This window comes from Actinoallomurus bryophytorum (genome assembly GCF_006716425.1).
GTDB lineage: Bacteria > Actinomycetota > Actinomycetes > Streptosporangiales > Streptosporangiaceae > Actinoallomurus > Actinoallomurus bryophytorum.
Map to the genome: position 1 here is coordinate 568,077 of NZ_VFOZ01000002.1, position 459,814 is coordinate 1,027,890.

Here is a 459,814-nt window from a genome sequence, read left to right on the forward strand (position 1 = left end):
CTGCTGAGCACCGGCTCCGGCTCGGACTCGTGGACCGCCTTCAACAACGCCCTGCAGCGGATCATCGACGACAACTACGCCGCCCCGCACCCGGGCAGCGTCGTCAGCATCAGCCTCGGTGGCGCGGAGGGCTTCATGTCGCAGGCCACCATGCAGGCGGTGGACCAGAACCTGCGCATCCTGACCGAAGCAGAGCACATGACGGTGTTCGTGGCCACCGGTGACTGCGGCGCGTACGGCGACCGCATGTACGGGCCGCTGGACGTGTCCTTCCCCTCGACGTCCTCGTGGGCGGTCGCGGTCGGGGGTACGCGGATGCAGTTCGGCGCCCCCGGCACACGGGCGCAGGAGCAGGTCTGGTCGGACCGGTCGAACCTGTCCAAATGTCAGAACCAGTGGGGCAGCGGCGGCGGCGTCAGCAAGGTCTTCCCCAAGCCCGCGTTCCAGGCGGCGCCCGGCGTCGCCAACCAGTACTCCACCGGATACCGGCAGGTGCCCGACGTGTCCGCCGCCGCGATCGATCTGCCGGTGTTCTACAAGGGCCAGTGGCACGGCTTCGGCGGCACGAGCGCGGCGACCCCGATCTGGGCCGCCGGCATGGTGCTGATGAACCAGGGCATGCTGACCCGCAAACAGGCCTACTGGTACGCGCCGGACACCTTTTACCACGTCGTGGGCCAGGGAGGGACGAACACCCCGTACTACGACGTGGTCACCGGCAACAACCTCTACTACCCGGCGACCGCGGGGTATGACCTGTCGAGCGGGCTCGGCACCCCGAACGCGGCGAACCTGTTCAACATCCTGCTGAACTCCCCCGCGTAGCGCGCGGCAGGCTCTCGGTGCGCGGCCGCCGGACTCCAGGCGGCCCGCACCGATCCCTGCTCACAGGTCCGGGTCGGTGTCCTTGGCGTTGTCCATCGGGCGCAGCGGCTTGCGCAGCGGAACGATCATCATGCTGAAGTCCGCCGAGGCGATGAGGCGGTCCTCGGTGTCGGTCACCCGGCACTCGACCACGATCAGCTGGCGGCCCGCCTTCAGGATCTCGGCGCGTGCGTAGACGGCATCGCCGTGCGGCCGGCCGAGATAGCGCACATGCAGGTCGGCGGTGACCAGGCTCTGCCGGCCGGGTTCGAAGCCGCTCCCCCGCGCCGCGGCCGTTCCGGCCGCCACGTCGATGAGCGTGGCGATCGCGCCGCCGTGCAGGTTGCCGGTGCTGTTGAACGCCTCCGGGCGTACCGGCATGGACAGCACGGCGTGGCCTTCGCCGATCTCGACGATCTCCAGGCCGAGCAGCTCGTGGAGCGGCGTGGCACGGCGGAGCGCGGAGCGTACGAACTCCCGGTCGGACTCCGGCAGGTCGACGATCCGCACCGTGCCCGAGGGCATCTCCGGCGGCCGGGACACCCGGATCTCTGGCTGGTCGGCCACCGGCTGGTCCGCCACCGGTTGCTCGGCCACTGGTTGATCGGCCATCGGACTCCTTCTGCTTCGCGCCGGGCGTTTCCACGCCCACGACCTGCGTACCCAGCACGCCGGGCACGACCACAAGGATCTCAGCAACGGGCCGACGTGTCCCGTTACGCGCCCGGGCACGTCGGGTATCGACCGGCGCACCCACGGTGCGCGCGGGACGGCTGGGACCACTGGATCGCCGGTTCACCAGCCGATATGACGGCGTCGGCGTGTCACGCCACGCAATGTAATTAATTTGCAACCTGTAGTTCGGCGAAACAACCAAAATCCACCCGGATTTCATTGCAGAGTGCGTGAACCTGATGCGTTGAGACGACGTGATCAGGACGGGGATGAGACACACAGGCGAAGGGGATCCGCCATGAGGCATGCACGTGATGAGGTGACCGCGGCGATCGAGGCCGCGACCGGGGTTCTGGCGATCAGTGGCCGCTCGGAACCTCCCGAATACGAGAATCCGGACGTCAGCTGGGGGGAGCTGGCGAGTGAGGGCGTCTGGGCGCCGACGCGTGACGGGCAGCGCATCCACATCGGCGTCGCGGGGACGTCCGAGGACCGCGCGGCCACGATCGTCAGGCCGAGCCTGCGCGTCTTCGCGGGGCTCGAGACCGACACGGACGTGATGGGGCAGACGACGGCCGCGGGGGTCCGGTTCGTCACGGTGCTGAACGGCCCGGACGCCCCGGAGGAGTTCCGCTTCCCGGTACGGCTCGGCGACGGGCTGTCGCTGGACACGACGCCGTCCGGCGGGTACGACGTGGTGCACGAGCGGTACGGGGCCACGGTCGGCCGGTTCTACGCGCCCTGGGGCTGTGACTCGCTGTACCGCACGATCCCGGCGGAGTACCGCCTGGAGGGCACCACGATCGTCATGACCGTGCGCCACCGGGACGCCGACGCGCTCTACCCCGTGATCGCCGACCCTCATTACGTTCGCTGACCGCACGTACGGGGCCGGTAAGCATCACGGAAGGAATACGGTGATGTCAGAGGCAACGTCAGCGAAGTCGGCGACAGGTCGGCGTTGAACGGGAGTTCCAGTGCTTTTCAGTCATGACACGGAGCACGCGCTTGGGACCGTGGTCGATCTGGTCAACACGGGGCCGTCCGTGGCCGGGGAGGATCACCTCCCCGACCTGACGACACTCCAGGAGTTCGTCGACCATAACGAGGTGAGCGACGTCTGCGACCTGGACGCCACCGACCTGGAGGCGACGCTGCGCCTGCGCGACCGGTTCCACGAGCTGTTCCAGGCGCCGGAGGACACCGAGGGCACCGTACGCCGGGTCAACGCGATCGTCGGTGAGGCGCGTACGTCGCCGCACCTCACCGACCACGACGGCTACGACTGGCACGTGCACTTCTTCGCCCCCGGGTCGCGGCTGGCCGAGCACCTTGCCGCCGAGTGCGGCATCGCGCTCGCCTACGTCGTCGCCGCCGGCGAGCTCGACCGGCTGCGCGTCTGCGAGGCCCCGGACTGTTCCCGTGTCCTCGTCGACCTGTCACGCAACCGCTGCCGCCGTTACTGCGACAGCCGTACGTGCGGCAACCGCATGCACGTCGCCGCCTACCGGGCGCGGCAGCGCGAGTCCGCCGCGCGCTGACCCGCCAGGGAGTCGAGGGCCTGGCGCGCCGCGGCGACGTCGTGCACGCGAAAGACGCGCGCGCCCAGCCACGCGGACACGCCGAGCACGGCCATGGTCCCGACGCCGCGCTTCTCGACCGGCTCGCCGAGCGTCTCGCCGATGAAGTCCTTGTTGGAGACCGCGACGAGCACGGGCCAGCCGGTGGCGGACAGTTCGCCCAGCCGCCGCGTTATCTCCAGTGAGTGCCAGGTGTTCTTGCCGAAGTCGTGGGCCGGGTCGATGAGGATCGCGTCCCGGCGTACCCCTAGGGAGACGGCGCGCTCCGCCTCGGCGGTCACGTACCGGATCACGTCCGCGACGACGTCCTCGTAGCCGGCCCGGTGCGGGCGGGTGCGCGGGTCCAGGCCGCCCGCGTGGGCGCACACGAGCCCGATGCCGTGTGCCGCGGCGACCTCGGCCAGCCGGGGGTCGACACCGCCCCAGGTGTCGTTCAGCAGGTCCGCGCCGGCCTCCGCGACGGCCTCGCCCACCTCCGCGCGCCAGGTGTCGACACTGATCACGACCTCCGGGTGACGCTCGCGTACGGCCACCACGAGGTCGACGACACGCCGCAGCTCCTCACGGACGTCGACCTCGGCGCCGGGACCGGCCTTGACGCCGCCGATGTCGATGATGTCCGCGCCCTCCGTGACCGCCGTATCGACCGCGGTGAGCGCCGCGTCGAAGCCGTACGTCGCGCCGCGGTCGAAGAAGGAGTCAGGGGTGCGGTTGATGACCGCCATGACCGTGGGGCCCTCCAGCGACCGGCCGTGCAGCCGCAGGGGAGCGTCCGCTCCGGTCACCGGCGGGCTCCCCACGGGCGGCGGGTCGCCCGGCCCCGCCGTCGCGGGCGCCGCGAGACATAGACGAGACCCTCACGCACCACGACATCGTACGCGGGCACACCGTGGCTCGCGGGACCGCTGCGCACGCTCCCGCCGTCGAGCGCGAACCGCCCGCCGTGGAGCGGGCACTCCAGGCAGTCCTCGACGATCGTGCCCTTGCTGAGCAGGGCGCCCGCGTGCGAGCAGCGCAGGCCGAGGGCGTACAGCCGTCCACCGGCCCGGCAGAGCACGGCCGGGGGCTCCCGCAGCCGGCGGATCTCCCCGTCCGCGAGATCGCCGTCCGCGCAGACGCGGACCAGCCCCCCGTCGCCGCGACGCCGCCACCTGAAGATCCGCACGCCCAGCATGATGCGGTGATCTTCTCGCACTTCGGCGGCGCATTCCATAGCCGTCGCGCGCGGTGAGCGGCGGTCCGCGTACGCCCTGCCTCGAACCGGATTCGGTCTCAGCGCCTCCCGCTGTCGCTTCGGGCCCGGCGGGACGGCTAATCTCTGTGAGACGAAACGGGCATAGTCCCGTGAGCTTGGAGGTTCCGCTGACCACGCGAGCGCTCATCACCGGGATCACCGGGCAGGATGGCTCCTACCTCGCCGAGCATCTGCTCGAACGGGGGTACGAGGTCTGGGGTCTGGTCCGGGGCCAGTCCAACCCGCACGTCTCCAGGCTGCGCAAGCACATCGGTGACGTGCGGCTCGCCTACGGGGACCTGCTCGACCAGGGCAGCCTCATCTCCGCCGTGGAGAAGGTGCGGCCCGACGAGGTGTACAACCTCGGCGCCATCTCGTTCGTGCCGATGTCGTGGCAGCAGGCCGAGATCACCGCGGAGGTCACCGGCATGGGCGTGCTGCGCATGCTCGAGGCGATCCGGGTGGTCAGTGGCATCGGCGGATCACGCACTCCCGCCGGCGGCCAGATCCGCTTCTACCAGGCGTCCTCCTCGGAGATGTTCGGCCAGGTGCGCGAGACCCCGCAGAACGAGCGCACGCCCTTCCACCCGCGCAGCCCGTACGGCGTCGCTAAGACCTACGGGCACTTCATCACGCAGAACTACCGCGAGTCGTACGGCATGTTCGCGGTCAGCGGCATCCTGTTCAACCACGAGTCGCCGCGCCGCGGGTCGGAGTTCGTGACCAGGAAGATCACTCTCGGCGTGGCCCGGATCAAGCTCGGCATGACCGGGAAGCTGACGCTCGGGAACCTGGAGGCGCGGCGGGACTGGGGTTACGCGGGTGACTTCGTCGGGGCGATGCGGCTCATGCTCGCCGCCGAGACGCCCGAGGACTATGTGATCGGCACCGGACAGACCCAGTCCGTACGCGAGCTGGTCGAGCTCGCCTTCGCCACGGCCGGCCTCGACTGGCGTGACCACGTGGTCACCGACCCCGCGCTCACCCGGCCGGCAGAGGTCGACCTGCTGTGCGCCGACCCCAAGAAGGCCCGCGACCAACTGGGCTGGGAGCCGAAGGTCTCCTTCGAGGAACTCGTCACGATGATGGTCGATTCCGACCTGGCGCTGCTGTCGCGCTCGGACCGGCCCGAGGACGAACCACTGAGTTTCGACCACTGGTAAGCAGTGTCGGCCCGGCATGCGACCATGGCCGGGTGTCCTCCCAACACGGGTCCCCGGATCCCGCGGTGATCGTCCCGTCGAAACCTCTGCGGCTCTCGGAGGCGAGCGGTCGATGGGTGCTGGCCGCCACCGTGCTCGGCTCCAGCCTGGCGATGCTCGACGCCACGATCGTCAACGTCGCGCTGCCGCGCATCGGCCGCCAGTTCGACTCCTCGGTCGCGGGTCTGCAGTGGACGGTCAACGCCTACACCCTCACCCTCGCCGGCCTGATCCTGCTCGGCGGCTCGCTGGGCGACCGCTTCGGGCGCCGCAAGGTCTTCATGATCGGCGTCGTCTGGTTCGCCCTGGCCTCCGCGCTGTGCGGCCTGGCGCCCAGCATCGGCGTGCTCATCGGGGCGCGTGCGTTGCAGGGCATCGGCGGCGCTCTCCTGACACCGGGAGCCCTCGCCATCATCCAGGCGTCCTTCACGCCTGCGGACCGGCCGCGGGCGATCGGCGCCTGGTCCGGCCTCGGCGGCGTCGCCGGGGCGATCGGGCCCTTCCTCGGCGGCTGGCTCATCGCCGCGGCCGGCTGGCGCTGGGCCTTCCTGCTCAACCTCCCGGTCGCGGCCGTCGTGCTGCTCGTCGCGGCGCGGCATGTGCCAGAAAGCAAGGACGAGTCCGAACACCACGGCTTCGACGTGCTCGGCGCCGCACTCGCCGCCCTGACGCTCGCCGGGGTGACCTACGCGCTCACCGAGGCCCCCTCGAAGGGATCGATGACGGCCGTCGTGGTCGCGGCCGTGCTGGGAGTGGCGGCGGGCGTGGCGTTCGTCGTGGTCGAACGGCGGCGGTCCGGCGGGCGTGGCCCGAGCCCCATGCTGCCGCTCGGCATCTTCCGGTCACGCCAGTTCACCGCCGTCAACGTGGTGACCTTCATCGTGTACGGCGGCATGGGGGTGCAGTTCTTCCTCCTGGTCGTCGACCTGCAGGTCGTGGCCGGCTACTCCCCCGTGGTCGCGGGCACGGCCCTGCTGCCCGTGACGATCCTCATGCTGTTGCTGTCCTCCCGCATGGGCGCGCTGGCCCAGCGGATCGGCCCGCGCTACCCGATGACGGCCGGACTGATCCTCGCCGCCGCCGGCATGGCGCTGACGTACCGCATCGGCCCGAACGCCTCCTACGTCGCCGACGTGCTGCCCGCCGCCCTGGTGTTCGGCCTGGGCCTGTCGATGGTGGTCGCGCCGCTGACCGCCACGGTGCTGGCCACGGCCGACATGCAGCACGCGGGCGTGGCCAGCGGGGTCAACAACGCGGTCGCCCGCGCGGCCGGCCTGCTGGCCGTGGCGGGGGTCCCGCCCGCGGTCGGGCTCACCGGCACCGCGTACAACGACCCGGGCGTGTTCGACCACGGGTTCCACACGGCGATGACGATCGGGGCGCTGCTGCTGGTCGTGGGCGCGGCACTGAGCTTCTTCATCGTCCACGACGACGTGCTCAGCCCCGACCTCGCGACCGCGAGCCCCGAATGCGACTTCAACTGCCCGATCGGCGCACCGCCCCTCGAGCCCGGCACCACCCACCAGCCCGCCTGACGTCCGATCCGGTGCCCGAGACGCGGTTCATCCCTGCGACGACGGTCCGGCGGCCGGTGGCGCTGCGTGTCGGCCACGCTCCGGCGAGGAGCGCGGCGTACAGCGTGCCGGCCCGCAGCCGGACCCTTCCGTCAGAAATCAGCTCGGCGTCGCGCATGATCCCGTAGCCGTGCTGAGCCCGATCGGCCAGAGCCGTAAGGATCAGGAACGTCGGCTCCTGCATCTGCCTGCTCATGTCAGCTTTATCTACCGATCATCGGTACATGACAAGATCGACCCCGTTGACGTGCCCGTTCGCCCGATCATGGATTCCCGGCGATGATGGATCGCATGTCACTGACGACGGCGTTCACCGCCTCCCTGGGGCTCCGGCATCCGATCGCGCTCGCGCCGATGGGCGGCTCCGCCGGCGGCGCGTTGGCGGCCGCGGTATCCAACGGCGGCGGGCTGGGTCTGGTCGGGGGCGCCCGAGGTGACCGTGACTGGCTCGAACGAGAGCTCGCGCTGGTCAGCGGCCAGACGACAGACCCCTGGGGCATCGGCTTTTGGGCCTGGGCCGTCGACGCCGAGACCATCGCATGGGCGCTGGAGTACGAACCGGCCGCGCTGATGCTCTCCTTCGGCGACCCCGCCCCCTTCGCGCCACTCGTCCGCGACGCGGGCGTCAAGCTGATCGTGCAGGTCACCGACCTTGACGAGGCGAGGCGGGCGCTCGATGCCGGCGCCGACGTGATCGTCGCGCAGGGAGGCGAGGCCGGAGGGCACGGTGGGTCTCGCGCCACTCTGCCGTTCGTGCCCGCGGTGGTCGACCTGGTCTCGCCGACTCCCGTACTGGCCGCGGGCGGGATCGCCGACGGGCGCGGACTGGCCGCCGCTCTGGCCCTGGGAGGGGCCGGCGCGCTGCTGGGCACGCGCTTCCAGACGAGTCTGGAAGCGCTCGTTCCGCCGGAGGTCACCAAGGCGCTCCTCGACGGCCGAGGGGAGAACACCGAGCGCAGCCGCGTGCTGGACATCGCCCGGGGCGCACCGTGGCCCGAGCGCTACACGGCACGGACACTGCGCAATGAGTTCCTCGACCGGTGGAAGGACCGGGAAGGCGAACTCGCCCAGGACACGGCCGTCCAGCAGGCATACCGCGCCGCCGCGGCACGGGGTGACCTCGACGTCGTTCCGGTCTGGGCCGGCGAGGCTCTTGACCTCATCACCTCGGTCGGCTCGGCGGCCGAGATCGTCGCCGACCTGGCGGCCGAGGCCGAACGCGCCCTCGCCTCGGCGGGTAACGGCTGACCGAGGCCAGAGCGATCCCGGCGGGCCGCGAGCGATCGCGCCCGGGTCCTCCTTCTACGACGGGTCAGCTGCGGCTCTTGGCGAACGCCAGGAAGTCGCGTGCCACCGGAGGCAGCGGGCGGCGGACGTGGACTAAGCCGATCGTCGTCGTGATCGGCGGCATGAACGAGCGGACCGCCAGGCCGTCCACCGCCTCGACCTGGTTGCGGTACCAGAGCAGTGATCCGACGCCCGCGCGTACCCAGGCGAGCCAGGAGCCGCGTTCGTTGGACTCCACGGCGGGGACCGGGGTGACGCCGATGCGGGACAGCACCCCGTCGAGCTCGGTCCGGCGGGCGCTGCCACGGGCCGGCATCACCAGCCGCAGGCCCTCGAGCGCGGACAGCGGGACCGGCTCACGGAGGTTCAGGCCCGGCGGGGAGATCAGCACGATCTCCCGCTGCTCCAGCGGATGCGCGGCCAGGTCGCCCGGGACCGGCAGGTCGGTCAGGGCCAGGTCGGCGCGGCCGTCGCGTACGGCGGCGCCGACCGACTCGCGGCCGTCGCAGCGGACCACCCGGATCCGCGTCGCCGGCTGTTCGCGGGCGAACTCCGGCAGCAGGCGCGCGGTGAGCTCGGGTTCGAGTGTGGAGGTCGACGCGACCCGCAGCTCCCCCGGCCGGCCGCCGGCGGGCGCGGCCGAGAACGTCTCGATCGCGTCGACCGCCTGCAGGGCGTCGCGCGCGTACCGGACGATCTGCTCGCCGGAGTCGGTGAGCACGACCCCGCGGCCGGCGCGGGCGAACAGTTCGACGCCCAGCTCACGCTCGAGCTCCCTGATGGCACGCGACAACGCCGGCTGTGCGACGAACAGGGCCTGCGCCGCCGCGGTCATGGTGCCGTGGTCGGCGGTCGCCACGACGTAGCGCAGCTGCCGCAGATTCATGGCTCGACGGTAGGGCAATGCGCCGGGCCGAGTCCTGGACATAGCCGGAATCGGCTCGGACATTCGCCCACCGGGGACGATGCTCAGAGCCCCCCGGGTGGACGCGCGTGGCGAGCGGTGTCCAGGCCGCCGCCTGGACACCGCGCAGTATCGCCGTCCTGTCCGTTCGAACTCTGACGAGCCCGCGCGGGTAGGGCGCGCGCCCGTCCGTGCGGGCCCTCAGTCGAGGTCGGCCCCGTACGTCTGCTTCACCACGTCGAGGTGGTGCCACGACTCCCCGACCCAGACGCCCGGCACCGCGCGTACCGCCTCGAGGGTGCTCAGCAGCAGGTCACGGGACGTGGCGTCGATCCCGCAGACCAGGTCGTAACGGCCGAAGCCAGTGACCACGTAGTTGATTCCCGACAGCCGCGCGATGCGGCCGGCGGCGGTCTCCACGTCCGACGAGACACGGACCCCGACCCCGGCGAGCTCGCCGGAGCCGAGGGCACGTGAGTCGACGATGCCGCTCACGTGGATCACTCCGGTGCGCATGAGCCGTACGGCACGCGCGCGGGTCGCCGCCTGGGAGAGGCCGACGACCTCCGCCAGCCGGGTGTACGGCGTGCGGCCGTCGTGGGTGAGTTCGCGCAGCAGCCGCCAGTCGATCTCGTCCAGGGAGACGTCGGGGAGTTCGGTGACGACCGAGTGCGCGTCCTTGACCACGGAGATGACGCGAAAGACCTCCACGCCACGTACGCCGGGCAGTGACCGGACCCCGTCGACCTCCTGGGCGAGCTTCGCGTCGTCGCGGACGCGTACCTCCGCGACGACGGCGTGCGCTCCGGTGGCCAGGGCGGCGAACCAGGCCGCGGACTTTCTGGCGACGGCGTCGACCACGTGACGAGCGGGGCCGTCGACGTCGATGAAGAGATGACCGATGGCGCCGGTTCCGATCACGGACGCGTGCACGATGCCGACCACGCGCACGATCCCCGAATCCAGAAGATGCTGCACGCGTGTGCGCACGGCCGTGCGCGACAGGCCCACACGGTCGGCGAGCGCCTGGAAGGTCGCCCTCCCATCCCGCTGTAGCTCGCGTACGAGCACAGCGTCGACCGCATCCAGCACGGGGGTCCTCCTAGAGCCTGTATGTTCCTGCAACCGCTTGCATGATCATTTCATTACTGACGTCTTCGTCGCGAAAACGGAGCGTTGTTCGTGTTCGTCCGTGCGAGGACCACGGATCTGTCGGTGTGGCGCGGAGTCGGTGCCGAAAGCCGCGCGGTTCGTCTTCCGGCGGCATGGCAACGTCCGGGATCATGGTCCTAGAACTCGCGTCCCAATTCGGCGAGGATTTCGCGAGCCTCGTCTCGTGCGGTTATAGCTGCCTCTTCGTTCCCTTTCGTCGCATGTGTGTCGGCGAGACAGCGAAGCGTCTCGGCGACGTCCAGCGACTCCTGAAGGTCGCGGAAGATCCGCAGAGACTCCTCCAGTTGCCCGGCGGCCGCGTCGGCGTCGCCGTCGGCGAGGAGCATCTCCCCCGCGAGCCGCAGCACATGCCCCTCACACGTGCGCCAGCCGACGTCGCGAAAAGTCGTCATCACCAGATCGAGCAGTGGCCGCGCCTCGTCGTGGCGTTTCTGCCGGACCAGGCACTCCCCCATCCGCATCTGCACCACGGCCTCGCTCAGCCGGTCACCGATCGCCCGGAACGTCGGCAGCGCCTGTTCGAGCAGCCGCAGCGCCTCGGCGTAACGACCCAGCTCGAGCTCAACGGTCGCCAGCCGCCGTAGCGCGTGCGCCTCGCCCATGGCGTTGCCCGCGCTCTGGTAGAGCCGGAGCATCTCCTCGAACCGCGCCCGCGCCGGCTCCGCACGTCCCTGGTCCAGGTCGCACAGGCCGAGGCCCTCGACGGCGTACGCCTCGGCGCGCCGGTCGCCCAGCTCACCGAACAGCCGCAGCGCCTCCGCCCACAGCGGCCTGGACGCCTCGGGGTCGCCGTTGATGCGCACCGTGCCCGCGACCCCGCAGAGCGCGCCGGCCCGGCCGTACCCGTCGCCGATGCGTTCGCACAGGGCACCTGCACGCTCGAAGTGCCGCCGCGCCTCGCCGAACTCGCTCTGCACGTAGAGCATCGCGCCCAGGTTGATCTCCGATGCGGCCTCCCCGCGCAGGTCGCCGGACTCGCGCGCGGCCGAGAGCGCGTCGTCGCAGCAGCGGCGCCACTCGACCACGTCCCCGCAGAACTCGAAGAACGGCAGGCTCGCGCTGGCGAGCTCCCAGCACAGCCCGGGAAGGCCGGCCGAGCGCGCCTGTCCGACCATGGCCGTGATGGCCGAGCGCTCGCTCTCGAACCAGCCGAGGGGGTCGCCCAGCAGGGCGTCCGCGGCCTCCTCGTCAAGTGGCCGGCGGGGCGCGTCGCCGGACAGCGGCGCGTAGTAGCAGTTGGGGAGCCGGCGTTCGGCCTCGTCGGCCAGGGCGAGCCAGGCCGAGAGCGCCCGGCTCAGCGCCGCCCTGCGCGCCTCCGGCGGCTCCTCGGCCACCGCGCGCTCGCGCGCGTACACGCGCAGCAGGTCGTGGAAGCGATAGCGCGGCTGGTCGGTCGCGTCACGGCCGGCGACCTCGAGCAGCCGGGCGTCGACCAGCTCCTCGACCAGGTCCTCACCCTCCGGCATCGGCACGTCGACCAGTGCCGCGGCGGCCCACGCGGCGAAGTCGGTGACCTCGAGCAGCCCGAGCAGCCGGAACGCCCGCTGGGCGACGGCGGACAGGCCGCGATGGCCGAGCGCGAGGCTGCCGCGCACCTCCAGGTCGGCGTGGACCAGCTCGTCGAGGCGCCGGTGCTCGTCGGCGAGCCGCCGGGCGAGACGGTCGAGCGTCCAGTGCGGCCGCGCGGCGAGCCGCGCCGCCGCGATCCGCAGCGCCAGCGGCAGCCGGTCGCACAGAGCCGCGACGCGGTCGGCGGCCTCGGGCTCGGCGGTCACCCGCTCGGCCCCCGCGACCCGCGTCAGCAGCTCGGCCGCCTGCGCCGGCTCGAAGGCGTCCAGCTCGATGCGGGTGGCCCCGGCCAGTCCGGTGAGACGCCGCCGCGAGGTGACGATGACCGCGCACAGCGGGCTGCCGGGTAGTAGCGGCCGGACCTGACTCTCGTCCGCCGCGTTGTCCAGCACGATGAGGGCACGCCTCGCGTCGAGGCGGGTGCGGTAGAGGTCGGCGCGCTCGTCCGGGTCGGCGGGAATGGCCGCCCCGTCGACGCCGAGCCGGCGCAGCAGCCGTCCGAGCACGCCCGACGGGTCCGCCGGGGTCGCCTCGGTGCCCCGCAGGTCGACGTACAGACGCCCGTCGGGGAACTCCCGCCGCAGCCGGTGGGCCACGTGCACGGCGAGCGTGGTCTTGCCGACACCGCCACGTCCGCTGATGGCGATGATCGGCACCGCGCCGTACGGCTCGGGCCGCCAGGTCAGCGCGCCGGCGATCTCGGCGACCTGTTTGACGCGGCCGGTGAAGTCGGCGATGTCGGGCGGCAGCGGCGACCGCCCGGCCGCGGGCACCGGCTCGGCGGCCGGGCCCGGCGAGGTGTCGTCGGCGAGGATCGACTGCTGGATCCGGCGCAGGTCGGGGCCGGGTTCGAGGCCGAGCTCGCCGACCATCGTGTCGCGCGCGTCGTGATAGGCGTCGAGGGCCTCCGAACGCCGGCCCGCACGGTGCAGCGCGCGCATCAGCTGGCCGCGGAAGCGCTCGCGCAGCGGATGCGCCGCGACCAGGGAGACCACCTCGGGGATGAGGTCGCCGGCACGGCCGAGGGCGAGATCGGCGTCGATCCGCTCCTCGATGGCCGTCAGCCGCCGCTCCTCCAGGCGCGCCGCCTCCGCGGCGAGGCCGGGCAGGCCGCCGAGCGCCGGCCCGCGCCACAGGGCGAGAGCGGTCCGCAGCTCCTCCGAGGCGCCTGCGGGGTCGAGACGGCGCGCCACGGCGATCCGGCGTTCGAACTCCAGCAGGTCGACCTGGCCGGTCCGCAGCACGTAGCCGGGAGGGACGGTCACGATGACGTCGCGCACCGGCTCTCCGCCGGGGTCGGCGACCCGCCAGGCGCGGCGAAGCGCGGACACGCACGCCTGGATCTGCGCGGTCGCGGTCGTCGGCGCGCGATCACCCCACACCGCCTCGATCAGACGGTCGACGCTCCGCACACGTCCGGGGTCGAGTGAGAGTGCGGCGAGTACGGCACGGGCGCGCGGACCGAGGGGAACCGACGCTGCGCCGTCCCACAGCTCCACCGGACCCAAGAGCCTGACCTGCATGCCTGCCTCTCAGCGAGGGGTTCCGGCCTCGACGTACGGCGCCAGGGGAAGCGCCGTGAGAGAAGGCCGGCAAGATCCTTAGCTCAGCTCAGAACTTAAGTGTCGCATGAAGAAATCACTCATGGTCAACACTGAAGGTAGGAAAGGTTCCTATTCGCGGTTTCTCACCCCCGTTTCGGAGGTGACTCGAGTCGTCTCGTGACCGTTATGTCCCAGGGGGCGCCTCCGGTAGCCCCCGATGTGGGGGTTGCCCCCACATCGGGGGCCGGGGTCCGCCGGATGATCCCAGCGGCGTTGGCCGGACACGGACTCGACCGAGCGGCGGCCGGTGACACCGTTGTTGTGTGCCGCCGCCGGCGGCGGTCCGCCCAGGTGCCGCAGCCGCTCTCGTGTTCTCTCGATGGAGGGTGTCGCCGTCGAGTACAAGTTTTGTGCGCGTGACCTGGTCGTCCGTGGCCGGGTAAACGATCGCTAGGTCCACGTTCTGATGGTTCGCGGCACACTGTCCGGATGCGATGGCGACGTCTTGCCGCGGCGGTGCTCCTCCTGGTGGCCGGCGGCGCGCTCGGAGGCTCGGCCGGGCGCACTCACGCGGACATCCGCCCACCCGTACGGCCGCGGCGTCCGGCCCGTCCGGTACGTGCCGCGGCACCGCGCGTCACGCCCTCGCCCACACCGCCGCGCCCACACGGCATGGTCTTCCATGGGGCGCGCGGCTCCCGGATGGTGGCGCTCACCTTCGACGCCGACATGACACCCGGCATGTGGCGCTCGCTCGACGCGAAACGGGTCAGATCCTCCTACGACCACCGGATCATCAAGACGCTGGACGCCACGCACACCCCGGCGACCATCTTCGCGACCGGGATGTGGATCAAGCGCTATCCGGACGTGACGAGAACGCTGGCGGCCGACCCGCTGCTGGAGTTCGGCGACCATTCCTACCAGCACAGCGCGTTCTCCACGCCGTGCTACGGCCTGCCCGTACTGGCGCCGCGGAAGCGCACGGCGGACGTCCGGCACGCCGCGTCGATCCTCGACCGGTACGTGCCCGGCCACACCGCCTACTTCCGGTTCCCCGGCGGCTGCCACGACAAGGCCGCGGTACGCGCGGTCCTGGCGGCGGGGGTCACGCCGGTGCAGTGGGACGTGATCAGCGGCGACGCGTTCGGCCACGACCCGCACGCGATCACGCGCACCGTGCTGCGCGAGGCGAAAGGGGGCTCGATCGTGGTCATGCACCTGAACGGCCCGCCCAACGCCCCCGAGACGCACGCCGCCCTGCCGGGTGTCATCCGGGGCCTGCGCGCCAGGGGACTGCGGCTGGTGACGGTCTCGAAGCTCCTCGCCGATTCCTCTTGAACCGGGCACTCGCGGGTATCCATCAGAATGGAGGATGGCCCTTTCCGGGCTATTCGCCCAGATGACGGACGGTGTTGACGAACGTGCACCTGCTGAACGGTGATCAACCGGTTCACGACCTGACCTACAACGACGTCTTCATGGTGCCCCGGCGTTCGGACGTCGGTTCCCGCCTCGAGGTCGACCTGTCGACCTCCGACGGCAGCGGCACGACGATCCCCGTGGTGGTCGCCAACATGACCGCCGTGTCGGGCCGCCGGATGGCCGAGACCATCGCCCGCCGCGGGGGTCTCGCGGTCATTCCCCAGGACATCCCGGTCGACGTCGTCGCCGACGTCATCAGCTGGGTCAAGGCCCGTCACCTCATCGTCGACACGGCGATCAGGCTGAGCCCCGGCAGCACGGTCGGCGAGGCGCTCGGCCTGCTGTCCAAGCGCGCACACGGCGCGGTGATCGTCGTCGAGGAGGGCCGCCCCGTCGGCGTGGTCACCGAGGCCGACTGCCTGAGCGTCGACCGGTTCACCCAGCTCAGGGAGGTCATGGCGCGAGACCTGCTCACGCTCCCCGACACCGTCGACCCGCAGAAGGCCTTCGAGACCCTTCACGCCAGGGGCCACCGGCTCGCCCCCGTGGTCGACGTCGAGGGGCGCCTGACCGGCGTGCTGACCAGGACCGGAGCCCTGCGCGCCACGCTCTACGAGCCCGCCGTGGACGCCGGAGGGCGGCTGCGCGTGGCGGTCGCGATCGGCGTGAACGGCGACGTCGAGGAGAAGGCCGAGGCGCTGCTCGCGGCGGGCGCGGACGTCCTGGTCATCGACACCGCGCACGGGCACCAGGAGAAGATGATCGGCGCGTTGAAGCGCGTGCGGCGCCTGGACCCGCAGGTGCCGGTCGTGGCCGGCAACGTGGTGACCGCCGAGGGCGTGCGCGACCTGGTCGAGGCGGGTGCCGACGTCGTCAAGGTGGGCGTCGGGCCGGGGGCGATGTGCACGACCCGCATGATGACCGGCGTGGGCCGTCCCCAGTTCTCGGCCGTGCTCGAGTGCGCGGCCGAGGCGCGCCGCCTGGGCCGGCACGTCTGGGCCGACGGCGGGGTGCGGCATCCGCGCGACGTGGCGCTGGCCCTGGCCGCCGGCGCGGCCAACGTCATGATCGGCTCGTGGTTCGCCGGGACATACGAGTCCCCGGGCGACCTGCAGCGCGCCTCCGACGGCCGGCTCTACAAGGAGAGCTTCGGCATGGCCTCGGCGCGCGCCGTACGCCTGCGGACCGCCGACGACTCCCCGTTCGACCGCGCCCGTAAGGCGCTCTTCGAGGAGGGGATCTCGACCTCGCGGATGTACGTCGACCCGCAGTCCCCGGGCGTCGAGGATCTGCTGGACGGCATCATCGCGGGGCTGCGCAGCTCCTGCACGTACACCGGCGCGCGGACGCTGGAGGAGTTCCACGAACGTGCCCTGGTCGGGGTGCAGAGCTCCTCGGGCTACGCGGAGGGTGAGGCGCTGCACGTCAGCTGGTGATCGCCGGCGGGTCGCTCGCGTTCGAGCATGTCCGCGATGGGTGGATCATAGAAGGGACGTCGAGTCGAGGACGGTGACATGCCCCGCATCGAGGGGTTTGAGGCATATCGCATGGCGATGCCGCGTGGCCGCCGGCCAGAGAGCATCGTCGTCCGGGTCACCGGCGACGACGGCCTCTCGGGCTGGGGCGAGGTGGCGGGCTCCGATATGTGCTGGGCCGACATCGAGGATCGTGTCGGACCCGCCCTGCTCGGTCTCGAATGGGAGCTGCCCGAGGAGGTCGGCGGCGTGGGCGGCCTGGGGGGCAGCGCCGCGGCCTCCGCGACGGACATCGCCTGCTGGGATCTGTGGTGCCGCCGTCAGGGCAGCCCGCTCTCCCACTCGCTCGGCGGCACCCGTACCTCGATCATGGCGGGGGCCCGGCTGAGCGCCGAGCCGACCCTCGACGTGCTGCTGACCCGCGTCAACCGCCTCGTCGGCGGTGGCTACACACGCGTGACCCTCGCGGTGCACCCCGGCTGGGACGTCGAGCCGGTCCGCGCGGTGCGCCACGCCTTTCCCGCCATCGCCCTGCAGGCCGACGCGGGCGAGGCCTACACCGAGTCACCGGAGCACCTCAAGGCGCTGGAGGCCCTGGACGCGTACGGCCTGCTGGCGATCGAGCGCCCCTTTCCCGGCGGCGACCTGCCCGCGTACGCGCGCCTGCAACGGCAGATCGGCACGGCCGTGTGCCTGGACCCGGCCGACCTGGAGACCGTCGACACCGCCATCGCGATGAACGCCGGCCGGATGCTGGGCCTGCGCATCGCACGGCTCGGCGGCCTGACCGCCGCACGTGGCGCGCACGACCGTGCGCTCGCGGCCGGATGGGACACCTGGTGCGGGGGCGCGGACGGGTTCGGCATCGGCCAGGCCGCCGCGGTCGCGCTGGCCAGCCTGCCGGGCTGTGACCTGCCCAGTGACGTGACCGAGACGCCGACGGCCACCGCCGTCGTGACGCCACCGGTGGCCATCACCGGTGGCGTCGTCGCCGTGCCGCTCACCCAGCCGGGCCTGGGCCACGCGATCGACGAGACCCGGGTGGCGCGGCTCGCCCGGCAGTCCCTCCGCATCCCCGCCTGAGGTCAGACGCCCGGCAGCCTGCGCGGCGAGTCGCGCAGGTAGACCGCCCACGTCACGGCCGCGCAGAGCGTGTAGAACGCGATGAAGGCGGCATAGGCGCCGTCGCCCGACCCGTACGCGAGGAAGGACTGCCGGAAGGCCAGGTTGACCAGGACGCCACCGAGGGCGCCGATCGCGCCGGCGAGGCCGATCAGGGCCCCGGACAGCCTCCGGGCCTCCGCTTCCACCGGCGTCTTCGCGCGGAAGATCGCCGGGATCATCTTGTACGTCGAGCCGTTGCCGATCCCGCTGAGCACGAACAGCGCCACGAAGCCGGCGATGAACAGCGGCAGCGAGCCCCGTGCCGAGGCGAGCAGGACGACCGCGGCGCCGAGCGCCATCGCGACGAAGCCCGCGAACGTGATCCTGGCGCCGCCGAGCCGGTCGGCGGCCCAGCCGCCCACCGGGCGGACCAGCGAGCCCAGCAGCGGCCCGAGGAAGGTGAGGTAGGCGGCCTTCACCGGGGTGTCGAAGTCGGTGGCGAACTGCACCTGCAGCACCTGGCCGAAGGCGAAGCCGAAACCGATGAACGAGCCGAACGAGCCGACGTAGAGCAGCGAGACGATCCAGGTGTGCGCGTCCCCGGCCACGTCGCGCATGGCCCGCCGGTCGTTGCGGACGCCCGTGAGGTTGTCCATTCCGAACGCGGCGCCGAGGGCGGCCAGGACGATGAGCGGCACGTAGACGCCGGCCACCAGCCGCGGATGGCCGGCTCCCGCCAGGGCCAGGACGGCCAGGCCGACGAGCTGCACCGCGGCCACGCCCAGGTTCCCGCCGCCGGCGTTGACGCCCAGGGCCCAGCCCTTGAGGCGCTGCGGGAAGAAGGCGTTGATGTTCGCCATCGAGGAGGCGAAGTTGCCGCCGCCGACGCCCGCGACCGCGGAGATCGCCAGCAGGGTCCCGTAGGAGACGCCGGGTCTGATCAGGACGGCGGCGAGCAGGGCGGGGACGAGCAGCAGCGCCGCGCTGACCATGGTCCAGTTTCGGCCGCCGAACCTGGCGACCGCGAAGGTGTACGGCAGCCGCAGCACCGCTCCGAGGGCCGTCGGAACGGTGGTGAGCACGAACTTGCCGGCCGGGTCGACGTGGTACTCCGGCCCGAGGAAGAGCACGAGCACCGACCACAGGCTCCAGACCGAAAACCCGATGTGCTCGGAGAAGATGGAGAAGACGAGGTTGCGCCGTGCGATCCCGGCGCCGGTCCCGGCCCAGAACTCCGGGTCGTCGGGTCGCCAGTCGGCGATCCACCGGCCGTCCGTGCCGGTGGCCGGTGGGCGTTGCTCAACGGTGGTCATGGAGGGGGACGGTAGGAAGCTGCCGTTTCCCGGCCGTGTGCCGCGTGATTCGGCGGCGATACGTTCCGCGCACCCGGCGGAGACACGCGTTGTGAGCGCACCGCTGGGCCGCGCCTCCGGTGAGCCGCTTGTTGCCGCCGGGTAATACACGGGACTCAGCGGCGAAACGTCCCGGCCGCACGATCGGCGCATGCCGCCGACACCCACGCACTGCCCGTACTGCGCGCTGCAGTGTGGCATGTTCGTCGACGCCGAGGCGATGATCACGCCACGCGAGGACGTCCCGGCCAACGCCGGCGGGGCGCTGTGCCAGAAGGGCTGGACCGCCGGGGAGCTGCTGTCGGCCCCGGACCGGGTGACGGCACCGCTGATGCGGGCGCACCGCGACGCCCCGTTCGAACGGGTCTCGTGGGAGGCCGCGCTGGACCGGATCACCGCCGAGGTGGGACGGGTCCAGGACAGGCACGGCCGCGACGCCGTCGCGGTCTTCGGCGGGGGCGGGCTCACCAACGAGAAGGCCTACCAGCTCGGTAAGTTCGCGCGGGTCGCGCTGCGCACCGCCAACATCGACTACAACGGCCGGTTCTGCATGTCCTCCGCCGCGGCGGCGCAGAACCGTGCGTTCGGCCTGGACCGCGGCCTGCCGGTGCCGGTCACCGACGTTCCGGAGGCCGGCGCGATCCTCCTGGCCGGGGGCAACGTCGCCGAGACGATGCCGCCGTTCGTACGGCATCTGGCCGCCCAGCGGGAGCGGGGCGGGCGGCTCATCGTGGTGGACCCTCGGGAGACCCCTACGGCGCGGCTCGCCGACCTGCATCTGCAGCTCACGCCGGGCACCGACCTGGCGCTGGCGAACGGGCTGCTGCACCTGGCGATGACCGAGGGGCTGATCGACGAGGCGTACCTCGCCCGGCGCGTGTCGGGCCTCGAGGCGGTCCGTACGGTGGTCAACGCGTACTGGCCGGAGCGGGTCGAGCGGATCACCGGCGTGCCGGTGCCCCGGTTGCGCGAGGCCGTCCGGCTGCTCGGCACCGCCGCCCGCGCCCTCATCCTCACCGCGCGCGGCGCCGAACAGCACGCCACCGGCACCGACACGGTCACCGCGTTCGTCAACCTGGCCCTCGGGCTGGGACTGCCCGGCCGGCCCGGCTCCGGCTTCGGCTGCCTCACCGGCCAGGGAAACGGGCAGGGCGGCCGCGAGCACGGCCAGAAGGCCGACCAGCTGCCCGGATACCGCAGGATCGACGACCCGGCGGCGCGGCGGCACGTCGCCCGTGTGTGGGGCGTCCGCCCGGAGGACCTGCCCGGCCCGGGGCTGTCCGCGGCCGAGCTGCTCGGCGCACTGGGCACCGAGGACGGGCCGCGTGCCCTGCTGGTCTTCGGCTCCAACCCGGTGGTGTCCGCGCCGGACTCGGCGCGCGTCGAGAAGCGCCTGGACGCGCTGGAGTTCCTCGCGGTCGCCGACTTCGTGCCGTCGGAGACCGCGATGCGCGCCGACGTGGTGCTGCCGACCGCCCAGTGGGCCGAGGAGACCGGCACGGTCACGAACCTGGAGGGCCGGGTGCTGCTGCGCCGCGCGGCCCGTCCCAGGCCGGCCGGGGTCCGCGACGACCTGGAGATCATCGCCGCGCTGGCGGAGCGGCTGAAGGCCCCTGGCCGGTTCAGCACCGAGCCGTCGGAGGTGTTCGAGGAGCTGCGCGCGGCCAGCGCGGGCGGCATCGCCGACTACTCCGGCATCACCTACGAGCGAATCGTCGCCGAGACCGGGGTGTTCTGGCCCTGTCCGGGCGAGGGACACCCGGGTACGCCTCGCGTCTTCCTCGACAGATTCGCCACGCCCGACGGCCGCGCCCGTATGGTGCCGGTCGAACACCGGGGCCCGGTCGAGCGGCCCTGCGCGGACTATCCGCTGCACCTCACCACGGGACGCGTGCTCGCGCACTACCAGAGCGGGGCGCAGACCCGGCGCGTCCGCGCGCTGGTCGATGCCGTGCCGGAGGCCTTCGTCGAGCTCCATCCCGACCTGGCCGGGCGGCTCGGCGTCGACGACGGCGCGACCGTCCGGGTCACCAGCCGGCGGGGAAGCGCGGTCGCCAAGGTCCGGGTCTGCGCCACGATCCGGCGCGACACCGTCTTCATGCCCTTCCACTGGGCCGGCGCCGCACGCGCCAACCTGCTGACCAATCCCGCGCTCGATCCGATCTCACGGATGCCGGAGTTCAAGGTGTGCGCCGTACGCGTGGACGCCGTGGACCAGGACAGAGGAACGGGGAGCCGGGGATGAGAACGGTGATCGTGGGCAACGGCATGGCCGGCTCACGGCTGGTCGGTGAGCTGAGAAGCCGGGACCGGCGGATGCCGATCACCGTCTTCGGCGCGGAGAAGGCCAGGCCCTACAACCGCGTGATGCTCTCGAACGTCCTGGCCGGGGCGTCGGCGCCCGGCGACATCCACCTCACCGATCCCGGGTGGTACGCCGACAACGACGTCGACGCGCGGCTCGGCCTGCCGATCACCCGGATCGACCGGCGGGAGCGGACCGTCACGTCGGCCGACGGCGACGTCACGCCCTACGACGCGCTGGTGCTGGCCACCGGGAGCACGCCGGTCGTGCCCCCGCTGCCCGGACTGGACGCCGAGGGTGTCGTCGTGTTCCGCACCCTCGAGGACTGCCGGGCCATCGTCCGGCACGCCGAGAGCGCGCGGTCCGCGGTCGTCGTGGGCGGCGGGCTGCTCGGCCTGGAGGCCGCGCGCGGGCTGGCCGGGCGGGGCGTACCGGTGACCGTCGTCCACCGGGCCGGGCATCTGATGGACCGGCAATTGGACCCCGAGGCCGGCGGCGTCCTGCGCCGCACGCTCCACGACCTGGGCGTCCGCACTCTCCTGAACGCCCGCCTGAGCGCCGCGCGCGCCGAGGTCGGCCGCGTGAGCGGCGTGGAGCTCGACGACGGCACGGTCCTGGCGGCCGATCTGGTCGTGCTCGCCTGTGGTGTCAGGCCGGAGACCGGCCTGGCCACGGCCTCCGGCCTGACCGTGGACCGCGGTGTCCTGGTCGACGACCGGCTGCGGTCCGTCGACGACCCCGGCGTCCACGCGATCGGCGAGTGCGCCCAGCACCAGGGCACGGTGTACGGGCTGGTCGCGCCGGCGTGGGAGCAGGCACGGGTGGTCGCCGACGTCCTGACCGGCCGTACCGCGCGCTATCGGGGATCCCGGCTGGTCACGCGGCTCAAGGCGACCGGGATCGAGCTGGCCGCGATGGGCGAGACGGGCCTGGGCGACGACGAGGCCGAGGTCGTCCGCTTCACCGACCCCACGCGCGGCACGTACAAGAAGATCGTGATCAGGGACGGTCTGCTGGTCGGTGCGATCCTGCTCGGCGAGACCGGTACGGCCGGGCTGCTCACCCAGCTGTACGACCGTGCGGAGCCGCTGCCCGCCGACCGGCTGCACCTGCTGTTCGACGGCCTGGGCACGGGCACCCCGGTGGACACGCCGGTACGGATCCCGGACACGGCGACCGTCTGCCGGTGCAACAACGTCACCAAGGGACGTATCCGGGCGAGCTGGGAGGCCGGTGCGCGCGACGTGCCGGGCGTCGCGGCCGAGACCAGGGCCACCACCGGCTGCGGCGGCTGCCGGGACACCGTGGTGGGAATCCTGGAGTGGCTGGACCGCCAGGACCCGGGCCCTCACCACGAGCCGGGGGCGGAGGTGAGCCGGTTGTAGCACGGCGGCAACGGCGCGGACTCGGCGGTGAAACGCCTCCTCGCCAGGCTCGATGTCACGATCCCATGCCACGTCAAGGAGGGTCCAGCGAATGTCCGGCCATCTCGTCGTCACAGGACACGGCCCCGCGGCGCATCGCCTGGTCGAGGCGGTGCGCGCACGGGACACCGGCGGCCGCTGGCGGGTCACCGTCGTCGGAGAGGAACCCCGGCCCGCGTACGACCGGGTCGCGCTGACGTCCTACCTCACCGACGGCGCGGACCTCGCCTATCCCCCGCACGACGAGGCCGTGACGTTGCGGACCGGCGACCGGGTGACCGCGATCGACCGCGCGGCACGTACGGTCACGACCGAGGCGGGCACGGCCCTCCGCTACGACGCCCTGGTCCTGGCCACCGGATCGGTCCCCTTCGTGCCACCGGTCCGGGGTGCCGACACCGCGTTCGTCTACCGGACGATCGACGACCTCGACGCGGTACGCGCGCACGTGCCCCCCGGCGGCCGCTCCACGGGAGTGGTCGTGGGCGGTGGCCTCCTGGGTCTGGAGGCGGCGCGTGCCCTGCAGGGACTCGGCGTCGAGACGCACATCGTCGAGGTGGCTCCGTGGCTCATGTCCCGCCAGCTCGACGAGGGCGGCGGGGCGATGCTGCGCCGCCACATCGAGGCGCTCGGCCTGCACGTGCACACCGGCACGGTCCTGGAGGGCATCGAGCCGGGGGCGGTCCACCTCGCCGGCGGCGCCGTCCTGGCCGCCGGCGTGGTCGTGTTCTCGGCCGGTATCCGGCCGCGCGACGAGCTCGCCCGCGCCGCGGGGCTGACGGTCGGCGCGCGCGGGGGCATCGTCGTGGACTCCTCCTGCCGCACCGAGGACCCGGACATCTTCGCGATCGGTGAGTGCGCGCTGGTGGACGGGCAGGTCTACGGGCTGGTCGGCCCGTGCTTCACCATGGCCGAGGTGGTCGCGGACCGCCTGCTCGGCGGGGAGTCGGAGTTCAACGGCGCCGACCTGTCCACCCGGCTCAAGCTCATGGACGTCGACGTCGCGAGCTTCGGCGACCCGAACGCGGACGCGCTGAACGTGAGCTACACCGACCCGGTCGCCGGAACGTACAAGCGGCTCGTCGTCAGCGACGACGCGAAGACCCTCCTAGGCGGTGTCCTCGTCGGCGACGCCTCCGCGTACCCCACTCTGCGCGCCTCCGTCGGAACGGAACTGCCCGCACCGCCTGAACAGCTCCTGTTCGGCGGCACCGAGCCGGCCGGCGGCCCGCTGCCCGAGTCGACGATGGTCTGTAGCTGCAACAACGTCAGCGCCGGCGCCATCCGGTCCGCGATCGGCGACGGAGGCCTCACCGACGTGCCCGCCGTGAAGGCGTGCACCAGGGCGGGCACCGGCTGCGGAAGCTGCGTCCCGCTGGTGAAGAGGCTGCTCGACGAGGAGCTCACCGCCGCGGGGGTCGAGGTGAGCACGGCGCTGTGCGAGCACTTCGACCACGGCCGCGCCGAGCTGTTCGACATCGTCCGGGTGCGGGGCATCACGACGTTCAGCCGGCTGATCTCCGAGCACGGCAGGGGCCGCGGCTGCGACATCTGCCGGCCGGTCGTCGCGTCGATCCTGGCCAGCCTCGGCAACGGTCACATCCTCGACGGGGAGCAGGGCAGCCTCCAGGACACCAACGACCAGTTCCTCGCCAACCTGCAGAAGAACGGCACCTACTCCGTGGTGCCGCGCGTGCCCGGCGGCGAGATCTCCCCCGACAAGCTCATCGTCATCGGCGAGGTCGCACGCGACTTCGGCCTCTACACCAAGATCACTGGTGCGCAGCGGATCGACATGCTCGGGGCCCGCGTCGAGCAGCTGCCACGGATCTGGAAGCGGCTGAGCGACGCCGGGTTCGAGTCCGGGCACGCGTACGGCAAGGCACTGCGCACGGTGAAGTCGTGCGTCGGCTCCACCTGGTGCCGGTACGGGGTGCAGGACTCGGTCGGCATGGCGATCCGCCTCGAATTGCGCTACCGGGGCCTGCGCGCCCCCCACAAGATCAAGTCGGCGGTCTCCGGGTGTGCGCGCGAGTGCGCCGAGGCGCAGAGCAAGGACTTCGGCGTCATCGCGACCGAGAACGGCTGGAACCTCTACCTCGGCGGGAACGGCGGGATGCGGCCGCGGCACGCGGACCTGTTCGCCACCGACCTCGACGAGGACTCCCTGATCCGCAGCGTCGACCGGTTCCTGATGTTCTACATCCGCACCGCCGACCGGCTGCAGCGCACCGCGTCCTGGCTGGAGGGCCTCGACGGCGGGATCGAGTACCTGCGCGAGGTCATCGTGGCCGACCGGCTCGGCATCTGCGCCGAGCTGGACGCCGCCATGGCCCGGCACGTCGAGGACTACACCGACGAATGGCGCGCGACGCTGGAGGACCCGGACCGGCTCCGCCGCTTCGTCTCGTTCGTCAACGCCCCGGGGACGCCCGACCCCAGCATCGCCTTCGAGCCCGAGCGCGACCAGATCAAGCCCGTCCTACCGGAGGTAGTGATCATGCCGTGACACGTTGGCTCGTGGTGTGCGACTACGACGACCTGCCGCCCGAGCGCGGCACGTGCGCGCTCGTCGAAGGGGACCAGATCGCGCTGTTCCGTACGCACGACGGGCGGGTCCACGCACTCTCCAACCGTGACCCGTTCAGCGGCGCGTACGTCCTCGCACGTGGCATCGTCGGCTCCCGGCGGGGTCTGCCCACGGTGGCCTCTCCCATGTACAAACAGGTCTTCGACCTGACCACGGGCCACTGCCTGGACGACCCCGCGGTCCGCGTGCCGACGTTCGGTGTACGCCTCAGCGGCTCCCGTGTGGAGGTGGGCCGGCCGTGAGCGAAGAGCCGCTGGCCGGTTTCACCGTGGGCGTGACGGCGGCCCGCCGGCATGAGGAGCTCTCGGCGCTGCTCGAACGCCGGGGTGCGCGGGTGGTCTGCGCGCCCGCGATCCGGCTCGTGCCGCTCACCGACGACGCCGTGCTCCTCGCGGCCACCCGCGAGATGCTCGCCAGACCCGTCGACGCCGTCGTCGTCACCACCGCCATCGGCCTTCGCGCGTGGCTGGAGACCGCCGACGGCTGGGGGCTCCGCGACGACCTGATCAAGAGCCTCGGTGACGTGCGCGTCCTCACCCGCGGCCCGAAGGCGCGCGGGGCCGTACGCGCGGCCGGGCTGACCGAGGCGTGGTCGCCGGAGTCCGAGAGCTGCGAGGAGGTCCTGCGCCACCTCCTGGAGGAGGACCTCACCGGTCGCAGGATCGCCGTGCAGCTCTACGGTGAGCCTGCTCCGGAGCTGACCGATGGGCTCCGGCGTGCGGGGGCCGAGGTGCTGGAGATCCCGGTGTACCAGTGGGCGCGGACCGAGGACACCGAGCCGCTGCGGCGCCTCGTCGGGCAGGCCGTGGCCGGGACGCTGGACGCGATCACCTTCACCAGTGCGCCGGCCGTCGCGGCGACGCTGTCCACGGCCGCGGAGCACGACGCCGAGGAACCCCTGCTCGACGCTCTGCGCACCCGGGTGGTCGCCGCGTGCGTCGGGCCGGTGACCGCGGCCGGGCTGGAGCGCAGGGACGTGCCGACCGTACGCCCGGACCGGGCACGGATCGGCGCGCTCGTCCGCGCGCTCGCCGCCGACCTGCCCGCACGCCGGGCCGGCCGGATCGTCGTCCAGGGCCACACTCTGGAGATTCGCGGGCACGGCGTGATGCTCGACGGCCGGCTACGGCCGATCGCCCGCGCGCCCATGGCGATCCTGCGGGCACTGGCGGTCCGGCCCGGCCACGTCGTGTCCCGGACCGAACTCCGCGGTGCGCTGCCCGGCGGATCCCCTTCCGCCGGTCCGTTCACGGCGCGTCCGCAGCCCGACGAGCACGCCGTGGAGATGGCGGTGGCGCGGCTGCGGCGCGGCCTCGGCCACCAGTACCTCGTCGAGACGGTGGTCAAGCGCGGTTACCGGCTCGCCTGCGCCCTCCCGGCGGCGCGGTGACATCGCCGGCGGCCGGCCACCCTGTGCTCCCCGCCAGAGGCAAAGGCTTCGGTACGCGGGCCGCCTCACCCGGCCGGGCAGTGGATGATTCGAACATGCGCAACGAACCTCGTCCGGCCGCGGTGTGGATCGTGGCCGGCCCCCCGGGCGGCGGAAAGTCGACCGTGGCCGCGCTGCTCCTGGCCCGGCTGCGCCCGGTACCCGCACTGCTGGACAAGGACACCCTCTACGGCCCGTTCGTCTCCGCGACGCTGCGCGCGAGCGGACGTCCGGAGAGCGAACGTGAGGGGCCCTGGTACGACGAGAACGTCAAGCCGCACGAGTACGCGGGGATGACGGCGGCCGCACGCGAGATCCGGTCGTACGGGTGCCCGGTGCTCCTCAGCGCCCCGTTCACCCGGCAGATCCACGAACCCCGCCGGTGGCGTACCTGGGCCGAGGAGCTGGGCGGGGCACCGATCAACCTGGTCTGGGTACGCGCGGACCGCGAGACGCTGCGCGAGCGCCTCGAGAAGCGCGGCCTCGAACGCGACGCGCGCAAGCTCGAGCGCTTCGAGGAGTTCGCCGACGCCGTACGCGCCGGTGAGGCACCACCGGTCCCGCACATCGAGCTCGACAACCGCGTGACCGCCCGTCCGCTCGCCGACCAGCTCGACGAGGTCTTCTGACGCCGGCGTACGCCAGGGCGTGTCCGGCAGATGGCCCTAGCGGTGGAACAGCTCCCGCAGGTTGGCCACCAGCAGGAAGCCGGCCACCACGACCATCGGGACCAGCAGCACGTAGCGGCCGCCGTACACCACCGCGATACTCAGTCCCGCCACGACCGCCACCGCGCCGAGCAGCATGAGCAGGCCCGTCGCGAACGCCAGCAGCCGCCGGCGTGCCCACGCCTCCAGCAGGACGAACATGAAGACGATGCCGGCGAGCAGGATCGCGACCGGCTCGTGGGGCACGACGAAGACGCCGACGATCGCGAGGATGAACAGCGGTGTGCTCAGCGCCGCCCAGGCGTGCAGGAAGCGTGTCCGCGGGCCGCGCGTCGGCGTGTAGGGCAGATGGGGTTCGCGCAGATGCTCCTGCGGCTCCTCGGCGTCGGGCGGACGGGCGAGCGTCGCCTCGTGCGCGGCGCGTTCCTCGGCCAGGTCGGTACGCGTGCGGACCAGCACCGCCAGGGCGATCTCGGCCTTGGCCACCTCCGCGGACCGCCGTCTGGCCAGGCCGCGGGAGTTCTCGTGGTGACCGAGCGAGACGGCGGTCGCCCGGAGACGGCGGAGCTCCTCCCGGTCCCGCGCGACGGCGGTGTCGGCGTCCTCGATCTCCTTGTCCAGGATCGCGATCCTGGACCGCAGCTCCCGGCGGTCGTCCTCCGGGTCGGGCAGGATCTTCTGCAGCCCGGCCCAACCGAGCGGGTCGGCCCACAGCGTGCGGACGCGGCCGTCGCGCTCGTAGCGCGGACCCGCCGGGGCGCGCTCGCCGCCGACCCAGTCACGGGTGTCGCGGCCCCACAGCCCGTGAAAACCGCTCACCCAGGGCGTCTCGTCGGAGATCACGACCGGATGCCAGGCGCGCGTACGCGAGGGCCCGACCTCCTCGCCGTTGCCCATCGCGTAGTCGATGAAGGGGATGCCGACCCCGCCGTCCCGCCGGCCCCCTCGCAGCCACGGGAAGGCGAAGTCCTTCACCCGCCTCGTGCCGCGGAGCACGGGCCGCAGCCGCACCGGGTTGACGGTGACGAGGTACTGACCGGGCACGAAGGCACCGGAGTGCGAGCCCGCGCCGACGAAGACCACCGGGTGGTCGCCGACGATGCGCAGGTCGGGATCGTCCCAGCGGCGGCGCAGGTTGTCGCCGGCGCCGTCGTGCGCGGACACCGCGAGCCACGAGGGCCGCAGACCCTCGGCGGTCTCGGCGAGGTAGACGGTGACCGCCTCCCAGTCCGCCTCGTGGTCGTTGACGCCGCTGAAGGTCGTCCGCCAGTCGTTCATGGCGTACAGGAACCAGTACTGCAGGACGACGTAGCCGCCCTCGCGTACGACCCGGCCGTAGTAGACGCACCGGGACGGATCCATCTGGTGTTCGTACCGGTCGGCGGCGGCCGCCGCGACGCCGCCGGGGACCGAGCCGCGCAGGAACAGCGACGCGCGCAGGAGCACGTCGAAGACCCGGCCGAACAGCCCGACCGCCGCCAGCCGCCCCGACTTGGCGATGCGCGGCCGTGCGCGGGAACCGTTCGAGCGCCGGACCTCCTTGCGGCGGAGCGGTTCGCGCACCAGCAGCAGCGAGAGTCTCGACTCCGGATACCGCCCGGCCTCCGTGACCAGGCGCTCGGCGGTGAGCTCTCCGGCCGGGACGAGTTTCTCCTCCCCCCGCCAGAGGTCGCAGCAGCGCAGATAGCGCTCGACATCGACCGGGAAGAAGCGCTCGCCCTCGGTGTAGGCCAGGACGGGCTCGAACCTCTGCAGCAACTCCAGGTCCGGGTCGTGCGGAATCGTTTCGCCCGTTTCAGTCACCGAACCCCCTGTAACACCCATCTCGGCTTTTATACCGGATGGCCACAGTGGGTGAAGAGTCCGCCTTAGAGGTGCATGAACGGATTTTCATCGGGTACCCCGTAGGCGCCCCACCCGTCCAGGGAGTTGATCGCGATATGACCGCAACACTACGAGTCCCGCGCAGCCGCGGTGCCCTCAGTGGGCTGCTGCTCGTGCTGCTCGGCCTTTGGGGCGCACTCGTCCCCATTATCGGCCCTTATTTCCACTTCGGCTTCACTCCGGACAAGGCGTGGGACTTCACGTCCGGCCGGATGCTGCTGCAGATCGTTCCCGGTTGCGCCGTGTTCCTCGGCGGTCTGGTCGCGCTGGCCAGCGCCAACCGCGCCTTCGCGGCGTTCGGCGCCTGGCTCGCCGCGGTCGGAGGTGCCTGGTTCGCGGTCGGCGTACCGCTCAGTGCCCTCTGGGCCGACCAGGGTGACATGCGACTCGGCCAGGCCGTCGGCGGTACGACGCGTCAGGTGGTCGAGCAGATCACGCTGCTGTACGGCCTCGGTGTCGTCGCCGTCTTCCTCGCCGCCGTCGCGCTGGGCCGCCTCGCCGTCGTCGGGGTCAAGGACGCTCGCCTCGCCGAAGAGGCGTCGGCCGCACCCGTGGCCGGCGACGACTCCGAACTCGAGCCCTCCCCGGGGCCGCGCCCGCCGCTGATCCGGCGCCGGGGCGGAACCAAACGCGACAACGTCCCGCCGCCCCGTGGCCCCTGGCCCGAGGAGGTTCCGGCCACGCCGTCCGACTCGACGACGCCGCGTACGACGAACCCGTCCGACGTCAAGGTCGCCGGCACTCCGGGCGCCGAGGAGACCCACAGCACCGACCGCCCGGGGGCGAACGCCTGACCATTCGCTCCGAAGCCCGCTCCTTCACGGCCCCGTCCGCGCCCGCCGCGGCCGGGGCCGTGGAGTGCCCGCCGGGGCTCAGCCGCGCCGTACAGCTCGAGTACGGCGCACGGAGGCGACCATCCGGTCGCGCGGCTCGGTGAGCCCGAGCAGTAACAGTGGACGGCCTTGCGGACCAGACCCAGCGGATCGATCGTCCGGGTCACCGGGGTGCGGGTCTTCCAGCGCCGGTAGCGCGGGTGGCCAAAAGAAAATGCAAGGAGGTCCACTCCTCGCATTTTCAGGTTATAGCGCACCAGGGGGCTTGCCGCAAGACCCGGGTCGTGCCTCATGATTGCCGACCGAAAGGCCAGAACCTGCGGAAACGGGGAACGCGAAATGCGTGTGTTGTTGTCGACGTGGGGATCGCGCGGGGACGTCGAACCGCTGGCGGGACTCGCGGTGCGGTTGCGGGAACTCGGCGCGGACGCCCGGGTGTGCGCGCCGCCGGACGAGGAGTTCGCGGCGCTGCTGGCACGTGCCGGCGTGCCGCTGGTGCCGCTCGGCCCGACCGTGCGCTCGGTGGTCGCCGGCACGAGACCGCCCTCGGCGAAAGACGCGTTCCGGCTCGCTCCCGAGCTGGTCGCCGCGCGGTTCGAGACCCTCACCACGGCGGCCGAGGGATGTGACGTGCTGCTGGCGACCGGCCTGATGCCCGCGGGCGCACGGGACGTGGCCGAGAAACTGGGCATCCGCTACGTGTGCGCCTGCTTCCACACCGCCGGACTGCCGTCGCGGCACTTTCCACCGGGGGCGCGGCCGGGCAAACCGTCCCCGCGGGAGGAGACCGACAACCGGGTGCTGTGGCAGCAGGACGCCCAGCGCGTGAACGCACTGTACGGCGAGGCGCTCAACGGCCACCGGGCGGCGATCGGCCTGCCACCGGTGGACGACGTCCGTGACCACGTGCTCACCGGCCGGCCGTGGCTGGCGGCGGACCCGGCGCTGTGGCCGTCGAAGGGCAGGACGGACCTGGACGTCGTGCAGACCGGGGCGTGGATCCTGCCCGACGACCGCCCGCTCCCGCGAGAGCTGGAGGCGTTCCTGGACGCGGGCGAACCACCGGTGTACGTGGGCTTCGGCAGCATGGCCGCGCACGCCCCGAAGGACATCGCCCGGGTGGCCATCGAAGCGGGCCGCGCGCAGGGCCGCCGCGTGATCCTCGCCCGCGGCTGGGCGGACCTGGCCCCGGTCGACGACGCCGGCGACTGCTTCGTCGTCGGCGAGGTCAACCAGCAGGCGCTGTTCCCCCGGATGGCCGCCGTCGTCCACCACGGCGGCGCCGGCACCACGACGACGGCCGCCCGTGCCGGCGCGCCCCAGGTCGTGGTCCCCCAGATCGCGGACCAGCCGCGCTGGGCCGCCCGGGTGGCCGAGCTGGGCATCGGCACGGCACACGAAGGCCGGGCCCCGACCTTCGAGTCCCTGTCCGCCTCGCTCAGGACGGCCCTGACGCCCGGGACCCGCACACGAGCGAGGGCCGTGGCCGGCACGATCCGCACCGACGGGACGACCGTGGCCGCGAACCTGCTCCTCGACGCGGCCAGCCGGGAGAGGCCGCCCGTCTCCGCGTGAGCCACGCCGGGCCGGGACCTGCGGGCGTCCGGCTTCCCGTGAGTCGTCAGGCCGCTCCGTCATGGGCGTGTTCGGCGGCCTCGGCCGCGGAGCCGTGGTGGGCCGGTCCGTGGCCGGGGAGCAGGACGTCCGCGTCGAGCCGTCCGAGCGTGCCGAGTGCCTCGCGTGCCCTGTCCCGGTCGTGGTGGAAGAACCGCGGGAGCAGCTGCGGCCCCCGCGTACGGGAGGTGGGGTGGCCGGTGACGAGCGCGTCCCCGGTGATCAGGACGCCCGCCTCGGGCAGGTGGTAGCCACAGTGTCCGAGTGTGTGTCCCGGCGTGTGGACGGGGACCGGGCGGCCGGGCACGTCGAGCGCGTCCGGGAAGGCCTGCGGCCCTGTGACGCGCACGTCCTGCTTGCCTCCCGAGCGCAGGGCGCGCACCGCCCACGGCACCACGCCGGGCCGCCAGGCGTTGCCCAGGACCTGGCCGATGGAGACCTGGTGGAGGAACTCCCGTCGCGCGTGCGGCACCTCCTCCTCGTGCATCAGGACGGGCACGTCGTAGGTCGTGGCGAGATACTCGGCCGACCCGATGTGGTCCGAGTGGGCATGCGTGACAAGAATCGCCGTCAGGTCCTCGGGCCGCCGGCCGACGGCCCGCAACGAGTCCAGGACCCGTTCGCGGTCGGCCGGATAGCCGGTGTCCACGAGCGTGACGGCATCCCCCTCCGTGAGGATCACCCAGTTCGTATCGCTGCCGCGAACGAGGTGAACACCTTCGCGGATCTTCGTGACGTCGTCCATGAGTGGATTGTCGCGTATTTTCGCCAGCTCAGATGACGATCACCGTCTTGCCGCGCGCCCGGCCGGCGCGGCTGCGGGCCAGGGCGTCGGGGGCCTGGGAGAGTGTCACGGTGTCGCCGATGACCACTCGGACGTGCCCGGCGTCGATCTCGCGAGCGAGGCGTTCGAGGAGGCCGGCGCTTGCCGCGTTGCTGAAGTTGGCCGCGTCCACACCCGGCAGGCCCTCCTCCGGCACCGCGAAGACCGGGCTGAGGACGACACCACCCGGGCGGACCACCGGGAGCAGACCGCGCAGCCCCTCGGTGTCGCTGACCAGGTCGATGAGGGCGTCCACCTGCGGATCGACCTGCTCGGCGATCGGGCCGGCATGGTGGTCGACCACCTCCGTGGCGCCCAGGGCCCGCATCAGGTCGGCCTTCTCCTCGGACGCGGTGGCGATCACCGTGATGCCGCGGGCGGAGGCGAGCTGCGTGACGAAGGTGCCGACTCCCCCGGTGGCACCGACGACCAGCAGCCGGCCCGCGTCGCCGACCCGGTCGACGAGGTTGAGCGCGGTCATCCCCGCCGTCGGCACGGCGGCGGACTCGCTCAGCGCGACCGTACGCGGGGCCACCGCGATCGCGCCTTCGGACGCGACGGCGAGCTCGGCGTACGATCCGCGGCCGTCCTTGGCCCTGCTGAACTGGCCGAAGACGGGATCGCCGGGCTGGAAGCCGGTGACGTCGGCACCGACCCGCTCGACGGTGCCCGCCCCGTCCGTCCCGACGGTCAACGGGAACGCCGCGTCCTTGATGGCGCCGTCGATGACCTTCCAGTCGAACGGGTTGAGCCCGGCCGCCGTCATCCGGACCAGCACCTCACCACGGTCCGGCTCGGGCACCGGCCGTTCGGTCACCTCCGGTACCGCTCCGAAGCCAGCAATGGTGACAGCACGCATTTGTCCCCCCGAAACGTCAACGCGGACGGTCCATACCCTCAGCCGTCTAGGCTCATCCTCCGGGATTCGGCCATGATCCCACTTTCCGCGACGGCCGGTAGCCTGCCGAGCACGGCAGTGGCGGATTCTTGGTGCGGCCGAACGGTAGGGGCGACAGGTGACGGGGGAACGATGAAGAGTGTGCAGGCTGTCCGATCCTCCGTAGCGGTCGTCGGCGCCCTCGCCGCGATCGCCGCGTGCAGCGGCGCACCCAGCGGGGGCGGCCGGGCCGACCCGCCTCCCGCCCGTCCCGTTCCCTCACTGGCCCCGACCGACCCGCTGGCCACCTCCGCCCCGCCGGCGGGCGACAAGACCGCCGCGGCGATGCAGTCCTACCTGCGAGGACTGGCCGCGAAGAAGAAGTTCACCGGTTCGGCACTGGTGATCCGGCACGGGCAGGTGCTGGCACGGTTCGCCGCGGGCGAGGCCGACGAGGCCAAGCACATCCCGGTACGCCCGGACACGATCTTCCGTCTCGCGTCGGTCAGCAAGCAGTTCACCGCCATGCTCGTGCTCAAGCAGCGCGACCGGGGGCAGCTGCGCCTCGACGACAAGATCTGTCCCTACCTCGTGCCGAAGTACGTCAAGGCCTGCCCGAAGGCGTGGAAGTCAATTACGATCCGCCAGATCCTCTCCCACACCTCCGGTATCCCTGACATCTCTGAAATGCCTGACTTCTTCCCTAAGCTCTCGAAGCCGACGACGACTCAGGAGATCATTTCCCGGTTCTCGTCCAAGCCACTGGACTTCAAGCCGGGGACGAACTGGAAGTACAGCAACTCCGGCTACATCCTGGCCGGCGCGATCATCGAGAAGGTCACGAACAAGCCGTACGGCACGGTGCTGCACGATGACATCACCGGCCCGCTGGGCCTCACGCACACCGGCTACAGCAACGGCAGCCCGCCCGCCGGGTACGCCAAGGGCTACCTCAAGCTCGGCTCGCCCGCGGGTTCGATCAACGGTTCCCAGGCGAACGCCGCCGGCGGCGTGTACTCCAACGTCGACGACCTCGGGCGGTGGGACCGTTCGTTCGGCTCGAACAAGGTCGCGCCGGCGGCCACGGTCAAGGACGCGTTCGGCTCCCAGGCGCGTTGCCCGTCCGGCGGCTGTCTCGACTCGCCCTCCAGCGCCTACGGCTTCGGCTGGCTGGTCGACACGCTGCGAGGCCACCGGTACCGCTACCACCCGGGTCTGCTGCAGGGCTACCACGCGAGCAACGGCTACCTGCCCGACGACGACATCGCCGTCGTGGTGCTCAGCAACGTGCAGGACACCGATGTCAACGGCATCAACCGCCACCTCGCCACGCTGGCCCTGACCGGCGGCTGAGGCCTGGTCGAGGCCGGTGGCCCGATCGGTGGCGTACGCGTCCCGATCACGTCTGATGACCGGGTGGACACGTACCGTTGAATCGGGTGGGAGCGCGGACGGCACCGGTGCCCAGCGGAGGGTCCGGCCGCTCTCCGAGAGGGGGAACGACCATGTCTGCCACCGTCATCGCCGGTATCGAGGTCCCGGCCTCGTCCCTGATGCGCGACGTGACCGAGCTGGTGCAGAGCTCCGCCAGCCCGTTGATCTACCACCACTCCCGCCGGGTCTTCTTCTGGGGCTCGATGCGCGGGCGCAACCGCGGCATGGCCTACGATCCCGAGCTGCTGTACGCCGGGGCGCTCTTCCACGACCTGGGGCTGACCGACCGGTTCTCCGGCTCCGACCGGCGCTTCGAGATCGACAGCGCCGACGAGGCCCGCCGCTTCCTGCTCGACGGCGGCGTACCGCCGGAGCGTGCCCACCTGGTGTGGGAGGCGATCGCGCTGCACACCACGCCGGAGGTCCCCTGGCACATGGCTCCCGAGATCGCCCTGGTCACCGCCGGTGTCGAGCTGGACGTGCTCGGCCTCGGCTACGACGAGATCTCCGCCGAGGAACGGGCCGAGGTCACGGCGACGCACCCGCGTCCCGACTTCAAGCAGGAGATCCTGCGGGCCTTCACCGACGGGATGGCGGGCCGTCCCCACACGACGTTCGGCACGGTGAACGCCGACGTCCTCAGCCACTACCTGCCCGGGTTCGAGCGGGGCGACTTCGTCGAGACGATCCTGGCCTCGAAGTGGGCCGGGTGACCCTCCCCCTTGCCCGACCGGCACGCCTTGGCGCAGGCTGCGAGTATGGGGGATCGTAAGGACGCAGGTCAGCGGCCCCACACGGTGGTGATGGTGCTCCTGGACGAGGCCCAGACGCTCGATGTCATCGGCCCGCTGGACGTCTTCGCCGCGGCCAACGACAACGGCGCACGGTACCGCCTGTGCACGGCCTCACCGGGAGGGCGCGAGGTCCGCACCACGTCGGGAGTCCGCCTGGCCCCGGACCTGGCGCTGGAGAGCCTCTCCGGCCCGATCGACACGCTGCTCGTGCCCGGACGGACCGACTGGCGTGCCGCGCTCCGCGACACCCGTTTGCTGAACGGGATCGCGCAGCTGTCACAGACGCCCCGCCGCATCGCCTCCGTGTGCTCGGGCGCCTTCTACCTGGCCGCCATCGGGTTGCTCGACGGCCGCCGTGCCGCGACCCACTGGGCACTGGTGGACGATCTGGCCCGGGAGTTCCCCAAGGTCAAGGTGGACCGTGACGCGATCTTCGTACGGGACGGCAACGTCGCCACCTCGGCGGGTGTCACCGCGGGCATCGACCTCGCCCTGTCACTCGTGGAGGAGGACTTCGGACCGGCGGTGGCGCGCGCCACCGCGAAGTACCTGGTCGTCTTCATGGCACGCCCCGGCGGGCAGTCGCAGTTCAGCGTCCGGATGGACTCGCCCCCGCCGCGCAATCCCGTGGTGCGGACCATCCTGGACGCGGTGACCGCCGACCCGGGCGGCGACCACACGCGTGACACCCTGGCCGCACGTGCCGGCGTGAGCGTACGGCACCTGACCCGGCTGTTCCGCACCGAGCTCGGTACCACCGCCACCCGTTTCGTCGCACGGACCCGCGTGGAGGCGGCGACGGGACTCCTGGAGGCCGGCACCGACACCTTGGAGGTCGTCGCGCGGCGGTCGGGCTTCGGCTCGGAGGAGACGATGCGGCGCGCCTTCAAACGCGAGCTGGGCATCGCGCCGAGCGCGTACCGCGCCCGCTACCGCACGACGTACGTACGGGAGTGCCAGGCACGGCCCGACCATGAGGGTGCCCTTTGATCACTCGGCGGTGGCACTGACGGGTTCGGCGGACACGGGCTCGTGTACCGGAGCGCCGCCGCGGCGTAGCAGCAGGCAGAGGGCGGCACCGGCCAGCAGCACGGCCACGGATACGCCGAGCGTCGGGCGCAGGGCGGTCGCGAACCCGTGGGTGAAGACGTCCTCGATCAGGTTCCGGACCTGTGCGACCAGGGGCCCCGGCGTGTCACGTGGCACCTGCGCGATCGACTGGCCGGGGCCGATGCGCAGTCCGCCCGCGGCCGCGTGGGAGAAGGCGCCGGTGAACCCCGCGCGCGCCGTCGCCGGAAGGGCGGCGGAGTCGTGGACGGCACGGGCGTGCATGGCCGCGGTCAGGCGGCCGGCCATGACCGCGCCGGTGACCGCGCCGCCCAGAGTCGCTCCGAGCTGGCGGCCGGTGTTGAGGATCCCGGACGCCGCAGCGGCGTGGCCCGGCGGGGCGGCCCGCATCGCCTCCGTGGCCAGCGGGGCGAAGACGGCCCCCATTCCGAGGCCGCCGATTAGGAGCGGAACGGTGAAGGTGAGCGAGGTGGCGTCGGTGGAGTTCACCGCGGCGACTCCGGCGATGCCGACGGCATAGACGAACAGGCCGGTGAGCAGGACGAACTTGCCCCCGAAGCGGTCGGTCAGACGGCCGGCGAACGGCGCTACCCCCGACAGCGCGATCGTGAACGGGAGCGCGGTGAGCCCGGAGCGCACCGCCGTCATCCCGAGCGCCGACTGGAGGTTGATCGCATTGACCAGCATCATGCTGAGCAGGGCGAACTGCACCAGGACGTTGAGCACGACCATGATCGTGAAGGTCCGGTCGGCGAACAACCGCAGTGGCATCAGGGGCTCTGGGCGGTGCCGCTCCCAGACCACGAACGCGGCCAGGATCACCACGCCGGCCCCGATGATCTCGGGGATGGTGATGCCGTCGCGGATCTCCGCCCAGGAGTAGCGCTGGCCCTCGATCAGGCCGAAGACCACCGCGGAGAGGCCGAGCGAGGCGAGCAGCACGCCGACCAGGTCCAGCCGGTGGCGGCGCCCGGTCCGGATGTCCGGGACATGGATGAGGGCGAGCGCGATGCCGGCGGCCGCGATCGGCAGGTTGACGAAGAAGACCCAGCGCCAGTTCGCGTACGTCGTGAGGACCCCGCCGATCGTCGGGCCTGCCACCGCGGCCAGTCCCGCCATCGAGGAGAACACGCCGAAGGCGGCGCCCATCCGCTCCCGGGGGAAGACCGACTGAATGACGACCATGCCCTGAGGGGTGAGGGCCGCCGCACCGACCCCTTGCAGGACACGCGCGGCGATCAGCTGGCCGGGTGTCTGTGCCACCCCGCACAGCGCGGAGGCCACCGCGAACACCGCCAGCCCGCCGACGAACAGCCGCCGCGGCCCGAAGATGTCGCCCAGCCTGCTCGCCACGATCAACAGCGCGGTGAACACCAGCAGGTAGGAGTTGACCACCCAGACGGCCTGGTCGAGGGAGGCGTGCAGGTCCGTGATCAGGCTGGGGATCGCGACGTTCACGATCGTGGTGTCCAGCAGGATCGCGAACGTCCCCAGGCACAGGACGATCAGGGACAGCCAGGGGCGCGCCGTGCTTCGTTCGGTCATGTCTCCCACCGAGATCAGTTAGTCGCTTGAGGAGACTGAGCATGTCAGGGAGTGTAAGTCTTTACAAGAGACTTACTTTGATAGAGTCATCGCATGCGCTTCACGAGCCTGGCCGACATGCACTGCTCGATCGCCCGCACACTCGACGTGGTGGGCGAATGGTGGACGCTGCTGATCCTGCGGGACGCCTTCAAGGGCATCCGGCGGTTCGATGACTTCCAGAGCAGCCTCGGCCTGGCCCGCAGCGTGCTGACCGCCCGCCTGCGCCGCCTCACCGAGCACGGCGTCCTCGAACGCCGTGCGTACCAGGAACGCCCGGCGCGCTACGAGTACCACCTCACCGACAAGGGCCGCGCGCTGTTCCCGATCATCGTCGCGATGCTGAAGTGGGGCGACGACTGGGCCCCCGGCGAGTACGGCCCGCCGGTGATCCTGGTCCATGACACGTGCGGCGAGGCGATGCACCCGGTCCTCACCTGCCCGCACTGCCGGGGAGACGTCACGACCGCCAACACGCACGGCGAGGCCGGACCGGGCCGCCTGGCCCGCGAGAAGGCAACCACGGTACCCGCCGCCGACTGACGGCGGTCACCTCGATCGACGCCGTCGGCCGGCCGGGGGGCCGCCGGCTTTAGCGGCCGGCCGCGCGCAGGCCGTCGAAGACGACCGCCAGGGCGCGGGCGCGGACGTTCTGGTCGCCGCCGACGTGCTCGGCGGCCTGCGAGGCGCCGACCAGCAGGGTCATCACCTCCGGCAGGCCGACATCGCGGCGCACCGCGCCGGTCTCCTGTGCGCGGGTGAGCAGTGCGGCAAGGGCGCGCTTGAGGTCCTGACCGGTCTCGGCCGTGGCCTCGCGCACGTCCACGCCCGCCTCCATCAGCGCCGCGGAGAAGGCGTTCTTGTTGGCGGCGTGGCCGGCGACGCGGGAGAAGAAGGCGAAGAACGCCTCACCCGGCCAGGAGTTTCCCATGTCCGATCCGACCAGCCCGCGCGCGGTGTTCGAGCGTCTCAGCCGGGGCATCTCCGAGGGCCGCTGGCATGACCTCGCCGACCTCTACGCCGAGGACGCCGTGGTCGACCAGCCCTTCGTCTCGGCCGCCCCCGGCCACATCGAGGGCCGCGAGACCATCCGCGCCCACTTCGCCGGCGCGGCCGGGATGGGGCTGAGCCTCGTCGCGCACAACGTGGTGATCCACGAGACGGCGGACCCCGAAGTGGTCATCGCCGAGTTCGACTACGCCGTCACCGGCAGGGAGGGCACGGCCACGGCCGCCAACATCCAGGTCCTACGGATCCGCGAAGGCCTGATCAGGGCCACCCGCGACTACCACGACCACCTCGCCATCGCCCGCGCCACCGGCGGCGTGCCCGCTCTGGTCACGGCGCTCACCGAGGCGACCGCATGAGGAGTCCGCGTGAGGTGGTCGAGCGACTCGTCGAGGGCGTCTCGCACGTGCGGTGGGACGAGCTGCCCGGCCTGTACGCCGAGGACGCCGTGGTGATGCACCCTCTCGATCGCGCCGGACCCCTGACCGGGCGTGAGGCGCTACGGCGGCACTTCGCCGCCGCGGCCGGCAGGCTGCCGTCACTCGTCGCGGCCGAGGTCAGGACAGGGCCCGCCAGCGGCTGACCAGGTCCCGTTCGCCGTCGCCCGTGAGCTCCCCGTGCAGGCGTACGCGGGCCAGGCCGCCGTCGGGGTAGATGTCGACGCGGGCGTGGGTCGCGGCCCGCCCGGTCTCCTCGAGGCGGAAGCGGTGCGCGGTGTCGGGCCGCAGGCGCGTCCGCGGCAGGAGGTCGAACCACGCCGCCTCGTCCTCCAGCGGCGCCGTGCGCGCGTCGATGCCGCGGATCCGTGCCTCGCCCGGGGCGTTGAACACCAGGTTCGTCGTGTCCAGCTCCACGAGCCGCACGAGCCCGGGACCGGCGAGACGCAGCACGATCCAGTCGTTGCCCTCGTCCCGGCGGCGCGCGGTCTCCCAGCCCTCGGCCTGGTGCCGGGCGAGGCCCGGCATGATCGCGTTCGTGGGCGATGAGTAGAACATGTCGGAGCACGCGGTGACGGCGCCGCCGTTCGCCAGCGCGGCGAGGTCGATCGTCAGCCCGCTGAGCAGCCACGGATCCGGCACGACCTCGCCGTGCACACGCAGTCGTGCGACGCCGCCGTCGGGGAAGATGGCGAGCCGCACATGGGTGAAGCGCCGCTCGGCGGAGACCCCGAACTCATGCGCCGCGTCGCCGGTGAGCGGGCTTCGCGGCACGATCTCCGTCCATCCCGTCAGCTCCTCGGCGGACGGATGACCCTCGGCCGCGCACGCCTCCACCGTGGCGTACGGCGGGTAGTTGCCGGTGAACCAGGCGGTGTCGACGACCACACCGCGTATCACCCCTGGCAGGCCGAGGCGTACGACCGCCCAGTCATGGCCGGCCGAGCGGCGCCGGCGGGTCTCCCAGCCGTCGTACTCCTGGCCCTTGACGCCGAAGGTGTGCTCGCGGAAGCCGGGCGGTCCGGGAGTGAGGAGGTTCTCCTTCGCCGCGAACGACTCGTCGCTCGCGGCCATCACGGAGCCGCCGAGCGTGCGCAGGGCGAGGTCGGGCAGCGCGGTGAAGCTCACGGCTCCCTCCTCAGCAGGCGGCCGGGCCGGTCCGTCGCGCCGCGCAGCCAGACCGTCTCGACCACGCCGGTCAGCTCCCGCCCGGCGTACGGGGTGACGGGATGCCGCTGGCGCAGCATGCCCGGGTCGACGACGAAGCGACGGTCGGGGTCGAACGCGACGAGGTCGGCGTCGCGGCCGGCCGCGATGCGCCCCTTGGCGGCGAGCCCGACCAGCTCGGCGGGCCCGGCCGCCATCCAGCGGACCACGTCGGCCAGGCCGTACCCGCGCCGCCGCGCCGCGCTCCACACGACCGGCAGGCCGAGCTGCAACGAGGAGATCCCGCCCCAGGCCGAGTCGAACCCGCCCTCTTTCAGCTCCGGAACGCACGGCGAGTGGTCGGAGACGACGCAGCCGATCACTCCACGGGCCAGGCCACGCCACAACCCGTCCTGGTTGGCGGCCGCGCGGATCGGCGGGCAGCACTTGAACTCCGTGGCCCCGGCCGGCACCTCCTCGGCGCTCAGAGTCAGGTAGTGGGGGCAGGTCTCGGCGCTGATCCGGACGCCCTCGCTCCGCCATCGCCGCAGCATCCGCAGGGACCTGGCGTTGGACAGGTGCACGATGTGCACCCGGCAGCCGGTCTCCCGGCTGAGCCCGGCCACCCCCGCGATGGCCGCGCCCTCGGCCTCCGGCGGCCGGGAGGCGAGGAACTCGGCGTACCCGGGCCCGGCCGGCTCGGACAGGCACTCCGGGTCCTCGGCGTGAACGATCAGCAGGCCGCCGAACGCGGCGATCTCCCGCATCGCGGCCCGCATCCCGGCCTCGTCCAGCGCGGGGAACTCCTCCACCCCGGACGGTGAGACGAAGCACTTGACGCCGAACACGCCGGCCTCATGGAGGTCGCGCAGGTCGCCGGCGTTGCCGGGGATCGCGCCGCCCCAGAATCCGACGTCGACCGAGCACAGGCCCTCGGCGGCGGCGCGCTTGGTCTCCAGCGCGTCCACCGTGACCGTCGGCGGCAGCGAGTTCAGCGGCATGTCGACGATCGTGGTGACCCCACCGGCGAGCGCGGCGGCCGTGGCGGTGGCGAACCCCTCCCACTCGGTACGGCCCGGCTCGTTGACGTGCACGTGGCTGTCGACCAGGCCGGGCAGCAGCGCGACGTCACCCAGTTCGACGGCGTCGTCGGCGTCGAGCGCCGCGTCGTACGAGGCGACCGCGGCGATCCGGCCGTCGCGCACCGCCACGGCCGCGGGCCGCTCACCGTCCGGCAGGACGGTACGGCGCGAGCGGATGACCAGGTCGTAGGTCACCGGGCCGCCTCGGCATCGCGCGGGTCGTCCAGCCAGACCTCCCCGATCCGCTCGGCGAGGCGTTCGAGCAGCGGGCCCGCCTGCTCCATGCACCGGGCCGGGTCCGGCTCGATGTCGGTGAGCGCGTACGCGTCGCGGAAACCGGCTCCCCGCAGTTCGTCGGGTGACAGCGTGTTGCGCCCGGCGACGGCGAGCACCGGGACGCCGGCACGTGCGGCCGCCCGCGCCACGCCCGCGGGCGCCTTACCTCGCAGCGTCTGCCGGTCCAGCGCGCCCTCGCCGGTGATGACGAGCCGTGCCCCGTCCAGGTGTGCCTCGAAGCCCAGCAGGTCGAGCAGGTACGTGATGCCGGGCTCGACCGTCGCGGACAGGAACACCATCGCCCCGAACCCCGCACCACCCGCCGCTCCGGCGCCCTCCCGCTCGGCCGCGTCGATGCCCAGGTCACGGCGGACGACCGCGTCGAGCCGCGCGAGGCCCTCCTCCAGCACCCGCACGTCGTCCGGCCCGGCGCCCTTCTGCGGCCCGAAGACCTGGGCGGCGCCGTCCGGCCCGAGCAGCGGGCTGTCCACGTCGCTCGCGACGACGACCGTGACGCCGGCGAGGCGGTCCGCCAGGGCCCCGGCCTCGATCCGCGCCAGGCCGCGCAGTGCTCCGCCGCCCTGCGGCAGCTCCCGGCCGTCCGCGTCGAGCAGCCGGGCGCCGAGTGCGGCGGCCATGCCCGCGCCTCCGTCCGTACAGGCGCTGCCGCCCAGGCCGAGTACGATCCGCCGGGCGCCGCGGTCCACGGCGTGGCCGATGAGGTCGCCGGTGCCCCGGCTGGAGGCGGTGAGCGCTTCGAGCCGCCCGCCGGGCAGCACCCGCAGTCCCGACGCCTCGGCGAGCTCGACCACGGCGACCTCACCCCGCATCGCGTAGGAGGCGGTGACGGTCTCGCCCGTCGGGCCGCCGGCCTGGGCGCGTACCCGCTCGAAACCCGCGGCCACGGCGGAGTCCACGGTGCCGTCGCCGCCGTCGGCCACCGGCAGCTCCAGGAGCGGCACGTCCGGCCGCGCCCGCCGAAGGCCCGCGCCGATGTGCGCGGCCACCTCGGGCCCGCCGAGCGAGCCCTTGAACTTGTCCGGCGCGATCACCACGTGCCCGGCGTTCATGCCCGGCCGCCGACCAGCCGGCGGCGGGCCCGTTCGCCCGCTCGTGCGGGGTCGGCCGAGGTGGTGCGCAGCTCTCCGCGCTCGACCACCGTTCGGCCGCCGACCAGCAGGAGCTCGACCGGCGGAGCGGGGCCGAACACGAGCGCGCAGACCGGATCCTCCACGGCGGCGCGGTAGCCGTCGACCCGCCAGACCGCGACGTCGGCGAGCTTGCCGGGCTCCAGAGTGCCGATCTCGTCCTGGCGGCCGAGGCAGGTCGCGCCGCCGAGGGTGCCCAGCTCCAGTGCCTGCCGCGCGGTCAGCGCGCGAGGTCCGCGCACCGCACGCTGGAACAGCAGGGCCTGGCGCATCTCTCCGGCGAGGGAGGTCAGCTCGCTGGACGCGGCACCGTCGACGCCGAGGCCGACCGGCGCGCCCGCGGCGAGCAGGTCGCCCACCCGCGCGATGCCCGCGCCGAGCCGCCCGTTGGAGGTGGGGCAGTGGGCGACGCCGGTGCCGGTCGCGGCGAACCTCCGGATGTCGGCGTCGTGCAGGTGCACACCGTGCGCGAACCACACGTCCGGACCCAGCCAGCCGAGCTTGTCCATGTACTCGCCCGGCGTGCAGGCGAACTGCTCACGGCAGTGCTCCTCCTCGTCGAGGGTCTCGGCGAGATGCGTGTGCAGGCGTACGCCCTTGCGGCGGGCCAGGGCGGCCGAGTCGCTCATCAGTCCCTCGCTCACCGAGAAGGGCGAGCAGGGGGCGACGGCCACGCGCAGCATCGAGGAGAACGACGGGTCGTGGTAGGCATCGATGGCCGCCTCGGTGGCCGCGAGGATCTCGTCGCGGTCCTCGACGATCTCGTCGGGCGGCAGCCCGCCGTCGGAGCGGCCCCGGTCCATCGACCCCCGGCACGGGTGGAACCGCAGGTGCAGCTCGCGGGCGGCGGTCACCTCGGCGTCGAACAGGTCGCCGCGGCCCTTCGGGAACACGTAGTGGTGGTCGGTGCTGGTCGTACAGCCGCTGAGGGCGAGCCAGCCGAGCCCCGCGACGGCCGCGTCGTGGACCACCTCCGCGTCGATACCGGCCCAGGTGTCGTACAGGCCGGTCAGCCACTCGAACAGGGTGGCGTCCTGGTAGAGCCCCTGCGTCGCCCACTGGTAGAGGTGATGGTGCGTGTTGACCAGGCCGGGCGTCACGAGGCAGCCGCTCGCGTCGACGCGCCGGGCCGGACCGGGGTCGGGAGCCGGGCCGGGGCCGACGGCGGTGATCCGGTCGTCCTCGATGACAAGGTGGCCGTCCGGGATCTCCGGGCCGCGTACGGGTGCGATGTGGGCGTTCTCGATGACGATCCGCGTCATATCGCCGCCTTCCGCCGCGCCGCGAGGCGTACGGCGTCGAGGATCTTCTCATAGCCGGTGCACCGGCACAGGTTGCCGGCGAGGGCCTCGCGGATCTCCGCGTCGGACGGGTCCGGCCGGCGTTCGATCAGGTCGTGGGCCTGGACCAGCAGCCCCGGCGTGCAGAATCCGCACTGTACGGCGCCGGCCTCGACGAACGCCTCCTGGATGGGTGCCAGCCGGTCGCCCTCGGCCAGGCCCTCGACCGTACGGACCTGGCGGCCCTCGGCCTGGCCGGCCGCGACGAGGCACGCGCAGACCGGCGTGCCGTCGAGGTAGACCGTGCACGATCCGCATTCTCCCTGCTCACAGGCGTTCTTGGAGCCGGGCAGGCCCATACGCTCCCGCAGGACGTACAGCAGGCTCTCGCCCTCCCAGACGTCGTCCGCGGTCTCCGACGCGCCGTTGACGATGAAGCTCACCCGCATCAGGCGGCCCCCCTTCCCGATCGTCCGGTGCCGCCGAGATGGTCGCGCCACGCCCAGGTCAGGGTGCGGCGCGCCATCACCGACAGCGCATGCCGGCGGTAGCCGGCCGTGCCGCGTACGTCGTCGATGGGTGCGGCGGCCGCCGCGACGAGGGCGCCGAACTCCCGCGCCACGGCCTCGTCCAGCGGGGCGTCCCAGTCGAGCTCCCGGGCGAGGAACTCCTCGGCGGCGGTCGCGCGGAGCGGCGTGGGCGCGGCCGAGCCGATACCCGTGCCGACACGGCGTTCCTCCGGGTACAGCGCGATGGCGAAGGAGCAGACCGCGATGACCATCGCGTTCCGCGTGCCGATCTTGGAGAAGTACTGGGGTCCGGCCGCCGGCGCCATCCAGAAGGCGCGGATCAGCTCGTCCGGCTCCAGCGCGCTGCGCTTGACCCCCCGGTAGAAGTCGGTGGCCGCGATCATACGGATGCCGCGGCGGGACTCCACCTCGATGACGGCGTCCCCGGCGAGCAGCGGCGGATGGCTGTCACCGGCCGGCGAGGCGGCACCGAGGTTGCCGCCGACCGTGCCGCGGTTGCGGATCTGCGGCGAGCCGACGGTGCGCGCGGCCTGGGCGAGCCCGGGCAGCCGGTCGCCGAGGGCGTCGATGACCGTGGCGTACGGCACCCCCGCCCCGACCCGCAACCGGTCCCCCGCCGGGTCCCAGCCGGTCAGCTCGGTGACCCGGCCCAGGTCGAGGAGTACGGCCGGCCGGCGCATGTCGAAGTTGAGCTCCACCATGACGTCGGTGCCGCCCTGGATCGGCACGGCGCCGGGGTGCTCGGCCTTGGCGTCGAGCGCTTCTTCCCAGGTCGCGGGTTGCAGGAATTCCACATCAGCTCCAGGCCGGACCGGGATCGGGCGCGCCGTCGCGTACGACGGCGCCCTCGATCAGTCCGTACGGCCGGTCGGCCGCGTAGAAGATCTCATTGTCGTTCTCCAGCGCGAAGGGCTCAAGGTCGACGGTGAAGTGATGCTTGTTCGGCAGCACCAGGCGTACTTCGCAGACGCCCGGGAGCCCATCCAGCAGCCGGTCGCCCATCGCGTACAGCGTCTGCTGGAGCGACAGGCTGTAGGTCCCGGCGAACGCCGCCAGCAGGTGACCTCGGGCCTCCGGATAGGACCCTTCCCAGTCGGCGTCGGCGGAAGCATGGCGCCACTGGGCGGTCACCTCGGTGGCGAGGATCCGGTCGCGGGTCTCCGGGAGCGTCGTGTACTCGTCTTTGACATAACCCCAGAACTCCGAGTCCGCAGAGTTGAGGACGACGAGGTCCTTGAGGCCGGAGACGACGTGCGTGGCCGCGTCGTCATGGTGGACGACCGCGGTACGCGTCTCGCCGCCGCGGCGCGCGAACGAATGGCCCGTCGCGGTGATCCGGTCCCAGGCGTGCTCCTCGATCGACACCTTCGCGTGGTGGATCGCCGGCTGGGAGCCCACGAAGTGCCGGGCGAGCAGCAGCCCGAACGCCTCGGGCGACTCGATGCCGTACTTCCCGGCGAACGCGAAGATGGTGTTCTTCTGCGTGTCCGTCGTGAGCACGGCGGAGTTGTCACCGGTCAGGTGTACCGCCTCCATGTCGCCGGAGATCGCGACGCTGACGGTGAGGTCCCTGATGTGGTAAGTCCCCCCGTCTCTCGTCACCCGGACGACGTGGGTCTCCGCCTTGCCGTAGCGGTTGGGGCCGAGCCGGCTCCGTGACATGGTCAGCTCCCGCGGTAGGTGGAGTAGGCGTACGGGCTGAGCAGCAGCGGCACGTGGTAGTGCTCCCCGGGATCGGTGACGGTGAAGGCCACGGCCACCTCGGGGTAGAAGTCGGAGTAGCCCGCGGTGTCGAAGACCAGGCGATAGATCCCTTCTTCGGGTGGCGGCAGGTCGCGTACCCGTCCGTCGTCGTCGGTACGGCCCTCGGCGACGCGGCTCCAGCCGTCTCCGCCGCGCCGTTCCAGGCGTACGGGCACACCGCGCGCGGGCCGTCCACGCGCGGCGTCCAGCACATGGGTGGTAAGGCTCATGCCATCAGCTTCCTCAGCCTCAGCTCGGTGATCTCGGCGAGCTCGCGGTGGACGACCGTGCGTTCGGTCTCGGGGTCGTTGGTCAGGCGTTCGCGCAGGTCGGCGAGCATCTCGCCAGCGCCACGCCCGCTCGCGCAGATCAGGAACACATGGCCGAAGCGCGTCTCGTAGGCGGCGTTGCCCTCGGCGAAGGCCGCCCGGTCCGCGTCGCCGACGCCGGACTGCTCCCCGCGCGACCACGCGGACGCGCGATCGCCGCCCGGCGGCCGGTCACCGATGCGCGGATGGGCGTTCAGCGCCTCCTCGACGTCGGGCCACTCCAGCGCGCGCACCGCGGTCACGGCCGCGGCGAACAGGTCCTCGGCTGAGCCGTACGGACGGCCGGCCGCGACGTCCGCCGCCCAGCGCCGCGACGCGCAGCAGGTGAGCAGCTCCGCCTCGGCCTGCGCACGTGACAGCGCGTTGAACCGCACCGGCCCTCCTCGTCTGTGGTCCCGCCAGTACACACACCCTGGTGAGCTGGGGTCCAGCGGAGAAACTCCGAACCAGACCGCCTCTTAACGGCAACTTTTCCCGTGTCGGAGGGAACATGCCCGGTTCGGGGCCGCTCAGTTCGTCTGCTCGGTCGGCCGGATGAGCATCTCGTTGACCGCGACGTGCCGGGGCCGGGTGACGACGTAGCCGATCGCGTCCGCGATGTCCTCGGCCCGCATCCGCTCCACGCCGCTGAACCGCTTCTTGATGCCCTCCAGGACCTCGGGCCGGTTGTGCCCGGACAGCTCGGTGTCGGTCGCACCGGGCTCGACCAGGGACACGCGTACGTGCCGGCCGGTGACCTCCTGGCGCAGCCCCTCGCTGAACGCGCCGACACCGTGCTTGGTGGCGTTGTAGACCGCACTGCCCGAGCGCGCCACCCGGCCGGCCACCGAACTGATGTTGACCAGGTCCGCGACGTGCCGCGGGTCGTCGTCGGCCGCGCTCAGCAGGTGCGGCAGCGCCGCGTGCGCGCAGTAGAGCAGCCCGAGCACGTTCACCTCGACCATGCGCTGCCACTCCTCCACCGGCGCGCCGACGACCGGGCCGAGGAGCATCACTCCCGCATTGTTGATCAACGTGTCGAGCCGGCCGAGCTCGGTGACCGTACGCTCCACCACCTCACGCGCCTGCCGCTCCACGGTGACGTCGCCGGCCAGCACCAGGGCCGTCCCGCCATCGTCACGGATCTTTCCGGCGAGCTCCTCGAGCCGCTCGGCGCGCCGGGCGACGAGCGCGACCGCCGCACCCTGGTCGGCGAGCGCCACCGCGGTGGCCTCCCCGATACCGCTCGAAGCCCCGGTGACGAGCGCCACCGTCCCATCCAGCCGATCGGACATCGCCCCTCCTACGGATCTGTGAACGCAGCGTTTCACGCGGCGCCGTACCCGGCACCTCGGGCGGACGCCGGGGCGCGTGGCCGCTCCCGGCCGGATCGACTCGATGATCTTGCTGCGGGGAGGACGCGGCCCTATCGTGCGGCGAGATCTTCCGCGGCGTTCCGTTCGCCACGCGGCCCCTGCACCGTAAGGAGTCCCCGGATGCGCCTGCGCCGATTCGTCTCGCTGGCGGCGGGTGCCGTCATGGTCCTCTCGCTGGGAGCCGCCGTCCCGTCGGCCGCCGCGTCGGTGCCCGACGACCGGCCGCTGCCGCCGTACACGATCAGCAACCCGCCGCTTCCGCCGCTGACCTCGGGCGGCCGGGCGACGACCGTACGCCAGGGCGTGTACCACCACGCGGCGTACGACATCGAGATCCCGGCGCGCTGGAACGGCGAGCTCGTCATGTGGGCGCACGGCTACCGCGGCCAGGACACGGTGCTGACGGTCGACCCGCCGGACTTCGGCCTGCGGGAGAAGCTGATCGGCGAGGGCTACGCGTGGGCCGCCTCGTCGTACGCGGACAACGGGTACGACGTGCGCGCGGGCGTCGTCGGCACCCACGACCTGGCGGGCCTGTTCGCGCGGTTGCGGCAGCGGCCCCGGCGCACCTACATCGCGGGCGTGTCGATGGGCGGCCACGTCATCGGCCGGTCGCTGGAGCAGTACCCGTTCGCCTACTCCGGCGCGCTGCCGATGTGCGGGGTGCTCGGCGATGACCGGCTGTTCGACTTCTTCCTGGACTACAACGTGGTCGCCCAGGACCTGTCCGGTGTGCGCGCCTATCCCCCGCAGGCCGACTACCTGACGAACGCGGTGCCGCGCATCGAGAAGGCCCTGGGCCTGGACGGCCTGACGCCGGGCGGCCCGGACACCACCAACGCCCTGGGCAAGCAGCTGCGCGCCATCACCGTCGACCGCTCGGGCGGACCACGGCCGGGCGCGGAGGCGGCGTTTTCGGTCTGGAAGGACTTCCTGTTCACCCTGGGAGCGCCGCCGACCGGCACGACCCTGGCCGAGGACCCGGGACAACTGGCGACGAACGTGGGCACCGTCTACTCACCGAACGCGCCGGTCGACGTGAACCGCACGGTGCAGCGCGTCCCCGTCGCCGACCGGGCGGACCGCGAATCGGCGCGTCTCTCCCAGATCCCGCGCGTCTTCGGCCTGCCGACCGCCAAGACGCTGACCCTGCACGGGCTGGGCGACATGTTCGTCCCGTTCTCGATGGAGGAGACGTACGGGTCGGAGGTCGCACGGCACCACCTGTCCGGGCTCGTCGTGCAGCGGGCCATCCGCAGCGCCCAGCACTGCGAGTTCTCCCCTTCGGAGGCCGGGCGCGCATGGGACGACCTGGCCGGATGGGTGCACGGCGGGAAACGCCCGGCGGGCGACGCGGTCACGAACCCGCGGGCGGTCGCCAAGCCGGACTTCGGCTGCCGCTTCAGCGACCCGGCCGCCTACCCGACCGGCACCCGCGGCCTGTTCCCTCCCTGCCCGGCCGGCGCCGGCCGGCGTCAGAACTGAGACGGGCGGCCGGCGACCTGTTCGCAGGCGTGTAGGTAGTCCAGGACCAGCCGTCGGTGGTCGTCGCTGCGGCGTGCGACCGCCAGCCGGCTCGGGGACAGGCCGCGGACCGGGCGGGCGACCACGCCTTCGAGGCAGATCAGGGGCACGTTGCCCTCGGCCACGAGGCAGATGCCCCGGCCGTCGGCGAGGGCCTCGTACGTTTCGTCGGTGCCGGCGATCTCGGCGCCGATACGCGGCGGTGAGCCGCCACGCGCGTCGGTGGCGAGCCAGTGGTCGCGCAGCGGGCCGGCGCTCTCGGGCAGCGCGAGAAAGGGCTCGTCCAGCAGTTCGGCGAAGTCGACCGTCTCGCGGCCGGCCAGCGGATGGGTCTCGGCCATCGCGACGAGGCGGGGTTCCTCGGCGACCACGACCCACGTGAAGCGGCCGGGGCCGGGGACCGGCAGCCAGACGAAGGCCACGTCGGCCGTGCCGTCCGCGAGTCCGGCCGTCACGTCCTCCCAGCCGGCCTGGCGCAGGTTCACCGTCGCCTCGGGGTGCGCGGCGCTGAACCGGGACCTGATCGCGGGCAGCAGGCCGCCGCGCCCCGGACTCGTGCTCATCCCCACGACGAGGGTCGACCGCTGCTCGCTCCTGGCGCGCTCGACGGCCGCCCAGGCGGTGTCCCATTCGGCCAGCACGCGGCGGGCGTGCGGCAGCAGTGCCGCTCCCACGGGCGTCAGCCGCACACCCCGGCGGTCGCGCTCGAACAGCGGCGCGCCCAGCCGGCGTTCGAGCATCCTGACCTGCTTGCTCAGCGCGGGCTGTGAGACGAACAGCCGCTCGGCGGCGCGAGTGAAATGCAGCTCCTCGGCCACCGTCACGAAGTAGCGCAGATCCCGTACATGCACATCCATAACCATCGGTTATCACCTTAAGTCTTGGACGCGCCTCTCGAGGCCCGGCAGGGTCGTGACCACAGGGACACCGAGCGAACGGAGAGCACGATGAACAGAGTCTGGCTGGTCACCGGAGGGAACAGCGGTTTCGGCCGGGCCATCACCGAGGCGGCGGTCACCGCCGGCGACGTCGTCGTCGCGACCGCCCGCCGGACGACGACGCTGGACGACCTGGTGGCGGCCCATCCGGACCAGGTCGAGGCGGCATACCTCGACGTCACCGACACCGGCGGTGTCGAGGCGACGGTACGGGACGTCGTGCGGCGCCACGGCCGGATCGACGTACTGGTCAACAACGCCGGGCGCACCCATGTCGGCGCGGCCGAGGAGACCACCGACGAAGAACTTCGCTCGCTGTTCGACGTCCACGTGTTCGGTCCGGCGGCGCTGGTACGCGCGGTGCTGCCGTACATGCGCGAGCGCCGGTCCGGGGCGATCGTGCAGATGAGCAGCATGGGCGGGCAGCTGTCCTTCGCCGGGTTCTCCGCGTACAGCGCCACGAAGTTCGCGCTCGAGGGGATGTCCGAAGCGCTGGCGGACGAGGTGGGCCCGCTCGGGATCAAGGTGCTGATCGTGGAGCCGGGCGCCTTCCGCACCGCGCTGTTCGGCGACCCCGGCTCCAGCGAGCCGATCGCGGACTACGCGGCCACCGTCGGGCCGACACGGGAGATGGTCCGTACCGGCGACGGCACGCAGCCCGGCGACCCGGCCAGGGCCGCGGCCCTCATCCTCGCCGCGCTGGACGAGGAGAAGACTCCCCTGCGCCTGCCGCTCGGCGACGACGCCGTCGACGCCATCCTCGGCCACCTCGACGGCGTACGGGCGGACGTCACGACGTGGGAGAGCCGCGCGCGTGACACGCGGTTCGCGGACTGAGGGGGCTCACACCCGGTCGAACGGCTCGGGATAGGCGAACATGCCACGGACCCCGGGGTCGTACGCGGACAGCGCGCGTACCTGGAAGTGCGGCCGCCACTCCGGCACCGCCGGGACGATGCCGTACTCCTCGGCGAGCCGGAACCCGAACCGCTCGTAGTAGCGCGGGTCCCCGAGCAGCACGACCATCGGCTCGCCCAGCGCGTCCGCCGCGCCCAGCACCGTGTGCACGAGCGCGAGTCCCACGCCGCGCCGCTGGTGGCCGGGGTGCACGCTGAGCGGCCCGAGCGCGAGCACCGGCGCGGAGCCCACCCACCCGCGGCTGCACACGACATGGCCGACGACACCCGCGGCGTCCGCGACGAACGACAGGGCGGGCAGCCACGCGTCACCGGCGCGCAGCTCGGTGAGCAGGCGCGCCTCGGGCACCTCCCCACCGGACCGCGCGAACGCGGCGGCGGTCACGTCGTACACGGCCGCGACGTCCCCGGCCGTCTCACGCCTGATCAGCATGGCCCCACGCTGCCGAACCGGCGCCGCACGCGTCAACGCGTTATCTGGGATTCCAATATTTGAGACCAACTATCCCAATCTACGAGACGCAGGTAAGGTGATCACGAAAGGCAGGGTGATGATGATGCTCCGAGAATGGGACGCCGAGACGTACGACTCTCTCCCGTTGCCGCACCTCCGCTGGGGAGCGCGGACGCTCGAACGCTTCTCCTTCGCCGGCGACGAGACCGTGCTGGAGGCGGGCTGCGGCACCGGCCGCGACACCGAGGCGCTGCTCGGGGTGCTCCCCCGCGGCCGTGTCATCGCGGTCGACGGATCGGCCCGCATGCTGGAACGCCTGCGCACACGGCTCGCGGGCCGGCTCGACCGGGTGGAGGCGATCCAGGCCGACCTCACCGCGCCGCTGCCGCTCACCGAGAAGGCCGACGCGGCGTTCAGCGTGGCGACGTTCCACTGGATCCGCGACCACGACGCGCTGTTCGCGAACATCGCCGGCGCGCTACGGCCCGGAGCACGGTTCGCGGCCGACTGCGGAGGAAAGGGCAACGTGGCCGCCGTGCAGGCGGCGATCGACGACGTCCTCGGCGAACGGACCGACACCTGGAGTTTCGCCGGGGCCGAGGAGACCGGTGAGCGGCTCGAACGCGCCGGGTTCACCGACGTCGAGGTGGCCCTGGTGCCCGACCCCGCCCGGCTGGAGCCCGGTGCGCAGTTCCACAGCTTCCTGGCGACCGTGGTGCTCGGCGCCCATCTGGACCGGATGCCGCCCGCCGAGCACGAGGAGTTCGTGACGGCGGTGGCGGACCGGCTCTCCGAGCCGGTCGTGGACTACGTGCGGCTGGTCTTCTCGGCGCGGCGAGCCGGCTGACGGCCGCGCCGCTCACTGCGCCGGATCGGGCTCGATCAGCAGCCGCGCGTAGTTGGCCATCGAGCGCTGGTATCGCGGCAGGTGCCGCGCGAGCGCGCCGACGGCGAGCGAGACGGCCTCGCGCTCGCGTCCCACATCGGTCAGCGCCAGGGCGAGCGTGGCGCGTACGGCGTCGTCCAGGTGGTCCGACCCGGCGTCCAGCTCGGCGGTGAGCAGCGCGACGCTCTCCTCCGGCCGGCCGAGGTTACGCAGCGAGCTGGACATCTGGATCACCGCGCGGCGCCGGTTCTCGCCCGTCAGCCCGGCCTCCAGTGCCTCCCGGTACAGCGGCACCGCGCGATCCGAATGGCCGGTCGAGTCGAGCGAGCACGCGCGCTCGAAGGCCGCCCGTGCACTGCCCGGCGGCAGCTCGGCGGCGAGTCCGTCGATCAGCGCCAGGAACTCCGGCTCACTCCGCTCGTCGATCGACGCCCACGCGTCGGCCACCCGCCGTTCCCAGTCCGCATCGCTCATCGGCCCAGCCTCACACATGCCCCGGTCCGTCATGATCACCGGGTCAGTCCGAGAGCTGGGCCACCTGGCGCATCTTGTTGATCGTGTCGAGGGCCGCGACCTTGTAGGACTCGGCGAGCGTCGGATAGTTGAACACCGCGTCGACCAGGTAGTCGATCGTGCCGCCGCAGCCCATCACGGTCTGGCCGATGTGCACGAGCTCGGTCGCGCCGGTGCCGAAGACGTGCACCCCCAGCAGGCGGCGGTCCTCGGGTGAGACGAGCAGCTTCAGCATCCCGTACGAGTCGCCGATGATCTGGCCACGGGCGAGTTCGCGATAGCGGGAGATGCCGACCTCGAACGGGATGCGCTCGGCGGTCAGCTGGTCCTCCGTACGGCCGACGAAGCTGATCTCGGGGATCGTGTAGATGCCGATCGGCTGGAGTTCGTGCATCTCACGTGCCGGCTCGCCACACGCGTGGTGCCCGGCCAGCCGGCCCTGTTCCATCGAGGTCGCGGCCAGTGCGGGGAAGCCGATGACGTCGCCGACCGCGTAGATGTGGGGGACGGCGGTACGGAAGTACTCATCGACCTGGATGCGCCCGCGCGCGTCGGCGCTGAGGCCCGCCTGGGCCAGGTCGAGGGCCGTGGTGGCGCCCTGGCGGCCGGCCGAGTACATCACCGTGTCCGCCGGGATCTTCTTGCCGCTCTCCAGGATCGTCATGGCGCCGGACCTGGATCCGCCGAAGGACCTGCGCTCGACCGCGGCGACGGTCTCACCGAAGCGGAACGTCACCGCCAGGTCCCGCAGGTGGTACTTCAGCGCCTCGACGATCTCCAGGTCACAGAACTCCAGCATCCGCTCGCGGCGTTCGACCACCGTCACCTTGGTGCCGACCGCGGCGAACATCGAGGCGTACTCGATGCCGATGACCCCGGCCCCGACGACGACCATCGTCTGCGGCAGATGGTCGAGGCTGATGATGCCGTCCGAGTCGATGATGGTGGTCTCGTCGAACTCCACCGTGTCCGGTCGCGCCGGTGACGTGCCCGTGGCGATGATGATCTTGTCGGCGCTGAACTTGTTCTCGCGGCCCGTCAGCGGGTCGCTGACCTCGATGGTGTGCGGGTCGGTGAAGCGCCCGGTGCCATCGAGCACGGCCACGTGGTTGCGGGACAGCTGGCTGCGGATGACGTCGATCTCCCGGCCCACGACGTGCTGCGTGCGGGCCGCCAGGTCGGCGACGGTGATGTCCTCCTTGACGCGGTAGCTCTGGCCGTACAGCTCGCGCTGGTTCAGGCCGGTCAGGTAGAGCACCGCCTCGCGCAGCGTCTTGGACGGGATGGTGCCCGTGTTGATGCACACCCCGCCGATCATGTTCCGGCGCTCCACGATCGCGACGCGGCGGCCGAGCTTGGCCGCGGCGATCGCCGCTTTCTGTCCGCCTGGCCCGGAACCCAGGACAAGTACGTCGAAGTCGTGCACAGCCCCAGTCTGGCGGGCCCGGGCCGCGTGATCCAGAGCCCGGGGCCCCGGATCAGACGGGAATCGTGAGAAGAGTCGCGCCGCTCTGGTCCCGTACCTCGAAACGCCGCAGGTCCGAGCGCTGGAGGGACGTGCCGCCGTGCACCTGGAGATGGTCCGGCGCACCGGGCTCGCCGTACCCCGTAGGAGGAACGGCCCATTCGGTCATGACGTGCGCCGCGCCCGACTTGGAGATGGCGACCAGCCGGCAGGTCAGCGGGCCCTTGACGTGGGTGAGGTCCAGGGCGGTGTGCGTGCCCCAGCCCTTGTGCTCCATCGCGACGATCCCCGCGACGCCCGTCCTCGCGTCCGTGGCCCGGCGGGTCTCGCCCCAGGCCAGCAGGTCGGCCGGGACGTGCCCGTGGCCGGACCGCGACCCACGGTCCGCGACCGTGGCGCCGACGACGGCTCCCCCGGCGAGCAGCGCGATCCCGGCCGCGAGCCCGATGACGGCCGTGCCGCGGCGCTGGCGCCGCTTGGCGGTCCTGCGGCGGCGGAGCAGGTCGCCGACGTCGCCGGTACCCCGCGCGGGCGGCGGATCGTCCGCGCCGGGCTCGACCGGGTCCAGGGCGGTGAGCAGCTCGCGCATGCCCGAGAAGTCCGCCAGCTCCTCCATGCACCGGTCGCAGCCGGCGAGGTGGGCCTCGAAGGCCCGCTGGTCGTCGGCCTCGAGGAGCCCGAGCGCGTAGGCGCCGACGTCGGTGTGCTCGACCTCCCCGCCGATGTGCTCCGTCACGTCGTCACCCCCTTCTCCTCCAGTACGACGCGCAGGGCCCGGATGGCGTAGTAGACCCGTGACTTGACCGTGCCGACCGGGATGCCCAGGACCTCCGCCGCCTCGTTCACCGTGCGGTCGCGCAGGATCGTCTCGTTGAGGACCTCGCGGTGCGCCGGGGTCAGCGCCCTCAGCGCCTCGGTCACCACCACGGTGCGCAGGAGCTCGTCCATTCCGTCCGCACTCTGCAACGTCTCCAGCGCGCCTTCGCCGGCCTCGGGCGGCCGGGCGCCCTTGCGCCGCCGATCATCGATTACGATACGACGGGCGACCGTGGCGAGCCAGGGCAGGAGACTTTCGGCATCGGGATCCAGCTGGTCGATGCTGCGCCAGGCGCGGATCATCGTCTCCTGAACGACGTCCTCGGCCCACTGGCGGTCGCCTCCGGTCTGGCGCGCGACGAGGGACAGCAACGGCCGGTGGTATTCACGGTAGAGCTCGGCGATGGCCAGCTCGTCGTCGGTGTCCGTGACAGGACGCAGGCTCGTGACCAAGCCGCGCTTCTTCGTCTTGCCGCGGAATCCCGGAAATGCCATGGCGGGGGTTCTCCGGAAAGTGGGAAGGGAATCGCCCAACCTTAGAGCTGGCTGAGTGTCCGCGCCAAACGCCGGCAGCCGTCCCCAGGTCCCGCGCATCCGCGCCGTCACACGGGCCCGTGTACGTCCCCGTGCCTGGTGAGCGTCACCTGCGGGAACGCGCGGCGACCGCGGACGGTTCGGCGACGGCGGTGGTCCACGATCCGCGGGGCCGGGTTTTCGGTCTCTTCGATCTCCCGGCTCACAGGACCTTGCGCAGCCACTGCTCCACGCCGGCGATGTGCACGGTGGCCAGCGCACGGGCGATCTCGGCCTGCCGGCCGGCCAGCGCGTCGAGGATCGCGTGGTGCTCGTCCAGCGTGCGTTTCAGCGCGCCCTCCTGGGTGAGCCCGCGCCAGACCCGCGCCCGTATGGTCGGCCCGCAGAGGGTGTCGACCAGGGAGTACAGCACCGAGTTTCCGGCGGCCTCGGCGATGCGGCGGTGGAACTCCAGGTCGTTCTCGACCAGATCCTCCACGGACGACTCGTCGGTGACCTTGGCGAGGTGGTCGCGTAGCGCCTCCACGGTCTCGAGGCTGATCTGGTGCGCCGCGAGCGCCGTCGCGGCCGGCTCCAGGATCCGCCGTACCTCGAAGAACTCCAGCACCGTCGTGTCATGGTGCAGGTCGACGATGAAGCTCAGCCCGTCGAGCAGGGCCTTGGGCTCCAGGCTGGTGACGTAGGTGCCGTCCCCCTGGCGTACGTCGAGGATCCGGACCAGCGACAGCGCGCGTACGGCCTCGCGGAGGGAGTTGCGCGACAGGCCCAGCTGGGCCGCGAGGTCCGCCTCCTTCGGGAGGCGGTCGCCGGGGCGCAGCTCACCCGAAACGATCATCCCTTTGATCTTCTCGATCGCCTCGTCAGTGATCGGCATGCGCGCTCTCCCCTACCCGGCTCCTCAGGTGAACGCCCCAGGGCCTGTCTCGAAGTCCTCCGTCTGGAGCCGCCCCGTCTGGAGCCGCCCCGTCTGGAGCCGCCCCGTCTGGAGCCGCCCCGTCTGGAGCCGCCCCGTCTGGAGCCGCCCCGTCTGGAGCCGCCCCGTCTGGAGCCGCCCCGTCTGGAGCCGCCCCGTCTGGAGCCGCCCCGTCTGGAGCCGCCCCGTCTGGAGCCGCCCCGTCTGGAGCCGCCCCGTCTGGAGCCGCCCCGTCTGGAGCCGCCCCGTCTGGAGCCGCCCCGTCTGGAGCCGCCCCGTCTGGAGCCGCCCCGTCTGGAGCCGCCCCGTCTGGAGCCGCCCCGTCTGGAGCCGCCCCGTCTGGAGCCGCCCCGTCTGGAGCCGCCCCGTCTGGAGCCGCCCCGTCTGGAGCCGCCCCGTCTGGAGCCGCCCCGTCTGGAGCCCACCCGCCCGGGGGTGCCATCCCACTCTCATTGTCCAGCGAGAACAGCGGCGCGCGGAAGTAGAGCGGGGTTCTGTGGATAACGCCGCCCAAGCGCCGCCCAAGCGCCGCCCCAGGCGGCGCCATGTGGCAACAGCATGACTATGAGACGGACCCTGGACCGTTCCGCCTCGCCCAGGATCCCATGTGGCACGGCCCGGCCACGCCTTGACCACTCTTGACTCCGGCGTAAAGACGTGGTTCGGTTACCGCTGGTTAAGAAAGTTTCCTAACCGAAGACCCGCACTCGGACAGGCCGGACGAGAGCGCGTCGGGGGCCGCGCACGACCGGCGGAAGGGAACGCCCATGCCCGCACGTTCACGAACCCTGCTCGCCGTGGCGACGATGGCGCTGGCCGCCGCCCAGGTGGCGCTCGCCACGCCCAGTCAGGCCGCCTCGCCCGGCGTCGCCGTGGCACCGTACGAGTACCTCGGCTGGGGCAGCCCGCAATCGCCCACGTCGGTGATGTCGGCGACCGGCGTGAAGTGGCTGACACTGGCCTTCATGCTGTCGGACGGCGGCTGCAACCCCAAGTGGGACGGGAGCCGGGCGCTGACCGGCGGCTCCGACCAGTCGGCCATCAACGCGATCCGCTCCGCGGGCGGCGACGTCGTCGTCTCCTTCGGCGGCTGGAGCGGCAACAAGCTCGGCGAGCACTGCACGAGCGCGTCCGCCCTGGCCGGGGCCTACCAGAAGGTGATCGACGCCTACAAGCTCAAGGCGATCGACATCGACATCGAGGCCACCGAGATGTCCAATGCCACCGTCCGGCAGCGCGTCATCGACGCGCTGAAGACCGTCAAGTCCAACAACTCCGGGATCAAGACCTACATCACCATGGGCACGACGCCCAGCGGCCCCGACTCGGACGGCACCGACCTGATCAACAAGGGTGCCGCCGCCGGGCTCGCCAACGACGGCTGGGTGATCATGCCGTTCGACCTGGGCGGCCACAGCGGTTCGATGGGCAGCGTCAGCACGACCGCCGCGGACGGGCTGAAGAACGCGGTGAAGAACTCCTACCACTACACCGACTCGGTCGCCTACACCCACATCGGCATCTCGTCGATGAACGGCAAGACCGATGAGTCCGACGAGACCGTCACCACGGGCGACTTCAACACGATCCTGTCCTATGCCCAGTCGCACCACCTGGCCCGGCTCACCTTCTGGTCGGTCAACCGGGACCGCCAGTGCGCCTCGGGCGGCGCGAGCGACTCGTGCAGCGGAGTCTCCCAGTCGGCCTACGCGTACACGAAGATCTTCGCCCAGTACACCGGCTGACCGGCCCCGCACCCGCGCGATCCCTGAGGAGGATCATGTACACCGTCTCGAATCCGCCCGGGATCGTGCCGGGGCGGGGGGCCGCCGTATGAGGCGCCCCGTACGCGCCGCCGTCGCGCTGGTGCTGGCACTCGCCGGCCTGACGGCGGCCGGCCCGGTCCAGGCCGCGGACACCGGCTGCTCCGCCTGGATGGACACGCACCTGTCGCCCGACCGCCGCGCCGACCTGGTGATCGCCCAGATGACCCTGGACGACAAGGTCGGGATGATGCACGCCATCTCCGACAGCACCCACGACCGCGAGATTCCGCCGATCCCCCGCCTGTGCGTCCCGTCGCTGCTTCTCAACAACGGACCGGCCGGCGTGGGATCGAGCGGGCCGGTGCAGGCCCAGACGACGGCGATGCCCGCGCCCCTCGGGCTCGCCGCGACCTTCGACCCGTCGATGGCACGCGCGTACGGCGTCATCGAGGGACGCGAGACCCGCGACACCGGGCGCAACCTGATGGAGGGCCCGGACATCAACATCGCGCGTACGCCCCTGAACGGGCGGACGTTCGAGGCGTACGGCGAGGACCCCTACCTCGTCGGGCAGATCGCCGACGGCGACATCGCCGGCATCCAGTCCCAGGGCGTCATCGCGGACGCCAAGCACTACCTCGCCAACAACCAGGAGGTGAACCGCGACACCGTCGACGAGCACATCGACGAACGGACCCTGCACGAGATCTATATGCCGGCCTTCGAGCAGTCGGCCAAGCACGCCGGCTCGGTCATGTGCTCCAAGAACAAGGTCAACGGCGCGTACGCCTGCGAGCAGCAGGACCTGCTGCAGGGCGTGCTGAAGAACGACTGGGGCTACAAGGGCTTCGTCGTGTCGGACTTCAGCTCGTGCCACGACACCGCGCGGTGCGCCGTGGGCGGCCTCGACCTCGAGCTGCCGAACGGCGCGCACTACGGCGACCCGCTGAAGGCGCTGGTGCAGACCGGCCAGGTTCCGGCGGCCACCGTCGACGAGCACGTGCACCGGATCCTCACCACCATGTTCCGGTTCGGGCTGTTCGACCGCACGGAGACCACGACGCCGATCGACGCCGAGCGCGACGGCGCGGTCTCGCGTGCGGCCGCGGAGGCCGGCACGGTACTGCTGAAGAACTCCGGTGGCGTGCTGCCGCTCCGCAAGGACAAGAAGGTGGCGCTCATCGGGCCGGGCGCGGGCACCGCGGTCGCCACCGGCGGCGGCAGCTCCGGAGTCGCGCCGATCTACAAGGTCAGCCCGCTCGAGGCGTTCAAGAAGCGCGGCGTCAAGGTGGAGTACGCCGAGGGCATGCCTCCGGTGGATCTCGGCCCGCAGCCGGCACTGCCCTCCTACGCCGTGACCGCCGAGAGCGGCGCGCACGGCTGGACCGCCCGCTACTACGCCAACACCACCTGGTCGGGCGACCCGAAGCTCACCCGTGTCGACCCGTGGATCGACACCGACCCGACCGGCGGGATCCCGGCGCCGGGTCTGCCGCCCAACGGCTGGTCGGTCCGGTGGACCGGGACGTTCACCGCGCCGGTCGACGGGGACTACACCTTCAACCTGACCAACCACGCGCACGCGACGCTCTACCTGGACGACAAGAGCGTGCTCGACAACGGCGGCGGGTTCCCCGGTGTCACCAAGTCCGTCACGGTGCACCTGACCGCGGGACAGCCGCACCCGATCCGGGTCGACTGGGCCAAGCCGCTCAGCCAGGCCATGATCGAGCTGTCCTGGACTCCCCCGGCGAACACCCCGGACGTCCAGATCGACGAGGCCGTACGCGCGGCGAAGAAGGCCGACACCGCGGTGGTGTTCGTCGCGAACAAGGACACCGAGGCGATCGACCGTACGAGCCTCGCCCTGCCCGGCTACCAGGACAAGCTGGTGGAGGCCGTCGCGGCGGCCAACCCGCACACGGTCGTCGTGCTGAACACCGGTGGTCCGGTCGCGATGCCCTGGGCCGGCCAGGTCGCCGGCGTGGTGCAGGCCTGGTATCCCGGCGAGGAGGACGGCAACGCCGCGGCGGACGTGCTGCTCGGTGACACCGACCCGTCCGGCCGGCTGCCGATCACGTTCCCCAAGAGCCTCGCCGACACGCCCGCCAGCACGCCCGAGCAGTATCCGGGGGTGAACGGCGTGGCGACGTACTCCGAGGGTCTTCGCGTGGGCTACCGCCACTACGACGAGAAGAACATCGACCCGCTGTTCGCGTTCGGGCACGGCCTGTCCTACACCTCCTTCTCCTACCGGCACCTGTCCGTCCACGGCCACGGCGGCGACGTCACGGTCGGCGCGGACATCACCAACACCGGGCACCGGACCGGCACCGAGGTTCCGCAGCTCTACCTCGGGGCGCCGGGCGAACCGCCCGCCCAGCTGAAGGGGTTCACCAAGATCGAGCTGCGACCGGGCCGTACGAGACACGTGACGTTCCACCTGAACCCGCGGTCCTTCGCCTCCTGGGACACCACGTCGCACGCGTGGCAGGTGACCGGCGGCACGTACCGCGTCATGCTCGGCGCCGGCTCACGGGACATCCGGCTACGAAAGTCGATCGCCCTGCCGGCGATGAAGGGCTGACGTCGCGCCGCCTCACCCGCCGGGTGAGGTGACACCGCGGCCCGCCACGCGGCGGGCCGCGGCCGTCGTGGATGGCCGGGCATCACGAGTCGCGAGCGCCGTAGTCGTAGCCGGCGCCCTCGGCCGGATCGATGTCGCTCTGGTCGCGGCCGGCCAGGGTCCGGCCGCGCGAGCCGGGCGCGTCAGGGCTTCGGGACGCGGTAGCGCAGGTGGGTCACGGACCCCCCGGCGGGTTCGCCCTCCGGGATCAGCTCCGCCCGCTCCCCGTCGAACAGCGGCGTGCCCTCCCCCATCAGCACGGGGACGAGGTGGATGCGCACCTCGTCGAGCAGGCCCGCCCTGAGCAGCTGCCGGGCGACGTCCGCACCCAGCACCCAACATCCACTCGTGCAGTCATTCGCCGCCGTCCCCCATGGGCTCCTCCGCCCGTACGCTCGGTCCGGCCGTGAACCCGTCCAGGGACATCGACACGTCCAGCACCACCTTGCTCATCGCGAGGCTCCTTCGCTCCGGCGGCGCCGCCATCCGGCGCCGTCACAGGAAGGTCGGAGCCGCCCCGGCCGTCTCGACACCGACCACGGAAACCGCCGGGACCGGCGTTTTCCCGGCCCCCGGTATCGGCCGATCGCTTGTGATGCTCACCGGTTTTGGTGGAAACTGATCCACCAATAAGCGTGGAATCGGACCAATGCTCCGGACCGCCCTTTATGCAATGAAGTGCACGCGGGGATCGAGCACGAACGAGGGCCAGTTTGCTGGGGGACGCAGGAGTCGGCCGATCGATGAGCCGTGAAGAGATCGACCGCAGGCTCGAACGCCTCAAGGGCGAGCGCGAGCAGATCACCCGGGTGCTGCTGGAGCTCGAGGCGCATCAGGGTTACCAGCTGCTGAAAGGCGCCCGGCTGACCGGCGTGACCGAGCGCCGCTGGATCGACATCAATGGCCGGATGGCCACGCTGTGGAAGCTTTTCGACGCGCACGGAAAGGTGCTCGGCGAGGCCGAGGAGCTGCGCGCCCGCCACACGAAACCCGGCCAGGTCCAGCTCGCCGAGCTGACCCGGCTGCTCACCGGCACCTCCGTCGAGCTGGTGAGCGGGGAGATCCCGCTGGAGGAACGCACCCTGCTCGGCCCCACCGGCGAGTGGCTCACGCTCGAGGGCGTGGTGCAGCGGATGACCCCCCTGTACGAGGAGACCGCGGGCATGGTCGCCTCGGCCGACGAGATCTGGTCGGCGCTGCTCACCCGGCTGGGTGAGGTCGAGGAGACCGCACGGGCGGTCGAGGCGCTGCACGGATCCCTGGCCATCCGCGAACCGGACTTCGACCGGATCGCCGGGCTGCTCGCGGCCGTGGGCGAGACGGCGCGGTCCGACCCGCTGTCGCTCTCCTCCGGCGGCCGGGCCGACACGAGCCGGATCGACGAGATCGGCCGCGACCTCGCCGCCCTGCGCGGGCGGCTGGAGGACGCGGTACGGATCCGGGACGAGCACGACGAGCGTGCGCGCGCCATCGCGAACGCGATCGAGCTGGTCGAGACGGCCGAGCACGAGGCCGCGCAGGCGCGAGAGACGGTCCTGGCCAAGATCGCTTCCCCGGCGCTCCCGGACCTGCCGGCGGTCTCGGCGTCGCTGCGCGACCGGCTCGCGGCGCTGGAGGGGCTGCGCGGCGACGGCCGCTGGCTGGAGCTGGCGACACGCGCCGCCGAGCTCGAACGGACCGTCGCCACCGCGCTCGACCAGGCGCGTGAGACCACCGGGCTCGTCACCGGCCTGCTGGACCGGCGCGAGGAGCTGCGCGGGCGGCTCGACGCGTACAAGGCCAAGGCGGGCCGTCTCGGGCTCGCCGAGGACACCGCGCTGACCGAGCTCCACCAGCGGGCCCACGACCTGCTCTGGACGTCTCCGTGCGACCTGCGGGGAGCCACGGTGGCGCTGGCGGACTACCAGCGGGCGATCGCATCGCGCGCGGAGGGGACGAGCCGATGAGGTGCACCCAACCGGGATGCACGGGAACGGTGGAGGACGGGTACTGCGTCCAATGCGGTATGGCACCAGGTCCCGTGGCACCGAGCGCGTCGCCCGCGAGCTCCCCGGCGGGCCGGTGTACCCAGCCGGGATGCGACGGCGTGATCGAGGACGGCTACTGCTCCACCTGCGGCATGGCCCCGGCCGCGGCCCCCGCCCCTGCCCCCGCTGCGGCCCCCGCCGCCGCCGTCCCCGCGGGATCGCGGGCCGGCGACGGGGTGCGCTGCATGCAGCCGGGATGTGCCGGGACGATCAGCGATGGGTACTGCGACCAGTGCGGCATTCGCGCGCGGGGGCCGTCGTCGCCTCCGCTGGCGACCCTGCTGGACCTGGCCCCCGCCACGGGCGGTTCTCGTACCGGTGGCACGACGCCGTCCGGCCGTAGCGTCCGCACGGGTTCCACGCGGTCGCGGTCCTCCGGGCGCGGAATGCTCGGCATGGGCCTGGTCGAGGTGCCCCGCGTTCCCTACCGCGACCCGTCCACGGCCATCAAGCAGAACCCCGAGGTCGCCGAGAACAAGAGGTTCTGCAGCGGCTGCGGCGAACCGGTCGGACGCTCACGCGGCGACCGGCCGGGCCGTACGGAGGGGTTCTGCCCCAAGTGCGGAGCCGGGTACTCCTTCAGCCCCAAGCTCGGACCGGGCGACCTGGTCGGCGGCCAGTACGAGGTGCTGGGCTGCCTGGCGCACGGCGGTCTCGGGTGGATCTACCTGGCACACGACCGCAACGTCAACGACCGGTGGGTGGTGCTCAAGGGCCTGCTCGACACCGGTGACGCGGACGCGCTGGCGGCGGCCGCGGCCGAGCGCTCCTTCCTGGCCGAGGTCGAGCACCCCAACATCGTCAAGATCTACAACTTCGTCCAGCACGGCGGCTCCGGCTACATCGTGATGGAGTACGTCGGCGGCAAACCGCTCAAGGACGTGCTGCTCGAACGCCGCGAAGCAGGCGAGGAGTCGCTGCCGATCGGCCAGACCATCGCGTACGGGCTGGAGCTCCTGCGGGCACTCGGGTACCTGCACGGGGTAGGGCTGCTCTACTGCGACCTCAAGCCGGACAACGCCATCCAGTCCGACGAGCAGCTCAAGCTCATCGACCTGGGCGGGGTGCGCCGCGTCGACGACATGGACAGCGCGATCTACGGGACGGTCGGCTACCAGGCTCCGGAGATCGCCGAGCTCGGCCCCTCGGTCAGCTCGGACCTGTACACCGTGGGCCGTACGCTCGCGGTGCTCAGCTTCCCGTTCAAGGGGTACACGAGCACCTACGCCGACCGGCTGCCCGACCGCGCCGACGTTCCGCTGCTCCAGCGGTTCGAGTCCTATGACCGGCTGCTGCGCCGCGCCACCCACCTCGACCCGGGGGCGCGGTTCTCGGACGCGGCGGACATGGCCGACCAGCTCACCGGCGTGCTGCGGGAGGTGCTGTCGGCCCAGGACGGCCGGCAGCGTCCCGGGCCGTCCTCGCTGTTCGGCATGGAACTGCACGCCGTCGGCACCGAGATCGCCTCCGGCGCGGGCCCGGTGCTCGCCCCTCCCGGCCCGGCCGAGGTGGCCGCGGCGCTGCCCACGCCGCTGGTGGACGGCGCCGACCCCGCCGCCGGCTTCCTCGCGGGCCTCACGACGGCCGTGCCGGACCAGCTCGTCGCCGCGCTCACGGCCGCCCCCGACCCCTCGCCGGAGGTACGCCTGACGCTGGCGCGCGTCCGCATCGAGGTCGGCGAGGTCGGCGAGGCACTCCGGCTCCTCGACGAGCTGGCGGCCGAGCGTCCCGACGACTGGCGGGTCCCGTGGTACCGCGCGGTCGCGGTGCTGGCGTCCGGGAACGCCGGGCAGGCCGAACCGCTCTTCGACGCGATGTACTCCCTGCTGCCCGGCGAGGTGCCGCCCAAGCTGGCCCTGGCCTACTGCCGCGGTCACCGCGGCGACCGCGCGGGCGCCGCGGACCTGTACGAACGGGTCTGGCGGACCGACAACGGCTACATCAGCGCCGCGTTCGGACTCGCCCGCTCGCGGCTGGCCGCCGGCGACCGTGCCGGTGCCGTACAGGCGCTCGACTCGGTCCCGAGCATCTCCAGCCACCACCTCGCCGCGCAGATCGCGGCCGTGGCGACCGCGATACGCGGCCGCGGCCCGGCCGAGCTGACCGAGCCCGACCTGGTCGGCGCGGGTGGAAGGCTGTCGGCCCTCAGGCTCGACGGCGAGCGCCGCGGGCGCCTCGTGGCCGAGGTCCTGGAGACCGCCCTCGCCTGGGCGCGCATGTCCGGGATCCGGGAGCGGCGCGGGACGCTGTTCGACGCGCCGCTGACCGAACGCGCGCTGCGCGGGCGGCTGGAGGAGACGTACCGGGCGCTGGCCCGCCTCGCCGACACACCCGCCGAGCGCCACGACCTGGTGATGCGCGCCAACGCCGCGCGGCCGAGGACACTGATCTGATGGACGCGACCACTGAGGAGCGGGTCTGCCCCGCCTGCGACATGCCCGTCTACCCGGGCGAGGGCTTCTGCGAGGCGTGCGGCCATCGCCTCGACACCCCGGTACGCCGCTGCACGGGCTGCGGCGCGAACGCCATCGGGGAGGACGGCTACTGCGAGCAGTGCGGGCTGCGGCAACCTGACGGCACCGACCACATCGAGATCGAGCTCGACGGCGTGAGCGCCGGTGTCAGTGACAAGGGGCTGCGGCACAGCCGCAACGAGGACGCGATGGCGATGACCGTCACCGGTGACGGCGTCGCCGCGGTCGTGTGCGACGGAGTGTCGTCCTCGTCGCGGCCGGAGGACGCCTCCAGGATCGCCGCCGACACGGGGGCGGCCGCCCTCGCCGAGTCTCGCGCCGCGGGCGAGGACGCCGAAGACGCCACCCGCACCGCGATGCGCCGGGCCGCCGGCGCCGTGGCCGGGCTGGTGGGCGGCGGCGAGACGACCCAGCCGGCCGGCGAGCCGCCGTCCTGTACCTATGTCTCGGCGCTGACGCACGGCCGGTCGGTGACCGTCGGCTGGGTCGGCGACAGCCGCGCCTACTGGCTGACCGCGGACGGCGGCGGCTCCCGGCTGACCGACGACGACTCGTGGGCCGGTCAGATGGTCACCTCGGGCGCGATGACCGAGGACGAGGCCGAACACCACCCGAACGCGCACGTCATCACGGGCTGGCTCGGCGCGGACGCCCCCACCCTGGACCCGCACGTGAAGACGTTCACGCCGGACGGCGCGGGCGTGGTCCTCGTGTGCAGCGACGGGCTGTGGAACTACCTGCCCGAGGCCGCCGACCTGGCCGCGGCCGTGCCCACCGCCGCGTCGGAGCCGCTGGAGGCGGCCCGCTCGCTGACCGGCCTGGCCCTGGACGCCGGCGGGCGCGACAACATCACCGTCGTCGTCATCCCCTTCCCGCCGTCCCCCCACCCGATACAGGAGCAGGCCGAATGAGCGAGCGGAGCGGCAGCAGAGCGCCGCTGGTCACTCCTCCGACGAAGGAGGTCGCATGAGCGATCCGGATTTCACCCTCACCATCGACCAGAACAAGTACCTGCCCGAGGGCGGCCGGGAAGTCCACGCGATCGTGACGGTCGAGGCCAGCGGAGTGCCCGCCGCCGGTGCCGTGCGCACGACGTCCGCCGCCGAGGTCATCATCATCGACACCTCCGGGTCGATGGACTATCCCCGCACCAAGATGTCTGCGGCGATCAGGGCCGCGCAGACGGCGGTCGACGCGCTGCGCGACGGGGTGCACTTCGCGGTGGTGTCCGGATCGGCACGTGCGCGGATGGTGTACCCGCCGGCCGAGCAGCTCGTCGCCGCCGACGCGCGTACCCGGCACGAGGCCAAGGCGGCTCTCGATCGCGTACGCCCGGCCGGCGGCACCGCCATCGGCTCGTGGCTGAGCCTGGCCGACCGGCTCTTCGCTCCGTACCAGGGCGGCATCCGGCACGCGATCCTGCTCACGGACGGCAAGAACCAGCACGAGAGCCCCGAGCAGCTCGACGCCGTGCTCAAGGACTGCGCCGGGCACTTCGTGTGCGACTGCCGTGGCGTCGGCACCGACTGGGAGGTCGCCGAGCTGCGCAAGGTGGCCTCGACGATGCTGGGCGGTGTCGACATCGTGGCCAGCCCGGCCGACCTGGTCACCGACTTCCGTGCCATGACCGAGGCGGCCATGGGCAAGGCGGTCGCGGACGTGTCCCTGCGGGTGTGGACACCGCAGGCCGCACGCCTGCGCTTCGTCAAGCAGGTGACGCCGACGGTCGAGGACCTGTCCGGCAAGCGGGTGGAGGCCGGCCCGCGCGCCGGGGACTACCCGATCGGCGCCTGGGGCGCGGAGAGCCGTGACTACCACATCTCCGTCGAGGTGCCGCCGGGGATGATCGGCCAGGAGCTGCGGGCCGCCTGGGTCAAGCTGGTGCTGCCCGGCGCGAAGGGCGGCGCGGAGCAGGTGCTGGCCACCGGCAACGTCCTGGCCGAGTGGACCGACGACGAGGCCCAGTCGACCCGGATCAACCCCAAGGTGGCGCACTTCACCGGGCAGGCCGAGCTCGCCGACGCCATCCAGCAGGGGCTGCAGGCACGCAAGGACGGCGACCTCGACACCGCGACGGCCCGCCTCGGCCGCGCGGTCGCGCTGGCCCACGAGTCGGGCAACGAGGCCATCGCCGGGCTGCTGGACAAGGTCGTCGACGTCGAGGACCACGCGACCGGCACCGTACGGCTGAAGAAGGACGTCGACAAGGCGGACGAGATGTCGCTGGACACCCGTTCGAGCAAGACGGTGCGCACGCGCAAGGGTGGAGTCTGACCATGGCGACCTGTCCCGCCGGGCACACATCCGGCGCCGACGACTACTGCGACGTCTGCGGGGCCCGCATCACGGGCGCGCCGTCGGGTCCGGTGTCCGCGGGCGCGCCGTCCGGGAGTCCGGCTCCGGCCGCCGGCGGGGCCGGCGAGCCGTGCCCGGACTGCGCGGCGCCGCGTACGGGACGTTTCTGCGAGGGCTGCGGGTACGACTTCGCCGTCGGCGCGGGCCGGCCGTCCGCCACCGGGCCGATGCGGACCGCCGCGTCCGGCGGCTCGGTCCCCTCCACGCCCTCGGTACCCTCCACGCCCTCGGTCCCGCCCGCTCCGGCCGGCGCGGATCTCGACGAGGAGCCGGTGACCGGGCCGTTCCGCGGCACCCCCATTCCTCCGGCGGCCGTCTGGACGGCCGTCGTCGGCGCGGACCGCGACTACTACGAGGCCGTCCTGCGGCAGAGCGAGGAGAACGGCGCCTACCCGTTCCCGCCGTACTGCCCCGAACGCACGATCCCGCTGACCGGGCCGCAGGTCCGCATCGGGCGGCGCAGCGTCTCGCAGGGCACCGTGCCCGAGATCGACCTGAGCGAGCCGCCCGAGGACCCGGGCGCCTCGCACACCCACGCGGTGCTGCTCGCCCGGCCCGGCGGCACCTGGTCGCTGGTCGACCCCGGCTCCACCAACGGCACGACGGTGAACGGGGGCGAGGACCCGATCCAGGTCAACGTGGAGGTGCCGCTGCGAGACGGCGACCGCATCCACATCGGCGTCTGGACCACCATCACGCTGCGGAGAGGCTGACGCCCGGTGACTCTGACATCCGCCCCACCCTCACGGCCGCCGGACCGGCGCTCCGGCGTGGCACGGGTCGTACGGATCCGTACTCTGCCGGGACGGATCAGGGCGCTCGCCTTCCTGGCGGTCCTCGCCGTCGCCGCGGTGTTCGCGGTGTCCGGTCTGGCGGTCCAGGACGCGCGGGACGGCCTGCGGGTCATCGGCCACGACGCGGGCCCGCAGGTGGTCGCCACCGGCGACCTGTACTTCGCGCTCAGCGACATGGACGCCCAGCTCGCCGCCGTACTCCTGATGGGCAGGGAGAACCTCGGCAGCGGCCGCGCGCGTGCGCTCCAGGTGTACGACCAGCGCCGGTCCGAGGCGCACCGCGCCCTGCTGCAAGGCTCCAACCTGGCACGTAACGATCCGGCCGAGCAGCAGACCGCGCGCTCGATCCTCGACGCGCTGGGCCGCTACGAACAGCTCGCGGGCCAGGCACTCCAGCTCGACCAGCGGCAGAGCCACGCCGCCGGGCCGCCGAGCAAGGAGGTCGGCGACCTGTACACGCAGGCGACGAACCTGATGAAGCTCGACGTGCTGCCCAAGGCGTACAACCTCACGCTGGACAACGGGACGACGGTGCGCCGGACGTATGAGTCCAAGCACTCGGAGGTGCTGGCCGGGCGTGCCTGGGTGCTGCTGGCCGGGCTGGTGCTCCTCGTCGTCCTGGTGGGGCTGCAGATCTACCTGGCGGTGCACTTCCGCCGCCTGGTCAACCCGGTGCTCGCGCTGGCGACCGTCGCGTCGGTGATCCTCATCGCGGCGACGGTCGGACTGCTGACGAGCGAGGCGGGCCACCTGAGCAAGGCCAAGAACGACGGGTTCGACTCGGTCCTGTCGCTGTCGCGGGCCAGGGCGATCAGCAACAACGCCGACGCCGACGAGACCCGCTATCTGCTCGACCCGGCCCTCGCGGACACCTACGAGCAGGTCTATCTCGACAAGTCGCAAGAGATCCTCTACGTCCCGGCCGGCAACCTCACCGAGTACTACAAGCAGCTCGACCAGCGCGTGGCCGCGCGCTCGGGCTACATGGGCTTCCTCGGTATCGAGGCGCAGCACGTGACCCTGCCGGGGCAGAGCACGGCCGTCGACCGTACGCTCCGGGGCTACCAGGGCGTCCAGCACGACGACAGCCGCCTGCGGTCACTCGCGACGAGCGGCGGACGGCACGACGCGATCGTGCTTCGCATGGGCACGGCGTCGCAGGACTTCACCACCTACGACCAGGCGCTCGTGCAGCTCACGGCCATCCACCAGAAGGCGTTCCAGAGCGCCATCCGCGACGGTGACGACGGGCTGAGCGGCTGGAACATCGGCCTCCCCGCCGCCGCGGTCGTCATCGCCCTCCTCGTCCTGGCCGGCGTGCGGCCGCGGCTGTCCGAGTTCCGGTAAGGGAGCGAGTCATGCGAGTAGGTCGAACTCTCGGCGCCGCGCTTGTGCTGGCCGCGGCCCTGGCCGGGTGCGGTACGGGCGGCGGCGCGAAGTCGGTCGCGGGCAAGGACACGCTGGTGGTCGGCGTCTCGAAGGACCAGCCGGGGCTCGGGCAACGCCAGCCCGACGGCACCTTCAAGGGCTTCGACATCGACGTGGCCTCCTACATCGGCGCGCACATGGAGAAGACGCCCAAGAAGGTCGTCTTCAAGGTCGTGCAGTACTCCGAGCGCGAGAAGGCCGTGCAGACGGGCAAGGTGGACCTCGTCGTCTCGAGCTACTCGATCACGCCCGAGCGCAAGACCAAGATCGCGTTCGCCGGGCCGTACTACGTCGCCCACCAGGACACCCTGGTCCGCCGCAGCGACACCGCGATCCACAACGTCCGCGACCTGTCCGGCCGGCGTCTGTGCGCGGTCAACGGCTCGGTCTCCTGGCAGCGCGTCACCGTCGAACGTAACGTCCCGGCACACCTCGTGCAGGCCGCGACGTACGGCGACTGCCTGACCAAGCTCACCGACAACAGCCTCGACGCCATCTCCACCGACGACCTGATCCTGGCCGGGTTCGCGCTGGAGAACAACGCGGTGCGGTTCGTCAACGCCCCCATCTCCGACGAGAGGTACGGCGTGGGCATCCGCCAGGACGACGTGACCGGCTGTGAGGACATCAACAAGGCGATCACCGAGATGTACCTGGACGGGACCGCGGCGAAGCTGCTGACGAAGTGGTTCGGCAAGACCGACCTGAAGCTCACGACCACGGTCCCGCAGTTCGAGGGCTGCGGCTGACGCCGTTCCGCACGCCGGACGTTCGGTCGGCCGTTGTCGTCCGAAGTGTCCTGCCGCCACGTCCCCGCCGGCGTCACGGACGGGCCGGTGGTGCGCTCTCGATGCCCGATCGGGGGTGAAACCGCAGGTCGGGAGGCCGGGAATGAATTCCCGCCGACGTAGCGGTGAACAGACTCGCCAGGCAATCGGCCTCTTCCGGACTTTGGTAGCGTGCCGATCGTTGAAGAGTCAACTACCGTCGCTTCCGTCGTCTCCGCGGCGATCGGCGCGGTGAATCGGAACGGGGTCCCGATGAAAAAGCTGAGAACGTCCATGATCTTCGCCGTAGGGGGCATCGCCGTGGCCGCACCGGTCATCGCGGCGACCACGGCGCAGGCCAAGGCGTCGACCACGGTGTACGTGTCGGCCCACGCGGCCGGCCACGCGTCGGACCGCGGCTGCGGCACGGCCGCGTACCACTCCATCACCGCGGCCTCCGCCGCGGTGGCCGAGGGTGGCACCGTGATCGTGTGCGGCGGCACCTACAAGGAAGACGTCGCCGTGACGAAGGCGCTGACGATCCAGGGGAGATCGAACGCGACCATCGACGCCACCAAGCTGACCAACGGTTTCCTGGTCACCGCGTCACACGCGGCGATCAGCGGGTTCACGGTCAAGAACGCGGTCGGTGAGGGCATCCTCGTCAACAAGGCGAACTCCGTCACCGTCCAGAACAACGTGGTGAGCAACAACGACCTGGGCGGCCTGCCGGTGAACCCGGTGCCGAACACCTACGCGTCATGCGCCGCCCAGGGCGGCGTCCCGGGCGACTGCGGCGAGGGCATCCACCTGATGGGCAGCTCGCATTCCACCGTCCGTAACAACGTCAGCACCGCCAACAGCGGCGGCATCCTCGTCAGCGACGAGACCGCTCCGGCCGCGCACAACCGCATCTCGGGCAATGTCGTCGCCCGAAACACCTATGCCTGCGGCATCACCGTCGTCGCCCACAGCCCGCTCGGCGCCCCCGGGGGCAAGCCCGCTCCCGACGCCGCCGGCGTGTATGACAACGACGTCGTCGGCAACACCATCTCCGACAACGGCACGCAGGCCGAGGGCGCCGGCGTCGTCCTGGCGACGGGCCTGCCCGGCGGCGCGGTCTACGACAACACCGTCGAGGGCAACAGCATCAGCGGCAACGGCCTGTCCGGCGTGACGCTGCACAGCCACATCGCCGGCCAGTACCTGAACGGCAACGTGATCCGCGGCAACCGGATCGGCACCAACAACCTGCGCGGCGACAAGGACATCGCGGAGCCGTTCGACACGGAGACGACCGGCATCCTCGTCGGCACCGTCGACCCGCTGTCGATCACGATCTCCGGCAACGTCATCGGCAAGGACCACTACGGCGTCTGGACCACCGGCCCGGTTACCGCGAAGAACGTCCGCGACAACCACTTCACGGGCGTCACCGTCCCGGTCATCACGCACTGAGTACGCGAAAGAGGCTCCCCGGCGACGTCGCCGGGGAGCCTCTTTCGTCATGGGGCGCGAGGGCTACGGAGCGGCTTTGTAGTGCCAATTCTGGGCCCAGTCGTCGCTGGACCAGTTGTCCGAGACCATCGTGAAGCGCGGGTTGAGGAGGTTGCGCTTGTCATCGAGTGTCTGGGAGTCGCCGAAGCAGTCCGAGGCGAGAGTTTCAGCCTGCCCTTCCAGCTTAGCCATGGTCGCGGCCATTGCGGAGAATCGGGCGCTCATTTTCGCGTAGATGTAGCTGACATTGAAGGTGAACAGGACTAGCGCGGCGTAGGAGAATATCGGCCGGAAGGGCAAAGGAGCAAGGTTGATGAGGAGCAGCTGAAACGTCATCTCGATGAGCATGTGAAGCCAAAGCCCGTTGATCTTGTCCATTCCGGCGGCCATCTCGTCGCAGAGGTCGCCCATGGAGCCGGCCAACGATTTGAGTTCGTTCAGTGCCGGCAGGAACCTAACGTCCATGTGCGCGTTGAAACTGGCGGCGGCATCGCCGTCCCAGGTCCGGATCGGCACGATCCTTCCCAGCTTCTCGCACAGCGGTTGGAGATTGCTGTCCGCGATGGCACGCCAGGTGTCACGCGCGGCACGGAACGGGCCGGACTCACGGATGTTCGGCTCGATGAACAGCGCATCGATCACGAGAAACGCCGGCAGCAGCCCGGTGGGGCGCGCGGTGAGTTTTACCAACTCCCGAGTTCTCCACAGCCTGGCGGTCAGCGCGACAGCGATCACGTTTTCGGCCACCGGCATCACAACGACAGTGGCCAAATTTTCGGCCGTAGTCCTGGAGCCGTAGCCCGCCCCGTGGCGCAGGTTAGGCGGCGAGCCGGCCTGGATCGAGGAGTGATATTCCGCGTCGGCGTAATGACGGGCGACGGCATCGAGGTTTTTGGCCGTCGAGTCACTCGCGCCGCGCACCGCATCCGCGGCGTCTTCCGCGGTCGACGATGCTTTTTTGTACGCATGCGCGGCATCATGGCCCGCCTTCGGCCAGTTACCGTAGGCGATGTGGGTGCCGGCCACGAATCCCTTGACGCTGGCGAAGGTGTCGGTCATCTCGGCGAGATTCTGCGTCAGGGCCACGAGATCCCGGATCTGCACGTCAAGCGATGGCGCCATTTCAACACCCTTTCGTGATCACCGGTAGCCTATCCGGGACACCTCATCGCCAGGGAGCTTTCCCGGACCATCGCGGTTTTCTCTCTCATGGGTCCGGTCCCGTTCGCTTGGATGGACCTATGGCGATCACTACAACGTTCACGGTCGAGTCCTGGCTGGAGGCCCTGCCACGCGACCGGCTCCTGGCCCTCCTGCGCGAGCGGCTCGCCGAGGATGCGAGCCTGCGCCGCCGCCTGGAGGTACGCGCCGCGGCCGAGCGAGCGGCCGGTGACACCGACATCGCCGGGCTGAGGGCCCAGATCCTGAAACTCCTCGGCACCGCGCCCTTCGCCCGGTACGACTACGTCGAGTACGCGGACGTCCCCGGCTATGCCGCACAGGCGCGTGAAGCAGTGGACGCACTGCGGTCACTGGTCTCCGCCGGAAGGGCGCACGAGGCGGTGACGCTGACCCGGGAGGCGATCCACCGGCTCCACACGGTGTACGAGCAGATCGATGACTCCTCCGGCGCCGTCGGCGAGGTCGCGGCCGACCTCGAAGAGACGCACCAGGCCGCCTGCGTCGCGGCCGACACCGATCCGGTGCGGAACGCCGGGTGGCTGGCCGCGCACATGCTGGGCGACTGGTCACACGTGCCGGAGATCGAGCTCGGCGACTACTGGGACCTGCTGGGCGACACGGGGCGGGCCGCCTTCTCCGATCTGGTCGCCGAGAGGTCGCGGCGTCGCCCGTCCGACTGGAACGTGAAGCACGTCCGGCAGGAGCTCGCCAGGGTTCAGGGGGACGTGGACGTGCTGGTCGCCGTCCTCGCGTCCGACCTGGCTCCGTACGGCGGCACGCACCTGACCATCGCCGAGGAGCTGGACCGCGCGGGCCGGAGCGCCGAGGCCCTCGCGTGGGCCGAGCGCGGGCTGCGCGACACCGAACGGCCCCCGTTCGCCGACGACGGGCTGGCCTCCTACGTGGCGGGCCGGTACGAGCGGGACGGGCGGCTCGCCGACGCGGTCGCGGTCCGGCGGGACCGGTTCCATGCGTCGCCCTCCCTGGGCGGCTACCGGACCCTGCGCGACGCCGCGCGGACGGCCGGATGCTGGGACGCCGAACGCCTCGCCGCCCTGGACCTGCTCCGCGAGAGACCATCTGGCCGTACGCCGTTCGGCGAAGGGTCGCTGCTGGTCGACGCCCTGGTGGACGACGGAGACGTCGAGGCCGCGTGGCGGGCCGCGGAGGGACGGGCGAGCGATCGCCAGTGGCTGGCGCTGGCCGACCTGGTACGTGACGACCGCCCGGCCGACGCGCTGGAGGCGTACCGCCGGGCGGTCGAGCCGCTCACCCGGCTCACCGGAGACGGAAACTACCGGGAGATCGCCCGGCTGCTGCTCCTGGCCCGCGACTGTCACCGCCGGCTCGGCACCGAGCAGCAGTTCGAGGCCGACCTCGCCACCCTCCGTACGGACCAGCGACGTAAGCGGAAGCTGATGAAGACCCTGGATGAGAAGGGCCTGTGACCCTCCATCTCATGCGGGCCATTGCCGTGCCGAACGGTCGCACTTTATGATCACGCCGACCCGGTCATCTTCCGACAAACGTAGCAAGGCGTTGCCGCGCCCGCGGCGCGATCGAGCGTGATCATCTGACGTGGGGTAGGGGCTGAACCCCAGGAGGAGTCCGATGTACGCGGAGATCCACCAGCTCGTCGACTCGGTGGCGGCGAAGCTGTCGCGTCCGGCGATCGTCGAGGACCGGCGACAGCGGCTGGTGGCCTACAGCCGGCACAGTGAGCCGATCGACGCGGTGTGCCATGCCTCGATTCTGCAGCGCTGCGTGTCCGCCGAGGTGATGGCCTGGCTGGGGCGGTTCGAGCTGGCCAAGGCGCGAGGCCCGGTGCGTACTCCCCGGAATCTCGTCCTCGGCATGCTGCCTCGGGTCTGCGTACCGATCCGGCACCGTGACCTTCTGCTGGGGTACCTGTGGTTCATCGACGAGGAGGAGTCGATGAGCGAGGAGCAGCTCGCGCTGGCCGAGACCGCCGCCCAGGGCTTCGCGCTCGCGCTCTACCGCGAGGTGCTGGCCGGCGAGCTCGCGTCGAGCCGGGAGACGGAGGCGATCCGGAACCTGCTCCTCGCCGAGAGCGACGCCCAGGCTTACGCGGCGCGCACCCTCATCGACGGTGGTCACTTCGACCCGTCCCTGGGCGTCGTCGTGGTGGTCGCCCGGCCGGTGCTCGTGCACGACGTCATGCCGGATGACCAGATACGGCTCGCCGTCGAGCACGCGCTCGTCAACATCCGGCACGAGTTGCCGGCCAGGCATGCCCTCCATCTCGTCTCCTACAGCCACGGACTGCTGCTGTTCGGTACGGAGGGCGAGGCCGCAGAGCCGACCGTGGACCGCTGTGTCTCACAGCTCGACCATGCCCTGCAGAGCGCGCTGTCGGGACTCGAGCAGGCGTCGTCGTTCGTCATCGGGATCGGAGGACCACGGTCGTGTCTGGAGGAGGCGCACGGCTCCTATCTCGAGGCGAGTGAGGCCGCGCGCATCGCCGCCTTGATGCCCGACGTCAGCAGGATCGCCCGCTGGTCCCAGCTCGGCATCTACCGGGTACTCGCCCAGGTGTCCAGCCGCGACCTCGGCGAGCTGGTGATTCATCCCGGGCTCGAGCGGCTCCTCGCCGACCCGGAGGCGGGCCCGCTGCTCCAGACGCTGGAGGCCTACCTCGATCTCGCCGGCAACGCGCTCGCGACCTCCGAACGCCTCCAGCTGCACCGCACGTCGCTGTACTACCGGATCCAGCGCCTCGAGCAACTGGCGGGGACCGACCTCAAGGACGGGAACGAACGTCTCAGTCTCCACCTCGGGCTGAAACTCGCCCGGCTCACCGGCCGCTACCGGCCCGCCGGCTGAACGAGTCGCGGATCACGATCGCGGCGCACGCGAGCGCGACGAGCAGAGCGGCCGACGACAGTCCGATCGCCCAGTGCGCGGTGCGGGTGCCCGCCGGGTCTTCCGGGACCCGGGTCGGTTCGCTCGCGGCTTGCGCGGCGCCGGTCGCCGATGGCGGCAGGAGCCTGAGCACGGGAGCGGGTCGCTCCGGCTCGGGGGCGTTCGGCCGCGGCTCCTGGATCCAGCGCACCACCTCGCCGTCGTCGTAGTACTGCAGCGCCTTGAAGACCATGGAGTCCGCCTTCGGCAGGGGTCCCACGCTCACGGCGAACTCGTCGTACTCGTCCGGCCGGATGCCCGCCTTCTGGTCGTCCGCGGTCCAGATGATCTCGCTGACCGTCTCGGTGACCTTGGCGCCCTCCGCCTCCACCGGCCTGGCCGGCTTGGTCTTCCTGATCTCGTACGACCAGCCGGGATGCGGCTTCACACGGACGGAGGCCAGCGGCTGGTCCGCCGGCAGCAGCACGTCGACCTTGACGGTGTTCGCGTCGTCCCGCTCGCCGGGAACGCGGAAGACCAGTGCCGCGTACCCACCCTGCGTCGCCGCCTCGGCGGTGACCGTCACGTGCGCCGACGCCGCCGTCGCCCCGAGCCCGACGAAGAACACCGCCCCGGCCGCGACCACAACGCCTCGGATGGAACGCCGCCACATGTTCTCTCCCATTGGTCGCCGGACCCGCGAATCAGCCGAGCCGGTCAAGAGTGGTCTTGATGAGCTTGCTGAGCTTCTCGCTGGAGTCGGCCCGCTGCCCGGTCTTGTGGATCTGGGCGAGCTGCAGGTAGACGACGGCGTTCGCCCTGTGGGCGACGACGGTCGCGAGATCGTCGTACGTGCCGGTGCCCAGGTCCGGCGGTGAGGTGTGCGCCAGTTGCTGCGCGAAGCCCGTCCAGGCCCCCGATTTGAACGTCCGGCCGTTGACCTTGTAATCACCGACGATGATCGGTGGTCCGCCGAGGATGCTGAAGGAGTCGGGACACTTGGCCGCCTCGGCCATCACGGTCCTCATCCCCGCGTCGGCGAGTGCGTCGTTGGTGAAGACGACCGCGCCCTGGGTGACGACGGGAAGGGCGGACCGGTCCGGATTGGGCGGCCCGACGATGAAGCGGCCGGTCGAGTTGCCGCCCACCAGCTCGACGGCCGGCTGCACCTGCACCTTGGTGTCGTCGGCGCGCTGGACGTAGGAGCAGGTCGGCACGCTGTCCGGCGGGGTGTAGATCACGTGTGAGCCGTGCCCGGAGTCGTCGACCCGGATCGCACCCTTGCCGACGTCCTTGGTCGTGGCGAATCCGTACTGGACGGACTTCACGGTGTACGGCGGGTGCGCGAGGTCCTTGCCGGAACCGGAGCCACAGCCGGCCAGGACCACGGCCGCGCCGGCGGCTGCCATGAGTCCGGGACGCCGCTTCCTCCTGCCACGAAGACCCATCGTTGTCATCCTTTCAGCGCGCCGTGAAGGGGAAGTGCACCGGCACCTCGTCGAAGTCGGAGGTCCGGATGTCCAGCCACAGGACCCACCGGCCCGGGTAGGGAATGGACATCGCGCTCGCGACATAGTGGCCCGGCTCGGCCGCGGACACCTTGACCGGCAGGGCGCCGATGCTCGTGCCGGCCGATTGCAGCCGGCCGGAGACCTCGGGGACGTCGACCAGCGTCTTGTCCTTGGCCACCAGGTAGATGTCGGCGACGTTGGCGCCTTGCTTCGCCGGGGTCAGCTCCACTTCGACGCGACCGCCGTCCAGGCGGGTGCGCGTACCGGCCGTGGCCGGAAACGCGACCTTCGCCCGTACCGGCGGCGCGTAGGTGGTACGAGCGGGTGCCGTGTTGACCAGGACCGCGGTCAGGGAGAGGACGCCGGCTCCGAGGACGACCTCGGCGGCCACCGAGCGGCGCAGGGCCCTGGCGTCTCCCGGCTCCTTCGCGTGGTGCCGGACGAACCGCCGGCCTCGTGACGCGAGCGCCACGATGACGAGGACGACGCCGAACTTCACGAGGAGCAGCCGCCCGTACGCGGTCCCGGCCAGGGCGCCGAACGTTCCGACCTGCCGCCAGGCCAGGTAGAGGCCGGTCACCGCGATCATCGTGAAGCAGACCTGCGCGAGGCGGGAGAACCGGGTGAGAGCCGGGTCGAGGGGGCGCACGCGCTCGTCGCGGCGGGCGGCCGGGCCCACGACGCACGCCGTGAGCGGGACCAGGCCGCCGAACCACAGCGCTATGGACAGCAGGTGCACCCCGGTCGCGGGGACGGCCAGCCACGACTGCGCGCCGATGTGCGCGTGGTCCGTGAGCGGCCAGGTCGACACCAGCGCCGCACAGCACAACGCTCCGAGTACGACCACTGGCGTGTCCGCGCCGGCGTCCCCCCGTTTCCGCCGCCGCAGGACGGTCGCGAGGATGACGGCGAGCACGAGGGCGACCCCGAGGCGTACCAGCAGGGCCCGGCCGATCCGCGTGGCCAGGGTCAGGCGCAGGACGTCCGGGTCGAACGCCGTCGCCGGCCCCTCCCCCGTGGCGTACGGGCCCTGCGCGAGGAAGACCATGGCGGTCCCGAGGCCCAGCGCGGCGAACCCCGCCCAGACGATGAGCCGGCCACGCCGGTCCCGTGCCCCGGCGGGCCAGAGCATGACGAGGAAGACGGTGCCGCCGAGCGCGAGCGCCAGGCCCAGGAACGCGAGGCCCCGCCCGACGGCGTGCACCGTGGGCGTCAGCCGGCCGGGCCCCTCGTCGTGGACGGAGGTGAACGCGCTCGGCGCGCCGACGCTGAACCGGAACGCTCCGGAGATGACGTGTGAGTCCGCGGAGACGACGCGCCACGCGACCGTGTACGTGCCTTTGCCCAGGTCGGCAGGGAGCGACGCCGCGACGGTGTTCGCCTTGCCGTCCGCGTGGCCGGGGGCTCCGATCCCGACCTTGTCGCCGGCCGGGTCGAGCAGCTGGATCGACTGTGGGGTCAGCGTCACCGCTTCGTTGAAGCGAAGCCGTGCCTGCCGCGGGACGGCGGCGACGACCGTGTTGTCAACGGGCGAGGACTCGACGAGCACGGCGTGCGCGTAGGCGGGGCGGAGCGCCGCGCCGAAGGTCACCTCGACGACCAGACCGCTCACGACGAACGCCGCGACGAGCAGGACCCGGAGGGCCGCTCCGCGGTGGCCGCTGCGTCTCACCGGGCGACCCTACCGGTCGCTACGGGCATCAGGCCGTACCCGTCGACGCCGGACCGGACCGGCCCGCCGGCGCTGCGCGCCGGCGGGCCGTCTTTCATGATGTCACTTGTCGCAGGAGTTCCAGCAGATCTTCTTGTCGGGCCTGCCGGCCAGCTTGCCGTCGTAACGCAGGACGTCGACGCCACGGCTGTAGTCGGCGACGTAGACGTAGCCGTTGTGCCAGTAGGCGGCCGAGGCCGATCCGGCGGTCACACTCGCGTCCCCGGACGGGATACGGAAGTACCCCACCTGCTTCGGGTGCTTCGGGTCGGACACGTCGATGAAGCGCGTGCCCTGGGCGTACCACCCTTGCGCGACGATGTTGCCGTTCACCGTGAACCAGTGCGCGGAGCAACTGGCGGCCGTCGTGTCCGAGCCCTTCTGGCCCCAGGCCGTCCAGCTGCTGACCAGGTTGAGCCGGAACGGGTTCTCCGGAGTGGACCTCCAGCTCTCGCCGTCGTAGCTGCCCTTGGTCGAGGCGATCATGAGGTCACCGGCCTGGGAGCAGGTGCGGATGTCCTCCTCGGTGATGTAGAGCAGCTCGCCCTTGTCGTACTTACCCAGCTTCTGGGTGTTGTGGTACGCGTTGTGGTCGAAGTAGGACACCGGCTCCGGGTCCACGACCGTGCCACCGGCGTACGGCACGGGGTCGGTCGCGGTCGCGGTGCGCCTGACCTTCTTGACCGGGTCGTAGTGGCGGCCCCTGGTCCAGTAGCCGCGTACGCCGCCGGCGCCGGAGGTCCACGCGACGCCGTTCTTGTCAACGTCGACGCTGTGCACGTAGTCCGTCAGCTGGTCGAACCGGTTGAGGTCCAGGGCCGTCTGGTACGTGTGCGGGTGGTCGATGTCGCGCACGTCGGTGACCCAGACCGGCACGCCGTGCCAGCTGGGGTCGTTACCCGCGGTACCCGTGTTGTAGGGCCCCACCGACCACAGGTAGTCGCAGTCGTTGATGCAGGTGGCCGTGTGACCCGCCGGCACGGACTGGAAGGTGACGATCCGCGGCTTCCACGGGTTCTTCACGTCGATGATGTAGAAGCCCGACTGGCCGGTGGTGAGGGTGCCGCCGAAACCCCGCGGGTCGCGGGTCATGAAGATCAGTTTGCGCTTCGCGTCGACGGTGAGGTTCTCGCCCTCCCAGAACCGGTCCTGGGTGTCGCCGGGGCGGCGGAGTTCGGCGGCCGTGACCTTCCCGACCAGTGCCGGGTGCCGCCGGTCCTTGAGCGACCAGATCGCCAGGCCACCGGTGCCGTTGGCGAACATGAAGTCGCCGTAGTTCTTGTAGTCGATGAAGTTCAGCGCCGAGTAGCCGCTGACACCCTTGACGTTGTCGACGAAGGTGACGTCGCCCGCGACCGCGTTCGTGGGGTCGTTGTGGGTGTCGTCGAGGACAGGACCGGGAGTGCCGTGTCCCGCGTTCCCGAGGGGCAGGCCGGCGGGGGTTTCGGCGGACGCCGCCGTCATGCTCGGCAACTGCAGCGTCGCGGCCACCGCGATCGCGGCCAGACCGGCCACAAGCGATTTCATTCTCAATGCGTACTCCTGTGGGGGCTGTCTCGCCGGACTACTGGCGTCTTCCTTCCGTCGATAAGGCAGGCGGTAACTAAGTACCGCGGCCGCTGCGCATTCAGACAATAATGATCATTTTGGTCACTGTCATCGAACAACTGTCGAAGCCGCCGGGCCTGCGGCATGACAGACGTCGAAAGGCCGGGGCCGGCACGGTGAAGGGCCCTCGCGATGTCGGTGCCCCGCCAGGTATACGCTCCGGCAGATGCTGAACTCGGAGGCTTACTTCCCCGGCCGTGACGGCGTGCGCCTCGTCTACCGGGAGGTGGGTGAGGGTCGACCGCTGGTCCTCTTGCCCGGTTTCAGTGTGGAGACGACGTTGTGGCTGGCCAACGGCCTTGCCGACCGGATCGCGGCGCATGGCCACCGCGTGATCATGCCGGATTTTCGTGGCCTCGGCAGGAGCGCGAAGCCCCGTGACGCCGCCGCCTATCCCCCCGACGTACTGACCGACGACGGTTTCGCTCTCCTCGACCACCTGGGCCTGGACGACTACGACCTCGGGGGGTATTCGCTCGGCGGGCGAATCGTGGCGAGGATGCTCGTACGCGGCGCGACGCCGGGCCGCGCGGTGGTCGCGGGCCAGGGGCTGGCTCAGATGCTCGGCGCCGAGGGCGGGGCGGGCTCGTACATGCGGCGCATCGTGGCCGGCCTGGGCACGTTCGAGCCGGGCTCACCGGAGGAGCAGGCCGAGCAGTGGCTCCGGGCGAACGACGCGGAGCCGGCCGCGCTGCTCCACGTGCTGGACTCGATCGTCACCACACCGGTGGAGGCGCTCGGCCGGATCCAGGTACGGGCACTCGTGCTGATGGGCGCGGACGACGAGCGCGCCGCGTCGGTCGACGAGCTGGTCACGGCGCTGCCACTGGGTACCAAGGCCATGGTCCCCGGAGACCACAAGACGGCGGTCGCCACGCCGGAGTTCGTCGCCGCGATCGTGGACTTCCTCGCCGGCCGTTGACCGGGCCGCGGGTCCCCGCTGTACGGGGACCCGCGGTGAGGAGGATGAGGCGCCGTCTTCGTGGAACTGACGGTCCAGGCTTGCGGGTCAGCAGTCGGTGTCTTTGGGGTGCCGTGTGGAGGCATAGACGAGGTGCACGGTCCGGCGCGGCTGATTGACGAGGTAGCGCACCCGGCCACCGGCGGTCACCTCGTGCTCCCATTGCGGTGATCGTCAGCGGGGAGGGGGGCGGTCAGCTGGGCCGTCAGCTCGGGGTCGGCGAGAATACGCGCGGTGGCCCGCCACTCGGTGGTGACGCGGTGCAGGTTGGAGTGGACGTCCAGCTCGGTGGCGTCGCGGATGGCGTCCACTAGGTCGACCACGAACTCGCGCACCTCCGCGGTCGAAAGATGCCGGACCCAGGGGAACACCTGAGGAAGTGCGAGCAGGATGGCCCGGGCGCCCTCATCGCTACTGATCAGCGCGGTGAACAGACGGGTGGTGACATCGGCGGTCTCTTCACGCTGACGGTCGTGCCGCTCGGTCGTGAGGTAGAGGTCCTCACCGTCGCGCCGTGTGACATGGACACGTTGAGCGCGCTCGACGGTCTCGGCGACCCGCTTTGAGTTCTTCGACAGCTCGGAGAACGAAACGGTGTGGGTGGACATGACCACAATCTAGTTCGGAATACATTCCGAAGTCAAACGTGCCCGTCTTCTTCAGCCATGTGCACCACCGCGGACCGCGGGCTCCCCGGGTGGGGAAGCTCGCAGCCCGCAGGGAACGACGCGCGTGCGCGTCAGGGGAGGACCTGCACGGTGTCGCCGACGGGGCGTTCGCCGGTCGTGTCCGAGGGTTTGTTGACCAGGGCGCCGTTGACCGCCATCGCCGTCGAGCCTCCGCCGTCGAGGTTCAGTGCGTTCACCGCGCCGAGGCCGCGCATGAGCTCGGCGGCCTCCTGGAGCGTCGCGCCCTCGCTGATGCCCGGCTCGCGGCCGTCGATGGTGACGAGCAGGAGCCGCCCGCGGGAGTCCGTGCCCGCGAGGGTGCGGGGCTGGCGCTGTTCCGCCCAGGCGTAGCCGAAGGAGAGGTCCTTCGGATCGACGACGCCCTCCGTCGTGGCGTCGATGGACGGCCGCCCGTCGCGTACCAGGATCGGGCCGGCGCTGACGATGCCGGTCCTGCCGGTCAGCGGCACCGTCCTGCCGGAAGAGTCGCGGACCTGCTCGTCCACGGCCAGCCGCCGTCCTGCGACGGCGTGGGTCTTCAGCCACGTCGCGGCCGTACCGATGCCCTGGAGCACCTCGCCCCCGGCCGGGACCGTACCGCCGGTCTCCCCCGCGCCGACCACGCGGCCGCGGTGGTCGAGCACGGCCTGTGCGCCGGCCGCCGTGGGCAGGTTCGCGCCGAAGTCCGGGGTGAACAGCACGAGGTCATCGGCGCTGGTGCAGGTGAAGTCCTGACGCGGCAGTGTCGTCGGGGACACTCCCGGCCGGCCGCAGTCGCGGATCTTGCCCGGCACCCGGTTGATGCCGTTGACCGTGAAGGACGACCTGCCGTCGCGTACGGTCGCGCGGGAGACGAGGTTCGCGACCCGGCCGCGGTCGCCTCCGAGGATCAGGGCGGCCCGGGCGCCGGCGGACTGCGCGTCGAGCGTGCCGCGGTAGGCGGCGAGTCCCGACTGCGTGCCCTGGACGCCATCGGCGTCGGAGGTGATGAAGAAGCCTCCGTTGACCGCGAGGACGGAGCCGGCCGCGCGCGCCTGGGCCGAGGTCGTCGAACGCCCGGCGACCGCGCCGCCGTGGTCGGCGACGACGCTGCCACGGAACCGCACCGGGTCCACGATCCCGACGTGGACGTTCTCCCGGTCCGGCGCCTGGTCGACGTCGTATCCGGTCCACTCGACGGCCGGGTGCAGACCGGCGGCGGTGACCGCGGTCGCCTTTTGCTGCGCGTCGGCCTGGGCGGCGAAGCCTCCGACCCGTACGCGGTAGCCCTCGGTGCCGTGCGGGGTGTCGGAGAAGGCGGCGGGCCACGGCACCCGGTCAAGACGCGCGTCGATCCCCGCCGCCGCCAGCCGCGAGACGGTCGTCGTACCCCACTGCGCGTCCCCGAGCTCGGCCCAGGTGGCGGCGCCGGTCAGCCGGTTCACGGCGGGAGCCTGCACGGTCACGGTCCACACGGGCCGCGCCTGCGGTACGGAGATCGCTCCGGTGCGTACCTCCACGCCGGGAGCCGGTGACGTGGAGGTCCACGTCACCGTCGCCGATTTCCACGGCAACGGCGTGCCCGCCGTGGCCGGGCCGGCGACCGCCGTCGTGGACGCGGTGATCAGGGCGATTCCCGCGACGATCCATCTTCGACGCGCCATGGACGACCTCCATCGAGACGTGAACAAGCCTTCGCGACACAGTCGAGCGTTGCCACCCATCAAAGCCGAAGACGATCACACCACCAGCGGGTGAACTGCCGCTTAAAGGCTCAGCCTCCCGGCGTCGCCAGGTGGCGGGGATTGGCGACGAGCAGCTTGTCGGTCACGGCGTCGCGGACGGCGGCGGTGACGTCGTCGAAGCGGTCGTCCAGGCCGCCGTCGCGGATCGCCCGTGCGAGCTCCGCGTCGTCGCGGCACCCGAGCGATTCCAGGCGACGGCGATGTGCGGCCCCGTGCTCGTCCCGGAGCAGGAGCTCGCGCTGGGCGATGCCCAGCATCGAGGCGGCCACCAGGCCGTGGAAGCGCAGGCGTTCGTCCTCGCCGGTCGCCACCTCCTCCTTGAGGAACGCCCGCACCGCGTCCATCAGGCTCGACGCGTCCGGGCGGTCGTGTGGTCCGGCTGCTTGGACGGGCCTGTCCGGGAGCGGGTCCGCGGTCCGCGGCGCGGTCAGGCCGAGGATGAGCAGCAGGTCGTGCTCCTGCTCGCAGACCCTGCGTCCCAGTGCGGCGAGCTCGATCGACGAGTCGGCGCCGGAGAGGTATCGCTCGGCCTGGTACCGGCAGAGGATGGCCCAGCGCAGCGTGCCGTACACCTCCCACCAGTGCAGCGCCTCCGCGGACGGGGCGTCGCCGCCGGCCGCCGTGTAACCCTCGACGAGGTCGGCGCGGGTGCCGAAGCCGCCGACCGGGCCGGTCGCGCCGAACCTCCACGCCTTGACGCACAGCCAGCCGAGGTCCTCGATCGGGTCGCCCCGGTGGACCAGCTCCCAGTCCAGGACGCCGCGTACGCCGTCCGGGGCGATCATGAGGTTTCCGTTGCGGAAGTCGCCGTGCACGATCGCGTCGCCGCCGGCCGCGGGCCGGTCACGGGCGAGCCATCGCAACGCGATCTCGATGGCCGGGCGTGGCTCGCCGAAGTCCTCGTACATGGCGACCAGGTCCTCCAGCGGGTCGCCGGCGGGCAGGCCGGGGACCTCGTCGGGAGGGAGGGCGTGGATCCGGGCCAGGATCGCCCCGAGCGACCGGGCCAGACCGGGCCGTACGCCCGCGAAGCGCTCGTCGCGCAGGAGCCGGCGCGGGATCGTCTCGCCGGTGAGCCGCTCCATGATGAGGTACGGAGCGCCGATCGTGCCCGCGCCGTCACCGTGGTCGACGAGATGAGGCACCGGTACGCCGCCGCGCGCCGCGACCGTCAGCACCGCGGCCTCGCGCGCCATGTCCGTGTGCGCCGGCGCCACCGGAGGGTCGCGTCGCAGGATCAGCGGGCGCCCGTCCGCGTCAAAGGCCCAGGTCTCCCGGCTCGCTCCGCCCGAGAGCCGGTTGAGCCCGGTCACCTCCACGGGCTCGCCGTACACCTCCGTCAGCCGGGCGGTGAGGTGTCCGGTGAGCGCCGGGACGTCGTTCATGTCCGCTCCTCCAGGCCGAGCGCCCGGATGGCGAGCGCGTCCAGCGTGTCCAGGAAGCGCTCGGTGTCGTCTCCGTCGCCCTGGACCAGCCGGAGGTAGAGGGCGTGGTCGACCATCGCGGCCAGCGCATGGGCCGCCATCTCGGCGTCGAGCCCTGCGGCGACGAGCCCCTCGCCCTGCCAGCGGCGGATCGCGTGGGCCGACCGGCCGACCGACGTCGCACGGTGCCGGCGGCGCATCTCGCGGAACTCCTCGTTGAACGTCGCGACCTGCTCGATGATCGCCATCATCCGCGCGTTGCGCAGGTACGCCTCGTAGTAGGAGCGGTTGGCGCGGCGTACACGCTCCGCCGGGGAGGCACCCCTCAGCGGGAGCCGGCCGGGTTCGGTCATGTCCGTGAAGAGCCGGTCGGCGATCTCGCGGAACACGGCCTCCTTGGAGTCGAAGTAGGTGTAGAAGGTGCCGTACGCGACCTTCGCCCGCCGCGTGATGTGGCCGACCCTCGCGTCGAGGAAGCCCATCTCCTCGAAGATCTCCCGGGCGGCCTGGATCAGCCGCTCCCGCGTGCGCACGCCGCGCTCGGTGAGCGTGGCCTCTTCCGCCATCCGCCTTCTCCTCGCCCCAGGGTCTTGACGATGGAGCCTCCATGGCACATCGTGGCGATCATCCATATAAGTTGACGTGACTGTCAAGTCAACTCGTGCCGCAGAGGAGCGAATCGATGACCAGGTCGAACACTGAGTTCCAGCTCGGCGGGATCAACCATCTGGCGCTGGTCTGCGCGGACATGCAGCGCACCATCGACTTCTACTCCGGCGTGCTCGGCATGCCACTGATCAAGACGATCGACCTGCCGGCCGGCATGGGGCAGCACTTCTTCTTCGACTGCGGCGGCGGCGACTGCGTGGCGTTCTTCTGGTTCCCCGGCGCACCGGACGGCGTACCGGGCGTCTCCGCGCCCGCCGGCCGGCCCGAACAGGGCGACCTGGTGAGCGCCGTCGGCTCGATGAACCACGTCGCCTTCCACGTCCCGGAAGAACTCTTCGAGGAGTACCGCACGCGCCTGGCGGCCAAGGGCGTCACGGTGAGCCCCATCCTCAACCACGACGACAGCCCGTTCGGCGTCGCCCGCGAGATGTACGACGGCGTCTTCGTCCGCTCCTTCTACTTCCAGGACCCCGACGGCATCCTGCTGGAGTTCGCCTGCTGGACCCGCGGTTTCACCGACGCCGACGTCAGCCACACGCCGAAGACCGCGGCCGACCGGCACGCGACCGCACACGCCTGAGAGGACGTCCATTGCCCCGCCTGCGAGAGGTGCCGCGCGCCGAGGTCACCGACGAGCGCGTCCTGTTCTTCTACGACCGCCTGTTCGGGCCCGATCGGGATCCGGCCGTCGACCATGGCACCGCTACCGGCTCGCCTGGCGACTGGTGGACGGTCTTCGCCCAGTCCCCCACGGTGTTCCGGCACGCCGTACGCGGGTTCGCCCTGTACCGCGACGCCAAGGTCGACCCACTGCTGCGCGAACTCGGCCAGTGCCGCGCGGGCTGGGCGCGCGGCAGCCAGTTCGTCTTCTCCCAGCACTGCAAGCAGCTGCGGGCCATGGGCGTCCCGGAGGACAAGATCCAGGCCGTCGCGTACTGGCAGACCGCGGACTGTTTCTCTGCTTTGGAGCGTGCGGTTCTCGCGTACACCGACGGGATCGTGCTGGACGGCGGGCGCGTGCACGACGAGGTGTTCGCCGTGCTCCGGCGGCACCTCTCGGACGAGGAGATCCTGCTGCTGACCTACATCACGTGCCTGTACGAGATGCACGCGACGATGAGCAAGGTGCTGCGGCTGGAGTTCGACGACCGGGACGAGCCGGTCGTGGAGATCGCCGCGCCTTCGGGGTACGGAGGGCGTGACATCGCCTCTGACCTGGGGGGCGACCGATGACGTTTTCGGTACCTTCGCACGTACGGCCTGTGCGCGACGCCGTGCACGCGTTCATGACCTCGCGAGTCGAGCCGGCCGAGCCTCTGCTGGTCTCGGGCGATTCTCAGGCGCTCCGTGCTCTCCAGCAGGAGGCCAAGGACGCGGGCCTGTGGGCGCTGGGCCATCCCAAGGAGCTGGGCGGCGGCGGTATGCCGTTCCTGGACTACGTGTACGTGAACGAGGTGCAGGGCCGCAGTGAGTGGGGTCAGCTCGCCCTCGGCACATTCACCCTCCAGGACTCGCTCATGCTGAACGAGTACGCCGAGCCTGAGTGGCGGGAGCGTTACCTTGCGCCGATGGTCGCCGGTGAGATCTCGCCGAGCTTCGCGATGACCGAGCCTGAGGCGACCGGCTCCGACCCCACCGGGATCCGCACGACCGGCACCCTGGAGGGCGACGAGTGGGTGATCCGCGGCCACAAGTGGTTCACCACCGGGGCGGCGGCCGCCGCGTACACGACGGTGATGTGCCGTACGGAGCCCGAGGACACCCCGCCCCACCGCGCCTTCAGCATGATCATCGTGCCGACCTCCACGCCTGGGTACCGGATCGTGCGCGAGACGCCTGTCCTTGGTCTTAATGGCGGGCACTTTGAGGTGCTTTATGACGACGTACGGGTCCCCGCCGGGAACCTGCTGGGGCCGCGCGGGCAGGGGTTCCGCATCGCCCAGCAGCGTCTCGGCCCCGGCCGCATCTTCCACTGCATGCGCTGGCTCGGCCAGGCGCAGCGGGCCTTCGACCTGCTGTGCGGCCGGCTGAACTCGCGCTCGGCCTTCGGCGGGCCGCTCGCGGACAAGCAGCTGATGCAGCAGCACGTGTTCGACTCGTACGCCGAGATCCAGGCCGCGCGCCTGCTCACCCTGCAGGCCGCCGAGCAGATCGACGCCGGCGACGAGGCGCGTGTGGAGATCGGCGTCATCAAGGTGGTCGGCGCTCGGATGCTGCACAACGTCGTCGACCGTGCAATCCAGGCGTACGGCGCGGCGGGGCTGACGGACGACACTCCCCTGTCGCGGATGTACCGGCATGCGCGGGAGGCTCGTCTCTATGACGGGCCGGACGAGGTCCACATCCAGAGCACCTCGCGTCGCATTCTCCGTGAGTACCGGAACGGCGGGAACTGGGAGTTCGGCCTGCGATGAGCGATTCTGTTTCCGGGCCGCTGGCGGATCTGCGGGTGGTCGAGATGGGCCAGCTCATCGCCGGTCCGTTCTGCGGACAGCTTTTGGGCGACTTCGGTGCCGAGGTGATCAAGCTGGAGTCGCCGGGCGCCGGCGACCCGATGCGCCAGTGGGGCCGCGAAAAGCCCCACGGCCAGTCGTTGTGGTGGCCGGTCATCGCCCGCAACAAGAAGTCGGTCACGTGCGACCTGCGTACGCCCGAGGGTCAGGACCTGGCCAGGCGGCTCATCGACCAGGCCGACATCGTGGTCGAGAACTTCCGCCCCGGCACACTGGAACGCTGGGGCCTGGACTTCGAGCGGCTTCGTTCTTCGAATCCCGGCCTCGTGCTCGTACGGGTCACCGGCTTCGGCCAGACCGGCCCGTACGCCCCTCGCGCCGGTTACGGCTCGATCGGTGAGGCGATGGGCGGTGTCCGCCATGTCATCGGTGATCCCGGCAGCCCGCCGTCCCGTGCCGGGATCTCTTTGGGCGACTCTCTGGCCGCGGTGTTCGCCACCCTCGGCGCGCTCGCCGCCGTACACAATCGGCATTTGACCGGCCGGGGGCAGGTCGTCGACTCCGCCATCTACGAGGCCGTCCTGGCGATGATGGAATCGCTCCTGCCGGAGTGGGCCGTCGCCGGCTACCAGCGCGAACGCACCGGCCCCGTGCTGCCGAACGTCGCGCCGAGCAACGTCTACCCGACCAAGACCGGCGAGATGATCCTGGTCGCGGCCAACCAGGACACGGTCTTCGCCCGCCTGGCCGCCGTGATGGACCGGCCAGGGCTTGCCGGGGACCCTCGCTACGCCACCCACGCCGCCCGGGGCCACAACATGGACGAGCTGGACGAACTGATCGCTGGGTGGACGGCAGGCTTCGGCACCGGGGAGCTACTGGGCAAACTCCACGACGGCGGCGTCCCGGCGGACCGCATCTACACGGCCCGCGACATGTTCGAGGACCCCCACTTCGCCGCCCGCGAAGCGATCATTCGGTTGGCGCATCCCGACTTCGGCGAACTCCCGATGCACAACACATTCCCCCGCCTGAGCGAAACGCCCGGCTCCGTACGCCACCTCGGCCCCGAACTCGGCGAACACAACACCAACGTCTACGGCGGCCTGCTCGGCATCGCCGAGGCCGACCTCGCCGCCTTGTCCGAGCGCGGGATCGTCTAGCCCCGTCCCCGGGCCGTACGGGCAAAGTTCGCAGCGATATTGACAGCCATCGCCACGGCGCCGCCCTACCGGTTCGCAGGAGGCGGTTACTGGAAGGCGATGCAAGGGGACATGGCGGCTGGTTCGAGGTACGCGTGGACGGCCCCGAGCCGCGCGGGGGCCACGGCCGGCACCATAACTGCCTGTACTGCCTGCTGGATTACGACGCCAAAGAGGTCGACAAGCCAGTGCTGGTCATCGTGGCCGGGCTCGACAAGCCCTTTCGGACGAAGCCAAGCGCATCGGACTGTGCCCGAGTCGAGTCGGGTTAGGACTTGAATTGCCCGACGCCAACAACCGACGAACCGCCGCCGGCTCTGCGCCGATCGCTCTGGCCAGCTCTGCCTTCGACAGACCCTCCGCAAGCCAGGCATCGTCCAGCACATCCATGATCGTGTCCACGGTGGCGATGCGGACGGACTCGCGGACGTACTCCCGCAGGAAGTCTGGATCCTCCAGGTCGTCTGCAAGGTCCTTCCGGAACTGGCTTGCCATCACCGAGAACGCCAGGGCCGCCCCCAGCCTGGAGGGCAGAACGGTCGAGGCCATCGGCGGCGATGCCGAGTGGGTCGTGCTGAGCCGCTCCTTCCTGGCGTGGCTCAGGGAAAAGGTCTGTCCCGGTCAGGATGAGCTGATGTTGCGCCTCATACCGTGACGACCGGACTCGCCGTGGCCGTGCCGTGAAGGCCCGGCGGCTCGCTGGGATCGCCCTATCGAGCTCATCGGCCGGGCTCGCCGTCGCGCTCTTTCCGAGCACCGGCTTCAATGGCCGGGACATAGATGGGTTGGTCTGCGTCGATGGAGTCGATGCCACCCGGGTTACCGCTGAACAGCGCCTTGTTGCGTGGATCGTCGGCGATGTGGGTGTAGAGCCTCGGGTCGCCGTAGACCTTGCGAGCGATGTCCCACAACGAATCGTAGGCGCCATCGTGCCACCTAGTCGTGATGACCGGCTGCTCCGCTCGCACCGGGTCCCAGCCACCGACATATGCGCGCGGCGCGGGCGGTGCCGGCGGTGCGGGCGGTGCGACCGGCGTTACCGGTAGTGGAGGCGTCACTGGCGAATCGGACGGCGTCGTCGGCTGTCCGGCTGGATGGCCGGGTGGCAGGCCGCCCGGCGAACCTCCCGGTGGTCCGGGCAGCGACGTCGTCGCGGGCGGCGTGTAGTGCTGAGCCGGAGCCATATTGATGACGTGATTCGGCGGGAACGGGTAGAACACCCGGTAGCCAGTGGTGTGGCCGACGTCCAAGAAGGAAACCTTGGTATAGCCGTCGAAGTTTTTCACCGTTTGCACCATGGGACCGACCCCTGGCACGCCTTGCGCGGCATTGACGGATCTCGTCCAGGACGCGGGGGCCTGCGGCCTCACCCAGAGACCGGACTCCGTTCGCCGGTAACCGGATGCCGCCGGGTCGTTGACGACTTCAAGTTTTCGCGGGGTGTACACGGTCTTGTTCTGAGACGTGGTACGCCAACCCAATGAATCTGATGGAACCGTGGAGCCGTCTGGCGCTTTCGCCATGCGCGCCGGATCGGCGGCCCGCCATTGCCTGGGATCGACCTGGACCGGGACCAGATCCCCGGTCAGCGGATTGTGCCAGACTCCATACTTCTGCGGTTTGTCCATCGCTCGCGCCGCGACGACCTCGTCGGCCGGAAGGACCTTTCCGATGCCGCCCAGGTAAGGGCCGAGAGTCGCGAGGTCGACGCCGGTGGCTATAAGCGACTGACCCAATGATTTACCGTCCCACCAGTGATTGGTGTAGAACACCGGAGCCCCGATTGTGACCGGAATAACCACTCCGGAGTCCCAGGCCGTGCTGCGCCGCAGACCCAGGAAGCGTTTGGCCGGATCTTGGAGGCTCTTGGACCACTCGGCCTCGGCCGCCGGAACATTGAGGCCGGCCCCAATCATGGATATGGCCACGGCGTCAACGAGGTCGGCCGGGGAGTTTTTGAAAGGATTCACCCCTTCATGGTGGATCCAATTGTCGGAGACCTCCTTGGCCCCGGTGGTGCCCCACAGAACCCCGCCGACGGCCCAACTGGAGGTCCGCGCCTGGCTGACCCCCAGCCTCGCGATCGCCTTCCAGAAGGTAGGCTGACCCGCCACGTCCTTGACGACGAACGGTTTGAACATCGGCCGGGCGAGTCGCAACATCCGCATACAAAGATCGCAGAACCATTTCCAAGCCTGCACGATGCGGCTGCCCGCCTTAAGCACGACGCTGACCACCTCGGCCGCCTGCTGCCGAGCGAGTAGCCCTTCGAAGGCGTTGCACATCGCCAGCACAGAAAGGAGCGTGAGGTAGCCGATGAGGAATTGAATGAGATGCTTCAACGCGTCTCGAGTTTCTTTGGACTGCTTAACGGCCTGGTCCAGAAATCCGGCCACCGCCTCACATCGGTCGACCAGATATTGCTTGTACTCGTCAACGAGATTGTGCCGATTGAACCAGTCCTGAAAGGTACGTGCCGCAGGCCCGTCCCATACATCGTGCCGCACGAGTTTCGCGTATGCCGCGTCGATGGGTGTCCACAGCGTCTCCAGTTGATGCTGCAGACCGGCCGGCGGGTCATTGTTCTTCTTCACGAAGCCGGTAGCCACGCGCATCTGCGTCAGTTTCTCAATGTCCACGGCCGCACTCGTGTGGGCACGCCACAGCATCTCGATGGCGTCCCAGTTTTCGTAGATGAACAGGCCATAGGTGACACCCCCCAAGCCCACGCTACTCAGTTTGGGGGCGCCGATAACCCGAGGGATGCCCATCAGTTACTCCTCACCTGTGGCCACAGGACACAACCACGTCAATGGCCGTCGAGCAGAGTCAGCCAATCGGCATCCCGATATGTCGCGTGACTGGCCACGAAGGCTTCAGACGCGTAACTCAAGGTCTCGCGTAGAGTGGCCAGCGCATGCCGCATTGTGTTATGAAATTCCTCGTATTCCTTGTAAAGCTCGTCGGACGCGCCAGAGACCAGCCCGAAGCAGCCCGGGGTGTCGCTGGCGTCCGCACCCTCATAGGCCTTCTCGGCAGCCGTTACATCAGTCGCCGCGTCCGCGAAGAGCCTGCTGGCTTCGAGGAGCGCATCGCGCCTGACCAGGATAGATTCTGCATCCGAGCCCATCGTTGAAGTATATAACGCAACGATTGGAGGACTCCGCAACTTCTCACAATCATGAGGTTCTGCGACGCCCACTTGAATCCGTCGCCTCCGTGTCCGCCGACTTCGAGCAGGTCATCTCGGCGGAAGGCCTCGAGCGGCTGCTCCGGTCCCTCGTACGGCTACTGGACGAGACCCACCTCATCTCCCACGCAACGCCGAAGACCGGCTCGACGGGCCGGTCAACCACCCTCGCCGAGCGAGCCGGAACTCACCTACCGATGCGCGGCCCGAGCCGTACAAGCGAGGTGTACCGAAGTTCCCAAAGCTCGGACGTCCAGCGTCCGTAGAGATATTTCAGCAAGAGCAGCATTTACTTCGGCAAGGGCCAGTCCGGTCGAGCTCGCAGTGGCTTTTCATATCCGCGCGATGCCATAATGTCTCCCCGACGTCGACGAACGAGCGCTTCGAGAGCTGAAGTTCAACGAGGCGCTGCCCGATCGCCTTGCCGTGGCCACTCTCGCCGCCAGACTCGCCGACCTCCGCAGCGCCTCAACCGCACTATCAGAGCGGGTCAGATTCCTCGCCCATGAGTAGGGCGGTCCACCTTTTGGCTCGGCTGTATTGGTCACAGACCATAGCCAAATCGACAAAATCATGGGACACGGACTCCGTATCCGAAGAGGAGCGAAGCATCCCTGACCTGAACCGGCCGGGCTAGGAGGGCCTGCCATCGCGCTCGACTGCGGCCAGTGGTCCACCGGCACGTGTCTTAGCGAGCCGGGGGCGAGTAGGTCATTAGCTGTCCAGGTCTGTGTTCGGCGTAGGCGACGTTCTCGGCATCTCAGCTGTAGTCTGCTCACTCGTTTGGTAATGCGGCCCGACGGGCTTTCGCTGGTCTTTACTGATCGCGGACATGCCCCCACCCGCACGAGTTCTTCGTGCTGCCTGGGGGAAGTTCGTGACGGCGCTGCGCGTCTCCGCCGAGAATCTGGTCGGCTCACCGATGGAACGACAGCTCGCCGGCATCATTGCCGATCATCTTCGGATGACGACGGGGCGATCCACCTCCGAGTCCGAGAAGAAGTCCTGGCGGCGGAGTCTGCCGGTCCTGGCGCGCGATCTGGTCGAGGCGGGGCTCGGCAAGGTCGAGATGCTCATCGAATACCAGCTCCCTCTCACCAGCATGCGAGCGGATGTCGTGCTGGCCGGGGTTGACGCGCGTACCGGCGGTGATCGGTACGTGGTCGTGGAGCTCAAGCAGTGGAGCCAGGCCGAGCTTTACGAGGACGACGAGTACCTCGTGCTGGTCCCCGGCGTTTACCGTGCGCTCGGGCATCCGCTGCGGCAGGTCGAGAAGTACTGCGAGTACATCGCCGACTTCTCCAGTTCCTTGAGCGAGCATCCCGACGCCGTCCACGGTGTCGCGTACCTCCACAACGCGGAAGACTTCGACGTACGGGACCTCCTCGACCTGGCCACGACCGAACGCACGCGGCTCTTCACCAAGACCCGGCGAGGCGGCTTCCTCGAGTACCTGCGTGGACAGTTCGCCGCCGAGCCCGGCGTCGATGCCGGGGACCGGCTGCTCGACAGCACGCCGCGCCCGTCCAAGCAGTTGCTCAAGCACGCGGCTGCGGAGATCAAGGACCGGGAGCAGTTTACGCTGCTGGCGGAGCAGCAGGTGGCGTACGACCTCGTGCAGCACGCGGTGCGGAAGGCTCGCCAGTCGGACTCCAAAGAGGCGGTCATCGTCACCGGTGGTCCGGGCAGTGGGAAGAGCGTCATCGCGCTTTCCCTGCTGGGCGACCTGGCACGTCACGGGCACACCGTTCTGCACGCGACCGGCTCGCGGTCGTTCACCCAGACGATGCGCCGGCACGTGGGCAAGGGGTCGACCCGGGTCCAGAACATGTTCAAGTACTTCAACAGCTTCATGCAGGCGGAGAAGAACTCGTTCGAGGTACTGATCTGCGACGAGGCGCACCGAATCCGCGAGACGTCCGCGAACCGCTACACACGGGCTTCGCAGCGCACGGGGCGGCCACAGGTGGACGAGTTGCTCGCCGTCGCCCGCGTGCCGGTCTTCCTTCTGGACGAGCACCAGGTCGTGAAGCCCAATGAGATCGGGACGGTCGAGGCCATCAAATCTCAGGCCGCCAGGCTGGGCATCCGGGTCCATCACATCCCGCTGGACGGCCAGTTCCGCTGCGGCGGCAGTCGCAAGTACGAGGATTGGGTGCTCCGCCTTCTCGACATCGAGCCTGGAGGGCCGGAGGAGTGGAGCGGTGACGATCATTTCGAGGTACAGCTCGTCACGTCCCCGCGCGAAATGGAGGAAACGCTGCGGGGCAAGCTCAAGGACGGCTATTCGGCGCGCATTTCGGCCGGTTACTGCTGGCCGTGGAGTGACGCGCAGGACGGCCACCTCGTGGACGACGTCCGCATCGGTGACTGGGCGAAGCCGTGGAACGTCAAGGGCGAGCGGGCCGTCGGCGACGCGCCGCCCAGCGCCCTGTGGGCGACCTTCGACGGTGGCTTCGAGCAGGTCGGCTGCGTCTACACTGCCCAGGGCTTCGAGTACGACTGGTCAGGGGTGATCCTCGGCCCCGACATCGTGGCCCGCGACGGTCGGCTGATCACGGTGCGCGAGGCCAACAAGGACCCCGACTTCAAACGGCGTTCGGTGACCGACCTGCAGTACGCCCGCCACATTCGCAACATCTACAAAGTGCTGCTGACACGCGGGATGGTCGGGACCGTCATCTACGCGGTCGACCCGGAGACCCAGGACTTCATCGCCGGTCTGCTCAAGTCAGACGTGGATGCGGGACGTTCTCAATAGATCTTCACCCAGCTCTTCCGGCGGTGAGTTACGTGTCGACGGCACTGGAGTTTCTTGGAAAAGACTGGAAGCTTGGTACGCTGATCATGTGGAGGACGCACTCGATGCTCTAGAGCACCGCATCGCGCAGCTCCGCCAGGCGGTACGTGAGGCCGTGGCCCAGCGAGAAGCCGGGCGCGCCAAGGAGCTGCGGGCGGAGTTGCGCCGTGCGGAGCGTGCCTGGGACGCCCTGATCAGCCCGCCTGAAGTTGATGAGTCCGAGGACGACGCCGCACCCGACGCCACCGGCCGAGGCCGATCAGTCGCGACGTCGATGCTCCCCGTGCGCGAACAGGTCCACCAGGCGCTCACGCTGCTCGGCGTGCCGGCGGCGCCCAAACTGGTCGGCGCCGTACACGAGGCCTTCTTCACCGGCACACTGCCCACATCAAGGCTCACCAGCCTGCGGCGAGACGAGGAGCGGTCCTACCGGTCCGCTCCCGGCGCCAGGCCGTACTACCTCTGCCCGGCGCTGACCTACGACCATCTCGCGCCCGCCCGTGCGCTGCTGACCGTGAGCACGTGGCCGATGGAGGACCGGGTCGTCGGCCCGCTCAGCCCTCGCGTGCACTTCCTCTCCGCGGCGATCAGCATCGCCGGCGCCGTGACCACCCTGCCCGCCGTCGCCGAGACCGGCGAACACGGCGCGGCAGGGGCGGAGCGGCTGCTACAGCAGTTCGCCGTGAACATCCCGGGAGCGACCACCGCCGCCCCGAGCAAGGACATGCGAGGCGTCGATCCCCACCTCGTACGAGCCGCCGCGAAGGCCGAGCTGGACGTCCACTACGACGCCGATCGCGACACCCGGGTCGCCACGGCCCGGCGCGCTCGAAGACAGATGGACGACGCCGAGCAGCTGTTCGGAACGCGCCTGAAGACCATTCGCGGTGTTGCCCGCCAGGGCTGACCAAAGCCGCGACTTCCCCTCTCAAGGACCGACGTGACCCTAGACGACCGACTCGACACGCTGCGCGGCGACGCGAGGCCGCTCAACTACAGCGCGCGCGCAGTGGCCGCGCTGACCATCAACCCTGGATGCGGGCGCCGCTCCGTCATGGACGCCGCCGGCGTCGACAAGACGAAGATCGCCGCCCAGACGGGGTTCCCGGCCCCCTTCGGGATGTCGACGTTCGCGCTCGCCCGCGGTAACGCGTTCGAGGCTCAGGTCAAGGCGAACGGCTGTGCCGAGCTCCTGCGGCTGCTGCGGGACAAGCTCGCTCTGCCCATCCCCGAGGTCTCCTACATCCCGCTCGATACCGTCGGTGACCTGGTCGACCGCAACGTCCGCTACCTGCGTACCCGTAACGCGCTCCTCGAGGCCGCGCGGAGCAAGGACGACGAGCCGCGCACGCTGTTCGACCACCCGATGTTGCGGCTAAGGGTGGGCGGCCACGACGTCTTCCTGGAACCCGATGTGATCACTTTCCAGATCGGCGGCCAGTTCCACGTCATCGAGATCAAGTCGTTCGCTGTCATCGACGGTCAGGCCGACGGTGACCAGGTCGCCGCCGCCACCAAGCAGGCCACCGTCTACATCCTCGCCCTACGCGAGCTGCTGGCCGAGGCGGGTGTGCCCGCCGAGGCGGTGTCGCATGACGTCATCCTGGTGACGCCGGAGAACTTCTCCTTCCGTGCCACCGCCACGTTGATCGACGCGCGTCAGCAGATCGGCGTCCTGCGCCGCCAGCTGTCCCGGATGACCCGCATCGACACGCTGCTGGACGCGCTGCCGGACGGCGTCACCTTCGACCTCGCGCCGGACGAGCACGGCACCCCCACCCGCCCGAGCGACGAGCTCGCAAAAGCGCTCGGCAGCGTGGACGCCCGCTACCAGCCGAGCTGCCTGGCGAACTGCGAGCTCGCGGGCTTCTGCCGCGACGAGGCACGTACCGCCCAGTCCGTCGACGTGCTCGGGCCGACCGTACGCGACGACCTCGGGGGGCTGGACACGATCGGTACGGCGCTCGACCTGGCCCGCGGCACCCGCACTCCCTCGGCGGACCAGATGGAGGTCACCCGGGCGCTGCGGCACGCCGCCGGCCTCCGGGACGCGCTCCTGGGCGGCGCGGCATGACCCTGCTCACCACGCTGGCCCACCTGCACGCGGCGCAGACCGGGCATGCCGAGCAGCTCAGCACCGTACGGCACCGGCACCTCGTCGACCGGCCGCTGGTCATCGTGCCGTTGAACCTCGCCGGAGAGGCCGCCGCCCCGCTCGCCGCGATGGTCGGCACCGACCGGCGTGAGCCGACGCTGCTGACCGTGCCACAGCCGCGCAACCGCGACCTGCGCTTCGGCTTCTTCGCCGATCTGGCGCGGATCGTCATGGCGTACATCGACGCGTGCCAGGCGCGTACCGAGGTCCTGCCCGCGACCAGGAACCGCGAGGAGCAGGACATCTTCACCGATGCCCCGCAGACACTCGTGCCCAACCGGGTGGCCCTGTCCTATCTCGGACTCCTGGGCCGGTCGACCCGGTTCCGGCGTACCGACGGGCCCAACCCGGTCGACGCCTCGGTCCCGCTGCTCGGACAGTGGCTGACCTTCCTGACCGAACGCGCCGAGTACCCCGACTCGGCCATGCTTCTCCCCCTCACCGACCTGCTGGGGGCGCAGTGGGCCACCGGGCAGAGCGCTCTGGAGGACGCCAACCTCGCGGCGCTGCTCGGCTGGATCGATCCGCCCGCCGGGATGAGCGGACTGCGGGCGGCGAAGGTCGCCGAGGACCCGCTGCAATGTCCGCCCGCGGGGCCGGCCACCGATCCGGGGTTCGACGGAGCGATCCTCAACCCGGCCATCGAGAGGTACGAACTGGCCGTGGGCGGCGGCAAGCCGAGCGCCGTCGAACGAGCCGTCGCCGCGTTGTCGCGCGAACTGGAGACTCAGCTGAGGCCGACCTGGGACCTGATGTGGCGCGGTATCGGCCTGCTGCGTGCCATCCGCGAGGCGCCTAGCGCGGAGATCCGGTGGCGTGCCGACCGGCAGGTGTTCACCGCGTTCAGCGCCCATGTCGCCGAGGGTGGGCGCCCGCAGCCGAGCCGCGACCGTGCGATCACCGCGGCCGCCCGCCTGCACCGGCTGGAGCGAGCACAGGCCGCGTACGACGCACAGCGCGCGCTGGAGGACCCCTTCGTCATGGCCGAGCTCCGTACCGGCGGCGAGGCCTTCGGGGGTACGGTCGTGGACCGCGAACCGACGCGGACCGCGGCCAGCGACAAGGGCCGTCCCCTGCTGAGGCCCCGGTTCACCGTCCGTACGAACGACCCGATGCGCATCGAGCCGGGAAGTCCGGTCGTACGCCCGGAACGCCCGAAGGACAAGGTACGGATCTGCGGCGTCACCCAGGACGACGACGCCTGGCTGGTCGCCCTCGAGGTGACCAGCGGGATGGGGACGCCCGGCAAACCCCGGACCGAGGCCGTGCCCTTGTGCGGGGACGAGGTCGTCTACACCCACGACCCCGGCTGGTCGAGCCCGCGTGAGTTCCCACCGGTCGAGGAGACGCCGTGGACGCACGGCGGGCCGCCGGCCGACGAGTCCCGCGACGACGTCGAGGAGTGAATGGTGAGCATCCAGTACGTCGCCGATCCGGTGGCCGCGGCCGAGGACACCGTCCGTACGATCCTCGCCGACATGGCTGACATGGCGGCAAGCGGCCGGCGCGGCCTCGTCGTCGACTCTCCGCCGGGCGCGGGAAAGACCACGCTCGTGGTGAGGGCCGCGATCACGCTGGTCGAAGGCGGCGAACGCTGCATGATCGTGGCGCAGACCAACAACCAGATCGACGACCTCGTCCTGCGGCTCGCCGCCGAGCATCCGACGCTGCGCATCGGCCGCCTGTCGGCCACCGAGTACACCGCACCGGAACGCCTGCTGGCCCTGCCCAACATCACGATCGGGAGGCGGGCCGACGACCTGGGGCACGCCGACGTCGTACTGGCCACCGCGGCCAAGTGGGCCACCGTCAAGGAGCACCGCTGGGCCTGGGCGATCGTGGACGAGGCGTACCAGATGCGCTCGGACATGCTGCTGCTCATCGCCGGGCGCTTCGACCGCGCCCTGTTCGTCGGTGATCCCGGGCAACTGGACCCGTTCTCCATCGTCGACACCTCGCGCTGGATCGGCCTGCCGTACGACCCGATGCAGAGCGCGGTGGCGGTCGTGCTCACCCAGAACCCCGAGCTCGCCCCGCCACATCGCCTCCCGGTCTCCTGGCGGCTTTCCTCCTCGGCTGCGCCGATCGTCTCCGCCGCGTTCTATCCCTTCGCCGGCTTCAGCGCGGCCACCACGGACGGCACGCGCCGTCTGGAGTTCACCGCGGCCGGGTTCGGAAGCGCGGTCGACGAGACCCTTACCATGGCCGCCCGTACGGGCTGGGCCCTGCATGAGTTGCCCGCGCGCCATACCCTGCGCACCGACGCGGAGGCCGCCGACGCCGCGGCGCAGATCGCCGCGCGCCTCCTCGCCCTGGGAGCGGTCGGCGTCTGTGAACGTCACCCCGGAGGCCGAGACATCGGACCCGAGCGCATCGCGATCGGCGTCGCCCATCGCGACCAGGCCGACCAGATCCGCCGCGCGCTCGCGCGCGTCGGTGCGGCGCAGATCACCGTGGACACCGCCAACCGGCTACAGGGCCGGGAGTTCGAGGTGACCATCATGGTCCATCCTCTTTCGGGACGCCGCGACGCCACGGCGTTCCACCTCGAAGCCGGCCGCCTGTGCGTGCTCGCCTCTCGCCACCGGCAGGCCTGCATCGTGGTCGCCCGCGCCGGCATCGCCGACCTCCTCGACGCCCATCCCTCGACGGAGCCCGTCCATCTGAACGTGCCGGCAAAGTTCCCCGACGGGTGGGAGGCCAACCAGGCGATGCTGGCCCACCTCGCCGATCACCGCGTACGGGCTCTTTGACCCGCGAAATCCGTCCCATGGCCGTGTCCCGGCGCAGTCGAACTGGTGGAAAGAAACTGATCTTCCGCCTGGTGAGCCCGTCTAAGTGATCTTGGCCGTATGTACGCCGGCCTCGTTCGCTAGGCTCCCGGCATGCGGATCCTCGAAGGTGCGGGGGCGTGGACGCCGCTCGCCGGGGCGGCCAACGACTGGGCGGAGCAGCTGCGGACGCCGGACCTGTCGGTGGGAACGTACTGCATCCCGGCCGGCGGGCTCGACGATCAGAGCCCTCACACCGAGGACGAGATCTACGTGGTCACCACGGGACGGGGCAGGATCGTCACGCCGGACGGTACGGCCGACGTAGGCCCGGGTTCGGTGATCTTTGTGCCGGCGGGTGAGGAGCACCGGTTCGAGGTGACCGAGGACCTGGCGCTACTGGTGGTGTTCGGACCTGCGTACGGCTCTCGCGCGCAGGGCTAGTGAACGGTGCTGCAAGCATCGGCTCCAAATCACCGGACGTGCCACGTCAGGGACAGATCCTCCTCTGGAGATGGGTATCGGTAGCCGAACCCGCCGCCATCTCCTCGATCGACACGCAACCACGAGCACTCCGGGGTCGTCATTGCTCCGAGCGAACCACCGGGCGGGCGTCCACGCCGAGCCGGCTGGAGAACGCTGGAAAGGACTGGACTCGGTACGCGGTCAGGACCAGGGCGACGTCCCTGACCTGCGTTCGCGGTCAGGGAGAGACCGCGTCCAGCAGCTCACCGGCCGCTCGCGCCCAGGGGCGCGCCGCGGCCATCACAAGGCGCGCGCTCTCGGCGGTGGCGAACGCCGCCGCGCGGTCCCGCATGACACTGGAGATGAGATTGCCCCAGCGGCGAGCGTTCTCGCCGTCGTCCCGGGTCACGGGTACGACCATACGGGCGGCGATCTCGCGGGGCAGCTCGTCGTCCAGCAGCTTGCCGAGCCCGCTCCGGTCGCTGACGAGCACCGGGGTGCCCGCGACGATCGCCTCCAGGCCGACGAGGCCGAAGCCTTCGGCCCGCGAGGGCATGAGCACCAGGCTCGAACGGGCCAGGTCGTCCGTGATGCGGTCGAACTCGGAGGAGTAGGGGTAGATCGTCACGTTGACCGGCGTGTTGCCGAGCCAGCCGAGAAGGGACTCCCGGAGCGGCCCGGACCCATTCGGCGGCGCACCGCGTACGAGGAGGTCCCACTCCGTGCCGGGCGACATCAGTCCGATCGCGTCGGCGATGCCTTTCGCGGCGATGTCCAGCCCCTTCACCTGCCGGTCCTCCATACGCCCCAGCATGAGGATCTGCGGCCGGCCGCCGGGCGGACCGGACCGGTCGGCCGGTACGGGGCCGTCGAAACCGGGGTCCAGCCGCAGGAGCAGGGGCGGGCGGCGTGACCGCGGCTCGCGCTCCAGCCACTCGAAAAGGCGCGGCCCGACGGCCACCAGGCCAGCGGCACCCAACGCCAGCTCCAGTTCGAGGCGGCTGCGTTCCTCCGCGCGCATCCCGGCATCGTCGTTCCGGTCGAGCTTGTGCCACTCAACCTCGTCGGCGTGCATGTGCACGAAGTGCAGCCGCGGCGTCCCCGGATAGAAGTCCTCGGCGATGGCCTTGGCGACGTCTCCGGTCACCCGGCCGTGCCCGACCACGACGTCGGGCGTGGTTCTGCCGGGGAGGGAGGGCCTGCGCAACAGGCGTTCCCGTTCCGAAAGGCCGGGGGCCGCCGAGGCCTCCACCAGCCGCACCCCGGCCGCGTCCGCGTCGTCGCGCTCGGGAGTCGATGACCGGGGGACGAGGCAGGACACGTCAGCGCCGGCTCTGACCAGCGCCATGCAGAGATAGCGGTTGAACGCGCTCAGCCCGCCTCGCGCGGGGAACCACTCGTCCGCGACGCAGAGGAAGTGGAGCCGCGGCCGCTCGTCACGGGGCACCCGCACCTGCACCGTCGCGCTCGGGAGCTCGGCGCGTCCCGTCTCGGTCATCTTGCGGGCTTTCTCGTACTGGATTTCGGTGAAGTGGATGTCGTGCACCAGCTGACGATCGAACCACCTGGCCAGGTCCCGATCAGCGCCGAACGGCCCGAGATCGTCCGCGCCTGCGCCGAGGTCGGCGAGCGCGGACTCGGCGTTCTCCCATGTGGCGTGCACGGCCTGCCGCATCGCCTGCAACCGGGCGGTCGTTACCGCACTGTTCCGCAGCGCGGTCGCCGGGGACGCGGCATTCCCGGACACGTCGGCGCGCGTACGAACGTCCCGCTGGTACCGGATCTTCGCGACGTGCAGGAGGTAGCGGGCGAGCGGCGGCATGTCGGCGTGACCGGGTACGGCCCAGGCGCACCGGCCCAGCTCGTCCTGCGCGCCCGGCGGGGCGAGGACCACAAGCCGCCGTTCGCGGCCGTCGTCTCGGGGCCGGGCGTCCCACAAGGCCAGGCCGCCGGAGACCGTGACGCCGTGATGCCACCACTGGCCGACTTCTTCGGTAGCGCCCAGCAGTTCCGCCGCGTCACGACCGAGTTCGGGACCGGCCGCTCCAGTCGTAGTCCCGAGGTAGAGCCGGGCGACGCCGAGCAGCGCGGCGCCGTCGAGGACGGTGTCCAGCTTCGCGTCGAGGCCGGTCCAGGTCGCCGTCGGCCCGTCCGTCAGCAGGACGGACAGGACGAGGATGTCGCCGGTTCGCCGCAGGATCACCTCGACACGACGATCGGCATCCTGGCACGCCGCCACGGGGACGTAGCCGCCCAGCCTGCCGCTCGGGAGGGTGGTGGGGATCCGCGCCGGCAATCCGGTCCGCGCGACCTCCTCGGTGGTGGACAGGTGACTACCGCAACCGTCCCAGAGGGCGCGTACGGCCGCTTCGGCGGAAGCCTGCGTGGGACCGCTCAGCAGGGCGAAGGCGTGAGCCACCAGCTCCTGGTCGGTCACGGTCGGCACGCTGATGTCACCCCCGCCTGACCTCCCCGTCGGTACAGTTGTCGCCGTGCAGTCCGATTATGGCCCGCTCGGTCCTGGTATCGACCGCGAACACCGCGACGAGGCGAAGGTCGTTCTCGACGACCTGAGGCACTGGCGGATGCCGCCCGAGGCGTGGCATGAGGTCGAGGGCCTGGTGAACGATCTGGTCGCGGCAATGACGTCGGGCGACCAGGCCACGGTTCGGCGCATGACGGTCGCCCTCGAACTCCTCAGCGACGAGCGCGTCGGCCGGGTGGGGGACCCTGCGGACGGCCCACCGCCAAAGGTCCTCATGGACCTCTCGGTCCGGCTGGTCCACTCCCTGGACGAGGACGCGGGGGACGACGAGGGCGAAACGCCGAAACGGCGGTGAAGCGGCGACTACGCCTCTGGCGCGCTCTGCGCCGGGCACGGGCCGCGCAGAAGCAGGCCGTGCCGTCCTCCTCGGCGCGGCTCATCACTCGCGCGCTCACCGCGAACCCCGGGATGGACGACAGGCTCGTCCTGCTGACCGGGCTCGCGGCAGTGTACGAGGCGTCCGGCGACCTGCCCCTGGCGATCGACACGCTCGCCACCGCCGCGGACCTGGCGCTCCCGGACCATCGGTACGCCGCGCCGCTCCTGCTCAACCTCTCACTCGCGTACGACCAGGCCTACGCCGTCACGGCGGACCGTGCGTTCCTGGACGATGCCGTCTCAGCCGCGCGCCGCGCCAGGCGTGCGGTCGGCGAGACGCATCCCGCGCGTGCCGACGTCCTGAACGGTGTCGTCGCCGTGCTGGTCGAGGCCGAGGAGGTCCTAGACCGGCCCGAGCTCCTGGACGAGGCCGTACGCGCGGGTACGGAAGTGGTCGCGGCGGGCGACGGCGGGCGGCACAACCTGGCGGTGGCGTACCGGTCCCGATACGAGCGTCACGGCCATCTGCCCGACCTGCACGCAGCCCTCCGGCACGCCGAGGACGCCCTCGACCGGGCCGGCGCCGAAGCGGAGACGGCCGCGGAGCTCGGGCATATTCTGCGGCTGCTGTACTCGGTCACCGGCGCCGAGGAGGACGCGGCACGAGCCGTCGCCGCCTGCCGCGCGGCGGTCGAGTCGACCGAGCCGGACGACGAGGAGGGCGTCGCACGCCGCGCGATCTTGGCCGGCGCGCTGCTCGACGCGTACCAGGCGGGCGATCAGGCCGCCCTGGAGGAGGCCGTAGCGTACGCGCGGGCCGCGCTGACGGCCGACCGCGACGAGCGGGCTTTCGTCGCCGCTCAGATCGCCGCGACCGTGCTCACCGTCTGGGCACGGCGGCATCGGGACATCGAGGTCGCGCACGAGGCGGAGGCCGCCGCCACCGCTGCCGTACGCGCGACGGTTCCGGACACCGCCGACCGGGCGGTCGCGCTGGACACCCTGGCCACGGCGCTATACGGAAGGTTCCAGCTGACCGGGGACCCGCAGCCTCTGGACGAGGCGATCGAGACCGGCAGGAATGCGCAAGCGATCCCGACCAGTGCCACTGACCACGCCGGCCACCTGGGCAATCTCGGTACGTCGCTGTTCGACCGGTACACCGTCACCGGTGACCGCTCCGACCTGGAGTCCGCCGTCGAGCTGGACCGGCAGGCCGGCGCGCTGCTCGACGAGGCGCATCCAGAACGCGGGATGTATCTCAACAACCTGAACGTCGCGCTCCGTCACCGGTACGAGGTGACCGGAGCGCACGCCGACCTCGAGGAGTCGATCGCGATCGGCCGGCTGGCGACGCGTGACGCCCCCACACCGGACCGGCCGCTCCGGCTGAGCAACCTGGGCGGCTCGCTGTTCGTACGCTACGAGCGATTCGGCGACTTGGCCGACCTGGACGAGGACGTCGCCTGCCAACGCGAGGCGGCGGAGCTACTGCCCGACGGCTACCCGGACGCGCCCTCCGTGCTCGGAAATCTCGGCCTCGCGCTCCAGAGCCGGTACCGCAGGCTGGGCACCGAGGCGGACCTGAGTGAGGCAGCGGAGGCGCTAGGCGACGCGGTCGCGGCCGACGCGCTCCCGCGTGACCGCACGGCGATCCGTAGTCTCTACGGCCAGGTGCTGCACTCCCGGTGGGAGGCGGGTGGAGAGGAAGCCGACCTTCGCGGAGCGATCGAGCAGGCCAGGCTCGCCGTCGAGGCGACCCATGCCGACGATCCCGCGCTGCCACAGCGCCTCGGCAACCTCGTGACGATGCTGGAGAGCGCTGCCGGCGACTCGCCCGCCGCAGCGGAAGAGGCGGTCGCGGCCGCTCGACGGGCACTCGCGGTGCTGCCGGACGGGCATCCGGACGCGCCCGGGCTGAGGTCCGGCCTCGCGCTCGCCCTCAGCGCGCGTGGCGACACCGGCGACGCGGTACGTGAGGCGCGCGCGGCGGTGGAGGAGACACCGCCGCGACATCCCGACCGCGCTCAGTTCCTCATCAATCTCGCGTACGTCCTGCGGGAACGGCGCGCGGAGACCGACGACGTGATCGCCGCACTCCGCCAGGCCGCTCTCCTCGACACGGCGCCGCCGGCCGTCCGGCTGCGGGCAGCCCAGGCGTGGGGCGGCCTCGCGGCCGAGCGCGGATCGCACGCGGACGCGGCCCGCGGGCTGAGCCTCGCCGTCGAGTTGCTTCCCGAGGTCTCGCCCCGGCGGCTCGGCCGTACGGACGCGCAGCGGTGGTTGGCGGGGTTCCCCGGACTGGGCTGTGCGGCGGCTGCCGCCTGCCTGGCCAGTGACGAGCCCGAACGCGCTGTCCGCTCCCTCGAGCTCGGCCGAGCGGTGCTGCTGAACCGTACACTTCATACCCGCGGCGACACCTCGCCGCTACGCGCGGTGGACGGGGCGCTCGCCGACGAGTTCGAGCGACTGCGCGATCGCCTCGATGCCCTGCCGGAGGAGGAGGCCACTCCGTTCTCGGTGGGACCGGCGAGCGGCGCGCACGGCGGAGACGCTCACGCACGGATGGCCGCCGCGCGGCGTCGCGAGCGCCGGAGCCAGTTGGTCGAACGCTTCGCCGACGTCGTACGCCGCATCGAGCGCCTGCCAGGCTTTGGTGGGTTTCTCCGCCCGCCCGCGGTGGACGAACTGCTGGCGGAAGCACGCACGGGACCGGTTGTCATGGTGAACGTCGGCGACGACCGTGGTGACGCACTGCTGCTGACGGCCGCCGGGCTGCGCCACGTACCGCTTTCCGGGTTGCGGGCGGAGCGGCTGAACGAGATCGCCTTTGAATTCCACCGCGACGTGGCGCAGGCGCACGACCGGTCGGTCGGCCGCGCGGCACGCGAGGAGGCGGAGGGACGGCTCGCAGACGTCCTCGACTGGTTGTGGACCACGATCGCCGCGCCCGTACTGGCCGAGCTGGATCAGGCGGGGTACGCGAGGAGCGGCCGGACGATCTGGTGGGTCCCGACCGGGATGCTCGCCTTCCTGCCTCTACACGCGGCGACGCGGAGGGACGGCGGCGACTCATTGCTGGAACACGCGGTCTCGCGGTACACGCCGACGGTCACCTCGCTCCACCTGGCACGCCGCACGATGGCGGCCGGTGCCGAGCCTCGCGCCGGTGTCATCGTCTCCATGGGTGAGGATCACGCGGACCGGTCCTGGGCCGCCGCCGGTGTCGAGGCGACCCGGTTCGCGGAGCGGTTCGGCGTACTGCCGCTGGACGCCGCCACTGTCACCCGGGCGGAGGTGACGGAGGCCATCCGCACGTGTTCTGACCTGCACATCGCGCTACACGCGCGATCGGACGCCGACGACCCGTCGCGCAGCTGCCTCCTCCTGGCCGGCGGCGAGATGGCCGTCCCTGAGATCGCGGCGATCCGCAACGAACGGGCTCGGCTCGCCTACCTGTCAGCGTGTGAGACGACACTGACCACCGCGGCGCTCGTGGACGAGGGGATCCACCTGACGTCGGCCTTTCAGCTCACCGGGTTCCCCCAGGTGGTCGGCACGCTGTGGGCCGTACGAGGACTCGTCGCCGCCCACGCCGCCGAACGGTTTTACGACGAGCTACGCGAGGCGGGTGGCGACGCGGGGAGAGCCGTGCACGAAACGGTCCGTTACCTGAGGGACCGGTACGCCGGGTTCCCCTCCGCGTGGGCCGCGCTGCACTGCGTGGGCGCCTGACCAGGAGCAAACGCGTTAACGCCGAGGTGGGCTGGGGCGCCGCCGGAGACGTCAGTCACTCGCCTCCGGCGGCTCTTCCCCCTCCGAGAACGTCGTGACGGTCCCCCACCGCCGCCGCTGAGCGATCCCTCCGCGCTCCGCATGGAGAGACCGCCTGCCGGCGGATAGCCGACGTTTCCCCTCAACGAGACCATTTGAGGAGAATGATGGTCTAGCACGGCTGGAAAACGCTTGAGAAGTCTGGAGCGCCGCGGTGGAACGAAACGGGGAGTCCCAAGGCCCCTTAACGGCCGACCAGCGGCTCGCCACGGCACTGATGCGCTCGGTCCTGCACGCCGAGCAGCGATTGCAGCGGAACCTGGACCGCGCGGCGATGGCCCGCCGCCTCAACATCTCCCCGGCGAGCCTCTACGCGTACCTGAACGGTACGACGCTGCCCCGCAGCGCGGTCCTCGATCGGCTGCTGGACGAGCTCGGCGTCTCCGGCCCCGAGCGGGGACGCCTGAGCACCCTGAGAGACGAAGCCGAGCTGGCCCGTCGCCTGGCACGTGGCTCCGGAGAGCCGCGGCACGTCCCCAGGCCGTTGCCCCGGCCAGAGCAGCTGCCACCATCCTGCCGGCACTTCGTCGGCCGAGCGGCCGACCTGGCCCGTCTCACCGAACTCGCCGAGTCGGCGTCGACCGCACACACCGTGGGCATCTGCGTGATTCATGGGACGGCGGGTGTCGGCAAGACCACGCTCGCCACGACGTGGGCGCACCGCTCCGGGTCCCGCTTCCCTGACGGCCACCTGTACGCCGACCTGCGCGGGTTCGGTGCCGGGCCGCCCGCAGACCCCGGCGAGATCTTGTTCGGGTTCCTGCACGCCCTCGGGACGCCGCTGTGGGAGATCCCGCCCACCACCGACGTACGGGCGGCGCTCTTGCGCAGCCTTCTCAGCGAGCGGCGCATGCTCGTGGTGCTGGACAACGCGCGGTCCACCGAGCAGGTACGTCCGTTGATCCCGTCCGGGCCCGGCTGTCTGGCCGTCGTCACCAGCCGCGACCGGATGGAGAGCCTCGTCGCGAGGGAGGGTGCGGTCCGCATCTCGCTCGACGTGATGGAGCCGGGTGAAGCCGAGGACCTGCTGGCCGCGCGCCTCGGTGCTGGACGGCTCGCGGCCGAGTCCGAACGCACGCGAGAGCTGATCGACCTGTGCGCCGGTCTGCCGCTGGCGCTCGGCATGGTGACGGCCCGGCTCGTGGACCGTACGGAGGAGCCGGTCTCGACGCTCGTGGCCGAGCTGCGCGACACCCACGACCGGCTCGAACTCCTCGCCTCGCCCGACACCGACCTGGACATCCAGACGGTCTTCCAGTGGTCCTACGACGTGCTGTCGCCGGACGCCGCGCGCCTGTTCCGGATGCTCGGCCTGCACCCGGGTCCGGATGCCGACCTGACCACGTGCGCCGCACTGGCAGGGACGTCCGCGCCGCCCAGAAAGGCGCTGCGCGAACTGGTCCACGCGAACCTGCTCGACGAGCGGCCGACCGGCCGGTTCCGTAGCCACGACCTGCTCCGCGCATACGCAAGGGCCTGCGGCCGGCGCGAGGACCTGGAGCCGGACCGGCGCGATGCGCTGCGGCGGCTACTCGACCACCACATGCGGGCTGCCGTAGGGGCCAACGCCGCCATCCAGCCCAGCGACGGGGAACGGCTCACCGAGGACACCACAGTCGGCCCGACGCCTGCGGTGGATACGTACGCGGAGGCCATGGCCTGGTTCACCGTCGAGCACGCCGCGCTGCGTGCCCTGGTCGACCTCGCCGCGGTGGAGGGCTTCGAGTCGCACGCCTGGCGGCTGGCTTGGACGTGCATGGTGTTCCTCCGGCGTACCGGCCGACACACGAGCCGCGTCGAAATCCAGCGGAGCGCAGTGCGCGCGGCCCGTCGGGCCGCCGACAGCAGGGCCGAGGCGACGTCATTGCGGCTCCTGGGCGACGCGCTGGCGCGGTCCCGCCAGGGCGATGAGGCGCTGCGCCTGCTGAACGAAGCACTGTCGATCTTCCTCGACCTCGGCGACGAGGCCGGACGCCTGCACACGCACCTGTCGTTCGTACGGGCGCTCGACGCCGCGGGCGACCATCTTCACGCGCTCGACCACGCCGAGCGAGCGCTCGCGCTAGCCGGACAGAATACGGAGCCGCTCCTGCGGGCGGACGCTCTGGCGGCCACGGGCCGGCAGCTGACGTGTCTGGAGAAGCCGGCGGAGGCACTGTCGGCAGGCGAGCAGGCGGCGGCGATCTACTCCGCCGAGAACCACGCCGAGGGCCTGGCCTCGATTTTGAAGGTCATCGGAGACGCCGAGCTGGTCGAAGGCCGTGTACGGGAGGCGATCCTCACGTACGAGCGGTCCCTCGAGCTCGATCGCAGGCTCGGCGACCGTTACTGGGAGGCGCACGCACTCAGCCGGCTCGCCACCGCGCACGAGAAGGCCGGCGACGAGCGGACCTCCGCCCGCCTGCGCGGCCAAGCCATCGCCCTGCTGGAGTCCCAGCACCACCCGGATGGGCCGGCACTGCGCGACGCGCAGTCGCACTGACCGCGGCGAACGCATCGATGACCGGCGAGGCCCTGGAACGTTAGAGCGAGCGGGCCGTTGACGAGGCAGCTCCTAGGCGGCGAGGCGGGAGAGGCCGGGTCCGTGAGTTCGGCCGGTCGTACGGTGAACCTGATTGACGGTCAGGGCGTCTCGACGCCGAGGCCACTTCGGGGCTGTCCGATACCGCGCGTGTGGAAGGCCGGGGCCGTGACGGCCCCGGCCTTCGGTGAAACTGATCAGCGGCTGCGGGAGACCCTCAGCGGGAAGGTGCCATTGCCGACGTTGCTGAGCGTGGTGGTGTACGCCGCGAGGTACTGATCCAGGTACGGCGAGCGGTCGCCCTGGGTCGGTACGTCGAAGCGCGGGTCCAGTACGTCCAGGGCGAGCCGTGCGCCGGAGACCGTGATCGTGTGGCCCGAGGGGACGTCCAGCCAGCCGTTGGAGGTGATGGTCCCTATCTGGATCCCCAATTGGTGTCCTTGCGCGATGGTCCAGTCGGTCGACTTCAGGTCGAAGGAGATCCGGCCGCTGTGATCCAGCAGGGCGACGTTCTCGTCGAACATCGTCGCGGTGCCGTCCGGGGCGACGTCCCACAGGCGTGCCATCACGTTGCCGGTCGTGCTCGCGTTGAGCGTGATCTGCGGGGTGGCCGTCAGCCGCACCGTACGGGACGCGGGTGTGGACCAGGTCCAGAAGCTGGACGTGGTGGCGGCACTCCGCTTGGCGGCGGTCTTCTCGGGGCCGGACAGCGGCTCCAGCCGTGGCGCTCGCTCCATGTCCCAGCGCCCGCTGTTCGCCGCGCTCGCCGACGGGGCGGCGCCACCGCCGTCGTCGACGTACTGGCCCGAGGAGAGGCGCGCATCGTACGACGTCGTGGTCACCGGCCAGGTCGGCTGGGCGCGCCAGTGGCCGAGGCTGTCCTCGATGGCGTACGCCTGGTCGTGCACAGACGGCCTCGTGCCGCGCAGGTACTCGTCGTAGAAGCGCATCACCTCGTCGAACCAGCCGGCGCGGCCCTGGGCCAGCCGGCCGTTCGCGTCCACGTCGTTGCCTCGTACGTGCTCCCACTGGCCGAGCCAGCCGCGTTCCCGGCCGTGGTGGTCGTCCAAGTACTCCTCCGCGTCCTCGGGCTTGGTGTTGGGCTCGATCATGCCCTGGGTCACGAACAACGGCGTGCTGGTGCCGCGCGCGTGGGCGGCCAGGTTGCGGGCCTTCCAGTACGCCGAGTCCAGGTCCGGATTGTTGTTGTTGGTGATGTTGTCGCTCAGGCACTGCGGATGGCCCGTCTCGTACTCCGCGGCGGCCTTGTACCGGTCGCTGTCATCCGGCATCGGCGGCATCGTCGCGATCGAGTTGTACGCCTCCGGCGTGCCGGTGACGTTCGGGCGCGGTACCTCGTTGCTGAACAGGTAGTTGTACATGTTCCAGACGGGCTCCTGCGCGACGACCGCCTTCAGGCTCGGCAGCTTGAGGTCATTGCCCACGAGCCCCGTGACTGCGTCGTACGACTTGCCGTACATGCCGACCTTGCCGGTCGACCAGCGTTGGGCGGCCGACCACTTGATGGCGGCGCGGACGTCGGCCTGCTCCCCCGGGCCGACCCAGTCCAGACACCCGGTGCTCCCGCCGAAGCCGCGCAGGTCGACCATCACGAAGGTGTAGCCGCGCGCCATCAGGTGGGCGCCGTCGACGAAGTCCTGGAAGCGCGCCGACGGTCCGACCCGGTCCCAGCCCTCGGGACCGGTCTGGCCCGCGTGCGCGAAGTACGGGCCGACCGAGAGGATCACCGGCGTCTTCGCGCCGGCCGGCAGGTTCGCCGGGCGCAGCACGTCGGCGTGCAGCACGACACCGCTGCCGTCGGAGGACGGGAAGTACGCCTCCGTCCACGCCGCGCCTTCGGGAACCCGCGGGTTCTCGTCATGGGTGACCGGGGGGTCGGACGCCGGTGCGGCCTGTGCCACCGCAGGCGAACCGCCCGCGACGAGGGAGGTGACGATGGCCAACGCACCGGCCGCCGCGATGGCCGATGCCTTCTTGCGAAACTTCATATCCGCTCCGCCGAATCAGTTCTCGAGGGGCCCGCCTGGGTTGCCTAGCGAGACTAAATTTTTTCTGCGGAGTTGTCGCCGGCCTTGTTTCTTCTCGGCATTCAGAGATGCGACCGCGTCGTCTTCGCCCTCCTCGTCATCAGCAACTGCAGTTGTTGCCGCCTATCAGCGGCGATCACGCAGCGCGCCCGCGGCGTGACGGTTCTTGGACACCTTCGGCCTATTGGCGCAAGCGAAGAAGAGAAAATGACCGGTCCCGGACGAGCTGCCAGCTACGACGAAAGCTGGAGGCACGGCTTCGGCCCCCGGTGAAAGGATCAGCCAGCCGCGATGGCGAAGACGCCGATGGCTCCGCCGGGCGAGGACGGCAGGGCCTTCGCTGACCGTAGGCCCACAACCAGCGAGAGGCCGGTTTCCAGGAAACGGAGCGGCCCAGCCTCTCTGACTGAGTCGGCCAAGGTGACCTGCTATCTCTCGGTCGTACCATCATCAAATGGAGTACCGGCCCACGCAGTACGGCAAGCCTCGCGGTGAATACGTCCCGCTGCGCGTCCAGCCGAGACTGGCCAGTTGGATGGCTGCTGGTCATCCAGACCAGGTCCGGTTGGAAGAGTTCCTGTCTCACGCCTGTGAGCGGGTCCAGGGGCAGCTGGAACGGGCGCCGGAGCCGTTGGCTCTCAGTCTCGAGGTGGGGCTTCCCGGGTCGACCTCACTCGTGGGCTCTCACGATCTCGACAATTACCTCCTCCCCTTGGCGAAGCGGCTGGGCAAGCTCAGTGGCCGAGACTTCGTCTCGGTATGGGGGAGCAAGCAGCATGCCGACTCCTCGTCCGTTTGAGTAGGCCAGGCCACGCCAATGGCCGAGCTGCTATCCGGCGAGTCGTTCACGGTCCAGACGAGTGCATCATCTGATTCGACGGCATACAAGCGACAGATCCACGATCAGCTCACCGGAGCATGCGAGATCGTCGGTGAGGGCGCCGTGTCGATGCACCTCGCCTTTTCCGTCGGGGCTCGCCGTAATTGGCTCAACCTGTGGAAGGCGACAATCGATGATATGGACCCGATTCTTGGCCAGGCGGTCCCCAGATGGCCGTGGCACCCATGTGATGGCCGCATCGTCGAGCTGGGTTTGCACCGCAGCATCGAACCCTCTTTGAAAAACGAGGTTGTGATCTCCATTAACGCCAGTCCCAAGACTTAAGCCGCCCGTGTGCAGGTGGAATATGAAAACGTACATCGAGTACAGCTGTGGGGCCGATCCGGCCTGTCCGACACCGATGACCGCGACGCTTGGGCCGGTCGATGTAGATCGCTGGTGTCAGTGCACTCGATCTGCACATATGGTCGGGATTGTCAGTCCGTTATTGTGACTGAGCGCCATTCGTGTGACCATATCCATACAGCACGATTTCAGGGGACTGCCGGGAGTCTGATGGAGAGCAAGAGGTGCGTCAACTGTCATGCGTCGGTGTCGGGACGCGCCGATACCGGTGTTCGCGGTCCGGACATCGCCTGGATGGTTCACTGCACGGCATGCGCTGTGCTGGTCGAGGGCCAGATGGAACCCATCGTCGCCCGACCCAGCGGAGCATTCATCGATATCTTCCGATGTCGCTCCTGCGGGACGCCGCGGGCCTGCCGACCCGGGTGGCGCACCCGTTGCATGATCTGCCTTGACGACCGGACCCGTCTTCCGACTGACGCCGGGGACCTAGCAACGAAAGTCCTTAATACACTGCCGCACCGAACCGACATCAGCACAATCCTCGGCCAAGGCCACAGCGGTGACCCTCGCGACGTATGGCGGTACTGCGCTCGCCACATCGTCGAAGACCGGACCGCCTCGCTTGCACGACCCGGATGGACGGTACTAGCCACCGATATCTGGGGTCTGCCGTGGGAGATCGAGACACGCGAGGCCGAGTCGCACGGCACCTGGGCCCGCCATGAAATCTGTGGCACCGTACAGAAGGTCACGCGGGCCCGTCCCGAGTGCAAAAACTGCCCGCCCGAGGAAAATTCCCGTACCCACCGGGCCAAGGCGGCCCAACCCCAGCACCTCTACCTGGTTTGCTACGGAAAGCTCTGCAAGTTCGGGCACGGTGACGCCAATCGAGTCAACCTACACCTCCGAGCTGGAGCTAACCCCATCCGTGTGCTCAAAGCACCCTTCGAGCAGGTCGTCGCCGCTGAAAGCGCAATCAGACGCGTACCGAGACCGCATCATCGGCGCCGTTCACCGCGGAATGCCTACGAGCTTCGGGGCCGGGACTGAGGTGCTGCCCGCCACCATCGACCTCGACATCCGCACATACCTCACTGGGGCCTGGGTCGAGGACGTAACCCATCGATTCAAGCCGACGCCGAGGCACACGAGACAACGGCGCCGATGGCGGAATCCCGTCCAGCGTCGACGCCAATGATCTGAGCATGCCAACGGATGACGCCGTGAGCACGCAACGCACTCATCGGCCGTGACTCGAATGCGGCGGGTCTATGGACTTCGGGTAAGCAACGAATCAGGATGGCATGCGTGACTGTGCTGGAGGTGCGGTGTGCAGGCCACAGGCTGGAGCAACGGTCAGGCCCACTCCACGGGCGCCGGCTACGGACTTCGAATCTCCGCCGGTGATCGCGATCAATGGTTCGACCGATCATGGAGTCATGTAGAGATCGCACTCGGCGGGGACTCCGTCGCCACCGTGCGACTATCCCCATCGTTCTGGCGTTCATGCACAGAACTGCGCAGCGCCGTCATCGGGCGATGGTTTCTGTCGCGACGCCTCGCTCCGTGGCCGAGAGGAAGACCACCGGTTCTTACGCTACGCCAGACCGGTAGTAACAGGTTCGAGCTGCTACCCCCGTCGTCGGAGAGACGTCGAGGGTGACCGCGTAGCCGAGCTATTCACCCGCCCCGTGTATGGACGTTGCGGTCGAGAAGCGCCACGATCGAGGCATGTCCGACCTTGACGGTATTCGCGGTCTGATCGACGGCTTTGAAGATGATCCGATGCTGGCCATGTCCCAGGGCAGCAAGGAGCTTTTCCATTCCGACCTACTGGCCTGGTATCTCACCCGCTTCCCGATACTTCGCGAGGCGGTTCTTGATGCCTGGGGGGTGGAACCCGACCCCGCGGCCGACGGCACTGGAGGGGTGCGGCGAGAGTGGCGTCATCTCGATCTTGTCGTGGACAGTCCTGGACGGCAGCCACTCGTGGTGGAGAACAAAATGTTCTCCCTTCCGAATGAACGCCAGCTCGACGCCTATACCAAGACGGTGACCGCGCTTCAGCCCGCAGAACCGTCCCTGGTCCTGTTGAGCCTCACCGATCCAGGATGGCGCGACGGCCGATACGTGGGCCCACATACATCCACCCCGTGGATTTACCGTAGCTATCAGGAACTGATGCAGATCCTGTACCAGAACCGACGTGCGGTGGATGGGGCGGATGACGGATTCGCAGGGGTAGTGCTAGATCGCTGGCTAGCCATGCTGGGGCGGCTGCGCTCTCTAGTCGAGATGGTGGGACGTCCTGGTCTCGACGAACCGTTGGATCTTGATGGGGAATCACGCCAGCAGTTGCAGCGGCTGCGACTGGACGCGCCCGTGCAGAAGATGCGATTCCAGGTCGTTGCAACACAGGTCCACCGGCGGCTCGCCGGAAAGCTCCCGGACATCGACATTGACGTCGGCGCCGGGCTTTCGAACAGAGCAGGGTTCGTCGGAGGATTCGCCGACCGCGTGGGACCTCGCCTGGGCTGGCAAATACAGCAGAGGCAATTCCGGCTCGCGTTCGTCGTCCCGGTCGGTGATCCCGGCCACGGGCGTACGGAACACGCGTGGCAAGCTCGTTATGAGCATGCCCGGCGCTACGCGGACTACTTCGACTTCGACGCGGTTCGCGAGCTCGTTCCCACCGCCGGTCTGGAGCGGCCTGAGGGGCAGCCGCTGGGATTTCAGCGGTTCAACCCGGACTTCGCCTACCGGTATGTGCCCGTCCCCGGGATCACTGTCGGCCAAGCCATCGAACTCGGCGTCCGATACATGCAGCGCGCCCATGGATTCCAACTCCAGCAAGCCGGATGAAGCGGGCGATGGAACGGGATGGAACGCCTTTTTCATGAGGCGCCCAGGTTGGCGCCCGGAAGGAGCGAGTGCCATGCCCCGATACCTGGTTCAGCGGACGTTCAAGGATGGGCTTGTCATCCCGGTCAGCGAGGAGGGCGCCGCGGCCTGCCGGGTCGTCGTCGACAACAACGCGGGCCAGGACGTCACGTGGGTGCATTCGTACGTCAGCCGGGACAAGAGCGTCTCGTACTGCGTGTACGACGGGCCGTCCCCGGAGGCGATCCGCAAGGCCGCTGAGGCCAATGGGCTCCCGGTCGATCACATCACGGAGGTCACCGTCCTGGATCCGTACTTCTACCACTGATCCCCGAACGGCCCGCCCTCGCAATGACCATTCGCGCCGAGTAGAGACAACCATCCGGACGCGCGTGAGAAGGGCCCGGCCGGGTGGCCGGGCCCTTCTCACGCAGGGGTGCGGGGACGGTCAGGAGGCGTCCGCGGCGACGGTGGGCTGGGCGCTGCTCAGCTTCGGCAGCAGTTCCGCGGCAGGCCCGACGCGGCGCAGGTGCAGGAAGCCGAGTCCGGCGAGCGCCAGCATGAGGGCGGCACCCACGAACGCGGCGATGGCGGCGTACAGCGCGATCTGCCCCATCTGCCAGAAGGCGTAGGCGTTCAGCAGCATGCCGCGCAGCGTCTCGCCCTTGAAGATCGTGTTGACCTGGTTGGCCAGTTCGGTGTTCTTCGGCTGGGCGTTCGCCGTCTTCGACAGTTGGGCGTAGGTCTGGCCGCCGCCGAGTTTCTGCAGGTGAACGGCGATGAAGTGGTCGGCGTAGGCCTTTGCCTGGGCGCCGTTCGCCAGCTGCTTCCCGGCGTACTGGTTGAGATAGGGCCCGACCTTGGGGTCGGCCAGCTCGGCGGTCCCCTTCGCGGGGAACTGGATCTGCTGCGCGACCAGTTGGCTGCGCACATTGCTGTTCGCGAACTGGTGCCCCCACAGGAGCAGGCATCCGGCGGCCACGAGGACTGCGGCGACGACGACTCCGGCGGTGGTCATCAGCGCGTCAAAGGTCTTGCGGTTCACGGCGTCCATCCCTTTTCTCTTCTCAATCCGGGAGCCGTCTGGGTCGGCTTCCCGGTCCACTCCATGGTCGGGATCAGGCCGATGGAACGCAGGGGTCGAAGGTCCCTGCCGCGACGGAGCTTGGTCCTGAGGTCGGCCCGGCGCCGCGTACGAACGCGATCGCGGAACGCAGCACTCAGCCGAGCCTTCGACGGACCGGTCGCGAAATCGAAGAGCCTTCTCCCGGACCATTACTTAATGTATGTTAATGACCACAGGTAGTGATCGGGAGGTCTGCATGAACGACGAGTCCCCTCAGGCACGTTCCGGCGCACACGAGCGACTGTTACTGCGGTTCCGAATACTCGACACCGACGGGAACGGCTATCTGGACGAGGCCGATTTCGAGCGGCTCGCCGGCAAGGTGCTCGACGCGATGGGCGAGCCGCGCGAGTCGTCGAAGGGCCAGGCGGTCATCGACGGGCACCGCCGCTTCTGGGCGGGCCTGCGCGCGACCCTCGACGCGGACGGCGACGGCCGGGTAGGGCGCGAAGAGTACCTCGCCAGGTTCGGCGACCCCGGGGAGGCCGAACGGACCGTCGCCGACTACGCGACCTCGGTGGCCGCGCTGGTCGACCGCGACGACGACGGGTACGTCGAACGCGATGACTTCATCGCCTGCATGACGGCGAGCGGATTCCCGGCGTCCAACAGCGTGACCGTGTTCGAGGAGCTGGACGCGTCGGGCGATGGCCGGATCCCGGTCGACCATTGGGCCGCGGCGATCGTGGACTGGTACAGGTCGGAGCGCACCGACATCCCCGGCCAAGTCCTGGTGGCACGGACCTCGGATACCTGATCCTGCCGGCACGGCAACGACTCCGGGACCGTTACCCCCCGGCGCCCCCTGGTATCGATCTCGAGCTAGTCATGCCTCTTCAAATAGACGAAGCCCGCGAAGTAACCTCCGAAGCCAACGAATACAAGCTTATTCTCCCGCCCTAGAGTTACTCTTCGCCGCGTAGAGAAGCTCGACTGGCGTACCGGTAAAGGCCGATGGCCAGCAGGAAAAACACCGCACTCGGTATGAGAGCGCCGAGAGTGGCCCGGCTGACTCCCTCGGACACCATCGCGAAGACCGTCATCGAAGTTCCGAGCACACAGAGGACCGCACACGTCGTCGCGGCCTGTTTTGGGCTCATCCTACTACTCACAGGGCGATCACTTCTCCACCATCAAAGAAATGTATTCATTGGGACGGAACAACGAGGTGAATACGTTCGCTGCTCATTAGACTCCTCAAGAGGTGACAGAGACAACCGCCCCACATACGGAAGGCCGGGGCCGTGACGGCCCCGGCCTTCGGTGAGAAGGGTCAGCCGGCCGCGATGGCGAAGACGCCGATCGCGCCCGTGCTCAGTGAGGGCGGCAGGGTCACCGAGGCGACCGTCTTACCAGCGGTGATGGGGATGGTCTGGGAGAAGACGTACGTCTTCACCCCGTCCTTTCCGGTCGTGTAGTTGCGGTACGGAGTGGTACCCGTGATCACGTTCCCGAACAGAGGGCTGCCGCTGCCCGCCGACAGGGTCCAGTCGCTGAACCCTAGCGTCGCCGTCGACGAAGACCCGTCCGTGTAGGTGATCGTGGCCGTGCCGGACGAGCCGTCCGTTCCGGCGTTGTGCGCGCTGCCGAGGAAACCCAGCTTGGTCGCACCGGCGGGCGAGTCGACGGGGATGTTCTGGCCGCCGACCGAGATGTTGTCCGGTTGACCCGCCGGTACGTCCGGCCAGGTGTACGCGATCCCGCCCGACGTGACGGACGCTCCCGGAGCCAGACCGGCAGCCGTTAGGGCCTGTTCGGAATAGCTCCAGCCGCCGCCGTCGTAGTTGGCACCAGAAGGTGCACTGTCATCGCTGATGCCGGCGTTGTCATAGAACGGGGTCAGGTCGCCCGGCTTGGCGACGATAACGCCCAGCGACACCGGGAGGATCTTCCCCGACGGGCTGGTGAGGGTGAAGTTGATCGGATAGTTCCCGTCCGTGTCGCCCGCGGTCACCGTGAGGTCAACGGAGGCGCTGCCGCCCGACGGTACGTTCAGGGTGCCGCTCGACGGGCTGACGGTGACACCGGAAGGCGCCGAGGCCGTCCACTGCACCGCCTGGTCGCCCGAGGAGACCGACTTCACCGTCAGCGTCGTCTTCGCCGAACCGCCGGGCCGCAGGTTCACCGACGACGGGCTCAGCGCTCCGGTGGCGGCGAAGGTCGGGCCGTACGACGGAGGCGCGTCCGACGCGCCCGTGCCCCACGACGTCTCCGCCGTGCTCATCTTCCAGTCGATCGTGGCGCCCTTGGCCAGCGTCGAGAACGGAACGTACAGCTTGCTGTTGGCCTTTCCGTTGATCTTCTGGGACTTCACGTAGTACTCAGACGGCGACGCGTCCGGAGCGGTGATCTTGATGGTCTTCCCGCTCGGCAGTGAAATCGTCGCGCGCGGGAAGCCCGGGCTGCCGAAGACCAGCGTGTCGCTGCCCGGGTTCTCCGGGTACATGCCGAGCATCGACCAGACGAACGCGGCGCTGTTCGCGCCGAGGTCGTCGTTGTCCTGCAGGCCGGACGGACCGGGCAGGTACAGCCCGTACCGCAGGGTGTTGGCGGCCTGCTGAGCGCCGGCCGGGTCGCCGGCGTAGTCCGGGGCGTACTCCTCACCGTGGCCGAACTCGTTGGAGAGCAGGGCGTACTCCCCGTTCCCGTCCGGCCTGGACAGGAACTTGCGCAGCGCCGGCTTGACCTTGGCGTTGCCGCCGAGGAGCGAGAACAGGCCCGCGTAGTCGTTGGGCACGTCCCACAGGTACTGCTCCGCGGTGCCCTCGATGTAGTGGCTGCTCGTGGAGGGGGTGATACCGGGCAGGAACGCGCCGTTCTTCAGTCGTGGCGTGAGCAGGCCGGTCGAGGTGTTGAAGACGTTCGCCCAGTTGTTCGCGCGGTCCTGGAACTTGGTCGCGTTCGCGGAGTCGCCGAGGGACGCGGCGAAGCGGGACAGGGCGAAGTCCGCGCTGTCGTACTCCAGCAACGAGGACACCTGGGCGTGCGGGTTGCAGCAGCCGTACGTCCCGTCCTCGGGCAGGTAACCGTACTGGTCCTCCAGCGCCGTCCCCGGCCGTACGTCGTTGACCGTGGTGGCCTGTTTCACCATGTTCGCCAGCGCGGTCTTCGTGTCGAAGTCCTTGGCGCCGAAGGCGTAGTAGTCGGCGATCAGAGCGCTGCCCGGGTCTCCGGCCATCACCCAGTTGTCCAGGTGCAGGTAGCCCCACTGCTGGATGATGCCGTTCTCGGCGTAGTAGTTGACCTGCGACTGCGCCTGGTCGCTGGCCTCCTTCGGCGTCAGCATGGCCTGGAGCTGGGCGACCGAGTGGTAGGTGTCCCAGCCCGAGTACATGCCGTACTGCTGCTTCTGCTTCCCCGACACCGAGTGGACCTTGACGTCCGAGCCCATGAACTGGCCGTTCACGTCGGAGGTGATGTTCGGCTGGATGAAGTTGTGGTAGAGCGCGCTGTAGAACAGCTGCGTCGTCGCCGCCGAGGAGCCGGACACGTTCATCCGGCCGAGCAGGGTGTTCCACGACTTCTGCGCGGCCTTCTTGACCGAGTCGAAGTTCCAGCCGGGGTTCTCCGTACGCCAGTTCAGCGCGGCGTTGTCCGCGCTCACGTACGAGATGCCGACCTTCGCCTGGACCGTCGCACCCTTGGTCGTGTCGAAAGTGACCGAGGCCGCCTGGGGACTCGACCCCGAGCCGGTGATCACCTTGGACGCGGTGAAGGGACGATCGAAGGTGATGTCGTAGTAGACGGTGTACTTGGCGGAGTCGCCGCAGAAGCCGCCGCTGGTGTCCGAGCCCTTGATCTCGTTGTTGCCGACGATCTGGGCGCTGGAGGCCGAGTCGCCGTTCTGGCTGTCCATCAGCTTGATGAGGAAGCCCGCCTGAGTGGTCGACGGGAAGGTGAACCGGCCCATCGCGCTGTGCGGAGTCTCGGTGAGCTGCGTGGTGATGGTGTCGGGCAGGTTGCTCTGCGCCGAGTAGTAGCCCGCCTGGGCGACCTCGCCGGCGTTGGTGAACGCGGTGGTGGCCTCGTTCGGGTCACCGCTCGGCAGGTCACCGGTGATCGGCAGGATCGGGATGTCCCCGGCCGCGCCGCAGCCGGGGCCGCTCACGTGCGTGAGGCTGTAGCCGGTGAGCTCTTCGTCACCGTAGTTGTAGCCGCCGCCCGCGTTCCGGTGCGGCATGGTGTCCGGGCTCCACTGCACCATGCCGTACGGCACGTCCGCGCCGGGGAAGGTGTTGCCACCGCCGGTCGTCCAGGTACGCGTGTCGACCAGCGAGGCCGGGTCGCTCACGTTCGAGAGCGTCGCGGTCTCCTTGGCGGCCTTCGGCAGCGCCTTGGCCGCGAGGGGTTTCGGGCAGTCGGTCAGACGCCCGTCGGGTCCCTTGACGCAGGTGGCCGTGTTCGCGTGGGCGTTCTTGAGCTGGGTTCCGGGACTGGGCACGGGGCTCGGCCCCTGTGCCAAGGCGGGCAAGCCGCTGCCCAGGACCGTCGCCGTGGCCAGTGCCACGGCGGCGGCCAGGCGCGCCGCCGATCGTCTCATTGGTCTTCCCCTCCGGGGTACGCGGAAATGACAACGTTGTCAGCGCAGGCATCGTGACCCTTGGTGCGGAAAACGGTCAATCCGAAATGGCTAAAGACTCGCAAGACGTCCTAAAGCGGACAAAGGGTGGACAGCGCGGCCGAAGAGCCCTAATGGGGGCTGCGGCCGAAGGTGATGCGGTAGTCGCAGAGCCCCGAACACGTGAACACGCTGGTGGCGTCGTCGTTGACGTAGGAGTAGGCGAACGGCTCGGCACGCTTGAACACGGCGGCCGAGTCGATCGGCCACTGCGCGGGCACGCACTTGGGCCGGGGCGCCCACTCCCCCCGGCAGCAGGTCTGGTCGGTGTTCAGGGCGACGCACGCGCTCCGGCAGGCGACCACGGCGCCCCCGTGGGTCACCCGCAACCTCGCCGGGCAGGTCGCGTTCGTATCCTGCGTGCATCCCGCCGCGACGCAGCCGGTCGAGCTGATCTTGTCTGGCGTACGGCCGCCCGTGTGGTTGATGTACATCGGCAGGTTCGAGCCGTCCACCAGGCTGACGTCGTAGAAGTCCATGCCGCGCCAGGCGTTCAGGTTGAACTCGGCCAGCGTGGCCGGCAGCGCGCCCCAGTGACTGCCGCACTGGAAGCGCCCGCCGCAGTCTCCGGTCACGCAGTGCGTATGACCCGAGCAGCCGGTACGCGCCCAGACCCGGGCGTCCCAGTGGTCCGGCAGGACGACGCTGACCTTGCCGCCCGGCGGCAGCCGCCAGCCGGTCGCCTTGATGGGATGCTTCGGGTCGGCCGCCACGGCGGGCCAGATGGTACGGGCCGTACGGTTGACCATCGTCAGCAGCCGCTGTCCCGCTCGGCGGTTCGGCTTCGGAGCCGTACGCGGCCGGGCCGACCGGAGCGACGGAGTCAGCGTCGGCGACGGACTCGGCGCCGAGGCCGAAGCCGAAGCCGAGGCCGAGGCCGAGGGGACGATCGGCGCGCCCGCCGCGGGTCTGGAGTTCGACGCGGCCCGCTCCCCTGTGAACGGCCCGGCCAGCAGCAGGGCGGCGACGAGACCGAGCCCGCAGGCACAGGCGGCGAGAACGAGGGTACGTCGAGAGCTCTTGAGATGCACGGAATCCTCCAGTCAGTGCGACCGCAGGCCCTGGAAGGCCCTGCCGACGGTGGTCGGGGTGCCCGACTCGGTGAACAGGCCGGTGCCACTGCCCTTCGTGGCCGGCAGGGCGAACCACGCATAGCGTTCGACGCCATGAAGGCCCGCGAGCATCGTCGTCGACGCCCTGAGGAAGGCGGCCTGCTGCGCCTGGGACGGATACACCGAGGTCGCCCCAAAGCGGATCAGCGCGTACTCGGTCAGCCAGATCGGCTTGTGGTAGCGCGCGTACACCGCCTGCACGTACTGCCGCAGCTGGCCGACCGCGCGCGAGGAGTCGAAGTCCGACCCGTACCAGTGCAGCGTGATGAAGTCGACCCGGTAGTGGCGCGCGGCGGCGCCGCGCATGAACTTGTCGAGCCAGCCGCCGGCGGTGGCGCCGTTCGCCGCGACCGCCGGGCTGCCGAGCCGCATCCCGGTCGCCGTCAGCTTCGGCCAGAGCGCCAGCGCCTGAGACGGTGACATGTTCGACTGCGCGGTCATGTCGGGCTCGTTGAAGCCCAGGAGCGTACGGCCCCGCGCCTTGGCCTGGGCGAGCGTCGCCGCGGTGACCGAGCGGGACCCCCAGATCATCGGCACGTACTCCACACCGCCCGGCTTGGTGATCCCCGAGCTGCCGGCCGCCCAGTCGTAGTACCAGCAGGCTCCCGACGCGCGCAGCGCCGGACCCGCCGCGCCGAACTTCCAGGTGGCGACACCCTTCATGCACGAACCGGCGGCGGCGCGTACGGCCGGCGGGTGGCCCTTGGGGATCAGTGCGGGCGCGGTCGGGGTGGGGGTACGCGCCGGATCGGGAGCGGCGGCGGACGAGGACGCCGCGGTGGGTCCCGTCGCGGCGGCGGGCCGTTCACCACCGCCCCGGCCGAGCGTGGCGAGGCCCACCAGGCCCGCGACGGCGCCGGCGGCGAGAGGCACGGCGATCAGGGCCTTCGCGGAAAGATGCGGAGCGGCGTGCCGGGTACGGACGACGCCCGGCCCGAACGCGCCCGGCAGACTCGCGTGCGCGAAGGAGGTAGGCACCGGGACGAGCGGCAGCGAGGCCAGCAGCCGTTCGGCCGGGATCAGGTCCGACGAGCGGGCCGAACAGCCGGCGCAGTCGCGGATGTGCCGGGCCAGGCGCTTGCGCCACAGTGGCGCCGGCCTGCCGTCCCAGTCCGTCAGGAGCGCCGTCAGCCCGGCGCACTCCCCCGGGTCGGCCAGGACGCGCACCACGGCGCGCCCGGTGTCGAGCCGCTCCTTCATCCGCTGCACCCGCACCGCGACGTGCTGCCGCGGCAGTTCGAGCGCGGCTGCCAGGTCCGCACGTTCGAGCCGGCCGCCCTCCTCCAGCCACCACAGCGCCAGCAGCTCCCGGTCGTCGTCGTCGAGCCACCGGGTCGCCTCGGCGATCTCCTTGCGCTGGCCGGACAGGCTGAGCCGCAGGATCGTCACCTCGGCGAAGTCGGCGTCCGGATCGGCGACGTCGGGAACGTCCTCGAGCGGCGTGAGACGCGCACGTGACCGGTGGTAGTCGCGGATCTGGTGGATCGCCACCGCGACCAGCCAGGACCGGAAGGCGGCCGGCTTCCGTAGCGCGGAGACGCCGCGCAGCGTCCGCAGGACCGTCTCCTGCACGACGTCGTCCACGTCCGGGTGGCCGTTCAGCGCCCGGCCGACGATGTTGTAGAGCAACGGGAGGCAACCCGACGCGAGGTCCGCGAGCGCTCGCTGATCACCACGCTGCGCCGCGCGTACCGTTCTGACACTGGGCAGGGGGTTTGCCACCACGGCACTGGACTCTCTCACAATCAGGAGACGCGGCCACAGGTCACCCGATAACACTTTTCTCGCCCGAATATCGCCGGCACGCTCATGGCCGGTCGTTCCGTGACCGTCCGCCTACCTTGCGTTCCTCGACTCTCCGAGCCCGGACGCCCGCCGCATGCGCACGGCCGGAGTCGGCCGATCCGTTCGCGATAAATACGCTCGCGCGCCATTTCATCGCGATGGTCCCACCACCATCATGGTGGCCGACACAAAACGGTCATCGGAGGATCTCTTGCGCGTCCATGTCTTGTCCGGGCTGACGAGGGCGACCGCGGGTGTCGCCGTCTGCGGCCTCGCGCTCGCCACGCTGGTCGCCGGGGGCGACACGGCGGCGTCCGCCACACCGGCGACGTCCGTGGTGGTCAACGAGGTGTACGGCGGCGGCGGAAACTCCGGCGCGACCTACACCAATGACTTCGTCGAGCTCACCAACCGCGGCGACGCCGCCGTGAGTCTCGACGGCTGGTCGGTCCAGTACCACCCCGGCGGTGCGACCGGCACCTGGCAGGTCACCACGCTGAGCGGCTCGCTCGCGCCCGGCGGCTTCTACCTGGTCGGCGAGGCCAAGGGCACGGGCGGCACGCAGGCCCTGCCCACGACGCAGGCCACCGGGAACATCGCCATGTCCGGCACCGCCGGCACGATCGCCCTGGTCCACGACACCGCGGCGCTGACCTGCGCGGACCCGGCGGCCTGCCAGAGTGCCTCCGTGGACCTCGTCGGCTACGGCACCGCCGCGCTCAGCGAGACCGCTCCGGCGGCGGGCGCGTCCAACACCGCGTCGGTGCAGCGGAGTGACAAGGCGGACAGCGACGACAACTCCGCCGACTTCAGCGCCGCGGACCCGACGCCCGGCGCCGCGAACGCCGGCGGCGACGGAGGAGGCGGCGGTGGCGGTGGCGGCGAGCCCGGTCCGCTGCGCATCCACGACATCCAGGGCACCAGCTGGATCTCGCCGCAGAACGGCCAGCACGTCACCAACGTGCCCGGGATCGTCACGGCCATCCGGCCTGCGGGCAGCAGCCGGGGGTACTGGATCCAGGACCCGGCCCCGGACACGAACCCGGCCACCAGCGAGGGCCTGTTCGTCTTCAGCTCCTCGCCGGGCGTGGCGGTGGGCGACTCCGTCCTGGTCTCGGGCACGGTCAAGGACTTCTATCCGCTGTCGAGCGGCGACACGGTGGAGAACACCTCCAACCTGTCGGTGACCGAGCTGAACAGCCCGGTCGTCAGCGTGCTCTCCCACGGCAACGCACTGCCGGATGCCGAGGTCCTCACGCCGACCACGGTTCCCGGCAAGTACGCCCCGGACCTCGGGGGCACCGACATCGAGTCCACGCCGATCACCCCGGCACGCTCGGCCCTGGACTTCTGGGAGTCACGGGAGGGCATGCGGGTGCAGGTCGACGACGCCCGCGCGGTCGGCCCGTCCAACGACTTCGGTGAGCAGTACGTCACGACGAAGCCGGCGCAGAACCCCTCCTACCGCGGTGGCACCGAGCTGCTCGCGGAGAACGCCGTACCCTCCGGCCGCATCGAGGTCACCACCGCGGACGGCAGCGACCCCGGCGTCTCGGTCGGCGACGTGTTCACCGGCGCGACGGCCGGCCCGGTCGACTACTCCCAGTTCGGCGGTTACACGATCGCCGCGACGCAGGTCGGCACCGTCAAGCACAGGAACCTGCCGCCCGTCGTCGCCACGCCGCAGGACCGCAAGCAGCTCGCGGTGGCGACGTACAACGTGGAGAACCTCGCGCCCGGCGACCCCGCCGACAAGTACACCAAGCTCGCGCAGGGCGTCGTCACCAACCTGGCCAAGCCCGACATCGTGGCGGTCGAGGAGGTGCAGGACAACACCGGCGCCACCGACGACGGCGTGGTCGCGGCCGACCAGACGCTGACCAAGCTGACCGCGGCGATCGTCGCGGCGGGCGGCCCGAAGTACGACTGGCGTGAGATCGACCCGGTCAACGACCAGGACGGCGGACAGCCCGGCGGCAACATCCGGGTCGTCTACCTGTTCAACCCGGCACGGGTGTCGTTCGTGGACCGCGGGTCGTCGTCGGTCGACCGCTCCACCACCCCGACGTCGGTCGAGAAGCTCCACGGGAAGCCCGCTCTCACCCTGTCCCCGGGACGGATCGACCCGGCGAGCACGGTGTGGAACGCCAGCCGCAAGCCGCTCGCGGGCGAGTTCCGGTTCCGGAACAAGCCGGTGTTCGTCATCGCGAACCACTTCGACTCCAAGCTCGGTGACCAGAACGCGGACGGCCGCTTCCAGTACCCCGCCCAGTCGTCGGCGGTGCAGCGCGCGGGCCAGGCCAAGGAGGTCCACGACTTCGTCCAGCGGATCCAGAAGGTGGACAAGAAGGCCGATGTCGTCGTGCTCGGCGACCTGAACGACTACCAGTTCAGCCCGGCGCTCGCGACGCTGCGGACCGGGAACGCCGGCGGGCACGGCAGGCCGATCCTGACCGACCTGATCAGCACGCTCCCGCGCAACGAGCAGTACACCTACGTGTTCGACGGCCTCTCCGAGGTGCTCGACCACATCCTGGTGACCCCGGCCGTACGCGGCGTGCGGTACCAGGTGATCCACATCAACGCCGAGTACACCGACCAGACGAGCGACCACGACCCACAGGTGCTCCGGATGACCCCGTAACCCACGGCGTACGGCGGCGGGCGGGAGCTCCTCCCGCCCGCCGCCGTCGCGAAGGCCGTACGTCAGCCTCGGGGCAGCACCTGCGACATCACGGACGGCAGGGCGAACCAGTCGCACGACACGATGCTCGCGTGGGCCTTGGCAAGCTGGGCCACCCGGTCCTTGGCGTCCGCCACCGACGGGTTCGTGTCGCTGAGAGCCGGTGGCACGTTGTGCGCGTCGGTCATGGTGAGCAGGTAGTGGTTGGTGTCGTAGAAGGAGGTGTCGACGCCGCTCACATAAGAGGCGGCGTCGCCGTCGAAGAGAACGAACCACGGCCGGATGCTCGTGTCGGCGTACTGCGTGCGCGGGTCGCCGCCGGTCGCGCCGAGTACGGCCGGGAACGTCGTGGCGGTGGCGATGTTGCCGGCGGCCTTGAGGTTCTTCAGGTAGGTCGCGTACTCCACGTCGGTGTGCAGCCTGTCGGTCGGGTTGCCCAGCTCGACCGTGCCGGGGATGACGTACAGGATGACCTTGCCGGCCAGCGCCGAACGGCTCGGCCAGGCGTTCGCCTTGGCGGCCTCGTCGAGGGTCGCGTGGCCGCCGAGCAGGTCGGCGGGCCTGTACAGGGTGTTCCCGAGGTGGGCGTTCACCTCCGCGTCGAACCCGGCGGGGCCCATCCCGTAATTGTTCTGGAAGCCGGCCTTCAGCTCCACCTTGACAAAGATCGGGCCCTGCGTGGGGTGCGCGGTGAGCCAGTACTTGATGTCGTCGAGACAGGACCCGAGGTCCTTGTTGGCGCTGCCCGTGTAGATGTCGGAAGGGCTGGACGCGTTGACGCAGTTGTTGTCATTGCTGGTCGGCTTGTCGTGGCTGACCTTCCATTCGCGGGTGAAGATGTCGTCCCAGGCGTCCAGCTCGATCATGGACGCGCCGGTGTCGAGGCCCTGGGCCAGGTACGGGAAGTCGGCCTTGACGTAGGCGTTGTGGAGGCCCACGACGCTGGACTGGGCCACGGATGTGGCGTCCGCGGCGGCCGGCCGCGTCTGGGTGACGGACAGCGCGGGTACCGCCAGCGCGGCGGCGGTCACCGCGCACAGGCGAACACGGTTGGACAGCATGGAGCCTCCAGAAGCCAGTGGTGAATCGCGGGGTTGATTCACGCACCGGGACGCTAAACCGCCGGGCCTGGGAAGAGGAAGAACTCCCGGATGAACGATTGGCTATCGATTGTTGACAGCGGTCAGGATGCGGCGGACAGGTTTCTGTAAGAGCCGAGAGCGCCGTGCGGCGAACCCGGAGGGCCTCGGGTCGCACCGATGGGCGCGCCGGCACGTCAGATCTGTGAGAAGGCGTGGATCCGGCGGACGGGGTGCCCATGATGGACGACATGAACACCCGTGAGCGGATCGGCCATCTGCACGACTACCTGAGCGCGCTCGCCCAGGAGGTCCACGCGAAGCCCGTCCGGCATGTCGGGGACTACGAGGTGCCGGTCGCGCCGTCCGAGGTGCCGTCCCATCCCTCCGTACGGCTCGGCGCCGCCGCCGGGCAGGCATGGCTCCGGGTGGGCAAGACGCCAAAGCCTCTGCCCCCGGCCGTACCGGACGCCCTGGCACCGCTCCTGAGTGATGTGACCCTCGACGATCCGTTCGCCGCGCCGCGGCCCGAGGATCCCGCGCTCGCCGCCTGGCTGGCCGAGGTCTGGGAGCCCTGGGCGAATGACGCGCGGCCCGCGGCCGCCGCGCGGCGCCTGTACGAGACGCTGTTCCGGCTCCGGCAGCGGATGCGCAACGACGAGGCGACCCACGAGCTGGTGTGGGGACACGGCGTTCTCGGGTGGAGCTTCGCCGGTCGGCAGATCTGCCATCCGCTGCTGATCAGCCGCGTGCGCGTCACGTTCGACGACGAGTCCGGGGACCTCTCAGTCGTCCCGGACGGCCTGCCCGCGCTGGAGCTCGACTGCCTGCAGGGGCTCGGTGTGCCCGACCTCGGCCGGCTCGGCCGCATCGGCGAGGAGCTGGCGGCCGAGCCCGTCGACGTCTGGGCGGAGGAGGCACGTGCGCTCTACCGAAGGATCGTGGCACCCCTGGGGCTGGACGACCGGCTCGACGAGGGCCCGGAGCTGCCCGAGACCTCCGACGCGCCGGTCATCGCGGACACCTGGCGGCTGGTGGTCCGCAGACGTCGCGTGATGTTCGGACGGTTCTTCGAGCAGCTGAAGCTGTCGATGGCGGACCGGGCGACGCTGCCGGCGCCGATGGTCGCGCTCGCGGGCGGCGAGACCGCCGGACGGGACGCCGAGGACTGGGCGCCGGTCGCCGACCGGTTCCTGCTTCCGCTGGCCGCCAATGCCGAGCAGGAACAGATCGTCCGCAAACTCGCCACGCACAGCGGCGTCACCGTACAGGGCCCGCCCGGCACCGGAAAGAGCCACACGATCGCGAACCTGGTGTCCCATCTGGTGGCCCACGGCAAGCGTGTGCTGGTCACCGCGCACAAGGACCAGGCGCTGACCGTGCTCCGCGACAAGATCCCGGCCGACCTGCGCGACCTCTCCCTCGCCGTGCTCGGCTCCTCCTCGGCCCACCTCACCGAGCTGCAGCGGTCCGTACAGGCCATCACGTCGGCGGCCGACGGCGTGGACGAGGAACAGGAGACACGAGCGGTCGCGGCGCTCCGTACCCGCCTCGACGAGGTAGAGGCCGAGGTGCTGCTGCTGCGCAAACGCCTCCGGCACGGGCTCGAACGCGAACAGGAGGTCCTGGAGATCGCCGGTCATCCGCGCCGCGCCGCCGAGGTCGCCGACTGGCTGGTCCAGCACCAGGACGCCCTGGGCCGGATCCCCGACACCCTCACGCCCGAGACGGCCTGCCCGCTGACCGCCGCCGAGCTCGCGGAGCTGTTCTCCCTGATCCACCGGATCGGCGCGGACGACACGATCGCCTGCACCCCCGATCTTCCGTCCGCGGGCGACCTCCCGTCCGCCGAACGCCTCGCACGGGACGCCGAGGAGGTACGGCGCCTCGCGGGCGTCCTGGCGGGCCACGACCTCGCGCGGATCGACGAGATCGGCGACGCGGAGCTGGGCCGTCTGGCCGACGACACCGGCCGCGCCGCCGCACACCTGGCCGGTCTGGAGGACGACTGGCTGGTCCGGCTGCGCGCGCAGGTCGTCCAGGACCGGCAGTGGCTCGACCTGTGGGGCGGCCACACCGAGCGGCTGCGCCAGGACTCCCATCAGTGCGCACTGCTGCGCGCCACGATCGCCGGCTCCCGTGTCGAGGTGCCCGGCCGCACGTACCGCGAGACGCTCGGGCTGCTCGACCAGCTCGGCCGTCGCTACGCCGAGAACAAGAAGGTCTCCTCACTCGTCAACCGCGACCTCGCGCAGTTCGTACGGGAGGTGAGCGTCGACGGCGAGCCGCCGCAGACCGTGGAGGACGTCGACAAGATCGCCGCGCACGTACGCCTGCGGAGGCTCCGCGAGGCGCTCGCCCAGCTGTGGGCCGACGAGTTCGTGGCGGCGCTGTCGGCGCCGCCCGTACCCCCGGGCATCGCGGCCGTGGAGATCTGGATCGACGAGCGGGCCCAGCAGATCGCCGACGCCGTGCGATGGGAGACCGCCGGGTGGCCGCGGCTGCGCGAGCGCGTCGCGTACGTGGTCCACGCCCCCGCCGGTCCCTCGGCCGATGACCTGCACGGGCTCGCGGGCGTCCTGGACGGTCTGCGCGCCCGGCAGCGTCAGCGCGCGCTGCAGACCGATCTGACCCGCCTCGGCGAGTGGCTGTCCTCGGCACGCGCGCGGCCCGAGGCGAGCTCGCTGTGGGGCGACCTGCTCGACGCGCTCACCACCTCGGACTGGGAGCGCTGGGACGCCGCGGTGGCGCGCGCGGCGCGGCTGGGCGCGCTGCGCCCGGAGGTCGTACGCCTCGCCGCGCTGTACGACCGGCTCGGGGCGGTGGCGCCGCGGTGGGCGGAGCTGGTCCGCGAGAGCGGCGGCGACCCGCTCCGGTGCGGCGACCCGGCCCGTCTGGACCTGCTGTGGCGGTGGCGGCAGGCCGAGACCTGGCTTTCGGGCGTCATCGGGGACGACGACGTCGCCGAGGTGCAGCGGCGGCTCGACGGCGCGCAGGAGGAGCAGCGGCGGCTCACGCTGGAGCTGACCCGCCGGTCGGCCTGGCTCGCGATGAAGCACAACCTGGACCACACCCAGCGGCAGGCGCTGGTCGGCTGGCTCCAGACGCTCCGCAAGATCGGCAAGGGCACCGGCGCCGCGGCGAACAAGTGGCGCGCCGAGGCCCAGCGCCTGATGCCGCACGCCATGGGCGCGGTGCCCGTCTGGATCATGCCGTACTACCGGGTCGTGGAGTCGTTCGACCCTTCGGTGGCGCCGCCGTTCGACGTCGTGATCGTCGACGAGAGCAGCCAGTGCGACACGTTCGCGCTCGGCCTGCTGGGACTCGGCGCCAAGATCGTCGTGGTGGGCGACGACAAGCAGATCAGCCCGTCCGCGATCGGCACCGAACGCGACCGGGTCGACGAGCTCATCCGCACGCACCTGGGCGACTTCCCGCACGCGCTGCTGCTGGACCTGGAGTCGAGCCTGTACGACGCGTCGGCCCGGCTGTTCCCCGGGGTCGTACGCCTGCGCGAGCACTTCCGCTGCCTGCCGCAGATCATCGAGTTCTCCTCCCAGCACTACTACGCCGGCGAGATCCAGCCGCTGCGCGAGGAGACCTCACGGCTGCCGGGCCCCGTCGTACGCGCGGTGTACGTCCCGGACGGCGTGCGCCAGGACCTGGCGATCGGCAACGTCAACGAGGCGGAGGCCCGTGCCCTGGTCGACCAGCTGGTCCAGTGCTGCGCCGACCCCGCGTACGAGGGCCGTTCGATGGGCGTGATCTCGATGCTGGGCACCAGCCGGCAGGCGGCCCACATCGACGCCGCGCTGCTGCACAAGCTGGGCCCGGAGGAGTACGAGGCGCGCCGGCTTCGGTGCGGCGACGCGTACAGCTTCCAGGGCGACGAACGCGACGTCGTCTTCATCAGCGTCGTGGCGGACGACGCACGCAGCGCTGCCACGTCGCGGCTGTACGAACAGCGGACGAACGTCGCGGCCAGCCGCGCCCGCGACCAGATGTGGGTCTTCCACAGCGTCCGGCCCGATGAGCTCCACCCGGAGGACCAGCGCGCCAAACTGATCAGGTACGCCGCGGACGGGCAGCGCTCCCCTGACCTGGCCCGCGACCTGGAGTCCCGCTGCGAGTCCGACTTCGAACGCCGCGTCCTGCGCCTGCTGCTGGCGCGCGGCTACCGGGTGACTCCCCAGCATCCGGTGGGCAGCCTGCGCATCGACCTGGTCGTACGCGGCGGCGGCCGCAAACTCGCCGTCGAGTGCGACGGCGACAAGTACCACGGCCCGGACCAGTGGGAGCACGACCTACGCCGCCAGCTGGTCCTCGAACGCCTCGGCTGGCGCTTCTGGCGCGTCCGCGGCAGCGCCTTCTACCGCGACCCCGAGTCGGCGATGGCGACCCTGTGGCCGCTGCTCGACGAGCTGGGCATCGTGCCCTGACGCCTTGGCCTGCTCAGGGCTGCCGCGCCGCCTGTTCGTCCGCGACCTGGATGATCGTCTTCCCGGACGTGCGGCGGTGGCGGGCGAACGCGGAGGCCGTCTCGGAGAGTGGTCGCACGGCGCCGACGATGGTTTTGAGCCGTCCGGCCCGGACGCGCTCGGCGAGGTCGATCAGCCGGGCGCGGTCGGGTTCGACGACGAAGAAGACGGCTCGCCCGTCCTTGGGTCGCACCGTGGGTGGCATGGCGATGGTGACGAGGGTGCCGCCCGGCCGTACGAGCTCGGCCGATCGCTCGAGGATGGCGCCGCCGATGACGTCGAAGACCACGTCCACCTCGCCGGCGTCCCGCAGATCTTCGGCGTCCAGGTCGAGGAAGGTCTGCGCGCCGAGGCCGAGCGCGACGTCGCGGTCGTCGGCTCGGCCGGTGCCGATCACGCGGGCGCCTGCCTCCCGCGCGAGCTGGACGGCGATCGAGCCGACACCGCCCGCGGCGCCGTGAATGAGGACGGTCTGGCCGGTCGTCAGGTGGGCGTGGTCGAAAAGTCCCTGCCACGCGGTCAGTCCGGAGATGGGCAGCGCGGCGGCGACCGTGTGGTCGATGTCGGCCGCGAGGGGTGCGAGGTTGCGCGCCTCCACCGCGGTGTACTCGGCCAGGGATCCGTTGCGGGTCCAGTCGGCCAGTCCGAACACCCGCTGGCCCACGGTGAGGCCGGTGGTTCCGTAGCCGAGCTCGACCACGGCTCCGGACAGCTCGTGCCCGGGGATGCTGGGTGTACGGTCGCGGCCGGCGCGATCGGTCCACGTCGCCGGCCAGTCGAGCTCTCCGGGGGTGAAGCCCGCGGCGTGCACGCGCACGATGACGTCGTTCTCCGCGGCGTGGGGGTAGGGCATGTCCGTCAGGGTGAGGCCGCCGACACCCGCGTCACGGTCTCGTACGGTGATCGCTCGCATGCTCGAATCCTCTCAGGGACATCATCGCGTGGCCCTACGAGGGTCAGCTCGGCCAGGGTGAGCCGACGATGCGCTCGACCGTCGTCGTGCGCCGGAAGCCGGGGATGAAGTGTTCGAGCACGTCGGAGTTCACGGTGCCGTTCGTGGTCTCGGGGCGGTCCTTGAGCCCGTCGACGTAGGCGCGCAGGAACGCGTTCTTGAAGTCCCCTCGCGGGTGGACGGCGAGGATCTCGTCCAGCAGCTCGTGTTCCAGACCGTCCAGGCCGAAGCCGACCACGTCGGTCAGGACGCCGAGGTGCGTGGTCGCGATCTCCGGGGCCATCCGGCCGGGGACGCCCGGCGTGGTGTGCAGCGCGATCGCCGTCCAGACGGTCTCGGCCGCGGCCGCCGGGAAACCCCGGTCCAGGAGGAACCTGCGCGCGTGGTCGGCGCCGTCGACCTCGAAGCGCTGCTCGGCATCGGAAAAGGGAGTCAGGAGGCCGCTGTCGTGGAACATGGCCGCCAGGTAGAGCAGCTCCGGGTCGGGTCGCACGCCGAGCCTGTGAGCGTGGATCAGGCCGAAAAAGAAAACCCGCCGGGAGTGGTGGTAGATGAGAGGGCTGGTCGTCTCCTGGATGAACCTGGTCGCCTCGGCGACCGCCGCCGTCTCAGGAACCTCCAGCCCCGCGATGACCTCTGGCATGGCCTCTGACTTCCGGGAAGTGGATCGTGTGTCCGACTTCCATGCTGCCCGCTGAGCGCCGTTCGGCACACCTAGCCGATGCGGCCACCGGGGACATAGCCGTCGTCGAGCGCTGAGGCGGTCTGGACCAGGGGTCTGCGGGACCTGAGCGTTCGTGATCAGAGGTCGGCCAGCTTTTTGTGCAGGAAGGCCCGTTCGCGCTCGTTCCCGACGAGTTCGAGCGCGTTCCGATAGGCCGTTGCCGCCTCTGCGGTCCGGCCGAGTTTGCGCAGGAGATCCGCCCGTGCCGCCGGGAGGAGGTAATAGTCCCGCAGTGCGTGTCCGTCCAGCGCGTCCAGTGCTGTGAGACCGGCCTGCGGGCCGTCGCGCATCGCGACGGCCACCGCCCGGTTGAGCTCGACCACTGGCGACGGGGACACTCGTGCCAGCACGTCGTAGAGGGCCACGATCTGCGGCCAGTCGGTCGTGGCGACGTCGGGCGCCTCGGCGTGGATGGCCGCGATCGCCGCCTGGATCGCGTACGGCCCGGAGCGGGGCCCGCACAGGGCGGTGACGACCAGGTCGCGTCCCTCGGCGATGTGGTCGGCGTTCCATCGCCCGCGGTCCTGGTCCTCGAGCGAGACGAGCTCTCCCTCCGCGTCGACGCGGGCCGCGCGGCGGGCGTCGACCAGCAGCAGCAGAGCGAGCAGCCCGCTCACCTCGGGTTCGGCGGGCAGCAGCCGGTGCAGGATCCGGGTGAGCCGGATCGCCTCGTCGGTGAGATCGGCACGCACCAGGTCCTCGCCCACGCTGGCCGTGTAGCCCTCGGTGAAGATCAGGTAGATGACACGCAGCACGCCGGTCAGGCGCCCGGCCAGCTCGTCGGCCTCGGGCACGCGGAACGGGATTCGCGCGCTCGAGATCTTGCGCTTGGCCCGTACGATCCGCTGCGCCATCGTGGCCTCCGGCACCAGAAAGGCCCGCGCCACCTCCGAGGCGGACAGCCCCGCAAGGCACCGCAGCGTCAGCGCGATCTGGGCCTCGATCGACAGCGCGGGATGGCAGCAGGTGAAAAGCAGGCGCAGCCGTTCGTCGGGGACGTCGCCGGTCTCCCACTCGGGTACCGCCGGGACGAGATGCTGCGCCTCGACGTGCATGATCGCGAGCCGGGCCGCGTAGGCCTTGTCCCGCCGCAACCGGTCCACGGCCTTGCGCCGCGCGGTCGTGAGCAACCAGGCCACAGGTGCCGACGGCACACCGTCGACGGGCCAGCGCTCCAGCGCGGCCTCGATCGCGTCGGATGTGACGTCCTCTGCGAGGTCGAGGTCGCCGAACTGGCGCACGAGCATGCCGAGCAGCCGACCCCGCTCCTCCCGGAACACCGCCTCGACGGAGCCGGCCGCTCGTCTGCCGGTCATGACAGGCCGAAGTCCTGGATCGGGCGTACCTCGACGCGCCAGGCCCGTGCCCCGGGGCAACGGGCAGCCCAGTCGATCGCCGTATCGAGATCGGGAAGGTCGAGGATGTAGTACCCGCCGAGGTACTCCCGGGTTTCGGCGAAGGGTCCGTCGGTGATGATGCGGTCCCCGGTCCTGCCCACCTGGACGGAGGTGGCGGTCTCGAAGGAGTCCAGCACGTTGCTGTCGACCATGACGCCGGCGTCACAGACGGCCTTGTGATAGCCCATGAACGCCTCCATGAGGCCCTGGTCGGCCTCGGCCGTCAGCGGATCGGAGTCCTGGCTACCGATGATCAGCAGCATGTACTTCACGGTGATCTCCTCATCTCATCTGTCGTCTTCGTGCGTGCCCGCGGTGCGGCACATCGAGATGACGAATGGTGGGGCCGCGAATCGACAGCCCGCCAGAGGATTTCTTCAGGCCCGTTCGGGCCACGCTCACGGGATCCTGCGCCTCGTACGACTGTACGTGCAGGGCGACGAATCGATCAGAGCCGCCACGACGCACCGGCACCGGAGATCATGTAGCCACCCCGGACAAGATCAAGTCACACTCACCGAGATATAGACTGACCTGCTCGGATTTCGCCTTGCAGGATCGATCAGGGTTACGGGGACAGGGATGCCGACTCACGAGTGGACCATGGCCGGCGATGAGTACGGCTCGCCTCCGCGCCCCAGGCGGAAGACTCGCCCGATCGTCGCCCTGGGCGTGCTGGGGTTCCTGGGACTGGTCACCGCGCTCTTCTTGATCGGTGTGCCGGGAGGGAGTACCCCGTCCCTCGGCCCGAAGAACTACCGGACCAGCGTCGACTGCCAGGTGAACACCGTCGGATCGCGGGGCACGGTGACCATCAGCGGCACGATCACCGGCGACGCTGCGCGTTACTCGGTCACCGTCGAGGTTCTGGATTCGGCCTCGCAGCAGAGGATCGGCGTTCAGACCTTCGAGGTTCGCGGCACGACCACCTTCGGAGGAACCACCGAGGCGCAAGCTCCCATTGGATCCGCAGGCATCGAATGCAAGATCACCAAGGTGGCCTAGCCGATTGCCCATGGGCCAGCGTCTGCCACGGTGGATATCCGCAGGCAGTCGCCTGTCCGGCGTTCACGCACCCCACGGAAACCCCTGCTTTGCGCATCTATTGACATAGATCAACCCGATTGTCAGAGTTCATGCCGTGACAGGCGCGGATCGGTACCCAGTGCTCATCAAACTGATCGGGGCGTGCGCGGTGCTGGCCGGCCTGGTCGCGGCCGTTCCACAGACCGCCGCCGCATCGCCGGCCGGCACGCGGGCGGACCGGCACGCGGTGCGCTCGGGTGACGCCCGCTTCGAGGTGCTCTCGCCCACGTTGATCCGGATGGAGTACGCCGGCGACGGGAAGTTCACCGACGCCGCGACCTTCAACGCGATCGGGCGTGACGACTTCCAGCACACCGCGTTCACGCACAAGGTGAGCGGCGGGTGGCTGACGGTCGACACCGGGCGGCTGACGCTGCGGTACAGGGTCGGCTCCGGACCGTTCACCGCGCAGAACGTGTCACTGCGCCTGCGGGGCGGGGTCACCGCCCATCCCTCGTGGCCGGCGCCCGCCACCTGCACCGTCGGTGACCTGTGCGAGGCGGAGAAGACCATGCTCGCGGGCGGTGTGAGCGTCGCCACCGACCACACGGGCTACACCGGCCCGGGGTTCGCCGCCGGTTTCCAGAGCGTGGGCGGCTCGCTCACCTACCGGCTCGACGCGCCGTCCGCCGGGACGTACGAGCTCCGGCTCCGCTACGCCAACGCCCAGGGCGGGGACGGCCAGAACACGACCCGTACGCTCAGCGCCGCCGTCGACGGCGGCACCCCGTCCACGCTGACCCTGCCGAAGACGGCGGACTGGAACACCTGGGCCTTCGCCACGTCGCCGTTGCAGCTGTCGGCCGGCACGCACACGCTCGTCGTCTCCCGTGGGCCGGACGACTCGGGCAATGTGAACGTCGACAGCCTCGCGGTCCTGCCGCCCGGCGCTCCGTACCCCGCGCCGCAGGTCTCGGCGACGCCCTGCGACCAGGGCAGCGTCTGCGAGGCCGAGGACGGCGCGCTCACCGGCGGCGCCCGGCTCGCCGCCGACCACAACGGCTACTCCGGCGGCGGCTTCGTCGGCGGCCTGGAGCGGGCGGGCGCCACCGACAGCGTCGCGCTGCGGAACGTCCCCGCCGACGGCCGGTACGCCCTGCAGGTCAGGTACGCGAACGGCGGCGGCTCGGCGCGCACGATCTCCGTCGCGGTGAACGACGGGACGCCGGTGTCGGCGACCCTGCCGCCGACGGCCGACTGGGACAGCTGGGCGACGGTCATGGTGCCGGTGACCCTGACCAAGGGCTCGGACATCGTCGCGCTCGGCTGCCCGACGGACGACAGCTGCCACGTCAACCTGGACACGGTCGCCGCCACCTCGGCCACGTCGCCGGTCCTGCCGGCGCACAGCCCGCTCGGCGGGTACCGGCGCGGCCTCGACGGCGTGGACAGCGGAGCCGTCACCACACCGGGCCTGCTGTACCGCGACGGCTGGGACCTGCTGGACGACACCACGTCGGCGCTGTACGACCCGGCGAAGCGTGCCGTACGCCAGCGGCCGCACCAGGAGCCGTACCAGGACTCCTACCTCTTCGGGTACGGGCAGGACTACAAGACGGGCCTGGCCGACCTGGCGACGCTGACCGGCCCGCCGAACCTGCTGCCCCGCTGGGCCTACGGCGTGTGGTTCTCGGAGTACTACGACTTCACCGCCGCGGACTACGAGAACACCGTGCTGCCGAAGTTCCGCTCCGAAGGCGTGCCGCTGGACGTCCTGGTGACCGACACGGACTTCAAGGCCCCGGCCTCCTGGGACGGCTGGGAAATGGACCCGAAGAAGTTCCCCGATCCGGCGGCCTTCTTCGACTGGGCCGCCGAGCAGGGACTGCACAACACGCTGAACATCCATCCGAGCATCGTCAGCGGCGACCCGCAGTACGCCGCCGCCCAGGCCACCGCCAAGAACAAGCTGGCCGCGAGCGGCTGCTCGGCTCCTTCGGGGCAGACCTGTCACGTGTTCGACTGGAGCGACCCGGACCAGCTGAAGGCCTACTTCGACCTGCACCAGACGATGGAGAAGCAGGGAGCGGACTTCTGGTGGCTGGACTGGTGCTGTGACGACTCCCACTCGTCCATGCCGGGCGTGACCCCGGACGCGTGGATCAACCAGAAGTACACCGACGACACCGCCAAGAACGTGGGCCGCGGCTTCGCCTTCTCGCGGGCGTTCGGTTCGCTGCAGGCAGGCGGCTACAGCGGCCAGGCGGGAGTGCCGACCGGCCCCTGGGCGGACAAACGGACGACCGTGCACTTCACCGGCGACACGACGTCGAGCTGGGGGACGCTGCGCTACGAGGTCGGCTACACGCCGGGCGAGTCGGCATCGACCGGCCTGTCCGCGGTGAGCCACGACATCGGCGGCTTCAACGGCCCGTCCCACCTCGCCGACGACCTGTACGTGCGGTGGGTGCAGCTCGGGGCCTTCCAGCCTGTCCTACGGCTGCACGGCAACCACAGCGACCGGCTGCCGTGGCAGTACGGCGACCAGGCGAAGGCGGCGGCGGAGAAGTTCCTCAACCTCCGCGAGGATCTCGTGCCGTACACCTACACCCTGGCGCACGAGGCGGCGGCGACCGGGATCCCGGCGGTCCGCGCGACGTACCTGGAGTACCCGGACCAGCCGGGCGCCTACGACGCGGCGTCGCGTGAGTACTTCTACGGTTCGGACGTGCTGGTGGCCCCGGCGACCTCGGCCGGCACGTCGGCGGCGACGTCTGTCTGGTTCCCGCCGGGCCGGTGGACGGACTACTTCAGCGGCAGGACCTACACCGGCCCGTCCGTGCAGGACGTCACCACGGACTGGAACGCGATGCCGGTGTTCGTGAAGGCCGGCGGGATCGTCCCCACGCGCACGGACGACGTGACCAACGACGTACAGAACCCGCTGACCAAGGTGACGCTCACGGTGGCGGGCGGTGCCGACGGCTCGTACGCCCTGTACGAGGACGACGGCCACTCGTCGGCCCCGAAGTCGGCCACGACCGGGGTGCGCTACACGGAGAAGACCCACCTGCTGCGTATCGCGCCGGTCCGTGGCACGTACAAGGGCCAGGTCACCGACCGCCGGTGGACCGCCGTCTTCACGGACGCCGCCGCACCGGGGACCGTACGGATCGACGGGGCGAACGCCCCGGCGGGAAGCTGGAAGTACGACGCGAACCGCCGCACGCTCACCGTGACGGTGCCGACGCGATCGGTACGGGCCGCCACGACCATCAGCTACAGCTGAGCCGGTCTCGGGATCCCCCCGAACGGTCCGTTCCCCTAGCGCGTCCCGCCTGCGCTCGGATGGACCGATGGCGGAGGTATCGCCGTTCACCGAGGGCGACCTGCGGGAGCCGGCCGGGGTGCGGTCGTTCGAGCGAGGGCAGGGGTATCGCCACGCGGTCACCGGCATCGAGATCACGGCCGGACGCACCTCACCGGGGACGACGACTACCGGAAGATCGTGAGCCTGCTCCTGTCCGTACGCGCCTGCCACCACCGCCTGGGCACGGACGGCGACTTCACCGCGTACGTCACCGGGCTTCGCAACGCCCAGCGCCGTAAACGGAACCTGATGAAGATCCTCGACCAGAACGGTCTGTGACAGCACTCGATATCACCGTCTACGCGGCTTTCGCGACCGGCGCGAGCGCACCAAGAGCAGGTCGAGTGAGAGTTACCGGACTTTGCGTCCGCCGGGAGTGTGGACGGAAATTCCGTTGCCTGATCGTGAATGGATTTGCCCGGAAGACAGTCGCTCCTTTACTCCCTTGGTCGCAGGAGACGACGAGTCACGCCGGCCCATTCCGACCAGCGACAGGGGCCCTGGACCTCGCTCGTCTCCGGCCGGCCACGGACCGCTCATGCCCTGGCTCCCCGTACACCATGCGACTCCCCTGCCCACACGCCGTGCGACAAAGCCGCCATTCGGAGCAGTCCGGAAGTAGTCAAAGGTCGGTACGCACATGGATATCGGTATTGATGTGAGCATTCTGCGTATGACAGCTTGAAACAGGCGATAAGGCCACAAACAGGCCCGAACACCACGGGCGCCATCACCATCAGATCGGCATTTCATCCAAGGGGGAAATCTCGTGCATATCTCTAAGCGTCTGGCCCTGACCATCTCCGGTGGCGCCTTCGTGGGCGCGGCCGCACTCGGCCTCGGTGCCGCGGCCCCGGCCGGCGCCGCCGTCTCGACTCCCACGCAGGGCGTGGCGAGCCACCTGTTCTGCGGTGGCGGCGGCTGCGGCGGTGGCTGGGGCGGCGGCTGTGGCAGCAGTTGCGGCTGGGGCGGCGGCGACTGGGGCGGCGGATTCTTCTTCGACGATGACGACGACGACTGCGACTAGGACTCGATCCGACACCGGGAGGGCAGGACGCGACGGGGCCTCGCACCGTACGGGCGCGAGGCCCCACCGCATGGACGGCACACGGGAAGCACGTGCCAGGCGCCTTACCGGGCATGACACCGATAACGGAGCTGGTCAGCGTCCCTTCACCACCGTGAAACATTCACTCCAGGTGATCGCGGTCGGCGGCGAGGTCCCATCCGAGCGAGGAATGCACCCTCGTGACGGCCGGGCGGCTCGTCGTGGAGGTCGCCGGCAACGAGTACTCCCTCGATGCCGGCGACAGCTGCCACTTCGACTCCCGGCTCCCGCACCGCTACCTCGACCCGCACGACGAACCGGCCGAGTTCGTCGTCTCGGTCACCCCGCCCGGGTACTGATCCGGGTGCGGTGCCGGAGGCCGTCCTCGAGGGCGGCAACGCGGGTATCCACCGCTGAGTGCCGGGCGTGGTCCGGTGCACGGATCCGCGACGAAGGAGGACGTCATGTCGAAGCCGCCGCTTCCCGAGGCCGCCATCGCCATGTTGAGCAATCCGAACCCTGCCGTCATCACCACCCTCCGTTCGGACGGACAGCCGGTCTCCACCGCCACCTGGTATCTCTGGGAAAACGGCCGGGTGCTGGTGAACATGGACGAGGGCCGCAAACGACTCGAGCACATGCGCGACGACCCTCGGGTCACGCTGACGGTCCTGCAGGAAGGCGACTGGTACACCCATGTGACCCTGATCGGGAAAGTCGCCGAGATACGCGACGACGAGGACCTGACCGACATCGACCGGCTGTCCCTGCACTACGTGGACCAGCCGTACGCCGAACGGGACCGCCGCCGCGTCAGTGCCTGGATCGATGTCGATCGCTGGCACGGCTGGGGCGGCTTCCGCGACAGCGACCAGGCGTTCGGCTAGAAGTCGTTCGATCGACGACGAGGCGCTCGGCCTGAACCCTTCCGGCGCCTCAGCCGTACGTCAGGGTCGCCGGGTCCGCGCTCAGGACGTGGACCCGGGTCCGGCCGGTACGGCCGAAGGTGTCAGCGCCGGAACGCCGATCTGTATCTCCTGTCGGACACCGTGATGAACACGCGCACGGTCAGGACGGCGCCGGCGAGGACCGCGGGAATGACCCAGACCGCGGGGCGCCACAGATCCCTGAGGCCGATGAAGATGATGCCGGCCCACCAGCCGCCGATGACGATCGGCGTCGCGCCGGCGAGGGGCAGGCCCCAGCCGACGATCAGCATCACGCCGATCCAGCACAGCAGCCAGGCGGCGCCTAACGACCAGTACGACCACTGCTCGTCGCTGTGCGCGCCGATCCGGAGCCGTGCGATGCGGCCACGCCAGACGTCGGCCGTGCCTGTCGTGCCCGCCTTCGCCGCGTCGTAGATGGCGCCGTCGACGTCGTACGTGTGACTCTTGCCGTCCGCGGTCCGCACCTTCAGCTTGTAGTGCGTGGTCTGGGACATGGGGAGGGCGGCCAGGACCCGGCCCGTCAGCGAGGGAGCCAGCCGGAACGGGCCGAGCGGGGGCTGCGGAGGGGGAGGTTGCGGAGGCTGGGGTGGAGGCTGGTAGGGCTCGGGGTCCTCGGTCGTGTAGCTCGACTTCGACAAAACGGTCATGCGCACCTGCGTGATGCAGTCGTCCCGCGGCTCGGCGCCGCAGTACGACGCCTTCTCGAACGCGCGTAGGTCGTGGTAGGGGCCGATGCCCAGGGCGACTCCGCCGGCGATGAACGCCAGCCCCGCGACGAGCGCCGCCCAGTGCCCTCTTGTCATGTGACCCACACCACCCAGCATGGCGGACCGGGCCGACAGAAACGACCGCTGCGAGCGGCGAATGACTACCACCTCGCGGAGGGCGACCCCGATTCGCCTCCCGGCGGCGTGCCCGTGATACTCATCGGTAACAAGTCGACGTGAGGAGCAGGCCGATGAAGACGCGCGAGGTTCATCTGAAGGCACGCCCGCAGGGCTGGCCGACGCCCGAGGACTTCGCGGTCGTGGAGGCCGAGCTGGCTCCGCCGGGCGACGGCGAGGTGCTCGTGCGCAACCTCTTCATGTCCGTCGACCCGTACATGCGCGGGCGGATGAACGACGTGAAGTCCTACGCCCCGCCCTACCGGCTGGACGAGGTGATGTACGGCGGGGCCGTCGGTGAGGTCGTGGAGTCGCGCTCCCCCGACCTCGCCGAAGGCGACGTCGTTCTGCACCAGTCCGGCTGGCGTGAGCACGCCAAGGGGCCGGCGAAGCGGTTCCGCAAGGTCGCCCCGATCGAGGGGGTGTCCTTCTCGGTATACCTCGGCGCCCTGGGAATGACCGCGTTGACCGCGTACGTCGGGCTGCTCGACATCGCCGGAATGCGCGACGGCGACACGGTCTTCGTCTCCGGCGCGGCCGGCGCCGTCGGCTCGATCGCCGGCCAGATCGCCAGGCAGCGTGGGGCGGCACGGGTCGTCGGCAGCGCGGGCTCGGACGAGAAGGTCGCCTACCTGACGGACCGGCTGGGCTTCGACGCGGCGTTCAACTACAAGTCCGGGCCGGTACGCCGTCAGCTCGCCCAGGCGGCCCCGGACGGCATCGACGTCTACTTCGACAACGTCGGCGGCGACCACCTCGAGGCCGCGATCGGCGCCCTCCGGCAGGGCGGCCGGGCCGCGCTGTGCGGTGCGATCTCGTCCTACAACGCGACCGAACCGCCGCCGGGCCCCCGCAACCTGGGACTCCTCGTCAGCCGGCGGCTCACACTCAAGGGCTTCATCGTGAGCGACCACAACGACCGGTACCCCGACTTCGTACGGGAGATGGGCGGCTGGCTCCGCGACGGGAAGATCACCTTCGAGGAGACCGTGGTCGACGGCATCGACAACGCCGTGGACGCCTTCCTCGCCATGCTGCGCGGCGAGAACCTCGGCAAGATGATCGTGCGGCTGTAGCCCCGCCTCGTACCTGTCGCCTCCGGTGTGGCCGCCGGACGGCCACACCGGACCTCACCCCGGTACGTGACCGCACGCCTGCTCGTTGTCGATCGAAATGGATCGAACGGGTGGCCTGCCATGGCCAGAGTCAGATCATTGTTGACGCTATATGTCTGAAATGTTACGACCAGCGGGAGCGTCCGTGATCGGTGAGGCGCCGGTCCGATGCCGGCTACCCCCTGGGGTCTCGTCGCCGCGGGACGCGCGACCTGTGGAGGCGCGGTATGCGCAAGGCTGCGGTCATTCTCGCGCTGGTGACGCTGTTCGCTCCGGCGGCGGCGACCGTCACCGCGTCACCTGCGGAGGCTCTGGGGAACGGGCTCGCCAAGACGCCGCCGATGGGGTGGAACGACTGGAACGCCTTCGGCTGCGGTATCAGTGAGCAGCTCGTCAAGGACACCGCCGACCGCATGGTGGCGAACGGCATGAAGGACGCCGGCTACCAGTACGTCAACATCGACGACTGCTGGATGACCCACAACCGGGACTCCGCGGGAAACCTCGTGCCCGATCCGGCGAAGTTCCCCGACGGGATCAAGGGCACCGCCGACTACGTCCACGGCAAGGGGCTCAAGCTCGGCATCTACGAGAGCGCCGGCACCGCGACCTGCGCCGGATATCCGGGCAGTCTCAACCATGAGCAGCAGGACGCGAACAGCTTCGCCGCCTGGGGCGTCGACTACCTGAAGTACGACAACTGCAACAACCAGGGCGTGCCCTACCAGCAGCGGTACAACGCGATGCGCGACGCGCTCGCGCGTACCGGCCGGCCGATCGTCTACAGCCTCTGCGAGTGGGGCGAGGACAGCGTCTGGACCTGGGGCTCGGCCACCGGCAACCTCTGGCGGACGACCGGGGACATCAACGCGTCGTACGGATCGATGCTGTCGATCTTCCACAGCAACGTGAAGCTCGCCCAGTACGCCGGTCCCGGTGGGTGGAACGACCCCGACATGCTCGAGGTCGGCAACGGCATGTCGTTCACCGAGGACCGGTCGGAGTTCAGCCTGTGGGCCGAGATGGCGGCGCCGCTGATCTCCGGTACGGATCTGCGCGGTGCGACGCCCGCCACTCTCTCGCTCTACACCGACCGCGACGTGATCGCGGTCGACCAGGACTCGCTCGGCAGGCAGGGCACCCAGGTGTCCTCCTCCGGCGGCCTCGACGTGCTCGCCAAGCCGCTCTCGAACGGCGACGTCGCGGTCGTGCTCTTCAACGAGAACGGCTCCGCCGCGACGATCTCTACCACGGCGTCCGCGGTCGGGCTGCCCTCCGCCTCGTCGTACCGGCTGAACAACCTCTGGTCGCACGTCGTCACCGGCACCAGCGGTTCGATCTCGGCGACCGTGCCCGGGCACGGTTCGGTGATGTACCGGGTGTCGCAGGGCAGTGGGAGCAGCGTGGGCACCACCCACCCGCTGGTCGCCGCGTCTGCGAACCGGTGCCTGGACGTCTACGACAACCAGACCACGCCGGGCACGAAGATCGAGCTGTGGGACTGCGGCGGCGGCGCCAACCAGGGGTGGACGCCGACCGCGGCCGGTGAGCTGCGCGTCTACGGCGGCACCCAGTGCCTGGACGCGTACAACAACCAGACCACGCCGGAGACGAAGGTCGAGCTCTGGGGCTGCAGCGGCGGCGCGAACCAGCGCTTCGAACTGCGGCCCGACGGCACCATCGTGGGAACCCAGTCCGGGCTCTGCCTCGACGTGGCCCACGGCGACCAGTCCTCGGGCAACGTCAACGGCGCCCAGATCCAGCTCTACACGTGCAACGGCGGCGCCAACCAGCAGTGGCGCCTGGGCTGAGGAAGCCGACGCCGCGCCGGCCCCTGGAGAACCTCCGTACGGCGCGGCTCGGCGGTACCCTCACGGCCGAAGGCGATATCGTCCATCCTTCGGTCCCGCTCTGCCGCACATCACACGGGCGCTCTCTGAGATGGCGCCCGCAGTACGAGCGGGCGGAAGGGGATCGTGGTGAACGGTGTTCCTCGAGCGGGGGGCTTGTTCGCCGACGCCATCAAGACGTTCTTCCGGTCCAGCCACCCGATGAGGGTGGGCGCCGAAGACGCCGCCGCCCACGGCGGCGCGGACGCGGCCGGGCCCGACTTACTCCTCCGGCTCCGGCCGTCGGGCATTTCCAGGTTCTCCGACAGCATTCATCCGCCGAGCCCCGAACACGCCCTCCTCATCCGCGCATCCCATGGAGAGGTGGCAGCCATTCTCGACGCCGCGCGTGGCCGGCGGCTGACCCAGGGGGACATCGATCGGCTTCTTCACCAGGTGAACCCGACCGGATCGGGTCGCAACTGCCTCGAGTGCTCGCTGGCACTCGACGACATGCTCGCCAGGAGGGCGGTCGTCGCGGGACCGTGCCGCGAGACCATCAACACGAAATCGGTCTCCCAGATGCTCGACGAGCGTTCGCTGTACGCCCTTCCGGGTCTTCGCGCGGACGAGCTGCGAGTCGTCGAGTCACAGTTGACGTCCTTCGGCGGCGGAGCCCGGGGCATCATCCTGAGACTGGGGCGGACGAGCGAAGGTGTTCCCAGCCACACGTACAACGTCGCGAACATCAACGGCAAGATCCTGTACCTCGACGGCCAGGTGGGCAAGTCGTTCGCCCGCCATCCCGCTCGGGGACAGCTTTCGACCTACAACTTCTACCGAGCAGCCTGATGAGGTGAACCGTGATCACCAGGGATGACGCCATTCGCATCGCGCGGGAATTCCTCCGTGAGGTCTACCCGCACGAGAGCCGTCCCGTCGCCATCGCCGAGTCGGCGACGGTGGAGAAGCCCTATGGCTGGCTTTTCGTCTACGACACGGCCGAGGCGTTGCGGACGGGTGAGCCCGGGCTCGTGGGGAACGGACCTCTGCTCGTCCGGCGTCAGGACGGCAGAATCATCGAGTTCTCCTCCTTCTACACGAGCGCGTCCGCACTCGAGGCGTACGAGGAGGATCCAGCTGGATTCCGGCCCACGGACGGCTGACCGTGCCCGCCGCGTCGGTGATCCGGCCCGGACGGTGGGTGTGGGAGGTCAGCGGCCGGCGCAGCCTGGGAAAGGCGGCTCTTTTCAAATCCACCGGGCTGGAGTACACACGGGGAAACTGACCGGCGAATCAGCAACGGGGGGCGCCGGCCCGGCAGAGAGGCAGCCCTCATGGCCGCGATCCCCGACAGCTTCACCGGCGACTGGGAACTCCAGAAGACCCACCTGCGAAAGTCGTTCTTCCGGCTGGACATCGCGGCCTTCCTGGTCTGCGCGCTGGTCGGCCTGGACACGCTGGGCACCGTCGCCAACAAAGGCCCGCAGGGCCTGGTCTGGCTCCTGTTCCTGGCGGTGTTCTTCTTCCTGCCGTACGGGCTGCTCGCCGCCGAGCTCGGGTCGGCGTTCCCCTTCGAGGGCGGGCCGTACGTCTGGACGAAGCTGGCCTTCGGGCGGTTCGCCGCCGGGGTCAACCAGGTGCTCTACTGGCTCTCCAACCCGGTGTGGCTCGGCGGCACTCTCACCATCGTGGCCGTCACCACCTGGGAGAAGTTCTTCTTCGACCTGCCGGGCATCTGGCGCTACGTCGGCGGCGCGATCTTCGTCTGGACCGGTGCGCTGGCCGTGCTGCTGGCGTTCCGCGTCGGCAAGTGGCTGCCCACGATCGGGGCCATCTCCCGCATCCTGCTGATCGGCACCTTCGTCGTCTCGGTGGTCATCTACGGCGTCGAGCACGGCGTCCACCTGGTCGGGCACGAGTTCAAGCCCAGTTACATCGGCTTCGTCGGGCTGGTGCCGATCCTGGTCTACAACTACGTGGGCTTCGAGCTGCCGAGCACCGCCGCCGAGGAGATGGGCGACCCGCAGAAGGACGTGCCCTCCTCGATCCTGCGCGCGGGCGTCCTGTCGGTGATCCTGTACGGCGCGCCGATCCTGGGCACCCTCCTGGTGCTGCCGGGCAACGCGATCGGCAGCCTGGGCGGGTTCGTGGACGCGTGCAAGGCGGTGTTCACCGTGTACGGCGGGCACGTCGCGGCCGACGGCTCGGTCACGCTGACCGGCGCGGGCTCGGTCATGGGCAAGATCGCCGCGCTCGGCCTCATCCTCGGGGTGCTGACCAGCGGCATCACCTGGTCGATGGGCGGCGACCGGGCCCAGGCGGTGGCCTGCGCGGACGGCGCCGGTCCCGCGTTCCTGGGGAAGTTCTCCACCCGCTTCGGCACGCCGATCCGGGTGAACATCCTGTCTTCCATCCTTTCCACCATCGTCATGGTGGCGGCCTTCCTGATCACCAAGGGTGACGCGCAGAAGTACTTCTCGGCCGTGCTCGGGCTGGCCATCTCCACGACGTTCATCTCCTACCTGCTCGCGTTCCCGAGCCTGTACGTGCTGCGCCGCAAGATGCCCGACGTCGAGCGCCCGTACCGCTCGCCGGTGCCGTGGCTGGTCTCGGCGCTGCCGACCGTCTTCGTCCTCTTCACGCTCGTGCAGCTGGTGTGGCCGGGACTGGGGGTCGGCTGGTTCGGCACGTCGGGCGACCCGGCCGGATCGCTGCCCGAGGGGTTCGCCGGCGACCGGCTCGGCTACATGCTGAGCCAGCTCGTCCCGCTCGCGCTGTGCCTCGGCCTCGGCGCGCTCTTCTACGTGCTCGGCGCCCCGGCGAGGAAAGCCGGACGAAACGGACCCTTGCCTCCCCCCGCCTCGCGAGAGACGATCAGTACTGACTGACGGATCAGTAAGGAGCCGCCCGTGTACGACGTCCTGGTGATCGGCGGCGGGCACAACGGCCTCGTGGCCGCCGCCTACCTGGCAAAGGCCGGCCTGCGGGTGTGCGTCTGCGAGGCGCGCGAGGTGGTCGGCGGCGCGGCGGTGAGCGAGCACCCGTTCGGCCCCGACTACACGGTCACGTCCCTGTCGTACGTGGTCAGCCTCCTGCCGCCCGCGCTGGTCCGGGATCTGCGGCTGGACCGGCACGGCTACCACGTCTACCCGCAGGGGCCCTACTTCGCGCCGCGCGCCGACGGCGGCCACCTGCGGCTGCCGGACGACCCGGCGCGGCGCCGGGAGGAGATCGAGCGGTTCTCCTCCAAGGACGCCGCGGCGTACGAGCGCTGGGACGCCTGGATGAACGAGCTGGGCGGGATCCTCGGCCCGCTGCTGGAGAGGATCCCGCCCAAGCTCGGCTCGCGGAAACCGGCGGATCTCGCCGGGCAGGCCGGCCTGCTGCGCAGCCTGCGCGGCGTGAACGTACGATCGGCGGTCGACGTCACCCGCATCCTCACCGACAGCATCGCCGACCTGGTCGAGGACCGCTTCGACTCCGACGCGATGCGCGGCATGCTGTCGGTGTCCGGGGTGATCGGCACGTGGGCGGGCCCGCGCTCGGCCGGCACCGCGTACGTCATGCTCCACCACCATGTCGGCGAGACCACGTGGGGGTTCCCGCGCGGCGGCATGGGCGGGGTGACCAAGGCCCTGGCCTCGGCGGCGCGGGAGTTCGGCGCGGAGATCCGCACGTCCGCGCCGGTGGCGCGCATCGGCGTGAAGGACGGCCGCGCCACCGGCGTCACGCTGGAGTCCGGGGAGGAGCTGACCGCGCGCACCGTCGTGACGACCGCGCACCCGGCCATCTCGTTCCTGCGGCTGCTGGACCGCCGCGACCTGCCCGAGGACTTCGTCGGCGACATCGAGCGCTGGAAGACGCGCAGCGGCACCGTCAAGATCAACCTGGCCGTGGACCGGCTGCCGGAGTTCAGCGGCGTCTCCGGCATCGACCCCGAGGTGCACGGCGGCACGATCGTGCTGGCCGAGTCTCTCGACGACGTCGAGGGCGCCTTCCAGGACGCGGTGGCCGGCCGGGCCGCGGCACTGCCCTTCGCCGACGTCTGCATCCCCAGTGTGTTCGACGACTCCCTGGCGCCGGAGGGCCACCACGTCGTCTCGATGTTCACCCAGTGGGTGCCGCATACCTGGCACGACTCCCAGCCTGAGGCGGAGCTGGAGGCGTACGCGGACCGGGTGGTGGCCCGTATGGAGGCGGTCGCGCCGGGCTTCACCTCCTCGGTGCTGCACCGCCAGGTGATCGGCCCGTACGACATGGAGCATGAGTACAACCTGGTCGGCGGCAACATCTTCCACGGCGAGCTGACGCCGGGCCAGATGTTCCACGCGCGGCCCGCGGCCGGGTACGCCGACCTGCGTACGCCGGTCAAGGGGCTCTACCAGGCGGGCTCGTCGACCCATGGCGGCGGAGGCGTCACCGGCGTGCCCGGCCGCAACGTCGTACGCCAGGTGCTCCGGGACCGCCGGAGGCGCCGGTGAACCTAGAGAGCGGGTACGCCCAGCTCCCGCGCGGCCTGGTCGTAGGCCCATGCCTCGGCCTGGCGCCGGGTGAGCACGCCGCGGTGCACGGTCGTCTGGACCGAGAGACCGTCGATCAGGGCCGTGATGCGCCAGGCGGCGGCCTCCGGATCGGGGCAGTCGAACTCCCCCGCCGTGACACCCTCCGCGATCAGCCCGGCGATCGTGTCGCGCCAGCGCAGGTCGAGCCGCCGGCACACGCGGCGCAGCTCGGGCTCGCGGAGCGCCGCGGACCAGCCGTCGATCCACAGGCGCCAGCCCGGGGCGGCCGAGCCACTCGGGTGGTAAAGCCGCAGCGCACGTACGAGGCGCTGCCGGGCCGAGCCGCCGGACCCGGCGACCTGCGCGAGCCGGTCGAGGTCGCGCCGGGCCGCGTAGCCGAACGCCTCGGCGACCAGCCGGTCCTTGGACCGGAAGTGGTAGAAGACCAGCGCGGTGCTGACGCCGAGGGCGGTGGCCACGTCGGCCACCCGGATGGCCGCCACCCCGCGCTCGGCGATCTGCGCCACGGTCGCGCGCAGGATCTCCTCGCGCCGGTCGTCAACGGTCAGCCGCGCCACGGGCCGACACTATCCCGGTACAGGCGCCCGGCATGAGGTCCTGGCCGCCCGCGCCCATCCCCGCGGCCGATCTCGGCCCGGCGCTCAGGCCGTTCGGCGAGGCGACCATGCTGCCCGCGAGCGCGTACGCCTCCCCCGAGGTCCTCGCGTGGGAGCGGCGGCACCTGTTCGCCGGGACGTGGAGCTGCCTCGGGCGCGCGGACGAGCTGCTGACCGCCGGCGCCACCCAGCGCGCGGTGCTCGCCGGCGACGTCCCGGTGCTGGTCACACCGGACGGCGCGTTCGCCAACACCTGCCGGCACCGTGGGCACGAGCTGCTGGCCGAGGGGTGCACCTCGGACCGTGACCTCATCGTCTGCCCATACCACGCCTGGGCGTACCGGCTGGACGGCAGCATGCGCGGCGCACCCGGCTTCAAGATCACCGGGTACGACCTGACGCCGCTGCCGATGACGGCGTGGCACGGCTGGGTGTTCGTCAACGCCACCGGCGACGCGCCGCCGTTCGCCGAGCACGCGGGCGCGCTGACGGTGCTGGTCGAGCCGTACGCGCCGGAGCGGCTCACGCTCGCGGCGCGGCACGAGTACGACGTGCGGGCCAACTGGAAGGTGATCGCCGAGAACTACCACGAGTGCTACCACTGCCCGCTCATCCATCCCGAGCTGTGCGCGGTCTCGCCGCCGGCGAGCGGCGACAACTACGACCTGCCGGGCGCCTGGGTCGGCGGCTCGATGGACCTGCGCGACCACGCGGAGACGATGTCGCTGGACGGGCGGTCCGGTGGCGCTTTCATCACGGGCGCCGACCGCCGGCGGGTGCACTACTTCGGGCTGCTTCCGGACCTGCTGATCTCGCTGCACCCGGACTACGTCATGACCCACCGCCTGCGGCCGCGCGCGCCGGACCGTACCGGGATCGAGTGCTCCTGGTACGTCCCGGAGGGCGTACGCGACGCGGGCTACGCGGTGGAGTTCTGGGACCGGACGAACCGCCAGGACTGGACCGCGTGCGAGTCCGTGCAGCGCGGCCTGGCCTCGCCGCACTTCCGGCCGGGTCCCTTCGCCCCGGACGAGGACGCCGTGCACACGTGGGTGCGCACGATCGCGCTGGCCTACCAGGGCGAGCCACCGTCGTAGGCGGGCCGGCCGTCACGCCTCCGAGGTGACGGCGGGCCCGCCCCAGGTCACCGCCGGACCGCGGGTCTCACGAAGGCGATGGCCAGGACCAGCGCCACCGCGATGAAGACCGTCGCCACGTCGAACGCGACGGCGGCACCGTGCACCTGGCCCCCGTGCCTGCTCGCGGTACCGAAGATCGAGACCAGGACGGCCATGCCCAGCGCGCCGCCGACCTGCTGCATCGTCTGCAGCATGCCCGAGGCCGCCCCGGAGTCCTCGCGCCGCACCCCGGACAGGATGGTGAGGGTGACCGGCAGGAAGACCAGGCCCGCTCCCAGCCCGAACAGGATCATCGGGCCGAGCACACCCGCGGCGTACCCGCTGGTGGCCGACAGGCGCGTCAGCCACAGCATCCCCACGATGATGAACGGCAGGCCGGTCAGCATCAGCCGCCGCGGCCCGAACCTGGGCACCAGCCGGGGCGCCAGCCGCGCGACGCCGAACAGCAGGCCCGTCATCGGCAGGAACGCCACCCCGGCCTCCAGCGGGCCGAAGCCGAGGGAGTTCTGCAGGAACTGCACCAGGAAGAAGAACATCCCGAACATCGCCGCCGCGAGCAGCAGCATGATCAGATATGCCCCGGACCGTGCCCGGTCGGCGAACAGCCGGAGCGGCACCACCGGCTGCCGCGCGCGTGCCTCCACGGTGACGAACGCCGCGAGCATGATGACCCCGGCGGCGAACGCCAGCAGGGTGGTCGAGTCGCTCCAGCCCGCGTCGGAGGCGCGGATGAAGGCGTACACCAGGGCGACCATGCCGGTGACGGACGTGATCGCCCCGGCGATGTCGAGACGGCCCCGGTGCCGTTCGGTCTCCTCGATGAACAGCGGTGCGATCAGCAGCACCGCGACGCCGACCGGCACGTTGATGAACAGCACCCAGCGCCAGGAGAGCCAGTCGGTGAGCACGCCGCCGAGGATCAGGCCGACGGACGCCCCCGCCGATGACGTGGCGGAGAAGATGCTCAGCGCCCGGTTCCGCTCGGCGCCTTCGGCGAAGTTCGTGGTGATCAGGGCCAGCGCGCCGGGCGCCGCCAGGGCCGCCCCGACGCCCTGCACCCCTCGCGCCGCGAGCAGCCACGCCGCGGAGGTGGCGAGCCCGCCGAGCAGCGAGGCGAGCGTGAAGATCGCGATGCCCGCGAGGAAGACGCGGCGTCGTCCGAGCACGTCACCGGCGCGGCCGCCCAGCAGGAGCAGGCCGCCGAACGCGAGGGAGTAGACGTTGGTCACCCACGACAGGCCGGTCGCGGAGAAGTGCAGGGTGTGCTGGATCTTGGGCAGGGCGACGAACACGACGGTCGCGTCGAGCACGACCATGAGCTGGCACGCGACGATCACGGCCAGCGAGATCCCGGGATGTCGCGCGTGCCGCGGCGGTCTCCCGGCGAACGGTGTGTCTCGTGTGGAGACGGTCTGCTGGGACATGAGTCATAGACTCCTTCTGCAGGAAGAGTGCCGGGCGTCCCCCGAAGTGGCTGTCGGAGCCGCCCGACCTTAAACGGAGGGTGCCTCCGCAACGATACGGAGGTACCCTCCGGTATGCAACCGTTCCGGGAGGAGCGATGACGACCGCCGAGCGGCGCCCCATGCGCGCCGACGCGCGCCGCAACTACAAGCGGCTGCTCACCGAGGCCAAGCGCGCGTTCCTCGAACAAGGCGCCGAGGCCTCGCTGGAGGACATCGCGCGCCACGCCGAGGTCGGCATCGGCACGCTGTACCGCCACTTCCCCACCCGTCTGGCGCTGCAGGAGGCCGTCTACCACGGCGAGGTCGACGAGCTGTGCTCGAAGGCCTACGACCTCCTGGAGGCCGAGTCCGGTGGCGACGCGCTGTCCGCCTGGATGCACGCGTTCATCGGCTACGCCGCGAGCAAGCGCGGGCTGATGCAGACGCTGAAAGAGGTCATCGACCGGCGGTCCGACCTGTTCACCAAGTGCCACGACGAGATCCAGGAGGCGGCTGGTGCGGTCCTCGCCGCGGCACAGGAGGCCGGGACCGTACGCGCAGGGGTGACCGCCTCGGACCTGTTGCGCCTCACTCATGGGCTTTCCGTGGCGACCGAGCGCGTCCCCGAGGACACCGACCGGCTGCTGTCCTACCTGCTGGACGGCCTGCGCCCCCACCACTGACCGAATCGTCGCCGGGAATGCCCGGCCGACGCGGATCCGTTATCTCCTGAGACCCCATCAGGAGAGGATGATCGTGTGACGGCCACGGCCGAGCGGACGGCGTACGCCACGGCGGGCCGGGCGGAGCGAGTTCGCCTCTTCCTCGTCCTGGGCGCGCTGAGCGCGATCGGCCCGCTGTCCATCGACATGTACCTCCCGGCCCTGCCGAGGCTCACCCACGACCTGTCGGCCGGTGCCTCACTCGTCCAGCTGACCCTGACCGCCTGCCTCGTCGGCCTCGCCGCCGGGCAGGTGGTGGCCGGGCCGCTCAGCGACATGTGGGGACGCCGGCGCCCGATGCTGGCCGGCATCGTGATCTACACGATCGCCTCCCTGCTGTGCGTGGTGGCGCCCACCGTGCAACTCCTGATCGCGCTGCGGCTGATCCAGGGGGTGGCGGGCGCGGCCTGCATCGTGATCTCCCGCGCGATGGTGCGCGACATGCACGACGGTCCGGCCGTGGCGCGGTTCTTCTCGCTGCTGATGCTCGTCAACGGCGTCGCGCCGATCGCCGCGCCGGTGATCGGCGGACAGGTCCTGCGCTTCACGTCCTGGCGCGGGGTGTTCGTCGTCCTGACCGTCATGGGCGCGCTCATGGCGGTCTCGGCGCTCGGGCTGCGCGAGACGCTGGCGCGGCCGGAGCGGCACACGGGCGGCCTGCGGGCCGCCCTGCGGACCTATCGCGAACTCTGCGCCGACCGGGTGTTCGTGGCGTACGCCCTGGCGGGCGGCCTGGCGTTCGCGGCGATGTTCGCCTACATCTCAGGATCGCCTTTCGTCACCCAGAACATCTACGGCCTGTCCCCCCAGACGTTCAGCCTGATCTTCGCGGTGAACTCCCTGGGCATCGTCGCGCTCGGCCAGGTGAGCGGGCTGCTGGCCGGACGCGTACGGATGATGACGCTGCTCACCGCCGGCCTCCTGGTCTCCCTGGCCGGAGGCGTGCTGCTCGTGGTGGCGGTGTTCGCCGGCCTGGGCCTGCCCTTCGTGCTGGTCGCCCTGTTCCTCGTCGTGTCCGCGATCGGCCTGGTCATGCCCAACTCCGCGGCCCTCGCGCTGTCCGGCCGCCCGCCCAACATCGCGGGCAGCGCCTCGGCGCTGTTCGGCCTGACCCAGTACGTCATCGGCGCCGCCGCCGCGCCGCTCGTCGGTGTGGCCGGTTCGCACTCGGCCGTCCCGATGACGCTGGTCATCGTCTGTGCCGCGGCCGCCGCCGTGCTCGTCCTCGCGACCCTCACCCGAGGCCACCGGACCGCCTGAGCCGCGGGGGATGACGCCCGCGGACGGTACGGGGTCAACCGATCGGCTGATGGGGTGATCCACCCCTGCCGTACCCGTGCGGTCGATCCGCCACAGGGGTCTCGCGGGCGATGCTCTGGAGCGTAGTCACCAGCACCAGGGAGCGCGGTCATGGCGGTCATCGAAGTCAGCAAGCTGCACAAGCGCTACGGCGGCACCGTCGCCGTGGACGACGTGTCGTTCGACGTCGAGAGAGGCGAGATCTTCGGCATCCTCGGCCCGAACGGCGCGGGCAAGACCACCACCGTCGAATGCGTCGGGGGCCTGCGGACGCCCGACCACGGCGCCGTCTCGGTGCTCGGGCTGGACCCACGCCGCGACCGTGCGGATCTCACCCAGCGGGTCGGCGTGCAGCTGCAGCAGAGCGAGCTGCCGGAGAAGATGAAGGTCGGCGAGGCGCTCGAGCTCTACAGCTCCTTCTACCGCAAGCCCGCCGACTGGGAACGCCTCATCGACGACCTGGGGCTCGGCGGCAAGCGCGACGCCAGGTTCGGCAAGCTGTCCGGCGGCCAGAAGCAGCGGGTGTCGATCGCACTCGCGCTGGCCGGCAGCCCGGAGATCGCGATCCTGGACGAGCTGACCACCGGGCTCGACCCGCAGGCGCGCCGTGACACCTGGCAGCTGATCGAGCAGATCCGCGACCGCGGCGTGACGATCGTGCTGGTCACGCACTTCATGGAGGAGGCCGAGCGCCTCTGCGACCGCATCGCCGTGATCGACTCCGGCCGGGTCGCCGCCATCGACACACCCGCCGGGCTCGTGTCGCGGGTCAGCCCCGGGCAGCGCATCCGGTTCCGGCCCTCGCCCGCGCTGGACGACCGGCTCCTCCGTGACCTGCCGGAGGTCCACGAGGTGACCAGGTCCGGTGAGCAGCTCGCCGTGTCGGGGAGCGACGGCCTCCTGCAGGCGGTCACCTCCGTGCTCGCCCGCAACAACATCATCGCCGCCGACCTTCGCGTCGAGCAGACCAGCCTCGACGACGCCTTCGTCGCCCTCACCGGCCGCAGCATCAACTAAGGAAGCGAGACCCCCATGTTCGCCCGGATCACCTTCATGGAGTTCAAGCTCAACATGCGTGAGTTCGTCGTGCCGCTGTTCGTGCTGGTCCTGCCGGTCGCGCTGCTGCTCGGCTTCGGCTTCCAGCCCGGTAGCCGCAAGGCCGACGCCGACCTCGGCGGCCAGACCGGCGCCGAGTACATCGCCGCGATCGGCGCGGGCATCGCGCTGGCCATCCTCGGGCTCAGCGTGCTGCCCGCGACGCTGGCGACGTACCGGGAGAAGGGCGTACTGCGGCGCCTGGCCACCACACCGGTGCGACCCGTCTACCTGCTGGCCGCCCAGCTCGTCCTGTACGCCGTCGGGGCACTGTTCACGGTCGCCGTGCTGATCGTCGCCGGTGACGTGCTGTTCGGCACGCCCGTCCCGAAGTCCCTGTTCGCCTTCCTCGGTGCGCTGGTGCTCGGCATGGCGGCGCTGTTCGCGATCGGGCTGCTCGTCGCGGCCGTGGCGCCCACCGCCAAGGCCGGTCAGGCGATCGGCATGATCCTGTTCTTCCCGAGCCTGTTCCTCGGCGGCGTCTACATCCCCCGCGAGACGATGCCGGCGGTCCTGCGGAACATCGGCGACTACTCGCCGCTCGGTGCGACCCTGAAGACGATGCGGGACGCGTGGATGGGCACGTCGCCCCATATCGCGCAGTTGGCCATAATGGCCGCGTACGCCGTCGTCGCCGGGCTGGCCGCGACCAAGCTCTTCAGGTGGGAGTGACCGTGGCAGTGCCGCCCAGCGGCTGGGAACGGCGCGAAGCGATCATGCTCCGCGTCGTTCCCTACTGTGCGCTGGCCATCTCGGTCGTCCTCATCGCGTTCGACGGCTCCCTGCCGGCTGAGCGCATGCTCGCCACGATGGGCGTCGTCCTGATCGCGGTGGCCTGGCTGCTCCTCACCACCCGCGTCGGGCCCGCCTGGGCCCAGCGCCCCTGGGGCGCGGCGATCCACTTCACGGGATTCACGCTCCTGTCCGCGACACTCGTCTACCTCAGCCCGCTGTGCGGGTTCTTCGCCTGGTCCGGTTATCTCCAGGTGGGGACCCTGCCGGGCCGCTCGAAGTGGGCCGGTGTGGCGGCGACGGCAGCGGTCGTCTCCAGCACGTACGTCGGCGGTTTCCAGCACATCGACGGCTCCACGTTCGTCGTCTACCTGATCTTTACGGGGGCGGGCATCGCCCTCGGCGGCGGGTTCCTGTTCTTCGGCACGATGCTCGGCGAGCAGAACGCCAAGCAGCGCACCATGCTCACCGACCTCGCCGAGGCCAACGCCCAGCTCGAGGCGGCCCTGGCGGAGAACGCCGGCCTGCACGCGCAGCTGCTGACGCAGGCACGCGAGGCGGGCGTTCTGGACGAGCGCGCCCGCATGGCGCGGGAGATCCACGACACCCTCGCCCAGGGCTTCACCGGGATCATCGCCCAGATCGAGGCGGCCCGGCAGAACCCCGGCCAGTGGCTGCGCTTCGCCGACCAGGCGCAGGCCCTGGCGCGGGAGAACCTCTCCGAGGCACGCCGATCCGTACAGGCGCTGCGGCCCGAGCATCTCGAGGACGCGCACCTGCCCGAGGCGATCACCGGGATGAGCGAACGCTGGTCCGCGGCCTGCGGGGTCGCGGTGGGCGTCGAGACCACCGGCGACCCCCGGCCGATGCTCGCCGACGTGGAGGTCGCGCTGTTCCGCGTCGCGCAGGAGGCCCTGACCAATGTCGCCAAGCACGCGAAGGCGTCCCGTGTCGGCCTGACGCTGTCGTACATGGACGACGTCGTGCTGCTGGACGTACGTGACGACGGCGTGGGCTTCGAACCGGGTGTGGCCAACGGGGGGTTCGGCCTGTCGTCCATGCGCCAGCGGCTGCTGCGGGTCGCGGGCAGCCTCGCGATCGAGAGCAGTCCCGGAGAGGGCACCGCCGTCAACGCGAGCGTTCCCGCCCTGCCGGCCGGAGGAGGGGCATGATCCGCCTGTTGATCGTCGATGACCATCCGATCGTCCGCGACGGCCTGCGCGGCGTCTTCGCCGCCGAGCCTGACCTGGAGGTCGTCGGTGAGGCGGCCAACGGTGCCGAGGCGATCCGGCGGGCCGGCGAGGCCGACGTCGTGCTCATGGACCTTCGCATGCCGGAGATGGGCGGCGTGGAGGCGATCACACGGTTGCGCGAGACGTGCCCGGACGTGCGCGTCCTCGTGCTGACGACGTTCGACACCGACAGCGACGTGCTCCCGGCCATCGAGGCGGGTGCCACGGGCTACCTGCTCAAGGATGCTCCGCGCGAGGAGCTCCTGCGCGCCGTCCGGTCGGCGTTCCGCGGCGAGTCGGTGCTGTCGCCGTCGGTCGCGGGCCGCCTCATGGGCCGGGTGCGCCGGCCGACGGACGGCACCCTCAGCAAGCGCGAACGCGAGGTGCTCGCCCTCGTCGCCGACGGCACCACCAACCGCGAGGCGGCCAAGCGGCTGTTCGTCAGCGAGGCGACCATCAAGACCCACCTGCTGCACATCTACGACAAGCTGGGAGTACGCGACCGGGCGGCCGCGGTCGGCGAGGCGTACAAACGCGGCCTGCTGTCCTGAACGTGCCGCCGACTCCACGGCGACATTCGTACAAGACCGATGGCCAGTGGCCCATGCATCATCCCGTGCATGAGTGAGTACGACGTTGAGCTCTCGCAGGGGATGCACGTGGTCCACGACGGCCCGCGGCAGGCGCCGCCGCTGTTGCTCATCCACGGATCGGGGGCCGCGGGCGCCTCCTGGGGCCCGATGGTCCCGGCACTGGCCGGCCACCATCACGTCATCCGGATCGACCTCCCGGGCTGCGGCCAGTCCCCGCCCGCGCCGTCGTACGACGTGCCCGCCCAGGCGGGCCGGGTGGCGGCGTTGCTCGACGACCTCGGCCTCCGTCACGTCGCCGTGGCCGGGCACTCCAGCGGCGGCTACGTCGCCACCGCGCTCGCCGAACGGCGCCCCGGCCTGGTGGGGTCACTCGCGCTGATCAGCACCGGCCCGAGTCTCGACGCGCTCCTTCCGCAACCGCTCATCCTCCGGGTCCTGCTGGGCCCGCCGCTCGGCCCGCTCATCTGGTCGATACGGTCGGACGCGTGGATCCGGAAGGGGGCCAACGCGACGGCCGCCCGCCCGGTCGACATCCCGGACGACCTGGTCGCCGCGGTACGCGGCATCAAGTACCGCACGATGAGGGAGGTGCTGCGCCGGAACACCGCCTACATCGCCGAGAGCAGCGTTCCCGAGCGTCTCGCCGCGCTCGAGGTCCCGGTGCTGGTGATCTGCGGCGCCGCCGACCGCAAATGGGATCCGGCGTCCGCGCGTCAGTACGACGCGGTGCCGAACGCGCGGGTGGAGCTGCTGCCCGGCGTCGGGCATGTGCCCCTCCTGGAAGCGCCCGAGATCACCAGCGGGCTGCTGCTGGACTTCACGGCGACGGGCTCTGGCGCCCGCCCGTGATCCCAGGGGAATAGGCTGCTCCCGTGCTTCCGAGCGCGACACCACTCGACTGGGCGTGGTCGGACGTGGACGTCGCGGTGCCCCGCCCGTCACGTCGGCCGCCGGGGATCAGCATGGCCGGTTTCCGCCAGCGTGTCCCCGTGCTGTGGGATGTGGCCATGGTGGCGCACCCATCCGTCACGCTGCTCGTCGACCTGAGCGAGGGCGAAGGCGCCGTCTACGACACCCATGGCCGGCGCGAGCGCGGCAGTGTCGTCGTCGGGCTCCTCCCCGGAGATGTCCGGGCGGGCGGCCGGTCGCGGGTCGAGTGCCTCCAGATCCGGCTGGAGCCGGTCGCGGCGGCGGCGATGCTCGGCCCATCGGCCGAGCTCACCGGTTCGGTCGTGTCGCTCGAGGACCTCTGGGGCCGCGACGCCGGACGGGCCGAGGACAGGCTGCGCGCCGCCGCGTCGTGGGACGAACGGTTCACGATCGCGGCGGAGATCCTCGGCCGGCGACCGGCCACCCGCCGGATCGATCCGGAGGTCGCCCACGCCTGGCGGCGGGTGCTCCTGACCCGCGGGCGGCTGCGGGTCGATGGCCTGGCGGACGAGGTCGGCTGGAGCCGCAAGCGCCTGTGGTCCCGCTTCCGGTCCCAGCTCGGCATCTCCCCCAAACGCGCCGCCCGGCTGGTGCGGTTCGACCACGCCGCCCACCTTCTCGCGGCGGGCCACGCCCCCGCCGGCGTCGCCACCGAGAGCGGCTACACCGACCAGTCCCACCTCCACCGCGAGGTCAGGACGTTCGCCGGGCTCACGCCCGCGGCCGTGGCCGTCGCGCCGTGGCTCACGATCGACGACGTCGCGTGGCCGGCCTCATCGCCGGCCGAAGCCCGGTGACGGGTGGCGTCCACGTGCGGCGATGACAGGCCGCGCTCAGCGGTGCGCGCCGACGCCGGTCAGGGCACGTGCGGACAGCTCGGCGAAGCGTTCCGGGTCGGCGCGTTCGCGGCTCAGGAACGTGCCGGCGACCGCGCACAGGAAACCGGCGGGGATCGAGACCAGCGCGGGGTTCTCCAGCGGGAACCAGGCGAAGTCCACGCCCAGCGGGAGCAGCGACAGGCTCTCCCCGGTGAGGGGATCCACCTTGCCCGACACGACCGGGGAGAAGACGACCAGCGTGATCGAGGTGACCAGCCCGCCGTAGATCCCGGCGACCGCGCCCACCCCGTTGAAGCGCCGCCAGAACAGGCTGAAGACGATGGCGGGGAGGTTCGCCGACGCCGCGATGGCGAAGGCGAGACCCACCAGGAACGCGACGTTGAGATTCTGGACGAAGACGGCCAGCGCGATGGCGACGGCGCCGATGAGCACGGCGGCCACCCGCGCGACCGCGACCTCCTGGCGCTCCCGTGGGCGCCCGAACATCAGCACGTGGCCGAAGTAGTCGTGCGCGAGCGAGGTGGAGGCGGCCATCATCAGTCCGGCGACCGCCGCGAGGATGGTCGCGCAGGCCACCGCGGCCACGAAGGCCAGCAGGACGTCGCCGCCCGCCCGGCCGGCGAGGTGCTCGCCCAGCTCGCGTGCCAGCTGCGGCACGGCGGCGTTGCCGGACGGGTCCTGCGCGATGATCTCGTCGCGGCCGACCAGCGCTGCGGCGCCGAAGCCGAGCGCCAGGGTCATCAGGAAGAAGCCGCCGATGAGGCCGATGGCCCAGTTGACCGACCTGCGTGCGGTACGGGCGTCCGGCACCGTGAAGATGCGGTTGACGACGTGCGGCAGCCCGGCGGTGCCGAGCGCCAGCGCGAGCGCGAGGCTCACGAAGTCGAGCTTGCCGGCCAGTGTCTCGGCCGGCCGGCCGGCGACCTCCCGGCCGAAGCGCAGGCCGGGTTCGAGGAAGGCGTCGCCACGGCCGCTCTCGCGGGCGGCCGACCCCAGCAGGTCGCTCACGTCGAAGCCGAACCGGCCCAGGACCAGCCCGGTCATCGCGACCCCCGCGGTCATCAGCAGCATGGTCTTGACGATCTGCACCCACGTGGTGCCCTTCATCCCGCCGAACACCACGTAGAGGATCATCAGGGCACCCACGACGGCGATCGCGCTCGCCCTCGCGGTGCCCGCGGACATGCCGAGGAAGGTCGTGCCCGGCCTGATGCCGAGCAGGAGGCCGATCAGCGCGCCGGCGCCGACCATCTGCGCGACCAGGTAGAACACCGACACCGTGACCGTGGACACCGCGCCGGCGATACGGACCGGGGACTGCCGCCGCACCCGGTACGCCGGCACGTCCGTGAGGGTGAACCGGCCGACGTTGCGCATGAGCCCGGCGAGCAGCAGGACGGGCAGCCAGCCCACCAGGGAGCCGATGGAGTAGAGGAACCCGTCGTAGCCCGACAGTGAGATGAGCCCGGCGATGCCCAGGAACGAGGCGGCCGACATGTAGTCGCCGGCGAGCGCCAGGCCGTTCTGCCGGCCGGAGAAGCCGCGCCCTCCGGCGTAGAAGTCGGTGGCGCCGTCGGTGTGCCTGCGCGCCCAGAGCGTGATGCCCAGGGTGACGCAGACCAGGCCGGCGAACAGGGCGAAGGTGATCGTACGGGCATCGCCGGAGACGGCGCCCGCCGCAGCGGGGATCATCGCTCTTCCTCGGAGTCGGCGGCGACCCGCGCCCGCAGCGGGTCGAGCACGCGACGCGAGTAGCGGGAGTAGCGCCAGGCAAGGAAGAACGTCGAGGCGAACTGGAGCACGCCGAACACGAGGGCGACGTTGACGTTCCCGGCCAGCCGGTACCGCATCAGGTCGCGGGCGAATGCCGCGGCAATGACATAAAGCAAATACCACGCGACAAGGAGGGCAGTGACTAAGGACGCCACACGCCCAGTTTTTCTGCGTAAGACAATAAAACGCTCATCTTGGCTTATTGCGACATATCGCGCATGATCCGGGGAATCCGCACTACGCCGTGGTGATGGCGGTGATCCGATGACCACCAGGCACCCCTTTCTGCCGGGGAGAACCTCGCGGGTTTTCCACCCCGCCATAAGAGCAGAACTCGGTGCGCGCATTCATGATTTCGCCGGAATCCCAGCCGCGCCGGAGACCGGGCTCGGCACGGGCCGTACCGTGAAAGGGTGCGTGTCCTCGGACTGGTCTCCGGCACGTCGTTCGACGCGATCGAGGTGGCGGCGGCCGACCTGGCCGCCGAGGGCGAGGAGCTGACGCTCCGGCCGCTCGGCTCGCTCTCGGTCCCGTACGCGCCGGCTCTCGCCCGTGCCATCGCCGCCGCGCTGCCTCCGGCCGCCACCACGGCCGAGGCGATCTGCTCGCTCGACACCCGGATCGGGCAGGCGTTCGCCGAGGCGGCGGCGCGCGGCGCGGGTGAGCTCGCCGGCGGCCGGGCCGACCTGGTCGTCTCCCACGGGCAGACGCTCTACCACCAGGTGGCGGACGGCCGTGTCCTCGGAACCCTGCAGATCGGCCGGCCCGCGTGGATCGCCGAACGCACCGGCCTCCCGGTGGTCGCCGACCTGCGGGCGCGCGACGTCGCCGCCGGCGGTCAGGGCGCCCCGCTCGTCAGCCTCTTCGACACCCTGCTGCTCCGCGGCGGCACACCGCGTGCCGCGCTCAACCTCGGCGGCATCGCGAACATCACCGTGCTCGCGCGGGGACGCGAGCCGGTGGCGTTCGACACCGGACCCGCCAACGCGCTGCTCGACGCCGTGGTCGCCGAGGCGACCGGGGGTGAGCGTCGCTACGACGCCGGCGGCGCCGGCGCCGCGGCGGGCACCGTGCACGATGGCCTGCTGGACGTGCTGCTGGCCGAGCCGTACTACGCGGCGCCGCCGCCCAAGACGACGGGCAAGGAGCTGTTCGGCCTCGGTCACGTACGTTCGGCGCTGGCCGCGCTCAGGGGCGACCCGCCCTCCGGCGCCGACCTGCTCGCGACGCTGACCCGGCTCACGGCCACGACGGTCGCCCGCGCGATCGCCGCGTACGAGGTGGACGAGGTGATCGCCTCCGGCGGCGGCACCGCGAACCCTTCACTCATGGCCGACCTCGCGGCGGAACTGCGCCGCGAGGCCGGAGCCCGGCTGCGTTCGATCGAGGAGTTCGGCATCCCGTCCGGCGCGAAGGAGGCGTACGCGTTCACCGTCCTCGGCTGGCTGACCGCGCACGGCCTGCCGGGCACGGTCGCCTCGTGCACGGGGGCGAGCGGCCCACGCGTGCTGGGCGTGGTCGTCCCGGGCGCCGACGGGAAGCTGCCTTCACCATCGGCCGCCGCGGTGCCCCCGCGCCGCCTGCGCATCGCGCCGGTCCGTACGGACCCGCGACATGCCGGTCCGCGTCGGCCGAGCTAGAAGCCAGGTAATGGGATACTTTCTAGCGAATCGCTTTCAGGGGGATCATGGCGCGATGGACTCTACGGGGGACGCGGCCCGATCGATTCAGGGCTACGAGATCATCGAGACGCTCGGCCAAGGGGGGTTCGGGACCGTCTACCGCGCGCGGCAGCTCGCCGTGGGGCGCGAGGTGGCGCTCAAGATCGACAGCCGGGTGCTGATCACCGACCGCGACAAGCGGCGGTACATGCGGGAGGTCAGGGCGGCCGGGCACCTGTCGGACCACCCGCACGTGGTCGCCGTGTACGACGCGGGGGTGCTCGGCGACGGGCGCCCGCACATCGTGCTCGAGCTGTGCCCGAACGGCTCGCTGGCCGGCCGGCTGCGCGGCGGCGGGCCGTTCCCGGCCGCCGAGGTACGGGACATCGGGGTGCACATCGCCGGCGCGCTCGCCGCGGCCCACGAGGTCGGGATCCTGCACCGGGACGTGAAGCCCGCGAACATCCTGGTCAACCGGCACGGTGCCGTGGCGCTCACCGACTTCGGCCTCGCCACCATGCCCACGCCGGGGCCGGAGTCGACGGCGACCCCTGAGACGCTGACCCCGGCGTTCGCCCCGCCGGAGGTGTTCGACCTGGTCGAACCGACCGTGGCGGGCGACATCTACTCCCTCGGCGCGACGCTGTACGCCCTGCTGTCCGGCCGGCCTCCGTTCTTCCCGGCGGAGGGCCGGCCGAGCATGGTGGCGCTCATGGCCGCGCGGCTCGGGCCCGTGCCCGACATTCCCGGCGCGCCGCCCGGGCTCGTCGCTGTGCTCCAGCAGGCCATGGCGTACGACCCCGCCGACCGGCCTGCCACCGCCGCGGCCCTGCGGGACGTGCTCGCCGGTGCCGACCTCTCCCCTCCACCGAACGGCGGAGCGCGCCGGTCCGTGCCTGCCGGCCACGGCCGGCACCGATCGGCCAACGGGCGCGGCGCGGCAGGCGTGGCGACCGCGGCGCGGAACCACGATCCCGGCCCTCTCGTACCGTCCGTGTCCACGGGATCGGTCCCCTCCGGCGAGCCGGCCGTCTCCGCCGGCAGGCGCAGCCTCAGAAGCCGTTCGCTGCTCGCCGTGGTCATCGCGGTCATCGTCGTGGCCGGTGCGCTGATCGCCTACTCGGCCGGCGGCTAGGGCGTCACCGCGGCGGTCCGGCCCGTGGCCCCGCGACGCTGACCGCGGTCTAGAGGTACTGGCCGAACAGGTCCACCGTGGGCCAGGTGGTCATCGCGTTCGCCACGCTGTGCAGCGGCGCGCTGATCGAGTTGTAGTCGTAGACCAGCCCGGACGGGTCGTCCCGCTGGTCGAAGAGCACCGCCCAGGTGATCCCGTCGAAGCGGCGGGTCACGATCGTGGTCGTGCCCGGAAGGCTGCCGTCGTGCCAGGTGTTCTGGCCGCCCGTGACGTCCCGCACCATCCAGCCGAAGCCGTAGTAGTAGCCGTCGGCGTTCAGGCCGGTCTCCGGCTGGGCGAACATCGCGTCCACGGACGTCTTCGTCAGGACAGTCGTCGTCAGGTCGAAGATCTGGGTGAACTTCACGTGGTCGACGGCCGAGGTCAGCCATCCGCCCATCGCGGTCCGGTTCTCCACGTTGAAGGACCCGTACGGCGTGGACACCGTGGTCCCCGCGGCGTCGAACACGGACGGGCCCGTGTACTGGGAGTAGTAGGGAACCTCGCCCGTGGCCGCGCCGGTCCTGAGCGACTTTCCCGGCCGGTTGCGGGTGATTCCCAGCGGCGTGAGCACCTTCTGCTGGACGTAGGTGGCGTACGCCGTCCCGGAGACCTTCTCCACGATCTGCCCCAGGAGCAGGTAGCCGTAGTTGCTGTAGGCGTACGTGCTGCCCGGCGCGTGGTCCAGGGGCAGCCCCGCCCCGTACTTGACCATGTCGGCCTTGCCGATCGGCAGTGGCACGCCGAGCGTGGTGGCGATCTTCCGGTCCTCGTACGTCGGGTCCGGCGTGATGTCGCGGTCCCAGCCGCCGAGATGCTGGAGCAGCCGCCGTACAGTCACCTGGCCCAGGCGCGGGTCGGCGGTGGTGCCCGTGGGCGGCGTCATGTCGATCAGGCTGGTCACCGGGGCGGACAGGCTGAGCCTGCCGTCCTGGACGAGCCGCATCACGGCGGTCGCGGTGATCGCCTTGCTGAGGCTGCCCAGCCGGAACAGCGAGGTGGGCTGGACGCTCAGCGTCGTGTCGTCGCTCCAGGTGTAGCCGCGCGCTAGGATGAGCTTGCCCTTGCGCATGACCGCCAGCGAGCCGGACGGGATGTTCCGCGCCTGCATGAGGGTCTTGATCGCCGTGTCGAAGCCGCCCAGGCCGGTCCCCGCCGAGCCGCTCACGCGCCAGGTGCGCGTGGCGGTCGCCGCACGGGTACCGGCCCGCACGGCTTGCGTTCCGCAGCCGCCGGCCAGCGTGGGAACGGCCGCCGCCAGTCCCATCACGCCCAGCATCCGCCCGAAGTCCCGCCGGCTCGGCTGTGAGTGCGTCACGACCCCTCCGATGTTCCGTGATGTCCACCGAGCACCCTAGTGAAGATCATCTTTCGTGATCATGATTTCTGGATCATGGCGCTGGAGTCGTGGGCGGCTCTGGCCCGGCGCGCGAGTGCGGCGGAGAGAAGACACGGGACCGGTCCGGACCCAGGACAGACCTCCGACCAATTACTTAACAACTTGTTGACTTCCGGATTATTTCGCCGTAACCATGACCTAGATCGCACAGATCACCCCCACCCCGCGACCGGTGACAGCGCACGATCACCCCCGCCAGAGTTGTGATCACGGAGTCAACTGATGTCACGACGCAAGCCCACGCGACGGCGCGCCCTCCTGGCCGCCGCGTGCTCACTCGCAGCCACGATCGGCCTGGTCGGCGCCTCGACGCCGGCCGCCCACGCCGACACCAAGCCGGTCTACCTGGACACCGGCCATTCGTTCGAGGAACGTGCCGCGGACCTGGTCTCGCGCATGACGCTCGACGAGAAGGTGAACCAGCTCAAGACCAACAGCGCACCGGCCATCCCGCGCCTGGGCGTGCAGCAGTACACCTACTGGAGCGAGGGCCAGCACGGGATCAACACCCTCGGCGCGAACACCGACCACGGCTCGGCCTCCGGCGGAGTGCCGGCCACGAGCTTCCCGACCAACTTCGCCTCGTCCATGTCGTGGGACCGCGACCTCATGTACGACGAGACGACGGCGATCTCGGATGAGGCGCGGGGCTTCCTCGACAAGTCCCTGTGGGGGGTCGGCGCGAACAACATCGGACCGAGCAAGGACGACTACGGTTCGCTGACGTACTGGGCGCCGACCGTCAACCTGGACCGCGACCCGCGCTGGGGCCGTACGGACGAGGCGTTCGGCGAGGACCCGTACCTCGTCGCGCAGATGGGCGGCGCCTTCGTCAACGGTTACCAGGGCCAGGACAAGGACGGGAAGCCCAGCACCGGGTACCTGAAGGTCGCCTCGACCGCCAAGCACTACGCGCTGAACAACACGGACAACGACCGGACCGGGATCAGCTCCGACACCGATGACCGGACCCTGCGGGAGTACTACACCGCCCAGTTCCGCGACCTCATCGAGAACGCCCACGTGTCCGGGTTGATGACCTCCTACAACGCCATCAACGGCACCCCGGCCGTCGCCGACACCTACACGGTGAACCAGCTGGCCCAGCGGACGTACGGCTTCGGCGGTTACGTCACCTCCGACTGCGGCGCCGTCGGCACCACCTGGCAACTGCCGCCCGGCGGTCACGACTGGGCCCCGCCCGGCTGGACCACCGACCACAAGTCCAGCCCGACCTGGACCAACACCACCACCGGCGCGACTCTGTCCGGCCAGGCGGGCGGCCAGGCGTACGCGCTGCGTGCCGGCACCGACGCCAACTGCACCGGCGCCGAGGCCACCGCGCAGAACATCAGGGACGCCATCGCCACCGGCGCCATGAGCGAGGGCGTGCTCGACACCGCGCTGGTCCGCCTCTTCACCGTGCGGATGCGGACCGGGGAGTTCGACCCGCCGGGCGACGTCCCGTACACCAAGATCAGCAAGGACGTCATCCAGAGCGCCGAGCACCAGGCCCTGGCCGAGAAGGTCGCCGACAACTCGCTCGTCCTGCTCAAGAACGACGGAAAGCTGCTGCCGGCGGACGGCTCGAAGCTGAACAAGGTGGTCATCCTCGGCGACCTGGCGAACAAGGTCACGCTCGGCGGTTACTCCGGCGCGCCGGCCAAGCAGGTCAGCGCCGTCGAGGGCATCACCTCCGCGGTCAAGGCCGCCAACCCGTCCGCCTCGGTGGTCTTCGACGCGGCCGGCACGTCCACGACGGCCACCGGTGACGCGACCCTCAGCGACGCCACCAAGGCCGACATCAAGGCCGCGGACCTCGTGGTCGTCTTCGTCGGCACGGACGACGCCGTCGCGCACGAGGGCATGGACCGTACGAGCCTGGCCATGCCCGGCAACTACGACTCCCTGATCGACCAGACCGCCGCGCTGGGCAACCCGAAGCTGGCGCTCGTGGTCCAGTCCGGCGGCCCCGTCAAGATCGACGACGTCCAGGACAAGGTGTCCTCGATCGTCTTCAGCGGCTACAACGGCGAGAGCCAGGGCACCGCGCTGGCCGACGTCCTGCTGGGTGCGCAGAATCCGGCCGGGCACCTCAACTTCACCTGGTTCAAGGACGACTCACAGCTCCCGCCGATGTCCGACTACGACATCACGCCGGGCGCCACCGGCGGGATCGGCCGTACGTACCAGTACTTCACCGGCACGCCGACCTACCCCTTCGGCCGCGGGCTGAGCTACACCGGGTTCACCTACTCCCACGTCGCGGCCGACGAGGCGTCGGTGACCGCCGACGGCGACGTCACCGTGGGTTTCGACGTCACCAACAGCGGTGACACGGCGGGCGCCACGGTCGCGCAGCTGTACGCCGCCACGCCGTTCACGGTCCCGGGTGTCGAGCTGCCGAAGAAGCGGCTGGCCGGCTTCCACAAGACCGCGGTGCTGCGGCCCGGGGAGACCGAGCACGTCACGCTCACCGTGAAGATGGCCGACCTGGCCATCTGGGACGCCCAGAACATGAAGTCGTTCGTGCCGGACGGCGCCTACCGGTTCCAGGTCGGGGCCGACTCCGCCGACGTCGCCGGCTCGGCCGACGTACAGGTCACCGGCGCGCTGACTCCCAAGACGCGGTATGTCACCGTGCAGCCCGAGGCCGTCGGCTACAAGGTCGGGGACACCATCGACCTGACCGGCAAGAACCGGTGGATCAAGGACGACACCGACCACACGCGGGAGAAGCGCAACCTCGACGTGACCGCCGACGACGTCGTCGAGGCGGTCAACGACGACCAGTCATTCGTCGACCTGAAGCAGGCCGACGTCCACTACAGCAGCACCGACACCGGCGTGGCGACGGTGAGCGACGCGGGGCTGGTGACGGTGGTCGGCTCCGGCGTGACGACCATCAAGGTGACGGTCGACGGCGTCACGGGCTCGGCGGCCATCACCGCCAAGTACCCGTACACGGTCACCGGGCCCTCGACCATCGAGCCCGGCGGCACCGCCACCGCGACGACCACGTTCACCAACTCGGGACCGGACGCGCTGAGCGACGTGACGATGTCGCTCACCGCCCCCGACGGCTGGACCGCGGAGGCGAGCTCCCCGGCAACGTTCGCCAGTGTCGCCGGCGGCGAGTCCGTGCACACGACCTGGTCGGTCAAGGCCCCGGCCGACGCGCCGCGCGCCGGCTACGAGCTCCAGGCCAAGGTCGCCTACACCGATCAGGACGGCCGGCAGGGCACCGGTGACGCGACGACGCTCCTGGCCATCCCGTTCGCGTCACTGGCCGACGCGTACACCAACACCGCGATCACCGACGACGCCGACCCGTCGGCGGGCAACCTGGACGGCGGCGGCCTGAGCCTGTCGGCGCAGGCGCTGGCCGCCGCCGGCATCACGCCGGGCGGCACGGTCGCGCACGGCGGGCTCACCTTCACCTGGCCGGACGTCCCGGCGGGCAAGGCGGACAACGTCGTCGCCGGCGGGCAGGCGTTCGAGTTCTCCGGGTCGGGCGCCCGGCTCGGCTTCCTGGGACTGGCCAACAACGACACCTCGTCGGGCAGCGGCCTGATCACCTACACGGATGGCACCACCCAGCCGTTCACGATCACGTTCCCCGACTGGTGGGCCGGCGGCGGGGACACCGTCGCCACCTTCCCCTACATCAACACCGCGTCCGGGAAGCAGAACCAGACCGTCCACCTGTTCATGTCCACGGTCACGCTGCAGGCGGGCAAGCAGGTACGGCTGGTCACCCTTCCCAACATCAGTCACGGGGTGTCGAGCGGCACCAACGCCATGCACGTCTTCGCCGTCACCAGCGGCGGCTAGCGGCCGGGGACCGGGGACCGGGTGAGCCTCGCTCGAGGCTCACCCGGTCCAGGACGCGATTTTCTTCTGTGACTTCACGTTCCACAGGCCGCATCGCCCCGGGTTCCGCGGACGCGCGGTCATCGGGGGTGACGGCCGCCGGCGGGGTCGACGAGCCCGCTCTCCCAGGCCCAGGCGGCGACCTCCACTCGGTTGCGGAGCCCCAGCTTGGTCTGGACGCTGGACACGTGACTCTTGACGGTGCTGAGGGAGATGAACAGCTCGGCGCCGATCTCCTGGTTGGTGCGGCCTCGGGCGATGGCGTGGATGACCTCGATCTCCCGGCCGGACAGCGGCTGTGCGGGTTCGGCGACCGCCGGGGTCTTCGTGGGCGCGAGGTGCTTGAGGAGCCGCACCGTGACGGAAGGGGAGATGAGGGCGTCTCCGGTGCTGGCGGCGCGTACGGCCTCGACCAGCAGGGCGGGGCCGGCGTTCTTGAGGATGAAGCCGACCGCCCCGGCGCGCAGCGCCCCGTAGACGTACTCATCGAGGTCGAAGGTGGTGACGATGACCACCCGGAGCGGGTCCGTGACGTCGGGGCCGGCCAGGACACGGGTGACCTCGATGCCGTCGAGACGGGGCATCCGGATGTCGATGAGGCAGACGTCGGGGCGCAGGCGGCGCGCCTGGGCCACGGCGCCTGCGCCGTCCGCCGCCTCGGCGACCACGGTGATGTCGGGCTGGTCCTCGAGGATGAAGCGCAGCCCGCTGCGGACCATCTCCTGGTCGTCGGCGATCAGCACCCGGATGGTCATGGCCTGCCCGGGGCGGGCAGCGTGGCGAGCACCGACCAGCCGGTCCCGGTCCCCGGACCGGCGCTGAGCGTCCCGCCGAGGGCCTCGACGCGCTCGCGCATGCCGACCAGCCCGTATCCGCCGGAGTGCGGGAACCGGTGCGAGCCGGCCGCGGGCGCGTCGTCGGTGATCTCGACGGTGATGTTCCACCGGTCGTGGGCGAGCGCCACGGTCACCTCGTGTGCGCCGGAGGCGTGGCGGGTCACGTTGGTGAGGGCCTCCTGGACGACCCGGCAGACGGTGGTGGTCACCTCCGGGGGCCAGGACGGGTCGGTGGGTCCGTCGGGCAGCCGCAGCCGTACGGCGGGACCGCGCCCGGCGAAGCGTTCCACGAGGTCGGTGAGCCGCTCGGGCCCGGGAGTGAGCCCACCGGCGTCGTCGTCGTCCCGCAGCAGGCCGATGACCTGGCGCATGGAGGCCAGAGCGTCGCTGCCGGCGGACTCGATCGCCGCCAGGTTGTCCTCCAGCGTCGGTGCGTTCCTGCGCGCGGCGATCCGTGCGGCCTGGGCCTGGATGACGACGCCGGTGATGTGGTGCGCCGCGGCGTCGTGGAGCTCCCGCGCGAGGGCGAGGCGCTCGTCCCGGCGTACGGTCTCGATGGCGGCCTGGCGGCGGCCGTCGAGGGAGCGTAGCCAGAGGCCGGTGCCCACGGCGGCGCACAGTCCCAGCCCCATGGACCAGGTCGCCGCGTAGGAACACGGCGTGCCGTCGCGGATGAAGACCAGGTATCTCTCCATGGTGCCGGCCGTCACCACCACCCCGCCCGCCACGATGGCCGCCGCCGGACGTACCGGAAGCACCCGGCACGCGGAGCCGACGAGCACGAACAGGGCGAGGACCGCGGCACCGCCCGGCTGTCCCGGCAGGTGCCAGCGCCAGGCGGCCAGCTCGGCGGCCCCGCAGACGACCAACGCCACCGCCGCCGCCCGCGTACGGGAGTGTCCGCGCAGCAGGGCCGCCGCGCACACGACCGCCCCGACGGCGAGGTCGAACATCCAGTTGGCGCCGTTGCCCGCGAGCGTGTGTGCGCCGACGGCCAGCGCCCCCGTGAACATGACGGCGAACCCGGCGTTGGCGACCGTCCCGGGCCGCTCGGCCAGGCGATCCAGCATGTTCATGCGTTCAGAGTACGGAGCTGCCCGCGGACGGCGTAGTGGCCGAAAGTACGACCGGTCTCCCCCGAACCGTACTTCCGGCCGGTGCGGGCGCCAGGCCGGAAACCGCAGGGTGAGCGGCACGCTTTCCGCCGACCACTCAGGAGGACATGGCATGACCGCTGCTCTGCGGGCCCGGGGACTGGGCAGGAGATTCGGGCGGCACCGCGCGCTCTCGGACTGCACCCTCGACATCCCGGCCGGACGGGTCGTCGGGCTCGTCGGCCCCAACGGCGCCGGGAAGACCACCCTGCTGAGCCTGGCCGCCGGGCTGCTGACACCGACGTCGGGCACCATCGAGGTGTGCGGCGGGCGACCGGGCGGCGGTCCGGCGCAGCTGGCCAAGGTCGGTTTCGTCGCCCAGGACACGCCGGTCTACGCCAGGCTGACCGTCGCCGAGCATCTCAGGCTGGGCGCCCGGCTCAACCGGGGCTGGGACGCGCGGCTGGCGGCGGACCGGATCCAGCGGCTCGGCGTGCCCCCCGGCCGGCGGGCCGGAGACCTGTCCGGCGGTCAGCGCGCCCAGCTCGCCCTGACCCTCGCCATCGCCAAGCGGCCCGAGCTGCTGATCCTCGACGAACCGGTCGCCAGCCTCGATCCGCTCGCCCGGCGGGAGTTCCTGCAGGAGCTGAGCGAGACGGCAGGCGGACTCAGCGTCCTGCACTCCTCCCACCTGGTCTCGGACATGGAGCGGGTCTGCGACTACCTCATCGTGCTCGTCGCCTCCCGCGTACGGGTGGCCGGCGAGGTCGGTGAGCTGCTGGCCGGCCATCAGCTCCTCACCGGGCCGAGCACCACCGCCGTCCCCTCCGGGCCGCACGTCATCTCGGTACACCGCACCGACCGCGTGACGACCGTGCTCGTACGGGCCGGCGCCACGGCCGGCGATCCCGTCTGGTCGGCCGGCCCGGCCGGCCTCGAAGACCTCGTCCTCGGCTACATGAGCCCGTCCGTTCCCGCCCTGGAGGTGCAGCGATGATCTGGCTGACGTGGCGCCAGCTCCGTACGCAGGCCGCGGTGGTGTTCGGCCTCATCGCCGTCCTCGCCGTTCTCCTGGCGGCCACCGGCCCGCGGCTGGCCGGCCGGTACGGCACCGATTCGTTCCTGAGCGAGATCGGCGGCGCCGACACCGCGCTCTACCTGCTCGGCGCCCTCGCCCTGCTCGCGCTGCCGTTCGTCATCGGCATGTTCTGGGGCGCCCCGATGATCGCCCGGGAGCTGGAGGCCGGAACCCACCGGCTCGTCTGGACCCAGGGCTCCACCCGCACCCGCTGGCTCCTGACCAAGCTCGGCCTCACCGGACTGACGGCCATGGCCGCCGCCGGACTGCTCAGCCTCGCGGTGACCTGGTGGTCCGGCCCGATCGACAGGGCCATCGCGGACGCCAGTGGCGCCGGCGCGGCTCCCGGCCCGGGCCTCCTGATCTTCCCGCGCCTGTCACCCGAGATCTTCGACTCGCGCGGGATCGTGCCCCTCGGCTACGCGGCCTTCGCCTTCGTCCTCGGCGTCACCGTCGGAGTCATCGTGGCTCGCATTCTGCCGGCCATGGCCATCGTGCTCGCCCTCCTGGCCGTCACCCAGATCACCATGTCCGTGGGCGTCCGGCCCCACCTCGAGACGCCCGAGCGCCTCACCACCACGATCACGGCGACGAACATCCTCCGTATCGACAGGGGCGGCCACCTGACCCTGGCCATCGACAGGCCGGGCGCGTGGAGCACCGCGCAACGGACCGTCAACGCGTCCGGGCGGACGGTCCGGCCACCGTCGTGGATGGGCGACTGCCTGCCCGGCCCGGGGCAGCGGGACCAGGGCTGCTTCGCCAGGCTCGAACGCGAGGGGTACCGGCAGGTGGTGACCTACCAGCCGGCCGGCCGCTTCTGGGCCATCCAGCGGGACGAGGCGCTGGTCTACCTCGCCCTCGCCCTCCTCCTGGCCGGACTGTGCGCCTGGTGGACCCGCCACCGGCTCTCGTAGCCCGTCGTCCCTCCCTCCACCGGTACGACCGGTGGAGGGAGGGAGGTTTCCCGGCGAGCACGTGGTGGGACGTACGGGACAACGCCGCAGCGAGAGATGGATACCGCGTGTCGATATCGGGCGAGATAAGGCAGCAGGTCGCCGGCGCGCTGGAGCTCTCGGCGGAGGCACGGGGCTCCGTCGAGGCGGCCGCCGAGCTCGTCGACTCGGCGGTGGGGAACCTGACCGCCGTGCTCGCGGCGTCGAACGACCCCAAAGCCGGGCAGGCCATCCAGTCGCTCATCCAGGCCGGGGAGCGGCTGGGCGAGATCGCCGGCCTGTTCGGCGTGGTCGCGGGCGAGCTGCCGGTCTTCCTCGGCCGCCTCGACCAGACCTCCGACGTCAAGGCCGAGCGTGGCTCCACCGTCTCGACGTCACACGGGAAGGGCGGGAAACAGAAGGCGTCCGTGGCGCGGCCCGAGAGCCGCGAGGATCCCGCCACCGAGGAGAAGACCTTCATGGCCTGGTGGGGCACCAAGTCACGGGAGATCGCCGACGCCGGTTCGGCGGAGAGCGCCATCGGGGAGGCCGCGGACCGCCTCTTCTCCGGCGGGGTACGCGGGGTCGCGATCCGCATCGGCAAGGGCGAGCGGGAGCAGTCGCCGCTGCGGATCTACATCGACACCACCGCGGGACGCGCCGCCGTCTCCTGGCAGGGCAGCCCCGGCGTCGAGTCCGGCGTCGACCCCGACCAGCCGCTGCTCGTCGAGGACGACCCGAAGCTGCCACCGGTGACGGTCCCGCCCGAACGCGCCCGCGTCACACCGGCGACCGCCATCCGCGCCGCGCGAGAGTACGTCGAGACCGGACGGCGCCCGACCTGCCTGGACTGGGATCCCGACCGGACGGCCCCACCAGCCGAACGCGCGGTGGAGCCGCGTACCGGCGAGGCGGCCCGCCCGGAGCCGGCCCGCCGGCCCGGCGACGAACGCCGCCGGCGGCGCTGAGACCGTTCGCTCCGTACGACCGGCATCGCTCGAACGGTTCGTCGCTGGGGGGCGCTGAGCGGCCTCGACCGCTCATCGACGCGCGTCAGGACGAGACGCGGTGCACGACCAGGCCTGAGGGGACGGCGATCGCGAGCAGGCCGTTCCCGAGCGGTGCACAACCGACGACCTCGTGGTGGACCGGGATGACGTGCTCACCTCGGCCGTCCGCGGGATCCCAGACGCGGACCGTACGGTCCTCCCCTCCATGCGTGACGAGCAGCGGACGGCCCTCCAGCGTCAGCACGCCGATTCCGGCGAAGCGAGTGCCCTCCTCTCCCCGCAGGACGCACTGCTCCCGGGCGGTCAGCGGGTCCCAGACGCGTAGCGTCTCCGATTCGCCGGCGGCCACCAGGGGGCGGTCCCCGAGCATGAACGCGAAGTCCGCCCCGGGTCCCGCCAGGTCCTGCCAGACCGCGTCGGCCGGATACCAGAGGCGCACCCCGCGGCCCCGGGCGTCGGCGACCAGCGCGGGACGGCCGTCCACGGTGATCCGGCCGAGCCATTCGAGGGCGGCATCGCACTCCTCTTCGTGTTCCAGCCCGCCGGTGACCGGGTCCCAGATCCTGAGGAGGGAATCGCCGGCCGCCACCAGCAGCGTCCGGCCGTCCCGGTCGAACGCGCACACGATCGTCGGCCCCTCCTCCCACCGGCGTTCCAGACGCCTGAGCTGCCGTCCGGTGGCGGGGTCCCAGATCCGGATCCGCCCGTCGTCATAACTGGAGAACGCGCCCGCGAGCAGTTCCCGGCCGTCGGCGGTGAAGGCGTGCACGTCCTGGATGCCGAACATCGATCCTCGGATCCGGCGAAGCCGCGCTCCGGTCTCCGCGTCCCAGATCCGCAGTGACTCGTCCGCGACGCTGACGACCTTGCCCTGGAAGGCCCAGGCTCCGTAGACGTCTCCGGTATGGCCCTGGGGACGGGGCCGCGTGCCGGGCCCCAGCGGATCCCACAGCCGTACGGTCCTGAGGTGACCGTCCGCGCCGGCCAGCAGTGTCCTGCCGTCGAGGTCCACGGCGCACAGCGCGTCGAAAGGCCCCCGGCCGCGCTGGATCCGGTTGACCGGTTCGCCGGTGGCGGTGTCCCAGACGCACAGAGAGTCCACGTACTTCTCCGGCACCGCGAGCAGCTCACGGCCCCCGGCGCGGAAGAAGCACGCCCGCTCCACCCAGCTCTCGGACGGGATGAAGACCTGGACGGACGCTCCGGTGTCCTGGTCCCAGATCCGTACGGTCTTCTGCCCGACGCTGACCAGTCGCTCCCTGCCACCCAGCTCGACGGCGCGCACGTGCGTGATGCGATCCAGGGTGGCCTCGACGATCGGCTCGTGCTCGATGACCCGTACGAGCTCGCCGGTGGCGGGATCCCACAGCCTGATCCTGCCTCCCTCCATCTCCTTGTCGTATCCCGCCGTGGCGAACAGGGGCCGCCCGCCGACGGTGATCGCGCAAAGGTCCACGGTCGTGTGACCGTCCGGCTCCGCGCTCCCGCGCGGCTCACCGGTGGTCAGGTCCCAGACGCCGACGCCCTTGCCCCCGCCCGCGGTACCGGAGGTGGCCATCACCAGGTCCCCGCGACAGGCGATCGCCCGTCCGGTCGCGCCGGCGATGACCTGACGGGTCTGTCCCGTACGCGGATCCCACAGCCGTACCGAGTCCGGCGAGGCGCTCGCGACCAGGGTCTTCCCGCCTACCTCGACGGGGATCACCCCTTTGTGGCCGGTCAGCGTCCGCAGCCGCTCGCCCGTGACGGGATCCCAGGTCCGTACGGTCCCGTCACGGCCCGAGCTGACCAGCACGCCGTCGACCTCGACCACCGCGTCGACCGCGCCCGCGTGCCCGTGCAGGACACGGACCTGCCGCGCGGTGACGGGATCCCAGATCCGCAGCGTGCCGTCCGCGCCCGCGCTGGCCAGCAGCGTCCGGCCCTCCACCACGGTCGTGCAGAGATCCACCGCCCGTCCGGCATGCCCTTCGAGAGTGGCCAGCTCGACTCCGGGCGCGACCGACTCCCAAACCGCCTCAGAACGCATTGGCCGATATTAGAAGGAAGGTCCCTCCGCCTAGTGACCGAGCGCCTGGCCGGACCCCTTCCGGTGTTTGCCGGTGCGATGACGAGGGTGCCCGGGGGTCAGATCGACCGTGGCCCCCCGTTCGAGGGTGGTACCGGTCAGGGTGTAACGGGTGGCACACATGCCGGCCTGCGCCCACAGTTCGACGTGCCCGGCGGCGTCGACGTCGCCGAAGACCAGCGCCGGCACGTGCCTCGGGTTCCAGGGGACGTCGATCCGGGTCCAGGTGCCGGACGTGCCGATGAGCGCCGTGGCGTTCTGGGAGGGGTTGGTGGACTCCCAGAGCTCGCCGGTGCTCTTCTTCACGGCGAAGAGGACGGTCTGCCCGGCGGGCTGGGCGGTGGTGAGGGAAAAGTCGTTCCAGTCGTCGTCCCCGTCGGGAGCCTCGGTAGGACCGGCGAGGGTCCGCGCGTAGCCGTAGCTCCCGGCCGAGCATCCGCCACAGGCGGTGTAGAGGTCGAGCTGGTAGCCGTTCGCGGCGTCGCCGGAAATGCCGATCAGGTCGGCGATTCCCGTGTCGTCGAGGCCGGCGTTCCCCGCGGCGACCAGCCGGGTGGGATTGTCCCCGTCGCCGTTGAGCGTGTAGTCGGTGAACTGATCGGAGTGCAGCCACTCGCTGTCGCCGGAGTACGGGCTGAGAGGCAGGTCGTCGCCGTTCCCGTACTGCAGGAAGGCCTGGCCCGCGCTGTCTCCGGCCGGACGGTAGGCGAGCACGTCCTGGACGCGATCGCCGGTGAAGTCTCCGTGCAGCACCTGCGCGTCGTTCCAGTCGGCGGGCGTGTTGTTGATCCCGGTGCCGTCGGCTCCGATGTCGGTCGGGGTGGCCAGGCCGCCCGCCCCGTCGCCGCGGGCCAGCCAGAGACCGGGGTCGGCGTCCGTACCGACGAGGAGCAGGTCGGCGTGGCCGTCACCGTCGACGTCGCCGTCGGCGTACGGAGTGGCGGGGGTGGTCACGACGAAGTCGGCGGAGGCGGACTCGCTCAGGTCACCCGTGGCCGAGACGGCGAACACCGTCACCGTGTTGGGGCCGACGTGGTGCAGCGGGATCTGGACCCTCTGCACACCGCCGGTCGCGGTCAGGCTCTGCGGCGGCCCGGCGTTCAGCTGGTAGTCATAACGACCGGCGGCCTCGCCCGTGCACGCGGCCGGAGGAGTCTCCAGCGCTCCGGCACACGGGGCAAGGGTGAGGGTGGCGGTCCGGCCGAGTACACCGGCGTCCCCGGAGGCGTCCGTCGCGACCGCGACGCCCGGCGCGGGAGGCGAGGCGTCGCCGGATGCCTGGACCGGAGCGGCCACGGCGGTTCCGGCGACACCGAGCGTGGCGGCGGCGACGGCCGCCACCAGCACGCTCGTTCTTCGGCGGCGCCACCGCCGGTGCGGGAGATCGGCCTGGACGTTTCGGAGCGTTGTGACCACGGTGGCGGCCCTTCCCTGACGAAGCCCTACGGAGTGCGCCGGACGGTGGTCGGCCGACGGCCGCCACATGGCGCAGCCGAATCACACGGCCTGCCGGGAGCCTGGGTCAATATGACCTTAATCATCCCGTTGTGTCGGAACGCTGCGCCGCCGATCATCGGGTGTGGGGACGCCTCGCAAACTTTTCTTTGCCTCTCCCCTCTATGCGGCCGGTGGAGGTTGTGCCTGCTTCCGTTGCGCCCGGTCCGTCGAGCAGCCGGGCCGTACCGATACAGGCGGCTCCGGACCTAGAGTTCAGGTGGTCTAAGAGGGGTGGGCGGGATGTCCGGCAGGGCCGGGGTTTTACTGACGGCGTACGACGCACAGTTGCGTGGGCGCGTGCCCGGGTACCCGCCCGCCGGCGCGGTGGTCGAACGGGACGGGCCGCTCGTGCGGACGCATTACGGCACTCACGGCACCGTCGACCTCGACGCCGGCCCCGTTCCCGCTGACGCCGGCCTGATCCGGCGGCAGCAGGCCGTCTTCGCCGAACGCGGTGAACCGGTGGAGTGGAGGGTCCACTCCCACGACCAGGGAGCCGAGCTCGGCGAGCGCCTACGCGAGGCGGGATTCGCGGCCGGCTGGGAACGGGCCGTGCTGGTGGCCGAGATCGACGGACTCCCCGGACCCGGAGCCCTGCCTGACGGCCGCGGCGTGCGCGAACTCCTGCGCGGCGAACACGACCTTCATGAACGTATCCGCCGCATCGCAGCCGCGACGGAACCGCATCGGACCTCGCTCACCGAGATGGAGGCCGACGGCGACCTGGGCTGGAACTCAGAGCAGATCCTGATGCTGGAGTCCGGAGCGGGCCTTCTGGGCGCCGCGTGGGCCCAGCGCGTGGACGGCACCGAGTTCATCTCCATCGGCGGAATGACGGGCCCGCACGCGGAGTTCGTCCCGGCGCTGACGGACTGGGCACGGCTCCTCAGGCGCCGGTCCGATGTCCGCGAATTCGTGGCAGAGGCCGACGGAGCCCTGCGCCACACGCTCCTGAGGTCGGGGTTCTACGAGATCACACAGGTGACGACGTACCACTGGTCCCCACCCGGACCTGTCGCGCCTGACCGGCCCGTCAAGCGGCTCATCTTCGATTCGGAGCATGACGCTCTGTGGGACCGCTTCAACGCCCGCTTCGCGTTCGAGCCCGGTATCGAGACCTACCCCGGCATCACCGAGCCCCCTGCGTCGGTCACCTGGCACCTTGCCGCCATCGACAGGACCGACGGCCCCGCCGCCGCACGACTCGAGGCCATCATCGAACGCGGCCTGCGCGCCTGCGCGAGACCCGGAGAACTCCTCTACTGGCTCGACCGGAACCACGTCGGAGCCCGCTTCGACCCCCAACGCGTCGGCGGCCCGGACCGGCCGCCCTGGCCCGGCGCCGCCTACCCGGACGGCGACTACCTCATCCATCTCACCGATGACCTGCGCCTGGGCACCTTCGGGCACCCGCGGGAAAACTCCCTCTGCGTCTTCGGCGATGAGCTCCTTCCCCACGTCGAGGAAGACCTCAACGCGCTGCTCGGCGCCCCCATGCGCCGCGGCGGCCGTACGCGCGGCGACCTCCAGGCGTGAGCCAGAACCGGTTCCGCACGGTCTTGAGGTCGCGCCACGGCAAAGGCGGGTGCCACCCGTCGCCACTCAGTGGCACCCGGCCCGAAGGGCGTACACGTCACCCGACGGCGCCACCGGCGCCATCCGCCACCGTGATACCCGAGGCGAACTTCACCATGGTCGTGACGTTCCAGTTGAGCGAATGCGGCAACTGCACCATGACGTCCAGCCGGGTCATGGCGAGCTTGGGGTTACTCGGGTTCGCCTTCCCGGGTGTCCGGTCGACCGGCCGCTGCTGACCGGTCTGGAAGATCAGAGTGGCCGAGTCGTCCGCGCTCTTGTGGCTGAAGAACCAGCCCTTGGCCCCATTGACCTCGACCGCCTGGTCCCCGGACTTCGGGAACGGGTTGAGGTCACCCTCGACGAGGATCTTGTCCTCGAAAGTGCCGCTCTTCGGGGTACCGATCTTGTGCAGGACCAGCGCCGTGTTGTCGGCGGTGGCGACCTCCCAACCCCGCGGGATGGTCTTCAGGGTGTAGCCCTTCGGCTGCGTCCCCTCGTAGGCGACCAGGGCGACACTGATCTCCCCCGGGACCGAGGCGCCGGCCGAGGCGCCCGCGGCCGGGGCGGGCCGATCCGCCGTGCTGAGCGGACCCGTCAGCAGCAGGGCACCGGCGGCGCCGGCGGCGACCAGACCTGTCCCCCCGCCGAGGGCCAGGCGGCGGCGCCGCCTCGCCAGCAGGGCACGGCCACGGGCGATGTCGGACTCGGCGTCCGGCCAGCGGTCGGCGGTGCGGAGGTCGTCCGGGACGGCCTCCGAGAGAAGGGCACGTACGTCGTTCATCGAGAATCCTTTCGGCCGGCCCGGGTCGGTACCGAGTCGGCAGGTCGACTTGAGGCAGGGCGGATCAGGACGGTGCGGCGACCAGCGCGGTTCGCAGCCGGTCCAGGGCCTTGGAGTTCATGCTCTTGACCGTCCCCTTCGCACAACCCAGCGCCGAAGCGGTCTCCTCGATGCTCAGATCGAGCTCGTGGCGGAGCACGACCACCGCACGCATCCGTGGCGGCAGCTCGGCGAGCGCCCGGCGCATCGCTCCGCCGTCGAGCCGCCCGTCGATGGCGCCGAACGCGTCACCGGACACCGCGGCGTCGGGCAACTCGCCGGTCGCGCTCTCCCGCCGCCACCAGGGCCGTCGCGTCTCGTCCAGGAACGCCGAGACGATCGCCCGGCGTGCGTAGGCCTCGGTGCTGGCCCTCTCCCGTATCCGCGGCCAGGCGACGTACACCCTGGCCAGCGCCGTCTGGACGACATCCTCGGCGAGAAACCTGTCCCCCGCCGTCAACATGCAAGCGGTGCGGAGCAGACTCACCCGGCTCGCCCCGACGAATTCCGAGAACTCACGGTCCCGGGTCGTTCGGATCATGTGTACCTCCTCACGGCCTAGACGGAACCGGCGTCGAAAAGGTTCTACGGCCGGACCGAAGTACCCGCTCCCCCTCGGCCGGCCCTTCAGCGCCGGTCGGCATCCTCGCGATGGGTCGCGGTCAGGCCGAGGTGGTCCCGTAGCCGGCTGATGCCGGTGGCGAGGGCCGGGGGGATGGTGATCAGGACGGCCAGGGCGTCGCCGAGGTCGTCCTGAGCGGTCCGCAGGGTGATCCACGCGACGGCCGGAGCCAGGAAGGCCCAGGGGCGGGCTTTCGAACGGAGCAGCCAGCGCAACGTCGCCAGGCCGGCGCCGGCCAGGCCATCGACGGCTCGGTGGAGTGCGGCCGGCGCGCGGGCGTCGCACCAGATCGAGCCGCGCAGGGCGACGCACAGCCTCGGCAGCCCCCTCACGAGCTCGCGGATGAACGCCGCGCGGCGCTGGTCGGGCAGGAACTGGAGCTCGGCGGACCACTCCTCCAGGTAACGCCTCCGGGCCGTCCGCGGCAGCAGGATCGATCCGAGCCAGAGGACGTGCCAGGGCCTCTCCACGCCATCGACGGTGCCCGCCAGGGTGCGCAGCCGATGGCGTGCGAGCGCCTGGAGCTCATCGGCGACCACGTCGTGGCCCAGCCGCTGGGCATGGGGCACGAGCAGGTCCAGGGTGTGCCGCGATCGGAGCACCTGCTTGTCCTCGTCCAGGTACTCGATGGTCCGCATGTTGTGCAGCCGGTCCAACAGCTTCAGTGTGATCACCCGGTCGTCCCACGGGACGGCCGCCCCGGACGCCTCTATCGCCTCGATGAGGGACACGACGTCGTCGCCGAACTCGGCGCGCAGCGGCGCCGGGTCGTAGCCGGGTTCGGACGGCAGGTCATGGAGCAGGGCCGCGCACACCAGGTGGCAGCCCAGACCCACGGTCGCGGCGAGCGTCGCGACCGCGACCGGATGCGTGATGTACGGATCTCCGCTCTTGCGCAGCTGACCGTCGTGCCGGCGGGCCGCGACCTCGTACGCCTGCCGTACCAGGCCGAGTTCGGCACCGGAGTAGACGCCGGCCAGCCGGTCCAGCAGCGGCTCGATCAGCGAGGGGCGGTCGTCCATGTGTCACCCTCCCGCCGGGCTCAGCCGGAGGGCGGGCCGGAGAACCGTACGCTCCGCGAAGGCCGCGCCGTCCCGGGTCAGCCGGTAGTGCCGGCGGCGGGGCAGGCCCTCCGCGGCCGGCGGCTCCCACGCGCTCTCCAGCAGGCCGGCCCGCTCCAGCCGGGCCACGAGCGGATACAGCGTCCCGCCGCGCAGGCCCGTCGCCTCGATCAGCTCAAGGCCGTACATCTCCCGTCCCGGGTCCGTGAGCATCGTCCTCAGCAAGAGCTGTGACGCCGACCTGTTCGACATAACTCGTACTCTACATAGCCCCCTGGAAGAACCAGAAGTGGCCGGCCTGCGACATCCGCCTTACCCCGGCCTCCCGGCGAGCGGCGGACCCGGGACACTCCCCCCGCGCCGCCGACGCCGGCGCGCTTGACCTCTTTGTCCGATACCGAGCATGCTGTCCGGCGAGTGTTGATCGGGTGGAGGGCGGGCGGCATGCGTATCGGACTGCTGGGGACCGGGCCTTGGGCCGAGATCGCGTACGGGCCCGCGCTGCGTGATCATCCCGAGGTCGAGTTCGCCGGTGTCTGGGGACGCAGGCCCGAGGCCGCGGCCGCCATCGCCGACACCTTCGGCGGCCGCCCGTACGAAGACGTGGACGCCCTCATCAAGGACACCGAGGGGATCGCGATCGCCCTGCCTCCGGCGATTCAGGCTCCGCTGGCCGAGCGCGCGGCGCTCGCCGGGCGCCATCTGCTGCTGGACAAGCCGCTCGCGCTCAACGTCACCGACGCGAGGGCCGTCGTCGACGCGGCGGCACGGACGGGCATCTCCTCGGTGGTCTTCTTCACCACGCGTTTCACGGACGGGCGACGGCAGTGGATCGGCGAGCAGGCGCGGCATGGTGGCTGGTTCACCGGCCGCGCGGACTGGCTGGGCGCGCTGGACAGCGGCGACAACCCGTTCGCCAACTCGCCGTGGCGGCGTGAGAAGGGCGGCCTGTGGGACGTCGGGCCGCACGCCCTGTCGGTCCTGCTGCCGGTGCTCGGGGACGTCGAACGCGTCCTGGCGGCCGCGCACGGCCCCGGCGACACCGTTCATCTGATCCTGCGCCACACGAGCGGCGCGTCGAGCACGGCGACGCTCAGCCTGACCGCGCCGGGGGTCGCGGCGGGCCACGGCGCGGAGTTCCGTGGCGATTCCGGCGTCGCCACGATGCCGGCCGGCGACGACGATCCGGTCACCTGCCTCGGCCGTGCGATCGACGCGCTGGTCGAGTCGGCGCGTACGGGTCGCGCCCACAACTGCGACGTACGTTTCGGCCTGCGCGTGGTCGAGATCCTCGCCGAGGCCGAGGGACTGCTCGAGGGCCCTACGCCCTGACGGCGATCACATGGGTGAGTGCGGCGACACCGCGGTACGGGTCGGTGCGCCCGGCACGTTCCTCGCTGACCACTCCCCCCGGTGCGACCGTACGCGCCGGCGCGGCGAGCAGCACTCCGCCTCGCCGGCCGTGAAACCCGTGGTCATGTCCTCTCCGTCCCTGGTCAGCGGCGGCGGGCGTTGGTACGGCGCGTGGGCTCCGCCGAGGCCGGATCCTCCGGCCAGGGGTGGCGGGGATAGCGGCCGCGCAGCTCGGCCCGTACGCTCCGGTAGCCCTCGCGCCAGAAGGATGCCAGGTCGGCCGTTACGGCGGCCGGACGCCCGGCCGGCGAGAGCAGGTGCACGACGAGCGGCACGCCGGCGACGCGTGGCGCCTCCTGCCAGCCGAACAGCTCCTGCAGCTTGGCCGCGAGCACCGGCTGCTCGCCCGAGTAGTCGATCCGGATCCGCGAGCCGCTGGGCACCGTGACGCGTTCCGGCGCGACCTCGTCGAGCCGGGCCGCGCACTTCCACGGCAGCAGGCCGCGGAGCGCGGCGGACACGTCGAGGCGCTTCAGGTCCGCGCGCCGGCGGGCACCGCCCGAGGACAGGTCCAGCGACTCGAGCAGCGCGTCGTCGTCCATCAGCGGCCAGGGCGGCCCGAGGATCCGGTGGCAGAACGCCAGCCGCGCCCGCAGCTCCTCGGCCTCGCGGGTCCAGGTCAGCAGGCCGAGTCCTTCCCGGCGCAGCCCTTCGCGCAGGGCGGCGCGTACCCGCTCGGGGTCCGGGCGGGTCAGCGGGGTGGCGGTCAGCTCGATGGCGCCGAGGCGTTCGACCCGGCGTGCCACCACGTCGCCGTCGTGCCAGCCGACCTCGTCCTCGACGACCGCGCCCACGGCGAGCCGCGCGGTCTCCTCGTCGATCGGGACGGCCTGGCGGATCCGCGCGGACGGCGCGCCCGGCGTACGGTCCGCGACCGCGATCGCCAGCCACTCGGCGCCGCCCAGCCGCGATCCCCTCGCCGGTTCCGCGGCGGTGCCGGACGCCATCAGGTAACCGCCGTCGCGTGCCCGCGCCACGCGTTCGGGGAACGCCAGCGCGACCACGATCCCGGCGGCGGTCTCGTCGTCGGGTACGTGGTTCGGCACCGCGCGCGGGATCGCCCTCCGCAGGCGCCGTACCTCCTCGCGAAACCGCCCGTCGCGCCGTCGCGCCCGCCACTCCGCCACGAGGTCGTCGACGGTCCGCCGGTCGTCGGAGAGCAGCGCCACGACCTCGGCGGCACGCTCGCCGACGTGGTCCGCGCCGTCGAGCAGGGCGCGGGCCAGCCTCGGATGCACACCGACGCGCGCCATTTTCCGTCCGCGCCCGGTGGCGCGGCCCTCCTCGTCCACGGCGCCGACCGCCCGCAGAGTCTCGCGGGCGGCACGCATGGCGGCCGGGGGCGGCCGGTCCAGCAGCGCCAGCCCGGCGGCGTCCGGGTCGCCCCAGCACGCCGCCTGCAGTGCGAAGCCGGTCAGGTCGGCCAGCTCGATCTCGGGCCGCGGCCGGCCGGGCAGCCTCTCGTGCTCGGCCTCCGACCAGCAGCGGTAGACCCGGCCCGGCGCCTCACGCCCGGCACGCCCGGCCCGCTGACCGGCGGTCGCCCGCGACGAGCGCACGGTGACCAGGGTGCCGAGCCCACGGGCGTGGTCCATGCGCGGCTCGCGGGAAAGGCCGGCGTCCACCACCGCGCGTACTCCCGGCACCGTCAGCGACGACTCGGCGACCGAGGTGGCGAGCACGACCCTCGGTGGCCCGCCCTCGCGCGGCCGGAGTGCCGCCTCCTGCACCTCGGCCGGAGCCCGCCCGTGCAGTTGCAGCACGTCGAGGCCGCCGAGCGCACCGGCGACCCGCCCCAGCTCGTGTACGCCCGGCAGGAAGCACAGCACGTCGCCGTCCCCCTCGGTCAGGGCGCGCCGCACGGTCAGGGCGACGTGGTCGAGCAGCGCGGGATCCACCGACATGCCGTGCGGCGGGCGTACGGGACGGGGCGGTGGAGCCCAGACCATCTCGACCTGATGCGCCGTCGCGCCGGCCGTGAGGACCGGGGCGCCGCCCAGCAGCCGCGACCACGGGCCGGTGTCGGCGGTGGCCGACGCGGCGACCAGGCGAAGGTCGGGCCGCAGCGTCGCGCGCACGTCGAGGAGGAAGGCGAGCGCGGTGTCGGCGTCGAGGTGACGTTCGTGGCACTCGTCGAGAATGACGACGTCCCCGCGCAGGTCGGGATCGTGCTGGAGCCGCTGCAGGAGGACGCCCGTGGTGACCACCTCGACCGCCGAGCCCGGCCGCCGCTCACCCCTGATGGCGTACCCGACGCGTTCCCCCACCGGCTCCCCGAGCATCCACGCCATTCGCCGGGCCGCGGCGCGCGCGGCCAGCCGCCGTGGCTCGGCGACGATCACGCGCCGCCCGCCCTCGGCGAGGACGAGCGGCACGAGCGTGGTCTTGCCGGTGCCGGGCGGTGCGGCCAGCACCGCGCTCCCCCCGGAGTCGAGCGCGGCGACCAGACCGGGCAGCGCCTCGGACACCGGCAGATCGAATGAACGCACGGCCTCAGTGTCCCGGACGCGCTCGCGTGCCCGGAACCGCCGGGCTCAGCAGCTCACGTGGCCGGGGCTGTTGTGCTTCCACTGGCAGGTGTCCACCGTGGTCCCGGCGGACGTGCGCAGGGAGACCTTGTCGGCGGTGTTGTTCCAGACGTACCAGCCGCGGTTCTGGTAGACGTTCGTGCTCGTGTCGGTGCCGCGGCCGGTGTGGATGTAGACGTACTTACCGGCCTTGATGGAGAACGAACCGAACGTATAGACGTGCTTCTTCGTGTCGCGGACCGTCCAGCCGGCCAGTTTGACGGTCTTCTTGCCGCCGTTCTTCAGCACCACGTACTCCCGGTCGATCTGGGAGTTGGCGTGCGTGTCCGTGCCCGACGGGTCGTAGACCACCTTGTACAGCTTGACCGTCGACGACGCGGCGCTCGCCGGCTCCGCCGCCATCACGGTGAGAGCCGCCGCCCCCGCGAGACCGGCCACTACGGTGCGAGTCATCCCCATGTATTTCTCCCCGTGCACTACGCCCCGAAATCACATGACATAGCGATAGACGCGGGGAAGGCCGCGTACGCCTACGGAGGTGTGGTCACCGTTGCGTAACGCACGGTCAGGTCCGGCGGGGCCGCCGCGCCGAGTCCGGCCGCCGCTCACCCCGGGTGGGTACCCCCGTCGGCCTCTCGCTCAGCCGGACGCGGCAGTGCTCCGAGCCTTCCGCCGCCGGCGGAACAGCATCACCGAGGCCGCCAGCAGCGCGCCGGCACCCGCGACCGCGCACCAGACGACCCAATCGGGAACCACGCCGGCGACCCGGCTCCCGGAACTCTCGGTCGCGGTGGTCCGCAGCAGGTCCAGGTGGCTGGCGCAGACGATCGGCCGCCGGTCGGCCTTGGCCGAGGCACAGGCGACGGCCGCCAGCCGCTGCGGCCGCCCCGTGAGCCGGCCCACCTCCACCGTGACGCTGAACTGATCCGTCTCGCCGGTCGGCAGCGCTCTGGTCCAGGTGATCCGATCCCCGGAGCGCGCGCCCTTCGGGGTCGAGGAGATCAGCTCAAGGCCCGGAACCAGCGTCTGCGTCAGCAGCAGATCGGGGGTCCTGACGGCCCCGGTGTTACTGACCTTGGTGACATACGTGAGCCGGTCCCCCGCCCGCACACTCTTGCGCCCGTCGTCGATCCCGATGCGCAGTGCGTAGGTCTGCTTGGGCTTCGCGACGGCACCCGCCGTCGCGGACCCTGCCGCGGTGAATGCGACGGCCAGCACCACCGGAAAGATCCGCGGACGAATTCGCCGAAAAAGCATAAATCAATACCTCTGACGTCAGAGAAGTGGACTCTGCGCAAAGAATAGGGGCCGGCGGGCCACTTTCCACCGGCCCTACTCACGACACGCGGCAGCCTCTCAATAGAGCGTTGTCACAGAGTCGTCGCCACGTAGTTGAGCGTTCCGGTGTAGGTGTCCGGCCGGACGAACGGGATCGTAATACGGTAATTGTTGGTGATGAGGTCACCGCCCGGCGCGGACGCCGATGCCTTGGTGGCGACGACGAGCGGCGTGGGATAGGTCAGGTGGGCGTACGCGCCACCCTGGGCGGGCCCGTCGACCTCGAGGGTGTTGGCCGGGATGACGTCGCCGTTCCCCGGGATGGCCCCGATGAGGTTCAGCGCGGCCGGGACGACAGTGACGTTGTAGCCCGCGAAGTTGTTGGTCGTCACGGTCATGGTGACCGGACTGCCGCCGGTGGTCGGAGTGGTGCCGGCCACCCCCGTCAGGGTGAACGCGTCGGTGAGACCGGTCAGGGTGATGGCCCCACTGACCTGAACGTTGGCGATCGTGGAATCCGAGGCCGTGTCCGCCACGGCCGGCCCGGTCTGGTAGCCGAGCGCGGTGAGGGCGGTGGCCGCCCCGACGAACGCCAGACCGAGCTGCGCCGCGCGCCATTTCGGTGAAGCTGACATGTATGCATCCCCCTATATCCTGTTTATCAATAAGCCGCTATTGAGCGGTGGCTATGTAATCGAGGGTCCCGGAATACCGACCGGTGGGGACAAAGGGGATATCAACCTGATAGTCGTTGCTGAGGGAGTCTCCGTTCAGCGCCGACGGCGTGGTCTGGGTGTGGGTGGTGACGGGAGTGGTCGCGGACAGGGAGCGGAAGATGAAGGCACCGGTCTCACGCACGCGCACGTTCGCGATCGGGATGGCCGCGCCCGTCTGCGGTGAGGTCAGGCTGGGGGTCGCGGCCTGGACGGTGACGTTGTAGCCGCTGGGACTGTTGGTCGCGACGGTCATGGTCACGGCGCCGTTGCGCGTCGGAGTGGTGTGCGGGATCCCGGTGAGGGTGAAGGCCGGGGTGAGCTCGGACAGCACGATGCTCCGCGCGGTGACGGCGACGGTGGCCGTGCAGCGGTCGTCGAGTCCGCCGCTCGGGCAGTTGCTGCCGTCCACGGACGAGACCGCGGTGTTGTCGAGGCTGTGATCGCCCGTGCCGGGGTTGGCGGTGGTGACCGAGTAGGTGATGGTCGCGGTCGCCGCGAGGGCGAGGTCACCGATCCAGGACAACGTGGGTGCCGCGTAGGTGACGCTGCCCGAGGTGGCGGAGGCGTCGTTGTTGTAGGCGGCGTCGTCCAGCACTCCGGCCAGTGAGTCGGTGAGCGTGGCTCCGGTGTACGGGGTCTGGCCGGTGTTGGCGATGGTGATCGTGTAGTGGACGGTGCCGCCCGCGACGACCTCGGGTGTGTCGGCGGTCTTGGTGATCGTCAGCTTCGGCACCAGGACCGTCGCCCGTGCCGTACAGGCGGGGTCGGTGCCACCCGGCGGGCAGTTGCTGCCCAGCTCGGTCGAGGCGGCGATGTTGACCAGCTGCCGGTCGCCCGGGTCGGGGTTCTTCACCCTGATCGAATAGGTGACGGTCGCGCTCGTCCCGGGCGCCAGGTCACCGGTCCAGGTCAGGGTCGGGTTGCTGTAGGACACGGTGCCGGAGGTCGATGTCGCGTCGCCGGCGTAGTCGGCGTCGGGCAGCACCCCGGACAGGGAGTCGGTGACGGTCGCTCCGGTGTAGGCAGTGGGTCCGGTGTCGGCGATGGTGATCGTGTAGTTGACGACACCGCCGGGTGCGACGGTGGCGGTGTCGGCGGTCTTGGCGATGCTCAGGGCCGGGATCTGAATGGTGACGGTGGTGGTGCAGGCCGGGTCCGACCCTCCGGCCGGGCAGTTGTTGCCAGGGGTGGTGGAGGTGATCGAGCTGGTCATCGTGGGGCCGCCGGTAGGCGGGTTGTTGACCGTGACCGAGGCCGTCAGCGTCGCCGACGCGCCCACGGCCAGGTCACCGGTCCAGGTGACCGACCCGTCGAGGTTGAAGTTGAGGTTTCCGGAGGTGGTGGTGGCGTCGTTGTCGTACGTCGCGTTGTCCAGGGCGCCGGCGAGGGAGAAGGTGAAGCTCGCTCCCAGGTACGGCGTCTGGCCGGTGTTGGTGACCACGACGGTGTAGCGGACCACTCCGGTCGGGACCGTGGTGGAGACGTCCGTGGCCGAGGTGATGTTCAGGACCGAGGCCCGCACGGTGGTCGTGCACCGCGGGTCGGCGCCGCCGGTCGGGCAGTTGCTGCCGGGGGTGGCCGAGGTGAGCCGGTTGCTCAGGGTCTTGTCGCCGTTGTCGGGCCGGCCGACGGTGACCGAGTAGGTGATGGTCGCGCTCGCGCCCGGGTTCAGGGCGCCGGTCCAGGTCAGGTTCGGTGCGGCGTAGCCGACCGTACCGGTGCTGGCCGAGGCGTCGTTGTCGTACGCCGCGTCGTCCAGCACACCGGTCAGCGTGTCGGTGAACGTCGCGGCGGCGTACGGCGTCTGGCCGCTGTTGGTGGCGGTGACGGTGTAGTGCACGGTTGAGCCGGGCGTGGTCGTCGCGGTGTCCGTGGTCTTGGTGAGGGTGAGCGCGGGGGTCAGAATCGCGACGAGCGCGGTGCAGGCGGCGGTGCTGCCGGATGGTGCGCAGGTGCTGCCCTCCGCGGTGGAGGAGACGGTGTTGGCGAGGAGTTTCCCGCCGGTGGCCGGGTTGGCGACGGTGACCGAGTAGGTAATGGTCACGGTCGCGCCGACCGCGACGTCACCGGTCCAGGTCAGGTTCGGGGCCGTGTAGGAGACGACACCGGCGGACGCTGCCCCGTCGTTGTCGTACGCGGCCTCGTCGATCACACCGGACAGCGGGTCCAGAACCGAGACTCCGGTGTAGGGGGTCTGCCCGGTGTTGTGGACCGTGATCGTGTAACCGACCGTGCCACCGGGCACCGTCGCGGACGCGCTCGCGGTCTTGAGGATGGTCAGGGCGGGGACCAGCACGTCGACGACGGCGCTGCAACGCGAATCGCCGCTCCCGGTCGGGCAGTTGCTGCCGGGGGCGTTGGAGATGCTCGTCGTCACGATGTGGCGGCTGCCCGTGTCGGGATTGTTGACGGTGAAGGAGGAGGTCACGGTGACGGTGCTCCCGACCGGGACGTTCCCAGTCCAGGTCAGTCCCCCGGCCCCGATCGACAGCACGCCTGAGGTGGCGCTCTGGTCCCCGTTGGGCGTGGCGTCGGCGGGCAGAGTGGGGGCGCTGAACACGACACTGATGCCGTTGTAGGCGGTCTTGCCGGTGTTGGTGATGGTCGTGCTCAGATGCACCACCCCGCCCGGCGTGGTGGTCGCCACGTCGGGAGCGCTGACGATGGTCAGGCTGGAGACCGTGACGGTCGCGGTGCAGCGCGGGTCGGTGCCGCCGGCCGGGCAGTTGCCTCCGGTGGAGGGCGAGGACAGCGTGTTGACCAGGCGGTCGTCGCCGGTCGCCGAGCCGTGCACGGTGACCGAGTAGGTGACGGTGACCGAGCCGGTGGCGGGCACGTTCCCGGTCCAGGTCAGGTTCGGTGCGGTGTAGCCGACCGTACCGGCGGTCGCGGACGCGTCGTTGTTGTAGGTGGCGTCGTCCAGCACCCCGGTCAGCGGGTCGGTGAACGTCGCCCCCAGATACGGGCTCGCGCCCGCGTTGGCGATCGTGACCGTGTAGGAGACCACTCCGCCTCGGGTGGTCGAGGGCCCTCCGGCGAGCTTGGTGAACGTCAACTGGCTGGAGGCGGTCACCGGGATGGTCACGGCACATCGCGTGTCGGAGGACCCCGACAGGCAGTTACTGCCGACGTTGGCGGAGGTGATGGTGTTGACCAGGCTCTGGTCACCGGTGCTGGGGTTGGCGACCGTGACCGAATAGGTGATCGTCGCACTCGCCCCGACCGCCAGGCTCCCGCTCCAGGTCAGGTTCGGACTGGCGTACGCGACGGTGCCGCTGGTCGCGGAGGCGTCGTTGTCGTACGTCGCGTCGTCGAGCACTCCGGACAGGCCGTCGCTGAAGGCCGCACGGGTGTAGGCGGTCTGCCCTGTGTTGGTGACGGTGATCGTGTACGTGACGGCCGAACCCGCCGTCCCGAACGGCACACTCGCGGTCTTGGCGATGGTCAGCCCCGGCGTCAGCACGGCCACCAACACGTTGCAGGCCGCATTGCCGCTGCTGGGCGGGCAGGTACTGCCCACGTCGGTGGAGACGACGCTGTTGGTCAGCGTTCTGTTGCCGGTGTCGGGCCGGTTGACGGTGACCGAGTAGGTGATCGTCGCACTCGCCCCGACCGCGAGGTTCCCGGTCCAGGTCAGCGTCGGGCTGGTGTAGGACAGGGTTCCGCTCGTGGCGGAGGCGTCACTGTTGTAGGTCGCGTCGTCCAGGACCCCGGCCAGGCTGTCGGTCGCCGTGGCGCCGGCGTACGGAGTCTGCCCGGTGTTGTTGATCACGATCGTGTAGTTGACGACGCCACCGGCGGTCTGGGTGGTCACATCGGCGGTCTTGGTGAGCGACAGGGCCGGCAGCAGCACGTTGGAGGTGGCGGTGCACCGCGGGTCCGTCCCCCCGGCCGGACAGTTGTTGCCCGGCGCCGAGGACACGAGTGTTCCGACGAGGACCTTGTTACCGGGGTCGGGGTTACGGACGGTCAGGGTGCCGGTGATCGTGACGACCCCGCCGACGGGAATGTCCCCGGTCCAGGTGATCCCGGTGGAGTTCAGCAGCACCGTGCCCGAGGACGCGACCTGGTCTCCGTTGGGGATGGCGTCATCGACGACATCGGTGCTGCCGGCGAAGACGCTGATTCCCACGTACGGGGTCTGGCCGGTGTTGGTGAACGTCGCGGTCAGATGCACCACCGACCCAGGCGTCGTACTCGACTCGGCGAAGCTCTGTTGCAGGAGCAGCTGGGAGACCCGGACCGTGGCCGCGCACCGCGGGTCGGTGCCGCCCGCCGGGCAGTTGCTTCCCACGATGCTCGAGACGGCGGTGTTGGCCAGGATGCCGTTACCGGTGTCGGGGCTGTGCACGGTGACGGAATAGCTGATGGTGGCGGTGGCGCCGACCGCGAGGTTCCCCGACCACGACAGGGTGGGGGCGGTGTAGGAGACGGTGCCCGAAGAGGCCGAGGCGTTGTTGCCGTAAGTCGCGTCGTCAAGCACCGCGGACAGGTCGTCGGTGAACGCCGCTCCCGTGTACACGGTCTCCCCGGTGTTGGCCACCGTCACCGTGTAGGAGACGGTTCCGCCCGCCACCGTCGTGGGGTTGGCAGCGGTCTTGGTGATGGTCAGCTGTGGCACCAGCACGGTCACCCGCGAAGTGCACGCCGCGTCGCTGCCGCCCGCCGGGCAGTTGTTGCCGAGCGTCGCCGAGGTGACGGTGTTGACCAGGTGCTTGTCGCCCGGGTCGGGATTCTTGATCGTCACCGTGTAGGTGATGGTCGCGGTCACCCCGACCGGCAGGTCGCCGGTCCAGGACAGAGTCGGGGCCGTGTAGGACACCGAGCCCGTACTGGCCGTTGCGTCGTTGTTGTAGTTCGCGTCGGTCAGGACGCCCGACAGCGAGTCGCTGAACGCCGCCCCCGTGTAGGGAGTCGGACCGGTGTTGGCGGCCGTCACCGTGTACGTGATGGTCCCGCCCGGCGTGATCGTCGCGACATTCGCGGTCTTGGTGATGCTCAGCTGCGGAATCTGGATCGTGACGGTCGTGGAGCACGCCGGATCGGTTCCCCCGGCCGGGCAGTTGTTGCCCGGAGTCGTGGAGGTGATCGCGGAAGTCATCGTCGGCCCGCCGGTCGGCGGGTTGTTGACCGTCACCGACGCCGTCAACGTCGCCGACGCCCCGATCGGCAGGTCACCGGTCCAGGTCACCGACCCGTCGACGTTGAATACCAGGACCCCTGACGTAGTGGTGGCGTCGTTGTTGTACGTCGCGTTGTCCAGCGCCCCCGCCAGCGAGAAGTTGAAGTTCGCTCCCAGGTACGGGGTCTGGCCGGTGTTGGTGACCACCACCGTGTAACGCACCACCCCGGTCGGCACCGTCGTGGACACATTCGCCGAACTCGTGATCGTCAACTTGGGGATCAGCGCGGTGACCGTGGCCGTGCAGCGGGGGTCGGATCCGCCGGCCGGGCAGTTGCTGCCCGCGGTCGCCGAGGACACCGTGTTGGTCAGGGTCTTGTCTCCCGCGTCCGGGGACTTCACGGTCACCGAGTAGGTGATGATCGCCACGCCGCCCGCAGCCAGGTTCCCGCTCCAGCTCAGCGTCGGCGCCGTGTAGGAGACCCCGCCGGAGGTCGCCGAGGCGTCGGCGTTGTACGTCGCGTCGTCCAGCACCCCTGACAACCCGTCGGTGAACGCCGCGCCCGTGTAGGCCGCCTGACCGCTGTTGGTGACCTTCACCGTGTAATGCACCGTGTCACCCGGCGTGGCGGTGGCCACATCGGCCGTCTTCGTGATCGTCAGCGCCAGCAGGTCCACTGACGCCTGACAGCGCACGTCGGTGCCGCCCGAAGCGCAGTTGGCACCCAGCGTCGCTGAGGTGACCGTGTTGGACATGATCCCGTCACCGGACCCCACCGGTCGGACCGTCACCGAGTACGTGATCGTCGCCACCGCGCCCGCCGCGAGGTTCCCGCTCCAGGTGATGTTCGGGCTGGTAAAGCCCGCTGACCCCGAGGTCGCGGCGACGTTGTTGTCATAGGCGGCGTCATCGAGCACGTTCGTCAGCGGGTCGGTGAGGCTCGCTCCGGTGAACGCGTTCGTCCCGGTGTTGCGGACGGTGATCGTGTAGTGGATCACCGATCCGGGCGCGGCGGCGGTGGTGTCGGCGGTCTTGGTGATCACCACCGGCCCGACGCCCACCACCAGCGTGACGGCCCGGGTGTCGCTCTGGTTGTTGGCGTCGACCACCTTGACGGTGAAGGGGTAGCTCCCGCCCGTGGTCGGGATGCCCGACAGCAGTCCCGTCGCGGCGTTCAGCGTCAGGCCGGGCGGCAGACTCCCCGCGCTGACCGACCACACGTACGGCCCCGTACCACCGGAGACCGTCAACTGATCGCTGTAGGCGACGCCGACCTGTCCGGCAGGCGGGGGCGGGAAGTCCAGCGTCGGCGATGCGGCGATCACCACGGTGGCGGCCCGGGTGTCGCTCTGGTTGCTCGCGTCGACCACCTTGACGGTGAAGGGATAGCTCCCGCCCGTGGTCGGCGTACCCGACAGCAGTCCCGTCGAGGCGTTCAGCGTCAGGCCCGGGGGCAGACTCCCCGCGCTGACCGACCACACGTACGGCCCCGTACCACCGGAGACCGTCAACTGATCGCTGTAGGCGATTCCGGCCTGCCCGGCGGGCGGCGGGCCGAACGTCAGCGTCGGTGAGACGTTCGGAGTGACCGCCGCCGAGCGCGCCGACGGCGGACCAGGACCGGCGAGGTTCTGTGCCGTCACGGTGAAGGTGTAGGCGGTTCCCGGGGTCAGGCCGGTCGCGGTCTGTGTCGTCCCGGTGCCGGAGAACGTCTGTGGTGCCTGCGCCACCGCGCCGATGAAGGGCGTGATGGTGTACCCCGTGATCGCGCTCCCGCCGTTGGACGGAGCCGTCCAGGTCAGCGTCGCCGACGAGTCACCAGCGGTGGCCGCGGTGATCACCGGCTGCCCAGGGACGGTGTACGGGATCACCGCGTTCGACTGCGGGCTCGCCGAACTGGTGCCGAGCGCGTTCACCGCCGCCACCGTGAACGTGTACGACGCTCCGGCCGACAGCCCGGTCAGCGTCCGCGTCGTCGTGGAGGCGTCGAAGGACTGGGGTGTCTGGGCGACGCCGGCACGGAACGGCGTCACGATGTACCCGGTGATCGGACTCCCGTTGCTCGCCGGCGCCACCCAGGTCACCGTCGCGCTCGTGACCCCCGCCGTCGCCGTCGGAGCCACCGGTGTCGCGGGTTTGTCGGTGTAGACATAGGCCGCCGATCCGGCGACGCCCGAGGTCACTACCGTCACGGTCACCGCCGCCGCCGATGTACGGGCCGGCATCGAGGAGATGCTCAGGGTGCCGTCGGGGTTGACGGTGAAGCAACCCGTGGCCGGCCCCGACGCGCAGGGCAGCAGCACGACGGGCGTGCCCGCCTGCTGTTCCGCGGGGGTTCCGATCTCGATGGCGGTCGCCCCGGTGAGGTTGCCTCCGCCGACCGTCACCGCGATCCCACCGGCGATCGTGCTGCCGGCCGGGCTGACGGTGATCCCCGACGGGGCGGCCGGGATCGTGCCCGCGGTCGTCGTCGTGGCGATACCGGGATTGGCGTCGACCGATGAGGCCGTGACGGTGGAGGACGTCTGGATCAGGGTCGGCGTGACGCTGCCTCCGGTGACGATGCCGACGACAGTGATCTTGGACAGATTCGTCCCTCCGGCGAACGGCGTATTGCTGTTCGTACAGGTGATCCTTTGTCCCGAGGGGGCACCGCAGACCCAGCCCGTTCCGAATGCCCCGACCGGCACCACGCCGGCGGGCACCGTCTCCGTCACCGAGACCGGAGAGGTCTCGTCAGTGCCCGCCGAGACGCTCGGCGTCACCGAGTACGTCACCGGATCGCCCGGCTGCGGCGACGAGCCGTTGAAACTGGTCTGCACGACGTTCAGGTCCGGAACCGGGTTGAGACTCAGGACCTTGGCGTTGTCGATCTCGTGGAAGTCGGTCACGGACCCGGTGGACCCCACCCAGCCGAAGGCGAGCTGACGGGGGATGCCACCTGCGTTCAGCCAGGTCGACGACGGATACAACGTCGGCGAGACCACCGGCAGGGTCCCCTGCAGCGTTCTCGGCGTCCCGGCCACGGGTGTGAACACCACCTTGTAGGTACCGGCCGCCACGGTGATGCCGGACGCCGTCACGAGACTCACGGCCGTCGGGTTGAGGACCACCTCCATTGGCACCAGAGAGTTCGCCCGCGTCGTTCCGTGCATCGGGACCACAGGGGACGTCGTCGTGCTGGCGGTGCTGTTGATCGCGCAGTATCCGGTGATGCCCGTTCCCGGACCGCGGATGACCACCTGCCCGGCGACCTTTCCCCCGTTGGTGCTGATGTACGGCGGATCGGTACAGCCACTTCCCTCATAGACGCTGTTGCTGAAGTTCCCGAATACGTCCATCCCGACGCCGAGATAGCCGTTCGCCAGCCCGGGGAGGTTCCCCTGTTTGCTGGAGGAGTAGCCGAGCGCGCCACCCGGCTGACCGATGTTCGCCGGGGGCAGCGGGTTGGCCGGGTCCACCGCCGCCGCCACGAAGGTCATGCCGTCGGCGTTGTTTCCGCCGTACTGATAGCTGTTGAACGTCACGTCCAGTCCCTGCGACGTCGGCGCACTGGTGGCGCCGAAAAGGCCGCCCTCCTGGAACGACGAGGTGTTCGTCAGGCGCAGCGTCCCGAGTCCGGGGGCATCGGTGTTGGCCGGACAACTGTGCAGACCGGTACCGCTGGGATTGCCGGAGGCGGAAAGGCATGCGGTGTTGGTCCCCGTCGCCGCGGCCGGCAGCGCGGGCAGGTTCACCGGGTAGGCGGGATCTGGCGTGTTGTTCTTGAAAGGCTGGTTGAACAGCGTGCTGCCCACCGCGAACGCCGGCCGGGGCGCCAGACCGGTCACCGGTACGCTCAGCGCGGCGCCGAGCAGACCGGCCAGCACCATCCGCGCGACCCGCCGGCGGACCGCGGGCGTCCAGCACAGCGTCGGAAACGCACCTGTACCGGGAAGGGAACGCCTAGACACCTTGGTCGTCTTCGTTCGCGGCCTGCTCCGCGTGGAGGACTGAGGCGGCGGCGAGCACCTTGGCCCGGTAACGGCGTCGCGCGAACCAGCCCAGCAGCAACAGCGCCAGCAGCCCGCCGAGCAGGATCGCCAGCAGGTGCAGCGGGAAGATGATGATCCGGACGGCCGCGCTCGTCCTCCCGCCGGAACCTGGCACCGACACGGTGGCGTGGCAGACGCACATCAGCGGCGGACTCCAGCGGGCGGTGATCTCACGAGTCGAATCACGCAGCACGGTGAAGTCGGGAAACGCCACTCTGTCTCCACCGACATCGACGTGCAGCTTTCCCTTACCGCGGAAGTCGCGATGCACCGTGCCGCTGTCGTGAACCGTGGTGCTGAGGAGTATCGGCCCGTGCAGTGCGAAGCCGGGTGCCCGCACACGCGAGACCTCGACCGACCTGCTGACCGGGCCTGGGACGGTGATGAACACCGGAGTGGCGATTCCGCGGTTGATCCTGATGTTGGCCGCGTTCCGGCCGGCCGGGACCTTGAAGATCAGGGCGAGTTGGTGATCGCCGGGTTCCGCCCCGGCCGGCATGCTGACGCGAAATGTCACGTTCGCCGTCGTGCCGGGCGCCACGACAAAATGCGTCGGAGTGACCTGAACCCAGTTCGCCGCCGCATAAGGGGCATCGGGCTTGAAACTAAGAGCACCGTTCGCACTCGCCGTGAAGTCGGACTTCTGAACAGTAACCGTAAATGGCTTTCGTCCTCCATTGATTACCTGGAACCTCCGGGCCGCCGCGCTCGCACCGGGCGGAACGACCAGCCGAGTTGGAGCCACCTCGAGCGAGAAGACGGGTGAGGGAGCAGAAGTGGCGACAGCAGTCGGAATATGCGCCGATAGGAGGCAGATGATACCCAAAATGGCGCCGATCTCACGACGGGCTCGATCGGTCATGGATCCTGTCAAAGCATCGCACTGATACTGGAAGATTTCCGACATGCTAAACCGCCCACCCCGGATGATCACGGCGAGTATTTATCCGATCACCACGACGATCAAACGCCATCTTCCGGCTATCTCCTACGGGCACTTCTTTCGGACGCCGGACGCAGGTTAATTGCACCTGAATAGCGTTCTATCGGCCGCCGCCGGCCGAGGTGCGACCACGCACGAAGTGGGTAAATCGGAGTTAGCCGGAGGACGACGGAATCCCATTCGGGATGCAAGTTTTACTCTTTGAAGGGGGTACACGATGCGCTGCCATCGCCTGTCGATCCTGCTCGTCCTGTGTGCGGGAACGCTGACGTTGGCCGCGCCGAGCGCGGCGGCCGCCGCCGGCGGGCACCACCGAGAGGCGCATGACCACGCGTCCGCGCACAAGCGGGAGTCCTTCCAGGCTTCCACCTCGGTGGGGATACATGTCCTTCCCGCAACGGCCAATCCCGGGGGCCCGGGCTCGGGACCGAACGGCCCGGGTGGAGCCCCGTCCGCCGGATCAGGCGACGGCACCTCCGCCGGAGCGCACTCCGGGTCGGACAACGGCATCTCCGCCGAAGTGGAGTCCGGCGGTGAGTACGACGCTTCGTCCCACTTCGGCTCTGGCGATCAGAGTCGCGGCAACCCGCGGTTCGCCCGCCCGCCCCGCCGGGCACGCGGCGCGCTCCGCGGCCGGGCGCATGGAGCATCCCACTCCCGCAGGCACGGTGCTCCCCATCACGGCTACCTGCCGTTCACGGGCTACAGCGTCATGACCATCGCGCTGAGCGGAACGGCGGCAGTACTCGCCGGCTCCGCACTGCTGTGGGCATCGGTCAGGCGACGGAAGCGGGCAGGCCGGTGCCCTGTCCCGGAAGTCGCCGCCGGACCTCCCGGATAGACGGCCGCCGTTGGATGACAGCGGTGGAGCCCCGTCGTTACTCAGGTTCGCCGCGGTGGCGGCGTCGCGGGTGCGGGGCCGAGAGACTGCAGCGCGACGTCCGCGTACACCCTCGCTAACGCGTCATCGCGGCGGCACGCGGCGTTCCTGACCGCGAGGGCGGCGTTCCGCAGCCGGCGGGTGCTCCACTCCCGGTCGAAGAGCGGCGCGACGGTGAGGAGCAGCTCCGCGGCCCGGGTCAAAGGGCCGCCCGGCTCTCTCGCCGCGTTCTCGATGGCGGTGAGGACGGCGTCCTGTTCCACGAAGAGCCAGGTGCGAGCCGCCTCGACCGTGACCGACCGCTCGCCGGGACAGGGGCCGGGCGAAGCCTCCGTCACCGGCCGGGAGCCGGCCGGGAGCGGCTCGCCCAGCGCCTTCGCCACGCCGCGGGCCGCCGTGAGGTAGTGGTCGAGCAGTCTCCGGAGGGCGCGTACCCGCTCGCCCTGCCGGCCGGTCCGGTTCAGGGCGAACACGCGCAGCAGGTCGTGGAAGCGGTAGCGGTTCGGGGCGTGGCACTCGAGGAGGCTCAGGTCGGCCAGGGTCTCGAGGAGTTCGTCCGCGCACTGGCGGCGCAGGCCGAGTGTGGCGCCCGCCGCGCCGGTCGAGAAGCCGGGCCCGTCGGCCAGCGCCAGCAGGCGGAACGCCCTCGCCTCATCGCTTCCCAGCTGCTCGTAGCCGGGACGGAAACACGCGACGGCCGCGGGCAGCTCCTCCACGCGTCCGTGCGCCAGCCGGCGTGCCAGCACGCCGACCGGGGACGCGGGACGCGCGGCCAGCCACGTACCGGCGGAGCGGATCGCCAGCGGCAGGAAACCGCAGGCCGCGACCAGGTCCAGGGCCGCGCCGCGTTCGGCCGCGACGCGGTCCGCGCCGGCGACGCTCGTGAGCAGCGTCATGGCCTCGTCCGGTTCGAGCACGTCGAGGTCCAGCCCGCTCACACCGGGCAGGCCTGCCATCGTGGTGCGGCTCGTCACCAGGACCGCGCATCCCGGCGCACCGGGCAGCAGCGGCGCCACCTGCGCCGGGCACCGGGCGTCGTCCAGGACCACCAGCATGCGCCGCCCGGTCAGCTCCGAGCGGTACAGCGCCGAGCGTTCCTCCAGCGTCTCGGGTACGTCACGCCGGCCGAGAGCGTGCAGCAGGCCGCCGAGCACCGCGTACGGCTCGGCGGGGTGGCCGGTCATCCCGCGCAGGTCCGCGTAGAGGCGTCCACCGCGGAAGCGCGTACCTGCGGCATGCGCGACGTGGACGGCCAGGGCGGTCTTGCCGACGCCGCCCATGCCGTTCACGGCGGCGACCGGCACCGACCGGCCGGGCACCAGCACATCGGCCAGGTCGGCGACGGCGCCGCTACGGCCGGTGAAGTCTCCGATGTCCGGCGGCAGCCCGTACGGCATCGAGCTCCTCCTCCGGGCGAGGTTCCGAATGACAGAGCCCTGCACCGGTCCGTCACCTCCGGTGCAGGGCTCCTAGGCACCCGGCCACAGCCAGGCGACCTTCCCCCGTCATCGCCCGGCAACGCAGCGGCATTGGCCTCCGGGCGAATGTCCGGGCCTTTACCCCCTCGGCCCGTCCACAAGATGAATTCTGCGGGACGGCGTTCAACGTCTGATCAACGTCTGATCAACGCCCACGACAACCGCGTTTCCCCAGGTGGAAGCGGACTATAGGTAGAAGCCGGTGTCGGAGATCGGCGGCGGCGTGGCCGTGGTGCGGCCGTCTCGGCGGGCGTACAGCTCGGCGAGTGTCGCGCCGTGCGGGACCGTCTCGGCGGTGCCCAGCCAGGCGGCGGCCTCGGCGGGCGACATCCGGCCGACCTCGATCTGTGCGAGGCAGCGGCCCGGCCGTACGACCGCGGGGTGCAGAGCGGTGAGCGGCTCGTTCGTCGTGATGGCGACGAGCACGTCGCGGCCCTGGCCGAGCAGGCCGTCGGTCAGGTTGAGCAGCCGGGACAGTGCCTGGCCGGTGGCGTTCTTGGCATCGCTGGAGATCAGCTCGTCACAGTCCTCGACCACGAGCAGCCGCCAGCGGCGGTCGTCGTCGTCCTCGCCGACCGCGACCTCCATGAGGTACGCGGGGTTGCTGAACAGCTGCTCCGGATCCAGCACGCAGTCGAACTGGGCCCACTTCGACCACTCGCGGGCGAGAGCGCGCAGGGCGGTGGTCTTGCCCGTACCCGGCGGTCCGTGCAGGAGCACCAGCCGGCCGCTGATGTCGTCCGGCGTCACGTCGGTGAGCCGGTCGATGGCGGTCGCGGCGGTCGCGGGGTAGTTGTCGCGGATCTCCGGCCAGGTCGCCGCCGTGATGGACCGCTGGCTACGGGACGCGCCGTGCGCGCCCAGGTGCCAGAAGCCCATGTCGACCCGGTCCTCCTCCGGGGGTGGCGGCTCGGCGGCGTCGCGGAGCGCTTCGTCCAGTACCGACGAGCACAGCTCGTCGCTGATGGCGGTCACCTCGACCATGCCCGACCCGCCGCGCCAGCGCACGGATCGCAGCGTCCACCCGTCACCGCGCGCCAGGACCTGCTCGCGGTTCTCCTCGCGCGACATGCGCATGACCTGGGCGCCGGCCGGCCGCAACGGCGCGTCGGGCCGGATGCGCTCCATGCGCCGGGACCGGGCGTACGGCTCCCGCCCGGCGGCGAACGCCTCCAGGGCCAGGACGTCGATCACGTCGCCGACCGTGTCGGTGGCGTCGACCGAGAACGCCACGGCAGGCTCCGGCTCGGCTCCGTCGATCGGCATGAAATCGGACATGTCGTTAATGATCAGGTCACCCTCGCGTCCGCGTCCACTCGATTACCCGTCAGGAACTCCCCCAGCAGGGCACATGCACGATCCGGGTCCTCGCAGAAGAAGCGGACACGCGCGTACGCCTCGCGGATCTCACCGTCCCAGTGGCGCCGTGCGATCCCGCGCGCCTCAACGCCCCGAGCCCTTCCATGACGTCGAGTCTCTCACCGATGTCGCCCGGCGTGACGCCGTCGTCCGGCTGAGACATCAGGCCCGGCCGGTCGGGGGTGCTCCCCGGCTGGCTCGGGCAACAAGAAGGGCGACCTCTGACCGCCATTTCCCGGCTAGAAGACAGCGCCGGCGGGAGAGGACGGTGACTCGGTTATTTCCAGTACTCGTCCTTGAGGAGACGCTTGTAGAGCTTGCCCGTCGGGTGCCGGGGCAGTTCGGCGCGGAAGTCGATCGAGCGCGGGCACTTGTAGTGCGCCAGGTGTTCGCGGCAGTGCTCGATGAGCTCACGCTCCAGCTCGGGCCCGGCGTCCTCCGGGGTCGTCGGCTGGACGACGGCCTTGACCGCCTCCCCCATCTCGGCGTCCGGGACGCCGATCACGGCCACGTCGGCGACCTTCGGGTGGACGGCCAGGAGGTTCTCGGCCTCCTGCGGGTAGATGTTCACGCCGCCGCTGATGATCATGTACGACAGGCGGTCGGTGAGGTAGAGGAAGCCCTCCTCGTCCACGTACCCCACGTCGCCGAGGGTGGTCCAGCCGCGGCCGAGCGGGTCACGTGAGGAGGCCGTCTTGTCCGGGTCGTCGTGGTAGATGAACTCCGGCCCGCCGGCGAAGTACAGGGTGCCCGTACGGCCCGGCGGCAGTTCGTTGCCCTCCTCGTCGCAGACGTGGATCTCACCGACCAGCGGGCGGCCGACAGTGCCCGGATGCGCCAGCCAGGCCGGCGAGTCGGCGTAGACGAAGCAGTTGCCCTCGGTGCCCGCGTAGTACTCGTGCAGCACCGGCCCCCACCAGCTGATCATGCGTTCCTTGACCTCGACCGGGCAGGGTGCGGCGGCGTGCACGGCGTACCGCAGGCTCGACAGGTCGTGCGCGGCCCGCGTCTCGTCCGGCAGCTTGAGCATCCGGATGAACATGGTCGGCACCCACTGGCTGTGCGTCACGCGGTAACGCTCGATCGCCCGCAACGCCTCCTCCGGATCGAACCGCTCCATGACGACGACCGTCGAGCCGAACCGGTGGAAGGTCAGGCAGTACCGCAGCGGCGCGGCGTGGTACAGCGGCGCCGGGGACAGGTACACCGACGCTTCGTCCGGCTGGAACAGGAACGACACAAGCTGGTAGAGCACGCCCGGCGTGCCCATGGGCGCCTGGGACAGAGCGGGTTTTACGCCCTTGGGCCGCCCGGTCGTGCCCGAGGAGTAGAGCATGTCCACGCCCTCGCACTCGTCCTCGATGGGCGTGGGCGGGTACGCGGCGATGCGCGCCTCGTAGGACTCGAAGCCGGGGGCGGTGCCATCGAGCATCAGCCGCAGCTTGACGCCGGGTGTCCGGTCGGCGACCGCCACCGCGACCTCCTCGAGCCGGGTCGAGGAGATGAAGACGCGCGCGCCACAGTTGCCGATGATGTACGCGAGCTCGTCCGGCTGCAGACGTGAGCTGATCGCGGTGTAGTAGAGCCCCGACCGCTGCGCCGCCCAGGCGATCGCCAGGAACGACCGGTGGTTCTCCAGCATGAACGCCACGTGGTCGCCGGGGCGCAGCCCCTCGGCACGCAGCAACTGGGCGAGCCGGTTCGACTCCTCATCCAGCTCCCGGAAGGTGATGACCTCGCCGGAGCCGGCCATGATCACTGCTGGTTTGTCCGGCGTCAGTGCCGCGATCTGTCCCAGATGCACGAAACCGAACGCTACTCGGTTTGGCTCACGGGCAAAAGCCGTACGGCGGCTCAGCCGGGAACGATCCAGTCTCCGTCGCGCATGAGGTCACGCCCCTTGATCTCGTTGGACTCCCGCCAGGCCTGCACCCGGTGCGGGCGCACGCGGAAGTAGGCGTAGCCGTCCAGGGCGCGCGGGTCGAACCCGACCCGGGAGGCGAAGGCGTCACCGATCTCGGCGGGCATCTCGTCCGTCTCGGACACCTCCGCACTCCCCTCGACCATGACCAGGTCCCGGCTCGGGCCGATCGCGAGACGCACCCGGCCGTTGGGCCGGAGGTTCCGCACCGTCGGCGAGGAGGACACCGTGCCGAACAGGAAGGTGTCGCCGTCCCAGAGGAAGGACAACGGCACCAGATAGGGGGTCGCGCCGTCGCCCGTCGCCACCCACGCGTCCTCGTCGTGTTCGAACCGGTGCAGCGTGTCCCGCCTGCGCTGTTCGGCCGTACGGGCGGGTGGGCGCACCATCGCGACATCTCCTTGCTCCATCCGATCACGCTACGGCAGTCAGGTGCGACGCGCTTCTTCGGTCCTGACCGATCGGGCCGTCTATTCCGGCCCGGCGCCGGCACCGCGCTTCGCCGTGGTTGCATGGTCAGGCCGTCCACCGATGGAAACACGCCGTACGGCGGCGAGGTCACGCAGTCAGGCGATCGGATTGGAAGTACCCAGCATGCCATTGCACCCCCAGGCGGCCCGGTTCGTCGAAATGGTCGCCGGCGCCCCGCCGGTGGAGGCCGTCCCGGTGGAGGCCTCCCGGCAATCCGCCCTTGACACCATCCCCCTGACCGGCGAGGTCACGGAGCTGGCAGCGGTCGAGGACCAAAAGGTCAAGACGGAGAACGGGCTGGTGCCGGTCCGGATCTACCGGCCGAGCCTCGCCGGCGGTCTGCCGGTCACCGCCTTCTTCCACGGTGGGGGCTGGATCATCGGAGACCTGGACACGCACGACCGTGTCGCACGCGACCTCGCCGCCTTCTCCGGTGCCGTCGTGGTGGCGGTCGACTACCGGCGGGCACCCGAGGACCCGTTCCCCGCCGCCTACGACGACTGCCTCGGAGTGATCCGCCGGCTGCTCGAGGACGGCGCGGGTCTGGATGTCGACAGGACTCGTGTCGCGGTCGCCGGAGACAGCGCGGGAGGCAACCTGGCGGCCGTCGCCTGCCAGCAGCTGCGCGGCGTGGGCAGCGGCATCGTCCACCAGGTTCTGGTCTTCCCGGTGACCGACGCCACCGCGGTGGGTGAGACCGCCAGTTACCGGGAGTTCGGCGAAGGGCACTTCATCACCACCCGGGACATGGCGCACTTCGTCCGGTGTTACTCCGGCGACACCGACCCGGCCGACGTCAGGATCTCGCCGCTCCGTGCGGCGGACCTGTCCGGGTTGCCGCCGGCCACCGTGCTGACCGCCGAATGCGACCCCCTTCGCGACGAGGGCGAGGCCTACGCGAGCCGCCTGGAGCAGGCCGGCGTCGAGGTCACGACGCGCCGCTTCGACGGGCAGGTCCACCCGTTCATCCTGCTCGGCGGCATCATCGACGACGCCAACGTGGCCCGCTCCTGGCTCGGTGAGCGCCTGCGCGCGGCTTTCACCGCGTGACGCCGGCCCGCGCCGGTCAGATCGTCGTGTCCCGGTCGGCCCAGTACGGCTCACGGAGCAGACGCTTGTAGAGCTTGCCCGTAGGCGTGCGCGGCAGTGTGGTCACGAAGTCGATCGACCGTGGTGCCTTGTAGCCGGCCAGCTTCTGGCGGGAGAAGGCGATCAGGTCCTCGGTCAGGGCGTCCGTGGGCTCGTTGCCCTCCTCGAGCTCGACCGCGGCCTTGACCTGCTCGCCGTACTCCGCGTCCGGCACGCCGAAGACCGCGACGTCGCGTACGGCCGGGTGGGTGATGAGCACACCCTCGATCTCGGCGGGATAGATGTTGACGCCGGCGCTGATGATCATGTCGATGGCCCGGTCGGCGAGGAACAGGTAACCGTCGGCGTCGAGGTAGCCGATGTCCCCGGTGGTGAACAGGCCGTCCTCGCGGTGCATGCCGGCGGTCTTCTTCGGGTCGCGCCAGTACTCGATGTCGTCGCCGTTGGTGTAGCGGAACCACAGCTGCCCACGCTCGTCCGGATCGGCCTCCGAACCGTCCTCGCGCAGGACGTGCACCTCGGAGATCGGCAGGGGGCGGCCGACCGTGCCGGGCTTCTTCAGCCACTCCTCGGAGGAGACCACGGTGTTCACCGACGCCTCGGTCGAACCGTAGTACTCGTTGACGACCGGCCCGAACCAGTCGATCATCTGCCGCTTGATCTCGGGCGGGCACGGGGCCGCGCCGTGCCAGACGGCGACCAGGCTCGACAGGTCGTGGGCCTGCCGGGTCGCCTCGTCGAGCCGCAGGAGGCGTACGAACTGGGTCGGCACCAGGTGGATGTTCGTGATCCGGTATTCCTCGATCAGCCGGAGCGTCTCCTCGGCGTCGAACCTGGACCGCATGACGACCGAGCGCCCCGCGCACAGCAGGCCGTACGACCAGAGCCACTGCGCGGAGTGGTAGACCGGCCCGACCAGCAGCGACCGCCCGCCCTCGGGGATGCTCAGGATCTGCGCGAAACCCGCGGTGATGTTCTTCAGGGTCTCGATCGGCAGGCCGGTCGCCATGGACTTTCGGCGTACGCCCTTGGGCCGCCCCGTCGTGCCCGACGTGTAGATCATCGACGAGCCCAGGACCTGGTCCGCGGGCTCTCCGTCCGGTCCGCCGGCCAGGAAGTCCTCGTACGGCGTGAAGCCCGGCACCTCGCCGATGCCGACGCGGATCGGCGTGTCGACGGCCGCCTCGGCCGCCTCGGCGGCGAACCGGTCCTCCGAGAAGATCGCCTTCGCGCCGGAGTCGTCCAGGACGTACCTCAGCTCGTCGGCCGTCCAGTGCCAGTTGACCAGGACGTAACGCAACCCGATGTGCGTCGCCGCGGTCATCAGCTCGAAGTACTCCCGGCGGTTCGCCGAGTGGATCGCGATGGTGTCCGACTCGACCAGGCCGGCGCCGCGCAGCGCACCCGCGAGCCGGTCGACGCGGGCGTTGAACTCACTCCAGGTCAGGCTGCCGCGCTCGTCGGTCACGGCGGGCTCGTCCGGGCGTGCCTGGACGTACGGACGGAGCAGTTCGGCCATGGCGACCTCCAGGTCGTGTCATTCGGTCCGTGCCCCGGCCATCCGCAGCGCGAGGCCGATGTAACGGGCCTCGAGGTCGGCATGGCTGAGGGGTCGATGCTCATGAAACCACTCGCTGATATGGACGCACATGTCCAAAATGGGGAGGGCTGTGAGCACGGCCGCCGCCCGGCCCTCGCCGCCGATCAGGTGGAACACCTGTTTTTTCTGGCCCTCTAGCAGGACGTCGACCACGCCGTCGCGCAGGCGCCGCCGGATGGCGACGATCTCGTCGTAGCGCTCCCCGGTCAGCAGGGGGAACTCCCGGTTGGCCACGCGCGCGGTCTCCTGATGGTCGGAGTGCCGTGCGACGTAGACCTTCACCACCGCGCTGAGCTCCGCGACCGGATCACCCGCGACGGCCGCCCGTGCGGCGCTCAGCACGCTCTCGAGCCGCAGGTGGATGTCGCGGATCACGACGTAGAGCAACTGCTCCTTGGACTCGAAGTGGTTGTACAGCGCGCCGGGAGTGAGGCCGCACGCCTCGGTGATCTGCCGGACCGACGTCGAGAGCGCGCCCTGCCGGTAGAACAGCTCCACCGCGGCGGCGGCCAGTCGCTGCTGAAGTGGGGAACCCTCGATGGGCAGACCCGCCTCGGTCACCGGCGCGCCCCTCTCTTGACACGTCACTTAAGTCGAGCGTACTAATATTTCCAACGTGTGAATGAACGCTTATTTACCTATGATCGCACAGGTCATCCGGCACATCAGCCTCGGGGGCGGGGCGTCTACCGGCGCTCTGGCAGTCCGCCTCGAGAAAAAAGAGGACCGATGGCTCCTTCGAACCCGACGGCCGCCCCCACACAAGGTTTCGCACTGGACAGGCTCTGGCACCGGGGTCTCGACCGCTACCCCAGCACGGGATCTCGCTACTGGTATCTCGCCGTGGCGGTATTCGTCACGATCATCTTGTATTACGAGCTCTACGTCGGCGGCGGCGTCGCCCCGCTGGTGCTCGAGCACTTCAAGATGTCGTTCGCCTACTACGTCAACATCCTCGTCTTCGCGAACCTCGTCGGCGCGTTCGGCTCTCTGGCCGCCGGGCTCGCCGACCGCTGGGGCCGCGCCAACCTGGTGACGTACGGCCTGCTCATCACCGGGGTGCTCGCGCTGATCACCCCGCTCGCGCCGAACAAGTTCGTCTTCGGCCTGTTCGCCGTGCTGGGCGGCGTCGTCGAGGGCATGTGCCTGGTCGCGACCCCGGCCCTCGTACGCGACTTCTCACCCCAGATCGGCCGCGCGTCCGCGATGGGCTTCTGGACGCTCGGGCCGGTCGTCGGCAGCCTGATCGTCAGCTTCGTGGCCAACCGGACGCTGCCGCACTTCGACAACTCCTGGTCCAGCCAGTTCTACATCGTCGGCGTGGTCGGGCTCGTCGCGTTCGCGATCGCGCTGTTCGGGCTGCGGGAGCTCAAGCCGGGACTCCGCGACCAGGTGATGGTCAGCGCCGCCGACCGCGAGCTCGTCGAGTCGCGCGCCGACACCGCCGAGCAGCAGGTCAACCTCGCGAACCCGTGGCGGCAGATGCTGCACCTGGACATCCTGGCGCCCGCGCTCGGGGTCAGCATCCTTCTGTTGATCTACTACACCGCGGTCGGGTTCTTCACCGTCTACCTGACCTCCAACTTCGGGTTCACGACCTCGAAGGCGAACGGCATCAACAGCTGGTACTGGGGGATCAACGCGATCAGCCTGGTGGTCGTGGGCGTCCTGTCGGACCGCCTCCGGGTACGCAAGCCCTTCATGGTCGTCGGCACCGTGCTGGCGGTCGTGATGACGTTCATCTTCATGACGCGGACCACGCACGCGGACACGAGCTCGACCACCCTGATCGTGATCATCGCGCTGCTCTCGCTCGGCCTGGCCACCGCGTACGCCCCCTGGATGGCCGCGTTCACCGAGACCATCGAGAGGCGCAACCCGGCACTGACCGCCACCGGCCTGGCGATCTGGGGCTGGATCCTGCGCATCGTCGTCTGCGTGGCGTTCTTCATCCTGCCGCACGTCGTCACCGCGATGAACAAACTGGTCGAGGCCCCGGCGGTGCTCGCCCAGGTCAAGGCGGCAGGCGCCAACCCGCCGCCCGCCCTCCTGGCGGAGGTCGCCAAGATCAAGACCGCGGCGGCCGACGGGCCGCACCAGTGGCAGACCTGGTGGTGGATCTGCATCGTCGCCGAGGTCCTGTTCCTCGGGCTCATGCTGCCGCTGATCGGCCGCTGGAGCCCGAAGGCGGCCAAGGCCGACGCCGAGGAGCACGAGCGCGAGGTCGCCCGGCTCACCTCCTCGTCCTGACGGAACCTCCCCGGCCGCCCGGTCGTCGCACAGTGGTGATCCTTACCACTGAACAGCGCGACCGGGCGGCCGGTGTGCTGCTCGGCGCGGCCTGTGGGGACGCGCTCGGCGTGCCGTACGAGTTCGCCGCCCGGCTGCCCGAGACCACGACGCCGGAGATGATCGGCGGCGGGCTCGGCCCGTACGAGCCGGGCGAGTACAGCGACGACACCCAGATGCAGGCGTGCGTGGCCGAGGTGGCGGCGCGCGGCCACGGCCTGCGTTCGGAGTTCGCGCTGGACGGCGTCGCGGTGCGGTTCATGCGCTGGTACCGCGAGGGCGCGAGCGACATCGGGGCCCAGACCCGCCAGGTGTTCGCCGCGGTCGAAAGGACCGGCGGGACGTCGTCGGCGATGCGCCGGGCCGCCGCCGCGCTGCACGCCAGAACGGGCCGCAGCGCGGGCAACGGCTCGCTGATGCGCACCGGGATCGTCGCGCTCCCGTATCTGGACGATCCCGCCGCGATGGCCGAGGCGGCGCGGCTCGTCAGCGAGCTGACCCACTTCGACGACCTGGCCGGCGACGCCTGCGTGCTGTGGTGCTCCGGCGTACGCCGTGCGGTGCTGGACGCGACGTTCGACGGGGTACGTGAAGGGCTCGCGTACGTGCCGCCCGACCGGCGCGACCGGTGGGCGGCGTGGCTGGACGAGGCCGAGGCCGCTCCCCCGCACCACTTCAGCCCGAACGGCTTCGTCGTGCCGGCGCTGCAGGCCGCCTGGTCGGCGATCGGCCGCACCTCGACGCTGCCGGACGGACTGACCGCGGCGGTGCGCGCGGGCGATGACACCGACACGGTCGCCGCCATCGCCGGCGCGCTGCTCGGCGCCTGGCACGGCGCCTCGGCCGTACCCGCCGCGTGGCGGGCGGCCGTACACGGCTGGCCGGGCCTGACCGCCGACGACCTCGTCGAGCTGGCCGTACGCGCCGCCGCCTAGTCCTGGTCGTCCACCATCCGGCGGCGCGCCGGATCCGGTTGGTGGGAGTCGTCGTGACGATGGGCGATGCGCACGGCGTACTCCCGCGGCGACACTCCCAGTTGCCAGGAGCAGACCGAACAGCTCAAATGATCATGGGTGGTCTGCTCGTCGTGCTCGACCTCGACCACCCCTATCCGCAGGTTCTCCACGTGGCGAAACCGTACACGGAGCGTAGCCACGACCTCCACTCCTGTGACGAGCGTGTTGAGAGGCGGCCACGACCGCCGCCGGGTCAGGCGTGGACCGAGCCCGTGTAGGCGCCGGTCAGCAGCTCATCCAGCGCCCGGAGACCGCGCCACGCCTTCGTCATGCCGAACTGGGCACTGAACCGCACGACCGCCCGTACGTCCGCGGGGCCGGCGCCGGCGCCGAGCGCGCGCGTCACGTGCACCCGGAGGCTCTCGTCCAGCGTCTGGTAGAGCACGTCGACGGTGATCGTCGCGAACGCCCGCTCGCGCACGCTGAGGAGTTCCATGCCGGCCCGCATCCGGGACTGCAGGTCCATGTAGCCGCCGAAATGGCCGTCGAGGCCGTGCACCGCTCCGCGCACCGGCGCGGGGATGGGGCTCCCCGTGCCGTCGGCGTTCACCTCGTGGCGCCGCCCGGTCGGCCCCGGCAGGCCGCGCTCGTGCTCGATCTCGGTCAGCCGCTCCAGCGCCGCGAGCGCCGCCGGATAGCCGCTGTCGTAGGAGATGAAGCGGAGCATCTCCCGCAGGTCGTCGGCGTCCACGCCGTGTTCGCGCCCCATCGTCACATGAAGCTCGAACGGCAGTCCGAGCGTCTGCTGACAGACGTCGGCGACGACGCACAGCAGGACCTTCTCCCGCGCCGTCAGCTCCGGGATCTCGGCCCAGACGTTGCGGTTGGTCGCGGCACTCATCTCCGCGAACACCGGGTCCAGCTTGCTCACCATGGTCTCCATGACACTCCCTCTGGCTGAACACCTGTTGTGCTACGACCGTAGTGCAACGCCCGTTCGCTGACAATGACTCGTCATGAATCCGCCCCCTGGCCCGGGGCCGCAGCCCGCGCGGCGCTGGAGGGCCGAGGTCGAGGTGTGGTCGGCGCGACACAGCCGATCGGCGGTCAGTCGATCAGCGCTTCACCGCGTAGTGCAGGTGCAGCACACGGTCGCCCTGGACCACCTGGTCGGGATCGTCGAGGAGCACCGTGTCGGCGTGACCGCCGAAGAAACGCACCCCTTCGCCCAGGACCACCGGGGCGACGTCCATCGCGATCTCGTCGACCAACCCCGCCGAGAACGCCTGACCGCCGAGGTCGCCGGCGGTCACGCAGACGAGACCGTCGCCCGCGAGGTCCTTGGCGAGCGCGATGCCCGCCTCGACGGAATCGGCGGTGTGAAACGGCGCGTCCGGGTGGTCGGCGAGCCACCCCTCCGGCAGCGGCCGGTGGGTGACGACGACGAGTTCGTCCCCGGCGGCCGGCTTGCCGTCCCAGCCGTTCGTGGTGTCGAACAGATGCCGGCCGATCACCGTGACCTTGACGGCGTCCCAGAAGGGCTGAACGTAGTCCGCGGACGTCCGCGAGACACGGAAGGTCCAGCCACTCGTGCCGGCGGTCACCTCGGTGTCGCCGTTGAAGTACCAGTCGAACAGCGGCCCGACCGAGTCATCGGGACGGGCGATAAAGCCGTCCACCGACACGACCGCCTGCATGACAACCCTGGCCATCTCTGCTCCTCAGCCGAACGTCGGGACGATCACATGGGTCGGTTCGACGAGGAACGCTTCGCGCTCCTCGCCCCGCGGGTACGGGCCGCCGGTGTACTTGGCGAAGATGCGATCGACGATCTCCCAGCCCGCGTCGCCGCCGACACGTCGCACGACACGGCCGCGTACGAGCGCGCTGCGGACGAGGTTCTCCCGGTCGGTCACCGAGATCGCGACGCGATCGTCCGCCGCCAGGTTACGGCCCTTGCGCGAACGGGGCGACGTGAAGAACGCCAGGTGGGCGCCCTCGATGTCGACCATCACGGGAACCGAGTGCGGCCCGCCGTCGGGCAGGAGCGTGGCGATGTGGGCGATGTTCGGTCCGGCGAAGAGAGCACGGGCCTCGGCGTCGAGTGGGGTCATGTTGAGTCCTCCCGAGTGGTTTCTGGACGGGCTAGCGATCGTGTCCCCGCAGCCAGTCGGCGTAGTCCGGCACGGCGCGCTCGACGTCGTACTCCGGCCGGAAACCGGTGTCCTCTCGCAGCCGGCCGATGTCGAGGTGGTTGTCGGCAGGCCGATCGGGATTGCGGCCTGCCGGGAGGACGATGCCGGCTCCCGGCACCGTCGCGTTGATCGCGGCGACCACCTCGCCGTACGGGACCAACCGCCCGGACGAGACGTTGTAGACGCGGTGATTCAGGTGCTCCGCGAGCATCAGCAGCGCGATCGCCCGACCACAGTCCTTCACGTAGCAAAGGTCCGTGGCGTCCTCGGCGTACGCGGGCGGCCGAGGTGGAGTGAGGTCGGCGTCCTCGCCCCAGACCGCCGCGCTGAGCAGGCGGGGAAGCGCGAAGAACGGATTGTCGGGCAACCCCAGGGGTCCCCAGATGGTGCCGAGCCGCAGACTCACCGTCTCGAACCCGGCACTGTCGCCGGCCAGCGCCGCGAACAGTTCCGCGGTCCTCTTGAACACCGCGATCTGATGCGGTGCCACCACCGGCAGCGCGGCGTCCTCTCGCCACGGGACCTCGTCCACCCCCGCGTACACGGCGATCGTGCTCGCGACCGCGCACCGCCGTACACCCCACGCGCGCGCCGCCTCGAGGATGTTCAGCAGACCGGAGGTGTCGGCGCGCAGGTACTCGATCGGATCGGGCAGATCGTGGCGCGCGGCCGCGAGGTGCACAATGCCGGTGATCTCATGCCGCTCGCCGATGTCGAGGACGGCATCCCGGTCCGTGGTGTCCAGCGGCTCGACCACGATCCGGCCGCCAGGCTCCCCGGCGAGGTACTCCGGCAGTTCGCTCGACCGATGCGCGGTGACCACGACGGATTCGCCCAGATCGAGCAGCGCCCGCGCGGTGTGCGACCCGATCGACCCCAGACCGCCGATGACGAGTATCACGCCGAGCCTCCCACCGTACGGTGAGGACCGCCGTGCCCGACTCGCGTCGGCTCAGGGCCGATGTCGGGACCGGTATGGGGACGCTGTGTGATCGGATGCATGACCGCGACGCTATGCCGGGACCGGCCGTCCCTCTTGTACGAAACGGCCATCTTGGATCATCGGGAGGTAGGACGCGGCGTGGTCGTGCCCGCAGGCGCACGCGGAGCCGTACTGCGCCAGCAGCTCGCCAGGCGTCGCGCCCGCGAGCCGGCGGCACTCACGGCTGAGATGTGCCTGGTCGTGGTACCCGGTCTCGATCGCCCACCGTGCGAGATCGACGTCAGACCGCTCGTCCACCGAGGCCTGGACGCGGGCGACGAAGCCCTGGAAACGCAGGATGCGGTGCAACTCCTTGGGGCCGACGCCGACCGCGGCCCGGCAGCGGCGTCGCAGCTGGCGTTCGGAGATCGACAGCAGCGCCGGCAAGGTGCCGGTTCCACGGCCGGCCGCCGGCATGAGATGCACGACGGCCTCGTTCACCACCGGGTCCGGTTCACCGGCGGACCGTACGAGGAACGACTGGAGAGCCGCGAGCGCGGCCTGTGGCGTGGCTTCCCCGAGAACCTCCGTCAGGCGAGCCAGGTCGCGCCAGATGTCGGTTCCCGAGACGTTCTGATCGACGAGCTCATCGGCCGGCATACCGACCAGGCCACCGAGCACCCCTGGACGCAGCCGTATCCCGACAACCGTGCCTCCTGCCGGTATGTCGTGATACATCGACGTGGTCAGGGGCCCGAGCAGCCGGGGCGTTTCACCGAGGACACACCGCACTTCGGCGCCGCCGTGAGGCACGTGCCGCTGCGCCACGGCCCGGTCGCCGACCTGCTGGACCCAGACAGATGAGGCGAGCGGGGCCAGCACGGGCATCGGCGCGCGCTCCACGTAGGACGATTCTCCGGCCACCGCCCCATCCTGCCAGTGCCCACTACCGCAGTCCGGTGGCGGCCTTGTAGTCGCGTCCGGGATTTCCTGCGGAAGATCGCACGGAAAAACCCTTGCGCAATGGTCAATGATCGTTGACCATTGAGCACATGCCTGCCGATGATCTTCCCGAGACGTTCCACGTCACTACTGACGAGCAGCTACGCGCCGTCTCCAACCTCACGCGCCACCGGATCATGGCCGTGCTGCGCTTCGAGCCCGCGACGATCACGCAGATCGCCACGCGAGTGGGCCTCGCGAAGGGAAGTTCGAGCTACCACGTACGGCTGCTCGAACGGGCCGGCCTGGTGAAGGTGGTACGAACGCGGAAGGTCCGTGGGGTCACCGAGCGGTACTACGCGATGGCCGCGCGGTCCATTGAGCTGCCGGATCCGGGCGAGGGCGGCCCCGATGTGCTGATGCGGCATGCGGTGGCAGATCTGGAGGCCGCGCCGGCGGACGGCGAGCGGCACGTACGGATGGCGCATCTGCGGCTCACCGAGGAGCAGTTCGCGGAGCTGGGTGCGCGGTTGCAGGCCCTGGCGGACGAATACCGGGAGCTGTCCGATGCCTCGCTGCCGGACGTGTCACTCGTCTTCGCGCTGTTCCGGCCGGCGCAGCCTGAGCGGGCCGAAGGGGACGCGAAATGACCTCGGACGCTAGGAAGTTCCCGACCGGGTTCGGACGGCTGTGGACCGCGCAGACGATCTCCTCGCTCGGTGACGGGGTGACGCGTGCCGCGCTGCCGCTGCTCGCGTTGACGTTGACACGGAATCCGATGGGGCTTGCCGTTGTCACGGCCGCCGGGACGCTGCCGTGGCTGCTGTTCGGGGTGCTCGGCGGTGCGCTGGTGGACCGCTGGGACCGTCGGCGCACGATGTGGGTCACGGACGCGGCGCGTACGGTGCTGCTGGCGATAACGGCGGCGGCGGCCGCGCTCGGCGTGCTGAGCATTCCGCTGCTCGCGGCCGTCGCCTTCCTGCTCGGCCTCGGCGGACTCTTCTTCGACACGTCCGCCACGGCCTATCTGCCGGATCTGCTCGGCCGCGACTCCGCGCTGCTGGAGCGCGCCAACGCCCGTCTGCGCGGCACCCAGACCGCCGCGTCCGGCTTCGCGGGGCCGCCTGCGGGCAGTGCCCTGCTCGCGATCGGGCGGGCGGTTCCGCTGCTCGCCGACGCGGTGTCGTTCGCACTCTCCGCGCTGCTCGTACGGTCGCTGCCCGCCACGTCACGGCCCGTATCGCAGGCCCGTGAGTCGCTGCTGTCGCAGGCGCGGGCCGGTGCCTCGTACGTCTTCCGGGACCGGCTGCTACTCGGACTCGCGCTGCGGCCGGCGGTCGGGAACATCGCCTTCGTCGCCGTGGAGACCGTACTCGCGCTCTTCGCGCACGACCGTCTCGGCCTCGCCACCTTCGGCTTCGGCCTGCTCCTCACGGCGGAGGCCACCGGCGGTCTGCTCGGCGCGGGCATCGCTTCCTTCCTCGGCCGGCGACTCGGCACCGGGACCGCGCTGGCCTGCACGGCCGCGGTCGAAGGGCTTGCCATCCTCGGACTGGCCGCCGCCCCGAATCCGTACGTCGCCGGCGTCGCGCTCGCCGTCTGCGGAGCGGGCATGGGCGCCACAATGGTGCTCGCCCCCTCCCTCCGGCAGGCGATCGTCCCCGCACACCTGATGGGCCGGGTCACCTCCACCTCCCGCATGCTCGCCATGTGCGCCGCCCCGTTCGGCGCCTTCCTCGGCGGCTGGCTGGCCTCCACGTTCGACGTGCGCACCCCGCTTTACGCCGCCTCCGGCCTCCTGCTCACCATGACCGCCGTCACGACGACCATGACCAGCAACCGCCGGGTCGAGGCGGCGCTGCGCGGCGCTGCCTCGACCGGCGATCCAGCCCGCCCGGAGTCCGGCGATCCCGTTCGGCAGGATGCAGGCGAATTGTTGTGACACTTTCGCGGACGGACACTTCAACCGGACGGTCGGTATCAACGCCTCGGCCCGCCGCTCCCGCGGACGTCGTCGTCAACACCCACATCCACTACGACCACGTCGGCTGGAACACCCGGCTAAGCGACGACGAGTGGGTGCCGACGTTCCCGAACGCCACCTACCTGATCCCGCACGCTGACCAGGTGTACTTCGACCCCCGCAACGCCCACCTCCGCCCCGCCGCCCGCGACGAACACGAGCAACGCCGTCAGGACGGCAGCCGCATCGTCTACGCCGACAGCATCGCGCCGGTGCTGGACCGTGCCGTGCTGTGGGAGAACGGCTACCGCATCGACGGCAACCTGACCCTGGAGCCCGCCCCGGGTCACACTCCCGGCTCCTCGATCGTGCGCCTGTCGTCAGGCTCCGACCGGGCCGTGTTCGTCGGCGACCTGCTGCACAGCCCGGTACAAATCCTCGGCCCGCGCTACAGCAGCCGCTTCTGCGAGAATCCCGCGCAAGCGGCGTCCACCCGCCGCAGCGTGCTCGAACGTGCCGCCGACACGAGGGAGCTCGTCCTACCGGCCCATTTCGCCGGCGCCGGCGCAGCCGAGATCAGACGCGACGGTGGCCACTTGACCATCTCGCGATGGGCGCCACTCCTCAACTGAGAGCGGTCGATATCCGCTCATGCCGCTGATCGGGCGCCGGCCCTGGGTTGTCACCCGGTGATTAAAAGTCGATGAGCTCGACGGTTACGGTCGCGATGTCACCTGCGTCGAGAGCTTCGGCTGTGCGGACAGCGCGTTTGATGGGCAGTACGTAGCTGCCACGCGAGCTGTCCGGGAAGATCGAGGTCTTCCAGGTGCTCACGCCGACCGTGACCCGCACCCGCAGCGAACCGAAGCCGCGGCGGGCTCCGCCGGCCAGGTCCCGGATCTCCTCGGAAGCCTCGGTAGGCAGGCTCACGAAGGTCCAAGTGTCGGCGCGCCGGGCGTCCCATATCCACAGCTCGCCATCGAAAACGACCATGAGTTCATCATGACGCTGGAGTCCGACAGTCCCTGGGCTGCGCGGCCTGTGGGGACGCACGCCTGCCGCGCTCTACCGCAGGGCCCTGGCCACTGACGCGGCGGCGGGCCGGGTCCGTGCGTTGGTCGCTGGGTTGGGCGAATGCGGCGCCCACGGCGACCTGGATGTACTGCTGCCTTTCCTGCGGCACGAGAGTCCAAGAGTGCGGGCGGAAGCGGTACGCGCCGTGCGTCGCCTGGGTGGATCTCTCACCCAGATCGTGGGGATGCTCGCCGACCCCGCCCCGGTGGTCGTCCGTGCGGTCAACGCGGCGCTGCGTACGGAGCCTTCCGCTGTGCCGGTCGCTCAACTATGGGAGTTGCTGGCCGCCGATTCGCCCGCTCACGTACGGCTGGGAGCCTACGAGCGGCTGCGCACAAGCGACACCTGGACCCGTGTTCACGTCGACCTCCACCTCCTGGCCGCCCATGACGTGGAACTCGGCCACCGGGCGCACGCCGACCTGACCGCCTGGCTTCAGGGCGGAGCTGCGACCACCTACCGCAAGCCCTCGCCCGAGGCGCTGTAACGAATCAGCCCCCTGATAGACGGAACCGCGCACCTACTCGACGCCCAACACACCCGCCAACTGCGCTGGCACCTGCCGCGGAGCGGGCCATCACTCCTGATCTCGACGACGGCGCTCATCTGCCGATACGCGGATTCGTCGCACTCGCTAAATCGGCGTGCTCGTACGGTCAGTGGATCGCCTGTCCCAGGGCCAGGAGGTTGCCCTCGCTGTCGCGGAAGAACGCGCCGCGCTCACCGTTTCCTTTGCTCGGGTAGTTGCCGGGGACGGTCACGACGTCGCCCTCGGCCGTGAAGTGGGGGACATCGACCTTTTCAAGGAGAAGTCCGCGTGCGCGTAGCTCGGCCACGACCCGGTCGAGGTCGTCCACCTCGAATCCGATCTGCGTCGAGGTGCCCGAAGCGGCTCCAGAGGAGAGAAAGAGGTGGAACTCCGTCGTCCCGCACACGTAGCGCAGTCCGCCCTCGCGTTCCTCGACGGCCTCGAGGCCGAGACGATCCCGGTAGAACCGCCGCGCCCGATCCAGATCCTGCACGGGAAGCTTGGTAACGGCATGCGCGGAATCCAGCGGCCCGGCCATGGCATGTCTCCTCATCGCGGCGATCAGCGAGCACCATGGAGATCGTAGCCAGCACCGACGGTGTAGAAGGATCCAGTGAACTCCTGCGAGCGAGAACCCGCCACCGTGATCTTGTTCCATTCGATGTTCGGCCTGCGGCTCGTGGAGCTGAGCGCGGCCAGGCGCCTGCGCGAGTCCGGCCACCGGGTCGTCACCCCCGACCTGTTCGCCGGCGCCGTCGCGGGCGAACAGGGTGCGACACCAGTACTGGAGGACGGCTTCGCGCTCATGGAACGCATCGGCTGGGACACGATCGTCACACGCGCCCGCGCCGCCGTCCGCGACCTGCCCGCCGACGCGGTTCTCGGCGGGTTCTCGATGGGAGTGGGCGTGATCGGCAGCTTATGGCCCGGCCGGCCGAGGGCCGCCGGCGTGTTCTGCCTCCACGCGACCACCACCGTGCCCGAGAACATCCCCTCCGGCACACCGGTACAGACCCACGCCGCCATCGACGACCCGTTCGCCCCACCCGGCCAGCTGGCCGCGTTCCAGACCAGCGCGGCACACGCCGGAGCCGACGCCACCCTGCACACCTACCCCGGCGCCGGCCACTTCTACACCGACCCCAGCCTGCCGGACCACGACCCCACCGCCACCGATCGCACCTGGCAACACGTCGACACGCTCCTCCACAACGCCCGTCAACGCACATCGCACTGACCCGGCACTCCGCCACCCGCAAGAAGCCGCTGCGAAACGACCCCGCGATGAAGGTCGCCTTATCCCGCCGGGGCCGGGGACAGGGCCCGTGGCGGGGTTCGGTCATGCCAAGCCCGCAGGACGGCTTCGGTGAGTGTGGTCGAGACGCCCGCTGTCGTGTCCACCTCCAGGTCGTACGGTCCGAAGGTGTGGTCTGGGTCCACCAGGCGAACGACCCCGAGCCGTCTCGGCGGTCGGGCAGCATGCCGGCGGCCACGAACTGGTCGGAGGACACGTGCAGGAACGGCTCGTCGAGCGCGCGCTGCAGCGCTTTGGCCAGCGTCGACTTGCCTGAACTGGAGGCGCCGTTGAGGAGGATCACCCGGCCGGGACCACGGAGAGAAGGACTGGGCTCCACCTCCCCAGCATGCACGAAGGCTGCACGCTCATGCCCGCACAGAGCCGTACGTGCGTGCTTGCCGTCACGCCGGTGTCGAGGACCGGATCAATAGAGCCGCGATCGCGCTGCGGGCGGCTTCGAGGGACCGTCTGAGGCGCACGCGCTTGCGCCGCGCTGTCCTCAGGGGGTTCCGGCGGGTCGTCCCCCCGGGCCGACGCGATCGCGTTCGGCGGCCAGGCGCAGCGTCTGCGGGGACAACGGGGCGAGCAGGACGGCGGAGACCAGGTCGATGAGGTGGCTGACGAACAGCCGGTCGTCGGCGTGCGGGCCGGACTGGGCGCGGCGGGCCAGTTCGGTCACCGTGAACCGGACGGCGACGAACCTTCGGTGCAGGCGCGTCGCGTCCTCCTCCAGCAGCGGTGCGGTCAGCGACCGCCAGCGGAACGTGCTGTCCGCCGGGTCGCTCACGCTCGCCCGGGCGATCACCGGCTCGGGGCGGTTGACCAGCTCGCCGAGGATCTGGAGGTAGGCCCGGCCGGCGGGGTCGGCGAGCTTGGCGGCCAGGGGGCGTACGAGGGCGGCGGACAGGGTCGGGACCTCGCCCTCGTTACCGGCCTCGTACGTGTCGAGCAGCGCGTGCCGGGCGATCTCGACGTCGCGCTGGTGCCGCTCGAGGACGGCGCGCAGCAGGCCGCGGCGGTCGCCGAAGTGATACTGCAGAGCGGTAACGTTTTTAGCGCCGGAGGCGCGCACGATCTCCCGCAGACTGACGCCGTTGACGCCTTCGGAGGCGAAGAGGCGCTCCGCCGTGTCGATGAGGCGATCCCGCGTCTCGCGCCCGGCCGTGCCCACGTTTCAATTCAACCACATTGACCTTTAATGCAGGTGAATCATAAGCTCACTGTCGCGGAGGTTCCCCCTGAATGCAGCATGACCCTATCGACCCGAGCCTGGTCGACTTCGATGTTCTCTCGGACTGGATGGACGGCCAGGCCCTGCCGGGTGGCGCGTTCGAGGAGGTCGAGCGGCTCGGCGGCGGCACGCAGAACATCCTGGTCCGCTTCCGCCGCGGAGACCGCGAGTACGTCCTGCGCCGGCCGCCGGCGCACCTGCGGCCCAAGAGCAACGACGCGCTGCGGCGCGAGGCACGGGTGCTGGCCGCGCTCGACGGCACCGGCGTACGCGCCCCGCGCCTGATCGCGGCCTGTACCGACGAGGACGTCATGGGCGGCGCCGTCTTCTACCTCATGGAGTCGGTGCGCGGTTTCAACCCCACGACCACGCTGCCCGAGCTCCACGCGGGCGACCCCGCCGTACGGCACCGGATGGGCCTGTCGGCCGCCGCCGCCCTCGCCGAGCTCGGCGCGGTCGACCACGTGGCCGTCGGCCTGGGCGACCTCGGGCGGCCGGAGGGGTTCCTCGAACGCCAGGTCGGCCGGTGGCTGTCGGAGCTGGAGTCCTACAACGCGCTGGCCGGCTATCCGGGGCCGGACATCCCGGGGCTGATGGACGTCGCCTCCTGGCTGGAGGCCGGACGGCCGCGCGACTGGCGGCCGGGGATCATGCACGGCGACTTCCACCTGGCCAACCTGCTGTACTCCTTCGACGGCCCCGAGGTCGCCGCGATCGTCGACTGGGAGATGTGCACGATCGGCGACCCGCTGCTCGACCTGGGCTGGCTGGTCGCGACCTGGCCGGATGGGGAGAACGCGCGAACGTCGGGGACGATCGGGGCGGCGGGTGGCCTGCCCTCCACCGCCGAGCTGGCGGAGGTCTACGCCGCCGGCTCGAACCGCGACCTGTCGGCACTGACCTGGTACGCCGTGCTCGCCTGCTTCAAGCTCGGCATCGTGCTGGAGGGCACGCACGCCCGCGCGTTCGCCGGCAAGGCATCCAAGGACGTCGGCGACCTGCTGCACGCGATGACGCTCGGGCTCTTCGCCCGTGCCCACACCTTCATGGAGGCGTGATGTGGGACTTTTCCACCGAGCCCGAGTTCCAGGCGAAACTGGACTGGATGGACGCGTTCATCCGTGACGAGGTCGAGCCGCTCGATCTGGTGTACGGCGGCAAGGCGTACATGCCGCTGGACGACGAGACACGCCCGATCGTCGAGCCGCTGAAGGCCCAGGTGCGCGAACAGGGCCTCTGGGCCTGCCACCTGGGCCCTGACCTGGGTGGCCAGGGGTACGGTCAGCTCAAGCTCGCTTTGATGAATGAGCTGATCGGGCGGTCCCCGTGGGCATCGGTGATCTTCGGCTGCCAGGCGCCGGACACCGGGAACGCCGAGATCATCGCGATGTACGGCACCGAGGAGCAGAAGGCCCGCTACCTCAAGCCACTGCTGGACGGCGAGTGCTTCTCGGGCTTTTCGATGACGGAGCCGCACGCCGGCTCGGACCCTCGCCTGTTCCGTACGCGCGCGGTCCGCGACGGCGACGGCTGGGTGATCAGCGGAGAGAAGTACTTCACCTCCAACGCGGCCAACGCGGCGTTCCTCATCGTGATGGCGGTGACCGACCCGGACGCGCACCCGTACCAGCGGATGTCGATGTTCCTGGTGCCCACCGACACCCCGGGCGTCGAGATCGTGCGCAACATCTCGACGATGGGCCACCGCGGCGACGGCGGTCACGCCCACATCCGCTACAACGACGCGGCCGTCGGCCCGGAGTCACTGCTCGGCGAGGCCGGCGGGGCGTTCGCGATCTCCCAGGCGCGCCTCGGCGGCGGCCGGATCCACCACGCGATGCGTACGGTCGCCGCGGTGAAGAAGGCCTTCGACATGATGTGCGAGCGTGCGCTGTCGCGGGAGACCCACGACGGCAACCTCGCCGGCAAGCAGCTCGTGCAGGCCGCCATCGCCGACTCCTACATCGAGATCCAGCAGTTCCGGCTGCTGATCCTGCACACGGCCTGGCTGATCGACCAGTCCTCCACCAAGGAGGCACGGACCCAGATCGCCGCCTGCAAGGTGGCCGCCGCGCGCGTCTTCCACGACGTCGTCTACCGGGCGATGCACATCCACGGCGCGCTCGGGGTCTCCAGCGACACTCCCCTGGCGCGGCTCTGGCAGTCCGCGCCGCTGATGGGCATCATGGACGGCCCCACCGAGGTCCACCAGTCCTCCATCGCACGCCGGGTGCTCCGGCAGTACGAGCCCGCCACGGGCCCCTGGCCCACCGAGTACCTGCCGGACAAGATCGCCGCCGCCCGCGAAAAATTCGGAGTGGATTGACGTCCTCCCCTGCCTGAAGGGCGGGGATTTCAACCCATTCCTATCCCGGAAGGAGGAGGAGTTGAGGTTCGCGGTTCGCAGGCTCAGGCAATCCCGAGCCTCCCCGCGCAGCAACCGCCCGCCCGGCGGCCGAATCGGCGATGTTGCGTGCCGCGTTGACGTCGGCGTTGGCCGCATGCCCGCAGGCAACGCACCGGAAGAAGGCTTGGCTCTCGCGACTCTCCGCGGCGGTGTGGCTGCAGGTGTTGCAGGTCTGCGACGTGTAACGCGGACTGACCTTGACCACCCGTCCAGGTGCTTTGTGTTCCAGCCGGGCCACCAGCCGCCCCCACCCACTGGCCAGGATGCCGCGGTTCAACCCACGCTTTTGAGCGACATTCCTGCCAGGCTCAGCGAGGGTACCCCTGGCCGAGCGGGTCATCGCCACGATCTTCAGGTCCTCGACACCGATCACGTCGAACCGGCGCGCCAGATCGGTGCTGGTCTTCTCCACCCAGTCCTTACGCCGATCGAATTCGCGGGCCTTCAGCCGGGCGATCGCCGCCGACAGGTTCGCCCTGCGGTTGGACCCGCGTCGCGCTTTCGCGCGTCTGCGCTGCAGCCGCAAACGCCGTTCCGCCTCTGTTTTACGCAGGCCGGGTGCGGACAGCAGTTGCCCCGTGGACAAGGCCGCACTGACCCTCACACCCCGGTCCACGCCCACGACGTCACCATTCCCTGGTCCGGGGATCGGTTCAGGGATCGCGGCGAACGCGACATGCCAACGGCCCGCCCGGTCACAGGTCACCCGGAACGATTTGACGGCTTCGGGGACGGCACGGGACCGGCGGAACCGCACCCACCCCACCTTCGGGATCCTCACCTCACCGACATGCCGGGACAGACGCCGCACGTCACCGAGTTTGACCGCGACGATCCGGAACCCCTCGCCCCGCCCACGCACACGCCACGTCGGCCGCCGATGGGTCCCGGCGAAGAAGTTCGCCATCGCCTGGGCGAAGTCTCTAAGCGCTTGTTGCTGCACCACAACCGACCCGGCGGCCAACCACCCGAACTCCGCGCGGGCTTCGGTCAACTGACGGCCCTGCTCAGCGAACCCAGGCGCGGACCTCAGCCCGGAACGCCAATGGGCATGCTGCTCAACCGCCAAATTCCACACGAACCGGGCGTGCCCGCAATGCTCGGTCAGCACGGCCTCCTAGGCAGGCGAGGGCTGAAGACGGAAGCGGGACACGGCCACCAAATTAACGACCCCCACCGACAAAACCTGGAGAACACCATGACCGACCACGCCGCGTTCCCTCCCCGGCCTCAAGGACGGGATCTCCACGCTGTAGGTGCCTGGTGATGCAGAGCCTCAAAGAGGTCAGCGCCCTGGTGACCGCGCCAGGACAGTTGTTCGAGATGGACGAGGTCGAGATCCGCGGCACGCGTACCCGGGTCTGGAAGCACGCCCCGCCCTCGCTCCGGTCGATCCTGGAGATCAGCCGGCTCCACGGGGACAAGACGTTCCTGGTCTACGAGGACGACCGGCTGACCTTCGAGGAGCACTTCCGGCACGCGGCGACGTTCGCGCACCGGCTCGCCTCGCGTCACGGCGTGCGTAAGGGCGACCGGGTGGCGATCGCGATGCGCAACTTCCCCGAATGGTCGGTCGCCTTCTGGGGGGCCGCGGCCATCGGCGCGGTGGTCGTCCCGCTCAACGCCTGGTGGACCGCGCCGGAGCTGGAGTACGGCCTGCGCGACAGCGGCGCGAAGGTCCTCGTCGCCGACGAGGAGCGTGCCGAACGGCTCGCCGGCCTGCTGCCGGAGCTCGGCATGCCGGCGGTCGTCGTACGGGGTTCCGGCGAGCCGCCCGAGGGCGCGGAGACCTACGACTCCTTCGTCGGTGACCTGGTCGGCGAGCTGCCCGAGGCCGCCATCGACCCGGACGACGACGCGACGATCTTCTATACGTCGGGGACGACCGGCCGCCCCAAGGGCGCGCTCGGCACCCAGCGCAACATCACCACGAACCCGGTGAGCCTCGCGTACGCGATGGCCGTGGCCGGTGTACGCGGGGGCGGCGAGCTGGACGAGGTGGTCGCGCCCCGGCCCCGCGTGTCACTGCTGAGCGTGCCGCTGTTCCACGCGACGGGCTGCCACTCGGTGCTCGTCGCCAGCGCCCTGGCCGGCAGCACGATCGTGCTGATGCACAAGTGGAACCCCTCCCGCGCCCTCGAACTCATCGAGCGCGAGGGCGTCACGATGTTCGGCGGCGTACCCACGATGGCCTGGCAGGTGCTGACGTCGCCGGACTTCGGCAAGTACGACACCTCGAGCCTGACCTCGGTCTCGTACGGCGGCGCCCCCGCGGCCCCGACCCTGGTCGAAAAGATCAAGGAGCTGCTGCCGGAGCGCATCCCCGGCAACGGCTACGGCCTGACCGAGACCTCGTCGGTGACGACGTACAACGGCGGGATCAACTACCTGACCCACCCGGACAGCGTCGGCCCGCCGGTCGCGGTCTGCGACGTGAAGGTCGTCGACCCCGCGGGTTCGGAGCTGCCGGTCGGAGAGGTCGGTGAGCTGGTCATCAGGGGCCCGAACATCATCAAGGGCTACTGGAACCGCCCCGAGGCCACCGAAGGGGCCTTCATCGGCGGCTGGTTCCACAGTGGCGACCTGGCACGCGTCGACGAGGAGGGCTTCGTCTACATCGTCGACCGGGCCAAGGACATGCTCATCCGCGGTGGCGAGAACGTCTACTGCGCCGAGGTCGAGGCCGCGATCTATGAGAACCCGGCGGTCGCCGACGCGGCCGTCATCGGCGTCCCGCACGAGGTGCTCGGCGAGGAGGTCGGCGCGGTGGTCTGCCTGCGGCCGGGCGCCTCGCTGACATCGGACGACCTGCGAGCCTTCCTGCGGGAGCGGATCGCGGCGTTCAAGGTGCCGGTCCACGTCTGGTTCCGCGAGGGCGAGCTTCCCCGCAATCCGGGCGGCAAGATCCTCAAGACCCGCCTGCGCCAGGAGATTCTCAGCTGAGGTGCTCCGAGCGGCCGGCGTGGTCACCCCGGCCGCGCCGGCCTCGCCGGCCTCAGGACACCTTCACCGCCTGCGGAGGAGCGTAGGCACGCAGCGTCGCCTCCAGCGTCTCGAGGTCGACCCGCGCTCGCGGCAGACGTCGCGTCATCGTCCGGCCGGACGACGTGGTGACCTCGATCTCGACCCGTTCGCCGAGATCCCGTACGTCGACAGAGGTGACGGCCGACCATCCGGTGCCCCAGGGGTCCCAGCGCCGTACGCGCAGGCCGTGCGGCCCGATCTCCAGCGCCGGCGTCCCCAGGGTCACCGCGACGCCCGCGAGGATGATGAAGAGGGCTCCGGCGTTGAGGCCGTAGTGGTCGCCGGTGATGGCGGCGGCCGCCGCGGCACATCCGGCGGCGAATCCCCCCAACCGCCCCCGCACTTGGGGGGCCCGGAGGGTGTACGGCCTCTGGGTACGCGTCAGCAGCTCGGCGAGCGTCATCTCGTGGACGGGAACGTGCGGGGCGGCCTGCCCGATGGCGTCCAGCAGCAGGCCGTGGTCATACCCCGGCGGCAGCTCCACTCCCACCGCGTCCAGGCGGGCCTCGGGGAAGAGCGCCCGCGGCGGCCTCACCCAGCGCCCCACGACCAGCGTGGCGGCGCCCTCTCGCGATGCCACGAACATCTCGTGGACGTCACGCCAGTCGATTCTGGCGAGGGAGACACGCCTCCGCCGTGCGGACAGCTCCGCCGTACGCAGGCGGAGCTCGCCTGAGGAGACGACGAGGACCCGTATCGGAAACCAGAGGAACGCCAGGGCGAGGAGCAGGACGACACTCCCGACGAGCGCGCCGAGGGCGCTGCTCGTGACGAGGCTACCGGCGGTGGCCGCGCCGGTGACCAGGCCTAACGCGTACCAGTAGTGACTCTCCACGAGGGCGCGCGATGTGAAGATCCGATACATGGTCCCGACTCCCTCGACGAACGCGGCGTCTCATCTCGCATCGTCAGTAGGACGCACGCTCGTGCCCGCCGGTTGCTCTCCCGCCCGTTATGCCGTGAGCCCTTCGTAGGCGGCCATCACAAGGAGGAAGGCCCGCTGGCCGGCGTCCGAGGCCGGATCGGCCATCCGGTTCATCACGCACGAGACCGTCATGCGGGCGTCGAGGTCGACCACGACCAGCGAACCGCCCCAGCCGCCCCAGAAGCACGACCGCGGGTTGGGAAGCCAGCCGCCGTTCAGCCCGTAGCCGATGCCGTAGCGCATCGGCACACCGAGGATCTGGTCGGTGCCGCGGAACTGTTCCTCGAACACCCGCTCACAGCCCTCCGGCGACAGCAGCCGCACGCCCCGTGCCGTCCCCCCGCCCGCCAGTACCGACTGCACGGCACCGATCGAGCGTGCGTTGCCGTGGCCGTTCGCCGCCGGGATCTCGGCTCGCCGCCACGCGAGGGTGTTGGCGATCGCGGGCGGTACCGGCGGATTGCCGGGCCGGTTACGCGGGTCGTCCGCCTCCGGGCTCGGTGCGGCCGGCGGAGGGATGATCGGGACGACGCGGTGGTCGTGCTCGGCGGGCAGCCCGATGTGGAAGTCGGCACCCAGCGGCCCGGCGACCTCCTCGGCGAAGAATCGGCCCAGGCTACGGCCGGTGACCCGGCGGACCACCTCGCCCACCAGGTACCCCTGGGTGACCGCGTGGTAGCCGGCACGGGTCCCGGGCTCCCAGCGGGGGGCCTGCGCGGCCAGCCGTGATGTCGCGATCTCCCAGTCGTAGAGATCCTCGGTGGCCATGGGTTCGTCCCAGGTGGGCAGGCCCGCGGTGTGCGAGAGCAGATGACGCACGAGCACGCCGCCCTTGCCCGCCGCCGCGAACTCGGGCCAGTACTCGGCGACCGGAGCGTCCAGGTCCAGGTCGCCGCGGTCGGCGAGGATCAGCGCGCACAGCGCCGTCATCGTCTTGGTGATGGACCAGACGTTGGTGATGGAGTCGCGCTCCCACGCGACGGTGCGCGCCGCGTCGGCGTACCCGCCCCAGAGGTCGACGACAGGCTCGCCGTCGACGTACACGGCCGCCGCGGCACCCACGTCGTCACCCTCCAGCAGGGTCGCGAGCGTCTCGCGCACCGCACCGAACCGGTCCTCGCAGATCCCCTGGATCGTCATGGGGGCGAATCTAAGCCGCCGCACCCCGGCGAAGCCACCGATTAAACGGCGACGCTCCTTCCTTCTGTTCTGCTCGAGCGGAAAAGCAGGTGACCCCATTCCATCTGAAACACCCCGGCGTCCGAATGGCTCATGCGACCGGTGCTCAGGGAAGCACCGGGATCATCAGAAGGAAGCAGCGACATGCGAAGACTCACCCTGGCCCGTACGCGGGCCGCGCTGCCGGCCGTGGGCGTCACTCTGGTCGGCGGCGGGCCTCCTCAGCCGGACACCACACACTGATCACCGGCGGCGCACTGTGCGGCTCGCGCCGACGGTGGCCGTGCCATGATCCCGGCCCTGCCCGGCCGCCCACGTAACCGCTCTGACGACGATCAACGGGATCCCGGGAGCCGATGCCGCCCCGAGCGCGTCGAATATCGGTGCACACAGTACGATCACCCACGTACTAGTGCGATAGTAGCCATCTGCACCGGCGACACAGGGGAGGCGATACTCATGTCATTCCCCACCCTTGCCGACCGGCGCGCATGAATCGACCGACCTGATTCCCGGTGAGACCGGGCCTCTGGCGTCGCCGGCCATTGATGACACGCATCATGAGCGACGCACGTACGTGACCACGGACCGCGGCCGGCCTATAGACGGTGTGGCTCCACAGAGAAAGGATGATGCGCGATGAGTGATTCTGTGGATCCGACCGAGGAGTCGCGCCGCCAGTGCCTGGCGAGGCTCGCCGACGAGGCGCGGACCCGCGGCCTGCAGTGCACCCTGACGGGACCGAACGGCGCACTGCTCCACGTGTCCAGGCCCAACGGGCACAACACGATGGTCTTCGCCATGCCGTCCTCCGCGGACGCCTGGTCGTACCTGTGGAGCGGCGGGGGTTCCGCCAGCGCCAACGATCCCGCACAGGCCGCCGACCTGCTCGCCGCGTCCCTCGACCACTAGGGCGGCGCTCCACCGGCTCCGGCCTTACGACCTCCGACGCGGCCCGTCGGGGCGGGAACCCTGCCCCACCGCGGGGTCTCGGAGGCATCGTCCTCCCGGGACGGACATCCACGTGCGGAGTAGACTAAAAGCGCTATGAGCTTGCGTCTGCTAGCAATGCTGCGACGCGAGACGCCCCCACCTTTCGGCATGGGGATCCTGGTGGCGCTCTTGTGCGTCACTGCCGAAACCCTCCTGGCCGAACTCCTCAGACCCATCGCCCCGCTCCACTCCCTGGACCTGGTGTACCTGCCCGGCATCGTGGCGATCGCGTCCCTGTGGGGTCTGGGATTCGGCGTGGCCACCGCGGTGGCCAGCACCCTCACCTTCAACTACTTCCTCATCCCGCCGACCTGGAGTCTGGTCGCCAAGCGCGAGGACTGGGCCGCGTTCGCGCTCTTCGTGTTCATCGCCGCCCTGACCTGTTCGATCTTCAAGCTGGCCCACGCACTGGCCGTCGAGGTCAGTGCGCATGCCGAGGCCGACCTCGCGGCCGGACTGGCGCGCACCCTGCTGCGGGCGCCGGACCTGGACACCGCGCTGCCGGCGGCCACCCGGCACCTGGCGCGGGCCCTCAAGCTTCCCTCCGCGACGATCGAACCCGGTACGCGCGCCGAGGACGAACGGCATGTGACGTTCCCGCTGCGGCAGGAGACGCTGCGGCTGTGGACGCTGGTCGTCCCCACCGGCCTGCCGAAGCCGGCGCTCCGGCGCCTCGAGGAACAGGTCGTGCCCTCGTTGGAGGTGCTGCTGCAGGCCGCGCGGGAGCGCGAGACCGTCGCCGACGCGCTCAAGGCCGGCCGCGACGAGCTCCGCCGGATCGCCGACGAACAGGCCGCGCTGCGGCGCCTCGCGACGCTCGTCGCCCACGGCGTCCGCTCGGACGAGGTCTTCAACGCGGTGGCCCGCGAGGTCGGGCAGATCCTGGGTGCACGGCACACCCAGGTGTTCCGCTACGAACCGGACGGCGCCATAACCGCGGTCGGCAGCTGGAACGCCGAGGGGCCCGTGGCCACGATGCCGCTCGGCTCCCGCTGGCGACCCGCCAAAGGGACCGTCTCGGAACTCATGGCACGGACCGGGGTACCGGGCAGGATCGAGTCCTACGCGGGTGACGGCGACCTGATCTCCGTCGCGAAGGCGCTGGGGAACATGTCGGCCGTGGGATGCCCCATCACGGTCGGCGGACGTCTGTGGGGGGCGATGGTCGCCTCTTCGAGCACGGCGGAGTCGCTGCCCGAGGGCACCGAGGAACGCATGCGGGACTTCACCGACCTCGTCGCCGTCGCCATCGCGAACGCCCAGAGCCACGCCGAGCTGACCGCGTCCCGCGCCCGTGCCGTCACCGCCGCGGACCAGACCCGAAGCCGCATCGAACACGAGCTGGACAGCCGGATACGGCAGTATCTCGTCACGCTCGAGCTCGAACTGGGCACGATCGCGGCCGAGGCTCCGCCCGAGCTCAAAGGACAGGTGTCTCGCGCCGGTGGAATCCTGCGGCACGCCGGCGACGGACTGCGGGAGATCTCACGCGACCTCAATCCGGCGGTCCTCGCACGCGGCGGACTCCAGCCCGCGCTCAAGACGCTCGCGCGCCGCTCCCCCATCCCCGTCGAACTCACCATCGACGCCGACCGGCGCCTGCCCGAGCGCTACGAACTGGCCGCCTATCACATCGTCGCGGAGGCACTGGCGAACACGACCGCACACGCCCACGCGTCCAGGGCGCACGTCGAGCTCACCGTGAAGGAGACCGCCGTCCGGCTCTCGATCCGCGACGACGGGACAGGAGGAGCCTCCCCGGCCGGAGGGTCGGGCCTCATCGGCCTCACCGACCGCGCCGAGGCGCTCGGCGGCAGGATCGAGATCATCAGTCCGCCGGGAGGCGGAACCTCGATCCTCGTCGAGATCCCGGTCGACGAGGACCGAGCCCCGTCGGCGGCCGGCGCCATCAGGCCGGGGCCTCGCCGTTAGCCGACCTTGGCATACGCAGGCTCTCGCCGTAGCGCTCGAGCGCGACCATGGCCAGCGCCTCTTTGCTGTCGAAGTGGTTGTAGAACGACGATCGACGTCGAAAGCTGCGGTGTCTGTCACTCCGACGCCCTCGCCGTCGAGGGGTTTCGCGGGCTCGTGCGCGTTCCGGAGCGTCTGAGCTCGGTCGAGGCGGCGCCGCTGCTGTGCGCCGGTCTCACCACGTACAAGGCGCTGACGCGGATCGGCGCCCACCCGGGTGCGCTGGTGGCCGTACAGGGCATCGGCGGTCTGGGCCATCTCGCCCTGCAGTACGCCGGCAAGCTCGGCTACCGCGTGGCGGCCGTCGCCCGTGGCACCGGCAAGGCGGAACTGGCGGCCGGGCTGGGGGCGGACCACTACGTCGACAGCTCCGCCGACGACCCGGGCACCGCCCTGCGCGACCTCGGCGGCGCCGCCGCGATCATCGCCACGGCCGCGAGCGGAGCATCGATGTCGGCTCTGCTCCCCGGCCTCGCGCCGGGCGGCCACATGGTGGTCGTCGGTGCCGCGCCCGATCCCCTGACGGTGAACACCGCCGATCTGATCTTCGGCACCCGTACGCTCGGCGGGAGTCTCACCGGCACCCCGATCGAGAACGAGGACAACCTGGCCTTCAGCGTCCAGCGGGGCATTCGCTCGATGAACGAGGTCGTGCCGCTGACCGAGGCCCCGAAGGCGTACGAACGCATGATGGCCGGCGAGGCCCGCTTCCGGATGGTCCTCGACGTGACCGCCTGAGCCCCGCCGGCGGGGCGGCCCGAGGCTTCACTGCCGGGCTACGGGACGGCAAGCGGATCCGCCACGGCGAAGTTCGCATTTGCGACAACCACCTCGCACCACCCGGCGTCTGAGGAGAGACGCTACGGGCTTCCTGACGGGTGGAGGGCTTGGATGAACGGTGCGCCACACCCGCGGGCGGCCGCCGGAGCCCTCGCCGCGGCGATCGTCGTCGTGGGTGCGGTGGCCGTCGCCGGGAGGAACGGGCACACCGGTACGGCGAACCCGCCCCCGCTCACCGCCGCGGTGGCCCCGGTCGAACCGGCGGAGCCCCCGGCACCCTCCCCCAGGCGTCCCGCGGGCCCGCCCGGCGCGTACCGGCTGAGGATCAAGGGGCAGTACCAGTGGACGAGCTACTACTGCGAACCCGCCTCGGCCTCGATGAGCCTGGCCACCTTCGGCATCAAGGTGGATCAGAACACTCTGGCCAGGAAGATGAGGACGAGGAGAGTGGGGGGCACCCAGGGTGACGACGCGGCGGACGTCCTGGAGCACTACATCCACACCCGGCACTACAGCGACACCGTCGTGACCGACGTGGCCGGCCACCCGAAGGCCCTGATGTCGAAGATCGTGTACGACGTCGGAACGCTCCACCGCGCGCCGGTCCTCCAGGTGTACATGGAACGTCTGCCCTGGAACGGCGGCAGGGGCTACGGCCGCAGGGCAGCGCACGCGATCGTCGCGTACGGCTACCGCAGGTCCAACGGCACCATCACCGTGTACGACCCGTGGCGGCCGACCGGCGGGACCCACACACTCTCGGTCAAGGCCCTGGCGAAGACCCTCCAGCCCGCGGGCGGGATGCACTACATCGAGCGGTACTGAGCGTGCCGGAACCGGCTCACGCGGGCTTCGGCGACAGCTCGGCGATGCCCGCGCGGGCGAAGGCGAGCACGCCGTCGACGAGGTCGAACAGCTCGCTCGTCGCGGCGCCGGTCTTCTCCTGAGCCTCGCGGGTGGCGTAGATCTCGCGGAGCCCGCCGACGACCGTCGAGGCGGCCAGCCGGGGAAGGAGCGCGTCGGCGGCCTGGCCCACGTCCTCGCCGATGCCGGCCGCCACCAGCTGCTCGAGGTCGCGGTAGCCGGCGCGGGCACGGCCACGCAGGTCGTCGTCGTCCATGAGCAGGCGGGATCGAAGGGCCCTGCGCTGCCACACCCGGCCCAGATCCTGGGGCTCCTCCGCGTCACTCGCGTCGAGGGAACGCATCGTCGCGTGCATCCAGTCTCGTAGCACCTCGAGCGTGCCCTCCTTCGGACCGCGCGACCGGAGCCGTAGCCCGAGCGACTCGGGCGTGAAGGGGTCGTCGGCGAAGAGCAGGTCCTCCTTGGCGGGGAAGTGCAGGGTGACGGTGCGGGTCGCGACGTCGGCGTGGTCGGCGATCGCGGCGATCGTCGTGTCGCGGTACCCCCGCGTCGCGAACAACTCCAGCGCGGCGTCCTGGATCCGTGTCCGGGTCTGACGCTTCTTGCGCTCCCGTCGTCCGTCCGCCCCAGCCACAGGCATGCGCTCGCTCATGCAGTCACAATAGCATGTAGCGTATTAATGCATCCCATGCTACTTTTATGTTGCAACGTAACGAGGTGCCGTCGAGCACCGGCCGTGAGGGAAAGGACGCGACATGTCGAAGACGTGGTTCATCACCGGAACCTCCAAGGGATTCGGACGCGAGTGGGCCGAAGCAGCGCTCGAGCGCGGCGACCGCGTGGCGGCCACCGCGCGCAGCCTCGAGCCGCTACAGCCGCTGGTCGAGCGCTACGGTGACGCGGTGCTGCCGCTGCGGCTCGACGTCACCGACCGCACCGCGGCATTCGCCGCGGTGCGGCAGGCGGCGGACCACCTGGGCTCGCTGGACGTCCTGGTCAACAACGCCGGCTACGGCCACTTCGGCATGGTCGAGGAGCTCAGCGAGGCCGAGGTACGCGCCGAGCTCGACACCAACTTCTTCGGCACCCTGTGGCTCACGCAGGCGGTCCTGCCGATCATGCGCAAACAGGGGCACGGCCGGATCATCCAGGTCACCAGCGAGGGCGGCGTCCGCGCGTTCCCGGGCATCGGCGCCTACCACGCCTCCAAATGGGCGGTCGAGGGACTGTCGCAGTCACTGCTCCAGGAGGTCGAGGCCTTCGGGATCCACGTGATCTGCCTGGAGCCGGGCCCCTACGCCACCGACTTCGGCGGGGGAAGCGTCCGGACCAGCCAGGCCGACCCCGACTACGACGGGGTGCGTGATGCCACCCGGATCGAGTGGGAGACCGGCGACCCCCGCGCCACACGGGCACCCCTCTTGCAACTCGCCGACACCGACGACCCCCCGCAGCGGATCTTCTTCGGCAAGTCGTTCGAGCCGGTCGAGGCCGAGTACACGGAACGGCTGGAGACCTGGCGGAAGTGGCAGCCCGTCGCACTCGCGGCATTCGGCGACCGGTGAGGGTGCCGGTGGAACGCGGCGGTCAGGAAGGCGCCTCCGCCGGGCGGGGCGCTCATGAGCGCCCCGCCCGGCCCGGCCAGTCGCCGTACCGGATCTCGCCGAGAACCGCGTCATCGCCCGGTACGAGGGACAGGTCGCTCAGCTCGGTGCCGAAGTAGCGCGCGTGGGGGTCCGTGACCACCTCGCGCGGATCGCTCCGTGCGGCCAGAGCGTCGCGGAAGAACTCATCCATCCTGAACCGCTCCGGCCCACCGGCCTCCACCCTGCCGTTGACCGGCGCCCCCACCACGACCTTGCCGACCACCCGGGCCACGTCGTCACCCGCGATGGGCTGGAAGGACACCGGCGCCATTCGTACCGTGCCGCCGTCGGTGCCCGCGTCGGCGATGGCGGGGACGAACTCGAAGAACTGCGTCGCATGCACGATCGAGAAGGGGATCGGCGCACCCTGGATCAAGTTCTCCTGCGCGGCCTTCGCCCGGAGGTAGCCGCTGTCGGGCAGCCGCCCGGTCCCCACGACCGAAAGTGCGACGTGGTGCCCGACGCCGGCCGCCGCCTCCGCGGCCAGCAGGTTACGGGTGGAGGTCTGGAAGAACTCCAGCACCGCGGCGTCCTCGAACGACGGGGAGTTCGCCACGTCGACCACCACGGACGCGCCGGCCATGACGCCGGCGAGACCCTCACCGGTGAGAGTGTCGACGCCGGTACTCGGCGCCGCCGCCACGGCCTCGTGGCCGTGCTCGCGCAGATTCGTCACGAGTCTTGACCCGATGAGGCCGGTGCCGCCGATGACCACGATCTTCATGCCATGCCTTCCTGTACGCCGGGACATCGCCTGCCGCCCGGTCGCCAGCTAAGACAGGACAGCCCCGCGATGTGTGACGGCCCCGGCGAGGCGAGTTCCCGGCCCGCCCGGTGCTGTCACAAATGCGGGCACCGCCTGGTCCTAGCTGCGACGGCCCGTCGCGGCCGTCCACGCTGAGTTGACCGGCCGGACCCATCCTCCGGCTCGAAGCCGGGCGTGCACCCCTGGTGCACGCCCTCCCGGGCGGGTCGCGGCAATGCCCCTGCCGCGTCCTGCCAGGCGCGCACGCCGGATCGTCATCCGTGCGCGCCACCTCCGGCAGGCCGCGGCGCCGACCCCCCGGGCCCCCCGCCGCGGCCTGCCTCATGCCCTGCCCATGCCCCCGATAAGCTGGAAGACCAGCGACGGACGGCATCGAGCGGACGGTGTATGCGCGCGGAACAGCCAGGAACCGGCAGCGGGCTCGACCAGGCCGCCTCCGCGTTCCTGGAGCTGCGCCCACGGCTGTTCGGCATCGCCTACCGCATCCTCGGGAGCGTGGCCGAGGCCGAGGACATCCTCCAGGAGGTCTGGCTGCGCTGGCAGAAGACCGACCGCACCGTCGTGGTCGAGCCCCCGGCCTTCCTCGCGCGGACCACCACCCACCTGGCCATCAACGTCGCCCAGTCCGCCAGGGCACGACGTGAGACGTACGTCGGGCCCTGGCTCCCCGAGCCCGTCGACACGAGCGTCGACCCCGCGGTGGGGGCCGAACGCGCGGAGGCGCTGGAGTTCGCCGTTCTGCTCCTGCTCGAAAAGCTCAGCCCCACCGAACGCGCGGCGTACATCCTCCGTGAGGCCTTCGACTATCCGTACGGCGAGATCGCGGACATCCTGCGGCTCAGTGCCGTCAACACCCGCCAGATCGTCAGCCGTGCCCGCAAACGCGTGTCCGCCGAGCGGCGCGAGCCCGTCGACAAGGCCGAGCACCGGCGGCTCCTGGAGGTGTTCCTCGCCGCCGCGCGGGCGGGCGACGTCGCCGCCCTCGAGGACCTCTTCGCCACGGACGTCGTCAGCTACGCCGACGGCGGCGGGATCAAGGGTGCCGCGAGGTTCCCCGTGGCCGGCCACACCCGCGTGGCGAAGTTCGTCGCCGCCTTTGCGCCCCGGTTCTGGCCGGGCACGGACCTCGAATGGGTGGAGGCGAACGGACGCCCCGGCGTTCTGATCTCCCGCGACGGCACCGATGTCGCCCTGCTGACCATCGAGGCCCTGCCGCGGCGCGTCCACACGCTCCTGTGGGTGATGAATCCCGTGAAGCTCGAGGCATTCGCACGCTCGCGTGGACGGGCGGACGCCGGCCTCTGAGGGACCCCCGGTCGTGACCGGCCTCCGGATCACGCCGTCGTACGATGGGCACAGGGCCGTATCCCCAGCTCACGCATGAGTCGTGCCTGCCGACGCCGTTGGCGATGGGGTGCTCTTGATGAAGATCATCGGGCTACGCGATGCCATAGGACTGGCCCGCCGCCTGACCCGGCTCAGCCGGCTCGCGGACGAACAGCGAGCGCTCCTCCGCGTCGCGACGCTCGTGGCGCAGGGAGCCCCGCCGGCAGGCATCATCGGCGCCGTCGCCAGAGAGATGGGGTGCCTCCTGGGAGCGGACTACGTCATCGTCAATCGCTACGAACCGGACCGTACGAGCACAGTGGTGGGTCATTGGAGGCGCCCGGGCGTACCCGACATCATGCCGCCTCTCGGTGGTCGCTGGCCCATCGAGGACGGCATCGTGGAAGCGGCGGTCGCGCGGACGGGAAAGGCGGCGCGGATGACCGACTACGCCCGGGCGGGGAGCGAGCTCGGCGCGTGGACCCGCACGCGCGGGATCAAGTACGTCGTCGCCTCCCCCATCACGGTCGAGGGGCGCCTCTGGGGATTCGCGGCGAACGTCTCCCCCGGGTCCACGCCGCAGCCCGTGGACACCGAGGAACGCATGCTGCGGTTCATGGCACTCGTCGGTAATGCGATCGCAGGCGCCGAGAGCCGCGCCGAGCTCCTCGCCTCCCGCGCCCGCGTCGTCGCGGCCTCGGACGCGACGCGCCGCCGGTTCGAACGCGATCTGCACGACGGGGCGCAGCAACGCCTCGTCTCACTGGCACTCGAGCTCCGTACGACGGAGGCCATGGTCCCGCCAGGGCAACACGAGCTCAGGGAACGCCTGGCCCGAACGGCTCGCGGGCTGACGGGCGTCCTGCACGACCTGCAGGAGATCTCGCGCGGGCTGCATCCGGCCATCCTGTCCAAGGGCGGACTCGAAGCCGCCGTCCGATCGCTGGCCCAGCGTTCCCCGGTCCCGGTACGCCTCGACCTGCGCCTCGTCGGGCAGCTGGCCGAGCCTCTCGAGGTGGCCGTCTACTACGCCGTCTCCGAGGCGCTGACCAACACGCTCAAACACGCGCACGCGACCGAGGTACGCGTCGGCATCCAGGTCGAGGACGAGGCCGTCTGGGTCTCGGTCCACGACGACGGCGTGGGCGGCGCCGACCTCGGCTGCGGATCCGGCCTCATCGGCCTCCGGGATCGCGTCGAACCGCTTGGCGGGGACATCCAGATCACGAGCCCTCCGGGTGAGGGCACGTCACTGCTGATCAGGATCCCGACGTGCGGCGAGTAAGAGACCCTCGATCGGTCATGTGCGGTAGAGCTCGGTGAGAAGCTCGAGCACGGTGCTGATGGCCGGGTGGGGGTCGTCGCGCCACCAGACCAGTCGTACGGCGATCGGTTCGGCGTCGCGTACCGGCAGGTAGACGATGCCTGGCCTTGGATATTGGTCGACGACGGACTGCGCGGTAACCCCGACGCAGCGGCCGGTGGCGATGACCGTGAGCCAGTCGTCGATGTCGCGGCTCTCCTGTGTCACGGGGCGCGCGTTCGCGGGCCACAAATCCGCGGTGGTCGACCCGGTGCGCTGATCGACGAGCAGGACGCGGCCGCTGAGATCGGCCAGACGCACCGAGCGGCGCCGCGCCAGGGGGTCGGAGGCGGCCATCGCGCACCAGCGTGCTTCCAGACCCACGATGGCGCCCTCGAAGCGGCGGTCCTCCAGCGGCCTGCGCGTGACCGCAAGATCCGCGGTGCCCTCGGCCAGGCCGGCGCTCGGGGAGTTGATGCGAAGCAGGTGCAGTTGCGTTTCCGGGTGCGATTCCCGCCACCGGTCTTGAAAGGCGAGTGTGAGTCGGCCGAGTGCCGACCAGGCGTGGCCGATACGCAGTTCGACGTGGCCCGATGTCGCTTCCCGTACCAGGTTGTCGACCTCGGTCAGCACGCGCCGGGCGTGCGCCACGACGCGTAGTCCGATCGCGGTCGGCGAGGTTTCGCGGGACGTACGTCGCAGGAGCCGTACGCCGAGGCGCTTCTCGAGGGCCGAAAGCGTGCGGGAGACCGCCGCCTGTGAGATGCCCAGAGCGATCGCGGCGTCGGTGAACGTGCCCTCGTCCACGATCGCGATGAGGCAGCGCAACTGACGCAGCTCGACATCCATAACCGAATCGTATAGTTGGCGGGCTCCATGCATTTTGCGCATGGTCCGGCGCGGCACAGGATCGATGCGTGCAAGCAGCCCCCACTCGCCCAGCAGACCGCGCCGTCCTGCCCACGAAGCGTGGCGCCGTGCCCATGGCCGGGGTCTGCACGATGCTCGCCAGCGGCCTTTCGACCCAGCTCGGCGCCGCGATCGGGTCGCTGGCCTTCCCGGTGCTCGGCCCTGTCGGCGTCGTCGCGGTCCGCCAGTACGTCGCGGCAGCGGTGCTGCTCGCGGTCGGCCGGCCCCGCCTTCGGTCCTTCACGCGGCGTCAGTGGGGGCCGGTGCTGCTGCTCGCGGCCGTCTTCGGTGTGGTGAACCTGTCGCTCTACACCGCGATCGACCGGATCGGTCTCGGCCCGGCGGTGACCCTGGAGTTCCTCGGCCCCCTCACGATCGCGCTGGCCGGCTCGCGCAGACGCGTGGACCTGGGCTGCGCCGCACTCGCCGCGGCGGGAGTCGTCGCACTGATGCGCCCGCGCCCCACCGCCGATTACCTTGGCATGGGGCTCGCGCTGCTCGCCGCTGCCTGCTGGGCCGCTTATATTCTGCTCAACCGTTCCATCGGGCAGCGCGTCCCCGGGGCACAGGGCACAGCCGCCGCAGCGGGACTGTCCGCCTTGGTCTACCTGCCCATCGGAGCAGGCGTCGCGGTACACCACACGCCTTCCGCCGGGGCGCTCGGTGCGGCTGTCGCGGCCGGGGTCCTATCCTCCGCTGTGCCGTTCCTCGCGGACCTGTTCACGCTGCGCCGCGTTCCCGCAGAGGCGTTCGGATTGTTCATGAGCGTCAACCCGGTGCTCGCCGCGGCCGTTGGCGTGCTCGTTCTGGGGCAGAGGCTCGACGTGGCCGCCTGGTCGAGCATCGCGGCGATCATCTTGGCCAACGCCATCAGCATCCTCACACGGCCGAGGCACGCTTGATGCCGCGACGGTGCTCAACACCCGCCGAAGCAGCGCCTCTATCAAGATCACTCCATTGCCGCAAAGGAGCTTCCATGCCCGGTGTCACGCTGACCGATCATCTCTTCTCCGTCCCCCTCGACCATGATCGGCCGGATGGCGAGCACATCGAGATCTACGCTCGCGAGGTGGTGGCCACCGGACGCGAGCGCGAGCGGCTTCCCTGGCTGCTGTTCTTGCAAGGCGGCCCCGGCATGCTGCCGCCGCGTCCGGTCGGCCGGGACTCCTGGCTGGACCGCGCACTCGACGACTACCGCGTCCTCCTGCTCGACCAGCGCGGCACGGGCCGCTCCAGTCCGATCACCCGTCAAACGCTCCCGGCCCGTGGCGAGCCCGCCACGCAGGCCGACCACCTCACCCATTTCCGCGCCGACGCCATCGTCCGCGACGCCGAACTGGTCAGGCGCGAACTGACCGACGAACCGTGGTCGGTGCTCGGCCAGAGCTTCGGCGGCATGTGCACCGTCACCTACCTCTCGTTCGCGCCCGAGGGCGTGCGCGAGGCGATCATCACCGGCGGTCTTCCCGGTTTGCGCGTCACCGCGGACGAGGTCTACCGCGCCGCCTATCCGCGCGTGCACCGCAAGAACACCGCGTACTACCGCCGGTACCCGCAGGACGCCGCCTCGGTCCGCCGCATCGCCGCGCACCTGATCGAGCGCCCGGCACCGATGCCGGACGGATCCTTGCTCACCGTCGAGGCCTTCCAGTCGCTCGGGCTGATGCTCGGCATGAGCGACGGCGCGGACGTGCTGCACTACCTTCTCGAAGACACCTGGGCCGGAGCGGAGCTGTCCGACAGTTTCCTCGCCCGCGCCGCGGCTTTCCTCAGCTACGCCCAACTGCCGCTGAACCCGCTCATGCATGAACTCTCCTACGCCCAGCGCGGCACCGGCGCGACGAACTGGGCGGCTCAGCGGGTGCGCGGCGAGTTTCCCCAGTTCGACGCGCGCATGGCGTTGGCCGGGGACGACCCGATGTTGTTCACCGGCGAGATGACCTACCGGTTCCACTTCGACCAACCCTGTCTCGCGCCCCTGCGCGAGCCGGCCGAGGTGTTGTTCGCCCGCGAAGACTGGCCCGACCTCTACGATCCGCAGCGCTTGGCCGCGAACGACGTCCCCGTGGCCGCCGCCGTCTACCTCGACGACATGTACGTCGATGCCACTCACTCGCTCCAGACCGCCGAGACCATCAGGGGCCTACGGCTGTGGGCGACCAACGAGTACGAGCACGACGGGCATCGCGCCAGTGGCGGACGCGTCCTCGACCGCCTGCTGCGAATGCTGCACGGCCAGGTCTGAAGCGGAGCGCCAACCGGCCGAGAACCGCCACGTATCCACCCGAAGGAGCCCCACGCAAGCCACCGCCCGCTTACCGGCCCCGAAACCAGTGGGTCCAGCCGAAGCCATCAGCCGAAAACCACTCGGCCGACGGCCCGGCCCGCGCATAGCCTGCCCACCATGGACAACCGCAACGGACGCGACCTCGTCCGAGCCGGCTACAACGTCCTGTCCCACTACTACCGCGGTGACCACGATCCGGCGGAACAGTACGACGGCTGGCCGGCCGGCCTGCGGACTCGTCTCCCCGAGCACGCGGACGTCCTCGACATCGGATGCGGATGCGGCACCCCGGTCGCCCGCGACCTCACACGGCTCGGCACCAGGTGACCGGCGTGAACATCAGCGACGTCCAGATAGGTGTCCAGGCCGACGCCCCCACCTACCGTTCATGGCTCCAGCGGACCGGCCTGCAGGTCACCGTCCAGGACTTCATCGCCGAAGGCGACAGCGGCCACGCGCTCTTCTGGGCACGCCGGCCCTCCGGTCCCACCGAACCCAGGGGCAAAAACCCTCCGTGATTCACGAAGACCCACGGGTTCATCGTGAGAGCCCTTCCGCTCGCTCGAGCTCTGGGGATCAAGGGGGTTCGAGCAGCAACCGGACGGCCGGTGGCGTTGACGGACGGCGCCCTCGGCCACCCCGGGACCACCGGTCTAGGTGGCGTCGATGCCGTCGACGAAGCCGAGGACGGCCTTCGCCAGCTCTTCGGGGGCCTCCATCGCGGCGTAGTGGCCGACGCCGTCGAGCTGGACGGAAACGATCTCCGTCGACGCGGCCTGGGACATGGTCGCGGCCGTGAACGGGCCGCCGCCGGCTCCGACCGCGAGCACGGGCACGGTCAGCCCGGGGGACGCGGCGAGGGCCTTGAGCTCGGGTCCCTCCCGCAGCATCGACCGGTAGAGGCCGATCGCGCCGCGCCAGCCGTCCGGGCGTGAGTAGGTACGGGCGAAGTCGTCGAGGTCGGCATCGGTGACCGCGCCCGGGACGGCGGTCATGGACGGGAACGCGTACCGCCCGAGGAACTCGCGCTCGCGGCCGGCCAGGAGCATCTCGGGAATGCCGGGAGCGACCAGGACCCCGATGTGCCAGGCGCCGCCGTGGGTGACGTCGGCCCGTATCTCGACGCCGAAGCCGGCCAGTCCCGTCTCGATGGCGGTGAGGCTGAGCACGTCCTCCGGGTGGGTGGTGGCCAACCGGAAGACCGTCGCTCCGCTGACGTCCTGCCCGGTCAGGTGGACCGGGCCGAGGCCGAGGTGCTCGATCAGCCGGTGCAGGTCCTCGGCCGAGACCCTGCTGTCGAAGTCGTCCGGCGCGGTGTCCGAGTCGCCGAAACCGCGCAGGTCCACGGCGAAGACCCGGTGGCCGGCGGCGAGCAGGGGCATGAGCCTGCGGAAGGCCCGCCAGGTCTCGGGGAACCCGTGGACCAGCAGGACCGGGGACCCGGCGGTCCCGGCGGTGGCGTAGTGCAGGGTCGCCCCGTTGACGTGCGCGCGGTGGTGGGTGATCTCGGGGACGGTGAGGCTCGCTGGTGCGGTGGCCATGTCTCTCTTCTTATTTCGACAACCTGACTGTCCAATAATAGACAGCCGGGCTGTCCTTTGTCGAAGGTCTTATCCTTCTCGCATGTCTCGCTCTGGCGCCGATCTCGCGCTGCTGCTGCTCGGGGGCTTCCGCTCGCTCGTGGACGCCGCGACCGCCGAGCTGGCCGATCGCGGCTACGAGGACGTGCGTCCCGTTCATGACTTCGCCATCCGGGCCATCGCCGCCGGAGCCGACAGCGCCTCGGAGCTGGCCCGCCGTCTGTCGATCACCAAGCAGTCGGCCGCGAAGACCATCACGGTCCTGCAGGAGCGCGGGTACGTCGCCCGCGACCCGGACCCACGCGATGCCCGCCGCAAGCGCCTCCGGGTGACCGAACTCGGCTTCGAGGTGCTGCGCCAGGGCGAGACGATCTTCGAGGAGCTCCGCGATCAGTGGGCGCGGCGAATCGGCGCCGCCGAGCTGGAGGGCATCGAGGATCACCTCACAGCGCTGGTGGGCGCGCAGCCGGTGCGCTTCGACACGCCTGGGTGGTTCGCCCGCGACGTCGGCGAGCCGGCCTGAGCCGGACGGCCTGAACGTGTTGGACCAGCAGCCGCCTGCCGTGCACGGTCAAGCGGGCATTGCGGTGGGACGCGAAGACCTCCGTGCGGTGAAGACTCGACACCTCCACCTCATCGGAGGTCTTCGCTGTCGATCAAGCCCAACCGTCGACCACGCTCGTGGTCAGTACACCTAGGACGTCAGGGCATTGACCGCCCTCGTCCTCGGCTGGAAGGGCAGGAAGCGGTCGGCGCGGTGGGGGCGGGCGGGGATCTCGGTCGCCTCGACGGCCAGCATCCGGTCGAAGCGGAACGCGCGGATGCTCTGGCGCATGCGGCACCAGCCCACGAGGTACCAGTGCTCTCGGTGCACAAGGCAGGTCACCGGCTCCACCTCGCGGATCGTCACGTCTCCCCGTGCGTCGGCGTAGTGGAGGCGGACGACGAGCCGCGCGGTGATGGCGATGGCGGCCGTGCGGGCCCGGCGGGCGGTGGCCCCGTCGAGCGGGCTGGTCAGCGTGGCGAGCGTGGTGGCGATGACATCGGTCTCGGCCTCCAGGTCATCGAACAGATGCCGCAGTGCGCGGCGTGCGGTGGCGGACTGGGGGCCGGCGCCCAGGTGGGCGAGCGACAGCCCGAGGGCGGCTATCTCGGCGGCGGTGAGACTCGGACGGGTGCGGATCGGCAGCATCACGTTCTCGGCCATGCCTCGATCATACGTTCGACCACTGACACTTTCACGTGCCGTTTCAGGCCACAACCGCGTGCCGTTTCAGGCCCGGGCGCGCAGGACTTCCAGGGCCCGGTCGGCGTGCGCGCTCATGCGTATCTCGCTGGAGATCACGTCAAGGACGCGCCGGTCGGTGTCGATGACGAAGGTCCTGCGACGGGTGTTCATCGGGCCGAACCTGCGGCGCACTCCGAAGAGGCGCGCGACCTCGCCATCCGGGTCGGACAGCAGGGGGAAGTCGAACGAATGCTTGCCGGTGAACTCATGCTGCTTGTCGACGTCGTCCGGGCTGATGCCCACCCGCTGCCCGCCGGCCGAGGCGAACTCCTTGGCCAGGTCGCGAAAGTGGCAGGTCTCCGCGGTGCAGCCCCCGGACATCGCGGCCGGATAGAAGAACAGCACGACCGGACCCTCGGCGAGGAGGCCGCTCAGCGTACGCGGCGCGCCCTGGTCGTCCAGGAGTTCGAAGTCAGGGGCCAAGTCTCCGGATTTCATCCTGCGTCCTCTCCACCGAACCCACCGAACCGAAGGGGCCCGCGGCGGCCGGCGCCCACGCACCCTACCGGACAGTAACATCTCAACCGGGATGGGCATAGCGGTACTGCGCGGCGCGTACCTCCAGGCACAGCGCGCGCAGCTCCGCCGCCGGGCGGTCCAGGCCGTGGGCGGCGGCGTGCGGGTCCGAGCGGCGCCGGCGCAGAGTGCTGTTGAACGCGAGATCCAGGTAGGCGTGCAGCATGTACATGTGGTGGCGGATCAGCCCCAGCGCGCGTACCCGGTACTCATCGAGCTCGGCGATCCCCACCGGCTCCTCCAACTGCCACGTCAGCTGCACGAACCCGTGGCCCACACGCGTGGCCTTCCGCGCCAGGCCCACGGGGACATCGGACGTCGAAGCACAGACGCGTACGATCCGGTCGGCGTCGGGCTGCTCTTCGACGGCCCGGTCGAGCACCGCGATCAGGCGGGCGAGCTCCTCCGGGTAGGACGAGGCGGACATCGCGAAACCTCCGCGCGGTGACGGCGGCCTGCGGGCCGCCCCCTCACCACTGTCACCCCTACCCCGCCCCCCGGCAAGAACGATTCAGGCATCTCGGTCACACTGTTTTTCTACAAAACCTAGACGTGGGTCGAAGGAAGTTTAGAATGACTGTTGAGCCGAGCGAGGAGGATGCCATGCCGGACTCCGAGCCACCGGTCTCGTTCCAGACCCGCCCCGACCTCTACCGCCACTGGCGCATGGAGTTCGACGGTGACGTCGCCACGCTGGTGATGGACGTCGACGAGCAGGGCGGTCTGCGGCCGGGCTACGAGCTGAAGCTCAACTCCTACGACCTCGGGGTCGACATCGAGCTGTACGACGCCGTGCAGCGGCTGCGGTTCGAGCACCCCGAGGTACGCGCCGTGGTGATCACGAGCGGCGACGACAAGGTCTTCTGCGCCGGCGCGAACATCCGCATGCTGGCCGCCTCCAGCCACCCGTGGAAGGTGAACTTCTGCAAGTTCACCAACGAGACGCGCTGCGGCATCGAGGACGCGACCGAGCACTCCGGCCAGACCTACCTCGCGGCGGTGAACGGCACCGCGTCCGGCGGCGGCTACGAGATCGCGCTCGCCTGCGAGCGCATCCTGCTGATCGACGACCGCTCGGCCGCGGTCTCGCTGCCAGAGGTGCCGCTGCTCGGCGTGCTCCCCGGCACCGGCGGCCTGACGCGCGTGGTCGACAAGCGGAAGGTGCGCCGCGACCGCGCGGACGTCTTCGCGACCAAGTCCGAGGGGCTGAAGGGCCGCGCCGCGGTCGACTGGAAGCTCGTGGACGAGGCCGTCCCGCGCAGCAGGTTCGAGGAGACCGTACGCGAGCGGGCCCGGCAGGCGGCCGCCGAGTCCACGCGCTCGGGCGAGGGCGGCGTCACCCTCCCGATGCTCGAGCCGCGTATCACCGGGGACCGCATCGCGTACCGGCACGTGACCGCCGACCTCGACGGCGACAACGGCGACCTGGTGACCATCACGATCCACGGCCCGGACAGCGCCGAGGTCCCCGACGTCATCGACGCGGACTTCTGGCCTCTCGCCATGACGCGTGAGCTCGACGACCTCATCCTGTGGCTGCGCACCAACGAGCAGGAGCGCGGCACCTGGGTGATCAAGACCGTGGGCGACATCGACGCCGTCCTCGCGCACGAGGAGTCCATGACCGCCGGCAAGGACTGGCTCACGGGCGAGATCCGGCACTACTACAAGCGCACGCTGAAGCGGCTCGACGTGACGAGCCGCAGCCTGGTGGCGCTGATCGAGCCCGGGAGCTGTTTCGCCGGGCCGCTGCTGGAGACCGCCCTCGCCTGCGACCGGCAGTACATGCTCGAAGGCGCCGAGATCGTGGTCACCGAGGCCAACGCGGAGGCCTTCCCGATGGGCAACGGCCTGAGCCGCCTCACGTCGCGCTTCCAGGGCGAGGACGGACCGCCCCCGGACGTACGCGGGCGTCGCCTGGACTCCGGAGAGGCCGAGGAGCTGGGCCTGGTGACGCTCTCCCTCGACGACATCGACTGGGAGGACGAGATCCGCATCGCACTGGAAGAACGGGCCTCCCTCAGTCCCGACGCCCTGACCGGGATGGAGGCCAACCACCGGTTCGCCGGCCCGGAGACCCTGGAGTCCAAGATCTTCGGCCGACTCTCCGCCTGGCAGAACTGGATCTTCACCCGCCCCGGAGCGTCCGGACCCGACGGTGCGCTGAGCAAGTACGGCACCGGTAAAAGAGCGACTTTCGACCGTAAGAGAGTTTGAGCATGACGACAGCGGACTACCAGGAGAAGATCCCGAACAACGTCGGGCTCGCCGACGATCGGCGGTTGCAGCGGGCGCTGGAGTCCTGGCAGCCGGGGTTCCGCGACTGGTGGGCCGAGATGGGTCCCGAGCTCCCGACCGAGGACGTCTACCTGCGCACCGCGGTGAACGTCGGCCGTGAGGGCTGGGCGCATTTCGGGCACGTGCCGGTGAGCGAATACCGCTGGGGCGTCTTCCTGGCCGAACCGCGGCCCGACCGGCGCATCGCGTTCGGCGAGCACAAGGGCGAGCCGGTCTGGCAGAAGGTGCCCGGTGAGTACCGCGCCGCGCTGCAGCGCCTCATCGTGATCCAGGGCGACACCGAGCCGGCGAGCGTCGAGCAGCAGCGGCGGCTCGGGCACAACGCCCCCAGCCTGTACGACCTGCGCAACCTGTTCCAGGTCAACGTCGAGGAGGGCCGCCACCTGTGGGCGATGGTCTACCTCCTGCACGCCTTCTTCGGCCGCGAGGGCCGGGAGGAGGCCGGTGAGCTGCTGCGCCGCAACTCCGGCAGCGAGGACTCCCCGCGCATCCTGGGGGCGTTCAACGAGGAGACGCCCGACTGGCTGTCCTTCTTCATGTTCACCTACTTCACCGACCGGGACGGCAAGTACCAGCTCGGCACGCTGAAGGAGAGCGGCTTCGACCCGCTGTCGCGCACGTGTGAGTTCATGCTCAAGGAAGAGGCCCACCACATGTTCGTGGGCACGACGGGCATCGACCGCGTGGTCGGGCGCACCGCGCGGCTCATGGTCGAGCACGACACCGACGACGCCGGCCCGCACGGCGCGGTGCCGCTGCACGTCATCCAGAAGTACCTCAACTTCCACTACAGCGTGAGCCTGGACCTGTTCGGCGGCGAGACCTCGACGAACGTCGCCAACTACTACTCCGCCGGGGTGAAGGGCCGCTGGCAGGAGGAGCGCCGCAAGGACGACCACCGGCTCACGGACACCGGAGCGTTCGTCGACACCGTCGACGACGGCAGGCCGTCGACGGTCGAGGTAGAGGCGCTGACCGCGCTCAACACCGACCTGCGCGATGAGTACATCGACGACTGCGAGAGCGGCGTCAAGCGCTGGAACCGCATCCTGTCCGACGCCGGGCTCCCCCAGCGCCTGGCCCTGCCGCACCGCGGGTTCAACCGGTATGTCGGCGCCTTCGCCGGGATCAACCTCTCGCCCACCGGCGAGGTGCTGACGGACGGCGAGTGGGAGGCGCGCAGGAGCGCCTGGCTGCCGACCGACGCGGACAAGGCGTTCGTCGCTTCCCTGATGCACCCCGTGTACGAGCCCGGTAAGATCGCAAGTTGGCTCGAACCCCCACGAAACGGCATTAATGGCAAGCCGTTCGACTACGAGTACGTCCACTTCCTCTAAGGGTTCTTCTCCAGGGGCGTGATCCGGTGTTCAACGCGTGCACCTATCTGGTCGACCGGCATGTCGAGTCCGGCGGCGGCGACCGTACGGCGGTGACCGGGCCCGGCGGCACCCTCACCTACGCCGAGCTGCTCGCCCGCGTACGCCAGATGGCCTCGGGCCTGCGCGACCTGGGCGTACGGCCCGAGGAACGCGTCCTGATCTACATGCCCGACTCCCCCGACATGCTGGCGCTCATCCTCGGGGCGATGCGTATCGGCGCGGTGCCCGTCCCGGTGTCGACCATGATGACCGCCAAGGACCTCGCCGAGGTGCTGCGGGACTCGAGGGCGCGGGTGCTGGCGGCCGGAGCGGAGTTCGCCGCCGCCGCCGCCGAGGAGGCCGCGGCGGAGGCCCCCGACCTGGCCGCGTTCGCGCTGACCGGCGACACACCGCCGCGGGCGCCGGAGTGGGCGCAGAGCCACCTGCTGGACAAGATCGCCGAGAGCGGCGGATCCGGCGACCCGTACCCCACGAGCCCGGACTCCAGCGCCCTGTGGCTCTACACGTCCGGCACCACCGGCCTGCCGAAGGCCGCCGTACACCGGCACGCCTCGATCCGGTCGGTCTGCGAGACGTACGGCACGCAGGTGCTCGGGATCGTCCCCGACGACCGCTGCCTGTCGGTGCCCAAGCTCTTCTTCGCGTACGGCATCGGCAACTCCTGCTTCTTCCCGCTGTCCGTGGGGGCCTCGGCCGTCCTCGAACCCGCACGCCCGACGCCCGCCCTCATCGCCGAGCGCCTGGTCGAGGAGCGCCCGACCCTGTTCTTCGGCGTACCGACCTTCTACGCCGCGCTGCTCGCCGCCGACCTGCCCGCCGACACATTCGCCTCCGTACGGCAGGCGGTCTCGGCGGGCGAGCCGCTGCCCGCGCCGATCCTGCGGCGGTTCGCCGAGCGGTACGGCGTGGAGATCCTGGACGGCATCGGCGCGACCGAGGCGCTGCACATCTTCGTCTCCAACCGTCCCGGGGAGGTACGCCCGGGGACGACCGGCGTGCCCGTGCCCGGCTACGACGTACGGATCGTCGACGACGGCGGCGCCGAGGTGCCGCGCGGAACGCCGGGCCACCTCATGGTGCGCGGCGACTCGATCGCCACCGGCTACTGGTGCCGTACCGCGGTGACCCGCCAGATCTTCCAGGGCGAGTGGCTGCGCACCGGGGACACGTACGCGGCGGACGAGGACGGGTCCCTGCGCTTCCTGGGCCGCTCCGACGACATGATCAAGGCAGGCGGCATCTGGGTCTCGCCGAGCGAGGTCGAGGCGCGGCTGCTGGAGCACCCCGGGGTCGCGCAGGCCGTGGTGGTCGCGGTCCCGGACGGGGACGGCCTGGACAAACCGGTCGCCGGCGTCGTACGCGCCGAGGGCTCGGCGGTGACCGAGGAAGAGATCATCGCGTTCTGCCGGGAGGACCTGGCCGCGTTCAAGCGCCCCCGCGCGGTGTTCTTCCTGGAGACCCTGCCGACCACCGCGACCGGGAAGATCCAGCGGTACGTCCTGCGTGACGCGCTGCGGGACAGCGGCTTCGCCCCCTGACCGGAGAGTGGTCCGATCCCGCCCGGGGACGGGCCGGGAACGCCTCCGTGACCCGCACCCGCGTTTGGGTCCCCTCTCACCGGGGAGTCTGGGTGCAGACTTCAGGAGGTACTTCACATGACCGCTCAAGAGGCGCGTGCCAGAGCCGCGGGCAACGGAGTGTCGGCCAGTTCGGCCTTCCGCGCGCTCGGCCGGGCAGGGTTGGCCGCACGGGGTGTCATCTATATTCTCGTCGGCGCGCTGGCCGTCCAGATCGCCTTCGGGAAGAGCGGCGGCAAGGAGGCCGACCGGCAGGGTGCGCTGCAGACCGTGGCCGGCACGCCCGGCGGCACGATCCTGCTGTGGCTGCTGGCGATCGGGCTGGCCGGAATGGCCCTGTGGCGCTTCAGCGAGGCCGTCTGGGGCCAGGCGGGGCCGGACGGCGACAAGGCGACCAAGCGCCTGAACTCCCTCGGCCGTGGGATCTTCTACGCCGTCGTCTGCGCCAGCACGGTGGCGTTCATCATCGGCGCGGGCGGTCCCGGCTCCAGCGACAAGAAGTCGCGGGACTACTCGGGCAAGGCGATGCACGATATCCCCGGCGGCCGCTGGCTCGTCCTGCTCGTCGGGCTCGGCCTCGTCGCGGGCGGCATCGGCATCGCCGTCTCTGCCATGAAGACCAAGTTCGAGAAGAAGCTCAACACGCACCAGATGAGCCCGGCGGTCCGCAAGACCGTCAAGACCCTCGGCGTGGTGGGCAAGACGACGCGAGCACTGGTGTACGCCTCGGCCGGCGCCTTCTTCGCCTATGCCGCCATCAAGTTCGACCCCGGTAAGGCCAAGGGCGTGGACGGCACGCTGCGGCAGTTCGCCCACACTCCGGTGGGGCCGTGGCTACTGGTGCTGATCGCGCTCGGACTGATCGTGTTCGGCCTCTACTCATTCTGCGAGGCCCGCTGGCGACGGGTCTGAGAGCCGAACGCGGCGACCGTCCCTCTCGTACCGGCAGTCCCTGGGCTGACCGAAGCGGTGCGACCGGGACGGTCGCCGTTCACGTTCGTGTGGCGTCGGCTCAGGGGTGGGTCAGCTCGCGCCAGCGGAGCTGGGCGCCGGTGGCCCAGTCGGCGTGACGGGCGTCGAACAACTCACGTGCCTGGTCGCCGATCCAGGCCTTGGGGAGCAGCTCGGCCGGGAGCCGCGGGTCCAGGAACGGGAAGCGGCGCCACTCGTGCACCAGGCGTGTCTGGGCGAGCATGGTGTCGTGTGAGGAGGCCGGCTGCGGATCGTCGAACGCGCTGACGAACCCGGCGTACTGCGCGGCCACGGCGTCGAGATCCCACGCGCGGCGCACCATCTCCTGCTCGCTGCCGACCGCCGCGAACCTCGCCGTGAACGACATGGCCCCGGTGTCCAGGCCGAGCCCCTCGACGACCGCGCGTACCTCGGCCTCCCTCGACGGGAGCGGTGAGATCCACATCCCGGGGCCGGGCGAGCCGAAGCCCGCCCAGGTCAGCTTGGTACGGAGCTTGTGCCGGAGCCTGCGCTTGGACTCGGGCACCGAGACGTACAGGATCAGCCACAGGCCGTCCCACGCGGGAGCGGGCGCGCCGAAGGCGTAGATGCGCTCAGCGCCCTCGGTGAGCAGGCGGCGGCCCGAAGAGGTGAGCGACCAGCGGACGCTGCGCCCGACACGCTCGGAGGCCAGCCATCCGTCGGCGGCCGTACGGGCCAGGGCCTGGCGTGCGGACTTCTCCTCCACGCCCAGGCTGTCGAGCACCTCGACGATCGTGGCCGTCCACACGGGGGCGTTCTGCGGGAGGACGAACTCGCCGAGCAGGGTGAGGAGCAGTGAGCGTGCACTCGTCTCCCCCACGGCATGGCGACGGCTCAGCGTGGGGCGAGTGACGGTCACAGGTTTCACTCTACAGATGCCTGGTGCATCATGGCCGGGGAGTAGAACATGGCGCCGAGGATTGGGACGACATTGTGATCGATGGCCATTTGCTCGTCGATGCGCACATGCACGTCGCACGGCTGCCGACGCTCAAGCGCGCCTGGCACGAGTGGGCCACCGACTTCGGCGACCGTGCCGTCATCGAGCGAGTGTACGACGCCGCCGGCACGCCCGTCCCGGCGATGTTCGGTGAGCTGCTGGACGAGGAGGGCGTCGACGTCGCGCTGATGTTGTGCGAGTACAGCCCCAAGGCGACCGGCATCCAGCCCATCGAGGACCTGCTGCCGCTGGCCGCCCACGACCCGGGACGCATGCGCCTGGTCGCGAACCTCAATCCGCACCTGCACTTTCCCGTCGCCGAGGAGGTCGAGCGCCAGCTCGGCCTGGGCGCCGTCGCGTTGAAGATCCATCCGGTGCACGGCGGCTTCCCGGCCAACGACCGTGCGCTCTACCCGGCGTACGAGGTGTGCCGGGCGCGCGGGGTACCCGTGGTGGTGCACTGCGGCACCAGCAGCTTCCCCGGCTCGACGAACGGCTACGCCGACCCGGTGCTGCTGGACGAGGTGCTGCGCGACTTCCCGACGCTGAACGTCGTGCTCGCCCACGGCGGCCGCGGCTGGTGGTACGACGCCGCGGCCTTCCTCGCGCTGTCGCGGAAGACGGTGTGGATCGAGCTGTCGGGGTTGCCGCCGCGACGGCTGCCGGAGTACTACGCACGGCACGACTGGCGCCGTCTCTCACGCCGCTTCGTCTTCGGCACCGACTGGCCCGGCGTCCCGGGCATCGCCGCCAACGCCCGCGCGGTGGCCAGGCTCTGCCCCGACGAGGAGACCGCCGGTCTCGTGCTGGGCGGAAACGCCCTGGAGGTCTACAACCTCGCCGCGGGCGGGTGAGCGAAAGGCCGTCGGGAAGACATCTTCACTTACAAATGTTTGCGTGTAATGCTGTAATCATTTGGAGGTGCGATGTCCGCCGAACCCCTCGACACCTACTCACAGGTCGTCTCCTCGGTCGCCCGTGACCTGACACCGCGCGTGGCGAGCCTGCGGGTCCGCCGTCACGGGCGGGAGGGCAGCGGGTCGGCCGTGGTGTTCACCGATGACGGATTCCTGCTGACCAACGCCCACGTCGTGGGGACGGCACGCGAAGGTGTGGCCGCGTTCGCCGACGGGGCGGAGACCTCGTTCACGGTCGTCGGCGCCGATCCCCTGTCCGACCTCGCCGTCGTCCGCGCGAACGGCGCGACTCCACCGCCCGCCACTCTCGGGGACAGTGCTGAGCTGGTCGTCGGCCAGCTGGTCGTCGCCGTGGGCAACCCGCTCGGGCTCGCGGGCTCGGTGACCGCCGGCGTCATCAGCGCACTCGGCCGCTCCCTGCCGGCCCGCGACGGCGCGGCGACACGGCTCATCGAGGACGTGATCCAGACCGACGCCGCCCTCAACCCCGGCAACTCCGGCGGCGCGCTCGCCGACGCGGCCGGCCGCGTGGTCGGCATCAACACGGCGGTGGCCGGCGTCGGCCTGGGCCTGGCCGTGCCGATCAATGACACGACGCAGCGGATCATCGGCACGCTGATGCGCGACGGGCGGGTACGGCGGGCCTACCTCGGGCTGGTGACCACGCCGGCGCCGGTGCCGGAAGCGCTGCGTGACCGTACCGGGGTGCGGCGCGCGCTCCGGGTGGTCGAGGTCGCGCACGGAAGTCCGGCCGCGCGGGCCGGCCTCCGCGGTGGTGACCTGCTGCTCAGCGCGGCCGGTCAGCCGACGGTGGACGCCCGGAGCCTCCAGCGGCTCATGTTCTCCGCCGCGATCGGCAGGCCGCTGCAACTCACCGTCCTGCGTAACGGCGCGATGGTCGACGTCATCGCCGAGCCGGTCGAGCTGACCGGGGTGGGGGGCTGACGGCGACCGGCCGCCTCTGGGGACTGATGCAGCGGACGGGATCACGCCATACTTCGAGCGACGAAAGGAATCCCGCGTGATCCAGAACCCTCCGCGGCGTGCCCCGAACCTCGCGGCGATCCTCATCCTCGGCTTCGTGGTCGCCACCGTCGCCGAGTTCGCGATGGACCTGATCGTCTTCTACGGGGTGAAGCCGAGCTCCCTCGGCGAGGCCGACGCGATCACCGTGGTCCTGTCGATCCTGCTCGGGGCCATCGCCGGCGGCGCGGTGTTCCTCGGCCGTCCGCGCCACTACGGCGTCACGGCCATCGTGGCCGCCTCGGCCCTGGTCGCGGGGATCATCGGTGACGAGGTCGCCACGGCCGTGTTCTTCAAACTGCACCACCTGCCGGTGCGCGCGCAGCTGTTCGTCGACTACTTCACCCACGCACGCGCGAGCTTCTGGATCGGCAATCTCCTGCTCGTCGCCACGGCGGCGGGACTCACCGCCCTGCGGGTCAACAGGGTCCGCGCCCGCGACGGCGGCGGCGTACCGCGGCAACCCTGGGCGGGCCCGGCAGGCCCCTGGGGCGCGCAGGCGCCGTACGGACCTCAAGGCCAGGCACCGTACGGACCTCAGGGCCGGCCGCCGTACGGACCTCAGGGGCAGGCGCCGTACGGACCTGAAGGCCGGCCGCCGTACGGTCCTCCCCCGGGCCCGTACGGACCGCCGCAGGGACCGTACGGACCACCGCCCCCTGGTGGCGCGCCGCCCGCCTGACCTACCCGGCGGCGATCCGGGCGATCTCGGCCCGGTCGGACGGCGTCAGCGAGACGTCGAGGGCGGCGCTCATCAGCGTGAGCTGTTCCGGAGACCGCGGGCCGAGGACCAGTCCGGTCACGGCCGGATCGGTCAGCGCCCACGCCAGCGCCAACGTCGGCAGCGACAGACCTCGCTCCGCCGCGTGACGCTCGAGCCCTTCCAGGGCGGCGAACGTGGACTCGGCCGTCAGGTGAGCGTAGGCGCCGGGCCGCAGCGTCATCCGCGAGCCCTCGGGAAACGGACGGCCGGCCCGGTACTTCCCCGTCAGCCAGCCGCCGGCGAGCGGGCTGTAGGCGGTGAACGCGATGACGTGACGGGCGCACACCTCCAGCACCCCGGCCGCGCCGGCCCGGTCGAGCAGGCTGTAGGAGTCCTGGATGTTCACCGGCCGGTCCACGCCGAGCCGGTCCGCGGTGGCGACGACCTCCTCGGCCGCGTCCCCGCTGACGTTGCTCAGCCCGTAGTGAAGGATCTTGCCGGTCCGTACCAGCTCACCGAAGGCGCCGACGGTCTCCTCGACGGGCGTCGAAGGGTCGGGAGCGTGGGTGAGGTACAGGTCGATCCGGTCGGTGCGGAGCCGCCGCAGGCTCTCCTGCACCTGGCGGAAGATGTGCCGGCGCGAAAGACCGGAGTCCGCGGGCCGGTCGCCGACCGGGTTCCCCACCTTGGTGGTCACGACCAGGTCGTCGCGGACCCCGCGATCGGCCATCCACCGGCCGATCCACCGCTCGGAGTACCCGCCGCCGTAGGAGTCCGCCGTGTCGAACATCGTGACGCCGAGCTCGACGGCACGGTCCATGACGGCGAAGGCCGCGGCCTCGTCCTCGCCCCGGCCGAACAGCTCCGGCGCGGAGCCGATCCCGTTGAAGTTCCCGCAGCCCAGCACGAGCACCGGGACCTGGAGGTTCGTACCGCCGAGTCTCACGTGACGCATCGAATGACACTATCCGCCGGCGGCGGGCCGGGCGGCTTCGGCCGATGGGCGCCGGCGACCCCTGGGACGGGAGATCCGAGGGACCGCCGGCCGGATGCGTGTCAGGAGGTCGGGGTCACGGTCGGGCTCGCCGTAGCGTCGTGTCTCATCTCGGCCACCACGTCGGGCGGCATCGGCCCCTGGGCATCGATCGCCAGCAGCACGGTCCCCGGAGAGTAGGGATCCGCGCCACTCACCTTCCATCGCGAGGGGATCCACGAACGCGGCCTGCTGGTGCCCCACCCCGGCCAGTACACGTTGTACATCGCCACCCGAAGGCCCTTACGGGCGAGCGCGGCCTCCGCCTGGGCCACCGTCAGGCCTTCCAGGCCGCGCGGATCGTCCTTCGGGGATGTACTGACGTACGGCTCACCGGGTTCCGCCTCGCGGCCGATGGTGATACCGGCATGCCCTTTGAAGGTCAGCGGAATACGCAGGCCGATCGAGCAGTTCCCGCCGCTCGCGGTAGGGCAGGTGGGGTCGTCGATCATCTTGATTCCCGCTCCCTCCTCCTCCGAACGTTGCGCCCTCTCGTCCTCGTCCTCGCCCGCGATGCTGCCGACGGCGTGCGGAGAGGCCGGGACCAGCGTGACCTCGATGTTGAGTCCGTACTTGGCGAACGCCGCCTTGAATCGTTTCCTGTCGGCGCGGGGGTCGACGATCCGTGCCTCGTAGTAGGTCGTCCCGCGGATGATCTGGACCGCGGCGGCGAGGCGTACGGACTCGCCCTTGTCGGGATGGTCCGTCAGCGCGATGACGCCGGCGACGCCCGCCGCGGCGATCGCGGCGGCCGCCACGGCGCCCAGGATCATCGGCCGGCGGCCCGCGCGCCCGCGCGCCCGCGACGGGTGAGACGGCAGCGTGGTGATGTCGTCGAACAGGGCGCGGGTAGCAGGCCGGCGGGCGAGTCCGCGCAGCGCGTCGTCGTGCACGCGGGCGAGCCCGCGCACCGCGCCGTCGGTCGGATGGGTCCTCATGTCAGGGGCTCTCCTTCGTCGAGGAGCGGGTCATGACCATGGGCGCCGCGTCGACTCCGGCCGAACGGAGGGCGTGGGAGAAACGGGTGCGGGCGCGGTGGAGCCGTACGCGCGCGGTGCTGCGTGAACAGCCGAGGACGGTCGCGATGGCGTCGCGGTCGAGCCCCTCCCACGCGACGAGGCCGAGGATCTCCCGGTCGGCGTCGGACAGCGCGCGGAACGCCTCCGCGATGCTCGAGGCGTCGAGCGGGTCGCCGACCAGAGCCACGATGTCGTCACGCAGCTCCGTGGTGCGGAGCCGGCGCTGTCGCTCGCCGCGCCGATGGTTGGCCAGCACGCGGCGCGCCACGCCGTACAGCCACAGCCGGGCGGCGTCGCCGGTGGGCATCTGGTCGACGCGGCGCCAGGCGATGGCGAAGGTCTCGGCGACCACGTCGGCCGCGTCGTGGGAAGAGGAGCGCCGCCGGAGCGCGTAGCCGCAGATCGCCTCGTACGTCGCGTCGAAGACCGCCTCGAAGCCGACCTTGCGGTCATCCATCGGGGGTTCCGTGGACGGACGGGTCAGGGGGCATTCTCGTTTCCTCGACCATCGGGGATGCGGTCACCCCTACCGTGTCGGCACCCGGCCCTCCGTTACAGGCGACTTCCCCCGCTGCCGGCGGGAAGGCAGGCCCGCGGCGTCAGGTCGCGGTGCCGGCCGCCTGGCTCACCAGGATCGCCGGGTCGTCCAGCACGCGTTCGACCACGAGTGAGGCCGCGCCGAGGGCGGCCGCGTCGCCGCCCAGCCGGGACACCGTGACGCGCGGAGGCGAGCGCCGCACCACGCCCGCGCCGCCCGAACAGCTCCGGTGCCGAGCCGATCCCGTTGAAGTTCCCGCAGCCCAGCACGAGCACCGGGACCTCGAGGTTCGTACCGCCGAGTCTCACGTGACGCATCGGCCGACACTATCCGCCGACGACGGGCCGGGCTGAGCGGCTCCGGCCAATGACCGCCGACTCCCCTTATCTCGGGCGTCGAGGAATCGTCCACCTGCAAAGCGCAAGGTCAGCGGTTCGACCCCGTCTCTACCCGCCCACGCCTTGCGTGACGGACAGCAGTCGGCCGAGGCGGCTCAGGATGAGACGCCGTAGCAAGTGGCGATCGCGGCGGCGCGGGTGCGCAGGGAGGTGCGCAACGACAGCGGGGCCAGGGCTTCCGCGTCCGTGCTGAGCTGCCACAGCGCCCATTCGGCGTGTCGTGAATCCTGGAAGGTCACCTTCAGCCGCAGCCAGCCGTCTGCGTCGGGTTCTTCGGCGTGGACGGCCAGCGCGGTGCCCAGCAGTTCCTCCCGCCGCGCCGGGTTCATCCGTACCAGCACGGTGACCTGGTCACCGCCGGCCCGAAACCGCGTGCTGCGTTCCTGCCAGACCTGGTCCAGATCGACCCGGTCTGGTCGCTGTGCGGGTTCGGCGAGTTCCTGAGCGGCCAGGATCCGTGACAGCCGGTAGGTGCGGTCCCCGCCGGACCTCGTGGCCAGCAAGTAGCCCTGGTCGCGTACGGTGACCAGGCCGATCGGGTCCACCGTGCGCCACTTCGGGGTCTGGTCCACAGCCGCGTAGTGGATGCGCAGCTTGTGTCCGGCGAATACCGCGCGCAGGACCTCGGCCGCTATCTCGTCAGGCACCTCCTCGGCGACCAGCCGACGCGAGAGGAGGTCGGTCTCCGGGTCGATGAGCAACCGCTGGGCCGCGCCGGCCGCCGTGTCCCGATGGCCTTCGGGTAGCGCGTCGACCACCTTGAGCATCGCCGAAGCGAGCGCCGAGCCGAGGCCGAACGCCTGCGCGCCGCGCCTCGATCCGGCGACCAGCAGGGCAAGGGCCTCGTCGTGGTTCAGTCCGGTGAGCTCGGTCCGGAAACCGGGCAACAACGCGAAACCGCCATGCCGGCCGCGTTCGGCATAGACCGGGACACCGGCTGCGGACAGCGCCTCGATGTCGCGCAGCACCGTGCGGGCGGATACCTCCAGCTCGAGGGCCAGCGCCGTCGCCGACAGCCGACCGTGCTGCCGCAGCAACAGCACCAGCGATACCAACCGGTCGGCGCGCATACGAAAACTCTACTGAAATACACGACACAGGATGTCGTGATTTGCGGGGAGGCTTATCAGTGCGACGAAAAGTGGTGGCTATCGAGCCGATCGACGTATTGACGAATCGAATGGAGCTGATGTGGCAGTGGAGCGAAGCGCGGTAAACCCGTGGGCGTGGTCAGTGGAAATGGGGTACAACCAGGGTGAGATCGTCTCTGGGCACACCCGAACCTTGTACTGCGCCGGGCAGACCGCGATGAGCGGCGACGGCAAGCCCCAGCACAGCGACGATATGGCGGCGCAGCTGGCGCTGAGCCTCGACAACCTGGAGGCCGTTCTCGGCGAGGCCGGCATGTCCCTCGCGCACCTCGTCCGGCTCAACGTCTACACCACCGACGTCGAGCTGCTTTTCCAGCACTACGGTTTGCTGGCATCGCGGTTGGGCGCCGCCGGGGTGGCACCGGCCACCACGACGCTCGGGGTGACACGGCTCGCCATCCCCGTCCTGATGGTCGAGCTTGAGGGAACCGCCGTCGCGTGATGCGGCCTCGCCGCCTCCGGTAAGGCTGCCGTACGAACAGCGTCTGGCCTGGACAGGGTCAGGCGCTTTTCGTTCGTATCCGGCTGACACCGACCGCCATCGGTTGATGGCGGGGGCTGTGCCGAATACGTGCCCAAGTCGTTCCGGTTGCAACGTCGGCAGACTGCCCGCTAAATGGTGTGAAACAGTCGGTGGTTCCTCCGCCCGCACCATTTCTCCGTCTTCCCACATCGTGCAGCAGATTCTTCAGGCGTACGCGGTCAGGTCGCGGTGCCGGCCGCCTGGCTCACCAGGATCGCCGGGTCGTCCAGCACGCGTTCGACCACGAGTGAGGCCGCGCCCAGGGCGGCCGCGTCGCCGCCCAGCCGGGACACCGTGACGCGCGGAGGCGAGCGCCGCACCACGCCCGCGCCGCCCGCCAGCGCCGCCTCCGCCGCGGGACGGGCCCACGGTGCGAGCCCCGAGAAGATGCCTCCGAGCACGATCGTGTCCGGGTCGAGGAGGTTCACCGCGGTGGCGAGGGCCTGGCCGAGCGACTCCCCCGCCCGGCGTACGGCGGCCAGGGCGCGCTCGTCGCCCGCCTCCAGCCTCGCGACCAGCGCGGACAGCGGGCCGTCCGGGCTCGCCGACGACGTCGCGGTCGTCTCGGCCATCCCGGCCGCGCGCAGGATCGCCTCCTGACCGGCGACCTGTTCGAGGCAGCCGCGCCCGCCGCACGCGCAGGGGGCGCCGCCGGGGTCGACCACGACGTGGCCCAGCTCCCCGGCGAAGCCGTGCGCGCCGCGGAACACCCGCCCGTCCACGACGATGCCCGCGCCGATGCCGATCTCTCCCGAGACGTGGATGTAGGAGCCCAGCTCAGGGCCGTCGCCGAACCACAGCTCGCCGAGCGCGCCGAGGTTGGCCTCGTTGTCGTAGTCGGCGGCCAGTGGCAGCGGCGGCAGGCCGGCGTTCAGCAGCTCACCGGCGGCGACGTCGCTCCAGCCCAGGTTGGGCGCGGAACGCAGCCGCCCGCCGCGGCGGTCGAGGACGCCCGGCAGCGCGACGACGGCACCGGCGACCGACAGGCCCTGGTCGCCGGCGGCGGCGATCGCCCGCTCGGCGAGGCTGGTCAGCCCGGCGATGACGCGCTCCGGCGCGCGGCCCCGGTTGTTCGCGGCGACCAGGTGCCGGTGCCGGATCCGGCGGCCGAGGTCGAGCACGCACGCGGCCAGGTAGTCGACGTTGATCTCCAGGCCGAGGCCCGCCACCCGGTCGCCGTTCACCGACACCGCCGTGGCGGGACGCCCGCGCTCGCCGTCGCGTACCGGCCCGTCCTCGCGTACCAGCCCGGCGCCGGCGAGCGTCGCGACCAGACTGGAGACCGTGGTCTTGGTGAAGCCGGTCGCGTCCGCGAGGCGTGCGCGGCTGACCGGCTGCCGGCGGGAGATCTCGCCGAGAACGACGGCGAGGTTCCGCTCGCGCATGGTGCCGTGGCGTACGGGGACGACCTGATGGCGCATCGTCACAGACTAATCATTCCGACCCCGGTGTGTTGACACCTCGGGCCTGCGCGATTTAATTAGTCCAGTTCGCGTACGAATTAAGGAGCCAGCATGTCCGGTCAGTTCCAGCCCACCCGCGAGGACAAGTTCACGTTCGGCCTCTGGACGGTCGGCTGGCAGGCCCGCGACCCGTTCGGCGACGCCACCCGCGCGCCGCTGGACCCGGTGGAGGCGGTGCACCGTCTCTCCGAGCTGGGCGCGTACGGCGTGACCTTCCACGACGACGACCTGCTCGCGGTCGAGCCGGACCGGGACCGCGCGATCGCCTCCTTCCGCAAGGCTCTCGACGAGACCGGCCTCGTCGTGCCGATGGCGACCACCAACCTGTTCCAGCACCCGGTGTTCAAGGACGGCGCGTTCACCTCCAACGACCGCGACATCCGCCGGTACGCGCTCCGCAAGGTGATGCGCAACCTCGACCTGGCCGCCGAGCTGGGCGCGAACACGTACGTGTTCTGGGGCGGCCGCGAGGGCGCCGAGACCGACGGCGGCAAGGACGTACGCGCGGCGCTGGACCGGTTCCGCGAGGCCATCGACACGCTCGCCGGCTACGTGACCGAGCGCGGCTACGACATCCGGTTCGCGCTGGAGCCCAAGCCGAACGAGCCGCGCGGCGACATCCTGCTGCCCACCGTCGGCCACGCGCTGGCGTTCATCGGCTCGCTGGAGCACGCCGACATGGTCGGCCTCAACCCCGAGGTCGGGCACGAGCAGATGGCCGGGCTCAACTTCGTGCACGCCATCGCCCAGGCCCTGTGGCACGGCAAGCTGTTCCACATCGACCTCAACGGCCAGCACGGCAACAAGTACGACCAGGACCTGGTCTTCGGCCATGGCGACCTCAAGAGCGCGTTCTTCCTCGTCGACCTGCTGGAGAACGGCGGCTACGAGGGCCCGCGCCACTTCGACTACAAGCCGACCCGTACCGAGGACATCTCGGGCGTGTGGGCGTCGGCGGAGGCGAACATGCGGACCTACCTGATCCTGAAGGAGCGTGCGCGGGCGTTCCGCGCCGACCCTGAGGTGCAGGAAGCGCTCGCCGCCTCACGCGTCGAGGAGCTGTCCGTGCCGACGCTCGGTGCCGACGAGACCTACGCGTCGCTCGCGGACGACGCGTTCGACCTGGAGGCGGCCGCGGCGCGTGGGTACCACTACGAGCGCCTCGACCAGCTCGCCATCGAGCACCTCCTCGGCGCACGCGGCGGCGAGTGAGAGGGCGAACGCGACCATGAGCAAGACACTCGTCGCGGGAGTCGACTCCTCGACGCAGTCGTGCAAGGTCGTCGTCGCGGATGCCGAGACCGGCGCGGTCGTACGCGCCGGTCAGGCGCCGCACCCGGACGGCACCGAGGTGGACCCGGCCGCCTGGTGGGAGGCGCTGAACCTCGCCATCGCCGACGCCGGCGGCCTGGCCGACGTCGAGGCCCTCGGCGTCGGCGGACAGCAGCACGGCATGGTGTGCCGGTCCGGCGACGGCGAGGTCGTACGCCCGGCGCTGCTGTGGAACGACACCCGCTCGGCGGGCGCGGCCGAGGACCTGGTCCGCGAGCTGGGCGGCCCGGCGAAGTGGGCCGAGGCCGCGGGCAGCGTGCCGGTCGCGTCGTTCACGGTGACCAAGCTGCGCTGGCTGGCCCGGCACGAGCCGGACGCGTTCGCACGTACGGCCTCGGTCTGCCTGCCCCACGACTACCTGACGTGGCGGCTGACCGGTGAGTTCGTCACCGACCGCGGCGACGCCTCCGGCACCGGCTACTGGTCACCCGCCGAGGGTGAGTACCGCACGGATCTGCTGGAGCTGGCGACCGGACGGGTACCGGAACTCCCCCGCGTGCTCGGACCGGCCGAGGCGGCTGGCCGTACGTCATCGGGTGCGCTCGTGTCGGCCGGTACCGGCGACAACATGGCCGCGGCGCTCGGCCTCGGCATCCGGCCCGGCGACATCGTCGTGTCCCTGGGCACGTCGGGCACGGTGTTCACGGTCTCGGAGCGGCCCAGCGCCGACCCGTCCGCGGCCGTGGCCGGTTTCGCCGACGGGACGGGACGGTTCCTGCCGCTCGTCTGCACGCTCAACGCCGCACGCGTGCTGGACGCCGCGACGCGGCTCCTCGGCGTGGACCACCACGAGCTGGCCCGGCTGGCCCTGTCGGCACCGCCCGGCGCGGACGGTCTCGTCCTGGTTCCCTACCTGGAGGGCGAACGCACTCCCAACCGGCCCGACGCGACCGGTTCCGTACACGGCCTGCGCCTGGACAACTCCACCCCGGCGCACCTGGCCCGTGCCGCGATCGAGGGAATGCTCTGCGGCCTGGCCGACGGGCTCGACGCCCTCCTCGACCAGGGCGCGCGGGCCGAGCGGGTCCTGCTCATCGGCGGCGCGGCACGCTCTGAGGCGGTACGCCGCATCGCCCCGACGGTGTTCGGCCGGCCGGTGCTGGTGCCCGAGGCCGGTGAGTACGTCGCCGAGGGCGCCGCGGTACAGGCGGCGTGGGCCCTGTCGGAGCGACCGGAACCGCCACGCTGGGAACGCACGGGACTCGCGACGTACGAGGACGAGGCGGCACCCGCCGTACGCGAACGCTACGCCCAGGCGCGGGACCACGTGCTGTCCCGCTGATCACTTCCGGGCGTCCGGCTGCGGGGCCCATGTCCTCCATGAGCTTCTTCAGCCGGTCGCCCGGCGGAAAACGCAGCGCGATACTCATCGGCACCCGTGGGAAAGCCTGTCAGCGTTCCTCCTCGGCTCCAGGCTCCTCTAGGGCCGCGTCGTGCATCTCCTGCAGCGTCTCCGCGACCTCGGCGCAGGGAGCGCCGAGGTCGTACCGGCTGAACAGGTGCAGCGACTCACCGGCGTCGATCTCCAGGATCTCGGTGCGCAGGCCGAGGCTGCGGTGCTCGCCGAGAGCGACGCGCTCGACCTCCCGCCACGGGACGCGCCGCCGGCGTGCGAACCCGCTCACCACCGTCAGCCCCTCGGCGTCGGCGGCCAGGCGTACCGGCGCCACGATGTCGCGCAGCCCGTACACGCCGAGCGCCAGGGCCCCGACACCGGCGAGCAGCAACCTCTCTCGCTCGTCACCCGAGAGGAGGGCGACCATCGCGAGCAGCAGGGCACCGGCGAACTTCAGCAGGGTGGGAGTCGACGCCACGCGCCACCGCGTCAGGGATTCGGGCACCTTCACAGCATGGCAGCAGCCATCCGGTAGCTTGAGCCCGCCATGAGCCGTGAAGCGCAGTCGAACCTCGAGCGCCGCGTCGTCGCCGCGGCGGAGGCGGCGCTGGCCCGGTCGGGTTCGGTCTCGCCGATCGACGTCCTGACCGGCCTCGGCTGGCTGCACGGGCGCAAGGTCGACGAATGGCGGCAGGGCCGCGCCGGCCACCTCGAACACGCGCTCACGGCGCGGCCGGACCGGCTGGCCGCCGTACGGGCGACGCTGCGGCGCTGGGCCGAGGAGAGGGAACTGCGGCCGAGCGAGATGCCGTACCTGTCCGCGGCGCGCGACCGCGCGAGCCTGCGGTTCACCGCCTCCGGCGATGAGGCCGCCGAACGCGCCTACCGCACGCACTGGCTCTCCCCGGACCTGTCCGAGGCCCGGCGCGCGCGGCTGGTCGCGCGGCAGAGCAAGCCGCCTGACCTGCAGGTCGTCGAGCCGCTCAAGGAGTGGACCTGTGTCGGCTGCCACGGCACCGGTGACCTGCTCATCCTGGAAGACGGCAAGCCGACCTGCCTGACCTGCGCGGAGCTGGATCATCTGGTGTTCCTGCCGGCCGGCGACGCCGCCCTGACGCGGCGCGCGAAGGCGGCGAGCGGACTGGCCGCCGTGGTGGTGCGCCTCAACCGGCGGCGTAAGCGGTACGAACGCCGCGGCCTGCTGGTCGAGGAGGCCGCGCTCGACGCGGCCGAGAGACAGTGCCTCGCCGACGAGGACGCGCGTGCGCGCCGCCGCGAGCGTGACCGCGAACGCCGCGCGGACGAGGACCTGGAGCTCCAGGCGAGGACGGCACGGGAGATCAGGCGGATCTTCCCCGGATGCCCGCCGGAGCGGGCCGAGGCGATCGCCCGGCACACCGCCGTACGCGGCAGCGGGCGCGTGGGACGCTCCGCCGCCGGGCGCGCCCTGGACGAGACCGCGGTCAGTGCCGCCGTCGTCGCGTCCGTACGGCACGAGGACACCGGATACGACGCGCTGCTGATGTCCGGCGTCCCACGGGCGGACGCGCGCGAACGGATCCGGGCCGACGTCGACGGCGTGCTCGACCGGTGGCGCGGCTGACCGAACGTTGATCGCTGACTTTCGCGATATTTCAACGTCCTTGAGTTATCTGTTTGGTTTTCCGGAGCATGAGTGACCAGTGACGGCATCGGGGCGGACAACGCCGCGCACGAAGGCCGCGGGCCGGGACTGGAACCAGCGGCGGGCCGCGAAGCTCGAGCGGCTTGAAGCGGTCCGGTCCTTCACGTCGGGCCGGGTGCTGGATGCCGGGCGGATACGTGAGGCGCTGGAGGTGCTGCTGCGTCCAGGCGACCGGGTGGCGCTGGAGGGGGACAACCAGAAGCAGGCGGATTTCCTCGCCGAGGCTCTGGCCGGTTGCGATCCGGATGTGGTGCACGACCTGCATCTGCTGATCTCCTCGATCAGCCTCCGTGAGCACCTGGACGTCTTCGAGCGCGGCGTGGCTCGGCGTCTCGATTTCGCCTACGCCGGTCCGCAGAGCGTGCGCATGGCGCAGTTGCTCGCCGATGGCAAGGTCGAGGTCGGGGCGGTCCACACCTACGTCGAGCTGTACGCGCGGATGTTCGTCGACCTCACCCCCGACGTAGTGCTGCTGTGCGCGGAGCAGGCCGACCATGAGGGCAACCTGTACACCGGCCCCGCCACCGAGGACACTCCGACCATCGCCGAGGCGGCCGCGTTCCGCAGCGGGCTGGTGCTGGTTCAGGTGAACGAACTGGTGGAGCGGGTTCGCCGGGTGGACATCCCCGGTGACTGGGTGGATCTGATCGTGGAGAGCCCCCGGCCGTTCGCGCTGGAGCCGCTGTTCACCCGGGACCCCCGTCACATCGGCCAGGTGGAGATCCTGATGGCCATGCTGGCGCTGCGCGGGATATACGAGCGGCACGGAGTGACGACGCTGAATCACGGGATCGGCTTCGACACCGCGGCGATCGAGCTCATCCTGCCCACCTACGGCGGAGAGCTCGGCCTGCGCGGGAAGATCTGCAAGCACTGGACGCTCAACCCGCACCCGACGCTCATCCCGGCCATCGAGAGCGGCTGGGTCGAGTCGGTGCACTGCTTCGGGGGCGAACCCGGCACGGAGCGCTACGTCGCCGCCCGCCCGGACGTCTTCTTCACCGGTCACGACGGATCGCTCCGCTCGAATCGAGTGTTGTGCCAGCTCGCCGGCCAGTACGCCGTGGACCTGTTCATCGGGTCGTCGCTGCAGATCGACGCCTGCGCGAACTCCTCGACGGTCACCGAGGGCCGGCTGACCGGTTTCGGCGGGGCACCCAACATGGGGCACGATCCCCACGGTCGCCGGCACGCCTCCCCGGCGTGGCTGAGCCTGCTGACCGGCGAGGCTCCCGCGCTGCGCGGCCGCAAACTCGTCGTGCAGATCACGCAGACGTTCCGCTCCGGTGGCACTCCCGCCTTCGTCGAGTCGCTCGACGCGGTTCAGGTCGGCAAGGACATCGGCATGCCCATCCCGCCGATCATGATTTACGGCGACGACGTCAGCCATGTGGTGACCGAGGAGGGCGTGGCCTACCTCTACAAGGCCACCAGCCTGGCCGATCGGCGCGAGGCACTGGCCGCGATCGCGGGCGCCACCTCGGTCGGCCGTGACATGGACGAGCGGCGCGTCGAAGGACTGCGCCGCGACGGCCTGGTCGCACTGCCCGAAGACCTCGGCGTGGACGTCCGCCGGGCGGAACGCTCCTTGCTCGCGGCTCGCAGCATCGAGGATCTCATCGCCTGGTCTGGAGGCCTGTATGACCCACCCGCACAGTTCCGGACCTGGTGATCCGCCGATGGCCGGCACCGGCGCCCCTCCTGCGCGTACGTCCGCGGCGTTCCTCGCCGACCTGGCCGTCCGCGCGCTCCGTGAGGAGGCCCGGCTGAGTCCCAAACCCGGGCTGGTCGACCCACGAGGGAGCGGCGCGCACGACGACATGGATGTGCCGCTCCTCCTGACCTCCGCCGAGGCGCTGCGTTCCACCTTCCGGTCCGTCGCCGACGCGGCGCGGCTGATGGCCGCCGGGGCCGGGCTACGGGAGGAACTGGGCCGGCTCGGCCGCGAGGGCGACCGGACCATGCTGCGGACGACGCGAGGGGTGAACACGCACCGCGGGGCGCTGTGGGCGCTCGGGCTGCTGGTCGCCGCAGCTCCCGACGCAAGCAACGAACGGGAGGCCGCCCGCGGTGCGGCCAGGCTGGCGGCCCTTCCCGACCGGCACCTGCCCGCAGGAGCGGCCTCCCACGGTGAGCGGGTACGGCGGCGGTACGGGGTGCGCGGTGCTCGCGGCGAGGCCGAGGCAGCCTTCCCTCACGTCGTCGAGGTCGCCCTGCCGCGATTGCGCCGGGCCAGAGCGGCCGGGTTCGCGGAGGGGATCGCCCGCCTGGACGCGCTGCTGGGGATCATGAGCCTGCTCGACGACACCTGTGTACTGCACCGTGGCGGCGTCGAGGGCCTGCGCGTCGTACGGCTAGGCGCGGCGCGCGTCCTGGCCGAGGGAGGCCCAGGTACAGACTCCGGCCATGCCTGTCTCCTCGAGCTGGACGAACGGCTCCGCGCGCGGCGGCTGTCACCGGGTGGGAGCGGCGACCTGCTGGCCGCCGCGCTCTTCCTCGACTCGGTTCCGTGGCCGGAGCCCGGCGCCCGAACCGTACGGGAGGCCGTCGCGTGCGGACGTTGAGATACGAGTTCCCCGCCGACGATCCGCCTGCCCGGCGGGTCCACGTCGGGGTGGTCGGCTCGGGGGATCTGGAGATCCTGATGACCCCCGAGCCGACGGGCATAGCCCGTGTACGGGTACGCACCAGCGTCGACGGGTTCGACACCGTGTGGCGCGTCGTGCTCGAACGGTTCTTCGCCCGCCACCGTGTCGCCGCGAGCTTCGAGCTGAACGATTTCGGAGCGACACCCGGGGTGGTCACCCTGCGCCTGCGGCAGGCCGTCGAGGACGGTGGGTCATGACACCTTCGGCGACTCCGGACTGGACCGCGCTGCTCGCCCGCACCAGCTTCATCGAGCTGGACGCACGGGCACGCGCCACCGCGGTGCTCGACGACGGTACCGCTCGCGAACTGTGCGGTCCCTTCGACCGCATCGAGTCACCGTGGCTGGAACCCCAGGACGTCGTTCCCGAATCCGACGATGGCGTGGTCGTGGTCAAGGGACGGCTCGATGGGCGAGCCGCGGTCGTGATCGCCATCGAACAGGCCTTCCAGGGCGGCGGCATCGGTGAGGTGTCCGGCGTGAAGATCGCCACCGCGCTGTCCCTGGCCGCCCGCGACAGTCGTGACGGCACCCCGACCGCCGCGGTCCTGCTGCTCGAGACCGGAGGTGTACGCCTGCAGGAGGCCAACCTTGGCCTGGCGACGGTCGCGGAGGTGTGCTCCGCGGTGCTCGAGTTACGCGCCCTCCAGCCCGTCATCGGCGTCATCGCCGGAGCGCTGGGCTGTTTCGGTGGCATGAGCATCGCCGCCGGGCTGTGCACCACGTTGATCATGACCAGGGAAGGCCGTCTCGGCCTCGACGGTCCCCAGGTGATCGAATCCGAGGCCGGCGTCGCCGAGTTCGACGCCTCCGACCACACGCTGATCTGGTCGATCAACGGCGGCACGCAACGTACCGGCACCGGTCTGGCGGACGTACTGGTCCTGGACGACGTCACCGCCATGCGATCCGCCGTGATCGAGGCCGTCGGACGCGGTGTGCCCGGCGAGCATCGTTCCGCGCGGATCGGTGAGCTGAGGGCCCGCCTCGAGGCCGTCGATCCGGCCGCCCCGCCGGAGCCCGCCGGCCTGGCGGCCGTGTGGGCCGACGCCGTACCGCCGAAGGGAGACGGGCGGTGAGCCGCGGCCGGGCCTGGACGCAGGCACTCGCCGACGGCGCCGTGGGACACGTGGTCCCGTCCGTGATCACGGCCGACGTCACGCTGGGCGACGACGTCGCGCGTCTGGCCGCCGTCGTGCCGGACCCGGACAGCCCGTACCACCGAGCCCGCACGGGCGAGGTCGGCCTCCGCGAGGGGCTCGGCCTCGCGGAGGCGGTGACCGGAGTCATCACCCAGGACGCGCGGCTGCCCGATCACCGCCGCCGGCCGATCGTCGCGATCGTCGACGTGCCGAGCCAGGCCTATGGGCGCGTCGAGGAGCTGCTCGGCCTCCACCACGCGCTGGCCGCCGCCGTTGACGCCTACGCCTCAGCCCGCACCGCCGGGCATCCTGTGATCACACTCATCGTCGGAACGGCGCTGTCGGGCGGACTCCTCGCCCACGGCTACCAGGCGAACCAGATCCTGGCGCTCAAGGACCCCGGCGTGGTGATCCACGCCATGCACAAGCCGGCCGCGGCGAGGGTGACACGCAGGACCGTCGACGAGCTCGATGAGCTGGCCAGGCACATCCCCCCGCTGTCCTACGACGTCACCGACTGGGCGAAGCTCGGCCTGTGCGACGAGCTCCTGGACGTCGAGAACGCCGCCGACCCGACCGGCAGGGACGTCCGGAAAACGAAGGACGCGCTCACCGCCGCCGTAGAACGGGCCCGCCACGGCCCCCGCGACCTGAGCAATCGCCTCACCTCGCCCGGCGCCCGGCGGACACGGACGGCCTCCCGGCGCGTCCACGAGGCACTCGCCGCCCAATGGCAGTGACAGCGCGCCCCCACGACCTGTTGCGGCTCACCGAGAACGCCGCGCTCGGCGCCATGCCGCCTGACTGGGCTTCCGCGTCGCTTGCCGCCTGCCCCTGGGGCGTCGTACGGCGGGCGCCGCGCTCACCCGGTTTCATCCCGATCGGCGTACGGGGCCTCGAGCGGTGGCAGCGCCACGCCACCGTCATTCCCGCCGGCGCGGTCACCCGCTCCGTGCCACCCGAGGAGCTGAGGGAGCAGAGACCCCGCCTCTCCGGGCTGGCCGCGACTCTGTCGGCCGTCGCCCTGTGCCTGGCCGCCGAACTCGGTGACGTCGTCTGGGGGCCGATCGGGAGCGTCGGGTTCGAACTGGCCAGCGGGCGGCCGGTCACTCATCCGGGAAGCGATCTGGACCTGCTGGTCCGGATTCCACGCAGGCTGGAACGCGCCCAGGCGGCGCGGCTGGCGGCGGCCTTCACCGATCTTCCCGGCAAGGTCGACTGCCAGCTGGAAACCCCTTGCGGCGGGGTCGGTCTCACCGAATGGGCCGGTGCCGGCGGCCCTGTCATGGCCCGCACCGACCACGGCCCGGAACTGGTGAACGACCCGTGGACACCGGCGTGAGAGTCGCGTTCCTGTACCCCGGCCAGGGCACCCAGCGACCCCGGATGCTCCGCGACCTGCCCGGGCACCCGGCCGTCAACGCGACTCTTGCCGAGGCCGAGCGAATCCTGCCCGGCTCGTCGCGGCAGGACGGTGCGGAGGAGCTGGAATCCACGGTCACCGTGCAGGTCGCGCTGTGCATCGCCGGAGTCGCCGCCACCAGGGCGCTCGCGGACGAAGGCGCCACTCCCGATGCCGTCGCCGGGCACTCCGCGGGAGCGTTCCCCGCCGCCGTCGCGGCCGGGGCGCTGACCTTCGCCGAAGCGCTCGTGGCCGTGCACCACCGCTGCGAACTCATGCGTGACGCATACCCCTCGGGATACGGCATGGCCGCCGTCCTCGGGCTGAGCGTGCCGCAGGTCCGGCGCGCGGTCGAATCGATCGCCACCGACGATGACCCGGCTTACGTGGCCGTCATCGACACCGACCAGCAGATCGTCGTCGCCGGCAGCATCCGTGCCCTGGAACGCCTGACCACAGCCGCCGCCCAGGCGGGCGCCCGTCGCGTGCGGCCGCTGGACGTCACCGTCCCCTCACACTGCCCGTTGCTCGGCCGCGTCGCCGACGCGATGGCGGACCATCTCGCCACCATCCCCCGGCGCCGCCTCACCGTGCCGTACGTCGGCGGCACCGGCCGTCTCCTCCACCACGCCGACGGTGTCCTCGACGACCTCGCCCAGAGCGTCGCCACCACGATGAGATGGCGCGACGCCCTCGCAGTCCTAGCCGAACTCGGCACGGCTCTGTTCGTCCAGACGCCCCCCGGACACGTACTCGCCCGCCTCGTCCAGGCCGCCCACCCGGACACTCACGCCATCACCCTCGCCGACACCGGTATCACCGGGGCGGCGTTCCACGTCCGCCGCGCCCGGACATGCGAGGGCGACGAAGCGCTGCGTCATCCGGGCCACGCGCGGTAGGGCATGCCTGGAGATCATCCGTCGAGCGAAGGGGGAGAAATGGAGACCGAGGGTACCTGGCGACGGCTCAGGGCCGGCATGCCTCTGGCCGCGCTCACGCTGATCGCCGCGGCGTGCACGTCATCGACGGTCGGCACCCGTGGGGCCGCGAGAGAGTCCGCGTCGCCCACCCTCGACACCCGGCCGTTCCCCTGTCCATCGCCGGGCCGGTCCAAGCCCACGGTCGTCCTGGTCCACGGCGCCTGGGCCGACACGTCGAGCTGGAACGGTGAGGTGGACTCACTGCGGCGAGCGGGTTATACCGCCCGGGCCATCGCGAACCCGCTCCGGAACCTGACCGCCGACGCCGCGTCCGTCGCGGACTTCCTGGGGACGATTCCCGGCCCCATCGTGCTGGTCGGACATTCGTACGGAGGATCGGTCATAACCAACGCCGCCGCGACGAATCCGCGCGTCAAGGCGCTCGTCTACGTCGACGCCGCGGCGCCCGATGTCGGGGAGACCACCGGTCAGCTCAGCGGTTCCGGTTCCGCGCTCACCAAGGATCCCGGCTCTCTCTACGACAAGGTGCCCTCTCCGGACGCGCCACGGGGAGTCACGGATCTGTACCTCAAGAAGGAGGTCTTCGTCGGTTCCTTCGCCTCTGACCTGCCACGGGACACCGCCCTCCGGCTGTGGGCGACCCAGCGGGCCGCCTCGACGAGTGCCTTCACGACGCCCACGAGAGCCGCGGCGTGGCGAAAGATCCCGTCCTGGTACCTCGTCAGCACCGGGGACCGCATCATCACCCCGGCCTCGGAGTTCTCCATGGCCCACCGGGCCCACGCGAAGATCACAGAGTTCCGTGGCGGATCCCACCTGACCTTGATCTCACACCCGGACGTCGTGACGGCGGTGATCGGCCCCGCGGTGTGCTCCGTACGGTGACGTCGGTCGTGCGGCTACGCGCGAACCAGCGGCAGATCCGTGCCAAGATCCGGCACTACGGCGACAAGCTCCAGTCCGGCTGTCAGGGCGCCGCATGTTCCCGGGACGTAAATCGACGACCGCGCCTTTCTCGGCCTATTCCTACGGTGATCCGAGAAGGCTTCGGGTGCGGACAGAAAAGGTACATGGCGGCGGGCGATGGTGCGGAGCGCCGCCACGTATCTGTCAGTTGAAGTGGATTTCCTTGAACACCACTCCAGCGGGACTGAAATACTTTTCCTGGTAGTTGCTGAAACGCACGTGCCTGCCGTCACTCGCCCGGACGAGGTACCCGCTGTTGTTCCCCGCCCGAATGAGGTCGACGGCGAAGCCCATGCCGTATGTGACGTCGTGGCCCTCGAGGCACTCGCTCATGGGCGCCCCGCCGTTGGTGCTCGAGGCGTGCAGGACGAAAAACGTGTCGGGAGTGCACTCGACGTCCGCACGCGCCGGGGACGCGACAATTCCCGTCGACAGGGCGGCGATACCCGCCGCGGCAAGTCCGGCCGCGACCATTCGTTTGAACATTGGGCTCCTTCCAAAGCCTCCGTAGCCTTCAGGTAATAGGACGTGGGCATCCGCAGAAGGGTTTACGCCGAATGACTCATTGATTTCCGCGCCGGCGTGAAAGCGATCGGGGTCACCCCGTGGCCTGCCGGGTGACGCCGGCAGGCCGGGCGCGGTGATGGTGCTGGGAGCGGCACCATCACCGCGCTCCTCCGCGTCACGCCGGACGGGGGCGGAGCGGACCGGCGGAGCTCAGAATCCGGTTGCGACGATCTTGCCGATCGTGTGGCCGCTTTCGACCAGTTCGTGTGCGTGGCGCAGGGTGGCCGCGTTGATCGGGCCGAGTTCGGTGGTGAGCGTCGTACGGATGGTGCCGGCGTCGATGAGTTCGGTGACCCGTTCGAGCAGGTCGTGGTGGGCGATCATGTCGTCGGTCTCGTACAGCGGGCGGGTGAACATCAGTTCCCAGTGGAAGCTGATGCTCTTGGCCTTGAGGGGGACGAGCTCCAGTCCCTCGGGTTCGTCGATGGCCGTGATCTCACCGCCGGGCCGGAGCACCTCGGCGAAGGCCTCGATCATGCCGGCCGTGTTGGGGGAGAGCACGTAGTGCACGCCGTCCGGCACGGTGGCGCGGACGCCCGCCACGAGGTCATGGTGGTCGATGACATGGTGCGCGCCGAGGTCGAGCGCCCACTGCCGTGACTCGGGCCGGGACGCCGTGCCCACGACGGTGAGCCCGGTCAGTGCGCGGGCCAGCTGGACCACCATGGAGCCGACACCGCCGGCGGCGGCGAGGACGAGCAGGGTGCCGGTGGAGTCGGCGCCGAGGCGGAACCGGTCGAACAACGTCTCCCACGCGGTGATGGTGGTCAGGGGAAGCGCGGCGGCCTCGGCGAAGCCGAGGGTGCGTGGCTTGTGGCCGGCGATGCGCTCGTCGACGGCATGGAACTGCGCGTTGGTCCCGGGACGGGTGATCGAGCCCGCGTAGTACACCTCGTCGCCGACGGCGAAGAGCGTGACGTCACTGCCGACCGCGGTGACGACGCCCGCCGCGTCGTAGCCGAGCACCTTGGGCTGTCCACCGGGGTCGTTGCCCTGGCGCACCTTCGTATCGACGGGGTTGACCGACACGGCCTCGACTCGTACGAGGAGGTCACGCGGCCCGGGCGTGGGGACGGGCAGCTCGACGTCCTCGAGACTCGCCGGGTCGGATATGGGAAGTGACCTGCGGTAAGCCACCGCGCGCATCGTTTCGCTCATGCGGATTACGCTATATGTCCTCCGTCGTGCCGTTGCATTATGTTCGACCGGGCCGTGTGTCAGCTCGGGGCAGGGATCAGAACTGCACGTTGACGGTCAGCTGGGAGTCGCTGAACCATCGCTCGTAGACGGCCAGCCACTGTCCGTTGACCAGCCGATATCCCACGGCTTCCTCGCTGTCCAGGCCGCTGAGCGTAACGGGGCCCCAGCATCCGCCCGACGACACGACGGTCGACGACCACCATCCCCGCTGCGGGAACGCGACGTACTCGTCGGCCGGGCTGGGGATGTTCCCGGTGGTGTTGCAGAACGTGAACTGCGCGCCGGCCTCCGCCTGCGCCGCCGTGGGGACCAGAGCGGATGCGAACAGCCCCGCCGCGGTCAGGCCCAGCAGAGCCTTTCTGCGAACTGCCATGGTGAGGTCTCCTTCTAGTTGCAGACAACGGTCCCTGTCTCCAGTCGGCCAATGACGCATACGAAGGGAATCCCGGAAGGGTTCAGCGCGGATCCTTGTGAGTGCGGGACCAGGCGGCACCGCCGTTCGTGGGGCCGGTGGGAATCTCGGCGATCAGTGAGGTCCCCCGCCCGGGAGGACCGAGAATGCGCAGGGTGCCGCCGAGTGCTTCGACCCGGTCGGCCAGGTCGAGCAGCTCCGATCTTCCGGCGACGTCGGCTCCGCCGACCCCGTCGTCGCTGATCGACAGTCGGATGCTCGTGTCGTCGGACACCAGGTCAACGCGCACCGCAGTGGCATGGGTGTGCTCGGCGGCGTGCGTCAGTGCCGCGGAGACGAGGAAGATGACGGTCAGGACGTGCGCCTCGGGCAGCCGCCGGCCGGCCGACACGCTGAGCTCGACCGGTACGGGTGAGCGGCGTACGAGAGTGGCGAGAGCGGGCTCGATCCGCCGGCCGACCAGGGTCGCGGGGTACACCCTGCGGGCGATCTCCAGCAGGTCGTCCATGACCGCCTGCACATCGCGGGCGCTGTTCACGAGACGCCCCTGGAAGTCGCTCGGCCCGTCCAAGGGCGTGGCCGTCAGGCCCTGGATCTCCAGAAGGATCGAGACCAGGCGTTGCTGTGTCCCTTCGAGGTCGCGTTCGAGGAGGTAACGCGCCTGGTCCGTCGCGGCGACGATCCTGGCTCGCGCGGCCGTGAGCTCCATGTGGGTCTCTTGGCTCGCGATCACGGCGACGGCCACGTCCGCGAAACCGCGCATCCGCTCCGTGGTGTCATCGAGGAACCACTCGGCCGTGTTCGAGGCGGCGATCGCCACCCCCCACAGCTTCCGGCCGACGATCAGGGGGTACCCGGCCGACGAGACCACCCCGTGCTTCCGCAGCTTCGTGGAGAGTTCGCCCGTGCCGCCGAGACAGTCGATCCTGCCGGGGGCCCGGGTACGGTAGACGGCTTCGGAGACGGTTCTTCCCTCGAGCCGCCATCGAGACCCTCGGGGCACGGCGTGCTCGTGGTTCCAGCCGCTGACGATCGTTATGAAGCCGTCCGCCTCGTACCGGGCCACCACGGCGTGCCCGGCGCCCAGGACCTGCGTCATCTCCCGCGCGATCCCGGCCAGGCTGTCCTGCAGCGGGAGGGTCTTCGCGGCCAGAGCGGCGAGGTTCCGGAACGCCGCGAGTTCCTCCACGACGAGAGGATCGGGTGGCGGGAGCGCGGTAGAGCCGGCGGCGACTCGGCGCGTCACCATCACGCGCACCGTGGGCAGGCACGCCAGGAGACCCCCTGACCACGGAACGGCACGTCGTATCGCACGGATCACTTCCCGCAGGAAGTTCACGGCCCACCGGACCAGGCAGAACAGTCGGCGAGAGCCGGCCCGTCCCGCCACGGACGAGCCGTCGCGCGGCAGGTGCGTGCCGCCGGCCGGGAACAAGCGTCCACAGATCCCCCCTGGACGTGAGTCGACCGGTGTCGACCCGGTTGGTCGATAGGTTGGTCTGGGGGGCGACCGCGGCGTATCCCCCACCTGGCAGAGTTCCACGGCCGGTACGGCGAGCCACGGGACGCCGGCGCGGGGCCCGGATGCCGACCGAGACCGGGGTCTTTGCCCAGGTCAGCGCTGACTCGGTATGTTGGCTGGGTGGTGCGTATCCGACATACCTCCGTCGGGTCGATACCGGACTCGCGGGATGCGGCCGGCGATGATGTCGCGGGCCACTCGCGGTACGGCTGGCGTGGCAGGGACCGTGAGTGGGAGATGGTCGCGCGCCTGTTGCGGGCGGCCCGCGGTGGCCGTGGCGGGGTGCTGCTGTTCGAGGGCGAGCCGGGGATCGGCAAGACCCGGCTGCTGGAGGAGGCGGCCGACTCCGCGGCGTCACAGAAGTTCCAGCTCGCCCGTGGCGCGGCGGAGAAGCTGAGCCGCGTGGTGGCGCTGGGGCCACTGATCCTCGCACTTGGAGAGTCCACCCAGACGTTGCTGGCAGTCCCGCAGCTCGCCGGCGGCATGGATGCGCGGCTGCGGCTGCTGGACGCGGTGCAGGCACGCTTGGAAGAACGGGCCGCGCGCGGACCGCTCCTGATCGCCCTGGACGACCTGCAGTGGGCGGATCCCACAACCCTGCTGGCCCTGAGCACCCTCGTCCCCGAGCTGTCCTCCTATCCGCTGGTGTGGATACTGTCGCGGACGGCCGGACGCCGGGATTCGGGCGTGGCACGGTTGTACGACGTTCTCGAACGCGATGGTGCGACACGAGTGACGATGGGCGCGCTGGCCCGGCCGGCCGTCGCGGAGATCGCGGCCGACGTTCTTGGCGTCGCGCCGAGCCCCGAGCTGCTCGCGCTGGTGGCGGGGGCCGGAGGCAACCCGTTTCTGCTGGTGGAGCTGCTCACCGCGCTCCGCGACGAGCACGCCGTACAGACGATCGAGGGCCGGGCCGTTCCGATCTCCTCCCGGCTGCCACATCGGATCAGGGAGATCGCCACCAGGCGGTTGCGCGGGCTGTCGCCCCGTGCTTGTCACCTCCTGCAGGTGGCGGCGGTCCTGGGCTGTTGTTTCGAGGCCGACGACGTCGCGGAGATGTTCGGCGAGCCGCTGGCTCGGCTGCTGCCTGCACTTGACGAGGCGGAGGCCGCCGGTGTCGTGGTCCGCGGTCCCGACCTACTGAGCTTCCGGCACGACCTGTCGTGGATGGCGGTGACGGAGACGATCGCGCCCACGGTGCGGCGGGCCTTGCACCGTCAGGCCGGCCAGATGATGCTCGAACGCGGCAGTTCGGTCGCCGCCGCCGCGCACCTCGTGGAAGGCGCCCGCCCGGGCGACGCGGCCGCCCTGGCGGGTCTTGACCGGGCCGTACGGGAGGTGCTGCCGACCTCCCCGGAGACCGCGGCCGAACTGGCCGTACGTGCGGTCGAGCTCACCGTCCCCGGCGACGAGGCCGTGTTCGACCGCGTACTGAGAGCCGTCCGCGCCCTGACGACCGCCGGGCGGCTGAGCGAGGCGGTACGGCTGGCCCGTCCCGCGCTGCGCGCCGCCACCACACCTCGTGGCCGTTGTGCGCAACTGCGCTACGAACTGGCGTACGCGCTGCTGCAGGCCGGTCATGTGGCCGAGGCGGTGGCCGAAGCCGAGACGGCGATCGACCAAGGTGACCTTCCTGACGAACTGCGCGGTCTCCTCGAACAGGTGCTGTCCCACGGACCGCTGGGAAGCAGGGCACGCCCCCGTGCCCGTCAGCGTGCCGAGGCGGTCCTGGCCTCTTCACGGCAGCACAGCAGACCATCGCTGATCGCGGCCCACCTGGTACTCACGGACGTCGCGTGGAGCGAAGGACGGGCGGCCGACGGCCTCGGCCACAGCCACGAAGCCGCACGCATCGCCTCCAGCGAGCCGATCCGGTACATCCGTCCGCACGTCCTGTACGCCTGCACGCTCATGGACATGCGGCGGCTCACGGAGGCGGAGACCGCCCTGCGGATCGCCACCGACCAGATCACCGCCCTGGGCACCACGGCCCATGCCGCCATCCCCACCCTGCTACGCGCCCGGCTGCGCCTCATCGAGGGCCGTCTCGACGATGCCGCCACCGAGGCACGGGCCGGACTCGCCACAGCGGACAAGCTGGGCGCGCATCTGTACGACGTGTTCGGCACCACCGTGCTCGCCACCGTCGCGCTACGCCGCGGCGACCTGACGGCCGCCGACACCTACGCCGACCTCAGCAGGTCGCATCATGTGCCGGGCCTGGACCCGATGTCCGCCTGGTGGTGGACCAACTGGTGCCCGACGCTGGTCGCCGAGGCACAGGGCGGCCCCGAGCGTACGGTCGACCTCCTCCAAGCCCCCTACACCGACCCGGGGGAGCGGCGCCTGCTGTTCATGATCGAGGCCGACGCCGCGGCCTGGCTGACACGAATCGCCCTCGCCCTGGGAGACCGTGCCCGCGCGAACGCCGTCACCGCCACGGCCGAACGTCTCGCGCGCGACGCCCCCGACTTCCCCACCCTCGGCGCCTCAGCCGCACACGCACACGGACTCCTCCACCACGACACCGCGGCGCTCGCCCACGCCGCCACCGCCCACCTGACCTCCTGGAGCCGCGCCTCCGCCGCCGAGGACCTCGGCGTCATGTACGCCCGCGCCACCGGCGCGACCGACCGGGAGACGGCGATCCACCACCTCGACCAGGCACGCGACGCCTACCAGCAGGCCGGCGCACAGCGGGACGTGGCACGCGTACGCGCCCGGCTACGGCGGCTCGGCGTACGGCGCCGTCACTGGACCCAGAGCAAACGACCGGCCTTCGGCTGGGACAGCCTCACCGACACCGAGCGCAACGTCGCCGCCCTCGCCGCCCAGGGACTCACCAACCCCCAGATCGCCGCACGCATGTTCATCTCACGAGACACCGTGAAGTTCCACCTGAGCCAGGTCTTCCGCAAGCTGGACATCGCCTCCCGCGTCGAACTCGCCCATCGAACGGGCCCGCACGGCTTTCGACGTAACGCCTGATCAGGTTCGCCTGGAGGATCGTCCACGGGGCCGGTCGCGTGCTCGGTCAGGAAGGCGGTCACCTGGCGTACGTTGACGGCGTTCTCGCCGTAGTCGACCCAGGTCGAGGGCAGCGACGGCCGGCTCGAGACCGTCACCTCACACCCCGTGCCCATCGGGCGTGCGGCGACGGTGACCCGCTGTCCCCAGCTTTGCCATGACAGGGGTACCGCGGCGGTCATCTTCCGTCCGTCCGCGTCCACACGCCGGACCTTCCACTTCCATGACCGCGCGGCCCGATCGGCCAGTCGTACGGTCTCCTCACACGACAGGGGCAGCGTGACGGTCCGCTGATGACGTACCGAACCCCAGAGCCGCGGCTCGACCCCACGACGCCGCAACCGCACGACCACCATGATCGTCAGAAGCGAGGCGAAGACCACCCCGGCGAGCACCGCGATCAACCCGTTCACCAGGTGAGGTGGCCAGCCGTCGCCGAAGGACACGGCAAGCCCCATGGCGATCGTGAAGGGCACAAAGCATTTGAGAAAGATGATCAGTGTGGCGACGCTCGCCTTGCTGGAAGCCGGCATCATCGGCCTGCCGGCCGGCGGACCTTACGGATTGCCATCGAAACCCCTGGGGAACGGACCCCGGGCCGACCGGGGGTCTCTGCGTACATAGGACGCCCGCCTGCGGTCCCCGGTTGCACCTCGCCCGGCTCCCATCGTGGGTGGCGCTGGATCCGCTGTCCGGCAACGCCACACTGAACGGGATACCCATACGGGTTCGTCCTGCCTGATCCCGCCCGCCCGTTACGGTATTGGGCGATTGGCCGGATTTCGACCGCGGCCGTACGACGGAGGTACCCAGGTGGCGGACGACGACTTCCAGCAGATCCTCGAGAACGCCTACCGCACCGGCGGGAGGCTGGACGACACGGTCCTCGATGACCTGGAGGCGCTCGCGACCGCCGAGCAGACGCTCGGGCCCGACCATCCCGACACCCTCACCTGCCGGATCAACCTCGCCCACGCGTATTACGAGGCGGGCCGTGTGGACGAGGCGATCTCCCTCGGCGAGCAGGCGTTCGGCGAGTGCGCCCGGCTCCTCGGAGCCGACGCCCACGACACACTCATCGCGGGCAACAACCTCGCCTCCGCCTACCGCGAGGCCGGCCGGCTGGACGAGTCCATCGCCACCTGCATCCAGGCCCTCACCAGCGCCGAGCGGAGCCTGGGGCGCGACGACCCGATGTCGGTCACGCTCATCAACCACCTCGCCGACGCCTACTCGGCGGCCGAGCGGATCGACGAGGCGATCGAGCTGCTCCTGGAGGTGCTCGCCACGCGCGAGCGGACCCTGGGACCGAACGACCTGGAGACCATCGGCGCGCGCAACAACCTCGCGCTGGCCTACCGCGACGCCGGGCGCCTCGACGAGGCCGTACGGCTGCTGGAGGAGACGCTCGCCGACGCCGAGCGCCTGATGGGCATCGACCACGACGGCGTCCTCACCATCCGCGCCAACCTCGCGTCGCTCTACGACGACCTGGGCCGGACGATGGAGGCCGTCGAAGCGTACGAGCGGGCGCTGAAGGACCGCGAGCGTGTGCTCGGCGCGGACCATCCGGACACCCTGATGTCGGGGGCCACGCTCGGCTCGATGTACAAGGACCTCGGGCGTTTCGGCGAGGCGGTGGAGCTGACCGAGACCGCCCTCACCGGCCTGCGGAGGCTGTTCGGCCCGGACCACCGTGACGTCCTGCGGGTCCGGATCCGCCTCGCGCTCGTCCACACCGCGTCCGGGCGCGCCGAGGAGGGCATCGCGCTGCTGGAGGACGCCCTCGCCGGCTGTGAGCGTCTCTTCGACTCCGACCACCCCGACACGGTGCGCTGCCGGCGTGACCTCGCCGACGCCTACCGCGAGGCCGGCCGGCCAGGCGACGCCGTGCCCCTGTTCGAACGCGTCGTGTCCGACTGGGAGCGGATCCTCGGGCCGGACGACCGCGAGACGATGGCCGTACGCAACCTGCTCGCGCTGGCCTACGACGACGCGGGGCGCATGGGCGACGCCGTGGAGGCGTACGAACGGACCCTCCTCGACCGCGAGCGGGTCCTCGGCCCCGAGCATCCCGCCACTCTCCTGTCCCGCAGCAACGTCGCGCTGACCTATCGCGAGCTGGGCCGCCTCGACGAGGCCGCCGACATCCTGCGCGCGGTCGTGGCGGGCCGCCGGTACGTCCTCGGCCCCGACCACGTCGACACCCTGCGCTCCCGCAACCACCTCGCCCTGGTCTGTGAGGAGTCCGGCCTGATCGAGGAGGCCATCGCGCAGTACGAGGCGACGCTGGCCGACTGCGAGCGCGTCCTCGGCTCCGAGCACGAGCTCACCCGCAAGGTCGCCTTCAACCTCGATGACGTGCGCCCGCCGGACTGGGAGCCGCGCTACGCCGTGGAGGAGCGGCTGGCCGAGGCGAAGGAGCGCGGGGACGCCGACGCCTATCTGCGGCTCCTCGCCGGGCTCGACCTGTTCGTCCTGGCACCCAAGGGACGCGCCGACGACGTCGTCGCCGGGCGGCACGACGTCGTCCAGTGGCTCGTGCGGTCCGTGGACGGCCACGACCACGCTCAGGTCTTCACGCGCGGGGCGACTCCGCGCCAGCCGGACGCGGTGTACCTCATGAAGTCGATCAGCACGCTCGCGCGGGACTGGCCCGACCCGGAGTGGCGGGTGCTGTTCAACCGCGGAGTGCCCGCCCTCGAATGGTCCCTGCCCCACGACGCCCTCGTACGGGCGGCCCGCGAGGCCGTCCCTCCCCCGGGCAACCGGCTGCTGACCCGGCTCGACGGCCCGACGGCCGGGCCGCTGGCGTTCGGGCTGGCCTGCGGCGCGCTGCTCGCGGTGCAGAGCGCGGTCCCGTGGAACGACGTCGGCCTCGTGTACGGGGACTACATCGGCCGGATGCGCTCGCTGCGCGACGAGTGGGGCGTCATGGACGCCGCGCAGTGGCGCGAACGCACGGACGCCCTTCTCGGCGAGAGCGGCGGCGACCCGCGCGTGTCCCTGGTCCTGTCGCTGCGGCGCGGGGCCGCGTGCGGCGCGGAGCCGGCACCGTGGCGGCGGGCGATCGAGCGCTGGTCACGGGACAACGCCGTCCCGCCGGAGGCGCTGCTGGACCTCGCGGCGAGGATCGGCCGGTACGAGGCGCGCTTCCGCGACGACGGGCTGCTGCCCGCCGGCGGTGTCGTGGGCACCGCGCTCGCCTACGACTTCGGCCGGGCGGTGAACATGGCCCGCTGGGGACGCGAGGCGCAGTTCTGCGACCAGGACACCGCCGAACGCCTCGTCATCGGCGCGGGCAGGCGGTGCCGGCGGCACTACGACTCGTGGGCGGCCCTGTCGGCCGGATACGCGCTGGGCCGGGTGCTGCGCTTCGGCGACGAGGAGCTGGGCACCTGGTACGACTCCGTGCTCGCCGCGCACCGGATCCTCACCGGGGCCGCCGGCGGCCCGTGGCAGACCCTGAGCTGGTGAACCGGGCCGCGTCAGTGCTCTTCGGGCTCCCTGGTCCGGGCGAGGATGTTCCGCGCGCGCGTCTCGCCGACCTCGTTGCCCAGACTCTGGTAGATCAGCAGCGCCTCCTCGGCCGGGGCGCGGGCCTCGGTGTGGCGGGCGGCGCCGACCAGGATCTCGGCGAGGGTGCGCAGGCACCGCGCCTGTAGCCACCGGTCGCCGAGCTCCTGGAAGGCGCCGGCGGCATGCCGCAGCGCCCTGACCGCCTCGTCGATCCGGCCGAGCCGGCTCAGCGCCCGGCCCTCCGACAGCTCCGTGCGTGCGACGCCCCAGGAGTCGCCGAGCCCTTCGAGCGTCTCCATCGCGCGGCGCACGAACGCGAGTTCGCGCAGTCCGTTCTTGGGATCGCCGACCTCGCCGGCCGCCCGCAGGCAGCGGCCCTCCTCCCACTGCTCGTGCCGCAGCCGGAACATCTCGGCGGCGCGCTCCAGCACCTGCGCCGCCCGGTTGTAGGCCGCGTCGGCGGCCGGAGTGTCACCACGGTTCCGCAGATCGGCGGCCTCGCCCGCGCTGACCTCGCCCAGGACGCGCAGGGTCTGGGCCTCGGAGTAGCGGTTGCCGTCGCTCTGGAAGACGCCGAGGGCCGCGTCCAGCAGGGCGCGGGCCTCCTCGTGCCGGCCCTGGGCGAGCCGCAGCTCGGCCAGGTTGCGCTGCGTACGCGCCCGCCACCAGCGGTCGCCGACCGACGCGAAGCCCTCGATCGCCGCCAGCAGATGCCGCTGGCCCTCGTCCAGGTTGCCGGCGTCGCGCAGGTTGACGCCGACCGTGCGCATCGCCCGCGCCGCCCACCACGGCTCGCGCAGCTCCTCGAAGACCGCGAGCGCCTCCTCGGCGCTCGTACGTGCCAGGTCGCCGCGGCCCAGGCCGCCGGACACGGCCGCGCGCTCCATCAGGGCGATGCCGATCGAACGCGCGTCGCCGAGCCGCGAGGCGGCGATCAGGGTCGTCTCGGCGACGGCACGCCACTCCTGCCAGAACAGACGCATCGAGTGGCACAGCGAGCAGAACGCGCGGCCGACGCGCCACGCCTCCTCCCACATCTCCAGGCTCGCGGCCTGGTCGACGCCGGCCAGCAGTGTCAGGCGCTCGGCGTAGAACCAGGGCTCCGGGGCGATCTCACCGGAGTCCTGTTCGCCGCGCCGTGCGTGGCGGCGCCAGTCCTGCGGCCAGCGGACGGCGGCGGCCAGCTCGGCCCGGCGCCGGTAGCCGGCCAGGATCCGGTCCACCACGGCGCGGCGCTGCTCGCCGGTGTCCTCGCGCTCGGCCCGTTCGCGCGCGTAGAGGCGTACGAGGTCGTGCAGGCGGTAGCGGCCCGTGCCGGTCGCGTCCTTGCCGGAGTACTCCACAAGCTGGGTGTCGACCAGCGCCTCGAGCTGGTCGACACCGTCCAGCTTGGAGGTGCCGAGCAGCGAACCCGCCGCCCAGGCGGGCAGGTCGGGCGCGGACAGCAGCGCGAACGAGCGCAGCAGACGGCGCTGCAGGTCCGTGCAGTCCTCATAGCTCAGCCACAGCGTCGCGCGTACGCTCTTGTCGATCTGGTCGTCGATCTCCAGCTCATCGAGGCGCCGGCGGCGTTCGTCGCTGAGCCGGTCGGCCATCTCCTCCAGCGACCAGGTGCGGCGCGCGGCCAGCCGTCCGCCGCAGATGCTGACCGCCAGCGGCAGATGGTCGCACAGCTCCGCGATCCGCACGGCGGCCTCCGCGTCCGCCGCGACGCGCTCGTCACCGGCCAGCCGGGCCAGCAGCTCCACCGACTGAAGCTCGGTGAACTCCTCCAGCCGTACGTCCAGGGTGTTGCGCAGGTAGAGCGGCTGGCGGGAGGTGACGAGCACGGCGCAGCCTGCCTCGGGCGGGACGACCGCCTGCACCTGGTCGGCGTGCTGGGCGTTGTCGAGGAAGATCAGGATGCGGCGGCCCTTCACCCAGGTCCACCAGAGCTTCCGCAGGTCCTGGAGGCCGCCCGGGTCGGTGGTGAGGCGCACGCCGAGGGCGAGCAGGAAGCCGGTGAGCACGTCCTCCATCCGCACCCGTACGTCTCCGGCGCCGCGAAGGTCGCAGTAGAGCTGCCCGTCGGGGTAACGCTCCGCCATCTCGTGCGCGAACCGCGTCACCAGGGCGGACTTGCCGACGCCGCCCGGACCGTGCACCGAGACGACGGGTGAGCCGTTCCATTCGCGTGACTTCTTGGCGGCGCTCTCTTCTGTGAACGCCCGATGAAGCCTGGCCAAATAGTCCGTGCGGCCGGTGAAATGCGCGATTACCGGCGGCAGCTGGCCCGGCGCGACAACGCCACTGGAAGGCGGCCGATCCGTAACCCCGGAATGGCGCGGGCCGCGTTGCGAAACCAAGGCGATCAGGCCGGCGAGAACGGACCCGCCCCCGACGATCGCCAGGCGTGCGCCGACGGGGAGCTTGAACGCGTCGAGCGTGGTCGTCAACGCCGTGACCAGCACGGTAAGGGCGGCGACCGCCACGGGAGTGGCCAGCCGGACCCCGGCGCCCCCACGCCTACGACGAGGCGAGCCGGTCGCCCCCGACCGCCGGCGCAGACCCTGCATCAAATCGCCTCTGTTGTTTGTTTTTCCTAACGTTTCGCATCGTGCACGTGTTCACCGCATTAGCGCAAGCGCTTACCGGCGGATTACGGAGTTCGGCCCGTACGGCCCACGCCGATCAGCCTGCATTTCGCCGCATTTTCGACACTTTAGGGCGTCAGTCGCGACCGACCGTGTGCCGCCGCGCCGGGCGGGGGGCGGCACGGTCGGCGCGCACCACCCGTCTTGCGGACGCACGGCGAGTCTCGCCCGGCGGCGTCGGGCAGCGGCGTCGACCCTCCTCGGCACGCGGGAGAAGTGTCGACAGTTGGTCCTCAGTGTGCACACTTGACGGACGCGCATCCCGTGCGGCCGTTGGCAGCCGCCTGCGGGCCGAGCCAGGGCAGCACACCTTTATTAGAGCGTTACCCGTGGTCATAGCCCATGGCTGCTCGGGCCTAGGGGCTCCGCCCAAGCACACTCGCCCCTCCGTGAGGTCTTGACACGTCATACGCAGCAGTCTTAGTTTGTCGACACTTTTACATCGGGGAAACATCTATGACCCTCAGCGTCTGGTTCGAGGAGTGGCAGTGATCAAGCCTGACAAGGTGCCCCTGATCCAGCAGGAGACGGCCGTCGTCGTCAGACCGCCGCATCAGGACAGGGGGATCGAGCTGGAACTCGCCAGGACGACTCCGAGCCCGGCGACGGGCCGGGGCGCGAAGAAGACCCGCGATCCCGGCCGCCGCAGGCCGCCGAGCGCCGCCACGCTCCAGAACGGTTCATGACCATGAGCGATGTGTGTCTCGAGGCCAGAGATCTTCAGCTCGGGCACCGCAGCCGGCGCTCCGGCGCGTTCACGCTCGCCGTCTCCGATCTGAACCTGCAGATCATGGAACACGAGTTCGTCGTGATCGTCGGCCCGAGTGGCAGCGGCAAGTCGACCTTTCTCGAGTCGGTCGCGGGCCTCGTCCCGGTGACCGGTGGCTCGCTGGAGCTGAACGGCACGGGCATCAAGGGGCCGGGGCCGGATCGGTCGCTGGTGTTCCAGCAGGCCTCGTTGTTCCCGTGGCGGACCGTCCTGAACAACATCCTGTACGGACTGCAGGTCCAGCGACGTCTCAACGCGGACACCAGACGGCACGCCGGGGAACTGCTGGAGATCGTCGGTCTGGGGCACGCCGCGGACAAGTATCCGCACGAACTGTCCGGCGGCATGAAACAGCGGGCCAACCTCGCACGGGCGCTGGCGACCGACCCCAAGCTCCTGCTGCTGGACGAACCCTTCGGGGCCCTGGACGCGCAGACACGGGAGAACCTGCAGGAGGAGCTGCTCAGGATCTGGGAGGCCGACACGAGCCACGGCCGCCGGACGGCCTTGTTCATCACGCACGATGTCTCCGAGGCCGTGCTCCTTGCCGACAGGGTCTTCGTCTTCTCCCCGGCGCCGGCGACGATCACGAAGGTCGTGACCGTAGACGTGCCGCGTCCACGTGACGTGACCTGGCGTCGCAGCGCCGAGTTCACCGCGTACTGCGACGAGATCCTGACCGCGCTGCACCACGAACCGTCAGCCACGAACACCTCAGCGAGGGACCATGTCAACGGCGATGCAGCCTGAAACGGCCGCCCGGCCCGATGAACCCAGGAATCCGCCGGTCGCGGAGAGCCGGAGCCTGTCGACCTGGCTGGAGCGACACCGCAGCGGACTGCTCGGGTTCGCCGGCATCGTCGTCGTCCTCGTCATCTGGCAGGTCAGCACCGGGACCGGCCTGGCCGACCCCTCGTTCTCCAGCAACCCGCTGCGCATCGCCAAGGCGGAGGCCGACCTCTTCCGTACCGGCGAGATCTACCCGTACCTCAAGGCGTCCGGGCTGGAGATGCTCTGGGGCCTGCTGATCATCATCATCGCCGGCATCCCGATCGGCCTGATCCGTGGTCGCAGCCGCGTTCTCCACGATCTGACCGAGCCGTGGGTGAACATCCTCTACTCGACCCCCTATGTGATCGTCATCCCGATCCTGATCTTCTGGTCCGGCATCGGCAACACCTCACGGATCGTGGTCATCGTGTGGGCCGGGATCCTCCCCCTCGTCATCAATGTCACGACCGGCGTGCGGAACCTCGACCGCGACTACATCCGGGTCGCCACCGTCTTCTGCACGCCGCGGCTGACCTTCCTGCGGTCCGTCGCCCTGCCGGCGACCCTCCCGTACATCCTCGCCGGCGTACGACTCGCGATCGGCCGCGCGCTGGTCGGCGCGATCGTCGCCGAGCTCTTCCTCGGCAACAACGGACTCGGCTACTACGTGCAGAACAGCACGACCAACTCGAACATCGACGGGGCCATGGCGGGCGTTGTGATCATCGCCGTCGTGGCCCTTCTCCTCAACTGGGGCGTGCGGCTCATCGAGCGGCGCTTTACACACTGGGCGGAAGCACAATGAGAATGAAAACCTGCCTGAGCGCGGCGGTCGCCGTCGGCCTGGCCCTCAGCCTCGCCGCCTGCGGCAGGGGCGCGACGAAGGTCAAGGCGGACGCGAACGGCCTGCTGCCGTTGAAGATCGGTTACACCGCGCCGGGCGCCGGATACTCCGACCTGTACGACGGTGTCGAGTACGGGATCTTCAAGAAACACGGGCTGAACGTCACCATCACCCGCCTGAACGACAGCTCGCAGCTCGTCCCGGCGCTCGCCAGCAACAGCGTCCAGATCGGTGTCGGTGTCGGCGCCGACACCGCGGCGGCGATCCTGCACGGTTCCGACCTGCACTTCATCGCGATGTCCGAGCCGCACTACAACCTGGAGATGTGGGCCGCCGCGGACATCAAGACGTTCGCCGACCTCAAGGGCAAGAAGGTGGGGCTCACCTCACCCGGCTCGCAGGGCGACTTCGGCCTGACGGACCTGCTCGAGAGCAAGGGCATGAAGCGCACGGACGTCCAGTCGACCTTCCTCAAGGGCGTTCCCGCCGAGGTCGCGGCGCTGGAGAGCGGCGCGGTGTCGGCGATCCTCACCCAGCCTCCGCAGGGCACGCAGACCCGGGAGAAGGGCGCACACCGGCTCGCGGAGATGTCCGGCCTGGACTTCCCGCTCGGCTCGTACGCCGTCGAGGGCGCCTACCTGCAGAAGAACCGTCAGGTACTGCAGAAGTTCTACGCCGCCGAGGCCGAGTCGCTGCAGTACGTACGCACCCACAAGAAGGAGACGTCGGCCGTCATCCAGAAGTACACCGGCGTGCAGAGCCAGGAGCTGTCCGACTATGCCTACGACTTCTTCCTCAACGTATGGCAGCGGACACCGGCGGTCGACCCGAAGCTCATCCAGCAGGCCTTCGCCGAAGCGGCGAAGAACACCCACCTGAAGGCCCCGTCCGACGTGTCGAAGTACATCGACAGCGGTCTGGCCTCGGGAGCCTGACCGGCCGGCGCATCCGTCGTGTCGCCGGGCGGCGTCACCGCCCGGCGACACGACTCTGAGAGAGGGGTTGCTTTCGTCGTGGACTGGACGGACTTCCTGACCGAACAGGACAACGCGGTGCTGAACGGCACCTCGTGGGCCAAGAGCGCGCCCTTCGGACTGGGCGGCCGCCCGGCAGTGCTGGCGGTCGACCTGTACTACGCGGCACTCGGGCACCCGCGAGGGGAGTTGCCCGACGTGCTGGCGGACTGGCCGAGCGCGTGCGGACCGCAGGGCTGGGACGCGGTCGACCGGACCGCTCCCCTGCTCGCCGCCGCGCGTGAGGCGGACGTACCGGTGATCTACTTCCACGCGACCCCGCCGGAGCTCGGCCGGTGGAACCGCAAGCCGTCGGCACGGCTGACGCCCAACCCCGGTGCGAAAGACCCCAACGCGATCGTCGCCGAAGTGGCGCCGGAGCCGGATGACGTGGTGCTCACCAAGATCGGCCCGAGCTGTTTCCACGAGACGCCGCTGGACACCGTCCTCCGTGCCCGCGACGTCGACACCCTGCTGGTCGTCGGCGAGGCGACCAGCGGCTGCGTACGGGCGACCGTGGTCGACGCGTGCACCCGGGGGTATCGCGTGGGTGTGATCGGCGACTGCTGCTTCGACAGGTTCGAGGCGTCCCACTGGGTGAGCCTGTTCGACATGGACCAGAAGTACGCGGATGTCATCTCCGCGGACCGCGCGATCGCGTATCTGCGCGGCGTACCGACGGGCCTCAATCCGAAAGGCAAGGCGGCATGAGCGAGACCGGCCCCGCGAGTCTGCGGGCGTGGCTGCGTGAGGCGGCCGAACGCGGTGAGCTGCAGTCCGTAGAAGGTGCCGACTGGGACCTGGAGATCGGGGCGTTGTCCCAGGTCAACTACCGCAGGTCCAGTCCCAAGGCGCTGATGTTCGACGGCATCGCCGGCTATCCGCAGGGGTCGCGGGTGCTGAGCGGCACGGTCAGCAACCCGCGCCTGCTCGGATCGGTCCTCGGACTCGGCTGGGACCGTACGGACTCCGACCTGGTGGAGACGCTGGCGGCCAAGCCGGGCGAGTGGGCGGCCACCGCACGCGACTTCGCCGCGACGACGGTGACCGACGGCGCGATCCTGTCCAACGTCACGTCCAAGCCGGAGGTGAACCTGCTGGACTTCCCGGTGCCGCGCTGGCACGAGGGCGACGGTGGCCGCTACATCGGCACCGGCTGCGCCGTGGTCACCCGCGACTACGACACCGGGCGGATCAACCTCGGCGCGTACCGCATGCAGGTCCAGGACGACGGGCGTTCGGCCAGCGTGAACATCGAAGCCGGCAAGCACGGCGCCCAGCACCTGCGCCGCTGGTTCGAGGCGGAGGGGCGGGCGCCGATCGCGGTCTCGCTGGGACACCATCCGGCCTACCTCGTGGCGGCGGGCGTGGAGGTGCCGGCCGACGTGTCGGAGTACGACTACGTCGGCGCGATGATGGGCGCCCCGGTCCGTACGGTGGCGGGCCAGGTCACCGGGCTGCCGTTGCCACACGACAGCGAGCTGGCCCTGGAGGGCTGGGTCACCCCTGACAACCGGCGCCCGGAGGGCCCGTTCGGTGAGTGGACCGGTTACTACTCCGGATCCCGCGAGCCGATCCTGACCATCGACGTGGAGCGGGTCTACCACCGCGACGACCCGATCCTGCTGGGCGCGCCCCCGGGCAAGCCTCCGCACGACTACTCCTACATGCGCACGGTCATGAAGTCGGCGATCATCACCGACGGCCTGCGGCGCACCGGGCTGCCGGGCGTACGCGGGGTGTGGGCGCACGAGGCCGGCGGCGGGCGGTCGCTGCTCATCGTCTCCATCGAGCAGCGGTATCCGGGCCACGCGCGGCAGGCCGCGTACCTCGCCGCGCAGCTGCCCAGCGCGGCGTACATGAACCGCTTCACGGTGGTCGTCGACAGCGACGTGAACCCGCGTGACCTGGGCGAGGTGGTCTGGGCCATGACGGGCCGGACCGATCCCTCGATCGACATCGAGGTGATGAAGCGCACCTGGGGCAGCCGCGTGGACCCCCTCACACTCCCGGGCGAAATCGCTTTCAACAGCCGGGCGATCATCGACGCGTGCCGCCCGTACGAGCGCCTTGGCGACTTTCCGCAGGTGGCCGAGTCGAGTGACGAGCTGATCGCCTCGGTCACGCGACGGTGGCCGGAGGTGCTGGGGTAATGGCCGGGCGTACGGGGCCGGTGCCCCCTGCCACGGCGGAGCCTAGGTGAACGCGACCCCGCTCCCCGGCCCCGGCGCCCGCCCGGTGGACCTGTCCGGCGCGGTGCCGCTGGACCGCGGCACCCGGGAGACCGACATCCGCGAGCTGCGCCAGGAGATGCTGTTCAGCGCGCTGCGCGGCAGCGAGGGCAGCTCGTCCCTGGCCTTCGTGATCTTCCAGGAGCTGGCCATCAGCATCGTGGAGGGCCGCCTGCCGCCGGGCGAGGAGGTCAACTCGGCGGACCTGGCGCGCCGCTTCAATACGAGCCGCACCCCGGTGCGCGAGGCCCTGCTCCTCCTCGAACGCGAGGGCCTGGTCATCGTGCCCCCACGCCGCCGCCCGTACGTTTCCCCGGTTGCGATCTCCCAGGTGAGAGAGATCTACGAGATCCGCGCCAGCCTGTACGCGCTGGTCAGCGAGCTGGTCGTCGAACGCGCGACCGACGACGAGGTCCTCGGCCTGCTGTCGTGGCAGGCGATGCTGCAACGCGACGCGGACGCCGGGGACGTCGACGCCTACTTCTGGCACAACGTGGGGTTCCGCAACGCGGAGGCGGCACTGTCGAAGAACTTCGAACTACAACGGCGGCTCAGCTCCCTGGGCCTGCAGATGCACCGCTTCCGGTACGTGAGCCTGTCCCTACCGGGCCGCTTGCTGCACTCCCTGGCCGACCACGAACGCCTCGTCCGCGCCTACACCGAACGCGACGTGGCCCTGGCGGTCGCGGTCACCCGCTCCCTGGTCCTACGCGGCTACCACGCCATCGAACGCTCGGGCCGCTTCTAGTGGTTCCCGGTCTAGATCCCGGACACGTAGTGCAAGGGCACCGGCTCATTGTCGAAGCAAATCCAGTTCGACTTCGGTGAGCACCACACCGGGCTTGGTGATGATGGCGTGCGCCGTCTTGTCGAACGCCCTGCTCTCGACCCAGAAGGCGGCCGTCAGCATCTCGACGATGAGCAGGCCCCGGCCGGAGGTATCGGTGTCGGCCGCCATCCTCATCACGGGCGGCGCCGGGTATGGGTCGCGTACGTACAGGTGGACGTAGTCCTTGAGGACTTGTACACCGAGCCAGACGCCCGGCACCACGTGCTTTGGCGGAGGACCGACCCTGAGCGCATGGTTCAGGGCGTTGGTGACCAACTCGCTCGTCACGACCTCCGCGTCATCGACGTAGTCCTCCTCGCAGCCGTACAGCAGTCTGCGGGTGAAGTGCCGAGCCTCAGGGACGAGGTCGGGAGACGGTTCCATCCGGAACCAGGACGACATGGTCGGGCTGTAGCCGAACGCGATCCGCCCTGTGGTGAGCACCGGCATCGGTGAGAAACGCATGGAGATCTCCCCGGAGGTGGGAGGCGGGCCGTAGTCGGCCTGGGACACGGTGTAGTCAACTATCGTCTACCGAATTGAGGTTCGCAATTAGGTCTTCGAGATTAGCGGACTGCAAACGGTGGTTTCCTACATCGGTGTCCGGTTCTGACGTCGACGGCCTACGATCAGTGACCAGCGAACTCACAGAAAACTTGGGAGAAGACGAGATGGCCGACGGTCGGCACAGCCCGACGATGCGCCGCCGTCGGCTTGCCCGAGAACTCCGCAGACTCCGCGAGGCCGCCGAGTTCAAGACGGCCGACGAGGTCACGAAACGGCTGGAGTGGGCGGCAGGAAAGGTCAACCGCCTGGAGAAGGCTCTGGCCGTCCAGCCGCGAGTCGCCGACATCCGAGCCCTGCTCGACCTGTACGGAGTCACCGACGAGGTCAGGCGAGAGGCGCTGCTCACTCTCACCAGGGAGGCACGCCAGCGCGGCTGGTGGACGGCGTACGGCCCGCTCGCCGATCCCTACGTTGAGTTCGAGGCCGAGGCGACGAAGCTGTCCACCTATGAGTTCGCGGTCATCCCCGGCTTGCTCCAGACCGAGAAGTACGCCGCCGCTTTGCAACGTGGCTGGTTGATGCGGGATGAGGCCGAGATCGAGCGTCTGGTCAAGCTACGGATGGAGCGCAAGCATCTCCTCACGGGCGAGAATCCGACCCGGCTGTGGGCGGTCATCGACGAGAGCGCCATCGTCCGCTCGTTCGGCTCCGACGAGGCAAAGGCCGAGCAGTTCCAGCGCCTCATCGACACGGAGCGTCTGGAACATGTTGAAGTGCAGATCATGCCGATGAGCGTCGACCCTCATCCTGGCCTGAGCGGTTCGTTCGTGATCATGGACTTCGAGGACGATCCGAGCCTGGTCTATCGCGAGGCGGGCCAGCAATCCTCATTCTTGGAGGGCGATGCGGTGATCGAAGAGCGCCGCATCGTCTTCCAGCACCTGAGCGCGACCGCGCTCGGGCCGAATGAGTCGATCGCATATCTCCGGCGGTTGGCCAAACACCTGTGATGAAGAGGAAGAGCCGTGTCCCAGATAGAACTCTCCAACTGGCGTAAGAGCAGCCGCTCCCAGGGCGGCGACGGCAACTGTATTGAGGTCACCGTCCTCCACGAGATGCAGAGCGTCTGACCTCACGAACATGAAGAACGCCCCGGCAGCGATGCCGGGGCGTTCTCCGTGTCAGAGCGTCCGGTCCACACCAACCACCCCGAAGCCGGCGTATGGCTCCCACAGGCATACCGCAGGCGGGTACAGGTTTCGCGAGCGTGGAATCGGCAACTCGGCGTGTGTTGCCTTACGGCCGGTCAGTGAGTTTCGTCGGTCGCCCGTACGGCGCATACGCCGACCGCGATGCCGCCCTGGCCGCGGCCGATACCAAGTCGATCATCTTCACGGGCTTCCGCGCCATCGAGGCGTCCGGCTGGTCCGGGGAGTTAACCTCACCGAACTCATGCCTCAGAACGGGTCGGCACGACGTGGCCTTCGCCGATTCTGATTCCCGTTTGGGGCGGCTCAAGCGGGACGGAGACAGCGGGGATCCGGTCCTTTCACGGTACGGCCTCCGACCAGCGTGCCATGGACAAGTCCGTATCGCTGAACGTCGCCAGAGCCGCCTTCGCAGCGGTCAGATCCGCGCGGTTCAGTTTCGCGCGGGTCAGGTCCCTGGAGGACAGGTCGGCGGCCACCAAGTCCCCGCGCGCGTCCCGCTCGTAGCGCAGGCGGGGTGACCTGTACTGGCACTGGCAGTGGTCCGGCCCCGAGCGCGGCTCACCGCCCGAGTACCAGCCGATGTGCCCGGCGGCCGACATCGCCGACGCGACGGAACGCATCTCCCGCGTGCTGGCCCTTGCCGACCGGTGAGCCGGCCCCCAGACGATGACCTTCTCAGACCACGAGAAGGGGCGAAGATGCTCGGCGTCCGCGTGAGCACCGTCGCCGTCAGGGCCTGTGACGGAAAGCTGACCTCCTCGGGCCCACGCCGCGCTGGGTCGGAATTGTGAACGAGATTCCGACCCAGACACAGGACGTGCTACTTGTGGCTCGGCACGGACGGGGGCTTTTTCGGCCACGCCGTCGGCCTGCAGGGCTCGATGGGCTGACTGGTGAGGCCTTCCGAAATGATCGACCACAAATTATTTCCCCAGCCCGCGTTGAGCGTGAGCAGGAGCGTGGTGTTCTTTGGAAGATCACGCTTGTCGAACTCGAACCTGCTGGAAGAAAGGAGCCTGATGATCGGCTGGGGAAACTGGTAGTACTGAACGTATCGGTGATTCTGGCACGTCTTGTCCGCCGGCAGATAAACGATGTCGGCCTTCACCCCAAGCTTGGCGAGGTCTGCCTGAAGACGATCGGGATTTCGGAGCTCACGGATCTTCACTTCGATCTTCGTCCCCCGCTCGTTGATCGTGTACGCGGCGGCCTGCGTGGTCGGGCCGCCGGACCGGGTCCCGCCCGCGAGCACGCCCGCCACGGTGGCGACGGCCAGTGCGGTGGTGCCGCCGGTCAGGGCCGCGGCCCTGACGGCGTTTCGCCGCCTGCGGCTCCGCCGCGCGATACCGGGTGCCTCTTTGTGCAACTCCATCAGCAGTGTCTCCTTGAAGCTCATGACAGTCCTTCCGTTACCGCTGAGGTGGTGACGAGCGAGGCGACCTCGGGTACCTGAGCCAAGGCCTTGCGGGCCCGGTGCAACCGGACACGGGCGGTGCCGACCGAGATACGCAACGCCGCTGCGGCCTCGGTCAGGGTGAGTTGGTCGATGGCGACCAGCTCGATCACGGTCCGCTGCTTCGCGGGGAGTCCCGCCAGTGCCCGCATCGCCGCGCGCGCCGGTGCCGCGGTGTCGATGTGGTCGATCAGGTCGGCCACATCGTCGCCTTTCAACAGGGCGCGCCCACCGGCTCGCTCCAAGGCCGTGCGGCGCCTCGTGCGACGGCGACGGTCCTCGCGCACCACGTTGTGCGCTATCCCGTAGAGCCACGCGGTTTCGCTGCCCTTTTCTGCTCGGTAGGCAGCCGCCGATGCCAGTACCGCGACGAACACCTCAGCAGTCAGATCGGCCACCTCATGCGGGTCCGCGACCCGCCGTGCGATGAACGAGGTGACGCGATCGAAATGGCCTAGGTAGAAGGCCTCGAAGGCCTGTGGGTCGCCGACAATGGGCAACCCTTTTGATGGGTGCTCGCGTACGGGGCGCATGTAGCCTCTCGGGAATCCGAGGTCGACTCGCTTCTTACACCCAGCACTTGACCGCAGACTGGAAACCATTACATATCGGTGAACCGCCGTGCAGCGGTGACCGGTCAGACGTTCTCATCAACGCCTACCGCGCTGACCGGCCCCACCTTCTGGCACCGCACGCGCGATGACTGGGCGGTCGAGTCCGTGACGTTGACGATCGGTCCGGTGCTCGGCGGCGTGATCGGCTACTTCGTCAACCAGATCACGTAACCGCTCCCCCCGGGTCACGCCCTCTCGCCGGCCCTCGCGAGTGCCTCGTACTCCCGAACCCACTCCGCGCTGCGCTGGTCCGCCGGCATCTCGGCCGATCCCTCACGGAGCATGACCGCCGCGTTGCGGTGCTCACCGATCCCGGCCAGCGCGACTCCGATGTTGAGCTTGAAGAACGGCTGTCCTACGCGACCCGGACGTGACGATGGCGCAATCCTCGATGGTCCGCCACTTGGACAATCGGGCAGCACGCCTGCGCCCGAGCCGGTTGATCACAGGCTGGGCCTGTCTTTAGGACTGGTTGTCCGAGTGCTCGGCGTGTATCGGTCGGGTCGCGCGGCGACCCACCGGGCGGCGATGAGGCCCGCAGCGGTGAGAGCGCAGATGACAGCGATCGTGATGAGGTTCGTCGCCAACGGCGCCACCAGGTAGCGGGCAGCGACGTCCGCGATGATCGGCCGCGATCCAGGCGATTGGCCCCAGGCGATGATCAGACGTGCTGCGCCGGCGGCGATGGCAACGGCTGCGAGTCCGGTGATCAGTGCCCGGCGGCGGTGGCGTGCAAGGAGCAGGCCCATGAACCCGAGGGTGGTGATGGCGAGGATGAGCACACCCGAGAGGTCGTCGGCCAGTTGGACGGCTTGCGCGGCTCGGTGCAGATCCTGGTTCTGGATCAGCGTGACGGAGATGGGGAGGTCGGCGGGCAGGTTCGATGCCAGTTGGCGAGGTAGCCCGGCCTGGTCGGCCAGTTGCTCCAATGCGATGCTGACAGTGACGTCCAGCCCGCTGGGTGTCACTGTCAACAGCATGCTGTGGTGGCGCAGGACCTTGACAAGTTCGGCGTGACCGGTCGACAGTGCCGCCTTCCAAGCCTGCTGGAACTCGGCACTGCCCAGAACAACCGGGACAGCGTCGGCGACCAACTGCCGGACCTGCCCGGTGCTGAGGAGACGAGGGCCGATCCGGGCCGGTGATCGGTCGAGTGCCGCGGTCAGCTGGCGCTGTACGTTGTCGATGATCTGTATCTCGACAGTGGGATCGGTGGGCAGCGGTCGTATCGCTGCCAGAAATCCGGACGTGGACAAGAGCGTGTTCTCTGCCCACGCCGTTACCGCATCGACCAGGACCAGACCCACCGCACCTGCGATGCACAGCCCGGCGGCCCAGGTCCGCAACCGGCCGGGTCGAGGTGAAGACATCTTCATCAAGCGATGCGCTGGTCGGTTGCCTGGAGTTCCGGTTCGCCGTCGATCGGCACCTCGGCGGGTCCTTCCACGGACACGTGGGGCAGGACCCGGTCGATGGCCCTGGGAAGGTACCAGTTCCGTTTTCCGAACAGCTGCATGATCGCCGGGACGAGGATCGTGCGAACCACCAGAGCGTCGAGCAGGATGGCCACTGCCACGCCTAGCCCGAACTCGGCGATGGTACGTATTCCGCCGAACACGAAGGCCATGAACACACAGATCATGATGATTGCGGCAGCGGTGATGATCTGCCCAGTCGCGGCCTGTCCGCGTCGGACGGCGAGGTTGTTGTCGCCGGTGTGCAGCCATTCCTCGTGGATGCGGCTGACCAGGAACACTTCGTAGTCCATCGACAGTCCAAACAGCACCGCGAGCATCATCGCGGGCAGGAACGACTCGACCGGGCCGGCCGCGCCCGCGCCCAGGACCGAGGAACCCCAGCCCCACTGGAAGACCGCGACCACGACGCCGAATCCGGCACCGGCCGAGAGCAGGTTCATCGCCGCCGCAGTGAGCGGCACGATCACGCTGCGGAACGCGAGCATCAGCAGCAGGCACCCGAATACGACGATGATGGTGACGAACAGCGGCAGCTTCCCGCCCAGCACGGACGCGAAGTCCTTGAAGACGGCGGTTTGCCCGCCGACGTAGACGGTGAGCCCGTCCTTTTCGTGGCCGGGGATCACGTGGTCGCGCAGCGTGTCGATGAGATCGGACGTCTGCTTGGACTCCGGCGATGTCGTGGGCGTGACCTGCAGGGTCCGCACCGTCGCCCCGGGGATGACCGGACCGGCCTGCACCGACGCCACCCCCGGGACGTTCTTGAGCGCCTGCTCCAGCTCGGTGAAGTCGGTCGCGGCCGGCCCGGGCGGGACCTTCGCCACGAGCTGCAGAGGGCCGTTGTAGCCGGGGCCGAACCCGTCGGCGAGCAGGTCGTAGGCCCCGCGCGTTGTGGTGCCGGCCGCGTTGTTGCCGGCGTCAGAGGACCCGAGGCGCAGGGAGAAGAACGGGATCGTCAGCGCTACCATGATCATCGTCGCGGCGATCGTCAGCGGCATCGGCCGCTTCTGCACGAACCCGGCCCAGCGGGCCCACGCGCCGGAGGCGTTGGCGTCACTCGGCCCTTCACGCCTGAGTTGGGCGCGTTGGCGGCGGCTGAGGACCCGCATCCTGAACATACCGAATAGAGCCGGCAGCAGGGTCGTGGCGACAGCAACGGCGAACGCCACCATGATCGCCGCCGACAGCCCGATCCCGGACAGGATGCCGACCCCGAGAACGAGCAGGCCGAGCATCGCGACCGTAACAGTGCCGCCAGCGAACACGATCGCTCGACCGGAGGTGTTCATGGCCGCCACGACGGCCTCCTCCGGGATGAGCCCGGCCCGGATGCCGTTGCGATACCGGGCGACCACGAACAGGGCGTAGTCGATGCCGACGCCCAGACCGATGAACGCGGCGATGATCGGGGCGCTGGTACCGATGCTCATCGCATGGGTGAGCAGATCGATGCAGAAGAGCGCATTGCCCAGCGCGAGCACGGCGGCGATGAGTGGTATGGCCGTCGCCAGCATGGACGCGAACGCGACCAGCATGACGATCGCTGCGGCCAGGATGCCGATCAGCTCGGCCGTCGACGTCGAGGGTTTTTCGAGCTGGCCGATCGCCGCCCCGCCGAACTCCACCCGCAACGTGTCGCTACGCAACGTCGAGCCCAGATCCACGACCTTCTGGACGTTCGCGGTGTCCAGACTCTGGCTCTGCTTGGTGAAGGTGACCGTCGCGTAGGCGATCCGCCGGTCAGGACTGACCTGCGCCGTTCCCCGCAGGCTGAACGGACTGACCACCGCGCCGACCTCGGGCACCTTGGCGACCTGGACCAGCATGCTCCTAACGCTGGTTTGGACGGCCGGGTCGGTCACCTTGCCGCTCATGGCGTGCAGCACGATCATGTCCGTGTCGCCGGAGCTGCGCTGAAACTGCGTCGCCAGCAGATCGGCGGCCTTGGTCGATTCGGTACCCGGCAGAGAGTACTCGTCCGAGAACGTAGAGCCGACCGAGGAACCGGTGACCCCGAGAATCACCAGGATCAGCAGCCAGGCGCCGATGACGATGAGCCGGTGCCGGAAACACCACCGCGCGAGCACGCTCATCGGGTGCCTCCCGCGGGCTGGATCGGATGGTTGCTGGTCTGGGGCACGGCTCTTCCTTCACGATGCGAGTCGGGGTCGACGCCTGGCCGGCGCTGATCGGCCAGGGTCGCGCGGCCGGTGGGTATTCCGTGGGGAGAGCCTGCCTTCGAGGAGGCCCGAGGTCGTCAGGCCGCAGGATGGAATCGGCGTCCGACCACGGAGGTACCGCCCGGCCGCGTACAGTCCTGGGTGTACGCGCGGGTGCGACCGTGACCCGACGACCGGCCACCGTCCCCGCAGGTAGCGTGATGGGATGCCCGGCACCGCTCTAACACCACCGGTTCACCGATTCGTCACCAGAGGCCCCCGCCCCCTGGTCCTCCTCGACATCGGTGTCGCCGCCCTGCTCTGCGTCGGCCTGCTCATGGCCGACTCCCGCAGCGGCGTCAAGCACGCCGCCGCCGCGGAGTCCGCACTGCGGACCGCGGGCATCGTCATCGCCACCCTGACCGTCGCCGCTCGCGGGCTGCATCCGTGCTGGTCGTTCGCCGTAGCGACGCTCTGCGCATTCGTGGTCGCCGCGGTCGGCGGCGCGCCACAGGTATCGGTCTGCGTCGCCATCTCCGCCTACACCGCCGCCACGGCAGGCGAGTACGTGTTCTGGTGGCTTCGCCCCGGCGCCGCCAGCATGCTGATCGCCGCCGGGGTCGGCATCGGACGTGTCTCCTCAAGCTGGCTGGCCGTGCTCGTCGCCAACGTCGCGATCGTGTGCGTCGGATGGTTCGCCGGCCTTGCCGCCCGGGAACGCCGAAACCGGATCATCGCCACTGCCCAGCAAGAGGCCGAACGCGAACGTCAGCACGCGGCCGGCATCCGCCAGGCCGCCATCGACGAACGTTTGGTCATCGCCCGTGAACTGCACGACATCGTCGCGCACTCCATGAGCGTCATCGCCGTCCGTGCCGGTGTCGCGCGCGTGGTGATGAACACCGACCCGGCCCAAGTGGAGGAAACACTCGGCATCGTCGAGACCACCACCCGCCAGGCCCTACACGAGATGCGGCTGCTCGTCGAGGTACTGCGCCACGAGCACGCCATCGACCCCGCACTCGCCCCCACCCCTGGACTGGCCGACATCGCCGCGCTGGCCGACCAGATCCGTCGCACTGGCGTTGACCTGCGCCTCGACGTCCGTGGTCCGGCCCGCCCGCTCCCTGCTGGAGTGGACCTGTCGGCCTATCGCATCGCTCAGGAAGCCCTCACCAATGTCGTCCGCCACGCCGGGCCCACCCGGGCCACCCTCCGCATCGAATACGGCACCGAGGATCTGCTCATCGAAGTTACCGATACCGGTCCCTCCGAGCCGAGCCGGCGAGCGCATCCCGAACCTCACGCCGCCGCCGGTCACGGGCTGATCGGCATGCGCGAGCGAGCGGCTCTGTATCACGGCAACCTGCGCGCCGGCCACCACGGCGGCGGTTTCCAGGTCCAAGCACTGCTACAGACGGACGAACCAGGCCCCATGACCACTACCCGCACCACGACACATTCGCCCGCGCCGCCCGCAGCTGCATCTGGAGGCCGGCCATGACCATCCGGGTGGTCATAGCCGACGACCAGGTCCTCGTGCGTGCCGGCTTCAGCGTGCTCGTCAATGCCGCAACGGACATGGAAGTCGTCGCCGAAGCCGGCAACGGCCCCGATGCCGTGGCGGCCGGACGCCGGCATTTGCCGGACGTCATCCTGATGGATATCCGCATGCCCCACATAGACGGCATCGAGGCGACCCGACAGCTACTCGACGACCCGGCGACCAAGGCCATCCGGATCCTCATCCTTACCACTTTCGACCTCGACAGCTACGTTTTCGGCGCCCTCAAAGCCGGCGCCAGCGGGTTCCTCCTCAAAGACACCCCGCCCGAGCTCCTGCTGGCCGGAATCCGCACCGTCGCCGCCGGCGACGCTCTACTCGCCCCGAGCGTGACCCGGCGTCTCATCCGCGACTTCGTCAACCGCCCCACTGCCGACCCTCGCGCCTTGCCTTCTCTGCTCGACCCCCTGACGGCTCGCGAGACGGAGCTCCTCATCCACGTCGCCTCAGGCCACTCAAACACCGAAATCGCGGCACAGCTCAACATCAGCGTCGCCACGGTCAAGACCCACGTCAGCCGTCTGCTCACCAAACTGCACGCACACGACCGCGCCCAACTCGTCGTCATCGCCTACGAAACCGGACTCATCCAGCCAAGTCCGAGAGCGACGAAGCAGCCCCCACGTTGCTCATCCACGGACTGCGGCCGGTCCTGAACAGGCCTCTGGGCGGCACGGGCTGCGGGCATCGCGACGATCCTCGCCCAAGGCATACGTCGCCCAGGTGCGCCGTTCGCCGTTCCGCTTGGTCACCTTCGTGTCCTTCGCTTCCCCGCTGCTCGACTACTTCGTCAACCGTCACGTGGGCCGGCCCCCGGCGGCAGTCCTCTCAAGTTCTGCCACCCGTTCGGCCAGTTGCGAGTACCCCAGATCATCGGCCATCGCTGACAGGTCACGGGCCAGCGCCGCCGCCCTGGCCGACCTCCTCCCCCTGGGGGTAAGCCCGTCCGAGCTGGTACTTGAACTCACCCGCCCCATCGGCCCCACCTGCCCGAGCCGCTCAGCGAGGTGCGCCCGGCCAGCCAGATCGCCGGTTCAGCCGCGCCATGGCTCTCTATCGACAACTTGATATCGTACGCAGGTTGCGCCGCTTGGGGAGTTACGGCAGCGCTCAAGGGAGAGGGGCCAGGCAACGGTGCAGGCGTCAGAGGTCTCGCGTGCGGTAGCCGCGGCCATGTCGACCGCCTCATCACTTGACCTGACAGTCGACGACGCGATCGTTCTTCATGACTCGAACAGGCTCACTCTGCGTCTGCTGCCTTGTGACGTCCTGGCCCAAGTGGCGCCTGTAGCGCATCAGGTCGCACAGTTCGAAGTCGAGCTTGCTCAGCGGCTTGCCGAATCCGGGTGCCCTGTTGCCGCTCTCGAGCCTCGAGTGGAGCCACGTGTCTATGAGCGTGATGGCTTCGTGGTCACGCTCTGGACCTACTACGAACCCGTGTCACGTCGAGAGGTCTCACCAGCCGACTACGCCAAGGCGCTCGAGCGGTTGCATGCCGGCATGCGCAAGCTCGATGTCCCTACGCCGCACTTCACGGATCGAGTCGAGCAGGCTCAACGACTCGTGGCGGACCGTGACCACACTCCGGCGCTCGCCGACGCGGACCGGGAGCTGCTCGGCGACACGTTGCGAAGTCTGAGACGGGCGATCGGCGAGCGCGGTGGCGCGGAGCAGCTGCTGCACGGCGAGCCGCACCCGGGCAACGTTCTCACCACGAAGGACGGGCTGCTGTTCGTGGACCTTGAGACGTGTTGCCGTGGGCCTGTCGAGTTCGACCTCGCCCATGCGCCCGACGAGGTCGGCGACCACTATCCGGGCGTCGACCAAGACCTGCTGCGCGAGTGCCGGATCCTCACGCTGGCAATGGTCACAACGTGGCGCTGGGATCGAGGCGACCAACTCCCGGACGGGCGCCGGCTGGGCACCGAGGGGCTCGGCCGGATCCGGGCAGCGCTCGATCACCAAGGGCTGGATTCCTATCGCTGATCGCGGGCCTTCGAGGCCCTAGCCGGCCGTCAGCCGTCGCCTGGAAGCAGGGCGCGGACGGCTTCCTGAAAAACGGTGGCGCCCAGGACGTCGCGGGCCACCCGGTCCACGTCCGTCCCAGAGGGCCGGTCGTCGTCGAGCGGTGGGACGACCTTCCGGATCGCCTGGTGGAGGAGTTCGGGTCCGCGTCCGAGGACGGCCGGAGCCGCCAGGTCCACCGCCTGCGCCGCGGCCACCGCCTCCAGCGCGAGCAAGAGGCGTAGTCGGTCGAGGAGTCCCATCAGGCGCCGGGCTCCGAGTGCGGCGTTGGTCGAGTCGTCTTCGACGGCGTCCGCGCCGTACCGGGGGTCCGTACAGGTCGGCGTGGACAGCGCACGGATCTCGGCGACGAGTGCCTGTGCCGTCTTCGCCAGCGGTGCCAGGCCCGAACGCTCAGGGCCGTAGGGCGACAGGTTCGCGGGCAACCCGCTGATGACCGGGTTGAGCAGGCGCTGCATGCGCTCGGCGGAGATGGCGGCGGTCTGGGTCAGGGCCAGCGCGAGCGTGTCGAAGGCGAGGGCCAGCGCCGGGGTGTGGAAGTTGCCGGAAGACAGGATCTCGCCGGTGTCCGGCAGCACCACCGGGTTGTCACCGGAGCCGTTGAGCTCCGGCTCTACGGCGGCCCTCGTGAAGTCGAGTGCGGCGTGCAGCGCTCCATGCACCTGGGCGGCGCCGCGCAGGCTGATCGGGTCCTGGAGCCGCCGCGCCCGGCGTGGGTCGCCGAGCTCACCGCCGTCGAGCAGGGCGAGCAGTTCGCGCGCCGCCCGCTCCTGCCCGGGGGCCGCGCGCATCCGCTGTACGCGCGGGTCGAGCGGGCTGGTGTTGGCGCGGAAGCCCTCGAAGGTGAGTGCGGTGACCGCCTGTGCCAGGGAGAGGAGGGTCGTGGCGTCGTGGAGGGCGAGCGCGCCGTGGCCGGCCGAGAGCGGGCTCGCGCCGCACAGCACGAGCCCGTCCTTAGGGCCGAGGCCGGCGGGGGTCAGGCCCGCGAGCCTCAGTGCCGCGGCACCGTCGAGGATCTCGCCGGACACCTCGGCGTGGCCCTCGCCGATGACGACGAGACCGACATGCGCCATCTGCGACAGGTCGGACGAACCGATCGAGCCCACGTCCGGCACGACCGGGTGCACCCCCGCGTTGAGCATGTCCACCAGCAGCCGGACGATCGACGGCTGGACACCGCTGCCGCCGCCCGCCATGCCGTTGACCCGCGCGAGCATGGCGGCCCGTACGACCGGGGCCGGCAGCGGATCGCCGACCGCGTTGGCCCGGCCGCGTACCGTACGAACACTGAACTCGGCGAGTTCGTCGCGCGGCAGTGCGTAGGACGACCGGCTGCCCAGGCCCGTCGTCACGCCGTACGCGGGTACCCGGCGTTCGACGACGTCCTCGACGACGGCTCGCTCGCGCTTTAGTCGCGGGGTCACCTCGGCGGCCAGTGCGACCTGGGAGCCGTGGCGTGCGACCGCGGCGACGTCCGCGCACGACAGGGTCTGCCCGTCGACGAGCACCGGCCGCGCGGCAGCGGATCCACGCGTCATGCGAACCGCAGCTTCTGGCCGAGGCCGAGTTCGGCGGCCTTCTCGAGCATGGCGGCGCCGAGCGCTATGTCGGACAGCGACAGCCCGCGATGCCAGAACAGGATCGTCTCGTCTGCGCGCTCCCGGCCGGGCTTCCTCCCCACGACGATCTCGTTCAACTCGCCGTACAGTGTGGCCTCGCTGAGCCTGCCCGTGTCGACATGCTCACGCAAAGCGCCGAACCGGCCGGACCGGCATTGCCCCCAGTCGTCCACGACGATCTTGTCCATGATGTCGGTGAGGGAGAGCTCGACCGCGCTCATCGTCCCGTACGGCACGACGAGGGCACCGGGGGCGATCCACTCGGTCCTGAGCAGCGGCTGCGGCTCGGGCAGCCGGGACGCCTCCACCACGATGTCCGCGCCCTCGACGCAGGACCGCCAGTCGTCGGTGACGATCACCGGCTTGCCGAGGTCCTGCGAAAGCCGGGCGGCGAACACCTCACGGCTCTCGGGACGGCGCGAGTGAACACGTATCTCGGTGAGGTCGAAGATCTTGTCGAGGAGGCGGACGTTCCAGTACGACGTGCCGCGGGCACCGATGTGACCGAGCACCTTGGCATCCTCGCGGGCCAGGTGGCGGGCGCCGAGCGCGGTGATCGCACCGGTGCGCATCTCGGTGATGGCGGTCGCGTCGAGCACGGCCACCGGCATGCCCGTCCGCGGGTCGAAGAGGTTGAGCAGCGCCATCTCCGACGGCAGGCCACGCTGGTAGTTGTCGACGAAGTCACCCACGGTCTTGACCCCGGCGAGCCCGAGCGGCGCGATGTAACCACGGAGGATGTTGAAGTGACCGTTGAACGCGGGATCGGGCTCCAGGTGGACGCGTGGCTCGATGACCGTCTCCCCGAGCCCCTGGGCCCGTAGCCCGGCTTCGACGGCGGCGAGCACCGCGGCGTCGTCGAGCGCGAGCCGCTCGATGTCCGAGCCGTTGAGAAAGGTGAACCAGACCGGGTCCATGTGTCGCTGTTCTCCCTGATGCGCTGATCACCGGGTGCGACTGAGCCGCTCCCGGCCCATGTCGTGAGGCGGTACCTTGTCGGCACTGTAGTCGCCCGACATGTCCGCTCATCTCACGAATATGCACTTCTGTCTCGTATCGCGGACACAAGCTCACATGCACGTATAGTTTCCTACAATCCCTACCAGTTGATGAGGAAACAGTGATGATCCCGATAGTCCGTGGTGCCGCCGCCGCCGTCGTGCTGGCGCTCGCCCTCAGCGCATGTGGCGGGGGCGGTGACAAGAAGGACAGTGGCAATCCGCTGGACCAGAAGCCGGCCGGTGGTGGGGGGAGTGTCGTCGTGGGGTCGGCGAACTTCCCCGAGAGCCAGCTGCTGGGTGAGGTGTACGCCCAGGCGCTGGAGGCCAAGGGCGTGAAGGTCACCAGGAAGTTCAACATCGGCAGCCGCGAGGTCTACTACGACCAGGTCAAGTCCGGTGCGATCACGGTGATGCCGGAGTACAACGGCGCGCTGCTGACCACGTCGGTGGACAAGGAGAGCAAGGCGGTCACCACCGCCGACGTCAACGCCGCTCTCAAGGCCAAGCTCCCCTCGACCCTGGCGATCCTGGACTCCTCCCAGGCGGAGGACAAGGACTCGGTGACGGTCAACCCCCAGACCGCCCAGAAGTACAACCTGAAGTCCATCGCGGACCTCAAGCCGGTCGCGGGGCAGCTCACGATCGGTGCCGCCTCGGAGTTCAAGACCCGGCAGCAGGGTCTGATCGGCCTGCAGAGCACCTATGGCCTGAAGTTCAAGAAGTTCCAGTCCTTCGACGCCAACGCCCAGACCACCTTGGTCAAGCTGCTGAAGAACAACACCATCCAGGCGGCGAACCTGTTCACCACCGACCCGAGCATCTCGGCGAGCAAGTTCGTCGTGCTGACCGACCCGCAGAACGTCTTCAGCGCCGAGAACGTCACGCCGCTGATCTACAAGTCCGGGGTCGACGCGAACGCCCAGGCCACGCTCAACGCGGTCTCGGCCAAGCTCACCACCCAGGACCTGCTCGCCATGATGACCAAGCTCGTCACCGACAAGGACGATCCGAACACGGTCGCCAAGGGCTGGCTGTCCCAGGCCGGCCTCGGCTGACCCACCCGCGAAACGGCTCGGCCGGCGGCCATCGCAGGCCGCCGGCCGCTCGGGCGCCCGACGGCGCGGATCATGCGACATAACACGCCTGCATCGATTTTCCCGTCCAAGGGGACGGGATCGCACACAGGGTGTTCTCTCGGGCACAGCGTGGCGGGGACATAGCTGATGCGGAGGACACCATGGCGGTACGGATTCGGGTCCAGCCGGACGATGACGTCCAGGCACTCGAGTCCTTAGCCGACTGGCTCCGTGGCGAACCCGATCTCGCTGGACGGGTACGCCTCGCCTCCTCCGAGCCGCGTGAGGGTGAGCTCGGCGCGTTGGCCGAGGCCGTTGTGGTCGGGGTCGGGTCCGGCGGCGCGATTTCGGTTCTCGCGGCTTCGCTGAAAACGTGGCTGGCACACCCTCGCAGATCCGATGTCCGCGTCGTTCTGGAGGGGCCGGACGACCGGAAGGTCGAGATCGACGTCAGGCGTGCGAAGAGTGCGGACATCGAACGTCTCGTCCGGACGATTCTCGACGGTCGGGACCCGGAGTAACTCCATGGCTCTGCCCGACCCCGACCGATCACGCGTCGTACTGATCGGCACGACCGTCTATCGGGACAAAAAGCTGCCTGATCTGCCCTCAGTGGCGAGGTCGCTGAACGACCTGGCCGAGGTCCTCACCGACCCGGTCGCGGGCATCGTTCCCGAACGAAACTGCACAGTACTGCTGAACGAAGGGGACCTGCGCGAGCTGGGCCGCGAGCTGGTGAGAACGGTCTCGGAGGCCGAGGATCTGCTCGTCGTCTACTACGCCGGGCACGGTCTGGTGGGAGGAAAGCGCCACGAGCTGTACCTCGCCCTTTCCGACAGCGAGTGGGAGGCGCCCGGATTCAATTCGCTGGAGTACGAAAAGCTGCGTGGTGCGGTTCTCGACAGCCCTGCCGCCAACAAGGTCGTCATCCTTGACTGCTGTTTCTCCGGAAGGGCCCTGGACGGCCTGATGGCCGATCCGGCCACCGCGGTGCTCGGTCAGCTCGACGTGCAGGGAACCTACGTCCTCACGTCCGCCCAGCGGGACCAGGTCGCTCTGGCGCTGCCCGGCGAAGAGCACACGGCGTTCAGCGGTCGGCTCATCCGCCTGCTGCGGGAGGGCGTCGCCGGTGATCCCGAACTCCTCTCGGTCGAATCCCTCTACCTACGGCTCCGCTCGCTCATGAAGGCCGCGGGCTTGCCACTGCCGGAGAAGCACGCCACGCGTACGGCCGAGCACATCGTTCTCGGCAGGAACAGGGCCTTTACCGTCACCCCTCCTGATCGGCCGCCGGACCCCGAGGTGACGGAGAGCAGAGAAGCCGACGCCGACGAACGCGCCAGCCTCGCGTGGGACGCGTTCCGCCCCGACCGGGGGAACGCGGAAGGCGCCTGTACGACCTTTGCGGCGTACAAGAGGCTCTACGTACTGCTCGCGTGCCTGGTCGGAGCACTTTCGTTCGTCGCCGCTGCCTTCACCGCGACCTCGAACGGCGCCGTGGTCCTGCGTGTGGCACTCGGTATCGTCACGATTTTCTTGGCCGTCGCCGCCTTTGGTTTCGTCGGGAGGGCGAGATCACCGGTCCGGCTGGAGATCGGCGCACAGGGCATCCAGTTGTTCGCGCGCAGTGGCACCACGTGGCTTCCGTGGAACGCCGTCGACAGCGTCGCCGTCCGGCGCGTGGGCGGAGCTCGCCACGTGGTGGCCTCCTTACGTGAGGCCGAGATGTTCCCCGATCTCGACACGTTCGGCGGGGGTCCGCGCTTCATGCGGGGCGGCGACGCGCTGGACATCTGCTCGATCGATGTTCTGCGGGCCTCACGACACGAGGTCGTCCGCGCTCTCTTGACCTACGGCGGAGACCGGTTCAAGGCGAGCGCGGCCGGTCCACCCCGGCCCCCGATCGACATGTCGGCGGACCGGTGGGACGACGTGCTGACAGTCGCGGCCCGAGTGGAGAATGATCGTCGCCAGCGACCGGTGGATCGCCGCTTCACCCTGCACCATCAGGCGGCCATGGCCCGTGACACCCTGGCACGCGCACTCCACGAGGCAGCGGACGGCGGGCCCGTCGCACCTCATGTCACGCCGTGGGTGTGGACGACGGCCTCCGGTGGGAGGCCCCTCACCCGGCACGGGCATGAGACCGGCGTCGAGCTGCGACTGTCCTACTATTCGCGCCCGCCGGCCGCGGCCGGCCCCCTGGCCGGTCCCACGCCGCCGCCGGCGCTGCCCGTGAACCCGAAGCGGCCCGGACGCCTGGTGTGGCGGGTCGTTCTGGCCGTCGGGTGCGCCTTCTCCGGACTCATGACGATCGGCGCTGTCGGTGCCACGGTGACGCGAGGTTTTCCCAGCGTGTGGGGTGCGATCGTGGGAAACGTCCTATTCGAGTCCATGCTCGTCGGGTCCGTGCTGTTGTTCGGGAGAGAACTGGGGCTGTTCAAACGGAAGTGACCCGGCCTCGCGACGCTGACCGTCGAAGCCACCGCGTCGCCCGAGCCGGGCGACGGGCTCTCAGGCCTCGTGGAGGCCGGACCAGCCCGAGTCCTCGATGGCGCGGAAGCCCGCGTGGATGATGGACTTGGTGATGGCGACCGCCAGGGACGCGTCGCGGTCGGCGTAGGCCGTCATCAGGCGGTCGTGGTCGTCCAGGGAGCGCCGCAGGCGGCCCGGGAACGACAGGCTCAGGTGGCGGAGCTGCAGAGTGCGCAGGCCCAGGGAGCCCAGCATGCGGGTGAGCTGGCGGTTGCCGGTGATCTCGGCCTCGGCCTGGCGGAAGCCCACGTTGTGCCAGAAGTAGGCGTCGACGTCGCCGATCTCGGCGTCCGCGCGCAGGCGGCCCTGCCATTCGGTGAGTACGGCCAGGCTCTCGTCGGTCGCCTCGTGCACGATCAGCTCGCTCACCAGGCCTTGCAGGCTGGCGCGTACCTGGTAGATGTCGCGGACCTGTTCCAGGGTGACCAGCGCCACCCGTGGCCGGCGGCGGGCCGGGATCTCCACCAGGCCCTCACGCTGCAGGGTCAGCAGGGCCTCGCGTACGGGGGTGCGGCTGCTCTTGTAGCGACGGGCCAGGTCGACCGAGTTGAGGTCCGCGCCCGGCGGCAGCCTCGCGACGATGATCTGCATCGCGATGTCCTCGACGATGTGGTCCACCAGGGAGGTGTTCGGCCGTCCCTCACGGAGCAGGGCCCCGAGCATTCCCTCTCCGGACGGCAGGCCCTCGGCGAGACGGCTGGGCTCCTCGGCGATCATCAGGTCCCTCACGGCGTGTCTGCGACGGCTGTGGCGTCGCGCAGGACCTCCAGCATCTGCTGGGCGGCCCGCGGGTGTCCGGCGCCTCGCAACCGTACCGCGGCGATCCGCCGGCAGGGCGCGGGCTGGGTGATCGGCACGGCCACCACGTCCGGGTGCTGGGCCACGAGGGAGAGACGGGGCACGGCGCTGATACCGATCCCGGCCGCGACCAGGCCCTGCGCGGACTGGTAGTCCTCGGTGACGAAGCCGATGTCGGGCTCGAACCCGGCCAGCCGGCACATGGTCACGAACGCCTCGTCATAGGGCGGCCGGTGCGAGCGCACGACCCAGCTCTCACCCGACAGGTCCGCCAGGTCGACGGACGGCTCCTCGGCGAGCGGGTGGTCCAGCGGGAACAGCACGCACAGCGGGTCGTCGGTGAGGTGGATCAGCTCGATGTCGGCGGCGAACGTCCGCGGGGCGAAGTCGTAGTCCCAGACCAGGCCGAGGTGGACGTCGCCCTCCCGCAGGCACGCCGCGATGTCTCCGGCGTGCACCGAGCGGAGCTCGACGCGTACGTCGGGGAAGCGCTTCTGGTAGTCGCGGACGACCCTGGGGATCAGGTCGGCGCCGGCGGTCGGGAAGGCCGCCAGCCGTACGGAAGCGTGCCGGGCGGTCAGGTCGCGCATCTCGCGCTCGATGTTCGCGATGCTGCCGAGCAGGACGGTGCTGCGCTCGGCCAGCACTCGGCCGGCGTCGGTGAGCTCGACACCGCGCGGCCCGCGGGTCATCAGGGACAGGCCGAGCTGGCGCTCCAGCAGCGCCATCTGCTGCGAGACGGCCGAGTGCGTCATGAACAGGGCCTCCGCGGCGGCCGTGAACGACCCGTGCTCGGCCACCGCCGAGAAGATCTGCAGCCGCCGTACGTCGAGCATCGTGAGCCCCCTCTACTCGGGCCGGTCGGCGGCGCGCCCGCCTATCTCACCCTGCCACGGCTTCGGGGCCACCTCGCGCACGCCCACCCGGGCCAGCGCCCGCCGGGCCGTGTGGTCGACCAGGTCCTCGATCGAGACGGGCTGGGCGTAGAAGGCCGGTACGGGCGGCGCGATGATCGCTCCGGCCTCGGCCGCGGCGGTCATCGCGCGCAGGTGGCCGAGGTGCAGCGGCGTCTCGCGTACGAGCAGCAGCAGCGGCCGCCCCTCCTTGAGGCAGACGTCGGCGGCCCGGCTGATGAGGTCGTCCGCGTACGTCCACGCGATCGCGCTGAGGGTCTTGATCGAACACGGCGCGACCACCATCGCGTCCGCGTGGAAGGAGCCCGAGGCGATGGCCGCGCCGACGTCGCCCGGCCGGTACGTCACGTCGGCGAGGGCCTCGACGTCGCGCAGCGAGAGCCCGCACTCGTGCCGCAGCGTCAGCACGCCGGCGCGGGACACGATCAGGTGCGTCTCGATCCCGGGCTGGTCGCGCAGGAGAGTGAGCATGCGCACGCCGTACGGCGCGCCGCTTGCGCCCGTGATCGCGACGATGATCGTCCGCGTCTCGTCCTCCCGTGGCTTTGTCACCGGACCTCGTCTGATGCCTGAACAGTGGATGAATGTCCTGGTCATCACACCACGCCGCCGCGAGCACCCGCCACCTCGGCGGTGTTAGCCCTGCTAACCGCTGACCCCGGCAAACGCCGCTTGTAAGGCGGATGGGGGTTCCTTAGCGTCGCTCACATAAGGAGTATCAGGTGGAAAGGCGGGACTGACTCAGTGACCGGACCGAACAGCGACGAGGCCGGCAGGGGCGCCATCGTCGACGTCCACGCGCACGTCGTACCGCCCTCGCTTCTGAGGGAGCTGGAGGGCGGGTCCGCCGAGGGCTTCTCGGCGGAGCGCACCGACAAGGGCTGGGTCGTCGACGTGCCCGGAGCCGGGCCCACCCGCCCGGCCGGCGCGCGGATGACCGAGGTGGGCCCGCGCCGCGAGTGGATGTCCCGTACGGGCGTCACCGACCAGGTTCTCTCGCCGTGGATGGACGTGCAGTCCGGCGACCTGCCGCCACGTGCCGCGCGCGACTGGGCGCGCCGGCTGAACGACGCGATGGCCGAGACCGCCTCGGCGATGGGCGGCGGCACGCGGGTCCTGGCGACGGTGCCGTCCTACGACGGTGAGAGCGCGGCGACCGGCCTGCTGGAGGTACGGACCCGGCCCGAGATGGCCGGCGTGCTGCTGAACACCTCCCCCCAGGAGGGCGTGGCCCTGCACGGTCCGGAGTTCGAGCCGTTCTGGGCGGCGGCCGAGCAGAACGCCGTCCCGATCATGCTGCACCCGCCGACCTGCGGCCCGTCCAACGCGCTCCCGACGCTCGGTCGCATGGGCAACGTGCACGGACGGCTGATCGACAACACCATCGCCATCACCGAGCTCATCCTGCACGGCCTGCTCGACCGCCACCCGGGGCTGGTGTTGATCCTCGTGCACGGCGGAGGGTTCCTGCCCTACCAGGCGGCCCGCCTCGACGGCGGCTACCGGACGCGGGAGAGCTTCGCGGGCGAGCTGGCGCGTGAGCGTCCCTCCGCCTACCTCCAGGACCTGTACTACGACACCGCCGCCCTGTCCGGGCCCGCGATCGCGTTCCTGGCCGGCCTCGCCGGCGCCGACCGGGTGCTGCTCGGGAGCGACTTTCCCTTCGCGCTCTCCGATCCGCAGCCCGTACGCACCGTGCTCGACGCCGGCCTCGACCCCGGCGAGACGGCGGCCGTCCTCGGCGCCAACGCCGACAAGCTCCTCAGGAGACGCGCATGAGCGAAGAGACCCTACGCATGGTCAGCACGGCACACGGGCCGATGGCCGTACGGCGGCAGGGGGCCGGCGACCCGGTCGTCCTGCTCCACCCGCTGGCGCTGTCCGGCGAGCTGTGGCGGCCGCTGGCCGACGCGCTGAGCGACGAGTTCGACGTGCTCTCCCTGGACCTGCGCGGGCACGGCGCCAGTGGATGGGACGGCCGGGCGTTCTCGATCGAGGACATGGCCCTGGACGTCGCCGAGATCCTGGACGCACTCGAACTGCCATCCGTCGGCATGCTCGGCATGTCCATGGGCGGCAGCGTCGCGGTCACCTTCGCCGGGCTGTTCCCCGAGCGCGTCGGCTCGCTCGTGCTGGCCGACACCACGGCCTGGTACGGCGACGACGCGGTCACGGCCTGGGCCGAACGCGCGCGGCGCGCCGCCGAGGTCCCACGGGCCGAGCAGCTGCCCTTCCAGGTCGACCGGTGGTTCTCCCCCGCGTTCTCCGACCAGGATCCCGAGGAGGTCGACCGCGTCACGAAGATCTTCATGCGGACCGACAGCGCCGCGCACGCCGCCGCCTCGACCGCCATGGGCCGGCTGGACTCACGCCGCCTGCTGCCCGCCGTACGCGCGGCCACGCTCGTGATCGTCGGCGAGGACGACTACGCGACACCGCCCGGCATGGCACGGGAACTGGCGGGCGGGATCGCCGGCGCCACGTTGCTCACCCTGCCCGGCCTGCGGCACATGGCGCTGGTCGAGCGGCCCGAGCTCGCGGACGTCGTACGCCGCGTGTTCGCCGGCAAGCCGGTGACCGAGGGCACTCGTGCCTGAATCGTTGGAGGTCCGATGAAGCCCGGCCGGTTCGCCTACCACGCGCCGCGCGAGCTGGATGAGGCGCTCGCGCTGCTGAAGGAGCACGGCGACGAGGCGAAGGTCCTGGCCGGCGGCCAGAGCCTGATGCCGATGCTGAACTTCCGGCTCGCCCAGATCGAGCACCTCATCGACATCAACCGGCTCGGCGGCGGCCTGGACGCGCCGCGCCTCGACGCCGGGAGGATCGTCATCCCGGCGCTGGTCCGCCAGCGTCAGGTCGAGCGTTCGGCCGAGATGGCGCGCGCCCTGCCACTGCTCACCAGCGCGCTGAAGGACGTGGCACACCCGCAGATCCGCAACCGCGGCACCATCTGCGGCAGCCTCGCCCACGCCGACCCCGCGGCCGAGCTGCCGAGCGTCATGACGGCCCTGGACGCGACGTTCACGATCGCCTCGGCCGACGGCGTCCGTACCCTCGGCGCCGCCGACTTCTTCCTGTTCCATCTGACCACCGCGCTGGAGCCGGAAGAGATCCTGCTCGAGGTGGCGGTCGACCGGCTGCCCGACGGCACCTACTCGGCGTTCCAGGAGTTCGCGACCCGGCACGGCGACTTCGCGCTGGCCGCCGTCGCGGTGACCTGCGGGCTGGACGACGCGGGCGCCGTCACCGGCTGCCGCGTGGTCGCGGCGGGCGTCGCGCCGACGCCGCAGCGGCTGACCGCCGTGGAGGAGCTCGCCACCGGCCGCCGGTTGGACGAGGCGCTGCTGGGCGAGGTCGCCGCCGCGGCGCGCGACGAGGTCGACCCGACGAGCGACATCCACGCGAGCGCCATGTACCGCAAACGCCTCACCGGCGTCCTGGTCAAGCGCGCGCTCGCCGACGTAGGTACGCAGCAGGAGGCGGCCCATGCCTGAGAATCGAGACGGCCACCGGATCTCGGTCACCGTCAACGGCACCGTACGCGAGGAGATGGTCGACGACCGGCTCACGCTCGCCGACTTCCTGCGGGAGCGGCTGCGCCTGACCGGCACGCATCTCGGGTGCGAGCACGGTGTCTGCGGCGCCTGCACGGTGCTGGTCGACGGTGACGCGGTCCGCTCGTGCCTGATGCTGGCGGTGCAGAGCGACGGCGCGCGGATCGAGACGGTCGAGAGCCTGGCCGAGGACGGCAGGCTCAACACCCTGCAGGAGGCGTTCAAGCGGAACCACGCACTGCAGTGCGGGTTCTGCACCTCCGGCTTCCTGATGAGCGTGACCGCGGCGCTGCGCGAAGGGCCGATCGGCGACGAGCAACGGGCACGCGAGGTGCTCAGCGGCAACATCTGCCGCTGCACCGGGTACACCGGCCTGGTCAAGGCCGTACTGGAGGCCGACGCCGAGCGGAAGGACACGGCCAGGTGACCGTTACAGCGGAGAAGATGGTCGGCGCCCGCATCGAGCGGCGCGAGGACGAGCGGCTGCTCACCGGCAAGGGCCGGTACGTCGACGACCTCGACATCCCGGGCGCCCTCGCGGCGGCGTTCCTGCGCTCGCCGAACGCGCACGCCCGCATCCTGAACATCGACATGAGCGCGGCACGCGAGCTGCCCGGCGTCGTCGCGGTGTTCTCCGGCGCGGACCTCATGGAGATCCAGAAGCCGCTCGCGCCGAAGGTCATGCACCCCAAGCTGAAGGACCTCCCCCGGCTGCCGATGCCGCCGGAGGAGGTGCACTTCGTCGGGGAGCCGGTGGCGATCGTGGTCGCCGAGTCCCGCTACATCGCCGAGGACGCGCTGGAGCTGATCGACGTCGACTGGGAGGTGCTCCCGGCGATCGCCTCCACGGCCGCCGCGCTGGCCCCCGATGCGCCGCTCGCCAACTCCAAGGCCGACAGCAACCTCGCCGTCCTGCTCACGCAGCACTGCGGTGACCCCGACGAGGCTTTGCGCACCGCGCCGCACACGCTGTCGGAGGAGTTCTTCGTCATGCGGGGCGGCGGGCACTCGATGGAGACCCGGGGCACCGCGGCGCGCTTCGACCCGGCCACCGGCCAGGTGACGATCTGGGACAACACCCAGTCGCCGCACTACGCGCGGCAGCAGCTCTCGATGATCTACGAGATGGCCGAGGACGACATCCGCGTCATCGCGCCGCCGGACGTCGGCGGCGGCTTCGGCCCCAAGGCGCAGTTCTACGGCGAGGAAGTCGTCATCCCCTGGGTCGCCATGAAGATCGGCCGGGCGGTCAAGTGGATCGAGGACCGCCAGGAGAACTTCTCCAGCACCATGATGGAACGCTCGCAGACACACCACATGCGGGTGGCCTTCGACGATGACGGCATGCTGCTGGCCATCCACGACGTCATCGAGCACGACCAGGGTGCGTACTGCGCCGGCCTGCAGGTGCCCTCGATCACGACGAGCACCGTGCCGGGGCCGTACAGGATCCCGAACATCCACACCGAGCTGCGCGCCTGCTACACCAACATGGTGCCGACCTCCTCGGTACGCGGCGCGGGCCGCCCGCAGGCGGTGTTCGCGATGGAACGCATGATGGACCGGATCGCCGAATACCTCGACCTGGACCCGGCCGAGGTCCGCGCCCGTAACCTCATCCCCAAGTCGGAGATGCCGTACAAGGTCGGCATCACGTTCCGTGACGGGAGCCCGCTGACCTACGACAGCGGCGACTTCCCGCTGCTGCTGTCCGGCACGCTGGAGCGCTTCGGCTACGAGCAGGCGCGGGCCGAGCAGGCGGCGATGCGCGAGCAGGGACGCTATGTCGGCATCGGGATCGCGGCGTACGTCGAAGGCTGCGGCCTCGGGCCGTACGAGGGCGCCAAGGTCCGGCTCACCAACACGGGCAGAATCCTCGTCACGCTCGCGGCGGCGCCGCAGGGCCAGGGGTACGAGACCGTGTACGCGCAGATCGCCTCGGACGCGATCGGGCTCGACATGGAATACATCGAGGTCAAGACCGGCGACACCAGCAAGATCCCGTTCGGGCAGGGCACGTTCGCCTCACGGATCACCGCGACCGCCGGGCCGGCCGTGCACAACGCCGCGACGGAGATGGGTGAGCGGCTGGCCGACACCGCGGCGCAGATTCTGGGTGGCGACCCGGCGGACATCACCTTCGAGGGCGACCTGGCCTGTCTGGGCGGCAACCCGGAGAAATCGGTATCTCTGCTCGATATTGCCCGAGTGGCCAACATAGGCAAACATGGGATCACCCTGCCCAAAGGCATCCGGGCCGGGCTGGAGACCTCGAGTTACTTCGCGCCCGAACGCGCCGCGTACGCCAGCGGTGCTCACGCCGCACTCGTCGAGGTGGACCCCGAGACGGGAGGCGTGACCATCCTTCGTTATGTCATCGGCCACGACTGCGGCAACGTCATCAACCCGCTGCTGGTGGACGGCCAGGTCCTGGGCGGTTTCGCGCACGGGATCGGGAACGCGATGTACGAAGAGCCCGTCTACGACGCGGAGGGGCAGCCGCAGGCCGCGAGCTACCTCGACTACGCGCTCGTGTCGGCGGCCGAGGTGCCGAACGCCGAGCTGTTCCACATCCACACGCCGAGCCCGCTGAACCCTCTGGGCGTCAAGGGCGCCGGGGAGGGCGGTACGATCCCGGCCCCCGCGACCATCGCGAACGCCGTGGAAGACGCCCTGCGTCCCTTCCGCGTTCGCGTGAACCGCGCCCCGGTGACTCCCGCCCGCATCGTGGAGGCGATCTACGGCGACGACCGTACGCCTCCGGAAGGACCCTAAATGATCATCGAGAACTCCTTCGACGTCGACGCCGACCCGGACCGGGTGTTCGACTTCCTGCAGAACCCGCACAACGTCGCCACCTGCTTCCCCGGAGCCGAGCTCACCGAGGATCTTGGTGACGACCAGTACAAGGGCAAGGTGAAGATCAAGCTCGGCCCGGTCACGGCGGCGTTCTCCGGCATCGCCAAGATCACCGAGAAGGACGCGACGGAGCGCCTGGCGGTCCTGGTCGCGGAGGGCAAGGACGCACGCGGATCGGGCACTGCGAAGGCGACCGCGACGATGAAGGTCGAGGCGACCGAGACCGGCTCCAGCGTGCTGCTGAAGACCGACCTGACGATCTCCGGCAAGCTCGCACAGTTCGGCCGCGGCATCATGGCCGACGTCTCCGGGCGAATGGTCAACGACCTCGCCGTACGGGTACGGGAGCGCATCGAGGCGGAGAAGGCGAGCGACGACGCCGATGCGGCGTCGGCCGCCGAGGCCGAAGCCGAGGCAGCGCCGGCCGAGACCGCTGCCACTGAAGTGGCACCGGGCGAAGGTTCGACCGCACCCACACCGGCGTCCGCGCCCGCCGAGACGGCGCCTGCCCAGAGCACGCCCGCCGCCACGTCTGAGGTCGAGGCGGCGGCCGATCCCGGTGCGCTCTCCGGCGCGACCACCGACAGCGCGACGGCCACCACTCCGCCCCAGGCAGGATCCGAGGCCGCGGCGAAGGCTCCGGCGACGACTCCCGCCACGACCTCGGCGAAGGCCGCGGCCACCACCCCCGCCGCCAAGGCACCCGCGGCATCGTCGGAGCCGGCGGGCGCGATCAAGGCGAGCACCCTCCTGAAGGTGATGGTGGCAGGCATGTTCCGACGTCTGTTCGCCCGCCTGCGCGGCCGCTCACACGACGCCGAGGCACCAAAGGGCTGAGCATCGCCTCGGACACCTACGCCGCGGTCCGGCGCGGGTGCCCGAGGCCGTTTCGCGGTCCGTACCTGCCTCTGCCTGCTGTCGGGTTCGCCGCGAAGAAGCACGTGGTCGAGCCACCAGAGCTTGATTCGGACAGATGGGAACCGCAGCCTGAACGGGATGCTCCAAACCTGGAGCTAGCCCCCGTAAGGAGGAACCCGTGAACGCCAACACGGTAATCGCCGTTTGCGCCACCGTCATAGCTTTAGGTTCGCTCTGGATCTCCTACACGCAGGCACGTGCAACAGAGTCACACAATCGTCAGACCGTAAGGCCCCTGTTAAAGATCCGACGAATTAAGAACTACGCCAACCAGGAAACGGGCCTCCAGATTATCAACGCCGGACTGGGCCCTGCGATCATCACCGAATCGGTGGTATCACTGGACGGCAAGATAATCGGGCAATGGAATCTGGACACGTATCACAAGGTCGTCGCCGTCGCTGCACTACCGATAGAACCCTATGTCTACACGGCATTCAGCGGCACCACCATCCTTGTCGGACAGACAAGCTTCCTGCTGCACCTCGACGACTACGTCGACGAAGAGCACGACTGGTTTTGGAAGCTCATCTCACAGCGCATCGACATTGAGATTCACTACGAATCTCTTTACGGCGGCGAGGACTACAGAGTCGAGTTGCCGCCTCTGAGCTGATCGGCGATCGGCGGACCCCTCGCTCGCGGAACGACGACGGGGCGGTAGATTCCGGGTTCGTGGCTGAACCAGTGGAAGCGGTGCTGTTCGACTTCTCCGGGACCCTGATGCGGGGCGAGCCGGCCGACCGGCGGGTGGCCTTCGTGCTGGCCGAGGCGGGCATCGCGCTGCCGGAGGCGGAGATACACGAGTGGGCCCGCCGGCTGGAGAGGTCCGGTGGGCTGCCCGGCGGGCAGCATCGCGGGGCCGTGCCGGACGAGATTCGCGCCACCTGGGAGCGCCGGGACCTCGAACCCGCCGCCCACCGTGGCGCCTTCACCTGGCTGATCAACAACTCCGGATGGCCCTGGCCCGAACTGGCCGACGCCGTCTACGACCAGTGCACCCGGCCGCACGAGTGGGCTCCGTACCCGGACACGCTCCCCGCCCTGAGGGCACTGGCCGAGCGCGGGATCCGTACGGCCGTCGTCAGCAACATCGGCTGGGACCCCCGGCCCGTACTGGCCGCTCACGGCATCGCGGACCTCGTCGACGCGATTCTGCTGTCCTATGAGGAGGGGTGCCAGAAGCCGGACCCCGCGCTGTTCCGCAAGGCGTGCGCGCGGCTCGGCTCCGATCCGGCCCGTACGCTCATGGTCGGCGACGACCGGCGCGCCGACGGGGGTGCCGAGGCGGTCGGGATCCGGACGTTCTTCGTGGACCCGGTGCCCGTCGCGGAACGGCCCGACGGGTTCGGCCCGCTGCTCGCCGAGGCCGGCGTCGGCTGATCAGCCCTGGACGACGGCCCGATGCTCCTGCGGGCTGATCCCCTTCTCACGCTTGAAGGCGGCGCTGAGCGCGAACGCGCTGCCGTACCCGACGCGGCGGGCGACAGCGGCGACGGTCGCGTCCGGTTCGCGCAGCAGGTCGGCGGCAAGGGACAGGCGCAGACCGGTGAGGTAGGTCATGGGCGGTTCGCCGACCAGTTCGGTGAAGCGCCGGGCGAGGGTCGCGCGTGACAGGCCCGCCCTCGCCGCCAGCGTCGCCACGGTCCAGGGGTGGGCCGGGTCCTCGTGCAGAAAACGCAGCGCCGGGCCGACGACCGGGTCACCGTGGGCGCGGTACCACCCCGGCACCTCGGCCTCAGGACGGGAGAACCAGGCCCGCAGTACAGCGGTGAGCAGCAGATCGAGCAGCCGGTCCAGAAGGGCCTCCTGACCGGGCGCGTCACGGCCCAGCTCCTCGTCGAGCAGGGGCAGCAGAGAGGAGTCCCACGCGTCGGCGGGGAGCACGAGCAGCATCGGCAGCGCTCTCAGGAGGCGGCCGCTGACCTCGCCGTCCAGCTGGTAGGTGCCGGTGAACATCGTCACCGAGCCGTCCGGGGCGTCCAGGGTGTCGCCCCACGTACGCAGGCCGAGCGCCATCGCCTCGGACAGGGACTCCCCCTCCGGGGTGGTGCAGTGCTGCCCGGGGTGGATCACGACCCGCGGCGGTGTGGCCGGGTCGTCGGCGACGGTGTACGGGGCCGGGCCGCGGATGACCGCGACGTCACCGGGGCGCAGTCGCATGGCCTCTCCCGTGTCCGGAACGACCCACGCTTCGTTCCGTACGACCGACACCAGGGTCAGCGGCGCCCGGTCCTGGATCCGCAGCGACCAGGGCGGCGTCAGGATCGACCGGAGCAGGAACGCTCCCCTGGCCCTCGCCCCGTCCAGCAGGCTCGCGAGTCCGTCCATGCGCACACCCTAAGACGCACACGCATCCATGTGAGCTTCTCGCCGATGGTCCCGGCCGGGCGGCAGGCGATTCACTGGTCGGCATGAAGATCCTGGCGGGCATCTCCGCTGCCATCACTCTGTTGCTGACCGGCGCCATGGCCGGTCTTTTCTTCGCCTACTCGGCCTCGGTGATGATCGGGCTCGACGCGATCAGACCGGAGCAGGCGATCGCCGCGATGCGGAGCATCAACGTGAAGATCCAGAACGCGGTGTTCCTCCCGGCGTTCCTCCTCGTGCCGGTCCTGGCCGTGGCGACCGGCGTACTGCTCCTCGTACTCGGGCAGCGCGCCGCGGGGCTCGTGTTCTTCCTCGCGGCGGCCGCCTACGTCCTCGGGGTGCTCGTCCCGAGCTTCGCGGTCAACATCCCGATGAACGACGCGCTCGACACGGCGAAGGTGCCGGCCGGCGACGCGGCGCGCGTGTGGTCGGACTACTCCTCCCGCTGGACCCTGTGGAACCACGTCCGCACCGTGTTCAGCTCGCTCGGCCTGCTCCTCGCCGGCCTGGGCCTGTTCATCTGGGACCGGCACGCGTGAGACGGCGCGGAGGACGACTGGGCGCGGTCAGGCGGGGCCGCGCGCGAAGATGACGGCTCCCGGGCCGTCGTCGTCCGGCCCGATGACCAGTTCGGCCTCGATCGTGAACCCCGCGTCACGAAGCCAGTCCGCGATCTTGCTCGGCCGGCGCCGGTGAGTGTCAACGTTGATCGGGCGACCCGTGTAGCCCTCGGACGTGTGTCGCGTCTCGTCACCGACGTGGAAGCCGACCAGCAGCGGACCCCCTGGGCGCAACACCCGGCGGAACTGCTCGAACACGCCGGGCACGGCGTGGTCGGGCACGTGGATCACGGACCAGAGCGCGAGTACGCCGGCGACTGAGTCGTCCGCCAGGTCGAGGTCGGTCATCGTCCCGACCTCGAAGCGCAGGCCGGGGTAGTCGCGCCGCGCGATGGCGACCATCTCGGGCGAGATGTCGATGCCGAACGCGTCCACTCCGAGATCGTGGAGGTGGCCGGTGACGTAGCCCGGCCCGCAGCCGACATCGGCGACCGGCCCACCTCCGGCACCTTGTACCAGCTCGGCGAACAACGCCAGGCTCGCGCGTAGGTAAGGCCTCGCACCGAGCAGTCCACGCACCTTCTCGGCGTATCCGGAGGCGTCGGTGTCGTACGAGGAACGGGTGTCGGACAGCCAGGTGTCAGGCATGCGCGACACGCTAGCCAATACGTCGGCCTCCGGCGCTGAAAGGGGTACGTTCGCCCGATTTGATCACCGTGGATCAGCGGGTACGGGCGCGGAACGCGGCGGTCTTGACGCGGTTCTGGCACGCGGTCGAGCAGAAGCGGCGGGTGCCGTTGCGCGAGGTGTCGACGTAGACGCGGTCGCAGTGCGGTGCGGTGCAGACGCCCAGCCGGTCCGCGAACTCGCTGCCGAGCACGACCGCCAGGCCGGTCGCGCAGCCCGCCACCCATTCAGGCCCCACATCTCCGGCGGGCCCGTGGAAGTGCAGGTGCCAGGGCTCGCCGTCGTGGCGGTCCAGGTGCGGGCGTGCCCGCGTCACCTCCAGGAGGTGGTTCACCTGATGCGCCGCGGTGTCGATGTCGTCATCGGTCACCGCGGCGAAGACGACGCGCAGTTCGGTGGCCATGTCGGCGAGCACGTCGGCGTCGCTCTCGCCGAGCTCGCCGAAGCCGATCTCGGCCAGCGTCGCGCGCCGGTCCGTGCCCTCCGGCGGCACGTACGGACGGCCGCGCCGCTCCCCCGCGGTGAGCGTGTTGACCAGGCGTACGGCGTGGCCGACGACCAGATCGGTGTGACTGTTGAAGTTCACTTGACCAGTTACATCCATCCGTTCTAGGTTGTGACTGTCGAAATGATAGACGACAGTGACGGGAGTCGCTCATGCTCACGACCACGGTGGCACGGACCTGGATCTCCCGCTGGGATCGCCAGCAGGAGGGCTACCTCCCCGACCGTGAGGAACGCTTCACCGCCCTGATCGACGCGGTCGAGGCGGGCGCCGGACGGCCCGACCCGCTCGTGCTCGACCTGGGCTGCGGGCCCGGCTCGCTGTCCGCCCGGCTGCTCGACCGCCTCCCGCGCGCCACCGTCGTCGCGATCGACACCGACCCGCTGCTGCTCGCGCTGGCCCGCGGCGCACACCCGGGCCGTACGGAGCTGCGGTTCGCCGACCTCGACCTGCGGACGCCGGGCTGGGCGGCCGCGCTCGACCTGGACCGCCCGGCCGACGCCGCGGTCAGCACGACGGCGCTGCACTGGCTCCCCGAGCCGGGCCTGCGCACGGCGTACGCCGAACTGGCCTCGGTGCTCCGTCCCGGCGGGCTGTTCCTGAACGGAGACCACATGGAGGTCGGCGAGTCCACGCTGCACCGGCTGGAGCGCGCACTGGCCGAGCGTGCCACGCAGCGCCGGTTCGGCGAGGACGGGCCGGAGGACTGGCGGCAGTGGTGGGACGCGGCCGCCGCGGACCCGGCGCTGGCAGAACTCGTCGCCGCCCGTACGGCCGCCGCCGACCACCACGGCTCGGAGTCCGCCCACCTGTCCGTCCACACCGCCGCCCTCCGCGACGCGGGCTTCGGCGAGATGGGCACGCTCTGGCAGCACGGCGACAACCGGCTCCTCTGCGCCATTCGCACCTGACCTCCCACGGCGGTCGCGGGAACGGTGCGACCGGGCACGCGGCACACCACGATGAGGCAATGGACGGACTCTCCTCAGCAATGCCAAGGAACGCCTGCTGATCAGCGGCCTGGGCATCGAGCTGCTGTGCGACCGGTTCCGCCTTGATACGCAGCCTCAGCCCGGGCCGCGGTCGCGGCACCCGGCCGGCGAGCCGGACGCCGCGACCGTGCACGTCAGGCCGGCGCGGTGACCGCTCCGCCGAAGTGCCGGACGAAGAACCGGGCCGCGCTGTCGACCTCGAACCGGGGCAGCTCCTTGTGCCTGCCCGAGTTCACGTGCAACGACTTCTCCTTCGAGGCGAAGGCGTCGAACAGGGCGAGACCCTCCTCGCGCGAGATGTGCTCGTCATCCCACTGCATGTCGAACTCGATCGGGATGGTGATCTGCTTCGCCTTCTCGGCCAGGACGTCGGGCCAGTGCTGGCCGAAGACCGCGGCGGTGATCCTGGGTTCGATCGCCACGAACGGTATGCCGATCGCGGTGCCCATGTTGATGCCCCAGAAGCCGACCGGCCCGCCGGTGCCGATCTCCGGGAGTTCCTGGAGGGAATCCAGGGCCGCCTGGTACTCGGGCACGGCGAGCTTCGCCAGGTGGTCGTTGTAGCGCACGACGATCGGGCCTTCCGGCTCGCCCGCCGCCCTCGCCCGGAACAGCTCGGCGATCTCCGCCTCGTCGTGCGCCGTGCGCGGCCGGTCGCCGTGACCGGGCGCGTCGATGACGGCGACATGGAAACCGCAGCCGGTCACGAGGCGCCGTGCCCGGCCGGACATCGCCGGGTGCTTCTTGTGGTTGCCGCCGCCGTGGGCCATCAGGATCAGAGGTGCGCGATCGGCCGCGTTGGAGGCCGGCGACCAGAGGACGCCGGGGACGCCGTCCACGGTGAAGTCGCGCTCGAGCATGCCGTTCGACGACGACTCGGCGATGAACTGCAGAGAGTGCACAGGTGTTGCCTTTCGGGAGTGCCTTGTTGTCGAGGCGCTCCCGGCGACACCTACGTCAATCGCCGGCCGTGACGGCAAGGGGGAGCACCCACATGGATACGGCGTTCATGGGTCTCACCTCCTCGGACGGTGTCACGGTCGGCTGGAAGCTATCAGAACGATCATCACCCCTCCAGCCCTTTTCCCGCCACATGATCAGAACTCCAGACAGGGCCCAGCAGCCAGGACGCGGAGACGAGCGGTCAGGCGGGGTGCCGCTCGCGGTTGCCGGTGCGGTTTCTGGATGGGAGTTCGGCGAGGCGGACGCAGAGCATGACCAGGGCAAAGCCGATGAGGCCGTCGATCAGCAGGCGGGAGACGCCGGCACTGCCGTCGATGGTTCCGGCGGCGGCCGCCTCGACGCACTTGGCGATCACGGGGGCGGCCGGGATGGCCAGGAGGGCGCAGGCGCGCCGGCCCTGGTAGGTGCGTGCCAGGACGACGAGGAGGAGGACGGCGGCCATCAGCAAGACGGCCAGTCGCAGCACGCTCCACCAATGCGCCCGGCTCAGGAAGGCGTGCAACGACTCGGGTGTCGCGGGGAAGCTCGGCTCGGGGAAGAACAAGCCGAACAGCGGCGACGTGGTCAGTGCGACGAGGACGGCGGCCGTTGCCGCCGCTCCGAGGATCGCACGGCGGCCGAGGAGTTCCGCGCCGCGACGGGGGCCAGGGGACGCCAGCAGCGACGCGGTGACCACGAGCGCGAGCGGCAGGGAGATGTTCGCCAGCACCGCGGAATAGGCCGACCCCCACATCGTCGTGCCCGTCCCGTAGAGGGCGAGCAGAAGCTGGGCGGTGGTGACCGCACACGCGGCGAGCGTGGCCGGGCGCCGGGCGCCACGCCAGGCCAGGACGGCGATGGTGAGCCAGGCCAGCCAGTAGGGGGCGGGGCCGAAGTAGAAGGCCAGCAGGTGCGGCAGGGAGAAGGAGGTGTGCGCTCGTGTATCGGCGAATTGGGATACGGCCAGGGGCATCTCGACGGCGAATCGCAGGCCGTCCGCGACGAGCAGGAGGGTGGCCAGGAACCCGGCGATGGCGGTGGCGGCAGGCCAGCCTGGGGCATCGGGTGCACTGACGGCTCTGCGCAGACGCACCCGTACGGCGCCGCGCAGCAGGTCGAAGGTGTCGGCGATCGAGGGGCGAACCTGGTCTGGACGTGCTCCGGCCAGCAGTACACCGAGCATCTCCTGCTCATGGTCCGACCGATGGTCGGCGGGGTACCAGGCCAGCAGGCGGCGGTAACGGTCTTCGAGCGTGCTCAACGCGATCCTTCCGGGATGTCGTTCAGGCGGGGGACGCGCCGCGGTCCAGGCGCGCAGGGGAGGCGAGGCGGCGGGCGGCGGCCTCGGTACGGCGGCGGAGCGCGTCGACCTCGGCGGCCAGAGCGGTGGCTCCGTCGTCGGTCAGCCGGTAGTAGCGGCGTAGCCGGCCGTCCACGATTTCCTCGCGGTCGGCGGCGATCAGCCCATCGGACTTGAGCCGGTCCAGCGCCGCGTACAAGGTGCCCGCACGCAGGCGGGTGCGCCCGGCGGAGATCCGCTCGGCGTCGGAGATGATCCCGTACCCGTGCTGCGGCCCGTCGGCCAGCGCGGTCAGGATCAGGAACGTGGGTTCCTGCATGGCCTTACTCATACCGGCTTTATATACCGATGATCTACATATAGGCAAGATCGCGGCGATCCCAAGAGGCACGAAGCCGGCACGGTGCCGGCAACCGCCGGACACGGGCACCGATGGGAGTCACGGACAAATAGGAAAGAACCGCCCTCCCCGCGACTTGCTTTTGTTCGAACTTCTGTTCGATGATGGTTGTCGTGGAAGAGCTATCGACGCAGGTCACAGAGGCGTTGTCGACTCTGTCGCGACCTGCGTTGGTGCCCGTGCTGCCCGTGCTGCACGAGGTGATTCCCGAGGGCGGGCTGCGGCCCGGGACGGTCACCGTCGTCGAGGGTTCGCCCGCTCTGGCGCTGGCGTTGACGGCCGGTCTCGGGGAGCGATGGTGTGCCGTCGTCGGGCTGCCGGAGGCGCACATCGCCGCCGCCGCGTCGATGGGGGGCGACCCGATGCGGGTTCTGCTCGTGGACGACCCGGGCCGGCGGTGGGCCGACGTCGTCGCGGCGCTGACCGACGGCTGCGCGCTGGTGCTCACCCGGCCGCCGGACCGGCCCGCTCCCCAGGTGGCGCGGAGGCTGACCGCGCTGGCCCGCCGCAACGGATGCGCGCTGGTCGTGACCGGGCCGTGGGAGGGCGCGAACCTCCGGCTCCACGTCGAGGCCGGTCACTGGTCCGGCCTCGGCGCGGGCACCGGGCATCTGCGCGGCCGCCGCGCCCTGGTGGTCTCCTCCGGGCGCGGGGCGGCGGATCCCGGACGGCGGGTCTGGCTCTGGCTGCCCGGCCCGGACGGCTCCATCGGCCTGGCCGAGGAGACCCTCGCCGCCGTGACCGGGGACACCCCGGCGATAGCGGTGGCCGGATGACGCCCGCGTTCGCGACCCGGCGCCCCGGCCGGCCGGTCACCGCGCCCCCCGCCCGCCGGGGCCCGGACACCCGTGGCGGACGGCCGGTCTCATACCCCCACCGGCCGCCCGCCACGGCGGTGGCCGGGTGACCCCGCCGCGGGCCCTCGTGGTCTGGTGTCCCGACTGGCCGATCACCGCCATCGGGCTGGACGCCGCCACGCCCGCCGCCGTGGTCTCCGACTCCCTGATCGAGGCGTGCTCGGCGGCGGCGCGCGCGTCGGGCGTACGGCGGGGGCAGCGGATGCGTGACGCGCAGCGGCACTGTCCCGATCTCGTGGTCCGCGACCGCGACCCTGACGCCGAGGGGCGGCGCTTCGAGTCGGTGGCGGTGGCCGTCTCGAACGTCACGCCCTGGGTCGAGATCGTACGGCCCGGGGTCTGCGCGATCCCGGTACGCGGCGCGGCCCGCTACCACGGTGGCGCGGTAGCCGATGAGGAGTCGCTGCGGGTCCACATGCAGGACACCGTGGTCGAGCGGGGTTTCGACTGCGGCGCGGGCATCGCCGACGGCCTGTTCGCGGCGCAGCTGGCGGCGCGTGCCGGAGAGGGCGGCCTGGTGGTGCCCGTGGGCGGGACTCCCGCCTTCCTCGCGCCGTACCCCGTGAGCGTCCTCGACCGGCCCGAGCTCGCCGACCTGCTGACCCGGCTCGGCATCCGTACGCTCGGGGCGTTCGCGGCTCTGCCGGTACGGGACGTCACGGGGCGTTTCGGCGCGGACGAGGTACGGGCGCACCGGCTGGCCCGCGGGCTGTACCCCCGGCCGCCGGCCCCGCGCGCGCCGCTCACCGACCTGACCGTGACGACGGAGTTCGACCCGCCCGCCGTGGCCGCCGAACAGGTCATCTTCGCCGCCAAGACGCTCGCCGAACACCTGCACGAGGTGCTCGCCGCCGAGGCCCTGACCTGCGTACGCCTCGGTGTCGAGGTGACCGGCGCCGACGGGCGTACCCTCATCCGCCTGTGGCGGCACGACGGGGCGCTGTCCGCCCTCGCCATCGCCGAACGGGTCCGCTGGCAGCTGTCGTCCTGGGAGACCTCGCCGGAGCAGGAAGGCGTCGGCGGCGTGGCGCTCCTGCGGCTACTGCCCGACCAGCTCGTCGCCGACGACGGCCACCAGGAGGCGCTGTGGGGCGGAGTCACGGTCTCCGACCGCGTCGCGCGGGCCGCCGCGCGGGTCCAGGCCATGCTCGGGCATCAGGCCATCGCCCGGCCGTTCCCGGCCGGCGGGCGCGGCCCCGCGGAGCACGTCGTACGGGTGCCCTTCGGTGACCTGCCTCCGGCGGCGGTCGCCGGTGGGCCGTGGCCGGGACGGGTCCCCGACCCGCCGCCGTCCGTCGTCCACCCGGAACCACTGCCCGCCGCGGTGACCGACGCCGGCGGCGCTCCCGTCCTGGTGAACGCCCGGCTGGCGGTGTCCGCGCCGCCCTGCCAGGTCGAGATCGCCGGGCGCCGCCTGCCGGTGACGGCGTGGACGGGGCCGTGGCCGGCGCGCGAACGCTGGTGGGACCCGGCCCGTGCCCGCCGCCGTGCCCGGTTCCAGGCCGTCACCGACGACGGCATGGCCCACCTCCTCGTCTTCGAGGGCGGCCACTGGCATGTCGAGGCCGGCTATGTCTAGAGAAAGATGATCATGGGCTGGAACAATCCCGACGTTCCGTGGCAGGAGTTCGAGCGGAAGCTGTCGTGGGGAGGACGCGAGCCGAAGCCCGAGCCGCCACCGAGGCGGGTCCCGCGGCCGAGGCTGTCGGGTGAAGGTGGCTGGGCCGAGCTGCACTGCCACTCGTCCTACAGCTTCCTCGACGGTGCCTCCAGCCCGCGCGAGCTGATCGACGAGGCGATCCGGCTCGGTGTGGAGGCCGTGGCCGTGACCGACCACGACGGCATGTACGGCGCCGTACAGCTCAAGGAGGCCGCCAAGGGCAGTGGCGTGGGCACGATCTTCGGCGCCGAGCTGACCCTCGACCTGCCCGCGAAGCAGGGTGAGCCCGACCCGGGCGGAGGTCACCTGCTGGTGCTGGCCCGCGACGCCGAGGGGTACGGGCGGCTGAGCGGCGCGATCACCAAGGCACAGCTCGCCGGTGGAGAGAAGGGCCGCCCCGTCTATGACCTGGCGGACCTGGCGGACGCGCACGGCGGGCACTGGGCGGTCCTCACCGGCTGCCGCAAGAGCCTGGCGCACGCCGGCGGCGGGCTCCGTACGCTGATCGAGATGTTCGGCCGGGAGAACGTCTACGCCGAGCTGATCGACCACGACCAGCCCCTGGACGACGCGCGCAACGACGCCCTGTACGACCTGGCCGGACGCGAGAAGCTCGCCGTCATCGCCTCGAACAACGTGCACTACGCCGGGCCGGATGACGCCTCCCTCGCCGAGGCGCTCGCCGCCGTACGCGCCCGGCGCGGGCTGGACGACATGGTGTCCTGGCTGCCCGCCACCGGCACCGCGCACCTCCGGTCGGCCGGGGAGATGCGGGCACGGATGGCGCGCTTCCCCGGCGTCGTCGAGCGCACGGTCGAGCTGGCCCGGTCCTGCGTGTTCGATCTGAGGCTGGTCGCGCCGGACCTGCCGGACTGGCTCGTCCCCGAAGGCCACACCGAGTCGACCTGGCTGCGGCATCTCGTCGCCGAGGGTGCCGCCGAGCGGTACGGGCCGCGGCGGCGGGCGCGCAAGGCGTACCGGCAGATCGACCAGGAGCTGAACGTCATCGACGACCTCGGCTTTCCCGGCTACTTCCTGATCGTGCAGGAGATCGTGGAGTTCTGCCGGACGGAGGACATCCTGTGCCAGGGCCGCGGCTCGGCGGCCAACTCCGCGGTCTGCTTCGCCCTGGGCATCACCGGCGTCGACGCCGTGAAGCACAACCTGCTGTTCGAGCGGTTCCTGTCCCCGGGCCGCGACGGCCCGCCCGACATCGACCTCGACATCGAACACCGCCGCCGTGAGGAGGTCATCCAGCACGTCTATGCCAAGTACGGCCGGGACCGCGCCGCGCAGGTCGCCAACGTGATCAGCTACCGGCCTCGCATGGCCGTACGCGACGCCGCTCGCGCGCTCGGCTTCTCCCCCGGCCAGCAGGACGCCTGGTCCCGGCAGCTCTCTCCCCATGAGCCGCTGCCGCCGGACGGCATCCCGGAGGCGGTCACCGAACTGGCCGGCCGGATGCAGCGGCTCCCCCGGCATCTGGGCATCCACTCGGGCGGCATGGTCATCTGCGACCGGCCGATCGGTGAGGTCTGCCCGGTCGAGTGGGCCCGGATGCCGGGCCGCACCGTCCTGCAGTGGGACAAGGACGACTGCGCCGCCGAGGGACTCGTCAAGTTCGACCTGCTCGGGCTGGGCATGCTGTCGGCGCTGCACGACACCTTCGACCTCGTGGCCACGCACCATGACATCCGCTTCGACCTGCACAACATTCCCGAGGAGGACCCGGACGTCTACGCCATGCTGCGCGACGCCGACACGGTCGGGGTGTTCCAGGTCGAGTCCCGCGCCCAGATGGCCACGCTGCCGCGGCTCAAGCCCGACCGCTTCTATGACCTGGTCGTGGAGGTCGCGCTGATCCGGCCCGGCCCGATCCAGGGCGGCTCGGTCCACCCGTACCTCCGCCGCCGCAACGGGCAGGAGCCCCCGGACATCCCGCACCCGCTGATGCGGGGCGCGCTGTACCGGACCTTGGGCGTGCCGCTGTTCCAGGAGCAGATGATGCAGCTCGCCGTGGACTGCGCCGGGTTCACGCCGGCGGAGTCGGACGCGCTACGGCAGGCGATGAGCTCCAAGCGGGCGCCCGAGCGCATCGAGCGGCTCCACGACCGGTTGCTGAGCGGCATGGCCGAGCGCGGCATCTCCGGCGAGATCGCCGAGGAGGTGTACGAGAAGATCCTCGGCTTCGCCAGCTTCGGCTTCCCCGAGTCGCACGCGCAGAGCTTCGCCCATCTCGTCTACGCCAGCTCGTACCTGAAGCGGCACTATCCGGCGGCGTTCACGGCGGCGCTGCTGCGCAACCAGCCGATGGGCTTCTACAGCCCGCAGACGCTGATCGGCGACGCGCGGCGGCACGGCGTACGCGTCCTCGGCGTGGACGTCAACGCGAGCGCGGACCAGGCGACGCTGGAGGCGCCCTACGCCGAGGCCGCCGGCTCGCCGCACTCCCCCGCCGGCGCGCAGCCGTCGGTCCGCGTGGGCCTGTCGTACGTGCGCAACCTCGGTAAGGAGGGCGCGGAGCGGATCGCCGCCGGGCGGCCGTACGAGAGCCTGGAGGACCTGGTCCGGCGGGTGCCGATGCCCACTGCCGCGCTGGAGGCGCTCGCCACCGCGGGCGCGTTCGGCTGCTTCGGCCTCGGCCGCCGCGAGGCGCTGTGGGCCGCGGGCGCGCTCTCCCGCGGCGCCACGTCGCCCGCCTCGGCCCCGTGGCGCGCCGAGCGGCTGCCCGGCACCGCCCCGGGCACGTCGGCGCCCGCGCTGCCCGCGATGACCCCGATCGAGGAGACCATCGCCGACCTGTGGGCCACCGGCACGTCGGGGCGGCACCCGATCGCCCACGTACGCCACATGCTCGACGAGCGCGGCGCCATCCCCCTGGGCGCGCTCGGTGACGTACCCGGCGAGACGAACGTCCTGGTCGCCGGCGTGGTCACGCACCGGCAGCGCCCCGGGACGGCGGGCGGCGTGATCTTCTTCAACATCGAGGACGAGACCGGCATGGGTAACATCGTCTGCCGTCCCCAGGTCTGGGAGCGTTACCGCGCCATGGCCTTCCAGGCCCAGGCGATGCTCGTGCACGCCCGTCTCGAACGCCATGAGGGCGCGACGAACCTCGTCGCCACCCGACTGCGGCGCCTTCCCGTGACGACCATGGCCCGGAGCCGCGACTTCCGATGACGACGCCCGGCCCCTCGCCGGCCTGGCCGATTCCCTGGTCTTTGCGCGAGCGTGGGGTTCGATTCGCGACCCAGGGAAATCACCGCTGGAAACGTTCCGCGGAGGTGAACGGTGGCGGCGGAACCCATGGAGCCGGCAGCGGCACCGGCCGGGGCGCTCTCCGCCCTGGAGTGGGAGTCGAAGCTGCGCCGGGAGTTCGAGACCGCCGGCCTGTGGGCACGCGACACGCTGGGCCCGGACTACACCGAGCTGAGACCGTACGGTCCGCGCACCACTCCCGGCTTCCCGGTCTACCCGGACCTGGAGGACCGGCTTCTGCGGACCGGGCGGCACCCGGATCCCGTCATCGCGCACGCCCTGGCCACCTGCGCGGCCTACGCCTACTCGGACGCCGAGACCGTCTCGATGATCATGGCGAGGCTGGGTCTGGAGAAGAACCACTGCCGCGTGGTCACCTCATCCGTCGATGCCATGTTCATCCGCTCGACCGCGTTCCTGGTCCAGAGCGCCAGCGGGAGGGTCGCGATCCTCTGCTACCGCGGCACCGTGCCCACGGACTTCACCGGCTGGATGACCGACGCCGACGTCGCACCGGAGCGAATGACGTACCGGATCGGTGATCCGCGCGCCACCGTGCACGCGGGCTTCTACCGCAACGTACGTGCGACGCGCTACGAGGTCGTGGCGGCGCTGAAACGCGCCTGCCAGGGCCGCTCGGTCCGCGCTCCGCTCCCGGACGAGCCCGACGGGCCCCGGATGGACGGCCTCGAGGCGCTGTACGTCACCGGGCACAGCCTCGGCGGCGCGATGGCCGCGATGATGGCCGTCATGCTGCGGCACGAACGCAAGTTCCGGGCCGGCGACGACCTCACGGACCGGCTCAGGGCCGCCTACACGTTCGGCCAGCCCATGATCGGCGACCCGCGCTTCGCCCGCGCCTGCCAGAAGGACGCGTTCCTGCGCGACAACGTGATCCGGTACGTCTACGACAGCGACGTCGTTCCTCATCTCCCGCCGAAGACCGCCGGGCCGTACCGGCACTTCGGCCGTGAGTTCTCCTACCAGGTCCCCCACCTGCGCCGCGGCGTGCTGGGCCTGTCGCGCTACCTCGGCCACCCGTACGACACCCGGCGCGGGCACCTGCGGGAGCAGGCGGTTCCCGCCGGGCAGACGCTGAGCCTCCTGGGCGGGTTCGGTCTCGCGGCGCTGGCCTTCGCCGGCAGCCGCGTCCAGCCGCTGCGCTCACTGCCCGTGGTCTACTCCTTCGAAGATCATCGGCCTCAGCACTACATCACCTGCCTGACACCGCCGGGAGTACAGAACGAGTTCGGCGACTAGGGCGTGTTTTGTGGATCTTGGTCGGTGAGTGTGGGTTGATAGCGTGTCATGGTGCGTCGTCATGAGTTGAGTGATGCCGCGTGGGCGCGGATCGAGCCGTTGTTGCCTGCTCATCCGCGTCAGGGCGGGCGGTGGCGGGATCACCGGCAGGTGGTCAACGGAATCGTGTGGAAGATCCGCACGGGCGCCGATTGGCGGGACATCCCGGAACGGTATGGGCCCTGGCAGACGGTCTATCAACGGTTCAGCCGCTGGTCAGCCGATGGCACCTGGAACCGCCTGCTCGAACACGTCCAGATCCGCGATGATGCGATCGGTGAGGTGGACATGACGGGTGTGTGCGTGGACTCCACCATCGTGCGCGCTCATCAGCATTCCGCAGGCGCCCGCAAAAAGGGGACCCTGCCGGGACGAACGGGCAGCAAGATCACCAAACGGACCGAGCGCTCGGACGATCCCGCGGCGGGCTGACCACCAAGGTCCACCTGGCCTGTGACGGACGCGGCCTGCCGCTGGCGTTCGTGATCACGGGCGGCAACATCAACGACTGCACCCGCCTGATCCAGGTCATCGAAGCGATCCGGATCCCCCGCACCCACGCGGGGCGGCCGCGCGTCCGGCCGACCCACCTCATCGCCGACAAGGGCTATTCCACCAACAAGATCCGCCTCTACCTGCGCCGCCGCCGGATCCCGCACACCATCCCCGAACGCCGTGACCAACTCGCCGTGCGCGCCCGGCGTGGTTGGCGCCGCTGCGGCTTCGACAAGGAGATCTACCGGCGCCGCAACGTCGTCGAACGCTGCTTCGGCCACCTCAAACGCTTCCGCGGACTCGCCACCCGCTACGAAAAACTCGCCGCTCATTACCGGAGCGTGGTGACCATAGCCAGCCTCATCTTGTGGCTCAACCAAGATCCACAAAACAGGCCCTAGGCCGCGTTCCTTGGTGGTCCCCCCGCGTCGTGAGCGTGGAACGGGATGGAACGCCATCAGTGACGACGGCAACGATCGATCTCAACAGCAATGGAGACACCATGAAGCTGCGACGTACGCTACTGGCGGCGCTGTCCCTCGCGGGCGCACTGTCGACCGTTCTGATGGCCACACCGGCGCACGCCTTCGCGGGCGGACCGATCATCAACTCCGGCGTCTTCAGCGCCGATCTCCGCCTGTGCCTGACGCCGAACGGATTCGACGAAGGTGCGGTGGTCAGCCAGGAGCAGTGCAACGGGCTGACCGGCCAGGCGTGGACTCCCGTGCTCCTCGACAGCGGAAGCCACTTCAGCTTCGTCAGCGCGGGGACCGGCAAGTGCCTCGACGTCCAAGGCGGTCGCGCCCTCGACCACTCGACGATCGTGGTGCGGACGTGCAACGGCAGCAGCGGCCAGCGGTGGTCCATGCAGGGCACGCCGAACGGCGCCGCGGCCGAGCTGCGGTCGGGGGTCGCCGGCACCAACACCCACTGCCTCGACCTCCCCGGGAACACGCACGCGCCGCACGCGTCCATGCAGCTCTTCACCTGCAACAACACCGTGGCGCAGCGGTGGCTCTTCTGAGCCGCCCGCCGCTGTGCTCCTGACGGTGGATCAGCGGGGGTGGGCGTGGCCGCGTGAACCGGCCGCGCCCACCCCTCAGCCGGTCACCTGGCGTCTTTCGGTACGCCGTACGGACGTCAGGAACCGCTCGGTCCCCTCGATCACACGGGCGGCCCGGTAGGACGGGAAGAGGTCGAACGCGTGCTGAGCGCCCTTCATCTCGGCGTACAGCACCGGCGCGGCCGAGGTCCGCCTCAGGCGCTCGGTGAAGGAGCGCGCCTGAGCGACCGGGACGAGGGTGTCCAGGTCGCCGTGGACGATCAGAAACGGTGGCGCGTCCTCGCGGACCCAGTGCACGGGCGAGGCCCGGTCGTACGCCTCCGGGTCGTCGGCGCGCGTGGTCCCCATGACGTGACGCTCCAGGAATGAGGCGAAGCGCCGGGACGCCCGGTCGAGAAGGCCGGACATGTCGTACACGCCGTAGAACGGCACGGCCGCACGTACCGAGGTGTCCACGTCCGTGAAGCCCGGCTGGTAGTCCGGGACGTTCGCGGTGAGCGCGACCAGGGCGGCGAGGTGGCCGCCCGCCGAACCACCCGTGACGCACAGGAAATCGGGGTCGGCGCCGTGTTCCTCCGCGTGTTCGCGGTACCACCTGATCGCACGCTTGAGGTCGATCAGGTGATCGGGGAACTTCACGCGCGGGCTGAGCCGGTAGTCCACGTTGATGCCGACCCAGCCGTTGGCGGCGAGATGGTTCAGCAGCGGGATCCCCTGTTCCCGCTTGCTCCCGACCAGCCATGCCCCGCCGTGCACCTCCATGATCCCCGGGCGGAGCCCGCCCGGCTCGGACGGCTTGTACACGTCCAGGCGCATGACCGGATCGTCCCCGTAGGCGATGTCGCGGACGCGCGTCACGCCGCGCCGCCGCGTCATGAGAAAGGGAATGATCACCTGGCTGCGGGGGAACGCCGGGGCCCGCTCACCGGGGTCGAGCTCCAGCTCCGCGCCGGCCTCACGTACGGTCAGCGTCGTACGGCGCGCCCGGATCATGACGACGGCCAGCCCGGCCCATCCGGCCACCGTGGCGGCGAGCCCGAGCCATCCTGGCAGGCCGTCCAGGCCGCCCCAGGACAGGAGCAGCGCGGTGACCAGGACCTCCAGCGTGAGCACCCACGGGGCCAGCTCGATGGTGAGCCACGCGGCGAAGAAGCCCGGGATGAGGAGCACGAGCCCGCGCCGGGGGCGGATGGCGTTGGCCGCGGTGAGCAGAGCGAGGACTCCGGAGGCGAGCAGGACGTAGGGCATTGTCCCTCCGCTACGTAGGGGTGGCGCCCTTACCTTCCCCCGGTGAGCGATCGCCGACAATGTGATCGCTCGCACACTCGCGATCCGGCGGCCCGCCCGTCACCGCCCGCCCCCGATCTGCGACGCTGGGCGTGATGAGCACACTCGAAAACGACCTGCGCGGCACTCTCGAGGGCGAGGTCGACTTCTCCGTACGACGGCGGGCCGAGTACTCCTACGACGCGTCCGTGTACCGCCGCGTGCCTCTCGGCGTGGTGTTCCCCCGCACGACCGAGGACGTCGCCGCCGCGGTACGCGCGGCACGCGAGCACGACGTGGCGCTCACCACACGGGGCGCGGGCACGAGCATCGCGGGCAACGCCATCGGCGAGGGACTGGTCCTGGACCTCTCCCGCCACCTGAACCGCATCGTCGAGATCGACCCCGAGCGGCGGATCGCGCGAGTGCAGCCCGGCGTCGTCCTGGCCCGGCTCAACGCGGCCGCGGGCGCGTACGGGCTGCGGTTCGGCCCCGACCCGTCCTCGGGTAGCCGCTGCGTGCTCGCCGGCATGATCGGCAACAACGCCTGCGGGACCCGCGCGCTCGTCTACGGGCGCACCTCCGACAATGTCGAGTCGCTCGACGTCCTGCGCTACGACGGCACCTCGCTCACGGTCGGGGCGCACAAGGAGGAGACCGGCGACCCCCTGATCGAGGGGCTGCGGGCACTGCGCGACCGGCACCTGGGCACGATCCGCACGTCGCTGGGCCGGTTCCCCCGTCAGGTGTCGGGCTACGGGCTGGAGCACCTGCTCCCGGAGAACGGCTTCCACGTCGCACGTGCCCTCGTCGGTAGTGAGGGCACCTGCGCGCTGACACTCGGCGCCACCCTGCGGCTCGTCTCCGAACCGGACACGAAGGTCCTCGTCATCGCCGGGTTCCCCGACTTCGTCGCGGCCGGCGAGGCCGTTCCGCGCGTGCTCACGCACGGGCCCAGCGCGTGCGAGGGGCTGGACGCGCAGATCGTCCAGATGGCGCGCGGCGCCGACCGCTCCGGGCTGCCGGACGGCACGTCCTGGCTGCTCATCGAGCTCACCGGGGACGACGCGGAGGATCGGGCGCGGACGCTGGCAGAGGAGTTCCCCGGGGCCCTGGTGGAGACCGACCCGGCCCGGCAGGCGGCGGTGTGGAAGATCCGCACGGACGGCGCGGGCCTGGCGACGCGGGCGCCGGACGGCTCGCAGGCCTGGCCCGGCTGGGAGGACTCGGCCGTCCCGCCGGACCGCCTCGGCGCGTACCTGCGTGACCTGCGCGAGCTGTTCGGCCGGTTCGGCGTGCACGGCGCCGCGTACGGGCACTTCGGCGAGGGCTGCCTGCACATCCGGATCGACTTCGACCTGGCGACCGAACGCGGCCGCGCGACGTTCCGCGAGGTCATCGTGGAGGCGACCCGACTGGTCGCCTCCCACGGCGGTTCGCCGTCGGGCGAGCACGGCGACGGGCGGGCACGCTCGGAGGTGCTGCCGCTGGTGTACGACGGCGAGACGATGCGGGCGTTCGCGGAGTTCAAGGGCGCCTGGGATCCGGACGGCCGGATGAACCCGGGGATCCTCGTCGACCCCGAACCCGTCGACGACCGCCTCCGTACGGAGGGCATGGCGCCGGCACCGCGCACGTTCCTGCCGTTCGCCGCGGACGGCGGCGACTTCCGGCAGGCGCTGCACCGCTGCGTCGGCGTCGGCAAGTGCCGCAGCGACCAGGGCGGCGTCATGTGCCCGAGCTACCGTGCCACGCGCGACGAGAAGGACTCCACCCGCGGACGGGCACGGGCGCTGGAGGAGATGCTCCGCGGCGACCTGGACACCGAGGGCTGGCGGTCGTCGTCGGTACACGACGCCCTGGACCTGTGCCTGTCGTGCAAGGGCTGCTCCTCCGACTGCCCGGTGAGCGTCGACATGGCGACGTACAAGTCGGAGTTCCTGCACCATCACTACCGGCGGCGGATCCGGCCGATGGCGCACTACTCGATGGGCTGGCTCCCGCTGTGGCTGCGGCTGGCCCGGGGGCCGCTCCGCGCCGCCTCCTCCCCCGGCCGTACCGCACGTGCCCTGGCCGGACTCGGCAAGCGTCTCGGCGGCGTGGCGCCCGAGCGCGACCTGCCCGCTCCCGCGCGCCGCCCCTTCACCCGCTGGTTCAGGCGGCGTACGGCCCCGGCCGGCGACCGGCCCCAGGTCCTGCTGTGGCCCGACACCTTCACCAACTACTTCACCCCCTCGGCGGGACGCGCCGCCGTACGGGTACTGGAGGACGCCGGGTACGAGGTGCTCGTCCCTTCCGCCAATGTCTGCTGCGGACTCACCTGGATGAGCACCGGACAGCTGAAGGTCGCCCGCGACGTGGCCCGCCGTTCACTCGACGCCATCCACCCGTACGCCGCGCGCGGCATCCCGATCGTCGGCCTGGAGCCGAGCTGCACCGCCGCGCTGCGCTCCGACTGGGAGAAACTGCTGCCGGACGATCCGCGCGTCGCGGACCTGCGGGTCCGCACGTTCGCCGAACTGCTCGAGGAGGCCGGCTGGTCGCCGCCCCACCAGCCGCGCAAGGCCATCGCGCAGATCCACTGTCACCAGTACGCCGAACTCGGCCAGGACGCCGACCTGCGCCTGCTCGCCAAGGCCGGGGTGGAGGTCGAGATCCCGGACGCCGGCTGCTGCGGGCTGGCCGGCAACTTCGGCTTCGAACGGGGCCACTACGACGTGTCAGTGGCGGTGGCCGAACGCGTCCTCGCTCCTGCGGTGCGTAAGGCCGCGCCTGAGACGATCGTGCTCGCGGACGGGTTCAGCTGCCGCACCCAGATCGAACAGCTCACGGGCCGTACGGCGGTCCACCTCGCCGAGGTCCTGCTGCCGCCGGAAGCGTCGTCCGAGCGGTGATTCGCCGCATCGGCGGTGGGGGCGTGGTCGGCACGACATGGCGCTGCTGTGGGCCGGATCCTGGGTGCCGGCCGGGGCTCGTACACGGCACCATGTGACGGACGCGGCTTTCCGAGGAGGACCCAGAATGCAGACCCTCACGTCGGTGGTGGGCGGCCGGGCGCTGCCCGCCGGCGGCCGTACCGTGCGCTCCCTCAACCCGGCCGACCTTTCCGACGTCGTGGCCGAGGTCGGGCTCGCGCGGCCGTACGAGGTCGTCGGCGCGTGCCGTACCGCGAAAGAGGCGCAGCGCGCCTGGGCCGCCGTGCCCGCTCCCGTACGCGGGCGGGTGATCTCGAGTATCGGCCGGCTGGTCGAGGCCAACAAGGAACGCCTCGCGCGGCTCGTCACGCGGGAGATAGGCAAGCCGTACGCCGAGGCGCTCGGCGAGGTGCAGGAGATCATCGACACCTGCGACTTCTTCCTCGGTGAGGGCCGGCGGCTCTACGGGCAGACGGTCCCTTCGGAGATGCCGGACAAGCAGTTGTTCACCTTCCGCGTCCCGGTCGGCACCGCCATGATCATCACGGCCGGCAACTTCCCGGTCGCGGTGCCGTCCTGGTATCTCGTCCCGGCGCTGCTGTGCGGCAACACCGTCGTCTGGAAGCCCGCCGAGTACGCCGCGGCGTCGGCCGCGGCGTTGTACGAGCTGTTCACGCACGCGGGTCTGCCCGAAGGAGTGCTCAACCTCGTGCACGCCGACGGCGGGGACACCTTCGCCGGGCTGTCGGACGCCCTCGTGGCGCGGGTCGTGGACAAGGTCGGCTTCACCGGGTCGTCTCGGGTCGGGTCGCGGATCGGGTCGCTCTGTGGCCTGCACCTCCAGAAGCCCTGCCTGGAGCTGGGCGGCAAGAACCCGATGGTGGTCGCCGAGGACGCCGACCTCGACCTCGCCGTGGAGGCCGCGCTGTTCTCCGGCTTCGGCACCGCCGGTCAGCGCTGCACCTCGCTCGGCACCGTGATCGTGCACGAGTCGGTGCACCAGGACTTCGTCCGCCGCTTCGACGCCGCCACGCGCGCCGCGCCGGCCGGCGACCCCACCCAGGACGTGGTGTTCGGCCCGATGCTCGCCGAACGGTTCGCCGAATCGTACGAGAAGTACCTCGGCTGGATCGGGGACCACCCGACGTACGGCTCGACCGGCGTCGGCCGGATCACGCCGGACAACCCGCGCGAGGGGTTCGTGGGCGACCCGGCGAAGGGGCTCTACTACCACCCGGTGATCGTCGACGGGGTGACGCGCGACGATGAGCTGTTCCGCCAGGAGACCTTCGGCCCGATCGTGGGCGTGATGCCGTACACCACGCTGGACGAGGCGATCGAGCTGGCCAACCTGCCGGGGTACGGCCTGTCGTCGGCGATCTACACCACCGATCCGGCGAAGGTGTTCGCCTTCCGCGCCGGGATCGGCGCGGGGATGGTCAGCGTCAACAACTCCACCTCCGGCGCAGAGGCGCACCTGCCGTTCGGCGGCAACGGCCGCTCCGGCAACGGCAGCCGCCAGTCCGGGCAGTGGGTACTGGACGAGTTCACCCGCTGGCAGTCGCTCAACTGGGACTACTCGGGACGCCTGCAGAAGGCGCAGATGGACGTCGCCACCATCGAGCCGGACCTGCACTTCCGCCTGGAGTCCTGACCGGTTATCCACAGGTTCGCCGCGACCTACCCTCCCTGCCGTTCAGCCTGGACACTGGAAGTGGGCTGGAGCCCCCTGGGCGGGCGGGGAGTCCTTGGGCGGGGAGTCCTTGGGCGGGGAGTCCTTGGGCGGGGAGTCCTTGGGCGGGGAGTCCTTGGGCGGGGAGTCCTTGGGCGGGGAGTCCTTGGGCGGGGAGTCCTTGGGCGGGGAGTCCTTGGGCGGGGAGTCCTTGGGCGGGGAGTCCTTGGGCGGGGAGTCCTTGGGCGGGGAGTCCTTGGGCGGGGAGTCCTTGGGCGGGCGGGGAAGGCATGGGCGGGCGGCGCGTGCTCGGGCAGACGGGAGTCGGTTCACCGTCCGGGACGGATCTCCCCCGAGCCGCGGGCGATGTAGCGGGTCGGCACTACCGCGTGCCGTGCTGGAAGGTCGTCGTCGCCGCCGCGGAGGCGGCCGAGGAGCAGGTGGGCGGCCGTACGCCCGACTCGGGCGGGGTCCTGGGAGACGACGGAGATCCCGGGCGCCAGCATGTCGGCGACCGGGAAGTCGTCGAAGCCGATGAGGGCGACCTGGTCCTGGCGGCCCGCGTCCTGGAGGGCGCGGCGGGCGCCGATGGTGAGCAGGTTCTGTGCGGCGAAGACGGCCGTCGGCGGGTCGCCGGCGGCGAGGAGTCGCGCCGTCACCGCGCGCGCCTCCTCGGCGCCGTGCAGGTCGCGGTGGACCAGCCGGTCCTCGACCGTCTCGCCCGCCTCCGCCTGCGCGCCGGCGTAGCCGGCGTACCGCTGCCGCGCGGTCCAGATGGCGTCCAGGTCGCCGAGGAAGGCGATCCGCCGGTGCCCGAGGGCGCGCAGGCGGCGTACGGCGGCCCAGGTTCCGTCACGGTTGTCGACGGTTACCGTGTCGACGCGGTCGATCTCGACGAGCCGGTCCGCGCACACCACGGGGGTGCCCTGCCGCCGGACCGCGGCGAGCTGCTCGTCCGTCCGTCCCGTGGGGAGCACGATCAGCCCGTCCACCCGGCGCATCGTGAAGGCGTCGATGAGCTCGCGTTCACGGTCCGGATCCTCGTCGCTGCTGCCCGCCAGGACCAGGATCTCCTCGTCGCGGGCGGCGTCCTCGACCGCGCGGTGCAGCACCGACGAGAACGGGTTGGCGACGTCCTCCAGGACCAGCGCGATGGTGGCGGTACGGCGGTCGGCCCGCCGCAGGCTGCTGGCGGTGACATCGTGCCGGTAACCGAGGGCGCGTGCCGTCTCGGTTACGCGCCGTACGAGCTCGGGGGCGACACCGGGCTTGCCATTGATGACGCGCGAGACGGTCGCCAGGCCGACGCCCGCCCGCCTGGCGACATCCCGCATCGTCGCCGAACGCCGCACCGACCTCCCCGGCGGACCTGCACCGGCGCCGGCCTGCCCCGCCTCACCCGGGCCGGCGCCCGGCCCCGGCTCCGTCTCCCCCGGCACCCGTTCCTCCCCCGCCGAACCGGAACCGGTGCCAGCGGCCCCCGGCTCGCCCGACACCCACTCACGCCCCACCGCACCGGAACCCGCGGCAGCCGCCTCACCCAGCACCCGTTCCTGACCCGCCGAACCCGAACCCGCGCCACCCGCCCCCGCCCCGCCCGACACCCACTCACGCCCCACCGCACCGGAACCCGCGGCAGCCGCCTCACCCAGCACCCGTTCCTGACCCGCCGAACCCGAACCCGCGCCACCCGCCCCCGCCCCGCCCGACACCCACTCACGCCCCACCGCACCGGAACCCGCGGCAGCCGCCTCACCCAGCACCCGTTCCTGACCCGCCGAACCCGAACCCGCGCCACCCGCCCCCGCCCCGCCCGACACCCATTCCTGACCCACCGAACCGGTGCCGGAGGCAGCCGCCCCCTCCTGCGGCGCCCGCTCGACCCCCTCGTCCGGCATTTCCGCGCCGCTGCCCGGCGCCTCTTCCTCCCCCTTACCTGGCATCCGTTCCTCCCCCGCCCGAGCCCGGCCGATCAATATGCGGGCTGCCTCTGGACAGCCCCACATTCGCGATTTACGTTCTTGGAAACGTTTCCTGAAAACGTTTCCTACACGTGCCGCCAACTGTCAAGTCACGCGCCGCACGGCGTGCGGCGTGCTGGGAGGAGTCGGTATGAAGTACGGGATCTCGTCACGCCTCGGGTGTTTCGCGGCGGTCCTGGCGCTGTCAATCACCGCGGTCGGATGCGGCTCCGGCGCCAAGGGATCGAACAAGGACATCACGATCGGCCTCATCACCAAGACCGACACCAATCCATTCTTCGTGAAGATGAAGGAAGGCGCCGAGAAAGAGGCCAAGGCCAAAGGCGTCAAGCTGATGACCGCGGCCGGAAAGTTCGACGGCGACAACGCGAGCCAGGTCACCGCGATGGAGAACATGATCGCCGCCGGGGTCAAAGGCATCCTGATCGTCCCGAGCGACACCAAGGCGATCGTGCCGAGCCTCGCGAAGGCGCGTGCCAAGGGCATCGACGTGATCGCGCTCGACACGCCTCCCGACCCGCAGAGCTCCGCCGACGCGCTGTTCGCCACCGACAACCTCACCGCCGGCACGCTGATCGGCAAGTACGCCAAGAGCGTCGAGGGCGCCAAGCCGGTCAAGATCGCGATGCTGGACCTGAACCCGGGGATCACCGTCGGCGTGCTCCGGCACAACGGGTTCCTCCAGGGGTACGGGATCACCGGCAGCGACCCGAGCATCGTCTGCACCCAGTACACCGCCGGTGACCAGGCCAAGGGCCAGACCGCGATGGAGAACTGCCTGCAGAAGGACCCCGGTATCAACCTCGTCTACACGATCAACGAGCCGGCCGCGCTGGGCGCGTACACGGCGCTCAAGGCGGCCGGCAAGACCGCGACGACGATGATCGTGTCGATCGACGGCGGGTGCTCCGGCGTCAAGGCCGTTCAGTCGGGACAGATCGCGGCGACCGCGCAGCAGTACCCGCTGAAGATGGCAAGCCAGGGCGTGGACTCCATCGTCGCCTGGGCCAAGGGCGGCAAGAAGGCGAGCGGCTACACCGACACGGGCGTCAACCTCATCACCGCGAAGCCACAGCCGGGACTGGACTCCAAGGACGTCCAGTTCGGCCTGGCCAACTGCTGGGGCTGAGCAAATGTCCGACACGACCGAGACGAGCGTCACGGACCGCACCGAGCAGGTGCGGTCCGCCTCCGCGAAGGTCACCCGCTTCGCCACGCTGCCGACCGTGGGCCCCCTCGCGGCGCTCCTGCTGGCCTGCCTGTTCTTCTCGCTGAGCACCGACCGCTTCCTGACCGGCGGCAACCTCTCGCTGGTCGTCCAGCAGGTGATGGAGGTGGGCACACTCGCCATCGGCCAGACGGTGGTGATCCTCACGGCCGGCATCGACCTGTCGAACGGCGCGGCGATGGCGTTCGGCACCATCGTGATGACCCGGCTCGCGGTCGGCGGCCTGCCGGCCCCGTTGGCGATCCTGCTGGGCATCGGCGTGTGCGCGGCGTTCGGCGCGCTGAACGGCACGCTGGTCACGATGGCCCGGCTGCCCGCGTTCATCGTCACCCTCGGCACGCTGAACATCGCCTTCGCCCTGACCCACATCTACTCCCGCGACCAGACGATCACCGGACTGCCGAAGACACTGACCGCGCTCGGGCAGACGTTCCCGCTGGGCAACACCGACGTCACGTACGGGTCGGTGGTCATGCTCGCGATGTTCGTCATCGGCTGGTACGTGCTCCGGTTCACCGCCGCCGGCCGCCACGTGTACGCGGTCGGGGACAACCCGGAGGCGGCCAGGCTCAGCGGCATCTCGACGCGCCGCCTGCTGATCACGGTCTACACCGTCGCCGGCGCCATCTACGGCGTCGCCGGGCTGCTCCTGGTCGGCCGTACCGCGGTCGGCGACCCGCAGGCCGGCCAGACCGACAACCTCGACAGCATCACGGCGGTCGTGCTGGGCGGGGTCAGCCTGTTCGGCGGGCGGGGCAGCATCATCGGCGTGCTGTTCGGCGCGCTCATCGTCGGGGTCATCCGCAACGGACTGCAGCTGATGGGCGTCGCCTCCATCTACCAGGTGCTCATCACCGGAATCCTGGTCATCCTCGCCGTCGGCGTCGACCAGCTGGCCCGGAGGAGGCGCGCATGAGCGAGCGAACCAACGAACACAACGCGTCGGATCGCCCCTCCGGCGAAGGCGGTCTCATGAGCGAGCGGAGCGAGTGAATCAATGAACACAGCACGTTGGGTCGCCCCTCCGACGAAGGAGGTCACGTGAACCCGGTCCTGGAGGCGCACGGCCTCGTCAAGCGCTACGGGCACGTCACGGCGCTGGCCGGAGTGGACCTCGAGCTGCTGCCCGGGGAGATCCTCGCCGTGATCGGCGACAACGGCGCCGGAAAGTCCAGCCTGATCAAGGCGCTCTCGGGCGCCCTCATCCCGGACGAGGGCCGGATCCTGCTCGACGGGCGGCCGGTGCACTTCCACAACCCGGCCGACGCCCGGCGCGCGGGCATCGAGACGGTCTACCAGGACCTCGCCGTGGCGCCGGCGCTGGACATCGCCTCCAACCTGTTCCTCGGCCGCGAGCTGCGCCGCAAGGACCTGGTCGGGCGGGTCTTCCGCATGCTCGACGCGAAACGGATGCAAGCCGAGGCGAGTTCGCACATGCGGGACCTGAAGATCGGGATCGGCTCCATGAGCCAGGCGGTCGAGACGCTGTCCGGAGGTCAGCGGCAGGGCGTCGCGGTGGCGCGCAGCGCGGCCTTCGCCCGCCATGTCGTGATCATGGACGAGCCGACCGCCGCGCTCGGGGTCAAGGAGACGGGCATGGTCCTCGACCTGATCCGGGGCGTACGCGAACGCGGGCTGCCGGTCATACTGATCAGCCACGACATCCCGACCGTGTTCGACGTCGCGGACCGGGTCCACATCCAGCGCCTCGGACGGCGTGTGGCGGTGGTGGAGCCCGGGGACGTCGACATGGCCGAGGCCGTCGCGATCATGACGGGCGCGGCACGGGGCAACGAGCCCGGCCCCGCCTGACGCCACCGAGCACCTGACGCACAAGGAGCAGTGACCTGTCACCCATGAGACCGGTGCGTACGGCAAGAGCCGGCCGATGACATGATCCGCCGCATGAGGAGCCGCGCCTTGCCCGCCGATGACACCCGGACCGTCGCCGTCGCCGGTGAGTGCGTCGTCGACCTGGTCACCGGCGAGCCCGGTCGTCCGTACCTGGCGCTGCCGGGCGGGAGCCCGGCGAATGTCGCCGTCGGGCTCGCCCGGCTCGGCGTGCCGACGCGAATGATCGCCCGCATCAGCTACGACACGTACGGGCGATCGCTCCGCGACCATCTGACCGGCAATGGCGTGGACACCGAGACCGTGGTGGTCGCGCGTGAGTCGTCGTCGGTGGCCTTCGTCCACCACGACGCGGACGGCGTGCCAACGTTCGACCTGCGGCTCGACGGCACGGCGGACTGGCAGTGGACCGAGGCCGAGGTGGCCGGGCTGCGCCTCGGCCGCCTGTCCGCGCTGCACATCGGCTCGCTCGCGCTGGTGATGCCGCCGGGCGCGGACGTGCTCGCCGGGCTCGCGCGACGGGTACGCGACGAGGCGACGATCAGCTACGACCCGAACTGCCGGCCGGCCGTGATGGACGGCGTCCCCGGCGCCCGCCCCCACATCGAGGCGCTCCTGCGCGTCGCCGACGTCGTGAAGGTGAGTGACGCGGACCTGGCGTGGCTGCGGCCGGACGACGACCACGAGGGCTTCGCCGGCGAGCTGATCGAGGCGGGGGTGAGCGTCGTCGCGGTGACGCACGGCGCGGCCGGGTCCGTCGTGACCGGGCGGCGTTGCCCGCCGCGGCGGGTGCCCGCCTACCGCGCGGGGGGAGTCGCCGACACGGTCGGGGCCGGTGACTCCTACATGAGCGCGGTACTGGCCGGACTGGCCGGCCGCGGACTGCTGGGCGCCGATCGCCGCGACGCGCTCCGCTCGGCCGAGGCCCCGGTACTCGCCGAGATCTTCGACGAGGCGGCCCGCGCCGCCGCGCTGACCTGCACCCGGCGCGGGGCGGATCCGCCGACGCGCGAGGAGCTCGACGCGTTTCACCCATCGGACGCGTGATGTCCGAATCACGGGATCGCGGCAGCGATACACGGGATGTGACGAGGGACTACGCGGACAAACAACCATAGAAGCGCTTAGATGGTGCAAGCTATGTTGCTATGCAACATCGGCACCAGACGACGCGGCGTCCCCCAAACGCCTACGACTTGGATGAGCTGACCGACTCATACGATTCGAAGCGCGACCCGTATGCCGGTGACTTCGAGGAGCCCAAGCGATCACGCGCCTTCGGCCTGATCAAGCGGGTGGCCACGAGCACCGTGGTGATCATGACGCTGATCGTCGTACTCGTGCTCGGCATCGTCGCGAAGACCAACTTCGGCAAGGGCAAGCCCCCTCCCGGCGCGGCGGCGGACACCTCCCTCAACGAGATGCTGAGCCAGATGTCCAACCAGCAGATGGACCCGGTCGTCGCCGGAGCCGAGGCGAACGCGAGGCGGCGGGCGTACGAGAAGCAGGTCGCGCTCGAGAAGGCCGCCGAGAAGAAGAGGAAGGCCAGGGCCAAGGCGCTGAAGGAGAAGCGCGAGTGGGAGGCGCTCAAGAGGAGGATGAGCAACGACCCCAGCGCCGCGGAGAACCAGGCCTACGCCAAGAAGATGAACGCGCTCAAGGGCTGGGGCGGCTGCTGGAGCTCGCTGCTGACGATGTGGAACCACGAGAGCGGCTGGAACGAGCACGCGAGCAACCCCGGCAGCGGCGCGTACGGCATCCCGCAGGCCCTGCCCGGCTCCAAGATGGCCTCGGCCGGCCCCGACTGGCACAACAACGCGATGACCCAGATCGCGTGGGGCCTCAGCTACGTCGGCGCACGCTATGGCGACCCGTGCAGGGCGTGGTCGTTCTGGCAGGCACACAGCTGGTACTGAGCCGGAGGAGGCGCGCCTACCGGTGAGGGAGCTTCGCGGCCACGGAGCGGACGAACTCCGGGAGCACGTCGTCCACCCAGTACGTGCGCGCCTCGACCTTCTTCGGCTGCCCCACGAAGCTGTCGATGTACAACGACGGGCCCGCGCTCACGGAGAAGGCGATGTGCGGCAGCCGGCAGTAGTAGTCGGGCGCGGCACGCACGCACTCGAGCGTGCCGAGCCCGCCCGGCACCCTCGGCCTTGATCCCGCCAGTGAGTCGTAGTTGTCCTTGACCGTGTCGGTGTCGCCGACCGCGATATCCTCGACGCGTACGAGGTCGGGCTGTGCGTGCTTGTTCTTCTCGGTCCCGGCGACCCAGAACCTCGTCTCACACGAGCTGCCCGGTGCGTCACGGTCGTCGCCGTCGCCGTCGCCGAGGTTCGTGACCTTGATCTGCTGCTCGCGCGGCGTCTGCACGACCTTGGTGACCTGGGGCAGGATCGCCCGCAGGTCCGCGGCGGTGAGCAGCTCGCACGCCTTGGGCCAGCTGTCGAAACGGGTCAGGCCGTCGGCCTCGGCGGGCGCGAGCGACATCGGGGTCGCGCCGATCCGTGGCGTGGCCACCCGGATCGCCGGCGTCGTCCGCTCCGCCGCCGGCGTGCACCCGGCCATCAGCGCGGTGGCCGTCAGCGCGGCGGCCGCGGCCGGCACTCGTATCCCTGACATGACATCCGCGACCCTAACCGGCGATGCGCCGGGCGCACCCGCCCTGGCGCCGCGACACGCGGCCACGATCGTGGCCGCGTGTCACCGGCACGTGCCGCCGTCGTGACGGGACGGCGGCCGCCCGTACGCGCCTGGGCGCCGTGCGGGCGGAACTCAGCCGCAGGCCAGCAGCGGGGGCTCGGAGCCGTCCTGCCGCTCCGGCACCTCGCCGTCGATCTCGCGCTGGGCGTACAGCTCACGCAGGGCCTTCAGCAGGGGAGCGTCGCTCTCCTGCTGCCCGTCGACGTACTGGATCGCCTCGGTGAGTTCCTCAGCCGTCAGCTGGGACAGCGGCTTACCGCTGGATCTCCATAGTGGTCTGACGCCATCGTTCATCTGCACGAACCCCTCTTCCCCCGTGCCCCGGCCGAGTCGATCGGCACACCCGCCGGGTATGTGAAGCATGACAAGTCCACGTACGACGCCAACGCCGTCTGGATGGTTTCAATGCCGAACCGTGACCACTGATACCTGTCTGTGATTTCCGGTGTTCACCCTCGCCGAGGTGAGGGCACCGCTGTCGAGGGCCCCGTCGCCGGGGCGATCTCGGCGGTGCACTCCGGGCAACGCCGCGCCCGCAGCGGGATGCTCCGCGTGCACTCGGGGCAGTCGCGCTCGATGGCCTCGGCGTTGCGCTCGAAGAGCTGCAGGAACCGGGCGACCGGCAGCACGATGACGAAGTACACGACCGCCGCCGAGATGAGAAACGAGATCACCTGGGTGAGGAACGCGCCGTACTGAAAATCCGCCTTACCTACGCTCAGCACCAGCCTGTTGAAGTTGGGCTTGCCGCCGACCAGGGCGAGCAGTGGGTTGACGAACGAGTTGACGAACTGTTTGACCAGATCGCTGAACTGCGTACCGATCACCACCGCGACGGCCAGGTCGACGAGGTTCCCGCGCAGGATGAACTTCCGGAAACCGCTCATGATCTAAAGGTGCCCTCCATAACGGACTTGTGCATGATCTTCCCGACCCGCCGAAAGAACGCGGCGACCGGTCGGTAGCTCGGCGCAAGAGCGTAGCGGCGTAGCGCTCCCGGCAATGCCTACATCGTCGGTTAGGCTCCGATGATGACCGATCTCACGGACTTCGCCAGGCTGGCCGCCGCGGAGCACGGACTCTGCGTGGTCTCGACCGTACGGTCCGATGGCAGCGTGCAGTCGACCGTCGTCAACGCGGGCATCCTGACTCATCCGGTGACCGGGGCCCAGGTCGTCGGCTTCGTCGTACGGGGCGGGACGAGGAAACAGGCCAACCTTCGCGCCCGGCCACGCACCACCGTCGTCGCACGTGGCGGCTGGCAGTGGGCCGCCGCCGAGGGACCGGTCGAGCTCGCCGGCCCCGACGACGCCCTTCCCGGATTCGATGCCGGCGGCCTGCCGCGACTCCTGCGAGACGTCTTCACCGCCGCGGGCGGGGACCACGACGACTGGGACGCCTACGACCGGGTCATGGCCGAGGAGCGCCGCACCGCCGTGCTGGTCACCCCGGACCGCGTCTACTCCAACCCCTCCTGAGCACGGCCACGTGACCGAGCGAAGCGAGGGAACCGACAAGCACAGCACCTTGGTCATTCCTCCGACGAAGGAGGGCACGTGACAGGCGAACACCGCTACCTGCTGGACAACGCGCGAGCGGAGGCGGGGACGCGTTTCGCCGCGCTGTCGGCGATCTTCGATCCGCCGACGTTCCGGCGGATCGGCGAGCTCGGGATCAGGGCCGGATGGCGGTGCTGGGAGGTCGGCGCGGGCGGGCCGTCCGTCCCACGGTGGCTGGCGGAGCGTGTCGGGCCCACCGGCCGGGTCCTCGCGACCGACATCGACGTCTCCTGGACCCTCGAGGCCGCGAGCCCGGTGGTCGAGGTACGCCGCCACGACGTCGCGCGCGACGAACCCCCGGCCGAGACCTTCGACCTCGTGCACGCGCGCCTGGTGCTGGTGCACCTCGCCGACCGCGAGCGGGCGCTCCGGTCGATGGTGGCGGCCCTGCGTCCCGGTGGCCGGCTCCTGCTGGAGGACGCCGACCCGGCGCTGCAACCGCTGAGCGCCCCGTACGAGAGCGGGCCGCGGGAGCGGCTGGCCAACCGGATCCGGATCGGGTTCCGCGCCATGCTGGCCGAGCGCGGCGCCGACCTGGCGTACGGGCGGCGGCTCCCCGCCCTGCTGCGCGCGGCGGGCCTGGCCGACGTGGCGGCCGAGGCGTACTTCCCGATCGCCTCCCCCGCCTGCGACCTGCTGGAGACGGCGACCATCGCGCACATCCGCGAGGGCCTCGTCACCGGCGGGCACGCGACCGAGGAGGACGTCGACCGGCACCTGGCGAACATCGCGGACGGCGGCATGGACCTCGCCACCGCACCGATGATCTCCGCCTGGGGGCGCGCGGAAGAGAAGTGAAACCGTCCGGCGCCGCCGCCCGTCTGACATTCGGGCGGCTCTCGTGGCGGGGGTGGCGATGCAGTTCATCGAGTCGAGCATCGTGGGTGTGCGGTCGTCCGTGCTCACCCTCGAACGCCGGGCGAGCCCGATGCGGTTCGCGCTCTTCCCCATGGTCCACGTCGCGGAACGCTCCTTCTACGACGAGGTCACCGCCCGCGTCAGGGATTGCGCGCTCATCGTGGCCGAGGGCCTCGGAGAGGGCGGCGCGCCCGTGCAGCGCCGGATGGCGCGGATCCGCCTCGACGACCTCGTCGACCAGACCGTCGCGCTGGACCTGGACTCGCTCGGGATCCCGGTCTTCTGGGAGTACGCGCGGCGTCCGCCGCGGACGTCGGCCGAACGGCTGACCGAGACCGCCACGGACTCCTTCGGCGCGATCGCCCTGCGTGTTCTCGGGCGCTACGGCGATCCGATCCACCTGCCGAACCTCGATGAGTCGGACGACCACGACGACCGCTGGACGGAGGGCCGGTTCAACCGGTGGATGCGCGACCGCGTCGTCGACCGCCGCGACGAGGCCCTGGTCCGCAGGCTGGCCTCCGTCCACCGGGAGTGCCACGACCAGCCGATCACGGTGGCGGTGGTGTACGGCGCCGGGCACATGCCCGCGGTCGTGGAGTACCTGCGCGGGGAGTTCGGCTACTTCGTCCAGGACGCCGAGTGGCTGATCGTCCGCAACGCCCCCTCCTGACCTTCCCCGAGGGTCAGGAGGGGCGGCGCAGGTGGGCGAGGGCGTCCGCGAGAGAGATCTCGAAGTCGTCGCGGTCGGGGGCCCAGCGTTCGAAGACCGCCGCGGCGGCGCGGGCGAGGTCGTCGGGCAGGCCGGCATCGCGGAACGTCGCGGCCCCCTCCTCCATCTCCGGCGCCCAGCGCCAGGCACGTGCCGCCGCGCTGGGCAGCCGCTCCGGCGCCGCGAGCTGAGAGAGGGTCAGCCGCCGCGCCTCGGTCATCAGCTCCTCGCCGACGCCGTGCGCCTCCGCGAGGGCGTGCGAGACCGCGGCGAGCGCGGCCGACGCCTTGTTGTAGGACCCGAACGCCATCTTGAGCGCCGACGCGCGCCCGACCTCGCCCTCGACGGCGACCGTCTCCACCGCCGTTCCGGTGAACAGCGCGGCGACCTCGGCGGCCCTGCGGGACTCACCCGAGAGGTAGAGCCGTGCACCGGCCGACGGCGAGGGTGGCGGCCCGATGACGCAGCCGTCCAGCGCGGCGTCGAACCGCGAGGCGATCCTCGCGGTGCGTGCCGGGCTGATGGCGTTCGCCTCGACGTACAGGCCGCCGAACCCGGCCCGCGCGACGGCGTCCGCGACCTCCTCGGCCGCGGCGGGCGGGCACAGCGAGATGATCAGATCACTCTCGGCGACCAGCGCCGCCAGATCGGGGACCGGATCGAGCCCCGCCTCCGCGGCCCGGCGCACGGTCGCCTCGCTCCGCCCGTCCCGGCACCAGACCACACGCGTACCGGCGCCGGCCAGCTCACGGCCGACCGCCGCCCCCATCCGCCCCGGATGCACCAGACCGACCGTCACCACACGCTCACTCCCTGCTCCAACGCGTTCTCCTCCGGTCATGTCGTCGCTCCGGGTGTGTGCCCCCCGGCTGCGGCGCGTACCTCGGCGAGCACCTCGTGGACGGGACGGCCCGCCGCACGTGCCGCGGCGAGCGCCTCGTCGTACTCCGGCTGGACCGTCACGACCCGGTCCCCGAGCAGCCCGCGCTTGACGCCGACCGTGGCACCCCCGGCCGGCACCTCGACGCGGTCGCGGCGGAGCGAGCGCCGCTCGACCGTGGAGATCCGCACACCGAGCGTGGTGGTCTGTTCGAAGACCACGCGGCACACGGTGTCGAGGCGTTCCGGGTCGACCAGGACGCTCAGGACCTGGCCGGGCCGGCCCTTGCGCATCAGCGCCGGCGAGCACCAGGCATCGGCGGCACCGGCCGAGCGCAGCGCCTCCAGGACCTCCGGCCACAGCCGCGGGTCGAGGTCGTCGATCGTGCTGTCCACCCGGCGCAGCTCCCCCGACTCCCAGCCGGCGGCGGCCGAGGACTCCCCCACCACCACGCGCAGGACGTTCGGATGCCCCTGTGGGTCGGCGGTCCCGGCTCCCGTCCCGACGGAGGCCGGAACGCAGTCGGGCACCGGGCCCCAGCCGGTGGCGAGCGTGGCGAGCAGGGCCGCGCCGGTCGGCGTGCAGAGCTCCATCGACGCGGGATGCGAGCGCAGGGGCGCGCCCGCCTCGGTCAGGAGCTCGAGCACGGCGGGCACCGGAACCGGCAGCGGGCCGTGCGCGGCGCGTACGACACCCGACCCGGCGGCCACCGGCGACACGACGCGGATCGCGGGTCCCAGCAGGTCCAGGGCGTGCAGCGCGAGCGCGCACCCGGTGACGTCGGCGATCGCGTCCAGCGCGCCCACCTCGTGAAAGTGGATCTCGGGGACGTCCACGCCGTGCACCCGCGCCTCAGCCCGCGCCAGCCGCTCGAAGACGGCCAGCGCGAAGTCCAGCGCGGGCGGCGGCAACGCGGCCGCCGACAGGATCGAGACGACGTCGGCGAGGTTCCGCGAGACGTGGTCGGCCGGTACGCGCACGTCCGCGTGCAGGGCGCGCAGGCCGTGCCGCCGCACCTGGTCCACACCGACGTCGAGGGGGCCGACGGCGAGGCCGGCCAGGCCCGAACGTACGGCCTCGAGGTCTGCGCCGGCGTCCAGCAGCGCCGCGAGCAGCATGTCGCCGGCCGCGCCGTTGCCGGCGTCCACCCAGAGCGTCCTCACTCTGACGTCCCGGAGGTCCTGGCCGTCCTGCGCGCGATACGGGCGGCCGCGACCCCGGCACCGAAGCCGTTGTCCACGTTGACCGTCACGACCCCGGGCGCGCAGCTGTTCACCGTGGCGAGCCAGGCCGTGACGCCGTCGAGGTTCCAGCCGTAGCCGACGCTGGTCGGGACGGCGATCAGCGGCACGCCGACCAGGCCGCCGAGCACCGACGGCAGCGCCGCCTCCATGCCGGCGACCGCGACGACCACGTCGGCCTCGTTGATCCGGTCGAGCTGGGCCAGCAGCCGGTGCAGGCCTGCGACGCCGACGTCCACGATCTCGTCGGGCTCGGCGCCGAAGACACGGGTGGTCGTGGCGCACTCGCGTACGACGGGCAGGTCCGAGGTGCCGGCGGCGACGATCGCGACCCGGCCCTTCGTCTCGCGTTCGCCGAGCACCGCCGTACGGCCGACCGGGTCGAGCACGGCCTCCGGCAGCCGCTCGGCGCATTCGGCCATCGCGGCCTCGGACAGCCGCGTGGCGAGGATCGCGCCGCCCGGATGCGCCTCGTGCAGGGCTCGCAGCGCGGCCACGATCTGTGCCGGGGTCTTGCCCTGGCCGAACACGACCTCCGGATCACCGGTGCGTGCGGCGCGTGCGGTGTCCAGGCGGGCGAAGCCGAGATCGGTGACTCCATCAGGCTGAGATACCGTCATCGGAGTCCCTCGACTGATACGTGTTGCATGGTGGACGTTGTGGTCCTCTCCGACGATCTACTGGCTGAAATGGCAGGCTACGGCAGAACGCTGGTGGCGTTCTCCGGCGGTGTCGTACTCACCACGGCAACGCCCGCGCTCGGGACCGGCCAAATCGCCGCGGTATCGGCCGTCTCGCCGTCCCTGCCCGCCCTGAACTGATCGCCCGGCCGCCCGCCGGTCAGGGTCTTCGCGCCGCCGCCCGCCGGCAACCCCCCGATCCGCAGCCACGGTCGTTGATCAGCGACCTGTACGCCCTGGGTGGCGTGTTCGCCGAGCTGTGGGATGTCGCGTCCGGCGTGTTGGACGGACCGGCTCGATGTCCCCTACGGATGCGGCGGGGAGACCACGTTCGACAAGGATGTGCTGGCGTTCGCTACCGGACGTGATCGCGGTCTCCCCCGACTACGATCGCCACCCTCAGTTGCGGCCGCGGTTCGACATGGTGCGGGCAAACCTGGCCGATACCGGGCCAGGTGCCGGAGTGACCCGGCCGGCCCTGCTCGACCTGGCGCTGACCCAGTACCTGACCGAGTGGCGTCTGTCCTTTGCCGCCCGCCTGCTGCGCGAGACCGACGCCCGTTGGCGGTGATCGCGCGCCGGGTCGGTTACTCCACCGAATTCGCGCTGAGTCACGCTTTCCGCCGGGCGTACGGCGTTCCTCCCGGGCGCTTCCGCGTCATGGGCGATCCTTCGCCGGACAACCCGGCGGACGCGACCCGGCTCAACGCCGGGCGGTGATGACGCGCGCGGTCGCCGGTAGGCGATATCCACCGGAGGGGGTCCGGTGCTCCTCGATCATGTCGGCCATCACTTCGCGCGCGCCGGCACGCTGACCGGCGCTGAGTGAGTCGAACAACGGCTTGAGCGCGCCGAAGCCGGCATCGAACTCCCACCACGCCTCAAAGTCCGGATACTCGGTCTCCCACTGAAACCACTCGGCTTCGATGTCCAGGAAACCCGCGTCCGTGAGGTAACCCTCGAACGCACCAGGCCGCGCCGACTCGCTGAAGACCACCTCCATGTCGGGAACCGCACCCTCCGGAAGCAGCCGACGCAGCACCGACAGCCCGATCCGGGTGTACGGGCTGTCGGCCAGGTCACTCCAGGTAGCGATGCTCAGTGGCCCGCCGCGTCGTAGTATTCGGGCGGCCTCCCGTGCCACCACGTCGAACGGAGCCGTTCCGGGCAGGAACATCCCCATCCGGGAGATGATCGCGTCGACGCTGCCATCGGCGAGGTCAAGACCGGCCATCGACATCGTCCGGAACTCGACGGGCAGGTTCTGCGCGGCCGCACCGGCCCGCCCGGCATCCAAAACCGTGGGGTTGACATCGATCGCGGTGACCCGGAGATCGAGGCGGCGGCGGGCCAGCGCGAGGCTCAGCTCGCCGGTGCCACAGGCCAGTTGGACGACATGTGCGCCCTTCGGCAGACCTTCCACCGGAGCAAGCAACGGATCGGCCAGTCCGGCCAGCAGCCTCATGATGTTGGTAGACGCATCGTTTGCCGTAGACACCACGGACGATCCCCCTGAGAAAAACACAACGTGCGGTCGGGTACAACGCGTCCATTGAATCCGGTGTTCGGCCTCCTGAACCATGCTCCGATGACCGGCGACCATACGACTGCGCACCGCGGACGCCGCCACGAGGGACAATCCGTCCGTTGACGGACCGGCTATGCCCTACAGCCTGAATCCGTGCTCCACGCCAATACGACACACAACGTCGGTGGCACAGCACGATGAGCGGTCAGCAGTCGCTCGACCCGGGGAGGACGATCTCAAGCCGGTTCGGGGACAGATCCGCGACCGGACGGGCCAGAATTTTCGGTAGGACGGCGCCCGGCATCGCTGAGCCGTGGACGTAGGCGATCGTCCGGCCCACCCGGAGCTCGGGCGGTGTCCAGGCGGGCGAAGCCGAGATCGGTGACTCCATCAGGCTGAGATACCGTCATCGGAGTCCCTCGACTGATAGGTGTTGCATGGTGGACGTTGTGGTCCTCTCCGACGATCTACTGGCTGAAATGGCAGGCTACGGCAGAACACTGGTGGCGTTCTCCGGCGGTGTCGACTCCAGTGTCGTCCTCGCCGCGGCGATGCGTGCTCTCGGCGCCGGTCAGGTCGCCGCGGTGACGGCCGTCTCGCCGTCGCTGCCCGCCGCCGAGCTGGAGGCCGCGCGGGAGTTCTGCGCGAGACTGGGTGTCACGCACCACACGCCGGCCACCGACGAGATGGACGTGGCCGGCTACCGGGAGAACGGCCCGCGGCGCTGCTACTTCTGCAAGAGCGTGCTGCTGGACACCGCGAACTCCCTCGCCGCCAAGCTCGGCTACGAGACGATCACCACGGGCACCAACGCGTCTGACGTCGCCGCCGGGTTCCGCCCCGGGATCAAGGCGGCGGCCGAGCGCGGCGCGCGCACCCCGCTCGCCGACGCCGGTCTGGACAAGGCGGCGGTGCGCGCCATCGCCCGCCACTGGGGACTGGCCGTCTGGGACAAACCGGCCGCCGCCTGCATGGCGAGCCGGGTCGCGTACGGAATTTCGGTCACACCCGCGCGGCTGGCCCGCATCGAACGGGCCGAAACAGCCGTCCGCAGCGCCCTCGGCGGCTCTGTCCGCGACCTGCGGGTCCGTGATCTCGGCGACGCCGTACGCCTTGAAATCGACTCTGACCTGGTCGAACGCGCTCGCGACAACGGTGCGGTGAGCATCGCGATCCGCGAGGCGGGGTTCGACACCACCCCCATCAGGGTGGAGACATTCCGGTCCGGATCCATGAACGACGTTCTGGCCGATTCGGATACGGGAGAATGAACCAGACCTGAATTCGGTCGGACCCTCCCGGCCGTTGGTCACCGGACTCCCAGCCGTTAGTCTTGCCCGGTACAGCTCGCGACGGGACGGCTCATGCCCACGATCGGAGATAGCCAGCGGATGACGCCAGACCGACCTGAGTTCCGTCGTCTCGACAGCTCACACCTTCTGCTGACCGGCGCCACCGGCTTCCTCGGGCAGGCGACGCTCGAGAAGCTCCTGTCCTCCTATCCGGGAGTGCGGGTCTCGGTGCTGATCCGGCCGAGGCCGGGCCAGCCCGCACAGCGCCGCTTCGACGGCCTGCTCCGCAAGCCCGTCTTCCGCCGGCTGCGCGAGAAGATCGGCGAGGAGGAGCTGCGCCGCATCGCGGCCGAGCGCGTCAATGTCATCGAGGGCGACCTGGGCGAGGTCACCTTGCCGGGCGACCTCGACGTGGTGATCCACGGCGCGTCCACGGTCTCCTTCGACCCGCCCATCGACGAGGCGTTCCGCACCAACGTCTCCGGCGTCGTGACCCTGTACGAGGCCCTGCACAAGGCAGGCGCCGACCCGCACGTCGTGCACGTGTCCACGGCCTACGTCGCCGGGGTGCGCAAGGGCGTCGTGCCGGAGGACCGCCTCGACCACACCGTCGACTGGCGCACCGAGCTGTCCGGCGCGCTGGCCGCCCGCACCGACGTCGAGCGCGACTCGCGCCGGCCCGAGGTGCTGCGCAAGTCGATGTCGCGCGCCCAGGGCGAGCACCGCAAGGCGGGCCCCCAGTCGGTCGTCTCGGCCGCCGAGGAGGCCCGGCAGGAATGGGTGACCGACCGCCTCGTCGACTACGGCCGCGCACGCGCGCAGAGCCTCGGCTGGCCGGACGTCTACACCTTCACCAAGGCGCTGGGCGAGCGTGCGGCCGAGGAGATGTGGGGCGAACGCCGGCTGTCCATCGTCCGGCCGGCCATCGTCGAGAGCTCGCTGCGCCACCCGTACCCGGGCTGGATCGACGGCTACAAGATGGCCGACCCGCTGATCATCGCGTACGGGCGCGGCGTCCTGCCGGAGTTCCCGGGCCTGCCCGACAGCGTGGTCGACATCATCCCGGTCGACCTGGTCGTCAACGCGACCCTCGCGGTCGCCGCAGCCCCGCCCGAGGTGGGCACCACCGGTTACTTCCACGTCGGCTCCGGCTCGCGCAACCCGCTGCCCTTCCGCAGCCTGTACGAGAACGTCCGCGCCTACTTCCAGCGGCACCCGATGCCGGCCGGCGAGCGCGGCCACGTCCAGGTGCCGGTGTGGCGGTTCCCCGGCGCCCGCCAGGTCGAGATGATGCTGAGCGGCAGCGAGCGCGCCACCTCGATGGCCGAGCGTGCGCTGCTGCGGCTGCCCGCCTCGGCCAAGACCCGCGACTGGATGACGGCGGTGCACCGGCAGCAGTCCAACCTGGACTTCCTGCGCCGCTACTCCGATCTCTACCAGGCCTACACCGCGGCCGAGGTCATCTACGACGACAGCCGCACCAACGCGCTGCACCGCCTGATCCCGGCCGACCTGGCCGAGGAGGACGGCTTCGACCCGTCGGACATCGACTGGGCGCACTACCTGCAGGAGGTGCACTCCCCCAGCGTCACCGAGCTGATGCGCGGCTTCTCGCGCAGCCGCGGCGGCAGCAGGCGCACGGTCACTCCCTCGCTGCCGGAGCGCACCGACGTCGCGGCCGTGTTCGACCTCGAGGGCACGATCGTCGCCTCCAACCTGATCGAGTCCTATCTGTGGGCCCGCATGTCGTCGCTGCCGCGGTCCCAGTGGAGCGGTGAGCTCGCCGACCTGGCCCGCTCGCTCCCCAAGTACCTGCGGGCCGAGCGCCGCGACCGCGGCGACTTCGTCCGCGCGTTCCTGCGCCGCTACGAGGGCGCCGGCATGGACGAGCTGCGCGACCTCGTGGACGACGTCCTCGGCGACGCCCTGCTGCAACGCGTCATGCCCGAGGCCGTACGCCGGATCCGCGCCCACCGCGCCGCCGGGCACAAGACCATCCTGATCACCGGCACCGTGGACGTGTTCGTCCGGCCTCTCGCGGGCCTGTTCGACGAGGTCGTCGCGAGCCGGATGCACACCCGCGACGGCGTGCTCACCGGCTATCTGGACTCCCCGCCGCTGGTCGACGAGGCACGCGCCGCCTGGCTGCGCCGCCACGCGAGCGACACGGGCATCGACCTGGAGGGCTCGTACGCGTACGCGGACAGCTACTCCGACCGGCCGCTGCTGGAGGCCGTGGGCACCCCCGCGGCGGTTAACCCGGACCCGTCGCTGTACCGCCACGCCAAGCGCAAGCACTGGCGCATCTACGAATGGGGCACTCACACCCGTGGACGCGGAGACGTGCTGATCGACACTATCGGGACCCTCAAGAACGGAGCGGTGAGCGCCCGATGATCCTCGCGCTCGAATACCACCGGTCGCCGGGCCGGTTCATCGCCGCTCGCAGCCTGACCGCCACCAAGCTCGGCGGGCGCATGAGCGGCATGATCGCCGGCAACGTCTCGCCGCTGCGCCTGATCAACCGCCAGGCGCCCGAGCTGCCCGGCGAGGGCTGGACCCGGGTGACGCCACGGCTGTCCGGCATCTGCGGCTCCGACCTCGGGCTGCTGACCGGGCGTTCCTCCCCGTACCTGTCCCCGATGACCTCGATGCCGTTCGTCCCCGGCCACGAGGTCGTCGGCGAGACCCAGGACGACCTGCCCGGCATGCCCAAGGGCACGCGGGTGGTCATGGACCCGGTGCTGTCCTGCGTCGCCCGCGGCACCCCGGAGTGCCGTTGGTGCGCGTCGGGCCATCAGAGCCGCTGTGACCACATCACCACCGGCCGCATCTCGGCCGGCCTGCAGACCGGCAGCTGCGCCGACACCGGCGGCGGCTGGAGCCGGCAGTTCGTCGCGCACGCCAGCCAGCTGCACGCGGTGCCGGACGAGCTTCCGGACGAGCGCGCGGTGCTGGCCGAGCCACTCGCCTGCGCGGTCCACTCGGTACGCCGCGTGAAGGTCGCGCCCGGTTCCACCGCAGTGATCATCGGGGCGGGCACCGTCGGCCTGCTCACGCTGCTGGCGCTGCGCGAGCTCACCGAGGTCGGTGCGGTGTACGTCGTCGCCAAGCACGGTCACCAGCAGGAGAAGGCCAAGGCCCTGGGCGCGACCGCGGTCATCGAGCCGCGCAAGGCGATCCGCGCGCTGCGGCGCGTCACGGCCGCGCGGATGCACACGCCCGAGATCGGCGGCGACTTCCTGCTGGGCGGCGTCGACGTCGCCTTCGAGTGCACCGGCGGTTCGAGCGGCCTGGACACCTCGCTGCGGCTCGTACGCGCGGGTGGCACGGTCGTCGTGTCCGGCATGCCGAACGGCGGGGTCGACCTGACGCCTCTGTGGTACCGCGAGCTGGAGCTCGTCGGGGCCTACTGCTCCGGCGCCGACGGGGCGGACTTCGCCGACGCCATCAGGCTCGCCGGCACCGCGCCCCTCGACGGTTACGTCGGTACGACCTATCCCCTCGCCCGCTGGCGCGAGGCCATCAACCACGCTGCCGATGCGGGACGTCTCGGCACCGTCAAAGTCGCCTTTGATCCGGCCCGTTAGGAAGGTTACGAGTGAGCAGACCAGGCTTCGTACTCGACGTGGATGAGCGGACTCCACCGCTGCTCATGCACCAGGGTGAGGGCTTCCGGCTGGAGCGGTTGCCGCTCGGGGCGAAGGTCATCTACCCGCCGGACTCCCTGCCCGGGATCCGGAACGTCGACGCCGCCATCCGGCACGCGCTGCTCAACCCGCACGGCACCGAACCGCTCCCCGAGCTGCTGACGCCCGGGATGCGGCTGACCATCGTCTTCGACGACCTGTCGCTGCCGCTGCCACAGATGCAGACACCGGACGTACGCCAGCGCATCATCGAGCAGGTGCTCGAGATGGCCGCGGCCAAGGGCGTCGACGACGTGGAGCTGATCGCGGGCAACGCGCTGCACCGCCGGATGACCCCGGCCGAGCTGAGGCGCACCGTCGGTGACCGCGTCTTCCAGGCGTTCTTCCCCGAGCACCTGAAGAACCATGACGCGGAAGACCACGACAACCTCCTGCACATGGGCAAGACCAAGCACGGTGAGGACGTCGAGATCAACCGTCGGGCCGCCGAGAGCGACCTGATCGTCTACGTCAACATCACGCTCACCGCGATGAGCGGCGGGTCCAAGTCGGTCTCGGTCGGCCTGGCGAGCTACAAGAGCCTCAAGCACCACCACAACGTGCACACGCTTCGGCACTCGAACTCCTTCAACGACCCGCCGAACTCCGCGATGCACCACTCGTACGACCGGATGAAGGGCGTGATCGACGATCACGTCAAGGTCTTCACGGTCGAGACGACGGTCAACAACAACACGTTCCCCTCCTCGATGGGCTTCCTCAACAAGCGCGAGTGGGAGTGGAACGTCCGCGACCAGGCGTCCTACGTCGCGGTCAAGCGTGCCAACGAGCTGCTGCCGGCCAAGACCCGGCGCCGGATCTGGCAGTCGACCGCCGCGCCGTACGGGGTGACCGGCGTGCACGCCGGCGAGCAGTCCGAGGTGCACCCGCTGACGCTGGAGAACGTCCACCGCCAGCAGCTCACCGAGGTGAACGGCCAGTCCGACGTGGCGATCTACGGGCTGCCCTACGTCTGCCCGTACAACGTCAACTCCGTGATGAACCCGATCCTGGTGATGTCGCTCGGGCTCGGCTACTTCTTCAACCTGTACAAGAACAAGCCGATCGTCCGGCAGGGCGGCGTGGCGATCTTCTACCACCCGGTGCCGAACGAGTTCCACCCGGTGCACCACCCGAGCTACATCGACTTCTTCGAGGAGATCCTCACCGAGAGCACCGACCCGGTGCTGCTGGAGACCAAGTACGAGGAGCAGTTCGCCAACGACCCCTGGTACATCCAGCTCTACCGGAACAGCTACGCCTACCACGGCGTGCACCCGTTCTACATGTGGTACTGGGGCGCTCACGCGCTGGAGCACCTGGGTGACGTGATCTTCGTGGGCGGCAACCGGAAGACGACCTCCCGGATGGGCTTCCGCTCGGCCACGACTCTCGCGGACGCTCTGGAGATGGCCAAGGACACGGTCGGCTCCAGCCCGTCGATCACCTACCAGCACGCCCCGCCGCTCACGCTGGCGGACGTGCGATGAGCCTCCGCAGGGAGGTCCGGCTGCTGCGTCATGGGCGGGACTGGCGGGGTCGCTCCACGGTGCCGCAGTCGGCCGAGCCGCACATGATCGAGCAGGAGGGACGCGACTTCCCCACCGCCTGGGCACGTACGCGGGTGGCCGTGGCGGTCCGGTCCGGTCTGCGCCGTACGCTGCTCAAGCCGGTCGCGTTCCGCCAGACGACGCCGGTGATCGAGGGCACCGAATACCTCGACGGCGTGCGCGGACCGGTGGTGTTCGTGGCGAACCACTCCAGCCACCTGGACACCCCGCTGATCCTCGGCTCGCTGCCGGAGCGGTTCGCCGACCGCGTCGCGGTCGGCGCGGCGTCGGACTACTTCTTCGACGTCCGCTGGCGCGCGACACTGACGGCGATCTTCTTCAACGCGTTCCCGGTCGAGCGGTACGGCTCGCGACGGCTGCGCAGCCTCGCCCTGGACCTCGTGGACGACGGGTGGAGCCTGCTGCTCTACCCCGAGGGCACGCGTTCCGAGGACGGCTGGATCAACCCGTTCAAGCTCGGCGCCGCGATGCTGTGCGTGACCAAGGGCATCCCGTGCGTGCCGATCGCACTGCGGGGTTCGTACGCCGCGATGCCGCGGGGACGCAACTGGCCTCAGCCGGGCAAGCCGCGCGTCACCGTACGCTACGGCCGCCCGCTCGTCCCGGAGGAGGGCGAGGACGTACGCGCCTTCCGTGTGCGGATGGCCAAGGCGGTCAGCCAGCTCGCGGCCGAGGAGGATCTCGGCTGGTACGGCGCCCTGCGCGCCGCCGCCGACGACGCCCTCGAGCTGCCGGGCGGTGCCCGCCCGGTCCGCCCGGGCGCGCTCGCGAACCAGGACGGCGGGCAGAACGGGTCGGGCGACCAGGTGTCGCACTGGCGCCGCATCTGGGCGTCGACCCAGCCGCTGTCCGACAAGCGCCGCAAGGTCTGGCGCGACTGACGCCGGAACGAGGGTGGCCTCCGCCGCGGAGGCCACCCTCGTTCCGTTCATGGCCGCCGCGTGTTCCCGGCGGACACGGGGGCACGACCGGGCGACGAGTCCTACACGACGCGTGAAGCGCGCGATCTGATCGGGCGCGGCCGGACAGGGGGACACCTGACATGGATGAGCCGCAGGACCGCCTCCCCGCCGAGCTGGTCCGGGCCTTGGGCGACGACGCGCTCGGTCCACCGGACCAGCCCGCGTTCCTGCTCGTCACGACCGACGAGGACGGGGGCCCGCGGATCAGCATGCTCAGCGTCGGTGAGCTGCTCGTCCACGACGAGCGGACCCTGCGGGTCGCGCTGTGGCCGGGTACCCGTACGGCCGGCAATCTCGGCCGCGGGGGCACCGCACTCCTGGCCGCCGTCTCCCCCGGCTCGGTGACCTACGTGTGGACGCGCCCGGCCCGGCTGATCGTCCCGGAGGACGCCGGCCTGGAGTGCTTCGAGCTGACGGCGACCGTCGCACGGGCGGACGCGCACGCGGGGATGCCGGTGACCAGCGGGATCACCTTCCGTGCCGAGGACCAGGAGCAGGCGGTGGCGTCCTGGCGGCGTCAGCGTGACCTACTCGCCGACGCCCGGCGAGAGTGAGACGCTCACTCGCGGCGGCCTTCGAGAACGGCTCGCGCCGAAAGCCGGGAGGCCGACCGTGACGACGCTGGTGACCGGGGCGACCGGCCACATCGGCCGGCTCGTCGTCGACCGGCTCGTCGAGGCGGGCGAGGACGTACGGGCACTGACCCGCGACCCGGCGCGCGCTGCGTTCCCCGCGGGCGTCACGGTGGTACGGGGCGATCTCACCGAACCCGGCACACTCGCCGAGGCCTTCCACGGCGTCGAGCGGCTCTACCTGTTCCCGGTCCCCGCGACGGCGCACGCCGTGGTCGGGCTCGCCCGGCGCGCCGGCGTGCGCCGCGTCGCCGTCCTGTCCTCCGGTGCCGTCACCGGCGGCGCCGACACGGACTTCCATCGCCTCGTGGAGCGGGCCGCCGAGGAGTCCGGGCTGGAGTGGACGCACGTACGCGCGGGTGAGTTCGCGCTGAACATGCTCTGGCTGTGGGGGCCGCTGATCCGCGCCGAACGCGTCGTCTACGACCCGTTTCCCGATATCGGCCGGTACCCGACGCACGAGGCGGACATCGCCGACGTCGCCGCGACCGTGCTGCTCGAGGACGGCCACGCCGGCGCCGCGTACGACGTGACCGGACCGGACCCGATCGGCCACCGCGGCCAGATCCAGAGAATAGCGGCGGCCATCGGCGAGGACATCCGGCTCGTGGTCGTCGAACCCGAGGAGGCACGCGAGCGGTACCTCCGCCCGGGTGGCCTCGCCGCCGCCAACGCCAGGTTCCTCCTCGGGCTCGATGACGGCGACGAACCCCTGACCGTCCTGCCGTACGCGCCCCCGTCGGAGATGGGGCCCCCGACCGCCGAGGCCGTCACCGGCCGGCCGGGGCGCTCCTTCACTCAATGGGTACACGACCACGCCGACGACTTCCGCTGAGCCGCCGGCCATGCGCCTCGATCACGTGGCCGCGCCAGAGCCCGGCACCTCAGGCCAGGCTGGTGCGCAGGCTCGTGACGCGGTTGCGCGCGGCGTCGAACGTCGTCTGGCTGAGCTGTCCGTTCCGCAGTGCGTTGGCCAGGCCGGTCAGTGCGTTCTTGCCGTTGGTGGGGCTCTCCCCGCACACGAGGAGCAGGTCCATTCCCGCCTTGGCGGCCGACACCGCGCGCTGTGCCGTCGTGCCGAAGTTGGACAGGCCGTTCGCGGTCAGGGAGTCGGTGATCGTGACTCCCTTGAAGCCGAGGCGGCCACGCAGCTCGTTCTGGATGATGGTCGAGGACAGGCCGGCCGGGAAGTCGGGGTCGAGTGCCGGGTAGGTGGCCCACGACAGCATGACGAGCTTGACGCCCGCGCTGATCGCCGGAGTGTACGGCGCCTCGTCCACGGAGCGCAGGGTGGAGGCGGAGGCGGTGAGCGTCACCGGCTTGGAGTCGGTGTTCTGGCTCGCGGTCGCCGACCCGAGGCCGGGGAAGTGCTTGGCGGCCGCCGCCACCTTGTACGCCTGCTGCGCCGTGATGAAGGCGCTGCCGAGCTGCCCGCAGACGGCCGGGTCCTTGCTGTAGGACCGCCCGTACTGGTCCTCGAAGTCGCCGGCGGTGCGGTACACGTCGAGGACCGGGGCGAGGTTGACGTTCATGCCGACGCTGGCGAGGAGCTGGCCGGCCACGTCGCCGGCGTCACTGGCGGCCGAGAGCGGGTCGGACGACTGGCCGATCTGCTTCTCCGACATCGTCGGGCCGCCCGGCAGCCGTCGCACCTGGCCGCCCTCCTGGTCGGTCATCAGCAGGAGCGGCGCGGTGACCGGGCTGGAGCGGTTGGCCGCCTTCAGGTCCTCGCACACCGAGTTGATCTGGTTCAGGCTGGAGATGTTGTCGCCGAAGAAGATGACGCCGGCCGCTCTCCCGGCGGTGATCGCGTCGAATATGGCCTGCGGTACCGCCGTGCCCGAGTAGGAGTAGATGATCCGCTGCCCGGCCTGCTGCTCGGGGGTCAGGGTCGCCGCCGGTGCCACGCTTCGTACGGCGGCGCGCGCGGTGCCGGTCAGGCCGAGGGTGGCGAACGCGGCACCGGCGCCGGCGATCATCGCGGTGCGCCGGGTCATGGAGTTGTCGTTCATCGCGTGTGCGCGCACGGGCTCCGGTAATGGCGCCGGAGGGGATGCGCTGCCTCTCTTCCTCTGTGGTCTCGCCGCGGAGCGGCGGTGCGGGGGCCTCGGCTCACGCCGGGGGGAGAATGCCTCGGGCCGGACGGGTCCGGCGTCATGGGCTCAGCCGTTCGCCAGCGCCTGGACGCGCGAGTAGTCGCCGTTGAAGTAGTCCTGGTCACCGGGGAAGGTGCCCGCGTCGGCGAACTGCCAGATCGTCTGGAAGCCCCAGTTGTAGGGCATCGGGCCGGGAGAGCCGTTGTAGTTGGCGAGCATCAGCGGGTTGGTGGAGGAGAAGTCGCCCGTGTTGCCGGTGCACTGGCTCCACCAGCTGGTCGCCGTGTAGATGACCGGCCAGCGGCTGGTCTTGGCGTGGTACTCGTTGCTGAAGGAGAGGATCCAGTTGACCATGCCGGAGGCGGACAGCCCGTAGCAGGCCGCGCCGTAGGGGTTCCACTCCATGTCGAGCATGCCGGGGAATGTCTTGCCGTCCCTGGACCACCCGCCGCCGTGCGCGACGAAGTAGTCGGCCTGGGCCGCGCCGGACGAGGTGTTCGGCGTCGCGAAGTGGTACGCGCCGTGGACGAGACCCGCGTTGTACGCGCCGGTGTACTGCTGGCTGAAGTACGGGTTCGTGTAGTTGGTCGACTCGGTCGCCTTGGAGTAGGCGAACCTGGCGCCGTTGGCGGCGACCGCCGACCAGCTGACGTTGCCCTGCCAGCTGCTGACGTCGAGGCCGGGGGTCTGCGCGACGGCCGGCCGGAGCAGCACCTTGCCGGAATCCGGCACATGCCTGGCCACCTGGGAGCCGAGCCAGTCCCGCTCCGGATGGGTTACGGGGTCGGCCGAGGCGCCGGCGGGCTGGGCGGCGGCGAAGAGCGCACCGCACACCACGGTCGCGACCGAAAGGGCTGCCAGGCGGGACTTACGCCCCGTCCGGGGAGAGCGTCTGAGTAGTGCCACGTGATCCTCCAAGGAGGGGGAGACCTGGGGACTGTCGTGCACTCCGCGGCCGGACACTCGCGCGGCCGGTCACGTCGGCGGGATACGGCGGATGGGCATGGCTCCTTCCGGTCGTACACCACACCCGCTAGTACGTAGATATCTTGCGCGGCGGCTCAGGAAAAGGTGGAAAATTATCCCAACTATCCGGGTCGGGTTGGTAGTTCTCCCCCACGCCCCAGGTCAGCGGGGCCGGACCGCTCCCGAGGGCCGGTGAAATTGGCCGGATCCGGCAGCCTCCGGCGTGTCACACGGTGACGGCCTTATCCAGGCTGCGATGGAGAGGCGGGCCCGCGCCGACCGGGCGTACGGCGTGCCGGCGAAGTCTCAGCGAACTCCGCGGGGACGGAACTGGATGCTGATCCGCGGCCCCGCCGGGCGCGCGGTCTTGGGGATCGCGTGCTCCCAGGTGCGCTGGCAGCTGCCGCCCATGACGATGAGGTCGCCGTGGCCGAGGTCGTGGCGCAGCGCGTGGCCGCCGCCGCGCGGGCGGAGCAGCAGGCTGCGCGGGGCACCGACCGAGACGATCGCGACCATGGTGTCCTCGGTGCTACCGCGTCCGATGCGGTCACCGTGCCAGGCCACGCTGTCCGCGCCGTCGCGGTAGAGGCACAGTCCGGCCGTACGGAACGGCTCGCCGAGCTCGTCGGCGTAGTGCGCGCCGAGCGCCTCCCTGGCGGCGAGGAGGACGGGGTCGGGAAGCGCCTCGTCCTCGTCGTAGAACTTCAGGAGCCGCGGGACGTCGACGACACGGTCGTACATGTGCCGCCTCTCCGCATGCCACGGCACGGTCTCGGCCAGCCGGTCGAAAAGGGTGTCGGAGCCGGTGAGCCAGCCCGGCCGCAGGTCGATCCAGGCTCCGCGGTCGAGGACCGTGCGCCGTACCGACGAGCCGAGCTCACCCAGGCCGACCTCGTCGGCACAGTCCAGCAGCGAGCCCTGGAGCGCAAGCGTCATGGCACCAGTGTACGCCCCAGTTCAAACAGGTGTTCGAAGACCCATGGGCTCGCGCGACCACGGCCGGGGAACGTCAGTGGCGGCGCGACGCGGCGAGGACCAGTCCCGCGGTCGCCGCGCCGGTGGTGAGGAGGAAGGCGATCCGAAAGCTCGCGTAGTCCGGCGACGGGCCGAGCGTGAGCGTGAGCACCGCGACGGTGACCGCCCCGGAAAGGTACTGGGACGTGGTCAGCAGCGCACCCGCCGTGCTCTGGTGCGCGGACGGCACGTCGTGCGTGCCGATGATGAACATCGACGTGTAGATGATCCCGTGCCCGAACCCGCTGAGGACCAGCCCCGGCAGCAGGTCGGCCGCGTACGAGTCACCGTGCAGGGTGACCGCGAGCCAGAGCAGGCCGGCCGTGGCGATGGCGAACCCCGTGACGAGGGCCGTGCCGGCGCCCAACCGGCGCACGGCCCGGCCCGCCGTGGTGCCGCCCGCGGTGACCATGACGGCCAGCGGGAGGAACGCGAGCCCCGCCTCGAACGGCGTGTACCCCTTCATGGACTGCAGGAGAAGAGTGAGCAGGTAGAACTCCGAACCGACGCTCGCCATGTAGAGCGCCGTCGCCAGCGCACCGGAACGCAGCGAGCGCGTACGCCGCAGCACGTGCTCGATCAGTACGTTGCCGGAGACCCTCTCGTTGCGGACGAACCCCGCGAACAGCGCGAGGGCGGACCCGAGGCAGACCACGGTCGGCGCGGCCGCCCAGCCGCGGTCGGAGCCGAGCGTGAGCCCGAGGACGAGCGTGAGGACGGTGCCCGTGCCGAGCACCGAGGCAAGCATCGGGATCCGGCCCGCCGGGACGTGCTCGCGTGCGGGGCCGACCCAGACCGCCGCACCCAGTGCGCACAGCAGCGTGAGCGGGACGTTGACGTAGAACGTTAGCCGCCACGACGCCGTCGTCAGCAGACCGCCGAGGATGGCGCCGGCGGCGAGCCCCGACGCGCCGACCGATCCCCAGACGGCGAGCGCCCTGCTGCGTTCCGGCCCCGCGGGAAAGGTCGTGCCGATGAGACCGAGCACGGCCGGCTGGAGCAGGGCCGCGCCGAGCCCCTGGGCGGCGCGCGCCGCCAGGAGGACGGTGCCGTCCTGCGCCGCGCCGCCGACCGCGCTGGCGACCCCGAACATGATGATGGCGCCGATGAAGAGACGCGCCGCCCCGACCCGGTCCGAGAGCCGCCCGCCGACGACGAGGAACCCGGCGAACAGCACCGCGTACGCGCTGATGACCCACTGGGCGAGCGCCGGCGCGAGGCCCAGGTCGCCGGCGATGCTGGGCAGGGCGATATAGATGATCGAGTAGTCGAGGGCGATGAGGAACTGGGCCAGGGACAGCACGGCCAGTGTGGCGGATCGGCGCTGGGTGACCGGCGCCGCCGCTGTCATAACGCTCAAGAACGTCTCCGTCGCGGGGAGAGACAGGGATCCCGCCGAGGGTACGTGCGATGGACGACGATCGGTCGGCCGAGATGCCCGAGGGCACTCGCCCGGCCGGTTCCGGCCGACGTCCGCGCGCGACATGTCTGTCCTCCACGTGAGTGGAGGGCCCTGGTCGAACATTGACACTAGTGTGAAGGCAAGCCGGGGGAGGAGCGCCGCCGTGAGGATCGGTGAGATGGCCGAGCGCACCAACGTCTCGACGGACGCGCCTGCTGCACTACTACGAAGAACAGGGCCTGCTCGCCCCCGGGCGGACGCCGAACGGCTACCGCGGCTACCCCGAGCGTCTCCTCAACCGCATCGTGTAGATCCGCGGCCTGCTGGACGCGGGCCTGACCACCAGGATCACCGGGCAGATCCTCCCCTACCTCGATGATCCTGCACGATCCACGTCACGGACGCGACCCCGGAACTCATCGCGGACCTCGAGCGCCATCGCGAGCGGATGGACTCGCGAATCCGCTGCCTTTCCAGGAACCGCGATGCCATCAGCGCCTACCTGGACGCCGGTGCGCGACCCCAGCCCAGGACCGCACCACCGGCACCGATCTGTACCTCCGAGCTGAGAAGTCCGGGCCGCGTTCGCCTCCGATCTGCCCGCCGCCACCACCCGACTTATGGAGGTCAAGCAGCGCGTCGCCGACGAGGAGCGATGCCCTTCGATCGTGTGCCTCAGCTCGCCGAGGTCAGCATTCAGGTCGTTCAGGAGCACGTTTGCAAGGCACGCTCTCAGCCGACAGAGACCGGCGGGAGCGTGAAGACCGAAACCCCCACAACGAGGGTTCCGCGCCGATGCCGACACTGAGCGGGTGACGGGAATCGAACCCGCGCTATCAGCGGGGGAAGTCGGCACCGCCAACCGGTACCACTGACCTGCATCCCGTCAGCGACGGTAATCGCTCCAACCCTTACATACAATGTCGTGGCCGGCATCAAGGCAGGCGCGATCGCGGACCGCTTGATCCATGGATAGAGACAGGTCGATTTTAGTAAGTTGGACGCGGCAAGACGAGTAACGAGACCGCCATTGCTAAAAACCGGTCCAGTCGGCCAGTTGGCGGTACTCCGCGTTAGACCGTGGCGCCGCTCCGTTGCAGCACGTTTCCCGCGAAACCCGGCCCAGGTCATCAAAGTCGATGCCGATACCTGCGGTGCGAAGCACGCCGAACTCGCGGTCCACCGTGTTGCCAAAGATCAGAGGGTCATCCGAGCTAACGCTTACCGCCAGACCGTCCTGCTGCCAGCGGGCGATCGGCAGGTAGCGGGCCGACGGCAGGCCAGCTAGGCGCATGTTGGAGGTGGGGCAGGACTCGACCACGACGCCCGCTTCCCGGCCAGCCGCAAGCGTGCGGCGCAGTCCGGCGGCGACCGGTTCTTCATATCGTTCGCAGAATTGGCGGAAGCGTGACGCGAGGCCAGGACCTGCCGGCCGTTCCAGCCAATGCAGCGCCTTCGGTCCGCCGTGGGTCAAGAAGACGAGCGCGCGGCCGACTGGGCTCATCCAGTCGGGGTGAAATGCCTTCAGGGCCGTTGGCGGGTCGTTGATCTGTGCAGCCAGACGCCTGGGCGTCTCACCCTGCAAGTGCAGTCGGTAACCGCCGATATCGCGGCGCGCCAGCCACGCAGCCAGCAGGCTGTCCGAGTCCACGTCGTACATGGCTAGGCCCGACTCGCCCACTAGGTCGTCGAGGAGTTCGCGAGCGCCATTGGCGAAGTCGTCGCCGAGCGACAGATATGGTGCCACCTCTGAGAGCCAACAGAGGTCCTCAAGGACAGCCCGTCGGTGCAGCTCGCGTGGCCAGCGGGGGGCCACGAATTCAGCGACCGTCGCGTCCAGGGCAAGCCCATGACCGATTCGGTCGACCACTCGGTCTGGAAAGATCAGCTCGCCCACACTTCGGAGGCCCTGCATCCGCCAGAGGAACGATTCCCCGGCATGGCTGTTGGTCACCAGCCCGTGCGGCAGGGCACGTAGGTATTTTAGGAGTGGTACGAACACCCAATTCGGGGTGGTCAGTTCGTCACCGACAACGTCCACGGCAGTTAGCATGGACCGGACGGGCTCATGTTGCTCAAGCAGTCCCTCGATGGCGAGCGCCAAATTCCAGTAACGCGCGAAGTCGTACAAGAGGTAGGGCGCTTGGGCAGATCCGGACCAGTCGCCCTGCCGGAGGAAGGTCATCGGGACCGACAAAGCACGAGCACGTTCGGCCACGGCCGCACTACGCGAGAAGCCGCTTAAATGGCTCCTAAGGCTACTCAAGATCTTCTTTTCGAGACTGGCGGGAGTCGAGAACGGTTGGACGGTCACTGACTTGCGGAACTCAGCCGAGGACACCCGTGGCGAGTGCATAACATTGTCTACCGCCCCAGCGAACGCGAGCCCCTTGAGTTCGCTGATAGCACCGTCGCGTAGCAGTCCCATTTGCTCGAATCGGTCGACGAATATCGGCAATCCTTCGCCAGGACGTGCGCGCAGGAACCTCGTCAAATGTGTGCATGCGATGATCAAACCGCTTAGAAGGTCGCCGTCCTCCAGCACCTCAGCGTCGGCGAATTCCTTAAGCTTGGCGCGGATCAGGTCGGCTGGTGAGTCGATCACTGGCCAGTGCGGCGCGGCTTCCTCTAGGACCTCCCAGGTTAGCCCCGACACTGAGTCCGGCGAATCGGTAGGGTAACGCGAAACCGATAAGGCGAGTTCGGTCACCTCGCGCCAGTACCGCCCGACCCGGATCGATTCGAGGATCACCGGCTCGAGATCGATCAGCCCGCCGCTGCGGACGTAATTCAGGTAGATGATGGCGACGCGGATCCCGTAGATCAGCGCGGCAATTGCGAACGGCTGCCCCACACCGTCATGCGCCGAGAGTTCGCGCATTCCCTTGTCAGTGGTGCGGGCGTTAACGGTCAGGCCGAGCAAGGTGAGCAAACCCATCGACGCGCCCGAGTGCAGGTGCGAGTCGGCCAGATCGATGTCGAGCTCCGCAGGGTTAATCGCGCTGTTGTCGCTGCGGTCGGTGAGAAGCTCGAACGGGAACATAAAATCGAGGTCATACCGTTCGTAGTTGGTGGCGACCGCGCATAGCTTGAGATGGTTGTACTCGGTGCTATCAAGCTGCTCGGCAATGCGGGTTGGCAGATCGTGTCCCACCCCGACCAGCTCGCCTCGGCCCATCCGAGCTAGTTCGAAATGGCTCCGATCGGAGCCGTTCAGCAACGCCGCCTTGGCAAGTTCGTATCCACTGAGGCCGAGCCATTCGATTCGCTGCGCCATATGGGCCGCGAGGAACGCAGCGATCTGAGGGTCGGTCATTGGCGGAGCTCCGCCATAATCGTGGAGATCAGTGCGAGGTTAGCGGTACCCGTGTCGTTGGCCCGCGCAGCGTACTCGTAATTGCCCCGCCTGTCGGTGATGTCGACGGACTCGCTTGTCGTCGCCCTGCCCAGCGCGCTGCGGGCACGGCGCTTGTCATAGTCACCGGTCAGCGGCTCTACAAGAGAGAGCAGTTCCTCGCTGACGTACTCCAACAGTTGCCGATAGCCGACCAGCCATAGACCATCATTGCCGGGGCGCTGCGGCGGGTTCATGTTTTTTGTGACCCGATCACGGAACAGCTGCCGCAGCTCCTCTAGGGCACGCGATGATCGCCCGCCTCGCGTCAGCGTGGCCGACCAGTTCGCGATGATCCACTTCAGCGGTTCTGATGCGATGAACAGCTCGTTGAAGCAGCGAGGCAGCGTCATCTCATACCAGTAGCAGAATGCTTTTCCGGGACTGTAGTCATCAAAAACCAGAGAGTTGCGCTTGAACTCGGCGACGTACTGCAGATATCGCACGCCTGCCCGATCGACCGCCTCGGCCAGCGTGGGCAGCGATGCCCCTGGTCCGATGTCCTCGCCATCCAACCACATCGTGGTAACCAGGCCGATATAGTCGGTGATCAACCGCTCGTAGTTATTCCAGGCCGCCCAACTCTGCTGGGTGCGTAGTACGAGCGCGTTCCATGTCTTCTGCGAACGGCTCAGATATGTCGCACCATAGGAAATCGGGATGCTAAGAAAGAGATCGTCAGTGTCCTGCTGCAGGAGTTTGATCTCCTGGAGATAGCTGAAGTCGCTGACAATCAGATGAGCCGGGCCGGTCGGCCGCCGTGGCTGGAATGCGGAGAGTCGAAATAGGTCTTCGATAAACAAGGCGCTGGCCACATCGGCGAACGGAATTTCGACCGCACCGTTACCCGCCTGACCCTGACCGGGCCCGTCGCTGCCAACGTCACCGACCGGACCGCCAAACCGTCGCAGGCGAATTTTTCCAAGTGGCTCATCGATCGTATTTGTCCACATCCCTATTGGCCGCACCGATAGATTGAGTTTGGTCCAAGCCGCCGAGGCTTTAACAGACACTGGCACCCCCTTGCGGGCCGACTCGACCGACTCGATGTCCAGGCGCACTCCGTATTCCGCATCCTGCGCAACAATATCGACGAAGTGCTTGAGCCACGGTGAGATACTGGGTGTATCGTTGTTGCGCAGAGCCCGCACTAGCTGATCGGAGACCCGCCAAAGGTTCTGCAGCCGCCGCGGCGTCTCAGGCAGCCAGGAGATGCCAGTCACAGGTTCCTCTAAATGAGGGTCGGACGCCTGCGAGAGAAACGTGACGAGCTCCTCGGCCGTCCCGCCATTGGGATCGAGCCGCCGGAAGATTTCGAACAGCAGATCGGACAGCGGTACCGTCTCGCCGATAGGTGTGAAAGCCATTCGGCGCTCATAGCGGAGGTACGGCGGAGAGACAGTACGCGCCGGGCTAATCAGCTTGTCGATCTGCCGCACCGCCAGTCTTTCGGCGTGTGCGCCGGAGACCGAAACACCGAAGTCATGCACTAGGTCGGCAGTCAGATGCACCCGCAAGTCGTCGCGGAACATGCAAACTACCGGCGCGACGCCTCCTACCGACAGGATGATTCGCAGGTCCTCCATGATTTCCCGGGTGCGCCGCGGCACTAGATCACCGTCGTCGATCGGGATGACGACGATGGCGTCACGGTCACGATTGGCCACCTCGCGCAGGAGCCGCATCAGCGCGGCCACGCTAGGCACGAGGTTTTCCTGGAATGAGAGCAGACCCTCGCTGTCTAAGGCGTACTGAGTGAGCGAGGCAGTTCGGAGGGTGTTGGCGAGCACGGGCCGGCCGGTGGCCAGCACCGCTGCGCGGAACGCCCGCTGGACCACGCTGGATACCTGGGTCACGTCGCTGGTCTTCTCGCCGCGCCCGTCCAGGCAGGCCTCGATCATCGTCCGGACGTGGCTCACAATGATCGACAGCAGCGAGTCGGAGGCGCGGAACATTTCCGGCCGAATCAACGGCAGCACGATGTACTTCTGATCACTGAGGAGTTCAACGCACAGCGCCATGAGCAGCGTCGTCTTCCCGGAGCCCCGAGCGCCAGAGATGCCGACGACCGATTCGTCCTCGAGATTGGTCCCCCGGGCGAAGGCCGCCCTGACCGGATCATCGTCGATTTTGACCCGCCGCGGAGGGGTCACATCCCCGAGTAGGTCGCGCAGTGCCGACACCACGTCCCGGACGCCATCCGGAATTGCGGCGTCGCCCTCCATGAAGGCACGACTCGCATGCTCAGTCACGGGCACCAGCTTCAATCGCACCGTTCAGACGCTCGATGATCAACTGATACTCCTCATGGACGACCTCGCGATAGTTGGGGGAGTTGTCGTCTAGCCAGCCGAGGGCGGCCCGCTCATCGTTCGCTGAGATATGCTTTTCGAACTGGGCTAGCTGTACCTGGGTCAGCTTGTTCGCGAGGCGTCTTCCGACCCGCAATTCGAGTGTGTTGTAAATGTCTTGTAGCGCCAAGCGGACTTGTTCTTCCGTCATGTTGACGAAGCCTGCGTCACTTAGCAGCTCGGGACTCAGCGTAATCATGAACACTACCTTCGAAAGTTCCTATCGTGACGATCCAAGCCTCATCGGTCGATAGTCGTCGAACCAGAGGCATCAACGCTCCCCTGCCGGCAACGAGGAATAAATATTCCTTTGAGAGGTAATACCTTCCGGCTTCGAGCTGCAGCCCAGAGGATCCTAGCTTTGGGACGCAAGAGAACCAGCAGCAGAGCATCATCAATTTTATCGACTACGATGCCATGCCCCCGTCCCATTTCTTCCCATCCCACTACATGCGTCGATGTCGATCATTCGAGGCAATGGGAACACGTCTCCGCGAGACGTGCCATCCCTGAACTCAGGGATGGAAGAAATCCGCACATCAAACCGGCTGTCGCATAGCGAGGAGCGTTTCCATCCTGTCCGAAATGCCGATTAACGAACTGGCCGACCGGTATGCGGCAGCGAACGTCGACAAGGGAGCTATTGACAACTGACGCCCCACCCAATGCCGACGACCACCATTGTGGCAAGAGTCCAGCCCACGGCGATGAACAAGTAAGCGAGCCACTGGTAGATGCCGTGGGGTCGAAAACCTCTCCCGCCAAGGTCGGTGATCGACCAGAGGAGGTCGGGGGTGTAGACGAGGGCGTTGAATGCGATGCCTTGGCGGGCTCGACTGGGTGCGGCTGGTGGAGTCCCTAGATCACTGTTCCGGTGAGCAGAAGAGCCACCGCCTAGTAGGCCGTGATGCGTGTTTGTTGGTAGCCGCAGCCGACCGTAGCGTCCTGGACGCGGCCCTGAGTTCGGCGTACCAGGGCAGCGGCGCGCTATGGCGCATACGCCAGTTGCACCACGCGCGCTCCGGCTGTGTCGCCGACCCGCTCTACCGCCGTACGGCGTCGGGCCTCGCGTCTCCTTGAGCGCGCGCCGCCGGCTTTCGGCGACTTCTCCGTACGGCGCTTCGGGCGCCGCCTTTGGGGGTACTCTCCCGAATATCCAATAGGAAGGTTTCCTAAGAGAAGCTTAAGAGACGCTTCCGCCCCCGGTTCGGTCCCCGCCAGGACTACGGCCGGTCCGTAAGTCATCCCCCCGAAGGAGAAACGACATGCGATGGAAGGCACGCATCGCCGGACGGCGGCGCAGGCTCGTCGCCGCCGCGGTCACCACGGCCACCGTTGCGCTCGGCACCGTCTCCGCGCTGAGCCTCGCCGGCCAGGCCGCCGCGGGTGAACCCGCCGCCGCCGCGGCGCTCGGCGGCAACTGGTACGGCGCGGCGCCGTACGTCATGCCGTTCGACAACAGCCCGCCCGACCTCGGCCCGGTGATGAGCGCGACCGGGCAGAAGTCGTTCCAGCTCGCGTTCATCCTCGCCCCGAGCGGCGGTGGATGCAGCCCGACCTGGGACGGCACCCATCCGGTCTCCTCCGACACGCAGGCCGCGTCGGTGATCAACGGCATCCGGGCGGCCGGTGGTGACGTGACCGTCTCGATCGGCGGGTACGGTGGCACGAAGCTCGGCCAGACCTGCGGCGACCCGTCCTCCACCGCCGCGGCGTACCAGCAGGTGATCACCAAGTACGGCCTCAAGGCGATCGACTTCGACCTCGAGGAGCCCGAGTACGAGAACGCGGCCGCGATCCACAACGAGATCGGCGCGGCGAAGATCCTCCAGCAGAACAACTCCGGCCTCTACGTCTCGGTCACCACGGCCGGTACGACCGGGGGCGAGGGCACCGGCTGGTTCGGGAAGCAGATGCTCGCCGAGGCCAAGAGCCAGGGCTTCACGCCCGCCAACTACGCGATCATGCCGTTCGACGGCGGGTTCGGCGGCTCGGCGGCGCAGATCAGCGCGCTGGAGGGCTTCCACTCCACGCTGATGAGCACGTTCGGCTGGAGCAGCGCCACCGCGTACGCGCGCGAGGGCGTCTCCCTGATGAACGGCCGGTCCGACACCGGGGAGTACTTCCGGCAGGCCGACTTCCAGGCCGTGCTGGACTACGCCACCTCGCACGGCCTGTCCCGCTACACGTACTGGTCGGTCAACCGCGACCGGCAGTGCGGCACGCCCGACAACAACGGGCAGACCTCCGGCACCTGCTCGAGCGTCGCGCAGAGCGCCTGGGACTTCACCAAGTTCACCGCGAGGTTCGGCGGCGCCACCCCGCCTCCCCCGCCGACCGACCCTCCGGCGGGTACCTGCGCGGCGCCGGCGTGGAGCGCTTCCAGCGTCTACACCGGCGGCATGGAGGTCACCTACACGAAGCACACCTACAAGGCCAAGTGGTGGACCCAGGGCGAGACGCCCGGCAAGGCCGACGTCTGGACCGACGAAGGACCGTGCAGCTGACCCGGCAGCGCGCGGCCGGCGGCCGGTGGGCGACTCGCCCGCCGGCCGCCGCTTTCGCATGCGGCGATAGGTTTGTGTGCTTTCATGCAGACGCCGCAGCATCGCGAACACCAGGAGTTCCTGTGACCATGCCCGAGGACGAAGCCGCCAAGACGTTCCAGGAGTTCGACTACGACGGTGACGGCTACGTCACCGCCATGGAGTTCAAGCTCGCCATGACCGCCCGCCGCGAGCAGGTCACCGGCGACGAGATCGACTCGATCTTCGGCCACGCGGACCAGGACAACGACGGCAAGATCAACCAGGCGGAGTTCACCAAGGCGTGGAACGCCTGACGTACGGACCTGCCGCTGCTGCCGGGCGTGGCGCGACCACGCCCGGCCGCGGGGATCAGTTCGTCCAGTAGTTGAGGTTGAGCGGGCCGCTCACGAACTCGACCCGCACGGTGTGGGTGCTGCCGGCGGCCAGGCTGAACGTGCCGGCGTTCACGGTCTGGTACGTCTGCCAGCCTCCGGTGTTCGGCAGGGTGACCGTCGGTCCGGCGACACCGTCGACGACGAACCGCAACTGCCGCCCGGCCTCGGTGGTGGCGACCCTCGCCTTGAGTGTCACCGAGCCCTGCAGCGGGATCTCCTGCCACTGCAGCCATTCACCGCTCGCGATGCCGCCGACGTCCCAGCCACCGCCGGTGTCGGTCGTCTTCTCGACGTCGATGTCACCGTCGCGGTAGAGGTTCCACTGGTTTCCGGCCGTGGTGTCCTGGTAGCCGTCCGCCGACTCGGCCTGGACGCGCAGGTCGGCCGGGTACGGGTTCCGCGAGTACCGGCGCAGGATATTGATCATCTGGTTGGGGTAGTCGTACCGGCGCTGGTCGTAGGTCCCGGGCTCGGTCCGCCACATCGTGGCGTTCTCCTCCCAGTCGCTGAAGCCCTCGACCAGGGTCGCGTACGCGCCGGAGCCGGCCGTCTTCTGCAGGTTGCCCGCCAGGGTCTGACCGTGGTTCGCGTCGATGTTCATGTTCGTCGAGCCGCTGGCGAAGTGGAAGCCGGGCACGGTCACGCCGTACGAGCGGCCGTTGAACGTCGTCATCGTCTCGCCGCCGGGCACCGGGAACCACGCGTGCACGCCGTCGACGACCGCGGCGCTGCTCGGGTCCTGCTGTGTCCAGGACTGGTCCGCGATGAGGTACGGGTCGACGTTGAACTCGGCCTTCGCCTTCTGCCGCATCGCGTTCACGAACTTGGTGATGTTGCCGTTGTCCTGGTCGCTGAAGGCGAAGTCGTTGAGCGACCACTCGTAGATGACCGGCCGTCCGTCGATCTTGAAACGCATGTTGTCCGGCACGGCCTGGAAGAACGCCCGCAGGTTGTTGTCCCACCAGTACTTGAGGCCGCCCTCGCCGGTGCCGTTCACGTCCCCGACGTCGAACGGCGGGCTGTACCCGCCGGCATTGTGCTTGTCGAGGTTCTTCTTGTCGGTCAGCGACGCCGGAGTGTCGTCCAGTGCGCTGATCTTGAGCCGGTCGGCGGCGCCGGCCCGGTTGATCGCCGCGACCAGCCCGGCCAGCTTGCGGGTGTCGCCGCCGCCGTTGTACTGCTCCTTTCCGGGGATGTAGCCGCGGATCGTCGGCGCCACGAAGTCGACGCCCGCGGCCAGCAGTTCCTCGACGTAGTTGTCCCAGAACGCGTTCTCGTCCGAGGTCGCCTTGAACATCGGGATGCCGTAGACCGCATTGCCCTGGTTCTCGTACGGTCCGCCGTGCAGGGTCGTACCGGAGAAACCGAACGTCACCCCCAGGTATCCGGAGGTCGCGGCCGGTGCGCGCGCGGGCAGTGCCCCCGCTGGGGCCTGCGCGCCGGACGGCGCGAGCGGCACGACGGCGGCGACCGAGGCCACGGCCGCGGTCACGTACAAGGATGAGCGGCGTCTTCCGCGCATGAGTGATTCCTCTGGGGCTCGGAGGCGACCGCCCGGACCGCTGGCGGGCGATCCAGGCAGCATGATCACGGCATGCTAGTGGTCTTCGAGGGGGATCCACTTGTGCGACCAGGAGAGCACCGCGTCCAGGACCGGCTCCAGGTCGAGCCCCTTCGTCGTGAGGCGGTACTCGACCTGGACCGGCGAGGTGGGGAGCACCCGGCGCTCGACGAGCCCGTCGGCCTCGAGAGTCCGCAGCCGCTCCGCCAGCATGGTGTCGCTCACACCGGGGATGGCCGCCTTGATCTGGGCGTAGCGGTGCTGGTCGGTGAACAGGACACGGAGGATCGCCCCGGTCCAGCGCGCACCGATCAGCTCGATCGCGGCGTGAAACCGCGTGCAAACCGGGTGGATCTCGGGCATGACCTGCCTCTCAGTTCGCTCCGCCCTCGTCCGTGCGCAGCGGGCGGAGGGCCGCCTCGACTCGTGCCAGTTCCTCGAACATCGCCTTCGCGGAGGTGATCATCAAGTCGTTCGGGACGAAATTCTCCTCCTCGTCGATGTACTGGTGGACGAAGGGGATGGCGACCGCCTCGAAGACGGGGGTCATCCGGAGCGTGGTGAGAACCTGCTTGAGCATCTGGGCGGCGCGCAGGCCGCCACCGATGCCGCCGTAGCTGACCAGGCCGACCGGCTTGTACTTCCACTCGTTGTGCAGGTAGTCGATGGCGTTCTTGAGCGGCGCGGTGTAGCCGTAGTTGTACTCCGGCATGACGAAGACGAACGCGTCCGTTCCGCGGATCTTCGCGCTCCAGTCGAGCGTGTGCTGATGCGTGTACTGGCCGAGCCGCGGATGGTTGGGCTCATCCATGAACGGCAGGTTCAGCTCGGCGAGGTCGGTCAGCTCGATCTCGTCGAAGCCGGCGTGCTCCCGCGCCTGGGTGTCGGTCCACTGCCCGATCGGCAGTCCGAGCCGCCCGGGACGGGTGCTCGCGATGATGATCCCCAACTTGGCCACGCTACGTCTCCTCGCTCTGTCGGCTCGGCGGCTCCGCGAGCGGGCCGAGCCCAGCGGGTCCGCCTCACGGCGAACCCAGGTTTCCTGAGTCACTAAGGAGATCTTAGTTCATGACCGGAGCGGAGGCGCCACGGGGTCGCCCACACGGCGCCACCCCGGGGTGTCGCCGCCCTGGTCGCCGCCCACGACGCTTACCCTGGGCGGGTTACCGATTCGTAGCAAAAGGAGCGATATGTCCGTCGAGGCGACGCCGCAGCGGGACGAGATGCGCGGCCGCTGGGTGGTACTGGGCGCGCTGATGCTCGCCATGCTGCTGGCGGCCCTCGACCAGACGATCGTCTCCACCGCGCTGCCGACGATCGTCAGCGACCTCGGCGGCTTCAGCCACCTGTCCTGGGTGGTCACCGCGTACCTGCTCGCGACGACGGCCTCCACCCCGCTGTGGGGCAAACTCGGCGACCAGTACGGCCGCAAGCCACTGTTCATCAGCGCGATCGTCGTGTTCCTGGCCGGGTCGGTGCTGTGCGGGATCGCCTGGAGCATGGGCTCGCTGATCGGCTTCCGCGCGATGCAGGGCGTCGGCGGCGGTGGTCTCATGGTGCTCGCGCAGGCGATCGTCGGCGATGTGGTGCCTCCTCGCGAGCGCGGTCGCTACCAGGGCGTGTTCGGGGCGGTGTTCGGCGTGGCCAGCGTCGTCGGACCGCTGCTGGGCGGCCTGTTCGTCGACCACCTGAGCTGGCGCTGGGTCTTCTACGTCAACCTGCCGATCGGCGTCCTCGCGCTGGTCGTGATCACGGCGGTCCTGCGCGGCGGAGGCGAGCGGCGGCACCACACGATCGACTATCTGGGCACGGCCCTGCTCGCCGGCGCGGCCGTGTGCCTGGTGCTCATGACCACCTGGGCCGGCAGCCAGTACCCCTGGGGCTCCTGGCAGATCATCGGGCTGGGCACCGCGGCCGTGGTCCTCGCCGTCGCGTGGGGCCTCGTCGAGCGGCGTGCCGCCGAGCCGGTGCTGCCGCTGCACCTGTTCCGCAAGCCGGTCTTCTCCCTGGGGTCGGCGATCGGCTTCGTCGTCGGCTTCGCCATGTTCGGCGCCCTCACCTTCCTGCCGATCTTCCTGCAGGTGGTGCACGGCATCTCCCCGACTCTGTCGGGGGTCCACCTCCTGCCGATGATGGCCGGGCTGCTGGTGACCTCGATCCTGTCCGGCCAGCTCATCTCCCGTACCGGCCACTACCGGGTCTTTCCGATCCTCGGCACCGCCGTGACCGCGACCGGGCTGTTCCTGCTGTCCCAGATGTCGGAGCACACCTCGACACTCGTGATGAGCTGCTACTTCTGCGTGCTCGGCTTCGGTCTCGGCCTGGTCCTGCAGGTGCTCATCATCGCCGTACAGAACGCGGTCGACTACGAGGACCTCGGCGCGGCCACGTCGGGAGTGTCGTTCTTCCGGTCGATCGGCGGGTCGTTCGGGGTGGCCGTGTTCGGGTCGATCTTCGCCAACCGGCTCGCCGCCAACACCGCGGACGCCCTGCGCGGCGCGCGGCTGCCGGCCGGGTTCGACCCCGACACGATCCGGCGTGACCCTAAGGTCGTCGCCACCTTCCCGCCTCAGGTCGCGGCGAAGGTCCTGCACGCCTACTCGCTGTCGATCCAGAGCGTCTTCGCCTGGGCGGTGCCGGTGGCGATCCTGGCGTTCGTGCTCACGTGGTTCCTGCGGGAGAACCCGCTGAGGATGACCTCCCAGGCCTCCGACCTCGGCGAGGGACTCGGCGGCGCGCCGACCGAACGCTCCTCGCGCCACGAGATCGAGCGCGCGCTCTCCCAGCTCATGCGCCGCGACGCGCGCGCCGAGGAGATGTACGCGCGGCTCGGCACGCTCGCCGGAGTGGACCTGCCGCCCGGCAGCATGTGGGCGCTGTGCCGGATCGCCAGGGACGGCTCCGTCAGGGGCACCGACCTCGCCGAACGCGCCGAGGTCACCGTCGACGAGGGGCGCCCGTACACCGACCGCCTGGTCTCCGCCGGTCTCGTCGACCGTGAGGACGGCACACTGCGGATCACCGAGACGGGGCGCGCGGTCGCCGACCGGCTGGTCGAGACCCGGCGCGAGGCGCTCGAGCGGATGTGCGACGGCTGGCACCCCGAGGACCACCCCGAGCTCGCCGGCCTGCTGCGCGGGCTCGCGGCGGACTCCCTCGGCAACGCCGGCGACCGGGCGCTCGTACGGGAGGCCGCCGACAGACGGCCATGAGCGGCCTGCGCGTCAGGTGAGCTCGCCGATGAGGACCTCGACGGCCCGTACGTACGCGTCGTGGTCGAGGTCCGCGTCCCACGCGGTCTGCAGAGCCAGCCCCTGGTAGATCGCGATGAGCACCCGGATGAGGCCGTCGGGAGGCAGGTCCGCACGCAGGTCGCCGCGTTCCTGGGCGGCGCGGATCAGCCCGGTGAGGACCTCACGGGGTGCGTCCACCCCCTCGCGGGCCACGGCCTGGACCCGCGGCGAGCGCAGCGCCTCGGCCCAGATCTGCACCCCCAGCCGCGTCCGGTCCCGCTCCGCGGGCTCGGCGAGCGAGCGCAGCAGGCCGAGGTAGCCGGACGCGACGTCGCCGAGCGCTCCGGGGGCGCGTACGTCGGTATGCAGCAGCTGCTCGGCCCGGCGCTCCTGCCACTGGCCCGCGATCGCGGCGACCATGTCCTCCTTGTCCGCGAAGTAGCGGTAGACCAGACCGGGGCTGAGGCCGGACTCCGCGGCGATGTCCTGGATGGTCGTGCGGTGGAACCCGGCACGGGCGAAGCACCGGGCGGCGCCGTCGAGGATCTCCTGGCGCCGTGCCCGCAGGTGCTCGTCGCTGACCTTGGGCACCTACTCCACCTCCGCCTGGGCGATCCGGTAGAAGGGCGCGGCCGGTTCGTGCCGGCCGAGCGGTCCGAGGTACTCCTCGGCGGCCTGCCGCGCCGAGCGGTCGACGGTCAGCCTCATCCCCCGCTCCGCGAGGTGGCCGGGGAGCTCGTCCGGGACGAAGCCGAAGGTGAAAGGTTCACCGGCGGCACGGACCGTGGCGGCCCATTCGGCCAACCCGTCGAAGTCGCCGGTGCCATCGAGCGCCCTCCGGTCCATGTAGGTGAAGATGATCTGGCTTCCGGGTGCCGTCGCCGAGGTGAGCGCGGCGAACGTGGCGTCGACGGACCGCGCGTCGAGGTAGTTCGTCACGCCCTCCCAGACCACCGCCGTACGCTCGCGGCGCAGCCCGGCCTGCCGCAGCACGAGAGCCAGGTCCGCGTCGCTCAGGTCGGCGGGCACGAAACGGACGTGGCCGCGCCGGTCCGCGGGCACGGCCCGGCCGACCAGCCGGCGTTTCAGCGCCTGGGTCGCCGGGTGGTCGACCTCGAAGACGGCCGCCGAGCGCATGCCCGCGAGCCGGAAGGCGCGACTGTCATAGCCCGCGCCGAGCAGCACCACCTGCTGGACGCCGTCGGCCAGCGCGGCGTCCAGCAGGTCGTCGATGAGCCGGGTCCGCACCACCGCCGACGCCCGCGGCCCCGCGGGCCAGCGCCGGTCGATGAAGCGCTCGATCCGCCCGCCGACGCCCGGCAGCCGCGCGAACGCCACCACCAGCCGGTAGCCGGGCCCCAGCGCCGCCGCGGCGTACGGATCGTCGAACAGGCGCCGGCCGTGCCGCACCGACTCCAGCGCACGGAAGAGCGCGACATGTCGCGCCGTCCGGCTCGGTCTGTTCCGCATGCGGAGAATAATAGTGAACGAACATTTATTTTTTAAGTGTCAGTGCTCGGTCACGGGCGTACGTCGATCAGGTCGACCTCCATCAGGTCGGCGAGCGCGCGCAGGTCGGTGATGCGGTGGCCGGTGCCGAGTGCCCAGTGGTGGGAGATGCCGGTCGCGCTCCACAGGTCGGTCCACTCCCCCGGGTCCATGCCGAAGTCGACGCGGGAGGTGGTGTTGCCGATGCGCAGGTGCGGCCCATCGACGACCTCGCCCTCCGAGGCCACGAACGCGTACCGGCCGTCGCGGTCCTGACGCAGGCCGAACGCGGTGACCGGTCCGTGCTTGACGTCGAACTCGACCGAGACGCCGTACCCGCGCTTGCCGTGGTAGACGCCGAGCCCGCGCAGCAGCGGCCGCCCGTCGCTGATGGCCAGGTGCGCCGGGCCGTCGTGGCCCATTTCGACGTGGCCGCGCTGGAAGTCCAGCGCCTGGAACTCGGTGAACGACCCGCCCGCGCCCAGCCGGTCCATGATCAGCATGGCCAGCGAGGTGCGCAGCTCGTACTCCCCCACGGCGGGGACGCCGCGCGCGGTCAGCAGAGAACCGCCGAGGATCATGCCCGCGCCCAGCCGTTCGTGGACCTCCCCGTCCAGGCCGCGGTGGTAGTAGGCGAGGCTGTCCAGGCCGAAGTCCTCGACGAGGCGGTCCAGTCCGACCGCGACGCGTGCCGCCCAGTCGAAGTCATCGTCGTTCACCGACTCGTCCAGCGAGAAGACGTCCGTGGCCTCCTTCTTCTTGGCCGCGGCCTCGGCGTCGGTGACCTTCTCGACGCGTACGCGCAGGTCGTCGAATTCCACGACCTCCATGTGACCACCGAAGTTGGCCGACACGAGGGTCAGATCGGTCGAGACGTCGAGCATCCCGGGATACAGGTGGCCCATGAGGCCGTGCCGCCCCCGCCGCAACGCCCCGCGCACTCCGGCCGCGCGCACCCAGCGGCCGATCTTCGCCCAGGCGCGCTCGTCCTCCAGGTAGCCCGACACGGAACGGAACGGGATGCCGCAGCGCAGGAAGGCGTTGGCCATCTCGGGCAGCGGGCAGGCGCCGCAGTACGCCAGCCACTGCCCGGTGTCGAACGTCTCGTGCTCCATCGTCTCGGTCGGCTGCAGGTTGATCAGCAGGACCGGCGCGCCGCTGCGCTGCGCGATGGGCACGAGCATCGTCGCGGTCATGTACGTCGTGAGGAACCCGACGATGATGTCGCAGCCCGCCGCCCGCAGCTTCTCGGCCGCGACGGCCGCCTCCTGCGCGTCGGAGACGAACCCGGCGTCGACGACCTCGGCGCCGAGCCCACGCATCCGTTCCGACACGCGTTCGGCGGAGCGCCGGAGCTGCGGCAGCAGGTCGGGGAACTGCGGCCAGTAGGCCCCGAGCCCACCGGCGACCAGCCCCACGCGTACTCCGGTATCGGTCATGTCCTCACTCCGTTTCGTTCGGTGACGGCGGGCCCGCGCCCGGCCGGATTCCGCGGGCCCGCCGCCGGTCTAGGTGCCCGGGGCGCTGAAGTGCCAGTGCCCCGAGCCGATGGTGAACACGGCGGCGCCGTCGCGCAGGTGCACGAACCGCGCGCCGTCCTGGGCCACGCTGCCTCCGCTGCGGTCCGGCACCCGTACCTCGGCGGTGCTGTTGACCGGCACGTCCACGTCGAGCGTGAACCTCCCGCCGGTCGTGGACCAGCGGCTGCTGACGCGGCCGTAGTCGGTCTGGTAGCTCGCCGACGCCCAGCGCACCTTCCCGCCGGGCCGCGGCTGGATGACGACGCGCTGGTAGCCGGGCGAGGCGGGAGCGATGCCGGCGATGTTGGTGTACATCCAGTCGCCGACCGAGCCGAGCCCGTAGTGGTTGAAGGAGTTCATGCCCGGGTCGTTGAACGTGCCGTCGGTCCTGATGCCGTCCCAGCGCTCCCAGATCGTGGTCGCGCCTTTGCCGATCTCATAGCCCCACGAGGGGAACGTCGTCTGCTCCAGGATCTGGTACGCGACGTCGTTGTGGCCGGTCCTCGTCAGCGTCGGCAGTAGCTCGCCGGTGCCGAGGAACCCGGTGGTGAGGTGCCCGCCGTGAGCGGCGATGTTGGCCACCAGCTTATTCGCGGCGGGCGTGACCTGGGCATCCGGCAGCAGGTTGTCCGACAGCGCGAGCACGTAGGCCGTCTGGCTGCCGCCGCCGACCGTTCCGTCCGATTTCACGTACTTCGCGTCGAACGCGTCGCGGATCTGACCCCACAGCGTGCGGTACGTCGCCGCGGCGTCGTGGTCGCCGATGCCGTCCGCCATCTGCGCGACCAGGTCGACCGAGTGGGCGAAGTAGGCCGTGCCGATGAGGTCGAGCGGGGTGTCGTCGCCGACGTTGAGCCAGTCGCCGTAGCCCTGCGCGGGACGGATCAGGCCGGTGCTGTGCGCCTTGAGGTAGTCGATCCACTTGCGCATCGCCGGATAGCGGTCCCGTACGACCTGGAGGTCGCCGTACCGCTGCCACAGCGTGAACGGGATGATCACGCCCGCGTCGCCCCAGCCGGCCGTGCCCGAGCCCGCGGAGACGGCCGGGGCGACGTCGGTGAACGCCCCGTCGGCCGTCTGGGCGTCGGCCAGGTCGGTGGTGAACTTGGCCAGGAACGCGTCGGCGTCCATGTTGAACGTCGAGGTCGGCGCGAACGCCCCGATGTCGCCCGTCCAGCCGAGCCGTTCGTCGCGTTGCGGGCAGTCGGTGGGAACGCTGAAGAAGTTGCCCTTCTGCCCCCACACGATGTTGTGCTGGATCTGGTTGACCAGCGGGTCGGAGGTGGTGAGCGTGCCGTTCGGCGGCGCGTCCGCGTGCGCGACGACACCGTCGACGGACGCGAGGGACGGCGTGCCCGGATAGCCGGTGACCTCGACGTACCGGTAGCCGCGGTAGGTGAACCGCGGTTCGTACGTCTCGGTGCCGCCGCCCTTCAGCGTGTAGCGGTCGGTGTCGACGGCGCCACGCAGGTTGGCGGTGTAGAGGGTGCCGTCCGGATTGAGCACCTCGCCGTTGCGCAGGGTCACGGTGGTGCCGGCCGGGCCGGACACGTGCAGCCGGTTCCAGCCGACCATGTTCTGGCCGAGATCGAAGATGTAGGTGCCCGGCTTGGGCTGGGTCATCTTCACGGCGTGCAGGACGGTGTCGACGCGTACCGGCGGGCCGGCCTGCGCCACGAGGTTGGGCGTCGCGGTGCCGAGCTTGGCCGTGGTCCAGCCGCCGTCGTCGTAGCCGGGAGCGTCCCAGCCGGCCCGTTCGTTACGCGCGTCGTAGGTCTCGCCCTGGTAGATGTCGGAGGAGGTGAGCGGGCTGGCCGCGGTCTTCCACGTGCCGTCGGTGCCGACGGTCTGGGACGTGCCGTCGGTGTAGTCGACGCGGAGCTGCCCGAGGAACCACGGCTGCTGCCCGTACACGTGGGTGCCGGCGAAGCCGATGTTCCCGGCGTACCAGCCGGGCGCGAGCAGCGCCCCGATCGCGTTGCCGCCCTGCCGCAGCATCGAGGTCACGTCATAGGTCTGGTACTGGACCCGCTTGTTGTAGTCGGTCCAGCCCGGGGTGAAGTCGTCGTCGCCGACGCGGGCGCCGTTGATGTGCGCCTCGTACAGGCCCAGCGCGGAGACGTACAGGCGGGCCGCGGCGACCGGCTTGGTCACCTGGAACCCGCGGCGCAGGTACGGCACCGGCGGCGACGGCTGGGCGACCTGGTCGGCCCACGGACCCGAGCCGTACGCGGCGGCGTCCTTGGCGGCGGGCCAGGAGGAGTCGTCGAAGCCCGGCTGCTCCCAGCCGTCCGGCGCGGTCTGGGCGGCCTTGAAGGAGCCGTCGGTGACGAGGTCGAGCGGCGCGGCGCCGGAGCGTTCGACTTGGAGCCGGCCGATGACCCCGGCCGGGCTCTCGGTGGTGTTGACCGCCTCGATCGCGATGGTGTTGGTGCCGGGGCGCAGTGCCGACGTCACGTCGGCGAGCTGCCCCTGTTTCCAGGAGTCGGTGACCTGCGGGGACGCGGAGACGCGCTTGCCGTTGACGTACAGCGTGAAACCGTCGTCGGCGGTCAGCGTGAACTGCGCGCCGGTGATCGCGCCGGCGCCCAGGTCGACGGTACGGCGGAAGTAGCGGGTCGAGACGGGCTCACCGGCGGTGGGGTCGCCCTCGGGGTACCAGATCCAGTGGGCACCGGACAGGCTCGGTGTCGTGGCGGGGCTGCCGATCCACGACGCCGTCCAGTCCTGCGCGGCCAGGCCGGTCTCGAAGGTGGACGCCTTGCTCCAGGCCGAGGGCCTGGCCTGGCCGTCCCACACGCGGACGCGCCAGTAGTACCGGGTCTGCGACCGTGGCGCCGGGCCGCCGTACGGGACGTCGACCGACTGGGCACCGGCGACCCGGCCGCTGTCCCAGACGTCGGCGCGGCCGCTGTTCAGGTGCGCACGGGTGGCGGCGACCTGGACCTGGTAGGCGGTCTGGGCCTGCCCGCGTACGGCCGAGGCGAGCCGCCAGCCGAGGCCGGGCCGGGTCACGTCGGTGCCGAGCGGGTCGGACGCACGCGCGGTCGTCGTCGCCAACACACGCAGGCGCGAGGCCGCGGCGGCGGACGCCGGTCGTGCGGTGAGACCGCAGGTGATGAGGAGGGCCATTAACACGACGAGGGAGAGGACGGGGCGGGGCGCTCGCATCGGGTGATCCCTTCTGGCGGTGGCCGCCGTCGGGGCGCGGGGCCGGCCGGTGCGGAGGGAGGCCGGCCCGGCGCTCGACGGTCAGCGGAGGAAGGCGGCCGCCACCCCCGCGTCCACGGGAATGTGCAGGCCTGTTGTGTGGGTCAGGTCCGCGCCGGTGAGGGCGAAGACGGCGTTCGCGACGTGCTCGGGGAGCACCTCACGCTTCAGGAGGGTGCGCTGGGCGTAGAACTCGCCCAGTTTCTCCTCGGGTACGCCGTAGACGGCGGCGCGCTTGGCGCCCCAGCCTCCGGCGAAGATGCCCGATCCGCGTACGACGCCGTCCGGGTTGACGCCGTTGACGCGGATGCCGTGCTCGCCCAGTTCGGCGGCGAGCAGGCGTACCTGGTGCGCCTGGTCGGCCTTTGCCGCGCCGTACGCGACGTTGGCCGGCCCGGCGAAGACGGAGTTCTTCGAGGCGATGTAGACGATGTCGCCGCCCATGGCCTGTTCGACCATGACGCGCGCGGTCTCACGGGAGACGAGGAAGGACCCGCGTGCCATCACGTCGTGCTGCAGGTCCCAGTCGCCTGCCGACGTCTCCAGCAGTGGCCGGGACAGGGACAGGCCGGCGTTGTTGACCACGAGGTCGACGCCGCCGAAGGCCAGCACCGCCTGCCGGATCGCCGCGGCCACCTGCGCCTCGTCGGTGACGTCGGCGGCGACCGCGACGGCGACGTCGGCGGCGCGGAACGCTCCGGCGCCCAGCTCCGCGGCGACCTTCTCGGCCGCGGCGACGTCCCGGTCGGCGATGACGACGCAGGCGCCCTCGGCGGCCAGGCGCCGCGCGATGGCCGCGCCGATGCCCGAACCGCCGCCGGTCACGAACGCGACACGGGTGGCGAGGGCCTTCGGCTTCGGCATGCGGGCGAGCTTGGCCTCCTCCAGCTCCCAGTACTCGATGCGGAACTTCTCCGCCTCAGGGATGGGGGCGTAGGAGGAGAGCGCCTCGGCGCCGCGCATCACGTTGATCGCGTTGAGGTAGAACTCGGCGGCCACACGCGCGGTCTGCTTGTCCTTGCCGAACGCGAACATGCCGACACCGGGCACGAGCACGATGGCCGGGTCCGCGCCGCGCATCGGCGGGCTGTCCTGTCCGGCGTACCGCTCGTAGTAGGCGCGGTAGTCCTGCCGGTACGCCTCGTGCAGCTCACGCAGCCGCGCCCGTACGTCGTCCAGGGGGGTGTCCGGCGGCAGGTCGAGGACGAGGGGCCGGACCTTGGTGCGCAGGAAGTGGTCCGGGCAGGAGGTGCCGAGCGCGGCCAGCCGCGGGTGTTCGGCACGGGACAGGAAGTCGAGCACCTCGGGCGCGTCGGTGTAGTGGCCGACCTGCGGCCTGTCCGTCGAGGCGAGGCCTCTGACCAGGGGGAACAGAGCGGCGGCCCGCGCGTGCCGCTCGGCCTCCGGCAGCGGTTCGTGGACCACCGGGCCGAACGGCTCGGGCCGGCCGTTCGCCTCGATGTACGCCTCGGCGGTACGGATGATCTCCAGGGAGTTCGCCTGGCACTCGGCGCTGGTGTCGCCCCAGGCCGTGATGCCGTGGCCGCCGAGGATGACGCCGACGGCCTGCGGGTTGGCCTTCCTGACCGCGGCGATGTCCAGGCCGAGCTGGAAACCGGGCCGCCGCCAGGGCACCCACACGACCCGGTCGCCGAAGACGCGCCGGGTCAGCTCCTCGCCGTCCGCGGAGGTCGCGACGGCGATGCCGGAGTCGGGGTGCAGGTGGTCGACGTGCGCCGCCTCCACCAGGCCGTGCATCGCGGTGTCGATGGAGGGTGCGGCGCCGCCTTTGCCGTGCAGGCAGAAGTCGAACGCGGCGACCATCTCGTCCTCGCGCTCGACGCCCGGGTACACGTCCACGAGCGCGCGCAGCCGGTCGAGGCGCAGCACGGCCAGGCCGGCGGCCTTCAGCGTGCCGAGGTCACCGCCGGAGCCCTTCACCCACATCAGCTCGACAGGTGAGGCCGTGACGGGGTCGGTCTCGACGGCCTTGGCCGAGGTGTTGCCGCCCGCGTAGTTGGTGTTGCGGGGGTCCGATCCCAGCGTGTGGGACCGGTTGAGGAGATCGTCCACCGTGCTCATCAGGCGCCCCACCCGGCGGCCTGGCCGTCCTTGCGCTCGTCGCTGACCCGCTCGAAGTAGCCGGATCGCTTGTAGGCGGCGACCGGGTCCGGGTCCAGGCCCATCTCCTCGCGCAGCTCGCCGAGCAGCGGGCGTACGTCGGTGTTGTAGGCGTCCATCAGCACCGCGTTGGCGCCGAGCACGTCACCGGAGTTCTGGGCCGCGCGCAATGCCTCGACGTCGACGAGCAGGGCCTTGGCCGTGGCCTCCTGCACGTTCATCACCGAGCGGATCTGTCCGTGGATCTTCGGCTCGATGTTGTGGCACTGGTCGAGCATGAAGGCCACGTGCTCGCCGTAGCCGCCGCCCTGGACGACCTCGTGCATGATGCGGAACAGCTGGAAGGGGTCGGCCGCGCCGACCATCAGGTCGTCGTCGGCGTAGAAGCGCGAGTTGAAGTCGAACGCGCCGAGCTTGTTCTCCCGCAGCAGGGAGGCCACGATGAACTCGATGTTGGTGCCCGGCGCGTGGTGCCCGGTGTCCACGACGACCTGTGCCTTGGGGCCGAGGCGCATGCAGTGCGCGTACGCGGTGCCCCAGTCCGGCACGTCCATGGTGTAGAACGCCGGCTCGAAGAGCTTGTACTCCAGCAGGAACCGCTGATCGTCGCCCAGCCGCTCGTACACGACGGCCAGGGCCTCGGCGAGCCGGTCCTGACGGGCCCGGATGTCGTCCTGGCCCGGGTAGTTGGTGCCGTCGGAGAACCACAGCTTCAGGTCGCGTGAGCCGGTCGCGTCCATGATGTCGACGCAGTCCAGCAGGTGGCGCAGCGCCTTCTTGCGGATGGCGGGGTCGGGGTTGGTGACGCTGCCGAGCATGTAGTCGTCGTCCTGGAACACGTTCGAGTTGATCGCCCCGAGACCGACGCCGCGGTCGCGGGCGTGCGCGGCCAGGGCCGCGTAGTCATCGACCCGGTCCCAGGGGATGTGCAGCGCCACGGTCGGCGCGACGCCGGTGAACCGGTGCACCTGGGCCGCGTCGTCGATCTTCTCCTCAGGCGTGCGCGGCACGCCCTGCTGGGCGAACACCTTGAAGCGGGTGCCCGAGTTGCCGTACGCCCATGACGGCGTCTCGATGTGCTGTGTGCGCAGTGCCGCCTTCACGGCCTTTGTGTCGGTCACGAGAATCCCCGATTCTTGCGAGCTCATGCCAGGTGGAAAATTTCGGCGAGCGGCACCATGCCCTCATCGGGTCGACCCTCGAGGTCCTCGAAGAAGGGCGCCATTTCCGCCTGCCAGCGGGCGTTCACCTCGGTGCGCTCCATGGCCGCCTGTGCCGCCTGGAAGTCATCGGTCTCCAGGTAGCCGACGAGCAGGCCGTCGTCGCGCAGGAAGAGGGAGTAGTTGTGCCAGCCCGTCTCGCGCAGCGCCGCCCGCATGTCCGCCCAGACGGCCTCATGACGCCGGCGGTACTCCTCCAGCCGGTCGGTGCGGACCTTCAGCAGGAAGCAGACGCGCTGCACGGGGGGCTCCTTGTCGGTGCGGACGATGGCGGAGCCGCGCCCGTGCGGCCCCGCCCCGCCTCGCTCAGAAGTGGAAGTTGTCGATGTTGTTCTTGTCGAAGACGGTCGGCGGGCCGAGGATGACCTCGCCGTCCGCGCCGATGGTCCGCTCTCCGAGCCGGCCGGCCTTGAACTTCTCGCCCTGGGCCCCGGTGATCTGCCCGGAGGCGAGGGCCGCCGCGGCGTACGAGGCGAGGTAGCCGAGGTCACCCGGGTTCCAAAGCTCGAACTTGCTCACGGTGCCGTCCTTGACGAACTTGCGCATCTGGTTCGGCGTGCCCAGTCCGGAGACCTGGACCTTGCCCTTGTACTTGGAGGCGGAGACGTACCGCGCCGCGGCGGCGATGCCGACCGTGGTCGGGGCGATGATGCCCTTCAGGTCCGGATACGCCTGGAGCAGACCCTGTGTCTGCTGGAAGGACTTCTGGTCGTCGTCGTCGCCGTAGGCGACCTTGACGAGCTGGATGCCGGCGTACTCCGGCTTCTTCAGCTCGTCCTTCATGAAGCCGATCCAGGTGTTCTGGTTGGTGGCGTTGGCGGTCGCGGACAGGATCGCGATCTTGCCCTTGCCGCCGATCAGGTCCGAGATCACCTTGATCTCGCTGCGCCCGATCTCCTCAGAGCTCGCCTGGTTGATGAAGACGTCGCGGCACTCCTTGGCGGCGTCGGAGTCGTACGTGACGACGGCGATCTTGCGGGACATGGCCTGCTTGAGCGGGCCGCACACCGCGTTGGGGTCGTTGGCCGCGATGAGGATCGCGTCCTGCTGCTGCTGGATCAGCGTGTTCAGGTAGGAGATCTGGGACGAGGCGGAGGCGTCGGACGGGCCGACCTCCTTGGCCGTGCCGCCGTACTCCTTGGCGCCGGCGATGCCGGCCTTGTCGACGATCGTCTCGTACGGGTTGTTGACCTGCTTCGGCAGGAACGCGACCTTGAGGCCCTTCTTGATCGGCGCGTTCGGGTTCGCCTTCGCACCGCTCGTCGCGGCTGCTCCGTTGTCGCCGGACGATGACTTCTTGGTGGTACCACCGCATGCGGCGGCACCGACGGCCAGTGCGGCCACGAGTGCCACGGCCGCCATTGGACGTTTGAGCATTTCAACTCCCTTTTTCATTCACTGGGATGAGGCGGAGATGGACCCGCGGGGATGTCGGCGTGCCTCGCGTACTCCCGCGATGATGCGCGGCGTCAGCACCGAGACGATGAGGAGCAGACCCGTGACGATCGACTGGATCTCGGTCGCGACGTCACGGAGCATGAGCAGGTTGCGGAGCAGGCCGATCAGCAGGACACCCGCGACGACGCCCCCGAGGGTGCCGCGACCGCCGTCGAAGTCGACGCCGCCGAGGAGCACGGCCGCGATCACGGCCAGCTCCAGCCCGAGACCGTTGTCGGCGCGGGCACTTCCGTAACGCAACGTGTAGATCGCTCCGGCGAAGGCCGAGACCACGCCGGAGACGACGAAGAGCAGGAGCTTGATGCGCTTCACCCGGATCCCCGCGAAGAACGCGGCCTCCTCCTGCGCGCCGGTCGCGAAGATCGCCCGGCCCGCCCCGGTCGCGTGCAGCACGACCGCGGTGACGATCGCGGCCACGATGAACAGCGCGAACGGATACGGGATCGGGGTGCCCGGAACGGTCTTCGTGGCCAGGTCCGCGTAGTTCTGCGGGAACTGGGCCACCGCCTTGGTCCCGAGCACGACGTAGGCGAGCCCGCGGTAGAGCGTCAGCGTGCCGATCGTGACGGCCAGCGACGGCAGCCCGAGCCGGGTGACGAGCAGTCCGTTGACCAGCCCCGCGATCGCGCCGACGATGATCAGGAGCGGAATGATCGTCTCGATCGCCCAGCCGGCGTCCCACAGGGCGCCGAGCAGGGCGCTCGACAGGCCCAGCACCGAGGCCACCGACAGGTCCACCTCGGCGGCGACGACCAGCAGGGTCATCGGCAGCGCGATCAGCGCGATCTCGCTGAGGTCATCGAGGGCGAAGGACAGGTTGTCGCTGGTGGCGAAGTCGGGCGTGCCGAGGGCGCCACCGGCGAACACCACGATCAGCAGTGCGGTGACGATGACGTCCCAGCGGACCAGCCGGGTCACGGGGTTCGGCAGAGCACCGGGGGAGCTCGTCTTCACGGGTGCGTCAGGCGCCATGACGGACGTTCCTCCTTCGCAGCGCGCGGGTGACGCGCAGGCTGAGCAGGCGGTCGACACTGATGGCCAGGAGCAGCAGGAGGCCGGAGATGGCGTCCTGCCAGAAGGAGTTGACCTTCAGCACCACCAGGACGCTGCCGATCGTGGTGAGCAGCAGGGCGCCGAGCGCGGCGCCGTAGACGGTGCCGAGCCCGCCGACGATGGCGACGCCGCCGACCACGACCGCGGCGACCACGCGCAGCTCCCAGCCGTGCGCCGCGTCCGCCACGACGGTCCCGAACCGGGCCAGCCACAGCACCCCGGCCAGGCCCGCGAGGATCCCGCTGCAGGCGTACGCGGTCAGGATCCGCCGGCGGATGGACAGGCCCGCGAGCCGGGCCGCGTCGGGGTTCGAGCCGATCGCGTAGAACTCACGGCCGGACGGATAGGAGCGCAGGTAGTACCCGACGGCCAGCATGACCACGACGGTGATCAGCGGCAGGTACGGGATGCCCAGGACGCTGCCGCTGCCGAGCTCCAGCAGGGAGTTCGGAACGTCGGCGGCGTTGATCTGCTGCCCGTGCGCCCAGTAGTAGTCCAGGCCCTGGATGACGTACAGCGTGCCGAGGGTGACCACCAGCGCCGGGACGCGGAAGAAGCTGACCAGCACCCCGTTCACCAGGCCGCAGACCGCGCCGATCGCCATTCCCAGGATCAGCACGAGGACGATGTTGCGGTCGTGGCCGAGGACGAACTTGCCCGAGGCGAACGCGACGAGGCCCACCACCGAGCCGACCGACAGGTCGATGTTGCGGGTGATGACGACCATCGTCTGCCCGACCGCGAGCAGCGCGAGGATCGAGGCGTTCAGGAAGATGTCCTTGACGCCCTGCTGGGACAGGAACGAGGAGTTGGCCGCGGTCGTCACGACGACGAGCACGATCAGCGCGGCGAGGATGCTCAGCTCACGTGCGCGCAGGACGGTGTCGACGAGCCGGCGCCCGCCGCCGCCGGTCTCGGCGCCGGCCTCGGTCGTGGTGATCGTCGCCATTACGCGGCCTCCCGCCGGTTGCGGCCGGTCGCGGCGGCCACCACGGTCTCCTCGGTGGCCTCGTCCCGCGGGATCTCGGCGGCGAGCCGCCCCTCGTACATGACGAGCACCCGGTCGGCCATGCCCAGCACCTCGGGGAGGTCGGAGGAGATCATCAGGACCGCCAGGCCGTCGGCCGCCAGCTCCGACAGGAGCCGGTGCACCTCCGCCTTGGTGCCGACGTCGATCCCCCGTGTCGGCTCGTCCACGATCAGCACGGTCGGCTCGGTGGAGAGCCACTTGGCGAGTACGACCTTCTGCTGGTTGCCGCCGGACAGCACGCCGACCGCGTCGCTCAGGCGTGCGTACTTCAGCTGGAGCCGGATCGCCCAGTCGGCGGCACGGTCCCGCTCGGCGCGGCGGGAGACGAGCGGGCCACGGCGAAGTGCGCGAAGGGTGGTCAGGCCGATGTTGCGTTCGATCGAACCGTCCATGACCAGGCCCTGCTGGCGCCGGTCCTCCGGTACGAGAGCGATCCCCGCCGACATCGCCGCGGTGGGACTGCCACCGGGCAGCCGCCGGCCGCCCACCGTGACCGAGCCCGCGTCGTAGCGGTCGACGCCGAAGACGGCGCGTACCACCTCGCTGCGGCCGGCCCCGACCAGCCCGGCGAGGGCGACGATCTCCCCCGTGCGCACCTCGAACGACACGTCGGTGAAGACGCCCTCGCGGGTCAGCCGCTCGACCTTCAGGACGGCCTCGCCGACGGTCGTGTCCTGCTTGGGGTAGAGCGTGTCGAGCTCGCGGCCGACCATCCGCTGGACCAGGTCGTCGGGTGTGATGCCCTGGAGTTCCTCGGTCGCGATGAGCCGGCCGTCGCGCAGCGTCGTCACCCGCTGGCACAGCTCGAAGATCTCTTCCAGCCGGTGCGAGATGAACAGCAGCGCGCAGCCCTGCTCGCGCAGCGTGCGTGCGACGGTGAACAGCCGCGCGACCTCGTTCCCGGACAGCGCGGCGGTCGGCTCGTCCATGACCAGCACCCGGGCGTCGCGGGACAGGGCCTTGGCGATCTCGACGATCTGCTGGTCGGCGATGGACAGGCCGCGCGCGGGCCGGTCCGGGTCCAGGGAGACGCCGAGGCGCTCGAACAGCGCCGCGGTCTGCGCCCTCAGCGCCCGGCGGTCGATCCGGCCGAGGCCGGCGCGTGGCTGGCGGCCCATGAAGATGTTCTCCGCGACCGAGAGGTCGGGGAACAACGTCGGCTCCTGGTAGATGACGGCAACGCCGGCGTGCTGCGCGTCGCCGGGCCCGCGGAAGTCGCGTGGGCTCCCGTCGAGCAGGACCTGGCCCTCGTCCGGCCGGTGCACGCCCGCCAGGATCTTGACCAGCGTGGACTTGCCCGCGCCGTTCTCGCCGGCGAGCGCATGGATCTCTCCGCCGCGCAGGTCGATCGAGACGTCCTGGAGTGCCCGCACCGCGCCGAACGCCATGCTGACGCGTTCGAGCGCGAGGATCGGAGGCGACTCACTCATGCTTCGCTCCACGGAAGGTGAACGATGTAAAAACGTTTTAACGAGATTGACCCGGGACGCTAGGTCTGACCGCCGGATACGTCAAGAGGGCGAAACGACCGGCTTCTGCCGCCACCCGCCGTGATCATGCCTCTGATCTGCAAGATTGCGACTCGGATAACGAGACGGTCACTCTCTGGGCGATCTTGAAGTCCGGATGCGCCCGGTTGACACGTTTTAATTAGCGCGCCAAAGTGAACGCCACTTGCAGGGTAAGAGAGGCGCGGCAGAGCGATGGTCACCGTGGGTATCAAGGAGGTCGCGCAGCGGGCGGGCGTGTCCCCGGGCACCGTCTCGAACGTGCTGAACCGGCCGGAGCGCGTGGCCGCCGCGACGCGTTCGCGGGTCGAGCAGGCCATCCGCGAGCTCGGCTTCGTACGCAACGGCTCGGCCTCGACCCTGCGGGCCGGCCAGAGCCGTGCCGTCGGGCTCGTCGTCCTGGACGTGGGCAACCCGTTCTTCGTCGAGGTCGCGCGCGGTGTCGAGGACGTCGTCAGCGACCGCGACCACGCCGTCATCCTCTGCAACTCGGGCGAGTCACCGGAGAAGGAGTCCCGCAACCTGCGGGTGCTGGCCGAGCAGCGGGTACGCGGCGTGCTCATCACTCCGGCGGCGGACGACACCTCCGACCTGCTGCGGCTGCGCGACCGTGGAGTCGCGGTGGTGCTCGTGGACCACCCCGCCTCGGGTGACATCTGCTCGGTCGCCGTGGACGACGTGGCCGGCGGCGAGCTCGCGGTGCGTCACCTCATCGAGGGCGGCGCCCGGCGCATAGCCTTCGTGAGCGGCCCGCGGGCGATCCGCCAGTGCAGTGACCGGCGCCGCGGCGCCGTGCGCGCGCTGGAGTCGGCGGGGCTGCCCGCCGAGAGCCTGGCCGACATCGTGGTCCCCGAGATGACCGCGCAGGGCGGAAGGCTGGCCGGCCGGACGCTGCTGGATGAGGGATTGCCGGACGCCGTCTTCTGCGCGAACGACCTGCTCGCGCTGGGTGTCCTCCGCGTCCTGTCGCAGGCAGGGGTGCGCGTCCCGAAGGACGTCACCCTCATCGGCTACGACGACATCGAGTTCAGCTCGGCCGCCGCCGTACCCCTCAGCTCGGTCCGCCAGCCGACCTACCAGCTCGGCAAAATCGCCACGGAGCTGCTCCTGGACGAGTGCGACGACCCCGAGGGGCACGCGCACCAGCAGATCATGTTCCAGCCCGAGCTGGTCGTCCGCGAGTCGAGCGGCTGAGATGGGGTCCTACGCCGCGGTGGATCTCGGTGCCTCCAGCGGCCGGGTGATGCTCGCCCAGCTGAGCGAGGACCGGCTGACGCTGCACGAGGCGCACCGGTTCGCCAACCGGCCCGTACGCGTGGCCGGCACGCTGTACTGGGACATCCTCGGCCTGTACCGCGAGATCCTCGACGGCTTGCGAAGCGCCGGGGGCGCCGACTCGATCGGCATCGACTCGTGGGCCGTGGACTACGGGCTGCTGGACTCCTCCGGCGCGCTCATCGGCAACCCCGTGCACTACCGCGACAGCCGTACGGACGGCGTCATGGAGCGGGTCGTCGGCCAGATCGGCGCGGACACGCTGTACGACGTCGGCGGCCTGCAGTTCCTGCCGTTCAACACGGTCTACCAGCTGGTGGCCTCGGCCCCTCCCCCGCGGGCACGGACGCTGCTGATGATCCCCGATCTGCTCACGTACTGGCTCACCGGTGAGACCGGCGCCGAGGTGACCAACGCCTCGACCACCGGCCTGTACGACGTCCGCGCCGGCGAGTGGGCGTACCCGCTCATCGAGCGGCTCGGCCTGTCACGCCGGCTCTTCACGCCCCTGCGACGGCCGGGCACCACCGCCGGAACCCTGCGCCCCGAGGTCGCCGCCGAGACCGGGCTGCCGTCGTCGCTGCCGGTCACGGCGGTGGGCTCGCACGACACGGCCTCGGCGGTCTTCGCGGTCCCCGCCTCGGACGACCGTTTCGGGTACGTCTCGTGCGGCACCTGGTCGCTCGCCGGCGTGGAGCTCACCGCCCCGGTGCTGACCGCCGAGAGCCGCAGGTCCGGGTTCACCAACGAGGTCGGCGTCGACGGCACCATCCGCTACCTGCGCAACATCATGGGCCTGTGGCTGCTGCAGGAGTCGCTGCGCACCTGGGGGGCCGAGGAGTCCCTGCCCTCGCTGCTCGCCGCCGCGGCGGACGCCCCGCCGTTCGCCGCGCTCGTGGACCCCGGCGACCAGGAGTTCCTGGCACCCGGCGACATGCCCGCGCGGATCGCCGCCCACTGTGAGCGGACCGGCCAGCGGCCGCCCGCGGACCGGGCGGCGACGGTCCGCTGCATCATCGAAAGCCTCGCGATCGGCCATCGCGCGGCGATACGGGAGGCGGCGCGGCTGTCCGGGCGCGCGGTCGACGTCGTGCACGTCGTCGGCGGTGGCGCGCGCAACGCCCTGCTGTGCCGGTTGACCGCCGACGCGTGCGGCCTGCCGGTGGTGGCCGGCCCGGTCGAGGCGACCGCGATCGGCAACGCGCTGGTCCAGGCACGCGCCCACGGCTTCACCGGCGACCCGCGCGACCTCGTACGACGCACCCAGGACCTGACCGTCTACCGGCCGAGCGGGGACGATGCCGCGTGGGACCGCGCGGCGTCGCGCATCGGGCTGAGCTAGGCCCACCCTCGGCGACCAGGGCCGCGCGACTCCGTCACGACTTCCAGGCGGGCATGACGTCGAACGGGGTGGCGATCTTGGCAGGGTCGCGTTCGACGAGGTCGCCGTGGACGTCGTCGACGAAGGCCGCGTCGATGCGGGCCATGACGTCCGGGTCGAGCTTCCGGCCCGCGGCGGCGGTGTTCTCGCGCAGCTGTTCGGGGCGGGAGGCGCCGACGATGGCGCTGGAGACGCCGGGGTTCTGCAGCACCCACGCGACGGCGAGCTGGGCGAGCGTGAGGCCGGCCTCGTCGGCGACCGGGCGCAGGCGTTGCACGGCGGACAGCACCGAGTCGCCGAGATAGCGGCCGACGAAGCGGGAACCGCGGGCGTCCGTGGCGCGACTCTGCTCAGGTGCCTTCCCCTGAGGCAGGTACTTGCCGGTCAACGTGCCCTGGGCGACCGGCGAGAAGACGATCTGCGCCAGGCCCAGGCGTTCGCTGGTGGGCAGGACCTCCTTCTCGATGACCCGCCAGAGCATGGAGTACTGCGGCTGGTTGGAGACCAGCGAGACTCCCAGCTCGGCCGCGAGGGCGGCGGCGGCCTCGATCTGGGCCGGACGCCACTCGGAGACTCCGAGGTAGAGGACCTTTCCCTGCCTCACCAGGTCGGCGAAGGCCGTCATCGTCTCTTCCAGCGGCGTCTCGTCGTCGTAGCGGTGCGCCTGGTAGAGGTCGACGTAGTCGGTGCCGAGGTTGCGCAGGGAGGTGTGGCAGCTCTCCATGATGTGCTTGCGGGACAGCCCGCGGTCGTTCGGCCCGGGGCCGGAGGGCAGGCAGACCTTGGTGAGGATCTCCACCGACCCCCTGCGTACGCCGGACAGCGCGGCCCCGAGAACACGTTCCGCGGCGCCGTAGTCGGGGCTGCCGTAGACGTCCGCGGTGTCGAACGTGGTGATCCCCTCGTCCAGAGCCGCGGCCACGCACCGGCGCGCGTTCTCCGCCGCCTCACTGGAGTGGGTGAGCCAGTTGCCGTAGGTGATCGCGCTGACGGTCAGGCCGCCGGCGCCGAGCCTGCGATAGTCCATAGGCGCCCACGCTAACGGCACACGTGTCCCGGAAGTACTCGCCCGTACCAGGAGCATCGCGAGCGATCGGACCTTAGGTAGATCTTTTACGATCACGACGTTTGTCGCGTAAATTCCCTACACTTTGCTCACCTGCACGGTTATGGTGCCTGGCATGCGTTTTGTCCCCTTCGTCCTGGTTCTTGCTGCGTTGATCGTGGGCATCCCCTCCCTCGCCTCCGCCATCACCAACGGCACCCCCGACGGTGAGAGCCACCCGGCCGTGGGTGCGCTGGTCGGCACCAAGGCGTTCCCGGACGGCACGTGGTCCTACTGCACCGGCACCCTCATCTCACCGACCGTCTTCCTGACCGCGGCGCACTGCGGCGACGCCGGGCAGAAGACCGCGATGGTCTCCTTCTCGAGCCGCTACCAGCTCGGTGCGGGCGTCTACGTCGGCCGCTACGAGACCGACCCGCTGTACAGCGCCAAGTCCGAACTCCACGACATCGCGGTGGTCGTCTTCAACACCCCGATCCCGGGCATCAAGCCCGCCCGGCTGCCGACGGCGGGCATGCTCGACCAGCTCCAGTCCAACGGCACCCTCGCGACGTCGGCCTTCACCCCGGTCGGGTACGGCTCGGTGACGCCGACCGACCACGGGCGGGCGTTCCACTACTCCGATATCCGCCGCCGTACGTCCATCTCCTACGGCGCCCTCACCGGAAGCTGGCTCAAGCTGTCGGAGAACTCCGCGAAGAAGGACGGGGGCACCTGCTACGGCGACTCGGGCGGCCCGAACTTCCTCGGCGGCCCGACCTCGGACCTGCTCGTGGCCACCACGATCAGCGGGGACGACGACGTCTGCAAGGCGACCAACCTGGACTACCGGCTGGACACCGAGGCGGCCCGCACGTTCCTCGGAAAGTACGTCACCCTGCCCTGACCGTCTGGTGAACTTCGCCCCGTCGGGGACGCCAGTGCACGATCATGGTTCAGGTGGCTCCTATCGTGGTCCTGATCTTCATCGGCGTGGCCGTGGCCCTCCTGACCGCCCTCGTCGTGGCGGCCCGGAACGGAGCCATCAGGGCCGAACGACACAAGAGGGACACCCTCTACGCCTGGACGATGACCAACGGCTGGCAGATGCACGAGGGCGACGTCAACACCTCGTGGCGGCAGCGGCTTTCCGGCCTGCGGCAATTCGGCATCCGCCGGATCGTCTTCTCCACCGTCCACGGCCTGCCGGTCACGGTCGCCGACTGCCACTACACGACGGAGAGCACCGACGGCGAAGGCCGCTCCACCAGCCAGCGCGTGAACCTGTCGGTCTTCGTGGCGCGGCTGCCCGGCGGATGGCCCGACATCGAGGTCCGCAACCGCCGCATGGGCTCGCGGTTCATGCGAGCACTGGGACGCCAGTCGCCGGTCGAGATCGGGCACGCGGAGTTCGACCGGCGGTTCAAGGTGGTGACGGCGGACCCGCGAGCGGCACACGTCCTGCTCTCCCCAGCACTCGTCGACGCCCACCTCCGGAATCAGGCGCCGCCGTGGAGTCTCCGCGGCGGCGAACTGATGACCATCGAACAGGGCCGCCTGACCATCGAGCGGATCGGTCCGGGGGTCCAGCGGCTCGGCTGGCTCGCCGAGGCACTCGGCTACCGGGCCTGACCTCCGGTCACGCGGGCGGCGTGAAGGTGCAGGGCAGTCGCTTGTAGCCGTTGATGAAGCCGGACAGCAGGCGGTCGGGCTCACCGGCCGTACGGATGTCCGGCACCCGGGTGAACAGCTCCTTGAGCATGATGGTGATCTCGCGGCGGGCGAGGTTGGCACCGAGGCAGAAGTGCGGACCCGGGCCGCCGAAGCCGACGTGCGGGTTGGGGTCGCGGGTGATGTCGAAGACGTCCGGCCGGTCGAAGACGGTCTCGTCGCGGTTGGCCGAGTTGTAGAACAGCAGCACCTTGTCGCCGGTCTTGTAGGTGTGCCCGTTCATCTCGTGGTCGCGGGTGACGTTCCGGCGCATGTAGATGACCGGCGTGGCGTAGCGGACGATCTCCTCGACGGCGCCGCCGATCCGGCCGTCGAAGTCCTCGAGCAGCAGGCGCCGCTGCTCCGGGAAGTCGGTGAACAGCTTCAGCGCGTGGCTGAGCGCCGTACGCGTCGTCTCGTTGCCCGCCACCACGAGCAGCAGGAAGAACGACCCGAGCTCCCGCGTGGTGAGCCGCTCACCGTCCAGGTTGGCGTTGACGAGGGCCGAGGTCAGGTCGTCGGTCGGGTTCTTCATCCGCTCGCGGCCCAGGCCGGCGGCGAGACGGTGCAGGTCACGCGCCGCCCAGACGATCTTGAAGAGGGCGCGTGCCATGCCGAGCCGGCTCGGGCTGTCCGCGTCGACGCCGGTGTACTCGGCGTCGGAGTTGCCGAGGATGACGTTGGTCCGCGCGATGACCCGCGCGTAGTCGCGTTCGGGGATGCCGAGCATGTCGCAGATGATCTCGACCGGCAGCCGTACCGCCACCTTCTCGACGAAGTCCCCCGGGCCTGAGGCGATCAGCTCGTCGACGATGCGCGTCGCGCGCCGCCGTACGTCGTCCTCGGTCTTGGCCAGCATCCTCGGCGTGAAGGCGCGAGAGACGATCCGGCGGATCTTGGCGTGCCGCGGGTCGTCCATGTTGATCAGCGAGCCGAAGAACGGCCCCATGTACGCGGGCAGGTCCGGGATCGTGGTCGCGCTGGGCTCACTGCTGAAGACGTCCTGGTGACGGCTCGCCTCGCTCACGTCGGCATGCCGCACGAGCGCCCAGTAGCCCTTGCCCGAGCGGACGAGCGGCACCGACACTTCGCCGAAGAACGCGGGTTGCCCCTGGTCGCGCAGCACCTTGAAGGCGGCCATCCGCTCATCCAGGGGACGCGCCCAGAACTCCATCGGGGACAGGTCGATGCCCCGGACACCGGGAGCCGAGTCAGTCGCCATACCCGCACCGCCCCATCCCGACATAAGTGACCAGTTACATCAAACCACACTCGGGTCACGGCCGAAAAGAAGAGGGTAGCGGCTACTTGCTCCCTGGAGTTCCGACCCGCCCTGGGCTTCTGTGGCGCAGGACGACGGTGATGCTCTGGGTCTCGCCGATGTTGCCGGCGGCGTCGACGGCGCGGTACTCGATCGTGTGCCTGCCGTAGCCCGGCGTCATTTCGTCCCAGGGTGTGGCGCGCGCGGGCCGGCCCAGCTTGCCGTAGACCAGATGGTCGATCTCGGTGCCCAGCGGCGTGAAGACGAACGGCGCGGCCGGGTCGTCCGGCCAGCCGAAGTAGCGGAACCATCCGTCGCCGTCGACCTGGAACTCGGCCAGTGCGGGGCCGCCGGAGTCGCGCGGGGTCAGCCTCATGGTGAACCGCTCGTCGAAGACGTACTCCCCGCCGGTGACCGCGGCGGGCCGGGAGAGTTCGTAGGAGACCTCGGGGCGCTGCGCGTCGACCTTCCAGCTCAGCGTCTTCGCGCCGGTCCGCGCGGTGACCGTGTGCGTGCCCGCGTCGAGGTGGAACGGTGCCAGGGCGAGGTCACCGCCCCTGCCCGCGACCGGACGGCCGTCGAGGCGCCAGTGCACGACCGGCACCGACCGCGTGGGATGGGTCGTCTCGGCGTAGATCACGTCGTCGGCACCGACATCGGTGCTCTCCGGCGTGGTGTCGCCGAACACCACCGGCGTCGCGGCCTCCGGCGTACGTACGCGCGTGTCGACCGTCCACGTACGGGTCTGGGTCAGGGCGGCCGAGGACCTGATCGCCGGGTCGCGGACGAAGCCGGTCGGGTCGGTGACCTCTCCTGTGAGCGTGTGCCGGCCGGGCGCGGGACGGAGCCGGGCGAGGTCGAGGTACGGCCGGGCGCCCGCCTTCCGGCCGTCGAGCCGCCACGTGATCCGCAGCCGATGGTCGACCGGATGCATCGTCTCCAGCCAGACGACGCGGTCGGCGCCGATCGGTGCCCCGTCCGGAGTGCTCGCCTGGATGAGGCTCACCTTCGCGGAGATGGCCTGGGTCATGCGCTCGCGCGCGACCTGGTCGTACGCGTACCCGAGCGTCTTCATCATCGAGTGCTCGCTGGGCCGCCAGACGCCCTTCGTGGCGTACATCCCGCCTTCGTAGCGGCCGATCTCGCCGCCGGAGGTGCTCGGCTCTCCCAGCCAGCGCCACCACTTGCGGTGCTGCTCGCGCATCTCCCGCCCGGTCAGCACGGTGTGCTGGATCGAGTCCGGTTCGGACCCGGCGTACGCGCCGCCGGGCACGCCGCGGCGGTAGTAGTCGTACTCGTCCTGGAGTCCGCCGAGGGTGTGGCCCAGCTCGTGCGGCATGATCAGCGACGCCATGGCGTTGCCACCCGAGGCGGTCGCGTACGTGCCGCCGGTGCCGCCGTAGGTCGTGCTGTTGGCGAGCGCGACGATCTGGCGGTCGGCGGCGCCGGGAACCAGGTCGGCGTACGCCTCGGCGGCCTTCGCGTTCACGACCAGCCGGCGCCGCATGTCCTCACGGTCGCAGCCGTCCCAGAACGCCATGCCCAGCGGCGTCCGGCGTATCTTGTCGCCCGGCTCGGGATCACAGCTCACCCCGGACTCCCCCGAGGTGATCTCGACGCGGTAGACGTTGAGGTAGCTGCGGTAGGACTTCCAGGGCTCGAACGCGAACAGCATCGCGAGCTGGTCCGCGACGTCGCGCCGGAACTTGGGCATGTCGGCGGCGGTGTAACCGTCGCCGAGCAGGATGAGGTTGAACCGCTTGGCCGGATCCCCCGTCACCTGCAGGGGAACGACCCGCGCGGCGACCTCGGCGCGCGCCGGTGCCCCGGCCAGGACGGGCAGCAGGAACGCGGCCGCGACGGCGCGTCTCGGGGCTGATCCGCGGGAGACCATCGGTTAAGGGGCGAACAGCTGCGACTCGTCGCGGAACGCCTTGAACTCCAGCGCGTTGCCGGCCGGGTCACGCAGGAACATCGTCCACTGCTCCCCCGGCTCGCCCTCGAACCTCAGGTACGGCTCGATCACGAACTCCGTACCGGCGTCGCGCAGCCGTCCCGCCAGCTCATGGAACTCATCGGGAGTCAGGATGAGCCCGAAGTGCGGCACGGGAACGTCACGCCCGTCGACCGGGTTGCTCTGCGACCGCTCCGCCACGGAGGGCACCTGGTGCGTGACCACCTGGTGCCCGTAGAAGTTCCAGTCCACCCAAGCCTCGGAGGAACGCCCCTCGTCCAGACCGAGCACGCCACCGTAGAACCCGCGGGCACGGTCGAGGTCGTCCACCGGTATCGCCAGGTGGAAACCGGGACGTGCAGTCATCGGAAACTCTCCTTCACCAGGGGCAACGGCCTCACACTCGCCGATACACGCCCCGATGTCGAGCCGACCGGCCGCCGGCCGGGAAGCCCGCACGGGCACCGGCGGGCCGGCCGTCGAGGACGCTCTCACGCGGAGCCGGTCAGACGTCCGCGCCGGAGCTGAGCCAGCGACGCCAGCTCACCCGTTTGACGCCACGCACCGGTACGGCCGCTCGAGCGCTGCGACGATGGGCAGCCTGTCATCCCCGGCATGCTCGTGCCACCCGGTTTCGCCCCGCGGCGATGATGCCACGTCCCCTCGCCGGAGGCGCTCCAGAGATCGCGGTAGGTCGCTCTGTGTCGCCCCGCGTAAGGTCGGTGGGGCGACCGGAGGGAGATCGATGGAGGACGTCTTCGGCGACAGCCGGATCATGGCCATTCTGCGCGGGCTGCCCGAACGCGAGACGGTCGAGCTGGCCGTGCGGGCGTGGGATCTCGGGATCCGGCTGGTCGAGGTGCCGGTGCAGACGCCCGATGCCCTGCCCTCCCTGCGGGCGGTGGTCGCCGCCGGGCGTGAGCGGGGGCTTCCCGTCGGCGCCGGAACGGTGATCTCGCTGGAGCAGGTACGCGAGGTCGCGGCGGCCGGTGCCGCGTTCACCGTGGCACCCGGCTTCGACCCGGCCATCGCCACCGCCTCGGCCGGCATGGGCCTGCCGCACCTGCCGGGCGTGGCCACCCCGGGCGAGATCCAGGCCGCGCTGCGACACGGCCTGACCTGGCTCAAGGCGTTCCCCGCGAGCGCCTTGGGCACGGCGTGGTTCACCGCGATGCGCGGACCGTTCCCCCAGATCAACCTGGTGGCCACCGGCGGCCTGGACGCACGCACCGCCCCGGACTACCTCGCCGCGGGCGCCCGCGTGGTGGCGGTCGGCTCCGCCCTCGCCGACGCCGAACAGGTCGGCCTGCTGTCGAAGCTGTGCTGACCGTAGGCCTGAAAAGCGGAAGGTCGGCGGTTCGACCCCGCCCCTGCCCACCACCTCTGAACAGCCAAGACGCCCCGGAGCCATCAGGCCCGGGGCGTTTTTGACGGCAACGGTGACGGCAACCGCTACCGCAGTTCGTCTTCTGAGCAGTGGGGAATGTTGGGTCGCGACATGCCTGGGATGACATGCACGTCCGCTTGGGAGACCCAGCCCCCATCACCATCCAGCCAGTACCAGAGGCCCTTCCCCTGTAGTTCGACGTAGCAGCGGACCCATACGGTTGTGCCGCCGAGGATGGCGCCGTGCGCGTAGCCGGGTGACCCACCAGGCCCATCTGCAGGCCGAAGGATTTGGGGGTCATGGCCATTCGCCGATAGCGCATGACTGCCCTCATCGGTCCTAGAGGGGTCAAACCATTGGTGATAAGTGAAGGCTCCTACGGGGATGGCACTGGCGAGGGTCAGCGCAAGCCATAGTGCGTTGACCTTCTTCTTCAACGACCGAGCCTCTGCGGCCCGCGTCGCTAACGCAACCACGCAAGTGATCGCGGAGCCAGCCAGGAACATCACGAACCAGGGGACGTGGGCGATCCCCACGACAGCAGCGACTCCGGAGGATGCGACGCCGATGCTGAGCAGGATCAAGTCCGTGTGTGTCCATAGGCCGACGCTCGATTTCCGCCTGACGGGCCGTATGCCCTTGGCGTTGGTCTCATCGCTCTTGGAAGGCACAGCGTCATCCATCTCGGTCATTAGACGAGGATGCCCCGGGATCGGATTCCGGGGCATCCTCGTTGGTCTTGCTGTTCTAACTCAGTGCGTCTCCTAGCTTCTCGGCTGCCTTCCGTTTCTCGTCGAGTGCGGCGTGTGCGTAGATGGTCATCGTGACTCCGATGTCGCTGTGGCCGACGATGTCCCTTCATCCGCGAGATCGGCGCCATGCTCGAACGCGGCCCGACCGCCGGACAACTCGCAGCCGAAGTCGGCACGGCACCCGTCACCCGAGCCAGCGGAAAGGTTCCATACGGTCGGGTTCCGACACGCCGCCAACCGGCCCGCGCGCAAAGCCCTGACAATCCCTGGGTCGCCGACCTCTACCACGCGCTCGCAACCGCGGCAAACGCCACCCACAAACGGTCCGCATCCTCGGTCGCGGCTGGCTCCGCGTCATGCACACCTGCTTCCGCAACGGCACGCCCTACGAACCCGCCGTCCACACCAGGCATGCCACCACGACTGCTTGAGTGCTGCTGCGGCGCTTCCGGTCCTCGCTTCGCTGCGGTCCGGGTCACCTTGCCACCGAATACCCAACTGCCCGACAGGCCGGGCACTACTACGCTGATCTACGGCTAGATCATCAACCAGCCGACGGCATTGGAGCCTGGCGTGGATGAGCCCACTCTCCTGCGGAATCAACTAGCGCAGGGACCACGGCCGACAGGGCAGGCATCGCCTGGTTTGAAGCTCTAGCCGACAACGAGCAATTCAACGCACTGCGCAAACTCGCAGACTTCTTTCTCCAAGCCGGCGCAACCGGCCAAGACGCGCAAGACAGCATCCTCAGAGCCGGCATCCGCCCTACCCACACTCCCGCCGTGCTGATCACGCGCGGAACATTGCGGTCAGGTTGGCAAGATCACGAACCTGCCACCATACGAACGAACCAAGGCGTTCACACTCCTGATCGCCTTGTTCAGCATCGCCGACGAAAGACGGCGCACGCACTTGTGCGCCCGACAGTGCAGCCATGCCTGGCACCACCTCGAAAACACGGCCAGTTGACTCAGGGAACTGCCGCGCGGCTCCCCGACCTGCCTGGCGGTCTGCGTCCGCTTCGCGGCAGAGACGCGATCGACGAGGAGTGACAGGCCCTGGCCCGCACGCCGGACAGGGATGACCCCGGGGTACGGCCAGGAGGAACGTCCGGCGGTGCAGCCAGTGCGCTGCCCGGCTGCCCGAGGGCCGCAGGCGGTCGCGCCGGTACTGCACGGCCTGCCGAGTCGGACGATGTTGCGAAGGCGCCCGCCCGTGTTCTGGCAGTGGCTGCTGTCCGGCTTCGCCGCCCCGCCGACCGAAGCTACTCAGCGTAGTACGGCCGCCAGCAGGTCGGCTCCCAGCGCCGTCAGATCGGGCAGATTGAGGGTGTAACGGACGTAACGACCGTGCCGCCGGGCCGTGAGCAGGCCCGCGCGGCGCAGGGCAGCGAGGTGGCGGGAAACCTCCGGGGGCGAAAGTTCCCAGGCATGGGCCAGCTCACCGGTGGTGTGCGGGCCGCGGGCCAGGGTGCGCAGCAGCCGCAGCCGTACCGGATGCGCGAGTGCCTCCAGCCGTAGCGTGACCGTTTCCAGCGATACCGGCTCCGGTGGACTCGGCTTGGCGACGGGGTACTGCACCACCGGCCGCCGCCCGGGCGCGTGGATCGCCACCAGGTGCGGGCGACCGAAGACGCTGGGGAGGAAGGTGACCCCGGTACCGTGGGCGGCGGTCGCATTGTCCTGCAGCTTGTCCACGATGATGCAGCTGCCGTCCGGCGCCAGGGTCACGGCGCTGGAGACCGACGCGAGTGCCGCCCCGATGCCGTGGTGCCTCAGCAGGTCGTTCTTCAGGCGCAGGTCGGTGGCGAGTTGCACGGCGACGCCCGTCCAGGCGGCGTCGAAGAAGGCCTCCGCGCACTGTTCGAGGGTGTGACGCACCCGCGCCCGTACGACGGCCGGGTCCGCGAGCAGCCGTTCCGCGAAGGCCTCTTGGAGCGCGCCGCGGGCCTGGGCCAGGTCCAGGGCCCGCTCGCGCGCCGTAGCGTCGGCGAGCGGCGACGGCGCGGCGAAGTGGACCCGGTTGCTGCCGCACGTGGTGACGAGTGCGGCGGTCACATAGGTTTCATCGTCGATCCGGTCCACATCGTCCAACTCCTCGGCGAGGGTCGGCCGGGGACGAGCGGGGACCAGGAAGTCGGCTCGTGAGGAACGCCACAGGAACTCCGCCTCCCTGAGCCGCCCGGCCAGCTCCGGCCGCAGCCCAGCCCAGACGTCCCCGGCCCAGCCAGCGAGCTGCGGGTGATGCCCGGGTTCGGCCAGCACATGCAGCATTGCGGTCAGCTCGGCCAGCGGGGAGGCGGCGAACCGCAGTCGCTCGGACGGCAGGCCGCTGATGTCGATCCTCAACGTCATCCCCTCATCATCGCTGGTCGGATGGCCGACGACCGCGTCGCTTGACGGTATCCGTCAACCGACGTGCCCAGCCCGGCGGCCGAACGCACCGTTGACGCCATGGCAACCACCACCAAGATCCAGCCCCGCGCCCTCGTCCGTGCCTCCGGAGGCCCCCGCTATGCCGTCGCCCTGGCCGTGGACGCGCTCGGCACCGGCTTGCTGCGGCCCTTTCTGCTGCTCTACGGGGTGACGGTGCTGAGCCTGTCCGCGTCGGCCACAGGCATCGCCATGACGGTCGGCGCCGTCATGGGTCTGGTGTGCATGCCCGCGGTCGGCCGATGGCTGGACCGGGGCGCACGCAGCACGGTCGTGGCGGCGTCGATGCTGGTGCGGGTGCTGGGCGTGGCGCTGCTGCTGGCCACCCCGGCGGGACACGTCTGGCTGTTCGCGACGGCGGCGCTCTTCCTCGGCATCGGCAACCAGGCATGGCCGGCCGCCCACGCAGCCCTCGTGGCCACGGTCGCCCACGGCCGCGAACGCGACACCGCTCTCGCGGGAGGCCGCGCCCTGCGCAACGCCGGCCTGGGCGCGGGCGCGATCCTCGCCACCGCGTGCCTGGCGGGCGGCACCACCGCACTGCAGGCGCTGGCAGCCGTCACCGGGCTCGCCTATCTCGCTGCGGCAGCCTTGGCGTGGTCGGTCCACGTGCACGCTCATCCGGCCGCTACCCCGGCCAAGGGCAGGGACGACGGGCCCGCACCCTCGATGCGCGCGCTGTTGGCCGCCAACGTGGTCTACGCCTTCTGCCTCAACGTCACCGAAATCGCGGTCCCTCTGGTCCTGGTGACACAGTTGCACACATCCCCGGTGTGGTCGGCAGCCATCTTCGTGGCCAACACGGTGCTGGTGGTCACCCTGCAGGTACCGGTCACCGTCCTGATGTCCCGCTTCTCCCGGCGGACCGTGCTGGCTCTCGCCGGCGTGGTACTCACCGCTTCCTACCTCGGCTTCCTCGCGGCCACCTCGCTGGGACACGGCTGGGGTGCCCCGGCCATCGCCACGGTGGCCGTGGTCTGCACCATCGGCGAGATCATCTATGCAGGCAGCGCCACCGCGTTCGTCACCGCCCTCGCCCCGGCCCACGTCCTGGGACGCGCCCTCGCCCGCTTCCAGCTCTCCACGGGCTTCGGCCTGGCCGCCTCCCCAGCGGTCATCACCGCTCTCGCCTCCCACGGCTCGGCCATCCTCTGGGGCAGCCTCGCCGCTGCGACGCTCATCTCCGCCTCCGCCGTTGCCACCGAGAAGGATCAAAGAACGCGGCTCAGCGGTTGTTGCCGCCGGGCGCGAGCAGGCTCGTGAGCTCGGCGATCGCCTCGGGGAGACGGCTTGAAGTAGCGGCGGACGTTCTCCGGCTTCTAGTGCCGGGATATCGCCATCAGCATCAACAGCGAGGCGCCCTGTTCGCCGAGATAGGTCAGGGCGGAGTGACGGTACTCATGCAGGCCCCACAGCCCGTCCCGGGCCCGCGCACGGCTGTGTGCTCGTCGAGCAGCGCGCGAGCCTGTCCGTACGACTGGCGGGCCAACCTGGTGTCTGGGCAGACGTCGCGGGGGGCGGACGACCTTGCTCGGCCCCGGGTCGGCGGTGGGTGACGAACACAGGCCCGCGCATGCGGCCCTTCAGCAGACGGGACAGCAGCCGGACGGTGCCGGCATCCCATTACACGGGCTCCAGCACGTAGTCCTCGCGAGCCTGGCCCCGGCGGCGGGTTTTGGTCCGGGCGCCCTTACTGGATATCGAACAGGTCCACCCGCCGGGAACGTGACCGCTCGGGCTCCAGTGGACTGGTCGTCGCGTCCGGTAGCGAGGTGTAGAAGGTCATGCGCCCAAGCGTCCGCACGCTGACTTGCGGGTCGCATGACGTGCCGGCCCACGGCGAATGCACATGCGGCCTGACGACAACGTTGACGACTACGTCCCCTTCCATCGGCTCACATGGGCACACGTCGACCACCGTCTGACCTCGGCTCGGATGCTGCGAGCAGGGCTGATGTCACTTCTGAAAAGCGGAAGGTCGGCGGTTCGACCCCGCCCCTGCCCACCGCCAAAGATCAGCGAAAACAGCGCCCGACCTACATGAACAGGTCCGGGCGCTGTTTGCTTTCTGTCCGGCTGTGTACGGCCGTGACCGGGTGGCGGCGGGTGACTGTGCCAAATACGTGCCGAAGCCCTGGCCTCAATGAGCTGCCTCGATGTGCTTGTGGGCAACAGGCTCGGAGCGACCTGGGGTGGGCGCGATGGTGATGGCGGCGAAGCCAGCAGTCCGGAGCTGGTCACGGTAGACGGAAGTGACGTTCCCGAGGCACAGCCGACCTGTTGCTCTGCCGCCCCCTTACCGCAGCCGATGTGCAGTGCCGCTGTCGACCGGCCGCGACACTGCACCCGTTGGTGGCCCACGCCGTCCGGGCCTTACGAGAGTGGGCCGGCCGGGGGTGTCGTGATGTATGGACGCCCGGCAACCACTTCAGGCCCGGTCCAGCGGATGAGTTGCTCGCACACCAGCCGGACGCCGAGCGCCGAGACCATGCCCGTGGCGATCGAGATGGGGATGCCCAGCCAGGGCGGCGACCGCGCAGCGGATTCAGGGCGCAGGCTGGTCTCGGCTCCAGATTTGAACGCCCCGCGGAAGGTCCTCGATGCCGCCGCCTTCGGGGATCATGCCCCAGAGGAAGGGGATCAGGTACTGAGGTGGTTCGCCCAGGAGCGCGACAAGGTCGTCCTCAGTAATGGTGAGGGTGAATCCTGAGCCCGTTCGCCCCGAGTCCCATCCTTGTTCGATGGCCCGTCGGATGCAGCCACTGACGAGAACGGGACGGATTGCGATCGTTCGCTCTCCCAGCCAGTTGTCTGGCCGGGCGCAAGGGAGTGTCACCATAAGAACGCTCACCGGCTCCTCGGCGCGCTCAACGGCGAAGGTGAGAGGGGCCCAGTTGTTGCCCTGGCTGTAGGTCGGCTTGTGTCTGACTAGCCAGCGGTAGACGGTGCCGTCGACGGCGATGGACCGTGAGCCCTTCTTGGGCATCGCCATGGCCGCCTCCGTGCTTGCTGTTGTTCCGGCGCTGTTCCGTGGGGGCACCACAATCAGCGAGGAGTGATGCGAGACGACCGAAAGTGTAATCGCTGCATATCCACGGTTTACAGGGTCCAAACCAAGGTGCTTGGCTCGGTACTGCACCTGGGAACGGCGATTTCTCTCTCGGGCGCGCTGAAAAGAAGCAAGGGGGCTTCCGCGAAGGGAGCACCCGCACCTGCGGCCTCTCCTGATGCGCGCGGAGATGCGCAAGTTCCTTGAATCGAGCCGGCTGCCCGGTGGCTGGCAGATTGGCGGAGACTGCCGACTCATGGGACAGCCGCACATCGTCCATGCGGAGCACGATCTGGAGATGCGATTCCTCAGAGAGAGGAGGCGCGCCTATCCAGGCGGCGTCCCCGGGGCAGGGAAGAACCGCGCCTGACACGAGCGGTGGACCGGCCCATCACTGGACTTCGACCTCCCATCGCCCCATCTCCGCGTCGTCCTAACCGACCGCACCCTGACTCGCGGATCCCGCGACGAGCCGGGCCTATGGGGAACGCGCATGCGACCTGACGACAACGTCGCCTTCCAGCGGCTCACATGGGCACACATCGATCACCGTCTGACCTCGGCAGGAGCGCTGCGACCAGGGCCGATGTCGCTTCTGAAAAGCGGAAGGCCTGCCAGCAGCTCGAAAAGTCCAGCCTCGGTGAGGATCCCGCAGCGAAACACCAGGTCACCGTGCGAAACCGAGGTTTCGAGCCCAACAGGTGCGCAAGAGGTCAAAGGGTGGTGACCATGCCGCCGTCGATGAGCACGTCGGTTCCGGTGATGTTGCCGACGGTGCCGGAGGCGAGGAGCAGCACGAGTTCGGCGACTTCACCGGGGCGGGTGAACCGTTCAGTCGGGGTTCCGGCGACCGCTGCGGCCTTCACAGCGGCCGGGTCGACCGCTTGTGCCCGTCCTACGGTTTCAGCGACGCCGCCCTGGCCGAGCCATAGAGCGGTTTCGACCGGCCCGGGGCTGACGGTGTTGACCCGGACCCCGCGTGGTCCGAGTTCCTTCGACAAGGATTTGCAGAAGCTCCGCAATGCCGCCTTGGCCGCGCTGTAGTCGATCACGCCGGGATCAGGCAGCGAGGCGTTGACCGAACAGACGGTCACGATGGTGGACGGGGCCCGCTCGAGTAGGTGGGGTACGGCCGCGCGGGTCGCGCGTACGGCGGATAGGAGGTTCACCTCCAGTGCCCACTGCCAGTCCTCGTCTGTGACGCTGAGGAATCCTCCGGTGCGGGGGTGGACTCCGCCGACGTTGTTGACGAGCACGTCCACCCCGCCGAAGCGGGCCACCGCCTCGTCCACGAGGGCCTGGCATCCCGATGTGGTGGTGAGGTCGCCCAGGACGATGGCGACGTCACCCTGGTCGGCGAGGCCGCTGAGGCCGGCGGAGTTCTCCCGCGCTCCCGCCGCGACGCGGGCTCCCTCCCGGATCATGCCTTGCGCCACCGCGAGCCCGATTCCTTTGCTGGCGCCCGTGATGACGGTGGCCTTGCCGGCGAGGTCGAGGTTCACAGCGACTGCCCGTGCAGCCAGGTCAGGCACGCGTCCGCGACCTCGCGCCAGCCGGAATCTATGGTCAGCGAGTGGGATCGGTCGTCGAACTTCACAATGTCGGTGACGGCCTCGGAGTGGCGGTACTGCTTCAGCGTCGAGCGGGTGACCGATTCCGGGACGGTGTGGTCCTTGCCGCCGGTGATCAGCAGCAGTGGTCCGCGGTTCTCGTTGCCCGTGGCGACCTTCGCCGGCGAGTGCGGGTTGAAGTTGGCGGACGCCGCCTCGAACAGCGGGCGTCCCGGCGCCGGAATCGTCCAGTGCTCGTACAGCTCCTGGGACTCCTTCTCCGACACGGCGTTGGCGAAGGCGAACCGGAACTGCTCCGCGGTCAGGGAGACCGCGCGGTTCTTGTTGGCCGGGTTCTTGAACACCGGCAGCGTCGCCTTCAGCGCCGACAGCGGCACCGGCAGGACGCCCTTGATCTGCGCCGCGTCGATCGCGATGGCCGCGACGGCCCGGTCCTGCCCGAGCAGCTTCTGCGCGATCATCCCGCCGAACGAGTGGCCGATCAGGACGGGCGGCGACGGCAGCCCATCGATGATGCGGGCGAAGTGCTCGGTGACATCGTCGATGCCGTGGCCCGCGATCGCCTCGGGATCGGCCCGGGACGCCTCGACGGTGTCGCCGTCGCCGGGCCAGCCCGGGGCATGCGGCTCGTACCCGGCGTCGCGGAACAGGTGCGTCCAGGGCTCCCATGAGGTGGCATGGAGCCACAGGCCGTGGATGAAGAGTACGGGCGTCGCCATGGTTCGGTCCTTTCGTCGCTGCGCCCGGCTCGTTGGAGCCGAACTGCGGGACCGACCCTAGGGAGATTCGGCTCGCGCGGCTTCTGTCGCCGGTTGGGTCGCGTGGCGGGGCAGGGCGTGACGACATCCGGCCGGCTAGCGTCACATGACTGAATCTGATCCCGGCGTCCGCGGACCGGCGCGGCCGTTCAGCGCGGCGCCCAGTTGCGCACGCGAGGTGATGCCGAGCTTGGGGAAGATGCGGTAGAGGTGGGAGCTGATCGTACGGTGGGACAGGTACAGGCGCTGCGCGATTTCTCGGTTTGACAGGCCTTGTGCGGCGAGCTGGGCGATCTGGGCTTCTTGCGGCGACAGCAGCTCACTCGGGTCGGCAGTCGGCTGCCATCCCCCTTCCCCGGTCGCGCGAAGCTCCTGGTCGGCCTGTTCGGCCCAGGCGCGGGCACCCAGCGCGTCGAAGGTGGCGCGGGCGGCTCGCAGCGGGACGCGGGATTCGACGACGCGGCGATGCCGTCGCAACCACGAGCCATAGGCCAGTTCCGCGCGGGCCCGATGCCACGGCAGCCGGCGACCGCCGCCGTCGAGGGCACTGCGGAACAGCGCCTCGGCAGCCGTGTCGTCGGCCAGTACCGCGCGGGAGTACTCCAAGGCGATCCTGGCCGCAGGCGAGGGATCGTCGCCGGTGATGCGCTCGATCGTGGCCAGCAGGGCACGCCCGTCGTCCTGGCGACCGGTGTGTACGGCGGCGTCGGCCAGGTAGCCCAGCGCCCACACCTGCTGGACGCGCTGAAAAGCCGGGTCCCCCGGATCGAACACGCGCCGCAGATGCTCGTACGCCTGCTCGTAGCGGGCCGCGCTCAGCTCGGTCAGGCCACGGGCGAGCTGAACACCGGCGAGCAGGGAGGACGTGGCAACCGGCGTACGGAACGCGACCCGCTCGGCGTCAGCGAGCAATGCCGCGTCCGAGTCGCGGCTGCCGTGGACCGCGCCGAGGGCGGCGATCGCGATCCGGGCCGTCGCGGCCCAGAGGGTCTGGCCGGTCTCATCGGCCAGTCGCATCGCCTCGTCGGCCGAGCGTGCGAGATCGAAAGCGCCGAGGTAGAACGCGGCCCAGGCTCGTATGGCGAGGGCCTCGGCGAGCAAGCTCAACCGGCCCTGCGAGCGCAGCGTCTCAACCGGGGTGGACAGGAATCCGACCGCGCGGGCGAAGTCGCCCGTGCAGAACGCGGCGATACCGAGCAGGCCGGCCGCTTGCGGACGGCCGTCCGCATCGGCAGGCCACGGGGCGAGGTGGCCGATGACGAACGGCCCGCGCTCGTGGGATTCGGCAAGCGCGCAGATGGCCAGCAGGCGGGGGTCGTCGTCCGGCAGCGACGCCTGCTGTGCCGCGAGGACGATCTCGTGGCGGACGTCCGCTCCAGGATCGCTCCACCACACCCGCCGTGCGGCGCCGACCAGAAGCTGTACGGCAAGGTCGGAATCATCGGTGTGCAGGGCCTGCCCGGCCAGGCTGATCAGTCTCCGCACCTCCGCGGGCTCACTTGAGGAGCCGTCATCGAAGACGCCCTCGAGCCACGCCAGCCGTGACTGATCCCGAGGCCGAAGCACCATCCCGGCGACCTGGCCTTTGATCTGCTCGACCTGGCTGAGGCGGCCCAGCTCGAACGCGATCTCAGCCGCGCTGAGCAGGCGCGCCCCTCGCATCGACGAATCCGGGCTGAGCGCCGCCGCTCGCCGTAGCCACGCCACGGCCGACACCAGGGCGCCGCGCCGTACCGCGTTGCGGGCGGCCCGCTCAAGGTCGGCGGCGACCTGTTCGTCGGCCGTCGTGATCGACGACGCCCGATGCCACGCGGCCCGATCCGGATGCGGGCCCGCCAGGACCTGGGCCAGAGCGGCGTGGCCCGACTGCCGTAGCGCGAGCGGTGCCGCCTGCCGCAGCGCCGAACGAACGAGGGGATGCCGGAAGTGGGCGGATACGCCGTCAGAGATCAACAGGCCCTCGTCGAGTGCCGGCTGGCCGGCTTCCAGGCCGACTTCGGCACCCGCGACGATGCTCGCCGCGGCCAGCATCTCAGCCAGGTCCGCGCCGTCGTCCAGCGCGGCCACCATCAGCAGCATCCGTGTCACGGCAGGCAGGTGCTCGGCCCGGGACACGAACGCGCGCTCCAGCCGGGTGGTCATCGGCAGATCCTCGGACAGCTCGGTCCAGCCGAACCGGCCGGACCCCATGGCCACCGGGAACTCGAGCAACGCCAGCGGGTTACCCCCCGCCTCCCGCAGCACACGTTCGCGCAGCACCGGCGTCAGCTCCGGCGCGGACTCGTCGACCAGCACCGATGCCGAGGGCTCGTCGATGCCGGTGACGGGCACCCATTCCATCGAGGGGTCATCCCTGATCATCTTCGATCCGGCTCGCACCGAGGCCAGCAGCATGACCCGCTCGCCCTCGATGCGCCGGGCAACGAACGCCGCGACATCGACCGACGGCTCGTCCATCCACTGCAGGTCGTCCAGCGACAGCAGAACGGGCGCCTGCCGGGCTGTGTCCACCACGAGCTCCAGCACGGCGAGCGCGATGAGAAACGGGTCCGGCGCGGCCACGTCGCTCATGCCGAATCCCGACAACAACGCATCCTTCTGGCGCGCCGGCAGATGGACGCTGCGGGACAAGATCGGCCTTAGCACCTGATGAAGGCTCGCGAAGGGCAGGTGCGTCTCCGACTCACTCCCCCGCGCGGTCAGCACCGTGAACCCCCGCGCCCGAGCCTCACCGACGACAGCGGCCTGGAGAGCGCTCTTGCCCACGCCGGCCTCTCCCACCAGACCGATCGCGCGGCCCCGCACATCAATGCCGTCCAGCCGATCGCAGAGACCGCCAAGCTCCTCGTCACGGCCGAGCAGTGATTTCCCGCCTGTCACCGCTCCAGCATGACGGGTAAAACGCGGACCGGGTACCGGCCGGCGGGGCTCCCGAGTCGAGCAGCTCAGCGGCGACCGCGACGGGTATCAGCGGTCACGAGGTGGATTTCGGCCTCAGGACAGTTTCGCTTCGGGGGCGAAGGCGGGCAGCTTGTCAAGACTGCTGCGCACGGCCTCGGCGCCGTACTCGAACATCTGCCGTTCGTAGTCGTCGACCGCGGCGAGCAGATCCCGACGGCGTTCGCCGGCCTCGATCAGGCGGCGGCGCAGTAGGTCGGCATCGCGCAGCGCGGTGTTCGCGCCGTTGCCGCCGGTCGGGGAGGTGGCGTGGATCGCGTCGCCGAGCAGCGTGACCGGGCCGGACGCCCAGCGCTCACCGGGCTTGACCACCCGGATGGACAGCAGCGTGCTGTTGTCCGGGTCGGCCTGCTCGATCAGCGCGCGCAGCTCCGGGTGCCAGCCTTCCATCCTGGACAGCACGGCGTCCTGCGCGGTCAGGTCCTCCAGCGAGCCGTTCGGCGGCAGGATCATGGCCCAGCGCACGTAGTCGCCGATGTCGGGCAGTGTGACTTCGGGGGCCAGTTGCTCGGCGGCCTGCTTCGGCGGGGTACGGAAGCGCATCGCGCCGAGCAGCAGGCTGACGCCGCCGTCCGTGATCTTCGAGCCGTAGGCCTTGGACAGGCCGGCGAACTCATCGGTCAGCGGGGTGCGGCCGATGACGAACCGGACGCCGGTGTCGGTCGGGGTGGTCTGCGGCGACAACACCCCGCGGACCGCGGAGGTGATGCCGTCCGCGCCGACGAGCAGGTCGGCGGTGGCCGGGTCGCGGCGGGCGAACCGGGCTTGGACATTGCCGTCGGCCAGCACGTCGTAGCCGGTCAGCGCGGCATCGGTGTGCACGGTGAGGCCGGTCAGCAACAGGTGTCGCAGCACCTGCCGGTCGACCACGATGCCGGTCCGGCCCGCGCCGAGCCTGCCGATCTCGTTCAGCCGCGGGTCCAGGATCAGATGCTCGGCGGAGGCGTCCATGACGATCTCGTCCAGCAGCGGGTGCCAGCGCGTCGGCAGGCAGTCGCGCACCGCCTGGAAACCGATCTGGTTCAGCACGAGCCGGTAGCCCTGGAACCGTGCGCCGATCCCCGGGTCGCGCTCGAACACCTCGGCCTCGATTCCGGCACCACGCAGACCCTGCGCGAGAGCCAGACCTCCCAGACCGGCTCCGACAACGGAAACTCGCATCACACACCCCCGGGACATCGATACGAACTTAGTTCGTTCCTTGACGATCTAAGTTCTACCTCAACGAACTTAGATCGTGTCAAGTTATAGTGGCGGGCATGTCCGCCGATCCCCGCCAACGCCGCGCAGCTCGCCACGCCGAACCCGCAGCGGAGGCCGCCGCGTCGGCACCACGCAAGAAGCCGATCACCGTCGAACGGATCACCGACGCCGCCCTCGAAGTCGTCGCCACCGAGGGGTATGACGCGCTGACCATCCGCCGGGTCGCCGCCGTGCTCGGCACCGGTCCGTCGTCGCTGTACGCGCACATCGTCAACAAGGCCGACATCGACGACCTGTTGATCGGGCGGTTGTGCTCGAAGCTGGTACTGCCCAAGCCCGATCCGGCGCGGTGGCGTGAGCAGATCCGAGACGTGTGTGCCCAGATCCGCGACCAGTACCTGAGGTACCCGGGCATCTCCCGGGCCGCGCTCGCGATGGTCCCGACCAACCTGGAAACCCTGCGGGTGAACGAGGGGATGCTCGCCATCCTGCTCGCCGGGGGCATCCAGCCGCAGACCGCGGCCTGGGCCGTCGACGCCCTGTCGCTCTACGTCGCCGGCTACGCGCTGGAGACCTCCATGGTCCAGCAGCGGCGGAAAGACCCGGACGCGACCTGGGTCCTGACCCAGGACCAACTGGTCGACCGCTTCAACGCCCTGCCCCCGGCCGCCTTCCCCAACACCAGGCGGTACGCGGCCGAACTCACCTCCGGCACCGGACACCAGCGCTTCGACTTCGCCCTCGCGCTACTCATCGACAACCTCGCCCCGCAGGCACCACCCGCCTGATCACGGTGAGCGGTGAGCCGGCTCGGGAAAGTCGCGGCTTCTCCTGCCCGGGCCGGAGCGATAGGGCGGCGTGGCTCTAGGAGAGAACGGAGTCCAGGCGGCAGACGGTGGCTATCTCCGGCATCAACTCCGAGAACGGCGATGGACGTACGGCCTGCTGCATGAGGGTGCCGAGCAGGTAGGAGAACAACGCGTGGGCTCGTGCGGGTGGGTCGTCGACCGGGATGTCGGCCAGCAGGTCCCGAAGGACTCCGATCATCATTTGGTGCATTCGATCGATCGGCTCGAGACGAGCCTTCTGCCCCACGTCCACCCAGTAGCTGAACCACAGGAACGCTGCCTTCGGCCGCTCCGCGAAGATCTCTAGATACGTCCGAACGGCGGCCCAGAAGCGGTCGATGGGCTGCTCGTGCTGGTTCGCCGCCTGGCCGATGCGATCGAGACACCCGCTCATATGACGTGCCATCGCGCCGTCGATGATCTCGTCCATGTCATCGAAGTAGTAGTGGATCGCACTCTTCGTCAGGGGGCTGGCATCTGCCACGGTTCGCGCGGTACAGGCGGCCAGACCGTCACGGGCGAGGACCTCCGTGGCGGCTTCGATGATCTGTTCCTGCTTGGCTCGCTGGTTCGGCGACCACCGCCTCGCCCGGTTCTCCGTGGATGACCCCATGAGGGGGAGCGTACTCGCTCATTGCGCGATCAGGACGGTTGTCCTAACCTTCAGGACGCGTGTCCTAAGCCAGGCGCGCCGCCACGAGAGGAGAGGGTGATCGTGACCCCACCATTCGTCTTCATGGATCTACGGACCGCCGATGTCGGGGCGTCGCGGCGCTTCTACACCGAGCTGTTCGACTGGACGGTCGCCGACGTCCCGGCCGGGCCCGCGGCGGTCCCGATGTTCGTTGACACCGACGGCCCGTGGGGAGGCTTCACCGAGCTCGCGGGGGACGATGACCGGCGGCCACAGTGGATCCCGTACGCGACGGTGACCGGGCTGGAGGACACGACGAAGCGTGCGATACGGCTCGGTGCGAGCATCGTCCGGCCGAGGGTGGACCTCCCCGTCGGCTCGGTGATCGTCATCCAGGACCCGGCAGGCGCCACGATCGCCCTGTGGGAGCCCGCGGCCCCCAGCAGCACCTCATGACGTCCCGCCCCGGTTACTCCTGTGCACTACCGGGGACGGCCGACGTCGTCGAGAAGGCCAAGCTCGCCGAGCGACTCGGTTACCGCCGCGTCTGGCTGTTCGACTCGCCGGCCCTTCACGGTGACATGTGGGTGGCGCTTGCGCGCATCGCCGCCGGGACCGACCGGATCGGGCTCGCCACGGGTGTGGCCGTACCCGGTCTGCGTCACCCGATGGCCACCGCATCGGCCATCGGCTCCGTTCATGAACTCGCGCCCGGCCGCCTCGTCGTCGCCTTCGGGACCGGCTTCACGGCCCGGCACACGCTGGGGATGAAGCCCATCAGCTGGGCTGCCCTCACCTGCCACGTCCGGCAGGTACGAGCGCTGCTGGACGGCGAAGTCGTCGATATCGACGGCGAGCCATGTCAGATGATGCAGTCGGCCGGCTCTGGGCCCCCGCGTCCGATCAACGTGCCTCTGTGGGTGGCGGCCTCGGGCCCGAAAGGAATCGGAGCGGCCCGAGAACTCAACGTGCCGGGCGTCGTGATGACCAGCATCCCGCCGCAGAGCGACCATGGATCCGCCGACCCGTGGACGGAGCGCGCGTTGCTGAGGTTCGGCACCGTCCTACGCCCAGGCGAGGACCACACCAGCTCTCGTGTCATCGAGGCCGCCGGCCCCGGTTACGCCAGTATCGTTCACGCCGTGTGGCAGAACGCGAGCAACGCGGTCGATGCCCTGCCCGGCGGCAGGGCCTGGCGCGCCTCGATCGAAGCCGAACGCCCCGAGGGCCACCGCCACCTGGTCGTCCACCAGGGTCATCTTTCCCAGCTGACCGAACGCGACCGCGGCGTCGTGGCCGCCGCCGGACCGGGAATTCTGGAACCGGGCTGGACGGGTGACGCCGCGTCCACCGCCGCCCGGTTCGAGGAGGCCGGCGCCGATGGAGTGACCGAGATCGTGTACGTCCCGGCAGGCCCGGACATTCCTGGTGAGCTCACGGCGTTCGCCGCGGCGGCCAACTCGTAACCCGGCGCTGTACGGCAAGACCGATGTACGGACGAGCAGGCTTTCCGCCACCGTGTCCTTCTCCAGAGACCGGCCTCGTTCCGGTGGGTCAGGCCTTGGCACGCTCCTGCTTGAGGCGGAGCTCATCTTGGCGGACCCGGGTCTGGATGGTCTGCTCGCGTTCCAGCCAGCCGGGCCTTTCGGCCTTCAAGGTCTCGATCTCGGCGGTGGTCAGAGGGCCGGTGATGTCGGCGCGGGCCAGGCCCGAGATGGAGACGCGGAGCTTCGCGGCGACGACCTGGCGGGGATGGGGGCCCTCGCGGCGCAGGTCGGTGAGCCAAGAGGGCGGGTCGGCCTGGAGTGCGTTCAGCTCGTCACGGGAGACGACGCCCTCCTGGAACTCGGCGGGCGCTGCCGACAACAGGATCCCCAGCTTCTTGGCCGCGGTCGCGGGCTTCATGGTCTGCGGGGCCTTCGCCTTCGCCTTGGACGTGCTCATGATCCCAAGAGTAGCCAGCAGGAGGGAGTCGTCCGGACGTGGTTAGGCTGAGAAGGTGACCACGAGTGAGTTCCGGCTGGCCTACGCGCCGGGAGTGACGCCCGGGAAATGGGCCCGGGTATGGGCCGAGCGGGTAAGGGACGTGCCGCTTCGGCTGATCCAGACGCCCGCCGCCGAGGCTGTTCTCCTGCTGCGGGACGGCGGCGTGGACGCGGCGTTCGTGCGCCTGCCCGTCGACCGCGAAGCTCTCCACGTGATCCCGCTGTACCTGGAGACGACCGTGATGGTGGTGCCGAAGGATCACGCGGCGGCCGCGTTCGAGGAGGTGGAGCTTGCCGACCTCGCCGACGAGCAGGTGTTCGAGCCGCTCGACGAGGTCGTGGACTGGGCCGACCGGCCCGGGCAGCCCGCCTTCACCCGTCCCGAGAGCACGGCGGACGCGATCGAGCTGGTGGCGTCGGGGGCCGGCGTACTACTGCTCCCTCAGTCTCTGGCCCGTCTCCACCACCGCAAAGACCTCACCTACCGCGCCGTGACCGACGCCCCTCAGTCCCAGATCGGCCTGGCCTGGCTCGAGGCCGAGACGACCGACCTCATGGAGGAACTGATCGGCATCGTCCGCGGCCGCACCCCCAACAGCTCCCGTGGCCGTACCCCCCAGCAGCCGCCCACCCGTAAGAAGCCCCCGCAGAAGCGCTCCACCCCCCAACCTCGCCGCCGGACGCGCCGCCCGACGTGAGTAGGCCGGTGCTGTGGTGGTCAACGGCGTCCGGACGAACTCACCGCGGCGACGCGGGTCACGCGGCCTTGAGGCGCTTCTGCTCCGCGGCCACGATTCGGCGCCGTAGTTCGGTCTCGGAGCCCGTGTCCACCGCGTCCGGGGTCGCTTTCGCCATGTCGCTGCGGCGCGCGTACTCGTCGAACGCCTCGCGCTTGTCGGCCAGCAACTCGAGGACTCGCTGGTCGACGCTGTCCCCGCACAGCAGCCGGTGTACGTCCACGCGGCGCACCTGGCCCATCCGGTGCGCGCGGGCGATCGCCTGCTCCTCGATCGACGGCGTCAGCTGCGGCTCGGCGATGATGACCACCGACGCGGCCTGGATGTTCAGGCCCACGCCGCCCGCCTGGATCTGGGAGACCAGGACCGCAGGTCCCTTGGCGGCGGTGAACCCGTCCACCATCTCCTGGCGGCCCATCGGCGGGACGTCCCCGGTCAGCGGGCCGACGACGTGCACGCCCGGGACGCGATCACTCCCGGAGCCCAGTACCTGTGTCACCGTCTCCAGCACGTCGCGGAAGTAGGAGAACACCACGACCTTGCGCCCGCCGGCCGCGGCCTCGCTGACGATCTCCACCAGCCGCCGGAGCTTCGGCGACCCTTTCACCGTCCCCGGGTCGAACGCCGCCCGGCGCATCGCCATGAAGTTCCCCGCGAGGACCGCTTCCCGGTACGCCCGCAGCGTCGGTCCCTCGAGTGCCACCCATTCCTGGGTCTCCAACCGCGGCGGGAGCTCGCTGAGCACGTCTTCCTGGTTGCGTCGCAGGTAGACCGGTGCCACCGCCTCCCGGAACCTGGTGCCGTCCAGCGCCTCGTCCGCGAGGTCCAGGTCCTCGGCGACCTCCGGGCGCAGGTGCCCGACCAGCACCCGGAACTCCCTCACCTTGTTCTCCATCGGCGTCCCCGTCAGGAACAGCACCCGCCTGCTCAGCGCCGCCCATTCGCTGACCGCCTGCGTACGAAGAGCGTCCGGGTTCTTCACGTAGTGCGCCTCGTCGACGACCATCATCGCCACCGAGACGTCCAGGTCCTCCGGCATGGTGCGCAGCGCCTCGAACGTCGTGATCGCCACGCCGCCCCCGGCCATCCACTCCTGCTGGGCCGCCTCCCGTTTCTGGCCCGGCCCGTGCATGCGGCGGGCCTCCAGCAGCGTGTGCCGCTCAACCTCGCGAGCCCAGTTGACGACCACGCTCGCCGGGCAGACGACCAGGAAGTGCGTCGCGCCCTTGGCCGCCAGGTGGCACATCGCGGCCAGCGACTGCATCGTCTTGCCAAGGCCCATCTCGTCGCCGAGGATCACTCGCTCCTGAACCAGTGCGAACCTCGCGCCGAACGCCTGGTAGCCCCGCAGCGACGTCTTGAGGAGGGACCGGTCGAGGGGGAACACACGAACTTGCTCAGCGATATCGGCGGGGAGGAAGCCCTGGCCTGCCTCCTTGGTCGGATCGAGTCCGGCCACCTCGATCAGCAGGGCGTTGTAGGCGACCGGCCGGGCGAGGTAGTCGCTCCACAGCCGGGCGACCCTCGGTGCCTTTCGGGCCCTTTCCAGCTGAGACTCGGCTCTGGACAGGCGTTTGCGTGCCGCGGTGACCTTTTTGGAACTCAGGGTGGCGTCGAGCTGGGCGAGTGCGTCACGAGCTTCCTGCTTCTTCCGTTCGGAGAATGTGAGGAGCATCCTCCGGCGGCTCGCGCCGCGTGCCGCCGGGTCGAGGTGATGCCCGAGCTCACTTGCCAGCGGCCTCGGGTCCGGGCCCTTCATCACCGACCTGGTGCGTTCGTAGCGGCGCAAGGCGGCGATGAGCGCGGCCTGCTCGGGGGTGCGGGCGTCCGGCTCGATGCGTACGCGGGTGGTCTGCTCGACGGACTCCCGCATCTGCGATGCGGCGGCCATGATCCGCTTGGCCGTCCTCCGGCGTACTCCGGGGATCCGCCTGAGCGCCTCCGCGCCGGCGGTGAGGACCGCGCCGACCGTTTCGAGGCCGGCGTCATTGAGGGGGGTGAACGTGACCGGGCGGCCCCGGACAAGCTCCCGGAGACGGTCCACTGGCACGGTGTCCAACTCGCCGGCGACGACCTGATCGCGCACCACTTCGTACGCCCGTCGCGCGATCTCGCGGGATTCCTCAGGCGCGGCCAGGACCCCCTCGATGGCATCGTGGACCGCGCGGCCGTCGGAGACGACGGCGCGGGCCGCCCTTCCCGCGCTGAGGGGCTCGGCTTCGAGGGGCTTCTTCTCGGCCTTCGCAGGCTCCGTGTCGCTCGTCAGGTCCGCTGTGTGTGCCAAAGTGGTCGAGGCTCTCCGCATTGGAACTGGCGATCGGGCAATTGCGAAGATAGAGGATATCGCCGACACATCGAGAATCTCGCTAGGTTTCCGTCGACGACAACATCCCTGCCAACGGCTCAGCCGCTGGCATGGGCGGTGTTGTCGAGCCAGTGCCGGACGAGGTCGATGTCGCCGTCGACGCTGATGTCGGTGGCTCCGCGGTCGGTGAGAGGAAGTCGCCGGGTCAAGGTCAGCAGCAGCGATCGTGCCGGGCCGGTCACCGTCACATCGGCCTGCCGGGTTCCGGGCTGCCACGCCGCCCCGTCAGGCCGCCGTTCGATGAACCAGGCGCCCGTGCCGTCGGTGGCCAGCCATTGCAGCGTCTGCCCGGTACCCCTGATGGCGTGAGCGGACTCGGACCGCTGCATCTCCCACGTGGGGGAGGTGAGCATCGCGAGGTGGTTGCCGATGAGCGCGGCCGCGACGTCGGCGTCGACGTCGGCGGTCCGGCCCGCCGCGTCGGCCGCGTCGAAGCCGTGCACGACCGCCTCGTTGAGGAGGCTGGACATCCAGAATCGCGTCCCGGGCCGCTCGTCCCCCGCCGGGTTGAACACCGGCGCGTCGAGCGCGTCATCGGAGCACGCGTTCACGACCCGCCGCGCGGACTCCGACAGCCAAGCCTGCCACTCGCGGGGATCGGCAGGGAGCACGGCCATCTCCGAGGGCAGCTGGGTGGGGTCGGTGATGCGCCGCTCGATGATCTCCGCGACCCAGTGCTGGGTCTGGCCCACGTGCTCGACCAGGTCGGCGACGGTCCACTTCGGGGCCGTCGGCACGGCGGCGTCAGGTCCGGCCGCGGTCGCTGATTCCGCAAGACGCCGGGTGTGTTCGACGATCGCGCGCCGGGCGAGTTCCACGTTCAGGTCGGTCATTGGATTGCCCTTTTCCGTAGGTTCGTTGTGCTGTGTGTGACTCGGCGTGCCGGTCGAACTCATCGGTGATCCGTGGACCGGCGTATCGGCTTGCTGATCATCTCCTGATCCGTCCGGTCGCTCGACGAGTCGGCCACGCTCGACGTCGTGAAACGCCGGCAGAACTCGGTGCCGCAGCCCGGTGCGGGGTCTCGGTGAACGCCGACCGGCTCAGTGGTAGCCGGTGATGCCGCCCTTGTCGTCGAAGACCACGATGTGGCCGCCGGCCGGTACGGCGCGGCCCTGCCGGGCGGTGTCGTTCCTGTCGTGATGGGCGGCGGGGCGCTGGAAGACGGTCTTCCCGGTGGTGCGATCGATGATCGCGACGCCGTCCCCCAGCGCGAACAGTGTGCCGTCCTGCACGGTCCAGTGGTGGTCCGGGACCGCCCAGCGGGGCTGCCCGGCCGCGGGCTGCGGCAACGTGAGGGCGGCACGGTGCGGCTGGGCTATCTTCTCGCCGGGATCCTGGGGCCCGGTACGCCGGACCGCGATGCCGGCGGCGACCAACCCGGCGGTGACGATCACGGCCGTGCCCGCGATGACGCGCCGCCTCCGCCTGCGGACCTTCGGACGCGACCGCGGTGGCTCCCTATCGCCGGGGCCGGTCGGCGACTGCGCGGGCGTTTCGGAGGATGCGGCCATGCGGGGAATGTACGGATGCGTCCGGGCGGCCGCCGACGTTTCAAGAGTTGCTGAAAGACCGGAATCGCGGCCCTCAGGTGGGCCGTTCACATCGCGGCGTGGAGGTGACGACAACGATCCCTTCCACGGGCACAAGCCAACAACACTCCAAGCATCCACTCACCAGATGCCTAGGACGATATGGCCTCCAGGTCGGCCAGCATCTGTTTGCTTTCCATCCAGACCAGCGCGCAGCGGGCGGCGCCTGTGGGCGAGGCTCTGAAACGGATGGCGTCGGGTTCCACGTTCGTGTATCCGACGCGTTCGGCGAACCCGCCGTCGAGCACGGCCCCCTCCATCATGCTGATCGTGAAATCGGTGCGCCAGCGCGCAAACGCCCAGGCGCGAGAGATACGAGGGATGATCCGCCCAAGTCCCTTTCCCCGATAGTCGGGGCGGTACCAGCCTCCGCCGGAGAATGCCACGCGGCCCGAGATCCTGTCAGCGATCGGCGCCGTGATCTCGCACATGTCGCCTCTGCCGCGCGCGGACTCCGGATCGGCGTAGAACATCTTCAACGAGGCGGCTTGCGTCCGTAGGTTGGTGGTACGCCAGTCGTAGAACCGCGCCGCCTGCGCGGCGACCACGTCGCCGGCGGCATTTCGGCCGAGGAGGGCGAAGCCCGTCTCCGTGGTGATCCCACCCAGCTCAGGACGGAAGATCGGCACAAGCGATCGCCAGGTCGCGGCGTTGGCCGAATTGACGTTGAGAAGCTCCTCAAGCCGAGCGAAGGAGACGACGACCCCTCGACGCCGGGTTTCGGAATCGGCCCAGGCGAAGAAGCGCTGGAGCAGATCAACCGGGCCGTGGTCGACCTTGATGACATCGCGGAACGCGCCCGTCTGCGGCGAACGACCTGTCATCGATCCCCCTCCCATGTCACAAGCCTGCCGTTCCTGACCGTGGCGCTCACCTGGCGCAGGGCCGTAATGTCGTCGAGTGGGTTGGCGGCGGTCGCGGTGAAGTCGGCGGCCTTGCCCGGCTCGATGGTTCCGCGGTTGAGGTGCTCGCCGAGCACTGTCGCGGCGGCGAGGGTCGCGGAGTGGAGTGCGTCGCGGGGTGTGAGGCCGGCGGTGACGAGCAGGGCGAGTTCGTCGGCGATGGCCCCGTGCGGCAGACCGGGTACTCCCGCGTCGGTACCGGCCGCTATGGCGACGCCCGTCCTGAGGGCCGCACGGACGGCCTCGCGAGCGTGTTGCGTGACGTCATGAGCGGTCGCGAGCATCTGATCGGTGAAGCCGAGCCGTGCCCCCCTACTGGTGTACGAGTGGTAGGCCGACAGCGTCGGCACCAGGGTGATGCCGGACGCTCGCATCCGCCGGGCCTGCTCGTCGGAGAGGTAGGCGCCGTGTTCGATGGAGTCGACCTTCGCCTCGATCGCGCTGTCGATGCTCACCGGGCCGTAGGCGTGCGCGGCGATGGTCTTCCCTGCCCGGTGGGCGGCGCGGGCGGCCGCGCGCAGTTCCTCGGTCTCGAACTCGGCGATGTAGGGGTCCTCGCCGTGACCGAACAGGCCTTCGGAGGCCATCACCTTGATCACGTCGGCGCCTTCCGCGAGTTCGGCCCGTACGGCACGTGTCACCTCCCACGGCCCGTCCGCCTGCACGCCGAGGTAGTTGGCGTGACCGCCGGTCATCGCGATGACGTTGCCGCTGGCGAAGATGCGCGGGCCGGAGATCAGGCCGAGGCGTTCGGCGGTGGCGAGGTGCACGGCCATGCCGCGGCGTGAGCCGAGGTCCCGCACGGCCGTGACGCCCGCGCTCAGGTGGGCGCGGGTGTTCGCGACCCCGCGCAGCAGCGTCATCTCGTCAGGCTCGCGGCGTTGGAGTTCGTTCGGTACGGGGTCGCCGCTCCAGGTGAGGTGGACGTGTGCGTCGATGAGGCCGGGCATGACGGTCAGCGATCGCAGATCGTGCACAGGGGCCGTGCCCGCGGTGCCGTTGATCTCAGTGATCACGCCGTCCTGAACGTGGATGACAGCGTCGTCGACGGGGTCCGCGGTCGCGCTGCTGATCAGGCGCCCGACGAGGAAGGCCGTCACCGGACCACCTCGACGTCGGGGTGCAGCAATCCGCCGGTGAGCCGCAGGGTACGGTCGGCGACACCCTGGACGAGTCGCTGGTCCTGCTCGACCAGCAGCAGAGTGCATCCCCACTCGGTTCGGATGCGTCGCAGGTGGGCGAGTGTCTGGGCGGTGACGGCGGGGGCCAGACCGAGCGATGGTTCGTCGAGCATCAGCAGGCGGGGCCGCCCCATCAGCGCGCGGGCGATGGCCAGCATCTGCTGTTCGCCGCCGCTGAGCGTGCCGGCGCGTTGCGTTGCCCGCTCGGCCAGGCGCGGGAACATCTCATAGACCCGTGCTCTTACTTCGAGGCGCTCGTCGCGGGCGAGTCCGACGGCACCGACCGCGAGGTTGTCCGTGACGCTGAGCGAACCGAACACCCGGCGTCCCTCGGGAACATGCCCGACGCCCGCGCGCGCGAGATGCTCCGGGGCGAGGTGAGCGGGTGATCTACCGAGGACCGTGACCCGTCCCCGCTCCGGCTTGTGCAGCCCGCTGATCGTACGCAGGAGCGTCGTCTTGCCGGCGCCGTTGTTTCCGGTGACCGCCACGAACTCACCGTCGTCGACGCGCAACGACAGCCCGGCGAGGACCGGGCCATGGCCATGGTGGGCGTACAGGCCCTCGACCTCAAGCAACGTGTTCTCCGAGATAGGTCGCCCGTACGGCGGGGTCCTGCTGGATTTCGGCGCTGGTTCCCTCGGCGAGGACGCGGCCGCTCGAGAAGACCACGACACGGTCGGTGAGGCGGTCGATGACCTCCATGATGTGCTCGATGACGACGAGGCTGAGCCCCCCGCGCCGCAGGCGGTTCAGCACGGTGACCGTGCGGTCGATCTCCTCGTCGGACAGGCCGGACATCATCTCGTCGAGGAGCAGGAGCCGGGGGTCGCCGACGATGCTCCGGGCGATCGCGACGAGCTTTTGGTGGCCGAGCGGCAGCGAACCCGCGATCCGTTGCGCGTCGTCGGCCATCCCCACCTCGGCGAGCGCCTCAAATGCGCGGCGGCGGGCCTGCCGCCGCGATCGATGCCGGACGGCCGCGGCGACGGCGACGTTCTCCAGTACGGTCATCGACTCGAAGAGTCCGACGTGTTGAAAGGTGCGCGCGATGCCCTCGCGGGCGAGCACTGCCGGTGAACGTCCGTCGATGCGGCGCTCGCCGAAGCGGACCGTGCCGGTCGTGGTCCTTACGGTCCCGGCGATGACGTTGAAGGCGGTGCTCTTGCCCGCACCGTTCGGACCGATCAGGCCGAGGATCTCCTGCTCGTCGACGTGGAGGCTCACCTTGTCCAGGGCGAGCAGTCCGCCGTACCGGACCGTCACCTCCTGCAGCCTGAGCAGGCTCATGCGACCCTCCTCCTGTTCAATGCGGTTGCCGTCGCCGCGACGAGGTGGCTCGCGCCGCGCGGTTCGGTGGTCTGGACGGCCACGATGAGCAGCCCGAAGAGAAGTAGGCCGACTCCTGCGGGAAGTCCGGAGAATGCGGGGTTGAGCGTCTGCTGAACAGGGATGAGGATCGCGGCACCGAGCACCGGTCCCCAGAAGGCGCGCAGTCCCCCGAAGACCGCGGGCATCGCGATCGAGATCGCCACCATCGAGCCGAAGGCGCTCGACGGGTCAATGAACGAGGTGTACTGGACGTAGGCGACTCCGACCAGGCTGGTCAGGGCCGCACTGATCACCAGAACCGTTATCTTCGCCCGGACGACCCGAACGCCCGCCGCGGACGCCGCCGCGCGGTCGTCTCTGACGGCCCGTGCGAACAGCCCCAGCGAGCTGGAGTCGACGAGGACGGCGACGACGAGAATTACGGCGAGCAGCCCGGCCGCGAGGTAGTAACCGCCGACGGGACCGAACGACAGCAGCCGCCAGGAACTCCCGGTCAGCGGGATCGACACTCCTGCCGCCCCGCCGGTCAGGCTCCCGGCCCAGACCGCCACCTGCTCGAGCGTGAGCGTGGCGACGTAGGTGACCAGGACGAAGTACACGCCGGCCAGGCGTACCGAGGGCAGCGCCATGAGCAGTGCAGCCGCCACCGCCAAGGCGACCCCGAGTGCCGCCCCGTACCACGGGTTCCAGCCCAGGTCCTGGCGGGTCAGGGCGGTGGCGTACGCGCCGAGGCCGAGGAAGATCGAGTGCCCGAACGAGAGCTGACCGCTGAGGCCTCCGACGAGGTTGTACGCGGTCGCGGCGCCGGCGAACAACAGGGTCAGCACGGCGATCGACAGGAACGACTGGGTGGAGATGAGCCAGTACGGCAGGGAGGCCACCACCACGAGGAAACCGGTGATCTGGAGGCAGCGTGCTTTCATGCCGGCCTCGCCGCGCCGAACAGGCCCTGCGGGCGGACGAGCAGAACGGCGATGAACACCGCGAAGACACCGACGTTCTGCACCTCGGGTGAGACGTACGTGGCGGTGAACTGCTGGGCGATCGCGATCACCGGGCCGCCGACCACGGCACCGAGGACGTTGCGCATCCCGCCGAGAACAATGGCGACGAACGCGATCGTCATGAAGTTCACGCCGGCCGTCGGCGAGACCGGGTAGTAGGCGGTGATGACGCTGCCGGCCAGGGCCGTCAGCGCCAGACCGGCCGCGAAGGTCGCCGGGAGCAACCGGCGGGTCCGTACGCCGACCAGCGCCGCGACCTCCTGGTCGTCGACGACGGCGGCGATGACCTTGCCGAGCAGCGTACGTCTGAGCATGATCAGCAAACCCGCCAGCACCACGACGGCCAGCGCGAACGCGACGAGCTGCGCGAGGTTGACAGAGATCGAGCCGATCCTCAGGACGCGGTCGAGCGATGAGCCGACGACGCGCTGGTCCGGCCCGAAGCCGAGCATCAGTCCGTTCTCGATCATGATGCCGAGCGCGAACGTCACCGCGAGCTGGGCGACGTGCCGATCGTCCCCCCGGCTTCGCGGACGGTCCACCACGCGCCGGATCGCGACGGCGTAGATGGCCAGGCCGAGCAGGGCGACGACGCCGGCGACCAGGGGTGCTGCCGCCAGCGGGGCGATGCCGACCTGGCCGAGGACGACGGCGAGGTACATGCCGATGGTGACGAAGTCGCCGTGGGCGAAGTTCACGATGTTGGTCACGCCGAAGCTGAGCGCGAGGCCGGCGCTCACCAGGCTGTAGACCCCGCCAAGCAGCAGGCCGGTGATCAACGTCTGCAGGAAGGTCGACACGGTCACCTCCGCACGGGGGTGGTGGCCAGACTCGCCGGCCAGACCGTTCGCGGGCGCCCGTCCTGCCACTGGATCATGATCGGCGTGACCGCCGCGTTCGCCCCGGTCGCGTCGAAGCCGACCTTGCCCGGCGGCATCGAGGACGGCTCACCCGAGGTGAACGGCGCCTGCCGTAGCGCTGTGGCGACCTTGGCCGGATCGGTGCTCGCGGCCTTCTCCATCGCGGCCGCGACGAGGTGGACCGCGACCCATGTCTCGCCCGCCTCGTTCGGCATGAACGGAGCGCCGTACGCGCCGTGATACCGCTGTGCCACCTGCTGGACGCCGGGCAGCTTGAGGTCGTCGTTCCAGCCGGAGATGGCAAGGATCCCGTTCACGTCGGGGCCGAGCGAGGAGCCCAGGTCCGCGCCGAGGAAACCGGTCCCGCCGCTGCCCACCACAGGAGTTTTGACGCCCCGGGCACGAAGCCCCTTGATGATCAGTGTGAGATCGGCCGCCGACCCGGCTCCGAAGATCGCATCGGCGTGGCTCGCGGCGAGCGCGGTCACGATGGGCCCCGCGTCCGTGAGGCCTGGGGTGTACAGCTGATAGTCCGTGACCTTCAGGCCCTGCTGCGCGGCATACGTGCGCAGCGTCTCCGACTGGGCCTTCGACGCCGCGTCGTTGGAGGAGAAGACCGCCACATTCTTCGGCGTCCGCCCCTTGGCCAGGGCGAGGTAATCCTTGACCGCGGCGGGACCGGTCGCGCTCGTACCGGCGGGCAGCCTGAAGGTGTACTTGTATCCGCGTTGCACCAGCTGATCGATGAGTGACTGGGTGACGAACGGCACATGCTGGCGTTCGGCGACGGTCGAGGCGGTCAGCGACATGCTGCTCAGGAAGCATCCGACGATCGCCGCGGCATGGTCGGTGGTGATCAGTTTGGTGGTCGCGGTCTGTGCCTGGCTGGGATCGGTCGAACCCGTGTCCGCGGAGACGACGCGCAGCTTCGCTCCGCCCAGGGCATGGATGCCGCCCGCCGCGTTGATCTCGTCCACGGCCAGTTTCAGGCCGCGCAGGGAGTTCTGTCCGTTCTCCGCCCAGACTCCGGTGAGCGGATAGGGCGCTCCCAGGGTGATATCCCCGCCGGTCGTATGACTGGGCTTTTTCTGGATCGCGACCCCGCTACCGCAGGCCGCCAGCGAGAGGGACAGCACGAACGCCGAGGCGGTCGTGCGCATGAATATCCGGCCTGTCAGGGCCATGGTGTCCTCACTAATCGGATCAGTGAATTCGCCGGATGGACTGCGTGCGTCCACCGCGGATGTGCAACAGCACCGCCCCGAGTGACATCGGGCCGGTGGCGAGTTCGTACGGCGGCATGGTCGCCGGGTCGCCACCTTGCAGGGTGGTGACCCAATGGGCGGGATCGATGCCGGTGACCCCGCCGAGCCGCCCGGTCATGCCGACGTCGGTGACCAGGGCGGTGCCTTGGGGCAGGAGGTGCAGGTGGTGGGTGGCCTCGTGGGTGTGGGTGCCCAGGACGGCGGCCGCGTGCCCGGCGACGGCGTGGGCGAATGCCTGTTTCTCGCTGACCACGAGCCCGTGCAGGTCGACGATGACCGTGCCGGTCCTGGGCGCGGCGGTCCAGGACGGCCACAGCGGCTGGACACCGAGCGGCCGGTCGAGCCAGCGCTGGAACCTCGGTGCCGCTTCGACGACCGCCGACGTGCTCATCAGGTTGATGACGGTGACCTGTTGTCCCGCCATCTCGACGCGGACTGCGCCGTGCCCCGGTATGCCGGGTGGCATGTTCGCCGGACGCAGCACTCGGGGATGGGCCAGCGTGCGCTCGACCTCGGCCATGTCGCCGTCCCACGCGTGGTTACCGCTGGTGATCACGTCCACGCCGGACTGGAACAGCGCATCGACGATCTCATGGCTCATCCCGAAGCCGGTGCGGATCTGCGGGCCGCTGCGCAGTGCGTTCTCCGCGTTGGCCACCACGAAGTCGACATCGTGCTCGCGCCGCAGCGCCGGCATCCGTTCGGCCACGTACGCCGCCGCCTCCGGGCCGACAATGTCGCCCAGAAACAGCACGTGTAGTTCCTCGATCGTCATGGGTTCAGTTATACTCATCTACACATCTACATGTGATGAACGGAGATCCAACCTCAGATGAACTCCGATCCCCTCGCGGCGGCCGGCACGCCGCTCCCACGTACTCCCGGGGTTGCGGTCTGGGAAGCGGTGCGCGCCGATCTGCTGTCCCGCATCAAGCGCGGCGACCATGCCCCCGACGAACAGCTGCCGAGCGAGACGGCGCTCGCCCAGAATTACGGCGTCAACCGGCTGACCGTCCGCCGCGCCCTGAACGAGCTGGCTCGCGTCGGAGTACTGCGCACGATGCATGGAGTGGGGTCGTTCGTCGCTCCACAGCTCATGCGGCATCGCATCGACGACGGCCGGATCAGCCTGCTGGAGTCCATGAGCGGACGCGGCCACAACGTGACCCAGCACATTCTGGAGACCGTCGAACACCCCGGCCCACGGCGTGCGGCCGGAGTACCCGAGCTGGCACAGGTCGCCGGGTTCGGTCTCAGCGACCCGTCCGAGCTGTGGACGTTCCCCGACTTCCCCGGTCCGCTCATCGAACATCGATACGTTCTGGATCTCGATGAGACGCCCTGGTGCACGTCGTTCGCCGTGGTGCCGAAGGCCCTCGTCCCCGCCGACTGGGACGGCACCGAGAGCATCTTCTCCGCGCTCGCCAAAACCCACGGCCTCGCCGTCCGCCGCGATGACCGGCGTTTCTCCGCCATCCTCGCCGACACTCGGGACGCCGCGCTGTTGCACGTCCCGGCCGGTGCCGCGCTGCTGCTGCTCAGCGGCACCAACGTCGACCAGGACGGCCGGATCGTCGCTTACATCGTCCACCACATCCGCGGCGACCGAGCCGAGTACGCGCTGCGGGTACCGGGCCCCTCGATCGGTCCCGGCGAGGAGGCGTGATGCCCGGCACCGTGACGGTCAACGGGACGACGTACGCCCTGCCACGGCGGCCCACCGTGGCGATCACCGTCGACGGGTGCGCGGTGGACTACCTCACCGCCGCCATCGACGGCGGCCACATGCCGCACCTGGAAGCCCTGATCGCCGGGGGTGGGTTCAGCGCCGACGCGCTGTCGGAGATGCCCAGCCTGACCAACCCGAACAACATCTCCATCGTCACAGGAGTGGCGCCGGCGATACACGGAATCGTCGGGAACTACTACCGCGACTCCTCCGGAGCCGAGCGGCAGCTCACCGACCCCGCGGACCTCCGTGCCCCTTCGGTTCCCGCGGTCCTGCGCGATGCCGGTGTCCCGGTCCTGGTCGTCACCGCGAAGGAGAAACTCCGCCGTCTCCTCGCCGCCGGTGGCGTACCGGCCGTCAGCGTCGAGCACGCGGCGACGCAACCGATCGCCCCGTACGGCCTGGGCAGCGCCGCCGACCTGGTCGGACGCCCGGCCCCGCACATCTACGAGTGGGACGCCAGCATCTACGCGCTCGACATCGGGCTCGCGGCCCACCGGCACGCCGGGCCTCTCGGCCTGCTGTACGTCTCCTTCACCGACTACGTCCAGCACCGCGAGCCTCCCGGTTCCGCGCTGGCCAACCGCTTCTACGCGGCTTTCGACGACCGCCTCGCCGAGTACCTGGACCTTGGTTTTCTCGTCGGCATCACCGCCGACCACGGCATGAACGCCAAGCATCACCCCGACGGCTCCCCACGGCTCGTCCACCTGGAGGACACTCTGCGCGCGGCCGGCCTGCACGGCCACGCCGTCCTGCCCATCACCGACCCTTACGTCGCACACCACGGCTCGCTGGGGTCGTTCGCCTGGCTGTACGTCGACCCCGCCGGCCGCGACACCGCGATCGAGGTACTCGGCAACACCCACGGCATCGCCGAGGTCTACACGGCCGCCGAGGCGGCGGCCGGCTTCGAACTCCCACCCGACCGGGTCGGAGACATCGCGGTCACCGCGAACAGAAACACCGTCCTCGGCCGCTCCACGGCGTTCCACGCCGCGGCCCCGATACCCGCGAACCTGCGCTCACACGGCGGCAGCTACGAACAACGCATTCCGCTGATCCTGAGCGAGACACCATCGCCTGGCTACCTGAGCGCCCACCAGGACCGCCCATTCCGCAACCGGTACATCCTCGACATGCTGCTCAACGGCTGCGCCTAGGACTTGTTTTGTGGATCTTGGTCGGTGAGTGTGGGTTGATGGCGTGTCATGGTGCGTCGTCATGAGTTGAGTGATGCCGCGTGGGCGCGGATCGAGCCGTTGTTGCCTGCTCATCCGCGTCAGGGCGGGCGGTGGCGGGATCACCGGCAGGTGGTCAACGGAATCGTGTGGAAGATCCGCACGGGCGCCGATTGGCGGGACATCCCGGAACGGTATGGGCCCTGGCAGACGGTCTATCAACGGTTCCGCTGCTGGTCCGCTGATGGGACCTGGGACCGCCTGCTCGAACACGTCCAGGTCCACGATGATGCGATCGGTGAGGTGGACATGACGGGTGTGTGCGTGGACTCCACCATCGTGCGCGCTCATCAGCATTCCGCAGGCGCCCGCAAAAAGGGGACCCTGCCGGGACGAACGGGCAGCAAGATCACCAAACGGACCGAGCGCTCGGACGATCCCGCGGCGGGCTGACCACCAAGGTCCACCTGGCCTGTGACGGACGCGGCCTGCCGCTGGCGTTCGTGATCACGGGCGGCAACATCAACGACTGCACCCGCCTGATCCAGGTCATCGAAGCGATCCGGATCCCCCGCACCCACGCGGGGCGGCCGCGCGTCCGGCCGACCCACCTCATCGCCGACAAGGGCTATTCCACCAACAAGATCCGCCTCTACCTGCGCCGCCGCCGGATCCCGCACACCATCCCCGAACGCCGTGACCAACTCGCCGTGCGCGCCCGGCGTGGTTGGCGCCGCTGCGGCTTCGACAAGGAGATCTACCGGCGCCGCAACGTCGTCGAACGCTGCTTCGGCCACCTCAAACGCTTCCGCGGACTCGCCACCCGCTATGAAAAACTCGCCGCTCATTACCGGAGCGTGGTGACCATAGCCAGCCTCATCTTGTGGCTCAACCAAGATCCACAAAACAGGCCCTAGCCGGGTACTACAGCAAGCTCGCGGTACGTACCAGCCCGGCGAGAGCCTGGGACCGGCTGTGCGGCGGCCACGCGATCACCGTTGTCACCGCGGGCGCGTCCAGCACCGGCACGGCGGTGAGGTCGCGGCGCAGATGGGTCCGGCACGACTCCGGCAGGACCGCCGCGGCCCGGCCGAGCGCGATCAGCTCGTACAACTGCGTGCTGTCCCGAGCCTCCGGGCCGGGGCCATCCGTGTACGTGCCGTCGGGGCCGGGCCAGCGCGGCAGCGGCAGGCCGGGCAGCGCGGTGACGTCGGCCATCGTCAGGTGGGCCCGGCCGGTGAAGGGGTGCCCGGCCGGCAGGACCACGACCTGCCCTTCCGTTCGCAGTTCTTCGGTGTCGAGCCCGGTCGTCGAGTCGAACGGCCGGTGCAGCAGCGCCACGTCGGCCCGCCCGTCGCGCAGCAACCGCTCCTGCTCGGCGATCCCGCACAGGAGCACGTCGACGGTGACCGCGCCGGGTTCGGCGGCGTACGTGTCGAGCAGCTTCGACAGCAGTTCGCTGGACGCTCCGGCCTTCATGACGAGGACCAGGCCCGGGTGGCCGGTCGCGGCGAGGGCGGCGCGGCGGGTACGGCGGTCGGCGGCGTCGACCGCGTCGAGAGCCGCCCTGCCCTCGACCAGCAGCACCGACCCGGCCTCGGTCAGGGTGACGGTGCGGCTGGTGCGTTCCAGCAGCGCCACCCCGAGCCGCCGTTCGAGCTGCTGGATCGCCCGCGACAGCGGCGGCTGCGCGATGCCGAGCCGCTGCGCCGCCCGCCCGAAGTGCAGCTCTTCGGCGACCGCCACGAAGTAGCGCAGCTCCCGCGTCTCCATGCCGCCACGCTACCCGGCGGGACGGCCCGTCCCCCGCCGCCGAAAGCCGGTACGTGGACCCGGCGAAGATGACGGGAAGGCCGCCGAGCCTGGGTCGATACCGGGGAGGTATCGCTGCCCACCCAGACGGTGTTGGAGCGCTCGCCGGGGCGCGGACAGGATCAGATCATGAGCCAACAGACGATCGCGCTGGTCACCGGCGCGAACAAGGGGATCGGGTACGAGATCGCGGCCGGCCTGGGTGCTCTCGGCTGGAGCGTCGGCGTCGGCGCACGGGACGACGAACGCCGGGAAGCCGCCGTGGAGAAACTGCGGGCCGCCGGAACCGACGCGTTCGGCGTGCCCCTCGACGTGACCGGCGACGCGAGCGTGGCCGCCGCCGTCGGGCTGGTCGAGGAGCGCGCCGGCCGCCTCGACGTACTCATCAACAACGCCGGCGTGACTGGCGGCATGCGGCAGGAGCCCACCACGACCGACCTCGCGGCCGTACGGACGGCCGTGGAGACCAACGTGATCGGCGTCATCCGCGTCACCAACGCGATGCTGCCGCTGCTGCGGCGCTCGGCGTCGCCGCGGATCGTGAACATGTCCAGCTCCGTCGGCTCCCTCACCCGGCAGACCGAATCCACCGGCGGTTCGGGGACGGGCCCGCTGTCCGTCGCGTACGCGCCGTCCAAGACGTTCCTCAACGCCGTCACCGTCCAGTACGCCAAGGAGCTGCGCGACACGAACATCCTGATCAACGCCGCCTGCCCCGGCTACTGCGCGACCGACCTCAACGGCTTCCGCGGCGTCCGTACCCCCGAACAGGGCGCGGCGATCGCGATCCGGCTCGCGACCCTGCCCGACGACGGCCCGAGCGGCGGGTTCTTCGAGGACGCCGGGGTGGTGCCCTGGTGACACACGCGGGCCGTCGAACGGCCGCGCCCTCAGGCGGGGCGTGCGGCTCGGGCGGCCGCGGCGAAGTCGGGCAGGGCGCTGCCCGGGACCAGGGACAGGTTGTACAGCGCGATGTCGGAGGCACCGGCATCCAGCACCACACGTACGTCCGCGGCGAGGCGTTCGCCCGTGCGGTCCGGGCTCCAGTTGAGCGAGGCGAGCAGCGGGCGGTCGCCGGCGAGGGCCGCCAGGCCCGCGAAGCGTGCGGTGAGCGCTTCGCCGGTCAGCGTGCCGCAGCCGACGCCCACCGCGTCCACGGCCTTGAACGCGCTCGGGTCCGCGCCCTGGAGGGCCGCCGTCTCCGGGTCCTCGAAGACCAGCGAGCGCACGGCCGTGTCCTGCCGATGTGCGGCGGCCGCCGTGGCCTCGACCAGCCGCCGGGTGCCCTCCGCGCGTACCGTGCGCAGCGTGCCGGTCCCCTCCTGGTCCAGCGCCTGGCGCCGGAGGTCGTCCGGGTCGTGGCCGAGTTCTTCCATCAGGCGCGCGCAGGCGCCGCAGAAGCACTGCCCGGCCAGCGCACGCGCCGTGCCGGTCGGCGGTGCGAGCTCCAGGGAGATGACGTACGAGGGGTCCCACGCGGCGTAGAGGGCGGACTCCAGCTCGACCAGGTCGGGGTCGAACTGCGCGCACACATCCGTGACCAGGGCCGCGGCGTACGAGACGACGTCCGGATTGCTCGGGCACAGCGCGTGGATGGTGGGCGTGCCGTCCAGCGTGCGGGCGGCCAGGTCCGGGTGCGCGGCGACCACCGGGTCATCGTGCAGCACCACCGTCCACGCGTGGAAGCGCAGGCCGTACCGTCTCGCCTCCTCGCGCAGCTCGCGCAGGGCGGTGATCTCCTGGTCGGCCGCGATCGCGACGGGACGCAGCCGTCCGTACCCCTCGTCCGACGGGCGGAAGTAGGTGATGCCGGGCGCGGAGTACCGTACGACGCCGTGGCGGGCGAACCACCGGCGCGCCGGGTGGTAGCGGACCGCCACCGCGATGGCGTCGGCGCCCAGCTCCGCGGCCAGCTCGCACAGCCGGGCCGGGCCGGTCAGCACGGCGTCCTCGGGGTAGCAGAAGACCTGTACGGTCACGCGCAACTCCTCGTCTCGGGTGATCGTCAAGCATTCCGCACCCCGCCGGGATCCAGTACGGCGGCCGGCCTCAGGATCCGGTCTTGGCGACCGTCAGGAGGATGACGGAGTCCTCGATGGCCTCCACGCTGTGCCGCGCGTCCGGGACGATGATCAGGTCGCCCGAACGCCCCTCCCACGCGTCGCCCTTGGCGGCCAGGCGCACCCGGCCCCGCAGGACGAACACCGTCGCCTCGCCGGGGTTCTCGTGCTCCGCCATCGACCGGCCGGCGGCGAGCGCGATGAGGGTCTGCCTCAGTACGCGCTCGTGGCCCCCGTAGACGGTGCTGGAGCTACGTCCTGTCGTGTCGGATCCGGCCCGGTTCGAGTGCTCTCGTGCCAGGGCGTCCAGCGACATCTTCTGCATGCCGCCAGTCTGACAGCGGCGCCACCCGGACGCCCTCACCGGGCGTGCGCGAGCCGTTACGCCTCGAGAGGGCAGAGGCCGTTGAGGAACAGGCCGACGTAGTACTCGCCCACCTCACGCGGACCCATCGGACCGTCCGGATGCCACCAGGTGCTCAGCTGGTGCACGCCACCGAAGAAGAAGTTCACCGCCAGGTCGGCCGGCACGTCCGGCCGGAAGGCCCCGGACCGCTGTCCCTCCTCCACGAGGGACCGGAAGCGCTCGTGGTACCGGCGGCGTTCGGCGCGTACGGCCTTGCGCTTGTCCTTCGGCAGCAGGTGCATCGAGCGGAAGAAGACGGTCAGCTCGTCCAGGTGTTCGCAGCTCGTGCCGATGACGTCGACGGCCGCCGCGCGCAGCCGTTCCTCCGGCGTGCCCGTACCGCCCGCGAGCCGTTCGAGCCGCTCGGCCTGCAGTGCGAGCAGGCGGTGGTAGATCTCGTACAGCAGGTCGTCCTTGGCGGCGAAGTAGTGGTACATCGCCCCCTTGGTGACACCGGCGGCCGTGACGATCTCCTGCACCGAGGTGTTCTCATAACCGTTCTCGGCGAACAGGTGCGTCGCCGCCCGGAGCAGCCGCTCCGGCAGTGGGCTCACCGGCCCGGCGTCCTCCGCCGTCCCCTGGGTCATGGCACGGTCGCGCTCAGCGGTTCCGGTACGGGGCGAGCTCGCGCCGGGCGATCGAGCGTTTGTGCACCTCGTCGGGGCCGTCGGCCAGGTGCAACGTCCGCATGCCCGCCCAGAGTTCGGCGAGCGGGAAGTCCTGGGACACTCCCCCGCCGCCGTGCGCCTGGATCGCCCGGTCGATGACCCAGCTCGCCATCTCCGGCACCGCCGCCTTGATGGCCGAGACCTCGACGCGCGCGCCCTTGTTGCCGACCGTGTCCATCAGCCACGCGGTCTTGAGCACCAGCAGCCGGGCCTGCTCGATCCTGATCCGCGACTCGGCGATCCATTCCTGGACCACACCCTGGTCGGCGATGGGCGCGCCGAAGGCGACCCGCGAGGTCACCCGCTCGCACATCAGCTCCAGCGCGCGCTCGGCCATGCCGATGGCGCGCATGCAGTGGTGGATGCGGCCGGGCCCGAGGCGCTCCTGGGCGATGCGGAAGCCTTCGCCCTCGCCGAGCAGGATGTTGTTCGCCGGCACGCGTACGTCCGCGAAGCCCACCTCGGCGTGCCCGCCGTGCGTGCTGTCGTCGTAGCCGAACACCGAGAGCCCGCGCTCGACGGTGACTCCGGGGGTGTCCCTGGGCACGAGCACCATGCTCTGCCGCCGGTACGCCGGGCCGTCCGGGTCGGTCACGCCCATCACGATGAGGATCTCGCAGTCGGGGCTGAGCGCTCCGGAGGACCACCACTTGCGGCCGTTCAGGACGTACTCGTCGCCGTCGCGCTCGATGCGCAACGCGATGTTGGCGGCGTCGGAGGAGGCCACGGCGGGCTCGGTCATGCAGAACGCCGACCGGATCGCGCCGTCCAGGAGCGGCTCCAGCCACCGCTGACGCTGCTCCTGGGTGCCGAACATGGCGAGGATCTCCATGTTCCCGGTGTCGGGGGCGGCGCAGTTGAGGGCGACCGGCGCGACCTTCGGCGACCGTCCCATGATCTCGGCGAGCGGGGCGTACTGGAGGTTCGTCAGCCCGGCGCCGTACGGCTCGTGCGGGAGGAAGAGGTTCCACAGGCCGCGTTTGCGCGCCTCGGTCTTGAGCTCCTCCACGACCGGCGGAGCCGCCCACGGGTCGGTACGCTCACGGGCCTGCGCGGCGTAGACCGGCTCGGCGGGATAGACGTGGGAGTCCATGAACTCCAGCAGCCGGTCCCGGTAGTCGCTGGTCGTCGAGTCGTATCCGAAATCCATATCCGCGTCCTCCGCGAGCGCCCAGGCCATACCGACCAGTCGGTATGTCGCCACAGTAGGCCGGAGGGGGCGGGGCGTCAATGCGCCGCCCTCCTGCCGCCGGCCGGCGAGACCGCGACGGCGCCGTGCGTTCCGGTGTGCCGGAACGCACGGGCCCGGTGGGCGGAATTCTGCCTGCTCGCCGTTCCCGGACAGGGGGCGGCCCCTCCTCTGGAGTACGCAAGAACGGGGTGATGCCGCGCGCCGTCGGCCACCACCCACCGGGCGATGCGGGCCGCCGTCCACGAATACCAGGCAGAATCGGTGACGGACCCGTGACATCGGGGCGCTCCGCGTCCCGATGTCGGTGGCACGTGGGAAGGTGCCCGGATGAGCCTGCTGCTCGGAGTCGACATCGGCACCTCGAGTTCCAAAGGAGTGCTGACCACTCCGGACGGCGAGGTGGTCGCGACGGCGGTACGCGAGCACGCCGTGTCCCGCCCGCACCCGGGCTGGGCCGAGCACGACGCCCGCGACGTGTGGTGGGAGGGGTTCGCCACCGTCACCCGCGAGCTGCTCCCCCGTGCCGGCGGTACCCCGATCTCGGGCGTCGGTGTCAGCGGGATCGGGCCGTGCGCGCTGCCCGCGACCGCCGCGGGCGAGCCGCTGCGGCCGGCCATCCTGTACGGCGTGGACACCCGCTCGGTCGCCGAGATCGAGGAGCTGACCGCGCGGTACGGCGCCGAGGCGATCATCGAACGCGGCGGGTCACCGCTGACCACCCAGGCGGTCGGGCCCAAGCTGGCCTGGCTGCGCCGCCACGAGCCCGACGTGTGGCGGCGGACCCGGCGGCTGTTCATGGCCGGTTCGTACCTCGTGCACGAGCTGACCGGAAACTACGTCCTCGACCACCACTCCGCGAGCCAGTGCTCGCCCCTGTACGACAGCCGTGAGCACGACTGGATCGGCGACTGGGCCGAGGAGATCGCGCCCGGCCTCCGGCTGCCCCCGCTCGCCTGGCCCGGTGAGGTCGCGGGCACGGTCACCGAGGCGGCGGCGGCGCGTACCGGGCTGCGGGCGGGCGTCCCCGTCACCGCCGGGACCATCGACGCGTGGGCCGAGGCGGTGAGCGTCGGCGTGACCGAGCCCGGCGACGTCATGGTGATGTACGGCACGACGATGTTCCTGATCGAGGTCCTCGCGGAACGCCGCACCTGGCCCGGGCTCTGGGGCACGGTCGGTGTCACGCCGGGCACCTACGACCTGGCGGCGGGCATGGCCACCTCGGGCGCGGTCACCGACTGGCTGCGCGCGCTGACCGGGGCCGCGTACGAGGAGCTGATCGAGGAGGCGCGGGCGGCGGGACACGGAGCCGGCGGGCTGGTCATGCTCCCCTACTTCGCCGGCGAGCGGACACCGCTGTTCGACCCGGACGCGCGGGGGCTCGTTCTCGGGCTGACGCTCCACCACGGCCGCGGGCACCTCTACCGTGCCGCGCTGGAGGGCACCGCCTTCGGCGTGCGGCACAACCTGGAGGCGATGCGGTCGGCCGGCGGTACGGCACGGCGGCTCGTCGCGGTCGGCGGCGGCACCAAGGGCGGGCTGTGGACACAGATCGTCTCCGATGTGCTCGGCCGTGAGCAGGTCATGCCCACGGTGACGATCGGCGCCTGCTACGGCGACGCGCTCCTCGCCGCGCGCGCCGTCGGGCTGGCGGACGGGGAGGGCTGGAACCCAGCGGCGAGCACGGTCGAGCCGGACCCGGCCGCCGGGGAGATCTATGACGCGCTGTACGCGGTGTACCGCGACCTGTACCCCGCGACGCGTGACGCGGCGCACACCCTCGCGGCGCTGTCCCACGAGCCCGGCTGACCGGCGGACGCGGGCTCCAAGAGCCCGGACGGACAGGGCGTGTGCCCGGCGGAGCGGGGAGCCGGTCTGGTTCGGACGGCGACCGACGACAACGCGGCCAGGCGCCACCCGGCGGGCCCCGGCATGACCGCGCGGGCTCCTACTGGGCCCGGCCCTTCTCGTCGCCCCGATCGACATCGAGGCCGACGACGGACTCGCAGCGATTGCACCGCCATTCGGCGATGACCGACTCGGAGCCCATGTCACGTGTCCGGTAGGGCTTAGTGATCTTTTTCCGCCGCATTCCGTACCCACAGCTCGAATGCATCATCAGACCGCACTCATGGCACGGCCACACGTCGTGTCCGTGGCGGTCGCAGCCGGGGCAGACCGGACTGTCGTACGTGCCGAGGGGGTCGGCGTCGGACCGCCAGCCGCGTTCGAGGTCGAGGTACTCGTCCTCGGGCCAGTGGTGGTCGGCGAGCCAGGCGAGGTACTCCTCGGCGCCCGCGGCGAGGTTGGCCGTCATGGATTCGGGATGCCGCCATGCGTGGTCAGCGGGTATGTGGTCCCGGCGGCGGACCGCCATGACCGGCACGAGGGCGAGGAGGGCGAGGGGCAGCAGCAGGGCCGAGACGATCATGAGTCGGCGTCCGCGCGCGTGCTCGAGTCGTCGGTGACGCGTCGTCGCGGCAATGCTGCGGGGGGCACTGCGGTTCCCACGGGGGCGTCCTTTCATGAGTCACTGCTGGGGGAGAAAGATCACAAGGACCCTGGTCCACACGCACGTGGGGTTGTTCACAAAGAGGTATGAACAGTATCGAATCCCGCGTTGGCTAGGAAATCGATCAAACAATTTAGTGATCATTTCCCGAATCGCCATTGGTCGCGATCAGAGCCTCTTCATGATCGAAAAAGGCCCGCGGAGACACCGGATCCGGTCCGTCGCCGACCCGCGTATCGGCGGGCCGATAGGGCGGGCGGCGACGGGCCGGGCGATCCGGCTCAGGTCCGCCGGGAGCCCTTCAGCCGCATCGCGTGCTCGACGATGGCGATGAGGACCTGGACGGCGGACTCGCGCCGGCGCACGTCGCACATGACGATCGGCACGCCCGGGTCGAGGTCGAGCGCCACCCGGACCCGCGCCTCGCCGTACCTGGGGGCGCCGTCGAAGTGGTTGACCGCCACCACGAACGGCGTGCGGCGCTGCTCGAAGAAGTCGATCGCGCCGAAGCAGTCCGTCAGCCGCCGCGTGTCGGCCAGCACGATGGCGCCGACCGCGCCGCGGGCGAGGCCCTCCCACATGAACCAGAAGCGCTTCTGCCCGGGAGTGCCGAACAGGTACAGCACGATGTTGCTCTCGAAGGTGATGCGGCCGAAGTCCATGGCCACCGTCGTGGACTCTTTGGGCTGCATGCCGGTGACGTCGTCGAGAGCGTGTCCCGCCTCGCTGCGCGCCCCCTCCGTCCGCAACGGGCGGATCTCACTCGCCGTGCTCACGAGCGTGGTCTTGCCGACGCCGAAGCCGCCGGCGATCAGGATCTTGATTGCGACCGGCCGGGCGCCGGGGGGCCGTTCAAAGAGAGTGGAGCTCATCCAACACCATGCGGAGTACCGCCTCATCGCGCGCGAATTCGGACGGCGTGGGAGTGCTCACCCTCGCCAGTCCCTTGTCTCTGAGATCTCCGATCAGAACACGGACCACGCCGAGTGGCAGGTCCAGGTCCGAGGCCAGGTCCGCGACCGTGATCGGCTGCCGGCAGCGGGAGAGGAGACGCAGGTGCTCCGATTCGAGCCACCTGCGGTCCATCTTCGACGGCGCGGCCCCGACGACGACGGCGACCAGGTCCAGTTGCCGTCCCTGTGAGCGAGTCCGTCCCCGTGTGACGGCGTACGGCCGGACCACCGGTCCCGCCGCGTCATCGAACCATCGCCGTCTCCGCTCGCCCACCGGAGATCACCCCCCGCCCGGCGTTCCACCTGCCGACCTCGGCGCCGTCGCGAGATGCCGGCGTACCCGCTTGACCAGCCGGGTCATCTCGTACGCGATCAGGCCGATGTTCGCCTCGCCTTCGGCCAGCACGGCCAGACAGGACCCGTCTCCGGCCGCCATCACGAACACGAACGCCGACTCCAGCTCGATGACCGTCTGGCGGATCTCCCCGCCGCCGAAGGTATCGCTGACGCTGCGCGCCAGGCTGTGGAATCCGGCCGCGAGCGCGGCAAGATGCTCGGCGTCGGCGAGAACGATACCTCGCGACATGCCCATCGGCACGCCGTCACCGGACAGGATCATCGCCTGCCGAACCTGGGCGACCCGGCCGACGAGATCATCCAGCAACCAGTTCAGCTCACCGGTCGTGTCGAGCATTCGCCCTCGCCTTCCAAGGAACTCACTCGTCGGGTTCTTCTTCCTCGCGTCCGCGCGTCCAACCCTCTTGGAGCGAGGCCATCAGCGAACGAGTCTCCTCCGGCGGCCGGGTGGTCGGCGAGCCCGTGCCCGCCGGACCGGGCGGAGGTGCGTCGTCGCGCAGCTGCGGGGCGAGGTTCGCCTGGCGGACGCGCCGCGGCAGCTCGGGTGCGCCGGGATCGGTACGGTCGCCGGTGGCACCGAGCGCCCGCACCGGACCGCTGATGCGCGGCCCGGACGACTCCCCCGTCTCGGCGGGGCGCCATGCGGAGGACGGCTCGTCGGACCAGGTCTGGTCGTAGTCCGAGCCCTCGTCCCCGGCGATGAAGTCCAGGGGGATCATCACGTTGGCGCGTGCGCCACCGTACGGCGACGTCGTCAGCCGTACGGTGATCCCGTGCCGTTCGGCCAGCCTGCCCACGATGAACAGGCCGAGACGGTCGCTGTCCGCCAGGTCGAACTCCGGCGGATGTGACAGCCGGTGGTTCGCGTCGGCGAGCTCGGCCTCGTTCATGCCGATGCCGAGGTCCTCGATCTCGACGGCGTACCCCATGGCGGCCAGCTCACCGCGTACGTGGACCGGTGCGGGGGGCGGTGAGAAGGCGGTGGCGTTCTCGATCAGCTCGGCCAGCAGATGGGTGACGTCGGCGACGACGGCGCCATCGAGCGCGGCGGGCGTCGCGGCGTCCACGACGACACGGGTGTAGTCCTCCACCTCGGCGATGGCGGCGCGCAGGATGTCACGTACGACCACTGGATGGCGCCAGCCGCGCGCGGGCGGCGCCCCGGACAGGATCACCAGGCCCTCCGCGTGACGCCGCATGCGGGTCGTGAGGTGGTCGAGGGCGAACAGGTCCTCCAGGGAGTCCGGGTCCGACGCCTCCCGCTCCATGGTGTCGAGCATGCTGAGCTGACGGTGCAGCAGCGACTGGCTGCGCCACGCGAGGTTGAGGAAGACCTGGCTGATGCCCTGCCGCAGGCGCGCCTCGCCGATGGCCGACTGCACGGCGGTCCGCTGCAGCGTGCTCAGGGCGTCGGCGACCCTGGAGACCTCCTTGCTCCGGCCCACCGTGATCGGCGGGACCTCGGCGTCGACGTCGACCTTCTCCCCTGCCCTGAGCCGCTTGATCACCTGCGGCAGCCGATCCCCGGCCAGGTCGAGGGCGGCCCGCTCCAGGCCGACGAGCTCTCGTGCCAGGCTCCGGCCGAAGAACACCGACACCGCGATCGACAGGGCGACGGCGAGCAGACCGAACCCGGCCGCCGCATACAACAGGAACATGATCCGGTCGCCGATCGGCTTGGCCTCGGCGGTGAGGACGGCGCCGGCGCGTTCGGTCGCCTGCGGCCACGTCCTGGTCAGCGGTGCGACCGTGGACCGCCAGGTATCCGCCTTCGGCGCGAGCGACGCTCTGGCGCCACCCGCGACAATGGTGTCCTCCAGGCTACGGAGGGTGGTGAACTCCGACGAGCCCGCGAGCAGATCCAGCGGGCCACGCAGGCTGGGCTTCATGTCCGCGAGTCCGGTATCAACCAAATAGCGCTCATTGTCCGCACTCCGCGCGAACAGGGTGAACTCCGCGCCGGTGAATCGGCGCTCGCGCCTGGCCAGCGCCGCCGCCACGAGCGCGTTCTCGCGCATCACGAACTCCTGGGCGGTGCTCACCGAGCCGATCGCGGTGCCCTGCCGGTAGACGTCCGGATCATTGATCAGCACAACGCTGCCGAAAAGACGAAGAAGTGACTCGATCACGGTGCTGTAGTCATTGACCGCACCCAGCGCGTCCACGCTGCCCGTGTCGACCTGCGCGCGTACGCCGGGCAGCCCGTCGAGCCCGGTCAGGAGCTCGTCGAGGCGATGTCTCGTCGTATCGCTCATCGCCGGTCGCGCCTGGCCGCTAAGGGCCGACCGGCGGAACGCGTTCTCCGCCGCGTCGGTGGCGGCCCGCGCGGTGGTGACGGCGCCGCGGTCCTTTCCGCCACTACTCACTAACACCGCGGCCGCGACGCGCTCCTGCTGCAAAGTGGCCACAAGTGTGGTGACCGGCACGGCGACCTTACGGTACGTGGTCGATGCCTCGTATTTCCCGTAGGCGTCCTGGGCAGTGAGATAGGCGGCGAAGGCCCAGAGCGCCGCAAGGGACAGCAACGGCACCAAGAGGAGAACCAGCAACCTCAGCCGGAGCGACCGCCGTGCGGAATGCCTGTAGGAAGCCATGGCAGCCTTATCGGTTTAAGCGAGTGCCCAAAGACACCGCCCTTGGAGCAAGATTCCCCGAGAGGGTAAATGGCACCACATTAGTCACCCTGGTGGCAACTCACCGCAATCATCGACTTCCGGTATATCTGAATCTCCCCTTCGGGGCACCGATCGATCCGGCGGGTGAGGCCGCTCCGTCACCAGTCCTCGGTCTGCTCCACCGCGACCTCGACCAGACCCTCGCCGGTCTGCTCGTAGCGCCTCATCGTGCTGAGCGGAGGCGAGTAGACGTGGACGCTGACGGCAGGGGCACCGGAGGCATTACGCACGTCATGGACGTAGTCGACGCCGAACGCCCATGACTGGCCCGCCTCAACGGTGCGCGTCTCGCCCGGCTCGCGCTCCTCGAGGCTGCCGAGGACGACCGTGAAGGCACCCTCGGACTCGCCGTGGTCGTGGAACCCCGTGGCCTGGCCCGGCAGCCAGCTGATCAGCCAGACCTCGTGGTCGGCGTCCTGGTGCAGGCGCTCGTACCAGCGCCCGTCGGCGCTCAGCCGGACGCGGTGCAGCCATTCCTCGGGCCGGTCGGCGAGCGACTTGGCGATCTCGGCGAGCCGGGGCGTGGTCGACGTGATGGTGGCGGCGGTCATTCTCGGTCTCTCTTCTCTGGGTGGGCGAGCGGTCTTGGGGAACCGGTCACCGACACAGCGCGCTGGCCTGCCGTCGTAGATCGACGTGCAGGCGTGCGTGGAAGCGCGCATCAAGGGAAGCGCCGAGAAGCATTCCCCCAGCTTGGAGCACATTGCCTACTAAGTCAACTGGAAACATAGAGATCGCGTACGGCGCCGGTGCGTGCAACGCCGCGCGCGAACCGTCCGCCGACGCCGCCGGCCCGCTCATCGATGCCGAGTCGGGCGTATCCATGGCGCGCCGCCGCGCCGTGGTTATCGTCCTCGCATGTGCGAAGGCCTGATCGCCGGGCAGTACCTGCTCATCGAGCAGGTGGGCAGGGGCGGCTTCGCGGTGGTCTGGCGCGCACGCGACGAAGTTCTCCAGCGTGACGTCGCGGCCAAACAGTTGTTCCTGCCGCCGTACCTCACCGACGAGCAGCGCCGCGAACACCGCGAGCGGACTCTCCGCGAGGCGCGTTCGGCGGCCAGGCTCGCCCATCCCGGCGTCGTGACCGTCCATGACGTGGTCGAGCACGAGGGCGTCCCGTGGATCATCATGGAGTTCGTCCATGGACGCACTCTGGGCGAGATCGTGCGTACGGACGGCCCGCTCACGCCGGGGCGGGCGGCCGAGGTCGGGCTGCGGCTGCTGGACGCGCTGTGCGCCGCACACGCGGCCGGGGTGCTCCACCGCGACGTCAAGCCGAGCAACGTCATCATCGGCGACCGGCGTGTGGTCCTCGGCGACTTCGGTATCGCCCGGATCGAGGGCGACACGGAGCTGACCCAGTCCGGCATCGTCATGGGCGCCCCGGCCTACACCGCGCCCGAACGTGCCCGCGGCGAGCCCGCCTTGGCCGCCTCGGACCTGTGGTCCCTGGGCGCCACGCTCTTCTACGCCGTCGAGGGGCGCCGGGCGTTCCGCGGGCCGAACCCGAACGCGACCTTCCACGCCATCCTGACGTGCGAGCCCGCTCCCCTGCGGCGTGCCGGTCCACTGGCCCCGGTCATCGAGGGCCTGTTGCGCAAGGACGCCGCCGCCCGGATGAACGCCGGAGAGGCCGCCGAGCTGCTCGCCGACGCCGCCGGCGCCCACGACCGTGTATCCGTGCCGCCGCACCTGCCCGGGCGGGCTCTGCCCGGCCACGGCCGGCGGCATCGGTGGCGGGAGGCGACCCGCCCGACATCGGATCTCCCCGCTCCGCGCCGTCCACGGCCCCATCCGGTACGCCGTCCCGCCGTGGCCGCCCTCTCCTTCACCGCGCTCGCCGTCCTGCTGCTGAGCAACGCGCTGCGCGTGGACGATCCGCGGCGCCGTCCCGCGGCGTCGTACCGCACCCCACCGGCGCACCCACGCCTGACCGCGACGCTGCCGGCCGGGCGGGGCGAGATCCTCAGCGTGGTGTTCAGCCCGGACGGCAGGACCATCGCGACGGGCGGCCGGGACCGTGCCGTACGGCTCTGGACCGTCGCCGGCCACCGCATGGCGGGAACACTCGCCGGGCACCGTGATCCGGTCTCGACGGTGGCGTTCAGCCCGGACGGCAGAACGCTCGCCACCGGCGGCCACGACGGTGAGGTGATCCTCTGGAACGCCCCCGGTCACCGCGCGATCGCCACTCTCAGCACGCACGGCCGGAGTGTGGGCGCGCTGACCTTCAGCCCGGACGGCTCCGTCCTGGCGACCGCGGGCGACGCCGTACGCCTGTGGAACGTCGCCCGGCACCGAAAGGTCCGATCGCTGCCCGCCACCGGGGAGAACCTCCGCGCCGCCTCGTTCGGCCCGCACGGCACGACCCTTGCCACCGCGGGCACCAGGACCGTACGCCTGTGGCACGTCACGGGCCGCAGCCGACCCGCCACGGTCACCCGGCTGACGTCGCCGTCCGGCGGAATGGCGTTCAGCGGGGACGGGAGGATGCTCGCCGGCGGCAACGACGAACGCGGCGTCCGGCTCTGGGACGTCGGCGGCCACCGGCTGCTGACCACGGTGCCCGGCGCCCACGCGAACGCCGTCGCCTTCAGCCCGGACGGCCACACCCTGGCCTGCGCGAGCGGGCAGGCCGTACTCCTGTGGAACACCACGACCGGCACCCCCGCCGCCCGCCTCGACGCGGGCACGCGAACGGTCGAGGCGATCGCCTTCAGCCCGGACGGCAAGACCCTCGCGACGGCGGGCGACGACGCCGCCGTACGCCTGTGGCACCTCCCCTGACCACCGGCCCTGCCCCCGGCCGCACGAATCGGATCATGTGCCTCCCTGTGCTAGCCTTCATTGCGTTCTCGGGACGTAGCGCAGCTTGGTAGCGCATTTGACTGGGGGTCAAAGGGTCGTGGGTTCGAATCCCGCCGTCCCGACCGAGATCAGAGGACGCTCGCGTCACTGAGTGACTTGTGTGGGAGGAACGCCGGAAGTGTTCGGCGTCCCTCCCACTGTCATTTCCTGGCCGGTCAACCCGAGCGGGGGATCGTCGCGAGGAGTGTCGTACCTCCGGCGACGGGGCTGGTGATCCGGATGGTGCCACCGAGGGCTTCGACGCGGTCCTTGAGGCCGGTCAGGCCGGTTCCCCGGGCCGCGTCGGCTCCTCCGACACCGTCGTCACGTACCGACAGCCGGACCTTTGAATCCTCCTGGTCGAGATCGATGCGCACGTTCGTCGCGTAGGCGTGCTTGAGCGCGTTCGTCAGCGCTTCCGATGCGACGTAGTAAATGGCCACTTCGAGTTCTTCGGGGAGGCGCCCGTCCACGTCGATATGTAGTCCGACGGGGCCGGGGAAACGAGAGACGAGTGCTTCGAGGGCGGCATCCAGGCCGTCTCGTGTCAGTACGGGCGGCTGCAGTCCCGTCGAGATCCCCTGGAGCTCGTCGAGGGTGTCCGACAGGCCCTCGGCGGTGTCGGCCAGCCGCTGTCTGAGCTCCTGCTGCTCGGGGGGCACGCGCGCCTCGGTCTCGCGCATCTGGAGCGCGAGTGAGATGAGGTGCTGTTGTACTCCATCGTGCAGGTCGCGCTCGATGCTGCGCCGGGCCGCGTCGGCGCTGTCGACGAGGCGGGCACGGGAGGCGATGAGCTCTCCGCGGGTCTCGGCCTGGGTGATCGCGCAGTTCAGGAGTTCCAGGAACTTGCCCATGCGTTCTTCGGTGTCGTCCGGCGGTGGCCCGGAGCCGAGATACAGGGCGGACATCGTGCCCCACAGGCGATCGTCGACGATGACGGGGCAGGCCACGATGTGGCCGATGCTGCGCTCTCTGTGCCAGCCGCCGATGTCGCCACCGATGATCGCGGTCGCCCGCCGGGCCGGCCGGTGACTCCGCAGCGCCTCCGCCGACGGGGTGTCCTCCCCCGGTGACCAGCGGCCACCGAAAGGGACACCGATATCGGGCGTACCGGCGGCGCGCCAGAGCGTGACGATCGACATGGTCTGGTCGATCTCGCAGCGGTTGATCGCGGTGTAGTCCGCTCTGATCAACGAACCGAGTGCGCTGGCGGCCGCGTTGAAGATCACTGATGGTGAGGACCCGCGAGCGACCAGGGTCGCGACATACTGCAGCGCGCCCCGTTCCTCCGCCAGCTGGCGGACTTCGCTGACCTCGGTCCGCCAGGGGCGCACTGCTGCGTCCAATGAGGTCCGCATGGCCTGCAGGCGACTGGTGATCGGTCTTCGCACATCGATCGCCGCCCACGGGCGCGAGGCTCGTGCATCCATGGCTCGTCCTTCCAGCCGGCAGGCGCCGGCTGGATCGATGGCTGACCAGCTCACTGTACGAATGATGACGGTGCGTGCACAACCACGGCTCAGCGGATGATCTGCCTCTGCCGGCTCACGTCCAGTGCGGGGGCCGGGCGCCCTTCGCGGGGCCCGGCCCTGGTTCTCTTGCCGAGGCAGTCCCGCCACGCCTCTTCCCGGTGCTTCTCTTCCGCGTCGGCGGAGAAGGCGGGGTGGGCGACGCCGTCCCGGCGCTCCCTCGTCTTCGGAGGGACGATCAGCGCCGGCCGAGCCGGAAGACCGGCATGAGTACGGCGGCCACGGCGGCGTGGATCAAGACGAGCATGACCTTGGTGTCACCCGTGGCCTGCTCGATGGCGATCGGCACGAGCGACAGGAGGAGCACGCCCCCGGCCAGCGCGGTCCAGATGCCCCTGGCCCGCCGGACGTACCGCTCCAGCAGGGCGAGCGCGGCCCAGCCGAGCAGGGAGAACACGAGGGTGAAGGCGACGATCTCCGGCAGGATGAGCTGGTGCGCCTGCGCCTTTCCGGGGTCGGTGAGCATGAAGTCGGTGCCCATCGCGCGGGCCGCGACGTAGAGGGTGCCGGTGGTCACGACGGCGGCACCGACCGCGATGGCCCTGAGGCGGCGAGGGCTGGTGGTGGTGGATCGTGCGGCCTGCGGAAGCGTGGTCGTGGCGGTCATGTCAATCCTCCGTGTGCTGTTCCTTCGCCGGCGTGGCGGTGGTGTGCGGTCGGGTCTTCGATCACTGCCACTTCGAACATGCGAGAAGCGTCGCACCGACAAGTTTTTTTGTCAAGACATCCAGGGTTGTCGGATGGGGAACCAAGAGTCGACAGGAAGACCGGGCAGACCCGGGACCGGCACGGTCGCCCCTGGGGCCACACGGCCCGAACTTCAGGGTTGCGCAGGCAACCTCTGTAGCCGCGCGGGCGGACCTGGGACCGGCACGGACAGCCTCGGTAGCGGCCGCGGGCACCTTTGGGGGCGTGGCATGGGGCGGGCTTCAGGGGCCGGATTGCGCCCCGGCGGTCCCGCGCCCAAGCGTGCTCCGACCTACACGGCGTACGGCGCCCGGCCCGGCGGGTCGGTCGCCCCCCCCAAGGCCGACCAACAAAATGCCCACAAAATACATAAAAACGACAATTCGGACGGATGACCTAAGAGGCTATAGAGGTCACCCATAAGTGCCAGGCCACCAGCCCGCCGTCGACCGGGTGTTAGGCATCACTCAAATACAGAGTGTTTCCATACATGTGCGGATTACTCAGTATTGTGACCCTGTTGTCGACCGGTCCCCCCTGTACCAAGGACGCCGATGTCTGAGTTCCCCCTACCTGCCGCTGTTGCCGAACGCCAAGACGCTGGGCGTCATGGCAGGCCATCCGGCCGAGGTAAACGTCGCTCCATCAGCGTAAACGCCCTCCATCTGTACATTTCCATCATCCCCACCGCCGTTATGGCGTTCCTGGGGGCGGTCGCGGTGATGGAACTGCTCGTGGCGGGATCCTCGTCGCCGAAGGCTCGTCTGACACTGGTCGTCATCGCCGCGGCAGCGGTGGTCGTCATCGGCGCCGCGGTCTTCGGGGCGGACACCGCGACGCGGCGGGAACGGCAGATATTCGGTCATCCCGCTACCAACCCGGAGGACCTGCAGCGGCGACTCGGTGAGCTGGGGTTCCTGGTCTCCCGTGGCCGGCAGGACCTGCAGGGGCTGGCGGAGCGGATCGCGGCCGGTGAGACGCCGCCGCCCAATGCCGCCGAATCCCGGCCCGCCGCGACCAGTGACCCCTTCGTACGTCTCGGGCATGAGATACAGAAAGCCCAGAACGAGGCCTGGAACGCCATCATCGGCGCGGCCGGTACGAGCGCCGGCGGCGGGGGCAACGTTCCCGCGCAGCGCGTTGAGATCTTCGTCAACCTGGCCCGCCGGATGCAGTCGCTGTCCCACCGGGCGATCAAGGGTCTCGACGAGCTGGAGAACCAGGTCGAGGACCCGGATCTGCTCAAGGGCCTGTTCAGGGTGGACCACCTCAGCACCCGCATGCGCCGTCAGGCCGAGAGTCTCGCGGTCATCGGCGGGGCCGCCTCCCGGCGTCAGTGGAGCAGGCCGGTGACCATGTACGAGGTGCTCCGTTCGGCCATCGCCGAGGTCGAGCACTACAACCGCGTCAAGGTCGTGCCGCCCGTCGAGGGGACCCTGGACGGCGGAGCGGTCGCGGACGTCATCCACCTGCTCGCCGAGCTCGTCGAGAACGCCACCAAGTTCGCGCCACCGCACACGCAGGTGCTCCTCCGCGCCGAACCCGTCACGGCCGGACTCGCCATCGAGATCGAGGACCGCGGCCTCGGCATCCCGCGGGAGAACCAGCGACAGCTGAACGACCTGCTCATCGATCTCGAGCGAGTCGACATCGACGAGCTGCTGCACGACGGCCGCATCGGGCTCCTCGTGGTCTCGGCCCTGTCACGCCGGCACAGCGTCGCCGTCAAGCTCCAGACGAACCTGTACGGCGGCACGCAGGCCACCATCGTGATC

Annotated in this window: 401 protein-coding genes, 1 tRNA gene and 6 pseudogenes (2 of these 408 only partly in view); 211 read left to right on the plus strand and 197 right to left on the minus strand. The window is 70.5% G+C overall.

Features of this window, described 5'->3' with window-relative positions:
* On the plus strand, nt 1-825 hold the 3' portion of the coding sequence (locus FB559_RS38740) for a S53 family peptidase (protein WP_185792680.1). 927 nt of this gene lie to the left of the window's left edge; the window shows 825 of its 1,752 coding nt (coding positions 928-1,752); its start codon lies off the left edge, out of view; its stop codon occupies nt 823-825.
* A gap of 60 nt (nt 826-885) precedes the next feature.
* On the opposite strand, the gene FB559_RS38745 is transcribed toward FB559_RS38740, so the two are convergent.
* Nucleotides 886-1,476, minus strand: a complete 591-nt coding sequence (locus FB559_RS38745; RefSeq protein WP_246122791.1) for a PaaI family thioesterase — start codon at nt 1,474-1,476, stop codon at nt 886-888.
* 361 nt (nt 1,477-1,837) lie between these two features.
* Between FB559_RS38745 and FB559_RS38750 the strand changes: the two genes are divergently transcribed.
* Both FB559_RS38750 and FB559_RS38755 read left to right on the plus strand, forming a co-directional pair.
* Nucleotides 1,838-2,416, plus strand: coding sequence for a hypothetical protein (locus FB559_RS38750; RefSeq protein WP_141962579.1), 579 nt, complete (start codon nt 1,838-1,840; stop codon nt 2,414-2,416).
* Between the two features lie 100 nt (nt 2,417-2,516).
* Nucleotides 2,517-3,080, plus strand: coding sequence for a CGNR zinc finger domain-containing protein (locus FB559_RS38755; protein WP_141962580.1), 564 nt, complete (start codon nt 2,517-2,519; stop codon nt 3,078-3,080).
* Here the strand turns inward: FB559_RS38755 and folP are convergent.
* Nucleotides 3,044-3,844, minus strand: coding sequence for a dihydropteroate synthase (folP, locus tag FB559_RS38760; protein WP_141963219.1), 801 nt, complete (start codon nt 3,842-3,844; stop codon nt 3,044-3,046). The genes FB559_RS38755 and folP overlap by 37 nt on opposite strands.
* Before the next feature lie 56 nt (nt 3,845-3,900).
* A complete protein-coding gene (locus FB559_RS38765) occupies nt 3,901-4,284 on the minus strand; it encodes a Rieske (2Fe-2S) protein (RefSeq protein ID WP_185792681.1) in 384 nt (127 codons plus the stop codon).
* Between the two features lie 197 nt (nt 4,285-4,481).
* On the opposite strand from FB559_RS38765, the gene FB559_RS38770 reads away from it, so the two are divergent.
* The 3 genes from FB559_RS38770 to FB559_RS38785 all read left to right on the plus strand — a co-directional run bounded on the left by FB559_RS38770 (nt 4,482) and on the right by FB559_RS38785 (nt 8,377).
* On the plus strand, nt 4,482-5,516 hold the full coding sequence (locus FB559_RS38770; RefSeq protein WP_141963221.1) for a GDP-mannose 4,6-dehydratase: 1,035 nt from the start codon (nt 4,482-4,484) through the stop codon (nt 5,514-5,516).
* Between the two features lie 32 nt (nt 5,517-5,548).
* Nucleotides 5,549-7,090: an MFS transporter gene (locus tag FB559_RS38775; protein WP_246122793.1), complete on the plus strand. Its 1,542-nt coding sequence runs from the start codon at nt 5,549-5,551 to the stop codon at nt 7,088-7,090.
* A 330-nt stretch (nt 7,091-7,420) separates the two neighbouring features.
* A complete protein-coding gene (locus tag FB559_RS38785) occupies nt 7,421-8,377 on the plus strand; it encodes an NAD(P)H-dependent flavin oxidoreductase (RefSeq protein WP_141962583.1) in 957 nt (318 codons plus the stop codon).
* A 64-nt stretch (nt 8,378-8,441) separates the two neighbouring features.
* Here FB559_RS38785 and FB559_RS38790 read toward each other — a convergent pair whose 3' ends face one another.
* From FB559_RS38790 to FB559_RS38800, 3 genes are all read right to left on the minus strand, one after another.
* Complete coding sequence (locus FB559_RS38790; protein ID WP_141962584.1) at nt 8,442-9,302, minus strand: LysR family transcriptional regulator; 861 nt, start codon at nt 9,300-9,302, stop codon at nt 8,442-8,444.
* Nucleotides 9,303-9,521: 219 nt separating this feature from the next.
* A complete protein-coding gene (locus tag FB559_RS38795; RefSeq protein WP_141962585.1) occupies nt 9,522-10,412 on the minus strand; it encodes an Lrp/AsnC family transcriptional regulator in 891 nt (296 codons plus the stop codon).
* 197 nt (nt 10,413-10,609) lie between these two features.
* A complete protein-coding gene (locus FB559_RS38800) occupies nt 10,610-13,585 on the minus strand; it encodes an AfsR/SARP family transcriptional regulator (RefSeq protein WP_141962586.1) in 2,976 nt (991 codons plus the stop codon).
* 510 nt (nt 13,586-14,095) lie between these two features.
* Between FB559_RS38800 and FB559_RS38805 the strand changes: the two genes are divergently transcribed.
* The 3 genes from FB559_RS38805 (at nt 14,096) to FB559_RS38815 (ending at nt 17,589) form a co-directional block, all read left to right on the plus strand.
* Nucleotides 14,096-14,947 carry a polysaccharide deacetylase family protein gene (locus FB559_RS38805; protein WP_141962587.1) on the plus strand — a complete coding sequence of 284 codons (852 nt, stop codon included), beginning with the start codon at nt 14,096-14,098 and terminating at the stop codon, nt 14,945-14,947.
* Between the two features lie 83 nt (nt 14,948-15,030).
* Complete coding sequence (locus FB559_RS38810; RefSeq protein ID WP_141963225.1) at nt 15,031-16,467, plus strand: GuaB1 family IMP dehydrogenase-related protein; 1,437 nt, start codon at nt 15,031-15,033, stop codon at nt 16,465-16,467.
* Nucleotides 16,468-16,578: 111 nt separating this feature from the next.
* Nucleotides 16,579-17,589 carry an enolase C-terminal domain-like protein gene (locus FB559_RS38815; RefSeq protein WP_246122794.1) on the plus strand — a complete coding sequence of 337 codons (1,011 nt, stop codon included), beginning with the start codon at nt 16,579-16,581 and terminating at the stop codon, nt 17,587-17,589.
* 2 nt (nt 17,590-17,591) lie between these two features.
* Here the strand turns inward: FB559_RS38815 and FB559_RS38820 are convergent, their stop codons facing one another.
* Entirely contained in the window at nt 17,592-18,923 is a 1,332-nt protein-coding gene (locus FB559_RS38820; RefSeq protein ID WP_141962589.1) for a nitrate/nitrite transporter, read from the minus strand.
* A gap of 190 nt (nt 18,924-19,113) precedes the next feature.
* Here FB559_RS38820 and FB559_RS38825 point away from each other — a divergent pair, with 190 nt between their 5' ends.
* The 6 genes from FB559_RS38825 (at nt 19,114) to FB559_RS38850 (ending at nt 27,339) form a co-directional block, all read left to right on the plus strand.
* Nucleotides 19,114-21,207: a molybdopterin oxidoreductase family protein gene (locus FB559_RS38825; RefSeq protein ID WP_141962590.1), complete on the plus strand. Its 2,094-nt coding sequence runs from the start codon at nt 19,114-19,116 to the stop codon at nt 21,205-21,207.
* Nucleotides 21,204-22,652 carry an FAD-dependent oxidoreductase gene (locus FB559_RS38830; RefSeq protein WP_141962591.1) on the plus strand — a complete coding sequence of 483 codons (1,449 nt, stop codon included), beginning with the start codon at nt 21,204-21,206 and terminating at the stop codon, nt 22,650-22,652. Before FB559_RS38825 ends, FB559_RS38830 begins: the two co-directional genes overlap by 4 nt.
* 91 nt (nt 22,653-22,743) lie before the next feature.
* The gene (nirB, locus tag FB559_RS38835; RefSeq protein ID WP_141962592.1) at nt 22,744-25,200 is read left to right on the plus strand and encodes a nitrite reductase large subunit NirB; all 2,457 of its coding nucleotides are present in this window, start codon (nt 22,744-22,746) and stop codon (nt 25,198-25,200) included.
* Nucleotides 25,197-25,523, plus strand: a complete 327-nt coding sequence (gene nirD / locus FB559_RS38840; protein WP_141962593.1) for a nitrite reductase small subunit NirD — start codon at nt 25,197-25,199, stop codon at nt 25,521-25,523. The genes nirB and nirD overlap by 4 nt, the downstream gene beginning before the upstream one ends.
* Entirely contained in the window at nt 25,520-26,671 is a 1,152-nt protein-coding gene (locus tag FB559_RS38845; protein WP_246122796.1) for a uroporphyrinogen-III synthase, read from the plus strand. The genes nirD and FB559_RS38845 overlap by 4 nt, the downstream gene beginning before the upstream one ends.
* A 95-nt stretch (nt 26,672-26,766) precedes the next feature.
* A complete protein-coding gene (locus tag FB559_RS38850) occupies nt 26,767-27,339 on the plus strand; it encodes a P-loop nucleotide/nucleoside kinase family protein (RefSeq protein WP_141962594.1) in 573 nt (190 codons plus the stop codon).
* Nucleotides 27,340-27,375: 36 nt separating this feature from the next.
* Here FB559_RS38850 and FB559_RS38855 read toward each other — a convergent pair whose 3' ends face one another.
* Nucleotides 27,376-29,181, minus strand: coding sequence for a transporter permease (locus FB559_RS38855; protein ID WP_246122798.1), 1,806 nt, complete (start codon nt 29,179-29,181; stop codon nt 27,376-27,378).
* Nucleotides 29,182-29,318: 137 nt separating this feature from the next.
* On the opposite strand from FB559_RS38855, the gene FB559_RS38860 reads away from it, so the two are divergent.
* Together FB559_RS38860 and FB559_RS38865 are read left to right on the plus strand one after the other, a co-directional pair.
* A complete protein-coding gene (locus FB559_RS38860) occupies nt 29,319-30,056 on the plus strand; it encodes a hypothetical protein (RefSeq protein WP_141962596.1) in 738 nt (245 codons plus the stop codon).
* A 378-nt stretch (nt 30,057-30,434) separates the two neighbouring features.
* The gene (locus FB559_RS38865) at nt 30,435-31,670 is read left to right on the plus strand and encodes a glycosyltransferase (protein ID WP_141962597.1); all 1,236 of its coding nucleotides are present in this window, start codon (nt 30,435-30,437) and stop codon (nt 31,668-31,670) included.
* Between the two features lie 46 nt (nt 31,671-31,716).
* Here FB559_RS38865 and FB559_RS38870 read toward each other — a convergent pair whose 3' ends face one another.
* The gene (locus FB559_RS38870) at nt 31,717-32,454 is read right to left on the minus strand and encodes an MBL fold metallo-hydrolase (RefSeq protein ID WP_141962598.1); all 738 of its coding nucleotides are present in this window, start codon (nt 32,452-32,454) and stop codon (nt 31,717-31,719) included.
* A gap of 28 nt (nt 32,455-32,482) precedes the next feature.
* Nucleotides 32,483-33,349, minus strand: a complete 867-nt coding sequence (locus FB559_RS38875; RefSeq protein WP_246122800.1) for an NADP-dependent oxidoreductase — start codon at nt 33,347-33,349, stop codon at nt 32,483-32,485.
* Nucleotides 33,350-33,571: 222 nt separating this feature from the next.
* On the opposite strand from FB559_RS38875, the gene FB559_RS38880 reads away from it, so the two are divergent.
* The 3 genes from FB559_RS38880 (at nt 33,572) to FB559_RS38890 (ending at nt 36,627) form a co-directional block, all read left to right on the plus strand.
* Entirely contained in the window at nt 33,572-34,762 is a 1,191-nt protein-coding gene (locus tag FB559_RS38880; protein WP_141962600.1) for a serine hydrolase domain-containing protein, read from the plus strand.
* Nucleotides 34,763-34,914: 152 nt separating this feature from the next.
* Entirely contained in the window at nt 34,915-35,556 is a 642-nt protein-coding gene (locus FB559_RS38885) for an HD domain-containing protein (RefSeq protein ID WP_141962601.1), read from the plus strand.
* Between the two features lie 45 nt (nt 35,557-35,601).
* Complete coding sequence (locus FB559_RS38890; protein ID WP_221640656.1) at nt 35,602-36,627, plus strand: GlxA family transcriptional regulator; 1,026 nt, start codon at nt 35,602-35,604, stop codon at nt 36,625-36,627.
* On the opposite strand, the gene FB559_RS38895 is transcribed toward FB559_RS38890, so the two are convergent.
* Nucleotides 36,628-38,250, minus strand: coding sequence for an MFS transporter (locus FB559_RS38895; RefSeq protein ID WP_141962602.1), 1,623 nt, complete (start codon nt 38,248-38,250; stop codon nt 36,628-36,630).
* A 93-nt stretch (nt 38,251-38,343) separates the two neighbouring features.
* Here FB559_RS38895 and FB559_RS38900 point away from each other — a divergent pair, with 93 nt between their 5' ends.
* Nucleotides 38,344-38,832: a winged helix-turn-helix transcriptional regulator gene (locus FB559_RS38900; RefSeq protein WP_141962603.1), complete on the plus strand. Its 489-nt coding sequence runs from the start codon at nt 38,344-38,346 to the stop codon at nt 38,830-38,832.
* 49 nt (nt 38,833-38,881) lie between these two features.
* Here FB559_RS38900 and FB559_RS38905 read toward each other — a convergent pair whose 3' ends face one another.
* Nucleotides 38,882-39,220 (minus strand): SbtR family transcriptional regulator, encoded by a 339-nt coding sequence (locus FB559_RS38905; protein WP_141962604.1) that lies wholly within the window; start codon nt 39,218-39,220, stop codon nt 38,882-38,884.
* Here FB559_RS38905 and FB559_RS38910 point away from each other — a divergent pair.
* Together FB559_RS38910 and FB559_RS38915 are read left to right on the plus strand one after the other, a co-directional pair.
* A complete protein-coding gene (locus FB559_RS38910; RefSeq protein WP_141962605.1) occupies nt 39,219-39,656 on the plus strand; it encodes a nuclear transport factor 2 family protein in 438 nt (145 codons plus the stop codon). The genes FB559_RS38905 and FB559_RS38910 overlap by 2 nt on opposite strands.
* Nucleotides 39,653-39,880 (plus strand): nuclear transport factor 2 family protein, encoded by a 228-nt coding sequence (locus FB559_RS38915; protein ID WP_141962606.1) that lies wholly within the window; start codon nt 39,653-39,655, stop codon nt 39,878-39,880. Before FB559_RS38910 ends, FB559_RS38915 begins: the two co-directional genes overlap by 4 nt.
* Here the strand turns inward: FB559_RS38915 and alc are convergent.
* From alc to FB559_RS38965, 10 genes are all read right to left on the minus strand, one after another.
* Nucleotides 39,855-40,862: an allantoicase gene (alc, locus tag FB559_RS38920; RefSeq protein WP_141962607.1), complete on the minus strand. Its 1,008-nt coding sequence runs from the start codon at nt 40,860-40,862 to the stop codon at nt 39,855-39,857. The genes FB559_RS38915 and alc overlap by 26 nt on opposite strands.
* Nucleotides 40,859-42,157, minus strand: coding sequence for an allantoinase AllB (allB, locus tag FB559_RS38925; RefSeq protein WP_141962608.1), 1,299 nt, complete (start codon nt 42,155-42,157; stop codon nt 40,859-40,861). The genes alc and allB overlap by 4 nt, the downstream gene beginning before the upstream one ends.
* Nucleotides 42,154-43,308, minus strand: a complete 1,155-nt coding sequence (locus FB559_RS38930) for a glycerate kinase (RefSeq protein WP_141962609.1) — start codon at nt 43,306-43,308, stop codon at nt 42,154-42,156. The genes allB and FB559_RS38930 overlap by 4 nt, the downstream gene beginning before the upstream one ends.
* On the minus strand, nt 43,305-44,648 hold the full coding sequence (locus FB559_RS38935) for an 8-oxoguanine deaminase (RefSeq protein WP_141962610.1): 1,344 nt from the start codon (nt 44,646-44,648) through the stop codon (nt 43,305-43,307). The genes FB559_RS38930 and FB559_RS38935 overlap by 4 nt, the downstream gene beginning before the upstream one ends.
* A complete protein-coding gene (locus FB559_RS38940) occupies nt 44,645-45,115 on the minus strand; it encodes a (2Fe-2S)-binding protein (RefSeq protein ID WP_141962611.1) in 471 nt (156 codons plus the stop codon). Before FB559_RS38940 ends, FB559_RS38935 begins: the two co-directional genes overlap by 4 nt.
* Nucleotides 45,115-45,990 (minus strand): FAD binding domain-containing protein, encoded by an 876-nt coding sequence (locus FB559_RS38945; RefSeq protein ID WP_141962612.1) that lies wholly within the window; start codon nt 45,988-45,990, stop codon nt 45,115-45,117. Before FB559_RS38945 ends, FB559_RS38940 begins: the two co-directional genes overlap by 1 nt.
* A 1-nt stretch (nt 45,991) precedes the next feature.
* Nucleotides 45,992-46,858 carry a factor-independent urate hydroxylase gene (pucL, locus tag FB559_RS38950; RefSeq protein WP_141962613.1) on the minus strand — a complete coding sequence of 289 codons (867 nt, stop codon included), beginning with the start codon at nt 46,856-46,858 and terminating at the stop codon, nt 45,992-45,994.
* 2 nt (nt 46,859-46,860) lie between these two features.
* Nucleotides 46,861-47,169 (minus strand): hydroxyisourate hydrolase, encoded by a 309-nt coding sequence (gene uraH / locus FB559_RS38955; protein WP_141962614.1) that lies wholly within the window; start codon nt 47,167-47,169, stop codon nt 46,861-46,863.
* The gene (uraD, locus tag FB559_RS38960; protein WP_246122802.1) at nt 47,166-47,642 is read right to left on the minus strand and encodes a 2-oxo-4-hydroxy-4-carboxy-5-ureidoimidazoline decarboxylase; all 477 of its coding nucleotides are present in this window, start codon (nt 47,640-47,642) and stop codon (nt 47,166-47,168) included. Before uraD ends, uraH begins: the two co-directional genes overlap by 4 nt.
* A 135-nt stretch (nt 47,643-47,777) precedes the next feature.
* The gene (locus FB559_RS38965) at nt 47,778-48,542 is read right to left on the minus strand and encodes an SDR family NAD(P)-dependent oxidoreductase (RefSeq protein WP_141962616.1); all 765 of its coding nucleotides are present in this window, start codon (nt 48,540-48,542) and stop codon (nt 47,778-47,780) included.
* A 201-nt stretch (nt 48,543-48,743) separates the two neighbouring features.
* Between FB559_RS38965 and FB559_RS38970 the strand changes: the two genes are divergently transcribed.
* Nucleotides 48,744-50,108 (plus strand): hypothetical protein, encoded by a 1,365-nt coding sequence (locus FB559_RS38970; RefSeq protein ID WP_141962617.1) that lies wholly within the window; start codon nt 48,744-48,746, stop codon nt 50,106-50,108.
* Here FB559_RS38970 and FB559_RS38975 read toward each other — a convergent pair.
* On the minus strand, nt 50,099-50,998 hold the full coding sequence (locus FB559_RS38975) for a LysR family transcriptional regulator (RefSeq protein ID WP_221640657.1): 900 nt from the start codon (nt 50,996-50,998) through the stop codon (nt 50,099-50,101). The two genes, FB559_RS38970 and FB559_RS38975, sit on opposite strands and share 10 nt — an antisense overlap.
* Before the next feature lie 96 nt (nt 50,999-51,094).
* Between FB559_RS38975 and FB559_RS38980 the strand changes: the two genes are divergently transcribed.
* Nucleotides 51,095-51,922: an oxidoreductase gene (locus FB559_RS38980; RefSeq protein WP_141962619.1), complete on the plus strand. Its 828-nt coding sequence runs from the start codon at nt 51,095-51,097 to the stop codon at nt 51,920-51,922.
* A 6-nt stretch (nt 51,923-51,928) separates the two neighbouring features.
* Here the strand turns inward: FB559_RS38980 and FB559_RS38985 are convergent, their stop codons facing one another.
* Nucleotides 51,929-52,435, minus strand: coding sequence for a GNAT family N-acetyltransferase (locus tag FB559_RS38985; protein ID WP_141962620.1), 507 nt, complete (start codon nt 52,433-52,435; stop codon nt 51,929-51,931).
* 118 nt (nt 52,436-52,553) lie between these two features.
* Between FB559_RS38985 and FB559_RS38990 the strand changes: the two genes are divergently transcribed.
* Nucleotides 52,554-53,303: a class I SAM-dependent methyltransferase gene (locus FB559_RS38990; RefSeq protein WP_221640658.1), complete on the plus strand. Its 750-nt coding sequence runs from the start codon at nt 52,554-52,556 to the stop codon at nt 53,301-53,303.
* 12 nt (nt 53,304-53,315) lie between these two features.
* Here FB559_RS38990 and FB559_RS38995 read toward each other — a convergent pair whose 3' ends face one another.
* The 5 genes from FB559_RS38995 to FB559_RS39015 all read right to left on the minus strand — a co-directional run bounded on the left by FB559_RS38995 (nt 53,316) and on the right by FB559_RS39015 (nt 57,544).
* A complete protein-coding gene (locus FB559_RS38995; RefSeq protein ID WP_221640659.1) occupies nt 53,316-53,816 on the minus strand; it encodes a tetratricopeptide repeat protein in 501 nt (166 codons plus the stop codon).
* Between the two features lie 43 nt (nt 53,817-53,859).
* Complete coding sequence (gene sthA, locus FB559_RS39000; RefSeq protein ID WP_141962622.1) at nt 53,860-55,281, minus strand: Si-specific NAD(P)(+) transhydrogenase; 1,422 nt, start codon at nt 55,279-55,281, stop codon at nt 53,860-53,862.
* A gap of 52 nt (nt 55,282-55,333) precedes the next feature.
* Nucleotides 55,334-56,056: an anti-sigma factor family protein gene (locus tag FB559_RS45970; protein ID WP_141962623.1), complete on the minus strand. Its 723-nt coding sequence runs from the start codon at nt 56,054-56,056 to the stop codon at nt 55,334-55,336.
* Nucleotides 56,053-56,631, minus strand: a complete 579-nt coding sequence (locus FB559_RS39010; RefSeq protein ID WP_141962624.1) for a sigma-70 family RNA polymerase sigma factor — start codon at nt 56,629-56,631, stop codon at nt 56,053-56,055. The genes FB559_RS45970 and FB559_RS39010 overlap by 4 nt, the downstream gene beginning before the upstream one ends.
* A 241-nt stretch (nt 56,632-56,872) precedes the next feature.
* Complete coding sequence (locus tag FB559_RS39015) at nt 56,873-57,544, minus strand: FadR/GntR family transcriptional regulator (protein ID WP_141962625.1); 672 nt, start codon at nt 57,542-57,544, stop codon at nt 56,873-56,875.
* Nucleotides 57,545-58,350: 806 nt separating this feature from the next.
* Here FB559_RS39015 and FB559_RS39020 point away from each other — a divergent pair.
* Nucleotides 58,351-59,328, plus strand: coding sequence for a chitinase (locus FB559_RS39020; RefSeq protein WP_141962626.1), 978 nt, complete (start codon nt 58,351-58,353; stop codon nt 59,326-59,328).
* Nucleotides 59,329-59,416: 88 nt separating this feature from the next.
* The gene (locus FB559_RS39025; RefSeq protein WP_141962627.1) at nt 59,417-61,936 is read left to right on the plus strand and encodes a glycoside hydrolase family 3 C-terminal domain-containing protein; all 2,520 of its coding nucleotides are present in this window, start codon (nt 59,417-59,419) and stop codon (nt 61,934-61,936) included.
* Nucleotides 61,937-62,118: 182 nt separating this feature from the next.
* Here FB559_RS39025 and FB559_RS45090 read toward each other — a convergent pair whose 3' ends face one another.
* Nucleotides 62,119-62,310, minus strand: a complete 192-nt coding sequence (locus tag FB559_RS45090) for a dihydrofolate reductase family protein (protein ID WP_221640660.1) — start codon at nt 62,308-62,310, stop codon at nt 62,119-62,121.
* A 408-nt stretch (nt 62,311-62,718) separates the two neighbouring features.
* On the opposite strand from FB559_RS45090, the gene FB559_RS39035 reads away from it, so the two are divergent.
* From FB559_RS39035 to FB559_RS39070, 8 genes are all read left to right on the plus strand, one after another.
* On the plus strand, nt 62,719-63,921 hold the full coding sequence (locus FB559_RS39035) for a hypothetical protein (RefSeq protein WP_141962628.1): 1,203 nt from the start codon (nt 62,719-62,721) through the stop codon (nt 63,919-63,921).
* A gap of 467 nt (nt 63,922-64,388) precedes the next feature.
* Nucleotides 64,389-66,395, plus strand: coding sequence for a serine/threonine-protein kinase (locus tag FB559_RS39040; RefSeq protein ID WP_425455130.1), 2,007 nt, complete (start codon nt 64,389-64,391; stop codon nt 66,393-66,395).
* A complete protein-coding gene (locus FB559_RS39045) occupies nt 66,395-67,387 on the plus strand; it encodes a PP2C family protein-serine/threonine phosphatase (RefSeq protein ID WP_141962630.1) in 993 nt (330 codons plus the stop codon). Before FB559_RS39040 ends, FB559_RS39045 begins: the two co-directional genes overlap by 1 nt.
* A 55-nt stretch (nt 67,388-67,442) precedes the next feature.
* Complete coding sequence (locus tag FB559_RS39050) at nt 67,443-68,750, plus strand: vWA domain-containing protein (protein WP_141962631.1); 1,308 nt, start codon at nt 67,443-67,445, stop codon at nt 68,748-68,750.
* A gap of 2 nt (nt 68,751-68,752) precedes the next feature.
* The gene (locus tag FB559_RS39055) at nt 68,753-69,544 is read left to right on the plus strand and encodes an FHA domain-containing protein (protein WP_141962632.1); all 792 of its coding nucleotides are present in this window, start codon (nt 68,753-68,755) and stop codon (nt 69,542-69,544) included.
* Nucleotides 69,545-69,550: 6 nt separating this feature from the next.
* Nucleotides 69,551-70,972, plus strand: coding sequence for a hypothetical protein (locus FB559_RS39060; RefSeq protein WP_141962633.1), 1,422 nt, complete (start codon nt 69,551-69,553; stop codon nt 70,970-70,972).
* A gap of 11 nt (nt 70,973-70,983) precedes the next feature.
* Nucleotides 70,984-71,802, plus strand: coding sequence for a glutamate ABC transporter substrate-binding protein (locus tag FB559_RS39065; protein WP_141962634.1), 819 nt, complete (start codon nt 70,984-70,986; stop codon nt 71,800-71,802).
* Between the two features lie 291 nt (nt 71,803-72,093).
* Complete coding sequence (locus FB559_RS39070; protein ID WP_141962635.1) at nt 72,094-73,278, plus strand: right-handed parallel beta-helix repeat-containing protein; 1,185 nt, start codon at nt 72,094-72,096, stop codon at nt 73,276-73,278.
* A gap of 63 nt (nt 73,279-73,341) precedes the next feature.
* Here the strand turns inward: FB559_RS39070 and FB559_RS39075 are convergent, their stop codons facing one another.
* Nucleotides 73,342-74,439 carry a hypothetical protein gene (locus FB559_RS39075; protein ID WP_141962636.1) on the minus strand — a complete coding sequence of 366 codons (1,098 nt, stop codon included), beginning with the start codon at nt 74,437-74,439 and terminating at the stop codon, nt 73,342-73,344.
* Between the two features lie 119 nt (nt 74,440-74,558).
* On the opposite strand from FB559_RS39075, the gene FB559_RS39080 reads away from it, so the two are divergent.
* Both FB559_RS39080 and FB559_RS39085 read left to right on the plus strand, forming a co-directional pair.
* Nucleotides 74,559-75,947: a DUF6880 family protein gene (locus FB559_RS39080; RefSeq protein ID WP_141962637.1), complete on the plus strand. Its 1,389-nt coding sequence runs from the start codon at nt 74,559-74,561 to the stop codon at nt 75,945-75,947.
* Nucleotides 75,948-76,110: 163 nt separating this feature from the next.
* On the plus strand, nt 76,111-77,343 hold the full coding sequence (locus FB559_RS39085) for a PucR family transcriptional regulator (protein ID WP_141962638.1): 1,233 nt from the start codon (nt 76,111-76,113) through the stop codon (nt 77,341-77,343).
* On the opposite strand, the gene FB559_RS39090 is transcribed toward FB559_RS39085, so the two are convergent.
* The 4 genes from FB559_RS39090 to FB559_RS39105 form a co-directional block, all read right to left on the minus strand.
* Nucleotides 77,315-78,034: a YcnI family copper-binding membrane protein gene (locus FB559_RS39090; RefSeq protein WP_185792682.1), complete on the minus strand. Its 720-nt coding sequence runs from the start codon at nt 78,032-78,034 to the stop codon at nt 77,315-77,317. The genes FB559_RS39085 and FB559_RS39090 overlap by 29 nt on opposite strands.
* 31 nt (nt 78,035-78,065) lie before the next feature.
* Nucleotides 78,066-78,809 carry a hypothetical protein gene (locus FB559_RS39095; RefSeq protein ID WP_141962640.1) on the minus strand — a complete coding sequence of 248 codons (744 nt, stop codon included), beginning with the start codon at nt 78,807-78,809 and terminating at the stop codon, nt 78,066-78,068.
* Nucleotides 78,810-78,822: 13 nt separating this feature from the next.
* Nucleotides 78,823-80,544 carry a copper resistance CopC/CopD family protein gene (locus FB559_RS39100; RefSeq protein ID WP_141962641.1) on the minus strand — a complete coding sequence of 574 codons (1,722 nt, stop codon included), beginning with the start codon at nt 80,542-80,544 and terminating at the stop codon, nt 78,823-78,825.
* Nucleotides 80,545-80,646: 102 nt separating this feature from the next.
* Nucleotides 80,647-82,110: an LVIVD repeat-containing protein gene (locus FB559_RS39105; RefSeq protein WP_185792683.1), complete on the minus strand. Its 1,464-nt coding sequence runs from the start codon at nt 82,108-82,110 to the stop codon at nt 80,647-80,649.
* Between the two features lie 247 nt (nt 82,111-82,357).
* On the opposite strand from FB559_RS39105, the gene FB559_RS39110 reads away from it, so the two are divergent.
* Nucleotides 82,358-83,113 (plus strand): alpha/beta fold hydrolase, encoded by a 756-nt coding sequence (locus tag FB559_RS39110; RefSeq protein ID WP_141962642.1) that lies wholly within the window; start codon nt 82,358-82,360, stop codon nt 83,111-83,113.
* A gap of 185 nt (nt 83,114-83,298) precedes the next feature.
* On the opposite strand, the gene FB559_RS39120 is transcribed toward FB559_RS39110, so the two are convergent.
* The 4 genes from FB559_RS39120 to FB559_RS39135 form a co-directional block, all read right to left on the minus strand.
* Nucleotides 83,299-83,760, minus strand: a complete 462-nt coding sequence (locus tag FB559_RS39120; protein WP_141962644.1) for a prevent-host-death family protein — start codon at nt 83,758-83,760, stop codon at nt 83,299-83,301.
* A 131-nt stretch (nt 83,761-83,891) separates the two neighbouring features.
* Complete coding sequence (locus FB559_RS39125) at nt 83,892-85,463, minus strand: phosphodiester glycosidase family protein (protein ID WP_141962645.1); 1,572 nt, start codon at nt 85,461-85,463, stop codon at nt 83,892-83,894.
* A gap of 110 nt (nt 85,464-85,573) precedes the next feature.
* Nucleotides 85,574-86,929 (minus strand): phosphotransferase family protein, encoded by a 1,356-nt coding sequence (locus tag FB559_RS39130; RefSeq protein WP_141962646.1) that lies wholly within the window; start codon nt 86,927-86,929, stop codon nt 85,574-85,576.
* The gene (locus tag FB559_RS39135; protein WP_141962647.1) at nt 86,926-87,534 is read right to left on the minus strand and encodes a TetR/AcrR family transcriptional regulator; all 609 of its coding nucleotides are present in this window, start codon (nt 87,532-87,534) and stop codon (nt 86,926-86,928) included. The genes FB559_RS39130 and FB559_RS39135 overlap by 4 nt, the downstream gene beginning before the upstream one ends.
* A gap of 116 nt (nt 87,535-87,650) precedes the next feature.
* Between FB559_RS39135 and FB559_RS39140 the strand changes: the two genes are divergently transcribed.
* The 5 genes from FB559_RS39140 (at nt 87,651) to FB559_RS39160 (ending at nt 91,947) form a co-directional block, all read left to right on the plus strand.
* Entirely contained in the window at nt 87,651-88,217 is a 567-nt protein-coding gene (locus FB559_RS39140; protein WP_141962648.1) for a VOC family protein, read from the plus strand.
* 11 nt (nt 88,218-88,228) lie between these two features.
* Complete coding sequence (locus FB559_RS39145) at nt 88,229-88,870, plus strand: carboxymuconolactone decarboxylase family protein (protein WP_141962649.1); 642 nt, start codon at nt 88,229-88,231, stop codon at nt 88,868-88,870.
* The gene (locus FB559_RS39150; protein WP_141962650.1) at nt 88,867-90,051 is read left to right on the plus strand and encodes an acyl-CoA dehydrogenase family protein; all 1,185 of its coding nucleotides are present in this window, start codon (nt 88,867-88,869) and stop codon (nt 90,049-90,051) included. Before FB559_RS39145 ends, FB559_RS39150 begins: the two co-directional genes overlap by 4 nt.
* Entirely contained in the window at nt 90,048-91,253 is a 1,206-nt protein-coding gene (locus tag FB559_RS39155) for a CaiB/BaiF CoA transferase family protein (protein WP_141962651.1), read from the plus strand. The genes FB559_RS39150 and FB559_RS39155 overlap by 4 nt, the downstream gene beginning before the upstream one ends.
* 442 nt (nt 91,254-91,695) lie before the next feature.
* The gene (locus FB559_RS39160) at nt 91,696-91,947 is read left to right on the plus strand and encodes a hypothetical protein (RefSeq protein WP_141962652.1); all 252 of its coding nucleotides are present in this window, start codon (nt 91,696-91,698) and stop codon (nt 91,945-91,947) included.
* Between the two features lie 64 nt (nt 91,948-92,011).
* Here FB559_RS39160 and FB559_RS39165 read toward each other — a convergent pair whose 3' ends face one another.
* Together FB559_RS39165 and FB559_RS39170 are read right to left on the minus strand one after the other, a co-directional pair.
* Entirely contained in the window at nt 92,012-94,063 is a 2,052-nt protein-coding gene (locus FB559_RS39165; RefSeq protein WP_141962653.1) for a hypothetical protein, read from the minus strand.
* A 38-nt stretch (nt 94,064-94,101) separates the two neighbouring features.
* The gene (locus tag FB559_RS39170; RefSeq protein WP_141962654.1) at nt 94,102-94,422 is read right to left on the minus strand and encodes a hypothetical protein; all 321 of its coding nucleotides are present in this window, start codon (nt 94,420-94,422) and stop codon (nt 94,102-94,104) included.
* Nucleotides 94,423-95,446: 1,024 nt separating this feature from the next.
* On the opposite strand from FB559_RS39170, the gene FB559_RS39175 reads away from it, so the two are divergent.
* The 6 genes from FB559_RS39175 to FB559_RS39200 all read left to right on the plus strand — a co-directional run bounded on the left by FB559_RS39175 (nt 95,447) and on the right by FB559_RS39200 (nt 102,652).
* Entirely contained in the window at nt 95,447-97,243 is a 1,797-nt protein-coding gene (locus FB559_RS39175) for a DUF2075 domain-containing protein (RefSeq protein WP_246122804.1), read from the plus strand.
* 88 nt (nt 97,244-97,331) lie between these two features.
* A complete protein-coding gene (locus tag FB559_RS39180; RefSeq protein WP_141962655.1) occupies nt 97,332-98,189 on the plus strand; it encodes a hypothetical protein in 858 nt (285 codons plus the stop codon).
* Nucleotides 98,190-98,222: 33 nt separating this feature from the next.
* Nucleotides 98,223-99,356 (plus strand): hypothetical protein, encoded by a 1,134-nt coding sequence (locus FB559_RS39185; protein WP_141962656.1) that lies wholly within the window; start codon nt 98,223-98,225, stop codon nt 99,354-99,356.
* Entirely contained in the window at nt 99,353-100,843 is a 1,491-nt protein-coding gene (locus tag FB559_RS39190; RefSeq protein WP_141962657.1) for a hypothetical protein, read from the plus strand. Before FB559_RS39185 ends, FB559_RS39190 begins: the two co-directional genes overlap by 4 nt.
* A gap of 3 nt (nt 100,844-100,846) precedes the next feature.
* Nucleotides 100,847-102,190, plus strand: a complete 1,344-nt coding sequence (locus FB559_RS39195; protein WP_425455127.1) for an AAA domain-containing protein — start codon at nt 100,847-100,849, stop codon at nt 102,188-102,190.
* 132 nt (nt 102,191-102,322) lie between these two features.
* On the plus strand, nt 102,323-102,652 hold the full coding sequence (locus FB559_RS39200; protein WP_141962658.1) for a cupin domain-containing protein: 330 nt from the start codon (nt 102,323-102,325) through the stop codon (nt 102,650-102,652).
* A 259-nt stretch (nt 102,653-102,911) separates the two neighbouring features.
* Here FB559_RS39200 and FB559_RS39205 read toward each other — a convergent pair whose 3' ends face one another.
* Entirely contained in the window at nt 102,912-105,110 is a 2,199-nt protein-coding gene (locus FB559_RS39205; RefSeq protein ID WP_141962659.1) for a CATRA conflict system CASPASE/TPR repeat-associated protein, read from the minus strand.
* 55 nt (nt 105,111-105,165) lie between these two features.
* Here FB559_RS39205 and FB559_RS39210 point away from each other — a divergent pair, with 55 nt between their 5' ends.
* From FB559_RS39210 to FB559_RS39220, 3 genes are all read left to right on the plus strand, one after another.
* On the plus strand, nt 105,166-105,513 hold the full coding sequence (locus FB559_RS39210) for a CATRA system-associated protein (RefSeq protein ID WP_141962660.1): 348 nt from the start codon (nt 105,166-105,168) through the stop codon (nt 105,511-105,513).
* Entirely contained in the window at nt 105,510-109,271 is a 3,762-nt protein-coding gene (locus FB559_RS39215) for a CHAT domain-containing tetratricopeptide repeat protein (RefSeq protein WP_141962661.1), read from the plus strand. The genes FB559_RS39210 and FB559_RS39215 overlap by 4 nt, the downstream gene beginning before the upstream one ends.
* 253 nt (nt 109,272-109,524) lie before the next feature.
* Nucleotides 109,525-111,852: an ATP-binding protein gene (locus tag FB559_RS39220; protein WP_141962662.1), complete on the plus strand. Its 2,328-nt coding sequence runs from the start codon at nt 109,525-109,527 to the stop codon at nt 111,850-111,852.
* Between the two features lie 236 nt (nt 111,853-112,088).
* Here the strand turns inward: FB559_RS39220 and FB559_RS39225 are convergent, their stop codons facing one another.
* Nucleotides 112,089-113,900 (minus strand): CocE/NonD family hydrolase, encoded by a 1,812-nt coding sequence (locus tag FB559_RS39225; protein ID WP_141962663.1) that lies wholly within the window; start codon nt 113,898-113,900, stop codon nt 112,089-112,091.
* Nucleotides 113,901-114,393: 493 nt separating this feature from the next.
* Here FB559_RS39225 and FB559_RS39230 point away from each other — a divergent pair, with 493 nt between their 5' ends.
* The 4 genes from FB559_RS39230 to FB559_RS39245 all read left to right on the plus strand — a co-directional run bounded on the left by FB559_RS39230 (nt 114,394) and on the right by FB559_RS39245 (nt 118,336).
* Nucleotides 114,394-114,738, plus strand: a complete 345-nt coding sequence (locus tag FB559_RS39230; RefSeq protein WP_141962664.1) for a hypothetical protein — start codon at nt 114,394-114,396, stop codon at nt 114,736-114,738.
* Between the two features lie 18 nt (nt 114,739-114,756).
* Nucleotides 114,757-115,104 carry a hypothetical protein gene (locus FB559_RS39235; protein ID WP_141962665.1) on the plus strand — a complete coding sequence of 116 codons (348 nt, stop codon included), beginning with the start codon at nt 114,757-114,759 and terminating at the stop codon, nt 115,102-115,104.
* A 1,755-nt stretch (nt 115,105-116,859) separates the two neighbouring features.
* Nucleotides 116,860-117,990 carry a PD-(D/E)XK nuclease family protein gene (locus FB559_RS39240; protein WP_141962666.1) on the plus strand — a complete coding sequence of 377 codons (1,131 nt, stop codon included), beginning with the start codon at nt 116,860-116,862 and terminating at the stop codon, nt 117,988-117,990.
* Nucleotides 117,991-118,063: 73 nt separating this feature from the next.
* Nucleotides 118,064-118,336, plus strand: coding sequence for a DUF4242 domain-containing protein (locus FB559_RS39245; RefSeq protein WP_141962667.1), 273 nt, complete (start codon nt 118,064-118,066; stop codon nt 118,334-118,336).
* Between the two features lie 120 nt (nt 118,337-118,456).
* Here the strand turns inward: FB559_RS39245 and FB559_RS39250 are convergent, their stop codons facing one another.
* Nucleotides 118,457-119,062, minus strand: coding sequence for a hypothetical protein (locus FB559_RS39250; RefSeq protein WP_141962668.1), 606 nt, complete (start codon nt 119,060-119,062; stop codon nt 118,457-118,459).
* A gap of 268 nt (nt 119,063-119,330) precedes the next feature.
* On the opposite strand from FB559_RS39250, the gene FB559_RS39255 reads away from it, so the two are divergent.
* Nucleotides 119,331-119,891 (plus strand): EF-hand domain-containing protein, encoded by a 561-nt coding sequence (locus FB559_RS39255; RefSeq protein ID WP_185792686.1) that lies wholly within the window; start codon nt 119,331-119,333, stop codon nt 119,889-119,891.
* A gap of 516 nt (nt 119,892-120,407) precedes the next feature.
* Here the strand turns inward: FB559_RS39255 and FB559_RS39260 are convergent.
* From FB559_RS39260 to FB559_RS39270, 3 genes are all read right to left on the minus strand, one after another.
* Nucleotides 120,408-123,674: a GH92 family glycosyl hydrolase gene (locus FB559_RS39260; RefSeq protein ID WP_141962670.1), complete on the minus strand. Its 3,267-nt coding sequence runs from the start codon at nt 123,672-123,674 to the stop codon at nt 120,408-120,410.
* A gap of 149 nt (nt 123,675-123,823) precedes the next feature.
* Nucleotides 123,824-124,783 carry a thaumatin family protein gene (locus tag FB559_RS39265; RefSeq protein ID WP_141962671.1) on the minus strand — a complete coding sequence of 320 codons (960 nt, stop codon included), beginning with the start codon at nt 124,781-124,783 and terminating at the stop codon, nt 123,824-123,826.
* A gap of 12 nt (nt 124,784-124,795) precedes the next feature.
* Complete coding sequence (locus FB559_RS39270; protein ID WP_141962672.1) at nt 124,796-126,589, minus strand: sigma-70 family RNA polymerase sigma factor; 1,794 nt, start codon at nt 126,587-126,589, stop codon at nt 124,796-124,798.
* 235 nt (nt 126,590-126,824) lie between these two features.
* On the opposite strand from FB559_RS39270, the pseudogene FB559_RS46960 reads away from it, so the two are divergent.
* Both FB559_RS46960 and FB559_RS39275 read left to right on the plus strand, forming a co-directional pair.
* Nucleotides 126,825-127,343 (plus strand): annotated as a pseudogene (locus FB559_RS46960) (lamin tail domain-containing protein); the annotation flags it as partial.
* Between the two features lie 393 nt (nt 127,344-127,736).
* Nucleotides 127,737-129,293 (plus strand): endonuclease/exonuclease/phosphatase family protein, encoded by a 1,557-nt coding sequence (locus FB559_RS39275; protein WP_483902906.1) that lies wholly within the window; start codon nt 127,737-127,739, stop codon nt 129,291-129,293.
* A gap of 62 nt (nt 129,294-129,355) precedes the next feature.
* Here FB559_RS39275 and FB559_RS39280 read toward each other — a convergent pair whose 3' ends face one another.
* Nucleotides 129,356-130,393: a phosphatidylinositol-specific phospholipase C domain-containing protein gene (locus FB559_RS39280; RefSeq protein WP_141962674.1), complete on the minus strand. Its 1,038-nt coding sequence runs from the start codon at nt 130,391-130,393 to the stop codon at nt 129,356-129,358.
* 269 nt (nt 130,394-130,662) lie between these two features.
* Between FB559_RS39280 and FB559_RS39285 the strand changes: the two genes are divergently transcribed.
* Nucleotides 130,663-134,850, plus strand: coding sequence for an AAA domain-containing protein (locus FB559_RS39285; RefSeq protein WP_141962675.1), 4,188 nt, complete (start codon nt 130,663-130,665; stop codon nt 134,848-134,850).
* A 13-nt stretch (nt 134,851-134,863) separates the two neighbouring features.
* Here the strand turns inward: FB559_RS39285 and FB559_RS39290 are convergent, their stop codons facing one another.
* From FB559_RS39290 to FB559_RS39305, 4 genes are all read right to left on the minus strand, one after another.
* Nucleotides 134,864-135,802 carry an NADP-dependent oxidoreductase gene (locus FB559_RS39290; RefSeq protein ID WP_141962676.1) on the minus strand — a complete coding sequence of 313 codons (939 nt, stop codon included), beginning with the start codon at nt 135,800-135,802 and terminating at the stop codon, nt 134,864-134,866.
* A gap of 43 nt (nt 135,803-135,845) precedes the next feature.
* Nucleotides 135,846-136,484, minus strand: a complete 639-nt coding sequence (locus FB559_RS39295; RefSeq protein ID WP_141962677.1) for an HD domain-containing protein — start codon at nt 136,482-136,484, stop codon at nt 135,846-135,848.
* A 158-nt stretch (nt 136,485-136,642) separates the two neighbouring features.
* A complete protein-coding gene (locus FB559_RS39300; protein WP_141962678.1) occupies nt 136,643-137,881 on the minus strand; it encodes an RNA polymerase sigma factor in 1,239 nt (412 codons plus the stop codon).
* Nucleotides 137,878-138,225, minus strand: a complete 348-nt coding sequence (locus tag FB559_RS39305; protein WP_246122902.1) for a YciI family protein — start codon at nt 138,223-138,225, stop codon at nt 137,878-137,880. Before FB559_RS39305 ends, FB559_RS39300 begins: the two co-directional genes overlap by 4 nt.
* 340 nt (nt 138,226-138,565) lie before the next feature.
* On the opposite strand from FB559_RS39305, the gene FB559_RS39310 reads away from it, so the two are divergent.
* The 7 genes and pseudogenes from FB559_RS39310 (at nt 138,566) to FB559_RS39330 (ending at nt 144,293) form a co-directional block, all read left to right on the plus strand.
* Nucleotides 138,566-138,967, plus strand: coding sequence for a hypothetical protein (locus tag FB559_RS39310; RefSeq protein ID WP_141962680.1), 402 nt, complete (start codon nt 138,566-138,568; stop codon nt 138,965-138,967).
* A 136-nt stretch (nt 138,968-139,103) separates the two neighbouring features.
* Nucleotides 139,104-142,277, plus strand: a complete 3,174-nt coding sequence (locus tag FB559_RS39315) for a TIM-barrel domain-containing protein (protein WP_221640663.1) — start codon at nt 139,104-139,106, stop codon at nt 142,275-142,277.
* A gap of 67 nt (nt 142,278-142,344) precedes the next feature.
* On the plus strand, nt 142,345-142,500 hold the full coding sequence (locus FB559_RS44350) for a hypothetical protein (RefSeq protein WP_185792687.1): 156 nt from the start codon (nt 142,345-142,347) through the stop codon (nt 142,498-142,500).
* The gene (locus FB559_RS44355; protein WP_185792688.1) at nt 142,497-142,637 is read left to right on the plus strand and encodes a hypothetical protein; all 141 of its coding nucleotides are present in this window, start codon (nt 142,497-142,499) and stop codon (nt 142,635-142,637) included. Before FB559_RS44350 ends, FB559_RS44355 begins: the two co-directional genes overlap by 4 nt.
* 490 nt (nt 142,638-143,127) lie before the next feature.
* Nucleotides 143,128-143,385, plus strand: a complete 258-nt coding sequence (locus tag FB559_RS39320; RefSeq protein ID WP_141962681.1) for a hypothetical protein — start codon at nt 143,128-143,130, stop codon at nt 143,383-143,385.
* A 200-nt stretch (nt 143,386-143,585) separates the two neighbouring features.
* Nucleotides 143,586-143,765: pseudogene (locus FB559_RS39325) on the plus strand (cupin domain-containing protein); the annotation flags it as partial.
* Nucleotides 143,766-143,870: 105 nt separating this feature from the next.
* Nucleotides 143,871-144,293, plus strand: a complete 423-nt coding sequence (locus FB559_RS39330) for a PPOX class F420-dependent oxidoreductase (protein ID WP_141962683.1) — start codon at nt 143,871-143,873, stop codon at nt 144,291-144,293.
* 122 nt (nt 144,294-144,415) lie between these two features.
* Here the strand turns inward: FB559_RS39330 and FB559_RS39335 are convergent, their stop codons facing one another.
* Nucleotides 144,416-145,159 carry a hypothetical protein gene (locus tag FB559_RS39335; protein ID WP_141962684.1) on the minus strand — a complete coding sequence of 248 codons (744 nt, stop codon included), beginning with the start codon at nt 145,157-145,159 and terminating at the stop codon, nt 144,416-144,418.
* Between the two features lie 155 nt (nt 145,160-145,314).
* Between FB559_RS39335 and FB559_RS39340 the strand changes: the two genes are divergently transcribed.
* From FB559_RS39340 to FB559_RS39365, 6 genes are all read left to right on the plus strand, one after another.
* Nucleotides 145,315-146,316, plus strand: a complete 1,002-nt coding sequence (locus FB559_RS39340) for an NADP-dependent oxidoreductase (RefSeq protein WP_141962685.1) — start codon at nt 145,315-145,317, stop codon at nt 146,314-146,316.
* Nucleotides 146,317-146,582: 266 nt separating this feature from the next.
* Nucleotides 146,583-148,166, plus strand: coding sequence for a glycoside hydrolase family 27 protein (locus FB559_RS39345; protein WP_141962686.1), 1,584 nt, complete (start codon nt 146,583-146,585; stop codon nt 148,164-148,166).
* Nucleotides 148,167-148,334: 168 nt separating this feature from the next.
* Nucleotides 148,335-149,036 (plus strand): toxin glutamine deamidase domain-containing protein, encoded by a 702-nt coding sequence (locus tag FB559_RS39350; protein ID WP_141962687.1) that lies wholly within the window; start codon nt 148,335-148,337, stop codon nt 149,034-149,036.
* A gap of 11 nt (nt 149,037-149,047) precedes the next feature.
* A complete protein-coding gene (locus FB559_RS39355) occupies nt 149,048-149,350 on the plus strand; it encodes a YrhB domain-containing protein (RefSeq protein WP_141962688.1) in 303 nt (100 codons plus the stop codon).
* 171 nt (nt 149,351-149,521) lie between these two features.
* Nucleotides 149,522-151,075 (plus strand): APC family permease, encoded by a 1,554-nt coding sequence (locus FB559_RS39360; RefSeq protein ID WP_141962689.1) that lies wholly within the window; start codon nt 149,522-149,524, stop codon nt 151,073-151,075.
* A 21-nt stretch (nt 151,076-151,096) separates the two neighbouring features.
* A complete protein-coding gene (locus tag FB559_RS39365) occupies nt 151,097-152,668 on the plus strand; it encodes a phytoene desaturase family protein (protein ID WP_141962690.1) in 1,572 nt (523 codons plus the stop codon).
* 2 nt (nt 152,669-152,670) lie between these two features.
* On the opposite strand, the gene FB559_RS39370 is transcribed toward FB559_RS39365, so the two are convergent.
* Entirely contained in the window at nt 152,671-153,267 is a 597-nt protein-coding gene (locus tag FB559_RS39370; RefSeq protein WP_141962691.1) for a TetR/AcrR family transcriptional regulator, read from the minus strand.
* Nucleotides 153,268-153,299: 32 nt separating this feature from the next.
* On the opposite strand from FB559_RS39370, the gene FB559_RS39375 reads away from it, so the two are divergent.
* A complete protein-coding gene (locus tag FB559_RS39375; protein ID WP_141962692.1) occupies nt 153,300-154,403 on the plus strand; it encodes an aromatic ring-hydroxylating oxygenase subunit alpha in 1,104 nt (367 codons plus the stop codon).
* 47 nt (nt 154,404-154,450) lie between these two features.
* Here FB559_RS39375 and FB559_RS39380 read toward each other — a convergent pair whose 3' ends face one another.
* Entirely contained in the window at nt 154,451-155,869 is a 1,419-nt protein-coding gene (locus FB559_RS39380; RefSeq protein WP_141962693.1) for an MFS transporter, read from the minus strand.
* A gap of 137 nt (nt 155,870-156,006) precedes the next feature.
* On the opposite strand from FB559_RS39380, the gene FB559_RS39385 reads away from it, so the two are divergent.
* The 8 genes from FB559_RS39385 to FB559_RS39420 all read left to right on the plus strand — a co-directional run bounded on the left by FB559_RS39385 (nt 156,007) and on the right by FB559_RS39420 (nt 163,290).
* The gene (locus tag FB559_RS39385; RefSeq protein ID WP_141962694.1) at nt 156,007-156,573 is read left to right on the plus strand and encodes a TetR/AcrR family transcriptional regulator; all 567 of its coding nucleotides are present in this window, start codon (nt 156,007-156,009) and stop codon (nt 156,571-156,573) included.
* Between the two features lie 75 nt (nt 156,574-156,648).
* Complete coding sequence (locus FB559_RS39390; protein WP_141962695.1) at nt 156,649-157,872, plus strand: multidrug effflux MFS transporter; 1,224 nt, start codon at nt 156,649-156,651, stop codon at nt 157,870-157,872.
* 150 nt (nt 157,873-158,022) lie between these two features.
* Entirely contained in the window at nt 158,023-158,928 is a 906-nt protein-coding gene (locus FB559_RS39395; protein ID WP_141962696.1) for an ABC transporter ATP-binding protein, read from the plus strand.
* Between the two features lie 15 nt (nt 158,929-158,943).
* Entirely contained in the window at nt 158,944-159,678 is a 735-nt protein-coding gene (locus tag FB559_RS39400) for an ABC transporter permease (protein ID WP_141962697.1), read from the plus strand.
* 2 nt (nt 159,679-159,680) lie between these two features.
* Nucleotides 159,681-160,910: a sensor histidine kinase gene (locus tag FB559_RS39405; protein ID WP_246122806.1), complete on the plus strand. Its 1,230-nt coding sequence runs from the start codon at nt 159,681-159,683 to the stop codon at nt 160,908-160,910.
* The gene (locus tag FB559_RS39410) at nt 160,907-161,521 is read left to right on the plus strand and encodes a response regulator (RefSeq protein ID WP_141962698.1); all 615 of its coding nucleotides are present in this window, start codon (nt 160,907-160,909) and stop codon (nt 161,519-161,521) included. The genes FB559_RS39405 and FB559_RS39410 overlap by 4 nt, the downstream gene beginning before the upstream one ends.
* A gap of 69 nt (nt 161,522-161,590) precedes the next feature.
* On the plus strand, nt 161,591-162,412 hold the full coding sequence (locus FB559_RS39415) for an alpha/beta fold hydrolase (protein WP_246122808.1): 822 nt from the start codon (nt 161,591-161,593) through the stop codon (nt 162,410-162,412).
* A gap of 23 nt (nt 162,413-162,435) precedes the next feature.
* Entirely contained in the window at nt 162,436-163,290 is an 855-nt protein-coding gene (locus tag FB559_RS39420; protein ID WP_246122809.1) for a helix-turn-helix domain-containing protein, read from the plus strand.
* 36 nt (nt 163,291-163,326) lie between these two features.
* Here FB559_RS39420 and FB559_RS39425 read toward each other — a convergent pair whose 3' ends face one another.
* Nucleotides 163,327-165,024 (minus strand): solute symporter family protein, encoded by a 1,698-nt coding sequence (locus tag FB559_RS39425; protein WP_141962699.1) that lies wholly within the window; start codon nt 165,022-165,024, stop codon nt 163,327-163,329.
* The gene (locus FB559_RS39430; protein WP_342781047.1) at nt 165,021-165,452 is read right to left on the minus strand and encodes a DUF485 domain-containing protein; all 432 of its coding nucleotides are present in this window, start codon (nt 165,450-165,452) and stop codon (nt 165,021-165,023) included. The genes FB559_RS39425 and FB559_RS39430 overlap by 4 nt, the downstream gene beginning before the upstream one ends.
* A gap of 66 nt (nt 165,453-165,518) precedes the next feature.
* Between FB559_RS39430 and FB559_RS39435 the strand changes: the two genes are divergently transcribed.
* Complete coding sequence (locus tag FB559_RS39435; protein ID WP_141962700.1) at nt 165,519-166,745, plus strand: anhydro-N-acetylmuramic acid kinase; 1,227 nt, start codon at nt 165,519-165,521, stop codon at nt 166,743-166,745.
* Between the two features lie 55 nt (nt 166,746-166,800).
* Nucleotides 166,801-167,901 carry a serine/threonine-protein kinase gene (locus FB559_RS39440; RefSeq protein ID WP_141962701.1) on the plus strand — a complete coding sequence of 367 codons (1,101 nt, stop codon included), beginning with the start codon at nt 166,801-166,803 and terminating at the stop codon, nt 167,899-167,901.
* A gap of 49 nt (nt 167,902-167,950) precedes the next feature.
* Here the strand turns inward: FB559_RS39440 and FB559_RS39445 are convergent, their stop codons facing one another.
* The gene (locus FB559_RS39445; protein WP_141962702.1) at nt 167,951-169,258 is read right to left on the minus strand and encodes a serine hydrolase domain-containing protein; all 1,308 of its coding nucleotides are present in this window, start codon (nt 169,256-169,258) and stop codon (nt 167,951-167,953) included.
* A 303-nt stretch (nt 169,259-169,561) separates the two neighbouring features.
* Between FB559_RS39445 and FB559_RS39450 the strand changes: the two genes are divergently transcribed.
* Nucleotides 169,562-173,173, plus strand: coding sequence for a glycoside hydrolase family 3 C-terminal domain-containing protein (locus tag FB559_RS39450; protein WP_141962703.1), 3,612 nt, complete (start codon nt 169,562-169,564; stop codon nt 173,171-173,173).
* Between the two features lie 119 nt (nt 173,174-173,292).
* Here the strand turns inward: FB559_RS39450 and FB559_RS39455 are convergent, their stop codons facing one another.
* Nucleotides 173,293-173,967: a response regulator gene (locus FB559_RS39455; protein ID WP_141962704.1), complete on the minus strand. Its 675-nt coding sequence runs from the start codon at nt 173,965-173,967 to the stop codon at nt 173,293-173,295.
* Entirely contained in the window at nt 173,964-175,124 is a 1,161-nt protein-coding gene (locus tag FB559_RS39460) for a sensor histidine kinase (RefSeq protein ID WP_246122817.1), read from the minus strand. Before FB559_RS39460 ends, FB559_RS39455 begins: the two co-directional genes overlap by 4 nt.
* 151 nt (nt 175,125-175,275) lie before the next feature.
* Between FB559_RS39460 and FB559_RS39465 the strand changes: the two genes are divergently transcribed.
* The 3 genes from FB559_RS39465 to FB559_RS39475 all read left to right on the plus strand — a co-directional run bounded on the left by FB559_RS39465 (nt 175,276) and on the right by FB559_RS39475 (nt 178,123).
* Nucleotides 175,276-176,139 (plus strand): ABC transporter ATP-binding protein, encoded by an 864-nt coding sequence (locus FB559_RS39465; RefSeq protein WP_141962705.1) that lies wholly within the window; start codon nt 175,276-175,278, stop codon nt 176,137-176,139.
* The gene (locus FB559_RS39470) at nt 176,136-177,137 is read left to right on the plus strand and encodes a transporter (RefSeq protein WP_141962706.1); all 1,002 of its coding nucleotides are present in this window, start codon (nt 176,136-176,138) and stop codon (nt 177,135-177,137) included. Before FB559_RS39465 ends, FB559_RS39470 begins: the two co-directional genes overlap by 4 nt.
* 107 nt (nt 177,138-177,244) lie before the next feature.
* On the plus strand, nt 177,245-178,123 hold the full coding sequence (locus tag FB559_RS39475) for an Imm1 family immunity protein (protein ID WP_141962707.1): 879 nt from the start codon (nt 177,245-177,247) through the stop codon (nt 178,121-178,123).
* A gap of 85 nt (nt 178,124-178,208) precedes the next feature.
* On the opposite strand, the gene FB559_RS39480 is transcribed toward FB559_RS39475, so the two are convergent.
* Together FB559_RS39480 and FB559_RS39485 are read right to left on the minus strand one after the other, a co-directional pair.
* Nucleotides 178,209-180,194 carry a WD40 repeat domain-containing protein gene (locus FB559_RS39480; protein WP_141962708.1) on the minus strand — a complete coding sequence of 662 codons (1,986 nt, stop codon included), beginning with the start codon at nt 180,192-180,194 and terminating at the stop codon, nt 178,209-178,211.
* Between the two features lie 30 nt (nt 180,195-180,224).
* Nucleotides 180,225-181,649: an FG-GAP repeat domain-containing protein gene (locus tag FB559_RS39485; protein ID WP_141962709.1), complete on the minus strand. Its 1,425-nt coding sequence runs from the start codon at nt 181,647-181,649 to the stop codon at nt 180,225-180,227.
* Nucleotides 181,650-181,970: 321 nt separating this feature from the next.
* On the opposite strand from FB559_RS39485, the gene FB559_RS39490 reads away from it, so the two are divergent.
* Nucleotides 181,971-183,266 (plus strand): DUF2716 domain-containing protein, encoded by a 1,296-nt coding sequence (locus FB559_RS39490; protein ID WP_141962710.1) that lies wholly within the window; start codon nt 181,971-181,973, stop codon nt 183,264-183,266.
* A gap of 97 nt (nt 183,267-183,363) precedes the next feature.
* On the opposite strand, the gene FB559_RS39495 is transcribed toward FB559_RS39490, so the two are convergent.
* The 4 genes from FB559_RS39495 to FB559_RS39510 form a co-directional block, all read right to left on the minus strand.
* Nucleotides 183,364-184,089: a hypothetical protein gene (locus FB559_RS39495; RefSeq protein ID WP_141962711.1), complete on the minus strand. Its 726-nt coding sequence runs from the start codon at nt 184,087-184,089 to the stop codon at nt 183,364-183,366.
* Between the two features lie 64 nt (nt 184,090-184,153).
* Complete coding sequence (locus FB559_RS39500; protein WP_141962712.1) at nt 184,154-184,669, minus strand: SigE family RNA polymerase sigma factor; 516 nt, start codon at nt 184,667-184,669, stop codon at nt 184,154-184,156.
* 86 nt (nt 184,670-184,755) lie between these two features.
* Nucleotides 184,756-185,772: an HD domain-containing protein gene (locus tag FB559_RS39505; RefSeq protein WP_141962713.1), complete on the minus strand. Its 1,017-nt coding sequence runs from the start codon at nt 185,770-185,772 to the stop codon at nt 184,756-184,758.
* A gap of 3 nt (nt 185,773-185,775) precedes the next feature.
* The gene (locus FB559_RS39510) at nt 185,776-186,063 is read right to left on the minus strand and encodes a PadR family transcriptional regulator (protein WP_141962714.1); all 288 of its coding nucleotides are present in this window, start codon (nt 186,061-186,063) and stop codon (nt 185,776-185,778) included.
* Nucleotides 186,064-186,255: 192 nt separating this feature from the next.
* Here FB559_RS39510 and FB559_RS39515 point away from each other — a divergent pair, with 192 nt between their 5' ends.
* Entirely contained in the window at nt 186,256-187,143 is an 888-nt protein-coding gene (locus tag FB559_RS39515) for a Gfo/Idh/MocA family protein (protein ID WP_141962715.1), read from the plus strand.
* Here the strand turns inward: FB559_RS39515 and FB559_RS46370 are convergent.
* From FB559_RS46370 to FB559_RS39570, 11 genes are all read right to left on the minus strand, one after another.
* Nucleotides 187,133-187,258: a hypothetical protein gene (locus FB559_RS46370; RefSeq protein ID WP_281286363.1), complete on the minus strand. Its 126-nt coding sequence runs from the start codon at nt 187,256-187,258 to the stop codon at nt 187,133-187,135. The two genes, FB559_RS39515 and FB559_RS46370, sit on opposite strands and share 11 nt — an antisense overlap.
* A 49-nt stretch (nt 187,259-187,307) precedes the next feature.
* The gene (gene hrpB, locus FB559_RS39525) at nt 187,308-189,713 is read right to left on the minus strand and encodes an ATP-dependent helicase HrpB (RefSeq protein ID WP_141962716.1); all 2,406 of its coding nucleotides are present in this window, start codon (nt 189,711-189,713) and stop codon (nt 187,308-187,310) included.
* A gap of 45 nt (nt 189,714-189,758) precedes the next feature.
* A complete protein-coding gene (locus FB559_RS39530) occupies nt 189,759-190,205 on the minus strand; it encodes a lamin tail domain-containing protein (protein ID WP_221640664.1) in 447 nt (148 codons plus the stop codon).
* A gap of 186 nt (nt 190,206-190,391) precedes the next feature.
* A complete protein-coding gene (locus FB559_RS39535; protein WP_185792689.1) occupies nt 190,392-190,970 on the minus strand; it encodes a DUF11 domain-containing protein in 579 nt (192 codons plus the stop codon).
* A 152-nt stretch (nt 190,971-191,122) separates the two neighbouring features.
* A complete protein-coding gene (locus FB559_RS39540) occupies nt 191,123-191,665 on the minus strand; it encodes a hypothetical protein (RefSeq protein ID WP_221640665.1) in 543 nt (180 codons plus the stop codon).
* A 37-nt stretch (nt 191,666-191,702) separates the two neighbouring features.
* Entirely contained in the window at nt 191,703-200,741 is a 9,039-nt protein-coding gene (locus FB559_RS39545; RefSeq protein ID WP_141962718.1) for a DUF7927 domain-containing protein, read from the minus strand.
* 73 nt (nt 200,742-200,814) lie between these two features.
* Complete coding sequence (locus FB559_RS39550) at nt 200,815-201,810, minus strand: fimbrial biogenesis chaperone (protein WP_141962719.1); 996 nt, start codon at nt 201,808-201,810, stop codon at nt 200,815-200,817.
* 918 nt (nt 201,811-202,728) lie between these two features.
* On the minus strand, nt 202,729-204,123 hold the full coding sequence (locus tag FB559_RS39555) for an NB-ARC domain-containing protein (RefSeq protein ID WP_141962720.1): 1,395 nt from the start codon (nt 204,121-204,123) through the stop codon (nt 202,729-202,731).
* Between the two features lie 267 nt (nt 204,124-204,390).
* Nucleotides 204,391-205,482 (minus strand): DUF5925 domain-containing protein, encoded by a 1,092-nt coding sequence (locus tag FB559_RS39560; RefSeq protein WP_141962721.1) that lies wholly within the window; start codon nt 205,480-205,482, stop codon nt 204,391-204,393.
* Nucleotides 205,483-205,840: 358 nt separating this feature from the next.
* On the minus strand, nt 205,841-207,367 hold the full coding sequence (locus tag FB559_RS39565; RefSeq protein WP_141962722.1) for an AMP-binding protein: 1,527 nt from the start codon (nt 207,365-207,367) through the stop codon (nt 205,841-205,843).
* A gap of 50 nt (nt 207,368-207,417) precedes the next feature.
* Nucleotides 207,418-207,873: a pyridoxamine 5'-phosphate oxidase family protein gene (locus tag FB559_RS39570; protein ID WP_141962723.1), complete on the minus strand. Its 456-nt coding sequence runs from the start codon at nt 207,871-207,873 to the stop codon at nt 207,418-207,420.
* Nucleotides 207,874-208,078: 205 nt separating this feature from the next.
* Here FB559_RS39570 and FB559_RS39575 point away from each other — a divergent pair, with 205 nt between their 5' ends.
* Nucleotides 208,079-209,005 carry an alpha/beta hydrolase gene (locus tag FB559_RS39575; protein ID WP_141962724.1) on the plus strand — a complete coding sequence of 309 codons (927 nt, stop codon included), beginning with the start codon at nt 208,079-208,081 and terminating at the stop codon, nt 209,003-209,005.
* A 16-nt stretch (nt 209,006-209,021) separates the two neighbouring features.
* Here the strand turns inward: FB559_RS39575 and FB559_RS39580 are convergent, their stop codons facing one another.
* Both FB559_RS39580 and FB559_RS39585 read right to left on the minus strand, forming a co-directional pair.
* Nucleotides 209,022-210,563: an AMP-binding protein gene (locus FB559_RS39580; protein WP_141962725.1), complete on the minus strand. Its 1,542-nt coding sequence runs from the start codon at nt 210,561-210,563 to the stop codon at nt 209,022-209,024.
* An 18-nt stretch (nt 210,564-210,581) separates the two neighbouring features.
* Nucleotides 210,582-211,205 carry a TetR/AcrR family transcriptional regulator gene (locus FB559_RS39585; RefSeq protein ID WP_141962726.1) on the minus strand — a complete coding sequence of 208 codons (624 nt, stop codon included), beginning with the start codon at nt 211,203-211,205 and terminating at the stop codon, nt 210,582-210,584.
* A 168-nt stretch (nt 211,206-211,373) separates the two neighbouring features.
* Between FB559_RS39585 and FB559_RS39590 the strand changes: the two genes are divergently transcribed.
* Together FB559_RS39590 and FB559_RS39595 are read left to right on the plus strand one after the other, a co-directional pair.
* Nucleotides 211,374-212,894 carry an MFS transporter gene (locus FB559_RS39590; RefSeq protein WP_141962727.1) on the plus strand — a complete coding sequence of 507 codons (1,521 nt, stop codon included), beginning with the start codon at nt 211,374-211,376 and terminating at the stop codon, nt 212,892-212,894.
* Between the two features lie 35 nt (nt 212,895-212,929).
* Entirely contained in the window at nt 212,930-213,868 is a 939-nt protein-coding gene (locus tag FB559_RS39595) for an ADP-ribosylglycohydrolase family protein (RefSeq protein ID WP_246122819.1), read from the plus strand.
* Here FB559_RS39595 and FB559_RS39600 read toward each other — a convergent pair.
* From FB559_RS39600 to FB559_RS39625, 6 genes are all read right to left on the minus strand, one after another.
* Nucleotides 213,865-214,089 (minus strand): hypothetical protein, encoded by a 225-nt coding sequence (locus FB559_RS39600; protein WP_141962728.1) that lies wholly within the window; start codon nt 214,087-214,089, stop codon nt 213,865-213,867. The two genes, FB559_RS39595 and FB559_RS39600, sit on opposite strands and share 4 nt — an antisense overlap.
* A gap of 53 nt (nt 214,090-214,142) precedes the next feature.
* Nucleotides 214,143-214,832: a carboxymuconolactone decarboxylase family protein gene (locus tag FB559_RS39605; RefSeq protein ID WP_141962729.1), complete on the minus strand. Its 690-nt coding sequence runs from the start codon at nt 214,830-214,832 to the stop codon at nt 214,143-214,145.
* 172 nt (nt 214,833-215,004) lie between these two features.
* On the minus strand, nt 215,005-215,601 hold the full coding sequence (locus tag FB559_RS39610; protein ID WP_141962730.1) for a dihydrofolate reductase family protein: 597 nt from the start codon (nt 215,599-215,601) through the stop codon (nt 215,005-215,007).
* A 9-nt stretch (nt 215,602-215,610) separates the two neighbouring features.
* On the minus strand, nt 215,611-216,003 hold the full coding sequence (locus FB559_RS39615; protein WP_141962731.1) for a pyridoxamine 5'-phosphate oxidase family protein: 393 nt from the start codon (nt 216,001-216,003) through the stop codon (nt 215,611-215,613).
* 31 nt (nt 216,004-216,034) lie between these two features.
* Nucleotides 216,035-216,985: an NAD-dependent epimerase/dehydratase family protein gene (locus FB559_RS39620; RefSeq protein ID WP_141962732.1), complete on the minus strand. Its 951-nt coding sequence runs from the start codon at nt 216,983-216,985 to the stop codon at nt 216,035-216,037.
* A gap of 111 nt (nt 216,986-217,096) precedes the next feature.
* Nucleotides 217,097-217,930: a helix-turn-helix domain-containing protein gene (locus FB559_RS39625; RefSeq protein ID WP_221640667.1), complete on the minus strand. Its 834-nt coding sequence runs from the start codon at nt 217,928-217,930 to the stop codon at nt 217,097-217,099.
* Nucleotides 217,931-218,058: 128 nt separating this feature from the next.
* On the opposite strand from FB559_RS39625, the gene FB559_RS39630 reads away from it, so the two are divergent.
* From FB559_RS39630 to FB559_RS39640, 3 genes are read left to right on the plus strand one after another with little or no spacing between them, the layout of a single operon-like run.
* On the plus strand, nt 218,059-218,598 hold the full coding sequence (locus tag FB559_RS39630; protein ID WP_141962733.1) for an ArsR/SmtB family transcription factor: 540 nt from the start codon (nt 218,059-218,061) through the stop codon (nt 218,596-218,598).
* Entirely contained in the window at nt 218,595-219,890 is a 1,296-nt protein-coding gene (locus FB559_RS45975; RefSeq protein WP_141962734.1) for an MFS transporter, read from the plus strand. Before FB559_RS39630 ends, FB559_RS45975 begins: the two co-directional genes overlap by 4 nt.
* Complete coding sequence (locus FB559_RS39640; protein WP_246122826.1) at nt 219,887-220,543, plus strand: MBL fold metallo-hydrolase; 657 nt, start codon at nt 219,887-219,889, stop codon at nt 220,541-220,543. Before FB559_RS45975 ends, FB559_RS39640 begins: the two co-directional genes overlap by 4 nt.
* A gap of 61 nt (nt 220,544-220,604) precedes the next feature.
* Here the strand turns inward: FB559_RS39640 and FB559_RS39645 are convergent, their stop codons facing one another.
* Nucleotides 220,605-220,904 (minus strand): DUF1905 domain-containing protein, encoded by a 300-nt coding sequence (locus FB559_RS39645; protein ID WP_141962735.1) that lies wholly within the window; start codon nt 220,902-220,904, stop codon nt 220,605-220,607.
* A 121-nt stretch (nt 220,905-221,025) separates the two neighbouring features.
* On the opposite strand from FB559_RS39645, the gene FB559_RS39650 reads away from it, so the two are divergent.
* Entirely contained in the window at nt 221,026-221,472 is a 447-nt protein-coding gene (locus FB559_RS39650) for a HEAT repeat domain-containing protein (protein ID WP_221640668.1), read from the plus strand.
* A gap of 169 nt (nt 221,473-221,641) precedes the next feature.
* On the opposite strand, the gene FB559_RS39655 is transcribed toward FB559_RS39650, so the two are convergent.
* Nucleotides 221,642-222,067 (minus strand): VOC family protein, encoded by a 426-nt coding sequence (locus tag FB559_RS39655; RefSeq protein WP_342781048.1) that lies wholly within the window; start codon nt 222,065-222,067, stop codon nt 221,642-221,644.
* Between the two features lie 90 nt (nt 222,068-222,157).
* Between FB559_RS39655 and FB559_RS39660 the strand changes: the two genes are divergently transcribed.
* The gene (locus tag FB559_RS39660) at nt 222,158-222,751 is read left to right on the plus strand and encodes a dienelactone hydrolase family protein (RefSeq protein ID WP_246122829.1); all 594 of its coding nucleotides are present in this window, start codon (nt 222,158-222,160) and stop codon (nt 222,749-222,751) included.
* Between the two features lie 199 nt (nt 222,752-222,950).
* On the opposite strand, the pseudogene FB559_RS46965 reads toward FB559_RS39660, so the two are convergent.
* Both FB559_RS46965 and FB559_RS39670 read right to left on the minus strand, forming a co-directional pair.
* Nucleotides 222,951-223,163 (minus strand): annotated as a pseudogene (locus tag FB559_RS46965) (phosphotransferase-like protein); the annotation flags it as partial.
* A gap of 147 nt (nt 223,164-223,310) precedes the next feature.
* Nucleotides 223,311-223,982 carry a TetR/AcrR family transcriptional regulator gene (locus FB559_RS39670; RefSeq protein WP_141962738.1) on the minus strand — a complete coding sequence of 224 codons (672 nt, stop codon included), beginning with the start codon at nt 223,980-223,982 and terminating at the stop codon, nt 223,311-223,313.
* Nucleotides 223,983-224,053: 71 nt separating this feature from the next.
* Here FB559_RS39670 and FB559_RS39675 point away from each other — a divergent pair, with 71 nt between their 5' ends.
* Both FB559_RS39675 and FB559_RS39680 read left to right on the plus strand, forming a co-directional pair.
* Entirely contained in the window at nt 224,054-225,100 is a 1,047-nt protein-coding gene (locus FB559_RS39675) for a phosphotransferase family protein (protein WP_141962739.1), read from the plus strand.
* Complete coding sequence (locus FB559_RS39680) at nt 225,100-226,368, plus strand: acyl-CoA dehydrogenase family protein (protein WP_141962740.1); 1,269 nt, start codon at nt 225,100-225,102, stop codon at nt 226,366-226,368. Before FB559_RS39675 ends, FB559_RS39680 begins: the two co-directional genes overlap by 1 nt.
* 40 nt (nt 226,369-226,408) lie before the next feature.
* Here the strand turns inward: FB559_RS39680 and FB559_RS39685 are convergent, their stop codons facing one another.
* Nucleotides 226,409-227,560, minus strand: coding sequence for an RNA-guided endonuclease InsQ/TnpB family protein (locus tag FB559_RS39685; protein WP_141962741.1), 1,152 nt, complete (start codon nt 227,558-227,560; stop codon nt 226,409-226,411).
* A 155-nt stretch (nt 227,561-227,715) separates the two neighbouring features.
* Between FB559_RS39685 and FB559_RS39690 the strand changes: the two genes are divergently transcribed.
* Complete coding sequence (locus FB559_RS39690; RefSeq protein ID WP_141962742.1) at nt 227,716-229,392, plus strand: class I adenylate-forming enzyme family protein; 1,677 nt, start codon at nt 227,716-227,718, stop codon at nt 229,390-229,392.
* Nucleotides 229,393-229,444: 52 nt separating this feature from the next.
* Here the strand turns inward: FB559_RS39690 and FB559_RS39695 are convergent, their stop codons facing one another.
* Entirely contained in the window at nt 229,445-230,338 is an 894-nt protein-coding gene (locus FB559_RS39695; protein ID WP_141962743.1) for a hypothetical protein, read from the minus strand.
* Nucleotides 230,339-230,425: 87 nt separating this feature from the next.
* Nucleotides 230,426-231,538 (minus strand): serine hydrolase domain-containing protein, encoded by a 1,113-nt coding sequence (locus FB559_RS39700; RefSeq protein WP_185792690.1) that lies wholly within the window; start codon nt 231,536-231,538, stop codon nt 230,426-230,428.
* Between the two features lie 678 nt (nt 231,539-232,216).
* Here FB559_RS39700 and FB559_RS39705 point away from each other — a divergent pair.
* The 4 genes from FB559_RS39705 (at nt 232,217) to FB559_RS39720 (ending at nt 236,146) form a co-directional block, all read left to right on the plus strand.
* Complete coding sequence (locus FB559_RS39705; protein WP_246122832.1) at nt 232,217-232,489, plus strand: hypothetical protein; 273 nt, start codon at nt 232,217-232,219, stop codon at nt 232,487-232,489.
* 135 nt (nt 232,490-232,624) lie between these two features.
* Complete coding sequence (locus tag FB559_RS39710) at nt 232,625-234,502, plus strand: sensor histidine kinase (protein ID WP_141962745.1); 1,878 nt, start codon at nt 232,625-232,627, stop codon at nt 234,500-234,502.
* Between the two features lie 156 nt (nt 234,503-234,658).
* Nucleotides 234,659-235,279 carry a zinc-binding dehydrogenase gene (locus FB559_RS39715; protein ID WP_221640669.1) on the plus strand — a complete coding sequence of 207 codons (621 nt, stop codon included), beginning with the start codon at nt 234,659-234,661 and terminating at the stop codon, nt 235,277-235,279.
* Between the two features lie 153 nt (nt 235,280-235,432).
* Nucleotides 235,433-236,146, plus strand: coding sequence for a C39 family peptidase (locus tag FB559_RS39720; RefSeq protein ID WP_141962747.1), 714 nt, complete (start codon nt 235,433-235,435; stop codon nt 236,144-236,146).
* A gap of 16 nt (nt 236,147-236,162) precedes the next feature.
* On the opposite strand, the gene FB559_RS39725 is transcribed toward FB559_RS39720, so the two are convergent.
* Nucleotides 236,163-236,837, minus strand: a complete 675-nt coding sequence (locus FB559_RS39725) for a TetR/AcrR family transcriptional regulator (protein WP_221640670.1) — start codon at nt 236,835-236,837, stop codon at nt 236,163-236,165.
* A gap of 103 nt (nt 236,838-236,940) precedes the next feature.
* Here FB559_RS39725 and FB559_RS39730 point away from each other — a divergent pair, with 103 nt between their 5' ends.
* Nucleotides 236,941-237,750: an SDR family NAD(P)-dependent oxidoreductase gene (locus FB559_RS39730; protein ID WP_141962748.1), complete on the plus strand. Its 810-nt coding sequence runs from the start codon at nt 236,941-236,943 to the stop codon at nt 237,748-237,750.
* Nucleotides 237,751-237,802: 52 nt separating this feature from the next.
* Here the strand turns inward: FB559_RS39730 and FB559_RS39735 are convergent, their stop codons facing one another.
* Nucleotides 237,803-238,555, minus strand: a complete 753-nt coding sequence (locus FB559_RS39735; protein WP_141962749.1) for an SDR family oxidoreductase — start codon at nt 238,553-238,555, stop codon at nt 237,803-237,805.
* Nucleotides 238,556-238,984: 429 nt separating this feature from the next.
* Between FB559_RS39735 and FB559_RS39740 the strand changes: the two genes are divergently transcribed.
* Entirely contained in the window at nt 238,985-239,902 is a 918-nt protein-coding gene (locus FB559_RS39740; protein ID WP_141962750.1) for an RNA polymerase sigma-70 factor, read from the plus strand.
* A gap of 118 nt (nt 239,903-240,020) precedes the next feature.
* Nucleotides 240,021-241,208: a GAF domain-containing sensor histidine kinase gene (locus tag FB559_RS39745; protein ID WP_141962751.1), complete on the plus strand. Its 1,188-nt coding sequence runs from the start codon at nt 240,021-240,023 to the stop codon at nt 241,206-241,208.
* A gap of 15 nt (nt 241,209-241,223) precedes the next feature.
* Here FB559_RS39745 and FB559_RS39750 read toward each other — a convergent pair whose 3' ends face one another.
* A complete protein-coding gene (locus FB559_RS39750) occupies nt 241,224-242,075 on the minus strand; it encodes a LysR family transcriptional regulator (protein ID WP_141962752.1) in 852 nt (283 codons plus the stop codon).
* A gap of 68 nt (nt 242,076-242,143) precedes the next feature.
* On the opposite strand from FB559_RS39750, the gene FB559_RS39755 reads away from it, so the two are divergent.
* The 4 genes from FB559_RS39755 (at nt 242,144) to FB559_RS45110 (ending at nt 244,940) form a co-directional block, all read left to right on the plus strand.
* Nucleotides 242,144-243,037: an EamA family transporter gene (locus tag FB559_RS39755; protein ID WP_246122834.1), complete on the plus strand. Its 894-nt coding sequence runs from the start codon at nt 242,144-242,146 to the stop codon at nt 243,035-243,037.
* A gap of 74 nt (nt 243,038-243,111) precedes the next feature.
* The gene (locus FB559_RS39760) at nt 243,112-244,380 is read left to right on the plus strand and encodes an alpha/beta fold hydrolase (RefSeq protein ID WP_141962753.1); all 1,269 of its coding nucleotides are present in this window, start codon (nt 243,112-243,114) and stop codon (nt 244,378-244,380) included.
* 159 nt (nt 244,381-244,539) lie between these two features.
* Entirely contained in the window at nt 244,540-244,749 is a 210-nt protein-coding gene (locus FB559_RS45105) for a hypothetical protein (protein WP_141962754.1), read from the plus strand.
* A gap of 5 nt (nt 244,750-244,754) precedes the next feature.
* Entirely contained in the window at nt 244,755-244,940 is a 186-nt protein-coding gene (locus FB559_RS45110) for a hypothetical protein (RefSeq protein ID WP_141962755.1), read from the plus strand.
* Nucleotides 244,941-245,075: 135 nt separating this feature from the next.
* Here FB559_RS45110 and FB559_RS39775 read toward each other — a convergent pair whose 3' ends face one another.
* Nucleotides 245,076-245,963: an alpha/beta fold hydrolase gene (locus FB559_RS39775; RefSeq protein ID WP_141962756.1), complete on the minus strand. Its 888-nt coding sequence runs from the start codon at nt 245,961-245,963 to the stop codon at nt 245,076-245,078.
* Nucleotides 245,964-246,045: 82 nt separating this feature from the next.
* Between FB559_RS39775 and FB559_RS39780 the strand changes: the two genes are divergently transcribed.
* Nucleotides 246,046-246,525, plus strand: a complete 480-nt coding sequence (locus tag FB559_RS39780; RefSeq protein WP_141962757.1) for a MarR family winged helix-turn-helix transcriptional regulator — start codon at nt 246,046-246,048, stop codon at nt 246,523-246,525.
* A gap of 171 nt (nt 246,526-246,696) precedes the next feature.
* Here the strand turns inward: FB559_RS39780 and FB559_RS39790 are convergent, their stop codons facing one another.
* The 3 genes from FB559_RS39790 to FB559_RS39800 all read right to left on the minus strand — a co-directional run bounded on the left by FB559_RS39790 (nt 246,697) and on the right by FB559_RS39800 (nt 248,233).
* Nucleotides 246,697-247,209, minus strand: a complete 513-nt coding sequence (locus tag FB559_RS39790; protein WP_246122843.1) for a helix-turn-helix transcriptional regulator — start codon at nt 247,207-247,209, stop codon at nt 246,697-246,699.
* Nucleotides 247,210-247,275: 66 nt separating this feature from the next.
* Nucleotides 247,276-247,728, minus strand: a complete 453-nt coding sequence (locus tag FB559_RS39795) for a peroxiredoxin (RefSeq protein WP_141962759.1) — start codon at nt 247,726-247,728, stop codon at nt 247,276-247,278.
* An 82-nt stretch (nt 247,729-247,810) separates the two neighbouring features.
* Nucleotides 247,811-248,233, minus strand: a complete 423-nt coding sequence (locus tag FB559_RS39800; RefSeq protein WP_141962760.1) for a hypothetical protein — start codon at nt 248,231-248,233, stop codon at nt 247,811-247,813.
* A 146-nt stretch (nt 248,234-248,379) separates the two neighbouring features.
* On the opposite strand from FB559_RS39800, the gene boxC reads away from it, so the two are divergent.
* From boxC to FB559_RS39820, 4 genes are all read left to right on the plus strand, one after another.
* A complete protein-coding gene (gene boxC, locus FB559_RS39805) occupies nt 248,380-250,023 on the plus strand; it encodes a 2,3-epoxybenzoyl-CoA dihydrolase (RefSeq protein ID WP_221640671.1) in 1,644 nt (547 codons plus the stop codon).
* A 2-nt stretch (nt 250,024-250,025) separates the two neighbouring features.
* Nucleotides 250,026-251,441 (plus strand): benzoyl-CoA 2,3-epoxidase subunit BoxB, encoded by a 1,416-nt coding sequence (gene boxB / locus FB559_RS39810; protein WP_141962761.1) that lies wholly within the window; start codon nt 250,026-250,028, stop codon nt 251,439-251,441.
* A 26-nt stretch (nt 251,442-251,467) separates the two neighbouring features.
* Nucleotides 251,468-253,021: a benzoate-CoA ligase family protein gene (locus FB559_RS39815; RefSeq protein ID WP_141962762.1), complete on the plus strand. Its 1,554-nt coding sequence runs from the start codon at nt 251,468-251,470 to the stop codon at nt 253,019-253,021.
* Between the two features lie 117 nt (nt 253,022-253,138).
* Entirely contained in the window at nt 253,139-253,972 is an 834-nt protein-coding gene (locus tag FB559_RS39820; RefSeq protein WP_141962763.1) for a DUF1206 domain-containing protein, read from the plus strand.
* Nucleotides 253,973-254,072: 100 nt separating this feature from the next.
* On the opposite strand, the gene FB559_RS39825 is transcribed toward FB559_RS39820, so the two are convergent.
* Nucleotides 254,073-254,912, minus strand: coding sequence for a PaaX family transcriptional regulator (locus tag FB559_RS39825; RefSeq protein ID WP_141962764.1), 840 nt, complete (start codon nt 254,910-254,912; stop codon nt 254,073-254,075).
* A 74-nt stretch (nt 254,913-254,986) separates the two neighbouring features.
* On the opposite strand from FB559_RS39825, the gene FB559_RS39830 reads away from it, so the two are divergent.
* From FB559_RS39830 to FB559_RS44370, 3 genes are all read left to right on the plus strand, one after another.
* On the plus strand, nt 254,987-255,847 hold the full coding sequence (locus FB559_RS39830; RefSeq protein ID WP_141962765.1) for an amidohydrolase family protein: 861 nt from the start codon (nt 254,987-254,989) through the stop codon (nt 255,845-255,847).
* A gap of 72 nt (nt 255,848-255,919) precedes the next feature.
* A complete protein-coding gene (locus FB559_RS39835) occupies nt 255,920-256,855 on the plus strand; it encodes a S1C family serine protease (protein WP_141962766.1) in 936 nt (311 codons plus the stop codon).
* 76 nt (nt 256,856-256,931) lie between these two features.
* Nucleotides 256,932-257,615, plus strand: a complete 684-nt coding sequence (locus FB559_RS44370) for a hypothetical protein (RefSeq protein ID WP_185792691.1) — start codon at nt 256,932-256,934, stop codon at nt 257,613-257,615.
* Nucleotide 257,616: 1 nt separating this feature from the next.
* Here FB559_RS44370 and FB559_RS39845 read toward each other — a convergent pair whose 3' ends face one another.
* The 5 genes from FB559_RS39845 to FB559_RS39860 all read right to left on the minus strand — a co-directional run bounded on the left by FB559_RS39845 (nt 257,617) and on the right by FB559_RS39860 (nt 261,694).
* Complete coding sequence (locus FB559_RS39845) at nt 257,617-258,591, minus strand: aldo/keto reductase (protein WP_141962767.1); 975 nt, start codon at nt 258,589-258,591, stop codon at nt 257,617-257,619.
* Between the two features lie 101 nt (nt 258,592-258,692).
* Nucleotides 258,693-259,607, minus strand: coding sequence for a hypothetical protein (locus FB559_RS39850; protein ID WP_141962768.1), 915 nt, complete (start codon nt 259,605-259,607; stop codon nt 258,693-258,695).
* A 1-nt stretch (nt 259,608) separates the two neighbouring features.
* Nucleotides 259,609-260,145 (minus strand): RNA polymerase sigma factor, encoded by a 537-nt coding sequence (locus FB559_RS39855; protein WP_141962769.1) that lies wholly within the window; start codon nt 260,143-260,145, stop codon nt 259,609-259,611.
* A gap of 142 nt (nt 260,146-260,287) precedes the next feature.
* Nucleotides 260,288-260,431, minus strand: coding sequence for a hypothetical protein (locus FB559_RS44375; protein ID WP_185792692.1), 144 nt, complete (start codon nt 260,429-260,431; stop codon nt 260,288-260,290).
* Nucleotides 260,432-260,719: 288 nt separating this feature from the next.
* A complete protein-coding gene (locus tag FB559_RS39860; RefSeq protein ID WP_141962770.1) occupies nt 260,720-261,694 on the minus strand; it encodes a helix-turn-helix transcriptional regulator in 975 nt (324 codons plus the stop codon).
* Nucleotides 261,695-261,821: 127 nt separating this feature from the next.
* Between FB559_RS39860 and FB559_RS39865 the strand changes: the two genes are divergently transcribed.
* A complete protein-coding gene (locus FB559_RS39865) occupies nt 261,822-262,217 on the plus strand; it encodes a RidA family protein (RefSeq protein ID WP_141963269.1) in 396 nt (131 codons plus the stop codon).
* A 260-nt stretch (nt 262,218-262,477) separates the two neighbouring features.
* Here the strand turns inward: FB559_RS39865 and FB559_RS39870 are convergent, their stop codons facing one another.
* Nucleotides 262,478-263,719 (minus strand): ROK family transcriptional regulator, encoded by a 1,242-nt coding sequence (locus tag FB559_RS39870; RefSeq protein ID WP_141963271.1) that lies wholly within the window; start codon nt 263,717-263,719, stop codon nt 262,478-262,480.
* A 93-nt stretch (nt 263,720-263,812) separates the two neighbouring features.
* On the opposite strand from FB559_RS39870, the gene xylA reads away from it, so the two are divergent.
* Both xylA and xylB read left to right on the plus strand, forming a co-directional pair.
* On the plus strand, nt 263,813-264,973 hold the full coding sequence (gene xylA / locus FB559_RS39875) for a xylose isomerase (protein WP_141962771.1): 1,161 nt from the start codon (nt 263,813-263,815) through the stop codon (nt 264,971-264,973).
* 16 nt (nt 264,974-264,989) lie between these two features.
* Nucleotides 264,990-266,375, plus strand: a complete 1,386-nt coding sequence (xylB, locus tag FB559_RS39880) for a xylulokinase (RefSeq protein WP_141962772.1) — start codon at nt 264,990-264,992, stop codon at nt 266,373-266,375.
* 109 nt (nt 266,376-266,484) lie between these two features.
* Here the strand turns inward: xylB and FB559_RS39885 are convergent, their stop codons facing one another.
* Nucleotides 266,485-266,934: a PH domain-containing protein gene (locus FB559_RS39885; protein ID WP_221640672.1), complete on the minus strand. Its 450-nt coding sequence runs from the start codon at nt 266,932-266,934 to the stop codon at nt 266,485-266,487.
* Between the two features lie 42 nt (nt 266,935-266,976).
* Between FB559_RS39885 and FB559_RS39890 the strand changes: the two genes are divergently transcribed.
* The 9 genes from FB559_RS39890 to FB559_RS39930 all read left to right on the plus strand — a co-directional run bounded on the left by FB559_RS39890 (nt 266,977) and on the right by FB559_RS39930 (nt 275,130).
* Nucleotides 266,977-268,032, plus strand: a complete 1,056-nt coding sequence (locus FB559_RS39890) for a DUF2293 domain-containing protein (RefSeq protein ID WP_141962773.1) — start codon at nt 266,977-266,979, stop codon at nt 268,030-268,032.
* Between the two features lie 79 nt (nt 268,033-268,111).
* Nucleotides 268,112-269,785, plus strand: a complete 1,674-nt coding sequence (gene mdcA, locus FB559_RS39895) for a malonate decarboxylase subunit alpha (protein ID WP_141962774.1) — start codon at nt 268,112-268,114, stop codon at nt 269,783-269,785.
* A 7-nt stretch (nt 269,786-269,792) separates the two neighbouring features.
* The gene (locus tag FB559_RS39900) at nt 269,793-270,677 is read left to right on the plus strand and encodes a triphosphoribosyl-dephospho-CoA synthase (protein WP_141962775.1); all 885 of its coding nucleotides are present in this window, start codon (nt 269,793-269,795) and stop codon (nt 270,675-270,677) included.
* The gene (locus FB559_RS39905) at nt 270,665-270,958 is read left to right on the plus strand and encodes a malonate decarboxylase subunit delta (protein WP_141962776.1); all 294 of its coding nucleotides are present in this window, start codon (nt 270,665-270,667) and stop codon (nt 270,956-270,958) included. The genes FB559_RS39900 and FB559_RS39905 overlap by 13 nt, the downstream gene beginning before the upstream one ends.
* The gene (locus FB559_RS39910; RefSeq protein WP_141962777.1) at nt 270,955-271,839 is read left to right on the plus strand and encodes a biotin-independent malonate decarboxylase subunit beta; all 885 of its coding nucleotides are present in this window, start codon (nt 270,955-270,957) and stop codon (nt 271,837-271,839) included. The genes FB559_RS39905 and FB559_RS39910 overlap by 4 nt, the downstream gene beginning before the upstream one ends.
* On the plus strand, nt 271,836-272,642 hold the full coding sequence (mdcE, locus tag FB559_RS39915; protein WP_221640673.1) for a biotin-independent malonate decarboxylase subunit gamma: 807 nt from the start codon (nt 271,836-271,838) through the stop codon (nt 272,640-272,642). Before FB559_RS39910 ends, mdcE begins: the two co-directional genes overlap by 4 nt.
* A complete protein-coding gene (locus tag FB559_RS39920; RefSeq protein ID WP_141962779.1) occupies nt 272,633-273,244 on the plus strand; it encodes a malonate decarboxylase holo-ACP synthase in 612 nt (203 codons plus the stop codon). Before mdcE ends, FB559_RS39920 begins: the two co-directional genes overlap by 10 nt.
* The gene (locus FB559_RS39925; RefSeq protein WP_185792693.1) at nt 273,241-274,203 is read left to right on the plus strand and encodes an acyltransferase domain-containing protein; all 963 of its coding nucleotides are present in this window, start codon (nt 273,241-273,243) and stop codon (nt 274,201-274,203) included. Before FB559_RS39920 ends, FB559_RS39925 begins: the two co-directional genes overlap by 4 nt.
* A gap of 39 nt (nt 274,204-274,242) precedes the next feature.
* On the plus strand, nt 274,243-275,130 hold the full coding sequence (locus FB559_RS39930) for an alpha/beta fold hydrolase (RefSeq protein ID WP_221640674.1): 888 nt from the start codon (nt 274,243-274,245) through the stop codon (nt 275,128-275,130).
* Nucleotides 275,131-275,355: 225 nt separating this feature from the next.
* On the opposite strand, the gene FB559_RS39935 is transcribed toward FB559_RS39930, so the two are convergent.
* The 4 genes from FB559_RS39935 to FB559_RS39950 all read right to left on the minus strand — a co-directional run bounded on the left by FB559_RS39935 (nt 275,356) and on the right by FB559_RS39950 (nt 278,639).
* On the minus strand, nt 275,356-275,697 hold the full coding sequence (locus FB559_RS39935) for a hypothetical protein (RefSeq protein ID WP_141962781.1): 342 nt from the start codon (nt 275,695-275,697) through the stop codon (nt 275,356-275,358).
* Nucleotides 275,698-275,928: 231 nt separating this feature from the next.
* Nucleotides 275,929-276,936 (minus strand): zinc-binding alcohol dehydrogenase family protein, encoded by a 1,008-nt coding sequence (locus FB559_RS39940; protein ID WP_141962782.1) that lies wholly within the window; start codon nt 276,934-276,936, stop codon nt 275,929-275,931.
* 76 nt (nt 276,937-277,012) lie between these two features.
* Nucleotides 277,013-277,351 carry a hypothetical protein gene (locus FB559_RS39945; RefSeq protein ID WP_141962783.1) on the minus strand — a complete coding sequence of 113 codons (339 nt, stop codon included), beginning with the start codon at nt 277,349-277,351 and terminating at the stop codon, nt 277,013-277,015.
* An 82-nt stretch (nt 277,352-277,433) separates the two neighbouring features.
* A complete protein-coding gene (locus FB559_RS39950) occupies nt 277,434-278,639 on the minus strand; it encodes a GAF domain-containing sensor histidine kinase (RefSeq protein WP_141962784.1) in 1,206 nt (401 codons plus the stop codon).
* Between the two features lie 393 nt (nt 278,640-279,032).
* Here FB559_RS39950 and FB559_RS39955 point away from each other — a divergent pair, with 393 nt between their 5' ends.
* Entirely contained in the window at nt 279,033-281,900 is a 2,868-nt protein-coding gene (locus FB559_RS39955) for a helix-turn-helix transcriptional regulator (RefSeq protein ID WP_141962785.1), read from the plus strand.
* 852 nt (nt 281,901-282,752) lie between these two features.
* Complete coding sequence (locus FB559_RS39960) at nt 282,753-285,416, plus strand: tetratricopeptide repeat protein (protein ID WP_141962786.1); 2,664 nt, start codon at nt 282,753-282,755, stop codon at nt 285,414-285,416.
* Nucleotides 285,417-285,427: 11 nt separating this feature from the next.
* Here FB559_RS39960 and FB559_RS39965 read toward each other — a convergent pair whose 3' ends face one another.
* Complete coding sequence (locus tag FB559_RS39965; protein ID WP_141962787.1) at nt 285,428-288,013, minus strand: ATP-binding protein; 2,586 nt, start codon at nt 288,011-288,013, stop codon at nt 285,428-285,430.
* A 566-nt stretch (nt 288,014-288,579) separates the two neighbouring features.
* Between FB559_RS39965 and FB559_RS39970 the strand changes: the two genes are divergently transcribed.
* The 7 genes from FB559_RS39970 to FB559_RS40000 all read left to right on the plus strand — a co-directional run bounded on the left by FB559_RS39970 (nt 288,580) and on the right by FB559_RS40000 (nt 294,467).
* Nucleotides 288,580-288,777: a hypothetical protein gene (locus FB559_RS39970; RefSeq protein WP_141962788.1), complete on the plus strand. Its 198-nt coding sequence runs from the start codon at nt 288,580-288,582 to the stop codon at nt 288,775-288,777.
* Between the two features lie 2 nt (nt 288,778-288,779).
* Complete coding sequence (locus tag FB559_RS39975) at nt 288,780-289,610, plus strand: ABC transporter ATP-binding protein (protein ID WP_141962789.1); 831 nt, start codon at nt 288,780-288,782, stop codon at nt 289,608-289,610.
* Nucleotides 289,600-290,436 carry an ABC transporter permease gene (locus tag FB559_RS39980; RefSeq protein ID WP_185792694.1) on the plus strand — a complete coding sequence of 279 codons (837 nt, stop codon included), beginning with the start codon at nt 289,600-289,602 and terminating at the stop codon, nt 290,434-290,436. Before FB559_RS39975 ends, FB559_RS39980 begins: the two co-directional genes overlap by 11 nt.
* On the plus strand, nt 290,433-291,410 hold the full coding sequence (locus FB559_RS39985) for an ABC transporter substrate-binding protein (RefSeq protein ID WP_141962791.1): 978 nt from the start codon (nt 290,433-290,435) through the stop codon (nt 291,408-291,410). The genes FB559_RS39980 and FB559_RS39985 overlap by 4 nt, the downstream gene beginning before the upstream one ends.
* Before the next feature lie 78 nt (nt 291,411-291,488).
* On the plus strand, nt 291,489-292,199 hold the full coding sequence (locus tag FB559_RS39990; RefSeq protein WP_185792695.1) for an isochorismatase family protein: 711 nt from the start codon (nt 291,489-291,491) through the stop codon (nt 292,197-292,199).
* On the plus strand, nt 292,196-293,641 hold the full coding sequence (locus tag FB559_RS39995) for a UbiD family decarboxylase (RefSeq protein ID WP_141962793.1): 1,446 nt from the start codon (nt 292,196-292,198) through the stop codon (nt 293,639-293,641). The genes FB559_RS39990 and FB559_RS39995 overlap by 4 nt, the downstream gene beginning before the upstream one ends.
* A 46-nt stretch (nt 293,642-293,687) precedes the next feature.
* Nucleotides 293,688-294,467, plus strand: coding sequence for a GntR family transcriptional regulator (locus FB559_RS40000; protein ID WP_141962794.1), 780 nt, complete (start codon nt 293,688-293,690; stop codon nt 294,465-294,467).
* A 45-nt stretch (nt 294,468-294,512) separates the two neighbouring features.
* Here FB559_RS40000 and FB559_RS40005 read toward each other — a convergent pair whose 3' ends face one another.
* Nucleotides 294,513-295,013, minus strand: coding sequence for an ATP-binding protein (locus tag FB559_RS40005; protein ID WP_141962795.1), 501 nt, complete (start codon nt 295,011-295,013; stop codon nt 294,513-294,515).
* Nucleotides 295,014-295,219: 206 nt separating this feature from the next.
* Here FB559_RS40005 and FB559_RS40010 point away from each other — a divergent pair, with 206 nt between their 5' ends.
* Entirely contained in the window at nt 295,220-296,065 is an 846-nt protein-coding gene (locus FB559_RS40010) for a helix-turn-helix domain-containing protein (RefSeq protein WP_141963277.1), read from the plus strand.
* Between the two features lie 15 nt (nt 296,066-296,080).
* Nucleotides 296,081-296,185 carry a DUF397 domain-containing protein gene (locus FB559_RS46970; protein WP_141962796.1) on the plus strand — a complete coding sequence of 35 codons (105 nt, stop codon included), beginning with the start codon at nt 296,081-296,083 and terminating at the stop codon, nt 296,183-296,185.
* Between the two features lie 419 nt (nt 296,186-296,604).
* On the opposite strand, the gene FB559_RS40020 is transcribed toward FB559_RS46970, so the two are convergent.
* From FB559_RS40020 to FB559_RS40030, 3 genes are all read right to left on the minus strand, one after another.
* A complete protein-coding gene (locus tag FB559_RS40020) occupies nt 296,605-296,886 on the minus strand; it encodes a pentapeptide repeat-containing protein (protein WP_141962797.1) in 282 nt (93 codons plus the stop codon).
* 200 nt (nt 296,887-297,086) lie between these two features.
* On the minus strand, nt 297,087-297,662 hold the full coding sequence (locus FB559_RS40025) for a hypothetical protein (RefSeq protein ID WP_141962798.1): 576 nt from the start codon (nt 297,660-297,662) through the stop codon (nt 297,087-297,089).
* Nucleotides 297,659-298,252, minus strand: coding sequence for an RNA polymerase sigma factor (locus tag FB559_RS40030; protein WP_141962799.1), 594 nt, complete (start codon nt 298,250-298,252; stop codon nt 297,659-297,661). The genes FB559_RS40025 and FB559_RS40030 overlap by 4 nt, the downstream gene beginning before the upstream one ends.
* Before the next feature lie 78 nt (nt 298,253-298,330).
* Between FB559_RS40030 and FB559_RS44380 the strand changes: the two genes are divergently transcribed.
* Entirely contained in the window at nt 298,331-298,504 is a 174-nt protein-coding gene (locus FB559_RS44380) for a hypothetical protein (RefSeq protein WP_185792696.1), read from the plus strand.
* 272 nt (nt 298,505-298,776) lie between these two features.
* Here FB559_RS44380 and FB559_RS40035 read toward each other — a convergent pair whose 3' ends face one another.
* Nucleotides 298,777-299,640 carry a hypothetical protein gene (locus tag FB559_RS40035; protein WP_141962800.1) on the minus strand — a complete coding sequence of 288 codons (864 nt, stop codon included), beginning with the start codon at nt 299,638-299,640 and terminating at the stop codon, nt 298,777-298,779.
* Nucleotides 299,641-299,708: 68 nt separating this feature from the next.
* Complete coding sequence (locus tag FB559_RS40040; RefSeq protein WP_141962801.1) at nt 299,709-301,904, minus strand: MMPL family transporter; 2,196 nt, start codon at nt 301,902-301,904, stop codon at nt 299,709-299,711.
* A gap of 292 nt (nt 301,905-302,196) precedes the next feature.
* On the opposite strand from FB559_RS40040, the gene FB559_RS40045 reads away from it, so the two are divergent.
* The 3 genes from FB559_RS40045 to FB559_RS40055 all read left to right on the plus strand — a co-directional run bounded on the left by FB559_RS40045 (nt 302,197) and on the right by FB559_RS40055 (nt 305,520).
* The gene (locus FB559_RS40045) at nt 302,197-303,474 is read left to right on the plus strand and encodes a sensor histidine kinase (protein ID WP_141962802.1); all 1,278 of its coding nucleotides are present in this window, start codon (nt 302,197-302,199) and stop codon (nt 303,472-303,474) included.
* The gene (locus FB559_RS40050) at nt 303,471-304,190 is read left to right on the plus strand and encodes a response regulator transcription factor (protein WP_141962803.1); all 720 of its coding nucleotides are present in this window, start codon (nt 303,471-303,473) and stop codon (nt 304,188-304,190) included. Before FB559_RS40045 ends, FB559_RS40050 begins: the two co-directional genes overlap by 4 nt.
* 517 nt (nt 304,191-304,707) lie before the next feature.
* Nucleotides 304,708-305,520 carry a phosphotransferase enzyme family protein gene (locus FB559_RS40055; RefSeq protein ID WP_141962804.1) on the plus strand — a complete coding sequence of 271 codons (813 nt, stop codon included), beginning with the start codon at nt 304,708-304,710 and terminating at the stop codon, nt 305,518-305,520.
* A 29-nt stretch (nt 305,521-305,549) separates the two neighbouring features.
* Here the strand turns inward: FB559_RS40055 and FB559_RS40060 are convergent, their stop codons facing one another.
* Nucleotides 305,550-307,097, minus strand: a complete 1,548-nt coding sequence (locus FB559_RS40060) for an HAL/PAL/TAL family ammonia-lyase (RefSeq protein ID WP_141962805.1) — start codon at nt 307,095-307,097, stop codon at nt 305,550-305,552.
* Nucleotides 307,094-308,095 (minus strand): ornithine cyclodeaminase family protein, encoded by a 1,002-nt coding sequence (locus FB559_RS40065; RefSeq protein ID WP_141962806.1) that lies wholly within the window; start codon nt 308,093-308,095, stop codon nt 307,094-307,096. Before FB559_RS40065 ends, FB559_RS40060 begins: the two co-directional genes overlap by 4 nt.
* A gap of 206 nt (nt 308,096-308,301) precedes the next feature.
* Between FB559_RS40065 and FB559_RS40070 the strand changes: the two genes are divergently transcribed.
* From FB559_RS40070 to FB559_RS40075, 3 genes are all read left to right on the plus strand, one after another.
* Nucleotides 308,302-309,234 (plus strand): ABC transporter substrate-binding protein, encoded by a 933-nt coding sequence (locus FB559_RS40070; RefSeq protein ID WP_185792698.1) that lies wholly within the window; start codon nt 308,302-308,304, stop codon nt 309,232-309,234.
* Between the two features lie 182 nt (nt 309,235-309,416).
* Entirely contained in the window at nt 309,417-309,776 is a 360-nt protein-coding gene (locus FB559_RS44385; RefSeq protein WP_185792699.1) for an effector-associated constant component EACC1, read from the plus strand.
* Between the two features lie 4 nt (nt 309,777-309,780).
* Nucleotides 309,781-311,709 carry a caspase family protein gene (locus FB559_RS40075; protein ID WP_185792700.1) on the plus strand — a complete coding sequence of 643 codons (1,929 nt, stop codon included), beginning with the start codon at nt 309,781-309,783 and terminating at the stop codon, nt 311,707-311,709.
* A gap of 60 nt (nt 311,710-311,769) precedes the next feature.
* Here the strand turns inward: FB559_RS40075 and FB559_RS40080 are convergent, their stop codons facing one another.
* From FB559_RS40080 to FB559_RS40090, 3 genes are read right to left on the minus strand one after another with little or no spacing between them, the layout of a single operon-like run.
* Nucleotides 311,770-312,519, minus strand: a complete 750-nt coding sequence (locus FB559_RS40080; protein WP_221640675.1) for a GntR family transcriptional regulator — start codon at nt 312,517-312,519, stop codon at nt 311,770-311,772.
* The gene (locus FB559_RS40085) at nt 312,516-313,424 is read right to left on the minus strand and encodes a LysR family transcriptional regulator (protein WP_141962808.1); all 909 of its coding nucleotides are present in this window, start codon (nt 313,422-313,424) and stop codon (nt 312,516-312,518) included. Before FB559_RS40085 ends, FB559_RS40080 begins: the two co-directional genes overlap by 4 nt.
* A gap of 12 nt (nt 313,425-313,436) precedes the next feature.
* Nucleotides 313,437-314,054, minus strand: coding sequence for a UbiX family flavin prenyltransferase (locus tag FB559_RS40090; protein WP_281286367.1), 618 nt, complete (start codon nt 314,052-314,054; stop codon nt 313,437-313,439).
* 192 nt (nt 314,055-314,246) lie between these two features.
* Here FB559_RS40090 and FB559_RS40095 point away from each other — a divergent pair, with 192 nt between their 5' ends.
* The 8 genes from FB559_RS40095 to FB559_RS40130 all read left to right on the plus strand — a co-directional run bounded on the left by FB559_RS40095 (nt 314,247) and on the right by FB559_RS40130 (nt 322,216).
* Complete coding sequence (locus FB559_RS40095; RefSeq protein ID WP_185792701.1) at nt 314,247-315,281, plus strand: amidohydrolase family protein; 1,035 nt, start codon at nt 314,247-314,249, stop codon at nt 315,279-315,281.
* Nucleotides 315,278-316,099 (plus strand): alpha/beta fold hydrolase, encoded by an 822-nt coding sequence (locus FB559_RS40100; protein WP_221640676.1) that lies wholly within the window; start codon nt 315,278-315,280, stop codon nt 316,097-316,099. Before FB559_RS40095 ends, FB559_RS40100 begins: the two co-directional genes overlap by 4 nt.
* Before the next feature lie 15 nt (nt 316,100-316,114).
* The gene (locus FB559_RS40105; RefSeq protein WP_141962811.1) at nt 316,115-316,996 is read left to right on the plus strand and encodes an FAD binding domain-containing protein; all 882 of its coding nucleotides are present in this window, start codon (nt 316,115-316,117) and stop codon (nt 316,994-316,996) included.
* Nucleotides 316,989-317,483 (plus strand): (2Fe-2S)-binding protein, encoded by a 495-nt coding sequence (locus tag FB559_RS40110; protein ID WP_185792702.1) that lies wholly within the window; start codon nt 316,989-316,991, stop codon nt 317,481-317,483. Before FB559_RS40105 ends, FB559_RS40110 begins: the two co-directional genes overlap by 8 nt.
* On the plus strand, nt 317,480-319,831 hold the full coding sequence (locus FB559_RS40115) for a xanthine dehydrogenase family protein molybdopterin-binding subunit (protein WP_221640677.1): 2,352 nt from the start codon (nt 317,480-317,482) through the stop codon (nt 319,829-319,831). Before FB559_RS40110 ends, FB559_RS40115 begins: the two co-directional genes overlap by 4 nt.
* Nucleotides 319,832-320,752 carry an SRPBCC family protein gene (locus FB559_RS40120; protein WP_141962812.1) on the plus strand — a complete coding sequence of 307 codons (921 nt, stop codon included), beginning with the start codon at nt 319,832-319,834 and terminating at the stop codon, nt 320,750-320,752.
* A 199-nt stretch (nt 320,753-320,951) separates the two neighbouring features.
* The gene (locus FB559_RS40125; protein WP_141962813.1) at nt 320,952-321,449 is read left to right on the plus strand and encodes a hypothetical protein; all 498 of its coding nucleotides are present in this window, start codon (nt 320,952-320,954) and stop codon (nt 321,447-321,449) included.
* Between the two features lie 59 nt (nt 321,450-321,508).
* A complete protein-coding gene (locus FB559_RS40130; RefSeq protein WP_221640678.1) occupies nt 321,509-322,216 on the plus strand; it encodes an HAD family hydrolase in 708 nt (235 codons plus the stop codon).
* Here FB559_RS40130 and FB559_RS40135 read toward each other — a convergent pair whose 3' ends face one another.
* Nucleotides 322,217-323,164: an AraC family transcriptional regulator gene (locus FB559_RS40135; protein ID WP_141962814.1), complete on the minus strand. Its 948-nt coding sequence runs from the start codon at nt 323,162-323,164 to the stop codon at nt 322,217-322,219.
* A gap of 83 nt (nt 323,165-323,247) precedes the next feature.
* Between FB559_RS40135 and FB559_RS40140 the strand changes: the two genes are divergently transcribed.
* The gene (locus FB559_RS40140) at nt 323,248-323,742 is read left to right on the plus strand and encodes an anthrone oxygenase family protein (protein ID WP_141962815.1); all 495 of its coding nucleotides are present in this window, start codon (nt 323,248-323,250) and stop codon (nt 323,740-323,742) included.
* A 27-nt stretch (nt 323,743-323,769) separates the two neighbouring features.
* On the opposite strand, the gene FB559_RS40145 is transcribed toward FB559_RS40140, so the two are convergent.
* Nucleotides 323,770-324,411, minus strand: a complete 642-nt coding sequence (locus tag FB559_RS40145; RefSeq protein WP_141962816.1) for a class I SAM-dependent methyltransferase — start codon at nt 324,409-324,411, stop codon at nt 323,770-323,772.
* A gap of 73 nt (nt 324,412-324,484) precedes the next feature.
* The gene (locus FB559_RS40150; RefSeq protein ID WP_141962817.1) at nt 324,485-325,036 is read right to left on the minus strand and encodes a CGNR zinc finger domain-containing protein; all 552 of its coding nucleotides are present in this window, start codon (nt 325,034-325,036) and stop codon (nt 324,485-324,487) included.
* Between the two features lie 71 nt (nt 325,037-325,107).
* On the opposite strand from FB559_RS40150, the gene FB559_RS40155 reads away from it, so the two are divergent.
* Entirely contained in the window at nt 325,108-325,866 is a 759-nt protein-coding gene (locus FB559_RS40155) for a class I SAM-dependent methyltransferase (RefSeq protein ID WP_141962818.1), read from the plus strand.
* Between the two features lie 215 nt (nt 325,867-326,081).
* Here FB559_RS40155 and FB559_RS40160 read toward each other — a convergent pair whose 3' ends face one another.
* The 3 genes from FB559_RS40160 to FB559_RS40170 form a co-directional block, all read right to left on the minus strand.
* Entirely contained in the window at nt 326,082-326,849 is a 768-nt protein-coding gene (locus FB559_RS40160) for an alpha/beta hydrolase family protein (RefSeq protein ID WP_141962819.1), read from the minus strand.
* Between the two features lie 242 nt (nt 326,850-327,091).
* On the minus strand, nt 327,092-328,150 hold the full coding sequence (locus FB559_RS40165; RefSeq protein WP_141962820.1) for a hypothetical protein: 1,059 nt from the start codon (nt 328,148-328,150) through the stop codon (nt 327,092-327,094).
* A 22-nt stretch (nt 328,151-328,172) separates the two neighbouring features.
* Nucleotides 328,173-328,520: a PadR family transcriptional regulator gene (locus FB559_RS40170; RefSeq protein ID WP_141962821.1), complete on the minus strand. Its 348-nt coding sequence runs from the start codon at nt 328,518-328,520 to the stop codon at nt 328,173-328,175.
* A 182-nt stretch (nt 328,521-328,702) separates the two neighbouring features.
* Between FB559_RS40170 and FB559_RS40175 the strand changes: the two genes are divergently transcribed.
* From FB559_RS40175 to FB559_RS40200, 6 genes and pseudogenes are all read left to right on the plus strand, one after another.
* A complete protein-coding gene (locus tag FB559_RS40175; protein WP_246122845.1) occupies nt 328,703-329,365 on the plus strand; it encodes a hypothetical protein in 663 nt (220 codons plus the stop codon).
* Nucleotides 329,366-329,492: 127 nt separating this feature from the next.
* Complete coding sequence (locus FB559_RS40180; protein ID WP_141962822.1) at nt 329,493-331,025, plus strand: DNA polymerase Y family protein; 1,533 nt, start codon at nt 329,493-329,495, stop codon at nt 331,023-331,025.
* Nucleotides 331,026-331,037: 12 nt separating this feature from the next.
* A complete protein-coding gene (locus tag FB559_RS40185; protein WP_141962823.1) occupies nt 331,038-334,286 on the plus strand; it encodes an error-prone DNA polymerase in 3,249 nt (1,082 codons plus the stop codon).
* A gap of 111 nt (nt 334,287-334,397) precedes the next feature.
* Nucleotides 334,398-335,624, plus strand: coding sequence for a lipase family protein (locus FB559_RS40190; protein WP_141962824.1), 1,227 nt, complete (start codon nt 334,398-334,400; stop codon nt 335,622-335,624).
* Between the two features lie 48 nt (nt 335,625-335,672).
* Nucleotides 335,673-336,559: pseudogene (locus FB559_RS40195) on the plus strand (IS5 family transposase).
* Nucleotides 336,560-336,660: 101 nt separating this feature from the next.
* A complete protein-coding gene (locus FB559_RS40200) occupies nt 336,661-337,182 on the plus strand; it encodes an RICIN domain-containing protein (RefSeq protein WP_141962825.1) in 522 nt (173 codons plus the stop codon).
* A 75-nt stretch (nt 337,183-337,257) separates the two neighbouring features.
* Here FB559_RS40200 and FB559_RS40205 read toward each other — a convergent pair whose 3' ends face one another.
* A complete protein-coding gene (locus tag FB559_RS40205) occupies nt 337,258-338,469 on the minus strand; it encodes an alpha/beta hydrolase (RefSeq protein ID WP_141962826.1) in 1,212 nt (403 codons plus the stop codon).
* Nucleotides 338,470-338,603: 134 nt separating this feature from the next.
* On the opposite strand from FB559_RS40205, the gene FB559_RS40210 reads away from it, so the two are divergent.
* A complete protein-coding gene (locus FB559_RS40210; RefSeq protein ID WP_141962827.1) occupies nt 338,604-341,381 on the plus strand; it encodes an FAD-binding and (Fe-S)-binding domain-containing protein in 2,778 nt (925 codons plus the stop codon).
* Between the two features lie 127 nt (nt 341,382-341,508).
* Nucleotides 341,509-343,056 (plus strand): aldehyde dehydrogenase family protein, encoded by a 1,548-nt coding sequence (locus FB559_RS40215; RefSeq protein WP_141962828.1) that lies wholly within the window; start codon nt 341,509-341,511, stop codon nt 343,054-343,056.
* Nucleotides 343,057-343,098: 42 nt separating this feature from the next.
* On the opposite strand, the gene FB559_RS40220 is transcribed toward FB559_RS40215, so the two are convergent.
* Nucleotides 343,099-343,407 carry a hypothetical protein gene (locus FB559_RS40220; protein WP_246122847.1) on the minus strand — a complete coding sequence of 103 codons (309 nt, stop codon included), beginning with the start codon at nt 343,405-343,407 and terminating at the stop codon, nt 343,099-343,101.
* Nucleotides 343,404-345,017 (minus strand): LacI family DNA-binding transcriptional regulator, encoded by a 1,614-nt coding sequence (locus tag FB559_RS45980; protein ID WP_246122849.1) that lies wholly within the window; start codon nt 345,015-345,017, stop codon nt 343,404-343,406. The genes FB559_RS40220 and FB559_RS45980 overlap by 4 nt, the downstream gene beginning before the upstream one ends.
* A 169-nt stretch (nt 345,018-345,186) precedes the next feature.
* On the opposite strand from FB559_RS45980, the gene FB559_RS40230 reads away from it, so the two are divergent.
* The 5 genes from FB559_RS40230 to FB559_RS40250 all read left to right on the plus strand — a co-directional run bounded on the left by FB559_RS40230 (nt 345,187) and on the right by FB559_RS40250 (nt 350,051).
* Entirely contained in the window at nt 345,187-346,185 is a 999-nt protein-coding gene (locus FB559_RS40230) for a sugar ABC transporter substrate-binding protein (RefSeq protein WP_141962830.1), read from the plus strand.
* A 4-nt stretch (nt 346,186-346,189) separates the two neighbouring features.
* A complete protein-coding gene (locus FB559_RS40235) occupies nt 346,190-347,200 on the plus strand; it encodes an ABC transporter permease (RefSeq protein ID WP_141962831.1) in 1,011 nt (336 codons plus the stop codon).
* A gap of 125 nt (nt 347,201-347,325) precedes the next feature.
* Nucleotides 347,326-348,096, plus strand: coding sequence for an ATP-binding cassette domain-containing protein (locus FB559_RS40240; RefSeq protein ID WP_246122852.1), 771 nt, complete (start codon nt 347,326-347,328; stop codon nt 348,094-348,096).
* 93 nt (nt 348,097-348,189) lie between these two features.
* Complete coding sequence (locus tag FB559_RS40245; RefSeq protein WP_141962833.1) at nt 348,190-349,182, plus strand: carbohydrate kinase family protein; 993 nt, start codon at nt 348,190-348,192, stop codon at nt 349,180-349,182.
* Between the two features lie 149 nt (nt 349,183-349,331).
* On the plus strand, nt 349,332-350,051 hold the full coding sequence (locus tag FB559_RS40250; RefSeq protein ID WP_141962834.1) for an aggregation-promoting factor C-terminal-like domain-containing protein: 720 nt from the start codon (nt 349,332-349,334) through the stop codon (nt 350,049-350,051).
* A gap of 16 nt (nt 350,052-350,067) precedes the next feature.
* Here the strand turns inward: FB559_RS40250 and FB559_RS44390 are convergent, their stop codons facing one another.
* The 3 genes from FB559_RS44390 to mscL form a co-directional block, all read right to left on the minus strand.
* Entirely contained in the window at nt 350,068-350,757 is a 690-nt protein-coding gene (locus FB559_RS44390; protein ID WP_185792703.1) for a hypothetical protein, read from the minus strand.
* Between the two features lie 153 nt (nt 350,758-350,910).
* The gene (locus FB559_RS40265) at nt 350,911-351,138 is read right to left on the minus strand and encodes a hypothetical protein (protein WP_141962837.1); all 228 of its coding nucleotides are present in this window, start codon (nt 351,136-351,138) and stop codon (nt 350,911-350,913) included.
* A gap of 149 nt (nt 351,139-351,287) precedes the next feature.
* Complete coding sequence (gene mscL, locus FB559_RS40270; RefSeq protein ID WP_141962838.1) at nt 351,288-351,725, minus strand: large conductance mechanosensitive channel protein MscL; 438 nt, start codon at nt 351,723-351,725, stop codon at nt 351,288-351,290.
* A 144-nt stretch (nt 351,726-351,869) separates the two neighbouring features.
* Here mscL and FB559_RS40275 point away from each other — a divergent pair, with 144 nt between their 5' ends.
* The 3 genes from FB559_RS40275 (at nt 351,870) to FB559_RS40285 (ending at nt 353,928) form a co-directional block, all read left to right on the plus strand.
* Nucleotides 351,870-352,316, plus strand: a complete 447-nt coding sequence (locus FB559_RS40275; protein ID WP_141962839.1) for a TIGR03618 family F420-dependent PPOX class oxidoreductase — start codon at nt 351,870-351,872, stop codon at nt 352,314-352,316.
* 78 nt (nt 352,317-352,394) lie between these two features.
* A complete protein-coding gene (locus tag FB559_RS40280) occupies nt 352,395-353,195 on the plus strand; it encodes a methyltransferase domain-containing protein (protein ID WP_141962840.1) in 801 nt (266 codons plus the stop codon).
* 52 nt (nt 353,196-353,247) lie between these two features.
* Nucleotides 353,248-353,928, plus strand: a complete 681-nt coding sequence (locus FB559_RS40285) for a TraB/GumN family protein (protein WP_141962841.1) — start codon at nt 353,248-353,250, stop codon at nt 353,926-353,928.
* A gap of 13 nt (nt 353,929-353,941) precedes the next feature.
* Here the strand turns inward: FB559_RS40285 and FB559_RS40290 are convergent, their stop codons facing one another.
* The 3 genes from FB559_RS40290 to larB are packed head-to-tail and all read right to left on the minus strand — an operon-like array spanning nt 353,942 to nt 356,708.
* Complete coding sequence (locus tag FB559_RS40290; RefSeq protein WP_246122854.1) at nt 353,942-354,769, minus strand: DUF1932 domain-containing protein; 828 nt, start codon at nt 354,767-354,769, stop codon at nt 353,942-353,944.
* A gap of 35 nt (nt 354,770-354,804) precedes the next feature.
* On the minus strand, nt 354,805-356,010 hold the full coding sequence (gene larC / locus FB559_RS40295; protein WP_141962843.1) for a nickel pincer cofactor biosynthesis protein LarC: 1,206 nt from the start codon (nt 356,008-356,010) through the stop codon (nt 354,805-354,807).
* A complete protein-coding gene (larB, locus tag FB559_RS40300) occupies nt 356,007-356,708 on the minus strand; it encodes a nickel pincer cofactor biosynthesis protein LarB (RefSeq protein WP_141962844.1) in 702 nt (233 codons plus the stop codon). The genes larC and larB overlap by 4 nt, the downstream gene beginning before the upstream one ends.
* Before the next feature lie 27 nt (nt 356,709-356,735).
* Between larB and FB559_RS44395 the strand changes: the two genes are divergently transcribed.
* Together FB559_RS44395 and FB559_RS45115 are read left to right on the plus strand one after the other, a co-directional pair.
* Nucleotides 356,736-356,909 (plus strand): hypothetical protein, encoded by a 174-nt coding sequence (locus FB559_RS44395; protein ID WP_185792704.1) that lies wholly within the window; start codon nt 356,736-356,738, stop codon nt 356,907-356,909.
* Between the two features lie 157 nt (nt 356,910-357,066).
* Nucleotides 357,067-357,339: a cupin domain-containing protein gene (locus FB559_RS45115; protein ID WP_425455128.1), complete on the plus strand. Its 273-nt coding sequence runs from the start codon at nt 357,067-357,069 to the stop codon at nt 357,337-357,339.
* A gap of 132 nt (nt 357,340-357,471) precedes the next feature.
* Here FB559_RS45115 and FB559_RS40310 read toward each other — a convergent pair whose 3' ends face one another.
* Nucleotides 357,472-358,350, minus strand: coding sequence for a class I SAM-dependent methyltransferase (locus tag FB559_RS40310; protein WP_185792705.1), 879 nt, complete (start codon nt 358,348-358,350; stop codon nt 357,472-357,474).
* 383 nt (nt 358,351-358,733) lie between these two features.
* Here FB559_RS40310 and larE point away from each other — a divergent pair, with 383 nt between their 5' ends.
* The 7 genes from larE to FB559_RS40350 all read left to right on the plus strand — a co-directional run bounded on the left by larE (nt 358,734) and on the right by FB559_RS40350 (nt 367,277).
* A complete protein-coding gene (gene larE, locus FB559_RS40320) occupies nt 358,734-359,567 on the plus strand; it encodes an ATP-dependent sacrificial sulfur transferase LarE (RefSeq protein ID WP_141962847.1) in 834 nt (277 codons plus the stop codon).
* A 120-nt stretch (nt 359,568-359,687) separates the two neighbouring features.
* Nucleotides 359,688-361,985: an HAD-IB family hydrolase gene (locus FB559_RS40325; RefSeq protein WP_141962848.1), complete on the plus strand. Its 2,298-nt coding sequence runs from the start codon at nt 359,688-359,690 to the stop codon at nt 361,983-361,985.
* Nucleotides 361,982-363,178, plus strand: coding sequence for a zinc-dependent alcohol dehydrogenase (locus tag FB559_RS40330; protein ID WP_141962849.1), 1,197 nt, complete (start codon nt 361,982-361,984; stop codon nt 363,176-363,178). The genes FB559_RS40325 and FB559_RS40330 overlap by 4 nt, the downstream gene beginning before the upstream one ends.
* An 11-nt stretch (nt 363,179-363,189) precedes the next feature.
* Nucleotides 363,190-364,767 (plus strand): NPN-dependent hydroxyacid isomerase, LarAH14/15/16 family, encoded by a 1,578-nt coding sequence (gene larAH / locus FB559_RS40335; RefSeq protein WP_221640680.1) that lies wholly within the window; start codon nt 363,190-363,192, stop codon nt 364,765-364,767.
* Complete coding sequence (locus FB559_RS40340; RefSeq protein WP_141962850.1) at nt 364,764-365,729, plus strand: lysophospholipid acyltransferase family protein; 966 nt, start codon at nt 364,764-364,766, stop codon at nt 365,727-365,729. The genes larAH and FB559_RS40340 overlap by 4 nt, the downstream gene beginning before the upstream one ends.
* 161 nt (nt 365,730-365,890) lie before the next feature.
* Nucleotides 365,891-366,364 carry a pyridoxamine 5'-phosphate oxidase family protein gene (locus tag FB559_RS40345; protein ID WP_141962851.1) on the plus strand — a complete coding sequence of 158 codons (474 nt, stop codon included), beginning with the start codon at nt 365,891-365,893 and terminating at the stop codon, nt 366,362-366,364.
* A gap of 58 nt (nt 366,365-366,422) precedes the next feature.
* A complete protein-coding gene (locus FB559_RS40350; RefSeq protein WP_141962852.1) occupies nt 366,423-367,277 on the plus strand; it encodes an NAD(P)H-binding protein in 855 nt (284 codons plus the stop codon).
* Between the two features lie 49 nt (nt 367,278-367,326).
* Here FB559_RS40350 and FB559_RS40355 read toward each other — a convergent pair whose 3' ends face one another.
* The 4 genes from FB559_RS40355 to FB559_RS40370 form a co-directional block, all read right to left on the minus strand.
* On the minus strand, nt 367,327-368,469 hold the full coding sequence (locus tag FB559_RS40355) for a glycoside hydrolase family 3 N-terminal domain-containing protein (protein ID WP_221640681.1): 1,143 nt from the start codon (nt 368,467-368,469) through the stop codon (nt 367,327-367,329).
* A gap of 135 nt (nt 368,470-368,604) precedes the next feature.
* Nucleotides 368,605-369,444, minus strand: a complete 840-nt coding sequence (locus FB559_RS40360) for a lysozyme (RefSeq protein WP_221640682.1) — start codon at nt 369,442-369,444, stop codon at nt 368,605-368,607.
* A gap of 366 nt (nt 369,445-369,810) precedes the next feature.
* The gene (locus FB559_RS40365; RefSeq protein ID WP_141962853.1) at nt 369,811-370,440 is read right to left on the minus strand and encodes an alpha-ketoglutarate-dependent dioxygenase AlkB; all 630 of its coding nucleotides are present in this window, start codon (nt 370,438-370,440) and stop codon (nt 369,811-369,813) included.
* 73 nt (nt 370,441-370,513) lie between these two features.
* Nucleotides 370,514-371,869, minus strand: a complete 1,356-nt coding sequence (locus tag FB559_RS40370; RefSeq protein WP_141963302.1) for an MFS transporter — start codon at nt 371,867-371,869, stop codon at nt 370,514-370,516.
* A 224-nt stretch (nt 371,870-372,093) separates the two neighbouring features.
* Here FB559_RS40370 and FB559_RS46520 point away from each other — a divergent pair, with 224 nt between their 5' ends.
* Nucleotides 372,094-372,231 (plus strand): MerR family DNA-binding transcriptional regulator, encoded by a 138-nt coding sequence (locus tag FB559_RS46520; protein ID WP_342781051.1) that lies wholly within the window; start codon nt 372,094-372,096, stop codon nt 372,229-372,231.
* A gap of 722 nt (nt 372,232-372,953) precedes the next feature.
* Here FB559_RS46520 and FB559_RS40380 read toward each other — a convergent pair.
* From FB559_RS40380 to FB559_RS40390, 3 genes are read right to left on the minus strand one after another with little or no spacing between them, the layout of a single operon-like run.
* Nucleotides 372,954-375,236, minus strand: a complete 2,283-nt coding sequence (locus tag FB559_RS40380; RefSeq protein ID WP_141962854.1) for a hypothetical protein — start codon at nt 375,234-375,236, stop codon at nt 372,954-372,956.
* On the minus strand, nt 375,233-377,587 hold the full coding sequence (locus tag FB559_RS40385) for a P-loop NTPase family protein (protein WP_141962855.1): 2,355 nt from the start codon (nt 377,585-377,587) through the stop codon (nt 375,233-375,235). Before FB559_RS40385 ends, FB559_RS40380 begins: the two co-directional genes overlap by 4 nt.
* On the minus strand, nt 377,559-377,864 hold the full coding sequence (locus FB559_RS40390; protein ID WP_141962856.1) for a DUF5663 domain-containing protein: 306 nt from the start codon (nt 377,862-377,864) through the stop codon (nt 377,559-377,561). Before FB559_RS40390 ends, FB559_RS40385 begins: the two co-directional genes overlap by 29 nt.
* A 716-nt stretch (nt 377,865-378,580) precedes the next feature.
* Here FB559_RS40390 and FB559_RS44400 point away from each other — a divergent pair.
* The 3 genes from FB559_RS44400 (at nt 378,581) to FB559_RS40400 (ending at nt 380,507) form a co-directional block, all read left to right on the plus strand.
* Nucleotides 378,581-378,745: a hypothetical protein gene (locus FB559_RS44400; RefSeq protein ID WP_185792706.1), complete on the plus strand. Its 165-nt coding sequence runs from the start codon at nt 378,581-378,583 to the stop codon at nt 378,743-378,745.
* Between the two features lie 185 nt (nt 378,746-378,930).
* The gene (locus tag FB559_RS40395) at nt 378,931-380,172 is read left to right on the plus strand and encodes a chitinase (RefSeq protein WP_141962857.1); all 1,242 of its coding nucleotides are present in this window, start codon (nt 378,931-378,933) and stop codon (nt 380,170-380,172) included.
* Between the two features lie 128 nt (nt 380,173-380,300).
* Nucleotides 380,301-380,507, plus strand: coding sequence for an EF-hand domain-containing protein (locus FB559_RS40400; protein WP_141962858.1), 207 nt, complete (start codon nt 380,301-380,303; stop codon nt 380,505-380,507).
* Between the two features lie 55 nt (nt 380,508-380,562).
* Here the strand turns inward: FB559_RS40400 and FB559_RS40405 are convergent, their stop codons facing one another.
* The 3 genes from FB559_RS40405 to FB559_RS40415 form a co-directional block, all read right to left on the minus strand.
* Nucleotides 380,563-382,110 (minus strand): DUF5010 domain-containing protein, encoded by a 1,548-nt coding sequence (locus tag FB559_RS40405; protein ID WP_185792707.1) that lies wholly within the window; start codon nt 382,108-382,110, stop codon nt 380,563-380,565.
* A 75-nt stretch (nt 382,111-382,185) separates the two neighbouring features.
* The gene (locus FB559_RS40410; protein WP_141962860.1) at nt 382,186-382,512 is read right to left on the minus strand and encodes a winged helix-turn-helix transcriptional regulator; all 327 of its coding nucleotides are present in this window, start codon (nt 382,510-382,512) and stop codon (nt 382,186-382,188) included.
* A gap of 10 nt (nt 382,513-382,522) precedes the next feature.
* Entirely contained in the window at nt 382,523-383,107 is a 585-nt protein-coding gene (locus FB559_RS40415) for an NADPH-dependent FMN reductase (RefSeq protein WP_141962861.1), read from the minus strand.
* Nucleotides 383,108-383,339: 232 nt separating this feature from the next.
* Here FB559_RS40415 and FB559_RS40420 point away from each other — a divergent pair, with 232 nt between their 5' ends.
* Nucleotides 383,340-385,361, plus strand: a complete 2,022-nt coding sequence (locus FB559_RS40420) for an MFS transporter (protein ID WP_141962862.1) — start codon at nt 383,340-383,342, stop codon at nt 385,359-385,361.
* Nucleotides 385,362-385,373: 12 nt separating this feature from the next.
* On the opposite strand, the gene FB559_RS40425 is transcribed toward FB559_RS40420, so the two are convergent.
* The 11 genes from FB559_RS40425 to FB559_RS40475 all read right to left on the minus strand — a co-directional run bounded on the left by FB559_RS40425 (nt 385,374) and on the right by FB559_RS40475 (nt 399,912).
* Entirely contained in the window at nt 385,374-385,973 is a 600-nt protein-coding gene (locus FB559_RS40425; protein WP_141962863.1) for a TetR/AcrR family transcriptional regulator, read from the minus strand.
* Nucleotides 385,974-386,852, minus strand: coding sequence for a class I SAM-dependent methyltransferase (locus tag FB559_RS40430; RefSeq protein WP_141962864.1), 879 nt, complete (start codon nt 386,850-386,852; stop codon nt 385,974-385,976). It abuts the gene before it with no gap.
* A 50-nt stretch (nt 386,853-386,902) separates the two neighbouring features.
* Nucleotides 386,903-388,309: an L-fucose/L-arabinose isomerase family protein gene (locus FB559_RS40435; RefSeq protein WP_141962865.1), complete on the minus strand. Its 1,407-nt coding sequence runs from the start codon at nt 388,307-388,309 to the stop codon at nt 386,903-386,905.
* Between the two features lie 69 nt (nt 388,310-388,378).
* On the minus strand, nt 388,379-391,561 hold the full coding sequence (locus FB559_RS40440) for a family 78 glycoside hydrolase catalytic domain (RefSeq protein WP_141962866.1): 3,183 nt from the start codon (nt 391,559-391,561) through the stop codon (nt 388,379-388,381).
* 81 nt (nt 391,562-391,642) lie between these two features.
* A complete protein-coding gene (locus FB559_RS40445; RefSeq protein WP_141962867.1) occupies nt 391,643-393,682 on the minus strand; it encodes a bifunctional aldolase/short-chain dehydrogenase in 2,040 nt (679 codons plus the stop codon).
* Nucleotides 393,682-394,842, minus strand: coding sequence for an L-rhamnose isomerase (gene rhaI / locus FB559_RS40450; RefSeq protein ID WP_141962868.1), 1,161 nt, complete (start codon nt 394,840-394,842; stop codon nt 393,682-393,684). Before rhaI ends, FB559_RS40445 begins: the two co-directional genes overlap by 1 nt.
* 23 nt (nt 394,843-394,865) lie before the next feature.
* Nucleotides 394,866-395,183 carry an L-rhamnose mutarotase gene (locus FB559_RS40455; protein WP_141962869.1) on the minus strand — a complete coding sequence of 106 codons (318 nt, stop codon included), beginning with the start codon at nt 395,181-395,183 and terminating at the stop codon, nt 394,866-394,868.
* 64 nt (nt 395,184-395,247) lie between these two features.
* The gene (gene rhaS / locus FB559_RS40460; protein ID WP_141962870.1) at nt 395,248-396,318 is read right to left on the minus strand and encodes a rhamnose ABC transporter substrate-binding protein; all 1,071 of its coding nucleotides are present in this window, start codon (nt 396,316-396,318) and stop codon (nt 395,248-395,250) included.
* 18 nt (nt 396,319-396,336) lie between these two features.
* Nucleotides 396,337-397,371, minus strand: a complete 1,035-nt coding sequence (locus FB559_RS40465; RefSeq protein WP_141962871.1) for an ABC transporter permease — start codon at nt 397,369-397,371, stop codon at nt 396,337-396,339.
* On the minus strand, nt 397,361-398,401 hold the full coding sequence (locus tag FB559_RS40470) for an ABC transporter permease (protein ID WP_141962872.1): 1,041 nt from the start codon (nt 398,399-398,401) through the stop codon (nt 397,361-397,363). The genes FB559_RS40465 and FB559_RS40470 overlap by 11 nt, the downstream gene beginning before the upstream one ends.
* Nucleotides 398,401-399,912 (minus strand): sugar ABC transporter ATP-binding protein, encoded by a 1,512-nt coding sequence (locus FB559_RS40475; RefSeq protein WP_141962873.1) that lies wholly within the window; start codon nt 399,910-399,912, stop codon nt 398,401-398,403. The genes FB559_RS40470 and FB559_RS40475 overlap by 1 nt, the downstream gene beginning before the upstream one ends.
* A gap of 273 nt (nt 399,913-400,185) precedes the next feature.
* Between FB559_RS40475 and FB559_RS40480 the strand changes: the two genes are divergently transcribed.
* Together FB559_RS40480 and FB559_RS40485 are read left to right on the plus strand one after the other, a co-directional pair.
* On the plus strand, nt 400,186-401,184 hold the full coding sequence (locus tag FB559_RS40480; protein ID WP_141962874.1) for a LacI family DNA-binding transcriptional regulator: 999 nt from the start codon (nt 400,186-400,188) through the stop codon (nt 401,182-401,184).
* A 1-nt stretch (nt 401,185) separates the two neighbouring features.
* A complete protein-coding gene (locus FB559_RS40485) occupies nt 401,186-402,607 on the plus strand; it encodes a rhamnulokinase (RefSeq protein ID WP_141962875.1) in 1,422 nt (473 codons plus the stop codon).
* 34 nt (nt 402,608-402,641) lie between these two features.
* Here FB559_RS40485 and FB559_RS40490 read toward each other — a convergent pair whose 3' ends face one another.
* Nucleotides 402,642-403,673 (minus strand): aldo/keto reductase family protein, encoded by a 1,032-nt coding sequence (locus FB559_RS40490; RefSeq protein ID WP_141962876.1) that lies wholly within the window; start codon nt 403,671-403,673, stop codon nt 402,642-402,644.
* A 154-nt stretch (nt 403,674-403,827) separates the two neighbouring features.
* Here FB559_RS40490 and FB559_RS40495 point away from each other — a divergent pair, with 154 nt between their 5' ends.
* Nucleotides 403,828-404,598, plus strand: coding sequence for a S1 family peptidase (locus FB559_RS40495; protein ID WP_141962877.1), 771 nt, complete (start codon nt 403,828-403,830; stop codon nt 404,596-404,598).
* Between the two features lie 53 nt (nt 404,599-404,651).
* Nucleotides 404,652-405,323, plus strand: a complete 672-nt coding sequence (locus FB559_RS40500) for a hypothetical protein (RefSeq protein ID WP_141962878.1) — start codon at nt 404,652-404,654, stop codon at nt 405,321-405,323.
* A 7-nt stretch (nt 405,324-405,330) separates the two neighbouring features.
* Here the strand turns inward: FB559_RS40500 and FB559_RS40505 are convergent, their stop codons facing one another.
* From FB559_RS40505 to FB559_RS40515, 3 genes are all read right to left on the minus strand, one after another.
* Complete coding sequence (locus FB559_RS40505; protein ID WP_141962879.1) at nt 405,331-406,623, minus strand: cytochrome P450; 1,293 nt, start codon at nt 406,621-406,623, stop codon at nt 405,331-405,333.
* Between the two features lie 82 nt (nt 406,624-406,705).
* On the minus strand, nt 406,706-408,556 hold the full coding sequence (locus FB559_RS40510; RefSeq protein ID WP_141962880.1) for a M64 family metallopeptidase: 1,851 nt from the start codon (nt 408,554-408,556) through the stop codon (nt 406,706-406,708).
* A gap of 3 nt (nt 408,557-408,559) precedes the next feature.
* Nucleotides 408,560-408,982, minus strand: coding sequence for a VOC family protein (locus FB559_RS40515; protein WP_141962881.1), 423 nt, complete (start codon nt 408,980-408,982; stop codon nt 408,560-408,562).
* A gap of 379 nt (nt 408,983-409,361) precedes the next feature.
* Between FB559_RS40515 and FB559_RS40520 the strand changes: the two genes are divergently transcribed.
* A complete protein-coding gene (locus FB559_RS40520) occupies nt 409,362-409,943 on the plus strand; it encodes a bifunctional 4-hydroxy-2-oxoglutarate aldolase/2-dehydro-3-deoxy-phosphogluconate aldolase (protein WP_141962882.1) in 582 nt (193 codons plus the stop codon).
* Nucleotides 409,944-410,068: 125 nt separating this feature from the next.
* Here FB559_RS40520 and FB559_RS40525 read toward each other — a convergent pair whose 3' ends face one another.
* Nucleotides 410,069-410,695 carry a hypothetical protein gene (locus tag FB559_RS40525; RefSeq protein WP_141962883.1) on the minus strand — a complete coding sequence of 209 codons (627 nt, stop codon included), beginning with the start codon at nt 410,693-410,695 and terminating at the stop codon, nt 410,069-410,071.
* Between the two features lie 695 nt (nt 410,696-411,390).
* On the opposite strand from FB559_RS40525, the pseudogene FB559_RS46975 reads away from it, so the two are divergent.
* Nucleotides 411,391-411,504 (plus strand): annotated as a pseudogene (locus FB559_RS46975) (hypothetical protein); the annotation flags it as partial.
* A gap of 121 nt (nt 411,505-411,625) precedes the next feature.
* Entirely contained in the window at nt 411,626-411,724 is a 99-nt protein-coding gene (locus FB559_RS46980) for a DUF5958 family protein (RefSeq protein ID WP_425455132.1), read from the plus strand.
* Between the two features lie 299 nt (nt 411,725-412,023).
* Here the strand turns inward: FB559_RS46980 and FB559_RS40535 are convergent, their stop codons facing one another.
* The gene (locus tag FB559_RS40535) at nt 412,024-413,109 is read right to left on the minus strand and encodes a helix-turn-helix domain-containing protein (protein WP_141962884.1); all 1,086 of its coding nucleotides are present in this window, start codon (nt 413,107-413,109) and stop codon (nt 412,024-412,026) included.
* Between the two features lie 99 nt (nt 413,110-413,208).
* On the opposite strand from FB559_RS40535, the gene FB559_RS46375 reads away from it, so the two are divergent.
* Complete coding sequence (locus FB559_RS46375; RefSeq protein ID WP_141962885.1) at nt 413,209-414,450, plus strand: MFS transporter; 1,242 nt, start codon at nt 413,209-413,211, stop codon at nt 414,448-414,450.
* A 1,282-nt stretch (nt 414,451-415,732) separates the two neighbouring features.
* Here FB559_RS46375 and FB559_RS40550 read toward each other — a convergent pair.
* The 5 genes from FB559_RS40550 to FB559_RS40575 form a co-directional block, all read right to left on the minus strand.
* Complete coding sequence (locus FB559_RS40550) at nt 415,733-416,179, minus strand: hypothetical protein (protein ID WP_221640684.1); 447 nt, start codon at nt 416,177-416,179, stop codon at nt 415,733-415,735.
* Nucleotides 416,180-416,949: 770 nt separating this feature from the next.
* Nucleotides 416,950-417,738, minus strand: coding sequence for an SDR family NAD(P)-dependent oxidoreductase (locus FB559_RS40555; RefSeq protein ID WP_141962886.1), 789 nt, complete (start codon nt 417,736-417,738; stop codon nt 416,950-416,952).
* Complete coding sequence (locus FB559_RS40560; protein WP_141962887.1) at nt 417,735-418,526, minus strand: alpha/beta hydrolase; 792 nt, start codon at nt 418,524-418,526, stop codon at nt 417,735-417,737. The genes FB559_RS40555 and FB559_RS40560 overlap by 4 nt, the downstream gene beginning before the upstream one ends.
* 141 nt (nt 418,527-418,667) lie before the next feature.
* On the minus strand, nt 418,668-421,445 hold the full coding sequence (locus tag FB559_RS40565) for an ATP-binding protein (RefSeq protein WP_185792709.1): 2,778 nt from the start codon (nt 421,443-421,445) through the stop codon (nt 418,668-418,670).
* A 114-nt stretch (nt 421,446-421,559) separates the two neighbouring features.
* Nucleotides 421,560-422,684: an FAD-dependent oxidoreductase gene (locus tag FB559_RS40575; RefSeq protein ID WP_141962890.1), complete on the minus strand. Its 1,125-nt coding sequence runs from the start codon at nt 422,682-422,684 to the stop codon at nt 421,560-421,562.
* Nucleotides 422,685-422,782: 98 nt separating this feature from the next.
* Here FB559_RS40575 and FB559_RS40580 point away from each other — a divergent pair, with 98 nt between their 5' ends.
* On the plus strand, nt 422,783-423,514 hold the full coding sequence (locus FB559_RS40580; protein WP_141962891.1) for a TetR/AcrR family transcriptional regulator: 732 nt from the start codon (nt 422,783-422,785) through the stop codon (nt 423,512-423,514).
* Between the two features lie 76 nt (nt 423,515-423,590).
* Here FB559_RS40580 and FB559_RS40585 read toward each other — a convergent pair whose 3' ends face one another.
* On the minus strand, nt 423,591-424,187 hold the full coding sequence (locus FB559_RS40585; RefSeq protein WP_141962892.1) for a TetR/AcrR family transcriptional regulator: 597 nt from the start codon (nt 424,185-424,187) through the stop codon (nt 423,591-423,593).
* A 102-nt stretch (nt 424,188-424,289) separates the two neighbouring features.
* Between FB559_RS40585 and FB559_RS40590 the strand changes: the two genes are divergently transcribed.
* Both FB559_RS40590 and FB559_RS40595 read left to right on the plus strand, forming a co-directional pair.
* Nucleotides 424,290-424,664, plus strand: coding sequence for a VOC family protein (locus tag FB559_RS40590; RefSeq protein ID WP_141962893.1), 375 nt, complete (start codon nt 424,290-424,292; stop codon nt 424,662-424,664).
* Entirely contained in the window at nt 424,661-425,674 is a 1,014-nt protein-coding gene (locus FB559_RS40595; protein WP_141962894.1) for an LLM class flavin-dependent oxidoreductase, read from the plus strand. Before FB559_RS40590 ends, FB559_RS40595 begins: the two co-directional genes overlap by 4 nt.
* Before the next feature lie 88 nt (nt 425,675-425,762).
* Here FB559_RS40595 and FB559_RS40600 read toward each other — a convergent pair whose 3' ends face one another.
* A complete protein-coding gene (locus FB559_RS40600; RefSeq protein WP_141962895.1) occupies nt 425,763-426,152 on the minus strand; it encodes a DUF5997 family protein in 390 nt (129 codons plus the stop codon).
* A 55-nt stretch (nt 426,153-426,207) separates the two neighbouring features.
* On the opposite strand from FB559_RS40600, the gene FB559_RS40605 reads away from it, so the two are divergent.
* Nucleotides 426,208-426,891 carry a LysR family substrate-binding domain-containing protein gene (locus FB559_RS40605; RefSeq protein ID WP_246122857.1) on the plus strand — a complete coding sequence of 228 codons (684 nt, stop codon included), beginning with the start codon at nt 426,208-426,210 and terminating at the stop codon, nt 426,889-426,891.
* Nucleotides 426,892-426,949: 58 nt separating this feature from the next.
* On the opposite strand, the gene FB559_RS40610 is transcribed toward FB559_RS40605, so the two are convergent.
* The 11 genes from FB559_RS40610 to FB559_RS40660 all read right to left on the minus strand — a co-directional run bounded on the left by FB559_RS40610 (nt 426,950) and on the right by FB559_RS40660 (nt 438,206).
* The gene (locus tag FB559_RS40610) at nt 426,950-429,214 is read right to left on the minus strand and encodes a DEAD/DEAH box helicase (RefSeq protein ID WP_221640685.1); all 2,265 of its coding nucleotides are present in this window, start codon (nt 429,212-429,214) and stop codon (nt 426,950-426,952) included.
* 119 nt (nt 429,215-429,333) lie between these two features.
* Nucleotides 429,334-430,128 carry a maleylpyruvate isomerase family mycothiol-dependent enzyme gene (locus FB559_RS40615; protein WP_141962897.1) on the minus strand — a complete coding sequence of 265 codons (795 nt, stop codon included), beginning with the start codon at nt 430,126-430,128 and terminating at the stop codon, nt 429,334-429,336.
* A gap of 210 nt (nt 430,129-430,338) precedes the next feature.
* On the minus strand, nt 430,339-430,809 hold the full coding sequence (locus FB559_RS40620) for a hypothetical protein (protein WP_141962898.1): 471 nt from the start codon (nt 430,807-430,809) through the stop codon (nt 430,339-430,341).
* 170 nt (nt 430,810-430,979) lie between these two features.
* A complete protein-coding gene (locus FB559_RS40625) occupies nt 430,980-431,711 on the minus strand; it encodes a hypothetical protein (RefSeq protein ID WP_141962899.1) in 732 nt (243 codons plus the stop codon).
* Nucleotides 431,708-432,889 (minus strand): metal-dependent hydrolase family protein, encoded by a 1,182-nt coding sequence (locus tag FB559_RS40630; RefSeq protein WP_185792710.1) that lies wholly within the window; start codon nt 432,887-432,889, stop codon nt 431,708-431,710. Before FB559_RS40630 ends, FB559_RS40625 begins: the two co-directional genes overlap by 4 nt.
* Complete coding sequence (locus tag FB559_RS40635) at nt 432,886-433,548, minus strand: ABC transporter ATP-binding protein (RefSeq protein WP_185792711.1); 663 nt, start codon at nt 433,546-433,548, stop codon at nt 432,886-432,888. Before FB559_RS40635 ends, FB559_RS40630 begins: the two co-directional genes overlap by 4 nt.
* The gene (locus tag FB559_RS40640) at nt 433,541-434,260 is read right to left on the minus strand and encodes an ABC transporter ATP-binding protein (protein ID WP_141963307.1); all 720 of its coding nucleotides are present in this window, start codon (nt 434,258-434,260) and stop codon (nt 433,541-433,543) included. The genes FB559_RS40635 and FB559_RS40640 overlap by 8 nt, the downstream gene beginning before the upstream one ends.
* The gene (locus tag FB559_RS40645) at nt 434,257-435,225 is read right to left on the minus strand and encodes a branched-chain amino acid ABC transporter permease (RefSeq protein ID WP_141962902.1); all 969 of its coding nucleotides are present in this window, start codon (nt 435,223-435,225) and stop codon (nt 434,257-434,259) included. Before FB559_RS40645 ends, FB559_RS40640 begins: the two co-directional genes overlap by 4 nt.
* Nucleotides 435,222-436,106 carry a branched-chain amino acid ABC transporter permease gene (locus tag FB559_RS40650; protein WP_185792712.1) on the minus strand — a complete coding sequence of 295 codons (885 nt, stop codon included), beginning with the start codon at nt 436,104-436,106 and terminating at the stop codon, nt 435,222-435,224. Before FB559_RS40650 ends, FB559_RS40645 begins: the two co-directional genes overlap by 4 nt.
* 2 nt (nt 436,107-436,108) lie before the next feature.
* Nucleotides 436,109-437,350: an ABC transporter substrate-binding protein gene (locus FB559_RS40655; protein ID WP_141962904.1), complete on the minus strand. Its 1,242-nt coding sequence runs from the start codon at nt 437,348-437,350 to the stop codon at nt 436,109-436,111.
* Nucleotides 437,351-437,369: 19 nt separating this feature from the next.
* Nucleotides 437,370-438,206, minus strand: coding sequence for a YmdB family metallophosphoesterase (locus FB559_RS40660; protein ID WP_141962905.1), 837 nt, complete (start codon nt 438,204-438,206; stop codon nt 437,370-437,372).
* 57 nt (nt 438,207-438,263) lie between these two features.
* On the opposite strand from FB559_RS40660, the gene FB559_RS40665 reads away from it, so the two are divergent.
* The 3 genes and pseudogenes from FB559_RS40665 (at nt 438,264) to FB559_RS40675 (ending at nt 441,258) form a co-directional block, all read left to right on the plus strand.
* Nucleotides 438,264-439,097: a GntR family transcriptional regulator gene (locus FB559_RS40665; RefSeq protein WP_141962906.1), complete on the plus strand. Its 834-nt coding sequence runs from the start codon at nt 438,264-438,266 to the stop codon at nt 439,095-439,097.
* Complete coding sequence (locus FB559_RS40670; RefSeq protein ID WP_141962907.1) at nt 439,097-440,323, plus strand: alkaline phosphatase family protein; 1,227 nt, start codon at nt 439,097-439,099, stop codon at nt 440,321-440,323. Before FB559_RS40665 ends, FB559_RS40670 begins: the two co-directional genes overlap by 1 nt.
* A 48-nt stretch (nt 440,324-440,371) precedes the next feature.
* Nucleotides 440,372-441,258, plus strand: a pseudogene (locus tag FB559_RS40675) (IS5 family transposase).
* 7 nt (nt 441,259-441,265) lie between these two features.
* Here the strand turns inward: FB559_RS40675 and FB559_RS40680 are convergent.
* On the minus strand, nt 441,266-442,114 hold the full coding sequence (locus FB559_RS40680; protein WP_141962908.1) for a LysR family transcriptional regulator: 849 nt from the start codon (nt 442,112-442,114) through the stop codon (nt 441,266-441,268).
* A 168-nt stretch (nt 442,115-442,282) separates the two neighbouring features.
* Between FB559_RS40680 and FB559_RS40685 the strand changes: the two genes are divergently transcribed.
* Nucleotides 442,283-443,014 carry an SDR family oxidoreductase gene (locus FB559_RS40685; protein WP_141962909.1) on the plus strand — a complete coding sequence of 244 codons (732 nt, stop codon included), beginning with the start codon at nt 442,283-442,285 and terminating at the stop codon, nt 443,012-443,014.
* A gap of 29 nt (nt 443,015-443,043) precedes the next feature.
* On the opposite strand, the gene FB559_RS40690 is transcribed toward FB559_RS40685, so the two are convergent.
* The 4 genes from FB559_RS40690 to FB559_RS40705 are packed head-to-tail and all read right to left on the minus strand — an operon-like array spanning nt 443,044 to nt 446,437.
* Entirely contained in the window at nt 443,044-444,162 is a 1,119-nt protein-coding gene (locus FB559_RS40690) for a hypothetical protein (RefSeq protein WP_141962910.1), read from the minus strand.
* 40 nt (nt 444,163-444,202) lie between these two features.
* Entirely contained in the window at nt 444,203-444,538 is a 336-nt protein-coding gene (locus tag FB559_RS40695) for a cupin domain-containing protein (protein ID WP_141962911.1), read from the minus strand.
* Between the two features lie 56 nt (nt 444,539-444,594).
* Entirely contained in the window at nt 444,595-445,206 is a 612-nt protein-coding gene (locus tag FB559_RS40700; protein ID WP_141962912.1) for a TetR/AcrR family transcriptional regulator, read from the minus strand.
* A gap of 13 nt (nt 445,207-445,219) precedes the next feature.
* On the minus strand, nt 445,220-446,437 hold the full coding sequence (locus FB559_RS40705; RefSeq protein ID WP_141962913.1) for an acyl-CoA dehydrogenase family protein: 1,218 nt from the start codon (nt 446,435-446,437) through the stop codon (nt 445,220-445,222).
* A 369-nt stretch (nt 446,438-446,806) separates the two neighbouring features.
* Between FB559_RS40705 and FB559_RS40710 the strand changes: the two genes are divergently transcribed.
* A complete protein-coding gene (locus tag FB559_RS40710; protein WP_141962914.1) occupies nt 446,807-448,288 on the plus strand; it encodes an FGGY-family carbohydrate kinase in 1,482 nt (493 codons plus the stop codon).
* 139 nt (nt 448,289-448,427) lie between these two features.
* Here the strand turns inward: FB559_RS40710 and FB559_RS40715 are convergent, their stop codons facing one another.
* From FB559_RS40715 to FB559_RS40740, 6 genes are all read right to left on the minus strand, one after another.
* Nucleotides 448,428-448,910 carry a hypothetical protein gene (locus FB559_RS40715; RefSeq protein ID WP_141962915.1) on the minus strand — a complete coding sequence of 161 codons (483 nt, stop codon included), beginning with the start codon at nt 448,908-448,910 and terminating at the stop codon, nt 448,428-448,430.
* Between the two features lie 362 nt (nt 448,911-449,272).
* Nucleotides 449,273-449,863, minus strand: coding sequence for a GTP-binding protein (locus FB559_RS40720; RefSeq protein ID WP_141962916.1), 591 nt, complete (start codon nt 449,861-449,863; stop codon nt 449,273-449,275).
* A complete protein-coding gene (locus tag FB559_RS40725) occupies nt 449,844-450,218 on the minus strand; it encodes a DUF742 domain-containing protein (RefSeq protein WP_141962917.1) in 375 nt (124 codons plus the stop codon). The genes FB559_RS40720 and FB559_RS40725 overlap by 20 nt, the downstream gene beginning before the upstream one ends.
* Nucleotides 450,219-450,224: 6 nt before the next feature.
* Entirely contained in the window at nt 450,225-450,638 is a 414-nt protein-coding gene (locus tag FB559_RS40730) for a roadblock/LC7 domain-containing protein (protein ID WP_141962918.1), read from the minus strand.
* A 22-nt stretch (nt 450,639-450,660) separates the two neighbouring features.
* On the minus strand, nt 450,661-452,895 hold the full coding sequence (locus tag FB559_RS40735) for a sensor histidine kinase (protein WP_141962919.1): 2,235 nt from the start codon (nt 452,893-452,895) through the stop codon (nt 450,661-450,663).
* 179 nt (nt 452,896-453,074) lie between these two features.
* On the minus strand, nt 453,075-453,527 hold the full coding sequence (locus FB559_RS40740; protein WP_141962920.1) for a cysteine dioxygenase: 453 nt from the start codon (nt 453,525-453,527) through the stop codon (nt 453,075-453,077).
* A 307-nt stretch (nt 453,528-453,834) separates the two neighbouring features.
* On the opposite strand from FB559_RS40740, the gene FB559_RS40745 reads away from it, so the two are divergent.
* Together FB559_RS40745 and FB559_RS40750 are read left to right on the plus strand one after the other, a co-directional pair.
* On the plus strand, nt 453,835-455,763 hold the full coding sequence (locus FB559_RS40745; protein WP_141962921.1) for a WD40 repeat domain-containing serine/threonine protein kinase: 1,929 nt from the start codon (nt 453,835-453,837) through the stop codon (nt 455,761-455,763).
* Nucleotides 455,764-455,832: 69 nt separating this feature from the next.
* Nucleotides 455,833-455,906: transfer RNA gene (locus FB559_RS40750), tRNA-Pro, on the plus strand.
* Between the two features lie 93 nt (nt 455,907-455,999).
* On the opposite strand, the gene FB559_RS40755 is transcribed toward FB559_RS40750, so the two are convergent.
* Nucleotides 456,000-457,181 carry a GAF domain-containing sensor histidine kinase gene (locus tag FB559_RS40755; RefSeq protein ID WP_185792713.1) on the minus strand — a complete coding sequence of 394 codons (1,182 nt, stop codon included), beginning with the start codon at nt 457,179-457,181 and terminating at the stop codon, nt 456,000-456,002.
* A 349-nt stretch (nt 457,182-457,530) separates the two neighbouring features.
* A complete protein-coding gene (locus FB559_RS40760) occupies nt 457,531-457,959 on the minus strand; it encodes a DUF6069 family protein (RefSeq protein ID WP_141962923.1) in 429 nt (142 codons plus the stop codon).
* A 775-nt stretch (nt 457,960-458,734) separates the two neighbouring features.
* On the opposite strand from FB559_RS40760, the gene FB559_RS40765 reads away from it, so the two are divergent.
* Nucleotides 458,735-459,814 carry the 5' portion of a sensor histidine kinase gene (locus FB559_RS40765; protein WP_185792714.1) on the plus strand. The gene runs 486 nt beyond the window's last position, so 1,080 of the gene's 1,566 nt are visible here — the first part of the coding sequence; its start codon is at nt 458,735-458,737; its stop codon lies off the right edge, out of view.

Excerpts from the sequence above, each read along its gene's own strand:
- FB559_RS38745 (WP_246122791.1), bottom strand. The coding sequence starts at position 1,476 with ATGGCCGATCAACCAGTGGCCGAGCAACCGGTGGCGGACCAGCCGGTG.
- FB559_RS38750 (WP_141962579.1), top strand. The coding sequence starts at position 1,838 with ATGAGGCATGCACGTGATGAGGTGACCGCGGCGATCGAGGCCGCGACC.
- folP (WP_141963219.1), bottom strand. The coding sequence starts at position 3,844 with ATGGCGGTCATCAACCGCACCCCTGACTCCTTCTTCGACCGCGGCGCG.
- FB559_RS38785 (WP_141962583.1), top strand. The coding sequence starts at position 7,421 with ATGTCACTGACGACGGCGTTCACCGCCTCCCTGGGGCTCCGGCATCCG.
- FB559_RS38790 (WP_141962584.1), bottom strand. The coding sequence starts at position 9,302 with ATGAATCTGCGGCAGCTGCGCTACGTCGTGGCGACCGCCGACCACGGC.
- FB559_RS38800 (WP_141962586.1), bottom strand. The coding sequence starts at position 13,585 with ATGCAGGTCAGGCTCTTGGGTCCGGTGGAGCTGTGGGACGGCGCAGCG.
- FB559_RS38805 (WP_141962587.1), top strand. The coding sequence starts at position 14,096 with ATGCGATGGCGACGTCTTGCCGCGGCGGTGCTCCTCCTGGTGGCCGGC.
- FB559_RS38815 (WP_246122794.1), top strand. The coding sequence starts at position 16,579 with ATGGCGATGCCGCGTGGCCGCCGGCCAGAGAGCATCGTCGTCCGGGTC.
- FB559_RS38820 (WP_141962589.1), bottom strand. The coding sequence starts at position 18,923 with ATGACCACCGTTGAGCAACGCCCACCGGCCACCGGCACGGACGGCCGG.
- FB559_RS38825 (WP_141962590.1), top strand. The coding sequence starts at position 19,114 with ATGCCGCCGACACCCACGCACTGCCCGTACTGCGCGCTGCAGTGTGGC.
- FB559_RS38830 (WP_141962591.1), top strand. The coding sequence starts at position 21,204 with ATGAGAACGGTGATCGTGGGCAACGGCATGGCCGGCTCACGGCTGGTC.
- nirB (WP_141962592.1), top strand. The coding sequence starts at position 22,744 with ATGTCCGGCCATCTCGTCGTCACAGGACACGGCCCCGCGGCGCATCGC.
- FB559_RS38850 (WP_141962594.1), top strand. The coding sequence starts at position 26,767 with ATGCGCAACGAACCTCGTCCGGCCGCGGTGTGGATCGTGGCCGGCCCC.
- FB559_RS38860 (WP_141962596.1), top strand. The coding sequence starts at position 29,319 with ATGACCGCAACACTACGAGTCCCGCGCAGCCGCGGTGCCCTCAGTGGG.
- FB559_RS38865 (WP_141962597.1), top strand. The coding sequence starts at position 30,435 with ATGCGTGTGTTGTTGTCGACGTGGGGATCGCGCGGGGACGTCGAACCG.
- FB559_RS38870 (WP_141962598.1), bottom strand. The coding sequence starts at position 32,454 with ATGGACGACGTCACGAAGATCCGCGAAGGTGTTCACCTCGTTCGCGGC.
- FB559_RS38885 (WP_141962601.1), top strand. The coding sequence starts at position 34,915 with ATGTCTGCCACCGTCATCGCCGGTATCGAGGTCCCGGCCTCGTCCCTG.
- FB559_RS38890 (WP_221640656.1), top strand. The coding sequence starts at position 35,602 with ATGGGGGATCGTAAGGACGCAGGTCAGCGGCCCCACACGGTGGTGATG.
- FB559_RS38895 (WP_141962602.1), bottom strand. The coding sequence starts at position 38,250 with ATGACCGAACGAAGCACGGCGCGCCCCTGGCTGTCCCTGATCGTCCTG.
- FB559_RS38900 (WP_141962603.1), top strand. The coding sequence starts at position 38,344 with ATGCGCTTCACGAGCCTGGCCGACATGCACTGCTCGATCGCCCGCACA.
- FB559_RS38910 (WP_141962605.1), top strand. The coding sequence starts at position 39,219 with ATGTCCGATCCGACCAGCCCGCGCGCGGTGTTCGAGCGTCTCAGCCGG.
- FB559_RS38905 (WP_141962604.1), bottom strand. The coding sequence starts at position 39,220 with ATGGGAAACTCCTGGCCGGGTGAGGCGTTCTTCGCCTTCTTCTCCCGC.
- FB559_RS38915 (WP_141962606.1), top strand. The coding sequence starts at position 39,653 with ATGAGGAGTCCGCGTGAGGTGGTCGAGCGACTCGTCGAGGGCGTCTCG.
- FB559_RS38930 (WP_141962609.1), bottom strand. The coding sequence starts at position 43,308 with ATGAACGCCGGGCACGTGGTGATCGCGCCGGACAAGTTCAAGGGCTCG.
- FB559_RS38935 (WP_141962610.1), bottom strand. The coding sequence starts at position 44,648 with ATGACGCGGATCGTCATCGAGAACGCCCACATCGCACCCGTACGCGGC.
- FB559_RS38940 (WP_141962611.1), bottom strand. The coding sequence starts at position 45,115 with ATGCGGGTGAGCTTCATCGTCAACGGCGCGTCGGAGACCGCGGACGAC.
- pucL (WP_141962613.1), bottom strand. The coding sequence starts at position 46,858 with ATGTCACGGAGCCGGCTCGGCCCCAACCGCTACGGCAAGGCGGAGACC.
- uraH (WP_141962614.1), bottom strand. The coding sequence starts at position 47,169 with ATGAGCCTTACCACCCATGTGCTGGACGCCGCGCGTGGACGGCCCGCG.
- FB559_RS38965 (WP_141962616.1), bottom strand. The coding sequence starts at position 48,542 with ATGTCCGATCGGCTGGATGGGACGGTGGCGCTCGTCACCGGGGCTTCG.
- FB559_RS38970 (WP_141962617.1), top strand. The coding sequence starts at position 48,744 with ATGCGCCTGCGCCGATTCGTCTCGCTGGCGGCGGGTGCCGTCATGGTC.
- FB559_RS38980 (WP_141962619.1), top strand. The coding sequence starts at position 51,095 with ATGAACAGAGTCTGGCTGGTCACCGGAGGGAACAGCGGTTTCGGCCGG.
- FB559_RS38985 (WP_141962620.1), bottom strand. The coding sequence starts at position 52,435 with ATGCTGATCAGGCGTGAGACGGCCGGGGACGTCGCGGCCGTGTACGAC.
- FB559_RS38990 (WP_221640658.1), top strand. The coding sequence starts at position 52,554 with ATGATGATGCTCCGAGAATGGGACGCCGAGACGTACGACTCTCTCCCG.
- FB559_RS38995 (WP_221640659.1), bottom strand. The coding sequence starts at position 53,816 with ATGAGCGATGCGGACTGGGAACGGCGGGTGGCCGACGCGTGGGCGTCG.
- FB559_RS39010 (WP_141962624.1), bottom strand. The coding sequence starts at position 56,631 with ATGGCATTTCCGGGATTCCGCGGCAAGACGAAGAAGCGCGGCTTGGTC.
- FB559_RS39015 (WP_141962625.1), bottom strand. The coding sequence starts at position 57,544 with ATGCCGATCACTGACGAGGCGATCGAGAAGATCAAAGGGATGATCGTT.
- FB559_RS39020 (WP_141962626.1), top strand. The coding sequence starts at position 58,351 with ATGCCCGCACGTTCACGAACCCTGCTCGCCGTGGCGACGATGGCGCTG.
- FB559_RS39025 (WP_141962627.1), top strand. The coding sequence starts at position 59,417 with ATGAGGCGCCCCGTACGCGCCGCCGTCGCGCTGGTGCTGGCACTCGCC.
- FB559_RS39035 (WP_141962628.1), top strand. The coding sequence starts at position 62,719 with ATGAGCCGTGAAGAGATCGACCGCAGGCTCGAACGCCTCAAGGGCGAG.
- FB559_RS39040 (WP_425455130.1), top strand. The coding sequence starts at position 64,389 with ATGCTCGGCATGGGCCTGGTCGAGGTGCCCCGCGTTCCCTACCGCGAC.
- FB559_RS39045 (WP_141962630.1), top strand. The coding sequence starts at position 66,395 with ATGGACGCGACCACTGAGGAGCGGGTCTGCCCCGCCTGCGACATGCCC.
- FB559_RS39050 (WP_141962631.1), top strand. The coding sequence starts at position 67,443 with ATGAGCGATCCGGATTTCACCCTCACCATCGACCAGAACAAGTACCTG.
- FB559_RS39055 (WP_141962632.1), top strand. The coding sequence starts at position 68,753 with ATGGCGACCTGTCCCGCCGGGCACACATCCGGCGCCGACGACTACTGC.
- FB559_RS39065 (WP_141962634.1), top strand. The coding sequence starts at position 70,984 with ATGCGAGTAGGTCGAACTCTCGGCGCCGCGCTTGTGCTGGCCGCGGCC.
- FB559_RS39070 (WP_141962635.1), top strand. The coding sequence starts at position 72,094 with ATGAAAAAGCTGAGAACGTCCATGATCTTCGCCGTAGGGGGCATCGCC.
- FB559_RS39075 (WP_141962636.1), bottom strand. The coding sequence starts at position 74,439 with ATGGCGCCATCGCTTGACGTGCAGATCCGGGATCTCGTGGCCCTGACG.
- FB559_RS39080 (WP_141962637.1), top strand. The coding sequence starts at position 74,559 with ATGGCGATCACTACAACGTTCACGGTCGAGTCCTGGCTGGAGGCCCTG.
- FB559_RS39085 (WP_141962638.1), top strand. The coding sequence starts at position 76,111 with ATGTACGCGGAGATCCACCAGCTCGTCGACTCGGTGGCGGCGAAGCTG.
- FB559_RS39090 (WP_185792682.1), bottom strand. The coding sequence starts at position 78,034 with ATGTGGCGGCGTTCCATCCGAGGCGTTGTGGTCGCGGCCGGGGCGGTG.
- FB559_RS39095 (WP_141962640.1), bottom strand. The coding sequence starts at position 78,809 with ATGGGTCTTCGTGGCAGGAGGAAGCGGCGTCCCGGACTCATGGCAGCC.
- FB559_RS39105 (WP_185792683.1), bottom strand. The coding sequence starts at position 82,110 with ATGAAATCGCTTGTGGCCGGTCTGGCCGCGATCGCGGTGGCCGCGACG.
- FB559_RS39110 (WP_141962642.1), top strand. The coding sequence starts at position 82,358 with ATGCTGAACTCGGAGGCTTACTTCCCCGGCCGTGACGGCGTGCGCCTC.
- FB559_RS39120 (WP_141962644.1), bottom strand. The coding sequence starts at position 83,760 with ATGTCCACCCACACCGTTTCGTTCTCCGAGCTGTCGAAGAACTCAAAG.
- FB559_RS39125 (WP_141962645.1), bottom strand. The coding sequence starts at position 85,463 with ATGGCGCGTCGAAGATGGATCGTCGCGGGAATCGCCCTGATCACCGCG.
- FB559_RS39130 (WP_141962646.1), bottom strand. The coding sequence starts at position 86,929 with ATGAACGACGTCCCGGCGCTCACCGGACACCTCACCGCCCGGCTGACG.
- FB559_RS39135 (WP_141962647.1), bottom strand. The coding sequence starts at position 87,534 with ATGGCGGAAGAGGCCACGCTCACCGAGCGCGGCGTGCGCACGCGGGAG.
- FB559_RS39140 (WP_141962648.1), top strand. The coding sequence starts at position 87,651 with ATGACCAGGTCGAACACTGAGTTCCAGCTCGGCGGGATCAACCATCTG.
- FB559_RS39150 (WP_141962650.1), top strand. The coding sequence starts at position 88,867 with ATGACGTTTTCGGTACCTTCGCACGTACGGCCTGTGCGCGACGCCGTG.
- FB559_RS39155 (WP_141962651.1), top strand. The coding sequence starts at position 90,048 with ATGAGCGATTCTGTTTCCGGGCCGCTGGCGGATCTGCGGGTGGTCGAG.
- FB559_RS39165 (WP_141962653.1), bottom strand. The coding sequence starts at position 94,063 with ATGGGCATCCCTCGGGTTATCGGCGCCCCCAAACTGAGTAGCGTGGGC.
- FB559_RS39170 (WP_141962654.1), bottom strand. The coding sequence starts at position 94,422 with ATGGGCTCGGATGCAGAATCTATCCTGGTCAGGCGCGATGCGCTCCTC.
- FB559_RS39175 (WP_246122804.1), top strand. The coding sequence starts at position 95,447 with ATGACGACGGGGCGATCCACCTCCGAGTCCGAGAAGAAGTCCTGGCGG.
- FB559_RS39190 (WP_141962657.1), top strand. The coding sequence starts at position 99,353 with ATGACCCTGCTCACCACGCTGGCCCACCTGCACGCGGCGCAGACCGGG.
- FB559_RS39200 (WP_141962658.1), top strand. The coding sequence starts at position 102,323 with ATGCGGATCCTCGAAGGTGCGGGGGCGTGGACGCCGCTCGCCGGGGCG.
- FB559_RS39225 (WP_141962663.1), bottom strand. The coding sequence starts at position 113,900 with ATGAAGTTTCGCAAGAAGGCATCGGCCATCGCGGCGGCCGGTGCGTTG.
- FB559_RS39230 (WP_141962664.1), top strand. The coding sequence starts at position 114,394 with ATGGAGTACCGGCCCACGCAGTACGGCAAGCCTCGCGGTGAATACGTC.
- FB559_RS39235 (WP_141962665.1), top strand. The coding sequence starts at position 114,757 with ATGGCCGAGCTGCTATCCGGCGAGTCGTTCACGGTCCAGACGAGTGCA.
- FB559_RS39240 (WP_141962666.1), top strand. The coding sequence starts at position 116,860 with ATGTCCGACCTTGACGGTATTCGCGGTCTGATCGACGGCTTTGAAGAT.
- FB559_RS39245 (WP_141962667.1), top strand. The coding sequence starts at position 118,064 with ATGCCCCGATACCTGGTTCAGCGGACGTTCAAGGATGGGCTTGTCATC.
- FB559_RS39250 (WP_141962668.1), bottom strand. The coding sequence starts at position 119,062 with ATGGACGCCGTGAACCGCAAGACCTTTGACGCGCTGATGACCACCGCC.
- FB559_RS39255 (WP_185792686.1), top strand. The coding sequence starts at position 119,331 with ATGAACGACGAGTCCCCTCAGGCACGTTCCGGCGCACACGAGCGACTG.
- FB559_RS39260 (WP_141962670.1), bottom strand. The coding sequence starts at position 123,674 with ATGAGACGATCGGCGGCGCGCCTGGCCGCCGCCGTGGCACTGGCCACG.
- FB559_RS39280 (WP_141962674.1), bottom strand. The coding sequence starts at position 130,393 with ATGCTGTCCAACCGTGTTCGCCTGTGCGCGGTGACCGCCGCCGCGCTG.
- FB559_RS39285 (WP_141962675.1), top strand. The coding sequence starts at position 130,663 with ATGAACACCCGTGAGCGGATCGGCCATCTGCACGACTACCTGAGCGCG.
- FB559_RS39290 (WP_141962676.1), bottom strand. The coding sequence starts at position 135,802 with ATGCGAGCGATCACCGTACGAGACCGTGACGCGGGTGTCGGCGGCCTC.
- FB559_RS39295 (WP_141962677.1), bottom strand. The coding sequence starts at position 136,484 with ATGCCAGAGGTCATCGCGGGGCTGGAGGTTCCTGAGACGGCGGCGGTC.
- FB559_RS39300 (WP_141962678.1), bottom strand. The coding sequence starts at position 137,881 with ATGACCGGCAGACGAGCGGCCGGCTCCGTCGAGGCGGTGTTCCGGGAG.
- FB559_RS39305 (WP_246122902.1), bottom strand. The coding sequence starts at position 138,225 with ATGCTGCTGATCATCGGTAGCCAGGACTCCGATCCGCTGACGGCCGAG.
- FB559_RS39310 (WP_141962680.1), top strand. The coding sequence starts at position 138,566 with ATGGCCGGCGATGAGTACGGCTCGCCTCCGCGCCCCAGGCGGAAGACT.
- FB559_RS44350 (WP_185792687.1), top strand. The coding sequence starts at position 142,345 with ATGGCGGAGGTATCGCCGTTCACCGAGGGCGACCTGCGGGAGCCGGCC.
- FB559_RS39330 (WP_141962683.1), top strand. The coding sequence starts at position 143,871 with ATGTCGAAGCCGCCGCTTCCCGAGGCCGCCATCGCCATGTTGAGCAAT.
- FB559_RS39335 (WP_141962684.1), bottom strand. The coding sequence starts at position 145,159 with ATGACAAGAGGGCACTGGGCGGCGCTCGTCGCGGGGCTGGCGTTCATC.
- FB559_RS39340 (WP_141962685.1), top strand. The coding sequence starts at position 145,315 with ATGAAGACGCGCGAGGTTCATCTGAAGGCACGCCCGCAGGGCTGGCCG.
- FB559_RS39345 (WP_141962686.1), top strand. The coding sequence starts at position 146,583 with ATGCGCAAGGCTGCGGTCATTCTCGCGCTGGTGACGCTGTTCGCTCCG.
- FB559_RS39360 (WP_141962689.1), top strand. The coding sequence starts at position 149,522 with ATGGCCGCGATCCCCGACAGCTTCACCGGCGACTGGGAACTCCAGAAG.
- FB559_RS39375 (WP_141962692.1), top strand. The coding sequence starts at position 153,300 with ATGAGGTCCTGGCCGCCCGCGCCCATCCCCGCGGCCGATCTCGGCCCG.
- FB559_RS39380 (WP_141962693.1), bottom strand. The coding sequence starts at position 155,869 with ATGTCCCAGCAGACCGTCTCCACACGAGACACACCGTTCGCCGGGAGA.
- FB559_RS39385 (WP_141962694.1), top strand. The coding sequence starts at position 156,007 with ATGACGACCGCCGAGCGGCGCCCCATGCGCGCCGACGCGCGCCGCAAC.
- FB559_RS39395 (WP_141962696.1), top strand. The coding sequence starts at position 158,023 with ATGGCGGTCATCGAAGTCAGCAAGCTGCACAAGCGCTACGGCGGCACC.
- FB559_RS39400 (WP_141962697.1), top strand. The coding sequence starts at position 158,944 with ATGTTCGCCCGGATCACCTTCATGGAGTTCAAGCTCAACATGCGTGAG.
- FB559_RS39410 (WP_141962698.1), top strand. The coding sequence starts at position 160,907 with ATGATCCGCCTGTTGATCGTCGATGACCATCCGATCGTCCGCGACGGC.
- FB559_RS39415 (WP_246122808.1), top strand. The coding sequence starts at position 161,591 with ATGAGTGAGTACGACGTTGAGCTCTCGCAGGGGATGCACGTGGTCCAC.
- FB559_RS39425 (WP_141962699.1), bottom strand. The coding sequence starts at position 165,024 with ATGATCCCCGCTGCGGCGGGCGCCGTCTCCGGCGATGCCCGTACGATC.
- FB559_RS39430 (WP_342781047.1), bottom strand. The coding sequence starts at position 165,452 with ATGCGCGCACCGAGTTCTGCTCTTATGGCGGGGTGGAAAACCCGCGAG.
- FB559_RS39440 (WP_141962701.1), top strand. The coding sequence starts at position 166,801 with ATGGACTCTACGGGGGACGCGGCCCGATCGATTCAGGGCTACGAGATC.
- FB559_RS39450 (WP_141962703.1), top strand. The coding sequence starts at position 169,562 with ATGTCACGACGCAAGCCCACGCGACGGCGCGCCCTCCTGGCCGCCGCG.
- FB559_RS39455 (WP_141962704.1), bottom strand. The coding sequence starts at position 173,967 with ATGACCATCCGGGTGCTGATCGCCGACGACCAGGAGATGGTCCGCAGC.
- FB559_RS39460 (WP_246122817.1), bottom strand. The coding sequence starts at position 175,124 with ATGAACATGCTGGATCGCCTGGCCGAGCGGCCCGGGACGGTCGCCAAC.
- FB559_RS39465 (WP_141962705.1), top strand. The coding sequence starts at position 175,276 with ATGACCGCTGCTCTGCGGGCCCGGGGACTGGGCAGGAGATTCGGGCGG.
- FB559_RS39470 (WP_141962706.1), top strand. The coding sequence starts at position 176,136 with ATGATCTGGCTGACGTGGCGCCAGCTCCGTACGCAGGCCGCGGTGGTG.
- FB559_RS39480 (WP_141962708.1), bottom strand. The coding sequence starts at position 180,194 with ATGCGTTCTGAGGCGGTTTGGGAGTCGGTCGCGCCCGGAGTCGAGCTG.
- FB559_RS39490 (WP_141962710.1), top strand. The coding sequence starts at position 181,971 with ATGTCCGGCAGGGCCGGGGTTTTACTGACGGCGTACGACGCACAGTTG.
- FB559_RS39495 (WP_141962711.1), bottom strand. The coding sequence starts at position 184,089 with ATGAACGACGTACGTGCCCTTCTCTCGGAGGCCGTCCCGGACGACCTC.
- FB559_RS39500 (WP_141962712.1), bottom strand. The coding sequence starts at position 184,669 with ATGATCCGAACGACCCGGGACCGTGAGTTCTCGGAATTCGTCGGGGCG.
- FB559_RS39505 (WP_141962713.1), bottom strand. The coding sequence starts at position 185,772 with ATGGACGACCGCCCCTCGCTGATCGAGCCGCTGCTGGACCGGCTGGCC.
- FB559_RS39510 (WP_141962714.1), bottom strand. The coding sequence starts at position 186,063 with ATGTCGAACAGGTCGGCGTCACAGCTCTTGCTGAGGACGATGCTCACG.
- FB559_RS39515 (WP_141962715.1), top strand. The coding sequence starts at position 186,256 with ATGCGTATCGGACTGCTGGGGACCGGGCCTTGGGCCGAGATCGCGTAC.
- FB559_RS39530 (WP_221640664.1), bottom strand. The coding sequence starts at position 190,205 with ATGACTCGCACCGTAGTGGCCGGTCTCGCGGGGGCGGCGGCTCTCACC.
- FB559_RS39540 (WP_221640665.1), bottom strand. The coding sequence starts at position 191,665 with ATGTCAGCTTCACCGAAATGGCGCGCGGCGCAGCTCGGTCTGGCGTTC.
- FB559_RS39545 (WP_141962718.1), bottom strand. The coding sequence starts at position 200,741 with ATGGTGCTGGCCGGTCTGCTCGGCGCCGCGCTGAGCGTACCGGTGACC.
- FB559_RS39550 (WP_141962719.1), bottom strand. The coding sequence starts at position 201,810 with ATGTCGGAAATCTTCCAGTATCAGTGCGATGCTTTGACAGGATCCATG.
- FB559_RS39555 (WP_141962720.1), bottom strand. The coding sequence starts at position 204,123 with ATGCCGTACGGGCTGCCGCCGGACATCGGAGACTTCACCGGCCGTAGC.
- FB559_RS39560 (WP_141962721.1), bottom strand. The coding sequence starts at position 205,482 with ATGTCCGATTTCATGCCGATCGACGGAGCCGAGCCGGAGCCTGCCGTG.
- FB559_RS39570 (WP_141962723.1), bottom strand. The coding sequence starts at position 207,873 with ATGGTGCGCCCACCCGCCCGTACGGCCGAACAGCGCAGGCGGGACACG.
- FB559_RS39575 (WP_141962724.1), top strand. The coding sequence starts at position 208,079 with ATGCCATTGCACCCCCAGGCGGCCCGGTTCGTCGAAATGGTCGCCGGC.
- FB559_RS39580 (WP_141962725.1), bottom strand. The coding sequence starts at position 210,563 with ATGGCCGAACTGCTCCGTCCGTACGTCCAGGCACGCCCGGACGAGCCC.
- FB559_RS39590 (WP_141962727.1), top strand. The coding sequence starts at position 211,374 with ATGGCTCCTTCGAACCCGACGGCCGCCCCCACACAAGGTTTCGCACTG.
- FB559_RS39605 (WP_141962729.1), bottom strand. The coding sequence starts at position 214,832 with ATGGAGACCATGGTGAGCAAGCTGGACCCGGTGTTCGCGGAGATGAGT.
- FB559_RS39610 (WP_141962730.1), bottom strand. The coding sequence starts at position 215,601 with ATGGCCAGGGTTGTCATGCAGGCGGTCGTGTCGGTGGACGGCTTTATC.
- FB559_RS39615 (WP_141962731.1), bottom strand. The coding sequence starts at position 216,003 with ATGACCCCACTCGACGCCGAGGCCCGTGCTCTCTTCGCCGGACCGAAC.
- FB559_RS39630 (WP_141962733.1), top strand. The coding sequence starts at position 218,059 with ATGCCTGCCGATGATCTTCCCGAGACGTTCCACGTCACTACTGACGAG.
- FB559_RS45975 (WP_141962734.1), top strand. The coding sequence starts at position 218,595 with ATGACCTCGGACGCTAGGAAGTTCCCGACCGGGTTCGGACGGCTGTGG.
- FB559_RS39645 (WP_141962735.1), bottom strand. The coding sequence starts at position 220,904 with ATGGTCGTTTTCGATGGCGAGCTGTGGATATGGGACGCCCGGCGCGCC.
- FB559_RS39655 (WP_342781048.1), bottom strand. The coding sequence starts at position 222,067 with ATGAGGAGACATGCCATGGCCGGGCCGCTGGATTCCGCGCATGCCGTT.
- FB559_RS39675 (WP_141962739.1), top strand. The coding sequence starts at position 224,054 with ATGCAGCATGACCCTATCGACCCGAGCCTGGTCGACTTCGATGTTCTC.
- FB559_RS39680 (WP_141962740.1), top strand. The coding sequence starts at position 225,100 with ATGTGGGACTTTTCCACCGAGCCCGAGTTCCAGGCGAAACTGGACTGG.
- FB559_RS39690 (WP_141962742.1), top strand. The coding sequence starts at position 227,716 with ATGCAGAGCCTCAAAGAGGTCAGCGCCCTGGTGACCGCGCCAGGACAG.
- FB559_RS39695 (WP_141962743.1), bottom strand. The coding sequence starts at position 230,338 with ATGTATCGGATCTTCACATCGCGCGCCCTCGTGGAGAGTCACTACTGG.
- FB559_RS39700 (WP_185792690.1), bottom strand. The coding sequence starts at position 231,538 with ATGACGATCCAGGGGATCTGCGAGGACCGGTTCGGTGCGGTGCGCGAG.
- FB559_RS39705 (WP_246122832.1), top strand. The coding sequence starts at position 232,217 with ATGAGTGATTCTGTGGATCCGACCGAGGAGTCGCGCCGCCAGTGCCTG.
- FB559_RS39710 (WP_141962745.1), top strand. The coding sequence starts at position 232,625 with ATGAGCTTGCGTCTGCTAGCAATGCTGCGACGCGAGACGCCCCCACCT.
- FB559_RS39720 (WP_141962747.1), top strand. The coding sequence starts at position 235,433 with ATGAACGGTGCGCCACACCCGCGGGCGGCCGCCGGAGCCCTCGCCGCG.
- FB559_RS39725 (WP_221640670.1), bottom strand. The coding sequence starts at position 236,837 with ATGAGCGAGCGCATGCCTGTGGCTGGGGCGGACGGACGACGGGAGCGC.
- FB559_RS39730 (WP_141962748.1), top strand. The coding sequence starts at position 236,941 with ATGTCGAAGACGTGGTTCATCACCGGAACCTCCAAGGGATTCGGACGC.
- FB559_RS39735 (WP_141962749.1), bottom strand. The coding sequence starts at position 238,555 with ATGAAGATCGTGGTCATCGGCGGCACCGGCCTCATCGGGTCAAGACTC.
- FB559_RS39740 (WP_141962750.1), top strand. The coding sequence starts at position 238,985 with ATGCGCGCGGAACAGCCAGGAACCGGCAGCGGGCTCGACCAGGCCGCC.
- FB559_RS39745 (WP_141962751.1), top strand. The coding sequence starts at position 240,021 with ATGAAGATCATCGGGCTACGCGATGCCATAGGACTGGCCCGCCGCCTG.
- FB559_RS39750 (WP_141962752.1), bottom strand. The coding sequence starts at position 242,075 with ATGGATGTCGAGCTGCGTCAGTTGCGCTGCCTCATCGCGATCGTGGAC.
- FB559_RS39760 (WP_141962753.1), top strand. The coding sequence starts at position 243,112 with ATGCCCGGTGTCACGCTGACCGATCATCTCTTCTCCGTCCCCCTCGAC.
- FB559_RS45105 (WP_141962754.1), top strand. The coding sequence starts at position 244,540 with ATGGACAACCGCAACGGACGCGACCTCGTCCGAGCCGGCTACAACGTC.
- FB559_RS39775 (WP_141962756.1), bottom strand. The coding sequence starts at position 245,963 with ATGGCCACCGCACCAGCGAGCCTCACCGTCCCCGAGATCACCCACCAC.
- FB559_RS39780 (WP_141962757.1), top strand. The coding sequence starts at position 246,046 with ATGTCTCGCTCTGGCGCCGATCTCGCGCTGCTGCTGCTCGGGGGCTTC.
- FB559_RS39790 (WP_246122843.1), bottom strand. The coding sequence starts at position 247,209 with ATGGCCGAGAACGTGATGCTGCCGATCCGCACCCGTCCGAGTCTCACC.
- FB559_RS39795 (WP_141962759.1), bottom strand. The coding sequence starts at position 247,728 with ATGAAATCCGGAGACTTGGCCCCTGACTTCGAACTCCTGGACGACCAG.
- FB559_RS39800 (WP_141962760.1), bottom strand. The coding sequence starts at position 248,233 with ATGTCCGCCTCGTCCTACCCGGAGGAGCTCGCCCGCCTGATCGCGGTG.
- boxC (WP_221640671.1), top strand. The coding sequence starts at position 248,380 with ATGACTGTTGAGCCGAGCGAGGAGGATGCCATGCCGGACTCCGAGCCA.
- boxB (WP_141962761.1), top strand. The coding sequence starts at position 250,026 with ATGACGACAGCGGACTACCAGGAGAAGATCCCGAACAACGTCGGGCTC.
- FB559_RS39820 (WP_141962763.1), top strand. The coding sequence starts at position 253,139 with ATGACCGCTCAAGAGGCGCGTGCCAGAGCCGCGGGCAACGGAGTGTCG.
- FB559_RS39835 (WP_141962766.1), top strand. The coding sequence starts at position 255,920 with ATGTCCGCCGAACCCCTCGACACCTACTCACAGGTCGTCTCCTCGGTC.
- FB559_RS39845 (WP_141962767.1), bottom strand. The coding sequence starts at position 258,591 with ATGCGTCACGTGAGACTCGGCGGTACGAACCTCCAGGTCCCGGTGCTC.
- FB559_RS39850 (WP_141962768.1), bottom strand. The coding sequence starts at position 259,607 with ATGAGGACCCATCCGACCGACGGCGCGGTGCGCGGGCTCGCCCGCGTG.
- FB559_RS39855 (WP_141962769.1), bottom strand. The coding sequence starts at position 260,145 with ATGGATGACCGCAAGGTCGGCTTCGAGGCGGTCTTCGACGCGACGTAC.
- FB559_RS39860 (WP_141962770.1), bottom strand. The coding sequence starts at position 261,694 with ATGCGCGCCGACCGGTTGGTATCGCTGGTGCTGTTGCTGCGGCAGCAC.
- FB559_RS39870 (WP_141963271.1), bottom strand. The coding sequence starts at position 263,719 with ATGCGCCATCAGGTCGTCCCCGTACGCCACGGCACCATGCGCGAGCGG.
- xylA (WP_141962771.1), top strand. The coding sequence starts at position 263,813 with ATGTCCGGTCAGTTCCAGCCCACCCGCGAGGACAAGTTCACGTTCGGC.
- xylB (WP_141962772.1), top strand. The coding sequence starts at position 264,990 with ATGAGCAAGACACTCGTCGCGGGAGTCGACTCCTCGACGCAGTCGTGC.
- FB559_RS39890 (WP_141962773.1), top strand. The coding sequence starts at position 266,977 with ATGAGCCGTGAAGCGCAGTCGAACCTCGAGCGCCGCGTCGTCGCCGCG.
- FB559_RS39900 (WP_141962775.1), top strand. The coding sequence starts at position 269,793 with ATGGCCGGCACCGGCGCCCCTCCTGCGCGTACGTCCGCGGCGTTCCTC.
- FB559_RS39910 (WP_141962777.1), top strand. The coding sequence starts at position 270,955 with ATGACACCTTCGGCGACTCCGGACTGGACCGCGCTGCTCGCCCGCACC.
- FB559_RS39920 (WP_141962779.1), top strand. The coding sequence starts at position 272,633 with ATGGCAGTGACAGCGCGCCCCCACGACCTGTTGCGGCTCACCGAGAAC.
- FB559_RS39930 (WP_221640674.1), top strand. The coding sequence starts at position 274,243 with ATGGAGACCGAGGGTACCTGGCGACGGCTCAGGGCCGGCATGCCTCTG.
- FB559_RS39935 (WP_141962781.1), bottom strand. The coding sequence starts at position 275,697 with ATGTTCAAACGAATGGTCGCGGCCGGACTTGCCGCGGCGGGTATCGCC.
- FB559_RS39940 (WP_141962782.1), bottom strand. The coding sequence starts at position 276,936 with ATGAGCGAAACGATGCGCGCGGTGGCTTACCGCAGGTCACTTCCCATA.
- FB559_RS39945 (WP_141962783.1), bottom strand. The coding sequence starts at position 277,351 with ATGGCAGTTCGCAGAAAGGCTCTGCTGGGCCTGACCGCGGCGGGGCTG.
- FB559_RS39950 (WP_141962784.1), bottom strand. The coding sequence starts at position 278,639 with ATGGTGACGCGCCGAGTCGCCGCCGGCTCTACCGCGCTCCCGCCACCC.
- FB559_RS39965 (WP_141962787.1), bottom strand. The coding sequence starts at position 288,013 with ATGCAGGGTCTGCGCCGGCGGTCGGGGGCGACCGGCTCGCCTCGTCGT.
- FB559_RS39975 (WP_141962789.1), top strand. The coding sequence starts at position 288,780 with ATGAGCGATGTGTGTCTCGAGGCCAGAGATCTTCAGCTCGGGCACCGC.
- FB559_RS39980 (WP_185792694.1), top strand. The coding sequence starts at position 289,600 with ATGCAGCCTGAAACGGCCGCCCGGCCCGATGAACCCAGGAATCCGCCG.
- FB559_RS39985 (WP_141962791.1), top strand. The coding sequence starts at position 290,433 with ATGAGAATGAAAACCTGCCTGAGCGCGGCGGTCGCCGTCGGCCTGGCC.
- FB559_RS39995 (WP_141962793.1), top strand. The coding sequence starts at position 292,196 with ATGAGCGAGACCGGCCCCGCGAGTCTGCGGGCGTGGCTGCGTGAGGCG.
- FB559_RS40005 (WP_141962795.1), bottom strand. The coding sequence starts at position 295,013 with ATGCGTTTCTCACCGATGCCGGTGCTCACCACAGGGCGGATCGCGTTC.
- FB559_RS40010 (WP_141963277.1), top strand. The coding sequence starts at position 295,220 with ATGGCCGACGGTCGGCACAGCCCGACGATGCGCCGCCGTCGGCTTGCC.
- FB559_RS40020 (WP_141962797.1), bottom strand. The coding sequence starts at position 296,886 with ATGCGTTCCGTCGCGTCGGCGATGTCGGCCGCCGGGCACATCGGCTGG.
- FB559_RS40025 (WP_141962798.1), bottom strand. The coding sequence starts at position 297,662 with ATGAGCTTCAAGGAGACACTGCTGATGGAGTTGCACAAAGAGGCACCC.
- FB559_RS40030 (WP_141962799.1), bottom strand. The coding sequence starts at position 298,252 with ATGCGCCCCGTACGCGAGCACCCATCAAAAGGGTTGCCCATTGTCGGC.
- FB559_RS40040 (WP_141962801.1), bottom strand. The coding sequence starts at position 301,904 with ATGAGCGTGCTCGCGCGGTGGTGTTTCCGGCACCGGCTCATCGTCATC.
- FB559_RS40045 (WP_141962802.1), top strand. The coding sequence starts at position 302,197 with ATGCCCGGCACCGCTCTAACACCACCGGTTCACCGATTCGTCACCAGA.
- FB559_RS40050 (WP_141962803.1), top strand. The coding sequence starts at position 303,471 with ATGACCATCCGGGTGGTCATAGCCGACGACCAGGTCCTCGTGCGTGCC.
- FB559_RS40055 (WP_141962804.1), top strand. The coding sequence starts at position 304,708 with ATGTCGACCGCCTCATCACTTGACCTGACAGTCGACGACGCGATCGTT.
- FB559_RS40060 (WP_141962805.1), bottom strand. The coding sequence starts at position 307,097 with ATGACGCGTGGATCCGCTGCCGCGCGGCCGGTGCTCGTCGACGGGCAG.
- FB559_RS40065 (WP_141962806.1), bottom strand. The coding sequence starts at position 308,095 with ATGGACCCGGTCTGGTTCACCTTTCTCAACGGCTCGGACATCGAGCGG.
- FB559_RS40070 (WP_185792698.1), top strand. The coding sequence starts at position 308,302 with ATGATCCCGATAGTCCGTGGTGCCGCCGCCGCCGTCGTGCTGGCGCTC.
- FB559_RS44385 (WP_185792699.1), top strand. The coding sequence starts at position 309,417 with ATGGCGGTACGGATTCGGGTCCAGCCGGACGATGACGTCCAGGCACTC.
- FB559_RS40075 (WP_185792700.1), top strand. The coding sequence starts at position 309,781 with ATGGCTCTGCCCGACCCCGACCGATCACGCGTCGTACTGATCGGCACG.
- FB559_RS40085 (WP_141962808.1), bottom strand. The coding sequence starts at position 313,424 with ATGCTCGACGTACGGCGGCTGCAGATCTTCTCGGCGGTGGCCGAGCAC.
- FB559_RS40100 (WP_221640676.1), top strand. The coding sequence starts at position 315,278 with ATGAGCGAAGAGACCCTACGCATGGTCAGCACGGCACACGGGCCGATG.
- FB559_RS40105 (WP_141962811.1), top strand. The coding sequence starts at position 316,115 with ATGAAGCCCGGCCGGTTCGCCTACCACGCGCCGCGCGAGCTGGATGAG.
- FB559_RS40110 (WP_185792702.1), top strand. The coding sequence starts at position 316,989 with ATGCCTGAGAATCGAGACGGCCACCGGATCTCGGTCACCGTCAACGGC.
- FB559_RS40120 (WP_141962812.1), top strand. The coding sequence starts at position 319,832 with ATGATCATCGAGAACTCCTTCGACGTCGACGCCGACCCGGACCGGGTG.
- FB559_RS40135 (WP_141962814.1), bottom strand. The coding sequence starts at position 323,164 with ATGGACGGACTCGCGAGCCTGCTGGACGGGGCGAGGGCCAGGGGAGCG.
- FB559_RS40140 (WP_141962815.1), top strand. The coding sequence starts at position 323,248 with ATGAAGATCCTGGCGGGCATCTCCGCTGCCATCACTCTGTTGCTGACC.
- FB559_RS40145 (WP_141962816.1), bottom strand. The coding sequence starts at position 324,411 with ATGCCTGACACCTGGCTGTCCGACACCCGTTCCTCGTACGACACCGAC.
- FB559_RS40155 (WP_141962818.1), top strand. The coding sequence starts at position 325,108 with ATGCTCACGACCACGGTGGCACGGACCTGGATCTCCCGCTGGGATCGC.
- FB559_RS40170 (WP_141962821.1), bottom strand. The coding sequence starts at position 328,520 with ATGAGTAAGGCCATGCAGGAACCCACGTTCCTGATCCTGACCGCGCTG.
- FB559_RS40185 (WP_141962823.1), top strand. The coding sequence starts at position 331,038 with ATGGGCTGGAACAATCCCGACGTTCCGTGGCAGGAGTTCGAGCGGAAG.
- FB559_RS40200 (WP_141962825.1), top strand. The coding sequence starts at position 336,661 with ATGAAGCTGCGACGTACGCTACTGGCGGCGCTGTCCCTCGCGGGCGCA.
- FB559_RS40205 (WP_141962826.1), bottom strand. The coding sequence starts at position 338,469 with ATGCCCTACGTCCTGCTCGCCTCCGGAGTCCTCGCTCTGCTCACCGCG.
- FB559_RS40210 (WP_141962827.1), top strand. The coding sequence starts at position 338,604 with ATGAGCACACTCGAAAACGACCTGCGCGGCACTCTCGAGGGCGAGGTC.
- FB559_RS40215 (WP_141962828.1), top strand. The coding sequence starts at position 341,509 with ATGCAGACCCTCACGTCGGTGGTGGGCGGCCGGGCGCTGCCCGCCGGC.
- FB559_RS45980 (WP_246122849.1), bottom strand. The coding sequence starts at position 345,017 with ATGCCAGGTAAGGGGGAGGAAGAGGCGCCGGGCAGCGGCGCGGAAATG.
- FB559_RS40230 (WP_141962830.1), top strand. The coding sequence starts at position 345,187 with ATGAAGTACGGGATCTCGTCACGCCTCGGGTGTTTCGCGGCGGTCCTG.
- FB559_RS40235 (WP_141962831.1), top strand. The coding sequence starts at position 346,190 with ATGTCCGACACGACCGAGACGAGCGTCACGGACCGCACCGAGCAGGTG.
- FB559_RS40245 (WP_141962833.1), top strand. The coding sequence starts at position 348,190 with ATGAGGAGCCGCGCCTTGCCCGCCGATGACACCCGGACCGTCGCCGTC.
- FB559_RS44390 (WP_185792703.1), bottom strand. The coding sequence starts at position 350,757 with ATGTCAGGGATACGAGTGCCGGCCGCGGCCGCCGCGCTGACGGCCACC.
- mscL (WP_141962838.1), bottom strand. The coding sequence starts at position 351,725 with ATGAGCGGTTTCCGGAAGTTCATCCTGCGCGGGAACCTCGTCGACCTG.
- FB559_RS40275 (WP_141962839.1), top strand. The coding sequence starts at position 351,870 with ATGACCGATCTCACGGACTTCGCCAGGCTGGCCGCCGCGGAGCACGGA.
- larB (WP_141962844.1), bottom strand. The coding sequence starts at position 356,708 with ATGACGGTATCTCAGCCTGATGGAGTCACCGATCTCGGCTTCGCCCGC.
- FB559_RS44395 (WP_185792704.1), top strand. The coding sequence starts at position 356,736 with ATGGTGGACGTTGTGGTCCTCTCCGACGATCTACTGGCTGAAATGGCA.
- FB559_RS45115 (WP_425455128.1), top strand. The coding sequence starts at position 357,067 with ATGTCCCCTACGGATGCGGCGGGGAGACCACGTTCGACAAGGATGTGC.
- FB559_RS40310 (WP_185792705.1), bottom strand. The coding sequence starts at position 358,350 with ATGGTTCAGGAGGCCGAACACCGGATTCAATGGACGCGTTGTACCCGA.
- larE (WP_141962847.1), top strand. The coding sequence starts at position 358,734 with ATGGTGGACGTTGTGGTCCTCTCCGACGATCTACTGGCTGAAATGGCA.
- FB559_RS40325 (WP_141962848.1), top strand. The coding sequence starts at position 359,688 with ATGACGCCAGACCGACCTGAGTTCCGTCGTCTCGACAGCTCACACCTT.
- FB559_RS40330 (WP_141962849.1), top strand. The coding sequence starts at position 361,982 with ATGATCCTCGCGCTCGAATACCACCGGTCGCCGGGCCGGTTCATCGCC.
- FB559_RS40340 (WP_141962850.1), top strand. The coding sequence starts at position 364,764 with ATGAGCCTCCGCAGGGAGGTCCGGCTGCTGCGTCATGGGCGGGACTGG.
- FB559_RS40345 (WP_141962851.1), top strand. The coding sequence starts at position 365,891 with ATGGATGAGCCGCAGGACCGCCTCCCCGCCGAGCTGGTCCGGGCCTTG.
- FB559_RS40365 (WP_141962853.1), bottom strand. The coding sequence starts at position 370,440 with ATGACGCTTGCGCTCCAGGGCTCGCTGCTGGACTGTGCCGACGAGGTC.
- FB559_RS40370 (WP_141963302.1), bottom strand. The coding sequence starts at position 371,869 with ATGACAGCGGCGGCGCCGGTCACCCAGCGCCGATCCGCCACACTGGCC.
- FB559_RS40380 (WP_141962854.1), bottom strand. The coding sequence starts at position 375,236 with ATGACCGACCCTCAGATCGCTGCGTTCCTCGCGGCCCATATGGCGCAG.
- FB559_RS40390 (WP_141962856.1), bottom strand. The coding sequence starts at position 377,864 with ATGATTACGCTGAGTCCCGAGCTGCTAAGTGACGCAGGCTTCGTCAAC.
- FB559_RS40395 (WP_141962857.1), top strand. The coding sequence starts at position 378,931 with ATGCGATGGAAGGCACGCATCGCCGGACGGCGGCGCAGGCTCGTCGCC.
- FB559_RS40400 (WP_141962858.1), top strand. The coding sequence starts at position 380,301 with ATGCCCGAGGACGAAGCCGCCAAGACGTTCCAGGAGTTCGACTACGAC.
- FB559_RS40405 (WP_185792707.1), bottom strand. The coding sequence starts at position 382,110 with ATGCGCGGAAGACGCCGCTCATCCTTGTACGTGACCGCGGCCGTGGCC.
- FB559_RS40410 (WP_141962860.1), bottom strand. The coding sequence starts at position 382,512 with ATGCCCGAGATCCACCCGGTTTGCACGCGGTTTCACGCCGCGATCGAG.
- FB559_RS40420 (WP_141962862.1), top strand. The coding sequence starts at position 383,340 with ATGTCCGTCGAGGCGACGCCGCAGCGGGACGAGATGCGCGGCCGCTGG.
- FB559_RS40430 (WP_141962864.1), bottom strand. The coding sequence starts at position 386,852 with ATGCGGAACAGACCGAGCCGGACGGCGCGACATGTCGCGCTCTTCCGT.
- FB559_RS40435 (WP_141962865.1), bottom strand. The coding sequence starts at position 388,309 with ATGACCGATACCGGAGTACGCGTGGGGCTGGTCGCCGGTGGGCTCGGG.
- FB559_RS40440 (WP_141962866.1), bottom strand. The coding sequence starts at position 391,561 with ATGCGAGCGCCCCGCCCCGTCCTCTCCCTCGTCGTGTTAATGGCCCTC.
- FB559_RS40445 (WP_141962867.1), bottom strand. The coding sequence starts at position 393,682 with ATGAGCACGGTGGACGATCTCCTCAACCGGTCCCACACGCTGGGATCG.
- rhaS (WP_141962870.1), bottom strand. The coding sequence starts at position 396,318 with ATGCTCAAACGTCCAATGGCGGCCGTGGCACTCGTGGCCGCACTGGCC.
- FB559_RS40465 (WP_141962871.1), bottom strand. The coding sequence starts at position 397,371 with ATGGCGCCTGACGCACCCGTGAAGACGAGCTCCCCCGGTGCTCTGCCG.
- FB559_RS40470 (WP_141962872.1), bottom strand. The coding sequence starts at position 398,401 with ATGGCGACGATCACCACGACCGAGGCCGGCGCCGAGACCGGCGGCGGC.
- FB559_RS40475 (WP_141962873.1), bottom strand. The coding sequence starts at position 399,912 with ATGAGTGAGTCGCCTCCGATCCTCGCGCTCGAACGCGTCAGCATGGCG.
- FB559_RS40480 (WP_141962874.1), top strand. The coding sequence starts at position 400,186 with ATGGTCACCGTGGGTATCAAGGAGGTCGCGCAGCGGGCGGGCGTGTCC.
- FB559_RS40485 (WP_141962875.1), top strand. The coding sequence starts at position 401,186 with ATGGGGTCCTACGCCGCGGTGGATCTCGGTGCCTCCAGCGGCCGGGTG.
- FB559_RS40490 (WP_141962876.1), bottom strand. The coding sequence starts at position 403,673 with ATGGACTATCGCAGGCTCGGCGCCGGCGGCCTGACCGTCAGCGCGATC.
- FB559_RS40495 (WP_141962877.1), top strand. The coding sequence starts at position 403,828 with ATGCGTTTTGTCCCCTTCGTCCTGGTTCTTGCTGCGTTGATCGTGGGC.
- FB559_RS40505 (WP_141962879.1), bottom strand. The coding sequence starts at position 406,623 with ATGGCGACTGACTCGGCTCCCGGTGTCCGGGGCATCGACCTGTCCCCG.
- FB559_RS40510 (WP_141962880.1), bottom strand. The coding sequence starts at position 408,556 with ATGGTCTCCCGCGGATCAGCCCCGAGACGCGCCGTCGCGGCCGCGTTC.
- FB559_RS40515 (WP_141962881.1), bottom strand. The coding sequence starts at position 408,982 with ATGACTGCACGTCCCGGTTTCCACCTGGCGATACCGGTGGACGACCTC.
- FB559_RS40520 (WP_141962882.1), top strand. The coding sequence starts at position 409,362 with ATGGAGGACGTCTTCGGCGACAGCCGGATCATGGCCATTCTGCGCGGG.
- FB559_RS40525 (WP_141962883.1), bottom strand. The coding sequence starts at position 410,695 with ATGACCGAGATGGATGACGCTGTGCCTTCCAAGAGCGATGAGACCAAC.
- FB559_RS40535 (WP_141962884.1), bottom strand. The coding sequence starts at position 413,109 with ATGACGTTGAGGATCGACATCAGCGGCCTGCCGTCCGAGCGACTGCGG.
- FB559_RS46375 (WP_141962885.1), top strand. The coding sequence starts at position 413,209 with ATGGCAACCACCACCAAGATCCAGCCCCGCGCCCTCGTCCGTGCCTCC.
- FB559_RS40550 (WP_221640684.1), bottom strand. The coding sequence starts at position 416,179 with ATGGCGATGCCCAAGAAGGGCTCACGGTCCATCGCCGTCGACGGCACC.
- FB559_RS40560 (WP_141962887.1), bottom strand. The coding sequence starts at position 418,526 with ATGGCGACGCCCGTACTCTTCATCCACGGCCTGTGGCTCCATGCCACC.
- FB559_RS40575 (WP_141962890.1), bottom strand. The coding sequence starts at position 422,684 with ATGCGAGTTTCCGTTGTCGGAGCCGGTCTGGGAGGTCTGGCTCTCGCG.
- FB559_RS40580 (WP_141962891.1), top strand. The coding sequence starts at position 422,783 with ATGTCCGCCGATCCCCGCCAACGCCGCGCAGCTCGCCACGCCGAACCC.
- FB559_RS40585 (WP_141962892.1), bottom strand. The coding sequence starts at position 424,187 with ATGGGGTCATCCACGGAGAACCGGGCGAGGCGGTGGTCGCCGAACCAG.
- FB559_RS40595 (WP_141962894.1), top strand. The coding sequence starts at position 424,661 with ATGACGTCCCGCCCCGGTTACTCCTGTGCACTACCGGGGACGGCCGAC.
- FB559_RS40600 (WP_141962895.1), bottom strand. The coding sequence starts at position 426,152 with ATGAGCACGTCCAAGGCGAAGGCGAAGGCCCCGCAGACCATGAAGCCC.
- FB559_RS40615 (WP_141962897.1), bottom strand. The coding sequence starts at position 430,128 with ATGACCGACCTGAACGTGGAACTCGCCCGGCGCGCGATCGTCGAACAC.
- FB559_RS40620 (WP_141962898.1), bottom strand. The coding sequence starts at position 430,809 with ATGGCCGCATCCTCCGAAACGCCCGCGCAGTCGCCGACCGGCCCCGGC.
- FB559_RS40625 (WP_141962899.1), bottom strand. The coding sequence starts at position 431,711 with ATGACAGGTCGTTCGCCGCAGACGGGCGCGTTCCGCGATGTCATCAAG.
- FB559_RS40640 (WP_141963307.1), bottom strand. The coding sequence starts at position 434,260 with ATGAGCCTGCTCAGGCTGCAGGAGGTGACGGTCCGGTACGGCGGACTG.
- FB559_RS40645 (WP_141962902.1), bottom strand. The coding sequence starts at position 435,225 with ATGAAAGCACGCTGCCTCCAGATCACCGGTTTCCTCGTGGTGGTGGCC.
- FB559_RS40655 (WP_141962904.1), bottom strand. The coding sequence starts at position 437,350 with ATGGCCCTGACAGGCCGGATATTCATGCGCACGACCGCCTCGGCGTTC.
- FB559_RS40660 (WP_141962905.1), bottom strand. The coding sequence starts at position 438,206 with ATGACGATCGAGGAACTACACGTGCTGTTTCTGGGCGACATTGTCGGC.
- FB559_RS40665 (WP_141962906.1), top strand. The coding sequence starts at position 438,264 with ATGAACTCCGATCCCCTCGCGGCGGCCGGCACGCCGCTCCCACGTACT.
- FB559_RS40670 (WP_141962907.1), top strand. The coding sequence starts at position 439,097 with ATGCCCGGCACCGTGACGGTCAACGGGACGACGTACGCCCTGCCACGG.
- FB559_RS40680 (WP_141962908.1), bottom strand. The coding sequence starts at position 442,114 with ATGGAGACGCGGGAGCTGCGCTACTTCGTGGCGGTCGCCGAAGAGCTG.
- FB559_RS40685 (WP_141962909.1), top strand. The coding sequence starts at position 442,283 with ATGAGCCAACAGACGATCGCGCTGGTCACCGGCGCGAACAAGGGGATC.
- FB559_RS40695 (WP_141962911.1), bottom strand. The coding sequence starts at position 444,538 with ATGCAGAAGATGTCGCTGGACGCCCTGGCACGAGAGCACTCGAACCGG.
- FB559_RS40700 (WP_141962912.1), bottom strand. The coding sequence starts at position 445,206 with ATGACCCAGGGGACGGCGGAGGACGCCGGGCCGGTGAGCCCACTGCCG.
- FB559_RS40705 (WP_141962913.1), bottom strand. The coding sequence starts at position 446,437 with ATGGATTTCGGATACGACTCGACGACCAGCGACTACCGGGACCGGCTG.
- FB559_RS40710 (WP_141962914.1), top strand. The coding sequence starts at position 446,807 with ATGAGCCTGCTGCTCGGAGTCGACATCGGCACCTCGAGTTCCAAAGGA.
- FB559_RS40715 (WP_141962915.1), bottom strand. The coding sequence starts at position 448,910 with ATGATCGTCTCGGCCCTGCTGCTGCCCCTCGCCCTCCTCGCCCTCGTG.
- FB559_RS40720 (WP_141962916.1), bottom strand. The coding sequence starts at position 449,863 with ATGAGCTCCACTCTCTTTGAACGGCCCCCCGGCGCCCGGCCGGTCGCA.
- FB559_RS40730 (WP_141962918.1), bottom strand. The coding sequence starts at position 450,638 with ATGCTCGACACGACCGGTGAGCTGAACTGGTTGCTGGATGATCTCGTC.
- FB559_RS40735 (WP_141962919.1), bottom strand. The coding sequence starts at position 452,895 with ATGGCTTCCTACAGGCATTCCGCACGGCGGTCGCTCCGGCTGAGGTTG.
- FB559_RS40740 (WP_141962920.1), bottom strand. The coding sequence starts at position 453,527 with ATGACCGCCGCCACCATCACGTCGACCACGCCCCGGCTCGCCGAGATC.
- FB559_RS40745 (WP_141962921.1), top strand. The coding sequence starts at position 453,835 with ATGTGCGAAGGCCTGATCGCCGGGCAGTACCTGCTCATCGAGCAGGTG.
- FB559_RS40755 (WP_185792713.1), bottom strand. The coding sequence starts at position 457,181 with ATGCGGACCTCATTGGACGCAGCAGTGCGCCCCTGGCGGACCGAGGTC.
- FB559_RS40760 (WP_141962923.1), bottom strand. The coding sequence starts at position 457,959 with ATGACCGCCACGACCACGCTTCCGCAGGCCGCACGATCCACCACCACC.